The following is a 457,098-nucleotide window of genomic DNA, read 5'->3' as shown; positions in this document are numbered from 1 at the left end:
CCACTTTCCCAAAGCCAAGCAGGGTACTGATCCATCCCCCCACCACGGCACCGACGATCCCCAGAATGATCGTCATAAAGAATCCACCACCATCCTTACCAGGCATAATCCACTTCGCCAGAATACCTGCAATCAGACCAAAAATAATCCATGAAATAATGCCCATTTTTTCCTCGCTTATCGATTTTACGTTAGCGGTTTATTCGCCGTTAAAAAGGATAGCACATCGTCAGGAAATTGAAATTTGTGATGTACATCACCTAATTGAGCTTTCTGATTTCTCCCACAAAAGATGGGGTTGCAAGTTTAGATGATAAAGATTATCTTTCTCATTACTGAATAGTTGAGTAAATAACTCAGGTATTTAGTACGACATTGCTCACATTGCTTCCAGTATTTCTTGCCCGCCTTCGTGCGGGCCTTTTTTTGACGCCAGCTCGTCATTTATGTCGAACTCACTGTCATTTTTCCTGTCGGCTCTACCTGGAGCCGCGTCAACGCTGACTTTGCCACTCTGGCACGTATTGTGCTTATCCTCTGCGTCATGACGACAACCCGAAGCTTCAGCGGCTCCGCGCTGGCTTCGTCACAATTTGCGCTATTTCAGCTTTTAACAGGTCTGTTATTGATGAAAAAAATCACCAGTGTCTGTCCCTACTGTGGGGCCGGGTGCAAGCTTAAGCTTGTTGTTGAAAATAACAAAATCATCCGCGCCGAAGCGGCTGAGGGCGTTACCAACCAGAACCAGCTTTGTCTGAAAGGGTACTATGGCTGGGACTTCCTCAACGATACCCGCCTTCTGACCCCCCGCCTCACCCGTCCGATGATCCGCTACCAAAAAGGCGGCAAATTTACCCCGGTCAGTTGGGATGAAGCGATCCGCTATACCGCCCGTCGTTTACTGGAAATTCGCGACAGCGAAGGCCCGCGCGCCATTATGACTACCGGTTCCTCACGCGGCACCGGCAATGAAACCAACTATGTAATGCAAAAATTCGCCCGAGCGGTCCTCAATACCAACAACGTCGACTGCTGCGCCCGCGTGTGTCACGGACCTTCAGTGGCCGGACTCCAGGAAACGCTGGGCAATGGCGCGATGAGTAATTCCATCAGCGACATAGAAAACTCCAAATGCCTGCTGATCTTCGGCTACAACTGTGCAGACTCTCACCCGATTGTGGCGCGTCGGGTGATCAACGCGCGTCAGAATGGCGCGAAGATTATTGTTTGCGATCCTCGCCGCATAGAAACCGCCCGCATTGCTGACCAGCATCTGCAACTGAATAACGGTTGCAATATGGCGCTGGTAAACGCCTTTGGTTACGTCCTCGTTGAAGAACAGCTTTACGATAAAGAATACGTACACAAGCATACGCAAGGGCTGGATGCCTATTGGCAGACGGTTAAGGACTATTCGCCGGAAGCCGTCGAGCACTTAACCGGCGTTCCGGCCTCACAGGTGCGTCAGGCGATGCGGACCTTTGCCGCAGCCCCTTCAGCAACCGTAATGTGGGGGATGGGCGTGACGCAGTTTGGTCAGGCCGTCGATGTGGTCCGCGGATTATCGAGCCTTGCGCTGTTGACCGGTAACCTCGGTCGTCCTCACGTGGGTGTCGGCCCGGTTCGAGGACAGAACAACGTCCAGGGAGCCTGCGACATGGGCGTATTACCTAATCTCTTTCCCGGATATCAGGATGTTACCGATGCGGCCGTCAGAGAGAAATTCGCCAGCGCCTGGGGAATCGACGCCAGCCGGATGGACGACAAGGTCGGCACACGCATCACCGAAGTTCCGCATCTGGCGCTGGAAGGCAAAATCAAAGCCTACTACATCATGGGGGAAGATCCGCTGCAAACAGAAGCCGATCTGGGACTGGTGCGCGACGGTTTCGCGGCGCTGGATTTTGTCGTGGTACAGGATATTTTCATGACCAAAACCGCCGAGATGGCGGACGTTATTTTACCCGCCACCTCCTGGGGGGAGCACGGCGGCGTATTCACCTGTGCCGATCGGGGCTTCCAGCGCTTTGAAAAAGCCATTGAACCTACCGGTGACGTGAAGCGCGACTGGGAAATTATCAGCCTGCTTGCCAGCGAAATGGGCTACCCCATGCACTATGAAAACAATCAGCAAATCTGGGATGAGATGCGTGAGCTGTGCCCACTGTTCTATGGTGTGACTTACGAAAAGATGGGCGATATGGGACATATCCAGTGGCCCTGCCCCGACCTTGACCACCCCGGTACGCCATATCTGTATGAAAACAGCCGCTTTGACACAAAAGACGGTAAAGGCAAGTTGTTTGCCGCACCGTGGCGCGCCCCTGCGGAAGTCCCTGACGAGGTGTATCCACTGGTCTTGTGTACGGTGCGCGAAGTCGGTCACTATTCCTGTCGTTCTATGACCGGTAACTGTGCCGCGCTGCAGGCGCTTGCCGATGAACCCGGCTATGTGCAAATCAGCTTGCAGGATGCGCAAAAGGCGGGCATTCGCCATCGCGACCTGGTGTGGGTTAGCTCGCGCCGGGGAAAAGTGATCAGTCGGGCGGATGTCTCCGAACGTATTAATCACGGGGCAGTGTATATGACCTATCAATGGTGGATTGGCGCGTGTAATGAATTAACGCAGGATAATCTCGACCCTATCTCAAAAACGCCGGAAACCAAGTATTGTGCGGTTAAGGTCGAGAAGATTGTCGATCAGCAGTGGGCCGAACGCTATGCTGCGCAGACCTACCGTGACATGAAGACGCGACTTTGCGAGGCGATTGAATAGCGTAACGACATCGCGTAGCGGGTGAAATGAACGGGAACCACCTCCAGTGGAGGTGGTTTGAGTTTGATAATAAAAAAGCACCCTCTCTTTATAAGATGATGCTTTCATTAGCGCTGGTTGTCGATGACCGCTAGATCAAATTAATTTTGATGTCATAGCTTTCCAACCCAGTCATTTTCTCTCGCGCCGTAAACTGGATATCAGAGACTTCTTTACCTGTCTTTTTTTTGAGCTCAACTATTTTTTTGGTAATAAAATCAGAAATATCCGCTTCAGTTTTTCTCTTTAACTCTTCGATTTTCATTATGCACCTCTTGGTCTGTAACGGCATCGATGCCCCCAGCAGATCCCATGATTCATGTGAAAACTTATACAACCACTGATATCTATAAACGATATGAAGTAAAGTTTCAATAATCAAGAGGTTAGTGGATATGGTTTATACCAAACCTGCTCAAGAAGCAAACAGCAATCCGCAGTTTTACTGGCGTTCATGGAGGACTATTATTCGTTATTTAAAGAGCTTTGATGCCGCCGCAATAATTTCTTCCGAAGTGACAGCCCGATCAGAGGCAACATGAACTATTTTATGATCTCCAGTGAGAGACGGGAAACCTGCGGACATGACTTGCAGGTGTGCCTTTTCCCCATTAGGGTACTCACGCATTATTGTAGTAATACTCTTCATGACTGATACGACTACTGCCGATTCTGAATTAAAAAATACTATCACTTTTTTCATAATTATTCCGTGATGACTCCGTTAATAAGAATAGCTTAAAAATAAAAAAGGCTCCCAAAGGAGCCTGAGTTTTATTTTCTGAAATCCAATGGAGACTGACCAGAACGAATGTACATTGCAATATTATCGAATGTTATCATTGTAGTTTTGCAAAAAATACATTTCGCGCCGAAAGGATTTCTATCAGTGACATCGAAAGACGACGTTCTGTACTGAGACCCATGGCAACAAGGGCATCTGAAGTGAATATTATTAGTAATAGCAGTTTCCTTAAAGCGCCACGACGTTAACTGCCGAGGGACCTTTTGGACCTTGCTCGATACCGAACTCGACTTCCTGATTCTCATTCAGCGTCTTAAAATCGTTACTCTGGATAGCAGAGAAATGGACGAATACATCCTTACTACCATCTTTTGGAGTGATAAAACCAAAACCTTTTTCAGGATTGAACCATTTAACTAAACCAGTCATTTTGTTAGACATAATCATTACCTTTTTGAGTAAGCCCTTGGGCAGAATGGTCCGAAAAAAAATTATCAGAGAGGAAAAACCAACAAGGAAGTCTCAACAGGAACAAATAATAAAACTATTCTAGTGACTGCTTCAGATAAATTCATAACAAACCAGAACTCCATTAACGCATGATTAACGCGACATAGCAAGGTATAGTTTTGTAAGTCAGTTAACCCGCTACTAACGAACAAAAAAATAATATAAATAGCTTTAATCAGAAATTATGCCATGCTGATTCTGACCTTTATCTATCGCCCTAAGTTGTGAGGGATTTTGGCTCATGGAAGAGTCTCATTTTCCCCCTCCATTTTTCTGTTTTTCAGCGACAGAACATACTGTTACGTTAATCGACGATATTTCTTGTGACTCTTCTCCCGACAATACACTTTTAGTGTTTCTTCAGGACTCATATGTCTTTGAAAAGTCACTCCTGCCATGTCGCGTTCATCAGCGATGACAACCTAACGTTCATGCTTCTGGTGCAATATCTACGAGCATGTTGCGTGCAATCCGGCGTTGGCTACGGTTGTTTTTCTTGTGACGACGGCGGCAAGATCTGCGGTGTGCTTTGCGGCATCAGTCCAGGGTTACGCACCGGTGGTCCATAAAAATGGTGTCTGGGGACTGGCAACTGCGCGGCTTTTTAATGAAGCACCCAGGCAGTTAGCGCAGCGACAAAGCGCGGACAAAATAGGTGGTAACAAGCGTATTGCGTTATATACTTTTCGCGCGCGCCACGGCATGAACAACCTGGCCGTTGCTGCAGTTCGTTATCCTAAACGATATGGCTGCGGCATCCTCCGTTTTGACCATGCGAAAAGGAGTGAGTAATGGACTATGTACAGCAGATGCGCAGCATGATTGGTCATCGTTTGCTTTTACTGGCGGGTTCTAATGTCGTTCTGACAGACCAAAATCAGCGTATCCTCCTGCAACATCGACGGGACGGAACATGGGGCCTGCCCGGCGGGCTTCTTGAACCGGGTGAGTCTTTGGAAGAAACAGCCATACGTGAAGTTAAGGAAGAAACCAATCTTGATGTCCACAACCTGACTTTACTGGGCGTTTTTTCCGGTCCGGAATATACATTTACACTTCACAACCAGGACAAAATCAACGTCGTTACATCCCTTTTCTGGTCTGGTGACTGGAGTGGAGAAATAGTGAATGACCCCGAAGAAGGGCTGGAGCTTGCTTTTTTTTCTCCGAATGATTTACCTGACAATATGGACAAAGAATATCAGGTTTATATAAGCCATTATCTGGCATGGGTAAAATGAACCAGCCGAATGTGTGATAGCTCATGCCTGCATAGACTGTAACTGTATTTCCCGTTCACTTACCCGTCGTAACAGTTGCGGCGCGACAGGGACGAGATATGCAGCGCCGAAGACGTTCGAAGTTATAGGTCGCGGTCTTCGCGGCGATCGCGCCTTCCATCCCTTTGACGATCAGGTCCGCGGCTTCGAACCACTGCATGTGGCCCAGCAGTGCATAGAATTTTTTCAACTCTATGATAAATATCAATTTATTCAACTTTCAGTCTGTAAAAAAGACTCAATCACTCATGACGCAGCACCTTGATTAACAAAATTGTATTTGTCGTTTTGGGAAAGTTTTCTGCTCTGTTTTGAAGCACTTAGTTTTCTTTTGGTTAGTATTTTGTGGTGTGACATGCCTCGAATAAACATCAGGACTCGGGCCAGTTATGAGCGAATAGCGAACATAGTTTCGTCGATACAGCCGGCTTTTATTGCGTGTCAGTGTCTCAACCCGTAATAGATTTACTCATATTGATACCCGTCACTCCGAATCCGCTGGTTTCATAAACATGCCGGGCGCGAGCATTATCACCTGCAACACGCAATCTGATCTCTTTAAATCCTTTCGCCAGCAGATACTCTTCGAAAGCACGTAGAGATTGTTTGCCAAGTCCTAATCCCTGACAGGAGTTGAAAATATGAAAATCGTAGATAAAAACAGTGCGCTTAGTCGAGTCTGGTTTGTACCAGAGATAACCTACATGATTGTTAGTATTGTGCGAATGAGCAACAATACACATTAATACTTGCCCATGTGTATTAATTCCATCGGGAAGCATTTCCGCTATTTCCTGCTTCGCTCTGGCAAGAGAATCACGAGGGGAGATCACGTAGTTTGATTCGATCTCATATGCATAATCATTAACGAAATATTCGAGATAAGCAGAATACTCATCTTTTGTCATCGCTCGAAAAGAAATCATATCGGGATCCTCAACCTTATCATGCTGAAAAATATGAATATATTAATAACAACGCAGATCTCTATCGTCAATCGTGTTCACGTCTAAATATGCGTTCAGGCCAGGTGATTAGCATAAGATAGCTAAACAACGCGCCGTTCAGGCTGCGGATATCCTGGTGACATCGGTAAAAGTAGTAAACGGGCCTGTTCTGCTTATGGGTCATGGGGTGATGAATCGACTGATTGCAAAGGAACTCGTATCGATGGGCTGGAAAGAGTATCGTCGACAGGGCAACGGTTACTGGAACGCTGTTATCTACAGCTTACTGTAAGTAAAAATCTTGATTAAACATTCAATATATCCAACCTCTTGAGTCTACCAGGCCCGCTTCTGGCTCTGACCAGCCCTTCAGGCTGGAATTACACGTAAAGAGCCTTGCACCATTTTTAATGAAGGAGTTCGCATGCTAAAGGTCATCGCCGAAGATTTTATCAAACTTGAGTGTGTCGAAACCGTTCTCCCTTTCTACCGCGAACTCATCGCCGCAACGAAGAAAGAGCCTTTGTATATTGCTTATGATTTGTACCAGGATGAAAGGGATCCGGGGCATTTTATTTTCATTGAAGAGTGGCCTGACCGGACAGCACTCGATGCACACTGCGCCAGCGAGCATTTCACTCGGCTTGTTCCTTTGATTGATCAATACGCGCGTAAAGCGGCGCAGTACATTCTGATGGATGGTCGGGTGGATCCAGAGAGATAACGTTCGATTCTGGCATGAAGTGGACTAACCCAGAGTGGAAGCCAATTCTACGCAAGACCTAAAGTAATCCTCTATCCATTTAACGATTTTCCAGCGAACGTTAAAAGGGGTAAAAAAAACGGGAACCCATCGGCTCCCATTCTTGTTTAACCCAGATACTGGATTACATGTTTTCGATGATCGCGTCACCAAACTCTGAACATTTCAGCAGCTTAGCGCCTTCCATCAGACGTTCAAAGTCATAGGTCACGGTCTTCGCGGCAATCGCGCCTTCCATACCCTTAACAATCAAGTCTGCGGCTTCGAACCACTGCATGTGGCGCAGCATCATCTCAGCGGACAGGATGATAGAGCCCGGGTTAACTTTGTCCTGACCGGCGTATTTCGGCGCCGTACCGTGCGTTGCTTCGAACAGCGCGCACTCGTCACCAATGTTTGCGCCAGGGGCGATACCAATACCACCTACCTGTGCAGCCAGAGCGTCAGAGATGTAGTCACCGTTCAGGTTCATACAGGCGATCACATCATATTCGGCCGGACGCAGCAGGATCTGTTGCAGGAACGCATCGGCAATCACATCTTTAACCACGATCTCTTTACCGGTGTTCGGGTTCTTGATTTTCATCCACGGGCCGCCATCGATCAGTTCAGCACCGAATTCTTCACGCGCTAACTGGTAACCCCAGTCTTTGAACGCGCCTTCGGTGAACTTCATGATGTTGCCTTTATGAACCAGGGTCAGAGAGTCACGGTCATTAGTGATCGCGTATTCGATCGCCGCACGAACCAGACGCTTGGTACCGTCTTCGGAGCACGGTTTGATACCGATACCGCAGTGTTCAGGGAAGCGAATTTTCTTCACGCCCATCTCTTCACGCAGGAATTTAATCACTTTTTCTGCATCTGCAGAGTCCGCTTTCCACTCGATACCGGCGTAGATGTCTTCTGAGTTTTCACGGAAGATAACCATGTCGGTCAGTTCCGGATGTTTAACCGGGCTTGGGGTGCCCTGATAGTAACGAACAGGACGCAGGCAAACGTACAGGTCAAGTTCCTGACGCAGCGCAACGTTCAGAGAGCGAATACCGCCACCAACCGGGGTGGTCAGCGGGCCTTTAATCGCCACGCGGTAGTCACGAATCAGATCCAGGGTTTCCGTCGGCAGCCAGACGTCCTGACCGTATACCTGGGTGGATTTCTCACCGGTGTAAATTTCCATCCAGGAGATTTTACGCTCGCCTTTATAAGCTTTCTCAACGGCAGCGTTGACAACTTTGATCATCGGAGGGGTAACATCAACACCGATGCCGTCGCCTTCAATGAATGGGATAATCGGATTGTGCGGCACATTTAGCTTGCCGTCTTTCAGGGTGATTTTTTGACCTTCTGCCGGAACAACTACTTTGCTTTCCATTCACCTCTCCTTCGAGCGCTTCTGGTTGCTCGTCTGTCATCGCGCTGCATGTGCTTTTGCGTCCTGCTGCACGACTGCGTTAGAGCAATTTTTTGTTAATGTTTTGTAATGAGCATGTCAATACTACCCTAATGTTCGCTGCCATGAAAGACACTCATTATTAGGCTATAATGCGGCAATTGATAAGATCTGAAAATACCATGCAAAAAACTTCTTTTAGAAATCACCGGGTTGAGCGATTCAGCCAGCGACAAGTCACTAAGCGTCGGAAAGAAAACCAGCCAAAACGCGTGGTTTTGTTCAATAAACCTTACGATGTTTTGCCACAATTTACCGACGAGGCTGGACGCAGCACGTTGAAAGATTTCATCCCTGTGCAGGGCGTTTACGCCGCGGGTCGTCTCGACAGAGATAGCGAAGGGTTGCTGGTGCTCACCAATGACGGCACATTACAGGCGCGACTGACGCAGCCCGGCAAGCGTACCGGGAAGATTTACTACGTGCAGGTAGAAGGTGAACCGACGGCGGAGGCGCTGGAGGCGCTGCGCAATGGCGTGACGTTAAACGATGGGCCCACCCTGCCTGCCGGTATTGAAGTGGTCGCGGAGCCCGAGTGGCTGTGGCCGCGCAATCCGCCCATTCGCGAACGTAAGAACATCCCGACCTGCTGGCTAAAAGTGACCTTATATGAAGGCCGTAACCGCCAGGTGCGACGAATGACCGCACACGTTGGTTTTCCCACATTGCGCTTGATCCGTTACGCGATGGGCGATTACACCCTGGAGAACCTGGCCAACGGTGAATGGCGAGATGCCACTGAAGAAGAAAATAAAGGATAGGTCATGTTCAAACCGCACGTCACGGTCGCCTGCATCGTTCATGCAGAGGACAAATTTTTAATCGTTGAAGAAACCATCAGCGGAAAAGCGCTATGGAATCAGCCCGCCGGGCATCTGGAAGCAGATGAAACGCTGGTGCAGGCCGCTGCTCGGGAGTTGTGGGAAGAGACTGGCATAAAAGCGCAGCCTCAGCACTTCATTCGCATGCATCAGTGGATTGCACCGGACCGCACGCCGTTTTTGCGGTTTCTGTTCTCCATTGAACTTGCCAATATGTGCGACACCGAACCCCATGACAGCGATATCGACTGTTGCCGTTGGGTGAGCGCTGACACCCTCCTCAACGCCACAAACCTGCGTTCTCCGCTGGTTGCCGAAAGCGTTCGCTGCTATCAGAGCGGAATGCGTTACCCGCTGGAGACGATCGGCGCATTTAACTGGCCGTTTACAGAGGGTGTCAAGTAAGGGGCTGCGTGCTAGAATATGCCGCCTTGAAGTTCAATGTCGTGAGTATTCCAATGTCAGAAAGCCCAAAAAAAGTGATCGTCGGCATGTCCGGCGGTGTCGATTCCTCCGTTTCCGCCTGGCTGTTGCAACAACAGGGTTATCAGGTAGAAGGCCTGTTCATGAAGAACTGGGAAGAGGACGACGGTGAGGAATATTGCACAGCGGCAGCCGATCTGGCCGACGCTCAGGCCGTCTGCGACAAGCTCGGCATTGAACTGCACACCGTAAACTTTGCGGCAGAATACTGGGATAACGTCTTTGAACTGTTCCTTGAAGAGTACAAAGCGGGCCGTACGCCGAATCCGGATATTCTGTGCAACAAAGAGATCAAATTTAAAGCCTTCCTGGAGTTTGCTGCAGAAGATCTGGGCGCAGATTACATCGCTACCGGACACTATGTTCGTCGGGCGGATGTCGACGGTAAGAGCCGCCTGCTGCGCGGAGTAGATAGCAATAAAGACCAGAGCTACTTCCTCTACACGCTGGGCCATGAGCAGATCGCGCAAAGTCTGTTCCCGGTTGGCGAGCTGGAAAAACCGAAGGTGCGCAAAATTGCCGAAGACCTGGGGCTGGTAACCGCGAAGAAAAAAGATTCTACCGGCATTTGCTTCATCGGCGAGCGTAAGTTCCGCGAGTTTCTGGGCCGCTATCTGCCGGCACAGCCGGGTAAAATCATTACCGTGGACGGCGAAGAGATTGGTCAGCATCAGGGGCTGATGTACCACACGCTGGGTCAGCGTAAAGGTCTGGGCATCGGCGGTACCAAAGAAGGAACGGAAGATCCGTGGTACGTGGTGGACAAAGATGTTGAGAACAACATTCTGGTGGTTGCTCAGGGTCATGAGCATCCGCGTCTGATGTCCGTCGGTCTGATTGCGCAGCAGCTGCACTGGGTCGATCGCCTGCCGTTCACCGGCAAGATGCGCTGCACGGTGAAAACCCGCTACCGCCAGACCGACATTCCGTGCACCGTTAAAGCCCTGGATGCCGAACGCGTCGAGGTGATGTTTGACGAGCCGGTTGCCGCCGTCACCCCAGGCCAGTCAGCGGTCTTTTACCGCGGCGAAGTATGCCTCGGCGGCGGTATTATCGAGCAGCGACTGCCCCTGCCGGTATAATTATTCTCTCTGGACTGATACAAGGAAGCAGTGATCGTGGCAAAGAATTATTATGACATCACCCTCGCACTGGCTGGAATCTGCCAGTCAGCACGCCTGGTGCAACAACTGGCGCACCAGGGACATTGTGATGCCGATGCGCTCCACGTCTCACTGAACAGCGTTATCGATATGAACCCCAGCTCAACCCTGGGCGTGTTCGGCGGCAGCGAGGCCAATCTGCGCCTCGGTCTGGAAACCCTGCTCGGCGTGCTGAATGCCAGCAGCCGTCAGGGGCTGAATGCGGAACTGACTCGCTATACGCTTAGCCTGATGGTGCTCGAGCGTAAACTCACCGCCGCCAAAGGCGCGCTCGATACGTTGGGCGAGCGGATCAACGGCCTGCAACGCCAGCTCGATCACTTTGATCTGCAGTCTGAAACGCTGATGAGCGCGATGGCCGGTATCTATGTCGATGTTATCAGCCCGCTGGGTCCGCGCATTCAGGTGACCGGTTCCCCTGCCGTGTTGCAAAGCCCGCAGGTACAGGCCAAAGTTCGCGCTTCGCTTCTGGCCGGCATTCGCGCCGCCGTGCTCTGGCATCAGGTCGGCGGGGGCCGTCTGCAGTTAATGTTTTCTCGTAATCGCCTGACGACTCAGGCAAAACAAATTCTTGCTCATTTAACCCCGGAGTTGTGATCTATGGAATTATCCTCACTGACCGCCGTTTCCCCTGTCGATGGACGCTACGGCGATAAAGTCAGCGCGCTGCGCGGGATTTTCAGCGAATATGGTTTGCTGAAATACCGTGTACAAGTAGAAGTACGCTGGCTGCAAAAACTGGCCGCGCACGCAGCGATCAAGGAAGTTCCTGCTTTTGCTGCCGACGCAATCGGTTTCCTCGATGCTATCGTCGCGAAATTCAATGAAGAAGATGCGGCGCGTATTAAAACCATCGAGCGCACCACTAACCACGACGTCAAGGCGGTCGAGTATTTTCTGAAAGAGAAAGTGGCGAATGTCCCGGAACTGCATGCGGTGTCCGAATTCATTCACTTCGCCTGCACCTCTGAAGACATCAACAACCTGTCTCACGCGCTGATGCTGAAAACCGCCCGTGATGAAGTGGTGCTGCCTTACTGGCGTCAACTGATTGACGCGGTCAAAGATCTGTCCGTGCAGTATCGCGATATTCCCCTGCTCTCCCGCACCCACGGCCAGCCGGCTACGCCGTCAACCCTGGGCAAAGAGATGGCTAACGTGGCTTATCGTATGGAACGTCAGTTCCGCCAGCTTAACCAGGTGGAAATCCTCGGCAAAATCAACGGTGCCGTCGGTAACTATAACGCCCACATTGCCGCTTATCCGGAAGTGGACTGGCATCAGTTCAGCGAAGAGTTCGTCACTTCGCTGGGTATTCAGTGGAACCCGTACACCACGCAGATTGAGCCGCACGACTACATTGCTGAACTGTTTGACTGTATCGCCCGCTTTAACACCATTCTGATCGACTTCGATCGCGACGTCTGGGGTTACATCGCGCTGAACCACTTCAAGCAGAAAACCATCGCCGGTGAAATTGGCTCTTCCACCATGCCGCACAAAGTGAACCCAATCGACTTCGAAAACTCCGAAGGCAACCTGGGCCTGTCTAATGCGGTGCTTCAGCATCTGGCTAGCAAACTGCCGGTTTCCCGCTGGCAGCGCGATCTGACCGACTCCACCGTTCTACGTAACCTGGGAGTGGGTATCGGCTATGCGCTGATCGCCTACCAGTCCACACTGAAAGGGGTGAGCAAGCTGGAAGTGAACCGCGACCGTCTGTTGGATGAGCTGGATCACAACTGGGAAGTACTGGCCGAGCCGATCCAGACCGTGATGCGTCGTTACGGCATTGAAAAACCGTACGAGAAGCTGAAAGAGTTAACCCGTGGTAAGCGCGTCGACGCTGAAGGTATGAAGCAATTTATCGACAGCCTGCCGCTGCCGGACGACGAGAAAATCCGCCTGAAAGCCATGACCCCGGCCAACTATATTGGTCGTGCGATCACTATGGTTGATGAGCTGAAATAAATACCTGGCCCGGTGGCACAACGTCACCGGGCCGACTTCCTGCACATCGCTTGCGCCGCCATCCGGCACTTCCCTCCCTCTTTCCCCCGGTTTATGAAATGTTTATCCCCGCAACTCCATAATCAGCGTTAAACTATTCATATCGTAAATACAGTGAGAAAAGATGATGCGTGTACTGGTTGTTGAGGATAATGCGTTATTACGTCATCACCTGAAAGTTCAGCTTCAGGATGCCGGACATCAGGTTGACGATGCCGAAGATGCCAAAGAAGCCGATTATTACCTTAACGAACACCTGCCTGACATCGCGATCGTCGATTTGGGTCTCCCGGATGAAGACGGACTTACACTGATTCGCCGCTGGCGGAGCAACGACGTTTCCCTCCCGGTCCTCGTCCTGACCGCCCGTGAAAGCTGGCAGGATAAAGTGGAGGTACTGAGCGCGGGTGCGGATGACTACGTCACCAAACCGTTCCATATTGAAGAAGTCGCCGCGCGGATGCAGGCGCTAATGCGTCGTAACAGCGGCCACGCTTCGCAAATTATTTCTATTCCCCCTTTCCAGGTTGATCTCTCGCGCCGTGAACTTTCGGTCAATGATGAGGTGATTAAGCTGACCGCGTTTGAGTACACCATTATGGAAACGCTGATCCGCAATAATGGCAAAGTGGTCAGCAAGGACTCGCTGATGTTGCAGTTGTATCCGGACGCCGAGTTGCGTGAAAGTCACACCATCGACGTGCTGATGGGGCGCCTGCGTAAAAAAATACAGGCGCAATATCCGGACGACGTCATTACCACCGTGCGGGGCCAAGGATATCTTTTCGAACTGCGCTGATGAATAAACTGTTGCGTCATCTTTTCCCGCTGTCTCTGCGCCTGCGCTTTCTGCTGGCCACCGCCGGCGTGGTGCTGGTGCTCTCTCTTGCCTATGGCATGGTTGCGCTGGTCGGCTATAGCGTAAGCTTTGATAAGACGACATTTCGCCTGCTGCGCGGAGAAAGTAACCTCTTCTATACTCTCGCCAAATGGGAAGACAATAAGATCCACGTCGAACTTCCCGAGCACCTCGACATGCAAAGCCCCACGATGTCGCTTATCTATGATGAGAGCGGCAAACTGCTGTGGGCCCAGCGTGATGTGCCCTGGCTGGTGAGACTGATTCAGCCTGACTGGCTGAAAAGCAACGGTTTCCATGAGATTGAAGCCGATATCCGCGCCACCAGCACGCTGCTTAATGACGATCACTCTGTTCAGGAACAGCTGAAGGAGGTACGGGAAGATGACGACGCCGCCGAAATGACCCATTCGGTGGCGGTGAACGTCTACCCGGCCACGGCACGAATGCCGCAACTGACGATTGTGGTGGTGGATACCATTCCGATTGAGCTTAAACGCTCCTATATGGTCTGGAGCTGGTTTATCTATGTGCTCGCGGCCAACCTGCTGCTGGTCATTCCTCTACTCTGGGTCGCGGCCTGGTGGAGCCTGCGCCCTATCGAAGCGCTGGCGCGCGAAGTGCGGGAACTGGAAGAACATCATCGCGAACAGCTAAACCCTGCGACAACGCGTGAGCTGACCAGTCTGGTTCGCAACCTGAACCGCCTGCTGAAAAGTGAGCGCGAACGTTATGACAAGTATCGCACTACGCTGACCGACCTCACCCACAGCCTGAAGACGCCGCTGGCCGTGCTGCAAAGTACGTTGCGCTCAATGCGCAGTGAAAAGATGAGCGTCAGTGACGCTGAGCCGGTGATGCTCGAACAGATCAGCCGGATTTCTCAGCAAATCGGCTACTATCTGCATCGCGCCAGCATGCGCGGCGGCGGCGTCCTGCTGAGTCGCGAGCTGCATCCGGTCGCGCCGCTACTGGATAGTCTCACGTCGGCGCTGAACAAAGTGTATCAGCGTAAAGGGGTGAACATTAGCCTCGATATCTCGCCGGAAATCAGCTTCGTCGGTGAGCAAAACGACTTTGTTGAGGTAATGGGCAACGTTCTGGATAACGCCTGTAAGTACTGCCTGGAGTTTGTCGAAATTTCTGCCCGTCAGACCGACGATCATCTGTACATTGTGGTGGAAGATGACGGTCCGGGGATCCCACAGAGCAAGCGCGATTTGATATTCGACCGCGGTCAACGAGTGGATACGATGCGTCCGGGGCAAGGCGTCGGGCTGGCGGTGGCGCGAGAGATCACCGAGCAATACGACGGTAAAATTGTTGCCAGCGACAGCCTGCTCGGCGGCGCGCACATGGAGGTGATTTTTGGTCATCAGCAGCCGGGGCCGAAAGACGACTAAACCAAAATGTAATAAATATGAGCCAACTGCACGCATCTGGTTAAGCATCCGTTATAATCGGTGACAGATACCCGCCCCAGCCTGTGGAAGCTCAATATGGAATACCAATTAACACTCAACTGGCCCGAATTTCTTGAACGTCACTGGCAAAAGCGCCCGGTGGTGTTAAAACGCGGCTTTAATAACTTCATCGATCCCCTCTCTCCTGACGAACTGGCAGGGTTGGCGATGGAAAGCGAAGTCGATAGCCGTCTGGTAAGCCATCAGGATGGTAAATGGCAGGTCAGCCACGGTCCGTTCGAAAGCTATGACCATCTCGGCGAAAATAACTGGTCATTGCTGGTACAGGCGGTGAACCACTGGCATGAGCCGACCGCCGCGCTGATGCGCCCCTTCCGCGCCCTGCCCGACTGGCGTATTGACGATCTGATGGTCTCATTCTCCGTACCCGGCGGTGGCGTAGGTCCGCATCTCGATCAGTATGATGTGTTTATCATTCAGGGAACCGGTCGCCGCCGTTGGCGGGTGGGTGAAAAGCTGCAGATGAAACAGCACTGCCCGCATCCGGATCTGCTGCAGGTGGATCCTTTTGAAGCCATCATTGATGAAGAACTGGAGCCAGGCGATATTCTCTACATTCCGCCGGGATTCCCGCACGAAGGCTATGCGCTGGAAAACGCGATGAACTATTCGGTTGGCTTTCGCGCACCGAATACCCGCGAACTGATCAGCGGTTTTGCCGACTATGTCCTGCAACGTGAACTGGGCAGCACGTATTACAGCGACCCCGATATGCCGCCTCGCGATCATCCTGCCGACGTTCTGCCGCAGGAAATGGACAAACTGCGCGCCATGATGCTGGATCTCATTAATCAGCCGGAGCATTTCAAACAGTGGTTTGGCGAGTTTATCTCCCAGTCGCGTCATGAACTGGATATTGCACCGCCGGAGCCGCCGTATCAGCCTGATGAGATCTACGATGCCCTGAAACAAGGCGATGTGCTGGTGCGTCTGGGAGGATTACGGGTACTGCGTGTGGGCGATGACGTTTATGCCAATGGCGAAAAAATTGATTCCCCGCACCGTCCGGCGCTGGAAGCGCTCGCCAGCCATATCGTGCTGACCGCGGAGAATTTTGGTGACGCGCTGGAAGATCCCTCGTTCCTCGCCATGCTGGCAGCCCTGGTCAACAGCGGATACTGGTTCTTCGAAGGGTAACATGGAGATTATGCCGGATGGCGACGCTAATGCGTCTTATCCGGCCTACGGTTCAAATGTCCTGTAGGCCGGATAAGCGTCACGCCATGCGGCATCAGCCACGCTACGACTGCTTCGCCGTTAACTCGGCAATCCGTACAATCACCTGCACCGCTTTTTCCATGCCTTCCAGCGTCACAAACTCATGCTTGCCATGATAGTTGTAGCCACCGGTGAACAGATTCGGGCACGGCAATCCCATGAAAGAGAGTTGCGCGCCGTCGGTGCCGCCGCGGATCGGTTTCATATCCGGTTGAATGTCACAGTCACGCATCGCCTGCTGAGCGATATCCAGTACATGCGGATGCTCAGCCACTTTTTCACGCATATTGTAATAACTGTCTTCAATCACCAGTTCAATGTAACAGTCGGGGTGTAACCCTTTCCCGACCTTCCTGGCTATCTCCATCATCTTACGTTTGCGCGCTTCAAACTGCTTGCGGTCGAAATCGCGAATGATGTAGTGCATGTCCGCGCGATCCACGGTGCCCTTCATGCTCGCAAGATGGTAGAAACCTTCATAACCTTCGGTCATTTCCGGGCTTTCATCCGCCGGAACCTCGGCATGAATACGCGCCGCCAGGGATAATGCGTTTACCATGACGCCTTTCGCCGTCCCCGGATGCACGTTGTTGCCGACGATTTTGATATTCACCGAGGCGGCATTGAAGTTCTCAAACTCCAGTTCCCCCACGCCACCACCGTCAACGGTATAGGCCCATTTGGCGTCAAAAGCCGCAACATCAAAGTGCTTCGCCCCTTTGCCGACCTCTTCATCCGGCGTAAAAGCGACGCGAATATCGCCATGCGGAATATTTTTATGCTTCAGCACCGCCAGCGCGGTCATGATTTCCGCCACACCCGCTTTGTCATCCGCACCCAGCAACGTTTTGCCGTCGGTGGTGATCAGCGTTTGTCCGAGCAACTGATGCAGCACCGGGAACATCACCGGTGACAGCACTTCATCGCCAATGCCCAGAGCGATATCACCGCCGCGATAATTCTCAACAATCTGCGGATTCACGTGCTTACCGCTAAAATCCGGTGAGGTATCCACATGGGAAATGAAGCCAATAGCAGGGATATCGCCAGGGACATTCGCTGGAAGCGTTGCCATCAGCGTCCCTTTGTCACTTAATGTCACATTGACCAGCTCCATCTCTTCGAGCTGCTGTTTGAGCAAATTTAATAACTTCCACTGTCCCTCAGTACTGGGAACCTGTCTCACACCCGCTTTCGATTGGGTATCCAATGAAACGTAGTGCAGAAAACGCTCAAGTAGTTTATCCATGCAGTCACCCTCACTATTTGTGACAACATTATCAGTAAGCCACAAAAGACAAATATTGCGTCAGGTCACTTTTATCCCCGCAAACGAGAATATTTCGCTTCCGAACCCCTTACTGACTATAAGACTACGTCAGTTATTGGCAACAAACATTGGCGATGACAACGGTTTGCCGTAGAATTACGGCCCTCATTAAGAGTCACCAAGGTGGTCAACCACAAACCCCGCATCGGTCAGCCATCCGTTGCGTCTACATGGGACAGAGTAAAAAATTGAATAAACAACCGCGTTCGCTTTCACCGCTGGTTCTTTTGTCAGGTATCAGCAAAAGCTTCGATGGAAAAGAGGTCATTTCCGAGCTGGATTTGACAATCAATAATGGCGAGTTCCTCACGCTGCTTGGCCCTTCTGGCTGCGGTAAAACAACCGTTTTGCGCCTGATTGCCGGTCTGGAAACCGTAGAGTCCGGGCACATCATGCTCGATAACCAGGACATCACCCACGTACCGGCTGAAAACCGCTATGTGAATACCGTCTTTCAAAGCTATGCGTTATTCCCCCACATGACCGTCTTTGAAAATGTGGCGTTCGGATTACGTATGCAGAAAACCCCCGCCGCCGACATCACCCCGCGCGTCCTGGAAGCACTGCGAATGGTGCAACTGGAAGAGTTCGCTCAGCGTAAACCGCATCAACTCTCCGGGGGACAACAGCAGCGCGTGGCGATTGCCCGTGCGGTGGTCAACAAACCGCGCCTGCTACTGTTGGATGAATCCCTCTCCGCGCTGGACTATAAGCTGCGAAAGCAGATGCAGAACGAACTGAAAGCCTTGCAGCGTAAGCTCGGCATCACGTTCGTGTTCGTGACGCACGATCAGGAAGAAGCCCTGACCATGTCCGATCGTATCGTCGTTATGCGCGATGGGCGAATTGAACAGGACGGCACACCGCGTGAAATCTACGAAGAGCCGAAAAACCTGTTTGTCGCCGGATTCATTGGCGAGATTAACATGTTTAACGCCACGGTAATCGAGCGTCTGGACGAACAGCGCGTTCGTGCTAACGTCGAAGGCCGTGAATGCAATATCTACGTCAACTTCGCCGTCGAGCCTGGACAGAAACTGCACGTTCTGCTGCGCCCGGAAGATCTGCGCGTGGATGAAATCAACGACGACAATCACATTGACGGCCTGATTGGCTACGTCCGCGAGCGTAACTATAAGGGCATGACGCTGGAGTCGGTGGTTGAACTGGAAAATGGCAAGATGGTGATGGTCAGTGAATTCTTCAACGAAGACGATCCGGACTTTGACCACTCCCTCGACCAGAAAATGGCCATTAACTGGGTAGAAAGCTGGGAGGTCGTACTGGCTGATGAAGAACACAAGTAAATTCCAGAATGTGGTGATTGTCACTATCGTCGGTTGGCTTGTGTTGTTTGTCTTTCTGCCCAACCTGATGATCATTGGCACCAGCTTTTTGACCCGCGACGATGCCAGCTTCGTCAAAATGGTCTTTACGCTGGACAACTACGCGCGCCTGCTCGATCCGCTCTATTTTGAAGTACTGCTGCACTCGCTGAATATGGCGCTGATCGCCACGCTCGCCTGCCTTGTGCTCGGCTATCCTTTTGCCTGGTTTCTGGCGCGACTGCCGGAGAAAGTCCGCCCGCTGCTGCTGTTTCTGCTGATTGTCCCCTTCTGGACCAACTCGCTGATCCGCATCTATGGGCTGAAAATTTTCCTCAGCACGAAGGGTTACCTGAACGAGTTTCTGCTCTGGCTGGGGGTGATCGAGACGCCAATGCGCATCATGTTCACCCCGAGCGCGGTGATTATCGGTCTGGTGTATATCCTGCTGCCATTTATGGTGATGCCGCTGTATTCCAGCATTGAGAAGCTCGACAGACCGTTACTGGAAGCGGCGAAAGATCTGGGTGCCAGTAAGTTGCAGACTTTTATCCGGATAATCATCCCGCTGACCATGCCGGGCATTATTGCTGGTTGCCTGTTGGTGATGCTGCCCGCGATGGGGCTGTTCTATGTCTCCGATCTGATGGGCGGCGCGAAAAACCTGCTGATCGGTAACGTTATCAAGGTTCAGTTCCTCAATATCCGTGACTGGCCGTTTGGTGCGGCAACCAGCATTACGCTGACGATTGTGATGGGCCTGATGCTGTTGGTTTACTGGCGCGCCTCCCGACTGCTGAACAAAAAGGGAGAACTCGAATGATCGGTCGACTGCTTCGCGGCGGTTTTATGACCGCTATCTACGCGTACCTGTACATTCCCATCATTATTTTGATTGTGAACTCCTTTAACAGTTCGCGCTTTGGCATCAACTGGCAGGGTTTTACGACCAAATGGTATGGCCTGCTGATGAACAACGACAGCCTGCTGCAAGCGGCGCAACACTCGCTGACGATGGCCATTTTTTCCGCAACGTTCGCCACTCTCATCGGGTCATTGACTGCCGTTGCGCTGTATCGCTACCGTTTTCGCGGTAAACCGTTCGTCAGCGGAATGCTGTTTGTGGTGATGATGTCGCCAGATATCGTGATGGCCATTTCACTGCTGGTGCTGTTTATGCTGCTGGGCATCCAGTTGGGCTTCTGGTCGCTGCTGTTTTCGCATATCACCTTCTGCCTGCCTTTTGTGGTGGTGACCGTCTATTCGCGGCTGAAAGGGTTTGACGTACGGATGCTGGAAGCGGCAAAAGATCTGGGTGCCAGCGAAATCACCATCCTGCGCAAAATCATTCTGCCGCTGGCAATGCCCGCAGTCGCCGCCGGCTGGCTGCTGAGCTTTACCCTGTCGATGGACGATGTGGTGGTTTCGTCGTTCGTGACCGGGCCTGGCTATGAAATTCTACCGTTGAAGATCTACTCAATGGTGAAAGTCGGCGTTTCACCGGAGGTGAATGCGCTGGCGACCATTCTGTTGGTGTTATCGTTGGTTCTGGTGATCGCCAGCCAGCTTATTGCTCGTGATAAAACGAAAAGCCTGTCTCGCCAGGCGTAATTGTTGACGTCATTCTGGCTGCGGACAGCACGCAGCCAGAATGATGAATAAAATAGCCTGGAGAGTCAGGCGCTAATCTCAGGGGACGTTAAAATGATGAAATGGTCACGCCACCTGCTCGCGGCAGGCGCTCTTGCAATGGGAATGAGCGCCGCGCACGCGGACGACAGTAAAACACTCTATTTCTACAACTGGACCGAGTATGTTCCGCCAGGACTGCTGGAACAGTTCACTAAAGAGACCGGCATTAAGGTCATCTATTCGACCTACGAGTCGAATGAAACCATGTATGCCAAGCTCAAAACCTACAAAGACGGCGCCTACGACCTGGTTGTGCCTTCCACCTATTACGTCGACAAGATGCGTAAAGAGGGCATGATTCAGAAGATCGACAAGTCAACGTTAACCAACTTCAACAACCTCAATCCTGAGATGCTGAACAAGCCATTCGATCCAGGCAACGACTACTCCATTCCGTACATCTGGGGGGCGACGGCTATCGGCGTGAACAGCGACAGCATTGACCCGAAAACGGTCACCCGTTGGGCTGACCTCTGGAAGCCAGAATACAAAGGCAGCCTGCTGCTGACCGACGATGCACGCGAAGTGTTCCAGATGGCGCTGCGTAAGCTGGGCTATTCCGGTAACACCACCGATCCGAAAGAGATTGAAGCGGCCTATAACGAGCTGAAAAAGCTGATGCCTAACGTCGCCGCGTTTAACTCTGACAACCCGGCGAATCCGTATATGGAAGGTGAAGTCAATCTGGGCATGGTGTGGAACGGCTCCGCCTTCGTCGCGCGCCAGGCTGGTACGCCGCTGGAGGTAGTCTGGCCGAAAGAAGGCGGCATCTTCTGGATGGACAGCCTCTCAATTCCGGCAAACGCCAAAAACAAAGAGGGCGCGTTGAAGCTGATTAACTTCCTGCTGCGCCCGGACGTGGCGAAAGAAGTCGCGGAAACCATCGGCTATCCGACACCAAACCTGGCGGCACGTAAGCTGTTAAGTCCGGAAGTCGCCAATGATAAATCGCTCTACCCGGATGCGGAGACTATCAGCAAAGGCGAATGGCAGAACGACGTCGGCCCCGCCAGCGCAATTTACGAAGAGTACTATCAGAAGCTGAAAGCAGGACGCTAATTCAGCACCATGCCGGATGACGCTGCGCTCATCCGGCCTACAAGCCGTTCATCCGTAGGCCGGGTAAGGCGAAGCCGTCACCCGGCACACATCTCCGTCACAGTCCTTTCAACAACTTCTCCACAAACTCAGGCACCACCTGACTTGCCGGACCGTAATATTTCTCCTGGAATTCGCTGCCGACCTGGCTCGGTTCCAGATTCAGCTCAACGGTATGCGCACCGTGCAGTTTCGCTTCATGGACAAAACCGGCCGCCGGATAGACGTGGCCTGAGGTACCAATCGCGATAAAGACATCCGCCATGGCCAGCGCCATATAGATCTCATCCATGCCGAGCGGCATCTCACCAAACCACACCACGTGCGGACGCAGCGGTGCCGGGAACTGGCAGCAGTGACATTTATCTTCTGGTGTCACATCGCCCGTCCACTCCAGGATCTGCCCGCTCTGCGAGCAATGCACTTTCAGCAGTTCGCCATGCATATGGATGATATTCTGGTTACCCGCCCGCTCATGCAGGTTGTCAATATTCTGCGTCACCAACAGAAAACGGTCGCCCAGCGCCTCTTCCAGTTTTGCCAGCGCGATGTGCGCCGGGTTAGGCTGGATTTCAGGCTGTTGTAATTGACGACGGCGGGCATTATAGAAAGACTGCACCAGCGCAGGATTACGGGCGAAGCCTTCCGGCGTCGCGACATCTTCAACCCGGTGCTCTTCCCACAGTCCGTCTGCGGCGCGGAAGGTACGAATACCAGACTCCGCTGAGATCCCTGCCCCTGTAAGCACCAAAACTCTTGGTTTTTCCATCACTTCCGGTACCACTCTGTCTCTGAAAAAAATCCGTTGACGAAGGCGTTCGCGCAGATGGCGTTTGTTTTTCCGAAATCGACTTAACCGATGACCCCGACGCGACAGCATAGCAACCTCTTTTGATTAATCGGTAAGATGTAGGAAGGCGGCGCCACGCATCCCGCCCGCATCACCGTGTCGTGCTCGCTCAATGCGAGGAACACGTGCCACGGGAAGCAGATGACGCGGCAATCTGTCTGCCAGGTTGGTGGTGATGGCCGTAAAGTTCGACAATCCCCCTCCGATGACGACCAGATCCGGATCGACGATGGTCAGGATATTTCCCAGACACACCGCCAGCAAATCCAGATAACGCTCAACGTGCGCCCGCGCCCGCTCATCCCCCTGCTCCCACAGTGAAATGATTTCAGGCGCCTGTAAGGGTTGATGATAGTAATGCTGATACAACCAGGCAAATCCCCGCCCGGACAGATAATTTTCAATGCAGCCAAGTTGACCGCAGCCACAGCGGCGCAGCGGAAAATCGAGGCCCATCAGCGTGAGCGCATCGACCGGCAGACGCATATGACCGAACTCGCCGGTGATGTAGCTGCGCCCGGTGATCGGTTTTCCGTTAAGGATCAAACCGCCCCCCACGCCCGTGCCCAAAATCAGCCCCATCACCAGCGGATAACGGGTAAATTCATCATCCCAGGCTTCAGACAGGGCAAAACAGTTCGCATCGTTATCGAGGCGAACGTCGCGATCGAGCCGTGCGCTAAGATCGGCACGCAAGGGTTTGCCACTGGCAGCAGGGACATTCGCGGCGTAGAGCGTGCCATCTTCCGTTTCCGGCATACCGGGGATGCCAATACCCACCGAACCTTTCACGCCAAATCGCTGGTCGGCTTCCGCCACCAGTTCGCACACGGCCTCTAAAAAAGCGTCATAGCTGTCGCGCGGAGTGGGAACACGCTTTTCCCACTGTAATTTCCGCTCGTTATCAAAGACGCCCAACGCAATTTTTGTCCCACCAATATCAAACCCGTAATACATTGCCGCTCCTTGTTTTATACACTTCATCCTTCAGGCGGCCGCTGTTCTGGTCACATGAATGAGTTTGTGTATCTCTCACGCCATTATGGTTACTGGCCGCTGAGTACTCTCGCAGGATCGATGTTACTGGCGCGCCGCGCCGGATACCAACTCGCCAACAGACTCAGCAACAGTGCGGTGACCAGCACGTAAATCACATCCAGCCAGTGTAATTCCGATGGCAGGAAGTCGATAAAATAGATATCCCCGGAGAGGAACTGATGGCCAATCAGCTTTTCGATACCATTAATGATTGGCGTCAGCTGTAGCGAAACCACCACGCCAATGACCACCCCGATCAAACTGCCAAACAGCCCCGCCAGCAGGCCGTACCAGACAAAAATGGCGCGGATCAGGCCATCTTTCGCCCCCAGCGTTCTTAATACCGCAATATCACCGCTCTTGTCTTTTACCGCCATCACTAATGTTGAGACAATGTTAAAACAGGCGACGCCGATCACCAGCACCATCGCCAGATACATAATGGCGCGGATCATCTGAATATCGCGGTACATGTAGCCGTAGGTACCAATCCAGCTCTTGATATAGACATAGCTGTTGGTCACTTCACCTGCGTCACGCACCAGTTTGTTGGCGTTGAAGACGTCGCTGACCTTCAGCGCAATCCCGGAAACCGTGTTGTCCATCTCCAGATACTGCTGCGCATCGGCCATCGGGATCATCGCGAAGCTATGATCAAGCTGACCACTCAACTGCAGAATACCGGCAACGTGCAGGCGTACACGCTTTGGCTGCATCAACTTATGATCGGCATTCGAATTGGGGATCATGATGGAGACCCAGTCGCCCTGCTTAACCTTAAGCGCGTCGGCGACGCCCTTACCGATAATAATTTGCTGTTCACCCGCTTTGAAATCAGCCCAGGCGTTATTCTGCACAAACGAGGGCAGCGCGCTCAGACGCTGTTCCTGCTGCGGATCCACGCCTTTCACCTGGATGGCGCGCAGATTCGCCCCGCTCTCAATCAGTCCGGTAAAGTTGATATACGGCGCCGCGGCCGTAATACCCGGCACCTTCTGTACCTTCTCCAGCGCTTCACGCCAGTTGGTCCACGGCGGGTTGACCGCTTCAATCTCACCGTGCGGCACCACCGCCAGAATGCGGTTGTTCAGTTCGCGTTCAAAGCCGTTCATCGCGCTTAAACCGACGATCAAAACCGCCACGCCCAGCGCGATACCGATGGTCGAGATCACCGAAATCAGCGACACCATGCCGCCGCGCCGCCGTCCCCGGCTAAAGCGCAGGCCAATTAATAACGATAAAGGCGAGGCCATTACTCCGCCCCCATCAGGCTCAGGTCCGCCGTCAGACGTCCATCTCGCATTTCCAACTGGCGGCTCATGCGCTTCGCCAGTTGCAGGTCGTGGGTGACGACCAGAAACGCAGTGCCCTGCGCGCGGTTCAGCTCACCCAGAAGCTGAAAGATGCTGTCGGCGTTGCGCGCGTCCAGGTTACCGGTCGGTTCATCCGCCAGCACCAGGCGCGGGTTGTTGACCAGCGCACGGGCAATCGCCACGCGCTGACGCTCACCGCCAGACAGTTCAGACGGACGATGACTGGCGCGGTGATCCAACCCTACCGCTTTCAGCATCTCACGCGCCCGGACAGTAATTTCGGCGGGTTTGTGTTTACCAACCAGCAGCGGCATCGCCACGTTTTCCAACGCGGTGAAGTCCGGCAGCAGGTGGTGAAACTGATAGATAAAGCCGAGTTTCTGGTTACGCAGTTCCGCTTTCGCCGCTGACGACAGTTTGCTCATCGGCTGACCGCTAAAAATCACGTCGCCGGAGGTTGGGGTATCCAGCCCGCCCAGCAGGTGCAACAAGGTACTTTTGCCGGAGCCGGAGCTACCGACAATCGCCATCATTTCGCCTTCGCCCACGCTGAAGCTGACATCGTGCAACACATCAGTTTGCACGGAGCCTTCCTGATAGCGTTTGCACAGTTTGTCGCATTGCAACAGGATCTTATTCATAACGTAAAGCCTCAGCGGGTTGAGTGGCGGCAGCGCGCCATGAAGGATAAAGCGTGGAAAGCAACGCGATGGCCATCGCCACCAGCGCAATCACAATGACCTGCAGCGGCTCTATCGCCACCGGCAGCGCCGCACCGTCCAGCAGGATACCGATAACCGGCATCAGGGTATTAAGTTGACTGGCCAGCAGCGCGCCCAGCGCGGCGCCCAGCAACGCGCCGATAATCCCGGCACTGGCTCCCTGCACCATAAAGACCATCATGATCTGTCGCGGCGTCAGCCCCTGCGTTTGCAAAATAGCCACTTCTCCCTGCTTCTCCATCACCATCAGACCTAACGAGGTAATAATATTGAACGCAGCAACGGCCACGATCAGGCTCAACAACAGCCCCATCATGTTCTTTTCCATCCGCACGGCCTGGAACAGCTCGCCTTTACGCTCGCGCCAGTCCTGCCATTTCGTTCCTTCCGGCAGCGTCTGCTGACTGAGCGAGTCCACCTTCAGCGGCTCATTTAACCACAAGCGCCAGCCGGTGATATTCCCGGCCGGGTAGCGCATGAGGCGCGAGGCGTCCTGAATATTGGTCAACATCTGGTAGCCATCAACTTCGCTGTTCGCCGCAAAGGTGCCGATCACCGTAAACAGGCGCTGGCTCGGCAGACGCCCCATCGGAGTGAACTGGCTGGCTGATGGCACCATCACGCGGATCTGATCGCCACGATTAACGCCCAACTGGCCCGCGAGCTGCTCGCCGAGGATGACATTATACTTGCCAGGCTGGAGATCGGTTTGCTTCACATTGACCAGATACGGCGTCAGCGGATCTTTTTGCGCCGGATCGATACCCAGCATCACCCCAACCGCCACGCTGCGCGCACTTTGCAGCACGACATCACCGGTTGTCAGCGGCGCAATGCGATTCACCCCGTTCAGTTTTACGGCGTTTTCCGGCAGTTGTTGAGGATTCAGGGAGCCTTGCTCCGCAGAAAGGATGGCCTGAGGCATCAGCCCCAGGATGTTATTTTGCAGTTCACGTTCAAAACCGTTCATCACTGACAAAACCGTGACCAGTGCCATCACCCCAAGGGTAATGCCAATGGTGGAAAGCCAGGAGACAAAGCGACCGAAGCGATCTGCTGCACGCCCGCGCATGTAACGCAGGCCGATGAATAGAGCGACAGGTTGGTACATGAAATCCGTCTGGTTGCTGTTAGCAAAGTCACGAGTATATAAGCGAAAGCCGCATGGGTAAACGCCTGAACCGTAAGTGTTCGTCAGTACGCAGAGGAAAAGGATCCGCAGCTCAGCAGGCTCGTGAGATAGCCCCTGTAGACCCTGATCCTTTTCTTAAAAAATCAAAAAGCAGAATGTTACGCATTACAACACCCGTATCACCCCGCAGGATCACAGGCTATGTTGACGAATACAAGCACAGGGTCCTGATGAAACAGAAAGAACTATGGATTAACCAAATCAAAGGGTTATGCATCTGTCTGGTGGTAATCTATCACTCAGTCATCACCTTCTACCCCCACCTGACCCACTTCCAGTTACCTCTCTCGGAACTGCTGTCCAAGTGCTGGGTTTACTTTAATCTCTATCTCGCTCCGTTTCGTATGCCAGTATTTTTCTTTATCTCTGGCTTTTTAATTCGCCGCTATATCGACAGCGTGAGCTGGAAAGAGAGCGTCAACAAGCGGGTCTGGAGTATTTTCTGGGTGCTGGCGCTGTGGGGCGTGGCCCAGTGGCTGGCGCTCAGCGCACTGAACAACTGGCTGGCGCCGGAGCGCTCCCTGCTTAACGCATCCAACGCCGCCTACGCCGGTTCCATCGGTCAGTTCCTTCACGGCATGCTGACCGCCAGTACCAGCCTGTGGTATCTGTATGCGCTCATTGTCTATTTTGTGGTCTGTAAAGTGTTCAGCCGCTGGGCCGTGCCGCTGTTCGCTCTGTTTGTTTTGCTGAGCGTGGCAATCAACGTTGTTGCCACCCCGTGGTGGGGAATGAACAGCGTGATCCGCAACCTGCCGTATTACAGCCTCGGCGCCTGGTTTGGCGTCTCGCTGATGGCGTGGATCAAAGAGGTCCCGCTGCGCCGCTATGCGCTGCCCTGCATGGCCGCCTTCGCGCTGGCTATCGCGGCGTGGCTGTTTAACGTCTCATTGCTGCTGTCATTGGTCTCTATCGTGCTGATCATGAAGCTGTTTTATCAGTATGAACAGCGCTTCGGCATGCGTGAGTCCAGTCTGCTTAACGTGATCGGTTCGAACACTATCGCGATTTATACCACGCATCGCATTCTGGTGGAGGCGTTCAGCCTGCTGCTCATCCCGCAGATCAATACCGCGGTCTGGTCCCCCGCACTGGAACTGGCCCTGCTGCTGGTCTATCCGTTTGCCAGCCTGCTGGTCTGTACGCTCCTGGGTCTTGCCGTGCGCAAACTGTCGCAGGGTCTGTTCGGTGATATCCTCTTCTCCCCCCCTTCCCGTGCGCAAACCGTTGGCTATTCCCGCTAAGTTTTTCGCCCTCATCTGGGGGCGATTCAATTTGCTAATGAGGAGCGATCACGGATAATACAGGGCATTGCTTATCAGACGAATACCTAAAAGAGATTCTGACAACCGAATGCCTGAACAACAACGTTACACGCTGCCCGTGAAAGCGGGCGACCAGCGCCTGTTAGGTGAACTGACCGGGGCTGCCTGTGCCACACTGGTGGCAGAAATTGCCGAACGTCATGCCGGTCCTGTCGTGCTCGTAGCGCCCGATATGCAAAACGCGCTGCGCCTGCATGATGAAATCCGCCAGTTTACCGATCAGATGGTGATGAACCTCGCGGACTGGGAAACCCTGCCCTACGACAGTTTCTCTCCGCATCAGGAAATTATCTCCTCGCGTCTCTCCACGCTGTATCAGTTGCCGTCGATGCAGCGCGGCGTGCTGATCGTGCCGGTCAACACCCTGATGCAGCGCGTCTGCCCGCACAGCTATCTGCACAGCCATGCGCTGGTGATGAAAAAAGGCCAGCGTTTATCGCGCGACGCCCTGCGTTTACAGCTTGACAGCGCCGGTTACCGGCATGTTGATCAGGTCATGGAACATGGCGAATACGCCACGCGCGGCGCGTTGCTGGATCTCTACCCGATGGGCAGTGAACAGCCCTATCGTCTGGATTTCTTCGACGATGAAATTGACAGTTTGCGCCTGTTTGACGCTGATACCCAGCGCACGCTGGAAGAAGTCGACGCCATCAATCTGTTGCCCGCGCACGAATTTCCGACCGACAAAACGGCGATCGAACTGTTTCGCAGCCAGTGGCGCGATACCTTCGAGGTAAAACGCGACGCGGAGCATATCTATCAGCAGGTCAGTAAGGGCACCTTGCCTGCGGGGATCGAATACTGGCAGCCACTGTTTTTCAGCGAGCCGCTGCCGCCGCTGTTTAGCTATTTCCCGGCCAATACGCTGGTGGTCAACACCGGCGATTTAGAAAACAGCGCCGAACGTTTCCAGGCCGATACGCTGGCGCGTTTCGAAAACCGTGGTGTGGATCCGATGCGTCCACTGCTACCGCCGGAATCGCTCTGGCTACGCGTCGATGAGCTCTTTTCTGAACTCAAACGCTGGCCGCGCGTACAGCTCAAAACCGATCACCTTCCCGCCAAAGCGGCAAATACCAACTTAGGCTTCAAGTCGCTGCCGGACCTGGCGGTTCAGGCGCAGCAAAAATCGCCGCTGGATGCCCTGCGCAAGTTCCTGGAGTCCTTCGACGGACCGGTGATTTTCTCGGTTGAGAGTGAAGGTCGTCGTGAGGCCCTTGGTGAACTGCTCGCCCGCATCAAAGTCGCGCCGAAGCGCATTATGCGTCTGGATGAAGCTGCGGATGTTGGACGCTACCTGATGATTGGTGCCGCCGAGCACGGGTTTATCGATACGACGCGCAATCTGGCATTAATCTGTGAAAGCGACCTGCTGGGCGAGCGCGTGGCGCGCCGTCGTCAGGATTCACGCCGCACGATTAACCCGGACACGCTGATTCGTAACCTGGCGGAGCTGCATCCGGGTCAGCCGGTGGTACACCTGGAGCACGGCGTCGGTCGCTATGCCGGGATGACCACGCTGGAAGCGGGCGGGATCAAAGGCGAGTACCTGATGCTCACCTACGCCAACGACGCCAAACTGTACGTCCCGGTCTCCTCTTTGCATCTGATCAGCCGTTACGCCGGTGGCGCTGAAGAGAATGCGCCGCTGCATAAACTCGGCGGCGATGCCTGGTCACGCGCCCGGCAGAAAGCGGCAGAGAAAGTGCGCGACGTGGCGGCCGAACTGCTGGATATCTACGCCCAGCGTGCGGCAAAAGAGGGATTCGCCTTCAAACACGATCGCGAACAGTACCAATTGTTCTGCGACAGCTTCCCGTTCGAAACCACCCCCGACCAGGCGCAGGCGATTAACGCCGTGCTCAGCGATATGTGTCAGCCGCTGGCGATGGACCGTCTGGTATGCGGCGACGTCGGATTTGGCAAAACCGAAGTGGCAATGCGCGCCGCATTCCTCGCGGTCGAAAACCACAAGCAGGTGGCGGTTCTGGTGCCGACAACCCTGCTTGCCCAGCAGCACTTTGATAACTTCCGCGACCGCTTTGCCAACTGGCCGGTGCGCATCGAAATGATCTCTCGCTTTCGCAGCGCCAAAGAACAGGCGCAGATCCTGGAACAGGTTGCCGAAGGGAAAATTGATATTCTGATCGGTACACACAAACTGCTGCAAAGCGATGTGAAGTTGAAAGATCTGGGACTGCTGATCGTCGATGAAGAGCACCGTTTCGGCGTGCGCCATAAAGAGCGCATTAAAGCGATGCGCGCCGATGTGGATATTCTGACGCTGACCGCCACGCCGATCCCGCGAACGCTGAATATGGCGATGAGCGGCATGCGCGATCTGTCGATTATCGCCACCCCCCCTGCGCGTCGTCTGGCGGTCAAAACCTTTGTTCGTGAATACGACAGCCTGGTGGTACGCGAGGCGATTCTGCGTGAAGTGCTGCGCGGCGGCCAGGTTTACTATCTCTACAACGATGTGGAAAACATCCAGAAAGCCGCCCAAAGGCTAGCGGAACTGGTACCGGAAGCGCGGATTGCCATCGGTCACGGGCAGATGCGCGAACGCGAACTGGAACGCGTGATGAACGATTTCCACCATCAGCGTTTTAACGTTCTGGTCTGTACCACTATTATCGAAACTGGTATTGATATCCCGACTGCCAACACGATTATCATCGAGCGAGCGGACCACTTCGGTCTGGCGCAGTTACATCAGTTGCGCGGTCGCGTAGGGCGTTCACACCATCAGGCGTATGCCTGGCTGCTGACGCCACACCCCAAGGCGATGACGACCGACGCGCAAAAACGTCTGGAAGCTATCGCCTCGCTGGAAGATCTGGGCGCGGGCTTTGCGCTGGCGACTCACGATCTGGAGATCCGCGGCGCGGGTGAACTGCTCGGGGAAGAACAGAGTGGTTCGATGGAGACCATCGGCTTCTCGCTGTACATGGAGCTGCTGGAAAACGCCGTCGATGCACTGAAGGCCGGACGCGAGCCATCGCTGGAAGATCTCACTAGCCAGCAAACGGAAGTCGAACTGCGTATGCCGTCGCTGCTGCCGGATGATTTCATCCCGGACGTGAACACCCGCCTGTCGTTCTATAAGCGTATCGCCAGCGCGAAAAGCGAGAATGAACTTGAAGAGCTCAAAGTGGAACTGATCGACCGCTTCGGTCTGCTGCCCGACCCGGCGCGTACTCTGCTGGATATCGCCCGGTTGCGTCAACAGGCGCAGAAGCTGGGCATTCGCAAGCTGGAAGGCAACGAGAAAGGCGGCACCATCGAATTTGCTGAGAAGAACCATGTCAATCCGAACTGGCTGATCGGACTGCTGCAAAAACAGCCGCAGCACTACCGTCTTGACGGACCGACCCGACTGAAGTTCATCCAGGATCTGACCGATCGGAAAACGCGGATGGAATGGGTGCGTCAGTTTATGCAGCAACTGGAAGAAAACGCCGTGGCATGATTGTGGTGTGCCGGATAGTGGCTTCGCCTTATCCGGCCTACAAATCGATGCCTGACCGTAGACCTGATAAGCGCAGCGCCATCAGGCAAGGGTCCACGATCTTTACAACTCTTTGCACTTCCCTTGCAATTCAAGACACACCGCCCCGCCATAATTATCATTGGACTGCTCTGGCATAATAACCCTTTGATTTGTGATGATAATGAACAATATGCGATTCTCCCGCTGGCTGGCTTTTTTTGCACTCGCCGCCAGCATTACGCTTGCGCTTCCCGCGCAGGCGAATACCTGGCCTCTTCCTCCACCGGGCAGCAAGCTGATCGGGGAAAATAAGTACCACGTTGTTGAAAATAACGGGGGTTCACTGGAAGCCATCGCGAAAAAATACAACGTCGGTTTTCTTGCCCTGTTGCAGGCGAATCCTGGCGTGGATCCCTACGTCCCCCGCCCGGGCAGCGTGTTGACCATTCCATTGCAGACGCTGCTGCCGGATGCGCCACGTGAAGGCATTGTCATCAACCTGGCTGAGCTGCGTCTCTACTACTACCCTCCAGGGAAAAATGCGGTCACGGTCTACCCTATCGGCATTGGCCAACTGGGCGGCGATACTCTGACCCCGACGATGGTCACGACGGTTTCCGACAAGCGCGCTAATCCAACCTGGACGCCGACGGCGAATATCCGTGCCCGTTATAAAGCGCAAGGGATCGACCTTCCTGCGGTGGTTCCTGCCGGACCGGATAACCCGATGGGACATCATGCCATTCGCTTAGCTGCTTACGGTGGTGTCTATCTGCTGCACGGCACCAACGCCGATTTCGGCATTGGCATGCGCGTCAGCTCAGGCTGTATCCGCCTGCGCGATGGCGATATCGAGACCCTGTTCAGACAGGTTACGCCAGGCACCAAAGTGAATATCATCAATACGCCTGTCAAAGCCTCGATTGAGCCGGATGGTACGCGTCTGGTCGAAGTCCACCAGCCGCTGTCGAAAAATATTGATGATGACCCGCAGGTTCTGCCTATTGTGCTGAACAGCACCTTGCAGGCGTTTAAAGATTCTGCGCAGACGGACGCGGCGGTGATGCAGCATGTGATGGATGTTCGCTCCGGGATGCCGGTCGATGTCAGACGCCATCGTGAGGTGGATCAGCAGTCGATGTAATAACCGTTCCGGACATGAAAAAGCCCCGCTGAATCTATTTTCAGCGGGGCTTTTTTTATGTCGCGTTATTTTGCAGTAGCAGGCATCAATGAGGGGGGATGCTTATTTATAAATTACCGCAGTACCGTGCAGGTTGTTCGGACCCGTCACAGAAGTAATGCGGAAAGATTTCGCACCCATCGCATCCGCTTTCTGCGCCAGTTCGTCCTGCAGCGAACTCAGGTTAGTCCCTGCGTTTGCAGAGATGGTGCCGACTTTTTGCTGACCAGCAGGTGTTGACTGCACTTCAACAGCCGCGACGCTTGCGAATGACAGAGAACTGAGAACAGCAGCAGCGATGAGAGTTTTTACGTTTTTCATAATTGTGACCTTTTGCAGATGATTGGGGCGTCGTAAGTATTTACTTAACGATCGATAGGTAAATAATAGATGTGATCCAGGTCACACGTCAACTCATTTTTTATAACGATCGTTATATAAAATGAAAAGCGCTTATCTTTCATGTAACTAGGCTAAAAATATTTTTCTCGCGAATGCGCTGGAGCCTGTGCGGGTTTATTTTTATAATAGGTGTTCACTAACTCCATTAAGGTACAACGGCACCATGACAACTGAATCGACAAGTTGCGTAAAAAAAAGCCGTGGCCGACCAAAAGTGTTCGACAGGGAAGCCGCGCTTGATAAGGCCATGACACTCTTCTGGCAGCACGGTTATGAGGCGACATCGCTTTCTGACCTTGTTGAAGCAACGGGCGCGAAGGCGCCAACGCTGTATGCGGAATTTACTAATAAAGAAGGACTGTTCCGCGCGGTGCTGGACAGATACATCGCTCGCTTCGCGGCAAAACACGAAGCGCAGTTGTTCTGCGAGGAAAAAAGCGTTGAGGCGGCGCTGGAGGATTACTTCACCGCAGTAGCAACCTGTTTCACCAGCAAGGACACCCCCGCAGGCTGCTTTATGATTAACACCTCCGCGACGCTTGCCGCGGCATCACGCGATATTGCGCATACGGTGAAATCGCGTCACGCCATGCAGGAGCAGACCCTGACGCAATTTCTGCGCCATAGGCAGGAACGCGGTGAAATTCCGGCACACAATAACGTACAAAATCTTGCCGAGTATCTGAGCTGCATTTTGCAGGGCATGTCCATCAGCGCCCGCGAAGGCGCCAGTTTCGAGAAACTGATGCAAATCACCCACACTACCCTGCGCCTGTGGCCTGAACTGCTTAAGGCCTGATCGTTTTTTCTGACCGGGAAACGGCGTTTCCCGGTTCTTCTTCGACGAAATCCCCACACAATAATTAATGTTATCATTTAGTTAGGTTCAACTTTTCACAAAAACCTATTGATAATAGAAATTATTATCAGCAATATTCGCATTTGATTTTACATCTGTTTCACAATGTAACAGCTGGCACCGACCGGCTAAAACACCATCACCTGCACAGATATTTTCAGAAAGGAATGCGAATGAATAAGCGTCTTTGGGTCCTCAACCCGATCCTGTTGGCTCTGACTCTGCCCGCTGCGGCGGCACAAACAGAAGAAGAAAACCTCATCGTCAGCGCCAACCGCAGCCAGAAAACCGTCACCGAAATGGCGCAGACCACCTGGGTGATTGAAGGCCAGGAAATTGAGCAACAGGTTCAGGGCGGAAAAGAGTTTAAAGACGTGCTGGCGCAACTGATCCCCGGCATTGACGTCAGCAGCCAGGGACGTACCAACTACGGTATGAACATGCGCGGTCGCGCGATTGTCGTGCTGATCGACGGCGTACGCCTGAACTCATCGCGTACTGACAGCCGCCAACTGGATGCAATTGACCCTTTTAACATCGCACACATAGAGGTCATTTCAGGCGCAACGTCGCTGTATGGTGGCGGCAGTACCGGCGGCTTAATTAACATCGTCACTAAAAAGGGCCAGGCGGAACGCCAGGTAGAGCTTGAACTGGGCGGTAAATCCGGCTTTAACAACAGTAACGATCGCGACGAGCGCGTTGCCGCAGCGGTCAGCGGCGGTACAGATCGCGCGTCTGGCCGACTGTCCGTGGCTTATCAGCGCTTTGGCGGTTGGTACGACGGCAATGGCGACGCCCTGATGCTCGACAACACGCAAACCGGTCTGCAACACTCCGATCGTCTGGATGTAATGGGAACCGGGACTCTCGACATCGATGACCATCGCCAGATACAGTTGGTCACCCAGTATTACAAGAGTCAGGGGGATGAGGATTACGGACTGTACCTGGGTGAAAATATGTCCGCCGTTACCGGCAGCGGCACCGCCAGCACCCGCAGCGGTCTCAGTTCTGACCGTATTCCAGGGACTGAGCGCCATCTGATCAGCCTGCAATACTCCGACGCGGACTTCTTCGGTCAGAATCTGGTCAGCCAGATCTATTACCGCGATGAGTCGCTGAAATTCTACCCTTTCCCGACGCTCAGCAAAGGTCAGGTGACCAGTTTCTCAGCCTCGCAGCAGGACACGGACCAGTACGGCGCCAAAATCACGCTCAACAGCCAGTTGATGGATAACTGGGAGCTGACGTGGGGCGTCGACGCGGACCATGAAACCTTCGACTCCAACCAGAAGTTCTTCGATCTGGGCTGGTCTGTGCCGTCAGGCGGAATGGACAACCGCACGGCTTATACGACAGGGCGCTACCCCGGCTACAGCATCACCAACTTCGCCCCGTTCCTGCAAAGCAGTTATGACATCAATGACATCTTCACCCTGAGCGGCGGTGTGCGCTATCAGTGGACGGAAAATCGGGTTGATGATTTTGTGGGCTATGCGCAGCAGCAGGGGATCGCCAATGGCTTAGCGAGCTCTGCCGATGTCATTCCTGGAGGTAAAACCGATTACGACAACTTCCTGTTCAACGCCGGACTGTTGGCGCATCTCACCGAGCGCCAGCAGGCGTGGTTTAACTTCTCCCAGGGCGTTGAGCTACCGGATCCCGGGAAATATTACGGCAACGGCACTTACCAGTTGGTGGGCGATCGTTACCAACTCCAGCGCAGCGTGAACGTGGCGGATTCGCGTCTGGAAGGCATCAAGGTCAATTCGTATGAGCTGGGCTGGCGCTATACCGGCGATAATCTGCGTACCCAACTGGCGGCGTACTATTCGACGTCCGATAAGTCGATTGTGATTAACCGTAGCGATATGACGATCCGCGTGGAACCTGACGATCGCCGGATTTACGGCGTAGAAGGCGCGGCGGAGTACTTCATCCCTGACAGCGACTGGAGTCTGGGGGCGAACTTTAACGTGCTGAAATCCGAAGTGAAACAGAACGGGAAATGGGAAAAATGGGATGTGATGCTGGCCTCACCGTCCAAAGCCACCGCCTGGGTCGGCTGGGCGCCAGAGCCGTGGTCGTTGCGGGTTCAGACCCAGCAATCGTTCGATCTCAGCGATGCCAGCGGCAACAAGCTGGACGGCTATAACACCGTGGACTTTATCGGCAGCTATCAGCTCCCGCTGGGTAAACTGACCTTCAGCATTGAAAACCTGCTGGATGAAGATTACACCACCTTGTGGGGTCAGCGCGCGCCATTGCTGTACAGCCCAACCTATGGCAGCCCGTCGCTGTACGAGTATAAGGGTCGGGGTCGTACCTTTGGTCTGAACTACGCCTTGACCTTCTGATAAAAAAAGCCCCTCAGCCTGAGCGAATGAGGGGCTAACTTGCAGAGTACAGCTTTTTTACGCTTTGTTATTCAGAATCAACTGGCCGTTGTTATCCAGCGGGATCTGCGTGCCAGGATCTTTATCCATGCGAATCTTGCCCTGCTGGTCGCCAATTTTGTAGGTGACGTCGTAACCGAGCATTTTTTCCGATTTGTCATAGACGGTTTTGCAGCGTTGCTGTGTGGACGTATACGTGTCGTTTTCCTGCATTGAGCCCTGGATTTGGTTACCGGCGTAACCGCCCCCCAACGCCCCGACCACCGTCGCCACGTCTTTACCTCGTCCGCCGCCAAACTGATGACCAATCACGCCACCGGCAACCGCACCCAGCACCGAACCGGTTATGCGGTTCTCATCCTGAACAGGTTTGCGATGCGTCACCGTCACGTTGCGACACGCCTGACGCGGCGTCTTAATCGTCTCTTTGATCGGTGTTGCAGAAACCACCTGAGCATACTGTGGGCCACGATCAAACACGTTCAGACTGGCAACCGCCGCCACACCCAGCGCAGCAGCTACGCCAATCCCTATACCCGCCAACATCGATTTATTCACGGGAGATCCTCCTTCTTTGCTATTGGTTACAATTTTGCAACCAATGCAATAAGACGCCCATCAGACAGTGGATGAAAATATCGCTGATCGCGGCTAAAACAGGATGATTCAGAGAACTCTGAAGGTAGAAGAAGAATGATGATGAAGGCGCTCAGCACCGCCAGCAGACGGTGCTGAGCCAGGCAGGATTAATGCAGTTTCAGACGCGGACGGATCACACGGTTAATGCTGCCCACCAGCATCATCAGACCGGTTTTGAAATAGCCGTGCAGCGCAATCTGGTGCATACGGTACAGAGAGATGTAGACAAAGCGAGCGATACGCCCTTCCACCATCATCGACCCTTTCGTCAGGTTGCCCATCAGACTGCCGACGGTCGAGAAGTTAGAGAGCGAAACCAGCGAACCGTGATCTTTGTACTGATACGCTTTCAGCGGCTTGCCGTTCATCTGTGCCAGAATGTTGTTCATCGCGCAGGTCGCCATCTGATGCGCAGCCTGAGCACGTGGCGGCACAAAGCCCCCTTCCGGACGCGCGCAGGAGGCACAGTCGCCAATCGCGTAAACATCAGGATCGCGGGTTGTCTGCAACGTCGGTTCTACCACCAGTTGATTAATCCGGTTGGTCTCCAGGCCGCCAATCTCTTTCATAAAGTCCGGCGCTTTGATCCCCGCCGCCCAGACCATCAGGTCGGCTTCAATATATTCGCCGTCTTTGGTATGCAGGCCGCCCGCATCCGCACTGGTCACCATCGTCTGGGTCAGGACGCGAACGCCAAGCTTTGTTAACTCGTTATGCGCCGCTGCAGAGATACGCGGCGGCAGCGCAGGCAGAATGCGTTCACCGGCTTCCACCAGCGTCACGTTCAGCGCGTCGTTGGTCAGCCCTTTATAACCGTAACTATGCAACTGCTTCACTGCGTTATGCAGTTCCGCTGACAGCTCTACGCCGGTGGCGCCGCCGCCGACGATTGCAATATTCACCTTGCCGTTCGCGCCAAGATTCGCGGAATATTTCAGGAACAGGTTCAGCATTTCCTGATGGAAACGACGTGCCTGATGCGGGTTATCAAGGAAGATACAGTTCTCTTTCACGCCCGGCGTGTTGAAGTCGTTGGAGGTACTGCCCAGCGCCATCACCAGCGTGTCCCAGGCAATTTTGCGCTCAGGCACCAGCAGCTCACCCTTCTCATCGCGCAGTTCTGCGATGGTGATGGTTTTCGCTTCGCGATCGATATTCATCACAGAACCCAGTTGGAACTGGAAGCCGTGGTTACGGGCATGCGCCAGATAGCTCAGCGCGTCCACGCCTTCATCGAGCGATCCGGTCGCGACTTCGTGCAGCAGAGGTTTCCACAGGTGGCTGTGATTCCTGTCAACCAGCGTGATTTTCGCTTTTTTCTTGCGACCCAGCTTGTGCCCTAACTGCGTCGCCATTTCCAGTCCGCCAGCTCCCCCGCCGACAATCACGATCTTTTTCAGTGGTGTAGTCAACGTGACCCCCTTAAAATGATTAACCAATTGTTAATTAAACGTTATAAACATAGCCTTTAATTAACAACAAGTTACGACAATGAAAATGTCCTTCGAGAGTGAGAATAACACATGCGGTGCATTGGTCATACCAAAATTGATGTGTATCAAGTTTTGCTGCTGAAAAGATAGACAATGCCGGAAAAACAGGCAAAAAAAACCAGCCCGAAGGCTGGCTTGATCCGACGATTCCGGCTGACGCAGGTTTTAGCCCAATGTCTTAAACGCCTTGATTCGCTGCAGGTGCGGCGAAATATTCTTAAACTTATGCGTCTGCTCTTCGTCCCACACGATCTCATAGAAATGGTGTAGCTCTTCAGAAGCGCGCTGACTGTTCAGGGCTTCGTCATGACGCGAGAGAATGACCAGGCAACGATCGCGATTTTTCTCGCGAAAATTGGTCACACACTTGGTCGCAATATCCGCATACTCTTCCGGACGATCGATCTTGCCTTCCATATTTTCATACGGGAACAGGTTCGGATTAAACACCACCTGGCGAACATCACAAAGAAAACCAATGCGTTCAGCCCAGTAGCCACCGAGGCCAACGCCGCAAATCAACGGACGCTCATCAACATTGAGCTGCAACATTTTGTCCACTTCTTTCAGCAGATGCTGCATGTCATGTTTCGGATGACGCGTGCTGTAGCTTATCAGTCTGACGTCCGGGTCGATAAACTGCAGCTGCAAGACTTTTTCGTGGTTTCCCGGACTGCTGGAGTCGAAACCGTGTAAATAGATAATCATCGCATCCTCACCAAACGTGCGTTAATGACCTGCTTTCTCTTCCTGCCAGCGTTCATGTAACTGGTTGAGCTGCGCGCTGACGGTTTTCCAGCGTGCCGTGTCCATCAGTTCCTGACGCGAAAATGAACCTTTATGATACAAACGTGTAACACGCTCTGCATTGATCGGCGACAGATTATCTAACACACTGACCGCCCCTTTACGATTATTGCAGACCAGAATCATATCACAACCCGCGTCCAGCGATGCCTGCCCGCGCTCGGCATAGCTGCCCATGATTGCCGCCCCTTCCATCGACAGGTCATCAGAGAAAATAACGCCGTCAAAGCCTAGCTCCTGGCGCAAAACCGTTTTCAGCCAGTGCGGGGAACCGCTCGCCGGACGCGGATCGACAGCGCTGTAAATGACGTGCGCCGGCATGATGGCGTCCAGCTTGTTTTCCGAGATTAGCGTACGGAAAACCGACATATCTTTGGCACGAATTTCCGCTTCAGGACGCGGATCGGTTGGCGTCTCTTTATGCGAATCCGCGGTAACCGCGCCGTGGCCCGGGAAATGTTTGCCGGTGGTTTTCATTCCCGCCGCATGCATGCCGTCAATAAAACGGGTCGCCATCGCCAGCGCGTTGAGTGGGTCAGCATGATAAGAACGTTCACCAATGGCGGCGCTGATATGCCCGACATCCAACACCGGCGCAAAGCTGATATCGATGTCCATCGCGATCATTTCACTGGCCATCAGCCATCCGGCCTCTTCTGCCAGCCTGCCGCCCTCTTCCAGCCCGTGCAGCGCCGCAAAGGACTGCGCGGCTGGCAACCGGGTAAATCCTTCACGGAAACGCTGTACGCGCCCACCTTCCTGATCGACGGCGACCACCAGATGGTTGTGCGACGCCGCGCGGATCTGGCGCACCAGTTCACGTAACTGAGCCGGGTCGTGGTAATTGCGCGCAAACAGAATCAAACCGCCCACCAGCGGATGAGCCAGGATCTCCCGCTCTTCCGCATCCAGCTCAAACCCTTCGACATCCAACATTACTGGACCCACACTGCTCTCCTTAATCCTTCGTTGCCAGCTGCCGCCAGGTTGCATCAGCCAGACTGATAAATTGTCGTTCGCCGGTCTGTTGCCAGCGGTATTCAAACCAACCGGCCTTCAGCATCAGTATCCACGGATACCAGCGTCTGACCTGTTGCCATAATTGTTGCCCGTCCATGCGCGCGCGAACGGCATAGGCCTGCACCAGTTGCCAGTGTTGCAGAACATCCTCCACCCACACCGCCGCCAGCTCAAGGGCGATATCGCCGTCCCCGGCGTATTCCCAGTCAATCAGCCGCAGGCCTGCCGGGCCGTGAACGATATTCGCGGCATGGACATCCATATGCAGCGGCGCGAGGCGCAGCGGACGCGGCTCGCCCTGCTTGCGCAGACGTTTCAGCGCGCTCAGCCAGTTCGGGGTTCGTCGTGCCGGATCGCTCCCCTGCCAGTATTGCTCCAGCAACGGTAGCACATGGATACGCCAGCCGAACCGAGGCTGCTGATGAAGATAATACAGTAAGCCCGCCAGTTCGTCGGCATCCGGCAGCCCCGATTTTATCTCGCCAGGGACATAGTCCACCGCCATCCAGCCGGGTATGTAAAAACGCGGCTTTGGTGCAAGGTGTTCAGGTAACCGCGATAAGGCGTGATACTGGCGTAAAAAATGCGCTGGCGGCGCATCGGGATCGTGATGACGGCGAAGAACCAGCCGCTGGGTTGAGTTTTCAATAATCACGCTCCCGCCGCTAAGACCACGCTGGCCTTCGGCGACGGGACGATAGTGCGGAAAGTAGCGCAACAGCACCGCGTCGCGCCCTGGTATGTTATTGCTGCTGAACGGCACCTTTACCTGACCAGATTATCTCGCCAGTTTGTACCAGCATTAATTGCATTTGCAGCGATGGCGCGTTGACGTTACCCGAAGCACTGGAATACAACACATAGTGCGCGCCGACGTTACGGGCAATACCAATCGCCTTGCTGCGCGTTCCCAGACTGTCCTGCGGCGACAGCCCTAACTGCTGTTTTGCCAGCGACAGCTGTTGCGCGGAGACCAGGGTAAATTTGCCATTGTTCGCCAGCGCATTACGCAGCGTTTCCGTGGCTTCGCCTGCGTTTAGCGAACCGTTAGTGCGGTTATTGACGCTATCGACCAGCAGTACGCTCCCCGCCGTGACGCCATCGGCCTGCAGCATTTTGCCGACCATCGGCTGCATCGCGCTATTCCAGTCGTAATGGCGTATGCGCGGCGCCGGTGCCGCGGTCTGATCCTCATGTTCAATAGGACCCGGCTGTCCCGGGATCGTGGGAACCGAAGGTACCCCCGGAGCGGGTTCTTGCGGCTGCGCGGGCTGTTCCGGTGTGGGTTTCACCTCATCAACCGGTGCAGGTTCACGTTGCACCACACAACCGGACAGGAACATCGCCAGCGCGGCTATCAATGCGTAGCGACTCATTTTTGTCTTCAAGATTCACCCCTTACAAATAAAGATAAAGTCTGACTTTGTGCGCCCCCAGATAATTGGCGCTGCCATACAACGTGACCGACGAATGCGCCGGTATCGTCACGCTGCGTGGCGCTTCCAGAGGGTGCATCTCCAGCCCTCTGGCGTCATACCAGTAAAAGCGATAATGAACGGTAACGGGTTCTTGCCTTTCGTTATACAGCGTTGAGGATGCAGAGGGCTGAATATCAGACGTGGTCAACGTCGGCTCTTGCGCGGTGATCCCCGCCGCCAGTAGCGTCGACTCCATCACCAGCGACTGCTCATCGCTTACCGGGATCTCAGGATGAGAACGGCACCCGGCAAGTAAGAGCAGACCCAGCGAAAGCGCAATGCATCCTCTGATCATCATTACAGCCCTTTGTGCGCGAGCATAGGACCGAGCGCGCGACCGCCCAACAGATGCATATGGATGTGATACACCTCCTGGCCGCCATGACGATTGGTGTTCATGATCAAGCGGTAGCCATCTTCGGCAATGCCTTCCTGTTCGGCAATTTTTGCCGCAACGGTAATCATCCGTCCCAGCGCTTGTTCATGCTCAGCGGTAACATCATTCACCGTCGGGATCAGAACGTTGGGGATGATCAGAATGTGTGTAGGCGCCTGCGGTGAAATATCCCGGAATGCCGTCACCAGGTCATCCTGGTAAACGATATCGGAAGGGATTTCACGACGAATAATCTTGCTGAATATAGTCTCTTCTGCCACGACGTTTTCCTTTTCTAAAAATAGCCATGCGTGATGTCATGCTACGCTGAGCCACACTGCGAGTATAGAGTATTAGCGACTTAACCCCGCTCTTTCAACCTTAACCCACGATTTCTTAAGCAAAAAATCGCCTCAGTGATGCGCTTATCGCCATTTGTCCCCTCTCCTGCGCAAAAAAGTAGTGAAACAAGATTTCAGAAAGCAAGTTACATCTGTTTACAGAGATAATATGAATGCGTATATTTCGCATTTGCATTTTCATGCGCATTTAATGGTTAGAAAAATAAAAAGGGGCTCATCGCCACCTCTTACGGCCTGAGCCAGGACTCGTTCACGATTAAGGGCTTTCTGATGTCTTTCACAACACACAACAGGGATGAACAATGTCAGGCTGTTGCAACACCATCGTTGCTGGCAGCCTGCATCGCTATGGCACTGATGCCATCCATGAGTCTCGCGGCGACCACGCCAGAAGAGACCGTCATTGTCGACGGTTCTGCGCCAGCGACCACCCCGGACAGCGACGAACGGGATTACAGCGTCAAATCCACTACCGCCGGAACCAAAATGATGATGACCCAACGCGATATTCCGCAGTCGGTCAGCATCATCAGCGAGCAACGCATGGATGACCAGCAGTTGCAAACGCTGGGCGACGTGATGGACAGCACGCTCGGGATCAGCAAAAGCCAGGCGGACTCTGACCGCGTCAGCTACTTCTCCCGTGGTTTCCAGATTGATAACTACATGGTCGATGGTATTCCGACCTATTTCGAATCCCGCTGGAATCTGGGTGATGCCCTCACCGATATGGCACTCTACGAGCGCGTGGAAGTGGTGCGCGGCTCAAACGGTCTGATGACCGGTACGGGCAACCCGTCGGCCTCCATCAATATGATCCGTAAACACGCGACCAGTCGTGAGTTCAAAGGCAACGTATCGGCGGAATATGGCAGCTGGAACAAACAGCGCTACGTGATGGATCTGCAAAGTCCGCTCACCGATGACGGTAATGTGCGCGCACGCATTGTGGCGGGTTATCAGGACAACGACTCCTGGCTCGATCGCTATCACAGCGAGAAAAACTTCTTCTCGGGCATTATTGATGCTGACCTGGGTGAAACCACCAGCCTTGCCGCCGGCTATGAATATCAGAAAATCAAAGTGGACAGCCCTACCTGGGGTGGTCTGCCACGCTGGAATACCGACGGCAGCAAAAACAGCTACGACCGCGCCCGCAGCACCGCGCCAGACTGGGCGTATAACGATAAAGAGATCAACAAAGTCTTTGTCACACTCAAACAGCGTTTTGCCGACACCTGGCAGGCGACGATGAATGCGACCCACTCGGAAATCAAATTCGACAGTAAAACGATGTATGTCGATGCTTACGTGAATAAGGCAGATGGCATGCTGGTCGGTCCTTACGGCAGCTACGGACCGGGCTATGACTACGTTGGCGGCACGGGCTGGAACAGCGGCAAGCGTAAGGTTGATGCGCTGGATCTCTTTGCCGACGGTGGTTATGACCTGTTCGGTCGTCAGCACAACCTGATGTTTGGCGGCAGCTACAGCAAACAGAACAACCGCTATTTCAGCTCCTGGGCAAACGTCTTCCCGGCTGAGATTGGCAGTTTCAATAACTTCAATGGCAACTTCCCGCAAACCGACTGGGCACCCCAGTCGCTGGCCCAGGACGACACCACGCACATGAAGTCGCTGTACGCTGCGACGCGTATTTCGCTGGCTGACCCGTTGCACCTGATCCTCGGCGCACGCTACACCAACTGGCGTGTCGATACCCTGAGCTACAGCATGGAGAAAAACCACACCACGCCATATGCCGGTCTGGTTTACGACATCAATGATAACTGGTCAACTTACGCCAGCTACACCTCTATCTTCCAGCCGCAGAACAAACGCGACAGCAGCGGGAAATACCTCACGCCGGTCACCGGCAACAACTATGAGGTAGGTCTGAAGTCCGACTGGATGAACAGCCGACTGACCACCACCCTCGCCGTGTTCCGCATTGAGCAAGATAACGTTGCCCAATCGACAGGTGCCCCAATTCCGGGTACCAATGGCGATATCGCGTATAAAACGGCGAACGGAACCGTCAGCAAAGGGGTTGAATTCGAAGTTAACGGGGCGATCACCGATAACTGGCAGATGACCTTTGGCGCAACGCGGTACGTTGCGGAAGATAATGAAGGCAACGCCGTCAATCCGAATCTGCCGCGTACCAGCGTCAAGCTGTTCACCAGCTACCGTCTGCCGGTAATGCCCGACCTGACCGTGGGCGGCGGCGTGAACTGGCAGAACCGCGTGTACACCGACACCGCGACGCCATACGGCACCTTCCGCGCAGAACAAGGCAGTTACGCGCTGGTGGATCTGTTCACCCGCTACCAGGTGACCAAAAACTTCTCTGTGCAGGGTAACGTTAACAACCTGTTCGATAAAACCTACGACACCAACGTCGAAGGATCGATTGTTTATGGTGAGCCGCGCAACGTGAGCATCACCGCAAACTATCAGTTCTGATCGCCCTGTCGATGACGGCGTTGGCGCTTTACCCGGTTATCAGCGCGTCATCAGGTGTTCCAGAATGTAAAAAAGGCAGCCATTTGGCTGCCTTAGTTCTCCCCAACTTATTCGGTCTTAGCTGTTACGGATGTATTCATCCATCTCAGTTTTCAGGTTATCGGACTTCGTACCGAAAATCGCCTGAACACCGGAACCGGCAACCACCACACCTGCCGCACCCAGTTTTTTCAGGCCAGCCTGATCCACTTTCGCCACGTCAGCCACGCTGACGCGCAGACGGGTAATGCACGCATCCAGGTTAGTGATGTTTTCTTTACCCCCAAACGCCGCAATCAGCGCCGGTGCCATTTCACTGGTCGCGCCCGCTTTCGCGTCGTCGGTATTATCTTCACGACCCGGAGTCTTCAGATCCAGCGCTTTAATCAGCACGCGGAAGATGGTGTAGTAAACAATCGCATAGCCCGCACCCACAATCGGGAACAACCACAGCTTGCTGCTGTTACCGGACAGCACGATAAAGTCGATCAGACCGTGTGAGAACGACGTACCGTCACGCATACCTAGCAGGATACAGATCGGGAACGCCAGCCCAGCCAGAATCGCATGGATAACGTACAGGATCGGCGCAACGAACATGAAGGAGAACTCGATCGGCTCGGTGATACCGGTCAGGAACGAGGTCAGCGCAGCGGAGATCATGATACCGCCCACTTTGGCGCGGTTTTCTGGTTTAGCGGAGTGCCAGATAGCAATGGCAGCAGCCGGCAGACCATACATTTTGAACAGGAAGCCACCAGACAACATACCCGCAGTCGGGTCGCCCGCCATGTAGCGAGGAATATCGCCGTGGAAGACCTGACCTGCCGCGTTGGTGTACTCGCCAATCTGCATCTGGAAAGGAACGTTCCAGATGTGGTGCAGACCAAACGGTACCAGGCAGCGTTCAATGAAGCCGTAAATACCGAACGCCACGACCGGGTTCTGGTAAGCAGCCCACTGAGAGAACGTCTGGATAGCAGTACCGATCGGCGGCCAAATGAAGGACAGGACCACACCGGTAAAGATCGCCGCCAGACCAGAAATGATCGGCACGAAGCGCTTACCAGCAAAGAAGCCCAGATACTCAGGCAGCTTGATACGGTAGAAGCGGTTAAACATGTACGCTGCAATCGCACCGGAGATAATCCCCCCGAGTACACCCGTATCCGCAAGGTGTTTTGCTGCGATTTCTTCAGCAGGTAAATGCAGAACCAGCGGCGCGACCACAGCCATGGTTTTCACCATAATGCCATAGGCGACAACCGAAGCCAGAGCCGAAACGCCATCGTTGTTGGTAAAGCCAAGCGCGACACCAATAGCGAAAATCAGCGGCATGTTTGCAAAAACAGAACCGCCGGCTTCTGCCATCACGTGCGATACAACGGCTGGCAGCCAGCTGAAGTTTGCGGAACCGACGCCCAGCAGGATACCTGCGATAGGCAATACGGATACCGGCAGCATCAGCGATTTACCGACCTTTTGCAGGTTAGCAAATGCATTCTTAAACATAATTGAGAGTGCTCCTGAGTATTTGTGCTTTCTACGTTCACACGCATTGGCGAGGGGGGAGAACCCCGCCGTGGACAGGGCATCTAAGTGCCCTTTATTTATTACACAGAGTAAAATAAATCGGCGAAATATAGTTTGACGGCTATCACGTTTCAACTCTGGAGAGCGCATCAAGTTGCACATTTTGCCAAAAAGGGTATCAGAATGTGTCAGATTGCTCATTCACCGCCCACTTTGTGGCGGTGAACTTTACTCGCTTTAATTATTAATTACGAGCTTTAAAAAAACTCAACTACGAGGCTGACTGCAGACGGGAAGCGTTGATATGGAACAGGCGGGCAAAGTTATCGGTGGTTATCTGCGCCAGCTCTTCAACCGCCACACCTTTCAATACGGCCATGTATTCTGCCACGTCGCGAACCATCGCAGGCTGGTTCTCTTTCCCCCGATGCGGCACCGGCGCGAGATACGGGGAATCCGTCTCCACCAGCAGTCGATCCAGCGGCACATACCGCGCGGCGTCACGTAACTGTTCAGCATTACGGAAGGTCACAATGCCGGAAAAGGAGATATAAAAGCCCAGATCCAGTAGTTTACCCGCCGTTTCTCTGTCTTCTGTAAAACAGTGTAGTACGCCGCCACAATCCGTCACGTTTTCATGGCGAAGAATCGCCAGCGTATCAACGCGGGCATCGCGCGTGTGGACGATAACCGGCTTGTTCAGTTCACGACCGATCTGGATATGCTGAATGAACGACTCCTGCTGGCGCACTTTCGTCTCAGGGGTATAAAAATAGTCCAGCCCCGTCTCTCCCATCGCCACAACGCCCTCGTCAGCCGCCAGATGACGCAGTTCTTCCACATCATACGGTTCGTCCTGATTTAGCGGATGCACGCCGCAGGAGAAAACGACGTTATCGCGCTGACCAACCAGTTCCCGCATGCCGCGGTATCCCGGCAGCGTCGTTGCCACCGCCAGACAGAATTTCACATCGCGCGCGGCCGCCTTCGCCAGCACGTCATCCACATCCTTATGCAGAGATTGATAATCCAGGCCATCAAGATGGCAGTGCGAGTCGACTAAAAACATAATGTTTCTCTTACAGGTGGGGAACAGGCAACACGGTGCCTGGTTGCAGATAATGTTCGATTTGCAGAAGAAGATCGGTTAACACCAGTTCACGGTTTATTCCGGTCACGTTAAGCAGCTGTTCGCGACAGTGGCAAATGGCGTTAAGGATTGCCTGAATACGCATCTGAGACAACTGGCCGGCAATCGTGGCGATAAGTTGCCCGGCATCCGCGTTGGTCATCGCGGTGGCCCCGTGCTGTCGTTTAAGCGCATCCATCATTAATGTCGCCAGCCAGTGTAGTCTGGCAGGCGCCTGTTCGTGATTCAGCACCGTCAATAATGAATACCAGTCACCCGCAGGGATGCTGCTTGCCAGCGCCTGACACAGCGCGTCGCGCTGGGACCAACTTTCGGCGTCCAGTAATGTCAGCGCCGCGCCCGGAGAACCGGCGCTCAGGCGCAGCGCGGTCAATAACGTGTCTTGTGACGCTGTCACTTCTCGCGCAAGCCACGATACCGCGTACTGTTCCGCCGGTGGCGCGAGATGGTGTAAACGGCATCGGCTACGCAGTGTCGCCAGTAATCGCGCGGGTTCACGACTGGCGAGAAAGAACCAGGTTTGCGCGGGCGGTTCTTCCAGCGTTTTAAGCAGCGCATTGGCAGCGGCATCCGTCATCAGTGCCGCATCCGGGATCCAGACCACTTTTGCTCCGCCCAGCCGCGCACGCTCATACAGTTTTTCACTCACTTCACGTACTGCATCAATGCCCAGCGTGTTTTTCCCTTTTTCAGGGAACAGAGAATAGTAATCCGGATGCGTGCCTGCCTGCATCAACTGGCAGCCACGGCAGTGACCACAGCTTTTGTGCCCTTCCGGTTGTTGGCAAAGCAGATAGCGGCTCAGCGCATAGATCAATGCGTCGTCGCCCATCCCCGGTAAAGCCTGAATCAGTAGCGCATGGTGACCCCTTCCCGCCTGATAGCTGGCTACCAGTTTTTCGAAATCAGGTCGTAACCATGGATACCATTTCATTCGCCCTGCTCCTTCGCCCACTCGGTGATGGTGGTACGGATATCGTTCATCACGGTATCCAGCGGTTGCGTCGCATCAATTGTCCGGATGCTGGGGTCCTGGGCTGCGAGCTCCAGATAGCGGGCGCGGGTACGATTGAAGAAATCAAACGATTCCTGTTCGATGCGGTCCAGTTCACCACGGGCACGGGCGCGTTTCAAACCCACCTCTGGCGTGACGTCCAGGTAAAGCGTTAAATCCGGGCGAAAGTCCCCCAGCACGGCATCGCGCAGCGTCGCCAGCATCTGCTGATCGACCCCACGCCCACCGCCCTGATACGCCTGTGTGGACAGGTCGTGACGGTCACCAATCACCCATTTACCCTCTTCAAGCGCAGGTTTGATCACCGTTTCAACCAGTTGCACGCGCGCGGCGTAAAACATCAGCACTTCGGCCTTTACGGTAATGGTTTCGTCACCGACCGAACGGATATCCAGCACCAGGCTACGCAGTTTTTCTGCCAGCTGTGTACCGCCCGGCTCGCGGGTAAAAACCATGTTGCGAATACCGAGTTGTTCAAGCGTCTCAACCACAACATTTTTTGCGGTCGTTTTTCCGGCGCCTTCCAGCCCCTCGATGACGATATAATTACTGCGCATTTTTTTCCTTAAGCACTTTCAGGTAGTCCTGCACCGACCGGTTATGGCTGGCAAGATTAGTATTAAAAGTATGGCCGCCTTTACCGTCGGCCACAAAATAGAGATACGGTGTTTTAGCCGGGTGCGCCGCCGCTTTCAGCGAGGCTTCACCTGGCATCGCAATGGGTCCCGGCGGGAGCCCGGTGATAGTGTAGGTATTATAGGCCGTTGGCGTCTCCAGGTCCGCGCGCGAGATCTTGCCATTATAACGCTCCCCCATCCCGTAGATCACGGTAGGATCGGTTTGCAGACGCATCCCGACGCGCAGGCGGTTAATAAAGACGGAGGCGACCCGATCGCGTTCGCTGGCAATGGCCGTCTCTTTCTCAATGATCGAGGCCATCGTTACCAGTTGATTTTGATCTTTATAGGGCAACCCTTCCGCTCGCCCTTCCCAGATGCGCTCAACCGCCTTCACCATCTTTTGATGCGCGCGCTTGAGCAAGGCAATATCTGTGGTGTTGGCGGTATACATCCAGGTATCAGGCCAGAACCAACCTTCCAGCTCCTCTGTATTCTCCAGGCCCAGCGCTTTTGCGACGGTTTCGTAGTTGTCATCACTCAGGGTATGTTTGATGTACGGCGCGTCGCGCAGTTGCTTGAGATAATCACTTAACCGCATGCCTTCCACCAGTCGTAGAGGGAACTGTGCTTCTTTCCCGCTTTCCAGCAGTTGCAGCATCTCGCGCACGCTCATGCCCGGCATTAAACGATAGGTTCCCGCCTTAAAGTGGGAAAGATCCGGCTCGACCCGTAGCAGCCATTGAAACACGCGAGGACGATTAATGACCCGATCCGCATACAGTTGCTCGCCCAGGGCCAGACGACCGGTTCCCGGTTTGAGGGTAAAAATGGTCTCTTCTGTAATCAGGATTTTACTGTCCGCCAGATGGCGAACTTTCCACATTCCCGCGCCTGCGGCAATGCCCAATACAACAACCAGTAAAAGGACAACACGAAACAATTTTTTCATGACTAATTCGGATGCTCACACAATGGGGCCAGAAACTCAAATAATGCACGTGAAGACAACGTGTTAGCGCCATAAGCCCGAACGGGCACGATCGGCATCAGCGCATTACAGACCACCATTTCATCGGCATGTTGCAGCGCTTCTTCGCGGGCATTCGTTTCGACAACCTGAAAAGACGATTGTGCCAGTTTCCGGATACAGAATTGTCGCATAATACCGTTCACTCCCGCCTGATCGAGGCGCGGCGTGTAGACCACATTGTCTTTTCGCCAGAATAAATTAGCCGCACAGCATTCCGTAACCCAGCCCTCACTGTCAAGAACCAGCGCCTCATCGGCGTCCGTCTGCTCAAGATGAGAGCGGATCAGCACCTGTTCGAGACGGTTCAGGTGCTTAATACCGGCGAGCAGAGGGTTGCGGCCCAGACGAACCGGGCTTAAGGCGAGCACGATCCCTTGCTCGCGCCAGAGGTCATAATGTTGCGGATACGCAAAGACGGAGAGAATGCGGGTGCTGTCATGGCAATTCGCGCCGCTGTATCCTCGTCCCCCACTGCCACGACTGATGATCACCTTCAGAACCGCGCGCGAATGACCAGCGGCCAGCGTGGTCATTTCCCGTTCAAGCGCGTCCCAGTCATCAAAGGCGATCTGCAATGTCGTGCAGGCCACCTGCAAACGCCGCAGATGCGCCGCCAGCAGCGAAACCGCGCCGTCGAGAATACGCGCAGTGGTAAAACAACCATCGCCAAACTGGATAGCGCGATCGCTTGCGGGAAGAGATTCCTGTTCACGGCCATTGATCAAGAACATAGTGGCTCCTTATGAGTGGCACGTTAGTGTCGCAGGATGGATGGCGCAGGACAAGGGAAGTGCACGCAATAAAAAAGGCCCGACAAGCGGACCTCTTTTAGCCAGGAAGCAGAACGGCGGTCAGACCTTTTTAAAGATCAATGAACCGTTAGTTCCACCGAAACCGAAGGAGTTACACAGCGTGTACTCCATTCCGCTGACCTGACGCGCTTCGTGAGGAACGAAGTCCAGATCGCAACCTTCATCCGGGTTATCCAGGTTGATGGTCGGCGGAACAGCCTGATCGCGCAGCGCCAGGATAGAATAGATCGACTCTACCGCGCCCGCTGCACCCAGCAGGTGACCGGTCATGGACTTCGTGGAACTCACCATCACTCGGCTTGCCGCATCGCCAAAGACGGATTTAACCGCCTGCGCTTCTGCTTTATCGCCAGCCGGCGTGGATGTCCCGTGGGCGTTAACGTAACCAATCTGACCAGGTTCAATTGCCGCATCACGCAGCGCGTTGACCATCGCCAGAGCTGCGCCAGCACCGTTTTCCGGCGGTGACGTCATGTGGTAAGCGTCACTGCTCATCCCGAAGCCAACGACTTCAGCATAAATTTTTGCACCGCGCGCTTTTGCATGCTCATACTCTTCCAGTACGACCATGCCCGCACCATCACCCAGTACAAAGCCATCGCGCTCTTTGTCCCACGGGCGGCTGGCTGCTTGCGGGTTTTCATTGCGGGTAGACAGCGCACGTGCTGCGCCAAAGCCGCCTACGCCCAGTGGCGTACTGGCTTTTTCAGCACCGCCCGCGACCATCGCGTCCGCATCGCCGTATGCAATGATACGCGCGGCTTGACCGATGTTATGTACGCCTGAGGTGCAGGCGGTCGCGATAGAGATGCTCGGCCCACGCAGGCCATACATAATGGTCAGGTGACCTGCCACCATGTTAACAATCGTCGACGGAACGAAGAATGGGCTGATTTTACGCGGTCCACCGTTCACCAGAGAACTATGGTTTTCTTCAATCAGTCCGAGACCGCCAATACCAGAGCCGATAGCGGCACCAATACGGGATGCGTTCTCTTCCGTTACTTCAAGGCCAGAATCCTGCATGGCCTGCCAGCCTGCAACAATTCCATATTGTATGAAGGCATCCATCTTGCGCTGTTCTTTGCGCGAGATAATGTCATCACAGTTAAAATCCTTTACTAAGCCAGCAAATTTCGTTGCATAGGCGCTAGTATCGAAATGGTCGATCAGGCTGATGCCACTCTGACCGGCAAGGAGAGCTTTCCAGGTAGACTCTACGGTATTGCCGACAGGAGACAACATGCCCAGTCCGGTCACAACTACACGACGCTTAGACACGGTTGTCCTCCAGGGAGGGATAATTGATTCAAGTGGGACAAAAAGATAAAACTCAGGCGGTCGAATGACCGCCTGGAGATGTTCACTTACGCCTGGTGGCCGTTGATGTAATCAATGGCAGCCTGAACGGTGGTGATTTTCTCAGCTTCTTCGTCCGGAATCTCAGTATCAAACTCTTCTTCCAGAGCCATTACCAGCTCAACGGTGTCAAGAGAATCTGCGCCCAGGTCTTCAACGAAAGAAGCATTGTTGGTAACTTCTTCCTGCTTAACGCCCAGCTGTTCGCCGATAATTTTCTTAACGCGTTCTTCGATAGTGCTCATACTCTTAAATTTCCTATCAAAACTCGCTTTCGCGATGGTTTTCGTAGTGTATAAAATGTTGAAAAATTTGCAACTAAATCCCGGCAGGTCTTACCACGATTTTACGTTATTTTGAGGCCAAGACCTATAATAACGCAAATATTTTTCTACGCGTCACCCTTCAAATTGTCTCTGTGTTGGCTGCGTCCTCCATGCCTGGTCACATAGTCATCTATGCTCGCAGGCTTTTCGGTCTTGCCGCCTTGATACAATTTGGATGATTTTGCGTATCTCGTGGTTAAACCATATACATCCCGCCGTTGACGTGCAAAGTCTCACCCGTGATGTAACCTGCTTCGTCAGAGGCTAAAAATGCAACCGCACTGGCGATCTCTTTCGGATCGCCAAGACGACCTGCAGGAACTGCCGCCAACGTACCCGCACGCTGCTCATCAGTCAGCGCACGCGTCATGTCCGTTTCAATAAAGCCCGGAGCAACAACGTTCACCGTAATACCGCGGGACGCAACTTCGCGCGCCAGCGATTTACTGAAGCCGATCAGACCCGCTTTCGCCGCAGCGTAGTTAGTCTGACCCGCATTTCCCATGGTACCAACCACAGAACCGACAGTGATAATCCGCCCATGACGTTTTTTCATCATAGCGCGCATTACCGCTTTTGACAGGCGGAAAACTGATGAAAGATTGGTTTCGAGAATATCGCTCCACTCATCATCTTTCATTCGCATCAGCAGGTTATCACGTGTGATACCGGCATTATTAACCAGGATATCCACTTCACCAAATTCTGCGCGAATTTTTTCCAGAACAGATTCGATAGATGCAGGATCAGTCACATTCAACATCAGACCTTTACCCTTCGCACCTAAGTAATCGCTAATGGCCTGAGCGCCACTTTCGCTGGTCGCGGTTCCGATAACGGTCGCGCCACGGGCAACGAGCGTCTCTGCAATTGCGCGGCCAATACCGCGACTTGCACCGGTAACCAGCGCGATTTTTCCTTCAAAACTCATGGTGTTCCTCTTTTATTGCGCAAGTGCCACCGACATCGCCGCCGGTTCGTTCAGAGCCGAGGCCGTCAGGGTATCAACAATACGTTTCGTCAGGCCCGTGAGGACTTTACCCGGTCCCACTTCATACAGGTGTTCGACACCCTGCGACGCCATTAATTCGACGCTCTTCGTCCACTGTACCGGACTGTACAACTGGCGCACCAGCGCATCGCGAATGGCGTTCGCGTCAGTTTCGCACTTCACATCCACGTTGTTAATAACCGGTACAGACGGCGCGTTAAAGGGTATTTTAGCTAATTCCGCCGCCAGTTTTTCCGCCGCCGGCTTCATCAGCGCACAGTGAGACGGTACGCTCACCGGTAACGGCAGCGCACGTTTCGCACCGGCAGCTTTACAGGCTGCACCAGCACGCTCAACGGCTTCTTTATGCCCGGCAATAACGACCTGACCCGGCGAGTTGTAGTTCACCGGTGAGACGACCAGGCCTTCTGCCGCGTCTTCACAGGCTTTCGCAATGGACGCATCATCAAGACCGATGATAGCAGACATGCCGCCGGTGCCTTCCGGAACCGCTTCCTGCATGAATTTACCACGCAGTTCAACCAGACGCACTGCATCAGCAAAATTAATGACACCGGCACAAACCAGCGCAGAGTATTCACCCAAGCTATGACCCGCCATCAGCACTGGTGCTTTACCGCCCTGTTGCTGCCAGACGCGATACAGCGCAACAGACGCGGCTAACAGCGCAGGCTGCGTCTGCCAGGTCTTGTTCAGTTCTTCAGCCGGCCCCTGTTGGGTCAACGCCCACAGGTCATAGCCCAGCGCCGCAGAAGCTTCAGCGAAAGTCTCTTCGACGATGGGGTAACTTGCCGCCATATCGGCTAACATTCCAACGGTCTGGGAACCCTGTCCAGGGAACACAAATGCGAATTGCGTCATGTTTAAATCCTTATACTAGAAACGAACCAGCGCGGAGCCCCAGGTGAATCCACCGCCAAAGGCTTCAAGCAACACAAGCTGACCTTCTTTAATACGTCCGTCACGCACGGCTTCATCCAACGCGCAAGGGACGGAGGCCGCAGACGTGTTGCCATGCCTGTCCAGTGTCACCACCACATTGTCCATTGACATGCCCAGCTTTTTGGCCGTCGCGCTGATGATACGCAGGTTAGCCTGGTGCGGAACCAGCCAGTCGAGTTCGGAGCGGTCAAGGTTATTGGCCTCCAGCGTCTCGTCGACGATGTGCGCCAGTTCAGTCACCGCCACTTTGAACACTTCATTGCCCGCCATCGTCAGATGAATCGAATTTTCCGGATTCACACGATCGGCATTCGGCAGCGTCAGCAGTTCGCCATAGCGACCGTCAGCATGCAGGTGGGTAGAGATGATGCCCGGCTTGTCGGAAGTGCTCAGCACCACGGCACCCGCACCATCGCCAAAAATAATGATGGTTCCACGATCGGTCGGATCGCAGGTGCGCGCCAGAACATCGGAACCGATCACCAGCGCGTGTTTAACCGCGCCGGATTTAACGTACATATCGGCGACGCTCAACGCGTAAGTAAAACCGGCACATGCTGCGGCGACGTCAAACGCCGGGCAGCCTTTGATGCCCAGCATGTTCTGAATCTGGCACGCCGCGCTGGGGAAAGCATGTGTCGCTGAGGTGGTCGCCACCACAATCAAGCCAATCTGTTCTTTATCAATGCCCGCCATTTCCAGCGCGCGTTGGGCCGCCTCAAAACCCATCGTTGAGACGGTTTCATTCGGCGCAGCAATATGGCGTTCACGGATACCTGTACGGGTGACAATCCACTCGTCAGACGTATCGACCATTTTTTCCAGATCGGCGTTAGTCCGCACCTGTTCAGGCAGATAGCTGCCAGTACCAATAATCTTTGTATACATGTACGCTCAGTCACTTTTTGGTTATATACCGCGCATCACAACGGCTAAGAGGCTGGGGCTCTCACGCCACACCGTAATCAGTGTGGCTGTGATGTGTCGCCATTGCCAGCGTCCAGCATTGTAAATCCAGCTGGGTATACAGATTCCAGGCGAGCGGCAATTCGCTGAGGAACTTGTCGCTGCACCGCCTGCACTGCCTGTTCAATCGCGACGGTAAACGCTCGCTGATTGGCTGCACCATGACTTTTTATCACCGTGCCGCGCAATCCTAACAGACAGGCGCCATTATACTGGTCGGGGTTGAGGTGACTGAATCGCCTCGCCAGGCTTTTTTGTAACCAACGTTTTAATATCAGCAGCCACCACGACCGTTTTTTACCCTCACCCTGAGATTTCAGCAGTGAAAGGAACATTCTGACAACACCTTCCATCGTCTTTAATGTGACATTGCCTGTAAAACCGTCACATACCAGAACATCCGTTTTCCCCGTCAATAACTCATTGGCTTCAAGATAGCCGATGTAATTGATGGAAGGGATTGTTTTTAGCACCACAGAAGCATCCCGAATACTGTCGAGACCCTTGGTTTCTTCTTCACCGATGTTGAGCAAGGCCACGCGAGGGTTGTTGATACCGACCACTTCTTCCGCAAGCACCGAGCCCATAATGGCAAATTGCACCAGCATGTTGCTGTCGCAATCGACATTTGCCCCCAAATCGAGGACCACCGTCTTTCCTTTCTGCTGGTGAGGTAAAACCGTCACCAACGCAGGACGCTCAATACCGTCCAGCGGTTTGAGCAATAATTTTGCAAGTCCCATGAGCGCCCCGGTATTCCCGGCGCTGACACAAGCTTGTGCTCGCCCTTCTTTCACGAGTTCCAGCGCCACACGCATCGAGCTACCGCGACTGGCGCGGATTGCCTGCGAAGGCCGGGCATCACTGGCGATAACTGACTGTGCAGGGATAATCTGCAGACGCGAACGTTGTTCAAAGTCAGCTTTAGCGAGTAATGGCGTGATTGTATCGGGATCCCCGACTAAAAGAAGTGTGAGTTGTGAATTAGAATTCAGTGCCTGCAATGCTGCAGGCACTGTCACGGAAGGGCCGAAATCTCCCCCCATGACATCTAACGCCAGGGTTAGACGTGTCAAAGTCGTTTCGCCGCCTGGTTTGGTATTTCCCCGTAGCAACGGGGAAGTTCCTCACTAAGCTTCATCACGCGGATGCGTGATTACTTAGCGATTACCTTGCGGCCACGGTAGTAACCGTCGGCAGTGATGTGGTGACGCAGGTGTTTTTCACCAGAAGTTTTGTCTACAGACAGGCTGGTGACTGCGGTCAGAGCGTCATGAGAACGACGCATGCCACGTTTGGAACGGGTTGGTTTATTCTGTTGTACGGCCATGGACCTTACTCCTCAATTACTTACGCTTTAAGCTGGCTAATACGGCAAATGGGTTTGGTTTTTGCGCTTCATCAGGCAGTTCACCAAAGACCATGTCCGCCTCGGACACTTCACAGTGTTCAGAATCATGCACCGGAACTACCGGCAAGGAGAGGATAATTTCATCTTCTACCATTGCAAGCAGATCGATTTCACCGAATTCGTTAACCTCAATCGGCTCATACGCTTCCGGGAGTGCTTCAGCCTGTTCGTCAGAACGAACCGGACTGAAACAATACGTTGTGTGAACATGATAAGGAAACGGCTTCCCGCAACGCTGACATTCGAGCGTTACCGAAACCTTTGCATCACCGGTAATAACGGCAAGACGTTGGTTATCGATAGCGAACGACATGGAGCATTCCACATCACTGTCCACACTGACTACAGAATCGGCGACGCGCTCTACCAGATCAGAAGTATAGATACCTTCATAATCGAGGCGTTTTTGAGCCGTACGAACCGGATCAAGAGTCAGGGGTAATTTTACCTTTTGCATAGGGCGCGCATATTAACTTTGTAACGTCATATAGTCAAAGAAAAAGGCAGCCTGCGGTTGCCTTTTGCCAATAATTCGCACACATTGCGGTTTACAGACTTATTTTCGCTCAGGTGACACCAAAGTGGCATACCTGAAGGACGAAGAGCATAGTTTAAAATGGCTCTCATCAATACGCTATATCTGGTGGAAAAAATATGCCTAATCTCATTCTTGCCTCCACATCTCCCTGGCGCCGCGCCCTGCTGGAAAAACTGGCGATGCCCTTTGAATGCGCGGCCCCTGAGGTAGACGAAACGCCAATGCCCGCGGAGAGTCCTCGCCACTTAGTCACTCGCCTTGCGCAGGAGAAAGCGCAGTCACTGGCTCACCGCTTCCCTGCACATCTTATTATTGGTTCCGATCAGGTGTGCGTGCTGGACGGCGAGATCACCGGTAAACCCTTAACGGAAGAGAAAGCCTGCCAGCAGCTAGCCAAAGCCAGCGGCAATATCATTACGTTCTATACGGGTCTGGCGCTGTATAACTCTGCGACGGGACATTTACAGACGGAGGTGGAGCCGTTTGACGTTCATTTCCGCCATCTCAGCGAGACGGAAATTGAAGACTACGTGCGCAAAGAGCGCCCGCTACACTGCGCAGGGAGTTTTAAAAGCGAAGGACTGGGGATTGCTCTCTTTGAACGGTTGGAGGGTCGCGACCCCAACACGCTGATTGGTTTGCCGCTGATCGCGCTGTGTCAGATGTTACGTCGGGAAGAGATGAACCCGCTCAAAGCATAACCGTGTCTTGCCTGATGGCGCTACGCTTATCAGGCCTACGCATGATTTGTAGGCCTGATTAGTTGCGTTCGCGGCAATCAGGCGGGTTTACGTAACGCCTGCAAGCAACGCTTCAACCGATCGTCCATCGGCGCTTCAATGCGCAATACCTCACCGGTACCTGGATGGGTGAACTTCAGCGCTGCCGCATGCAGGAACAGACGCGATAAGCCGGTTCCCGCCAGTTGTTTATCGAACTCGCGGTCACCGTAGCGATCGTCAAAAGCAATTGGATGCCCCGCATACTGGGTGTGGACTCGGATCTGGTGCGTACGGCCGGTCACCGGGCTACAGCGAACAAGCGTAGCAAAGGCGTAGCGCTCTTCTACTTTAAAGCGCGTTTCCGACGGTTTGCCTTCCTGATTCACCCGCACAATGCGTTCGCCGCTTTGCAGAATGTTTTTCAATAAAGGTGCCTGAACCGTTTTGACATGCGACTGCCACTGCCCGCGTACCAGAGCGAGATAATCCTTCTGCATCCCCTTTTCACGCAGTTGCTCATGCAGCGAACGCAGTGCCGATCGTTTTTTCGCCACCAACAGCACACCGGACGTATCGCGGTCAAGGCGGTGTACCAGTTCGAGGAAACGGGCTTCCGGACGCAGGGCACGTAACCCCTCAATCACGCCAAAGCTTAACCCGCTCCCTCCATGCACAGCGGTTCCCGACGGTTTATTCAGCACCAGGATATGGTCGTCTTCATAAAGGATGACGTCAGCCAGCGCCGCCACTTTTTGCAGATGCGGTGATACGGCCTCGTCTTCACGCTCAGCCACGCGAACTGGCGGAATACGCACTTCATCGCCCGCTTCCAGTTTATATTCGGGTTTGATGCGTTTTTTATTCACCCGCACTTCGCCTTTACGCAAAATGCGATAAATCATACTTTTCGGTACGCCTTTGAGCTGCGTGCGCAAAAAGTTATCAATACGTTGCCCCGCTTCGTCAGCAGTAATAGCAACTATTCTTACGGATGGAGTCTCTGTTTTCATGGGGGCCGATTCTAAATAGCCATAAGGATTAGCGCCACTCATTTTTCTATGCTTATATTTATCTTTATCCTTCTTCACTCACGTGCTTCATGACTGATTTGGTGGTTATTAAACCAATCACCGCGCAGAAGTGAAAAAACTGTGAGTAAGCGGGTGATAAATGGTAAAAGTCATCTTGCTATAACAAGGTTAGCAGTGGAATAATGTCACCGCTTCCGTGCTGAATCTTGTTAAAACAAGGAATTTTACGGAAAGACCCATTTTGTCCGAACGATCATCCACGCAGCAATGGCGTAAGACGTATTGATCTTTCAGACAGTTAGCGGGCTGCGGGTTGCAGTCCTTACCGGTAGATCGGATCTTCTCTGGAGAGTAATACCCAGGCGGTTCCCCTGATAATTGCGCTGCGTTTCCGTATGAAACGCAGGCAACCGACACTCTGCGCCTCTTTGAGCTGACGATAACCGTGAGGTTGGCGACGCGAATAGACACGAGGCCATCGGTTCACACCCGGAAAGGCAATACTCTGCCCGCAGCTTAGTCGTCAATGTAAGAATAATGAGTAAGTTACGATGAAAAGAATGTTAATCAACGCAACTCAGCAGGAAGAGTTGCGTGTTGCCCTTGTAGATGGGCAGCGTCTGTACGACCTGGATATTGAAAGTCCTGGACATGAACAGAAAAAAGCGAACATCTATAAAGGCAAAATCACCCGTATCGAACCGAGTCTGGAAGCCGCTTTTGTTGATTACGGCGCTGAACGTCACGGTTTCCTCCCGTTAAAAGAAATTGCCCGCGAATATTTCCCCGCCAATTACAACGCTCATGGTCGTCCAAACATCAAAGATGTGCTGCGCGAAGGCCAGGAAGTTATCGTTCAGATTGATAAAGAAGAACGCGGCAATAAAGGCGCTGCGCTGACCACCTTTATCAGCCTGGCGGGCAGCTATCTGGTTCTGATGCCAAACAACCCGCGCGCGGGTGGCATCTCTCGTCGCATCGAAGGCGACGACCGTACGGAACTGAAAGAAGCGCTGGCAAGTCTTGAACTGCCTGATGGCATGGGTCTTATCGTACGCACCGCGGGCGTCGGCAAATCTGCCGACGCGCTGCAGTGGGACTTAAGCTTCCGTCTGAAGCACTGGGAAGCCATTCAGAAAGCGGCTGAAAGCCGCCCTGCTCCGTTCCTGATCCACCAGGAGAGCAACGTGATTGTTCGCGCCTTCCGCGACTATCTGCGTCAGGATATCGGTGAAATCCTCATCGATAACCCGAAAGTGCTCGAACTGGCGCGCCAGCATATTGCGGCGTTGGGTCGTCCCGATTTCAGCAGCAAAATTAAGCTCTACACCGGTGAAATCCCGCTGTTCAGCCACTATCAGATTGAGTCGCAGATTGAGTCCGCCTTCCAGCGTGAAGTGCGTCTGCCTTCCGGCGGCTCCATTGTTATCGACAGCACTGAAGCGTTGACCGCCATCGACATCAACTCCGCTCGCGCAACCCGCGGCGGCGATATCGAAGAAACCGCGTTTAACACCAACCTGGAAGCGGCCGATGAGATCGCTCGTCAGTTGCGTCTGCGCGACCTCGGCGGTCTGATTGTTATCGACTTCATCGACATGACCCCGGTACGCCATCAGCGTGCGGTGGAAAATCGTCTACGTGAAGCCGTTCGTCAGGATCGTGCGCGTATTCAGATAAGCCATATTTCTCGCTTCGGCCTGCTGGAGATGTCCCGTCAGCGCCTGAGCCCGTCGCTGGGCGAGTCCAGCCATCACGTTTGCCCGCGCTGTAGCGGCACCGGCACCGTGCGTGATAACGAGTCGCTGTCCCTGTCTATTCTGCGTCTGATTGAAGAAGAAGCGCTGAAAGAGAATACCCAGGAAGTCCACGCGATTGTGCCTGTACCGATTGCCTCTTATCTGCTCAATGAAAAGCGTACAGCCGTTAATGCGATTGAAACCCGTCAGGATGGTGTGCGCTGTGTGATCGTGCCAAACGATCAGATGGAAACGCCACACTACTCCGTGCTGCGCGTGCGTAAAGGCGAAGAGACGCCGACCCTGAGCTACATGCTGCCGAAGCTGCATGAAGAAGCGATGGCGTTACCGTCTGAAGAAGAGTTCGCTGAACGTAAACGTCCGGAACAACCCGCCCTCGCCACTTTTGCGATGCCGGAAGTTCCGCCTGAGCCAACGCCTGCCGAACCGGTAGTGAAAGCCGCTGCGCCGAAGGCCGTCGTTGCGCCAGCAGCGCCTGCTGAACCGGGCCTGTTGAGCCGTTTCTTTGGTGCGCTGAAATCGCTGTTCAGCGGTAGCGAAGAAGCGAAGCCCGCCGAGCAGCCTGCACCGACCGTCACAGAGAAGCCGGAACGTCAGCAGGATCGCCGTAAGCGTCAGAACAACCGCCGCGACCGTAACGATCGCAGTGAACGTCGTGACAGCCGTGATAACCGCGATAATCGTGGCGAACGTTCAGAGAGCGGTGAAAACCGCGATGAAAACCGCCGCAATCGCCGCAACGCGCAGCAGAATACCGAGACCCGCGATAACCGTCAGCCGTCTACCGACGCCGCGGATAAAGTGAAGTCCGGTGATGAGCAGCAGCAACCGCGTCGCGAACGCAACCGCCGTCGCAGCGAAGACAAACGTCAGGCTCAGCAAGAAGTGAAAGCGCTGAATCTTGACGAACAGCAGACCCCGGAGACAGAACAGGAAGAGCGCGTTCGTCAGCCTCAGACGCGCCGTAAACAGCGTCAGCTGAGCCAGAAAGTGCGTTACACCAGCAATGCGTCTGAAGCTGAAGTTGTGGAAACCGCCGCAGAAGAGAACGTTACCGCACCGGTCGTAGAACAAACTGCGCCGACGCAAAGCACTGAACTGGTGAAAGTGCCATTGCCTGTTGTGACAGAAGTTGCCTCTGAGCAGGATGACAACGGTGAAGCACGTGATAACGCCGGTATGCCGCGTCGTTCCCGTCGTTCCCCACGCCATCTGCGCGTGAGCGGTCAGCGTCGTCGTCGTTACCGTGATGAGCGTTACCCGCTGCAGTCACCGATGCCGTTGACGGTTGCTTGCGCTTCTCCGGAAATGGCGTCCGGCAAAGTGTGGATCCGCTATCCGGTAGCACGTCCTCAGGACGCGCAGCCAGAAGCACAGGAAATCGAACAGGTGCAGGCACAACCCGTTGTGTCCGAACCGCAAGCGGTAGCTGCTGTCGTTGAAACCGTTGCCGCGGTCGAACCGACTGTTGAAACGGTGGTTGAAACGATAGCAACAGAAGCACCGGTTCAGGCTGAAGCGATGGTTGAGACCTCACATCCGGAAGTGATTGCCGCCCCGGTTGTTGAGCAACCGCAGGTGATTACCGACGCCGATGTCCCGGTCGCCGAAGAGGTTGCCGCTCAGGCAGAACCGGTCGCTGAAGCTCAGGAGACCGCTTCGGAGGTTGAAGAGACGTCTGAAATCGTCGCGGTAGAACCCGAAACGGTGGTGGAAGAAACTGACGTTGTGGCGGTTGAACCTGTCGCCGTTGAACCTGAAGTAGTTACAGATCCTGAAGTAGTTACAGAGCCTGAAGTGGTCGCCGAACCGATTGAAGCGCCTGCAGTCGTTGAAGCGCCAACAATGCCTGCACCGGTCGCCGAAACCGTTGACGTTACACCGGTCACTGAAATCGCGACACCAATAGCAGCAGAAACTGTTGCTGAACATAGCCATGCAACCGCACCGATGACCCGCGCACCAGCGCCGGAATACGTGCCGGAAGCGTCGCGCCACAGTGACTGGCAGCGCCCCGCTTTCGCCTTTGATGGCAAAGGTGCCGCAGGCGGTCACAGCGCAACGCATCATGCGTCCGCCGGACCGACCCGTCCTCAACCTGTCGAGTAAAATCGATAGCGTAAAAAGCCGACCTCCGGGTCGGCTTTTTTTATTCCACTTCCGGTCGCCGCATTCCTGCCAGTTCCGGCATCACCTTTTTCATCAATTCCAGAAACTTACGCAGACGAGTGGGATAATAACGCGCCCACGGGTAGACCAGATGCACCGGCAAAGGTGCGGCCTGCCAGTCAGGCACTAATTCGACGAGTCGCCCTTGCGCGATATCTTCTGTCACCGTCCAGCTTGACACCACTACCACGCCTAACCCCGCCAGCGCGGCATTGCGCGCTACGTAGATACTGTCGGTACTCAGTCGCGGCGTAATCGGAAAGGTCACCGGCTCCCGGCGGTATTGATGGGTGAGCGAAACATTGTGCTGGTAGAACGTATTGACGGCAATCCAGGGCAGTGACGATAGCTGTTCCGGCACAGCAATGGTATCAAACTGCGCCAGCAGCGCAGGTGCTGCGACCACGCTACGCGGAACTTCCGCTAACAGCACAGAAACCGTCGCCGGATCGACCTCCGCACCGACGCGGACCGCACAGTCGATATTGTCACTGAGAAAATCGACCGTCTTGTCATTGAGCATCCACTCCACCGACAGATTGGGATAGCGCGCTAAAAAACGCAGTAACGGCGTGAGGAGCTGTTGCTGACCAAAGGCATGCGGTGCCCGTACACGCAGCATCCCGACGGGTTCGTCTTCCGTCACGTTGAGACCGTCTTCCAGCGCCAGCCAGGCATCAATAATATGTTTGGCATGCTGATACCCGCGCTCACCGTCGTCAGTCAGTTTCATGGCGTGTGTAGTGCGTAATACCAGCTTTACCCCCAGCATCGCCTCCAGCGACTGCAACCGTCGGCTGATCGTCGCCTGGGTGGTGTTTAACTGTCGGGCAGCCGCTGACAGCGAACCGGCCTCCACAATGCGCACAAACGTCCGCATCAGTTCCACCCTGTCTATACGTTCATTCTTTATCATTATCTGAATGCTCATACACCTTACGTATAACAGTTTTACCACTTCGCTGGCTACCAGGCCACCGCTGTTCAGAGAAAAATAGCCCCACACCTGTGATTGAGGATTTTGAAATGAACACACCGTCTCGTTGGCTCATCTTTGTTCTGGCGCTGGGCGCGGGTTTTAGCGTTGCCGCCATCTACTATGCGCAACCGTTATTGCCGTTAATGGGGGCCGATTTGGCACTCAGCATCACCGGTATGGGTCTGGTACCCACGTTAACGCAGGCTGGCTATGCGTTGGGGATCCTGTTTTTGTTGCCGCTTGGCGACCGCTACGATCGACGGACGCTTATCCTGGCGAAAAGTGCGGCACTCGCCCTGCTGTTGCTGGCCTGTAGCGTCACCGGGCAGTTGCATTCCCTGCTGACGGTAAGCCTTTTGCTGGGGATGGCCGCCACGATGGCGCAGGATATCGTCCCGGCAGCGGCCATTCTGGCCCCCGAAGGTAAGCAGGGAAAAACGGTAGGAACGGTGATGACCGGCCTGCTGCTGGGTATTTTGTTGTCACGTACCGTGAGCGGTCTGGTCGGGGAAGCCTTTGGCTGGCGAGAAATGTATCAACTCGCGGCGCTGAGTATTGCGCTGGTGGGCGTGCTGCTATGGAAAGTCCTGCCCCCGTTCGCCGCCCACTCCACGCTGCGCTACCCCGCGCTGATGGTGAGCCTGGCGCAACTATGGCGTCGCTATCCGGCACTGCGTCGTGCCGCCCTGGCTCAGGGCTTTCTGTCCGTCGCGTTCAGCGCATTCTGGTCAACGTTGGCCGTAATGCTCGCCGAACATTATCGGATGGGCAGCGCCGCCGCAGGCGCATTTGGTATCGCCGGGGCCGCCGGGGCGCTGGCTGCACCGCTGGCAGGCCATCTGGCGGATAAAGTCGGGGCAGAAAAAGTAACACAACTGGGAGCATTACTGGTGACCGTCTCTTTTGCGCTGATGTTCCTGCTACCCACTTTACCCGTGCACGGTCAGTGGTTGCTCATTGCGCTCTCCGCCGTCGGGTTTGACCTGGGACTGCAATCGAGCCTGGTGGCACACCAGAACCTGGTATATAGCCTGGAGCCACAGGCCCGGGGGCGCCTGAACGCGTTGCTGTTCAGCATTGTGTTTATCGGTATGGCGTTAGGTTCCGTGCTCGGCAGTCAGGTGTATGAGCTGGCGAACTGGCAAGGTGTCGTCACGCTGGCCACGCTCAGTGGCGCCATTGCGCTGGTCATCAGACTGGCGGGGAAGCGGTCATCTGCCCATCTGCACGTTAGCGTATAACCGGCAAAAAAATGCCCGCTCCGGGGTGAGTTGGAGCGGGCAGACAAAACATACCCAGTTTCATGATATGTTTCAAATCGGTATTAACGGTTGAGCTGGAACAGCGACATCCCCTGCATATCGGTAAAGGCTTTATAGGATGCCTGGAGCGCCGCCTGCTGCATGACATACGACGAAATCGCCGCGTTCCAGTCCACATCCACCAGATTACTCATCTGCTGCGTTTGCCCTAATGCGCGATCGGTACCCAGCGAGTCCAGTGAACTCAACTCACTCAGTTGGGTGCCCAGTTCCGCACGCACGCTCAGTACGTTGTTGAGTGAGTTCTTCAGGCCACGGTTGGTTTTATCAATCACCGCTTTCGCCTGCTCTTTCAGCGTTGCATCATCACCCACAGGGGAATTCAACGAGGCAATCGCCGAATCCAGCATTTTGAACAGGCTGGTTTCGGACGTCCCGTTGTTGGGTTCCGGAACCGCATTACTGGTGATGGTGTCGAAAATTTTATTGCCGGTGTGGCCGATGATCATCGTGCGGGAAGCATCGACCTGTTGAGTGATGCTATCGGTACCGCCGTTGTAGGTGCCATCAGCCTGAGCAAACGGCGCCGTTTCCGTTTTATAACCGGCAAAAATATAGCGCCCGTTACCGTCGGTGCTGTTTGCCAGGTTCATCAGCTGATCGCGGATCCCCTGTAAGTCAGTCGCCAGCGAGGCGCGGTCATCGTCGCTTAACGTCCCGTTACCGGCACTGACGATTTTTTCCTGCGCGCTCTGAATCGCGGTTGTCACCTGGCTCAGTACGTTCTCTTCCAGCGAAACCTTCTGCGTGGCGAAGGTTCGCGCCAGGGCGAACTGGCTGTTCTCCGCCTGCGCCTGTGACAGCACCACGGCCTGTGAGGCGGCGATAGGATCGTCAGACGGATTGATCACCCGCTTCCCCGTCGACATCTGCTCACCGTACTTCATCCATTCCGCCTGGGAATTGGTGATACCGAGCATGTTCTGCTGGTACATCATTTGGGTACTGATACGCATCGTTTCCTGCTCCCTTAGCGGATATTCAGCAGTGCATCAAACAGAGAGTTGGCGGTTTGCAACACCTGGGCATTAGCCAGGTAATACTGCTGGAAACGTTGTAGGTTGCCGTACTCTTCGTCAAGGTTGACGCCGGAAATAGACTGTTGCTGTTTGGTTAACTGCGTCACCACGTTGCCCTGGGTGGTGCTGCTGGTTTTCAGCGTCGCGGTTTTGCTACCCACATTACTTACCAGCGTAGCGTAGGCGTCGTTAAACGATTTTGAGCCGCCCACGGTGGTGTCGTTCTTTTGCAGATCCAGCAGCGCCTGGCCGTTGCGGTTGTCGCTTTCACCGGCCGTTGCGTCCTTCGCCATCGCAATTTGCGATTCGTTAGTCACCAGAACGCCCATATTGATGATGGCGTCGCTGACCGGCTTGACGATGAAGCTGTCATTTTTAGCAGGGTCAACATCGATGCTAATCTCCAGGCCATCGAAGGTCAGTTTGCCCGCGTCATCGGTGGCTTCAAAACTGGTGCCATCAGCAAGACGTGTGACCTGCCATTTGGCCCCGTCGTAGACCATCTTATAATCGGTCGCCTGGACTTCTGAAGCAGTCTTCACTGTCGCGGAGATGCTGCCCGTATTCTTGCTATTTCCATACACAGCCGGGTCGCCGATACTGAAGAAATCGACATTATTTTTGCCGTTCGCATCATACCCCTCGCGGTGCTGCTGGTTAAACGCGTCAGCGAATGCCAGCGCCAGTTGCCCCAGCGTATTGCGCGTCTGATCCAGATCCTGAGAACGGAAAGTCAGCAATCCGCCGAGCGAACCGGTCGTGATCAATTTTTCCGGAATTTCGATATTGCCCGCGATGGAATCCACATAGGCAACGGTGGTACGCGAAGGATCGGCCTGCGACTGAACTGCCGCTAACTGGCGCGCATTGCTGCCCTGTACCAGTGAGTAGCCGTTCGCCATGGTGATGTTATAGGTGCCGCCGTCCTGCACGCTCACCTCGACACCGACGATTTTATTCAGCTCGCTGACCAACTGGTCGCGCTGATCAAGCAGGTCATTCGGCGACGCCCCTGCCCCCACGCCGGTCAGACGCGAGATCTGGTCGTTCAGGCTGGCAATCTGCTTACTGTAGTTGTTGATCTGATCGACGCTGGAACCGATCGCGATATTGACCTGTTTGTCCTGATCGCGCAGATACTGGTCGGTCGTTTTAAACTGGTTAACCAGCCCGTTGGCTTTACCAATCAGAGTCTGACGCGCCGCCGGATCTTCGGCGTTACTCACCAGCGTTTGCAGGCTGGTGAAAAAATCCTGCATTGACACGGAGACAGAACTGGTTTTGCTGGCCAGCAGATTATCGACTTTGGACATCTGCTCATAACGGGTCGTCAGACCGCTGCTCTGATTCTGCGCCGCACGCAGCTGATTGGTAATGAACGAATCGTATTCGCGCTGTACACCCGAAACATAGACACCATTGCCCACCCAACCACCGGCACCCAGCGTGCTATTGGCTTGCGCCATAATGGTCGTCTGACGGGTATAACCCGCAACGTTATAGCTGGAGATGTTGTTACTGGCAGTATTCAGCGCCGCCTGAGCCGCGCTCAGCCCGCTCATGGCGTTATTAATCAAGCTGGACATGGAAGTTCCTTTTAATCCTTCAGTTACAAATTATTATCGGCAGCAGGTCGTGGGACTTGAGCCCTTTAGAAGAGATTGTCGAGATTCGTACTGTAGGCGTTGCTCACCTTCTCGCTCATCGACTTCAGCTGTTGGATCATGCTGGTCAATTTACGCGCATAGTTCGGATCGGTGGCATAGCCCGCGCTCTGCAATGCCTGTGCGCCCTGCTCCGCCGTGACCGCCGTGGTCACGGCAGCGTAGCGCGGATTACGGGTCAGCAGACCAACGTAATCCGACAGCGCTTCGAGATACGAGCTGTACACGCGGAACTTGGCCTTCACCTTTTTCGCTTCGCCGTTTTCATATTCAGTGGTAGTGATTTCCGTCACTGGCCCTTTCCAGTTGCCGGAGGCCTTCACGCCAAACAGGTTGAAGCTCGGCTCGCCGTTTTCCCGGCGAATCTGCCGCTGGCCCCAGCCCGATTCCAGCGCCGCCTGCGCCAGAATCAGGTGATGCGGTACGCCGCTCTGTTCACTGGCCAGACGGGCCGGAAGGGACAACTGGGCGAGGAAGTCTTTGCTGTCGCCGGAGAGCGGTTCATCATTGCTCTCCAGCGTTCTCGGCATCGCTTTACGCACCAGTTGCGTCAGCGCCTGATTCTGATAACTGGTCACCGTTTCCAGCGGGAACTTCATCGGCACCTGCGGGGTATCTTCCGCTGGCTGCGTCTGCCCCTGCGTCATCTGCTTAACCATCATTTCCGCCAGCCCCAGTCCTTTCCCGGCGGTCATCTGCTGCGCAATCTGCTGGTCATACATGCTGGTATACAGGCGCGTCTGATCGCTGCTGAAGACGCCGTCTTTCGGCAGCGCTTCGCGCATGCTTTTCAGCATCATCTGGACGAACATCCCTTCCACCTGCCGGGCCACCGGACGGATGTTCGCCGCCGGATCCTGACCCGCTTTCGCCTTCAGTTCGTTCAGCGATTGTGCATCCCAGGCGGCGCTGGCCATCAGTTTGCTGTCGCTAATCATCAGATGATTTCCAGTTTCGCGCGTAAGCAACCGGCGCTCTGCATGGACTGCAGAATTGACATCAGATCCATCGGCGTTGCCCCCAGCGCATTCAGCGCACGGACCACGTTGTTCAGATTGGCACTGGAGCGGACGCTTTGCAGCGAACCGCCGCTCTGGCGCAGATCGATCTGCGTTTGCGGTGTAACCACCGTCTGACCGCCGCCAAACGGCGTATCCGGCTGGCTTACGTTAGCCTGACGGTTAACGGTGACAGAGAGATTCCCCTGCGCAACGGCACAGCTATCCAGCATCACTTCGCGGTTCATCACCACTGAACCGGTACGTGAGTTGATCACCACTTTCGCATCCTGCGGCGTCATGCTCACCTCCATGTTCTGGATATCCGCCAGGAAGCGAACCTGAGAACTGTTGCCGCTCGGCACACGAACCTGAATCGTACGCGCATCCAGCGCGGTGGCGCTGCCAAAGCCGCGCGACCGGTTGATGGTGTCAGCAATTTGCTGCGCCATGGTGAAATCTTCATTATTCAGTTGCAGGTTCAGCGTGTTACCCGCGCCGAACTGACTGGGCAACTCACGTTCAATCGTGGCTCCGTTGGTGATTCGACCGCCGTTAAGCTGGTTCACCTGCACGCTGCTGCCCCCCGCAGACGCCCCGGCGCCGCCGACTAAAATATTCCCCTGCGCCAGCGCATATACCTGGCTGTCGACCCCTTTCAACGGCGTCATCAGCAGCGTACCGCCGCGCAGACTTTTGGCGTTCCCCAGCGAAGACACCACCACGTCGATGGTTTGTCCCTGGCGGCCAAAGGCCGGGAAGGAGGCGGTAACCATCACCGCCGCGACGTTTTTCAACTGCATGTTCGTCCCGGTCGGCACAGTGATCCCGAGCTGCGAGAGCATGTTGTTCAGGGTTTGTGTGGTAAATGGTGTCTGGGTGGTCTGGTCACCGGTCCCGTCCAGCCCCACGACCAGGCCGTAGCCAATTAACGAGTTTTCACGCACGCCCTGCACGCTGGTCAAATCGCGGATACGATCGGCGTGCGCCAGCGTGGCGACGAGGACCAGAACCAGTCCAACAACAGATTTCAACATGGGAGACCTCGCTTACATCGGCGACAGGTTAAGGAAGAAACGCTGGAGCCAGCCCATATTTTGCGCTTCGTTGATGTAGCCGTTACCGACATATTCAATACGTGCATCCGCAACCTGCGTTGACGGAACGGAGTTGCTGCCGCTGATGGTGCGCGGATTCACAACCCCGGAGAAGCGGATGAACTCAGTGCCCTGGTTAATGGCGATCTGTTTTTCACCCACGACATGTAAATTGCCGTTAACCAGCACCTGATCGACGGTCACGGTCAGCGTGCCGCTAAAGGTATTGCTGGCGTTGGCCCCGCCCTTACCGTTAAAGGTGTTACCGCCGGAAGCCTCGACGTCCGCTCGCGCGTTGCCGAATAACCCTTGCAGATAGCGCGGAACGGTATCAAAGCCAAAGTTAGTTTTGCCATCGCGACTGGCGTTGGCGGAAGAGCTCTTACTGGCGCTGACGTTTTCCTGCAGTACGATGGTCAGCGTATCGCCGATGTTGCGCGGACGACGGTCTTCAAACAGTGGCTGATAGCCATAGTTGATGGGCTGCGCGGACTGAAAAATCGAACCATTTGCCACCGGCGTCGGGCCAGGAATAGGCTGCGCCGTGGTCGCGCCCTGGACGAGCGGAGTGGAAGGTATCCAGGCACATCCTGACAGTGAAACCACCAGCAGGGCCATGATCGGGTAAGCGTGCGCAGCGTTTTTTTGCATTGCCTTTATCTTCTGAATCAGGGTGCCGGTGAAGCGAAAGCCTCACCGGACAACGCCTTAAAGTTGCGTCAGTTTTTGCAGCATCTGGTCGGTCGTTGAGACCGCTTTGCTGTTGATTTCGTAAGCGCGTTGAACCTGAATCATGTTGACCAGTTCTTCCGCGACGTTGACGTTGGACGTCTCAACGTAGCCCTGGTACAACAGACCGGCCCCGTTCAGACCTGGCGTGCTCTCATTCGGCGCGCCGGAAGACTGGGTTTCGGTGTACAGGTTTTCGCCGATACTCTCCAGACCGGTATCGTTCATAAAGGTCGTCAGGTTAAGCTGACCCACCTGAACGGGTGCCGCCTGTCCCTGCTGGGTCACGCTCACCACACCGTCACGACCGATGGTGATGCTCAGGGCGTTAGCCGGAATGGTAATCGCTGGCTGAACCTGAAAGCCGCCAGCGGTCACCAGTTGACCGTTCTGATCGACCTGGAATGATCCATCGCGGGTATACGCTGAAGTGCCATCCGGCAGCAGGACCTGGAAGAACCCCTGACCTTTAATCGCAACATCTTTACTGTTGTTGGTTTGCGACAGATTGCCCTGGCTGTGCAGACGCTCGGTCGCCACCGGACGCACGCCGGTACCGATTTGCAAACCGGACGGCAGCGTGGTCTGCTCGGAAGACTGCGCGCCAGGCTGACGAATCGTCTGGTAAAGCAGATCTTCAAACACCGCGCGCTGGCGCTTAAAACCATTGGTGCTGACGTTTGCCAGGTTGTTGGCAATCACATCCATGTTGGTTTGCTGCGCGTCCAGGCCGGTTTTGGCGATCCATAATGAACTGATCATAAAATGTCCTGTATTAAGTCATCGACAGCAGTTGGTTAGCGCGACCAGCGTTGTCATCCACGCTGCTGATAACCTTCATCTGCATTTCAAAACGGCGGGCGCTGGCGATCATGTCGCTCATGGCGGACACCGCGTTGACGTTGCTGCCCTCCAGTACGCCCGACATCACGCGAATGGTCGGATCGGCCTGCAACACCGGGCCACGGGTGGCCTGTGCGGCAGCGGTCAGACGGAACATCCCGTCATCGCCGCGCTGCACTTCGTTACCCTCGGCCTTCACCAGCTTCAGACGTCCCACCGGCGCGATAGTATTCGCCGGATCGCCCGGATTAAGCGCGGAGATGGTGCCATCCGCCGCGATGGTGATTTCCGAACCTTCCGGAACCGCAATCGGCCCGGCTTCGCCAATCACCGGGTGCCCCTGAATGGTCAACTGTCCGGTCGGATCAACCTGAATGCTGCCGTTACGGGTATACCCTTCGCTGCCGTTCGCGGTTTGCACCGCCAGCCAGCCGTCCTGCTGTAACGCCACGTCCAGCGGACGTGAGGTGTAATCCATCTGACCCGGCGTCATATCGGCGCCCGGCGTGGACGCTGTGACCAGCGTACGCGTCGGCAACGACAGCCCTTCGACGGGCACGGCGCGCAGCGCATTGAGCTGCGCACGAAATCCCGGCGTTGAGGCGTTCGCCAGATTGCTGGCCGTCACCGCCTGTTGGTTCAGCGTCTGACTGGCCGCACCCATCGCGGTATAGATTGCGTGATCCATTACGTTATCCCGTCAGGCGCTTAGCGCAGGTTAACCAGCGTGTTGAGGATCTGGTCCTGGGTCTTGATGGTCTGCGCGTTCGACTGATAGTTACGCTGGGCGACGATCATGTTCACCAGTTCTTTACTCAGATCCACGTTCGAAGCCTCCAGCGCGCCGTTGGTCAGCTTACCGAAGTTACCGGTCCCCGCCGTCCCCAGCAGTTCCACGCCGGACGCCTGCGTGGCGGCCCAGACGTTATCCCCCTGGGAAGCCAGACCTTCGTTGTTAGCGAAGTTCGCCAGCACTATCTGCCCTAACACCTGTTTCTGTTCGTTGGAGTAGTTGCCGACCACGGTGCCATCGTCGTTAATCTGATAGCTGACCAGATCGCCCGGCTTGTAGCCGTTCTGATTAGTGGCGACGATATTGTTCGCACCGGTGTTCTGCTGCATGGAGTTCAGGAAGCTGAGGGAGAAATTCGCCGGCACTGCGCCATTGATCGTGCCTGTTGTAATCTGGATTTGCGGCTGCGCGTTAGCAGGACCTTCAACAAGCTCAGTACCGGCCGCAGGATCGGCTGGATCAATCGGCTGCTCAACGTAGTTATTGACGGAGACCAACGAACCGTTGGTGCTGAAATTCATCACCGCATTTTTGGTGGCGGTACTTCCTGCCACGCTGGCATCCTGGGTGTAGACATCCCATTTGTTATCCCCAATTTTGACATAATAGATGTTCATGTCATGGGCGTTACCCTGCGTGTCGTAAACGGTCACAGACCCTTTTTTGTTATAGGAGTCAGAATCCGTCGGGCTGAATGGCGTCTTGGTCGGCAGTTTATCGGTGGAGTTCAGGTTGATCTGCATGGACGCGGTGGTGGTCGCTTTGGCGGCCATCAGCGTATTCGGGATAGTGATCGGTGCCGGATTCGCCCCTTGCTGAATAGTCGGCGGCGTGCCGGTTGCCGGATAGCCGGTCAGTTGCATGCCCTGCATGTTGACCAGGTTACGGTTTTCATCGAGCTTAAACTGACCATTACGGCTATAGAAAACAGAACCGTTGCTGTCGACCAGACGGAAGAAGCCGTTCTGGCTAATGGCGACGTCCAGACCGCGACCGGTGTTGGTGGTTGTACCGTCGGTAAAGTCCTGAGTGATGCCTGCGACTTTTACCCCCAGACCGACTTTCGAACCGGCAAACATATCCGCAAAGGATGCCGCACCGGATTTAAAACCATAGGTTGCGGAGTTGGCGATGTTGTTACCAATGACATCGAGGTTGGTGGCTGCGGCATTCAGGCCGCTAACCGCTTGAGAAAAGGCCATGATTACTCCTGATTAGTGTGAAGGCTTAGATTATCTGCCGTACTTCGTCGAGGGTGGTGGTTCCGTAAGTGCCCAGATCCAGGGTGTTACCGCTGCTGCTGCGAATCACCCCTTGCACCAGCGCAAATTGCAGCGGCTGCGCCACCAACTGCGTCGTATCTTTGCTGGCGGTTATCGCCACGTTATACGAGCCGTTTGCCGCCGTCGTGCCATCGGTCAGGGTGCCATCCCAGGTAAAGGTATGGACACCGGCCTTCAGCGCGCCAATATCAATGGTGCGCACCACTTTGCCGTCTTTGTCGGTAATGGTAGCGGTGACTTTGTCAGCCGGCTGTTGCAACTCAACGCCAAACGGCGTGGTCGTGGTGGTGGCCCCCTCTTCGGTGCCTTTCCCCGCCAGAATGGTGGTGCCGGGGATCATCACACCATGACCAATCAGCGTGCTGGCCTGTAATGACTGGCTGTTGTCGATCTGCCCGGAAATCGACCCGAGGGTGGTATTGAGTTTCTCAATACCGCTGACGGTGCTGATCTGCGCGAGCTGCGTGGTCAGCTCGTTGTTCTGCATCGGGTTGGTCGGATCCTGGTTTTTCAGTTGCGCCACCAGCAGCGTCAGAAAACTGCTTTGCAGATCGGCCGCATTGCTGCCTGACAGGGAACTCCCGCTGCCCGTGTTTTTCACACCGGTGTTAGTCGGATCGTTAACGTTTACCGCAATAGACATGGCTGCCTCCTTTACTGGCCCAGTGTCAGCGTTTTAAGCATCATGCTTTTAACGGTGTTGAGGACTTCGACGTTCGCCTGATAGCTGCGGGAGGCCGACATGGTATTAACCATTTCGCCCACCACATCGACGTTAGGCATCTTCACGTAGCCATTGGCATCGGCCAGCGGATTGCCTGGCTCATAGACCAGCTTGTCCGGTGCCTGGCTCTCAATGACGTCCGACACTTTCACGCCGCCCGTTGCCGCACCAGGCGCCGCATCCACCTGGAAGACCACCTGCTTTGCGCGATACGGTTGACCATCCGGTCCCGTAACGCTGTCGGCGTTGGCCAGGTTACTGGCTGCCACGTTCAGGCGCTTGGACTGCGCCGTTAATGCCGAACCGGCAATATCAAAAATATTCAGCAGCGCCACGGATTAGTTCCCCCCCTGTAGCACGTTCATCATGCCTTTAATCTGTCCGCTCAGTGCGGTCAGACTCATCTGGTACTTCAGGCTGTTATCCGCAAACTGCGTGCGCTCCCGGTCCATATCAACGGTATTGCCATCGAGCGAAGGCTGGTCGGGAATGCGATAGAGCAGATCCGTAGACGGTGCCGTAATGGCCTGGGCGGGAATATGCTGTGCGGAGGTTAATGCCAGCGACACACCGCTGGTTTCTTGCCGTCCACGCACCATGACTTTTTTTAACTCACTGGCAAAATCCATGTCGCGCGCCTGATACCCCGGCGTATCGGCGTTAGCTATGTTGGCGGCCAACACCTCTTGCCGTTGGGCGCGCAGATTCAGCGCTTCCTGTTGAAAACGTAAAGCGGCATCGAGCTTATCGAGCATATCTCCTCCGCAGATGACAAAATTCAGCCGACAGCTTAAATCCCATTACGCGCGCGTTATCGCTGGAATAAACGCAAAATGGGTCGCTATTTATTGCGTTGATGGTTGCGTCACACGGGTAGAATCCTGTCATTGCGAAAACGGAGGGAGGTGAAAATGCAAACGTTAAAACGTGGATTAGCCATGCTGGCGCTGCTGTTCAGCCCCCTGACGCTGGCACAGGATTTGAATACGCAGTTGACTGACTGGTTCGTCCAGCGCCTGGCGGGATTCAGCGACGACGTGGTCGTTACCGTCCGTACCCCGCCCAATCTGCTGCCGCATTGTGAAACGCCGGCGTTCAACATGACCGGGGCAAAACTGTGGGGGAACGTGAATGTGCTGGCACGTTGCGCCAATGAAAAACGTTACCTGCAGGTCAACGTGCAGGCGACGGGAAACTATGTGGTCGCCGCCGCGCCCGTTACCCGTGGAGGGACGCTTGGCCCGTGCAGCGTTACGCTAAAACGCGGACGCCTTGACCAACTTCCCCCCCGCACCGTGCTGGATATCAGCCAGGTTCAGGACGCGGTAAGTCTGCGCGATCTTGCGCCAGGACAGCCTATCCAGCTCAATATGTTGCGTCAGGCGTGGCGTATTAAGGCCGGACAGCGCGTGCAGGTGGTTGCCAACGGCGATGGGTTTAGCGTCAATGCGGAAGGTAAGGCACTGAACAATGCGGCGGTCGCGCAGAACGCACGAGTGAGAATGTTATCGGGTCAGGTCGTCAGCGGTATCGTCGATCCTGATGGGAATATTCTTATTAACCTATAATGAGTTAAAGATTCTGTCGCGGCTGCCGATAGTGATTACACATTAGATGATAGCTGGCCGCTACAGCATAACCCCTCGATGAGGATGATAAAAATGAGCATTGACCGTACCTCACCTTTAAAACCCGTTAGCACCGTCCAGGCGCGTGAAGCCACGGATGCGCCGGTCCTCAAAGCGCGTCAGGAAAAAACCTCGACGGCAACCAGTACCAGCGTGACGTTAAGCGATGCTCAGGCAAAACTGATGCAGCCTGGCGCGGGTGATATCAACATGGAACGCGTTGAAGCACTGAAAACCGCTATTCGCAACGGTGAGCTGAAGATGGACACGGGAAAAATTGCCGACTCGCTGATTCGCGAGACGCAGAGCTATCTCCAGAGTGAGTAACTGACCGTATGACTCGCTTGTCAGAAATACTCGATCAGATGACGGCTGTCCTGAATGACCTGAAGACGGTAATGGACGCCGAACAGCAACAACTTTCCGTGGGCCACATTAACGGTAGCCAGCTGCAGCGTATTACAGAAGAAAAAAGTTCTCTGCTGGCGACCCTGGACTATCTGGAACAACAGCGACGTCTGGAACAAGACCCACCGCGTAGTGCGAATGATGACGTGGCCGAACGCTGGAAAGCGATTACCGATAAAACGCAGCACTTACGCGACCTGAACCAGCATAACGGCTGGCTGCTGGAAGATCAGATTCAGCGCAATCAACAAGCGCTTGAGGTTTTGAAGCCGTATCAGGAACCGTCACTGTACGGCGCGAACGGTCAACCCTCTTCTGCCTCTCGCGGCGGGAAAAAATTCTCTATTTGATGGTTTCCGGATGGCGGCATTTCGCCATCCGGAACGATTTCGGTTACGCCGTCCGGCGCGCAAACTCTTTCACTTTAAAGCCCATCACCGCCAGCGTGGCAAAGTAGGCTGCGATACCGGCAACCACCACCGCCATCAGGCGAAGCAGACGCCACGGCATCGTCCCCTGCGACCACTCCGGCATAATGTGCAATATGCCAACCAGCACGGCTGCCATCACCAGCACGGCTATGATCAGACGGACTAAAAAACGCATCCAGCCGGGTTGCGGGGTGAAAATATTCTGCTTGCGCAGTTGCCAGTACAGCAGCCCCGCGTTCAGACAGGCGGCGAGACCAATCGACAGCGACAGCCCGGCGTGCTTCAGCGGACCAATGAACGCGAGGTTCATCAACTGGGTCATGATAAGCGTCACAATGGCAATTTTAACCGGCGTTTTGATGTCCTGACGCGAATAGAAGCCCGGTGCCAGCACCTTCACCACAATCAGCCCCATCAGACCCACGGAATAGGCAATCAGCGCCCGCTGCGTCATCAGTGCATCAAAGGCGGTGAATTTACCGTACTGAAACAATGAGGTAATCAATGGTCCTGACAGGATCCCAATCGCCACCGCGCTTGGCAGCGCCAACAGGAAGCACAGTCGCAGTCCCCAGTCCATCAGACGACAGTATTCATCATGGTTACCGCTGGCGAAGCTTTTCGACAGCGAAGGCAGCAGGATTGTCCCCAGCGCCACCCCCAGTACACCCGATGGGAATTCCATCAGGCGATCCGCATAGTACATCCACGAAACGGAACCGGACGCGAGGAAGGAGGCGAAAATGGTGTTGATGATCAGTGAGATCTGACTGACGGAGACGCCGAGGATCGCCGGGCCCATTTGCTTCACGACGCGCATCGCGCCCGCATCGCGGAAGTTAACCCGCGGCAGCACCAGCATGCCGATTTTTTTCAGATGCGGAAGCTGATAAACCAGTTGCAGCACGCCGCCGACGGTGACTGCCCATGCCAGCGCCAGTACCGGCGGATTGAAATACGGCGCGGCAAATAGCGCGAAACCAATCATGCTGATGTTCAAAAACGTAGGGGCAAACGCCGGAATGGAGAAGCGGTTCCAGGTATTGAGAATCGCCCCAACCAGCGATGCCAGCGAGATCAGCAGAATGTACGGAAAGGTGATTTGCAGCAGTTTGGTGGTCAGCGCGAATTTATCGGCGGTGTCGGCAAAACCCGGCGCCGTCACCATGATCACCCACGGCGCCGCCAGCATCCCGGCGACGGTGACCACGGCAAGCGCCAGCGTCAGCAGTCCCGAGACATAAGAGACAAACACGCGGGTGGCGTCTTCGCCCTGCTTGCTTTTGTATTCGGCCAGAATCGGAACAAAGGCCTGAGAAAAGGCCCCTTCCGCAAAAATGCGGCGTAACAGGTTGGGTAATTTGAATGCCACAAAAAAGGCATCGGTTGCCATTCCGGCACCAAAGATTCTGGCGACAATCGCGTCACGTGCAAAACCCAGCACACGTGAAAACATCGTCATTGAGCTGACGGCGGCCAGCGATTTTAATAGGTTCATTGCTTTTTTATTCCAGACCCTACGGCAAAACGCCTGCAGTGCAGGCGTTGGAAGAGGCGCTTAGTCTACCTGGATTATGGTGAATTACTACCGCCAGATGTTACAGGGGGTTATTCGCTCATCGCCTCGCGCCAGAGCTTTTCCACCACGCGCTGGGCAAGGATCGCCTGCTCACCGGCGGTTTCCGGAACTGTCTGATTTTGTACGCATTCCACAAAATGGCGCGCGCAACCGGCGAATCCGCGCTGTTCAAGCGTGGTTTGCCAGCCGGGTACCGGCTTGTGCACCACGCCCTGCCCACGCTCTTCGCGCCACTCGCGCATATCCGTCACGTCAATCAGCCCGCCATCGGTCACCGCCTGTACGCTCTCGCGCTGACTTCCCGCCCGACGATGCATGCTGGTCGTCAATTGCAACTGACCGGCTGTGAAATGGTGTTCGGCGTACAGCATCTCGCCAGCGTCGTTGGTGAGTAGCGTCCCGTTGTTGAGTTGCGCGTTCCCCCCCGCCAGCCACAACGCGGTGTCCACGACATGCAGATAGTCATCCAGCAGCGTAAACCGCAGGTCGTGGGGACCCACGCTGTCGGTACGATGCTTATCCATTCGCACAGAGGCAGCAGCGCCCAGTCCGGCCTTTAGCTCGCGATACAGCGGGGCAAAGCGGCGATTAAACCCAACCATCAATGTCAGCTTTTTCTTCGCCGCCAGCGCCACCAGCCGTTCGGCATCCGCTAAATTTTCCGCCAACGGCTTATCAACGCAGACATGCACGCCCGCATTGAGCAATTCACTGACGACGGCATAATGGGTCGCCGTACTGGAGTGGACAAACACCGCGTCGCAGTCAGCGGCGAGGTCGGTCAGCGACCCCGCATACGGGATGCGCCAGGCTGCACAGATTTTCTCTGCTTTTTCGCGCGACGGCGACCAGGCGGCCTGTAACGTCCAGTCGCTGGCGTTGCCGAGCACGGGTAGCCAGGCTTTCTGGGCAATGCCCCCCAGACCGACCACCCCGATACGTAATTTTGTCACGTTACTCTCCCAGATGTTCCAGCAGCGACTCGAGCCGTTGTTTCAGCGCAGCGACTTCGCTTTCCAGCGCCTCGACGCGAGCCTGTAAATCCCCGGTCGCCGCGTGTGGCTCATCGGCCTGGGCAATCGGCTCATGCACTTCGCCGCAGAACAGATGCATATAACGACTTTCACGCTTACCCGGCTCCCGGGCCAGACGCACGACGTAAGGACCATCCTCACGTGTCGCCAGGCGCTCCAGCGTCGTTTCCACTTCCGCCATGTCGCTGAATTCGTACATCCGCGACGCGCGGCTGCGCAATTCACCCGGCGTTTGCGCGCCACGCAGCAGCAGCGTCGTGACCAGCGCCACTTCCGCCGGACTCAGTTTCAGTTGACCAAATTCCGAGTTACAGAAGCGCTGCTCGTACTTGGTGACGCGACTTCCAAAGCCGCTGACCGTACGCAGAAAATGGCGTTTTACCAGATTGTCGAGCAGTTCCTGCACCTCGCGATCCGCCATATTCATCACCGGTTCACGGTTGGTTTTCTGATTGCAGGCGGTGACCACGCTATTAACGGAGAGTGGATATTGCTCTGGCGTGGTGACCTGTTTTTCAAGCAGACAGCCAATTACGCGAGCTTCAGCGGCAGTTAATTCATATTTCATAAGGTATCCTCACCGACCTGCGGTCCATTCTGATGTCGTTAACGCCGTCAGCACGTGATCGCGCCATTGTCCGTCAATCAACAGATAATTTTTCGCGTAGCCTTCTTTTTCAAAGCCGAGTCGCGCCAGTAAATCGCCGCTGCGTTTATTGTGCGGCATGTAGTTCGCCATAATGCGATGAATATGTTGCGTACGCTGCATATAACGGATAGCGGCGGTCAGCGCTTCAAACATCAGCCCCTGTCCCTGCCATTTCTGCGCAATGGAATAGCCCAGATAGCAGGCATGGAAAGACCCGCGCACCACGTTAGAAAAGTTTGCTACCCCGATTATCTCCTTTTCATCAGGATCCAGCAGCGCAAAGTAATACGCGGAACCTTGCTTGTGAAATTCGGCAATCATGCCGAGCCGCGCCTGCCAGCCGGAGGGATAGCAGTGGCTTTCATCACGAATCGGTTCCCAGGGTTTCAAGAAATGACGATTTTCTGCGTAATAATCCGCCAGACGCCAGGCATCACGCTCATGCACTAAACGCACGACCAGACGGTCGGTGGTTAAGCGCACTTTTGGCACGTTACTGCGATAGCCAAACATAGTTATTCCAACTCCTTCCCGAATCGCCGTCGTTATACCCTGATTGATTTACTATACCTGCGCAAAACCACCCTGTGAAAAGTGCAATTTGCCATTTTTTGAATTATTCCTCCATTTTGATGAAAACTCTCTATCAAGATGGACTTTTGATAAAAAAATATTGTCCCGGCGAGGGTGGGCAAAAAGGCAGCAAAGCCGCAGAATAGGAGGTACTTCGCTTTACATACTCTCAATCATTCGAGTGCCGCAAATACGGTTGCAATTCGAAGAATGACGAGTGTTTCCCGGGAGGGGAAATGTCGCGTGTCTCGCAGGCCAGGAACCTGGGTAAAACTTTCCTGCTCATCGATAATATGCTGGTCGTGTTGGGCTTCTTCGTCGTGTTCCCGCTGATCTCAATTCGTTTCGTCGATCAAATGGGCTGGGCTGCCGTGATGGTCGGTATTGCGCTTGGCCTGCGCCAGCTTATTCAACAGGGGCTGGGAATTTTTGGCGGCGCGGTTGCCGACCGCTTTGGCGCGAAACCGATGATCGTCACGGGTATGCTGATGCGCGCCGCCGGGTTTGCCACAATGGGAATCGCCCATGAACCCTGGCTTTTATGGTTCTCCTGTTTCCTCTCCGGTCTCGGCGGCACGTTGTTCGATCCGCCGCGCTCTGCGTTGGTGGTAAAACTGATTCGCCCGCATCAGCGGGGTCGCTTCTTCTCAATATTGATGATGCAGGACAGCGCAGGGGCCGTTATCGGCGCGCTATTAGGCAGTTGGCTGTTGCAGTATGACTTCCGTCTGGTCTGCGCCACCGGGGCTCTGTTGTTCGTGCTTTGCGCCGCCTTTAACGCCTGGCTGCTGCCCGCGTGGAAACTCTCTACCGTGCGTATTCCGGTACGGGAAGGGATGGGTCGGGTGCTCAGCGACAAACGCTTTGTCACCTATGTGCTGACGCTGGCGGGCTATTACATGCTGGCGGTACAGGTCATGCTGATGCTGCCAATTATGGTCAATGACATCGCCGGTTCGCCTTCAGCCGTGAAATGGATGTATGCCATTGAGGCCTGCCTCTCGCTGACGCTGCTCTACCCTATTGCGCGCTGGAGCGAAAAACGGTTTCGTCTTGAGCATCGTCTGATGGCCGGTCTGCTGTTGATGTCACTGAGTATGTTACCCGTAGGGCTGGTGAGTGACTTGCAACAGTTGTTTACGCTGATTTGCACCTTCTATATTGGTTCGATCATTGCCGAACCTGCCCGTGAAACGCTCAGCGCCTCGCTGTCAGATGCGCGGGCGCGCGGCAGTTATATGGGCTTTAGTCGACTGGGGTTAGCCATAGGAGGTGCTATCGGGTATATCGGCGGCGGTTGGCTGTTTGATATGGGGAAACTGCTCCAGCAACCGGAGCTGCCGTGGATGATGCTGGGGATTATTGGCGTCATCACGTTCCTGGCGCTGGGCTGGCAGTTCAGCCACAAGCGCACGCCGCGCGGCATGCTGGAACCCGGAGCCTGATTTGATACCTGCGCGTGTCTCCTCCATACTGAAAGGGAACTGACAGTCAAATGGAGGAGAAACGTGAAGCTTTATATTTACGATCACTGCCCTTTCTGCATCAAAGCCCGCATGATTTTCGGCCTCAAGAATATCCCCGTCGAACTGAATGTCTTAGCCAATGACGATGACGAAACCCCAACCCGCATGATTGGCCAGAAAATGGTGCCCATTCTGCAAAAGGACGACAGCCGCTATCTGCCTGAAAGCATGGACATCGTCCATTACGTCGATAAACTGGATGGCAAACCGCTGCTCACCGGCAAGAAAAACCCAGCCATTGACGAGTGGTTGCGCAAAGTGAACAGCTACGCCAATCACCTGCTGCTACCCCGCTTTGCAAAATCCGCGTTTGATGAATTTTCCACTCCATCAGCACGTAAATACTTTACTGAAAAGAAGGAGGCGATGATTGGCAGTTTTGCCGACCATCTTGCTCATTCCGCTGGCCTGACAAAAAAGATCAGTGACGATTTACGCGCACTGGATAAGCTCATCGTGCAGCCAAATGGCGTGAACGGTGAACTTTCCGAAGACGATATCCAGTTATTTCCCCTACTGCGTAATCTGACGCTGGTGGCCGGTATCAACTGGCCGACACGCGTCGCAGACTATCGCGACAATATGGCGAAACAGACGCAGATCAATCTGTTATCATCAATGGCGATTTAACGCTCACCGGCGGTGGTCAGGTCACACAGGCTACCGCTATTTTCAGTTTTTTCTACTGGCGGAGTTCGCGCTGGTGACACATGCTGCGTTATGTCAGGATTATGACGACCGCATCATGTAGAGGAACCCCATGAAGAAGATTTTTTTTGCCGCCGCATTGATCGTTGGCGGCCTGTTGACCGGCTGCAATCAGCTCACGCAGTACACCGTAAGCGAACAAGAAATTAATCAGGCGCTTGAAAAGCGCAACAACTTTGCCAAAGATATCGGACTTCCGGGCGTTGCCGATGCGCATATCGTACTGAACAACCTCTCCAGCCAGATCGGACGTGAAGAACCGAACAAAGTGACGCTGACCGGCGATGCAAACCTGGATATGAATTCACTGTTTGGCAGCCAGAAAGCGACCATCAAGCTGAAACTGAAAGCGCTGCCGGTCTTTAATAAAGAAAAAGGGGCCATCTTCCTGCAGGAAATGGAGGTGGTGGATGCCACCGTGACGCCGGAAAAAATGCAGTCGGTGCTGCAAACCCTGATGCCCTATCTGAACCAGTCGCTGCGCAATTACTTTAATCAGCAACCGGCCTATGTCCTGCGTGAAGACAGCAGCAAAGGCGAAGCGCTGGCGAAAAAATATGCCAAAGGCATTGAGGTGAAACCGGGGGAAATCATCATCCCGTTCACGGATTAACCGACAAAGGCGCTGCGGCGCCTTTTTTTACGTGCAAACGAAAACGTTTCCGCATATCCTTTGTTTCCGGCAAAAATGACATCCCCCAGCCGGAGCATATTGATGACTGCACCCTCCCAGGTTTTAAAGATCCGCCGCCCAGACGACTGGCATCTTCACCTTCGCGATGGCGAAATGTTGAAGACGGTCGTGCCGTACACCAGCGACATTTATGCACGTGCGATAGTGATGCCCAACCTGGCGCCACCAGTCACCACGGTGGATGCGGCTATCGCCTACCGCCAGCGCATTCTTGATGCGGTCCCTGCCGGACACACCTTCACGCCGCTGATGACCTGCTATTTAACGGACACACTGGATCCAGCTGAACTGGAGCGAGGTTTTCGCGAAGGCGTATTCACCGCAGCCAAACTCTATCCGGCCAATGCCACCACCAACTCCAGCCATGGCGTCACCTCCATTGACGCCATCATGCCAGTCCTTGAGCGTATGGAAAAACTCGGTATGCCGCTGCTGGTGCATGGCGAAGTCACCCACGCGGATATCGACATTTTTGACCGCGAAGCGCGCTTTATTGAAACGGTGATGGAACCTCTGCGCCAGCGCCTGCCCGCGCTGAAAGTCGTCTTTGAGCACATCACCACCAAAGATGCGGCGGAGTATGTCCGTGACGGTAACGAGTTACTGGCTGCGACGATCACGCCACAGCACCTGATGTTTAACCGTAACCACATGCTGGTTGGAGGGATTCGCCCACACCTCTACTGCCTGCCGATCCTCAAGCGCAATGTGCACCAACAGGCATTGCGAGAACTGGTTGCCAGCGGTTTTGAACGCGCCTTCCTCGGCACCGACTCCGCCCCGCATGCCCGTCATCGTAAGGAATCGAGCTGTGGCTGCGCCGGATGCTTTAACGCGCCCACGGCGCTGGCGAGTTACGCGAGCGTATTTGAAGAGATGAATGCCCTGGCGCACTTTGAAGCCTTCTGTTCACTGAACGGTCCGCGATTCTACGGCCTGCCGGTGAATGAGAGCTTCGTTGAACTGGTACGTGAGGAGCAGCAGGTGCCGGAGAGCATCGCGCTGGCCGACGATACGCTGGTACCGTTCCTCGGGGGCGAAACGGTACGCTGGACGATTAAAAAGTAAAAAAAATCAGCGCCGCCTGTTGTAACCTGGTCAGGTTAACTGTATAAATAACCAGTATATTCAACAGGGGGCCATTATGCGTATTGAAGTCACCATTGCTAAAACTTCACCTTTGCCTGCCGGTGCCATTGACGCCCTGGCAGGTGAACTCTCCCGCCGTATTACTCACCACTTTCCCGACAATGACGGAAACGTAACCGTTCGTTACGCCGCGGCGAATAATTTGTCCGTGATTGGCGCGACGAAAGAGGATAAAGAACGGATCAGCGAAATTCTCCAGGAAACCTGGGAAAGCGCCGACGACTGGTTCATTAAAGAATAAAAATGCTATGCCGTAGTCTCTTTTGCCGGGTCGCCCCGGCTTTTTTATCCTGTCATTTTTTATCCTGCTATCCTTCAGACAACCTCTTTACTGGCATCATTTAAAAATCCCCCGCGCCCCTGATAATTGATTATATTTTCACCTGTTGCTCAAAAACATTGCACAACATACTTAAAAAGCGTGAACAAGATGGTGATTAATTACTCACAAATTCTTAATTTGCAGAAATTTATGCTCCCCCCTCTTTAAAATCTCAGTGAATACCCTTATTTATTGATATACTGAAGTTGCTTCAGATAAAAACGCATTGAACCTCGAAAACCGTTGTCTTGTAACACGAATTAGGGGGCATGATGGAAAAGAATAATGAAGTCATTCAGACTCATCCGCTTGTGGGATGGGACATCAGCACCGTAGATAGCTATGACGCGCTGATGCTGCGTTTGCACTACCAGACTCCGAATCGTCCTGAACCCGATGGTACGGAAGTCGGCCAAACGCTCTGGTTAACCACCGATGTTGCCAGACAATTTATTTCGATATTAGAAGCCGGCATTGCCAAAATCGAATCCGGCGATTACCAGGTCAATGAGTACCGTCGGCATTAACGAGACGGACATTATCACTTAAAAAGGCACCTTCGTGGTGCCTTTGCTATTTCTGGGTTGTATTACGCATTTCACTTATTTACTCTGCATCAAACGCGACAGCAAAGAGAAACCGATGAAATACGACTTAATCATTATAGGCAGCGGGTCCGTTGGGGCAGCCGCAGGTTATTATGCCACTCGCGCCGGGTTAAACGTTCTGATGACCGACGCACATATGCCGCCGCATCAGCAGGGCAGCCATCACGGCGATACGCGGCTGATACGCCACGCGTACGGTGAAGGTGAAAAATACGTTCCACTGGTGCTACGCGCGCAGGCGCTGTGGGACGAACTCTCCACCCATAATGAAGAACCAATATTTGTACGCTCCGGCGTCATCAATCTCGGCCCAGCCGATTCGCCCTTCCTGGCGAACGTCGCGCACAGCCCAAAACAGTGGCAACTGAACGTTGAGCAACTGGATGCTACCGCCATTATGGCGCGCTGGCCTGAAATTCGCGTCCCCGCAGACTACACCGGTCTGTTCGAAGCGGATTCCGGTTTTTTACGCAGCGAGCTGGCGATAAAAACCTGGATCCGTCTGGCAGAAGAAGCCGGATGCGCACAACTCTTCAACTGCCCGGTGACGGCCATTCATCATGATGATGACGGCGGGGTCACCGTTGAAACGGCTGATGGCGAGTACAGTGCAAAGAAAGCGCTGGTGAGCGCCGGTACCTGGGTTCAGACCTTAATCCCCGATCTGCCAATCCAGCCGGTACGAAAAGTGTTTGCCTGGTATCAGGCCGATGGTCGCTATAGCATCAAGAATAAATTCCCGGCCTTCACCGGTGAACTACCCAATGGCGATCAGTACTACGGTTTCCCGGCGGAGAATGACGAGCTGAAAATCGGTAAGCACAACGGCGGGCAACTTATTCATTCAGAGGCGGAACGCAAACCGTTTGCCAGTATCGCCAGCGATGGGTCCGAAGCGTTCCCGTTCCTGCGCAATGTCCTTCCAGGGGTCGGCTGTTGTCTGCACGGTGCGGCCTGCACCTATGACAACTCGCCGGATGAAGACTTTATCATCGACACGCTACCTGACCACGACAACACGCTGATTGTGACCGGGTTAAGTGGTCACGGTTTTAAATTTTCCTCGGTATTGGGTGAAATTGCCGCTGACTTTGCCCAGGGAAAACCATCGGCCTTTGACCTGACGCCATTCAGGCTCTCCCGATTTAAGGCATAATCGCTAACTGGCCTCGTAGTGAGGCCTTTTTTATGGTGATTTAAATATGCGTCGTCTGTTTCTTTATCTGGTCAACAATATTCGCGAGCATTTTATGCTCTACGTTATTTTGTGGTCGCTGCTGGCCATTCTTGATGTTATTTACATCCTGTTTTACTGAGCCTGCTTTATTGACAAATATTGACAAAAACTGAAAGTTATCTAATTTTCGTTTTGATTTTTTGAATAATACATTCACTTCAACAACCCCGCCAACTGTCACAACACTGTCGTTTATGCCGAATGAATTGAACGGAATCTAAAAGTTCATGCAAAATTATTGAAATAACTTCAAATATCACTCTCATTGTTATTTTTTAGTTGCATTTATGTCTCTGACACGCCATTTTCATTCAATCCTGAGATATGAAATGGAATTTTTATGCAGTTTTCAAATACTCCTCAACGGTATGGTTTTATTTCCGCCCTGCTTCACTGGCTGACCGCTTTGGTGGTCTACGGTATGTTTGCCCTCGGCCTCTGGATGGTGACGCTGAGCTATTACGATGGCTGGTATCACCAGGGGCCGGAACTGCATAAGAGTATTGGGATCCTGCTGATGATGGGGCTGGTCGTTCGGGTTATCTGGCGTCTGCTCTCCCCACCGCCAAAGGCGCTGAAAAGCTATTCGGCCCTGACCCGAGTGGGTGCGACGCTGGGACACCTCGCGTTGTACCTGCTGTTGTTTAGCATTGTCATCAGCGGTTACCTGATCTCGACGGCAGACGGTAAACCGATTAGCGTTTTCGGCTGGTTTGACGTCCCGGCGACCTTCGCAGATGCCGCTGTTCAGGCCGATCTCGCCGGAAGCGTACACCTGTGGCTGGCCTGGACCGTGGTTATTCTTTCCGTTCTGCATGGCCTGATGGCCTTTAAACACCACTTTATCGATAAAGACGACACCCTGAATCGCATGTTGGGTAAGTCGTCATCTGACTATGGAGCTCAAAAATGAAAAAAAGCCTGCTGGGTTTAACTCTCGCCTCTCTGCTGTTTGCCACCGGCTCCGCCGTCGCGGCGGATTATAAAATCGACAAAGAGGGACAACATGCCTTTGTTAATTTCCGCATTCAGCACCTGGGGTATAGCTGGTTATACGGAACGTTCAAAGACTTCGACGGAACCTTTACCTTTGATGAAAAGGATCCCGCGGCAGATAAAGTGAACGTGACCATCAACACCAGCAGCGTCGATACCAACCACGCCGAGCGTGATAAGCACCTGCGCAGCGCTGACTTCCTGAATGCGGCGAAATTCCCGCAGGCGACCTTTACCTCTACCAGCGTGAAGAAAGACGGTGATGAACTGGATATCACCGGGAACCTGACGCTTAACGGCGTGACGAAACCGGTAACGCTGGAAGCGAAGATGATCGGTCAGGGGGACGATCCGTGGGGCGGCAAACGTGCGGGTTTTGAAGCCGAAGGGAAAATTAAGCTGAAGGATTTCAACATCACCACCGATCTCGGCCCTGCCTCGCAGGAAGTGGATTTGATCATCTCGGTGGAAGGCGTTCAGCAGAAGTAAAAGAGACATGAGGCCCGATAGCGCGTTGCTATCGGGCCTCACATTGCTGGCCGGATGCGTATTGTCACCGCCATCCGGCAACACGATTATTCGGCGGGATCCGGAATCCCCAGTTTCGTATTCAGCCGTCCACGCGACTTATTAAAGATCTTATTGCCGTTCTCGCGCCCCGCACGAAGGCGACGCTGTTCTTCTTCCGGCAACACGCTCTCTTCGCAGCAGATCTCGCTACAGCAGCCGTTGTACTTCTGTGCACACGCCGGACACTGAATAAACAGCAGGTGGCAACCGTCATTTTTACAGTTCGTATGGCTGTCGCACGGCGCGCCACACTGATGACAATGGGCAATCACCTCATCCGAAATGCGTTCACCCATGCGCTCATCAAACACAAAGTTTTTGCCGATGAAACGCACCGGTAACCCCTGCTCACGGGCTTTGCGCGCATACTCAATGATACCGCCTTCAATGTGCCACACTTTGCTGAAGCCGTTGTGCTTCATCCAGGCGCTGGCTTTTTCGCAGCGAATGCCGCCGGTGCAGTACATCACTATCTTTTTATCTTTGTGTTCCTGCATCATCTCGACCGCTTTTGGCAACTGCTCGCGGAAGGTGTCGGCCGGAATTTCCAGCGCATTCTCAAAATGGCCCACTTCATATTCGTAGTGGTTACGCATATCGATGAACAGCGCATCCGGGTCGTCGAGCATCGCGTTCACTTCAGCGGCCTTCAGATAATCGCCGACATCGCTGGCGTCAAAGCTCGGATCCTCAATGCCATCCGCCACTATCCGCTCACGCACTTTCATCCGCAGCACCCAGAAGGATTTCCCGTCGTCCTCCAGCGCAATATTCAGACGCACGCCGTCGAGTGCGGGATCAAAGGCATACAACTGCTGGCGAAACGCCGCAACCTGGCTTTGCGGTACGCTGATTTGGGCGTTAATTCCTTCATGCGCCAGATAGATGCGACCAAAAACATTCAGCGCTGTTAACTTTTGATACAACGCATCGCGTGTGGCCTGCGGGTCTGCGATGGTAAAATATTTATAGAATGAAATGGTTGTGCGCGGCTCAGTTTCAGCCAACATCCGGGCTCTGAGGGCGTCATTGGAAATGCGGTTATGTAACACTGGCATGGTGTACGAGTCCTGCAATAAGTGAAAATCAGAATCGGCGGCATCATATAGCAATCAGTGCCAATTTACATCCATACATTTTGCGCTACATTTCTTTCTTCAAACTAAAAAATTAACAACATTTGCTGCATTTATCGCCATCCTGGAGCCACAAATTTTTTCTGAAAGCGAAAAAATGCAACAATACAGATAATTGCCCGTTTTAAGGTATACAACAGGAAAGACATGACGAATTTACCTAAGTTCTCCGCAGCATTACTGCATCCACGGTATTGGTTAACCTGGCTCGGTATTGGCTCACTTTGGTTGGTCGTGCAGTTGCCCTATCCGATTCTCTATCGTCTTGGCCATACGATCGGCCACCTGGCGTTTCGTCTGATGAAGCGTCGGACGAAAATTGCCTATCGTAATCTCGAACTCTGTTTTCCCGAGATGAGCGAGCGTGAACGCCATGCGATGGTGGTCAAAAATTTTGAATCCGTCGGTATGGGCCTGCTGGAAACCGGAATGGCCTGGTTCTGGTCCGATCGTCGCATCGCCCGCTGGACCGAAGTGATCGGCATGGAGCATATTCGTGACGTTCAGGCCCAGCAGCGAGGCATTTTGTTGGTGGGGCTGCACTTTTTAACCCTGGAACTGGGCGCGCGCCAGTTTGGCTTGCAGGAACCCGGCATCGGCGTCTATCGGCCGAATGATAATCCACTGCTCGACTGGCTCCAGACCTGGGGACGTATGCGCTCCAACAAATCCATGCTCGATCGCAAAGACCTGAAAGGGATGATTAGGGCGCTGAAAAAAGGCGAAGTGGTCTGGTATGCGCCAGACCACGACTATGGCCCGCGCTCCAGCGTATTCGTCCCGCTTTTTGCCGTCGAGCAGGCCGCCACCACCTCCGGCACCTGGATGCTCGCGCGAATGTCCAGCGCCTGCCTGGTGCCGTTTGTGCCGCGTCGCAAGCCCGATGGCAAAGGCTACCAGTTGATTATGTTGCCGCCAGAGTGCTCACCGCCGCTGGATGACGCAGAGACCACCGCCGCCTGGATGAACAAGGTTGTCGAGAAGTGCATCATGATGGCGCCGGAACAGTACATGTGGCTGCACCGCCGCTTCAAAACGCGTCCTGCCGGCGTACCTTCCCGCTATTAAATCCTGCAAAGCAGTCCTTTCGGGCTGCTTTTTCACCACTTTTAGCGATAAAAGCTCCCCACATTGCGACCACCCGCCTACAGGCGCATAATGAATATGCTTAATTTATATTCGTTTTTTTGCCCGATCGCGCTAACAGCGCATCACACGCGGATCGCTATGTCACCCTCTGATACCCCCATCAACTGGAAACGTAATCTCACCGTCGCCTGGCTCGGCTGTTTCTTAACCGGCGCCGCATTTAGCCTGGTGATGCCGTTTTTACCGTTATACGTCGAACAACTCGGCGTGACGGGCCACAGTGCGCTCAATATGTGGTCCGGGCTGGTTTTCAGTATTACGTTTCTTTTCTCCGCTATCGCCTCTCCCTTCTGGGGCGGACTCGCTGACCGTAAAGGCAGAAAGATAATGCTGCTGCGCTCTGCGCTGGGGATGGCGATAGTGATGTTGCTGATGGGCGTTGCGCAGAATATCTGGCAGTTTCTGGTACTGCGCGCGCTGCTTGGACTGCTGGGCGGATTCGTCCCCAACGCCAACGCGCTGATCGCCACCCAGGTCCCGCGTAATAAAAGCGGCTGGGCGCTGGGAACGCTCTCTACTGGCGGCGTCAGCGGTGCGCTGCTCGGCCCGCTGGCGGGCGGCCTGCTCGCCGACCAGTATGGCCTGCGCCCGGTTTTCTTCATCACCGCAACGGTACTGCTGATCTGTTTTTTACTGACGCTGTTTTTTATTCGCGAGAACTATAAACCGATCAGCAAGAAAGAGATGCTGCGCGTCCGGGAAGTGGTCGCCACGCTTAAAAACCCGAAACTGGTACTGAGTCTGTTTGTCACAACGCTGATTATCCAGGTGGCGACCGGGTCCATTGCGCCAATTCTGACGCTTTACGTGCGGGAACTGGCAGGTAACGTCAGTAATATTGCGTTTATCAGCGGGATGATCGCCTCCGTGCCCGGCGTCGCCGCGTTACTCAGCGCGCCACGGTTAGGCAAGCTGGGGGACCGCATCGGACCGGAGAAAATCCTCATCGTCGCGCTGATTCTTTCTGTTTTGCTGCTGATCCCGATGTCCTTTGTTCAGACCCCGTGGCAACTGGCGGTACTGCGTTTTTTACTGGGTGCTGCCGACGGCGCGCTGCTACCGGCAGTGCAGACGCTGCTGGTCTACAACTCTACAAACCAAATTGCCGGACGCATCTTCAGTTATAACCAGTCGTTTCGCGATATTGGCAACGTGACCGGCCCATTGATGGGCGCAGCGATTTCCGCTAATTATGGCTTCCGCGCGGTCTTTCTGGTCACCGCCGGGGTGGTGCTGTTTAACGCCATTTATTCCTGGAACAGCCTGCGCCGTCGCGCGCTCTCGCGAACCGTGGGATGATTTTTCAGCATTCATACTTGCATAACCGGAGAATCAGCTATTCTTTCCCTGAATACCTCGTCAAATCAAAGGGAGACTCTGATGACCATGTATGCAACGCTGGAAGAAGCCATTGACTCAGCCCGTGAAGAATTTATGGCGGACCATCCTGAGCTTGAGCAGGACGAAGCCAATGTACAGCAGCTTAACGTGCAAAAGTACGTGCTACAGGATGGCGACATCATGTGGCAGGTCGAGTTTTTTGCCGACGAAGGAGAGGAAGGCGAATGCCTGCCGATGCTCAGTGGCGAAGCTGCCCAAAGCGTCTTTGACGGCGATTATGATGAGATAGAGATCCGCCAGGAGTGGCTGGAAGAGAATACGCTGCACGAATGGGATGAAGGTGAATTTCAGCTTGAGCCCCCGCTGGACACCGAAGAGGGTCAAACCGCAGCCGATGAGTGGGATGAACGGTAATTACTCGTAAGGGCCGTGATGCATATCGAGCGGCAACAGCAGCGTATCAAACACCAGCGAGAAGGGCAGATCGAGGATGGTGACATAGCGCCATGCTGAGTCCCGGACGTCCCACTGCACTCCCGGATAGTACTGGTTGCCATGCCCCTGCCCGGGGATTGTCCGACTGATAATGCTGCCGCACCCGCTTAATAGCATTACCATGATACCCACCGCTATGAGTCGCACGTGATACCTCATCATTCGTTTTCTTCAGTATAAAAAAATACCGGCGCAGGCCGGTATTTTTCAGATGATTCAGCCGGATGGCGCCTACTGATTTTTCAGCGCCTGCGGGTTCAGGGTAATGTCCTGATAGTAACTCACCCACGATGAATACTTCTCTGGCGAGTTCCAGACACGATAGTGTAAACGTGCCATCGTCACCGGATCGCTCAGCAGTACCAGACGGCGGTCGCGATTCAGTTTTTCCGGCGTTTCGTTCAGGGCTTGTTCGACGTGACGATCGCGGGCAATTTCCAGCACATGGCTTGCACGATGACGTGCCGTCGCCATCGCCGTTGCCAGCGCATTAAACGACGGGTTGAACACCGCATGCATAAAGCCATCGTCGAGCGCGCGTTTACGGTTCATCACCAGATACTTATCGGTATCCACCAGTACCTGCGGCGGCGAATACTCTTCCGGGATCAGGAACAGCTTCCAGCGTTTGGTACGCAAACCGACCGTTGAACGGCTGGAGATCACCGAGACAAACGGCGACAGGATCAGCGAGACGACAATCGGTGCCAGCCAGAACAGGAAGCGCAGATCCAACCACGCCATCCCGACCGCCCACACCAGCCCCAGCAGCAGTTGCGAACCGTGACGCATAAACGCTTCGCCCCACGGAGTCGAGTCATCGTCACGCTGCGGCGAATTCCAGACCACTTCCCAACCGAGGAAGGCGCTCACCACGAAGACGGTGTGGAACAGCATGCGCACCGGCGCCAGCAGCACGGAGAACAGCACCTCCAGCAGCAGCGACAGCGTGACGCGAATAAATCCACCGAACTCTTTGGTGCCTTTACACCAGATGAGCAGAATACTCAGCAGTTTAGGCAGGAACAGCAGCACCATCGTTGAAGCAAACAGCGCAATCGCCAGTTCAGGACGCCACTGCGGCCAGACCGGGAACAGCTGGCGCGGTTGCAGGAAGTATTGCGGCTCGGTGAGCGCGTGTACCACCTGTAGCGCGGTCGACAGCGCGAGGAACATAAACCACAACGGCGCGGAGAGATAAGACATCACCCCGGTCAGGAACACGGCGCGGTGAACCGGGTGCATCCCTTTCACAAGGAACAGACGGAAGTTCATCAGGTTGCCGTGACACCAGCGGCGGTCACGCTTCAGTTCGTCCAGCAGGTTTGGCGGCAGCTCTTCATAGGAGCCGGGCAGATCGTAAGCAATCCACACGCCCCACCCTGCACGACGCATCAGCGCCGCTTCCACGAAGTCGTGCGACAGGATAGAACCGGCGAAAGAGCCTTCACCCGGCAGCGGCGCCAGCGCACAGTGTTCGATGAACGGCTTCACGCGGATGATGGCGTTGTGGCCCCAGTAGTGGGATTCACCCAACTGCCAGAAGTGCAAACCGGCGGTGAACAAGGGTCCATATACGCGCGTCGCAAACTGCTGACAGCGAGCATACAGGGTGTCCATGCCGGACGCCTTCGGCGATGACTGAATGATCCCGGCATTCGGGTTCGCTTCCATCAAACGCACCAGACCGCTCAGGCATTCACCGGTCATGACGGAGTCAGCGTCCAGTACCACCATGTAGCTGTACTGGCTGCCCCAGCGACGGCAGAAGTCATCAATGTTACCGCTTTTACGCTTCACACGACGGCGACGACGGCGATAGAAAATCTGCCCTTCGCCCTGCACTTCAGCAATCAGTTCCATCCACGCCTTTTGCTCTGCGACGCAGATATCGGGGTTGTAGCTGTCACTGAGAATGTAGACATCAAAATGCTCGCCGTTGCCGGTCGCTTTTACCGATTCCCATGTGGCGCGCAGGCCCGCAAAAACGCGATCAACGTCTTCGTTACAGATAGGCATGATCAGCGCGGTACGGTGCTGCGGATTCAGCGGCTCATCTCCAACCGTTGACGCCGAAATACTGTACTTATCACGCCCAATCAGCAATTGCAGGAAGCCCATCAGCGCGGTCCAGAACCCGGCAGAAACCCAGCAGAACAGCACTGCAAAGAGGATCAAAATACCGGTTTGCAGCATATACGGCAGCAACTGCATGAAGGAGACCCACAGGTCCTGCCCGACCATATCCGCCGGATTGATCAGCGCCCAGCCCTGATACGGCAGAATCGTCTTCATGTACCAGGTCGCGACGACCGTCTGCGCCAACGTCAGCAACAGCAGCGTGTAACGGCGAATGGTGCCGACGGTACGCCACTTCTGCTCACTTTCCTGCTCTTCTTTGGTCAGCCGCGCCAGATAGCGCGGCGTGACGTCACGCCCACGCAGGCGGTCCCAGAAACGCCCAACCGGGTTGGTACGCCAGGGATCGGGAAACATTGATGACCGTTTGGCTTTCGGCATCGCCTGAAGCTGGTCGCGCCCTTCGTCATCTTTGATCAGTTGCCCTTCGCCCAGCGAGTCTGGCCAGGCTTGTTGCAGACGGGCTTTGACAGAACCCTGCGGTGAATCGTCTTCTCGCGAGTAACGGCGATGCTCGGCATCCAGCGCTTCATGCACCGCGCGGATGTCAGTTTTCGGCAATGCCGCTTTCTCGATGTCCGAGAGCGGCAAGGCGTCAATGTACTCAGTTGTCTTATTCATTGGCAGGTAACTGGTAGCTCCAGGTTTCACTCAACGTCTGATCGGCATTGACCAATGCAGCACGCATTTCAGTGGTTTTCTTCGCATCTTTCACTTTCACGCGCATCGTCATACGCCAACCTTTAGTGACCGGGTTGTAACGCACCGTTGTTTCCACGATCTCGCCGTTATCACCGATGCTGGTTTGCGCGGTGACCGGAGTATCCTGCGGTAGTTTTTTCATGTCCGTGCCGGTGAAGTCCACCACGAAGGCTATCGTGCCGTCAGGCTGGCGAATGAGATTCGACTGTTTGACATCGCCGGTGGAACGACGCGTCTGCTGCACCCAGGCGTTATCCGGCGCATGAAGTTTGTCTTCATCGCGGCTAAACGTCAGGGTGTATTTGAAGTTCATCTCTTTGCCCGGTTCAGGCAGTTGATCCGGTGTCCAGTAAGCCACGATGTTATCGTTGGTTTCATCATTGGTTGGAATTTCAACCAGTTCAATCTTACCTTTGCCCCACTCGCCTTTTGGCGTGATCCAGGCGCTTGGGCGCAGATCGTAACGGTCTTCGAGATCTTCAAAGCGTGAGAACTGACGGCCACGCTGCAGCAGGCCAAACCCCTGCGGGTTTTCCATTGCAAAACTGCTCACCGCAAGATGTTTCGGGTTATTCAGCGGACGCCAGATCCATTCGCCGTTGCCGGCATGAATCGACAAGCCGTTGGAGTCATGCAGTTCCGGACGGTAGTTGGTTGCCGGAGAAGGCTGGTTCGGCCCGTACAGGAACATACTGGTTAACGGCGCCACGCCCAGTTTGCCGACCTTATCGCGCAGGTAGACTTTCGATTGCACGTCGACGACGGTGTCACGTCCAGGGATTATCACAAAACGATAGGCCCCAGCCGCTCGCGGAGAGTCCAGTAATGCATAAATCGTCAGGCGTTTGTCAGTCGGTTTTGGACGTTCGATCCAGAACTCACGGAAGCGGGGAAATTCTTCACCTGAGGGCAGCGCGGTATCAATGGCCAGACCGCGTGCAGACAGACCATAAACCTGACCGGCACCCAGAACGCGGAAATAGCTCGCGCCAAGCATACTGACGATTTCATCATTTTTCTCTTTGCTGTTGATCGGGTACAACACTTTGAAACCCGCAAAGCCGAGATCTTTTACTGTGTCTTTATCATGCTGCACATCGCCAAAGTTAAAGTAGTCCGGGCTGTATTTGATTCTTTTGACAGCGGTTGCCGTGACTTCATTGATTTTGACCGGTGTGTCGAAGTACATACCCTGGTGGTAAAATTCGAGCTTAAATGGGGTCTTGAGATTGCTCCAGTAAGCTTTATCGCGATTAAACTGGATCTGCTGATAGTCCGCATATTTCATGTCGCGGAAAACGGAGGGCAAGTTACTTTTTGGCGCCTCATAGCCTTTACCGGCTAAGGATTGAGCTTGCTTTGCAACGTCATCGATGGAGAAGGCCCAGGCCGACGACGTGTACAGCGTTAACATGACTGCCGCACCCAACCAACGCATTTTCATCATTTGTGATTTATGTTTCATAATTAGTAAGCACTTCCCCCTTTGTGTGCTTATATCGATCCGATCTATTTTAATGGATAATCAGGCATTAGGACAACTGAATCCCTGCATTGTTCAGCACGCTGGCTCATGGTTTAGGCACCTCGCCGGACCCTTTTTCACTTTGCGTGCTTATCCTGGAGACAGGTCGTTGTTCTTCGTGTAGGGTTGCCACCGACTGTAACTATTAATCGGCTTAGGGATAAGACGATTAGTCTGAGAATCTGAGAATACGAAAACCTCTATGAATCCCGTACCCGCACAGCGTGAATATTTTCTTGACTCCATCCGCGCCTGGCTGATGTTGTTGGGTATTCCCTTCCATATCTCATTGATCTATTCCGGCCATAGCTGGCATGTGAACAGCGCTGAGCCCTCATGGTGGCTGACCCTGTTTAATGATTTTATCCATTCCTTCCGGATGCAGGTCTTTTTCGTTATTTCCGGTTATTTTTCGTACATGTTATTCCTGCGTTATCCGCTGGATCGCTGGTGGAAAGTACGCGTCGAACGCGTGGGTATTCCAATGCTTACCGCTATTCCTTTGCTGACGTTGCCGCAATTTATTATGTTGCAATATGTCAAAGGTAAAGCCGATAGCTGGCATTCACTCTCGCTGTATGAAAAATATAATACGCTGGTCTGGGAGTTAATTTCTCATCTCTGGTTTTTACTGGTACTGGTGGTATTAACAACCGTCAGTTTGTGGGTATTTAGCCGGATGCGAAAAAATCTGGAAAAGTCGGATAAAAAACGCCTGGCCGCCGTGTCGATGGGCAAACTGACGCTGATCTTTTTCTTCCTGGGTATGGGCTACGCGGTGGTGCGACGGACGCTGTTCATTGTTTATCCACCGATTCTCAGCGACGGCTTGTTTAATTTCGTTGCGATGCAAACGCTCTTTTATGTGCCTTTCTTTATGCTGGGCGCGCTGGCCTTTATCTCACCCGAACTGAAGGCCCTTTTCACCACGCCTTCCCGGGGATGTACGCTGGGGGCGGTTTTCGCCTTCATCGCCTATTTGCTGAATCAGCGCTACGGCAGTGGCGACGCCTGGATGTACGAAACGGAATATGTCATCACCATGGTACTCGGATTATGGATGGTCAATGTGGTGTTTTCCCTCGGCCATCGTTTACTCAATTTCCAGTCAGCCCGCGTCACCTATTTTGTCAATGCGTCGCTGTTTATCTATCTGGTGCATCATCCGTTAACGCTGTTTTACGGTGCGTGGATCACGCCGCATATTAGGTCGAATCTGCTGGGCTTTCTCTGCGGACTGATCTTTGTCGTGGGTATCGCACTGGTATTGTACGAAATTCATTTGCGCATTCCGCTGTTCAAATTCCTGTTCTCCGGTAAGCCGGCGGTCAGGCAGGAACAAAGCAAAAAAGTGACCAGCTAACGCTTGCTGCTACATTAAAGCAGCCACTCGACAGGCAATAGCGTTGCCAGTCGTACCAGAACCCGCTTCCAGAATCCTGTGGCGGGTTCTTTTTTTAACACCAGCTCCTGGTCCTGCTGTCGATCCACCCAGTTGATTCGCCCCCAGCGATCGAGCCGCAGTTGCCAGGCCGCATCGCGTTGGCTTTCGGTGAATCGTCGGTGGATCAATGTCGCCAGCGTCTCGCTTTCAATCACAAAGCCCATCTCGGTGTTCAACAACGTGGAACGCGGATCAAAATTGAGCGAGCCAATAAACACTTTACGCCCGTCAATGCTGAACGTCTTGGCGTGCAGACTGGAGCCGGAATTACCGGTCAGTCCGCGATCGTGAAGGACGATGTCGCGTTCACGCGTCGGCTTTAACTCGTACAGTTCTACGCCATAACGTAACAGTTTTTTCCGCCAGCGCGCGTAACCAGCATGCACCACCGCCACATCATTAGCGGCTAGTGAGTTGGTGAGGATCGCAATTTTGACGCCTTTACGCACCAGTTTCAGCAACTGGGCGACGCCTGCCCGGGTCGGGACAAAATAGGCAGAGATGATGTCAATCCGTTCTGCTGGTGAGCCCATCACGTCAAACAATCGTTGTGGCAGCAAAGAGTGACGCTGCGCTTTCCCCTCGCCTTTTAAAGGATCGTCACTTAACAGCCGGGTCTTCGCCCAGATGAGCGGTAGCGCCCCGCGATCGAGATGGGTCATAAAGGCGCTGGTTTCCAGTTTATGCTGGTATCGGCGGGTGATTGAGTCATTGTACCAGCTCTCGGGTAACTCGATGCGCTCGGTGATTTCTTGCTCCGACAGTGCCAGCACCGATTTCAACGTCGAGACCGACGCGCAGCGCCAGTAGCGTTCAAAATCCTCCGCGACCTCCCTGACGACGGGGCCGATCGCCATCACGTCCAGGTCTGAAAATAGCGGTTCCTCCCCCGCGCCGAAATAGGCATCGCCTATGTTTCGCCCGCCCACCAGGGTGACGACACCATCTGCGGTATAGCTTTTGTTATGCATCCGCCGATTGAGCCGGGCAAAATCGGTCAGATAGCCCAACATTCGTAGCATGCGAAAAGAGAACGGATTAAACAGGCGAACTTCAATATTGGGATGAGCGTCAAGCAGTTGCAGGGTGTCATCCAGCCCCGGCGTGTTGTTGTCATCAAGCAACAGGCGCACATGGACGCCGCGCTTTGCCGCCGCCAGCAGAACGGCGAACAACAGCCGCCCGGACATGTCGTCTTCCCAGATGTAGTACTGAACATCCAGCGTACGCTCCGCCATTTCCGCCAGACGATAGCGGGCGGCAAAGGCGTCCAGACTGTCATCCAGCGCAAGAATGCCACACTCTCCGGGATGATTTTCACACAGAGGAGCTGTTGCGCGGGCGAGCCGGGTCAGTTCATTCATCGCCTTGCTGGGTGAGTAAACGCTGGTAGAGTCGGGCTGTTTCTTCGTCATAACAGACAAAGTATATCTGCTCAGGTAAAGCGCGACGGGTAATAAATTCCGAAACGGTCTTGAGTGCAATTTCTGCCGCCGCCGCACGCGGATATCCATAGACTCCGGTGCTGATTGCCGGGAATGCAATAGAGGTGTAGCCATTGGCCAGCGCCAGATTCAGGCTATTGAAGTACGCATCCTGTAACTGTTGCGCTTCGTTATGCTCTCCGCCGCGCCAGACAGGGCCGACGGTGTGAATGACCGCTTTGGCGGGGAGGTTACCCGCAAGTGTTATCACCGCATGACCCGTTGGGCACTCGCCCTGCTGCTGCCTGACCTTCATGCAGGCTTCCAGTAATGCGGGACCCGCGGCGCGGTGGATCGCCCCATCAACGCCTCCGCCCCCCATCAGTGATGAGTTAGCGGCATTGACGATGACATCAACCGCGACGGTGGTGATATCCCCCTGGATAACATGAATACGCGATTCCATAGAATCTCCTTGCTTCACTCTATTCTGTAAGTGTACAGCAGGGGTCCCCTTGAAATCGCTTTTTTCGTGAGTTTGTCTGACCAGCCTATTCAGCGGTAATCGATACTCATCACCGCCAGCGTTTTCTGTTCATTGAGGTAGTGCAGGTCAACCGCGGCGATTTGTTTAAAGTGCTGCGGCGCGTTAAGCAATTCCTGCGGGGAATAATAGCGGGTCTGCGTGTGCCCCTCGTGATTGCACGACATTGCCAGGCGCTGCTGCACCCGACTCACCTCACAGGGTGGCTCCACAATTTGACCGACGAAATGAATAACCCCGCCCTGTCCACTCGTACCCGCCATGGCGGCGACCGAATTCAGGGCAAGAAGACCAAAAAGCAGAACGCTGGTTTTACGCGCGACAGATAACGGCATGATGGTTTCCTCAATGAACATTCATCCTTGAGGGGTGATGTTTTCCCTGACGGTGATTACGCCCAGGAGTCACGCATTCCGCGTCACTCTATTCATAGTTCAGTCACCTCACCTCTGCCACCGTAACCGCATAAATTATCAGCCAGTTATGACGATTTCGCAGAAGGCGGCCACTGTTGTGATAAATGCAGCGATTGACCGTCAGAAACCGTAACCACGATTTTGACGGTGTCTTGTGCAGAGATATTTAAACTGAGTCTGGTCAAATCAATGGCTTGATTAGCAGGTAGAGAAAGGGTCTTTTTCTGTCGTGACTGACTTTGTCCCGCCACGCCTTCGCGAAGGGCTAAAATCTGGACCTGACACACGCAGGGTTGCGTCAGGGTAACCTGCGGCGTAATCGTGTAAATGTCACCTTGCTGGGTTGTCGTAAAGGTTATCTGATTAGAGAGCGCCGCAAGGAGTAATAAGGTGTTCATGATGTCCTCCCGAAAAAAAACAGGGCTTTCGCCCTGTTTATATTCAGCACATAAACTGAATTAGTACTGGTTAGCCGTGGCGTTGTTACCAAAACCAACTTGTTTAACCAGAACGCTGGAGTCAGAAGCCGTCTGGTTAACCAGCGCGGCGTTACGTCCACCGTATTGGCTCACAGTAATATCCGAGTTTTTGCCGTTCCACTGATCGATGGTGGCGTTGTTTTTGAAGCCTTTCTGAGTCAGATCAATGGTGCTGTTATCTGAACCCTGGCCAACATCGGCGCCGTTACCATAGCCGTGCTGAGTGATTGTAGTGTCTGATTTACGAGCGTCGCTTTGCAGCGCAAGTGCGGCGTTATTGGTCCCGAACTGATAGATACTCAGGGTCGATTCCGGGCCAGAACTGCTTCCGCCACCGCCGTGATTACCGCCACCGCCGCCCCACTGTGGAACGGAACCAGCCAGAGCACTGCCAGAAACCACGATTGCTGCAAATGCTGCCACTTGTAAAAGTTTCATGGTAAACCCCCATCGGATTGATTTAAGCGTCGTCAATGTATTAGCGTTGAGTTACGCGAATTGCCATTTGCGACTGTCTCTGCACTACAACTGCTGTTTTCTGAGTACCATACTGAGTAATATTTGCTTTATTTCCAGAACCTTTCTGGATAATCATCGCAGTATTACCGTAATTACTTTGCGAAATACTGGCATCATTGGAATTACCCGACTGAGCAATATACGCAAAGTTATAAGCTCCTGATTGGTCAACTTTGGCCCGGTTGCTTCCACCTTCTTGTGAAACTACCGACAAAAGCTTAGAACCGTCCTGGCGTATCTTTGCACTATTATTAGTGCCGACCTGACCAATAATGGCTGCCTGATTAAATGAAGACTTGCTTAATTCATTTACCGCAAAGTTATATTCCGAATTTGCTAAATCATAACTTGTTGCGGAAGCAATCCCAGGCGCACCCAGTACTGTTAACATCATAAATAACAATTTGTTTTTCATGTTGTCACCCTGGACCTGGTCGTACATCGAGAAAATAACGTTCTCATCAGTTTTGTTGTTAACGCTAAACGTAATTTGTTAACGCTGCGTTACGATGAAGAGTATGTCCGCGGAAACATTTTAAATAACTCACCCGCCAGTGGTATTTTTATATATTCGCTCACCCCAAAGTGCTAATTTCGACACAAATACCCTGTTATCTACGCTTATTTTATTTTTTCCAGACTTACCGTTGATGCATTTTCTCGACATCAGCCAATGGGCTGTACAGTGGGCTTTCCAGGTGATGTTGTGTCGTTTAAGAAGTGAGAGATGAGCAAGTCGTGACAAGCATCGTTTTTTTCATCATCAAAATGCGCGACATCAACGGATGTCATGACGTCGCAATTTATCATCAGATTAAGGACTAGCATTATTTTGCTTTTTTATATTAAATTCATAGTGTTAATATAATTTGTATGATTTTTTAAATCTGTGCAATAACAGCAAAATGTACAACTTTTCTATCAAATCTAAACTTAAAAAAAGCTTAAGATTAACAAATTAATATATATTTTTACATTCTGTTACACGTTTAACACTTGCTTTAAGATTTGTAATGGCTAGATTGAAATCAGTTGTAGTTCATTTGTATTAATATTTTGACCCGTTCGGGCTGACTCTATTTTACTACACACAGCAGTGCAACATCTGTCAGTACTTCTGGTGCCTGATTTCTAAAGGCAACTGTCAGGTGTGCGACTAAAAAAGTGGGGTTTCATCATGTTTAATGAAGTCCATAGTATTCATAGTCATACATTATTGTTGATCACCAAACCATCCCTGCAAGCCACAGCATTATTGCAGCATTTAAAACAATCTCTGGCACTCACCGGAAAACTGCATAATATTCAACGTTCTCTGGATGATATTTCCACCAGTTGCATTGTTTTAGTCGATATGATGGAAGCGGATAAAAAGCTCATCCATTACTGGCAAGACAACTTAAGTCGGAAGAACAATAATTTAAAGACGTTATTGTTAAATACCCCCGATGATTATCCCTACCGGGATATTGAAAACTGGCCGCATATCAATGGCGTTTTTTATGTAGCGGATGATGAAGAACGTGTCGTAAACGGTTTGCAGGGGATCCTGCGGGGAGAATGCTACTTCTCACAGAAACTGGCCAGCTATCTGATCACTCACTCTGGTAACTACCGCTACAACAGCACAGAGTCGGCTCTCCTGACTCATCGTGAAAAAGAGATCCTGAATAAGCTACGTATCGGCGCTTCTAATATCGAAATCGCGCGCTCACTGTTTATCAGTGAGAATACGGTCAAGACGCATCTCTATAATCTTTTCAAGAAGATAGCTGTCAAAAATCGTACCCAGGCGGTTTCGTGGGCAAATGATAACCTCAGGCGATAAAGCCATGAAACGCTATTTGACCTGGCTTGTAGCGGCACAGTTTCTGCTCGCTGCCGGCGCTACGCAGGCTGTAGAAGTTGAAGTTCCTGGGCTCTTAACTGACCACACGGTTTCGTCTATTGGCCACGATTTTTATCGTGCTTTTAGCGACAAATGGGAAAGTGACTATCCAGGCAATTTGACTATCAATGAGCGACCCAGTGCACGTTGGGGAAGTTGGATCACCATAACGGTTAATCAGGACGTTATATTCCAGACTTTTTTATTTCCAACGAAAAGAGACTTCGAAAAAACTGTTGTCTTCGCGCTGGCGCAAACCGAGGACGCTTTAAACCGTCGGCAAATAGATCAAACTCTATTGAGTACCGGCGATTTAACGCATGACGAATTTTAAAGAGTGATTTTTGTCCGGAGGCTGTAATGCGTGTCAAACATGCAGTAGTAGTACTCATGCTTATTTCGCCATTAAGTTGGGCCGGAAATATGACCTTCCAGTTCCGCAATCCCAACTTTGGTGGAAACCCCAATAACGGTTCTTTTTTACTGAATAGCGCCCAGGCGCAGAACTCTTATAAAGATCCCAGTTATAACGACGATTACGGAATTGAAACTCCCTCCGCGTTGGATAACTTCACTCAGGCCATTCAGTCACAAATACTGGGCGGACTGTTGACCAATATTAACACGGGGAAACCCGGCAGGATGGTGACCAATGATTTCATTGTTGATATTTCCAACCGTGATGGTCAGTTGCAGCTAAATGTCACGGACAGGAAAACGGGAAAAACATCGACGATAGAAGTGTCGGGTTTACAGTCAGATTCCACCGGTTTCTAAGCACCGCTTCGTAAGGACAATTATCATGCAGCGCTTACTTGTATTCGTCGCCGTCATTTTACTGAGCGGATGCTTAACCGCCCCGCCAAAAGAAGCCGCTAAGCCGACATTAATGCCTCGTGCGCAAAGTTATAAGGATTTAACGCATTTACCCATGCCAACGGGCAAAATTTTTGTCTCGGTGTATAACATTCAGGATGAAACCGGACAGTTTAAACCCTACCCGGCCAGTAACTTCTCGACCGCCGTCCCGCAAAGCGCCACCGCGATGCTGGTTACGGCGCTGAAAGATTCCCGCTGGTTTGTACCGCTGGAGCGCCAGGGCCTGCAAAACCTGCTGAATGAACGTAAAATCATTCGTGCCGCCCAGGAAAACGGGACTGTCGCCATCAACAACCGGATCCCGCTACAGTCGCTGACGGCGGCAAATATCATGGTTGAAGGGTCGATTATCGGTTACGAAAGTAACGTGAAATCTGGCGGTGTGGGTGCACGTTATTTCGGTATTGGCGCGGACACACAGTACCAGCTTGACCAGATCGCGGTGAACCTGCGCGTGGTCAACGTCAGCACCGGTGAGATCCTCTCCTCGGTCAATACCAGTAAAACCATTCTGTCTTATGAAGTGCAGGCAGGAGTGTTCCGCTTTATCGATTACCAGAGGCTGCTGGAAGGTGAAATTGGCTACACCTCCAATGAACCGGTGATGTTATGCCTGATGTCCGCCATTGAAACGGGCGTCATCTTCCTTATCAACGATGGTATCGATCGCGGGCTGTGGGATTTGCAGAATAAAGCCGATCGCCAGAGCGATATTCTGGTGAAATACCGTCATATGTCGGTACCGCCGGAATCCTGATGACAGAGATAAAAAAAGCGTGAGGATTTCCTCACGCTTTTTTATTTTCCGCTATCGTGCGCGTACTTTGTCTTTCTCGCCTCGCCGCCAGCCACAGGCCGCTATTTTTCATGGCATAGCCAAAGAGTAAACCGACTGCCAGTGAAGGCAAGACCAGTTTCCAGTCCCCCTGCCCGGCAAACGTGGCACAGGCACCGATAAACGTGCCCGGCACAAATGACAGCAAGACCTGCTTTGCCTGAATACACATCAGGAAGGCCACAACGCCGGTGATCGCATAGCCCACCAGTTCCAGATGCGGCGTCAGCGCGCTACCGTAAATAATGACCAACGCCCACACCACGCCACTCAACAGCGTGGAAGCCGAAATGGCCAGCCCCTTTAACCCGCCCTGCGGACAAGCAAAATAGGCCGTACAGCCTAAAAATCCTGCCCAACTCAGTAAGCCAAGAGAGACGGCCACCCATCCCCAGATACCGGAGAGAATGCCCGTTGTGATTGCTATGGAAAGAAGTATGTTCATGCCGCGCATGATAACAGAAACAGGCAACATGAATGAGATCACGCACACAATTCATGCAATGGAAATTACACGTTGCAGCATAAGGTGATTTAAATCACACTTACGCGTCCGTCTCTTCTTCCAGTTCGTCCCACATCGCGCCAATAGCATCGCGTGTTAACGGCGCCATTGTCCGCCAGAAAGGGGTGGTGGCGTGTGCTTCAACTTTCCCGAGGAAAGAGCCACACCATGGAAGGATATAGTCCGCGAACAGGGTTTCCAGCGCCTCGCTTTCATCTTCCGCAGACTGATCTTCCAGCCAGGAAGCGGCCAGCAGCAACGTACCAATATGATCGGCTGGCGTTTCGGCAAGTGGCATTCCGCGCGCGGAAAGGAACGTCCGCACCTCAGATTCTGTCGCGCCTACCACCCACGCGCTGCGATACGGTGGCACCGAACACTCCGCACCGACAAACAGCGCATTGTAATCCGCCGCCAGTTGGGCCATATCGCAGCTTTTCTGCAAACGCGCCAACAGTTCATCCTGTTCGAGCGGCCAGCTTGCCGAGAGTTTACCTTCGCGAATCAGGGTAAAGAGCGGAACCAGTAAAGGATCCTGCGGTTGACGGTAATACAGCGATCCCAGTACGCGGCACAGGATAGAAAACTCGTTCATCAAAATATTCCAGCTCGTGGTAGTTAAAGTTCAGCAAATTCAGGAATCGGCGGCATACCGCGCGATTCCAGGAAATTGAGTAATCGTTTCGGCGTCACGTTTAAAATACGATCTTCCGGGAAGTTCACGTCTTCGAGGATTTTCAGGCACTCGCTAAAGTCACCCATCGTAAAGGCGGTATGAGAATCTGAGCCCAACGCCACCCAGCCGCCGGCATCGCGTACCGCCGCCGCTACCGCGCGACAGTTCGCTTCACTGCCTTTGCGCGAATGAAGGAAGGAGGAGTTGTTAATCTCCAGCGCAACCTCGTATTTCGCCGCAGCCTGGGCAATCGCCGTGATATCAACAGGATATTTCGGGTTGCCGGGGTGACTAATGATATGCACTACGCCGCTCGCCATGGTGGCGATCATCGCCTGTGTGTTGGTAGCTTCGTCGTGGGGAGCGAAAACCGGTTCATGGAAGCCTGCAATAATCAGATCCAGTGAGGTGAGCATCGGACCGGTACAGTCAATTTCACCTTCGATGTTTTTGATGTTTGCTTCAATGCCTCGCAGGATCCCTACCCCATCCACCACGCGCGGCCAGATACGCATATTGATAAAATGCCAGTGGTGCGGAGCATCCGCCATGTCCGGGCCGTGATCGGTAATTGCGAACAGTTTCAGTCCCTGGCGTTTAGCCTGAGCGATGTAATCGCTCAGGGTGCTATAAGCATGGGTACTGGCGACGGTATGCATATGCAGGTCAACGGGATACATGTCTCTCTCCTGTGGTCATTTTTCGACAAGGATAGCAGGAATCGCCTGCGTTTATTAGTCGAAACCCGGCATCTGCCGGGTATACCTCAGTAGCCGCGCTGGCGATCGACCTGTCCGGTCACCGCTTCACCGTTTTCCAGATGTGAAATCGTGCGGGAAATATAGGCAACGGCTTCTGCAGGACGCGTGACCGCGGCAATGTGTGGCGTCATCGCCACGCGCGGATGTTTCCACAGCGGACTGTCCTCTGGCAGCGGTTCACGACTGTAGACATCCAGCATTGCCCCTTTGAGTTTTTTGCTGTTCAGCGCGGTCAGCAGATCATCTTCGTTAACGTGGACACCGCGCGCAAGATTGAGCAGATAAGCGCCATCCTGCAACTGATCAAGCAGTTTTCCATTGATGATGCCGACCGTTTCCGCCGTATTGGGCAGCAGGTTAATCAACACGCGGGTCTGGCTGAGGAACGCGCCCAGCTCTTCGGTACCCGCAAAACTCTCGACACCTGGCCAGGTTTTGCGGCTGCGACTCCAGCAGCGCAGCGGGAAGCCCCAGGCCTGCAGGCTTTCAGCCACTTTTGCCCCCAGCACGCCAGCCCCCATGATCCCCACGGTAAACTCCTCGCGCATATATTCCGGCAGCGGTTGCCACTGGCTCTCATTTTTAAGCGCCTGGTAATCATCAAAGCGGCGAAACCAGTGCAACACCTGGCTGACCGCGTACTCCTGCATTTGCAAGCCCATGCCGGTATCTTCCAGACGAAAGAGAGGAATAGCGGGATCCAGCATGGTGGGATGGGCTTTCAGTTTGCTCAGGATCGAATCCACCCCGGCGCCAAGTGCAAACACGGCTTTAAGTTTACGCCCTTCCAGCATATCTACCGGTGGGTGCCAGACCAGCGCATAATCTGCCGGATCGTTATCGCCCGACTTCCACTCCCGGACTCTGGCACCAGGAATGGCGTTTTCCAGTGCGGCGATCCACCAGGGGGTATCAAACGTAGGGTGATAGAAAATGATATCCATACTGACTCCTGCGGGTTGCTGTGCGAAATTTTGCGCACTTATTGTCATCGTTTTCAACGGAATCATCAGCATAGCAAATTCGCTGGCGCTGGCAAAAAAAGCAGTTTCCGCTTAATTAACCTACAGGTTGCTTGAAGTTTGTGTAAACGCACGATTTTTTGGAAAAGTTGATTGACGCAGGCGGTGTATTTCCCTAAATTAGCGCCCGTTCCGGTATGTTAGGAACAACAATATGGTGAGGTGTCCGAGTGGCTGAAGGAGCACGCCTGGAAAGTGTGTATACGGCAACGTATCGGGGGTTCGAATCCCCCCCTCACCGCCATATTTCAGATGAGAGCCGGTACATATGTATCGGCTCTTTTCTTTTATGTTCTCCATCGGGGGGGATGAGAATCCCCGACCGGGGGTCGACAACGGGCAAAGCCCGTTGGACAGACCGCGAACACCGTGAGCGGGCTGCCCGTCAGGGCGAGCGAAGCGAGTCAATCCCCCCCTCACCGCCATATTTCAGATGAGAGCCGGTACTTATGTATCGGCTCTTTTCTTTTATGTTCTCCATCGGGGGGGATGAGAATCCCCGACCGGGGGTCGACAACGGGCTGCCCGTCAGGGCGAGCGAAGCGAGTCAATCCCCCCCTCACCGCCATATTTAAGAAAGAGCTCGTACGCAAGTACGGGCTTTTTTTTCGCATATTGCACAGGTCCGTGGCTGCCCGTCAGGGCGAGTCAATCCCCCCCAGAATGCCCCCCTGTCTGCGCTTGATTTAATCGGCCGTTAATCATGTTAATGTGATATCCCTTTTATATTTGTGGACAACACAATGAGCGTGCTTTACGTCGTCGTCTTAACCTATGTCAAACCATTGCATGAAATTGATGCGCAACTTCCCGCCCATGTTGAATGGTTAAAAAAAGGTTACGCCGCTAATCTTTTTCTGGCTTCCGGGCGCAGGCTCCCGCGAACAGGAGGCGTGATTCTCGCGAAATGCGATAACGAGGAGCAACTCAAACACTATCTGGCACAGGATCCCTTTCAACGCTCCGGTGTCGCTAACGTTGAATTGATTCCATTCGAACCCTCGATGATGGTCACTGAATTGCAGTCTCTTTTATAATGCTTAAAAAACAAAGCCCGGTCTCCCGGGCTCTGCACGCAGCATTAATTAGAACGACCAGCTTATCCCTACAGCCGCACGCCACGGAGACTCAACATCCGCCCCGCTGCCGTAACTGGCGCTAAGATGTCCACTCAGATCCTCAGTGAATTTCGCGCGAATACCCACCTGGTATACCCCTCGGGTTCCGGACAGATCGTTAACGAAATGTCCGTCATCATTCACATTAACCTTGTTGTCATCAGCGTATTCCTGTCTCACCGCCGCTTTCACCCATGGCTGAATCTCAACGCCATTATTCAGCGTCACATGATAATCGGTTTTCAGGCCAGCTTCGGCTCGAGCGATACGCGTGTTGTCCACTTCGGCACGCATCCCGTTTGAAAGGGTGTACTTGTTGCTGTCGGTGGTAAACCCGGTAAAGGCCGCATAAGGCGTTATGCCCAGGTCGCCTGCGGACAAACGCATCCCGCTTTCAAGATGCGCACCCGCGCCGTATGCACTGTAGCTGCCATTTGCCGCGCCGCCACCGGTCATGCGGCCTTTGACATCATTTTCAAAACGGTTCACTTTCACAATGCCGTCGACATAAAGACCATTGTTATGCTGCCAGCTTGCATAGGCGCCCAGCGCGTAGCTGTCCACATTGCCTTTACCGCCACGGTCGAAGCCTACGTTCGAATGTGAGTAACTGAAAAATCCGCCTGTCGTTATTCCACTGTTCTCGTGCTGGAAATGACGATCCGCACCAATCGTCACCCCGCTCAGCGTGTGATCGAAACCCGCCCCCGCCGAAGTGGATACGTCATCACGCGTATTGTAAACCGTGCTCCAGACGGCTCCATCCCGACTGAATGAATCGCGACCATCCAAACGTTCACGCACACTATCCAGTTCTGCATCGAATACGAGCGGCTCCACTGCGGCCATATTCAGTACGGCAGCCGTTGAGGGTGTGATGCGTTTTTTAACGATCTCAGGCTGTGGCTTCACCACCGGTACAGAATCAGCGGGAGAATCTGGATTCGGTTCAGGTTTAGATTGTCCCGGTTGTTCAGGTTCTGGCTTTTGGGTCAGATCCGCAATAAGCGACCACTTGCCCTCTTCTTTTTCTTTCAGTGTGTATTGGTATGTACCCAAATCGACTACGCCATCTTTATTACCCAGCGCAAATGTTGCATCACCGCTTGCTGTTTTTACCAGCAACAGACTTTGATCTTTATCCGGGCTAGAACCCGTATCTTCGACAAAAACATTGAAAGCGCCAGAGGCATTTCCAGTCACATCAAGAAGATCACTTTTCCCCGCAGACACATTGGTTTGCATGTAAAAGTCACCTTTTCCTTCCAGCGTATCCAGAGTCAGGGTATTCCAGCCACTGCTTTTGCTAACTGGCATGTCATGCAAATAAACTTTACCGCCGTCCAGTTGCAGGGCTTTCAGTGAATATGCAACATCTTCGGCACCCGCATTCAGTCGGAGTGTGCCCTGGCCGCCAACCTTAACATTTGCGGTTTCAGTCATGGCCTCTTTATAAAGAACCATCTGACCACCATGGATGTTGAAATCACCTTTGACCTTACCTGTTTCGGCATAGAAAGAGCCGCCAAAAATATCTGCACTTTCGACGGTTCCACCCTTTAAATAAAGTGAACTTTCATTGTTAAGCGTGGTTTTCTCTGCGGTTCCGCCTTCATTTATGAAGCCCTTACTCGAATTATAGAGTCTGGTATATAAGGCCCGGCCACCCGCAACGACATGCAGCTCGCTCGAATCGTAAAGTTCAGAGTTGACTGCAGTCCCTGCCACGTATTGATAACCTTTGCCCTTAACAACCGTGCTTTCAGCAACTCCACCTCTTTTTACATTCTGTATGCCGTCCGCAATTTCCGTCAGGATTGCACGGCCTTCGACATTTTGTGTACCGCCATTGTTTATATGAGTATTATGCGCCAGTCCAGAGAATCTAACTTCCTGAGTCCCGCCGTCAATATTCACGCCCTCTGTTTCGGCGAAAACATCTTGTGTTCCACGAACTGTCGTTTCTGTTGCTAAACCATATTCGACATATTGAGAGCCGCCAGCCTCGATAGTACTGGAATAGTCCTTGCCACCCATGAGAAGGAAGAGCCCGCCAGATTCGACCGTAATATTCTCGCTCGTAGCACCGTCTTCAAGATAGAGTCTTTCGGGGCCTATAATAGTCGTATTTTCAATAGATTCTCCTTTACCCACCACGGTTATTTCTTTGATTTCATATCCTTTTGTGGTAGCAGCTAATGCAACAGGTATATAACACGCAATCGCAGAAAGAAATGTCAATGACTTTATTTTCATCAAAACTATCTCTTCACATATCCTTAAACATAAAGTCCCATCTTAAATAACAATTTTTACTATCTCCGCGTGATTTATAGCTGAAATACGCGAAAATCATAATACTGGTGGAATCTGTTTTTTCAACCTAAAAACATTCTTTATTATTTTTTAATAAGATCGGAATTTCCGAAGAATAAGTGAAGTATAGAAAAGAGTGAATGACAATTAGCTTGCAAATTAATATTACCCATCGAAATTAGTAAAGGTGAAATATAAATTACACTTCGGCTTAAATATTTATCTTTTCATTCTAGGGTATTATTAAAAAACACAGTGTTCGTTCTTTGCGTAACAATAAAAACAAAGCCCGGTCTCCCGGGCTCTGCACGCAAAGGATGCTCGCTTAGCTGTACGCATTCAGCGTTCGTTGGCAGAGCGCCGAGCGAACGCAATCATCTTTGCTGAAGCGGACAATCCCTATCATCTCATCTTCTTTAAAGCGGCCCAGCGCGTCACTGAGTCCTGACTGAACGTGAGAGGGTAAATCGCACTGGGTAATATCCCCATTTACGATAACCGTCACATTCTCCCCGAGGCGCGTTAAGAACATCTTCATTTGCGCAGCAGTGACGTTCTGAGCCTCGTCGAGAATGACCACTGCATTTTCAAATGTACGTCCGCGCATATAGGCGAACGGCGCGATTTCCACCTTACCGATTTCAGGTCGCAGGCAATATTGCATAAAAGATGCCCCCAGTCGTTTTACCAGCACGTCGTAAACCGGCCGGAAATACGGGGCAAACTTCTCCGATACATCTCCAGGTAAGAAGCCGAGATCTTCATCAGCCTGCAGAACTGGACGGGTGACAATGATCCTGTCTACATCTTTATGTATCAGGGCCTCTGCTGCTTTTGCCGCACTGATCCAGGTTTTGCCACACCCGGCTTCGCCCGTAGCGAAAATCAGTTGTTTACTCTCGATAGCATTCAGGTAGTGCGATTGAGCCTCATTGCGCGCCATGACAGGCGTGGTGTCGCGACTGTCGCGCGCCATGCCTATCGCTTCTACGCCACTCATCTGCACAAGCGAGGTGACCGATTCTTCTTCACGCTGTTTATGACTACGTGAGTCCCGTCTCAGCACACGTTTTGCTTCACGACGAGCTTTGATCACTGCTTTTTGTCTTCCCATGGATAGCACCTTGAGTTGTTGGTATTCATCACACGCGCCGCTGGCAGCGCGATTATGCGCACGAACATCTGAGGGTTGGCTTCCTTGTAAGCCATAGCTTGCCTTTGGAAAAGACACCACACACGGCTACGCGCACCGAATATGGCGTCAGTAACACGAGTAAGAGAGGAAAGTGAATGAAATTTAGCGGTGACGAGGTTGCTACCGGAGGAGAGACTTCCGCGTAAGGGACGGCAATAACTGTCAGAAACGTGTCCACGAGAGGACTTTACCATTCGCGATCTCCATAGTGAATAAGCATCACAGCCGGGAACTACCGCTATTACGTATAATTACATCAGAACTTAGCAAAAACGCAACAATAATTTTACCTGACGTTAACTAAGTTCTCATTTTATGCTGGCAACAGTCTCTTACGGGGATATTACAAAATTATTTCAAAAAACGGATCATATAAAAAAAGAATATTTTCATCAGTGTGAGACGCAGCATACCCCGCCCGCAGGCGGGGTATCACTGTCAGGCTTCAAGCAAAGACTGGCCCAGGTAGCGATCGGCCTGCTTAACACCCGGTAGTGCGAAGAAATAACCTCCGCCAATCGGCTTAACGTACTCTTCCAGCGCTTCACCATTCAACCGCTTCTGCACGGTCAGAAACCCTTTTTCCAGATCATGTTGATAGCAGACAAACAACAATCCCATATCAAGCTGTCCGGAGGGCGTCACGCCAAGGGAATAGCTGTAGCCGCGGCGCATCATCAGGCTCGACTGCGTCTGCGCCGTCCGTGGGTTCGCCAGACGAATGTGGCTGTCCAGCGCAATGACGTTACCCTCCGGATCGCTGGCGTAATCCGGCACGTCATGTTCGTGCTGCATCCCCAGCGGCGCACCGGAGTGCTTATCGCGACCAAAAATGGTTTGCTGCTCTTTGAGCGGCGTGCGGTCCCAGAATTCGACGCGAAACTGAATCAGACGTACAGCCTGATAAGACCCGCCAGTGGCCCACGCCGGTTCCCCCTGATCCGCCGTCACCCATACCACGTCCTGCATCAGCTTCGCATCGCTACTGTCCGGATTCGCCGTGCCGTCTTTAAAGCCCAGCAAATTGACCGGCGTCTCTTTGCCCTTACTGCGCGCCGCATGGTCGGATATAAACCCTTCCCGCTTCCAGCGAACGCTCAGCAAATCCGGCGTATGCTTGATGATGTCGCGCAGGGCGTGGATCACCGTGTCCTGAGTGTTGGCGCAAATCTGCAACAGCACATCCCCATGACAAAGCGCCGCATCCAGCGAGTCATTCGGGAAGCGGGTCATTTTTTGCAACGTCTTTGGCATCTGTGCCTGCAGCCCAAAGCGGTCATCAAACAGCGAGTGTCCCACCGACAGCGTCATGGTCAGGTTGTCCGGCGCGATGAAGGCACCGAGGATCCCGGAGTCCATCGGCGGCAAACGCGGATTCGCCGTTTCCGGCGCCGGTCCGCCGGTGGTCAGGAAGGCGATGCGTTTCGTCAGCAGGCGAAACAGTCGTTCAAGATCACCTTTGTCGGTCGCCAGTACGTCAAACGCTACCAGCATCATTGAGGCCTGTTGCGGCGTCAAAATACCCGCCTGATGGGGACCATAAAAAGGCTGTGTTTCGCTACGAGCATCCGGTGACAAGGTACCCGGCGCGCTTTGCGGTTTTTGCGCGTGCGCAACCGGGCAACCACCGGCTAATGCCAGCGCGCCACCAAGCGCGCCCATTCCTTTCAACAAACGTCGGCGTGACGGTTCGCTCACGCCGTTTTTATCATCATGCTGCATGGTGCTTAATCCAGACCCAGTACACCGCGTAATTGCGCGAGATCTTCCGCCAGCGTCGTAATCGGGCCTTTCAGCGCGTTACGGTCCGCATCGGTCAGTTTATCGTAAGTCTCAAAACCGTCTTTAGTGCGATATTTGGCAAGGATGGTGTCCACTTTTTTGAAGTTCGCATCCACTTTCGCCAGCAACTCCGCGTTGGATTTCTGCAGTTGCGGACGCAGCAGGTTTACTATCTTCTGCGCACCGTCAACGTTAGCCTGAAAATCCCACAGGTCAGTGTGGCTGTAACGATCTTCTTCGCCGCTGATTTTACTGGCCGCGACTTCTTCAATCAGTCCTGCCGCGCCGCCAACCACTTTGGACGGCGGGAAGGCCAGTTCACTGATGCGTTTTTGCAGTTCCAGCACATCGGTATTCAACCGATCGGCGTATTTCTCCATCCCTTTGGTCGAGTTATCACCAAACAGCGCTTTTTCCAGACGGTGGAAGCCGGTAAATTTCGGATCGGCGGCTTTTTGTTCGTAGTCGTCTTCACGGGCATCGATACTGCTGTCGAGATCGGAGAACAGCTCAGCAATTGGCTCAATACGCTCGTAGTGCTGACGGGTTGGTGCATACAGCGACTTCGCTTTCTCCAGATCGCCCGCTTTAATGGCATCAGTGAAGGCTTTGGTTCCCGCAACCAGCTGCGCGGTCTCTTCGGTCACATAGGCTTTATAGTCGGTGATGGCCCCGCCCAGACTCAGCAACGCATCACTCTGTGCGGCATCTGCCGTCGCGCTGCCTTTGACAATCAGCTTCCCTTTCGGATTGGTCAGCAGGCCGCAGGTCATGTCATATTCGCCCGGTTGCAGGTTGGCCGTCATCTTCTGGCTGAATCCCGGTGCAATGTTTTCGCGCTCTTCAACCACCATCACGCCCTTCAGGATCTCCCATTCCAGCGCTTTCTGACTGTGGTTTCGAATGATGAACTGTGTTTTGCCAGCATTAACCGTAATGCTCATCGGCTCACATTGTTTATCGGTTACCGTAACGTTAACCTGCGGAATATCCGCAGCATGGGCAGTAAAAGCAGAAGCAAACAGCGCAGCCATGCCAAGCTGCAGCGCACTACGGCGAAAGTGATTCGTCATGACCATCCCTTTAAATAAGTATGTTGTAACTAAGTAAGTGTCTGCGTCGCAAAGCGTCAAGGTGCTGTGCGGGACGCGGTTGTGCCTGTGCGCGGCGGCAATGCAAATACCACCAGCGCCGGTATCAAGTAGATAAACCAGACCGCGACCTCACTGACGCTCGGGGCTTCCTGGTAGCCAAAAATGCCTTCCATCAGGGTGCCAAACAGAGAATGCGTCGAAAGGATGGCGCTCATATCAAAAGCCACGTCCTGGAAGTGGTTCCACAATCCGGCCTCATGGAAGGCGCGAATCGCGCCCGCAGCAAGACCTGCTGCCACCAACAAAATGAACAGGCTGGTCCACTTGAAGAAGGCGCCCAGATTCAGGCGAATACCGCCCCAGTAGAGTAAGAAACCGAGAACAACAGCGGTCGCCAGTCCCAGCATTGCGCCAACCGGCGGCCAGATCCCGACGTCCTGTTGGAAGGCGGCCAGCAGGAAAAAAACTGATTCCAGCCCTTCGCGCGCCACGGCGAAAAAGACCATCATGATCAGCGCCCAACCGTGATGGTTGCCGCGCTGTAAGGCGCTGTCGACCGCCTGTTCCAGTTGAACTTTGACGTTGCGCGAAACCTTACGCATCCAGAACACCATCCAGGTGAGGATCACCACGGCAACCACTGCAACGAGACCTTCAAACAGTTCCTGCTCCTTCTGCGGAAACTCACCGGTGGTCTCGTTGATAAAGATCCCTAACCCGAGGCAAAGCGCCGCCGCCAGAAATACGCCAATCCACATCACGCCAATCCAACGACCCCGTTGGGTGCGCTTCAGATAACTGGCAATCAGGCTGACAATCAGCGCGGCTTCCAGCCCTTCACGCAACATAATTAGAAACGGAACAAACATGCCTGACACCCTTAAACGTTATTCTTAGTCAACTGATGCAAAGAAAGGTAAATTACAGTGATAGTGATTATCATTACGGAAGAAGAAAACTCAAGCGGAATGTAATGATAATGATGTCAGAATGTAAATGCTTAGCGGAATAATGGTTATCGCAGGAAGTCATCGCTGACAGCGACAAAAAAGCCCGCACGAAGCGGGCCTGATATTCAGTGGACTGAAGCGTTAGCTTTCCTGCAAACGCGACGGCGGTGCGGAGTGGTAGTGCGCATCTGCCTCAGCAAAGCGTTTGAGCATCGCCGGGGATGGCGCTTTACCCAACAGACTGAAGACGACGATACCGAGGCTACCGAAGATAAAGCCCGGAATGATTTCGTACAGATCCAGCCAGCCAAAATGTTTCCAGACGATCACCGTCAGTGCGCCGATAATCATCCCGGCCAGCGCACCGTTACGGGTCATGCGCGGCCACATCACGGAGAACAGCACCACCGGACCAAACGCGGCGCCAAAACCGGCCCAGGCGTAGCTCACCAGACCCAGTACCCGGTTCTCCGGGTTCGCCGCCAGAGCGATGGCCACCAGCGCGACCACCAGCACCATAATGCGACCTACCCAGACCAGTTCCTGCTGGCTGGCATTTTTACGCAGGAACGCTTTGTACAGATCCTCAGTGATGGCGCTGGAGCACACCAGCAGCTGACAGCTCAGCGTTGACATCACCGCCGCAAGAATTGCAGACAGCAGGATACCGGCAATCCATGGGTTAAACAGGATTTGCGCCAGTTCAATGAACACGCGCTCCGCGTTCTGATTCACGGAACCTGCCAGCGCCGGGTTATTATTGAAATATGCAATACCGAAGAAACCGACCGCAACCGCGCCCGCAAGACAGAGGATCATCCAGGTCATGCTGATACGGCGCGCATGCACGATGCTGTGGTGGGAATCCGCCGCCATAAAACGCGCCAGAATGTGCGGCTGACCAAAGTAGCCAAGACCCCAGCCCATCAGGGAGATGATGGCGACAAAGTTCAGCCCCTTGAGCATATCGACGTTTTCAATACTCTTTTGCTTGATGACTTCCAGCGAATCGCCAAAGCCCCCAACGCTAATGATGACGATCACCGGCGTCAGGATCAGCGCAAAAATCATCAGGCTGGCCTGCACGGTATCCGTCCAGCTTACCGCGAGGAATCCGCCAATAAAGGTATAGATGATGGTGGCTGCCGCGCCCGCCCACAGTGCGGTTTCATAGCTCATGCCAAAGGTGCTTTCAAACAGACGCGCCCCAGCCACAATGCCGGACGCACAGTAAATAGTGAAGAACAGCAAAATCACCAGCGCGGAGATAATGCGCAGAACCCGGCTCTTATCCTCAAAGCGCCCGGTGAAATAATCCGGCAACGTCAGGGCGTTATTATTATATTCGGTATGCACGCGAAGACGTCCGGCCACCAACTTCCAGTTGATCCACGCCCCTAGAGTCAGGCCGATGGCAATCCAGCTTTCTGAAATCCCCGAAATGAAAATCGCGCCCGGTAAGCCCATCAACAGCCAGCCGCTCATATCCGATGCGCCTGCGGATAACGCCGTCACGAAAGGCCCAAGGCTGCGGCCTCCCAGAATATAATCATCAAAGTTCTTGGTTGAACGCCAGGCGATAAAACCAATCAATATCATGCCAAAAATGTAGACACAGAACGTCACCAGCATCGGTGTACTAATTGCCATAAACTCTCCAGACTCTTCTGTTTTATTGCCCTGCCAGAACGTGGCAAAGCATGTTGTATTTCCCAGGCGACCGTATCCTGCCGGAAGCGTGAGTTATTCACAATCGATTTAACACATCATTTACATCAAATTTTGCTGCCAATGAACTCTAATTTTCGCCAGGTTGCACTCTCTCACACTTTTTCCGGTTGCACCTTTTAAAAGTGTTAAGTGTCGCAGAGAAAAAGATAGCGTTATTACTTTTCCCAACGTCATACATCTTTCTTTTATTAACATTTCATTCATTTTTAAGCTTGTCGTACAGGTCACATTTAACGTGGTTGCACAAAGTTGCAACATGGTGGATATTTCTCGATAACTATAAGCAGTGCATTATCGAACAACAGGAGCAGATGGCATGGGAACCACCACGATGGGGGTTAAACTGGATGACGCAACGCGCGAGCGTATTAAGTCAGCGGCAACGCGAATTGATCGCACCCCGCACTGGTTGATTAAGCAGGCAATCTTTAATTACCTGGAAAAACTGGAAAACGATGACACGCTACCAGAACTTCCTGCGCTGTTAGCCGGAGCCGCCAACGAAGGCGATGAGTCGACGGCACCGCAGGAAGAGATCCATCAGCCTTTCCTGGAATTTGCCGAACAGATCCTCCCTCAGTCGGTCTCTCGTTCCGCCATCACCGCCGCGTACCGCCGCTCTGAAACTGACGCCGTTTCGATGCTGATGGAGCAGGCGCGTCTGCCGCAGCCGGTGGCCGAACAGGCCCACAAACTGGCTTACCAACTGGCGGATAAACTGCGTAATCAGAAATCGGCCAGTGGTCGTGCCGGTATGGTGCAGGGGCTGTTGCAGGAGTTCTCCCTCTCCTCGCAGGAAGGGGTGGCGCTGATGTGCCTGGCGGAAGCGCTGCTGCGTATTCCGGATAAAGCCACGCGCGACGCCTTAATCCGCGACAAAATTAGCAACGGCAACTGGCAGTCACACATTGGTCGCAGCCCGTCGCTGTTCGTCAACGCGGCCACCTGGGGTCTGCTGTTTACCGGTCGTCTGGTTTCCACCCATAACGAAGCCAGCCTTTCGCGCTCCCTGAACCGCATTATTGGTAAAAGCGGTGAACCGCTGATCCGCAAAGGCGTCGATATGGCGATGCGCCTGATGGGGGAACAATTCGTCACCGGGGAAACCATTGCTGAGGCGCTGGCAAATGCCCGCAAGCTGGAAGAAAAAGGTTTCCGTTACTCCTACGATATGCTGGGTGAAGCCGCGCTGACCGCTGCCGACGCACAGGCCTATATGGTCTCCTATCAACAGGCGATTCATGCAATTGGTAAAGCGTCGAACGGGCGCGGGATCTATGAGGGTCCCGGGATCTCTATCAAGCTCTCTGCCCTGCACCCGCGTTACAGCCGCGCCCAGTACGATCGGGTGATGGAAGAGTTATATCCACGCCTGAAGTCGCTAACGCTGCTGGCGCGCCAGTATGATATTGGCATCAATATTGATGCCGAAGAGGCCGACCGTCTGGAGATCTCCCTCGATCTGCTGGAAAAACTGTGCTTCGAACCTGAACTGGCCGGCTGGAACGGTATTGGCTTCGTGATTCAGGCCTACCAGAAACGCTGCCCGTTCGTCATCGATTACCTGACAGACCTGGCAACCCGTAGCCGTCGTCGCCTGATGATTCGTCTGGTCAAAGGCGCCTACTGGGATAGCGAGATCAAACGCGCCCAGATGGACGGTCTGGAAGGCTATCCGGTTTACACGCGCAAGGTCTACACCGACGTCTCCTATCTTGCCTGCGCGAAGAAACTGCTCGCCGTGCCGAATCTTATCTACCCGCAATTTGCGACCCATAACGCCCATACGCTGGCCGCCATTTATCAACTGGCCGGACAGAACTACTATCCGGGCCAGTATGAGTTCCAGTGTCTGCACGGGATGGGTGAGCCGCTGTACGAACAGGTCACCGGTAAAGTCGCGGATGGCAAACTGAACCGTCCGTGCCGTATTTATGCGCCGGTTGGCACCCATGAAACGCTGCTGGCGTACCTGGTGCGCCGTCTGCTGGAAAACGGCGCCAATACCTCCTTTGTTAACCGCATTGCGGATACCACGCTGCCGCTGGACGAACTGGTGGCCGATCCGGTCGACGCCGTCGAGAAGCTGGCGCAACAGGAAGGTCAAACTGGTCTGCCGCATCCGAAAATCCCCCTGCCACGCGATTTGTACGGCAAAGGTCGCGATAACTCGGCCGGTCTGGATCTTTCCAACGAACATCGTCTGGCCTCGCTCTCCTCTGCCCTGCTCAACAGCGCGCTGCAAAAATGGCGGGCGCTACCGATGCTCGACACACCGGTTGCCGAGGGGGAAATGAGTCCGGTGGTCAACCCGGCAGAGCCGAAAGATATCGTTGGCTATGTGCGTGAAGCCAGTGAAGAGGAAGTGGAACAGGCGTTGCAAAGTGCGGTGAACAACGCGCCCATCTGGTTTGCGACACCGCCACAAGAACGTGCCGCCATCCTCCATCGCGCAGCCGTGTTAATGGAAGGCCAGATGCAACAGCTGATCGGCATTCTGGTACGCGAAGCCGGTAAAAGCTTCGCCAACGCCATTGCCGAAGTGCGAGAAGCGGTAGATTTCCTGCACTATTACGCCGGCCAGGTCCGTGACGATTTTGACAATGAAACTCACCGCCCGCTCGGTCCGGTTGTCTGTATCAGCCCGTGGAACTTCCCGCTGGCTATCTTCTGCGGACAGATTGCTGCGGCGCTTGCCGCAGGCAACAGCGTCCTGGCAAAACCGGCAGAACAGACGCCGCTCATCGCGGCCCAAGGGATTGCCATCTTGCTGGAAGCTGGCGTACCGCCGGGCGTGATACAACTGTTGCCTGGACGGGGTGAAACGGTAGGCGCGAAGCTGACTTCCGACAGTCGTGTGCGCGGCGTGATGTTTACGGGTTCGACCGAGGTGGCGACGCTGCTGCAACGTAACATCGCAACGCGTCTGGATGCTCAGGGTCGTCCGATTCCGCTGATCGCCGAAACGGGCGGCATGAACGCGATGATCGTTGACTCGTCCGCCCTCACCGAACAGGTCGTGATCGACGTACTGTCCTCAGCGTTTGATAGCGCCGGGCAGCGTTGTTCCGCACTGCGCGTGCTCTGTTTGCAGGATGATATCGCCGACCACACGCTGAAAATGCTGCGTGGCGCGATGGCCGAATGTCGGATGGGCAACCCAGGGCGTCTGACGACCGATATCGGTCCGGTTATCGACAGTGAAGCCAAATCCAACATTGAACATCACATTCAGGCTATGCGGGCGAAAGGTCGTCCCGTGTTCCAGGCCGCACGTGAAAACAGCGAAGATATCCGTGAGTGGCAGAGTGGTACATTCGTTGCGCCAACCCTGATTGAGCTGGAAAGCGTTGACGAGTTGCAAAAAGAGGTCTTTGGTCCGGTTCTGCACGTCGTGCGTTATAACCGCAACAACCTGGACGCGCTGATTGCGCAGATCAACGCCTCTGGCTACGGCCTGACGCTGGGCGTTCACACCCGTATTGATGAAACCATCGCCCAGGTCACCGGCTCGGCGCACGTGGGTAACCTGTACGTCAACCGTAATATGGTGGGGGCGGTCGTCGGCGTACAACCGTTCGGCGGCGAAGGGCTGTCGGGTACCGGTCCGAAAGCCGGTGGGCCGCTCTATCTCTACCGTCTGCTGGCAAACCGTCCGGAGAATGCGCTGTCTATAACCCTGGCGCGTCAGGATGCGGACTACCCGGTGGACGCCCAACTCAAAGCTGTGCTGACCCAGCCGCTGGAAGCGCTCAGCGAGTGGGCAGCCGATCGCCCTGCGTTGCGCCAACGCTGTCAGCAGTTTGGCGAACTGGCGCAGGCAGGTACGCAGCGTCTGCTACCGGGTCCCACCGGTGAGCGTAACACCTGGACACTGTTACCGCGTGAGCGCGTGTTGTGTATCGCGGATGATGAACAGGATGCGCTGGTACAACTTGCCGCCGTCACCTCGGTCGGTAGTCTGATTTTGTGGCCTGACGATGCCTTCCACCGTGACCTGGCGAAACGTCTGCCGGCAGCGGTTTCCGCCCGTGTTGAGTTTGCGAAAACCGACAGCCTGACGACGCAGGCGTTCGATGCGGTGATCTTCCACGGTGATTCCGATCAGCTTCGCGCCCTGTGTGAAGCGGTTGCAGCCCGTGAAGGCGCGATTGTCTCGGTGCAAGGTTTCGCCCGTGGCGAAAGCAATATTCTGCTGGAGCGACTGTACGTCGAACGCTCGTTGAGCGTGAACACGGCCGCCGCCGGGGGGAACGCAAGCCTGATGACAATTGGCTAAGGCTGTGGTTAATTAAGGCTCCGGAAACGGGGCCTTTTTTTATGGATCCAGAGGGAATGATGAAACGAATACTACTCACCTGCGCTGCGCTGCTGCTCAGCGGTCAGGTGCTGGCCGATGATTGCGCAAATGCCAGCACGCAAGCGGAAATGAATGCCTGTGCCGTTACCCAGTACCAGACGGCAGACAAAGAATTGAATGAAACGTATCAGAATGCGCTGAAACGCGCGGCCCCGCCCCAGCAGGCGCTGCTGAAAAAGGCGCAGACCGCGTGGATAGCCATGCGCGATGCCGACTGCGCGCTCATCAGCTCCGGCACCGAGGGCGGTAGCGCTCAGGCGATGATCGCCAATCAGTGTCTGGCGGATAAGACCGCCGAACGGGAAGCGTTTCTCGCCTCACTGCTACAGTGCGAAGAAGGCGATATGAGCTGTCCGCTGCCGCCAGCCAATTAACGGACGCGAATTCCCTCAATAATCATGCGCTGAACGTTCTCAACCGTCTGATTAAAAAAGGTTTCGTCACGCAGCGTTGCGCCCGTCACCGCCTCCACCTGAGGTGCGAAATCGGCGTAATGCTGTGTTGAGGCCCAAATCATGAAGATCAGATGCTGCGGGTCGATCGGCGCCAGTTTGCCACTCTTCACCCACCCCGCAATCAGCGCGGACTTCTCATCAATCAGCGTTTTCAGATCGCCGGTCAATTCATTCATCAACAGCGGTGCACCGGCCAGCATCTCCATGCAGAAAAGGCGTGAGGCCTGCGGGTAGTCGCGAGACACTTCCAGCTTCAGCCGGATGTACTCTTCAATGGCGGCCAGCGGCGCAAAATCTTCACGAAAGGCCTTTAAGGGTGCCAGCCAGATATCCAGAATCTGTCGCAGCACTGCCACATACAACGCCTCTTTTGACGGGTAGTAATAAAGGAGATTGGTTTTGGAGACGCCGGCCTGTTCGGCAATTTGCTCAATGCGTGTGCCGTGAAAACCATATTGTGAGAACGCATTTAATGCGGCCGTCAGAATCGCCTCGCGTTTCGCGCTGACCGCCTGCGAGCGCTTACCTGTTTTTTTCCCCGCATGTTGAACCATGCCCCTCTCCTTGTTCCGTAAATCTGGCAGTGGCGCATAGTCTGCGGGGCGTTTCATTTCAGTTCAACCTGACAGGCAAAAAAAACCGCCGGAGGATCCGGCGGCGGTGGCATCATCACGCAGAGATAGCACGCTTTCGTGATGATTTTCCGGGGTAGCAGGCCAGGCCTTTACGAATTACGGTTGCCGTGGCTACTTTTGCCCCCTTTCTTACCGGCTTCTGATGCACGCTGCGGGTCATTCTTGAAATTCCCCCCACTGTGCTGACCACCTTTACGACCTGCTTCTGATGCTCTTTCACGGTCTTCGGCAAAATTGCCGGAGCCGCCGCGATGGTTTGCCATTTCTGACCTCCGTCATTGATTAGACATCGTCGTGCCCAGGTGTCGGGGAGTTTCCCCTCGCGGCGTATGACTGACGCCATAACGTTCGCCGCGTGGAACTAAGCATAGTGAACACCGGTCGTTCAGGAGGAGATTTGTAATATTCTGTAATATCTTTGCCCGCGTATGGCTTTATTGCGGCAAACAAACCGCATAATTGTTTCTTATGGCAAAAGAAAGCCCGCGCGGAAAAAATGTATCATGATAATTCATGAACGCTCCGTCTGCATGAGGCCGCTAAATATCATGATTAAATTTATTATAAATCAAAGAAATGTTTCTAAGGCTTGCACTCTCGTCGACACGACTTATCTTTAAATAAGTGCAGCAATGAGCTGCTTTCGATAAACCGAGGAGTAGTGCAAATGGCAAAAGTTCTGGTGCTTTATTATTCCATGTACGGACACATCGAAACGATGGCACATGCGGTGGCAGAAGGAGCAAGCAAAGTCAATGGCGCGGAGGTCACCATCAAACGCGTACCAGAAACGATGCAGGCGGAAATCTTCGCTAAAGCAGGCGGTAAAACACAAAATGCCCCCGTCGCAACCCCGCAGGAACTGGCTGATTATGACGCCATTATTTTTGGTACGCCGACACGCTTTGGCAATATGTCAGGTCAGATGCGTACCTTCCTGGATCAGACAGGTGGACTGTGGGCGTCTGGCGCGCTGTATGGCAAACTCGCCAGCGTTTTCAGTTCTACCGGGACAGGCGGCGGCCAGGAACAAACTATTACGTCCACATGGACTACACTTGCCCATCATGGGATGGTGATTGTCCCTATCGGCTACGCCGCACAAGAACTGTTTGATGTTTCGCAGGTTCGCGGTGGTACGCCTTATGGCGCAACGACCATTGCCGGTGGTGACGGTTCACGCCAGCCAAGTCAGGAAGAACTCTCTATTGCGCGTTATCAGGGCGAATACGTTGCCGGTCTGGCAGTGAAGCTCAACGGCTAATCTTCAACGGGAGGATAAGAATGCCAACTCAAGAAGCGAAAGCTCATCACGTCGGTGAGTGGGCAAGTCTGCGCAATACATCGCCAGAAATAGCCGAAGCCATATTTGAAGTTGCCGGATATGACGAGAAGCTGGCAGAAAAAATTTGGGAAGAAGGCAGTGATGAAGTACTCATTAAAGCCTTTGATAAGACAGATAAAGACGCGCTCTTCTGGGGCGAACAAACCATCGAACGCAAAAACGTTTAATCCGTCAATTCCCCCGCTCGCGCGGGGGAATCTCACTTACTTCGCGGCCTCATTCAGCAGCGCGTCAAACTTGTCGATGGGACAGAAACCATTCGCATCAATCGGACATCCTTTCAGCTCCAGCGTGACGCGTTGCGCCGGTGCTTTCAGCGTCAGCACATCCGCATTACGCAACTGATCTGAACTCTGATACACATACTCGATTTTCATCAGATCGCGGTTGGCTTTCGTGTCATGCCAGCGCTGGAACACAATCTTACCACCGATCGGCGTACGTTCGTTCTGATCGTGTAGCTGATAGGGTTTGAACTCCAGTGCGGAGAGCAGCGAGGCGATGTTTGAATCATGCCCCACCAGCACGGTGATTTTCGGCGCTTTCGCCTGTTCGGTTACCAGCGTTTTGTCGATGTATTTCACCAGCGGTTTCGCGACATTGCGCGCGACTTCCGCAGAGGTAAACAGGCTGTCCTGGTAGCCGTTTTTCAGTTTCGACAACACCTTCCACTGCTGATCGGATTTAATTTCACCCCAGGCCACCTGATCCATCGGGAATCCTTCGTAGTATTGCAGCGTGAAGGCGTCCACCAGCGAATTCCCCACTTTCAGCGGTCCGGAGACCCCCGGTTCCTGCTCATCGTTCGCGCTGAAGGTGTCTTTGGCCTCAGTCAGAGAACACTGCTGTTTCTCCTTGCACGAAGGTGAATCTTTGTAGTTGATCATCTGCTCCAGCAACTTGTAGCTGTCATCAAGTTGCATCTGGCTACGTTCTTTTTCCATCGCCTGCACGGCTTTCTCACGGAAAGCCACCGAGTCATCGGTGATCACCGGGTTGAAGGTTGGGTCCATGGTGCCCATTTTTTCCTGGTGATGTACCGGAACATCACAACCGGGGAACGCGCCGGTGATAAAGAACTGGGCGGTCGCAACCGTACGTTGCAGACTGTTAGCATAGGTATAGACCGTCTCCGGTGCCGGGCACTCGCCGGATTTCACCATCCCCTGCTCTGCCAGCCATTCACGCATGTAATGACCCATATACACTTCCAGCACGCCACCTTTGGTGGTGAGCTGTCCGCCCGGCACATCCCATTCAGGCCACTTATTCGGTGTGGACTGCTCCAGCACGCTGCCATTATTCGCCAGCGGTGCGCGTAAGTTGTGTCGACTCATCATCAATACTTGCTGTAGCTGATAGCCTTCCGGCGCGGCTTGCGCCTGTGCTGCAGAAGACAACATCACAACCCCTGCCACAGCGGCGGCAATTAACGATTTGTTCATCCCTACGACCTCGCGTTGTTATTCGTCATCCATAATTGTGACAGATATATTACACTTTTCCGGGAACGAGACCGCAAAACCGGGATTCAGCGCATCATCTGGATGCCAAATATCATTTGCAGCTTGCGGGTCCCGGAAGACGTGAAGGTGACATGGCGGCTTCCCGGAGCCGTTTTGATCCACCGCTGCCCGGTAAGCCAGGTCAGCAGCGCCGCGCCGAGCACGCCGCCCAGATGATAACGTCGTTCACTCCAGTCCAGACAGCCGCAGCTGAATTTGCGTCGTGACGCACCGGTCTGTACCACAACGCCCAGTTCCGCCAGTTTTTCCTCACCCAGAGGCGTCAGCGTTTCGCCATCCGCCGTCAGCCACTGACGGGAAACCAGCGTATCAAACAGCATCACCGCCACTTCCCCCGCCAGATGGTCATAACAGGTCCGGGCCTGTCGTAAACCCGGCGGGGTGCTGATTTTTCGCGAAGCGGTTGATGCCCAGGCCACTCCCATCAGGCGCTCCAGCAGTTCAGCAATGTCAGCACTTGCCAGGCGAAAATAGCGATGCCGCCCCTGGGAGAGCGAAACCACAAACCGCTGCTCGCACAGACGGGCCAGATGCGCACTGGCGGTGGAGGCCGAAATATCCGCCACCGCACTCAGTTCCGTCGCCGTCCATGCCCGACCGTCCATCAGCGCACACAGCATTCGGGATCGCGATTTGTCCGCCATCACCGCCGCCGTCAGCGCCATTCGCGACTCCAGTTCGCCTTCTTCTTCATTCACGACTACTGACGTCATACAAACCTCTCTGCCTCGGGGATGATTTAACGATGGCACGAATTTGTTATTAAGTCACAGCGCGGATGATGATGCACGGAACATCATTTCCACGCTCAGTCCCATCAGACAGAACAAAAAGCAGCGTTTAAAGACAACGGGCGAGATCGCTCGTCGGATACGGGTGCCGGCCCACTGGCCGATCAGCGCCGGAACGATGGCGAATGCCGATAAGCTCATCGACTGCACGGGTAGCGCGCCGTGCCACCACAGTCCCAGCGCTAACGCCAGCGTGGAAAAGGTAAAAGAGATACCGAGCGCCTGGACCAGTTCATCCTTCCCGAAACCCAGCGACTGGATCCACGGCACCGCCGGCATCACAAAAACGCCCGTTCCGCCGGTCAACAACCCCGTGGCAAAGCCGACAATCAGCGAGACTGGCTTTTCACGCCGGGGTGAAACCGCGATCCGTTTTCCCGCCAGAGTCCAGAGCGCATACACCATCAGCGCCAACCCCAGTGCAAACTGAGTGCGGGAGGTCTCGCCGCCCGTGATCCAGACGCTGGCCAACAGCGTGGAAATCACTACCGTAAGCAGCATCGGCCATAACCGCTTCAGCAACGTTCGGGTATTCCCGCCACCGCCAAACTGAAACAGATTACTGACCAGTGAAGGCAACAGCAGCATGGCCGCCGCCGCAACCGGTGAGATCAGCGAACCGAGGATCCCCATCGCCACGGTGGGCAACCCCATGCCGGTGACGCCTTTCACCATCCCGGCAAGGACAAAGGTCAAGGCAATCATCACTATCTGCTCGGGGTCGAATGCAAAATGAAGGGTCATGCTTCATATTCCTGTCAGGAGAAGATGACCCATCCTGAATGTTCGCGATAGCGCTTGCTTCGGCAGCCAGCGAAATATGGCTTCAGGCTATTCAGAAATAATGACCTCATGGCGGATGTTACGCGCGCAGTAGGTCGTCCCGTCTTTGAGATACAATTCCTGAAAACGGGTCTTGTCCACCGACTGCTGCAGCAATGTGCGTTCGGTATCGACAAACTCTTTTTGCACGCGGTAATGCACCGCATCCTGCGTTTCAAACGCGATAAACTCGCGGGTGGCGTAGGGCTTATGTTTCAGTTTGACATAGACAATATACTGTACCGTGCTGAACGTAAGCCCTGTCTGCGCGGCAATCTCCTTCATGGTCAGCGGTTCGTCGGACTCATACAGCGCCTGTACCTGTTGAATTCTCTTCTGGTTATACGTTGATACACGCAGGCTGAGTTTCAGCCGGTAAGCCATATTGCGCACCACGGTCACATTGGTGCACAACATCTGCGCAATGTGTTGCGTCGAGAGGACGCCTGCGTTTTCACGCAGGAGCGTCAGGCTCTCGTCGTTCCAGATAAATGCCATCAGCGGTATCCCTCCACCGAAAACTTATCGCGCCGCGAGACGGGCGAACGTGGCGGCTAATTCAGCCGATTTACGCATTCCCTGATGCCATTCCAGCACCCGGCCCTGTGAGTCAATCAGAACCGAGGTCGGCGTGCCGATGACCTGATACCTTTCCTGGGTTATCTTCATCTGGTCGCGAAGGACCGGATACGACACCTGATGCTTCGCCAGCAGCGCATCCAGGCTGACCGTTCCCGGATCGGTATTTACCGCCACCACCACCACGCTATCGCCCCATTTTTGGCTTAGCGTTTCCAGCGAATCCATCTCCGCCAGACAGCCGCCGCAGCCCGCAGACCAGAAGTTCAGGTAGATAGACTTTCCCTGCCAGCGATCCAGTCCGGATTCCTTGCCCTGTAAATCGAAGGCCGCCAGCGCCGGGGCCGTTTCGCCCACCGCCAGTTTTTCCTCTTTGCAGCCGCTGAGCAGTACCGCCAGTGAGAGAATGAAAACGTTAAGCCAGCGCATGTTGCATCGCCTCCTCTCCCTGATATTTCCCGTGTTGCAGACGTAAAATGCGATCGGCAAACTGCCCAAGCGCCGGGTTATGCGTCACCATCACGATCGTTCGCCCCTGGTGATGTAAATCGGTAAGTAGATCTAACACCCGCTGCTCATTCTCTTCATCCAGGTTGCCCGTCGGTTCATCGGCAAAAATGACCGGCGGCTCATTCACCAGCGCCCTGGCAATACAGACACGCTGCTGCTCCCCGCCGGAAAGCTGGCTCGGCAAATGGGTCACGCGGTGCCCAAGCCCGACCTGTTCCAGCACTTTTCTGGCCGCCGCCTCGTCCACCACGCTATGGTAATGCTGCGCCAACATGATATTTTCCAGCGCGGTTAAAAAGGGGATGAGATGGAATTGCTGGAATACCAGGCCAATCTTCTCAGCGCGAAAACGGCGACGTCCCTCTTCGTCAAGCGCCGCCGCGTCCGTTCCGTCAAGAAACACCTGACCTTCCGTTGCGGTGTCCAGACAGGTGAGAATGTTCATCAGCGTCGTTTTCCCGGAACCGGAGGCCCCCATAATGGCGACGAACTCCCCTTGCGTAATCCGCAGGTTAATATCATCCAGGGCGGTAACGTCGCCGAACCGTTTATAGAGGTGACGCGTTTCGATCGCCACCTGTGGAATCTGCGTCACGGACATGGTGCTACTCTCCTTTCAACACTTTAGCGGGTTCGACGCTGACCGCGCGCCGCACCGGAACAATCGCCGCCAGAATGGCGACCAGTAAAGACAATACGAGGGTGATGGGCAGCACCGGCAGACGCAGCGAGATTGCCGCGTTGAATACCGTCAGTCCCAGTAGTTGCGCCAGCAAATAACCCAGCAGCCAGCCGCATACCACGGCCGCGAGGGCGATAATGCAGGTTTCCAACAATATTTGCCGCACGATGTCGCCATTGCTGGCACCCAGCGCTTTTTGCAGGGCGAACTCGCGGGCGCGTTCGCCCACTATCGCCATCAGGGTGGTATTCACGCACAGGGAAGAGAGCGCCAGAATGACCAGCGATACCAGTCCCATCAGCCCTTTAATTTTATCCAGCACCTGCCCTTCGGACGCGGATACCTTACGTACCGGGCGAATCTCCAGATCCGGATACTGGCTTTGCAGGCGACTGGCGTAACGATCGACCTGGCCAACATCGTTACTCACGCTCAACAGGCCGTGGCTGATTTTTCCCGGCTGATGTAGCCAGGCCTGCGCCACGTCGAGACTGACGATCAGCATGTTGTCCGTGGCGTCACCCGCTTCGACAATGCCTTTAATCTGCAGATTTTTTCGCTGGTTATGATCGACCAGCGTGACGCTATCGCCGGGCTGAACGTTGAGGCGCTCCGCCAGCTTAACGCCAATCATCGCGTTGCGATCGTCAAAGCTGACGCCAATCCAGCTCCCCTGTACCTGCCAGTACGGCACCAGTTTTTGCAGCGATTCAAACCAGACGCCAACGATCACCACTTTTTCCAGTTCGGTACGCGCCATGCCGTACAGCCACGGACTGGCACCATGAACCAGCCCCTGCGGCGCCTCATCCAAAAGGGTCTGTAGCTCCTGCTGTGGCATACTCGCACCGTGCCCCGGTCCGATGTAGAAATTGGCGCCGAAGGTGCGCAGTTCTTCACTCATTTTGGTATTGATGTCGAACCATACCGCGCTCAGCGCCGTCACGATGGTCGCTCCCACCATCAGCGCGGCAAAAACCACGCTGACCCGTTGAAAGCGCAGACGCAGTGCCCGCCACACCAGCAACCAGAGCATTGTCCGTTTAGCGGCCATACAGCACCTCCACGGGATACAGTCGCGCGATGCGTCGCGCCGGGAACCAGGTGCCGATCAGGGCAATCAGTACCGCAACCACGAGGACGCACGGCACCACAATCCAGGCGAAATCAAGCGGCGCGTCGAACAGCATCACGCCAATCGCTTTCGCCAGCCCCCATCCGGCAACGCATCCCAGCGCCCCGCCGGCCAGTCCACTGGAGGCGGCTTCGAGGTAAAACAGCAGCATTATCTGCCACTGGCGTGCGCCGAGCGCCTTCATCAGACCGATCTCTTTGGCGCGCTCCATAATGGTGCTGGTCATCAGCGAGGCGATCCCCATTGCCGACGCCGCCAGCGCAGCAATCGTCACCACCACCATCAGCAACTGAATTTTATCAATCACCACCCCTTCAGACGCGGCGACCTGCCAGACCGGACGCACCTCCGCCCCGGAGATCGCCTCTTCCAGTTGGTGGGCAATCGAAGACACATAAGCGGTGCAGTACCAGAGGTCGTACTCTTCTGCATTCAGTGCATCCAGATTTTCCCGCGCGCGGCGCGAAAGCTCATTTTCCGGTACGGTCAGCGCCGAAACGCGAATGGCCTGTACTTTGCCGGGCAACTCCAGCAGCGTCTGCGCGGTCGCGAGCGGCATCACCAGTTGGCTGTCTTCCTCGCCGCCGCTGGAGAGGATCCCGCTGACAGTGACATGGATTGTCGTATCCGCATTGTTTACTACCAGCGTATCGCCCACTTTCCATCCTGTTTGTCGCGCCAGTGCGTGTCCCACCAGCGTTTGCGGCGTACTGTTCTCTCCTTCCTGCGGCCAGTCGCCGGTCACCTGCCAGAACGGACTGACCGTCTTCTGTCCGGTTTCGTATCCCTCTTCATCAGGAATATCGACCGGTTGACTAAAGAAGGTTCCCAGAATGCGCACCGCGTTACCGTTAGCGGTGACTTCACCGCCCAGCATCGGCGCAAAACCGACAATGTTATTGCGCCAGAAAATATCTTTGATATTCGGCAATTCGGCTTCATCAAGGAAATCCTGTCCCGAGAGCGGATTGCTGCTTTCGCTGAACAGTGCGGGTAATGCCGCCTGCCCGGCAGGCTCAATCAGGATATTCGCACCGTAGGATTTGAGTTCACGGGACATTTTGTCGCCGATGTCGATAGACACCGCCAGCAGCGCCGAAATCAGGCTGGCCGCCAGAAACACGGTGACAATCGCCAGCCCTTTACGCCGTAAGTTGCGTCCCCAGGATTGTCGTAACATTCGCCACAGCATCGTTACTCCTCCCTCAGTTCAGCAGGGACAAACTGTTCAGGCGTCTTGCGAAAGCGGTCATAGTTCGCTTCGGATGAGAAGAACCAGGTCTTACCGCCGTAGCTGTATTTGAAGTCCGCCGCCGTATTGGTTAGCGTTGAGCCATCGACCGGATCGGTTACCCGAATGGTCATCACCGTCGAGAAGTAGTTCACGCCAGCGGCCAGTTCTTTACCGGGGATCACCAGCTCTTTTTCATCGTTGTGCCAGTTTTCAATCGGCACCGGGTTGCAACCGCCGGGTTTACCAATGGAAGGGATAAAGATGTGTACCCCGCAGGCAACGCAGATCACCTGATTGCCTTCCATCACATACCCCTGGTCGCCGCACAGCAGACAGGCGTCGAACACCACGCCAAAGCGCAGTTTGTCGGGATAACGGTTGATGATGAAAAAGCGTACGGCTTTGCCATCGTCAGCCACCCAGACAAAGCGATGCAGCTTACCGTCGCGGAGTTGTTCAACCGGCAGATGGACACTGCCATCGCTGTCGAGCGTTACCGGGATCGCTTGCGAAAGCTGCGGCGGTTGAGAAGCGACGTTGTCCCACCACAGTTGTCCGGCAATCACCACCACGGCACAGCCGAGGGTGACCAGCCAAAGCCGTAGCGCATTACGCCGCTGTGCCAGCGCCAGGCGATGCGCTATCGGTTCATCTGTAGCCCGCGTCAGCCGGTGGGCGCTCAGCAGCGACGGCAGCCAGCACAGCGCCAGAAGCAACAGTAATCCCGCCGCCATCCAGTTATACGCCGGGGCGTTATTGGTGACTTTCGCCACAAAGCTCAGCAGCGATTTTGCCAGCGGCAGCACCTGCAGCTTCATCAGCAGCAACAGCAGACTGCCGCTTAACGGCAGCCACAGCATCACCAACAGAATAAGGGTGAACGGCCAGAACAACACGCGGATACGGCGCAGCAGCATGGCGCAAAGCACGCCAGCCAGACAGAGGATGGCGAAAGCGAGGACCACTGCCGTCAGATTCAGCAGCAGTTCAGTATTCAGGACATGCGTGCTGGTTAATCCGCCGAGATTCGGGTCGAGCGCCCAGTGACGCGCCGCGCCAAAAACCAGGATGCCCTGCCAGAGATAGCGCACGCGGTTGCCCACCCACCAGAAGCTGAGCACAAACAGCAGCGTGACCATCACTTCCGTTCCCACCAGCAACAACTGTACCGGTTGTGACCCACGGAGCGTCAGTCCCGCCAGCACGCCGGTCGCCAGACCGACTACTAGCGTCCACCCCAACGGGCGCAGTGAGGGAGGATCGTTTCGGCTCCAGAGGACACCGGAGAGTAGCGCGATGCAGAAAAAGACCTGTAGCGTGGTGACGAAAAAATAACTCATGACATCGACTCAGAACAGCGGATTGACTCTGCCGGGACGAGCATTCATCCCGGCGCATCGGTTTTCTTAGTTCAGACCGACGTATTTAAATTCATAGCTCACATCAAACGGTTTCCACCAGCGACCAACACCGGTGTCACTGTCGGTGTGACGGTGCATACCCGCTTTTGACGGCGGCTCAATGTGGTATGTCACTTTGTAGTTGCCCACACCCATCATTTTGACGTTCGCGCCGTAGTGAGGGCCATCGCTGGCGACCATCGGCATAAACGTCCCTTCCTGTTTTTCACCGGTATCGCTGTTGACCAGGGTGTAGCTGATGGTCAGATACGGGATCCACTCACCTGCGCCAAAGCCGTTTTTACTGCCTTCGACCGCGTGAATATCCGCCTCAAGGTGAATATCGGCTTTCGCTGCCGGTAAGCCCATACCGCGCGGCTCCATGTCGATCGGCTGCAGGTAAACGGCGGCCAGCTCCATTTCATTCATCACGACAGGCTCGCCCGCCGGGTACTCTTTAAAGGCGAACGCTGCCGGTGCGGTGAAAATTCCGGCCATTACTGCGCTGGCAATCAGGGTTTTCTTCATGGTCATCAGACATATCCTCTCGTCTAAAATCACAACTACAGAGTGTTTTTTATTGTTTCCCCGGGAACGGCGCTTTTACGCCGCATCACCCACAGCGCAACCAGCGCAGCGAGCAGTAATACCGCCTGCGGTAACAGCGTTTCCACATAGGGATAAATCCCCAGCCAGCTGATTTCCGGGAAGCCGTTAATCAACGTTGGCTGGAACAGTTTGCCTTCCACCAGTTCCAGAACCCCCTTGCCCGCAAATACGAAGGCCATCAGGTACATGAAACTGCCGGTAAACATAAAGAAGGGTTTCAGCGGCAGGCGCACCACCGAATAACGCATGACCAGCCACGCCGCCAGTAATACGACACAGCCAATGACAAAGCCCGCGCCGATCGCCATGTGTCCGGCGACATCGTTGGCATCGCCTATCAGGGCGTAGTAAAACAGAACCGTTTCGGCGCCTTCACGATAGACCGCGAGGAAACTGGTCAGCCACAGTCCCACCAGCGACCCTTTCGACAGCGAGTGCGACAGTTTGCCTTCAAGCCAGGCCTTCCAGTGTCGGGCTTCCACTTTGGACAGCAGCCAGTAGCTCATGAAGAAGAGCATCACGACCGCAATCAGCATTGTGATGCCTTCCAGCAGTTCCCGACTGGCGCCCGAGTTGGTAAACAGCAACTGGAAAATCACGGCGGTTATCACGCTGGCAACCAGTGCGACGATCACCGACTGGCGAATCAGCGGCAGCTTATCCTGATGATTGTTTTTCACCATGTAGGCGACAATTGCCGCGACGATCAGCAGGGCTTCCAGCCCTTCACGGACGATGATCATCAGGCTATAGAGCAACAGGCTCCACTGCGTCTCTTCCCCTTCACCAAGCATCGTTACCGCTTTTTGCAGATCCTGCCCGAGCGCGCTGGCTTCTGACTGGAGTCTTTCCACCGGCTGACCGGCCTTCATCAGGCTGACCAGACGGGTAAAATAGGCCTCCAGCGTGGTTTTAAACGCCGAATCACGGGAGCCGATTTTGTTTTCCATGCCGCTGGCTTCGAAGCGGTCGAAATAGCTGTCCTGCACATCCAGAATGGCATTCTGCGCCTCGCCGCGCTGATACCGCGCGATAGCCTCCTGAATACTCTGATTAATGCCATCCGCCACTTCACCCCAGTTTGTGCGGGTACTCTCCTCCTCCACCGCCGGCGCGTTATCCGCAGTTTGCGGAGGCGCAATCTGCTGATCGTCGCGGGTTGTCGGCAGGCCGGGCAGAATATCCTCGATATCCTGTAACAGCGTAGTGACCTGATAAGAGACGTCGTTGAGGCGATCCGGTTGGGCGGCAAGGGCAATCAGCGCGGAGAACTGTTGGTTGATAGCGGCGGCATCTTTGGCCGAGCGATTCTGCCTGACCGACATTTCCATCTCAGAGTTTTTGAATCCCTGATAGTGCGCCTGCTGAACGTGTTGACTGGCGGTGACGTAGTTCCCGGACTGATAGTCGTTCACCGCCTGGGCCAGCAGATCGTCGATCGTCCGGAAGCTCTCCTGCCAGTGGACGGCGATATCCGTTCGGGTGAGCGCACTGTGCTGTTCTTCCGCGACCAGTCGGTGTCCGCCGTCCAGCACCGGTTCGACTTCACGTAGCGATGCCTTCAGCCAGTCAATTCTCGACTGCACGTCTGCGATCGGTTTTTTCTCGCCAATCATCCGCCGTATTTCCCCGAACGCGCTCTCCATCTCGTAGCTTTTGCTGGCAGAAATGTTGATGCGAATGGGGCCTTCCAGGTTTTCGAACACTTCGAAGTAGGCCATTTGCACCGTGCGACGCGCCTCATCGGTTTGTTGCTGAGAATAGAGTTCTGCTGTTTTATCAAGGCGTTGCTCAATATCCTCAATAAACGGAGCATAGTTTGTCGTGGCCCATACGCTAACGCTTATGAACAGACTGAAGAGAGTCACCAGCAGTGAGAGGCAAAACTTACGCACGTTACGCACCAAAGAACACAAATGATAATTATTATCATTATCGATTTTTGCTGGTGTTGTACATGACCTGGATCATAAAAATGTCAACGGGTGACAACTTATGTAAATTTATTTCATCGATATGTGATGGAAGGCGAAATCTGACGGCGGGTAATATACCCACTCGCCGTCTGGAATTGAATGACTACATTGCGTAGATCCGCAAGGAATTAATGATGCTGCGCCCACTCGCTTAAATGAAATTATCCGCAGGCGAAAATCACTCAGCGATTCAACATCTCTGGGTCCTGTTTTAACCGCTGTAAAAATGGGCCATAGCCCTGTTCACTGATCCAGTAGTTAATACTCTTTTCAACGCCCTTTGACGTCAGCGTCGCACCGGAAATACCATCAACGGTATATTCATCATTCTTCCCTGATTTCTCCTGAACTATTTTCAGCACCGGCGTTCCATTGTCATCTGCCACTTTTTTCCCCGGCCATTGTTGACGCCAGTTTTCATCTTTCACTCTGGCCCCCAGAAATGGCGTCTCTCGCTGCTGGTAATAATACAGATTGTTCACCGTACGGCCGTCCAGTCCCAGAGAGAGAAACGCGTGCATCATCGATTTCGCGCCTTTGCCTGAAACAGGAATGATAACCTGCTGAATCTTATTATACTTATCTTTTACCAGGTAAACGTCTGCCAGCGTACAGCGCTGGCGAATCTGTGCGGGATCATGGTCCGGAGCGAGTTTTTTACATCCCTGAGCAGCCGTTTTATCCGTCACCCACTCGCCAGAATCCAGATTCACCGAGCGCTCGATAATCGAACGCTGATACAGGTTCTCTCTCGATTTTTTATCCTGAGAATCCGCTTTAAGTAAGCCCGCAGCCTGTAAAATAGCGGCATTTTTTTCTTCTGCCGTCGGTTCCGTCATTTCCCCCTGAAACAACATAAACCAGGCGACCGCAATCAGAAAAATAAGAACACAAAGCACCATCATTGATGCAACAATAATTTTACCCTTGCGCATTTCTTTATAATCCCTGTAAGCATTAACATCGTAATATCGTCACATGATATGCCATCACTCCTGGTAATTTGCAATAATAAAAACCGAGAGAATATATAATCAACACGGCTTAACTTTTGTCTTAAATATTTGAATCGCGTATTATTACGGCTATTTTATGGCATAAAAGCGCCGGGTTTCCCCGGCGCTTTATTCAACTGACTTTCGCCCACCATAGCCGCAGGACCATCCCCCAGTAGCTGGTCCAGCCACTGGTGGTTGAAACGACCTGCCCTTTCGACACCACGACCAGCGTGGGGGTAACGCTGATATCCCAACGGCGGGAAAGTGCCCCGTTGGCGTCGTTAATCACGGGAAAGGAAAGCCCTTTACGCGCCAGCCAGCGCGTGAGCGTCTGTTCATCTCCCGAGCGCAGCGCGATGGTCAGCACGTTCTTCCCTTGTGCCTGCAAGCGGGCAACGTCCGGTGTGGTATAGCGGCAGACGCCACACCAGGTGGCCCAGAAATAGATGAGCAACGGTTCTTCCTCGCTCAATGCCGCCAGCGTCACCCGTTCTCCATCCAGCGTGTTGAGCGGCGTACTGTTGAAAGAAGTCGGCGCCTGCGGCGCGCGCCAGGCATCCATCAGCAGCATCCCGCCAGCCAGCAGCGTCAGAAAAATCAGACCTTCACGCAGCCAGCGCCGCAGCTTACTGACCATTCGCCACCGCCAGTTTTTCTTTGACGACCTTTTCAAGCACCTCCCAGGAGACGGCGCCAGGGATCAGTTCATCGCCAACGATTGTCGCCGGCGTGCCCTGGATGCCAATCAATCGTGCCAGTTGCAGATTGGTACTCAGCGTTTCATTGCTTTTTTCATCCAGCGTGACCGGGTTGGCAGCCGATTTTTCCTGCGCCTGCTTAATGCTAACGTCCGTGTGATACCCCTTCTTTTGCATCAGTTTTTCATGCAGCGCGAGGAACTGCTGCGGATATTCACGCCAGGTGGTAAGCGCCGTGCGCGCAGACAATACCGAGCTTTCGCCTTTGAACGGCAGCGGTTTGATGACTACCGCCACGTCAGGGTATTTCGCCACGATTTTCTCCAGCAGCGGATCAAGCTGTTTGCAGTATGGACAGTTGTAATCCGTGAAGTTAACCAGCGTCAGTTTTGCCTGTTTTGCGCCAATGCGCGGACTGGCGGGATCGTTAAACAACGCCTCCTGAATGAGCGCTTCGATCTGTTTTTCCTGCGCTGGGGTAAACGGCGCACTTTCTTTGGCGAAGCTGAACGCGCTGAACAGGGAAAATAACAGGATTATCAGGGATTTCATGGTGTTTCTCCTTTCGCCGCGGCCAGCATGTTTAACAGACCGTCACGCGTTAATAATGTCGGCAGCGCCTGACCTTTCGGTAAGCCGGGGCCATAAATTTGGTTATACGGTACGGCAACCTGACCGCGGGATGTCAGAAACGCGGTGATGTCATCGGATGGCAACGTCCAGTCGCCGCGCAGGGCCACAACATCCGGCTGCTGTAGCGCCACCTGCACCGCGTCGGTGTTCAGTACGTTGTATTTATTAACCTTGCAGGTAATGCACCAGTCGGCGGTCACGTCAATGAATACGCGCTTATTCTGCGCAAGCGCATCGGTAATCGCCTGTTCACTGAGCGGTTGCCAGTGGACGCTCTCTTTCGCCGCACTCTGGGAGGTAAAACCCAGATGAGGCAGAAGCAGCGTTGCCAGCCAGAGGGCAGAACCGAGCATCATCAGGCCGAGCAAGCGTCGCAGCCCGTTCATCCAGCGTCCCGGCTTCGGCAGACGAAGCGCCAGACCAGGACGCAGCGCGACCAGCAGCCATGGCAGGCTCATCCCGACGCCGAGGGCGAAGAAAAGCCCCCACAGCACGGGCAGCGACGCCGTCAGCGCCACCGCCACCGCCGTGCCGAGAAACGGCGCGCTGCACGGTGTTGCCAGCAGCGTGGCGAACGCGCCCTGCCAGAAATGTCCTGCCAGACCGTTGCCGCCGTAAGTCGCCAGTCGGGTGGTCATTGATGACGGCAGACGGAATTCAAACAGACCGAACAGACTGGCGCTGAAAACCAACATCACCAGCGCCATCGCACCGATAAACCACGGATTCTGGAACTGGATCCCCCATCCCAGCGCCTGATTGCTCAGTCGTAGCACGGTCATCAGCAGCGCCAGCGCCATGAAGGAGAGCAGAATACCGCCCACCGAGGCGAGAAACTGGCGTCGAATTTGCTGACGGTTTTTCTCTTCGACGAGCAGAATGGAGCCCAGTTTCATCCCCAGCACCGGCAACACGCAGGGCATCAGATTGAGGATCAATCCGCCCACCAGCGCCATGAGGATCACCTGCCAGAGCGGTAGCCCGGCGCGCTCGGCCACCGGCTCATCGCCAACGGTAAGTTGGCTCTCTTGCGCCACGCCGTTATCTGCCAGCACCAGCGTGAGCGATTTGCCACGCAGATTCGGCGCCCCTTCCCCCCAGCTATCGTGAACCGGCACCGTCGCGCGAAGTCTGTCTCCGTCGACCCGGATAAGCGGTTTGGCGAAATCCGCATCCTCTACGCTATCAAGGAATAGCGCTGGCGAGATCCAGCCACCGCTGCGCTGCGCCTCGACGATCAGCTCACCGCTACGCGCACTGGCACTCAGCGTTTGTGTCAGACCTTGCGTCAGGGGTACGCGCCCCATCGCCTGCGCATAGTCATGCGCAAACCCGGCATCCTGCGAAGACGCCGTGAGTGAAAACGGATAGTCGGTCAGCAGACACACATTGCTACAGGTGGAGAGCGTCAGCACGCCAGCGATGCGGCTGGGCGCAGGTCCCCGGACGGCCAGCACAAACGTGACCTGCTGGTGATAGCCCTGGGTGGTGATACCGGCGACGTCAAAACGGGCCGGTGTCGGCCAGAACCAGTCCACCGTCGGCATCTCTCCTTTCCAGGTGATGGCAGGCGCAACGCCGCCTTCCCCCGGCGATCGCCAGTATGTCTTCCAGCCGTTTTCCAGTTTAACGTCGATCAGCAGACGGGTTTCCCCCTGCGCTGACGTATCGGCGCGCAGTCGTACGCTGGCGTGGTCGTTCTCCGGGGAACGCAGCCAGCCGCTCTCTGCTGCCCATGACGCGGGCAGCCAGAGTAATAACAGGCAGATCAGTGCCTGCCTGAAGGCATAAATCATAATTTTTCTCCATGAATGATTAGCTAACGGTACGAAACAGCCGCTCTGTCATTCGCGGAAAACGCAGAATCGGAGATGCACCCGGAGACCGGGAGGGGAAATAACGCGCTGTGGGAAGAACGGTAAGCGAACCGTCCTGAACGGGGTTAACAAGGCGAGGAGTAAACAGAGCGCGAGAATCGCCCCCTCAAAAACAACCGGTGGCGCAGTCAGCAGCGATTTCGCACTGAGCTCGCATGGGGTCGCGGGTGACGTTTCCTCTGCCCCGGACGTCGGCGATGTCGTCGCCGTGATGCTGGTTGTTTCCATCTGCAACGCGTGCAGGCCCGCCATGCGCTGCGCGGTACAAACTATCACCACGACACATGCCAGGCAGAGGAACCACCATCCCATCCGTTGACGTTTCGCCATTACACCCTCACTCATTGACGCAAGTTATCTTAGCGGCTGGCGTGTTTTACGCAACCTCCGGGCTGTAAAGTTATGTTGTCTCGCGGGTTGGCATTCGCCCGCGACAGGATTACCCTACACTTACTGGTGACACCTTTTCAGGGCTTCCTTTAGCCTGTATTGATTAACCCGAGAGAACGCTATGGAATTAAAGGATTATTACGCCATCATGGGCGTGAAGCCGACGGACGATCTCAAGACTATCAAGACCGCTTACCGCCGACTGGCCCGCAAATATCATCCCGATGTCAGCAAAGAATCCGATGCCGAAGCCCGCTTTAAAGAGGTTGCCGAAGCCTGGGAAGTGCTGAGCGATGAACAGCGACGCGCCGAATACGATCGGCTCTGGCAACACCGCAATGACCCACAGTTCAACCGCCAGTTCCAGCAGGGCGAGGGACAGAGCTACAACGCCGAAGACGTCGACGATATTTTCTCCTCTATTTTTGGTCAGCACGCGCGTCAGTCGCGCCAGCACCGTGCCAGCCGGGGACATGATATTGAAATTGACGTTGCGGTTTTTCTTGAAGAAACGCTCGCGGAACACAGCCGAACCATCAGCTATAACCTGCCGGTCTACAATGCGTTTGGCATGATTGAACGTGAAATCCCGAAAACCCTGAACGTGAAGATCCCGGCAGGCGTCGGCAATGGCCAACGCATTCGTCTGAAAGGCCAGGGTACGCCGGGTGAAAACGGCGGACCGAACGGTGATTTGTGGCTGGTTATCCACATCGCGCCGCATCCCCTGTTTGATATCGTTAACCAGGATCTGGAAATTGTGGTGCCGCTCGCTCCGTGGGAAGCCGCGCTGGGCGCGAAAATTGCCGTCCCCACATTGAAAGAGAGCATTCTGGTCACCATTCCCCCTGGCAGCCAGGCTGGACAACGGTTACGCATCAAAGGTAAGGGGCTGGTCAGCAAAAAACAGACCGGTGATTTGTATGTCGTGCTTAAGATTGTGATGCCGCCGAAACCGGATGAACGCGCAACGGCGCTGTGGCAACAACTGGCAGAAGCACAGTCAGGATTTGATCCGCGCAAAGATTGGGGGAGAGCATAATGGCTAACGTCACCATCACCTTTACGGTTACCGAGTTTTGCCTGCATACCGGCGTGACGGAGGAAGACCTGAATGAGATAGTGGGTCTGGGCGTCATCGAACCTTATGCCGAAACGGCGGACAACTGGCAGTTCGACGATCATGCGGCCGCCGTGGTGCAGCGCGCCCTGCGACTACGTGAAGAACTGGCGCTCGACTGGCCGGGGATCGCCGTGGCGCTAACGTTACTGGAAGAGAACACCCGTTTACGCCAGGAAAATCGCCTGCTGCGACAACGACTCGCACGGTTTAACCCTCATCCATAAATTCAGGGCAGCGAAAGCTGCCCTGGTAGTGATGACAAACCTCATCCCGATACCGGACAAGCAGAGATCACCTAATTAAAAACAAGGAAAATCAATTCATTGGTTTTCGGCTGATCATCACAAAGAAGGAAAAACCACGTTTTTCCTTCTTTGTCAGCGGTCTGAGGGCAGCGAAAGCTGCCCATTTATCAGGCGATGATATAAATCAACGCTGGCTCAAAAGGATAGCCGTAGGATAGTGGTATTCAAAATGCCACTTTATGGAAGTCAGAAGGCAATGAGCGAAAAAAGCAGAAAGCGCTGGCAACGCCGCCCAGGAACAACGGGCGGCAAATTGCCGTGGAACGACTGGCGTAATGCCTCCACCTGGCGCAAAGCCACACAGTGTCTGCTGCTGGCGATCAATACTTACATTGGCGTGACGTTTTACTACTGGGTACGTTATTACGAAACCGGTGGGTCCAGTGTGTACGTTCCCCGACCTGGCGGCATTGAGGGCTGGTTACCCATTGCGGGTCTGATGAACCTGCGCTACACGCTGGAGACCGGCATTTTGCCCCCTGTTCACGCCGCCGCCATGCTCCTGCTGGTCGCGTTTATGCTGATCGGCCTGCTGCTCAAGAAATCGTTCTGCTCGTGGCTGTGCCCGGTGGGTACGCTGTCTGAACTTATCGCCGATGCAGGTAAGACATTATTTGGCCGCAACTTTTCGCTGCCTCGCTGGCTGGATATCCCCCTGCGCGGCCTGAAATATCTGCTGCTGGCCTTTTTTCTCTACATTTCGTTGTCGATGCCGGCACAGGGCATTTCGTATTTTATGATGTCGGCCTACGGCATTATTATCGATGTGAAGATGCTCGATTTCTTTCGTAACATCGGCACGATCACGCTGCTGAGCGTCGCCTTACTGGTGGTGATAAGCCTGTTCATTCGCAACGCGTGGTGTCGTTATCTGTGTCCCTATGGCGCCCTGCTCGGGCTACTTTCCCTGCTCTCACCATTCAAAATCCGCCGCAATGCGCAAAGCTGCATCGACTGCGGGAAATGTGCCAAAAACTGCCCGTCGCGCATCCCGGTGGATAAGCTGATTCAGGTGCGAACGGTTGAATGCACCGGCTGTATGACCTGCGTGGAATCCTGCCCGGTCGCCTCAACGCTGACATTTTCCCTGCGCACGCCAACGGGGAAGACAGAAACGCGCCGGGGAGCGCTGTCAGGTATGGCGATGACGCTGCTGGTACTCGGCATTATGTTTACTCTCATTGCATTCGCGATGCTGATGGGCGTTTGGGACAGTCCGGTGCCGGAGCAGCTATACTTCCGTCTGATTCCTGAAGCAAGGATGATTGGACATTAACAGGAGCCGGATGGGGCATCTGCCGCCATCCGGTGGTTGACGATCACTCCGGTTTCTTGTCCTCGTGGATACCATCCTCAATAAAATCTTTATCGAGCTCTTCGGCATTCCCCTCGTGATCGCGACCAGAGAGAATGTTCCAGCAGGCGATAAACAGCGCGGCAACGAGCGGACCAATAACAAACCCATTGATGCCGTAAATCTCCATTCCGCCCACCGTGGTGATCAGAATCAGGTAGTCAGGCATTTTGGTATCTTTGCCGACCAGAATGGGGCGCAGAATATTATCCACCAATCCCACCACCACCACGAAGAAGCCGACGATGAAAAAGCCCTGCCACAGTTGCTGCGTCGAAAAGAGATAGATAGCCGCTGGCACCCAGATAATCGCTGAACCCACGGCGGGGATCAGCGACAGGAACGCCATCAATGCTCCCCACAGAATGCTGCCATCAATACCGACAATGTAAAACGCAATCCCGCCCAGCGTCCCCTGCACGATCGCCACCACAACGGTGCCTTTCACCGTCGCCCGTGAGACCGCGGCAAACTTTGCAAACAGGTGCTGCTTAACGAAATTCGACAACGGCAGCGAGTCGAGAATTTGCCGAACCAGATACGGCCCATCCTTGAGCAGGAAAAAGAGCAAGTAGAGCATGATGCCGAAACTGATCGCGAAACCGAAGGTGCCTTTGCCAATCAGGAAGGCGCTACCGGCCAGATATTGCCCGCCCTTTAACGCCACATCAGACAGTTTCTGCTGGATTTTGACAGCGTTATCGAGACCGTGATCGGCAAGAAACGAACGCGCCCACTCCGGCATATGTGCAAACAAACTTGCCACCACCTCCGGGAACTGAGCGTCATTGTGCTGCAGCTTGTTGTAGACCACGTTCAGTTCAACGGCAAGCGAGGAGAGGATCAGCATCAACGGGATGAACACAATCAGGCAGATGATACCCAGCGTCAACAAAGACGCGACCCCGTTACGCTCCCCCAATGCCGAACGCAGCTTATTTTTAACCGGGTAGAAGATAACCGTCAGAATTGCGGCCCATAAGATGGCGGAAAAGTACGGCGACAGCACATCGAAGAAAGCCCATGTCACCATAGCGAGAAGAAAAAGGAAAAAACCTTTATTCAGTCCGTTAAAACGCATTTGAGGATCCTGTAAACAAAGAAACTCAGTGGACTATAGGACTGATTGCGGATTTTACAAAGCCGACAGGAAGAAAACCGTCTGCCGATACTTCACATTCAAAGTGTGACAGTGCTCATTGTTTCACCAAAAGGAATTGCATTTAGCGCAGAAACAGATCAATTATAATCACATACACGAACACAGTCCGCATATACGAACAAAATGGAGAAATGATGAGCGCATTCGATTACAGCAATCCGGTTAAGTTTTATTTCGGCGCGGGTAAATTCAATCAGTTAGGCGAGATAGCGTCGAAGCACGGGCGTAACGTGTTGCTGGTCGTGTCTGACAGCACCAAACACACGGGTCAACTCGAACGTGCGCAACAGGCGCTTTCTGACGCCGGTATTGCCTTTGCCATTTACGATCGCTTTATGCAGAATCCGCTTTCGACATTGGTTGAGGAAGGCGCGGCACTGGCCAGAGACGAACGCTGCGATCTGGTTATCGGAATCGGTGGCGGCAGTGCAATGGACATGGCCAAAGGCATCGCCTTCTGCGCCTGTAATGAAGGCAGTATCTGGGATTATGTGTTTGGCAAAAAACAGGCGCAGCGCGCGTTGCCGGTGATATTAATCCCCACCACTGCCGGTACCGGCAGTGAAGCGAACCGTACTGCCGTGTTCACCAATCCGCAAACGCATGACAAAAAGGGGCTGGTCAATCCACTCATTTACCCTGTCGCCGCCATTATCGATCCTGAGCTGATGCTCACCCTGCCTAAACGCGTTATCGCCGGACCGGGTGCAGACGTTCTCTTCCATGCCCTGGAATCCTATATCTCACGCAACGCAAATCCATTCAGTGAGATGCTTTCCCTGCAGGCCATTCGTCTGCTGGCAAAAAACCTGCCGCGGGTTTACGAAGACGTGAGCTGTCTGGACGCCTGGGAAAAGGTAACGCTGGCCAGCACACTCGCGGGAATGGCGATCGACTGTGCGGGAACGACATTACCGCATGCACTGCAACATCCGATGGGCGGATTGCTGGATGTGGTGCATGCAGAAGGGATTGCCGCGGTCTATCCGGCCTTTCTTGAATACACCTGGTCCGCATCTCCAGAGAAGTTTGCCGCCATCGCGCAGGCAATGGGCGTTAACACGCAGGGAATGACCAGCGAGCAAGCGGCACAAAGCAGTGTCGCCGCAGTGACCGATTTCCTGAAAGGCATCAATATGCTCCCGACGCTGACCGAACTTGGCGTGAAGGAAGCGCATTTCGACTGGATCATTAATAACGTGCTAACCACGATGAATGTGGTTTTAAACAATAATCCACGCGTGCCAGATGCGAAGATGCTTCGCGATCTTTTAACCCGCAGCCTTTAAACGACAAAGGAATAGTCATGTTTATTATTATTGACTCTGGCTCGTCGGCAACACGATTGTATCTTATGGATTCAGGCGACCTCCGTGTCATCGACAGGTCTGTTATCCAGGCCGGTGTAAATTCCACCATTGATAAGGGAAGTAATGAATTTCTGAAAACGGAGATGGCCTTCGGAATAAAAGCATTGCTCAGCAGGCACTCACTGTCGACTGAGGAGATTGAATTTATTATTGCCTCAGGAATGATTACCTCTAATCTGGGACTTCATGAAATACCGCACCGGGAAGCGCCGGCAGGTATTGAGCAACTGGCTAAACATGCCGTGCGTTTCGCTGGTCATACCCTTCTGCCGCTGAATATCCCGGTAATACTGATTCCAGGGATAAAAAATAAAACCACGGCACAGTGGGAGGATCTGAGGGGTATCGACCTCATGCGCGGGGAGGAAACCCAGGCCGCAGGCGTATTGTTAGCCTGGCAACCCACATTGCCCTGCACGCTGATTGAACTGGGCTCAACCACCAAACTCATCTCCATCAACGAAAAAGGAGAAATTGCCGGCAGCATTACCTCACTCAGCGGTCAAATTTATGCCGCCATTCTGAAACAGACATTCGTTGCCTCCAGCGTAGAGAATGCTGAAGACGCTGTTTTAGATGAAACGATTATTGATGCGGCGTACCGTTCCATTTCGCAAAGCGGTTTCCTGCGTACCGTATTAATGACGCGCTTCTTACAATTTTCCTTACCGACCACGGCGGCGCAGAGAAAATTATTTCTTGAAAGCGCGATGGCCTGCGACGATCTAAAACTGCTGTCAGATGCCCAGCACCAGGGATTTAATCTTAACGGTGACGTCTATCTCATTGGGAATGCGTCACGCTGCACCTTATACCACTATATCTTTTCACATTATGCAGAACGTAATGCGCGCTTCCACATTATTTCCGATGCGGAAAGTATCGACATGCTGGCAATAACCGGAGCGAGCGCCATCGCCCGCGCGATACAAAATAACCCGCAATAAGGTGAAAACAACATGACAATTATTACTATTGATACCGGAACAACGAATACCCGCGTCTGCGCCTGGCAGGACGGAACATTACTCGCAGAAGCGGCGCGTGCCGCTGGCGTGCGGGACACTGCCATTACCGGCAGTACGGCCACATTGATGCAAGGTGTCAGCGACGCCGTACAGGACGTGAAACAGAAAGCTGGCATCCCTTGCGACGCAAAGGTTATTTACCTCTCAGCCGGAATGATTACCTCCAACGTGGGCTTATTTGAGATCCCCCATCTCGTCGCCCCTGCCGGATTAAAAGAACTGGCAGAAGGCATGACGCCCGCGCATCTGCCAGAGATTACCGATGAACCCATTTGGTTCGTTCCTGGCATACGTAATCACAAAGATGCCGTCTCACTGGATAACGTCGAGCAGATGGACATGATGCGCGGCGAAGAAACGGAAGCAATTGGCGTACTCAGTAGCCTTGATATCCGTGGGCCTGCGCTGATCATTTTACCGGGATCGCATTCTAAATTTGTCAAAATTGATGCGCAAAACCGCATTGAAGGCTGCGTAACCACCCTGGGTGGCGAGCTTCTGGAAGTCATTACCCGACATACTATCCTCGCCAGCTCTTTACAGCATCAATTCGCGACCAGCATCGACAGCCCCTCGTTATTGCAAGGGGCCAGCCAGTGCCTGCAAACCGGACTTTCCCGCACCTGTTTCTCGGTTCGCGTGCTGGACATGTTTGCTTCCTTATCACTGAACCAGAAAGCGAACGTACTGCTTGGCGCCGTATTACAGGATGACCTTCAGGCAGTTAAAAATAGTCGGGCATTTGACTGTCCGCCGGATACGCACATCGTGGTATGCGCTAAAGAAGTTCTCAAACTCGCGTTCGCCACCTTAATTGATCATGACCCGTGGTTTAACGGAAAAATAACCGTCGCGCCGGAAAATAAATCCTTGTCCGCAGAAGGATTACTGGCGCTGGCGAAACGAAAAAATATTATTTAACTCCTTTGTACCCTACAAAAATAAAGGTTTAATTTATGAACACGACCGTAAAAGAAAGTGCCGTAGTAAAAAAACGAGGCGGTAAAAGATGGTTTGTTGTTTTCCTCTTATTAATCGGCGGGATTATTAACTATCTGGATCGTGCGAGTTTATCCATTGCAGCGCCCGATATGATGAAAGAATTGAATCTGTCCAATACCGATATTGGACTTCTGGGGTCGGTATTCGCGCTGATTTACGCATTGTGCCAACTCCCTGCTGGTTTTCTGGTTGACCGCTTTGGTCCTAAAAAAGTCTATGGCTGGGCCGTCGCGTTGTGGAGCGGCGCCACCATGCTGACAGGGGCGTGCAGCAGTATGATGACCCTGATTTTCGCCCGCGGAATTTTAGGGATTACTGAAGCCCCCTGCTGGCCTGGTGCAGCCAAAATTACGGCCTCATGGTTCCCTAAAAAAGAGCGTGCGCTGGCGACGGGGTTCTGGGATGCCGCCTCAAAATGGGGGCCGGCCATTGCTCCACCGATTCTGGTGGCCATCATCGTGCCGTTGGGCTGGCGTTCTTTATTTTATATTGCCGGTGCGATTGGTCTGGTCTTCGTGGTGTTCTTTATTTTTGCTTACCACCAGCCAGAAAAACATCCGAGTATCACCAAAGAGGAACTGGATTATATCAAGGAAGGCGGCGGTGGCACCGCGGAAAAACTGACCAGTGAGTCAGAGAAAATTAGCTGGGGTGGATTATTCAAATACCGTTGCATCTGGGGAATGATATTAGGCTGGTTTTGCTATGTATGGATGATGAATATTTTCACTACATTCCTGCCGCTCTATTTGATGAAAACCCAGAATATTCAGCTTAAAGAGTTAGGGATCTATGCCAGTATTCCTTATTTCGGCGGTATTGTCGGTGCCATTATGGGGGGATATATCTCCAAATGGTTAATCGATAAAAATATCTTTACCGACTCCCTCAAAGCAAAACGCGCCACGATCAGTATCTCAGCGTTACTCGCGGGTATTGCGGTCATTGCCGTACCGATGGTGGATGGTCTGTTTGCAACATTAACGCTGCTGGTGATTGCCATGGCGCTGCTTTCCGCGCTCTCAGCGACCGGTTGGGCTTTGCCTGGCGATGTTGCCCCGTCATCGATGGTGGCGTCAGTCGGCAGTATCCAGAACTTCGGCGGCTATTTTGCCGGATCGCTCTCCCCCCTTGCCACCGGCTTGATCGCCGATATCACCGGTTCTTATACCCTGGCTTTCGTCAGCGGCGGGATCATCGCGGCCTGTGCTGCACTTTGTTACTGGTTCATCGTAAAAGAGCCGGTAAAAGTAGAAGAATAATACCGTCAGGGGGAAATCTCCCTGACTTTTAACAGAGGTTATCAATGATTAAACATCGCGTTATTCACGCTATAGAACAGACCGGACTTATTGCCATCGTGCGCGGTATCGAGCCTGAATCTGTTTTGCCTTTGGCTGAAGCGTTATATGCAGGTGGCGTTGAGGTGATAGAGGTGACGTGCAATTCGACACGTTATCTGGAAAGTATCACCGCGCTAAAAACGAAAATGGGAGACAAGATGAAGGTGGGTGCGGGAACCGTTATCAATCCCGTCATGGCACAACTGGTTATCGATGCTGGTGCTGATTTCGTGTTGTCGCCTGATTTCAATCCCGACGTCGTCTCTATGGTTCATGAGAAGCAACGACTGATGATTCCGGCGGTGATGACGCCATCCGAAATCCTCCAGGCCTGTCGCCTGGGCGTGGATCTGTTGAAGCTTTTTCCGGCAAACAGCCTGGGCATCGATTATCTCAAAGAGATCCAGGGGCCGCTCGATAATCTCGCGCTGATCCCGGTTGGCGGCATCACGCTTGAAAATACGGCAAGCTTTGCGCAAGCAGGCGCGTTTGCTGTCGGCGTCGGGAGCGCGCTGACAAACAAACAGTGGGTAAAAGACGGCGAATGGGGAAAAATCACCCGCCAGGCGGAGGCATTTATCCGGGCGTTTCGTGATAACAAACACCGATAAATGACACCGGCACATCGCCCTGCACGTTTTTCCTTCATTGTGTTCATGAAGTCCGCCTGGCTATACTGCGGCTCATTAAAACTACAGTGAGGGAAGAACGTGTCTGAGAAGATTAACCGCTCTGTCGCACGGGCACTGGAAATCATGGAGCTGGTTGCGCAGAGCAAAGAAGATCTCACCATTTCAGAGATCAGCAAATTTCTGGCCATCCCGAAAAGTACCACTTTTGATATCTTGTATACCCTTCTTGAAAAAGGATATCTGGAGCAGACCAGCGAAAAGCAGAAAACGTTCAGGCTGGGCATGAAGCTGTTCCAGACCGGCGCTCACTATCTCGACAGAACGCCTTTTCGCGATGTCGCCCACGCCACGCTGGAAAATCTGGTTGAAAACGCAGGCGAAACAGCTTTCCTCGCGATTCTGAACAAAGATGAACTGGTGTATCTGGACAAGGTTGAAAGCCCCAATTCCGTCAGAACCTCGGCACGTATTGGTTCCAGTAATCCGCTTTACTGCACCGGTCTGGGTAAAGCCATTCTCGCCACCCTGCCCGATGATGAAGTGCGCGCGATAGTAAAACGAACCGGTGGCCTGCGTCCCGTCACCCCCTATACCATCACGGATGAAGCACAGTTTATGTCCATACTCGCCCAGGCAAGACAGCAGGGTTATGCGGTCGATGACAGGGAACATAACAGCGAAGTCTTTTGTCTCGCCGCGCCGGTGTACAACCTCCACGGGCATGTTAGCGCAGCGATTAGCGTGGCCAGTTTATTTTCCAAAGTGAAAGACGATCGGCAAAAAATTGAGGTACTGGGTAAAATGATCTCAGCCGCTGCCCTGGAACTTTCACACCGAATAGGGTATCGCGGTAAGTCTCTCTATATGAATGAATAACGTCACCGTCTGTTCGCCTGAAAGAAACGCTCAGGCGAACCAACTGACTATTCCTGTCGCCAGAATAATAGCCGTTCTTTCTGCGCAATGAGCAACTTCGTCGCATTAATAAATAAAACCCCAGATATATATTCACAAAACAAATATTTCCAATAAATTTATCACTGTTGTTTTTGTTTTGAAGATAAATTGTACGACTACGATTCAATTCTCTCTGGTCACATAAAGCAATCTTGATATCGCATCCAAAAAAACGATATTTCACTTTGCCGAAATAATAAAGTCAATGATAATGCGCCCGTTCGTCTCCTCAAAATGGCGGGATATTCTCTATGCTACATTTATTTGCTGGTCTGGATTTATATACCAGCTTGATGCTTTTACTTGCGCTGGTCTTTGTCCTGTTTTACGAAGCGATTAACGGATTTCATGACACCGCCAATGCAGTTGCGACCGTCATCTATACCCGTGCCATGCAACCCCAACTGGCGGTGATAATGGCTGCAGCGTTCAACTTTTTTGGCGTTCTACTGGGTGGACTCAGCGTCGCGTATGCCATTGTGCATATGCTACCCACGGATTTACTGCTCAATATGGGCTCATCGCATGGCCTCGCAATGATTTTCTCTATGTTACTGGCGGCGATTATCTGGAACCTGGGGACCTGGTATTTCGGTTTACCCGCCTCCAGTTCCCATACCCTGATCGGCGCAATTATTGGTATCGGGTTAACCAACGCGTTGATGACGGGAACCTCGGTAGTCGATGCGCTGAACATCCCGGCAGTGGTCAATATCTTTGCTTCGTTGATCGTTTCTCCCGTCGTCGGAATGGTGATTGCAGGCGCCCTTATCTTCCTGCTGCGCCGCTACTGGAGCGGTACCAAGAAACGCGATCGCATCCATCGTCTCCCTGAAGAACGGAAAAAAAAGGGCGGGAAAAAGAAGCCACCATTCTGGACGCGTATTTCGCTCATTTCCTCCGCGGCTGGCGTAGCCTTCTCTCACGGGGCGAACGATGGTCAGAAAGGGATCGGTCTGGTCATGCTGGTCCTGGTGGGGATTGCACCAGCCGGATTCGTGGTGAACATGAGCGCGACCGGATACGAAATCACCCGCACCCGCGACGCGGTCAGTAATCTTGAGGTTTACTTCCTGCAACATCCCGACGCGTTAAAACAGGTCGCCGACAAGACTCAACCGCCTGTCACACCGGCGGCAAATATCGCACCGGCGACGGAATTTCATTGCCACCCCGCAAACACGATGGAGGCCATTCATCGCGTCAAAGCACTGTTGCCTGCCAACCTGGAGAGTTACGACACATTAAGCGTACCGCAACGCAGTCAGCTACGACGCATCATGCTGTGCATCTCCGATACAACGGATAAAGTGGCGAAACTTCCGGATATCAGCCGTAGCGATGTGCATCTGCTGAAGAAACTGAAAACCGATATGCTGAGCACGATTGAGTATGCGCCGATCTGGATAATCATGTCAGTCGCGCTGGCGCTGGGCATGGGAACCATGGTTGGCTGGCGTCGCGTGGCAACCACGATTGGCGAAAAAATTGGTAAGAAAGGAATGACCTATGCCCAGGGGATGTCCGCGCAGATCACGGCGGCAATCTCAATCGGTCTTGCCAGCTATATCGGGATGCCGGTTTCTACGACGCATGTACTCTCTTCTGCCGTAGCGGGAACGATGATTGTCGACGGTGGAGGATTGCAGCGAAAAACCGTCACCAGCATCGCGATGGCCTGGGTATTTACGTTGCCTGCGGCAATTCTGTTGTCGGGATGTCTGTACTGGGCTTCCCTGCAATTTCTCTGAGCCAACTGACGGTTCAGGTGAAGCGATATATGCGTAAAAATGCCCAGTCAGCCAGACTGGGCATACAGAAACAGAACGAATTTACTGAAGAGTGAGGCCAACGGCATCCGTATTATTGTTACGGTAATGATAGCCGCGGGCTGTCATAAACTCTGCTATCGCTTTTTCCGCATCCGCCAGTACATCATCCAGCGGTTGATTCGCATCGATGTCGACCAGCTGTGCGCCGCCAAAGGTCAGCTGTGGCGTTATTGCTATTTTTCTGGCCAGGGCTTCTCTGCGGTGATCGGGTTTACGCGCACAGGCAACATCGAGGTCAACATTCAGTTTGATCACTAAATCCGGCTTATGACTGGCCATCCAGCGGAACGCCGAGCGTTCTTGTTCAGCCAGCCAGGAAACGAAGCGACTTCCATCAGCATTGGCAGGAAACACGGTGCCATCATAAGCTCCGGGAATTTGTATTTGAGGATAGCGATCGGCTAATACAATTAGCCCACGGCGTCGACACGCCAGCATATGACGAAAGCGCAATAACCGACGCACCACGAAGGACATAATCACTAATGCGGGTACAGGACCTGGTAATTTCCTCGCAGTTTTAACTTTATTACGCTCAATAGTTTTACCTAATAATTTCCCCATTAACGGTAATTTAACCACGGCGCGCCCCACATTTCCGGCCTGTTTACCTAAATGCACTTTTTCTGCGGGACCATATTTCTGCAAACAGATCAGAAGATGTTCACAGACCGTTGTTTTCCCCGAACCATCGCTGCCAATAATGGCTATTAGCGGAGGTTTCATTGACATCATAAATATACCCTCAACATAAAATCCTTATCATGAATACTTTATTAACGCGACACCCTTTTGGATATAACTATTAATACTAAAACGACAATTAGACATTGTCACAACTTTGTTGAACAGATATTCTTGGGACACCACAGCGAATATACACCCCTTTATTTAAACTGGATCTTTCGTGAGTCAATATACTATTCCCACTATTAATCCCCCTTTCGTTCGGGTGATTGCCATAGTCGGCTGCGATGGTTCAGGTAAATCAACCCTGGCTGCCAGTCTGGCTCCTCTTCTGGCATCACAATTGCCGACAAAACAGCTTTATCTCGGGCAGTCTTCTGGTCGTATTGGTGAATGGATCGAACATTTGCCCGTCATTGGGGCGTCGGTGGGTCGTTACCTGCGGACAAAAGCGGCGCGTGTGCACCAGCGCCCCTCGTCACCGCCAGGAAACATGACGGCGCTGGTGATCTTCCTGCTCTCCTGCTGGAGAGCGTATAAATTCCGCAACATGTTGATCCAGAGTCGGCAAGGCACATTATTTATCGTCGATCGTTACCCCCAGACGGAAGTCCCCGGGTTTCGTTTTGACGGGCCGCAGTTGGCCAAAACAACGGACGGCAACTGGTGGGTGCGCCTTCTGAAAGCGCGCGAACTCCAGTTGTACCAGTGGATGGCCTCCTGGCGCCCCCTGCTGTTGATCAGGCTGGATATTGATGAAGAAACCGCATTCTCGCGCAAGCCTGACCATCCACTGTCCATTCTCCACGAGAAGATCATGGTCACGCCGCATCTGACGTTCAATGGGGCGACAATCCTCGAACTGAATGGTCGGGAGCCGGCGGATAAAATTCTTATTGCATCATTACGTTCAATTCAAGCTTCTCTTCGCGATCACCGGATCGGATTTGCGAGTCCTTTTTAAGACGGAACGACATGGAAACAGAGAACTCAAGCCCCCTGAATGCGCCGTTGCCGGAATACATTCAAGGACTTATTGCCGTGGTCGGCTGCGATGGTACCGGCAAATCCACGCTGACGGCAGATCTGGTTAAAAACCTGCAACAAAAGTGGGTGACCGAGCGCCGCTATTTAGGGCTTGTCTCCGGAGAGGATGGCAACAAAATCAAGCGTCTGCCGCTGATCGGCACATGGCTTGAGCGGCGACTGGCGGAGAAATCATCAAAAACGCAAAGCATGACTACCCGAGCCCCCGCACTCTGGGCGGCGTTAATTATGTACGGATTCTCTGTGCGCCGAATGGCTAACTTACGCAAAGCGCAGCGGCTGGCGCAAAGCGGCGTTCTGGTGATCAGCGATCGCTACCCTCAGGCCGAAATTTCCGGATTCCATTATGACGGACCGGGTATTGGCATCGAGCGCGCGACGGGCTGGGTGAAAACCCGCATGGCAAAGCGCGAATCCCGCCTGTATCAGGAAATGGCGTTATGCCGTCCCGAACTCATTATTCGTCTTGGTATCGATATTGATACCGCATTTTCCCGTAAGCCTGACCATGACTACAACGAGCTGCGCGACAAAATCGACGTCATGGTGAGGCTCACCTACAACGGCTCAAGAATTCTCGATCTGGATTCCCGAGCGCCCTACCGCGAGGTGTTGGAAAAGGCGCTGGCTGCCGCATCCGTTGCGGCACGGAATTCCCGGCGCAGAAGCGTGATGTCGTGACGCATCAGCCCTCAACGGAGTCGGGGCGCACAGAGCGAAAGACTGTCTGAACTCAGGCGCGGTGCCATTCGCCAGACTGAGATTTTATACTGGGCGGGTTTGCTCCCGCTGAGTGATGATTAACCTGGCCTGACGGGTTTTCTCCCATGAAAAAGTGGTTTGCTGATGGCGCATTTCGCACCATCATTCGTAATAGCGCCTATTTAGGCTCCAGCAACGTGGTGAGCGCCCTACTGGGTTTACTGGCGCTCTCCTGCGCCGGTAAAGGAGTGACGCCAGCGATGTTTGGCGTGCTGGTCATCATTCAGTCGTATACCAAAGCCATTAGCGATTTTGCCAAATTCCAGACATGGCAACTGGTCGTTCAGTACGGTACACCCGCGCTGGAAAGCAATAACCTGCATCAGTTTCGCGATGTGATCTCTTTTTCTTTTAGTCTGGATATCGCCAGCGGCGCGGTGGCTATCCTCTGCGGAATGGGGTTACTGCCGTTTCTTTCGCACTCGTTAGGCCTCGACGCCGACAGCTTCTGGCTGGCAATGCTGTACTGCACGCTAATCCCTTCCATGGCCTCATCGACCCCAACAGGGATTTTACGGGCGGTCAACCGCTTTGACTTGATTGCCGTCCAGCAGGCGACCAAACCCTTCCTGCGCGCACTTGGCAGCGTTATCGCCTATTTCGGTGACTTTGGGTTTGCCGGTTTCGTGATCGCCTGGTACGCCTCCAGCCTGATTGGCGGCACGATGTACTGGTGGTTTGCCACGCGCGAACTGCGTAGCCGGAATATTCACGGTGCGCTACGCCCACGGCTGTTCGAATCGGCGCGCCGCCTCCAGGGCGCATGGAGTTTTGTCTGGTCAACCAATATTGCCCACACTATCTGGTCTGCGCGAAATTCATGCAGCACGGTGTTGGTAGGTGTCGTTCTTGGCCCCGCCGCCGCCGGACTGTTCAAAATTGCGATGACCTTTTTCGATGCCACTGGCACGCCGGCGCAACTGCTTGCCAAGAGCTTTTATCCCGAAGTGATGCGTTTAGATCCGCGCAGCAAAAAGCCGTGGCAACTGGGAATGAAATCGGCGCTATTAGCCGGTGGTATCGGCATCGCCGTGGCGCTTGTTGTGGTGATTGTCGGTAAGCCGCTCATTTCGCTGGTTTTTGGCGTCAAATACCTGCAGGCGTACGATCTCATCCAGATCATGCTTGGCGCGATTATTGTGTCGATGCTGGGGTTTCCCCAGGAATCACTGCTGCTGATGTCTGGCAAACAACGGGCTTTTCTGACCGCGCAGACCATCGCTTCCATCGCCTACATTGTCCTGCTGCCAGGGCTGTCGCATCTCTTTGGCGTGGTCGGCGCGGCGTTTGCCTACTTCGCCGGACAATGCCTGGATGTACTGCTTTCCCTGATCCCGACGCTACACGCTTATCACCATCGCCGTAGGTTGCCCTTTACCGCAGCCAAAGAGACTCACTCATGACGCACGAAAAATTCTCGCCTGACGTTCTCCAGCGCCTGTTTGTCGCGGTGGAAGAAGATGACATCGTCGATCGCCATGCCGTACTGCCGGATCGTGTGCAGATTGACTGCACCGACGTCAACATCCGCCGCTGTTATGATCTGTGCCTGCAGTTTTGGGAGGACGGTTTTACCCGCAAGGATTTACTACGGTTGGTACTGAAGCAATTACGAGGCTACGAGCTGTCAGAAAATGAACGGATGCAATACAAACACATTCGCGCGCGTTATAAACATTTACGTTTTGCTCAGCGACTCTATCGCAAAAACCACCAGGCAGGCCGTTTATTCAGCAAAACCACCGTTTTTCTCGGCCATTTCCAGGACGGATTTCGTAATGGGAATAAAACGATTACTGCCACTTATGGAAGGCTGTTGCGTATTTACCTGAGTTTCCCCGTCTGGCGAGTCGTCCAGTATTCCCTGCGTCACAGTCAGCCAGAAACGACAAGCGGATTTATGGTCTATTGTCAGGCGCAAATGCGCACGCTGCGAGAATTAATTACCAGACCGCAACTGACAGGAAGTGAATTTCATGCCATGAGGAAAATCATTAGTCAGCAGGTTTCGTATTACGACACGTTACGTTCCCTCGATCCGGACAATCACGATGCCCGCGCAGTCTCCCGCTTTCTGGCCGCGATTAATGGTCTGATGGGAGACCGACATGATGAGATGGTGACCGATGCAATGGAAATGAGAAAACCGTACGACGCGCCGAGCGCACTGGATAGTGCTATTCGCGAACGTATAGAACAATTGCTCACCCATTATCCTCTGTAGGTCGAGCTGTACATGATTACCCTTCCCGACTCAGCGAAATAAAGGATCTGCGATGCTGCTACGTCGATTACTGATTGCTTCACTCCTGCTCTCGCCATGGCTGGCGTTCGCGCATAACTTTGTCGAAGGCCAACCGGTCAAGCCGATCGTCATTACGGATCGCGGCGAATTGCAGTTGGATAATCATGATGCGTTTAGCTACCGAAACTGGAACAGCAGCGAACTGGCGGGAAAGGTGCGCATTGTTCAGTACATCGCCGGGCGAAAATCCGCAAAAAAGAAAAACTCAATGCTGATTAAGGCCGTAAAGGTCGCCAATTTTCCCCAGGACCGCTTTCAACCCACCACCATCGTGAATACCGACGATGTGATCTTTGGCTCCGGTTTCTTCGTCCTCGGAAAAATAGAAAAAAACAAACGCCGCTACCCATGGGCACAATTTATCATCGACAGCAGCGGACTGGGCCGCAGAACCTGGCAACTCAATGAGATGAGTTCAACCATTCTGGTGCTGGACAAAGAGGGCCGCGTCCTGTGGGCAAAAGATGGCGATCTGACGCCAAAAGAGGTGCATCAGGTTATCGCGATGGTACATAAGATGGTTGATGAATAGCCGGGCCCGCGATGAAATTAATTGAACGCTACATCATGACCAGTATTCAACGACTGGTAGCAACCCTCGTGGGTTTTCTGATCTTTATTTTCGCCAGCTATTGTGCGCAGCGCTACCTGACCGACGCGGCAAACGGCACATTAGCCCTGGACGTCGTGTTGAACGTTGTCTTCTACAAGGTACTGATTGCGCTGGAGATGCTGCTCCCCGTCGGCCTGTATGTTTCCGTCGGCGTCACCCTCGGTCAGATGTATACCGATTCGGAAATCACAGCGATATCCGCCTCCGGCGCTACGCCTTCGAGCCTTTATCGCGCCGTCATGGCCCTCGCCATTCCATTAAGCATTCTGGTGATGCTGCTGTCACTGTACGGCAGACCCTGGGCTTACGCGCAAATTTATCAGCTAGAACAACAGTCGCAGTCTGAGCTGGATGTCCGGCACCTGCAGGCAAGAAAGTTTAATATCAACAACAATGGGCGGATGATCCTCGCCCGGCAGATTGATCCCGACGCGGCTCATCTCAGCGATACGTTGATTTATACCTCCTCTGACAACAGGACCAGTATCTTCAGGGCCAGCAGTGTTGATGTTGTTGACCCATCGCCGTCGACCCCCACGGTGATGTTGCACACCGGTACCGCCTATGTTCTGGCGCATCAGGGGCGGGATGATAACGAGCAGGTTTTTCGCAATCTCAAACTGAACCTGAAACCGTTCGACCAGAGTGACGAGGTCAAACGCAAGGCAAAATCCGTCGCTACGCTCTCCCGCTCCTCTGCGCCTGCTGATGCTGCGGAACTGCAATGGCGGGAAAGTCGTGGAGTCAGCGCATTGCTAATGGCGCTACTGGCTGTTCCATTAAGCCGCGTCAGGCCACGCCAGGGACGGTTTTCCACGCTGCTCCCACTCACGCTCTTATTCGTCATCATTTTTTATGGCGGCAACATTTGCCGCACGCTGGTTGCCAACGGCGCGTTGCCCGTGACTCCGGGCCTGTGGTTGGTTCCCCTGCTCATGCTGGCTGGCCTGTTTCTGCTGCTGATCCGCGACGGCACTCTGCTGTGGAAAATTCGTCGATGAACATCTTCAGCCGCTATTTAATACGTAATCTCTTTTTGGGATTTGCGGCTGCCGCAGGGTTATTGCTTCCCCTGTTTACCACCTTCAATCTGATCAACGAACTCGATGATGTGAATCCTGGCGGATATCGCTGGACACAGGCCGTGATGGTTGTGTTGATGACATTGCCCAGAACTTTCATCGATCTTGGCCCGTTTATCGCGCTGATCGGCGGCATCGTCGGGCTGGGACAGTTGTCGAAAAGCGGGGAGTTAACCGCAATACGCACCACGGGATATTCAATTTTCAGAATAGCCATGGTGACGCTTTGCGCGGGACTGATGCTAACCGTTGCCCTTGGTGTCATTGATGAATGGGTTGCCTCGCCAATGCAACAGCGGGCATTGCAGATAAAGACGCGCTTTACCCGTCACGATATGGCGGGAAACATTCTGTGGGCCCGGCGCGGCAATGAGTTTGTAACGGTGAAGTCGCTGAACGAACAGCGCCAGCCAGTAGGCATTGAGCTGTTTTACTATCGGGCGGACCATTCTCTACAACGGTATATTTATGCGAAAACGGCGACCATTTTAGACAACGGAACCTGGCAGCTTGAGGATGTAAATCAAAAAGAGTGGGCCAACGGTAAGGAGACAACAGAGACGAAAGAGAGCGTAGCGTGGCCATCTCTCTTTGCCGGTATGAGCCTACAGGAACTCACCCTGCCCAGCAGTAGCTTTTCAGTTAAGCAACTCGGTCATTATATTTCCTACCTGAAGAGCACGGGCCAACCCAGCCTCGAATTTACGCTGGCGTTGTGGCAAAAAGTAGGGCATCCGCTTTTGATTCTGGCGATGATTTTACTGGCAATCCCTTTCACTTTTAGCGCCCCCCGCGCCCCCGGACTGGGGAGTCGCTTAGCCGTCGGCGTGGTCGTTGGATTGCTGACTTACGTCTGCGATCAGATCATCGTCAACCTGGGGTTGCTGTATTCCCTTAATGTGCAGATGACAACGCTGGCTCCGCCGGCATTGCTTCTGGCGATGGCGTTAATCCTTGTTTTTCGATTCGATCGCCAGCCCTGATATCACAACATTTATCAAGTTGCGCGATGGACCGAAGATTCAGAAACCACAGCAGGTATTCTCAGGAAGAATATCCGCTGCGGGGAGAGAATATTATTTTTTCAGCTGTGCAAATGCCTGAATAATCGTGTCAATCTGCTCGTAGGTATGTGCCGCATTAACGCTGCAGCGTAGCATCGCGATCCCGGCGGGTGCTGCCGGTGGCAAAATGAGATTCACATAAACGCCTGCGGCAATCAGTTCGCGCCAGGTACGCAGCCCCTCTTCTTTCGTACCGATAATAACCGGAACCACGGGGCTGATGTGTGAACTCAGCTCATAACCCAGTTTCTCAAGCCCTTCATACAATCGCACTGCGTTATCCCACAGCTTTTGGCGCAACTCCGGTTGCGCGGCGATCGTTTTTAACGCAGAACGAACGGTTGCAATGCTCGACGGCGAAGGCGATGCGGTGAAAATATAAGGGCGACTGGCGTAACGCAGAACGTCCATACCCCGATCGCCTACGGCAAAACCACCAATGGAAGCCAGGCTCTTACTGAAGGTTCCCACAATAATGTCGACATCCTGCTCCACCCCCGTCGCTTCCGCCAGTCCTCGCCCCGTCGCACCCATCACGCCAAAGGAGTGCGCTTCATCGACAATCAAAAAACCACCCAGCCGTTTTTTGATGTCGACAATGTCGACCAGTGGCGCGATGTCGCCCAGCATACTGTAAATGCCTTCGACAATGATGATAGCGTCTTTGGCGCGCTCACCGAGGCGTACCATACGTCGTTCCAGATCTTTCGCATCATTGTGGCGAAAACGGATAATTTCTGCGCCGCCTAACGCACAGGCATCATAAATACTGGCGTGGCTGTCCGCATCCAGCAGTACCACCGCATTATGATTGGCAAGCGTGCTGATTATCCCTAAATTAGCGGTATAGCCCGTGGAGAAGACGATGGCCGACGACCGGCCAAAAAACGCAGCAATCTCCTGTTCTAACGCTAAATGCGGTCCATAACTGCCGTTCGCCATCCGCGAACCGGTCGTACCCGTCCCCTGGTTCGCTAATGCCGCCTGCCCCTCAGCAATCGCCTGGGCATTAAAGGTTAGTCCCAGGTAGTTATTGGTACCCGCCAGAATAATCTTTTGGTTGCCAATCCGCCCTTCGGTTGCGGAATACACTTCATCTATACAGGTGCCAAATGGGTTAATCCCCGTCATTCGAAATTGTTCCCGCTCGCTGGCAAGGCGTGCGAATTTATCATAAAGACTCATTGATACTCTCCAGATAAGGGATTAACGCTTCCATTAATTGCGCAGGCGTTCTGACATCCAGCAAGATATTAATGGGGATAGAAATATCGAATTTATCTTCCAGCAACATTAATAAATCCATGACCTTAATTGATTCCAGCCCAAGATCATTAACCAGATCGCTGTCCGGTTGGATATCCACACCGCTTTCGACCATACCCTGCAAACAGTAAAGGGTGTAATCCATTACTTCTTCATGATTTAACATAGAAAATAACATACCTGTAATCTAAATAATCAAAATAGCCCCTGGCGTAACGCATATTCCAGGCTAACCCGGGGAAACCAATTTATGTTCTCGCACAGACATTTATTATTTGCTGACCAGTCCGGGTGGGTTAATTCGCAAACTTTACTGCGGGTCAACATCGGTTCTTTTCCGGCAAACCGACTGATTAACGTACTCGTCCCTGCAATCAATATCAGCAATGGCAGCGGAATACTCACGGTTCGAACCGGCCGCTTACTTACCGCAGCCGCAATTTCCTGAAGACGTTGCCAGTTATAGCCACCGGCAACCCCATCGCATAATTCATAAGGATAAACCGGCGTCCGATCGGCCATGAGCCATTGACTGACGGCCTGAGCCAAATCGCTCACATGCAAAAATGACAATCGGGTATCGACAGCGCCAAATCGCGGAAGATAGCCTCGCAGCATCGTACGAAACAACGGGTTTAACTCTTTGTCACCGGGCCCGTACACCGCCGTAGGGCGAAAAATCCCCAGCGTAATCCCGGCGGCCATCGCCGTTAGCCGCTGTTCAGCAACATGCTTGGAATTAGCATACCAGGAGAGTTCAGGGTGACGAGCCGCCAGCGAGGAGATAAACAGAAAGCGCTGACAACTGCCGCTCTCTTTCGCAACCTGCATCAGCCGCTGACTACCTTCGACATTACAGCGGGTGAAGACTGCTTCTTTGTGTCCTCGCACCTGCCCCGCACAGTGGACTACGTGATCGGCCCCTGCGACCAGTTGCGCCAGCGTCTCGCGTTCTTCCAGCGCCCCCCGGATCCAGACAAGATTTTCGCGCGCGTCGTGACGGACGGTTCGGGTTAACGCCCGGACGATAAAACCCTGGGAAAGCAGCGCCTCAATAATATGTTTTCCGATAAAACCGGTCCCACCGGTCACCGCAACGATGGTACTCATTGCGCATAACCCGACGCGGGGATTGGTGAATTCAGGGGTTCGGCGAAGAGGTTCAGATAGCGTTTTTTTGCTTCCGCACGGGCCGGTTTCCCGGAGGATGTTCGTGGAATGCTGTGCGGTGGCAAGAGCTCAATGCTAACAGAAACGCCAAACTCGCTTTGTACCCGGGCGGTCAGACTGTGGACTATCTGCGCGCGGCGTTCTTCACAACTGACCCGGCACTGGATCTGTAAAATAATCCGCTCCTGGGACGTCACAAACGCTATTGCATCGCCAGAGTGAATTTCCGGTTCCTGTTCCGCAATATACTCAATATCCTGTGGCCAGATATTCCGACCACGAATGATGATCAGATCTTTTATACGTCCCGTCACGTACAGATAGCCATCCAGCAAGTAGCCCAGATCCCCGGTATCCATCCATCCGGTTGACTGGATTTCCTTTTGCGAAACCGGATCCTGAAAATAACCGTCCATCAAGCTCGGACCGGATATACAGATATGGCCCACTTCTCGTTCAGGAAGCGGGATCCCAATTTCGTTACGAATTTCAATGCGGTGACCCGGTAGTGCTTTGCCACAGTTCACAAAGGTGGAAATCGCCCGGGTATTTTTCGTTGGCGCAACCGCTTTGCCCTGGTACTCGAGTATATCGCGATCGACGTCGTTCACCTGAGAACCCGACGCTTCATCGGAAAAACTCACCGCCAGCGCATTTTCAGCCAGTCCGTAGCACGGCATGAAGGCTTTACTGTCAAACCCCGCGCGCTGGAAACATTCGCCAAACTGATTGAGTTGCCCGGCAGAAATGGGTTCGGCACCCACCCCTGCTACACGCCAGCAGGAGAGATCTAACCCGGCAAGTTCGTTGTCATTGATGCGACGCAAGCATAAATCGTAACCGAAGGGGGGGGCCACGGAGACGGTGCAGCGGTTCTGACTGATTAATTTCAACCACTGTAACGGGCGCATGGCGAAATCCTGCGTGCGCAGATAGTCCACGGAGAGTTGAGTCGCCACAGGCGTCAGCAGAAAACCCACCAGCCCCATATCATGATAAAAGGGCAGCCAGGAAACGCAGCGGTCGCTGTCGCGTAATTTGATCCCATCATGGCTAATCACACGCAGATTCGACATCACTTCACGGTGGGTAATAATGACACCGCGAGGAAAACGCGTACTGCCAGAGGTGTACTGGAGGTAGGCAATGTCATCCGGCAATGGCTGTGGCAGTTCGATATCCTTTTCCGGCAACGCATTAAATTGCGCATTGCTGAGAATATGGATTGCCGCCCCATGATCGTTGACACCATTTATCAGTGACAACCATTGATCGCTGCTGATAATGACCGCAGGCTGACAGCTGGCTAACAGACCCTGCAATTTCGCAGAATAAGAATCGCGTTGCCCGACGCCCATTGGAATGGCCAGCGGTACCGCCACTAAACCCGCATACTGACAGGCAAAAAAGGCTTCGACAAAACCCACGCTGGTTTCCGCAATCAGCGCGACGCGATCGCCCTTATTGAGATTCAGCGAAAGCAACCGCCGTGCCCCGGCTTGTGCCCGCCATTTTAGCTGACGATACTCCAGTACGGCTTCAGGCTGATTGCGTCGATCATAAAAATTCATTCCTGCATTTCCCAAAGCGGCGTAGTCCAAAGCTTCCGCCAGGGTTGAAAAGTCAGCATAACGCATAGGAAGAGAATGAGTAGATATTCTATTGGACATATACACCATGAAAATGTTTGAATTTAAAATCGCTGGATATACGAAACAAATAATCGGCACTGGGTAATATAAATTAAATGGTCACTAAACAGCACTTCTTTTTTTGGATAAATAACCATCATCATTATAAATGATTACAAGTATTTTAATGGTGACAGGAATAATATCCTTCGTACATATATCTCATCTCTTCACCAACATTAAAAATTATCATTTATTTCCTTGAACGCCACTATCTAACGTTTTATCTTCCCGTTTTATCGACAACCGCATAAAGTGGTAAAAGAGAAAAATAGACATTTCATAATTTATTCCGTTTTCGGATGCTGACGTTACCGTATGGTAATGAATGTAATTATGTTTATTTCTGCACTTTTTATTTAGGGCAATTTATGATTCAGATACAAAAAGTCATGAATAAACATGACCTCAACACCTTTATCTCTTTCCCCTCTTCACTCTATGGCACTGACGACTGCTGGATCGCCCCCTTGAATTTTGAACGCGCAGAGCATCTGTCTGCAAAAAATCCGGGGTCAGAACATATCAACTGGCAGGCATGGATCGCAAAAAAAGAGGGACGGGTGGTCGGGCGAATAACCGCGCAGATTGATACCTTACATCGCAGACTGTACGGCGATGACACCGGTCATTTTGGCATGATCGACGCCATCGACGATCCTGAGGTCTTTAGCGCGCTGTTTGCTGCCGCCGAAACATGGCTGAAATCCGTCGGGGCGCGAAAGATAACGGGCCCTTTTAGCCTGAACATTAACCAGGAAAGCGGCCTGCTGGTTGATGGCTTCGGGACGCCCCCCTGCGCACTGATGCCGCACGGTAAGCCCTATTATGGCTCCCGGGTCGAACAACTGGGGTACACCAAAGGAATCGATCTACTGGCTTACTGGATGCAGCGGACAGATTTATTCTTCTCACCATCGCTGGTCCGACTGATGGATCAAGTGCGTGAAAAGGTGACCATCCGCAGCATTAATCGCAAGCAATTCAGTGAAGAGATGCAGATTCTGCGGGAAATTTTTAACTCAGGATGGCAGCACAACTGGGGATTTGTCCCCTTCACAGAACACGAATTCGCCGCCATGGGCGAGCAGCTCAAGTTCCTTGTACCGGACGATATGATTTACATCGCTGAGATAGATTCTATCCCCTGTGCCTTTATCGTTGGTCTGCCAAATATTAATGAGGCTATTGCCGATCTCAATGGTCGGCTGTTGCCGTTCGGCTGGGCCAAACTGCTCTGGCGGCTGAAAGTAAGCGGTGTCCGTACCGCGCGGGTGCCTCTGATGGGTGTACGTCAGGAGTATCAGTTCAGTCGTATTGGTCCGGTCATGGCTCTGCTGTTAATTGAGGCGTTACGTGAACCGTTTGCCAGACACCACATCGACGCACTCGAGATGTCCTGGATTCTGGAATCTAATAGCGGAATGCGCACGATCCTCGAACGCATCGGCGGGATTGCCTATAAGCGCTATCGCCTGTACGAAAAACAGCTCTGAGCGCAGCCGGGAGGAGAAGGCGTGAAGATTGGGTGAGCCTCCTCCTCTACGCTTCCGGCTGTGGGTTGTCGTCGATACGGAGGTAAACAATAGCGCTTTCCCGCCTAAAAACCGGATTCTGAACCATTTCCCCTTCTTTTCTGTTGGCCTCCAGCGCTGCGAAATTGCTACTGATGTCACAAAAATATCACCCTGAAAATTCTGTCCATATAGCCGGGATTCTTGCCTATCACACATTTTCTGCCCCCTCCCTAAAGTAAGTCTTAGCCCATAACGTATGTTTTTTCAGCTAACAGGAGTCGCAGTAAATGATCGATTTTAATGACCCACGCCAGGTTGCCAAGGCTATTCAATTCACGAACGTCAATCCTGATTTAACCCGGGAAAGTCTGATCCAGCATCTGAATATCTGCATGGAATATCAGTTTGATGCCGCAATGATTGCCCCCTGCTGGGTCTCCCTTGCTAAAGAAGTACTGAAAGGTACAGGGGTTCGTGTCGCCACAACCGTGAACTTTCCGCAGGCTAACGACACGACAGCCATGAAAGTGGCCGTCGTACGAGAATTGGCAAAAGAAGGTGCCGATGAGTTTGATTTCCCACCAAATCCAGGTTTTCTGCTGGGGGGCGAGGATGAACTGTATTTCCGGGAACTGAAGGAAGTCACCCATGTTGCGCATGACCTGGGAATGAAAGTCAAAGCCATGCTGGAATTTGGTTTCATCACCGAGGAGGCGATGAAAATCAAAGCCACCCGTTATGCCTATGAAGCCGGTATTGACTGGGTGAAACAGTCAAGCGGCTGGGGCAAAGGCGGTTGTGCCGCGACGGTAGAAGATGTGCGACTTCTCAAAGCTCATATCCAGGCACCTTGTCGGGTCAAAGTCTCCGGTAAAGTGAATACGATTGAGAAAATGAAAGAGATGTTCGTAGCAGGTGCTGAATTAGTCGGGACCAGTTCCGGTCCTGAACTGGTCAAAGGACTGGTAGGCGACATTAACGCTTATTAACCGAAAAGTGCCGCTGGTAGCAGCGGCACGACGCCCTGCACAATTTAAGGAGTATGTGATGAGTGTATTTATTCTCGGTAGTTACGCAAAGGCGCTGGTCATGACCGCTGAACGTATCCCGCTCGCCGGGGAAACGCTGATCGGACATAACTTTCGCCAGACATGGGGAGGAAAAGGTTCCGATATGGCGGTTCAGGCTGCACGCTTAGGGGCCGATGTCGCCTATAGCGGCGTGGTGGGAAATGACACCTTCGGTAATGAGTTCATCGAACTGATGCAGGAGGAAGGCATCAATATTGATGCGTTGACCCTGACCACCGAGCTGCCCACGGGCGCTGGCCTGATCATTAAGGACAAAGAAGGACGCAATGTCATTGTCGTGGATATGGGCGCCAACAAGCTCTTTACCCCTGCCCTTGTCGATAACGCGCTGCTGCAACTTAAAAACAGCCACGTGGTGTTAACCCAGTTAGAAATTCCTCTCGAAACGGCCCTCTACGGTTTGAGAAAGGCCAAAGCGCTGGGTAAGACAACCCTTCTCAACCCGGCACCTGCCCGAGATCTTCGTGGACTCGATCTGAGCGCGGTTGACTTCCTGACGCCTAATGAAACGGAGGCCCGTGTCGCGCTGGGGCTGGCTCCGGACGATCCGCTCAGTAACCGCGAGGTCGCCGACAGGCTACTGGAAACGGGATGCCGCTATGTTGTGATGACGCTGGGTGAAGCGGGTGCAGCCGTTTTCACCTCTGACACCACGCTGGAAATACCACCTTGTCTGGTTGAGGTCGTCGATAGTAATGGTGCAGGTGACAGTTTTAACGCTGCCCTCGCTGTCGCGCTTGACGAAGGTAAACCCGTCAACGAAGCGGTTCTGTTCGCCAACGCCACAGCGGCACTCTGCTGCTCTGACTGGGAAACGGTTCCCTCTTATAAATATCGCAGCGATGTCGATACCTGGATGCAATTCAACCTGAGCCGAAGGAATTCCTGACATGAGACCCGACAGAATCTTACACCCCGAGCTTGCCGCAGCCTTAGCCTCCTTAGGCCACACCGATATCGTTCTGGTCACCGATGCGGGGTTCCCGATTCCTGCGCACGCAAACCGGATCGACCTGGGTTTCTGGCCTGGTCAGATTGACGTCCGGGAGATCCTGCGCGTGCTGCGTAAGGAACTCTTTGTTGAAGAGGTACATTTTGCCAGCGAAGTCCGCGACTGCCACCCGCAGTTGTACCGCGATGTGCAAACGATCTACACCGGTTCTGGCGCGGCGTTTTTCGCTGCGAGCCATGAAACGCTGTGCCACGACATTGCCCATCAGGCGAAGCTAATCATTCGCTCCGGTTCGTTCGAGCCCTGGGCCAACTTCGCCCTTGTCGCCAGCACCGATCCGTTTGCCTGGTTCACTGATGCGTCTGGCGTACAGCCGCTCCCCGCCTATGTTGCGCGACGCCAGCGTATTGTCGACAACATCGTACCGGAACTTAACTGACAGGACATGATGATGAAAGCAGCGGTAATCAGTCAGGCACAGCCGGGCAAAGTGGAGTTTCGCCATCAGACCGTTCGGGCGTTAGCCTCCGGCGAAGCGCTGGTCAACGTTGAATGTTGCGGTGTCTGCCACACCGATTTACATGTTGTGCAAGGTGACTTTGGCCCAGTACCGGGGCGTATCCCCGGACACGAAGGCATCGGGATTGTCAGCGCGATTGCCGACGACGTGACCAGCCTGAAAGTGGGCGATCGCGTCAGCATTGCCTGGTTTTACGAAGGTTGTGGCGTATGCGAATACTGTGTCAGCGGGCGAGAGACCTTCTGTCGCAACGTAAAAAATGCCGGTTACAGCGTTGATGGCGCGATGGCCGAGCAATGCATCGTCAAAGCGGACTACGCGGTGAAAGTCCCGGAAGGTCTTGATCCTCTGGTCGCCAGCAGCATTACCTGTGCGGGTGTAACAACCTACAAAGCTGCGCAGGTTTCGGGAGTCCGTCCGGGGCAATGGCTGGCAATCTGGGGCGCGGGCGGTTTAGGCAATATGGCTATCCAGTTTGCCCGCAATGTGTTCAATGCCCGCGTGATCGCCATTGACATTCAGGATGACAAACTGGCGCTGGCCAGAGAAAGCGGCGCAGAAATCACCTTTAACCCCGGCAAAGAGGATGTTCCCGCACGTATTCATGAACTGACGGGCGGTGGTGTGCATTCGGCGATTGTGGTGGCGGTGGCGCGCTCGGCCTTTAATCAGGCAGTTAACAGCGTCAGAGCTGGCGGCAAAGTAGTTTGCGTGGCGGTTCCTGCCGGCGAGCTTTCGCTGAATATCGTCAAGACGGTTCTTGATGGCATCCAGATTGTCGGCAGCCTGGTGGGAACCCGTCAGGATCTGGCGGAAGCTTTCCAGCATGCGCTTGCCGGGCGCGTTCGCCCCATCGTACAGCCCCGAAAACTGGAGGAGCTCAATGCCATTTTCAAGGAGATGGACGACGGCACAATCCAGGGAAGAATGGTGATTGATTTACGTACCGTGCAGCGCACAGAGGAGTGAGACGATGAAAATTACAGGCTGGCGTACGCTAACGACCTGGCATCACTGGGAGAGACCGATTGGTGATGTCAACGGCACCATCGAGTCCGGAGTGACCGAAGTGCCCATCCTGATGCTGGAAACAGACGAAGGGGTAACCGGCATCGGTCTGGGCGGACATGCCGACATCGAACGAGTCTTTCCGGCCATTGAAGGTGAAGATCCCCGTGCGGTAACGGCACTTTACGATCGCATGCTGGCCTGGGTTTTCAAAAGTGGTCACGCCGGTAGCACCTTTGGCGCCATTGGCGTTGTCGACATGGCCTTATGGGATCTGAAAGCAAAGTGCGCGGGAGAACCGCTCTGGCGGCAGCTTGGCGCAAGACGTGGATTCGTTCCCGGCTATGCGTCCGGACTGGATTACCCACTCTCGCTGGATGCGCTGATTGCACTGCATCAACGTTTTGCCGATCGGGGATTCAGCGCGTTCAAACTCAAAGGTGGGCTGGACGTTGAGCAGGACCGGGAACGCTTTGCGGCGGTCAGAGAGGTTTATCTGCGCAACACCCCTTCGCCGGTCATGATGCTGGATGTCAATGAGTCAATGAACAGCAAACAGGCCGTCCGCTACATCAACCGTTTGCAGGAAACGTTGGATCTGAGCTGGATTGAGGAGCCTGTCCGTCGCTGGGATGCCGCCGGTCACGCCGCAATTCGCCAGCAGATCACCTGTGCGGTGGCGACGGGAGAAAACCTGACAGGCATAGAACAGTACCTGCCGTTGCTGAAAGAACAGGCGGTCGATGTGCTACAGGCGGGGATGTGCTGGGGGATCACCCATTTTCTGCGCGTGGCGAATCTGGCACAGGCGTTTAACCTGCCGGTCAGCCCCGTCGGCTACAACGCTAACCCCGTCGCCCATGCCGCTGCCGCCGTCGCCAATCATCTGAGTTGTGAGGTGCAGGATCTGAATTTTCCGCTGGGTCTACAGGTAGATCAACGCATAGAAAATGGCGGCATCCTGCTGGGTGATGAGCCCGGACTCGGTATTTCCATTGATGAAACGGCAATTCAGTCACAACACGATAAGGGAAGCTGGACGATTGCCCAGGGCCCCCATGTCAGACCGGAACGAGCCGGGCTAAGGCTGACGCTCCAGTCACCACAACGCGAACAATAATGAAGGACTCAAAAATGAAAACCGTACCTCTGGGCCATACCGGCATTCAGGTGCCCGTTCTCGCGATGGGAGCGGCATCGCTGGGCAGCATCTATCACCCGGTGTCCCAACTGCAAGCCAATGAAACGGTCGCCACCGCGCTGAGTCATGGCGTGAACTACTTTGATGTTGCCCCCTATTACGGGCTCACGAAAGCCGAAACCGCATTAGGCGCCGCGCTCAAGGGCGTTCGTCGTGAAAGTTACACCCTCGCCACCAAGGTGGGCCGTTACGGTGACAGCCTTTGGGATTTCTCACGCGATGCCACCTTGCGCAGCGTGGAAGAAAGTCTCTCCCGTCTGGGTTGTGATTACATTGATGTTATTCAGTGTCACGACATTGAATACGGCGATATGACCCAGTTGCTGGATGAGGCGCTGCCAACGCTTCGTGAACTCCGGGACAGCGGCGTGGTTCGCCACATTGGCATCACCGGATACGATCTGCCGCTACTCGAACGCGTCGCCTGCGAGCAGAAAGTCGATACCGTCATGGCCTATTGCACATGGACTTTACAGGACCGACGCCTGGGTGCTGTTGCGCAGCGGTTGAACGAAGCAGGGATTGGTGTTCTCAATGCGTCACCTCTTTCAATGGGACTGCTGACCCGTTCAGGTGCGCCGGACTGGCATCCGGCCCACGACGATGTCCAACGCGTCTGCCGCAGCGTGTCTGAACTGTGCGATAGCTACGGCGTTAACATTGCGCAGATTGCCCTGCAGTTTGCCCTGACGACCGCCGCGGAGCACGGTATTGCCTCCACCGTCATTGGGACAGCCAGCGCCGAAAATATGCTCGATAACGTCCGCTGGTCTGAGCAACCGCTCGATCCTGAACTGCTGGACAACATTAACGCGCTGATGGCACCGGTACTCAATATCGGCTGGGATGTGTTGCTAGGTAACGGAGGGAAAGCGCAGAAATGAGAACGTTCGACAGTCATCTTCATCTCTGGGATCCGTGCTTGTTGCGCTATGACTGGCTTGGCGATCTGCCGACGTTAAACCGGGCTTTTTTGCCGCAGGAACTTGCCCGGCATGCCGGGGCCCCGGACGCGGCGATTGTGGTTCAGGCCGACTGCGCCGCCGAGCACGCCATCAAGGAAGTGAACTGGCTGAATCAACTGGCTGATGACAGTCCGATCGCCGTGGCAGGTATTGTCGCCTGGGCTCCTCTGGAGTGTGGCAGCGCCGTCATTCCTTATCTGCGCCAGTTACGACAGCTTCCGCGCGTGGTGGGCATCCGACGTTCCCTACAGAACGAAGCGCTGGAACGGTTCTACAGCGCAGATTATCGTGCCGGTTTACTGGCGGCGGTAGAAGGAGGCTTTGTCATTGATATGTGCGTCAGAGCGGCGCAACTCCCGGCCCTGTTCGATCTGATGACATGGCTCTATGACCGGGCGCCGGAGGCTCGCGTGGTTCTCGACCATATGGGCAAACCGGCCATCATTCGCAATGAATGGCAGGAATGGGCGGAAGGGATTAAGGCGCTGGCAGCCTTCCCCAACCTCGCCTGCAAGCTGTCTGGACTACCGACGGAGGCCAACTGGGAAAACTGGCAACCCGAACAACTGAAGCCCTGGATACAACAGGCTATCACCACATTTGGCGCGCAGCGCTGTTTATTTGGCGGTGACTGGCCGGTTGTTGAACTGGCCGGAGGCTACACCCGCTGGAGGAATTGCGTAACTGAAGCCATTACGTCTCTGTCGCCGGAGGAAATAAACGCAATAATGGCGGATAACGCCAGGGATATCTATCTGAGAAAAGCCAAAAAAGGTTAATAACGTCGTATCTACACTGATGTCGTTTATTTCATTTTACCCTACTGAATAAAATTTGAGGAAATAAGCATGTCTGATAATACCAACACATTGCCATCCGGGAAGGTTGCCGACAAGCATCAAACCGATTCTCCGGAAAGCAATATCATGGTCACCGGGAAAAAGAAAAATATATTACTGGCCTCCCTGTTCGCCAATTTCTTTGTTCTGCTGGCCTTATATTGTGGCGTCATTTCCGTTCTGTTACCGAACCATGTCGCGCAAATCGATCCGGCCAATAAGGCTAACAACCTTGCCATCGTGATGACCACGGCGCTGTTGTTTACTATTTTTGCGCAACCTATTGCCGGGGCATTATCCGACCGATGCCGTTCAACATGGGGGCGTCGCTCTCCTTTCATTGTCGGTGGCGCGTTAATCGGTGGGCTGGCGATCTTCGGCATCTCGATGATGACAACCATCGCCGGTATTGCGGTTTTCTGGCTGATGGCCGCCGTCTCGCTGAACTGTATGAACGGGCCACTCGCGACCGTCGTGGCAGACCGATTCTTACCTGAAAACAGAGGGATAGCCTCAGGTTTCGTTGGCGCGGGTTCGACAGCGGGCGGAACCGTAGGCATCATCCTGGCCGGGTATCTGGCGTGGAATCTGCAGTTAGGCTATCTGGTATTTGCCCTGGCTATCGCAGCCTGCTGTGTTGCGTTTGTGCTGATTAACCGTGAACCTTCAACGCGAAATATGCCGGTTGAACCTTTCAAATGGGGAACGTTTTTCAAAAACTTCTGGGTCAGTCCACGCCAGTATCCCGATTTCGGTTGGGCATTCTTTGGTCGCTTTGCCATGTACCTGGGCTACCAGGGCGTGGTGACCTATCAACTGTATATCCTTCAGGATTTCATTGGGTTAAGTGTTGAAGAGTCCAACTACGCCATCGGCACAATTTCGGTCATCACGCTGTCCACCCTGCTCTTTTCCGGTCTGGTATCCGGCATCATCTCCGATAAGCTGCAGCGGCGTAAAATTTTCGTCTTTCTCTCCAGCATTCTGATGGCGGCGGGCCTCTGTATTCCTCTGGTCATGCAAACCCTGACCGGTATGTATATTTATGCCGCGATTATGGGACTGGGATACGGAGCCTATACCTCCATTGATATGGCGTTGATGACTCAGGTATTACCTGGCGGCGGTAAACAAGCGGGTAAAGATATGGGGATCCTGACTATTGCGACAGTATTACCACAGTCATTTAGTCCCATATTATCGGCCTGGCTACTCGCGACATTTAATAATGATTATTCATCATTATTTATTGCCGCCATTATTTTTGTCTTTGCTTCATCATTCTTTGTATTACCGATTAAATCAGTTAAATAAAAAATAACGGTTTGCAGGCGAGACCACACTCGGCAACGGGTGGGTAGGCCCTCGCCTGTCCGCAACAAGAGGGACGCTATAATGACACAACGCATGATATTAAATGAAACCGCCTGGTTTGGGCGAGGTTGCCGCGGCCAGTTAATTAATGAACTCATCCGACGGGGTTTTACCAGAGCACTCATCGTCACCGACAGCGGCCTGGTCAAATGCGGTATTGTCGGGAAAATTACCACTCTACTTGATGAGGCGGGTTTTGCCTGGACATTATTCGACCGCGTCGTACCGAATCCCGGTATTACCGTGGTGCAGGAAGGCGTGGAAACATTTCGCGCCAGCGGCGCTGATGTCCTTATCGCGGTCGGCGGCGGATCGCCTCAGGATACCTGTAAGGCTATTGGGATCATCATTAATAATCCTGAGTTTGCAGATGTTCGCAGCCTGGAAGGGTTAGCTGAAACGACCCGTCCCTGCGTGCCAATTATTGCCCTTCCTACCACGGCAGGGACCGCAGCAGAAGTCACCATTAACTATGTGATTACCGACGAAGCGCATCAGCGGAAGTTTGTCTGTATCGATCCACATGACATTCCTCAGGTCGCGCTTGTGGATGCGGATCTCATGGATGCGATGCCAGGTTCGCTAAAAGCCGCCACCGGCATTGATGCCCTAACCCATGCCATCGAAGGTTATATTACGCGCGGTGCCTGGGAATTACCGGACGCGCTCCATCTTAAAGCCATTGAAATGATCGCCAAATCGCTGCGCCGCGCGGTGGCTGGCGATGCTGAAGCGATGGAAAAAATGGCGCTTGCGCAGTACATCGCCGGGATGGGGTTTTCCAATGTGGGTCTCGGCCTCGTCCATGGCATGGCTCATCCGCTGGGCGCGTTTTACAACACCCCGCACGGTGTCGCTAATGCCATCCTGTTACCTCAGGTAATGGCATGGAATGCGCCCTGCACTGGAGAAAAATACCGCAACATCGCCCTGGCAATGGCCATTCCCGACGCCGCCACGCTGCCGCTGGAAGAAATCCGACAGGCTGCTGTCGATGCGGTCTATCAGCTCAATCACGATGTCGGAATCCCCACATCACTGCGTGAGATTGGCATGAATCAGGACGACATTCCGCAACTGGCACTGGCCGCCTTTAACGATGTCTGTACCGGCGGAAACCCACGCCCGGCCACGGTGGATGACATCGCTGCACTCTATCAGCAGGCTTTCAACGGAGTGAACAGACAATGACACAGCAGATGACCCAACCGCTGTTCAGCGGGGTGATCCCTCCGGTTCCGACACTCTTCACCGCAGAGGGTGAATTCAACGAAACGGCGCAGGCTATCCTTATTGAGCACTTGATCAATTCCCCCGTGGACGGGCTTTTTTTCCTGGGTAGCGCCGGAGAGTTTGCCCATATGTCCCGCGAGATGCGCCAGGATGTCGCCGCATTTTGCACGCGCCTGGTTGCAGGTCGAAAGCCCGTGCTGATTGGCATTGCCAGTTGCGGCACACAGGAGACCATTGAAGCCGGTCTTCATGCGCAACGCCTCGGCGCGGATGGCGTGGTCGTCGTGAACCCCTGGTACAACCCGCTCAGTGAAAGTAACCTGCTTCAACACTTTAAAAGGGTGGCGGAGGCGCTGTCGATTCCGGTAATCCTGTATAATTTCCCCGCGCTGACCGGGCAATCCATACCGGTACAGATTATCAAAACCCTTGCCATCGACTGCCCGAACATTGTGGGGTTGAAAGATACGGTCGATACACTTTCCCATATCAGGGAAACGCTGCACGCGGTAAAACCCGTGCGCCCCGATTTTGCTGTCTTTGCCGGTTACGATGAGTACCTTCTTGGCACATTAATTCTGGGAGGAGATGGCTGTATTCCCGCCAGCGCCAATTTTGCACCACAACTCACCTGTGGGATCCGCGATGCCTGGCATAAGCAGGATTATTCCCGAGCCGTAGAACTGCAACAGTCGCTGTCCTGGATCCCTCCTCTCTACGGGTTGGATCTGCCGTTTTATAATGCGGTGAAATATGCATTACAGCTAACTGGCCTGGATATTTCTGTCCATTCATTGCCACCTGCGTCGCCACTGACCGCAGAAATGAAAACAGAAATTGAAAACATCCTTCAACGCGCGGGTGTGATTAATAAGGAGGGTAATTAACATGAACAATATTCGTCGATTTGGTTGCGTGGTGAAAGTCCGGCCAGAAAAACTGGCGTATTATAAGGAACTTCATGCGAATCCCTGGCCTGAAGTCAATGGCATGATAAAAGAATGTAATCTGCGCAACTTTTCCATTTATTACAAAAATGGTCTGCTGTTTAGTTATCTGGAATATACCGGCGATGATTATGAAGCCGACCAGCAGAAAATGGCCGCGCACCTGAAAACACAGGAGTGGTGGCAGGAAACGTCGCCCTGCCAGATGCCGCTTGAAGGAGAACCTGAAGGCACGCTATGGGTAGAAATGGAAGAAATATACCACCTCGATTAATACAAAAATAACAATATTAATTCTCTGCGCTTTTTTGAAAGCGCAGAAGCCCTGTATTTTAATAATGATAGAAACATCCGAGAATAATATGAAAATCACCTCTATGACATGTATCGGCCTCGGCTTAGTGAATCTTTTTGCCATCCCTTATGCATCTTCTTCGCAAAATTTAAATATTGAAGAACGGTTGTCGCAACTGGAATTACGTCTGCAAAAAGCAGAAAGCCGGGCCGCGCTGGCCGAAAAACAAAATGCCCAACTGGTCAGTCAATTAAAACAGACAGAACAAGAATCACAGCAGGCGAAAAAATCGGTGGAAGGCCTGGAAGCCCGCACCCAGCGAATTGAAAAAATAACGCCCGATGAAGATGACTATTTTGAGCTGCACGGTTATGCGCGTTCCGGCATGATGACCAACCATAATGCCCGCCACACCCAGGGGGGGCCATTTATGACCCCGGCAGGACAAACCGGCGGGGCAATTGGCCGTCTGGGTAATGAACCAGATACGTATGTTGAAGTGTATCTGGAGAAGAAAAAACGACTGGAAAACGGCGCCACGACCCGATTTATGACGATGATTGCCGATCAGCAGAAAAGCTATAACGACTGGACGGCGGATTCCAGCACGCTGAATGTCAGCCAGGCCTTTGCTGAAATCGCGTCGCTTCCGAGTTTTACTGGCCCCTTCAAGGATACGACGCTATGGGCCGGTAAGCGTGTGGATCGTGACAACTTCGAAATTCCCTGGCTGGACTCTAAATTCGTCGCGCTAAACGGCACCGGGGGCGGTATCTATGACATCCGCTGGACCGATAACATTCGCAGTAACTTCTCCTTCATTGGCCGTAGTTTTGGCGATGTGGACGTCGTCAACAATGACGTCCAAAACTATGTCCTGACAGCCAACAACTATTTTGGCCCGGTGCAATTATTCATCAGCGGGATGCAGGCAAAGGACAATGAAGAGCGTGAAACCTTAAGCGGATATAAAGTCTTCAACGCGGCAAACAAAGGTTATACCGCGCTGTTAGGGTATCAGGGCGACAGCTTTTATGGCCTGACAAAAGGTGAAACGCGTAGCGTACTCTCCTGGGGACAAGGTCTTGGCGCGGAAGTGAAGAATATAGGCACCGACCCGGCGTTACTGTCCGATGCGAAAACGTTACGTTTAGCCAGTTACGGCATCGTCAATCTTTCGCCAGGCTGGGATTTTGCCCCTTCACTGCTTGCTCAGCAGAGTGCCGATCGTTACGTGAAAGGCGATGATTATCGCTGGGTCACCCTGAACGGACGACTGATGCAGAACATTACGCAAAACTTCGCGTTAGGTTATGAGGCGACCTGGCAATATATGGATCTCGATCCTAATGGCTATCAGCAATATCAGAAGGTGAAAGGGAATTTTTACAAACTGACCTTTGCGCCAACGTTCCGACCTGACGATATTTCGCCCTTCTTTACTCGTCCTGAATTACGCGTTTTCGCCACGTGGATGAACTGGGATAACGATCTGGATAAATACAGCCCTAATGACACCTTTGGTCAGAAAGGTTTCACCTCGGGTGGCGAGTGGACATTCGGCGTTCAGATGGAAACCTTCTTCTGATCGCGGGCGAACGGTTTTATCACGGTAAAACCGTTCGCTTTCCTGATAAGGACTGAACGCCACTTACAGTGGTTTTTCCCGTCGCCGGAATTCACTTGGCGAAACGCCGACCGCCCGATGGAACTCGCGGGAAAAATGCAGTTGATCGTGATACCCCACCTGGCTGGCGATGCTGCCTATGGTGGCATCCGTTTCAACTAACAGGCGACGCGCCTGAGACAAGCGGTAGTTTTTCAACCAACGCAGTGGACTTTGATTAAACGTCTCCTGAAAGAGTCGAAAAAGCTGTGATTTACTCACCTGGCAATAGAGCATAAATTTATCAATATCCCACTCATCGTTATAGTGACTGTGAATTTGATAAATCAGCCGACCTAATCCGCGATGGGTGATCACCGGTGAACTTTCATTTTCATGACTGCGACTTTCAAGAAGCGTATAAATTAATTTCGAACACAACAGGTCGCAATGGGCATCCGCAACCAGAGTATGGCTTTTCATCAGACAAAATAGTTGATGGTAAATGTCGGTTATTTCAGCCGGTGATTCAAACTCAAACACCGGTTGATGAAGAACATTAAGAAAATTCATAATATTGTCCATCTTAGAACCGTCAATTCTTAGCCACAATATTTCCCAGGGATCGGCACTGTCCGGAAAGTGTTCATGTGGAAACCTGACAGGAAGCCAGACCAGACTTCCTTCTTTCACTTCGTATTTTTTATTCTCCAGACAAATAACGCCCTTCCCCTTGAGACAGAAAATAAGTTCATGTCCCACGACAGACTGGCGTTGGATATGGAAATTCGCCCCTGTTAATATATGACCGGCGCGCAATACCCGATAATTGACCAGCGTAGAAAAATCTTCTGATTCCCGATACCAGTTTTCAATGACCTGCGTTCGCTGCGGCAGTGAACTCATATGCCATACTCCGAAAGAATGGATACATTTTAGATTAATTAATCCATCATGGGATGACAAGTGGAAATCATGACAGGAGTTGATTTAATTCTTTGACTCAGTTCACAAGATTAAGTAACGATAATATTATATCGTCAACCCGGAACTTTCCCCCTTAAAAAGGGGACATGACATGCCAACAATCCGCCATCGTAAAAAGTAGAGCGGATAAAATCATTAATTTGGCTTAGATAGCATTTATATTTATCATCTTTTTGTCAATAACTTCACAAGCTAAATTAACAAAGAGAACATTATTCTACTATCGCACGCATACTCTGCCACGCTTTTATCATCTTCTTTTCGCTTAAGAACGGGTCGATACGCTGGCAGTGGCGATTAGCACATCACAGGGTTTATATCCGACAGGAAGGCAGCCAAAACTGGATACAGAATGGGTGAAAGCCATTGTGGCTCACAAGATGAATTTATTCTCAGCTATCGGCAAGGCTGCACTTTACGGCTGAAATGACATTACCCGCGAAAAGGGAATCCGTAAGGATTCCCTTTCCTGTGACTTCTCGGTTTACGCGATGATCGCATTCATTTCAGAGTCTGCTCGTCTTCAGCAGCAGAGAAGACAATATTCAGACCACGAGGCCGAAATATTGTTGAATGAATCAACATATATTTGTACCAGCGTAAAAATAGCCGCCGATCGTTGACCCCAATACGTTCAAGAATACTGTACAATCTTGAATATATTGACTTTTGACTCAACCCCAGATATTGCGACGCGTCAGCATACGTTTCCAGACAAACAATCGCATTGAGCGTGTGTTTGTCTGCCCGGTTCATCTTTGTCATAAACTGACAAAACTCACACTTCTGTTCGTCACTGTTATCCTGTGCATCTCTAAGTTTTTCAATGATCCGCTGGATAGAATCACAATAATTGATATGCTGTTTCAGGTATAAATTATCTTGCTTTTCGGAAATACTCACTACTGTATATTCAGAAAGCAATGCACAACAGCATCGTGTTTGTACCCACATAGCAGGAAGAAAGCAGAATGGTTTCCTGTCTGACGGTCTCGCTGCCCTATTCTTTAATTCACTCAGCGCAAGAGCGATAAGTGGAGAAAGTTTATCATCAACAACCACGTTATCCCTCCTTGTACCGCCGTTTGCAAATATACACTTATCTTAAATAAAACTGCCAAAAGATATAACTGTTCAATCTAATACATCATGATAGGAAACAGCTATCACCATTTCTTTTTTTATCGCCAGATCAGATCATATCATTAACAACCTTGAAGGATTAAGCTTTATTATCAATAGATTACATTTCAACAAAAACACACGAAGAGCAACAAAAATCAAACAAAACACAACAATAAATTCATATCCAGGGCATACAACACCATCAATAAAATAGGATTATTTATCCTATAATCAGAAAAACAAACAAATTACATCGTCATTCTTAGGTGTCATAGAAAAATACAAATTAGGATTGTTCTTAGATCGGGGAATAATCTCTAAATAAGAAGAAAGAATGAATGGAATGCATTAACTCAACGTCGTTTTATTTAATGGTAAATTTGAACAGAACGCCTTTTCATTTTTATAAAGCCACTATCACTTCGTCAAAAGCAATAGTTCTCATCTGGGGTAAATAACGGCATAGCCGAAAGGCTATGCCGTATCACTCACATCATCGCGCCATTAACGCAAATACGCCCCAACCGAAGTATTCCCGGGCGTACGTGACATGGCGTTTAGGCGCTATCGTCAACTCCGTACGAACCTCGTCGGCAAAATCATCCTCAGCGTTAGCCTCTAACCAACGACGCATTGTCAGCCATTTCGCCGCTTCGTACCGATCCCAGCCCTCCTGGTCTGCCAGTACCATTTCCACCACGTCATAGCCGAGTTCGTCGAAAGAGCCGACGAGCGCAGGAAGGGTGAGAAAATCAGTCCTGGACGAGACGCCACAAGCCTGGGCAATCTCTTCCGTCGCGGGAACCTGACGCCAGTATGGTTCACCGATCAGTATCATTCCGCCAGGCTTGAGGCTTTTTGCCAGCAGTTCGATACACCCGGCGACGCCACCGGCTATCCAGGTCGCGCCAACACAGGCCGCCACGTCGCATTTTTCGTCCGTGACGTAACCCGCCGCGTCGTTATGAATAAAATGGACGCGTTCGCTGACGCCGAGCTCTTCAGCACGCTGTTTTGCCTGCGCGGTGAAGAGCGGACTCATGTCGATACCAGTACCGTTAATACCGAGATCGCGCGCCCAGGTACAAAGCATCTCACCTGAGCCACTGCCGAGATCGAGAATACGCGCCCCCGACTTCATGCGTAACACGCGGCCCAGTGTGGCGTACTTTTCCGGCGTGAACGGGTTATGAATACGGTGTTCACTTTCGCTAATCGTAAAAATACGTGGGATATCCATTAATTAATTCCTTTCATTGGGTTACGAATGACAGAACGTCCAATCAGGTCATTATTCATGCCAGTGCTCCGGTTGCATTAAGGCCTGCGCACACTGAATTTGGCCAGTACGAGCATGTGGCTGAGCAGAGAGGGATTGCAGCATCCAGCAGGCCTTGTGCTCTTCCGGGATGGGATAAGGCGCAGGATAGCCGTTGTCTCCTGCGCAAGGTTTGAATCCATGTCGCGGATAGTAGGTGGCATGACCGAGAACAAATACGCGCTGACACCCCATCAACCGTAAGTGTTCTAAACCGGTACGTATTAATAATCCGCCCACTCCTCTCCCCTGGTATTCCGGTATGACCGCCAGAGGCGCGAGGATATGCATCAGGGGAGATTCCATTTCCCCTTTGAATGTCGCCCGGGTGAACAAGATATGCCCGACGGCTTTACCTTCATGTCTGGCCAGCAACGATAACGTCGGACGTGCACTTTCGTCTTGCAGCAAAGCAGCCACCAGATCGGCCTCTTTACTGTAGCCAAATGCACGGGTTTCGACTTCCCGGATGTCACTTGCATCACTCTCATCGGTGATATGAAAGGTGAAGTTGCGTGTTGTCATAGAACTCTCCTTAGCGGTTATCTGGCTGGGCGCGAACGTTATTCAGCCCGGTGGTATTAATGCGGTAGGGTTGACCATTGACGGATTTGATCAGCTTTTTGGTTTTGAGTTTTTTGAAGACGGCGAGCGTACAGTCGGCGAGCAGCAGCCCTTCGCGGCTGTAACATTCAACGGCGGTGACGCGGCCTGACGTATCGCGAACGTGCGCAATACGTCCACCTTTCGCGAGAACGTGTAAGGTACGTTGTTCCTGACGGGATAAATTCATACTGGAAAACCTGTTTAATCATCATGTGCAAAACGTGCAAACACACAGCGGCGTCCGCATTCGATTTCAGCGCATTGATAATCAGTCCGGCCTGGAAAGGTCGGGGAAACTGATTATCAGATGATTACATTCTCCAGCATCAAAGCCTCGGGTTGAGTTGAAAGGTATTTACGGCATGAATGGTAACACGTAGTTTCAGCAGGGATATGTGCAGGTCGGGGAAATGTGATCGATGTCGAAAACGCGAGCCCGCCCACGGTCATGGCTTCATCTTCTGCCCATCCCCGGCCTTGCTGGCAGGCAGAAAGATAACCCATTGTTCTGTAACGATAACTTTCAATTTTCTTGATTTCAATTAAAGTAAAACGATAAAAAATTATTGTTTTACTTTAATTTTGTGTATTGTTTGCACTATCACGCTAAGCTGATACACCGAGGTTCTATGTCCACTGATGCACTGGCACAACTCAGCCAAAGAATGGTCACTTTCACCATGATGCTGTTGATTACCATCGTTTTGGTAAATTCGATTGTTCTGTTTTTTCCCATATTGTCATTTTCGAATGAGTTCTACGGGATAACGCTGTCTCTCACTGACCAGCGACTCTCTGCTCTCAATGTCAGCCTGCAGACGTTGCCATGGTGGCAGGCAGCGGGGGCCGGAGTCATCAACCTGTTGGTCATGGCGCCACTTTGTTACTGCCTGTATCAACTACGATCGCTATTTCAGGCCTATGCCCGGCGAAACTATTTTTCCGCCCGTTCGGCACAACATATGAGCAGAGTCGGCGCTTCTCTGGGGGTCTGGACTGTAATGACCCTGCTTGCGGATCCTGCGACCAGTTACTGGTTGACGATGCTTAACCCCGCAGGAGAGCGTGAAATACTCATCGGGTTTGAGCTCCATCATGTCGTCTGGTTTTTTATTGCGCTGTGTGTGATAGCAGTGGCTAAAATACTGGAAAAGGCGAGTGCTCTGTACGAAGAAAATAAACTTTTCCTCTGAGGCGGTAACGGCTATGGCAATCATTGTTAAACTGGATGTGTTACTGGCCGCAAGAAAAGTCAAATCAAAGGAGCTTGCGGATGCGATTGGAATTACGGAGCAGAATCTTTCACTAATAAAACAAGGGAAAATTAAAGGCTTTCGATTTTCAACCCTTGATGCATTATGTAAATATCTTGATTGTCAGCCCGGCGATCTGTTCAGTTATATCCCCGTTAAGGAGGATAACGACGATTAATCGCCCGATTCAATCCTGATATTATATTTCTTCCAGCCTGAATAAACACCGCTGCTTGCGGCGGCGTTTATTATTGGACAAGCCCCCTGTAGCCCTACCCCGATTTTGGTTTCTGATGACAACACAGGTTTACGACCTGTGCGAGTACATGATTAATTCTATCTGAAAGGAGCATCAATTATGTTTATACGGATAATAGCCACTTCCCTTGCCCTCTGTTCTGTTTCTTTCATCCCCTTTGCTATGGGGGAAAGCGATAATATGTCTCAGGCCACGAGTACGCCGGGGAATATTGCTGAAGAGCGACTGAATCGCGGGGATTATCGGGATCTTATCGTTTACAAGACCGGTCGTCTTGCCGGGCAACCCGCGAACAATGCCTTGCGCTGGGATATTGCGCAGGATGAATTGATGACAGGAAACCTCGATAAAGCAGAAGAATATCTGAAACCTTTATTCGATGATCCACTATACATGGATGAGGCGACCTATACGCAGGGGCTGATTCGTTATTTGCAGGGTGATTATGTACAAGCGGAAACACTTTTGCGGACGGTCTCCAGGGATCTGAGAAGTCAAATTCGACTGCTTTACGTTTATTATCAGACGGGCCAATATACGAAAGCGAAAACATTATTCGACAATGCGCAACTGAATTCCCTCAGTCAGCATGACAGCGCCCTTCTGAGTTTAATGAACGCATTTGGCACAGACCAACCCTACAAACCCGAGTGGAAAGCTGACCAGGCCCTGTTGCCGTTTATCTCCATGAATCATCTACCGGTGGTCTCCGTCAGGGTGAACGGACAACCGGTTAATGTTTTTATCGATACCGGCGCTGATTTATTTGTGCTCAATACGGCAATGGCGAAGAAACTGAATCTCAAATCGCAGGGCTGTTTCACAGGGACCTATGCCGGAGGAAAGACTGCAGAAACCCATTATTCCCGGCTGCAAACATTGGGTCTGGGAGAGGTGACATTGCATGACGTCCCTGTTGATGTTGCAGAATTTCCGGACTCATGGGTTTTTACGGATGAGACCACGGGTGAAAAAATTGATGTCGACGGTATTTTATCCACCGGCGTGTTTCACCAGTTCCTCACCACGCTGGACTATCCGCAGCGACGACTGGTGCTGATGCCCAGAAATAAAGAGAGCCAACGCAAAGTCGCCGAAGGCGGTGGCACAAACATTCCCTTTATCCTCGAGGGGACGCATTTCATGATAGTCAAAGGCGCGGTGAACGGTAAGGAGGACATGACCTTTTTCCTCGATTCAGGTCTTGACGATCCAGAGGCCGCAATTTTGTTGCAGAAAGAAGCACTAAATTACATCGGGATGAAATTGCAGGACGGGGAGCACATGATGCCGGATGACGGCAAAGGAGGACTTGGCGGTGGCGGTTTTGCAATAACCCGCCTGCCCGTCGACAGTATCTCGGTCGGCAGGGTAAATCAGAACAATTCGACAGGGCTTTACGGTGTGTTACCGGAAGAACTCTATTTCACTGAATCCGGCATGATTCTGGACGGCTTTATCAGTCATCAGTTTTTAAAACACTATAAATGGACCATCGATTTTGACTCAATGGTGATGACATTCCAGTAACGAAATAGCGTTAAAGCCTGTGATATCACGACAGGGGGAATCGGTCTGGAAGTCTCACTATCACCCTATAGTCAATATCGTCGCTCGCCTAACACGCGGCCTACCGATACAGGCAGGCCGCGTAAACGGTCTTACCGCTGACGCGTTGCCGCTTTCATGCTCATCACAAATGCCCCCAGCTCAGCCAGCATCGCCCCCTCGTTATCGACATACTTCTCGATGATGTTGACGATGGCAGAGCCTGAAATGGCCCCGGTCGCACCGGCGTTAATCGCGTCCGTCACCTGATCGGGCGTGGAAATGCCAAACCCCTGCAGTGTCGGTGGGGCCTGATACTTATCCAGCGTTGCAACCAGATGTTGCAGCGGCTTTGCCGCCTGCCGTTCGGTACCCGTCACCCCTGCCCGGGAAAGCAGGTAGGTATAGCCCCTTCCATGGAGGGCAATCTCCTGGAGAAGTTTATCGTCGGCGTTCGGGGGACAGATAAAAATGGGTGCCACGTTATGACGCATCGCGGCCTGACGGAACGGCTCCGATTCTTCGAACGGCACATCCGCCACCAGCACCGAATCAACCCCAATACGTGCACATTCAGCATAAAACGAGTCGATACCCCGGTTGAAGACCAGATTGGCATACACCAACAGCCCCATCGGAATGGTCGGGTGCCGCTGGCGAACAGTGGCCAACATCTCAAAACACAGGGCCGGTGTGACGTCTGCAGCAAAGGCCCGCAACGCGGCATTCTGAATCGTCGGACCATCGGCCAACGGATCCGAAAATGGGATCCCCAACTCCAGCGCGTCTGCCCCTGCCGCAATCAGGGCATCGATAATTCGTAGCGACTGCTTCGGGCCCGGATCGCCGATCATCACGAAGGGAACAAAAGCACCTTCTCCACGGGCGTTCAGCTCAGTAAAAAGCGTGTTATAGCGTTCCATCAAATTTCTCCTCGTGCGTGCAGAATATCGTGTACGGTAAAAATATCCTTGTCTCCCCGACCTGAGAGGTTAACCACCAGCAGCTGCTCTTTGTCAGGATTTTCGCGCATCATTCTCAGGGCGTGAGCCAGCGCGTGAGAGGATTCAAGGGCCGGAATAATGCCCTCTTCCCGACTCAGGATCTTAAAGGCCTCCAGCGCTTCATCATCGGTAACGGAGACATAGTTCGCACGCCCAATGCTGTTCAGGTACGCATGTTGTGGTCCGACGGAGGGGAAATCCAGCCCCGCAGAAATGGAACAGGACTCAATGATTTGCCCCTCATCGGTCTGCATCATTGGCGATTTCATGCCGAAATAGATGCCCACGCGACCGTGCTTTAACGGTGCCCCATGCTCACCCGTTTCAATGCCATGACCGGCCGGTTCCACACCGACCAGTCCGACGCGAGCTTCATCAATAAAGTCAGCAAACATACCGATTGCATTCGAACCGCCACCCACACAAGCGATCACCGCATCCGGCAGACGACCTTCTTTTTCCAGAATCTGTACCCGGGTTTCTTCCCCTATCATGCGCTGGAACTCACGAACGATGGTTGGGAATGGGTGGGGCCCCGCCGCCGTGCCCAACATGAAATGCGCTGTTTCATAGCTACCGGACCAGTCGCGGAGCGCCTCGTTAGATGCATCTTTCAGGGTTGCAGAACCGCTGTGCACGGGGATCACCTCCGCCCCCATCAGGCGCATACGAAAGACGTTCGGCGACTGGCGCGCTATATCCTTCGCCCCCATATAAATGCGACATTTCAGGCCTAGCAGCGCGCTGGCGAGGGCGGACGCTACGCCGTGCTGCCCGGCCCCGGTTTCAGCAATGATCTCGGTTTTCCCCATGCGCTTTGCCAGCAGCGCCTGCCCCAACACCTGGTTGGTTTTGTGCGCCCCGCCGTGGAGCAGATCTTCCCGTTTGAGATACAACGTCGTGCGGGTTCCTCTGGTGAGATTGCGGCACCGGGTCAGCGCGGTGGGACGTCCTGCATAGTTTTTCAACAGATCGGTAAACTCGGCCTGAAAGGCCGGATCGTTCTGCGCGTTAACAAAGGCTTCTTCAAGCTGAAGCAGGGCGGGCATGAGGATTTGTGGAACATACATACCGCCGAATTCGCCGAAGCGGGGGTTGAGTATTGTGCTCATTATGGCTCCTTAATGTCTGCGCATTGCCTGAAAAACCGGGCCTTTTCCCTGGTCTGGACTCTGCACGTAAAGTGAATTCAGTAACTGCGCAGCATCTGCTGGCTTCGTTCATGCGGTGAGACTTTCCGCGTGTGACAAAATTTGGGCAAAAAAAAGCCCGCTCATGGCGGGCCGGGTATCGGTGTGCAGACTGCAGACGTGACGATACTGCCCGTTAACGGGAAGTGCGCCACCAGTTGTGCTGAGTCATCATTGAGAATGCCATTACCTGATACCTGTACAATTAATCATTTTGTACTAGTTAACTAGTTCAAGAGTGTAAAGTCAACACTTTCCGTGAATAAAATGTGTTCACCCCGGAATCGCCCCCGCTGTCGTTCAAAACGCGTTAGCGTAATAGACAAACGCCAGCTTATTGCCGTCAGGGTCTCTGACATAGGCGCTATGAAAACCTTGTCCATAATGCGGTCTGTGGCCCGGCGCGCCTTCATCCGTTCCCTCCAGGCTGAGAGCAAGCGCGTGAAGCTGCTGAATATGTTCAAACGAGCGGGCATTCAGCGCGACCATCGTACCATTACCGACGCTGGCAACGTGACCATCAAAGGGTTTACCTACGCACAGTCCGGTGGTGCAGTTTTCACTGAACGTTCCCCATGATGCGCCCTCTTCACCCCGACCTGCCTTCGGGTGTCCAAGCAATTCCATTAATGGATCATAGAAAGCGATCGCGCGTGGCAGATCGTTAGTGCCCAGCATGACGTATGAAAACATACTCCCTCCTCATTGTGATGCCACGGGGATTATCCGTTTTATGTCCCCAGGCAAGTATCGCCGTCAGGTAGCAGCAGTCTACTTAACATACAGAACGATGGCGCAGCGTTAAGCGTGACAGATCAATAGATCAGGTCAATACCACTGTGAAGATTGATTGAACTCATATACCCGACGATCGCCGTTTTGCTAGTCTCAGCGTATCTCTTTGCGAGTCAACAGGATGATGACACAGGAATTTTCTTCCATTACTGCGCATCCATACGCCATGTAGTACGGCGCTGACTTTGGTTGGATTAAATAAGATGGATGAAAATGCGGTTCTGACATTGCTCAACGAGCTGGGTATACCTTATCAGTATGTCTCACACCCGGAGGTGAAAACGGTTGCCGATCACAGGCGTTTCACAGCGACGTTTCCGGCCCAGTTGCTCAAAAACCTGTTACTGAAAAATAGCTCGGGTAAGCACTTCTACCTGTACATTCTTGATGGTAATCACAAGGCAGATCTTCGCGGATTAGCGTTGCAGCTTGAAGAATCCCGTCTGTCTTTCGCGTCGCCAGCCGAGTTGATGGAAACGTTAGGCGTTGAACCTGGCTGCGTGACGCCTTTTGCTGTCGCGCATAGCGGCAAAAGAGATATTCAAATAATCATCGACTCATCCGTCTCTGCCAGGCAGTCACTGGGATTTCATCCTCTGGTCAACACCGCGTCAGTCTGTATTTCCCGGTCGGATTTACTACGGCTGCTGGCAGCTTACGGTTATTTTCCGGCAGAAATTCAATCTGATGGCCTACTCCGGTTACTGGCTCACCCGCTTTAGGGCGGGTGAGCCAGTAGCGCATCCTGGATGAGCTTAGCGTAGCAGCACTTTACCCAGCAGATACGTTGTTGCCTGTCCGCCGATATAAACACGCTCTCCCACGCTCTGGCAGCGTAAATCCCCGCCGCGTTCAGCGCCCTGATGCGCCAGCATCTCTGCTTTGTTTAGTCTTTCGGCCCAGTAAGGAATGAGCATACTGTGTGCTGAACCAGTGACGGGGTCTTCCGCTACGGCTTCTCCTGGGCAGAAGAAACGGCTGACAAAATCGTATTTCCCTTCCCCTGGCGCGGTGACGCAAACCATTTTCCCCAGGGGAAGCATGGCATTGATGTCCGGACGTAGCGCATTGATCTGCTGTGGAGTATCCAGGACAACCATGTAGTCGCGCGCCACGCGCACTTCTTTATATTCCGTGATACCCAACGCATCCAGCAGTAAGGACGGCGGCGTGACGGGCTGGGTTTCCCAGGCAGGGAAATCCAGCGTCAACCATTCACCGCTGCGCTCAACGGTTAACGGCCCCACAAACCGGGTATCAAAATGGAGAATCTCACCCGGATAATCCAGATGTTCAAAGATGACGTGAGCTGCCGCAAGTGTGGCATGTCCACACAGATTTATTTCTCCCTGAGTGGTAAACCAGCGCAGCATAAAGCCGTTTTCATTGGGGACAAAATAAGCCGTCTCTGACTGGTTATGCTGTTTAGCCATTTTCAATAATGTTTCATCAGGCAACCATTCGGCTAGCGGACATACCGCTGCAGCATTGCCCCCAAAAGTCTCCGTACTAAAGGCATCAATCATGTAAAAATCAATTTGTTGCATCGCGCGAACCTCGAATCGTTCTTTGAGCACCTCACACTCTACCATACCACGACAGTATGGCGTCTTATCATTTCCAATGCATTCACATTTGGCCGAATGTCAGCACGAGAATTCTGCTATTCAAACTGAGTACAAGATCACATTTAATCACCCCATTACGGTTCAGCATGTTGAACAAGGTATATTTTCACTTCAGCAATGCCGATACTATTTATTCTACCAGCAAGAGGGTTCCATGATGGTTCGCAAAGGGTGTAATTCATTAGTTCGTGCCGAAAAAATATTAACCCACATCGCATGGGTAGGCGTGGCGAGTTATATGGAATTATTAAAAGAATTTCAGTATCCCAAAAGCAGCCTGCTTAATTTATTGAATGTGATGGTGGAGTGCGGCTTCTTAATTAAAAACAAAAACGGCCATTATTCGCTGGGAATAAAGAACTACGAACTGGGTTGCCAGGCGCTGCACCGCCAAAATATCTTTGAGGTGACAAAGCGGCCAATGCAGGAGCTGTCGCTGAAAAGCGGCCTGGTCTGCCATCTGGGGGCAATGGAGAGCTATTCAGCCCTCTATCTCGACAAGGTTGAGAGCCCGAACTCGGTGCCAACAAGCAAAAGCTGGATTGGTAAAAAACTTGAATTGCATATCACCGCGCTGGGTAAGGCGTTATTAGCCTGGAAAACGCGGGAAGAGCTGGATTATTTTTTAGATGCGCTCACGTTGACGCCACACACGCGCAATACGTTTACCGATAAAAAGTTATTTCTGGAAGAGTTGCAAAAAACGCGACTTCGGGGATGGGCCATAGACAATGAAGAATCAACCTATGGTGCGGTATGTTTAAGTATGCCGGTATTCAATATGTATAACCGGGTTAACTATGCGATCTCGCTTTCGGGCGATCCGGTGGTTTATTCAGGAAATAAGATCGACGGTTATCTGGAACTGCTGCGCAAATGCGCCGGGCAAATATCATATGGGCTGGGATACAGAAACGAAAATGAATATTTACGAAAAGGAAACTGAGGTAATGACAAAATTCAGCGGTATTATTCCACCGGTATCCAGCACGTTTCATCGTGACGGAACCATTGATAAAACGGCAATGCGTCAGGTTGCTGACTTCCTGATTAATAAGGGTGTCGACGGGCTGTTTTACCTTGGTACGGGTGGGGAATTTAGCCAGATGAATACCGCCCAGCGAATGGCGTTCACCGAAGAAGCCGTCGCCGTTGTCGGCGGACGGGTCCCGGTATTGATTGGCGTCGGTTCGCCTTCCACTGACGAAGCGGTCAAACTGGCGCGACATGCACAAGCCTGCGGCGCTGACGGCGTCGTCGCTATCAACCCCTACTACTGGAAAGTTGCGGCACGGAATCTTGACGACTACTACCAGCAGATCGCCCGCAGCGTCACACTGCCGGTGATCCTGTACAACTTTCCGGATCTGACCGGTCAGGACTTAACCCCGGAGACCGTGAAACGTCTGGCACTGCAAAATGAGAATATCGTCGGCATCAAAGACACCATCGACAGCGTCGGCCATCTGCGCACGATGATCAACACCGTTAAGTCTGTACGTCCGTCATTTTCGGTATTCTGCGGCTTCGACGACCATTTACTGAATACCCTGCTGCTGGGCGGCGATGGCGCGATATCCGCCAGCGCTAATTTTGCTCCGGAACTCTCTGTCGGTATCTACCGCGCCTGGCGCGAGGGCGATCTGGCAACTGCCGCCACCCTGAATAAAAAGCTCCTGCAACTACCCGCGATTTACGGCCTTGAAACGCCGTTTGTCTCACTGATCAAATACAGCATGCAGTGCGTGGGGTTGCCGGTGGAGACATATTGCCTGCCGCCGATTCTTGACGTCTCAGAAGAAGCCAAAGAAAAAGTCCACGCACTGCTGGCCGCGCAGGGCATTTTATCGGACTGAGGAGAAGATCATGTCTGTTCGCCATATTTTTGCTGACGAAAGTCGCGATATCTACACCGTCAGAACCCACGCCGATGGCCCTGACGGAGAACTGCCGCTTACGGCGGAAATGCTCATCAACCGCCCGAGCGGGGATCTGTTCGGGATGACCATGAATGCCGGAATGGGCTGGTCCCCAGACGAACTGGATCGGGACGGCATTCTACTGCTCAGCACGCTGGGAGGGTTACGCGGGGCAGACGGTAAGCCCATCGCGCTGGCGCTGCACCAGGGTCACTACGAGCTGGATATCCAGATGAAAGCGGCCGCGGAGGTCATCAAAGCGAACCGTGCCCTGCCCTATGCCGTGTATGTTTCCGATCCGTGCGACGGACGTACTCAGGGTACGACGGGTATGTTTGACTCGCTACCGTACCGTAATGACGCCGCCATGGTGATGCGTCGTCTTATCCGCTCTCTGCCCGATGCGAAAGCCGTCATTGGCGTGGCGAGCTGCGACAAGGGACTTCCGGCCACCATGATGGCGCTTGCCGCGCAGCATGACAAAGCGACGGTGCTGGTGCCCGGTGGCGCAACGCTACCCGCAAGGGATGGGGAGGATAACGGCAAGGTGCAGACCATCGGCGCCCGCTTCGCCAATGGCGAGTTATCGCTACAGGATGCCCGCCGTGCGGGTTGTAAAGCCTGCGCCTCCCCCGGCGGCGGCTGTCAATTTCTGGGCACCGCCGGGACATCGCAGGTCGTAGCCGAAGGATTAGGACTGGCCATCCCGCACTCAGCACTGGCCCCTTCTGGCGAACCGGTGTGGCAGGAGATAGCCAGAGCCTCCGCGAAGGCGGCGTTGAACTTATGTAAACAAGGCATCACCACCCGGGAAATACTCACCGATAAAGCGATTGAGAATGCGATGACGGTCCATGCGGCGTTCGGTGGCTCAACAAACCTGTTGCTGCATATTCCGGCGATTGCCCATCAGGCCGGCTGCCATATTCCAACCGTTGACGACTGGATCCGCATCAACAAGCGGGTGCCCCGACTGGTGAGCGTACTCCCCAATGGTCCGGTTTATCACCCGACGGTGAATGCCTTCATGGCGGGAGGTGTACCGGAAGTGATGCTGCATCTTCGCAGTCTGGGATTGCTGCATGAAGACGTGATGACCGTCACCGGCAGCACCCTGAAAGAGAACCTGGACTGGTGGGAACACTCCGAACGGCGGCAACGGTTCAAACAGCTTCTGCGCGAACAGGAGCAGATCGACGCCGACGAGGTGATCATGTCGCCACAGCGGGCACGGGAGCGCGGCCTGACCTCAACGATCACTTTCCCGGTGGGCAATATTGCCCCGGAAGGGTCGGTTATCAAATCCACCGCCATCGACCCCTCGGTGATTGACGATCGGGGCATCTATTACCATAAAGGCGTGGCGAAGGTTTATCTGTCCGAGAAAAGCGCGATTTACGATATCAAGCACGACAAGATTAAAGCGGGCGATATTCTGGTCATCATCGGCGTTGGCCCTTCCGGCACCGGGATGGAGGAAACCTACCAGGTCACCAGCGCCCTGAAACATCTGTCCTACGGCAAGCATGTTTCACTGATCACCGATGCGCGTTTCTCGGGCGTTTCCACGGGGGCGTGCATCGGCCACGCAGGGCCAGAAGCACTGGCCGGAGGGCCAATCGGTAAATTACGCACCGGGGATATTATTGAAATTAAAATTGATTGTCGTGAGCTTCAGGGCGAAGTCAATTTCCTCGGAACCCGTAACGATGAAACATTACCCTCACGGGAGGAGGCCACCGCAATATTAAACGCCCGACCCAGTCATCAGGATTTACTTCCTGATCCTGAACTGCCCGATGACACCCGACTCTGGGCGATGCTCCAGGCGGTAAGCGGCGGGACATGGACGGGTTGTATTTATGATGTAAATAAAATCGGCGCGGCCTTGCGCGATTATATGAATAAGAACTGAAAGCAAAAATAAAAACATCCAGACACCTGAATTATCCGGTTACGCATTATTCATCCTGTGCGCAGCCGGATAATGACGGGTCGTTACCCTATGATGAGAGGACGTTATGCCACTAATTATCGTTGTGGCAGGGATTGCTTTACTCCTGCTTTTAACCATAAAAATTAAGCTCAATACGTTTGTTTCACTAATTATTGTCTCGATTGCTGTCGCCATCGCCAGTGGTATGGATTTGAATAAAGTTGTCACCTCGGTCGAATCCGGACTTGGCGGCACGCTGGGCCATATCGGTTTAATATTTGGCTTCGGCGTCATGCTGGGTCGTTTGCTGGCCGACGCGGGGGGTGCGCAGCGAATAGCGCTGACCATGCTGAATTATTTCGGCAAAAATAAACTTGACTGGGCGGTAGTTTGCTCAGCCTTTATTGTCGGCATTGCACTTTTTTTCGAAGTCGGCTTAATTCTTCTGGTCCCTATTTTATTCGCTATTGCCCGTGAAGCGAAAATATCGCCGATGTTTATGTGCGTGCCCATGCTTTCCGGTTTACTGGTTGCACACGGTTTTTTACCGCCGCACCCCGGCCCGACCGTTATCGCCCGTGAATATGGCGCCGATGTAGGGCTGGTACTGATATACGGTATCATTGTCGGCATCCCGACCTTTATTCTTTGCGGCCCGGTACTGAATAAATTCTGCCAGCGCATTATTCCGGACGCATTTAAAAAAGAGGGCAATATTGCCTCCCTTGGCGCGACCCGTCGGTTCAGCGAAAGCGAAATGCCTGGCTTTGGGATCAGTTTTCTCACCGCGATGCTGCCAGTTATCCTGATGGCGGTCGTCACCATCATCCAGATGACCCATGCCAAAAGCGCCGCGGATTCAGGCTTGTTCTACAACATACTGCTGTTCCTGGGTAACTCGACGATTGCGATGCTGATTTCACTGCTGTTCGCGATTTATACCATGGGTCTGGGCCGCGGAAAGACGATCCCTGAACTGATGGATTCCTGCGGGAAAGCCATTGCGGGTATTGCCGGACTGCTGCTGATTATCGGCGGTGGCGGCGCATTCAAGCAGGTGCTCATCGATTCTGGCGTGGGTCAGTACATTTCCACCCTGGTCTCAGGCATGGATATTAATCCCATCCTGATGGCCTGGGGCGTTGCCGCGTTCCTGCGTATTTGTCTGGGTTCCGCCACCGTGGCGGCGATCTCTACCGCCGGTCTGGTCATCCCACTGCTGGCAGTACATCCTAATACTAACCTGGCATTGATTACGCTGGCGACCGGGGCGGGATCCTGTATCTGCTCCCACGTTAACGACGCCAGTTTCTGGATGATTAAAGACTTCTTCGGCCTGACCACCAAAGAGACACTGTTGTCCTGGACGCTGATGTCGACGCTGTTATCCATCTGTGGGCTGATATTTATTCTGCTCGCCAGCATGATTATATAATTGTGCCTTCGCCAGTGGATCGCGTTGTTGGTTCACTGGCTCCTCTTTTTCACTCATTTTACGGGGATGAGAAAAACACCATTCCTTCATAAGGATGTTGCATACACGCGTTAAGGCGGCTGGTTAAATCGCCGTCATGGATTTCCAGCTTGTGCCCATCGGGATCCAAAAAGTAGAAAGACCGCCCTTCACTCTTATTGATTTTCCATTCGGTGACGCCCAACGCTCTGAGATTATCCACAAACACATCGAAATCGTCGTCTTGAATACTGAACGCGTAGTGGGTGTAATCATCCTTACTGGCAACGGCATCCGCCGAAAGACACAGCCACAAATTGCCCAGACTCAGGTAAGCACCGTGGGCCCATTTGGCCTTAGGCGTAAACCCAAGTGTGTTGACATAAAAAGCAAAACTTCTTGAAACATCACTGACGGCGAGGGTGATGTGGTTCAGCCCATTCAGCATGCTTGAGTCTCTTCAACAGGATGCAGGATTATCAAAACTACCATAGGCGTACTGAATCGCGCAGCGTGTGTGACCTGAAAGCATGAAAAATCATTGGGATATATCTGCACCAGAATCCGTCTGGTTTGAAGGGCGAAATGAGGGGCCGTGTTAAATGCGCGTTTTCCTCCTCCCTCGAAAGGGGGGAGGAAATAACGTCACAGAAACCGTTAAAATTGCCAGGAAAGGTTGGCATTAACGCGGTGATCCTGATGATTATCAGAAAGCAGACCACCATAACTCAACGCCAGCGTTGCCTGTTTGCCAAGACTGACCTCTGCACCGGCTTTTACAATCGCGCCGTCGCGCGATACCGGAACACTGTTAACCACAAATGCGGCATTATGGTCACTAAACATCAGTCCGGCATCGCGATTACGTTCGCCATACTGATGCTGCCAGCCCAGTTCTCCCTGTAACTTAACTGCGTCAATTTGTACATCTGTACGCAACCCTAACATTGAAATGGTGGCATTCGTGCTTTGTTTTTCACCCTGAAGCGCGGCTGCGCCCCCTTTCTCACGAAGGCTGTCGCGCTGAAAATGGGTATACGCCAGATTCGCAAAGGGCTCGAGGTTCACGACTTCCGTCCTGATACGGTATCCCGTCTCGGCAAACAGCTGTGCGGTACGGGCATGATACCCGGCACGCAGGTAATCCGACTGCGCGCCATAACTGACACCACGCTCTGTGTCGATACTGTGCCACGTGTAGCCACCGCCGAGTCGCAAGGACAGATCGCCTTCCTGTTTGCTCGCATAAATTCCCAGGTGCGTGTTATCGCTCGTCCCGCTGGCATGATCCCCGCCATCAACCGTAGTACGGGTATAACCGACTACGCCGCCAAGCTGAATATCATTCACCAGAGCAGAATCGACGCCCAGTAACACGCCCCGGGTCGAGGATTGCCAGCCCGTTGCGTTGTCGTCACCGGAAGCGCGTCCCCATCCGCCCAACAGCTGTACCCACGCCCCGCCCTCGTTCGCCTGGATATCCGTTGAACGACTGATGCCCTCACGCTGACGTAAACGTTCGTTCATTGACTCGCGGAGATAGCGGCTGTCATTAAGCAGTGCGGACGCCACATCCGCATGGATTTGCCCCGCCAGTTGACGATAAGCCTGTCTGGCTTCGTCTTTAGACGTACTAAGCAAAATACTTTCATACACCGGATTGCCAGCAGACAGTCTGTCCGCCGCCGTCGCGACAGCTCGCTGATTGTCCGTCAGGGCAATATCGGCGAATGCCGTACCGTTGCGCCCCACATTCAGAAGTACCCGGTCAGGTTGATAATTGAGCGTGGTGCCAAGGAATAACCATCCAGGCTGTACGCGGTTAAATTGCCCATGGACGCCTTGTTCAGCCGTCAGAATAGTGAACTGTTTTCCCTGGAGACTATGCACTTCGCGCTGGGTGAGCAGGTTTCCTCGCCCTTCCGGTGAAACCGTGACGTCACCGCCATCAAGGGTGGCGATGCCTGCGCTTTGGATCAGGTCACTGCGCCCGTCCGCGGCAATTTCCACTGCATACTGTGCATCACGCTGGAAGTTCAGATCGCCCGCAACGTCTAATGTTCCGACAGAATTGCCAGGCGCAATGGCGCCACCGGATTTCACAGTGAGAGCCCCGGTTTTACCAGAACCGCTCAGTAGGGCGCCCGTTTCTACCGTCACCGATGAATGACGATGATCGCCATTTACGATCAGTTGTCCTCCGGCAACCGTTGTGGTGCCGGAGAAACTGTTGTTTCCCGTCAACTCGAGGGTGCCGGTTCCCTTCTTCACGAATGTCCCCTGGCCACTGATATCATTACCCCAGGAATCGTAGGCGCTGACGCCCCCCTGCGCGGCATCCATTGTCACGGAAACATCCCCGTTAAACGCACCATAACCATCCGCAGCGGCAAAGAGGTTGAGACGCGCCCAGCCGGAGCCATTATCCAGCGCATGTCCCGACTCAATCTCCGTTGTGGCGAGGACATCTCTGCGCTGCCCAGCGCTCAGATAAGGGAAGCGGGAGGCAATCAGGACCTCGGCCCCTTCAGGCACAACGGGAGCGAGATCTGTCGCCCCCGTCGGTGTCAAACCATAGGTCATGCGAAACAGATAGTCGGCTTTATTCTGCCTTTTTCCTGTAACTGAGACGCTCTCTCTGCGGCAACACATTCTGCAATGCTGTTGCCACATCCCTGTTCCAGCAGATTGCGTAAATCCGTGCTGGCGCGTTGCATCAGAGACTGAAAATCGCCGGAGGTCGTCACTGGCGCGCCCAGCATAGACTGAATGCTCTGCTGCAGATAATCAGGATTATTGTTGAGGATTTGCGCAACTGCATAAGTGGTCATAATACGAGCGCCAATCACGTCCAGCGCATAGTGCGCGCCAAGGATAATACGACTGTTACCGTACTCAGACCCGCGCAGGATAAACTCCTGAAACCGTTCTGGCACCATCTCAGCCATCAACAAGGTGCTGGCAAAACCGAACGCAGAATGACCGCTGGGAAATGCCGCATTGCCTTTCAGCGTCGGAATTATCGCCACGGCGGTATCCGTATCAACGCCAAAGTAATCGGGTGCGCTGAAGGTTTCGATTCGGTCAAGCGCAACCTGCACGGGGCGGGAATTACCGACCGTATTACGGTCCTCTTCCGACGGTTGATAGGCCAGGTCATAAACGTTATAGACACCGCCATCAGGCAACTGAATTCCCGTCGCTGGCATCAACGGATTGCCGTTTGCGCTGCCGTTGGCATAAAAGTTTTTGGCAAAGCTGGAATCCGCCTGAATCAACGCGTTAACCTGCGACAACAATTCGCCAAAATGCTCAGAGAAAACCGTGGCACTGTATGTTTGTGCATTCAGACTGTTATGCGCATTGAAAATAGCGCTCATTCTTGTGCCCAACGCATCGGCAATCAACATGCCGTTTGTCATGGAACCGACCAGTGCGGCAATGGTGTTATCCGATACCGCTCGGGCACGTTCAGCGTCGGTAGCGCGATTATTAATGGCTATTGATGTCTCGAGGTTTTCTCGAAGAACCGTTTGACCAGCGGGAGTATTATTCAGTTGACTAAAACCCGTGAGCAATTTTGTGGCTTCAGTGATTCTGTTTTCTGTTGCATGTGCGCTTCCCAGAGATAACGCAATCGCAACCGAGAGTGCGGCGATCCTTGTTGTCATAAGCATTAACGAATTATCCTTAATAACCATGTTAATGAGAAGGTTATTAAGTCACAACGCGGTATGACATATTTATTAATCCGTCTTGCGTAAAATCTTAAAGTGAAATTTAGCGTGAATTTTTATAAACAAGATACGGTTCGCAGGTCACAAAACCATCATCTTTCGGCCATTCTTTTGCAGTAATCCCCTTTCACACTGTCTGGCTTCAGAAACATGTCGACGAGCCCGCAGATGATGATGAAAAAGAACTGGCTTCCCTGGCTTATCCTGTCGCCTTCACTGCTTTTTTTACTGCTGTTTACCTGGTTCCCGCTGATTCGTTCAGTGTATGACAGCCTGTTTGATACACGCATGGCAACCGACGAGGCCCCCTACGTCGGCGCAGGGAATTTCATCCGTCTGTTTGAAGACAGCGTCTTCTGGCAGTCGCTGGTGAACAACCTGATTTACATCGCCCTGACAGTTATCCCCGGAGTGGCACTGGCTTTGCTGCTGGCCGTTGCGTTATGGGAAAACCACCGCGTCAATCGCTGGCTACGCACCGCTTTTTTCTTTCCGATGATTATTCCCATGGTCAGCGCGGCGGCGATTTGGCTGTTCATCTTTATGCCGGGAATGGGAATGTTCGACTACTACCTGGCGAAGCTGTTCGGCCCCATGAATAACAACTGGCTGGGTCGCAGCAACAGCGCGCTGTATGCCCTGGCGCTGATTGGTGTATGGAAATTCGCCGGCTATTACATGTTGTTCTTTCTGGCGGGGTTACAGAGCATTCCGCAGTCGGCACGCGAAGCCGCGATGATGGAAGGCGCCACCCCGACACAGATATTTTTTAAGGTGACGCTACCTCTGCTACGACCGACGCTGAGCTTCGTGATCACAACGGCGCTGATTTATGCCATTACGCAGATAGACCATGTCGCCGTCATGACCCGCGGCGGGCCGGATAACGCCACCAGCGTACTGCTTTATTACATCCAGAATCTCGCCTGGGATACCCACGATCTGGGCAAAGCCTCCGCCGCCACGTTTCTGACGCTGGCAGGACTGTTTGTCTTCTCCTTTTTTAACCTGAAGCTACTGGAGCGAGGAGCGCATCATGAGCGTTGAGATCTCCCCTGCCATTCCCAGAACGCAACGCGCCACGCGACCGCTGTGGCTACGCCTGCGTCAGTCCAGGAAAGTCACGCTGGGTGCGCTGATGACCTGCCTGGCGCTGCTGTGGGTGAGCCCTTTCCTGTGGATGCTGTCCTCGGCGTTTAGCGCCACGACCTTTGGGGAAGGAATGGCCTCCGTACTGCCGCGCTTCCCGTTAACGCTTGATAACTTTCGCGATGCCTGGGCCAGCGCAAACTGGTTCAGCCTGTACGCTAACACGCTGATCTTCGCGTTTGGCACCTTCGCCGTACAGCTACTGACCATCACCACCGCCGGATACGTTTTTGCCTGCCACGAATTTCGCGGCAAGCAAACGCTTTTTCTGCTGTTTCTTGTTCAGTTGATGATCATGCCCGTCGTAATGATGGTGCCGAACATGATGACGTTGAAAACCTTCGGTCTTCTTAACACGCTGACCGGCGTGATGATGCCCTATTTCACATCGGCATTCGGCGTGTTCCTGATGCGCCAGGCGTTCCTTGCCATTCCAAAAGAGCTGGAGGAAGCGGCGTTGATGGAAGGTTGCCGGTGGTGGCAGGTGCTTTACCGCGTCCTGCTGCCGATGTCATGGCCGTCAGTGCTGGCGTTCGCCACTGTCAGCATTACCTATCACTGGAACGAGTATTTATGGCCTCTCATGATGCTTAACGACCCTGACAAGCAGGTGCTGACCGTCGGCCTCGTCTCCTTTGCGATGGGCGCGGAATCGGGCGGACAGTGGGGAACCATTGGCGCAGGAACGCTAATGGTCTGTCTGCCGCTTATGGTGGCCTTTATCGCCTTTCAGAAACAGTTTCTGAGAAGCTTCGGTTTTTCAGGTATTAAATAAGGAGTGATTTCATGCTGTTAGCCCATATTAGCGACACCCATTTCCGCGGTCACGACCAGAAGCTCTACGGTTTTATCGACGTTAACGCCGGAAATGCAGACGTGGTTTCCCAGTTGAATGCGCTGCGTGAACGTCCGCATGCCGTTATCGTCAGCGGAGATATCGTTAACTGTGGCCGCCCGGAGGAGTATCGCATTGCCCGCCAGATCCTCGGCGCGCTCCACTACCCGCTGCTGCTGATCCCGGGGAACCATGATGATAAGGCGCATTTTCTTGAATATCTGCACCCGCTGTGTCCACAACTGGGCACCGACCCGCAAAATATGCGTTATGCCGTCGATGATTTCGCGACTCGCCTACTGTTTATTGACTCCAGCCTTGCGGGTCATTCGAAAGGCTGGTTAACCGAAGAGACGCTAGCATGGCTGGAAGCCCAACTATTCAGCGCCGGTGATAAGCCAACTGCCGTCTTTATGCACCACCCGCCGCTGCCGTTGGGAAATGCTCAGATGGATCCGATCGCCTGTGAAAATGGTCATCGTCTGCTAGCACTGGTGGAACGCTTCCCTTCGCTTATCCGCATCTTCTGCGGTCATAACCATAATCTGACGATGACGCAGTATCGTCAGGCGACCATCACCACGCTTCCCGCAACGGTTCATCAGGTGCCCTACTGCCATGAAGATACACGTCCCTATTACGACATGTCGCCGCCGTCCTGCCTGATGCATCGTCAGGTGGGAGAGCACTGGGTGAGCTACCAGCACTCGCTGGCGCACTACGCCGGGCCATGGCTGTATGACGAGAATACCAGTTGCCCAACGGATGAGTACTCATCACCATGTTAAGACTGAATAATGTCAGCAAAACGTTTGACGGCAAACCGGCGCTGAACTCGCTGTCTCTGGATATTGCCGAAGGGGAATTCGTGGTGCTGGTAGGCCCCTCCGGCTGCGGCAAAAGCACCCTGCTGCGTCTGCTTTCCGGACTGGAAAGCGTCAGCGGAGGCGACATCTGGCTGCAGGAAGAGAACATCACCTTTCTCTCACCACGCGAACGCAACTTTGCGATGATTTTCCAGAACTATGCGCTGTTTCCGCATCTGTCAGTGCGTGACAACATTACCTTCGGGATGAAAATTCGCAAAGAGGATAAAGCCAGTTGGCAACCGCGGCTGGAACAGGTCTCCCGGATGCTGCAACTGGAGCCGCTACTCGATCGCAAACCGGCCAAACTCTCCGGCGGTCAGCGGCAGCGTGTGGCGATGGCGCGTGCAATTGTGCGCAATCCGCGACTTTTTCTCATGGACGAACCGCTCTCCAACCTTGACGCGCGCCTGCGTAGCGAGGTTCGCGATAGCATTATGGCGCTGCATCAACAGCTCAGGACCAGCACCATCTACGTTACGCACGATCAGACCGAAGCCATGTCGATGGCCGATCGTATCGTCGTGATGAACAATGGTTACGTGCAGCAGGTCGGTCGCCCTGAACATCTCTACGCCAGCCCGGCAAACCTGTTCGTCGCCGGTTTCATCGGCTCTCCCGCAATGAACCTCCTCCTTCTGCCTTGCCAGAACGGTCAGGTACAACTCGGTGATATCAGACATCCGCTGCCACCGCTGTCGCGTGACGAAACGCAGGTCTGGCTGGGGATACGCCCTGAACACATCACTGACAGACCGACTGACGGGCTGTACGCCCTGCCCGCCACGGTAATGCAACGAGAACTGATGGGGGCAGATTATCTGCTCCACGTCAGCACGCCTGTCGGCACACTGCGCTACAGCCGCCGCCATCGCGGCATCGTGCCCGAAAAAGGCGACACGCTTACCCTCGGTTTTTCACCGTCGGATCTTCATCTTTTTCATGCTGAGAAACAGCACAATTTACTCCAGGAGATTGACCATGTTTAAGCCCCTGAATACGAAATTGCAGGCGCTCGCCCTAAGCGGCGCGCTGGCCTTTAGCGGATCTGCGTTGGCGAAAGAAAAAATCGATTTTATGTTTCCCGCCCCCGTCGATGGCAAACTGACCATGGAGATGACCCGGGTCATCAACGTATTCAATGAATCTCAACAGGATGTCGAAGTACGGGGCATTTTTACCGGCAACTATGACACCACCAAGATCAAAGCCGAATCCGCGCAAAAGGCGGGACAACCGCCCGCGCTGGTCATCATGTCCGCCAACTTCACCACCGACCTGGCGTTAAAAGATGAAATCCTGCCGATGGACGAGCTGTTCAGGTTCGGTAATCAAAAAGCGGGGCCATTTTTGCTTAACGAGTTCTGGCCCGCCATGCATAAGAACGCTCAGGTGATGGGCGTGACTTATGCGATCCCGTTCCATAACTCCACGCCAATTCTGTATTACAACAAAGCGTTATTTGACCAGGCGGGTATCAAACAACCGCCGCAAACCTGGGCTGAACTGCAGGCGGACGCGAAAAAATTAACCGACGAAAGCAAGGGTCAGTGGGGGATCATGTTGCCATCGACCAATGACGATTACGGCGGCTGGATTTTCTCGGCGCTGGTTCGCGCCAATGGCGGTAAATATTTCAATGAAGACTATCCCGGCGAAGTGTATTACAACGCCCCCTCCACCATTGGCGCCCTGCGTTTCTGGCAGGATTTGATCTATCAGGACAAGGTGATGCCTTCTGGTGTCCTGAACTCAAAACAGATCAGCGCCGCCTTCTTTTCGGGGAAAGTTGGAATGGCAATGCTGAGCACCGGCGCACTGGGCTTTATGCGTGAAAATACCAAAGACTTTGAGCTTGGCGTCGCCATGCTGCCGGCAAAAGAGCAACGTGCGGTGCCGATTGGCGGTGCCAGCCTGGTGAGTTTTAAAGGCATTTCAGACGCGCAGAAAAAAGCGGCATATCAGTTTTTGAGCTGGCTGGTCAGCCCGCAGGTGAACGGAGAATGGAGTCGCTTTACCGGCTACTTCTCGCCGCGTAAAGCCGCGTATGACACACCAGAAATGAAAGCGTACATGCAGCAGGATCCCCGTGCGGCCATCGCCCTTGAGCAGCTGAAATATGCCCATCCCTGGTACTCCACCTATGAAACGGTCGCCGTACGTAAAGCGATGGAAAACCAGCTGGCGGCCGTTGTCAACGATCCAAAAGTGACGCCGGAAGAGGCAGTTAAAACGGCCCAACAGGAAGCCGATGCGCTAATGAAGCCCTACGTTGATAAAAGCGCGCTGGCAGAAGTGAAATAGCTTATTACGCATCGTGTCATTGTGGACAGGCCGACATTACTTTGGCCGATGATACGGTTTTTGTTCCACGGTGACATGTTCATACTCAACTCTCCTGCCGTATGGGAGCGTTGAGTATGGCTATCCCTCAAGAACGAGTCGCTGACGTCCTTTGTCCGTTTTTATTCATTGCGCTCGCGTTGGCAGTCATCCACTCAGCAAGAGAATCAAGTGTCGGACGCAACGATTTACCCAGCTCGGTTATTTCATACTCCACTCTCGGTGGAACTTCAGCGAACACTTTTCTGTTAACCAACCCGCGAGCCTCAAACTGTCGCAACTGACGAGTCAGTTCTTTCTGAGTGATAGGTCTGACTGCTCGTTGTAGCTCACTGAAACGAACAGGTTCGCCTAATACAATCAAACGATAAAGGATTGGGATCGCCCACTTACCGGCTATCAGATTCACAAAACTGACCATCGGGCATCCTGTATTACTCTCAGCTAACGTCGAAATATTCTGTGTCATAGGGCTCCCGGTCTCACTTCATTGCATCCCATAAGGTTCCTTAGTATCCAAATGGTGCCTACTTTCCAAAGGATACTAAAGGATAAATAATTACTCCACGAATAATACGTGGGGGTAGGAAAATGGGCAGACTTGAAGGCAAGTACGCACTGATTACCGGTGGTACTAGCGGTATTGGTTTAGAGACGGCACGTCAGTTTCTGGCAGAAGGAGCAAAGGTTGCCATCACCGGTCGTAGTGAAAAAAAACTACTGGAGGCCAAAAAAGAGTTAAGTGATGTGGCTATTTTTCGCATTGAGGCAGGCGACATCCCTCAACAAACTCACTTAGCAACGGCGTTACAGGCGCGATGGCCGAGACTTGATATTTTATATATAAACGCAGGTGATGTTACACATAAGCCACTGGAATCCTGGGATGAGCAGGCTTACGATGCACTGATGAATACCAATCTTAAGGGCCCATTCTTCCTGATCAAAGCCCTGCTTCCTATGCTTTCCAACCCGTCCTCCGTCATTGTTTGTGGCTCAGTCAGCGCGCGGATTGGTTTTCCACAAAGTAGTGCTTACGCTGCAAGTAAAGCCGCAATACTCTCTCTGGCACGAACACTTTCTGCAGAGCTTCATCCGCGTGGGATTCGTGTAAATGGCTTAAGTCCCGGACCGACTGAAACACCGGCATTGAACAACGTTGGGGGCGGCGTGGACGAAGAGAAGCTCCGGGAAGAAATTCGCGCTCTGGTACCCATCGGACGTTTAGGCACCCCCTATGAATTGGCTAAGGCCGCCGTTTTCCTTGCTTCTGATGAATCTTCATTCGTCGTTGGTACTGAGCTACTGGTTGATGGTGGCGTGGGTAATCTATAGCTGAGTAGCCTGGCAGTGGTCTGGTAGAAGGGTTATCAGGCCACAATGCGCAGGGAGCAAAAAGCAAACGCTCAGAAAGAAGAAAAGGGATAAAGCTGATACACCGCCACCATCACTGAGACACTCAATATCACGCTGACGATGAAATAGGTTTTGAATGGCTGCTTTTGTGTTTTATGCCGGAAGAGTTGTTGACCCACCATCGCGCCAGGCCACCCTCCCACAACACCAAACACCAACAGAGTGGATTCCGGTACTCTGCGCCAGGCCTTACGCGCCGCCATTTTATCCACGCCATAAATCACCAGCGTCAGTATGTTGGTGAGCAGGAACCAGATAGCAACGGGATGTGAGGTAAAGATGCTGCCGATAGCCGAGAAGATCAGGAGCAAATAACAAAAGCGATTGAGATTCATAGTTTGTGGCACAGTCGATTTTAGCGTGTATAGAGGCGGCATTATACGCAGTAAAGACACGGGGCCAAAACCCCGGAACAAGTCTCTGAGTAAGTATGGCTTTGGGCTGTTATGTGCGATATCAATCAACGGGGGGCAGCTCAACTTAGGCATATACACTTGCTTTGTACTAAGATGCCTATTCAACAGGTGCTTTAAGATATCGTCTCAGTATCAAGATGGATTTATCAACATGACCAGAACAGAAAGGCTTCTCGAATTACTACAGATATTAAGGGCGCAAAGATATCCGATCACGGCATCCACTCTTGCAGAAAGATTAGAAATAAATGTACGCTCCCTTTACAGAGATATAAAAACGCTACAGCAACAGGGAGTGAGCATTGAAGGCGGCGCAGGAATTGGATACATCGTTAAGTCTGATTTTCATTTACCCCCCTTAAATCTTTCTCATGAAGAAATCAATGCGATTATACTTGGGCTAAATTGGGTGTCTCATAATACGGATTATGATTTCAAAAATACCGCAAGAAATGCGCTTGCCAAAATACACGCCGTCATTCCCGGTGAATTAAAAAATCTTATTGAGAGCCAATCCTATCTGACCGGTCCTTCAGAAAACAATGAGATATTTTTTGAAGACATTCGTAATGCCATTAAAAATCGAAAGAGAGTCAATATAAAATATTGTGACAAGAAAGAGGTTTACTCTTCTCGAGTCATATGGCCCATCGCATTAGTATATATGGAGTCATGCTGGATTTTGGTTGCATGGTGTGAGATGAGAAATGATTTTCGTCATTTCAGAACTGACAAAATCGAAGAGATTGTGCAACTGGATTCCATGTATAGAGAAAACAGGACGGCTTTATTGAAAAAATGGAGAAAAAAAGAGGGGATCCGTGAAGGAAAAGAGTACTGACAAAAACTGTCACTGCTAATTTGTATACTACCCCAGATGTAAGACTCCATTCTACTTCACAGGGGGAATTATGAATTTTCAGAATAAAGTAGCGGTTATAACAGGAAGTACTACAGGTATAGGTGAGGCCGTCGCAGACCAATTACACAAACATGGCGCCAAGGTCGTCATTGTATCCCGCTCGTCAGCGCAGGCTAAACAAAAAGCGAAGCGGTTATCTTCACAGGGACAACAAGCGATGGGGATCGGATGTGATGTGTCACAGCCTGAACAGGTACGGCAAATGATAGATGACGTTATCAAACATTTCGGCAGGCTTGATTATGCTGTAAACAATGCAGGCCTGACAGGTGAACATGGTAAAAATATCACAGAGCAGACAGTTGAAAACTGGAATAAGGTCATTGCCACCTCATTGAGCGGTATTTTTTACTGCCTAAAATATGAAATACCTCAGATGATGAAGTTTGGTGGTTCTATCGTTAATTTATCTGCAGTAAATGGCCTGGTTGGCATTCCTGGATTGGCACCTTACACCGCGGCTAAGCATGGTATAATCGGTTTAACCCAAACCGCAGCGCTAGAGTTTGCCTGCCAGGGTATTCGAATCAATGCAGTCGCTCCGGGTTATGTCCAAACCCCACGGATGAATGAATTTCCTGAAAACATCGTACGCAGTTTCGCAAATAGCCACCCGATGAAAAGGATGGCAAAAATGCAAGAAATAGCAGACTTCATCTTGTTTTTGCTGTCAGACAGATCAGCGTTCTGTACCGGGGGCGTTTATCCCATTGATGGTGGGTATTTAGCTGAGTGAAATACCCCTTAAGTCATTTTAAACCGTAATAATTGTCCCACCGGAATGGTTGGTTCAATGGGAGCGATAAAATACCTATAGTTAGTGCTTCTGCTGTAGAGTCAGTAATAGCCACATTGCCAGAATCTATTAACAGGGGTATAGATCATTGGCTCTCCATTGGTTTATACATCATGCCATTAACAACCTCCGCTTCTGGCACTGAGCTGCCGTCGATAAGGTTTAAAGAGCAGCAGTTAGCGAGGAGCTGACACTGTAAGGGCTACTATGGTGCTAACCGCGCATATCGAAGCCGGATTTTTGAAAATCCCTATAGACTTCCGGATTGTTGAAGGCTGGAAATTTGGCTTTATGGGCTGCTGATTTTATCGCTTCGCAATAGGCTTTATTGCCGTTGCTGGTTGATATGTTCAAAGCCGTGCCATCCTGAGCAAATTCAATATGTAACCTGCATTTTTTCCCCTTCCAGTTTTGCGGCTCATCAAGTTTGGCATTTATTGCCGCCCTGATTGCCCGCGCTTTCGCACCCCATTCATCCTGATCATCCCAGCGTCCTGAACTGCAACTCCCCGTTGCCGTGGTCTTATGGCAGCCGGAAGGATGTAACGGCGCGCAACCCGCGGCCAGGCTAGCCACAATGGTCAGCATAACGATTTTCTTTACTGTTCCAGACGATCCCACTTCTTGCCCCTCAATCCATCTAAACCTCAGCAATGTTGGCATATTCTTCCGTCATTCCTGGCACCTTTTCAACCACTAATTATCGACATCAACGGGATGTTTCGAATGAGCCTTCTGAATATGTAGAGAGAGGAATAGGCTGCGATTTATTGTCTGATGATTGGCACAAGCCGTTTTTACGTCCGCTTCGGCACACTGCCGCCCTCTTACCGGAAAATCGCCAGCTCGCTCATCCGCGATATATAAACGCCCCACATTTAAGACACCACCAAGAATAGTAATGATAATTATTTGCATTGATATGGTATGTTGAATGCGCTTATAACAAGACATACTTCTCATGGCGGAAGATAAGACTCATCGCATGGGAAATAACCTGTGGCTGCGCTGAGATGCAGCATCAATTCAATTTATGGAGATAAGATGAGAAGAATTTCAGTCCGTTCGGTGTTGTTGGCCTCCACTATTGCGATGGCAACCGCCACAACGGCATACGCCGATAGCCAGTGGGCAGCCGCCACCACTACCTTCCCTGGCAGTATCCGTGCAGGGTCACGGGACGTTCCTGTTAAGCCCGGAGATAAAACTGTCATAGCGATTAAGAGCCTACAGGCGGGCACGACCGTCACCCTGCTGAATGGTGCGGAAGTCCTGACACCGAAACCACTGACCGCCGACGAGAAGGGAAACCTCACTATTCCGCTAACCGTTCCGGTCGATGCTGCTACAGGCCTTCATCCACTCACTGTTATCACGCAAAATCCCGCGAGCGTTTCGCAGGTCATGTTGAAATTGTCCCAAATTGTTCCCCCGAAAAACACTGAGGCTTTCAGGCTGCAAAAAATTTCCGTCGGTGAGCGAGCTTACCAGTCAGCAATTTCAACCGACGGGAAGCTGTTCGTGACCTCTGCACGCGGCCCAAATGATGGTAGCCGCCTGATGAGACTGAACGCCGGAACGCTGACTGTCGAAGCGGAGGCTACGCTGCCTAAAGACAAAAAGGGTGAGCAGATTGGAGTCTTCGGCATCGGTGTTGATAATGTCCATAATCATGTCTGGACAACGAACACGCTCGCCGAGACGGTGACCGTCTATGACGCAAAAACGCTTTCCGTCGTGAAAGTCTTCCCGGAGGGGTCGGTCGTACATCCACGCGATGTGATCATTGATGAAGCCCACAATCGGGCTTATGTCAGCGCAGCGCTGACCGGTTTTATCGAGGTTTATGATACCAAAACGCTGGAACATATCGGTCAGATGGAGTTCGTGACGAACCGCGGCCGTGACCAGTTTTACAGTACAGATCTTGCCCTCGACAGTGCCGGTGGGAAACTCTACGGCGTCAGTCGCGATACGCCCTGGGTGGGCTGGATTGATCTCAAAACGGGCAAGAGTACGACGGTGAAAATACCTCAGGCACAAGGTGCTACCGACATCGCTCGCGATCCGGAGACCGGCCGTCTTTACGTCGCTTCCCAGGAGACGAACAATGTCGTGGTTCTTGATGCGGACGGTAAGGTTCTCGCGGATACTTACATTGGGGCCGGGGGCGTATCTGTCGTCTGGGATCCCATGACGTCGCAGGTTTTCGCCGCCACGCGCTCAGGCGGAACCGTTGCTGTTCTGAACAAAGATGGCAAACTGGTCGCTAATATCCCGATGGATGATACGCCAAACCACCTGACCGCCGGGCCTGATGGTGCCGTTTATCTGGTGTCTATGTATGGGACTATCGGGGATAAAACGCAAACAGGCTCAGTGACGAAAATCACTCCCAAAAAATAACGGCTTTAATCCGCTACGCTATTCGCGGGCAGGTCAGCCTGGCATTATTATTAACCCCCAACCGCCTTCGGGCTGGGGGTATTAACGTTGATTTTATATCGTCAACGCATTACGTTTTTCGCGCAGTTTTCTTCCGTAATATGTTCTTTTTCCGTCAATCACCAGAGTGTTAAGACCAGCAATTTCAATGAATGTAATTTCTTTTTGGAGACAGTAATTTTATCTATTTTTTTATAATCAACACATCGGGTTAGATATGTTTTTATAACAACTTTATAAGTTAAAAAATCTGCCATAATGACAGATTTTTTGATTTATAATTAGAGATTTGCAACGTTATGATATACTTTTTGAACATCATCGTCATCTTCAAGGGCATCAACAAGCCCTTCAAAGATTTCTAAATCTTCTGGCGAAAGTTCAACTTCTGATTGAGCAATCATCTCTAATTCTGTTGTTGAGAATTCGGTAATCCCGGCTGCTTTTAGCGCTGCAATGCCTTTGTGAAGGTCTGAGGATTCTGTATAAACAACGATGTTTCCTTCGTCTTCGGTTACATCACGAACATTAACTTCTGCATCAAGCAAAATTTCAAAAATATGGTCAGGGTCTGTTCCTTTAAATACAATCACTCCAGTATTGTCAAACATATAGCTGACAGCACCTGCCGCTCCGATATTCCCGCCTTTTTTATTGAAAATTGAGCGAACATTAGCAATCGTACGGTTAACATTTGACGTCAACGTTTCAGCGATAATCATTGAACCATTGGGTCCAAAGCCTTCGTAACGTCCTTGTACGAACGTTTCATCGCCGCCACCTTTGGCTTTATCAATGGCTTTATCAATAACGTGTTTTGGGACTTGTGCTTGCTTCGCACGTTCAATAACGAATTTTAAAGATGAGTTTAATTCTGGGTCTGGTTCGCCTTGTTTAGCAGCAGCATAGATTTCGACACCGAATTTTGCATATACTTTAGACGTTGCACCGTCTTTAGCCGTTTTTTTAGCAACAATATTGGCCCATTTACGTCCCACTGGAATGGTCTCCTCAAAAATTTATTTACATTACTGGCAGATTAATAACCTGCATTCTTTTCCGCCATATTATATCATGATATGTAAATTCTCGTCTATGAGAAATAAAAACATCCGCACCCCACAGAATGTTACTTTAATTTTATCAAAAGTTAACATTGTGGCTGATCTATTCCCGTATTTTCTTCTGGTTCGTTTGTTTTTATTCTCAATAATTGAACCGCAGCAAAAATACATAAGACAAGAGAGGCAAAAGTGATAATCCAGACAGACACCGATTATTAATCGTTGAGCAAAAGCAGACATCAGTGATTTTCACTCACTGCAAAAAGGCCCCGACGACAGCTAAACCTCGCGTTTTTCCGCCCATTTCAACATTGCATCAAGGGCCGGGCACAGCGCCTGCCCCCACTCGGTCAGGCGATATTCCACCTTCGGTGGCACTTGAGGGTACACCGTACGTGATACGATGCCGTCAGCTTCCAGTTGTCGCAGTTGCTGCGCCAGCATCTTCTGCGAAATAGCGGGGATCAGTTTTTCAAAATCAGAATAGCGTTGTACCTTTCCATCGAACAGATGAAAAAGAATGATTAATTTCCAACGACCTTCCAACAGTCGCAGCACGTGCTCCACACCGCTTGCGGCAGATTCCGGAGTATATAACTTACTCATAATTCAGTGGCTCACTTTTTAGTGCGTACTTGTTAATTTCACAGTCTATGTTGAAAATGCCCGTACTGTAAATAACAGGAGTAAAGAGCCATGTCATTAGCCCTACCGCATGCTATTTCAGACTATTTCTCGATCAGTAACGGTGCAGATATTACCAACGTTAAGCACTGTTTTACTGTTGATGCTGTAGTGACAGACGAAGGTAAAACTCACAAGGGACACGCAGCGATCGAGGCATGGCAACGTGCCGCACAGGCCGCGTTTGACTACAGCGTTGAGCCGGTTAAGTTTATCACCGAAGGTCACCGGGTGACGGTCACTTCAAACGTCGTCGGTAATTTTCCCGGCAGCCCGGTCACGCTTGAACATGTCTTCGGCCTGGTCGGCGACAAGATCAACACGCTGGAGATTATCTGATGTCGTTAGATCTTGATTTTCAGGACAAACGCATACTGGTTACTGCAGGTACCAAAGGCGTCGGCAAAGCGGTCGTTGAATTATTTAAGCAACTGGGTGCCAGGGTGTTAACCACCGCGCGTCATGTGCCCACAGAATGTTTCGCAGACGCCTTCGTAGCGGCGGACCTGACCACCGTCAACGGATGTGCCCTGGTAGTGGAAGCCGTTCACAAGCATCTGGGGGGTGTCGACGCCATCATCCATGTTGCTGGCGGTTCAACCTCGCCTGCCGGAGGCTTTGCCGCGCTGGGCGAAACAGAGTGGCAGCAGGAACTCAACCTAAATCTGTTGCCCGCGGTGCGCTTAGATCGTGCGCTGTTGCCTGGGATGCTGGCGCAGGGTAGCGGGGTTATTATTCACGTGACATCTATCCAGCGTGAACTGCCGTTACCAGAATCAACCACCGGTTATGCGGCGGCAAAAGCTGCGCTGTCGGCGTACAGCAAAAGCCTGTCGAAAGAGGTATCCCCGAAAGGGATTCGTGTCGTGCGTGTTGCGCCCGGTTGGATCGAAACCGAAGCTTCAGTCGCGATGGCGCAGCGACTGGCGAAGCAGGCGGGAACGGATTACGAAGGCGGTAAGCAGATAATCATGAATGCTCTCGGTGGTATTCCTCTTGGTCGTCCGTCAAAGCCCATCGAGGTTGCGAAACTCATTTCCTTCCTTGCGTCATCTCATGCAGCCGCCATCACCGGCACCGAATATGTCATTGATGGTGGTACCATCCCAACGGTGTAATCATGCTTCTTAATCAGCTCATATTATGAGCTGACTAAGATCAGCCAGAGGCAGAAAATAATTAATCATAATGTCCCTTTTAGCAAAAAGCTGGCACGCACTCTACGTTGAAGGTCCGTTGTGAGCGAGAAGCGGACATTGCTAGTAGCATTCTGTGTCTATCAACGGGTAGCAGATCAAAAATGACTCTGAGGTGTCTGTTAAACCCGTGGCGATTCAAGCCTCTATCTCACCAAAATTGTCACGCTTTACCTCTTTTATAGAAATATGGCTAATACCCATCGTGTTACTCCCTAGCTCATTAATAAATAAACATTATAGGTCCGCAGAAGCCATGGGATGGCCGGTGTTTCATACACCGAAACCTCAATCCTGTTAAGGTCAGGGCTGTTAATACCTTTTAAGGCATGATGGACACGCTCGCGGATAATCCTGCCACTAACTCAATGCCCGCAGGCAAGGTATCTAACTGGATGCGCACCGGTACGCGTTGAGCCAGCCGCACCCAGCTAAAGGTGGGATTAACATCCGGTAGCCCAAGTCCACCCGTCTCGTCGTTGCTGTCACCGATCCCACGTCCGATACTCTCCACATGCCCCGTGATCAGTGGATCAAATCCCATCAACACAATCTGCGCGGTATTTCCGACACGGATATGACGCAGTTTGGTCTCTTCAAAGTAGCCCACCACCCAGAAACTGTGCGCATCGACAATGGCGACTTTTGTCTCTCCCGCAGTGGCATAGTCACCGGGGCGAAGACGGAGATGCGTGACATAGCCATCCACCGGTGAGCGTACGGTGGCATGTGCTAAATTAAGCTGCGCCAGTTCCAGCGCGATCAGTGCCCCCTGATAATTGGCCGCCGCGATGCTTGCCGCACTGCCTGTTTGCTGGATGTCCTCACTGGAAATCACCCCTTTGATCAGTGCACGTCGCCTGGCCGCATCCTGGCGCATCAGCATCTCATGACGTTTTGCCTCAACGTCAGCCTGTGCACTCAGCACAGCCAGCTTCAGCCAGTGCGGATCGATGGCATAGAGAACATCGCCACGATTAACCCACTGGTTATCGCGGACCGCCACGCGGCTCACTGGCCCGGAAACATCCGGCGCAATCTGCACCACATCGGCACGAACCCGCCCGTCGCGCGTCCAGGGTGTCTGCGCATACTGTTTCCAGAAAATAAACGCCACGAGCGTCGCCACCACTACAGCACTTAACGTCAGCACATAGCGACCCAGCAAAGAGAGTAAAGATTTCATGCGAATAACCCCAGAGTGGTCAGGCCCTGCAAAAGCAGGAAAAAACTAATGATAAAGGTTGAAAAATCAATCAACGGGCGAAAGGGCAAACGGCGGTAAAGCCTGCTGAAAGAGAAAAACGGTACGAGTGACAGCGTACAGATCAGCGCGATGAGCGCAGTCATCAGCAGACCGGGGATAAAAACCCCCCCGATATTGATGTCATTTATCATTGGCGGGTTCCTCGTCCTGCGTCCGTAACGCGCAGTGCAGATCAACCAGTTTGTCGACTAACTGACGCGATGGTTCATCAGTTGCGGGCAAGCAGAGATCGGTTATCGCAGCGATGCGCTCGCGTAAGGCTTCTGTCTCCGTTGAGCGGGTAAGGTCATAAAGGATGGTGTTGATCTCACAACAGCCTGAGGACGCATCGCAGCGGCGCAGGTGCATCACACCGAGGCCAACACGCATAAAGTGCATCAGATGAGCAAGTGCCCGAGCGGATGACGGCCCGCTACGCGGCAAGCGCGGCAACAGCAGGGCGGCCCGGTCAATCATCAGATTGGTCCAGTGCGTTTCATTGCCTTTAAACACGCCGTTCACGCTACGGCGGATATCACGCTGGCAAAGTTTCAGCAGTCGGTTTATCGCCGCGTCGGCTTGCACGGTTTGCAGCAGGCTCATGCTAATGACCGCAAAACCGGTCGCGAAAAATAGCGCGATGGCGGTGTTAGCGGCATCGGCGAAGTTGCCGCTGTAGTGCGCACCCAGCTCGCACAACACAGGCAGCGTTAACGTTATTCCCATCGCCATAAAAGTGGTGGGGGGTCGCGCCTGGAGTGACCCGGCAAGCAGGTAGACCGGAGCAAGCACGGCAACCAGTACGGGAAAATCGCTGAGCTGGGGAAGCAGGGCAAAACTATAGATAAGACTGATTAATACGCCCCAGATGGAGCCGATAATGTATTTCACAATATGGGGTGCTGGCATGTCGAAACTGCCAAACAATGTGCAACAGACCCCAAGAATGGAGACCGCCGTGCCGCCATCTGGCCAGGCCGAGTAAATCCATAGCAGACAGCCGCTGAGGATGATGACAAACGCGCCCAGTGCCGTGCGGGCAGCACTCAGGGGATCGCGATGGAAAACATACCCTTTCGCTGTGTTATCTTCCGTTCGTGTAGGTGCGGGTTTGGCGTGGTAGATAGCCTCCGAAAGTCGCTCACACTGGTGAATGAGGCTAATCAACTCCGCTATGTAGCCTAAGAAATTCACCCGAAGCGCGTCCTCAAAGGTCAACGACTGTACCGCACGCTCCTGTGCCAACCGGGCGCTGCGTTTTTGTAGCGCATCCGCCGTATTCTTGCGTTTCCCGCTATCGCCGCAGGTCAGCCAGGCCTGAACATCATCCAGCAGTATCTGCATGTCGGCGGGCATATCCGCGATCATCTGCAAGCGATCGCGTAATTCACCGTTCACGATGACTAATCGCGCCAGCCTGTCATGGAGTGCTTTCCTGGCCTGGCGGGCCGGAACCGAAAGGGCAAAATCATACGGGATGTGGTGGCTGATGCCCTGCAGGAATTGCAATGCCAGCGCGAGGTGCAAGGGGTTTGACACCGCATCAGACTTGCCCGCCAGGGTATCGGCAACACGCTGTCGCGCCGCGTGCAGCGTCTGCGTTAATTTGCTGTTGAACAGGCCTGATATCCGACTGGGCAGAATGTACCGGTGAATCAGTGCGGCGCAGACGATGCCGATCATTATCTCCTGCACCCGGATGATGGCGATGTTAAACACCGAGCCTGGGTCGGAAACGGCGGGAAAGCCAATCAGGCTCGCGGTGTAACCGGCCAGCACAAAGGCATAGGCACGGGGTGTGCGTTCAAGTAGGGATAACCCGAGGCAGAACGTGATCCAGCCTGTCAGCATCACGCTGCACAACACGGGCATATTCACAAATGTGGGCACGATCAGCACCGTTGCCCCAGCGCCAGCCACGGTGCCGGCCAGGCGATAGAGACTCCTGCTCAGTGAGGCCCCGACCGACGTTTGCGAAACGATATAGACGGTGATGATGGCCCAGGAGGGGCGTTCAAGGCCAATCGACAGGGCGATGTAATACGCGAGCATGGCTGCGGCAAAACTCCTGACGGAATAGAGCAGGGCGTGGGCATCGCTCAGTAGCACGGGAGTGATGATGCGGCCTGACCAGCGGCGTATCGCGTGCCAAAAAGGGATGTGATGGGGGATGATTTTATTCATGCCGGGAATTATTCCCGGTTTGCGCACGTCACTAAATACTCTATTCTGTCAAAAAATACCTAAATGTTGCCAATAACATGACATCCCGACTTGCCAATACGTTGTTTGATCCCGACAGCACGCCGAGCCCGGTAGTCGCACGTCATATTGATTTCGTGGATTACGCAGCAGAAGTGCCGGTTCATACGCACCGTAAAGGGCAGTTGATTATTGCCCTGTACGGGGCGGTAATTTGTCGTGCGGAAAATGATATCTGGATAGTGCCACCCGATTGCGCGGTGTGGATCCCAGGCGGAGTTCCTCATAGCGCCAAAGCGACCTGGAATGCGCACCTTAACTACTTGTTTATTGAACCCGGAGCAGTCGCGCTGCCGGAAAAATGCTGCACGCTGGCAATTTCACCGCTGATTAAAGAGTTAATTGATCGCTTAACAAATGAAGGCGTTGATTACGCACCGCAGAGCCATGTTGGCAGGTTGACCAGAGTGACGCTCGATGAACTCGTGACCATGCCGCAGCAGAAATTGAGCCTGCCGGTTTCTGCGAACCCTAAAATTCGCGCGATGGCCGATGCGCTGGTCAGCAATCCGGAAGATCGGAGCACATTCAAAGTCTGGGCAAAGCGACTGGCGCTCAGCGAACGTTCATTAGCGCGCTTAATGCTGCGTGAAACCGGTCTGACCTTCGGTCGCTGGCGTCAGCAACTGCATTTGATTATTGCCCTTCGGGAACTGGCAAGCGGAGTATCGGTACAAAACGTGGCGGCAAACCTGGGGTATGAGTCGGTTAACGCGTTTATTACCATGTTCAGAAAAACGATGGGCAGCACGCCAGCGCACTATTTTGCTGTTCGCAGAACGGTGGATTCATAGTCTGATACAGTGTGAGTCACTTGATTTACGTGTGGGCAAGCCTACTGTTTTGCCGACGTGGTCGCCAGAATCACCGATAACAAGGGTGTTGATCTCATCCTTGATTTTATCGGTGCGCCATATTTTGAACGAAACGTGAACGCACTTAATTTTGGTGGCCGCCTGGTGCAGATTGGCATTATGGGAGGCATTGAAAACGCGAAGATCCCGCTGGACCGGGTGTTGTACCGCCATCTGCAGATTATCGGTACGGTAATGAAATCATGTTCGCAAGAAGTGAAGCATGAGATGTCCCGTCGCTTTGAAGAGTGCTGGTTAACCCGTTTCGGTAAAGATGGGCTGAACCCGGTTATTGACAGCGTATTCCCGCTGGTCGACGCCTGTAAAGCTCGCCAGCGTATGGAAGACGGTCTGAACACAGGAAAAATTGTGTTGACGATGTAGATGACGCAAACGAAAGGGCTATTTTTCCTGCCTTTTCGTCGCAACCCCCCTTCGCTATCAGGCATGAACAGCCCGCGCAATATACTCAGGGCTGTTCGATGTCAGAGGATGAATCAAGTACCGCCATAAAAAACATCGCTAGTGGTTAAAAGTGATATCAGAGTATTGCTGTTACATTGTTTGTCAAAGCTAAGTTCAGATGTCCGTGGTGGGGCTAATTTGAAATGTCCGCTTCTGGCACTGAGCGGACGCTCAAGTGGGCTTAAGTTCGCTATTACGAATATGCGGACAAATATCGGTGTGTAAATCACCTACTTCCACTCTTTTTTGAGAAGCGCGTAGATAAAAGTATCATCGTATCTTTCTTCGCCATCATCTTGTATGAACGTAACAAATTCTTTAAAACAGCCCTCCACGCGCATATGGAGGCGTGCACAAAGCTTTTGAGAGGCTATGTTATAATCTTCAACGTAAGCATAGAGACGTCGAGCTTCCTTTTGAAAAAACAAATATTCAAACAAAGCAGTAACGGATTCCGTAGCATAACCCTGACCTTCGTAACGCTGGTTAAAGTGCCATCCAACTGACCAGGTATTCACATCTGGCTCTTCACGATTATCAGCGAAAAGATGGCCAATCAATTCATCAGTCTCTTTGAGGCATACCGCTAGCTGGCTGGTATCACGGGATCTTCTATCAACTTCTTTTCTTGCGTCTTCCCGTGAAGCGAGTTTCTCGTCCTGAAAACACGGTGTGCGGGGTGAAGACAGGTAATCAAAAAGTGCAGATGCGTCTTTGTGTTTGAATGTGCGAATAATGAGTCGCGGTGTCGTGGCTACGATCATGAAAACCTCATGTTATCTGGCAAGCGTAGAGACATTCTAATGAATATCGCCGTCACTATGTCAGACCATTTTGCTTTTCCGCATTTCACATCAACCTGATGTTAGCAACCTTCCGCTTCCCGGTTGAGAGAACGGTAAGATCATCATTTCGAAAAGCCGGGCTGTCAGCCAACTTTTGCCTGAACCGCTTATCCAGAGTCGCTTCAGGTCACTGGTTATCAGTATGGCGACATCAGATACCGACAAAATTGATGAACATAGCTAATAAACCCTAGCTAATTACCCCATCTAATCGAATAAATCAGTTTGCATTATGCTTTTTCTGAACAAAAGCGGAAGGACTATGTCATGCAAACTGTAAAACTGAACAACGGTATTGAAATGCCCCTGCTGGGTTTTGGTGTGTTCCAGATGACGGATGCCGCTGAATGCGAGAGAGCCGTTATTGATGCCATTGAAACGGGATATCGCCTGATCGATACCGCGGCGTCCTACCAGAATGAAACCCAGGTCGGGAACGCCCTGAAGCAAAGTGGTATTGCGCGCAACGAACTCTTTATCACCACCAAACTTTGGCTACAGGATACGAATTACGAAGGTGCCAAAGCACAGTTTGAACGTTCACTGAACCGACTTCAGTTGGACTATGTTGACCTGTACCTGATTCACCAACCTTACGGTGACGTCCACGGCGCCTGGCGTGCAATGGAAGAACTGCAGCAGGCAGGCAAAATTCGCGCCATTGGCGTAAGCAACTTCCATCCGGACAGACTGGCCGATCTTATCGCCTTCAACCGCGTTGCCCCAGCGGTAAACCAGATTGAAGTTAACCCCTTCAACCAGCAACTGCACGCTGTTGCGTGGATGCAAAGCCGTGGCATCCAACCGGAAGCATGGGCACCGTTTGCTGAAGGAAAAAATGGGTTGTTCCAGCATCCCGAATTAGCGGCGATAGGCCAGAAGTACGGAAAAAGTGTAGGTCAGGTTGTCCTGCGGTGGATTTTCCAGCGAGGCATTATTTCGCTTGCAAAATCAGTGCGAAAAGAACGCATGGAAGAGAACATCAACATTCTCGATTTTGAACTCAGTGCTGAAGACATGCTGCAGATTACCGCACTTGATACTGCCACCAGCGCATTCTTCTCTCATCGCGATCCTGCGAGAGTGGAGTGGCTCACTGGCCGTAAACTCGACGTTTAAGCCGCAATAATAGAGGTATTCACACAATGCAAAAACGTTATCTGGGTAAATCCGGGCTTGAAGTATCAGCCCTTGGACTCGGTTGTATGGGCTTAAGCCACGGCTATGGCCCGGCGACAGATACCCACCAGGCGATTGAACTCATACGGACAGCGGTTGAACGTGGCGTCACGTTCTTCGACACCGCCGAAGTGTATGGTCCGTTTTTGAATGAAGAGGTTGTCGGTGAAGCGCTAAAACCCTTTCGCGACCGCGTGGTCATCGCCACAAAATTTGGCTTTACCTTTGGCGATGACAACAAACAGCAGGTTTTAAACAGCCGCCCCGAGCATATCCGCATGGCCGTTGAAGGATCGTTACGCCGCCTTAAAACCGATGTCATTGACCTGCTTTATCAACACCGTGTCGATCCGGACGTGCCAATTGAAGATGTCGCAGGAACGGTGAAAGACCTCATTGCCGAAGGAAAGATCAAACATTTCGGTCTTTCCGAAGCGGGTGCGCAGACGATTCGTCGTGCGCATGCGGTTCAACCTGTCAGCGCCCTGCAAAGCGAATACTCCATGTGGTGGCGTGAACCTGAACAGGAGATCCTGCCGCTTCTGGAGGAGTTGGGTATTGGTTTTGTGCCATTCAGCCCGTTAGGCAAAGGCTTCCTGACCGGAGCAATTACGTCAGGAACAACGTTTGGTAAGGATGATTACCGAAGCCAGGTGCCGCGTTTCACCGCTCAGGCAATTGCCGCCAACGAAAAGCTGGTTTCGTTGTTGGGTGAACTGGCAGCCGACAAAGGGGTGACGTCTGCACAAATCGCGCTGGCATGGCTGTTGGCACAAAAATCGTGGATTGTTCCGATTCCGGGCACCACCAAACTGCATCGCCTCGAGGAAAACCTGGGCGCCGTTGACGTTATTCTTTCTCAGGATGAGTTGTCCCAGGTCACACAGGCGCTGGAAACGATAAAAATCGTTGGCGAGCGTTATTCGCCTGAGCATCAGGTTCGTGTAGGCCGCTGAGACTTAAGCTTGCTATATCCATAAATCAAAATCGCAAAAATTGCTGCGATGCGGGAAGATTCCGTCACAGGTCAATGTTCCGACGACGCCTGTGCAACACAGGAGAAAAGAACCCGGAACCGTTGATGTGGACCAAAGGGAAATACGGTGTTTTCCTCGATATTAACCCACGCGGCACGGTACTGGCAGCCACGTTGCACTCCCCCACCGCAAGCATGCCGAAAGGTAAAAATCACGCCGCTGACCGACGCGACAGCACAGGAAAAACAGGCATTAAAAAACCCGCTTCGGCGGGTTCTTTTTTTGGAGTTGGTTTGGCTATTGAAAGAAAAATAGTCCAATACTATACCAACAGCCCAAAAAACAAAGGGGCTACCTTTCGGTAACCCCTTGTTTAATCTGGCGGAAGCGCAGAGATTCGAACTCTGGAACCCTTTCGGGTCGCCGGTTTTCAAGACCGGTGCCTTCAACCGCTCGGCCACACTTCCGGAATGAGGCGCACTATAAACATCCCAATGCGCCGTGTAAAGCCCGAATGTGTTCGTTTGCCTGAAAAACAGTCAAAATGCTGTTAATAGCCTGAAATAACAACAGATTGACCATTTATTCAGCACAATACTCACGCTTTATCAACCATTCACCATAATCCACGATGAAACCTGATTTAGATCAAATGAGTAAAGATGGGTAAAAGCGCTGTGTGCGCGGCTGTGTTTTCATTATCCTCCATCATTAATTACATCTGTCATAAGAGAGTGACTCATGGATCGTATTGTTAGTTCATCACATGACCGTACATCGCTACTCAGCACGCACAAAGTGCTGCGCAATACCTATTTTCTGCTAAGCCTGACGCTGGCGTTTTCGGCGATCACCGCCACCGCCAGCACCGTGCTGATGCTGCCTTCTCCGGGTCTGATTCTGACGCTGGTGGGGATGTACGGGCTGATGTTCCTGACCTATAAAACGGCGAACAAGCCAAGCGGCATTATTTCCGCGTTTGCCTTCACCGGCTTCCTCGGTTACATCCTCGGGCCGATTCTGAACGCTTACCTGTCCGCTGGGATGGGCGACGTGATCGGTATGGCGCTGGGCGGTACCGCGCTGGTGTTCTTCTGCTGCTCCGCCTATGTGCTGACTACCCGTAAAGACATGTCCTTCCTCGGCGGTATGCTGATGGCCGGTATCGTGGTGGTACTGATTGGCATGGTGGCGAACATCTTCCTGCAACTGCCGGCACTGCATCTGGCAATCAGCGCGGTGTTTATCCTGATTTCTTCAGGCGCAATCCTGTTCGAAACCAGCAACATCATCCGTGGTGGTGAGACCAACTACATCCGCGCAACGGTTAGCCTCTACGTTTCGCTGTACAACATCTTTATCAGCCTGCTCAGCATTCTGGGCTTCGCCAGCCGCGATTAACGGCAACAAAGCATGACACCCGGCCCCGCTTATGCGGGGCTTTGTTTTTTGGTAAACTGCCGCCAGGTTGTCTAACGCAGTGAAGAATTATGTTGATCTTTGAAGGTAAAGAAATCGCTACCGACTCCGACGGTTATCTGAAAGAGAGTGCGCAGTGGAGCGAACCGATGGCTGTAGTCATTGCTGAAAACGAGGGAATCACCCTCTCCCCGGAACATTGGGAAGTGGTGCGTTTTGTTCGCGACTTCTATCTGGAGTTTAATACCTCGCCTGCGATTCGCATGCTGGTCAAGGCGATGGCGAATAAGTTTGGCGAGGAGAAAGGCAACAGCCGTTATCTGTATCGTCTGTTTCCGAAAGGCCCGGCGAAACAGGCCACTAAAATTGCTGGCCTGCCGAAGCCGGTGAAGTGTATTTAATAGCGAATACTAAAACCGGTAAATTCCTCACGAGGACGGTGCGGCTCGCTCAGGACTCTGTCTACCCGGGCAGAACTCGGGCCGCCGTCTTTGAGCCACTTCAGTAATTTGTCGACCTGCCCCGCTTCGCCGCTGGCGACAACCTCCACGCTGCCATCATCCCTGTTCCTCGCATAGCCGGTTAAACTCAGTCGCCGCGCCTCATGCTGCGTGGTATAGCGAAATCCCACGCCCTGAACCCGGCCGTAAACCCACGCGATAATGCAGACTCTCGCCATGGCTGTTCTCCTTCTTATCGAAAACGATGAGCGTAACCTCACACGGTTATGTGAATAACATTAACGTACCTGTTTCGGCAAGCATCCGTAATATTGGCTAAACCTCGCCGTAAATCGCGAGCCTGAAAGATAGCCGCTGCGCAATGCTATCTCTCCTATAGGTAACGTCGTCGACTGCAATTGAGATAACGCATAAGACATACGGACCTCTTCAACAATCTGTCGGTAGCTCTGCGATTCTTGCTGGAGTCGTCTGCGCAACGTGGAGGTTCCCATGGCTAACCGATGGGCAATATCCTGTGCTCTCCAAAGCTTAGCAGGTGCCAACATAATGAGCTGGCGTACCTGTTCCGTTAGCGTGTAACCCCGTTCGATAAGCAGTGGACCGATTGCCCCTTCATGCAACAGTGCGAGTAATAATCCCATTGCCTGATGTGTCTGCAACTCTGCCGGCAATCCCTGGCGCACAGCGGAAAGTAAATTCGTCCACATAAACGCCAGACTGGGGTTCATCGGCGTACATAAAGAGGTCAACGTGGCGGGCGGAAAGTCCTTAACATAGGTTTTTTTAAATGCGGAAATCATGTCTGGCGAGAGTAGCAGGAGATCTGAACGAAAACCGCCCTGCCCGGGTTGATTAATAATGTCCAGCGACGTGTTCGCCGGAATGATGATTAACTCGCCAGGTTTTGCGACCAGGCGATTATCCTCTTGCAAAATGACTTTGCTGCCCTGCGTGATATGGCAGAGTGCAGCAGAGAAAAGCTTAACACGATGCAAGCGATGACGTTGGCTGGAACGCACCTCCGCTGTCGTGAGAACATTATGTTGAAAATAAACGTCCTGCACCGTGTTCTCCTCTGTTTATCTTCCGTATGTGGCTGTCAATTCCGCTTTGGCAATGACATGACTGTTAAGCATAAATCCCACCAGCGCACCGCTCGCATTGTGATCGATGGGTAAGGCATCGGTATTGAGTGCCCATAAAGTGAACTGATAGCGGTGCGGCTTATCTCCAACCGGCGGACAAGCCCCGCCAAACCCAGCATAACCAAAATCGTTACGCCCCTGAACAATCCCCGCCGCCACGGTTTCCATCTTCACACCCGATGGGAGAGCATGAATACTTGCCGGAATATTCACGACCGTCCAGTGCCACCAACCACTTCCCGTAGGCGCATCGGGATCAAACACAGTGATCGCGTAGCTTTTTGTTCCCTCGGGCGCATTTTGCCAGTGCAACTGCGGAGAGATATTTCCGCCTTCACAGCCAAATCCATTAAAGACCTGCTTTTGCGTTAAAACGAGATTATCGGGAATGTCTGTACTGCCGAGGCTGAACGCCGGAGAGGCCGCCGCACCATAGCTGAGCGTCGTCAGCACAATAGCCGTCAGATAAGATGACATTTTCATTGTATTTCCTTATTCAGATTAAGAAATGACAATCTATCAGGCGCATACCCAGGAAATTGTGCCTCTGTGCTTTCAGTTTGTGCCGAAATGCTCACTGTCGGTGCTGATGATTGCATCCCGCATCTGTGCTACCCTACGCGCCATTTTGTTTTAACGGTATCAGGCGGGAATAGACACCCGGCTCGCATCCCTGTTTGTGTGAGGTTGCTCGTATGACTGAATCTTCATTTCCTCAATATCCCCGCCTGGTGTTAGCCAAAGGGCGCGACAAATCATTACTTCGTCGCCATCCGTGGGTCTTTTCCGGTGCCGTTGCCCGCATGGAAGGTAAAGCCAACCTCGGTGAAACCATCGACATTGTTGACCATCAGGGTAAATGGTTAGCCCGTGGCGCCTTTTCCCCGGCGTCGCAAATCCGCGCGCGCGTCTGGACCTTCGACAAGTCCGAGTCTGTCGATATCGCCTTCTTCACCCGCCGTCTGCGACAGGCGCAGCAATGGCGCGACTGGCTGGCGAAAAAAGATGGACTGGACAGCTATCGTCTGATCGCCGGTGAGTCCGACGGCTTGCCGGGCGTGACCATCGATCGCTTTGGTCATTTCCTGGTGCTGCAACTGCTCAGCGCCGGGGCAGAATATCAGCGTGCTGCTTTGATTAGCGCGCTGCAAGCGCTCTACCCGGAATGTGCGATTTACGATCGTAGCGATGTCGCAGTGCGTAAAAAAGAGGGTATGGCGCTGACGCAGGGCCCGGTCACCGGTGAGATCCCTCCAGCACTCCTGCCAATTGAAGAACACGGTATGAAGCTACTGGTCGATATCCAGGGCGGTCACAAAACCGGCTATTACCTCGATCAACGCGACAGCCGTCTGGCAACGCGCCGCTATGTCGACAATCAACGGGTACTCAATTGTTTCTCCTACACCGGGGGGTTTGCCGTTTCTGCGCTGATGGGCGGTTGCCGTCAGGTTATCAGCGTCGATACTTCCCAGGAAGCGCTGGATATTGCGAAGCAGAACGTCGAACTGAACAAACTCGATCTCAGCAAGGCTGAATTTGTTCGTGACGATGTTTTTAAACTGTTACGGACCTATCGCGATCGCGGCGAGAAATTTGATGTCATCGTGATGGATCCGCCGAAGTTTGTCGAAAATAAAAGCCAGTTGATGGGAGCGTGCCGGGGTTACAAGGATATCAACATGCTGGCTATCCAGTTGCTGAATCCGGGTGGCGTGCTGCTGACGTTCTCCTGCTCCGGTCTGATGACAACAGATTTATTTCAGAAAATCATCGCTGATGCCGCAATTGATGCGGGTCGTGATGTACAATTTATAGAGCAGTTCCGTCAGGCCGCCGATCATCCCGTGATCGCTACCTACCCGGAAGGGCTGTATCTCAAAGGGTTTGCCTGTCGCGTCATGTAACTTGAAAAGTGGAATTTTACCCTTATATCAAGGGTAATGATTTCCCGGGAGGTGACTATGATTGCCAGCAAATTCGGTATCGGCCAGCAGGTCCGCCATTCCCTGTTAGGATATCTCGGAGTGGTCGTGGATATCGACCCGGTCTATTCGCTTGCGGAACCGTCACCTGATGAGTTGGCGGTCAACGACGAGCTTCGTGCTGCTCCGTGGTATCACGTGGTGATGGAAGATGATGACGGTCGTCCGGTACATACCTATCTTGCCGAAGCGCAGCTAAGCAGCGAAACGCAGGACGAACATCCTGAACAGCCTTCGATGGATGAGCTTGCTCAGACCATTCGTAAACAGTTGCAGGCCCCCCGCCTGCGTAACTGATCCTTGTTGAGGCCCGATGGCACATTGCTTATCGGGCCTGTTTCCTTTCTGCCATCAGGGCAATTAACTTACTTCGTCAACCCCAGGCGCGGGATCTCAATCGCCGGGCAGCGATCCATCACCACCATCAGACCCGCTTCGCGCGCCAGCACCGCCGCCTGCTCATTGATCACGCCCAACTGCATCCACAGCGTTTTCGCGCCAATCGCGATCGCGTCCTGTGCAACACCCCATGCCGCTTCTGAATTGCGGAACACATCCACCATGTCCACTTTTTCCGGCACGTCCGCCAGCGTCGCGTAGCCCTGCTGCCCTAGCAGCGTTTTCCCGGCGACCTTCGGAGAAACCGGAATCACGTGATAACCCTGATCGAGCAAATACTTCATCACACGGTAACTTGGACGATCGGGTTTATCGCTTGCGCCAACCAGGGCAATGGTACGGGTCGAGGTCAAAATGCCAGCAATGTCGGTCTCTTTCATCATCATTCTCCAGGCTGTTTTGCAAAGTGTACGACAATCCTGACGACCCAACCATGCGTCCCACCCGTAAGTATGAGAGCAAAACGCCAAAATATGTCTATATGTTAGTAAACATGATTGTCGAAAAATTTTGATACATTCTTACCCGGCGGTCTTTGGACAGGAGAACCTTATGAAAACCGGCACTGTGACCCTGATGATTGCCCTCTGTTTGCCAGTCGCGGTTTTCGCTACCACCCTCCGTCTTTCAACCGATATTGACCTGTTGGTGCTGGACGGCAAAAAGGTCTCCAGTTCACTCCTGCGCGGCGCGGACAGCATTGAACTCGACAATGGACCGCATCAACTCGTTTTTCGGGTTGAGAAGACAATCCGTCTCTCCAGCCATGAAGAACAACTCTACATTTCCCCACCGCTGGTGATAAGTTTTGACACTCAGCGTGTGGGTCAGGTCAATTTCCACCTTCCGCGTCTGGAAAGCGACCGTGAAGCCAGCCATTTCGACGCCACTCCGCGACTGGAGTTGCTGGATGGCGACGCAATGCCGATCCCGGTACAACTGGATATCCTCGCCATTACCTCAAAAACAGAAACCATTGATTTTGAGGCAGAAACAGAGCGCTACAATAAGTCGGCCAGGCGCGCCTCCTTACCCCAGTTCGCCACGATGATGGCCGACGACAGCACCCTGCTTTCGGGGGTCTCAGAGCTGGATACCATCCCTCCCCAATCTCAAACCCTCACGGAACAGCGCCTGAAGTACTGGTTTCGCCAGGCGGATCCGCAAACCCGCAATAGCTTTCTGCAGTGGGCGGAGAAACAACCCTCTTCCTGATGTCTTTGACACGTCCGGCTTTTTTTTCGTCTTTCTCTTGCAGCGTCAGACACATTCAGTACTCTGTAGCAAAACCCACAATGGAACTGAATGATGGAACTGACGACTCGCACTTTACCTGCGCGTAAGCACATTGCACTGGTTGCGCACGATCACTGCAAAAAAATGTTGATGAGCTGGGTAGAACGCCACCAGCCGTTGCTGGAAAAGCACGTGCTCTACGCGACCGGGACAACCGGAAATCTCATTCAACGCGCAACGGGTATGGACGTTAACGCCATGCTGAGCGGCCCGATGGGCGGCGATCAGCAGGTTGGCGCGTTGATTTCTGAAGGGAAAATTGATGTGCTGATTTTCTTCTGGGATCCGCTTAACGCCGTTCCACACGACCCGGATGTGAAGGCGCTGCTCCGTCTGGCGACCGTCTGGAATATCCCCGTCGCCACTAACGTCGCCACTGCTGATTTCATCATCCAGTCGCCACACTTTAATGACGATGTCGATGTGCTCATCCCGGACTACCCGCGTTATCTGGCTGATCGTCTCAAGTAATCCCACGCAGGCGACATTCGTCGCCTGCTGCTTACGCTTTTCTCGCTACCGGAACATCCAGGTCTTTCAGATCCTCGACAAAGCGTGACGGATTCGCTTTGCTATACAGCAACCAGACCCGATGGCGGGCGCGGGTCAGGGCAACGTAAAGCAACCGTCGTTCTTCTGCATCCGGGAAATCTTCCACGACGGGCAGCAGCGCCTCTTCCATGATGGATTCACGCGCCGGCGCCGGAAAACCATCACTCCCTTCCTGTAACCCGACAATGATGACGTAATCCGCCTGTTGTCCCTTGCTGGCGTGGATGGTCATGAAATCAAGCTGCAACTTCGGCCAACGGGTTGTCGCCTTTTCGAGGCTGGCTGGTTTCAGGTGGTGATAACGGGCCAGCACCAGAATCCGCTCGTCGGCTTTCGCGTAACCGGAAAGCTTATCCAGCAACGCATCCAGTTGCGTTTCATCCAACAGTGTGACGGCTTTCTTGTCTCCCGTCGTCAGACTATTAAGCGGTTTCTTCAGTTGATGCGGGTTCTGTTGAATAAAGCGATTAGCGATTTCACCAATTCGCTTGTTGAAACGATAGGTGGTGTCGAGGTCACAACGGTCGCCGTCACCGAAGGTCTGATGAAACGCGGTCGTTAATGAAAGCTGCGCGCCGCTAAAACGGTAAATAGCCTGCCAGTCATCACCGACGGCAAACAGCGTGGTATGGCTGTTTTGCTTACGCAGCGCGGCCAGCAGCGCCGCACGCTGCGGGGAGATATCCTGAAATTCATCCACCAGAATATGCTTCCACGGACTGACAAAACGCCCTTTTTCCAGAATCACGATTGCCTGATGGATCAGACCGGAAAAATCGACGGCATTTTCCGCTTTCAGCGCGTTTTTCCAGGCCTTCAGCAAAGGTGCCATCAGCTTCACGCGCTTGCTGAACAGATCCCGAATCTCTTCCGGCGCGCTGGCGATCATCTCCGCCTGGGCTCCGCCATGCATGCGCATCAGACTCACCCACCTATCCAGCCGCGAGGCCAGACGACGCTGAAGTTTTTCATTGTCCCAGAAATTGCCTTCCGGCACCGTCCACTGCATCTCCTCTTCCAGCCACTGCCGCCAGCCCTTCGCCTGCGCTTTTTTCTCGCTGCATTGCTGACGCCAGGTACTGATAAACAGTTTATTTCGCGCGGTGGTGTCGTTCTCAAGCTTACTGATGGTCGGAACTTTTTTGCTGCCCTGCTGGATGATATGCAGCGCCAGGGCATGGAACGTCCGCGCCGTTATCTCCTCGGTATGCAGCCGCTCGCGAATACGCTCGTCCATCTCCTGCGCCGCCTTTCGGCCAAAAGCCAGTAGCAGGATCTGTTCTGCGGCCGCTTCGCCCCGCGCCAGCAGCCAGCCCGCACGCGCCACCAGCACCGACGTTTTGCCACTCCCTGCCCCTGCCAGCACCAGCAAAGAATGTTCGCCGTTGACGACCGCTCTGGCCTGAGCCGGATTGAGCGGCGACGATTCCACCTGCTGGAAGAAATCAGCGTATTCCGTCAACATCGTTTCGGTATATGCCTGGTTATGCTGCAGGCGACACGCTTCGATATCTTTCAGCCACGCCTGGCACTGCCGCAACGCATCGCGACAGTTATCAAACTCTTCCAGCCGATTAACCGGCAGCGGCAGTGCGGCAAACGCCCGCAGGATCTGCTGCTGTAATCCCGTCGTCTGCTCGCGCGTCAGCCAGGCATTCTGCCCGGTTCGCACGGCAATTAAATCCAGTTGTTCCTGCAATACACCGGCCGCAACTTCACTCATCTCCTGGCTCCACTGCTGCCAGCGGGTATTCAGATGATGATGGAAACGCTGGGTTTCAGCCCACTCGGTGCCATGCAGTCGCACCACTTTTTCATCCGGCAGCACGAATTCAAGTTCGCCCCACACCAGCCCGCGCTTACAGTGAATCGCCAGTAACTGATTGAAGGGTATGAGATATTCATGGCGATCGCCCGACACTTTAATGCCAGCATTGAGGATCACCGCCCTGTCGTAGGGGTGTTGTGCCAGACGTTTTCCAATAGATGTTGCTTTAAGTTCCATGACTCAGCCGATCCAGACAAAGCGTATTTCTTCTCAGTGTAACCGCCAGAGAATACGTGCTCCAGCCCAAAAAAACGTTACAATTGCCAGGAATCATAGAAAACCAGAATCAACCGAGGGTCTATGCGTACCGTTCTGAATATTTTGAATTTTGTGCTGGGGGGTTTTGCCACCACACTGTCCTGGTTCCTGGCGACGCTGGTCAGTATTGTGCTGATCTTCACCCTGCCGCTCACCCGTTCGTGCTGGGAAATCACCAAACTGTCGCTGCTGCCTTACGGAAATGAAGCGGTCCATGTCGATGAACTGGATCCGGCGGGAAAAAACGTGCTGATGAATACCGGCGGGACACTGCTAAATATTTTCTGGCTGATCTTCTTCGGCTGGTGGCTGTGCCTGATGCACATCGCCGCTGGTATCACCCAGTGCATCACGATCATTGGTATTCCGGTTGGCATTGCGAACTTTAAAATTGCCGCGATTGCGCTGTGGCCCGTGGGACGTCGCGTCGTCTCTGTGGAAGTCGCACGGGCGGCACGTGAAGCGAACGCCCGCCGCCGTTTTGAGTCACCAGGACGCTAAGTCAGTATGTTAAGTCCCCTGCTTCGTCGCTATACCTGGAACAGCACCTGGCTGTATTACGTGCGAATTTTTATCGCTCTCTGCGGAACCACCGCGCTGCCCTGGTGGCTGGGCGATGTCAAACTGACCATCCCCCTGACGCTGGGAATGGTGGCGGCGGCGTTGACCGATCTGGACGATCGGCTCGCGGGCCGTCTGCGAAACCTTATCATCACGCTCATCTGCTTTTTTATCGCCTCCGCCTCGGTCGAGTTGTTGTTTCCCTACCCGTGGCTGTTCTCCATCGGACTGACTATCTCCACCAGCGGTTTTATCCTGCTCGGCGGTCTGGGTCAGCGCTACGCAACGATTGCCTTCGGCGCGCTGCTGATCGCGATTTACACTATGCTCGGCGCGTCTCTGTACGCCCAATGGTATCAGCAACCGCTTCTGCTGCTGGCAGGTGCAATCTGGTATAACGGATTAACGCTTACCGGCCATCTGCTGTTCCCCATTCGTCCCCTGCAGGACAATCTGGCGCGCAGCTATGAACAACTGGCACACTTTCTGGAGCTAAAATCGCGTCTTTTTGACCCGGATATTGAAGACGAAAGCCAGGCGCCGCTTTATGATTTAGCACTGGCCAATGGCCAACTGATGGCGACGCTGAATCAGACAAAAGTGTCCTTGCTGACCCGGTTGCGCGGCGACCGGGGACAACGCGGCACGCGGCGTACTCTGCATTATTACTTTGTGGCGCAGGATATTCATGAACGCGCCAGTTCCTCGCATATTCAATACCAGACGCTGCGCGACCATTTTCGTCACAGCGACGTGATGTTCCGCTTTCAACGTCTGATGTCGATGCAGGGGCAGGCCTGTCTGCAACTGTCACGCTCGATTTTGCTACGCGTCCCCTACCAGCACGATCCACATTTTGAACGCGCTTTCACGCATCTTGATGCAGCGCTTGAGCGGATGCGGACAAACGGTGCCTCCGCCGATCTGCTGAAAACGCTGGGATTCTTACTGGCTAATTTGCGCGCTATCGACGCGCAGCTGGCTACGATTGAATCCGAGCAAGCTCAGGCCATGTCGCGCAATGAATCAGAAAGCCAGCTTGCCGATGACAGTCCGCACGGGCTCAGCGATATCTGGCTGCGGCTGAGCCGCAACTTCACCCCGGAATCCGCGCTGTTTCGGCATGCGGTCAGGATGTCTCTGGTCCTGTGCGTCGGCTATGCGATCATTCAGATAACCGGTATGCATCACGGTTACTGGATCCTGCTGACCAGCCTGTTTGTTTGCCAGCCTAATTACAACGCCACGCGACACCGTCTGGCGTTGAGGATCATCGGGACGCTGGTCGGGGTCGCGATTGGTATCCCGATTTTATGGTTCGTTCCGTCACTGGAAGGCCAGCTCATTCTCCTGGTGATCACCGGCGTCCTGTTCTTTGCCTTTCGCAACGTCCAGTATGCCCATGCGACCATGTTTATTACGCTGCTGGTCCTGCTGTGCTTCAATTTGCTCGGCGAAGGGTTTGAAGTCGCCCTCCCCCGAGTGATTGATACGCTCATCGGCTGCGCCATTGCCTGGGCGGCGGTAAGTTTCATCTGGCCTGACTGGCGTTTTCGTAATCTCCCGCGGGTGATGAAAAGAGCAACCGACGCCAACTGTCGCTATCTGGACGCCATTCTGGAACAGTACCATCAGGGACGCGACAATCGACTGGCATACCGCATTGCTCGCCGCGATGCCCATAACCGCGACGCAGAGCTGGCCTCCGTAGTGTCGAACATGTCCAGCGAACCCGATGTGACGGCACAGACGCGTGAGGCAGCGTTCCGTTTGCTCTGTCTCAACCACACATTCACCAGCTATATCTCCGCATTAGGGGCGCATCGTGAGCAACTTACCAACCCCGACGTGCTTGCATTACTGGACGATGCGGTCTGTTACGTCGATGATGCGCTACATCATCTCCCGGCCGACGAAGAGCGCGTGCAACAAGCGCTGGCTGAACTGAAACAGCGCATCCAGCATCTTGAGCCGCGCCCGGACAGCAAAGAACCATTGGTGATTCAGCAGGTCGGTTTGCTGGTGGCCCTGCTGCCGGAAATGGGTCGACTACAGCGACAAATCACTCAATCTTCTCCGGAAACATCGACACCGGCGAAAGCGACTTAACCCACAAAGCAAGCTCCTGGCGGCGTATCGCCGGGAGCGCAGCTTCATGAATGCCATAAATGGCGCCTTCAAGATTAAACAGAACCTTGTCGGTAATGGACTTATTAATCTGTCGAAGCCGCAGCCAGCACATTTTGGCCCCCAGCATTCGCAGGGTGGCGACGTCGTAGATCCCCGCTTCATTCAGTAAACTTTCCAGATGAAAAGTCATATTGGGGAGATCCTTAAGCCGCTGCTGTGAACAACGGGTCAACTTCTCCTGCAACGCGGCATCCAGTGAAAACTTCGATAACTGGATCAACTGCTGCTGGTCGCGCCACAAACTGTCATCAACCTGATAATAGTTGAGCATGACCGGACGTCCGCGTTTGAGAAATGTCAGCCAGACAGGGGAATGTTGCACGCAATACTGTACGCTTTGCTCACAGGCACGAAGATAAAGCTCACCATTCGCGACCATCGCAAAGACGGTATTCTTGATAGTCAGACTGTAGCTGCCGAACAGTGAACGGAAATGAATCCTCCCCAGAGAAGATAAATATTCCTGTGATTTATAGATCCTGTCATAGGAGTGTACTTTCATAAAATTCCCTGTTAAATCATAAACTAAAAGAATGATTTGTCGTCACGGATCCGTTACAGACGAAAATAGGCAACTTATTCTCAGGGGGCAAGTTGTATTTCGTTTTTACCGCAACCATGAATAAAAAATGCGAGTCTGTTTCCGAAAATAAAGTTGATCTTTCACGACATCAGGGTTACTGTACATCCATACAGTAACTCACAGGGCTGGATTGATTATGTACACTTCAGGCTACGCAAATCGTTCTCCGTCATTCTCTTCCACATCGAACACGATGGCGCGCGTCTCTTCTGAGAAAGTGTCCACCGGGCTTATCAGCGAAGTGGTCTATCGTGAAGACCAGCCCATGATGACGCAGTTACTGCTGTTACCGCTTCTTCAGCAGTTAGGTCAACAATCGCGCTGGCAGCTCTGGCTGACGCCGCAGCAAAAACTGAGCCGTGAATGGGTTCAGTCTGCCGGCCTTCCGCTGACCAAAGTGATGCAAATTAACCAGCTTTCCCCCTGCGATACGCTGGAATCGATGATTCGCGCATTACGCACGGGCAATTACAGCGTGGTGATCGGCTGGCTGACAGAAGAATTAACAGATGAAGAACATGCTGAATTGGTCAGGGCGGCGGATGAGGGAAACGCGATGGGATTTATCATGCGTCCCGTGAATGCTCAGACTCATGCCACGAGACAGCAAACCGGGCTAAAAATTCACTCGAATTTGTATCATTGAGTGAAATTAGGATTTATCCTGGAATTTTTTTTGCCCCCGAGACCTTCGCATTGAGGACTAACGTTTTTTTTCGGTGAACGCTTGGCGGACGCGGTTCCCGCGAAATCGGGGGGAAGATTTTGATGCACGAAATGTTAAATATTATGTATACAAGCTTTTTTTTTTCATATGCCTGACAGAGTTCACACTTGTAAGTTTTCAACTACGTTGTAGACTTTACATCGCCAGGGGTGCTCGGCATAAGCCGCAGATATCGGTAGAGTAACTATTGAGCTAGTCCCCCGGTGAAGGATTTAACCGTGTTATCTCGTTGGAGATATTCATGGCGTATTTTGGATGATAACGAGGCGCAAAAAATGAAAAAGACAGCTATCGCGATTGCAGTGGCACTGGCTGGTTTCGCTACCGTGGCGCAGGCCGCTCCGAAAGATAACACCTGGTACACTGGTGCTAAACTGGGTTGGTCCCAGTACCATGACACTGGTTTCATCGACAACAACGGTCCGACCCATGAAAACCAACTGGGTGCCGGTGCGTTCGGTGGTTACCAGGTTAACCCGTATGTTGGCTTTGAAATGGGTTACGACTGGTTAGGTCGTATGCCGTACAAAGGTGACAACATCAACGGTGCTTACAAAGCTCAGGGCGTTCAGTTGACCGCTAAACTGGGTTACCCAATCACTGACGATCTGGACATCTACACTCGTCTGGGTGGTATGGTATGGCGTGCAGACACCAAGTCTAACGTACCTGGTGGCGCATCTACCAAAGATCACGACACTGGCGTATCCCCAGTATTCGCAGGTGGTGTTGAGTACGCAATTACTCCTGAAATCGCTACCCGTCTGGAATACCAGTGGACCAACAACATCGGTGACGCTAACACCATCGGTACTCGTCCAGACAACGGTCTGCTGAGCGTAGGTGTTTCTTACCGTTTCGGTCAGCAGGAACAAGCTGCTCCGATCGTAGCTCCGGCTCCGGCTCCGGCTCCAGAAGTACAGACCAAACACTTCACCCTGAAGTCTGACGTTCTGTTCAACTTCAACAAAGCCACTCTGAAACCAGAAGGCCAGCAGGCTCTGGATCAGATGTACAGCCAGCTGAGCAACCTGGATCCGAAAGACGGTTCCGTAGTGGTTCTGGGCTTCACTGACCGCATCGGTTCTGACGCTTACAACCAGGGTCTGTCTGAGAAACGTGCTCAGTCTGTTGTTGATTACCTGATCTCTAAAGGTATCCCGGCTGACAAAATCTCCGCACGTGGTATGGGCGAATCCAACCCGGTTACTGGCAACACCTGTGACAACGTGAAAGCTCGCGCTGCACTGATCGACTGCCTGGCCCCGGATCGTCGCGTTGAGATCGAAGTTAAAGGCGTCAAAGACGTTGTAACTCAGCCGCAGGCTTAAGTTTCCGTCTAATAAAAAACCCCGCGCTGCGGGGTTTTTTTTTCGTCTGTTATCGACAGGATGGTTGTAACGTCGCGGACTACTCTTTGCCCAACAACGCCTGCAGGTCCTGCTTCAGTGAAGACATCTTGTTGGCATACTTCTCTTTATTCTCTGCATCTTCAATTAGCTGCACCACGGTCTCTGATAACGTCTTACCGCGCCGCTGCGCCAGTCCGGCCAGTCGCTGCCAGACGATAAACTCCAGATCGATAGATTTCTTTCGCGTGTGCTGATGCTCGGCATTGAAATGACGTTTACGCCGCGCACGTATCGTCTGCTTCATGCGGTTTTGCAGCGCAGGATTCATATGTTCATCAATCCAGAGATTGACCCGCACCGGTTCATTTTCCAGCGTAAGCAACAAATCCACGGCTTCCTGGGCAGCACTGGCCTCCACATAACGGGTAATTAATTCCCCTTCGCGGTGCTTCTTCACCAGGTACTTCCACTTCCAACCGCTTTCAAGATTCTCAAGTTGTTGATATTTCATGGCGATCTCAATGTTACCGTGTCACTCCTATCAGAATATCAGCTTTTTCAGCATCTGAAGAAAAGAATCTTCAGGCTGTGAGCCACTCTGCACGCTCCTGCGCGTTTAGCGTCGCTTTCCACGTGTGAAGCGCGGACGGTTACGCTATAATCGCGTCTTTTACAACAGACTATAAAACATCAACTTTGACCATTACGAAACTTGCATGGCGTGATCTTGTCCCTGATACCGACAGTTATCAGGAGATTTTTGCACAGCCACATGTCACTGAAGAAAACGACACATTACTGAGTGATACTCAACCACGCTTACAATTTGCCCTGGAGCAATTGTTACAACCCAGAGCCACATCCCCTTTCATGCTGGCCAAAGCGCCTGAAGAGCTTGAGTATCTTAATCTTCTGGCCGATGCCGCACGTGCCTTACAGCACGACACCGGTCGCCTGACTGGAGGTCACTACGAGGTTTCGGGCCACACGATTCACTATCGTGACGCTGAGCGGGCTGAAGACAATTTTGCCACCTTATCACAGGTGGTGATTGCCGACTGGGTTGAGGCAGAACAGCTGTTTGGCTGCCTGCGTCAATTCAATGGCGACATCACGCTGCAGCCCGGACTGGTTCACCAGGCCAATGGCGGCGTGCTGGTTATCTCCCTGCGCACCCTGCTTGCACAACCGCTGCTGTGGATGCGCCTGAAGGCCATTGTCAGCCGCGAACGCTTTGACTGGGTAGCCTTTGATGAGTCCCGCCCGCTGCCGGTCTCCGTGCCGTCTATGCCGCTTAAACTGAAGGTGCTGTTAGTTGGTGAGCGCGAGTCGCTGGCGGATTTCCAGGAAATGGAACCTGAACTGGCCGAGCAGGCTATTTATAGCGAATTCGAAGATAACATGCAGATCGTGGATGCAGAATCCATGACGCAGTGGTGTCAGTGGGTGACGTGGACTGCGAAACGTAATCAGTTACCTTACCCGGCGCCCGATGCCTGGGAAGTACTGGTTCGCGAAGCAGTGCGTTATACCGGCGAACAGGATACGTTACCGCTCAATCCGCTGTGGATCATCAGGCAGTTCACGGAAGTCGCGCCGCTGTGCGAAAGTGAAACCTGCACGGGTGAACAGCTCAGCCTGATGCTTGCCCAGAGAGAGTGGCGCGAAGGATTCCTGGCCGAACGCATGCAGGATGAGATCCTCCAGGAACAGATCCTGATCGAAACAGAGGGTGAGCGCGTTGGTCAGATCAACGCCCTGTCGGTGATTGAATTTCCCGGCCACCCGCGCGCCTTCGGTGAACCTTCACGTATCAGTTGCGTCGTGCACATTGGCGATGGTGAGTTCACGGATATTGAGCGGAAAGCCGAACTTGGCGGTAATATTCATGCTAAGGGAATGATGATCATGCAGGCGTTCCTGATGTCGGAACTCCAGCTCGAGCAACAACTCCCCTTCTCGGCCTCGCTGACGTTTGAACAGTCCTACAGTGAAGTTGATGGCGACAGCGCTTCCATGGCAGAACTGTGCGCACTAATAAGCGCGCTGTCCGATGTGCCAGTTAATCAGAGCATCGCCATTACCGGTTCGGTCGACCAGTTCGGTCGCGCTCAGCCCGTTGGCGGTTTAAATGAAAAAATTGAAGGCTTCTTCACGATTTGCCAACAGCGCGAACTGACGGGTAAGCAAGGGGTCATCATCCCCTCTTCCAACGTCAGGCATCTTAGCCTGCAACCCGCGCTGCTACAGGCCGTTGAAGAAGAGAAGTTCACTATCTGGGCGGTAGATGACGTTACCGACGCGCTGCCGCTGCTGTTAAATCTGCTGTGGGATGGTGAAGGCCAGACAACGTTGATGCAGACTATCCAGGAGCGTATCGCCCAGGCGACGCAACAGGAAGGACGTCACCGTTTTCCGTGGCCGCTGCGTTGGCTGAACGGGATTCTTCCGAACTGATCGGACTTGTTCAGCGTACACGTGTTAGCTATCCTGCGTGCTTCAATAAAATAAGGCTTACAGAGAACATGGTAGATAAACGCGAATCCTATACAAAAGAAGACCTTCTTGCCTCTGGTCGCGGTGAGCTGTTTGGTGCGAAAGGCCCGCAGTTGCCTGCACCGAGCATGCTGATGATGGACCGTGTCGTCAAGATGACCGAAACGGGCGGTAACTTCGACAAAGGTTATGTTGAGGCAGAGCTGGATATCAATCCGGATCTTTGGTTCTTCGGATGCCACTTCATTGGCGATCCCGTCATGCCGGGTTGCCTGGGGCTGGACGCAATGTGGCAGTTGGTTGGATTCTACCTCGGCTGGCTCGGCGGTGAAGGCAAAGGCCGTGCACTGGGCGTAGGCGAAGTGAAGTTCACCGGTCAGGTACTGCCTACTGCCAGGAAAGTGACCTATCGTATCCACTTCAAGCGTATCGTGAATCGCCGCCTGATCATGGGCCTGGCGGATGGCGAAGTGCTGGTGGATGGGCGTCTGATCTATACCGCAAACGATCTGAAAGTGGGTCTGTTCCAGGACACCTCTGCATTCTGATGCCTGACCCGGTAAAGAGCCAGTGTGCCGTTTATCACAGGTTATAAAAGGCGAAACCTCCGCACTGCGGAGGTTTCTTTTTTAAAGAGACAGAATCAGGCCATTACCACCCTGTCAGCCATGGCTTCTCGCCAGCCTCCCAGCCAATACGATCTCTGATTCAGCGTCTGATAGGGACACATTTCTTTCGAACGTCCGGCAATACCGGCCTGATAACCACGTTGATGTGCCCGTTCCAGGCGATCTCGTTTTTGTCTCTTCATGCCTCGTTTCCCTCATACTTATATCTGGTGGAAAAGATAACAGTGATTACGAAGTGTGCAATCACACTAAACGAATACCGCGAATCCCCTGTTCCGTCAATGTACAAAATTCACACGGGTGTCATATTTGTGAGCTAGCGAAAAACTCAGTTGTACAAAAAATGTGAGCCGGAACAAGTTCCTGGGTCATCCTGCCGGTAAAAAAAAACCGCCCCAAACACGCGGTCTGAGACGGTTTTATTTACAAAAATTTAAACTATGGAATGCGCTTCAGCTCCTGGGCGATCGCCGCAGCTTCCTGGTTCCAGACGGTTGCCAGCACTTTCACCATCTCATCGTAACCATCCTGCGTCTGAATGGCTTCAATGTGGAACGGACGCTTGATGAGACGTCCCTGGTGGTTAAGCAGCCACTCACCGCTGACCACCACCTTACCATCATAACGACCGTGGAAGCCGGTTACCGTTACGTTGAGCGTATCCTGCACGCTGCCCAAAGGTTGAGAGGCCACTACCCAACCTGGCAGTTGCGTACTCAGATTGGCAACCAGCGTATTACGCAATTGCTGATCCAGCGGGCTGGCCCACAAATTGTTATTGGCGATCGCGTACTTCACATCGCTGGTCTGATAGACCACGCCATTGCCAGCCAGATAATCTGGCACCGCAACCTGCTCGACCCACAGCAGACGGTTGCCCTGGTTTGCGGTACTTTGCACGCCCCCTTGCGCAACAGGGAGCTGATAATAGCTTTTATTCTCTCCACTGGAGCTGCACGACGTCAGCCAGAACGCCATCGCCACCACTAGCCACTTTTTCATTGTTTCGCCCTCTTCGGCTCTGGATCTTTCTTGTCCTTCGCTTCAAACACCAGCGCGTTGCTCTTCTCATTCAGCGTTTTCAGCACCGGCTGTAGCTCGCGGAGTACCTGATCAAGACGTTGCATATCGGCCACCATCTTGTTGTAGGCTGCGGAGCCCGGCTGGAAGCCCTGCATGCTGCGGTTCAGTTCACGTAACGTGTTCTGCATATCCGCCGGCAACTGTTGCATCGACTGACTGGAGGTAATCTTGTTCATGTTATCCAGCGTCGTTTGCAGATGTTTCATCGTGCGCTGGCTTTCACTCAACGTATTGGTAGCCTGCTCAATCATCGGGTTCAACGGCAGATTGTTGATCTTATCCAGCGCTTCCATCAGTCTCTGCTGAATTTGCGCCAGACCTCCGCTCACCGTCGGGATGATCTGATAACCGTTAAACTCGCGGATACCGGTAAGCGGTGGCTCTTTCGGATAGAAGTCCAGATCGACATACAGCGCCCCGGTCACCAGGTTCCCGGTTTTCAGCGAGCCGCGTAAGCCCCGTTTCAGCAGTTCGGCCAGATGTGCACCCACGTCCGTATCTTCACCAAGCTGTGCTTTCAGCCGCTCAGGTTCAATGCGCACCAGCACCGGAATGCGGTAATCGTTGTTAAATACCTGGCGCATATTCGGCGCAAAGAACGGCACTTTACTCACCGTCCCCAGACGAATACCGCGGAACTCCAGCGGCGCGCCCGGTTGCAGACCCCGGATCGAATCTTTGAAGAACATCAGGTAATCGATGTGTTCGGTGAACAGCGAATCCTGAATACTTTTCGGATCGTCATACAGGCTGAAGGCGGCCTTCTCGGCAACCGGCTGACCCTGTTCAAGCCCTTCAGGCACGTCAAAGCTGACGCCCCCGCCAAACAACGTTGTCAGCGATCCCATCTCTACCCGCATCCCGGCAGAAGTCAGATCGACCGCAATCCCGCTGTCTTTCCAGAAACGGACGTTGCTGGTGACCAGACGATCGTTTGGCGCATTGATGAACAGTTGATAGCTGATGCTGCGTTTTTGCGGATCAAAAGTGCTGGTTTCTACCGATCCGACGCGATAGCCACGGAACAGAACCGGATCGCCCGGACTCAGTTGCCCGGCTTTTTTGCTGTCGAGCACCACGCGGATCCCTTTGGCATCCGGCGGCGCCAGCGGCGGCGAATCCAGCAGCTCATACTTTTCCAGTCTGTTGCCTTTATTACCCGGTTGCAGTTCGATGTAGGCGCCAGAAAGCAGCGTGCCTAAGCCGCTGATCCCTTCGCGTCCAACCTGCGGCTTCACCACCCAGAACACGGAGTCTTTGTGCAGCAGTTTTTCCATACCGGCATTCAGGCGCGCTTTGATTTCAACGTGCGTCAGGTCGTCGGTCAGCGTGGCGCTTTCGACCACGCCCACGTCAACGCTGCGGCTTTTAATGGTGGTTTTTCCGCCCTCAATGCCCTCGGCATTAGTGGTAATCAGGGTCACTTCCGGTCCCTGATGGCTGTAGTGATAGAACAGAACCCATGCCCCAATGAGCGCAGTGACGATGGGAAAAATCCACACGGGAGACCAGTTTTTTACCTTCTGGATTTTGGCTTCCCCACTTTTAGATTCCATGTTGTCAGGACTCCTCATGGTCTGGTTCTGGTTCACGATCCCACGACAGACGCGGATCAAATGTCATCGCAGAAAACATTGTCATAATGACGACTAAAGCAAACATCAATGCACCCATTGCTGGATAAATATTCATCAAACCTCCCATGCGCACCAGCGCAGAGAGCACGGCGATAACAAACACATCAATCATTGACCAGCGACCAACGAACTCCACCACTTCGTAAATCAAATGCATTCGTTCACTGTCACGCTTGCCGTGCCCTTTGGCGTCCCAGCATAGCCAGGCAATCGCGATCATTTTTAGCGTCGGCACCATGATACTGGCGATAAAGATGACCGCCGCTACCGGGTAAGAACCTTCGCTCCAGATTAAAACCACCCCCTCAATAATGGTGGAAGGCAGTTTTGACCCCAGGAGATCCGTTATCATGATCGGCAGAATATTGGCCGGCAGATACAGCATGATAGACGTGAACAGTAACGCCAGCGTCCATTGCAGACTGTTTCTGCGCCGCACATAGCCTTTCGTCTCACAGCGCGGGCAAAGATTTTCTTCCGCCGGAAGGATCGCCGTGCAGCAGGAGCAAGAGCGTAATCCCTGACGGATGCCGGGAACGCCAGGCGTTAAGGGCTGCTTAATTTTAGGCATGGGGGCAATATCATCCCACAGCCAGCGACGGTCGACGCACTGAAACGCGCGCAGTTGCAGAATGCAGAAGAAGCACCATGGGATAAAGCTACTGCCGACGCCGATATCGCCGTACGCCATCAGTTTAACGAAACTCACCAGTACGCCAGCGAGGAAAATCTCCGCCATCCCCCAACTCTTCAACTGAAATAAAACTCGCGCCAGTTGGGCTTTGAGCCGACCGGGCATTTGCACCCGATTCACCAACAGCAGGATGGTTAACAGGCAAAAAGCAGGAACCAGTTGAACAAAGAGTAAAAAGAAGGTGCCGAGACTGGCGTAATTTTCCGAAAAGAGAACGCCGGGGATTTCCATCAGGGTCACTTCACTGCTCACCCCTGCGACATTCATATTCACAAAGGGGAACAGATTCGATAAGAGCAACATAAACAGCGCGGCTAACGCGTACGCGGTGGGACGCTGTCTCGGTGCGTCCCACATAATCGTCAATGTTGTGCCACATCTCGGACATGCCGCTTTCTGACCATGCTCAAGGTGGGGCAATGCCACCAGCATGTCACACTGCGAGCACAGAATGTGCTTTGCGGCATGATGATGTTCGCACATGGTGTGCTCCTTAATTATGCGCCATTCTTTAACGCTTCAAGATACTCCCAGCGCTCAAAGGCCTGCTCAAGTTCTTGTTCTGCTTTTGCCAGATCGGCCAAAACCTGCTGCGTCTGCTCATGTGGCTGGCTGAAAAAGGCGGCATCGGCAACCTGCGCCTGCAATGCATCCAGTTTCGCTTCCAGCGCTTCCAGCATCTGCGGTAGCTGTTCCAGCTCGCGCTGCAGTTTATAGCTTAGTTTGCTACTGCCGCGTTTTACAATTTCTGCTTTCGGGGCAACAACTTCCTCAGTTTTTTTCGCCGCTGGCTGTTTAAACGCCAGATGCTGTTCCTGTTGGCCACGCGCATCGTGATAACCGCCGACATAACGACCAATCTTCCCGTTGCCTTCAAAAATCCAGCACTCGGTCACCGTATTGTCGACAAACTGACGATCGTGGCTTACCAGTAACACGGTACCCTGATAACCATCAATCAGCTCTTCCAGCAACTCCAGCGTTTCGACGTCGAGATCGTTGGTTGGTTCATCGAGAATCAACAGATTGCTGGGTTTCAGAAAAAGACGCGCCAGCAGCAGACGGTTACGCTCACCGCCAGACAACGCACGCACCGGGGTCATCGCCCGTTTAGGATGGAACAGGAAGTCCTGCAGATAGCCGAGCACATGGCGCGGTTTACCGTTAACCATCACCTCCTGCTTGCCTTCCGCGAGGTTGTCCATCACCGTCTTGTCTGGATCCAGCTCGGCGCGGTGCTGATCGAAATAGGCCACTTCCAGTTTCGTACCGACGTGGATACGACCGCTGTCCGGCGGCAACTGGCCTAACATCAGCTTCAACAGCGTGGTTTTACCACAGCCGTTAGGGCCGATCAGCGCAATTTTATCGCTGCGCTGTACCTGAGCAGAAAAGTCTTTCACCAGCTGTTTGCCATCGACCTGGTAATCCACGTTCTCCATTTCGAAGACTATCTTACCGGAACGGGTGGCCTCTTCGACCTGCATCTTCGCCGTACCCATCACTTCGCGGCGTTCGCTGCGTTCACGGCGCATCGCTTTCAACGCCCGCACGCGACCTTCATTACGGGTACGACGGGCTTTGATGCCCTGACGGATCCACACCTCTTCCTGCGCCAGCTTGCGATCGAACTCGGCATTCTGAAGGTCTTCCACACGCAGCGCTTCTTCTTTCTCGACCAGGTACTGATCGTAATTCCCTGGATAGGTCACCAGCTTGCCACGATCGAGATCGACAATACGGGTAGCCATATTGCGAATAAAAGAACGGTCGTGGGAGATAAAAATGATCGTCCCATTGAACGATTTCAGGAATCCTTCCAGCCAGTCAATGGTTTCAATATCGAGGTGGTTGGTCGGTTCATCCAACAGCAGAACGCGCGGATTACTGACCAGCGCACGCCCCAGCGCTGCTTTACGCAGCCAGCCGCCGGACAGTGACGACAGCGCCGCGTTAGGATCCAGCCCTAACTGCGCCAGCACTTCGTTGATGCGGTTTTCCAGTTGCCACAAATTGTGGTGATCGAGCTGTTCCTGCACCTTCGCCAGATCATTCAGGTTTTTGTCGCTCGGATCGGTCATCACCAGGCGTGAAATGTCGTGGTAACGCTTAAGGTATTCTGCCTGTTCTTCAATCCCTTCCGCCACAAAATCGTAAACGGTGCCTTCCACGTTACGCGGTGGATCCTGCTGCAAGCGCGCAACGATCAGATCCTGCTCATAAATAATACGCCCATCGTCCAGACCCTGTTCACGATTAAGGATCTTCATCAACGTGGATTTTCCGGCGCCGTTACGGCCCACCAGACAGACGCGTTCGTTATCTTCGATATGCAGTTCTGCGTTATCGAGAAGCGGCGCGTCGCTGAACGACAGCCATGCGCCATGCATACTGATTAATGACATTTATTTATCCTTTCAGGCGGCGGTAATCAGCCAGCAGTTGTGGATTTGACGGTTACGGGCAAAGTCCTGGGAAAGCGTTTTTTGGGTGATTTCTTGTGCTTTCAGTCCCAGCGCCGCCAGACCGTCAAGATCCATACGGAATCCGCGTTTATTGTTGGAGAACATGATCGTGCCGCCTTTACGCAGCAGACGTTTCAGATCTTTCATCAGCGCCAGATGATCGCGCTGGACATCAAAGGCGTCCTCCATGCGTTTCGAGTTGGAGAACGTCGGGGGATCGATAAAAATCAGATCAAACTGTTCATTGGCTTCACGCAGCCAGGCCAGGCAGTCGGCCTGGATAAGCCGATGCGCACGTCCGCTGAGGCCATTCAGACGCAGGTTACGCTCCGCCCACTCAAGATAGGTACGCGACATGTCGACCGTCGTGGTGCTACGCGCACCGCCTAAACCTGCGTGCACGCTGGCGCTGCCGGTGTAGGAGAACAGGTTGAGGAAGTCTTTTCCGTTGCTCATCTGTCCCAGCATCCGTCGTGCAATACGGTGATCGAGGAACAGCCCGGTATCCAGGTAATCGGTCAGGTTCACCCACAGGCGAGCGTTGTATTCGCCCACCTCAATGAATTCCCCCTTCTCGTTCATCTTCTGATACTGGTTTTTCCCTTTCTGTCGTTCACGGGTTTTCAGCACCAGTTTGTTCGGCGCAATCTCCAGCACCGACAGCGTGGCCGCGATGATGTCAAACAGTCGCTGACGCGCTTTCTGTGCATCGATGGTTTTCGGCGGGGCGTACTCCTGAATCACCACCCAGTCAGCGTAACGATCTACCGCAACGTTGTATTCCGGCAGGTCGGCATCGTAGAGACGGTAACATTCAATGCCTTCCTGACGCGCCCATTTTTCCAGCTTCTTGATGTTCTTGCGCAGGCGGTTGGCGTAGTCTTCCGCCACCGTCGCCGGTTTGCTGTCCGGCGTGCTTTCCGCCACATGGTAGTTTTTCTGCACGCAGTCCAGCGGACCGTTTTTCGCTTTGAATTGCTTATCAGCACGCAGTTGCAGGCTGCTCAGCAGATCCGGTGAGGCGCTGAACAGAGAGAGGTTCCAGCCGCCGAACTGGTTCTTCATGGTGCGTCCCAGCAGGCTGTGCAGCGCAATCAGCGCCGGCTCGCTGTCCAGACGCTCGCCATAGGGCGGGTTACTGATCACTGTCCCGTAAGGACCTTTCGGCAGCGGATTGCTCAGTTTCGCCACGTCTTTCACTTCGAAGGTGATCAGCTCGCCAATCCCCGCACGGCGGGCGTTACTGCGCGCGCGTTCAATCACGCGGGCATCACTGTCAGAACCATAAAAATGCGAAGTGTATTCAGCCAGACCTTTGCGGGCGCGGGTTTGCGCTTCCGCCTTTACGTCCTGCCAGAGAGCGTCGTCATGCTGGGCCCAGCCGCTAAATCCCCAGCGGCCACGGTGTAAGCCAGGCGCGCGATCGGTCGCCCACATGGCCGCTTCAATCAGCAGCGTGCCCGAACCACACATCGGGTCGAGCAGCGGCGTACCGGGTTTCCAGCCAGAGCGCATGACAATCGCCGCCGCCAGTGTCTCTTTGATAGGTGCCAGACCGGTGCGATCGCGATAGCCGCGCAGATGCAGGCCATCGCCGCTTAAATCCAGCGCAATGCTGGCCGTGTCTTTATTCAGCCAGACGTTGACGCGAATATCTGGCGATTCGCGATCGACATTCGGGCGCGGCAGATTTTTGCGCGTGAAAGCATCGACAATCGCATCTTTGACTTTCATCGCGCCGTACTGGCTGTTACGAATGGTGTCATTCAGTCCGCTGAAGTGGACAGCAAAGGTCGCTCCAGGAGTAAACATCGCCGTCCAGTCGATCGCCTGCACGCCGAGATAAAGGTCTAAGTCACTGTAAACTTTGCACTCACCCAACGGTAAAATAATGCGCGAGGCCAGGCGACTCCACATCAGGCTCTGGTAGACAAGCCGGGTGTCGCCCTGGAAATGGACCCCACCCTGAACCACCTGACACTCCACGGCGCCGAGGCTTTCCAGTTCAGTTTTTAACAGCTCTTCCAGCCCACGGGCCGTACTGGCAAACAAAGAATTCATAGCGTCACTTATACTCGAAGAAAATTGCTGCGCATTATAGCTAATATGGGCGCTATGTCATAAAGTTGAGGGCTTATTTCTTTCGAGGGACTGTACAGTGTTGACGTTATCCAGACTTTTTATCCATCCCGTCAAATCAATGCGCGGCATTGGGTTGACCCACGCTCTGGCAGACGTCAGCGGTCTGGCTTTCGATCGTATTTTTATGCTAACCGAAGCTGATGGCACCTTCATTACCGCTCGTCAGTTTCCGCAAATGGTGCGCTTTACCCCTTCTCCTCTGCATGACGGCCTGCATTTAACCGCGCCTGACGGCAGCAGCGCGCTGGTGCGGTTTGCTGATTTCGCCACCCAGGATGCGCCAACGGAAGTGTGGGGTAACCATTTCACCGCGCGAATCGCCCCAGATGCTATCAACCAGTGGCTAAGTGGCTTCTTTTCGCGCAGCGTGCAACTCCGTTGGGTGGGGCCGCAGCTGACCCGCCGGGTCAAACGCCACGCGGGCGTGCCGCTCTCCTTTGCCGACGGATTTCCGTACCTGCTGGTGAATGACGCCTCGCTGCGCGATTTACAGCAGCGCTGTCCGGCAGGTGTGCAGGTTGAACAGTTTCGCCCGAACATCGTGGTATCCGGAGCAACCGCATGGGAAGAAGACAGCTGGAAAGTGATCCGCATTGGCGAGGTCATTTTTGATGTAGCGAAGCCGTGCAGCCGCTGTATTTTTACCACGGTCAGTCCGGAAAAAGGGCAAAAGCATCCCTCCGGCGAACCGCTGGCGACGCTGCAAACTTTCCGTACCGCACCGGATAATGGCGATGTCGATTTCGGGCTGAATCTGATAGCCCGTAACAGCGGGGTGATTCGCGTCGGCGACGATGTTGAAATTTTAGCAACTGGCCCGGCCCGGGTATACGGCGCTGCTGCTCAGGATGACGCCGTTGACGCCGTGCAACAGCCTGATACCAGCGTCACCATCGACTGGCAGGGACAGGCGTTTCAGGGGAACAATCAACAGGTACTGCTTGAGCAACTGGAAAACCAGGGGATCCGGGTTCCCTATTCGTGTCGGGCGGGAATATGCGGCTGCTGCCGTATCAAACTGCTGGAAGGTGAAGTAAACCCACTGAAAAAATCAGCGCTTGCTGATGACGGCACCATCCTCAGCTGTAGCTGCGTGCCAAAAACCGCGCTAAAACTGGCGCTCTAAACCGCCTGCTCCAGGCTGAAGCTGTGAGGACGGAACTGCGGCTTCAGCCGGTCATTCATGACTTTAATCGCATCACCAAGCTGCATGGTTCGTCCGGCCACGACCACGCCCGGTTGCGCCAGCAAACACAGGGCCGCATTCTCACCAGGCTCCACCACTAACAGATTAATTTGCTCCTGGGTGTCGCTCAGCCAGACGCAGGCCGCATCGCCGGTTCCTGGCGACCAGTTTTCGCCGTGCGCCACAAAGTGCCAGCTTTTCGGCATCTGTGGTTTCAGATAGCGAATGGCCACCAGTGCATTAAGTACCAGTTCTGCTTTCTGGTCTTTAGAGAGTTCAAGGTCGCGGCACTTTTCTTCAAAGGAGAAATACAGTGCGGCGTCATCAACGCAAAAACCGGACGGTGAGAATGCATCCGGGGTGAGCATTTTACGGGCAAAACGCGAGCGAAATAACATGCCATTGGCTAAATCGAGCATCATTCGGTCATGCTCTTCGTCATAATACCAACGCCAGTTATCGTCAGGTTTAATTCGCATTGTTTTCTCTCCCCTCTCCATCACCCGTTGCAAAATTGTCCTTTTTTGCCGCTTCGTTTATTACCTTAATAAGCAAAGCTTAAAATGTTTAAATAAGCAACAGTGAAAGAATATAAAACAACCAGGGGAGGAAATAAACCCCTGGTTGTCTGATATTCTGATAAAGAGAGAGAAAAAATCAAATATGGGTAACGATTTCTTTAATCAGCGGCGGGCCTTTAAAAATAAAACCAGAATAAATCTGAACCAGCGACGCCCCGGCCGCCATCTTCTCGCGCGCGGCAATCACAGAGTCGATACCGCCGACGCCAATAATAGGCAACTGACCTTTTAATTCCACAGACAGACGGCGGATAATTTCTGTGCTTTTTAATTGCAGCGGACGACCGCTTAAGCCACCCGTTTGATCGCAATTTTTCATTCCCTGAACCAGGGAACGATCGAGTGTAGTATTGGTGGCAATAACGCCATCGATATTATGCCGAACTAAACTATCGGCAACCTGGATCAGTTCTTCCTCCGAAAGATCCGGCGCGATCTTTACTGCGATCGGAACATATTTCTGGTGGATCGTTTGCAGATCGTTTTGTTTATTTTTAATCGCTGTCAGCAAATCATCCAGCGCGTCGCCATATTGCAGCGAGCGTAATCCTGGTGTATTTGGCGAGGAGATATTAATAGCAATATAACCGGCATAGGCATAGATTTTTTCCATACAAATCAGATAGTCATCTTTACCCTGCTCGACCGGCGTATCTTTATTTTTGCCGATATTAATCCCGAGCACGCCATCATAATGGGCCTTTTTAACGTTCTCCACCAGGTTATCAACGCCGTGGTTATTAAAACCCATGCGGTTGATCAAACCTTCGGCATCAACCAGACGGAACAGTCTTGGTTTATCGTTGCCAGGCTGCGGACGTGGGGTCACGGTGCCGATTTCGATCGAGCCAAATCCCATCGCGCCCAGGGCATCAATACACTCCCCGTCCTTGTCCAGACCGGCAGCCAGACCGAGCGGATTTTTAAAGGTTAATCCCATACAGGTGACCGGTTTTGCCGGGACTTTCTGGCGGATCAACGCTTCTAGCGGCGTTCCCGTCACACGACGTAATTGCTGAAATGTTAATTCATGAGCGCGCTCAGGATCGAGCTGGAAAAGGGCTTTACGAACGAAGGGGTAGTACATGAACTCTCCTGGATTCCCGGTGTGCAAACCGGGGGCGTATTATGGGTGATGTCGGTCAAAAAGGGAATTGACCTGTGGCAATAAAAAGCAAACGTTTCCCCTGCCACGTTCTTTTTATGCAATTTTCAGATTTTCTATTCCGCATAAATCATTTCGATTCCCGATCTCCCTCTGTCAGACTGCAAAAATTGTTATCAATGTTAAATAAAAGCGAACAATTAGTTATAAGGGGAGAATGCATCTATGCGCGTCATCACTTTGGCGGGAAGCCCACGCTTTCCCTCCCGATCCAGTGCGTTACTGGAATATGCCCGGGAAAAACTGAACGGTCAGGACGTCGAGGTTTACCACTGGAATCTGCACAACTTCGAACCTGAAGATCTGCTGTATGCCCGTTTCGACAGCCCGGCGTTGAAAACACTCGTTGAGCAACTAAAAGAAGCGGACGGTCTGATCGTTGCCACGCCGGTCTATAAGGCAGCCTACTCCGGAGCGCTGAAAACGCTGCTCGATCTGCTCCCGGAACGCGCGCTGGAGGGCAAGGTGGTTCTGCCGCTGGCGACGGGCGGCACCGTCGCTCACCTGCTCGCCGTTGATTATGCGCTGAAACCGGTGCTCAGCGCCCTGAAGGCCCAGGAGATTTTGCACGGCGTTTTTGCCGATGACTCCCAGGTGATCGATTATCAGCATAAGCCACATTTCACACCCAATTTGCAACTGCGTCTTGATAAGGCGCTGGAAACGTTCTGGCACGCTCTGCATCGCCGCGACGTCAGGGTTCCCGCCTTTAATACCGTGCGAGGTACGGCCCATGCGTAATATTCTTAAACCCCGTTCGGCGTGGCTGGCCTTCGCTGGGCTGCTGGCTTTTTCCGGGCTGACACAGGCGGCGGAGCCCTCTCCTGATGCCTTACGCATCGGCTATCAGAAAGGCAGCATCAGTATGGTTCTGGCAAAAAGCCATCAGTTACTGGAAACGCGTTATCCCGGAACCAAAATATCCTGGATTGAATTTCCCGCCGGGCCGCAGATGCTGGAAGCCCTGAACGTCGGCAGTATCGATCTGGGCAGCACCGGTGATATTCCCCCCATTTTTGCCCAGGCAGCCGGGGCTGATTTAGTTTACGTCGGCGTTGAACCGGCAAAACCGAAAGCAGAAGTGATTCTGGTGCCGGAAAACAGCCCGATCAAGACCGTAGCGGAACTGAAAGGTCATAAGGTGGCGTTCCAGAAAGGCTCCAGTTCGCACAACCTGCTGCTGCGTGCGCTGCAACAGGCCGGACTGAAATTTACCGATATCCAGCCTACCTACCTGACCCCTGCCGATGCCCGTGCGGCTTTCCAGCAGGGTAACGTCGATGCATGGGCCATCTGGGATCCCTACTATTCCGCTGCATTATTGCAGGGCGGCGTGCGCGTACTGAAAGACGGCACCGATCTGAAACAGACGGGATCGTTCTATCTCGCCGCGCGACCGTACGCCGAGAAAAACGGCGCATTTATTCAGGGCGTGCTGGAAACCTTCAGTCAGGCGGATGCGTTAACCCTCAGTCAGCGTCAGGAGAGTATTACCCTGCTGGCAAAAACGATGGGTCTGCCGGAACCGGTGATTGCCTCCTATCTCGATCATCGCCCACCAACCACCATTTCGCCGGTCAGCGCCTCTGTGGCCGCCCTGCAACAACAAACTGCGGATCTGTTTTACGACAACCGGCTGGTACCGAAAAAAATCGATATTCGCCAGCGCATCTGGCAGCCCACTCAACAGGAAGGAAAACAGTTATGAGCCTGAATATGTTCTGGTTTTTACCGACGCACGGTGACGGTCACTATCTGGGAACCGAAGAAGGCTCCCGCCCTGTGGATCAAGGCTATTTACAGCAGATTGCTCAGGCGGCGGATCGTCTGGGATTCACCGGCGTGCTGATCCCAACCGGACGATCCTGCGAAGATGCGTGGCTGGTCGCGGCATCTATGATCCCGGTGACCCAGCGACTCAAGTTCCTGGTGGCATTGCGTCCGAGCGTCACCTCGCCAACCGTTGCCGCACGTCAGGCCGCCACGCTCGACAGGCTCTCTAACGGTCGCGCGCTGTTTAACCTGGTCACCGGCAGCGATCCGCAGGAACTGGCGGGCGACGGTGTGTTTCTCGATCACAGCGAACGTTACGAGGCCTCCTCGGAGTTCACCCAGGTCTGGCGTCGTTTATTGCAGGGCGAAACTGTCGATTTCAACGGAAAGCACATCCACGTTCGCGGGGCGAAGCTGTTCTTCCCGCCGATCCAACAGCCTTATCCGCCACTTTACTTCGGCGGTTCTTCCGATGTTGCCCAGGATCTGGCCGCTGAGCAGGTCGATCTTTACCTCACCTGGGGCGAGCCGCCTGAACTGGTGAAAGAGAAGATCGCCCAGGTACGAGCCAAAGCCGCAGCGCGCGGGCGTAACGTCCGTTTTGGCATTCGCCTGCACGTCATCGTCCGTGAAACCAACGAGGAAGCATGGCGGGCAGCGGATCGGCTGATTGCTCACCTGGATGACGACACCATCGCAAAAGCACAGGCGGCTTTCGCCCGGACGGATTCCGTTGGTCAGCACCGAATGGCGGCGCTGCATAATGGTAAGCGCGACCAACTGGAGATAAGCCCAAATCTGTGGGCCGGTGTGGGTCTGGTGCGTGGAGGCGCCGGAACCGCGCTGGTTGGTGACGGTCCGACGGTAGCGGCGCGCATCAATGAGTATGCGGCGCTGGGCATCGACAGCTTCGTGCTTTCAGGTTATCCGCATCTGGAAGAGGCGTACAGGGTCGGCGAACTGCTGTTCCCGCATCTGGACGTCGCAATCCCGGAAATCCCGCAGCCGCAACGCCGACATCAGCAGGGTGAGGCGGTAGCGAATGAATTTATCCCGCGCAAGGTTGCGCAGAGCTAAGGAGAATCGCGATGGCAACGCCAATACAAAGGGGGTTATTGCGCGTTGCCCCCTGGTTTTTACCGGTGGGCATCGTCGCCGTCTGGCAACTGGCTTCCTCCGTAGGCTGGCTCTCCGGGCGCATTTTACCCTCGCCGGAAGGGGTGATCGCCGCCTTCTGGACGCTCTCTGCCAGCGGTGAACTCTGGCAGCATCTGGCCATCAGCTCCTGGCGCGCGCTGATCGGCTTCTCGATCGGCGGTTCAATTGGCCTGACGCTGGGGCTGATCAGCGGCTTATCGCGTTGGGGAGAACGTCTGCTGGACACGTCAATTCAGATGCTGCGTAACGTTCCGCATCTGGCGCTGATCCCGTTAGTTATTCTGTGGTTTGGCATTGATGAAACCGCGAAGATTTTCCTGGTGGCGCTGGGGACGCTCTTTCCCATCTACATCAACACCTGGCACGGGATCCGCAATATCGACAGAGGCCTGGTTGAGATGGCGCGCAGCTACGGATTATCCGGCTTTTCGCTGTTTCTCCATGTGATCCTGCCCGGTGCCCTGCCCTCGATTATGGTCGGCGTGCGCTTTGCGCTGGGGCTGATGTGGCTGACGCTTATCGTCGCGGAAACCATCTCGGCCAATTCCGGGATCGGTTATCTGGCGATGAACGCAAGGGAGTTTCTGCAAACGGATATTGTGGTTGTCGCCATTATTCTCTACGCCCTGCTTGGCAAACTGGCCGACGTCAGCGCTCAACTGCTGGAACGCGTCTGGCTGCGCTGGAACCCGGCTTATCATGTGAAGGAGGCCACCGTATGAATCCTGCCCGTCTGAACCAGGGTACGCCGCTCCTGCTGAATGCAGTGACGAAAAAGTATGCGGCTAACACCGTACTGAATCAGCTTGATCTGCATATTCCGGCAGGTCAGTTTGTTGCCGTCGTCGGTCGCAGCGGCGGGGGTAAAAGTACCCTTCTACGCCTGCTGGCGGGGCTGGAATCGCCGAATGCGGGTGAACTGCTGGCCGGTACCACGCCGCTTCGCGATATTCAGGACGATACCCGCATGATGTTTCAGGATGCCCGACTTCTCCCGTGGAAGTCGGTGATCGATAACGTGGGACTGGGGTTGAAGGGCAACTGGCGGGACGCTGCGCGTCAGGCGCTGGCGGCGGTTGGGCTGGAAGAACGAGCGACGGAATGGCCTGCGGCGCTTTCCGGTGGACAAAAGCAGCGTGTCGCCCTTGCGCGGGCGCTGATCCACCGACCGGGCCTGCTGTTGCTCGACGAACCGCTTGGCGCGCTGGATGCGTTAACGCGACTGGAGATGCAGGATCTCATTGTTTCGCTGTGGCAGGAGCATGGTTTCACCGTGCTGTTGGTGACGCATGACGTCAGCGAAGCCGTAGCGATGGCCGACCGTGTGTTGTTGATTGAGGATGGCAGGATTGGCCTGGATCTGACGGTCGACATTGCGCGACCGCGCCGGTTAGGATCGGTGCGTTTAGCGGAACTGGAAGCCGACGTGTTGAGCCGGGTTATGCAGCGTGGGGTAACAGAACAGCCAGCCCGTCGACATGGATAAGCATTCAGAACGTTCCAGGCCCGGTCGGCGAGCGCCACCGGGCCTTTTGCCGGATGGCGGCGTTACCGCCTAATCCGGCCTACAAAACGACAGGTCAATGTCTCAGGCTAACGCTTTGGTAACCTTCTCGAACAGATCGCCGGAAAGATTCTCCAGCCCTTTCAACTGCTCCAGCGCAGCACGCATTTTTTGCTGACGTTTCGCATCATAACGCTTCAGGCGGATCAATGGTTCGATCAGGCGTGACGCTACCTGCGGATTACGGCTGTTAAGCTCGGTCAACATCTCGACCAGGAACTGATATCCACTGCCATCTTCCGCATGGAAAGCCGCCGGATTACTGCCAGCAAACGCGCCAATCAGCGAACGAATACGGTTCGGGTTGCTCATGCTGAACGAACGGTGTTTCAACAGGCCGCGCACCGTGTCCAGCACGTTATCTGCCGGACTGGTGGACTGCAGGATAAACCATTTGTCCATCACCAGACCGTCCTGATGCCACTTGTCGTCATACTCCTGCATCAGCGCGTCACGGCACGGCAACTGCGCAGCCACGGCCGCAGAGAGCGCCGCCAGCGCATCGGTCATGTTGTTAGCTTCGCGATACTGTTTGCTTACCAGCGTATCTGCCAGCGTCGTTTCACCGAAGGCCAGGAAGCGCAGGCAGGCATTACGCAGCGTACGTTTGCCGATGTCCGCATGCTCAACGCGGTACTCCTCCAGGCGATTGGCGTTATAGATTGCCAGGAACTCATCCGCCAGTTCCGCTGCCAGGGTACGCGTTAACGCTTCGCGAACTTCCGCGATCGCCAGCGGATCGATAACCTCAAACAATTCGGCAATTTCGTTTGCCGAAGGCAGCGTCAGAATTTCCGCCGCCAGCGCCGGATCGATCTTCTCATCCAGCAGCACGGCGCGGAAAGCATCCGCCACATGCACCGGCAGAGAGAGCGGCTGTCCCTGCTGATGACGCGCCACGTTCAGCTTAATGTACGTTGCCAGCAGGCTTTGCGCCGCGTCCCAACGGGAGAAGTCGTTGCGCGCATGGCGCATCAGGAACGTCAGTTGCTGATCGCTCCATTTATATTCCAGTTTCACCGGGGCAGAGAATTCGCACAGCAGCGCCGGTACCGGCTGGAAATAAACGTTATCGAACACAAACGTCTGCTCCGCCTGCGTCACGTTCAGCACGGCGTTCACCGGATGACCACCTTTCTGTAGCGGGATCACCTTGCCTTCGTTGTCATACAGTTCGATGGCAAACGGAATATGCAGCGGCTGTTTCTCGGCCTGATCCGGCGTGGCCGGCGTGCGCTGGCTGAGGGTCAGCGTGTACTGTTCAGTTTCCGGGTTATAGTCATCCTTAGCGGTAACAATCGGCGTACCGGACTGGCTGTACCAGCGGCGGAAATGGGAAAGATCGACGTTGGATGCATCCTCCATTGCCTGGACGAAGTCATCACAGGTCGCCGCGCTGCCGTCGTGACGCTCAAAGTACAGCTGCATCCCTTTCTGGAAATTCGCCTCACCGAGCAGGGTGTGGATCATGCGAATGACTTCTGCGCCCTTTTCATACACGGTCAGGGTGTAGAAATTGTTCATTTCGATGACCTTATCCGGGCGGATCGGATGCGCCATCGGACTGGCATCTTCAGCAAACTGCAGGCCGCGCATGGTGCGCACGTTGCTGATCCGGTTAACCGCTCGGGAACCAAGATCCGAACTGAACTCCTGATCGCGGAAAACGGTTAACCCCTCTTTCAGGCTCAACTGGAACCAGTCGCGACAGGTGACGCGATTACCGGTCCAGTTGTGGAAATACTCATGGCCAATCACGCGTTCAATATCGAGATAATCTTTGTCGGTGGCAGTGTCGGTTCGCGCCAGCACGTATTTGGAGTTAAAGATATTAAGACCTTTATTCTCCATTGCGCCCATATTAAAGAAGTCGACGGCGACGATCATATAGATGTCAAGATCGTACTCCAGGCCGAAGCGCTCCTCGTCCCACTTCATCGAGTTCTGTAACGACGTCATCGCCCACGGCGCACGGTCGAGATTGCCGCGATCCACGTACAGTTCCAGCGCCACTTCACGCCCGGAACGGGTGGTAAAGGTATCGCGCAGCACGTCGAAATCACCGGCGACCAGTGCAAACAGGTAACACGGTTTCGGGAACGGATCCTGCCACTGGACCCAGTGACGACCGTTTTCCAGTTCCCCCTCGCCGGTACGGTTACCGTTGGAGAGCAGGAACGGATATTTGCTTTTATCGGCAATAATTTTGGTGGTAAAACGCGCCAGTACGTCCGGACGGTCGAGATACCAGGTGATATGGCGGAAGCCTTCTGCTTCACACTGGGTGCATAACGCCTCGCCCGACTGATACAGGCCTTCCAGCGCGGTGTTCCGGGCCGGGCTGATTTCATTAACAATACGCAGCGTAAAACGCTCGGGCAGATTGCTAATCACCAGCGCGCCCGCTTCTTCTTTATAAGCTGTCCACGGTTCATCGTTGACGTGGAGAGAGACCAGCGTCAGATCTTCTCCATCCAGTTTCAGCGGGGCATCCGATGCGCCATGACGAACAGCCTGGCTCACTGCCGTGACCACGGTTTTTTCAGCATCCAGGTCAAAGGTCAAGTCAATATCAGTAATCTGGTAATCCGGCGCACGGTAGTCGTGGCGGTATTTGGCTTGTGGCTGTTGTGTCATAAAAAAACCTTTAGCATCTTTTGAAGAGTCTCGGCTTCAGTCTATTCCTGTTGCGCAAAACGCGCTACGCAGAATGTTTATCTTTTCAGGCACAAACACTCTTTTTGCTACATTTTTATAACACACGGCACGAAATGCACTCGACCCTGGCGTCACCTTATGGTGTGATCGGGGTTCAATAAATCGCTAAACAAGGTATACTCCAGCGGTTTTCTTAGTTGTTTATTGTACTAAACGCTCCCGTGAGAGGATGCTACTGCGCACCTATGACACAATTCGCTTCTCCTGTTCTGCACTCGTTGCTGGATACAGATGCTTATAAGTTGCATATGCAGCAAGCCGTATTTCACCACTACTATGATGTGCAGGTAGCGGCTGAATTTCGTTGCCGAGGCGACGACCTGCTGGGTATTTATGCCGACACCATTCGCGAGCAGGTCAATGCTATGCAGCACCTGCGCCTGGAAGATGAAGAGTATCAGTGGCTCTCCGGGCTGCCCTTCTTCAAAGCGGATTACCTCAACTGGCTGCGCGATTTTCGCTATGACCCACAGCAGGTTTCCGTCAGCAACGACAACGGAAAGCTGAATATCCGCCTTACCGGTCCGTGGCGCGAAGTCATCATGTGGGAAGTCCCGCTGCTGGCAGTGATCAGCGAACTGGTTCACCGCTATCGCTCACCAGAAATGGGCGTCACGCAGGCCCTCGATACGCTGGAGACGAAATTAGTCGATTTCTCTGCTTTAACGTCCAGTCTCGATATGTCCCGCTTCCACCTGATGGATTTCGGCACGCGTCGACGTTTTTCCCGCGAAGTGCAACAGGCTATCGTTAAACGTTTGCAGCAGGAGTCGTGGTTTGTTGGCACCAGTAACTACGATCTGGCCCGCCGTCTGTCGCTGACGCCAATGGGCACACAGGCGCACGAGTGGTTCCAGGCGCATCAGCAGATAAGCCCAGAACTGGCGACCAGCCAACGCGCTGCCCTGGCCGCATGGTTGAATGAATACCCGGACCAACTGGGTATCGCGTTGACCGATTGCATTACCATGGACGCGTTTTTACGCGACTTTGGCGCTGAATTTGCCACGCGCTATCAGGGACTGCGCCATGACTCGGGCGATCCTGTTGAATGGGGCGAAAAGGCCATCGCCCATTATGAAAAGTTGGGTATCGATCCGCACAGCAAAACGCTGGTCTTTTCCGACAATCTGGATCTGAATAAAGCGGTAGACCTTTATCGTCACTTCTCCTCCCGCGTACAGTTGAGTTTTGGTATTGGTACGCGTCTGACCTGCGATATTCCGCAGGTTAAGCCGCTGAACATTGTGATCAAACTGGTCGAGTGCAACGGTAAACCGGTTGCCAAGCTGTCTGACAGCCCGGGTAAAACCATTTGTCACGACAAAGCCTTTGTTCGCGCGTTGCGTAAAGCGTTTGATTTACCGCATATCAAAAAAGCCAGTTAATCCTCCCAGGGAGCCGCTTCGGCTCCCTTTTCATACTTATTTCTGAAATCTTTCTCTTTGCCTGTTAATTCTGCTTGTCTGATTGCAGATGCCAGGTAACATAGGAAATCCCCATTCCGGGGAACATGTGTTTATATATCGGACTATTAACAGAGAGAATATTATGAGCGTTGTGCCTGTAGCCGACGTACTCCAGGGCCGCGTAGCCGTTGACAGCGAAGTCACCGTGCGCGGATGGGTACGTACCCGCCGAGATTCAAAAGCTGGCATCTCCTTCCTCGCCGTTTATGACGGTTCCTGCTTTGATCCTGTACAGGCCGTCATCAATAATTCTCTGCCCAATTACAATGAAGAAGTGCTGCGTCTGACCACCGGCTGCTCCGTTATCGTTACCGGCAAGGTTGTGGCCTCTCCGGGACAAGGACAGAGTTTTGAGATCCAGGCCACTGAGGTTGAAGTCAGCGGCTGGGTTGAAGATCCTGACACCTACCCGATGGCGGCGAAACGTCACAGCATTGAGTACCTGCGTGAAGTTGCGCACCTGCGTCCGCGTACCAACATGATTGGTGCCGTCGCTCGTGTTCGCCACACGCTGGCACAGGCGCTGCACCGCTTCTTCGATGAGCAGGGCTTCTTCTGGGTTTCCACTCCGCTTATCACCGCGTCTGATACCGAAGGTGCGGGTGAGATGTTCCGCGTGTCGACGCTGGACCTGGAAAACCTGCCGCGTAACGATCAGGGCAAAGTGGATTTCGACAAAGACTTCTTTGGTAAAGAGTCCTTCCTGACCGTATCCGGCCAGTTGAACGGCGAAACTTACGCCTGCGCGTTGTCGAAGATCTATACCTTCGGTCCGACCTTCCGTGCGGAAAATTCCAACACCACCCGTCACCTGGCGGAGTTCTGGATGCTGGAACCGGAAGTGGCCTTCGCCAACCTGAGCGACATTGCCGGTCTGGCGGAAGGCATGCTGAAATATGCCTTCAAAACCGTACTGACCGAGCGAGCTGACGACATGAAGTTCTTTGCCGAGCGCGTGGATAAAGAGGCGATTAGTCGTCTGGAACGCTTCATCGAGGCGGATTTCGCCCAGGTGGATTACACTGATGCGGTCGCCATTCTGGAAGAGTGCATTAAGAAAGGCAGAAAGTTCGAAAACCCGGTTTACTGGGGTGTCGATCTCTCCTCCGAACACGAACGTTATCTGGCAGAAGAACACTTTAAAGCGCCGGTAGTGGTGAAAAACTATCCGAAAGAGATTAAAGCGTTCTATATGCGCCTGAACGAAGACGGTAAAACCGTTGCCGCGATGGACGTTCTGGCTCCGGGTATCGGTGAAATCATCGGTGGTTCTCAGCGTGAAGAGCGTCTGGATGTGCTGGATGCGCGTATGCTGGAAATGGGCCTGAATAAAGAAGACTACTGGTGGTATCGCGATCTGCGTCGCTACGGCACCGTGCCGCACTCCGGCTTCGGTCTCGGCTTCGAGCGTCTGATCGCGTACGTTACCGGCGTACAGAACGTTCGTGATGTGATCGCCTTCCCGCGCACACCGCGTAACGCGACGTTCTAAAACCGTTCGCCAAAAGGCCAGCCCCGCTGGCCTTTTTTATTGGCTGAAATGTCAGGTTTTGTGAGTAATAAGTAAGCAACTCTAATAGCAACCCCCAAAACCCCTTCTCCTGTTACCTGATGTTACGCCGTAATATTTCTGTACAAAAAATAAACCGCATCATTCTTGCGGATTAGTATTTCCTCATCCAATAGCACGTTTTATAGACAATTCCACAGCATTCCAGACGTCCAGAAATAGCCATAAGCAAAACTGGAAACGTCTACTTTCTGTACGCTATTTTTCTTTTATCCAAATTAAAGATAAGAAAATCATATAAATAGATATAAGTGGGGTGATCTGGAGCTGAAATCGTTTCGAAATTTGATGTCGTTCACAAAGTTCCAGAAAAGTAATATTTAGTTACACATTTTTTCTTTCTGAAACTAATTCTCTATCTTTGTAGCACTTTCACGGTAGCGAAACGATAGTTTGAATGGAAAGATGCCTGTCAGACACATAAAGACACCAAACTCTCATCAATAGTTCCGTAAATTTTTATTGACGAAATTTATTGGCGGCAGTGGCAGGTGTCATAAAAAAACCAATGAGGGTAATAAATAATGATGAAGCGCAATATTCTGGCAGTGGTTATCCCTGCCCTGCTGGTAGCCGGTGCAGCTAACGCTGCAGAAATCTACAACAAAGACGGCAACAAACTGGACCTGTACGGTAAAACCGTTGGTCTGCACTATTTTTCTGATAACAAAGACAACGATGGCGACGAGACTTATGCTCGCCTTGGTTTCAAAGGGGAAACTCAGATCAATGACCAACTGACCGGTTACGGCCAGTGGGAATATCAATTCCAGGGTAACCGCTCTGAAGGCGGCGATGACGCACAGAAAGGTAACAAAACCCGTCTGGCGTTCGCCGGTCTGAAATTCGGTGACGCGGGCTCCTTCGACTACGGTCGTAACTACGGTATCGTTTACGATGCACTGGGTTACACCGATATGCTGCCAGAATTCGGCGGTGATACTGCGTACAGCGATAACTTCTTCGTTGGCCGTGTTGGTGGCGTTGCGACCTACCGTAACTCTAACTTCTTCGGTCTGGTTGATGGCCTGAACTTCGGTGTTCAGTACCTGGGTAAAAACGAGCGTGCAAGCAGCTACGAAGTTGACTCTACCGATCCGACCAACAACAACTTCAGCGATGTTCGTCGTTCTAACGGTGACGGTGTCGGCGGTTCTATTAGCTACGAAATGAATGGCTTCGGCATTGTTGGTGCTTACGGTGCCGCTGACCGTACTAATGCACAGCAGGATTCGGCACTGCTCGGCAGTGGTGAAAAAGCTGAGCAGTGGGCGACGGGTCTGAAATATGACGCGAACAACATCTACCTGGCAACCAACTACGGTGAAACCCGTAACGCTACCCCAATCAAAGGCGGCTTCGCAAACAAAACTCAGGACTTCTTCGTTGTGGCTCAGTACCAGTTCGATTTCGGTCTGCGTCCGTCCATCTCCTACAACAAATCTAAAGCGAAAGACGTAGAAGGTGTAGGTAGCGAAGATCTGGTGAACTACGTTGAAGTGGGCGCAACCTACTACTTCAACAAAAACATGTCCACCTATGTTGACTATCAGATCAACCAGATTGATTCTGACAACAAACTGGGCGTGAACTCTGACGACACCGTTGCTGTCGGTATCGTATACCAGTTCTAATAGCAGACCCCTTTGTTAAATGCCTAAAAAACAGGACTTCGGTCCTGTTTTTTTATGCCTGTCAGCCAAATCTTGCGACTTCAAAAAACCTGCAGGGTTTTCATCACTAACGGTTGGCATTTTGTAAATCTACCGTTAACCTGATAACGGATTTCCCTTCTGTAACCACAATGGAACCTCGTCATGTTTGAGAACATTACTGCCGCCCCTGCCGACCCCATTCTGGGTCTGGCCGATCTGTTTCGTGCTGATGACCGTCCTTCGAAAATTAACCTTGGGATCGGTGTCTATAAAGATGAAACTGGCAAAACGCCAGTGCTGACCAGCGTTAAAAAAGCCGAGCAATACCTACTCGAAAATGAAACAACGAAAAACTACCTCGGCATTGACGGTATTCCGGAATTTGGCCGTTGCACACAGGAATTGCTGTTCGGTAAAGGTAGCGCGCTGATTAACGACAAACGCGCACGCACGGCGCAAACGCCGGGTGGCACCGGCGCGCTGCGCGTTGCTGCCGACTTCCTGGCAAAAAATACGGCAGTAAAACGCGTATGGGTGAGCAACCCGAGCTGGCCAAACCATAAGAGCGTGTTTAACTCCGCCGGGCTGGAAGTACGCGAGTACGCTTATTACGACGCAGAAAACCATTCTCTGGACTTCGACGCGCTGCAAAACAGCCTGAGCGAAGCGCAGGCTGGCGACGTGGTGCTGTTCCACGGATGCTGCCATAACCCAACCGGTATCGATCCTACGCTTGAGCAGTGGCAAACACTGGCTCAGCTTTCCGTCGAGAAAGGCTGGTTACCGCTGTTCGACTTCGCGTATCAGGGCTTCGCCCGTGGTCTGGAAGAAGATGCGGAAGGACTGCGCGCGTTCGCCGCGCTGCACAAAGAGCTGATTGTCGCGAGTTCCTATTCCAAGAACTTTGGCCTGTACAACGAGCGTGTCGGTGCCTGTACGCTGGTTGCGGCAGATACGGAAACCGTTGACCGCGCCTTCAGCCAGATGAAATCCGTTATTCGTGCAAACTACTCTAACCCGCCAGCCCACGGCGCATCTGTGGTTGCCACCATTCTCAGCAACGATGCACTGCGCGCAATCTGGGAACAGGAACTGACCGACATGCGTCAGCGCATTCAGCGTATGCGTCTGCTGTTTGTGAATACCCTGCAAGAGAAAGGGGCGGATCGCGATTTCAGCTTTATCATCAAACAAAACGGCATGTTCTCTTTCAGCGGCCTGACCAAAGATCAGGTTCTGCGTCTGCGTGAAGAGTTTGGCGTCTACGCGGTGGCTTCTGGCCGCGTCAACGTCGCCGGGATGACCCCGGATAACATGGCACCGCTGTGCGAAGCCATTGTCGCCGTGCTGTAAGACTTCCGATAAAACAAAGCCCGCGATAAGCGGGCTTTTTAATGGGGATTACCAGACAGGCATTTCATCCTGCAGGAACGGATTGTGCAACCGTTCATAGCCCAGCGTCGACAGCGGTCCATGACCTGGAATAAACGTCACGTCATCGCCTAACGGCAACAGCTTACGTTTAATCGAATCAATCAACTGGTTGTGATCGCCGCGCGGGAAATCACTACGCCCTACTCCGCCTTTAAAAATCACGTCGCCTGAAATGAGAAGTTGCGACTGCTCGTCAAAGAAGACAACGTGTCCAGGCGTATGGCCCGGGCAATGCAACACCTGTAAAGTCACATTCCCTACGCTGACACGATCTCCTTCGTTAAGCCAACGGTCGGGTGTCAGTGGCTGACATTCGCCGAGGCCAAACATGCGACTCTGAGCTGGCAGACCCTGCAACCAGAACTCATCTTCTTTTTCCGGACCGATAACCGGTACGCTATAGTGCTGCGCCAGTTCCGCCGCGGCACCCACATGATCGAGGTGTCCGTGAGTGAGCAGGATTTGCGTCAGCGTAATGCCGCTGGCGTCCACTTCCTGTTTGATTTTCTCAGCATCACCGCCGGGATCGACAAGCGCTGCCAGACGCGTTTGCTCACACCAGATCAAAGAACAGTTCTGGGAGAACGCGGTGACCGGAATAATACGATAGTTCATACTGCTCCTGTTTCGTTAATCACCAGTGCCGCGCCGGCCCGGTGTCAATATGCACAAAGTTACTGCGTGGGTAGTATCCTACACCACCTGCGCGCATAGATAACGCGGCTTTGCGAATATTACTTAACGAAATTCCTTCAATATGAAAATCCATTGCCTGGCCTTTGGTGTGATAGCTTTGTTTCGCTACCCCACGGCTGTGCGCACGCAATTCATTGTTGGTATCCAGTGAACGATAACCGGAAATCAGCTGAACGGGTTTACGCGTTCCCAGCAGCCCTTGCAGGCGGAAAAGCTGATCGAAGAGTCCGGGATCGATGGACTTCACCTTATTCGCGCGATAGTCACGGAAAAAATGGTTAAGTTTGGCTAATTCATCCTGAATATAAGCTCTGCCATCAAAAAATTCCGCTTTGATTGACTCTCCGGTGTTGAGGTTACTCAGAGTCAAAATACGCGGACGCGGGGTAGAGAGTGTGGCAAACGCAGGCACAGGCAAGATGGCAGCGCCGAGGGCAGCACCACCTAACGCCAGCAGTTTGCGGCGATTAGCGTCAAATTTGTCCATGGTTTAAGGTCTACAGGTCAATGTTATCGTCTATATGCTTTAGCGCACGATAGGCACCTTAACTGGCAACAACGCTGCCGTCAAGTTGGCCCAACCCCAGTAATGACGGGGCTTCTGGGCCGATGCCCCTGTCACTACCAAATATTACGACAACAGATTAACCAGAACCTCTTCATTTACCTGATTAATTGCTCAGCTTTTGCCACAATTTGTGCGCTGGATCGCGCCGTCAGATCATAATTGTAAATATCTGTACGATACTGGGTGCGCCCGTCTGCACCAACAAACGCCGTCAGGTAGTAAAGGTTGACCGGAATAGTCTGGCGAATATTCACATAGCGCGTGTCACCCTGCTTTAGCGCATCGGAAATGCGCGTATCGTTCCAGCCCGCGTCCTGCAACAGCATATTTGCCAGTTCCGACGCCTTGTTTACGCGCACACAGCCGGAACTGAGCGCCCGGGTATCCTTCTGGAACAGATTGTGGTTCGGCGTATCGTGCAGATAGATAGCATCGGAACTGGGCATATTGAACTTATAGCGGCCCAGCGAGTTACGCGCGCCAGGCGCCTGCTGGAAACGGAACGGTAAATTTGACGGCGTGATGGTTGACCAGTCAACCTGCCACGGATCTATCGCCTCTCTGCTGTTCCAGCCTCGCATCACGGTATAACCGTGACGTTCAAGGTAGCCCGGATCGTTCCACAGTTTGGGCAGAATGTCTTTACGTGCCAGCGTCGGCGGGACGTTCCACGGTGGATTGACCACCACGTTATTCAGCGCGCTGCTCATCATCGGCGTTTTACGATCGGGACGACCAACAATCACCCGGGACGCCAGTACTTGATTACCGTTCTGGTAATAAACCAGCGAATACGCCGGAATATTCACCATAATTCCCGTCGAAAGTTCAGACGGAAGCAAGCGCAGACGCTGGATATTGAGTGCCAGTACGCCCGCACGCTGCGCGGGCGTCATGTTCAGCCAGTCACGCGTGGCAGGGCCAATTGCGCCATCCGCGCCCAGCCCTTGCCAGGTCTGGAAGCGTTTTACCGCTTCAACCAGCTCTTTATCATACGCGGCACGAACAGCCGATGCTGGCTTACTGCGCGGGGTGGTCTGTTTCGCGGCGTCAACGATCGGGGTTTCAACGGCAACAGCAGACGGGCTGACTACCGCCTCTGACGGGGTCTCATCACCCGGCAGCGCAATTTTAGGTCCCCCTTCCAGCATCCCGGTACGTTGCAGTATTTCCCGCAGTGCCGGCACGTCGTTGCTCCACTGACCCGGTCGCAGCGTTGCTTTGCCGGTTAGTTGCGGCCACGGACGTGAATCGCCCACCAGCGTCAATAGCGACGCGTGCATCGATGCATACTGAGGGTGCTGAGGCGCCAGCCCGGCAATAAACGTCGGGAGTTGCCCATTATCCAGCGCGACCTGCCACTGATTGAGAACCGACAGCGGTGGCGTCGCCAGCGCATACGGCTTGCTGCTGTACAGCCAACGGTTGCCCTTGACCGGGATATTGGCTATCAAATGGAGATAACCCATCATCGCATCAGACAACACCAGATCGCGTGTCATACCGTTAACGCCAGGATCGGTCAGTAACGCCACCCAGGTAGTAAACTGAGGCTGGAAACCAGCGATGGCGACCTCAGCTAGCTGTTGCTGGAACGCTTTTACGGCTTCACGATTTTCCCACATGGGTTTCATATCGCGCGCCGCATAGAGCAATTCAAGCTGATTCATATAGACAGGCGTGTAGCCCGAGGGAAGTTGCGACTGCAGTTCAGTCCGCGCCTTTTCCGCCGCCCCTTCAGGAAGAGGCTGCAGACCCGCCATCACGGCCGTCGCGCCAGATTGCGCCTGCGGCTGGGCGAGGCTCTGCTCACTGGCAACAACGGGGCTGTCGCCAGGTATAACTTCAGGCTCATCAGCCTGAACACTGAACAGTGGAGCGAATGCTACGGCCAGGCATAAACTCATTGCCGAGAGCCGACGACCACCAATTTTATTAAGCAACATCCCTTGCCCTCTGGTTACATTACGACGTGCTCACATCTACCGGAGCTTTCCTTCATTATAGAAAGGCTGTTATGTGATTGCCTAACCTAATGTAAAGAAGTTTAAAGAAAATGCACCTGAAATCCGCTGATTAAGAAATGAAAAAGACGGCTTTTCAGCCGTCTTTGGGGTTTTAGCTGGCCTCTGACGGGGCATCAGCCTCACCGGGGAGAGGGTCAGGCAACTGCGGGGCAAACCCGCGCAGTCCGACCACGTGGACGTGTTCCGTATTCTGGAAAACTTTACGAACCAGCTTATAGGTGGTGCCCTTCTCCGGACTGATGTTTTCCGGTGCCGCGATGATCAACTGCATTTGCAGACGCTCGCACAGCTCGAACAGCGTCGCAATGGAGCGCGCATCCAGACGGGCCGCTTCATCGAGGAACAGCAGACGGCATGGGGAGATGTCTTTCCCGCGCAGACGACGCGCTTCATCTTCCCAGCTCTGAACCACCATCACCAGGATAGACATCCCGGTCCCGATCGCTTCACCGGTCGACAGCGCACCGGACTCCGCACGCAGCCAGCCGTCGGAACCCCGGTTGACTTCCACTTCCATTTCGAGATAGTTACGATAGTCCAGCAACTCCTCACCAATGGTCTGCGGCGTACGCTGCCCCATGTCGATCTGCGGATTCAGGCGCTGATACAGCTTCGCCAGCGCTTCCGAGAAGGTCAGGCGATTGCTGTTGAACAGATCCTGATGCTGCTCATGCTGTTCAGACAACACTTCCAGCAGCGTGGCATGGGTTTCACGCACATTCACGTTCAGACGCACGCTGTGAACCTGGCCGAACGATACGCTCTGCAGCCCCTGGTTGAGCTGACGGATACGGTTCTGTTCACGCTGGATGGTCTTGCGAATAATGTTTGCCACACTGCGTGAGCTGATCGCCAGTTTCTGTTCACGGGAAGTCAGCTCTTCGGTCAGACGGCCCAGCTCAATTTCCATCTGTTCGATGGCTTCCACTGGATCATCAGTACGAATGATATCCTGACGGATACGCTCGCGCAGGTGCTGATACACCGCGACAAAGAACTGGATCTTACGTTCCGGACGCTTCGGATCTTCCGACAGACGCAGAACGTCACGCAGATGTTCGTTATCAGCGACCGCCAGACGCAGCGCACCCAGCGCCTTATCCGACATGGAACGCAGTTCGTCACCCGAGAGATAAGCCAGCTCACGGCGGTGCAGGCGACGCTCGACGCCGCTGTCTTTCACCAGCCGCATCACTGCGCACCAGCCGGCTTTCGCGGTCACCACCTGCTCACGCATTTCATGGTAATCGCGTTCCAGCTTGCGAAGTTTGCGGGTCAGGTTATCCATCTCCGCTTCACAGAAGGTGAGCGCTTTTTCGAGCTGGTTACGCCGCGCACGGTTATTGCTGAGCTGCGCGTGCAGTTCATCGCGACGAATGCGCGCCCGCTCTTCCGCTCCACTGTCAGCACGAACGCCAATATCCTGCAACTCACGCTGTAGATCGTTGAGCAGCTCTTTCTTGGTGTCATAAGAGCTTTTCAGCGAGGCCAGAACCTGATTGTACTGACTCAGTTGCGCCGCATGGCCGCGCAGGGCTTCACGGGCGCGGGTACGTTCGGCTTCCGCATGTTCCAGTCGCTCACGCAGCTTTTCATTCAGATCGCTGTTGCCGCTGAGCATTTCCGCCGAGTCGGAATAGCCGAAGTGCGCACGACGCTGAACCACTTCAGTCAGCGCAAACGCCTGCTGACGCGCATCACGCTGCGTCTGCTGGGAATACGCGTAGTCTTCTTTCAACTGTTCGAACTGTTCCGGATCGCTCTGTAGTACCGAAACCATCGGTTCCAGTTTAGCCAGTTGGTTGCCGTGCTGCTGCACAAAGCGCGCCGCTTCCTGCGCTTCATCCAGACGCTCGCGGATCTCCTCGACGCGATCCGCCAGGCTGTCGTCAGCCAGCAGATTCAGACGCGGCAGCAGACGGTTCAGTGCGGCAACGCCTTCTTTGGCCTGCTCGTACTGCAGACGCTGCTGCTGGTTGTCATTTTCGTGAGCGGTCAGCGCACGTTCCAGTTCAACGCGACGACTGTTGAGCTGACGAATTTCAGCTTCCGGATCGGATTCAAACGCCACCGAAAGATGGCTACCAATGAAACGGCTGAACGCCTGATGCAGACGCTGCGTTTTCTGTACGTCAAAAGAGAGCGTGGCAAAACGCTCGGACAACCCTTCACGCTCGGCATGCAGAGTTTCGATACGATTTTCCCGCGCCGCGCGGCCAAACAGCGGTACGGACGGGAAGCGCGAATAACGCCACTGGCGATCGGCGATTTTCACCACCACCGCTTTTTCCAGTTCGTCTACGCTGAAGACGCTGTCATCAAACGACTGCGGATCCCCTTCAATCAGATACAAATCTTCCGGGCAATCCGTCAACCCTTCCAGTTGCTCGGCGATAAGCGACAGGTCCGGCACCACGATGGCATGGCGTGATGGGCCATACAGCGCGGAGAAGTACGGCGCATCCTCAAGGCTGACGTCGTCATAAATTTCTGACAGCAGCACACCGCCGAAGCGTTCCGCCAGCGCGTTCAGGCGCTGATCTTCCGAACCGCCAGGCTGACTTAAGCGTTCGATCTCTTCATCGACGGCATTCTTGCGCGCGCCAACTTCGTCGCGTTCCACAATCGCTTCACGTTCACGCTCGAGCAATTGCTGTAAATATTCAGTCACTTCCTGGCCAGAGGTGAACTCTTCGCCACACTGTTCGCTGAGCTGGCTCAGGCTGTTTTGTGCCGCAAGCCAGACAGGCGCACGCTGCATTAAGTGCTGAATGCGGGACTGTAGCTGTTCCTGCTCCTGACGCAGCGCCATGCGCTGTTCGTGCGCGCTGGAGACATTGTCAGACAGCGAGGCGATACGCGCCTCCAGCTCCTGGTGCAGGGCTTCCAGTTCATCAATATCGAAGTTTTTGCCCTGACGCTTACAGAATTCCGCCAACAGACGTTCGGCTTCCTGCTGCTCGCGCAGACGCTGTTCAAGTTCGCTCAGTCGCATGCGCAGCGGCTGCACCTGCTCCGCCAGGTGACGCTGATCAACGCCTTCACGCAACAGTTCACGCGCCACGCCCCAGGCCTCATTTCGCGCCAGCGGGCCATTGATCGCCACCACCAGCTGATACGCCTGCTCAAACTGACTGTGCGCGGTTTGCGACACGCTTATTTTCTGCTCCAGCGAGAGCATTTTTTCGGTCGCTTCCTGCTCTTTCGCCTGGAAAGTCTCCAGCCACTGGGCGGCGCTATCGGCCGTCAGATCCGGCAAATGACATACCGCTCTGGCGCGCTCCAGTGCGGAGATCGCCTGGTTGTACTGGATGGCACGGGTCTGCTGAACGTCCAGCGCCTGCTGGTAATCCGCCAGTTGGCTTTTCAGCTCATCCACTTCCAGCTCGGCAGCCTCGGCGCGGGCTTCGTTCTCTTCCTGGCGATCGGCAGCTTCCGCTACCACTTCGTTTTGTTCTTCGAGACGGATCTGCAACTCGTCGAGATCCGCTTCATAACGTTCAATTTTTTCCTGCTGACGCAGCGCCGTTTGCACCAGGTTCAGGTGATCGCTCGCTGCCTGATAATCGGCTTCGAGATCGCCTTCCGCGCCGTTGTGCTCGCCCAACTCACGCGCCATATCGACGTGCTTATATTGCTCCGCCGCCAGCTGTTTGCGCGAGGTGTACAGTTCACGACGAAACTCCAGCGCTTTATCGAGGTGGATCCGACGCTCATTGGCGTGGCGCATATAGTCCGCCGCCACGTAGTTGGTGGCTTCGCTGATCAGGTGTTTAAACAGATCGCGATCGGACTGGGTGACGCGAATAGCTTCCAGCGTCAGACGGTTTTCCCGCAGCGCGGCTTCCATATCCTGGAACGCCTTACGCACCCCGCTGTTTTCTGGCAGCAGGTAGTCGCGCAGAGAACGGGTGATCGCGCTGGAAATCCCGCCGTACAGCGAGGCTTCAATCAGGCGATAGAATTTACTACGATCGGAGGCAGAGCGCAGACGACGGGCGATGAGGCCCAGATCGAACATCAGCGAATGGTAGTCGGTTATCGAGTTGAACTGCTTAAACTGCACGCCTTCCATTTCGTCGAGCTTCTCTTTAAGCTCCGTCAACGGCAGGACGCGCGCCTGACGCTCGTTCAGCGTTTCCGTCACCAGCTGCGTGGGCTGCACCGACATCGGCAGCCCCTGAATGGCAAACGGTTTGATGTCGACTTTACGGTCGCGTCCGGCCACCTGCTGCAAACGTACGCCAACCACCACGCGTTGATGCCGCGAGTTGATCGTGTCCAGCATTGAATAGCAGACACCCGCTTTCAGCTTACCGTGCAGGCCTTTATCACGTGAGCCACTGGTCGCCCCGGCTTCGGTAGTGTTACGAAAGTGCAACAGGGTTAAGTCCGGGATAAGCGCTGTGACGAACGCCGCCATGGTGGTGGATTTCCCCGCGCCGTTCCCCCCGGAAAGCGTGGTAACCAGTTCATCCAGGTCAAAGGTGCGGGCAAAGAAACCGTTCCAGTTAATCAGCGTTAGTGAGCGAAATTTACCGCGTTCAATCATTATTCTTCTTCTCCACTGTCCGGCTGATTCTCTTCGGTCTCATCATTGAGCTGCAGGTGGTTTTCGACCGGCATCGCTTCGCCATCGCGAATCAGGCGACGCTGCGCTTCCCGCGGATCATCGCCACTGCGCACATCTGCGCCAAAGCGGAACACCGATTCCGTAATACGGAATTTGCTGCTGTCGTGTCCCATAAACCACACCATGCCTAAACGGCGCAGACGGTTTAACGACGAGCGCATTTTTTCCTGTAACTTCTGGCGGTCGACGTCGGAGCCGGTTGAACGGTTATTTACCAGCTTCAACAGTTTGGCTTCGTCAGCCAACGTCAGCAGCTCGTCATACAACTCCTGCTGCGTGAAAATCCCTTCATTCGCCAGCCGCTCCGGGCTGAGATAGAGGTAGCAAAGAATTTTACCGACCATCATGTCCAGTTCAGACAACACGGAACGCGGGATAATGGTCGTTGAACGCGGACGCAGGTAGAAAAACCCTTCCGGCGCGCGGATCAATTCCACGTTATAGCGGCTGTAAAACTCTTCCAGGTCGTCCTGAAAATCCATCAGAAAGGCATGATTATCCAGTTCATCCAGACCAATGTGACGGCCTGAACGTAATGCGCTATCCAGCGCTGGAAATAACGGATTCGCCAACGCCTGCGCCAGCTTAACCGGCATCACTTGTTCAATATTTGTCAATGACATGCGCCTGTACCTTGGCTCCGTAATCATTAATCGGCTGCCATTTGGCTGGCAGTCCGGTGAAGTCTGCTTGCGCTACGCCAAGACGTACCGCCTGATCGATAACAATGCGCGCAACGTCGAAATGACGCGCACGCGGGTATTGCGCAAGATACTCGCGCACTACCAGGCCGAGATCCAGCGGCGTCTCTTTCGATTTATAGATAGCCAGTTGGCCTTCGATAATCGCCGCCAGCTGTTCGCGGATCTCATTAAACTCTTCGTACTCTAAGTCCGGCGGAAGTTCCCCGGTAACCTCTTCATCGCGCAGCGCCATCTCTTCGTCGCGCATATCCAGCAGACGATCGGCATTGGCATAGGTCAGCGCCCACGGCTCGTCAAAATAGGTCTGTACCGACTGACGTAAGCGCTGGGCAAAGACGCGGTTTTTATCCATATCGATGGCAGTACGGATAAATTTATGAACGTGGCGGTCATAGCCGATCCACAGGTCGATCGACTGCTGGCCCCAACTGATAATACGATCCAGCTTGCTTTGCAGGTCAAACACCAGCCTGTCGACAAAATGCAGATCGTCATGGGCCAGCGTCGCATCCTGAATGCGCAGCAGATTGGCCTGTAATTTATCGCCTGCCGCTTCCAGCGTATCCTGCAACTCGCGCAGGGTGCCGGACGTTTCCGAGAGTAACAGCTCACAGCTCGAAATCGCCGCGCGCCAGTCTTTATTCAACAGCTGCGCGATATCATCTTTCACCTGCTGCTGCTGTTCATCCATGATGCGCTGAGTCAGATCGATGCTGTCGAAAATTTCTGCCACCGAATACTTGAGCGGCGCATAGACGTTGCGGTGCCAATGGAATTCATCACCGCCCTCATCGGCGGCATCCGCCGCGCGTTTGAGTTCACCCGCGACTATCGACAACTGCATCGACAGACGCAGTGTGGAAAATTCACGCTGGCGAATATAGTAATCCGTAATGCCAATGCCGAGCGGCGTCAGGCGATAAATCGCGTTCCCTTCTGCCTGCTCACTGGTAAAGCGGTTCAGCAGACGTTGACGCACCATATCGTTGATCGCATTGTTCGCGCGCACGCCAATGGTTTCGCTGGTTTGCTCAAACGCATCACTTACATGGCGGAACGCGTCCACCAGTTCGCCTTCACTCATCTCACCGTCCAGGCGCTCGCCGTTCAGCGTGGCCACCGCCAGCAGGAACGAGAGTCGGTCTACCGGCAGCGAAATAGTGAAGTCATTTTTTCTGGCCCAGGCAACCAGTTCGGGGACTGTCTGGGAAAATTCACTCATAGGTTATCCTTGCATCTGCGGTTTACGCGCGGTGACGTGAATGTAACGACCCAGGCTGACATACGGCTCCTGGCGACAATAACGCGTTTCTAATTCAAGCAATATCTCATAACAGTCACGCTGCTGATGTTTCTCACGCAGATAATCATGAAACACACGCACCCCGGTCTTCCCGGTGATCTGCCAGCCAATCTGTTCCAGCCACTGGTAAACCTGCCCTGGCTCACGCGGATAGTCTGGCGAAAGGGTACGCTTCTTACGCTTTGGCATCCCTATCTGTACGTAGTCAAAGTTCCCTGCCACCATGTTATGCATCAACAGACCGTTGGCATTGTAGAACATTAACGACAGTACGCCACCGGGACGCAATACGGACCACAGGGTCTCTAACACACTGACCGGATCGGCGACCCACTCCAGCACAGCGTGAAACAATATCAGATCAACGGGGCTTTCCAAATGCGAAGCAACATCCTGAGCGGCGCATTGTATAAAATGCATGTTGTGGCTCACATCTTTATCTTCTGCCGCCCGTTGCGCACGGGCGATCATCTCACCGGACAGATCGCACAGCGTCACGTGATGGCCACGCTCTGCCATTTTAATGGCCGTCTGCCCTTCACCGCCGCCGGCATCCAGCACCCGCAGTTTCTGCGAGCCGTAATCCGCCAGGACACGGTCGAGATCCTGCCACAGGATCGCCTGTCTTAGCTGCCCTTTTGTGGTGCCGTAAATATTACGGGAAAACTTCTCAGCAATGTCATCAAAATTGCGATCCCGCATCGGGCTCTCCACAGGCTGGCTTAGGTGTTCTCTGATAAAACCGCTATTTTGTCACACCCGCGCGGAGAATGAACCTCTCTGGTGTAATATCCCGATTATTCTTCTGCTATATGGTCAAAAAAGGAACCAAAAAGGATGCTTTTTACACTCAAGAAAGTGATTGGCGGCATGCTGCTGCCTCTCCCTTTTCTGCTCCTGATGATGGGTATCGGCCTGGCGCTGCTGTGGTTTAGTCGTTTTCAGAAAACCGGGAAGGTATTTATCAGTGTCAGTTGGCTGACGCTGTTCCTGCTTAGCCTGCAACCCGTTGCCGATCATCTGCTGCGCCCGATAGAAGCGAGCTACCCGACCTGGCAGGATACGCAGAAAGTGAAATACATCGTCGTACTGGGCGGCGGCTATACCTGGAACCCACAGTGGGCCCCCAGTTCCAACCTGATCAATAACAGTCTGCCGCGTCTTAATGAGGGAATACGGCTGTGGCGGGCCAACCCGGGTTCAAAATTGATTTTTACCGGCGCGAATGCCAGAACCAATCCAGTGAGTACGGCTGAAGCCGGCGCGCGGGTGGCACAATCGCTGGGCGTACCGGGAGAGGATATCATTGTGCTGGACAGGCCCAAAGATACCGAGGAAGAAGCCGCCGCCGTGAAGCAGGCCATCGGCGACGCGCCATTCCTGCTGGTCACTTCCGCCTCTCATCTGCCACGAGCGATGATTTTCTTTCAACAGGCCGGATTAAACCCACTGCCGGCTCCGGCGAATCAACTGGCCATCGATTCCCCATTGAATCCGTGGGAACGGGCGATCCCCTCTCCCGTATGGTTGATGCATAGCGATCGGGCAAGCTATGAGACGCTGGGGAGGGTCTGGCAGTGGCTGAAAGGGACTTCAGGCGAGCCAGGGCAGGAGTGATTTCGCGGCAAGATCAAAATGAGAGCGGTTGAAACGCCCGGTATTAACCAGTTGCGCAACTTCATCCCATAACACATATAACCAACGCCGCCAGATGAACGATTCCGCCACTGGCGCGCGTTGCAGGTAGTGCCAGAGCAACCCTTCCGCCAGCGTATTATCCACCAGCCGGAACAGTTCGTACTCCCGTGGCGCCCAGAGCATGATGCCTGGCCCCACCATCGCCAGAAGCTGGTCGCTTCGGGCATCTTTTAGCATGCTGCGCAGACTGAAATTGCCATGCACCAGCACACAGTTGTCGTTAAATCCGTCAAACAGCGCCGGCAGGCATTCGCGGGTGCGAAACAGAATGCGTTTATCCTGCATCGTCAGCCCGGTGTTGTTGAACTGGTTGAGCGTGCTCCAGAGCACCTCAACACGCTGTCGGTACCAGGAAGGCCAAATATTCTCCTGCGTATTATCCACCGCGCCGACGCAGCCGCGGCTATCCTGACGGTGCCAGGCCAGTAACCCTTCGACAATCTGATCTTTGAGCTGTTCCCAGCGTTCCGGCGTCCGGGCTGGCGCTTCAACCGGGACGCCACGTAGACGTTCCAGCAGTAAGACATCCGGGCCGGGATGCTCGTCGTGGGTCATCACACCATAAATAACCGGCATTCGCACGGTGCCACTACGCGCTAACATGGTGGTTTTCCAGGCCAGTTGCTGTGCGACCCCCGGCGTAGTGAAACTTTGGGCCATCAACGGCATCGGGTTGCCCTGACTGTCATAGAGCGCCCACAGCGCTGTGTCGACTTTTTCATTCACGCATTCAATGCGGCTCAGTTTTTCGCCCAGTAAATGACTTAATTCGGCGCGCAGCTGTTCCATTCAGATTGCCCTCATAAAAGCTACTGCTTTTATAATGAGCGCCACTCCGACAGATGTCACCCGGATGAGATCAATTGTTGAAAAGAAAAAACGAGGAAAATCGTAACGGTACGACACTCCTCTCACTAAAGAGCGGAGTGTCGTAAAGAGAATTAACGCATTTCAGCGCGAACGCGCTCGAGGTCTTCTGCGGTGTCAACACCGGTCCCGGGTACCTCTTTTGCCACGGCCACGTGGATTTTTTCGCCGTACCACAGCACGCGGAGTTGCTCCAGCATCTCAATATTTTCCAGCGGACTGGGCTGCCAGCTCACATAACGGCGGATAAATCCGGCGCGGTAGCCGTAAATACCAAGGTGACGCAGGAAGGTATCGCCAACGGTCTCCCGACTCTTCGCAAAACGGTCGCGATCCCAGGGGATTGTGGCACGCGAGAAATACAGTGCATAGCCTTCGGCATCCAGTACGACCTTCACCGCATTAGGATTGAACGCCTCTTCTGTACCGTGAATAGGTGCCGCGAGCGTGGCCATTCCAACCTGACGCTGCGCCAGGTTTTCCGCCACCTGGCGAATGATGACGGCCGGGATCATCGGCTCATCACCCTGCACGTTGACGATCACGGTGTCATCACTGAAGCCACACTTCTCGACCACCTCTGCCAGACGTTCAGTCCCCGACTGGTGGTCGACGCGGGTCATGCACACTTCCCCACCCGCAGCTTCAACGGCGCGCGCGACGTCTTCATGATCGGTCGCGACAATAATGCGCTCAGCGCCGGATTCACGGGCGCGCTCCAGCACATGTACAATCATCGGCTTACCGTTGATGTCCTGCAACGGCTTACCCGGCAGACGCGTAGAGGCGTAGCGGGCAGGAATAATGACGACAAAACTCATGATTTACGCTCATCAGCCGCTAACACGCGGGCCTCAGTTTCCAGCAATACGGGAATGCCATCACGCAGCGGAAAAGCGAGGTTATCCAGTTTGCAGATCAGTTCTTGTTTTTCCTGGTTGTACCAGAGTTTTCCGTTACAGACCGGGCAGGCAACGATTTCAAGCAGACGATGATCCATAGTTCCTCCAGATGGACCGGGTAGTGAATGAGGAGATCTTATCATACTCGCTCATGCGACTGCGTCTATTTCCCACCCCTGCCGACATTGTGCAAATATCCCTTCCGGACAGTGGCCCAGCGTCACGCGGGCGGCATTCTGCCAGCGGGCGAAATCGGTTATCGCCTGCTGTAACCCGTTTTGTAGCGTCACACCTGGCTTTACCCCCTCCTGCAGATAGAGAGAAATCACTTCCAGTACGCCGGTCTTACGGTGCATTTTGGCGTCCATCCGCCCCACCAGTTGCCCCCGGTGGAGCAAAGGCAGGACAAAGTAGCCATATTGCCGCTTTGGCGCCGGCGTGTAACATTCCAGCCGGTAGCTGAAATCAAACAGTTGCTCCGCACGTTTGCGATCCCAGACCACCGGATCAAACGGCGACAGCACCGCGCTATGTGTCGCGGTCAGCTTTCCTGCCTGCGCCTGTTCAAGCAGCGGCAGCATATCCGCATGCAACCACAGCGGCCCGAGGCTTTCGACCTCGACCGGAACGATCTGCTGCTGTTCAGCCCGCACGTCACGCCAGTTTTGTAATTCGGGACGTTTCAGACGGTAGTAATCTGCCAGCCACTGCTCGCGAAAAATCCCCAGGCTGCGCGCGCTGTTGTCCAGCATGACAGATTCCGCTTGCGCCCGTGGAAGCAGATCGCGTTCATCATCCCAGTGCGGCATGACGCGATGCGTGAGATCGTAGACACGTTGGAAATTACGCCGTTCAATCACCATCACCTTTCCTGCCGTGAACAGCCCTTCCAGATGTAGCTTGTGCGGCTTCCAGTCCCACCAGCCGCTGTTACCTTTACGCCGGTGCTCAAAGTCCGCTGAGCGAACCGGCCCGTTTTGATGGATATGCTGCAACAGTTGCTCAATTTCGCCAGCATGCTCTTTCATCCACGCCGCCTGGTACTTCCAGCCCATTTTTTCAGGGGCCAGCATCCGGTGGCGTATCAACGTGAAGTCACTGCGCGGCAGGAAGCAGGCCTCATGGGCCCAGTACTCCATCAACTCGCCCTGCGTCAGGGCGTCATCCAGCCACTGTATCGCGTAATCCCCCAGTCGGCTGAACAACACAAGGTAGGGGCTGCGGGCAACAATATTGATGGTATCAATTTGCAGCAGCGACATGCGGGTAATCGTCGGCAGGATATCGCTCGCCAGCGCGCGGCGGCGTGGTTTTTTTAACAGCCCCTGGGCGGCGAGATGAAGGTTACGGGCATCCGTAAGAGAGAGGTACGGCAACGACATTCATGATTCCCTCATTCATTCGCTGCCGTTATAGTGGTGCGCTAACGTATCAGCGAGATCAATTTTTCGAGTAATGTCTCAGGTTCTGTCCCCGACAGATGTGCGTCGACAGGGAGATACCACCAGTTGTCTTCAGCAAAGGCGCGGCACTTAACGGCGTCCTTCTCCGTCATGATCAGCGTTTGCGACGAGTTCAGTAAGCCGTTGACATCACGCGAAGTCAACGCCTGATGATCTGCCAGCGGAACACATTTCTGTGGCTGTACGCCGCAGGCCTCTAACGTGGCAAAAAAGCGTGGCGGATGACCAATACCCGCCATCGCCACGACATTTTGCAGTTGCGCGACATCGCGACGCTCACCGGTACGCAGGTTCACAGCCAGTCCTGCCGCCAGACGCATCGGGATCTCCCCCGCCTGCGGGATGCCACCGTTGACAATGACCGCATCCACCGTTTTCAGGCGACCGGCCCGCTCACGCATCGGGCCTGCCGGTAGCCACCAGCCGTTACCGAAACGACGCACGCCATCCACCACTACAATCTCAACATCGCGAGCCAGACGGTAGTGCTGAAGGCCATCATCGGTGACGATAATCTGTACATCGTGATGCGCCAGAATCGCTTTAACCGCGTCGGCCCGGTTGGGTGATACCGATACCGGTGCGCCGGTGCGCTGATAAATCAGCACCGGTTCATCACCCGCTTCTGCTGTGGTCGTTTCGGCATTCAGCAGTAAGGGATAAGACGCCGCTTTGCCACCGTAACCGCGGGAAACCACCCCAACGCGAAGACCGCGCCGCTGGAGCTGTTCCACCAGCCAGATCACTACCGGCGTTTTACCGTTACCGCCCGCCGTCAGGTTACCGACCACCACCACCGGCACCGGTGCACGCCAGGCGCGCTTGATCCCGAGCATATAACACAGACGAATACCCCCGCTCACCAGACCGTACAGCCAGGAGAGAGGGAGTAACAGTCGCCATAAGGGCGACTCACCGGACCAGATACGTGCGATCATTGGCCAAATTGCATTTTGTGCAGTTGCGCATAGACGCCGCGATGTTCCAGCAGTTCGCTGTGCGTACCGCGTTCCACAATCAGACCATCTTCCACGACCACAATTTCATCAGCCTGCTCGATGGTTGAGAGACGGTGCGCAATAACCAGCGAGGTGCGGTTTTTCTGCAGTTCGTCCAGCGCCGCCTGAATGGCGCGCTCTGATTCGGTATCCAGCGCTGACGTGGCTTCATCAAGGATCAGAATCGGGCTGTCTCGCAGCAAGGCGCGCGCAATGGCGATACGCTGACGCTGACCGCCGGACAGCAACACGCCGTTTTCGCCGATCACCGTATCAAGGCCGTCATCCATTTTATTGATAAAGTCCATGGCATAGGCCATACGAGCCGCTTCTTCGATCTGCTCACGGCTATACTGCTCAGTTCGCGCGTAGGCGATGTTGTTCGCCACCGTGTCGTTGAACAGATGCACGTTTTGCGAAACCAGCGCCACCTGATTACGCAACGAGGCCAGGGTGTACTCACGTAGATCGTGACCATCCATGAGGATTTCGCCTTCATTGATGTCGTAAAAACGCGTGATCAGACTGGCAATGGTTGATTTACCGGAACCTGAACGCCCCACCAGCGCAACGGTTTTGCCTGCCGGGATTTTCAGGTTGATATTGCGCAGAGCCGGCACTTCGCGGCCCGGATAGGTAAAGGTCACATTGCGGAATTCCAGATCGCCGGTCGCACGTTCAATCACGCGTTTACCTTCGTCTTTTTCCTGCTCGCTATCCAGAATTGCAAATAAGGTCTGGCATGCGGCCATACCGCGCTGGAACTGGGCGTTGACGTTGGTAAGTGATTTCAGCGGGCGCATCAGGGCAATCATTGACGAGAAGACCACGGTGATCGTCCCTGCCGTCAGGCTGTCCATAACGCTTGGGAAGCTGGCCGCGTACAGAACAAACGCCAGCGCCAGAGACGCTATCAACTGGATGATTGGATCGGAAATGGAAGAGGCAGAAACCATCTTCATTCCCTGCAAGCGCATCTTGTTACTGACTTTGTCGAAGCGCTTCGTTTCCACCCCCTGACCACCGAAGATCAGCACCTCTTTGTGGCCTTTCAGCATCTGTTCCGCGCTGGTCGTCACCTGCCCCATCGTATTCTGCATATTCTTACTGATGGCGCGAAAACGTTTGGAGACCACACGAATCGCAATCGACACGATAGGTGCCAGCACAACCAGGATGATCGACAACTGCCAGCTGTAATAGAACATCATGATGAACAGGCCGATAATGGATGCGCCTTCACGCACAACAGTAATCAGCGCGCCGGAAGACGAAGAGGCAACCTGTTCAGAATCGTAAGTAATACGAGAAAGCAGCGTCCCGGTGGACTGCTTGTCAAAGAAGGAAACCGGCATGCCCATCATATGACCAAACAGGCGACGACGCATGGTCATCACCACTTTTCCTGATACCCAGGAAATACAGTAGCTGGAGATATAGCTGGTGATACCACGTAAAATCATCAGCCCAATAACCACCAGCGGCATCCAAAGCAACACTGAGCGATCTGTTTTACCAAAACCATCGTCCAGTAATGGTTTGAGGAGCGATAACATGAAGGTATCGCTGGCCGCGTTGAGGATTAACGCAACACCCGCCACGATCAGACCCGATTTGAAAGGCGCAATGGTTGGCCACAGTCGGCGAAACGTCTGCCACGTAGAGAGATCTTTATCGTTATGCATTCAAGAAACCAGCATCTGTTGAAATAGCCGCATATTCTACCCGTTATCGTCTGACACGCCAAACCACTGATGATACCAACGAGGTAAAATTTGCTCCCGCAGGCTGATGACCTGCCAGCCCTGTGTTGAAAAATCCAGCGAAATTTGCCCCTGATGCGGGGTATCACACCACCTGTACCCCTGTTGCTGATAGCGCTGCTTCACCTTGTGGGACGGCAGCCGCCAGGCGTTGTAGCGTGATGCCGAGGCCAGCGCCGCCCGGCCATTGGCGCGTTGAATGAATGCCAGTGAAGAAGAACTGTTGCTGCCATGATGTGGTACCTGGACTACCGTCGCTGAAAGATGTTGCCAGTAATGGCTTAACATTTTCTGTTCCGCCGGGGACTCTATATCACCCGTCAGCAGAATACTGTGCATGCCATCATCAATCTTTACGACACAGGAGTGGTTATTTCCCTGCGTCTGGTCCCCCTTCAACGGCCAGTGCACGCTAAACCGCAATCCCTGCCATTGCCACGTCTCGCCACGATAACAGGGCAAATGGCCCGGCCAGCCTAACGGGCTGCGTACCCAAAGCGTTGGCCAGGTTGTCTGTAAAGAGTGTAGTCCACCGCGATGGTCGAGATGCTCATGGCTGAGAATGATGCCCTCTGGCTGCAGATGGTGCCAGCGCAGCCATGGAATGATGATCTGCTGCGCGCTGTCACCCCCCGGCCAGGCCAACCCGGTATCGTAGAGTAACGCTTTGCCGTTGCGGGCGATGACCATCGACAACCCTTGTCCAACATCCAGCATGTGCACCTGCCAGGCGTCGGTACGTGTCGGACTCCAGAACGGCCAACTCAATAGCGCCAGCGTCGCCAGACAGAGGCCGGGAAAGATGCGCCATGCAACGAATCGCCAGCCGAGTAACATCAGCCAGGGGACAAAGACCAGCCACTGCCAACGAACATCAACATTGATCCACCCTGCAGGCAAGAGCTTAAGCGCCCAGAATAACGTGGCCAATGAACGATCGGCCAGATACCAGAGTCCGCCCTCGAGAAACAGCGGACCGGTGAGGTGAACCACCATTCCAGCGAGGATCAGCGGAACGCTGACAAACGTAACCAGCGGAACAGCAAACAGATTTGCGACTAAAGAGGTCAGGCTGATACCGTGAAACAGCGCAATTTGTAGCGGCAGGAGCAACAGGGTAATCCCCAGTTGCAGATGTGCCAGTTCAACAAGCAAACGCCCGGCGCGCGGTAAGCGCAAGGCAGGACAAGGAAACCATTGATACCAGAACAGCAACGCCGCAACGGCAAAGGCAGAAAGCCACAGGCTTTGCGAGATTACAGCAACGGGATCGACAACCAGAATGGCCGCCAGACAGCAGCACCAGACCGACCAACCGCTCCATTGCCGTCCGCTTAATTTCAGTGCCCCCCACACCAGCAGCGCCACCACCGTGCGTAATGCCGGGGGTTGCAGTCCGGTCAACCAGGCATAACACACCGCGCAAATAAGCCCACCAATCAGCGGGTGTTGCCAGCGGATCCCGGCGACCGGCAACAGAAACTGCACACCCCGCAACAGAGCGGCTGCCAGTAAAGCCGCGAAAGCGATATGCAGGCCGGAAATCGCCATCAAATGCGACGTACCGGTATCACGCATAATCGCTTTGACCTCCTGCGGGACCAGCAGGCGTTCTCCCATCCCCAGCCCCAGAATGACCTGCTGCCAGGAATAGTTCTCCAGAGAGGCGGTCAGCGAGGCGAGATAGCGAGCCCGCCAGCTGCATCCGCTGTCGACCACCTTTGCCTGCAAAAAGCGACCGGTGAGCGGCTGATGCTGTGCTAAGGCATAACGTTGGCTGTCAAATCCGCCGTCATTCAACTCGGCGTGAATAGCGCGAACCTTCAGCATCATCGCCCAACGTTGCCCCGCACACGGTGCTATCGGCAAGTATTGGTCATAAAGCACAATGCCTACGGCAGGGAAAAGTCGATGCCCATTAAGATGCGTGATCCGCCCGGCATGTGTTGTCATGTTATCCGTGGCCGTAAGCTCTACGACCGCCTCCTGCGTGGCGACTGGTAATGTATTTACCGCCCACAGCGACTGCTTCGCCGCCATGACGCCCCAGAGAAAAAACAGCAGGAGGAGCCCGGCACACTGCGCCACTTTCCAGCGGAGCAGAGCGAGCAGACAGGCCAGCGCAAACAGGACGCTCACAACCACTGAACCTGGAAGCGTGGGCAGCAAGAATAAAGGGAAGATCCCCCCTAATGCGCACAGACTAACCGTCGTTATTTTCATGGACACCTCCCTGTCAGAGAAAGTGTGCCGCTTTGCACTGTGGTTGTCTGGTGGCGTTTTAGCAACTTACAGCAAGCGTTCCGTTATTTTCGCGAGTAGGCTGAGATGTACAAATACAAATGCGAAGTGGATTCCAGTTATCTATATTTGACGGCCCCCAGAAAGGAAAAAGTACCTTAACGGTGACACCACTAACTTAAGATATTTTATTGAAGGGAAGAGCCTGTCAGTCATTCTGTGTCACTACCCGTTCTTTAAACTTTAAAAGAGATCGCCCAGACGGTCACCGTGCTCGATAATCAAATGACTCATTACCCGCCACCCTTTCTGTATCGGCATACTCCATTTTTTCGACGTATCTTTGCTCGCCAGAGAACTAACCTTTCGCACTGAGCCATCTGTCAGGAACATGTTGCATTTTATTATGGAGGTCCGGATCACGCTGTTCAGCTATACAATCGCGTTCGTAGTGCAGATAGATTTTCGAATCTCGGTGGGTAACTGAAAGGGATTTTGAGTTTGCCCAGTGGACACACCCGCTTTTGCTGATTTGTAGATATCTCTCACCCCCCCAGGCTTCAGCGAACGCATGCAGCGCCACACAGTCACCGGAGGTGCGTTCAGGACAATATCTCTTATCATCCAGAGTTGCATAGCCCAGTTGATAACATTATGGGATAAAGACCAACAATCACAACCAGATATAGTCAGCCCTCATGGAGTCTGATGCAGATGATATCCGTGACCAACGTTCACTGAATTGATACGACAAGGAATATACTAATTAATTTGAAGCCCGCCTGGGGGCGGGCCTAAATTTAGAGTCGTTCGATTTGAACGGAGGCCGTCGCGTAGATATTACCTGCTACGGCTTCCTGATGATTCAGTTGTACCAGTTGCAAGCCAAAAGTAGTGTCTTCATTAGCAATTAAAAGACCAGTATTCACACTAACGACTTTATTGTCGCTATTAAAAATACCAATGCCCAGGCCTTTGGCGGCTGTTTCATCAGTGAGACTGTTGGCCAGCGCAGTACCATCCGCATTATCCGCGACACCCAGGATTTTATAAGCAATCTTGCCTTCAGTAACCAATTCGCTACATTTCCCGTCAACGGACAGGTGGATCACTTTAGGATTTGTCGCTTTATCACCCTGTTTAATCAGCGCGTCGGGTGTTTCAATGATAGATACAGAGCTTTCACTCATGTTGACAGCACAAGTAGAATAATCATCTTTTACCGTTCCGTTGATAGTGAGCGTTGATGCTGTATCAGCATTCGCCATACCGGAACAGGTCAGAAAAATTCCTGAAATAACCAGACTTGATAATGTATTCTTCATTACGTTCTCCTTATTACCCGTTAACGGGGTTATTACAACCGCTCGATCTGCACTGTCATGTTGGTTTGCACATTGCCCGGCGTTGCTTCCAGGTTTTTCAATTGAACCAGCGTTAAGTTGAGGGGGAAAGAAACTGTCAAATCAGTCGGCTTACCGTCCAGCTGTTTTGCCGAGGGGAAGAAGGCAATAGTTGAGTTAGGAACGAGAACATTATTGAACATATCGGTCAGCCGTATACCTACCCCCTGGGCCGCAGAACTTTCTGATGCGGTGTTAGCAAGGACGTTACCCATTGCGCTATCGACAGTACCGATAAATTTCAAGCCAATGTTTTTATAGCCTTCATTGGCATCGCAGGAGTCGCCACCTAACTGGATGTAGACTTTGTCGTCTGAGCCGTAGGCTGGTTTGTCCTGCAGAGGAAGAGAGCGTTCATCATGATGCAGATTGATGACATATTTGCTCATTAATACGGTACAACTGCTTGGTGCAGCCTGCAGCTTTCCGTAAATATTGAGACCATGTTGAATATCTTCAGCATGCGCGCTAAGCGCGCCAACAAGAAGTACGCAACCTAACGAATATGAGAAAGTGAGTTTTTTCATTTGGTTACTCTCCGGGACGATACTTTGTTTTCAATATCAAAATATCTAAGATTTTGGTGAGGGAATTAAAGACGTTCAACCTGGATAGTGAGTGTACTATTCACATTACCCGCTGTAGCTTCGCCTCTTTTAAGGGTTACCATTTCCAGTCCAATATAATCCGATCCGGTGGCTGGCATGATGTCTTTCAAATTAATAATGTCGCCATCTTTTTTAAATAATCCGACACCGACATTTTTTGCGGCTTCTGGTGAAGTGTCCATATTGGCTAATACGCTACCATCAACATCGTCAGCAGTGCCCAGGAAACGATAAGCAATATGGTTTTGCATTAACAATACATAGCACTCACTATTACCAGAGACAGTTACATTCACAGATTTACTGGCAATGTTTTTTGTGCCCTGAATCAACAATTTATCGACATCGGTTTGCAGACTTATCGTGGCCGGATTGATATTAATTGCACATGCCGCATCTGCATTAGTTGCGTTGCCTGTAATTGAGAGCGTTGCAGGCATATCGGCAGCCTGACTGGCACCCGCCGTCATAATAAGGCATGTGAATAGAGCAGAACGCAGTTTATTCATTTGATTGCTCTTTTGATAAAAAGCGAATACCCCTCGCTTAACACGAGGGGTAGATAATTACAGGCGCTCGATTTGAATCGTCAGTGCACCTTGTACAGAACCCGCTGTCGCTTCCACACCGTCCAGCTTAACCAGACCCAGGCCTAAATGAGTGGCATCTGTGGTTGCAGGCAAGGTGTCTAAGTTGATATTCACTACCTGGCCTTCTGGGCCATACAGTGCAATACCGATGCCGCTCGCCGCACCCTCACCTGCTGCGGTGTTTGCAAGTGATGTGCCTGCTGCAGCATCCGCAGTACCGAGGAATTTGTAAGCCATTTTCCCCTGGGACACCAGATCCGCACATTGATCATCCCCTGTGATCGACAAGGCAACAGTGTCAGCCGGGGTGTTCGTGACCCCCTGAGCGACAAGTTTAGAAACATCTGCGCTCAGAGCAATAGAAGACTGCCCAAGGCTGACGGTACAGACGGACTGGCTTGCTGTCACGGTGCCGGACACGGTCAGGGTTGCAGATACATCGTTAGGGTTGGTTTCAGCCTGAGCTGCGCCCATAACGAATAATGCAGAAACAGCCAAGCCTAAAATTGTTTTGTTCATAAAAATATCCTTATACTTTTTTAATGTGAGCGAAATAGGTGAAGTGTTCTCATTTATGAATAAATAAGAATCCTTCCATATTTCGCTTTTATTAATTATAAATAATTTACTCTCAATGTGATTTGAGCCTTAACTTTCCCGGCCGTAAGAGGCTGGTTCGTTGTGGCATAACGCACTGAAAGCGGCACAGCGACATTGACCTGCTGCGTTGATAATGAAATATCAAACGGATGAAATGGCGTCATGACACTGCCATTATAAAGCATTTCAATACCAACACCTGTCGCAGGATTGACCGGTGCGACATTTTTAAAAACCGTTATCTTATCTGGCTCGATGGCACCTTCAATATTTATGCTGACCCTTGTGGTATTGATACATTGCAAATTAACACCTACTGGATAGTTTTTACTCTCTGTGCTGCCAGATAGATTTTTAACATCAACAGGAGGTAATTCAATTTGTGCCTGGTCCGCCAAAATCGCACAATGCGCTTTGGCAGATAAAACCGTCATTGCCAGATTAACAATCAGTGAATTATCACTAAGTGAGATCAGAGAAGGCAGCCGAATCGTGCTGGTGCCACCCTGAATAATGCCGGTCTTAATAACTTCGATGCGAAGTTTAATATCATCGGTGTTGACCGCTTTTTTCGATAAGTCAGTAAAAGATGTGTTAAACGGTAACACCCACTCTTTTTTGGCCATGCCGGGTTTGTCATAAATGACGGTAATTCGTAACCCCACACCGGGCAAGGAGGTTCTGAAAATATTATTCCCGCTCTGTGCGGTGTTCATTCTTCCATTCAGAACACGTTTTATCTCATCAAGGCACGACGTGGTGATGTCATGGTGTGAACCAGTGAACTGCGAGAGCGTTTTCTCATTAACATTTAAAACCGTCCCGACAGACGCCGCGCTCGCGTTATCCGGCATCTGTACCGTTAACAGGATCGTCAGATTAGAATGTGCCTGATGTTCCTGAGACTTACAGTCCTGTGCACAGACATTTAACGCGCAGGCACTCAACATCACTGCAGTGGCTATTTGCCAGAAGGAAAACTGTGTCATCGTCTGTTCCTCAGTGACATTCGATATCTAGCAGTGCGATAGCTAATTTCACCGACCCTTTTTGCGGAATGGTGAAAGGCGCGGAACACTGTTGATTGTCACCCCAGGTGAAATTCACCGTACCTTTGTCTGGTGCAGAGTTCAGATAAGTCTGGCCCTGATCTCCTACGTACCAGGTGTCGTCATTGCCTTCTATGCGGGCGCGGGCGCCAAACGGCAAAGGTTGACCCTTATAGTTCACCGTCATCACCACTTTTCGTCCGCTTATGGCTTTAAAGCGGGCCAGTACGATCGCATCTTTTGTCGGTATAACTTCTGCTGAGGTGCTGACAAAATCGACCTCTTTGTTGGTCTGCGGATCGACACTCAGGGCATTGCGATGGTAGGACTGCAGGTCGGGTACAATAGCAAATCCGCGAGAATCGGTTTTAATATTTTGGCTGTTCCCCAGTTCGACATTTTCAGCTCCCGGGATAGAGACCAGCGCCTGGCTACCGTTGGAAAAACGTCCCAGGGTGACACCACCTTTGTGCACAAGTAGATTTCCCGACGCGTTCCAGGAAACATATTGATTTTCATCGGCGTTGTAGGTCATGTTAAATTCGCCGCGATTCCCCTGATAATCGATGCCCGCAGAAGCACTTTGCGTGTCACTCTGCCCATTCTGCATGGCATAGGACATCTGCGTATTCCAGTTCAGATCCTGCCTGTCACCCACACGCCCGGACACCCCCACCTGATTCGACAGATCGCCTTTCAGACCGCTGGTCGCACTGTAGTTGAGTATCGGCTGAGCGGCTGGGAAAATGCTCCCCAACGGCACAGAAAGCGTTAGCGCTAACTGTTTATCCCACTCGGAAGCGCCTTCGTTACGCGTCATACTCCACGCAAGTGAAAAACTGACGCTTCCCCACGAGCCGTTCCAGCCTAGTTGCCAGGAACGCGATACCGAATTGTCCTGATTAGACGTGCGGCTCAGCGTGGTGAAGAAGCTGTGCTCGTCGGTAATAGACTGATTGATAGTCAGGTTGTACTCACGCTTTGAACGCGTATCGTCGAACAAAACGTCGGAATCAGCCCAGTCGCTGAATGAAAGGTAGTGGTGTCGGTAATAACGGTTATCCATCTGAATTTGCGTACCCGTTTCAGGAATGCTGTTCCGGTAGGTCAGACGAATCATGTCACCCTTAAACATGGGCGAGTTTCCACGCACCCCTTGACTCTGCGTCATGTCTATTGCAATGCCGCCCGCACGTTTCAAATCAAGACCTGCACCAAGACTCAGAGCCTTATATTTATCCTGATACTGAAAACCACCATAGGTGGTGATATCAAACGGCAGCCCCCAAGAAAGCGTCGCCTGCAACAGTTCAGGCTCGTCTTCCGCGCTGTTGCTGTTTGTCAGATACCGACCCGTAGCCAGGCTGTATTTCATCTGATTCGCACGCAGTAACTGCGGTACGTTCGAGTATGAAACCGTACTGTGCGTTTCTGTCCCGTCGGCTTCGGTAACAGTGACATCCAGCTTGCCACCGTTCGACACGGAAGACAGATCCTGAATAATAAACGGACCTGGCGGAACCGACCGCTGATAGATGATATAGCCGTTACTGCGTACAGTGACCTGGGCGTTACTCTTCGCAATCCCGCGAATGAGTGGCGCAAAGCCCGTTAGCTGGTCGGGCAGCATGTCGTCATCAGAATTGAGCTGCCCACCACGGAGCATCAGACTGTCAAAAATGTCGCCCGGGGTACTGAAATCACCGACGGTCAGTTCACCTTTCAGGGAACGGACTGCAGTTTCCACATAATTGGACAGTGTTTTCCAGCCGTCATCATTGCCAAGAGTAGAATTATTACGATACCGCCAGCGACCAAAGTTAAATCCATTGGTCAGATTGGCAAACACCGTATCCTGAGTATTGTTGGTGCTATGGATATATTGTTGTCCGGAAAGCTGGTACATACTGATGAGCGCAGGAACACCATCGTCCCACTCGTCTTCAGGCACACCGGTCAGTGATTCATCACGCATCACGATCTGAGGAATAGAGATATCCAGCGTCAGTTTTGAAAAATCAAAATCTGCCTTCGTACCAGGAATTTGCTCTTGCATATTCATGCAGGCATTTTTCACGCTATTATCCTCAGCTTTCGAAGCAACATTTTTCAAATCCACGCCCAGTTTCTGATAGATTTTAAAAGAAAGACAAGGGATCAACTCTTTCTTATCATTCAGCTCAAATCTGATATCCGAAACCAACGATGGCTTTCCGTTGACATTAATTTGTACACGATAAGTCCCTGGAGGCTGGTAGCCCTGACTGAGCAGACTCGTGTCATTAATCACTGTATTACCGTTTGCTGATTGTAATAAGCCAGGATCGAAATACTCCCCGGCATAAACTATTTTTGAAGCTAACATAGATACGACCAGGCATAACTTACTTATACAGCGCATGACATCCTGTTAATTAATTTTCTGAGAAAACGTTTTTGATGTTATACCGAAATCATTTACCGCTTCCCATTCAACAACAGAACCGTTCATGGGCGCATGTTTAAGCTGATAAGTTTTATCTGAAAAAGGCGCAATTACAGTATTATTATCAACAACCGATACAGGTATAGTTTCTTTATCAACGCTGATTTTGCTTAATACTAAGTTAAACGGGGACGTATTTTTTACTACCGCAGTTTTACCTGATACGTTCCAGTTAAGGTTTTTAGCTGCTTCTCCCGGATCGCCTTTTAATCCTTCAGGGCGGAAAAAAAACTTAATGCGATTATTAATCGCTAATACCATTCTGTTTTCGACTTTTGATTCTTCTTCATTCAATCCAGGTACGCCCTTTACGTCCAACCAGAAAAGACTTTCCCGATTGGTAGGCAGGCCACTGCCTAAATAGACAATGCGAATGACATTATCACTTTTAGGAGCCAGCCTGAAAAGCGGTGGTGTAACCACAAAGGGCAATTTTTTAACTTGAGTACTATCACCTGCATCAAGCCAGGATTGAACAAGATACGCGCGGTCTTCATTGCTATGGATACTGACCGTAACATCACCTTCTTTTTCACTGTAAATCAGGCGATCGGCATTAAGGGTCAGCGAACTATACGCTGCCCCGGATAGAGAAATTGAAACCCAAAAAGCAGCAATGCTAAACTTATTCATTTTGGTTAATCCAAATAAAGAAAAACTGCGCGCTATATATAATCATAATTGCGATAAGACAAAAAAAGAAAATTAAGAAACTAGAGCCTATCGACTTCAACTGTAATGGTCGATTGTACGAGACCTGGTGACGATGGTGTGTCATACAATTTAACCATACCAACATAGAATAGATAATCATTGCCTAATGTTGGAACATCACTAACGTTAGGTATTATTGTGTTTTTCCCATAACCATATACACCTATACCAATGCCCTGTGCTGCACCAGAGCCAGTGGATGAATTTTCGAAGCTATTTCCCAACGAGCTATCTGCCGTGCCGGTGAATTTTAACGCAACGGACCCACCACCATTATTCTTACAATTATCCCCCGACATTCTGACCATGTTAGTTGTGCCAGATACCGAATCTTTATAGTGACCTTGCATGGGCAGATCTTTAATATCTTGTGCACCAAGTGGCATGTAATTACGATCAAGCTCAACAGTGCACCCAGCGTTAGTTTCTTGCACAACGCCTGTAATATTGAGACTAGCGGAAGTATCCTCAGAGAAGGCTGACGCCATACAGCAAATCCCCAAGCCGCTTATTAGTACATTGATAGCAATTTTTCTCATTTCTAGTGTCCCTACGCAAATAACTTACTGTTTAAAAGAAAAGTCCAACCTGGCCATTTCGAACTTATCTAGTATACATAAAGAAAGAAATTTTAGATCGGAAATAAAATCCATATCTGGAATTGCCTCCGCATCGAACTCATTGAATTGCTAAATAAAAGATTGATATTTTTATAGGGAACGTGCATGAATTAATCTGAGATTATATTATTTAATGATTAATGTGCCTATATCATTATATTCCCTGCACCAATTATTGGGTTTATATTGCGTATCTTCCAGTGGCAGGAGCCCGCGAATGTACAGGAATTCATCACGCAGGCTGACGTTAAATGATTCAATGAAGTTATCTGTCGCTTTCCGGGCTGCGAAAAGTCGACTGTCACTCCGTGCTCGCAGACTCATTTATCCTGACTTTTTGAAATTAACTCGCTGTCATTGTCCGTCTGGGTCCGTACCGGTCAGTGTTTACCCAGCATTGTCCCCTTCCAATACACTGACCACATCCCCGACAGACGCTGGCTTTTGGTGGAATCAAGAACCCGAGCCCCCTTCGAGAAGAATGGCGTGATGAAAACAGGAAAGTAAAGCGGGTTCAGGCCAGGGGCGGGTATCGTCAAGTCAGGTAGAAAGCAAATAAAAAAGCCCCATCAGAGAATTGATGAGGCTGTTATTCGTCTGCCCGCAGGATCGTTCAACCGACCGTTTTGCTTAACCGATCGGTGTTATCCTTAACGGTGCGTTATTCTGATTCAAGTTTTACGTTAAAACTTAACCGTAAATATTGGCGCGATCGCGCAGTTCTTTACCCGGTTTAAAGTGCGGAACATATTTTCCTTCCAGATCCACTTTATCGCCAGTCTTCGGGTTACGCCCGGTACGTGGTGCACGGTAATGCAAAGAAAAGCTGCCGAAACCGCGGATTTCAATACGCTCGCCCTGTGCAAGAGTCGAGGCCATATGCTCCAGCATCTCTTTTACTGCATCTTCAACCGCTTTCGCGGGAATATGAGATTGCTGAGTGGCAAGTCTTTCAATCAATTCTGACTTGGTCATGATTCCTCCGGTTCCAATAAGCTGCTGCTGTCGCATTGATTAAGGGCGGCCGTAGCCGCCCTTTGTCATTGATTACAGAACGAATTCTATAATCTGTCAAGTATTCTCATCTGACTTCGGGATGAAACATCCCGAAGTATCAAAGAATTACTCGCCTTTAGCTGCTTTGAAAGCTTCAGCCATTGCGTTGTTAGAGAAGTTTGCATCTTCCTGTTTGTTAACAGTGGCGATGGCATCTTTCTCATCAGCTTCGTCTTTAGCACGAACAGACAGGCTGATTGCACGGTTCTTACGGTCAACGCCGGTGAATTTAGCTTCAACGTCGTCACCCACGCTCAGAACCAGGGTAGCATCTTCAACGCGGTCACGGGATGCTTCAGAAGCGCGCAGGTAACCTTCAACGCCGTCAGCCAGTTCTACGGTTGCGCCTTTCGCGTCAACTGCAGTCACTTTACCGTTTACGATTGCGCCTTTCTTGTTCAGTGCAACCCAGTTGTTGAACGGATCTTCTGCCAGCTGCTTAACGCCCAGAGAGATACGCTCGCGCTCTGCGTCAACCTGCAGAACAACTGCTGCGATTTCGTCGCCTTTTTTGTATTCACGAACCGCTTCTTCGCCTGCAACGTTCCAGGAGATGTCAGACAGGTGAACCAGGCCGTCGATGCCGCCGTCCAGGCCGATGAAGATACCAAAGTCAGTGATAGACTTGATTTTACCTTCAACACGGTCACCCTTGTTGTGGGTTTCCGCGAACTGCTGCCATGGGTTAGATTTGCACTGCTTCAGGCCCAGGGAGATACGACGACGTTCTTCGTCGATATCCAGAACCATGACTTCCACTACGTCGCCAACGTTAACAACTTTGGACGGGTGGATGTTTTTGTTGGTCCAGTCCATTTCGGAAACGTGAACCAGGCCTTCAACGCCTTCTTCGATTTCAACGAAGCAGCCGTAGTCAGTCAGGTTGGTCACGCGACCGGTCAGTTTGGTACCTTCCGGATAACGCTTAGCGATAGCAACCCACGGATCTTCGCCCAGCTGTTTCAGGCCCAGGGATACACGGGTACGTTCGCGGTCGAACTTCAGCACTTTAACAGTGATTTCGTCGCCAACGTTTACGATTTCGCTCGGATGCTTAACGCGTTTCCATGCCATATCGGTGATGTGCAGCAGGCCGTCAACGCCACCCAGATCAACGAATGCACCGTAGTCAGTGAGGTTCTTAACGATACCTTTAACTTCCATGCCTTCCTGCAGGTTTTCCAGCAGCTGATCGCGCTCTGCGCTGTTTTCGGATTCGATCACGGCACGACGAGAAACAACAACGTTGTTGCGCTTCTGATCCAGCTTGATGACTTTGAACTCAAGCTCTTTGCCTTCCAGGTGCAGCGTATCGCGCACCGGACGAACGTCTACCAGTGAACCTGGCAGGAACGCACGAATGCCGTTCAGCTCAACAGTGAAGCCGCCCTTAACTTTGCCGTTGATAACACCGACAACAGTTTCAGCGTCTTCGTATGCTTTTTCCAGCGTGATCCAAGCTTCATGACGCTTAGCTTTCTCACGGGACAGCAGGGTTTCGCCGAAGCCGTCTTCTACTGCGTCCAGCGCAACGTCAACTTCGTCACCGACCTGGATTTCCAGCTCGCCGGCTGCGTTTTTGAACTGCTCTGCAGGGATTGCAGATTCAGATTTCAGGCCCGCATCAACCAGAACGACGTCTTTGTCGATAGCAACAACAACGCCACGAACGATGGAACCCGGACGGGTTTCGATTGTTTTTAAGGATTCTTCAAATAGTTGAGCAAAAGATTCAGTCATGTTTAATCTTCGAAGTTAGATTTAACGTCCACCTGACACCATGTCGGATGGGGTTGTTTAACATACCCGCTGTCATTCCATTGCAACGGGGGTACTGCAAATTCGGTCGCTCTTAAGCGAGTGCCAGTTTTTGGCGCGCGTATTGTAGCGCTTTTTCAATCACTTGCTCAATGCTTAATCGTGTGGAATCTAAAACTAAAGCATCAGCAGCGGGAACCAGCGGCGCTACAGCACGGTTTCGGTCGCGATCGTCACGTTCTTTGATCTCGGCCAAAAGGCGCTCAAAGTTAACACTAAAGCCTTTCTCCTGCAACTGTAGCATACGGCGATGCGCACGTTCTTCCGAAGAGGCGTCAAGGAAAATTTTCACTGGCGCATCCGGGAAAACTACCGTTCCCATGTCGCGTCCGTCGGCGATAAGTCCTGGCGCTTCACGGAAAGCGCGTTGACGACGCAGCAGCGCTTCGCGCACGCGAGGGAACGCAGCAACCTGAGAGGCGGCATTGGCGACTTCCTGCGTGCGGATTTCACCGCTAACGTCTTCTCCTTCCAGAATCACTTCCAGATTTCCGTCCGTTGAGACAAAGCGGACATCAAGATGGGTTGCCAGCGGAACCAGCGCGTCTTCTGAGGCGACATCGACATGATGATGTAATGCCGCCAGCGCCAGCACGCGATAGATTGCGCCTGAGTCCAACAGATGCCATTGCAATGCTTCCGCCATCGCTTTGCACAAGGTGCCTTTTCCTGCACCGCTTGGGCCATCAATGGTAATTACCGGGGCAATTGCCGTCATCTTTATCTCCTTAAACAGGCGTTCTGTTAACGTAAACGCCGCGCATTATACGCGCCAACGCCCACAATCGTTAACGTTGTGTGCAAAAACCGGTTTAGTCTGTAATCAGATGAAGAATAATTGCGCAATTATAGCGGGCTGGTGAGCAACCAGCCCGAAAGATGACAATGTTTTACGTTTATCAGGCAGGTGTGCTGATACGCGCCAGCTGTTCGAAATAGTCAGGGAAGGTTTTGGCGGTACATTTGGGGTCAAGGATCGTGACCGGCGTGTCAGATAGCGCCACCAGCGAGAAACACATCGCCATGCGATGATCGTTATAGGTGCCAATTTCGGCAAACTTCAGCTTGGCTGGCGGCGTGATGCGAATAAAATCCTGCCCCTCTTCCACTTCCGCGCCAACCTTGCGCAGTTCAGTCGCCATCGCAAACAGGCGGTCAGTCTCTTTGACACGCCAGTTATAGATGTTGCGAAGCGTCGTCGTACCTTTGGCAAACAGCGCCGCGGTGGCAATGGTCATCGCCGCATCCGGAATGTGGTTCATGTCCATGTCGATTGCGTTGAGCTCTCCGCGGGTACAGGCGATAAAGTCGTCACCCCAGGTCACGGTCGCGCCCATCTTCTCCAGCACATCGGCAAAGCGAATATCGCCCTGCATGCTGTTGCGGCCAATCCCGGTCACTTTCACCGTCCCGCCTTTAATTGCGCCTGCCGCAAGGAAATAGGAGGCCGATGAAGCATCACCTTCAACCAGATAGTGGCCCGGAGATTGATACTGCTGACCGCCTTTGACCACAAAACGCTGATAGCTCTGGTTCTCTATCTCAACGCCAAAGGTTTTCATCAGGTTCAACGTGATATCAATATACGGTTTCGACACCAGCTCACCTTTAATGCCAATCACCGTATCCTGTGGTGCCAGAGGCGCGGTCATCAGCAGCGCGGTGAGGAACTGGCTGGAGACGCTACCGTCAACCTCAACCTGTCCACCGGTAAACCCGCCACGCAGTCGAAGCGGTGGGTAGTTTTCCTGTTCCAGATACTCAATGTTCGCCCCGCCCTGACGCAGTGCATCCACCAGATGACCAATCGGACGCTCTTTCATGCGCGGTTCGCCAGTCAGCACAATATCGTTTGCGCCAAGGCAGAGCGCGGCGGCCAGCGGTCGCATCGCCGTTCCGGCATTGCCCAGAAACAGTTCTAACGCGCCGTCGGCATGCAGAGGACCAGCATTGCCAGTGATTTCGCAGCGGGTACGATCCGCAGAAAGGGTGTAATCAATCCCCAACGCACTCAGGGCATTGAGCATATGGCGAACGTCATCGCTGTCCAGCAGGTTGGTCAGCACGGTGGTGCCATGTGCTAACGCCGCCAGTAACAACGCGCGGTTAGATACGCTCTTCGAGCCTGGCAGATTAATCGTGCCATCGACCCGTGCGATGGGTTGTAACGTCAGGGATTCCATGAAACTCAACTCTCAAAAGACAGAAATAAAAACCCCACAGACAACGCTGTGGGGATGAAAAGAGACTACAGATTAGCCGCGGCGACGCTCGAAATCGGTCATGAAATCGGCAAGCGCTTTTACCCCTTCCAGCGGCATCGCGTTATAGATAGAGGCGCGCATACCGCCGACAACGCGATGGCCTTTCAGCGCATGCAGACCGGCGGCAAACGATTCTTCCAGGAAGAGCTTATCCAGCGCGCTGTCAGCCAACTGGAACGGCACGTTCATACGTGAACGGTTGGCTTTCGCCACATCGTTACGATAGAAGTCGCTGTTATCAATCACGCCATACAGCAGTTCGGCTTTCTGCTGGTTGATTTTATCCATCGCTGCCACGCCGCCATTGGCTTTCAGCCATTTGAACACCAGGCCAGAAAGGTACCAGGCGAAGGTCGGCGGCGTATTGAACATCGAGTCATTGTCGTTCAGCACGGCGTAATCAAGGATCGACGGACAGGCCACATTCGCTTTACCCAGTAAATCTTCGCGCACGATGACGAGCGTCAGACCCGCCGGGCCAATGTTCTTCTGCGCGCCGGCGTAAATAATGCCGTAGCGAGAAACATCCAGCGGCCCGGAAAGAATGGTTGAGGAGAAATCGGCGGTCACCACCACATCAGAACCAAAATTGGGCGTTTCGTTAATCGCGATGCCATCGATGGTTTCGTTAGGGCAGTAATGCAGATACGCCGCATCAGCAGAAAGCTGCCACTCGCGCATTGGCTTCACGCCGCGCAGGCCATCAACCGAGACTTTGGCATCAATCACATTCGGCGTGCAGTATTTTTTCGCTTCTTTAACGGCGCTGGCAGCCCAGTAGCCGGCATCAACGTAGTCAGCCGTGGTTTTGTCGCCCAGAATGTTCAGCGGAATAGCGGAAAACTGGCCGCGACCACCGCCGTGACAAAACAGCACTTTGTAGTTGGAGGGGATATTCAACAGATCGCGAAAATCCTGCTCCGCTTCTTGCGCGACCTGGATGAATTCTTTTCCGCGGTGGCTCACTTCCATGACGGACGTACCAAGACCGTTCCAGTCACAAAGATCCTGTTGAGCCAGTTTGAGCACGTCTGCCGGTAGCATTGCCGGACCTGAACTAAAATTGAAGACCTGAGCCATTTCCCCTCACCACGTTGTGTTGTTATTAACCCAACCTCTTTTCGTACATGAACAGACATTGGGTATAAGTTATTCCTGTGGATATCGGTTTTATCATTCAGTGACACGCGCCGCAATGGCTAAAACGGAGCAGAGCAAAAATGAGTGTTCGCTCACACAACAGAATCTTCGGGATTGACGATGAAAGACCGATATTTTTGCTGTCAGACGACCCGTTTTGCCCGGCTGGCCTTCGACCATTCTGGATTTTTGCAACGTGGACAAAATTGGCTATCCCCGGCGCTCATGCCGACAACTTCGCTGCAGCGCACGCAGGCGTAATCCCCTGCTTCCGGCATGACCCTGAAGCGCTGCGTGCAATATTCAGGCAGAATGCTAAGCCCTGGCTTCACCTTTTCGTCTGCAAAGAAATAGACGCTGATCTGCCCGTTCGTTTCGAGGATCGCCAGTCTGACCTGCCCCAGTTGCTCCACACCGTTCAGCCGCAGTTCCATAAAGAACTCAAATTCGGTCATGTTGGCGTTACCCAGCTTCGACCAGGCTAACTCGCCGTCTTCGATGATAACGACGGGCTTGCCTTCCAGCAGATCTTCCAGCGCTTCGCTGCGCGCCATCAGCCACATCACCAGCCGGTACAACATCGCCAGAGTAATGAAGACCACCAGCACTGGCAGCATGGGCACATCGTCATAAAAAGCCACATCCCCTGCCGCCGACCCCAGCGTCAGAATGATCAGCACTTCGAATAACGACATCTGTCTTACGCCGCGCCTGCCCGTCAGTTTGAGAAACAGGAACACCAGAATAAAGGTGTAGAGACTGCGCAGCGCAACTTCCCAGAGGAATTCCAGCGGCACTTTGTCGAGCGCCATTCGTTGTAAATCAAATGCTTTCATTTTTATGCCCTTAACGCAGGTACTGGATAAAAGCATAGCCAAAACTTTTATTTGCGCCGCGTCCGTGGCGGCGATAGCGTCAGTCACATAAAACCCGTATCATTGCGCGCTTTCCGTACGACAAAAGTGATTTTCATGACGCAAACATTTATCCCCGGCAAAGACGCCGCACTGGAAGACTCCATCGCTCGCTTCCAGCAGAAACTCCTCGACCTCGGTTTCCATATTGAAGAGGCCTCGTGGCTGAATCCGGTGCCGAACGTCTGGTCTGTACACATTCGCGATAAAGAGTGTGCGCTGTGCTTTACCAACGGCAAAGGGGCGACAAAAAAAGCCGCGCTGGCGTCGGCGTTGGGCGAATATTTTGAGCGTCTGTCGACCAACTATTTCTTTGCCGATTTCTGGCTGGGTGAAACCATCGCCAATGGTCCATTCGTGCATTATCCGAACGAGAAATGGTTCCCGCTGACCGAAAATGACGACGTACCGGAAGGCCTGCTGGATGCGCGCCTGCGTGCTTTCTACGATCCCGAGAACGAACTGACAGGCAGCATGCTGATCGACCTGCAGTCTGGCAACGAAGAGCGTGGTATCTGCGGTCTGCCGTTCACCCGCCAGTCGGATAACCAGACCGTCTATATTCCGATGAACATTATCGGCAATCTGTACGTCTCGAACGGGATGTCTGCCGGTAACACCCGTAATGAAGCCCGCGTGCAGGGGCTTTCTGAAGTCTTTGAACGTTACGTGAAGAATCGCATTATTGCCGAAAGTATCAGCCTGCCGGAAATCCCGGCCGACGTACTGGCACGCTACCCGGCGGTGGTGGAATCGATTGCGACGCTGGAAGCAGAAGGTTTCCCGATCTTTGCCTACGACGGTTCTCTGGGCGGTCAGTATCCTGTTATCTGTGTCGTCCTGTTTAATCCGGCTAACGGCACCTGCTTTGCCTCCTTCGGTGCACACCCTGACTTTGGCGTCGCGCTGGAGCGTACGGTGACGGAGCTGTTGCAGGGCCGCGGCCTGAAAGATCTCGATGTTTTCACGCCACCGACCTTCGACGATGAAGAAGTGGCTGAGCATACCAATCTGGAAACGCACTTCATTGACTCCAGCGGTCTGATCTCCTGGGATCTGTTCAAACAGGATGCCGACTACCCGTTCGTTGACTGGCGTTTCTCCGGTACAACAGAAGAAGAATTCGCTACCCTGATGGCTATCTTCAACGCGGAAGATAAAGAAGTGTACATCGCCGATTACGAGCATCTTGGCGTCTACGCCTGCCGGATCATCGTGCCGGGGATGTCCGATATTTATCCTGCGGAAGATTTGTGGCTTGCCAATAACAGCATGGGCAGTCATCTGCGCGAGACCCTCCTTTCATTGCCGGACAGCGCCTGGGATAAAGAAGACTACCTCAACCTGATTGAACAGTTAGACGAAGAAGGGTTTGATGATTTCACCCGCGTTCGTGAACTGTTAGGTCTGGCAACCGGTCCGGATAACGGCTGGTACACCCTGCGTATTGGCGAGCTGAAAGCGATGCTGGCGCTGGCAGGTGGCGATCTGGAACAGGCGCTGATCTGGACTGAATGGACGATGGAATTTAATGCGTCGATCTTTAGCGCTGAACGGGCGAATTATTACCGTTGCCTGCAAACGCTGCTGCTTCTGTCGCAGGAAGAAGAGCGTGAACCGCTACAATATCTGAACGCGTTTGTCCGCATGTATGGCGCAGAAGCGGTGGAGGCTGCCAGCGCAGCGTTGAGCGGTGAAGCGGCCTTTTATGGTTTGCAGCCGGTTGACAGCGATCTGCATGCGTTCGCGTCACACCAGTCGCTGCTGAAGGCCTATGAGAAGTTACAGCGCGCAAAATCTTCATTCTGGTCAAAATAAAGACAATTAACCTACGCTGAGTAGGTTTAAATAATCGTCTGAGCTATATTACGGGGCGCACTGAGCGCCCCGTTTTACTTATTTTTGGCTGCTCAAAAATAAATGTAATAACAAGGTTAAATATTGGTAGTTGATATTATACAACTTAACGGTTAGTTGTTACTTTGCAAGTCAATTACTCCATATTAATTAACTGGCCAACAGACCCAGGAAGGAAAATTTTCAACTCATTTGCTAAATTTTAAAATTTATTTTTATCATATTAATCAATAAATTACTCCGTAATTGCATAAAAACCATGCGTATTACGGGCCTATAAGCCAGGCGAGATATGATCTATATCAATTTCTCATCTATAATGCTTTGTTAGTATCTCGTCGCCGACTTAATAAAGAGAGAGTTAGTGTGAAAGCTGACAACCCTTTTGATCTTTTACTCCCTGCAGCAATGGCCAAAGTGGCCGAAGAGGCAGGCGTCTATAAAGCAACGAAACATCCGCTTAAGACTTTCTTCCTGGCAATTACTGCCGGTGTGTTCATTTCCATCGCCTTTGTTTTCTATATCACTGCAACGACCGGTACTGGTACGATGCCCTTTGGTATGGCGAAACTGATTGGCGGTATCTGCTTCTCTCTGGGGTTGATTCTTTGCGTCATCTGCGGTGCAGACCTCTTTACGTCAACCGTGTTGATTGTCGTCGCCAAAGCCAGTGGTCGTATCACCTGGGGTCAGTTGGCAAAAAACTGGCTCAACGTCTATTTTGGTAACCTGATTGGTTGCTTGCTCTTTGTGCTGTTGATGTGGCTTTCTGGCGAATATATGGTCGCCAACGGCCAGTGGGGATTTAACGTCCTGCAAACCGCCGACCACAAAATGCACCATACTTTTATTGAAGCCGTCAGTCTCGGTATCCTCGCAAACCTGATGGTATGCCTGGCCGTCTGGATGAGCTACTCAGGCCGTAGCCTGATGGATAAAGCGTTTATCATGGTTTTACCCGTTGCGATGTTTGTTGCCAGCGGTTTTGAGCACAGTATCGCAAACATGTTTATGATCCCGATGGGTATTGTAATCCGCGATCTCGCTACACCGGAGTTCTGGAGCGCAGTTGGCTCGGCTCCGGAAAATTTTTCTCACCTGACCGCGATGAACTTCATCACTGATAACCTGATTCCGGTTACGATCGGCAACATTATCGGCGGGGGTTTGTTGGTTGGGTTGACATACTGGGTCATTTATCTGCGTGACAACGATCATCATTAATTGATGTCGCGATACACGAAATCATTCAAGTTGCATTGAGGCGGCAAGTGAATGAGTTCCCAGGAGCGTACACACAGTACGTGACTGGGGCGAATGAGCGTAGCCAACAAAGAGGCAGCTTGAAGGATGAAGTGTATATACGCAGTAAATAAAAAATCCACTTAAGAAGGTAGGTGTTACATGTCCGAGCTTAATGAAAAGTTAGCCACAGCCTGGGAAGGTTTTACCAAAGGTGACTGGCAGAATGAAGTAAACGTCCGTGACTTCATTCAGAAAAACTACACTCCGTACGAGGGTGACGAGTCCTTCCTGGCTGGCGCAACTGATGCGACCACTGCACTGTGGGACAGCGTAATGGAAGGCGTTAAACAGGAAAACCGCACTCACGCGCCTGTTGACTTTGACACCTCTGTTGCTTCCACCATCACTTCTCACGACGCTGGCTACATCAATAAAGCACTTGAGAAAATCGTCGGTCTGCAAACTGAAGCTCCGCTGAAACGTGCGATCATCCCGTTCGGTGGTATCAAAATGGTTGAAGGTTCCTGCAAAGCGTACAATCGCGAACTGGACCCGATGCTGAAAAAAATCTTCACTGAATATCGTAAAACCCACAACCAGGGTGTTTTCGATGTTTACACCAAAGACATTCTGAACTGCCGTAAATCCGGTGTTCTGACTGGTCTGCCGGATGCATATGGCCGTGGCCGTATCATCGGTGACTACCGTCGCATTGCGCTGTACGGTATCGACTTCCTGATGAAAGACAAATACGCTCAGTTCGTTTCCCTGCAGTCCGATCTGGAAAACGGCGTAAACCTGGAAGCGACTATCCGTCTGCGTGAAGAAATTGCTGAACAGCACCGTGCACTGGGCCAGATCAAAGAGATGGCGGCTAAATATGGCTGCGATATTTCCGCACCGGCAACCAACGCACAGGAAGCTATCCAGTGGACTTACTTCGGCTACCTGGCTGCGGTTAAGTCTCAGAACGGCGCTGCAATGTCCTTCGGTCGTGTTTCCACCTTCCTGGATGCATACATCGAACGTGACCTGAAAGCAGGCAAAATCACAGAGCAAGACGCTCAGGAAATGATTGACCACCTGGTCATGAAACTGCGTATGGTTCGTTTCCTGCGTACGCCTGAATATGATGAACTGTTCTCCGGTGACCCGATTTGGGCAACGGAATCTATCGGTGGTATGGGCGTTGACGGCCGTACTCTGGTAACCAAAAACAGCTTCCGCTTCCTGAACACCCTGTACACCATGGGTCCGTCTCCGGAGCCGAACATCACTGTTCTGTGGTCTGAAAAACTTCCTCTGAACTTCAAAAAATTCGCCGCTAAAGTGTCTATCGACACCTCTTCTCTGCAGTATGAGAACGATGACCTGATGCGTCCGGACTTCAACAACGACGACTACGCTATCGCTTGCTGCGTAAGCCCGATGATCGTTGGTAAACAAATGCAGTTCTTCGGTGCCCGTGCAAACCTGGCGAAAACCATGCTGTACGCCATCAACGGCGGCGTTGATGAAAAACTGAAAATGCAGGTTGGTCCGAAATCTGAACCGATCAAAGGCGACGTGCTGAAGTTCGACGAAGTGATGGAACGCATGGATCACTTCATGGACTGGCTGGCTAAGCAGTATGTCACCGCGCTGAACGTTATCCACTACATGCACGACAAGTACAGCTACGAAGCCTCTCTGATGGCGCTGCACGACCGTGACGTTATCCGCACCATGGCGTGTGGTATCGCTGGTCTGTCCGTTGCGGCTGACTCCCTGTCTGCTATCAAATATGCGAAAGTTAAACCGATTCGTGACGAAGACGGTCTGGCTATCGACTTCGAAATCGAAGGCGAATACCCGCAGTTTGGTAACAACGACGCGCGCGTTGATGACATGGCGGTTGACCTGGTTGAACGTTTCATGAAGAAAATTCAGAAACTGAAAACCTACCGTGATGCTATCCCGACTCAGTCTGTTCTGACCATCACCTCTAACGTTGTGTATGGTAAGAAAACCGGTAACACCCCAGATGGTCGTCGTGCTGGCGCGCCGTTCGGACCAGGTGCTAACCCAATGCACGGTCGTGACCAGAAAGGTGCTGTTGCCTCTCTGACCTCCGTTGCTAAACTGCCGTTTGCTTACGCGAAAGATGGTATCTCTTACACCTTCTCTATCGTTCCGAACGCACTGGGTAAAGACGATGAAGTTCGTAAGACCAACCTGGCAGGCCTGATGGATGGTTACTTCCATCATGAGTCTTCCATTGAAGGTGGTCAGCACCTGAACGTGAACGTCATGAACCGTGAAATGCTGCTGGACGCGATGGAGCATCCGGAAAAATATCCGCAGCTGACCATCCGCGTTTCCGGTTACGCAGTACGTTTTAACTCCCTGACGAAAGAACAGCAGCAGGACGTTATTACTCGTACCTTCACTCAGACCATGTAATGTGTTTTGACTGAAATCACGCGTTAAAAGGCGTACAATAGAGGCTCCACGGAAGTGGGGCCTTTTTAACAGGTCGTTTCCCAAACACAGCCTGTTTTGTCAGCTATCTATACTCAATGGATAACCGCCAAAACAGACTCGACACAGCCAATGAGCTGTGCACCAACACGGCCCCGGATGGGCCACATCTGGAGAAACACCGCAATGTCAGTTATTGGTCGCATTCACTCCTTTGAATCCTGTGGTACCGTTGACGGCCCGGGCATCCGCTTTATTACTTTCTTCCAGGGCTGCCTGATGCGCTGCCTGTATTGTCATAACCGCGATACGTGGGACACGCATGGCGGTAAAGAAGTCACCGTTGAAGAACTGATGAAAGAGGTCGTGACCTATCGCCACTTTATGAACGCATCCGGCGGCGGCGTAACGGCATCGGGCGGTGAAGCCATCCTGCAAGCAGAATTTGTTCGCGACTGGTTCCGTGCCTGCAAGAAAGAAGGTATCCATACCTGCCTGGATACCAACGGTTTTGTCCGCCGCTACGACCCGGTGATTGATGAACTGCTGGAGGTCACCGATCTGGTGATGCTCGATCTTAAGCAGATGAATGATGAGATCCACCAGAACCTCGTCGGCGTTTCCAACCATCGTACGCTGGAATTCGCCCGCTATCTGGCAAACAAAGATATCAATGTGTGGATCCGTTACGTCGTCGTGCCTGGCTGGTCTGACGATGACGACTCAGCGCATCGACTCGGTGAGTTTACCCGCGATATGGGCAACGTTGAGAAAATCGAGCTCCTGCCCTATCACGAGCTGGGTAAACACAAATGGGTGGCGATGGGCGAAGAGTACAAACTGGATGGCGTACACCCACCGAAGAAAGAGACCATGGAACGCGTCAAAGGCATTCTCGAGCAGTACGGTCATAAAGTGATGTACTAAGTTTTGCCACCAGGCCTGATAAGCGCAGCGCTATCAGGCCGCAACACAAGCCAAATGCATTACGACATAAAATATTCCGACAGTTTATTCGCCACACTCTCAATCGAGAAGATGCTCTTCTGATGCGCTTTGCGGCACTCTGCATAGCGTTCATCCTGTTCCTCCAGCGCATTGAGTAATCGGTCCGCAACCATCATTGCCCCAGCAATTTCAGCAAACCCATACTCTCCCTCTCCCTTCAGCGCCACTGCAGCCTGTAAATTCCAGTCAGAAAGACGACTCAATGGTGCAAAGGTTCCTCGCGTAAGCGAAAGAATTCGGGCTCCATGCTGTTTTGACAGGGTCAGTGCCTGCATCATATCGGCTGACGTCTGCTCAGTGTGAACGACAATAATTCCCTGACTCTGTGACTCAACCATCACGGATGATGTTGTGAGATAAAAACGATCGACAAAACTTGCCGCCTTACCCATTTTGATCAGATTCATCTGCAAAAAGAGCGCAACCGGTACTGCCGTGCCAACGGCATAAATTGCGACATTATTCACCTGGTTGAGCCAGGTGGCAGCAGCCTGTAATTCCTGTGTATTGATAATGGCATGACTGTCGCGAATACTCGCCACAACAGCAGAGATCTCCGCGTTTCCCGGCTCTTCAGGACGTGCAGCCCCCTGCTCCAGAGCAAGCGCAGTTCTGAAATCTGAGAAACCTTTAAAACCAAATGCCCGGCAAAAACGCGTAATACTCCCCTCACTGGTTTCAATCGAATCGGCTAACTCAGTAATTGTGTGTCGCATCACAAAGTCAGGATTTTCCGTCACAAAATGACCCACCTTTTCCAGGATTGGGCTAAGCCCACTGGCCTCATTTCTGATGTTTATCAGCAAGTTAGTATTAATCTGACTCATTTTTCGCCTTTTTGCTCAAAATGCATACACAATCACATTTTTCTGCCCACACAAAGATAATAATTTTTTTTGTTTTACATTCAATAAAAATAATTATTTTTACAAAACAGGAGAAGTGACATGAAAGGTCTTATTGTCTGTCGTACCGGCATGGGCAGCTCCTTAATGCTCAAAATTAAAGCACAGAAAATCATCGATAAGAATGGATGGGATGTCGACCTTGAACATGATGTGCTGTCAGGTCTCGCCACCTGGCAAGGGATCGACTTTGTTATCACCATGCGCGACCTCACTGATGAAATAGAAGCTGCCGGATTCAGAGCCATCGGTATAACCGATTTGATGAATAGCGAAGAAATGGAAACCGCGCTCACCAGCGTCATTCAGGGCAACTAACCTCTCCCGGAGGCAATATGGATCTCCTCAGGTTTATTGTATTCGACATTCTGGGTGTAACCCCACTTTTAGTTGGATTTATTGCACTAATAGGTCTGTTAATCCAACGTAAGCCAATTGAAAAAGTCTTATCCGGCACATTCAAAACCATCGTCGGTTTTCTGGTTTTCGCCGGTGGTGCCGGATTGGCCGTCACCTCTCTGGGTAATTTCCAGACGCTGTTCAGCGATGGATTTGGACTTAAAGGGGTGATGCCGCTGGCAGAAGCGTTAACCGGGTTGGCACAGACCAAATTTGCCATGTGCGTGTCCCTGATTATGGTTATCGGCTTTGGCTGGAATCTGCTCTTTGCCCGCGTTACGCCGTTCAAGTACATTTTTTTGACCGGTCAACATAACCTCTATCTCTCCGCTTTACTCACTGTCACATTGAAGGCGCTGGGTTACAGTGATGGTATTACGATTATCGTCGGTTCTGTATTGTTGGGGCTGGCGGCCTGTATCTATCCTGCAATCGCCCAACCCTGGATGCGAAAGATTACCGGTAATGATGAAATTGCCATGGGCCATTACGTCACGCTGGCTTACGCTGCTTCTGGTTGGATCGGTTCGAAAGTGGGCGATCCCAAAGAGTCTACGGAAAAACTTAACCTCCCTGGATGGTTGGGAATTTTTAAGGACTACATTGTCTCTGTCTCCATCTCAGTCAGTATTTTCTATTACATCGCCGCATTAGCCGCTGGCAAAACAGCCGTCACTGCCGTGGCGGGAGGCATGCATTGGCTGGTCTATCCGTTATTTCAGTCACTCACCTTTACCGCCTCTCTTTACATCATTATCACCGGGGTTCGTTTGCTACTTTCGGAGATCGTTCCAGCATTCCTTGGGATCTCTGAGAAATTCATCCCAAATGCTAAACCCGCGCTCGATTGCCCGGTCGTGTTCCCTTACGCACCAACTGCCACCGTACTAGGCTTTATTTCTTCATTTGTTGGTGGGTTGGTGGTGATGGGAATACTTGCGCTGATCGGTCAGACCGTCATTATTCCCGTCGCTATTCCCTATTTCTTCATTGGGGCAACTGCTGCTGTTTTCGGTAACGCCTCTGGAGGCTGGAAAGGTGCCGTTGTGGGCAGTTTTATTACTGGCATTCTTATCGGGATCGGCCCGGCACTTATCTACCCCATTATGGAATCTGTAGGACTCTCCGGCACCAGCTTCCCGGAAACCGACTTTGTTGCACTTGGTCTGGTGGTGTATTACATCGGCAAAATGCTGCCCTGATAAGGAGTAAACATGAATATAGATGAACTGAAATCACATGCGCTGGCAGCTCGCCGCGATATTGTAAGCATGATTTATGAATCCGGGATTGGTCACCCAGGCGGAGCACTTTCTGTTATTGATATCCTGACCTGGATTTATCATCAGGAAGTCGATCTTGATACCACACCACGCGCCAGGGTGGTTATGAGCAAAGGCCACGCCGTCGCCGCACAGTACGCCATGCTGTACCAGAAAGGGAAAATAGCGCGCAGCGAATTCAACACCTTTCGCCAAATCAACTCGCGCTTACAGGGGCATCCCAGCGTGAAATCGCTTCCAGAAGTTGATGCTACCACCGGACTATTAGGCCAGGGACTTTCCGTGGCACTGGGGATGGCAGCGGCGAAGAAGAAGGCTCAGGATCCACACCGTGTCTTCGCCATTATTGGCGACGGTGAAATGCATGAAGGTCAGATTTGGGAGTCATTGCAGCAGGCTGGTCATATGAAGATGGATAATCTGGTAGCGATTATCGACTACAACGGTTTCTCATCGCACGATCCCGTCAATGAGGTTATCAACCTTGAGCCACTCGCCGATAAAATCCGCACCTTTGGCTGGCACGTACTTGAACTGCAAAATGGCAACGATATGCACCAGATTGCCGATACGTTGCTGCTATCACGTCATCTAAAAGGAAAACCCGTAGCCATTGTTGCGCATACGGTCAAAGGCAGTGGCGTCAGCTATATGGAAAATAACGGCGACTGGCATTCAAAAACCCCAAGCACGGAGCAATATCAGCAGGCAATGGAGGAGTTACAGTCATGAGAGCACCACGTGATGAGATTGGCAATGCTCTGCTCGCTCTGAAAGATAAAGGCTATCCGGTTGTTGTTATCGATAGTGATTTAGCGAGCTCAACCCGTACCGATCAATTCCAGAAATCCTGGCCTGATGCCTTCTTTGAAATGGGGATAGCCGAAGGCTCCGCCATGAGTTTCGCCACAGGGCAGGCACTGGAAGGAAATATCCCGTTCTATGTTAACTTTGCGATGTTCGTTACCGGCACCGCCTGGACCCAATTACGTCAGGCCTGTTATGCAAAAGCGAATATCAAGCTGGTTGGCAGTCATCCTGGTATGGATGATGGTCCGGATGGCGCGTCACACCATGCGCTGGAAGATCTGGCTTTAACACGTGTTTTGCCCGGGATCACGATCCTGACACCGGCAGATGCGGAAGAAGTTGAAGCGGCTTTCGAACAAGCAGCAAACATTCACGGTCCCGTCTACATTCGCGTTGCGCGGGAACCGATGCCAGTACGTGATAAATCAGCTGTTCCACGCGTCACTGACATAGACGCTGTGGAGGATTCTGGCAACGACTTTGCCATCCTCTATGAAGGTACGGTACTGGAACAAGCCAGTGCCGGTTATGAACAGCTCCACTCAACAGGTAAACGTGGCAAGCTCATTCATGTTGCCACGCTAAAACCATTTAACCGACAGCGATTCCTGCAATTAATTGCAGGTTGTCCGCAAATTGTAACGATAGAAAATCACACAATCACCGGTGGACTGGGTGGACAAGTCGCCGAAGTGCTTGCAGAAGAAGGATTAGGTACAAAGCTGATCCGTCTTGGGACACAGGATACCTTTACTGAGTCAGGGAACAGTCGTCAGTTAAAAGAGAAATATGGGATTTCAGCATCTGCTGTCTATAACGCGCTGAGTAAAGGCTAATGAATACCGGATGGCACTTCCCGGAGTGCCATCCGGTGAGAACAAACGGCAAGGAACAACAATGACATCAACGCTCTTTTCCGCCTGCCAGTTTCGCGAACGATGCGATTCCTGGCAAGATGCGGTGAAAATGACCTGCTTACCACTGGAAAAACAGAAAATCATTACCAGCGGATATGCACAGGCAATCATCCACGCCACAGAACAGACCGGACCCTGGTATATTTTGAGCCCTGAGTTTGCCCTGCCGCATGCCCGTCCTGAAGAGGGTGTTCTGAGTAGCAAGTCGCATTTATCACTCCTGTGCCTGAAAGAACCTGTACCGTTCCCGGGTCATCCGAACGTGCAACTGGTGATTGTCCTTGCCGCTGCCAACAGCTCTCAACATATTGAAATGATTCAACAGCTGGTGTGCTGGCTCGATGAGGCGGACCATTTGCAGCAACTGAGCAATATCACCAGCCCGGCGCAACTACACTCCTTGCTTGAATCCTGAAATAATCACGCTTTTCTACGCGCCAACAGTGGGAAGATGAGACCAGGGCCCACCAGCACAAACGGAGTGGCGATATTCAGCGTAAGCTGGAATATCCATTCGGGCGTAAACGCGTCCATTTTCGGGAAAATCCCGTCAGGCCAGCAAATGCGGTAAACGTGGAAAGCGGTACTGGAAGGGTGAAAAACGCAAAACGTCTGAACGCGTTATTTTCATGAAAATAGCCTATATCACCGGAGTTCAATCATCCCCTGGCATATATACAAAAAACAGTATGCAATAACACAGCATTGCATACTGTTTGCGCAGAATTAAACGTGGGCAACCGGATTCGGGGTATGCCCGGCATTGCGCAGCAGCATCAGTAAATAAATAAACGACACGCTGGCAATCATAATAAACAGAAGATTATCGGAATAATTCTGCATCAACATGGCGGTGAAGGAAGGGCCTAACAGGCTGCCGACGGTATAGCTCAGCAGCAGCGCCTGGTTCATCGCCACCAGTTGGTGATGTTCTACTTTTTCACAGGCCCAGGCCATCGCAACCGGATAGAGCGTGAAGCCCGCGGCCCCCAAAATGAAGAGAGCGGGTGCCATCGCCGCCTGGCTTAACATCGCTACGCTCCCCAGGATCACCACAAACACCTGCACGCGTAGCACCAGCAGTCGACCAAACTTATCCGCCAGTCGCCCTATTGGCCACTGGCCGAGGATACCCGCGCTGACCAGTACCGCCATCCAGAAACCGATGCTGGCATTGCTCATCCCCTGATGATTGAGATACAGCGGCATCAGGCCGTACAACGAGCCGAGGACAATCCCGGAAATGATACAGCCATTGACACCCAGTCGCGCCTGGCGCAGTTTCAGCATTGCGGTGATCGGTGTGACGTTATGTTCTTCTGATTGCTGATTAAGGATACGGGTAAAGAGCAGCGGTAAAATCCCTGCCAGAATCAATCCCGTGGCCCACGGCAGTACGTTCATCAACTCCGTAGAGACTTTGCTGACCAGCAACTGCCCGAGGAACGTCCCCACATAGTAGACCATCATGTAGGCCGCCAACAGGCGACCGCGGTTGCGTGATGTCCCGCTGCACATCAGCGCACTCTCAACGACAACCCAGATCATGGCGCAACCCACGCCTGCGACAAAGCGCCATGCCAGCCAACTCCAGAAACCAACCATCACACCAAGCCCTACGCAGCCCGCGGCAAAGATCAGCGAGGCAAGGTAGTAGCTACGGTTAAACCCGAGGCGTTTGATTAACTGTCCTGTCAACAGCGTCCCGACCAGGTTACCGGTGAAATAGGACGAACTGACCATACCCACCTGCCACGTCGGCAGGTTTTCCTGGGCGAGCCAAAGCGGGACGAGCGTGTTCAGCACCGCGATCGCCAGGGTCAACAGAAGTAGACCAGCCAGCAACAGCATGACGGGTCGGGTATAGGTGGACATGAGTATAAACCGTGAGGAAGTTCAAATTTCACGCGCATCATGCCACCAACAAAAACATTGTCAATCGGCGCAAACCGTGGCGTGGTGGCCTTTCATACCCTTCGATTGAATTTATTGATTAAGATTATGAATTATTGCTGACTCACATGAGTCAGGTTGCTGTTTTTATTGATTTAACGCAAAAGAGTTCCGTTTCGCTTAGTCGAAAAATCTCATAGTTCCGGCAGCATTTTTTTTCCGTTCTATGCTTTGAGTGAACCTTATGCGCCTGAATGAATCTGGGCGCATAGTTGACTCAAGCAAGGAGAAGAGAATGACCAAGCCTTATGTTCGTCTCGATAAAAACGACGCTGCGGTTCTTCTGGTTGATCACCAGGCCGGACTACTCTCACTGGTCAGGGATATTGACCCTGATAAATTTAAGAATAACGTGCTCGCACTGGGTGATTTAGCCAAATATTTTAAGTTACCTACCATCCTCACCACCAGTTTCGAAACCGGACCAAACGGACCGCTGGTCCCTGAATTAAAAGCCCAGTTTTCCGATGCGCCCTACATTGCACGTCCAGGCAACATCAACGCCTGGGATAACGAAGACTTTGTGAAAGCGGTTAAAGCCACGGGTAAAAAACAGTTGATTATTGCCGGCGTGGTAACCGAAGTCTGTGTGGCCTTCCCAGCGCTGTCGGCCATTGAAGAGGGCTTTGACGTCTTTGTAGTGACCGATGCTTCAGGGACGTTTAATGAAATTACCCGCCATTCAGCATGGGACAGGATGTCGCAGGCTGGCGCACAGTTGATGACGTGGTTTGGTGTGGCGTGTGAATTGCACCGCGACTGGCGTAATGACATCGAAGGGCTGGCGACGCTGTTCTCCAATCATATTCCGGATTACCGCAATCTGATGACCAGTTACGATACGTTGACTAAGCAGAAATAAAAAAACCGGGGCGAAAGCCCCGGTTCATCACTTAGCTGGCAACCGCCATACCGACGGTCATATGCAGGCCATAGAATACGCCTCGACCAATCAACTCCCCCACCAGCAGCAGAATAAAGGCCACTGACAGCAGCGGAACCGCAGGCTGATAACCTTTCAACTGTGGGACAACCCAGCAGCACAATGCCACCGCCAGAACCCCAATACGCCAGGCCATCAGCGAACCGTAGTCCGGTACCAGCGCAGAAGCCTGCTGAACAGAGCTGTGAATGGTCGCCAGTTCCGCCCCCTGCATCACCGACATGATGGCACTAACCACCAACGCCAACAGTGAAACCGCAGGCAGCAGACGCATCGCCCAACCATCAACACCCGCCACGCGCAGCAGCAGATAGCCCAACAGCGGGCCGCCCATCAACAGCGTCAGGAAGAAGCCCAGCGGTGTCCAGACGCTGTACCAGGTCGGTACGGTATCGATACTGTTATAAACGCGCACCATCATCCAGACGAACAGCACACCCAGTACCATTGTGAGCAGCAGCCACAAGTTACGCAGGGCCGGTGTGAGCTTTTTCAGCACGGCCAGCAGCCAGCCAATCCCACCAACCGCAAAGAAAATAGAACCGCTGGCAATTTCATTACTCAGCGCCGACGATCCTACGCGGTTAAGCGAGTTAAGCGCCCGCATTGGCGAGCCAAGGTGCAGCATGGAAGCGATAAAGCCGATGCCCATCAGCACCCACAGCGCGAACATGCAGGTAATCACGCGCTGTTGCGTTTCTGCCCGCAGGTCGCCTTTCATCAGCGCCAGCGCCAGAACAATGAAGCCACCAACCACACATTGTCCGAAGACCGTAAAGATCATCAGCGGCCATTCATGCCATCCACTTCCCATCTTACACCTCCTTCGGATTCGCCAGATAACCGGTGGTATCCCCGGTCGGACGGCTGTTGGCATTCGGTTTGATCACAATACTCGGCTTCGTGAAGTGCGCACCCGGCAGCGGCGCAACGGCAGCCAGTTCACCGTGTTTCTTACGCAGTTCGTCGATGGGGCCGAAATCCAGTGCGCGCAGTGGACAAGATTCCACGCAGATCGGCTTTTTGCCCTCTGCCACGCGGTCATGACAGCCATCGCACTTGGTCATGTGACCCTTAGCGGCGTTGTACTGCGGCGCGCCGTACGGGCAGGCCATATGGCAGTAGCGGCAGCCGATGCAGATATCTTCATCCACGACCACAAAACCGTCTTCCCGTTTGTGCATCGCGCCGCTCGGGCAGACCTTGGTACAGGCCGGATCTTCGCAGTGGTTGCAGGCAATGGACAGATAGTAGGCAAATACGTTCTGATGCCAGACGCCGTTGTCTTCCTGCCAGTCTCCGCCCGCGTATTCATAAATGCGACGAAAGCTGACATCCGGAGTTAAGTCTTTGTAATCTTTACAGGCCAGTTCGCAGGTTTTACAACCGGTGCAACGGCTGGAATCAATAAAAAATCCATACTGGGTTGTCATCGGTTACTCCTTACACCTTCTCAACCTGAACAAGGTTCGTATGTGACGGGTTCCCCTTCGCCAGAGGAGATGGGCGCTGCGTGGTCAACACGTTGATGCAACCGCCCTGGTCAATGCGTTTCGTATCCGGGTCATACCAGGCCCCCTCACCTAACGCGACCACGCCTGGCATCATACGCGGCGTCACTTTCGCCTCAATATGGAGCTCTCCGCGGCCGTTGAAGATGCGGACCTTATCACCATTGCGGATACCCCGTTTTTGCGCGTCCAGTGGATTGATCCACATCTCCTGGCGGCACGCCGCTTTCAGGACATCAACGTTGCCATAGGTCGAGTGGACTCGGGATTTATAGTGGAAGCCCGTTAGCTGTAGCGGATAATCTTTGGTCAACGGATCGTTGTAGTTCTCAAAACCCGGCGTGTAGATCGGCAATGGATCGATGACATCGCCTTCTGGCAGTTCCCAGGTGGCGGCAATCTCTGCCAGCTCCTGCGAGTAGATCTCGATTTTACCCGACGGTGTCGTCAACGGATTAGCCTGCGGATCGTCGCGGAACGCCTTATAGGCCACGTGATGCCCTTGCGGATCGCGCTGTTTAAACAGACCCTGTTTACGGAATTCCTCAAAGGTCGGCAGTTCCGGAATGGCTTGACGCGACTGTTCGTACAGATGACGCATCCACTCTTCCTGAGTGCGCCCTTCGGTAAACTGCGACTCGACACCCAGACGCTTCGCCAACTCGCTGGTCATTTCATAGATGGTTTTGCATTCGAAACGCGGCTTAATGGCCCGATCGGCGAAAATAACGTAGGACATATTCCCGCAGGAAGCATCCAGCGCGAAGTCCATCTGCTCAGAAGCCGTACAGTCCGGCAACAGGATATCGGCATACTTCGCCGACGACGTCATGTGGCAGTCGATGACGACAATCATTTCGCACTTCTTGTCATCCTGGAGGATGTCGTGCGTGCGGTTGATCTCTGAGTGCTGGTTGATAAGACAGTTACCGGCGTAGTTCCAGATCATCTTAATCGGCACGTCGAGTTTGTCTTTACCGCGCACCCCATCACGCAGCGCGGTCATTTCCGGACCACGCTCAATGGCATCGGTCCACATAAACATGGAGATACTGGTTTCTACCGGGTTTTCCAGCGTGGGCATCCGTACAAACGGCAAATCGTAAGAGCCTTCACGTGCGCCGCTGTTACCACCATTAATCCCGACGTTACCGGTCAGAATTGCCAGCATAGAAATAGCACGGGTGGCGATTTCGCCATTTGCGTGACGCTGCGGCCCCCAGCCCTGACTGATATAGGCCGGTTTGGCACAGCCGATTTCACGCGCCAGTTTGATAATCCGGTCTGCCGGGATGCCGGTAATTTGCGCCGCCCACTCAGGCGTTTTTGGCGTACCGTCATTCCCCTGCCCCAGAATATAGGCCTTATAGTGACCATTCTTCGGCGCGCTGGCAGGCAAGGTTTTCTCGTCGTAGCCCACACAGTACTTATCGAGGAACGGCTGATCGACCATATTCTCTGTAATCAGCACATAAGCCAGCGCATTCACCAGCGCCGCATCGGTACCCGGGCGAATCGGGATCCACTCGTCTTCTCGACCGGCCCCGGTGTCGGTATAGCGCGGATCGATAATGATCATCCGCGCATTCGATTTCTGTCGCGCCTGTTCCAGATAGTAGGTGACCCCACCGCCACTCATGCGGGTTTCGCCAGGGTTGTTACCGAACAGCACGACCAGCTTACTGTTTTCGATGTCAGACGGGCTGTTACCATCCGCCCAGCCGCCGTAGGTATAGTTCAGCCCCGCCGCAATTTGCGCGGAGGAGTAGTCGCCATAGTGGTTCAGGTAACCGCCGCAGCAGTTCATCAAACGTGCCACCAGGGTATCTCCTGGCGGCCATGAGCGAGTCATCGTACCGCCCAGCGTACCGGTGCCGTAGTTCAGGTAGATGGACTCGTTACCGTAATCCTTAATCAGACGCTGCATATTGCTGGCGATGAGGTCGTAAGCCTCATCCCAACTGATGCGCTCGAATTTACCTTCTCCGCGCTTGCCCACGCGTTTCATCGGGTATTTCAGGCGATCCGGGTTATAGACGCGACGGCGCATGGAGCGACCACGCAGACAGGCGCGCACCTGATGCAGGCCGTCATAGTTGTCATCACCGGTATTGTCGGTTTCAACGTATTTGATTTCGCCATCCACAACATGCATGCGCAACGGGCAACGACTCCCGCAGTTCACGGTGCACGCGCTCCAGATGACTTTTTCACTGGCCTGCGCCGGACTCAGGGCTTCGGCTGCATTGGCGATTCGGGTAAATGGCAGGGTAAACGCGCTACTGGCCATCGCCAGTCCGCCTATGGCCGTCGTTTTGACTAAACCACGACGACTCACCTCCGCTGCCATCACGGCATCAGGGATCTTAGTTTTCATAAAGACTCACTCTGCTTGCTTACAGTAAAAAAAAAGAAATTGATGTTATTATTTGAGTAGTTACACAGCGGTATATAGTTTTATATATAGCGATTTCATAGGATAATAGCGCAAAATGCTGAATTCCGTTCAAAGGTAATATTACCCCCAAGGGAGTAATGATTATTGTCCGGCGTCAAACAGGCATAAAAAAAGCGCCCAAAGGCGCTTTTTAGAAAGGGATGAAGCGAGGATTAACCAATATATTCCAGTCCGTTCATGTACGGACGCAGCACTTCTGGTACCTGGATACGGCCATCAGCCTGCTGGTAGTTTTCCATCACGGCCACCAGCGTACGGCCTACTGCCAGACCGGAGCCGTTCAGGGTATGAACAAGGCGGGTCTTTTTGTCAGACTTGCTGCGGCAGCGTGCCTGCATACGGCGCGCCTGGAAATCCCAGACGTTAGAGCAGGACGAGATCTCGCGATAGGTATTCTGTGCCGGTACCCACACTTCCAGATCGTAGGTTTTGCATGCGCCGAAGCCCATGTCGCCGGTGCAGAGAATAATTTTGCGATACGGTAGGCCCAGCAGTTGCAGAACTTTCTCTGCATGGCCAGTCATCTCTTCCAGTGCCGCCATTGAATCTTCCGGGCGAACGATCTGTACCATTTCAACTTTGTCGAACTGGTGCATACGGATCAGGCCACGAGTATCACGACCGTAAGAACCCGCTTCCGAGCGGAAGCACGGCGTATGCGCCGTCATTTTGATCGGCAACTGATCTTCGTCGATGATCTCATCACGCACCAGGTTGGTCAGCGGGACTTCCGCCGTCGGGATTAGCGCGTAGTTACTGCTGTCAGCCTCTTCTTCAAGCGGACGAGTATGGAACAGATCGCCAGCAAATTTCGGTAACTGACCGGTACCGTACAGGGTGTCATGGTTGACCAGATACGGCACATAATTTTCGCTGTAGCCATGCTGCTCAGTGTGCAGATCGAGCATGAACTGCGAGAGCGCACGATGCATACGGGCAATCTGCCCTTTCATCACCACAAAACGGGAGCCTGTCAGCTTAACGGCGGCAGCAAAGTCCAGACCGGCATGCATTTCACCCAGCGTGACGTGATCGCGAACTTCAAAATCGAACTCGCGCGGGGTACCCCAGCGGCTGACTTCAACGTTATCGTTCTCGTCTTTACCGACCGGGACATCGTCAGCAGGCAGGTTAGGAATGGTCAGCGCGATATCGCGGATCTCAGCCTGTAAAGCATCCAGCTCCGCTTTTGCGGCATCCAGTTCTTCGCCCAGTTTGTTCACTTCCAGACGTAAAGGCTCGATGTCTTCCCCGCGCGCTTTCGCCTGGCCGATGGATTTCGATCGAGAGTTACGCTCTGCCTGCAGGTTTTCGGTATTGACCTGCAAAACTTTACGACGCTCTTCAAGAGCGCGCAGCTTATCTACATCCAGCTTAAAGCCCCGGCGTGCCAGTTTTTCAGCGACTGCGTCTGGCTCATTACGCAGCAGATTGGGATCGAGCATGCTTATCCTGTGCTTATCGAATTGAAAGAGGAAAATGTGACCACAGCCTGCGGTCACAGGGATACAGTGCCAACATTACCGCAACGCCTGCGCTAACGGTAGCGTTTTATAGGGCTATTTTGATCCTGTCCGGCGAGCCAGGCGAGCTTTTCGCCAATCTTACCCTCAAGACCTCTGTTTGTGGGGTGATAATAGCGTGTTTGTGCCATCTCCTGCGGGAAATAGTCCTCGCCGGCGGCATAGGCATTCGGTTCATCATGCGCGTAGCGATATTCCTGACCGTAGCCCATCTCTTTCATCAGTTTCGTCGGCGCATTGCGCAGATGGACAGGTACGTCATAGTCAGGGCGTTCACGGGCATCGGACATCGCCGCTTTGAATGCGGTATACACCGCATTACTTTTCGGTGCGCAGGCCAGATAGACAATCGCCTGCGCGATGGCGCGTTCGCCTTCAGCAGGCCCCACACGCGTAAAGCAGTCCCAGGCGGAGATCGCCACCTGCATCGCACGCGGATCGGCATTGCCCACATCCTCGGAGGCAATAGCCAGACAGCGACGCGCCACGTACAGCGGATCGCCCCCCGCCGTAATGATGCGCGCATACCAGTAAAGTGCCGCATCCGGCGCGCTGCCGCGAACCGATTTATGCAATGCGGAAATGAGATCGTAGAAGCGGTCACCTTTGTTATCGAAACGCGCGCTGCGCTCGCCGGCAATTTCTGTCAACAGTGCGGGCAGCAATACCCGCTTGCCGCTGTCATCCACTTCCGCCATGTCGGCCATCATTTCCAGCGTGTTCAGCGCCCGACGCGCATCGCCGTTGACCAGCTCCGCGATTGCTCTGCGGGTGTCATCCGGTAGAACAATATTCTGCCCACCGTAACCCCGCGCCTTGTCTTCCATCGCCTGACGCAGTACCTGCTCGATATCTTCCGTCGTCAGCGACTTGAGCAAATAGACGCGCGCACGTGACAGCAGTGCGGAATTTAGCTCAAAAGAGGGGTTCTCGGTGGTAGCCCCGATAAAAGTGATGGTGCCGTCTTCAATGTGCGGCAGGAACGCATCCTGTTGGCTTTTGTTGAAGCGATGAACTTCGTCAACAAACAGGATGGTGCGACGCCCGGCATTACGACTCTGCCGGGCGCGTTCGATGGCTTCACGGATCTCTTTCACGCCGGAGGTGACGGCTGAAATCCGCTCAACGTCGGCATCGGCGTAGCGGGCAATCACTTCAGCAAGCGTGGTTTTTCCGGTGCCTGGCGGTCCCCACAAAATCATGGAGTGCAGGTGTCCGGCTTCAATCGCGCGCGGCAATGGTTTGCCCGCAGCCAACAGGTGCTGCTGACCAATATACTGCGCTAAATTTTCTGGCCGCATCCGCGCGGCCAGTGGCTGAAAGGTATTATCAGAAAAATCGAGCGACAGGTTGCTCACTGATGCCTCTACTTACGTTGGTCGTCTACCGTTACGCCTTGCGGTGGAGTAAAGGTGAATTTCGATGCGTCAACGGTGCCATTCTGCTGCGATTTCAGCTGATAGCTGCTGCGCTGGTCATCCTGCTCCACGGCGCTGAACTGATGAATGGTCCCGTCACGGCCCACATTGATAGTGAACTGTTTCAGGTTGCCGTTGCTGGTTTTTGGCGTCAGGACGAAGTCATCTCCGTTCTGCTTGATATTGTACTGCTGCCAGTCGCTGGACTGATTGCGGGCAATCAGCATAAACGGCGTGTTGCCGGTGGCGTCTTTCAACCATGTCGCGGTGGCCTGCTCAACAAACGGGTTAAAGAACCACAGCGTTTTACCATCAGAAACCAGAATGCTTTCGTCAGGCTGCGTCATGTGCCAGTTAAACAGGTTCGGACGCTTCACCCACAAATCACCCTGACCTTCCTGAACAGCGGCACCGCTGCCATCGGTCACTTTCTGCGTAAAGCTGGCGTGGAAGCTGCTCACTTTATCCAGTCGACTTTTCAGATCGCTGGCGGCATCCGCCCAAACGCTGCTTACCACGAATCCTGAGAGTAATGCACAGGTGATTGCGATTCTTTTCATTGTTATTCCTCAAAATACGTCACTCCCGACCGGGAGATCCCTCTGCTATCCATTCCAGGCCAAAAATCAGCGTGAGGAAAGTAGACAATACTGAATTACGTAACTTTGCACTTAGTCAAACGGCGGTGGAGCCAGCACTTCGCGATTGCCGTTATGGCCCTGTTCGCTGACGATCCCCTGCGCTTCCATCTGTTCGATGATGCGTGCCGCGCGGTTGTAGCCAATGCGGAACTGGCGCTGTACGCCGGAGATGGACGCTTTACGTTTCTCCGTCACAAAGTTAACCGCTTGATCAAATAACGGATCCAGCTCTTCGCCGCCGTCAAAGCCACCACCGCCGCCTTCACTTTCGCTGTCGGAGGTGATGCCATCCACATACTGCGGACGCCCACGTGCCTTCCAGTCCTGAACCACCGCATGCACTTCCTGGTCACGGACAAATGCGCCGTGAACACGCACTGGCATTGTGGAGTTCGGCCCGGAGTAAAGCATATCCCCCATCCCCAGCAACGATTCTGCACCGCCCTGATCGAGGATGGTACGCGAGTCAATCTTACTGGACACGGTGAAGGCAATACGGGTCGGAATGTTGGCCTTGATCAGACCCGTAATCACGTCAACCGACGGACGCTGCGTCGCCAGCACCAGGTGGATCCCTGCCGCACGGGCTTTTTGCGCCAGTCGGGCAATCAACTCTTCAACTTTCTTACCGACGGTCATCATCAGGTCGGCAAATTCATCCACCAGCACAACGATATACGGCAGTTTTTCCAGTACCGGATGCTGTGCATCCATACTGTCACCCGGCTTCCAGTACGGGTCCGGAATCGGACGCCCCATCCGCGCGGCTTCGGCAATCTTCTCGTTGTAACCCGCCAGATTACGCACGCCCAGAGCGGACATCAGCTTGTAACGGCGCTCCATCTCGTTAACGCTCCAGCGCAGGGCGTTGGCGGCGTCTTTCATATCGGTGACGACCTCCGTCAGCAAATGCGGAATGCCTTCGTAAACCGACAGTTCCAGCATTTTCGGGTCGATCATGATGAAGCGAACGTCTTCCGGTTGCGCCTTGTAAAGCATGCTGAGGATCATCGCATTCACACCAACCGATTTACCCGAACCGGTTGTACCCGCCACTAACAGGTGTGGCATTTTCGCCAGATCGGCCACCACCGGATCGCCAGCAATGTCTTTACCCAACACCACGGTCAGCGGCGACGGGTTTTCACGGAACTTCGCGTTATCCAGCACTTCACGCAGATAAACGGTCTGCCGTTTTTTGTTCGGCAATTCCAGGCCTACGTAGGGTTTGCCCGGAATCACTTCCACCACGCGTACAGCGATGGTCGAAAGCGAACGCGCCAGGTCACGAGATAGGTTGGAAATACGGGCAGCCTTCACGCCCGGTGCCAGATTCAGTTCAAAACGCGTGATCACCGGACCTGGAGAGTAATTCACCACATCAGCCTTGATGCGGAAGTCAGCCAGACGGGCTTCAACCAGTCGCGCCATTTGCTCCAGCGCAAAGGTATCAACCGGCTCGACTTCACTCGGCGGCTGCGTCAGCAGATCCAGCGACGGCAACGGCGTCGTCGGTCTTTGCAGCGGACGACTGTCACCGTTGCGCATCAGCAACGGGTGAATCAGACTTTCCTGCGGCTGAGGCGCTGCGGGTTGCTGCGGGACCACCGGCTGTTGCGGCTGTTGATACTGCGGCTGCGGGACCACCGGCTGTTGCGGCTGCTGATACTGCGACTGCGGGACCACCGGCTGTTGCGGCTGCTGATACTGCGGCTGCGGGGCCACCGGCTGTTGCGGCTGCTGATACTGCGGCTGCGGGGCCACCGGCTGTTGCGGCTGTTGATACTGCGGCTGCTGTGGCTGCTGTGGCTGCTGTGGCTGCTGTGGCTGCTGAACAGGCGCAGGCTCCGGCATCACGCCCGGCGTAAACAACGGCTCATGCGGGCCATTATCCACCAGCGTCTTCATCGGTGAAAACTCAAAATCATCCAGCGAGAACGGATTCGCTCCCGTAGGTTGCTCACCGGCGTAGCGTTGCTGCTGCGAAGAGGCAAACTGGCGCGCCAGTTCGGCTTCTGCAGCGACATCTTCATCGTCAGCCTGCGTCACATCTCGTGGATACTCATCGCCATAACGACTTTGCTGTGACTGGGCGAACTGACGAGCCAGTTCATCCTGCTGCATGGCGTCGATTTCATCATCGCTGTATTGCGGATCGTGCTGCCCGGCCTCACGTACTCTCTCCTCAGCCATACGCTGAGACGGTAATTTAATGCCATACGATGCCAGCTCACGGCGCGTCGGTACGCGCACGCGGTTCGGACGAGGCAACTGTGGGCCAATCCCTTCTTTCACCTGCGGACGCGGCGCGCCGCCGTTCGCGAGGCTGAAGATCGGCGCTGCTGCTGCCGCAGTCGCACCGGCTGATAACGTCGCATCCTTCACGCCTGCGGCGATCGGTGCAATAGCCGCTGCGGCGTCGACTGGCGGTATGGAAGGCGCGGCTGATGGCGCAGGAGCCACCGATTCCGGCGCGTTAACAGGCTCAGGAATCGGCTGATACCATGCCGCCAGTTGCTCGCGTTCACGCGCGCGCTTCTCTTCCACCTCTTCAAAATAGTACAGCGGCGGGCGCGCAGGTTTCGTCTCTTCCACCACCGGTTCAGGCTCTGCAACAGGCATCTGCTGAACCACCGGTTCCTGCGGCTCTGGCTGATAAGCCGGTTGATGATAATTCGGTTGTTGAACGGGCTCTGACGGATAAACCGACTCAGGTTGCCAGGGTTGTTCTGGCGCAGGCTGCGGTTGCTGCGGTACGCCTGGCTGTAAATAACCTGTTTCAGGGCCAACAGGCGCAGTGTATTGCGGTTCAGCCGGAACAGGCTGTTGCCATGACTCATACTGCGCGTGTTGCGGTTGCGCATACTGAGCGTGCGGCGGATAGCCTTCCGGCGCCGGAGCGATAGCCGGCTCGCCGGTTTGCGGCCCCGGAACAGGCTGCCATTCAACGGCAGGTTGTACAGGAACGGTTTCCGCTCCCGACATAGGTGGCGTTTGCATAATTGGATCGACCGGGGCGGCCCAGGCCTGAGTCGCAGCCGTTGCTGCTGCCGCTGCAGCGACCGGCTCGGTCACCGAATGACCGTTTAAAAGCGGATCGTACTCATCATACTCTGGTTGCGTTGCACGATGTCCAGAGAACAGCACATCGCCAGGATCCGCTTCGACGCCACGCGCGCTGTATGCTACCTCATCATCGTCATCCATGCGTCTGCCAGAGAACAGCGCCGCATCGGTCTGACGACCATGCGGGTTGATAAATTTTTCAGCCAGACGTTGACGGCGCGCCAGTGCTCCGCGAAGAATACGCGCCCGACGAGATTCTCGTCTCCCGCCATCAGCGTCATCTTCATATTCTTCATCGTCTTCGTATTCGTCGTCTTCTACCCAGGTATCATCACGACGCGTTCGGTTGCTGGCAAAAGTCAGAATATTGAGCAGCCAGCCACCGAGTTTTTCGGCGATGCTAACCCATGACCAACCGGTAAAGAGCGTCAGCCCCGCGGCCCACACGCACAAAAGCGTAATGGTGCCGCCACTGCTGTGCAGCAGTGGTTGCAGCGTAGTACTCAACAGACTGCCAATCACCCCGCCGGACGCGAAGTACCAGATATCGTCAGCATTGATTGCGGCCAGGCCACAGGAGGTGAGGATAAGCGCCAGCACGCCAATGATGCGCAGTGAGACGGCAAAATAATCGATATAGTCATCGGTCGCCTGATGACGCCAGGCAAACCAGCAGCCGCCCACAATGATGACTGGAATGGTGTACGCCATCACCCCAAAGATAAAGAACAGGGTATCAGCCAGCCACGCCCCCGGAGCCCCCCCCAGATTATGGATAGGCTCATGCCAGGCCGTTTGCGACCAACTGGGATCAGAAGGATTAAAGCTCAGTAAGGCTGCCATCAGCCAGACGGCAAAAAGGGCAATAAGAATTAACAACGCCTCCAGAAGTCGGCGCCCGCTGCTTAACTTTGTCAATGTGACTTCTTTGTCTTCAGTGTATTCCTGGCTCAAAAAAGGCTCTCCAGGTTTCAGGCTTTTCCTGCCCGGTGCTAAAACGGACAACAGCACCGGGTTACCCCGGCACTGTTGCTGTATGGATTAACAGGAGTGTAATCAAAATACGCCGATTTTGCACCTGTTCCGTATTAGCGCGTCTTAATAACCAGACGATTACTCTGTTTGACTTCTTCCATTACCACGTAAGTACGTGTGTCATTCACGCCAGGCAGACGCAGCAGGGTTTCCCCCAGCAGCTTACGGTACGCTGACATATCCGGCACGCGTGTTTTCAACAGGTAGTCGAAATCACCGGACACCAAATGACACTCTTGAATTTCTTCAAGTTTCTGTACGGCAGCATTGAATTGTTCAAACACATCCGGAGCGCCACGATTCAGAGTAATCTCAACAAATACCAGAAGTGATGCATCCAGATAATGCGGGTTTAACAGAGCGGTATAGCCCTGAATGAAACCCTGTCTTTCCAGACGACGCACACGCTCAAGGCAGGGCGTCGGGGAAAGTCCCACTCGTTTAGAAAGCTCGACGTTAGAAATACGCCCATCCTTTTGCAACTCATTAAGAATGTTACGATCGATACGGTCGAGATCTTTGCCAGGGCGCTTTTTGCTATCTACCATTATTATTGTCTCTCTGTATTCCTTCCCTACACCTGCCTGACTCATCAAACATCATTGTCGAGAGTCGATGCCCATCACAATAGACCGAAACCCAGAGGATTAACGGCGCGCAATGCCTGGGTCTATAGTGAGAAGACCGTTGCCTGAAGGCAGCTATCGACATCACGAATGGCGTCTGTCCACGCCATGCGTAGATTTCGCTAGCCCGGTAAACATGGTATTTATATGCATGATTATGCGGCACACACACAACACTGTTTTTTTCTTCCTCGAATGTTTTCGCAAAACGGCAGGTGATTGTCAAAGTAAAACATCGATTTTTAGTACAACATGCCAGTTATTCATTATGCGTTAAGACAATTCGTCATTTTATCACCTTATAACTGACCGACTTTAAGTAGAATTCTTTATAGTGCCGCTGCCGATTTGTTCACTTATTGGCCTCGCCTATTGCACAAATTGTTAACAAAATCGCTATACTCTTTTTTTACGCCACCAAATTCCCTACAATCCAGCCCATTGCCTGCCAACAACAATGAGGATCTCATGGGCACGACCAAACACAGTAAACTGCTTATCCTGGGTTCCGGCCCGGCGGGATACACCGCGGCGGTCTATGCTGCGCGCGCAAACCTGCAGCCGGTGCTGATTACCGGTATGGAAAAAGGCGGTCAACTGACCACCACGACCGAAGTGGAAAACTGGCCTGGCGATCCGAACGATCTGACCGGTCCCCTGCTGATGGAACGTATGCACGAGCATGCGACTAAGTTTGAAACCGAGATCATCTTCGATCACATCAATAAAGTGGACCTGCAAAACCGTCCGTTCCGTCTGACAGGTGACAGTGCAGAGTACACCTGTGATGCGCTGATTATCGCCACCGGTGCGTCCGCTCGCTATCTCGGTCTGCCGTCAGAAGAGGCGTTCAAAGGTCGTGGCGTTTCTGCCTGCGCAACCTGTGACGGCTTTTTCTATCGCAACCAGAAGGTCGCGGTTATCGGCGGCGGTAACACGGCCGTTGAAGAAGCGCTGTATCTGGCGAACATCGCCTCTGAAGTTCACCTGATTCACCGCCGTGACGGTTTTCGCGCGGAAAAAATTCTGATTAAACGTCTGATGGACAAAGTGGAGAACGGCAACATTGTGCTGCACACCCACCGCACGCTGGAAGAAGTGACCGGCGATCAGATGGGCGTTACGGGTCTGCGCCTGCGCGATACGCAGAATGCAGACAACATTGAGTCGCTGGAGGTCGCGGGACTGTTTGTTGCCATCGGCCACAGCCCGAACACGGCGATTTTCGAAGGTCAGCTTGAGCTTGAAAACGGCTACATCAAAGTACAGTCCGGCAGTCACGGTAACGCGACCCAGACCAGCATCCCGGGCGTCTTCGCTGCGGGCGACGTGATGGACCACATTTATCGTCAGGCTATCACCTCCGCAGGCACCGGGTGTATGGCTGCGCTGGATGCTGAACGTTACCTCGATGGTTTAGCCGACGCGTGCAAATAGTTTTTACAAATCAGTAACAAAAGTAAATAAGGCGACTATAAGTCGCCTTTATTTTTGCCCCGTTGTAACATTGCCCTGCCAAAAAATTCTGATAACTCACCTGCAAAGCGCGCAATGAATAAAACTCGTCAAAAAGAGCTAACCCTCTGGTTAAAACAGCAAAGTGTCATTTCCCAACGCTGGCTCATGATTTCCCGTCTGCTGGGGTTCGTGAGTGGCGTACTGATTGTCGCTCAGGCCTGGATCATGGCTCGCATTCTGCAACATATGATCATGGATAACATCCCGCGCGAGGCATTGCTGTTGCCCTTTGTCGTGCTGGTGCTGATCTTTATCCTGCGTGCCTGGGTGGTATGGCTACGCGAACGCGTGGGATTCCATGCGGGACAACATATCCGATTTGAGATCCGCCGCCAGGTCCTCAATCGCCTGCAACAGGCCGGTCCGGCGTGGATTCAGGGGCGACCGGCGGGAAGTTGGGCCACGCTGGTGCTGGAACAAATTGACGATATGCACGATTACTACGCCCGCTATCTGCCGCAGATGGCGCTGGCAGTGTGTGTGCCCATCCTGATCGTGGCGGCTATTTTTCCCTCGAACTGGGCCGCCGCGCTGATTCTGCTCGGCACCGCGCCGCTTATCCCTCTGTTCATGGCGATGGTCGGTATGGGCGCAGCCGATGCTAACCGTCGTAACTTCCTGGCGCTGGCTCGTCTGAGCGGGCATTTTCTCGATCGCTTACGCGGAATGGATACCCTGCGCATTTTTGGTCGCGGTGAAGCCGAAACAGAAAGCATCCGCGTCGCGTCGCAAGATTTCCGCCAGCGCACGATGGAAGTGCTACGCCTTGCCTTTTTATCATCGGGTGTACTGGAATTTTTCACCTCGCTTTCCATCGCGCTGGTCGCTGTTTACTTTGGTTTTTCCTACCTCGGCGAACTTAATTTCGGCCACTATGGTACGGGTGTGACGCTGGCGGCAGGCTTCCTGGCCCTCATTCTGGCCCCTGAGTTTTTCCAGCCGCTGCGCGATTTGGGTACGTTTTATCACGCCAGGGCGCAGGCGGTGGGTGCGGCTGACAGTCTGAAAACCTTTATGGAAACGCCGCTCGCCCACCCGGAACGCGGCGAGGTTGAATTATCCGCGCAAGAACCTGTTTCCATTGATGCTGAAAATCTCATTATCACCTCCCCGGAAGGTAAAACGCTGGCAGGACCACTGAACTTCTCGCTTCCTGCCGGGCAGCGTACCGTGCTGGTCGGTCGTAGCGGTTCAGGTAAGAGTTCGTTGTTGAATGCACTTTCCGGCTTCCTTTCCTATCAGGGATCGCTGCGCATTAACGGTGTGGAACTGCGCGATTTGTCTCCAGAATCCTGGCGCAAGCATCTCTCCTGGGTGGGGCAAAACCCACAGTTGCCCGCAGCAACGATACGGGAAAACGTGTTGCTGGCGCGCCCGAATGCCAGCGAGCAAGAACTGCGCGCAGCACTCGACAGCGCCTGGGTCAGTGAATTCCTGCCGCTGTTGCCGCAGGGTGTTGATACCCCCGTTGGCGATCAGGCAGGACGCCTGTCCGTCGGCCAGGCTCAACGCGTAGCAGTCGCACGTGCGCTCCTTAATCCCTGCAAGTTACTGCTGCTGGACGAACCAGCTGCCAGCCTGGATGCCCATAGTGAACAGCGGGTCATGCAGGCGCTGAAAACTGCCTCAAAACGCCAGACAACGCTGATGGTCACGCACCAGCTTGAAGATCTTGCCGACTGGGACACGATTTGGGTGATGCAGGACGGACAGATTATCGAACAAGGCTCCTGGGCCGAGTTGAGTTCCGCCAGCGGCGCGTTTGCAACGCTGTTGGCCCATCGTCAGGAGGAGATCTAAATGCGCGCGCTGCTGCCTTATCTGACGCTCTATAAACGTCACAAGTGGATGTTAACGCTGGGCATCGTGTTGGCCATTATCACTCTGCTCGCCAGTATTGGCCTGCTGACGCTGTCCGGCTGGTTTCTTTCAGCGTCGGCCGTGGCGGGCTTTGCCGGTATCTACAGTTTTAACTACATGCTTCCTGCCGCGGGCGTACGCGGCGCGGCCATTACCCGGACTGCCGGACGCTATTTCGAGCGGCTGGTCAGCCATGATGCGACCTTCCGCGTGCTGCAACATTTGCGCATTCACACCTTCAGCAAGCTGTTGCCGCTCTCCCCTGCCGGACTGGCTCGCTATCGTCAGGGTGAATTGTTGAACCGCATTGTGGCAGATGTGGATACGCTGGATCACCTCTACCTGCGCGTCATTTCCCCTCTGGTGGGTGCTTTTGTGGTGATTATGGTTGTGACGATCGGTCTGAGCGTACTTGACGTCACTCTCGCCTGCACCCTCGGCGGTGTGATGCTGCTGACGCTGTTTATTATGCCGCCCGTATTTTATCGCGCCGGGAAAACCACCGGACAGAACCTGACGCATCTGCGCGGACAGTATCGCCAGCAACTGACCGCGTGGTTACAGGGCCAGGCTGAACTGACTATTTTTGGCGCCAGCGACCGTTATCGCGCGCAGATGGAAGCCACAGAGTTACAGTGGCACGAAGCACAGCGCCGACAGTCTGAACTGACGGCACTGTCACAGGCGCTAATGTTGCTGATCGGTGCCGTTGCCATATTACTGATGCTGTGGATGGCGGCAGGCGGCGTGGGTGGTAACACCCAGCCGGGCGCGCTGATTGCTCTGTTTGTCTTTTGCGCGCTGGCGGCGTTTGAAGCTCTGGCTCCGGTTACCGGTGCATTTCAGCATCTGGGACAGGTCATCGCCTCCGCCATGCGGATCACCGAGTTAACCGAACAGAAGCCGGAAGTCATTTTCCCGACCGACGTATCGGACGTCCCGGCTAAGGTTACTCTGACGCTGCGTGACGTTGTATTCAGCTATCCCGGGCAGGCGCAAAAAGCGCTGGATTCGCTCTCTCTTCAGGTGAATCCTGGCGAGCACATTGCCATTCTTGGTCGTACTGGGTGCGGTAAATCGACATTGCTGCAACTGCTCACGCGCGCGTGGGATCCGCAGCAGGGCGAGATCCTGCTCAACGACCGTCCGATTGCGGCATTGAATGAAGCGACGCTGCGCAAGACCATCAGCGTCGTGCCGCAGCGTGTGCACTTGTTCGGCGCCACCCTGCGCGACAACCTGCGGCTTGCCGCACCCGACGCCAGTGACGAACAGTTGACAGACACGCTGCGCCGCGTCGGACTGGAGAAACTCCTCGACGATACCGGCCTCAATAGCTGGCTGGGAGAAGGCGGTCGTCAGTTATCCGGTGGGGAACTACGCCGTCTGGCGATCGCCCGTGCCCTGCTGCACGATGCGCCGCTGATGCTGCTTGATGAACCAACGGAAGGACTGGATGCGACCACCGAAAGCCAAATGCTTGAATTACTGGCGGATGTAATGCGTGGTAAAACGTTACTGATGGTGACGCATCGCCTGCGCGGGCTCGCGCGTTTTGATCAAATAATAGTAATGGACAACGGCCAAATTATTGAGCAAGGTAATCACGCAGATCTGTTAGCGCAGCAGGGGCGTTATTACCAGTTTAAGCAAGGTCTGTAAGCTATTATTGAACGATCCGACTCGCGTACTGGAGTTCTGCTGTCATGCGCCTGGTTCAGCTTTCCCGACACTCTATCGCCTTCCCTTCGCCGGAGGGCGCTTTACGCGAGCCAAACGGCCTGCTGGCGCTTGGGGGCGATCTGAGCCCTGCGCGGCTGCTGATGGCCTATCAGCGCGGCATTTTCCCGTGGTTTTCCCCTGGCGACCCTATTCTCTGGTGGTCGCCGGACCCTCGGGCCATTCTGTGGCCTGACACTTTTCATATTAGCCGCAGCATGAAGCGCTTTCATAAGCGCTCTCCGTATCGTGTCACCCTGAATTATGCGTTTGGTCAGGTCATCGACGGGTGCGCCAACGATCGCGATGAAGGGACATGGATAACTCAGGGCGTGGTGGAAGCCTATCACCGACTGCATGAACTGGGACACGCGCATTCCATTGAGGTCTGGCGCGACAATGCGCTGGTCGGTGGTATGTATGGCGTTTCCCAGGGAGCCCTGTTTTGCGGTGAGTCAATGTTCAGTCGGCAAGAGAATGCGTCAAAAACCGCACTACTGGTTTTTTGTGCCGAATTTGTCCGTCACGGCGGCAAATTAATGGATTGCCAGGTGCTCAATAGCCATACCGAATCGCTAGGGGCGGTCGAAATTTCGCGTCGGGTGTATCTGGAACACCTCGATGCGTTACGCCAACAACGTTTACCTCGCGATTTTTGGGTCCCTCGTACGTTATTTTTGCCCCTGAAGTGAATGTTTTCGGCACATTTTTTGTCAGGGTGTTATAATTGCGTCGCAGAGTTGGTTTAGCCCATTACCCCGCTGCCGTTAAGGATCCGTTCGCGTCAGGTAACGCCATCGTTTATCTCATCGCTCCCTTATACGTTGCGCTTCACGTGCGGCTTTGCCGTGTGCTTTTTAAGCAAACCGGAGTAATGCGCCAAATTTTGTTTGCTGCGTTTTAAACGTGCAAATCTTTACTTATTAAAAGAACTTCGGCATTATCTTGCCGGTTCAAATTACGGTAGTGATACCCCAGAGGATTAGATGGCCAAAGAAGACAATATTGAAATGCAGGGTACCGTTCTCGAAACGTTACCTAATACCATGTTCCGCGTAGAGTTAGAAAACGGTCACGTGGTTACTGCACACATCTCCGGTAAAATGCGTAAAAACTACATCCGCATCCTGACGGGCGACAAAGTGACTGTTGAGCTGACCCCGTACGACCTGAGCAAAGGCCGCATTGTCTTCCGTAGTCGCTGATTGTTTTCACGCCCGAATGGCGTACCAATAATAAAAGGTCGGTCTATCCGGCCTTTTTTGTTGTGCAGAAATCACCTACTCCTCCGTCATCCGCGCGTACTCGTCCGTCAGGAAATCCACCAGCGCTCTCACCGACGGCAGCAATCCCCTGCGTGAAGGAAAAACCGCATGAATCACCTCTCTTCGGGGTTCCCATCCTTCCAGTAACGAAACCAGTTCACCCGCCGCCAGCTGTTCTTTGACCATTAAGATGGGAAGCTGTACGGCACCGACGCCGGCGATAGCCGCCTCACGCAATACCAACATATCAGTCGTGATAAATCGCGGGGCAAAGTGTACTTCCGCTCTGGCCCCTTGTGGACCGTACAACTCCCAGCGATGAATATGTTTTCCGTATGCCAGACTCAGTCCGGGCCAGCGGCTTAATTCCGCCGGTGATGCAGGGGCACCCATGCGTGCGATCAATGCCGGACTGGCAAATAACCGGTGTGCGCGGTCAGCAAGAACCCGCATAACCAGATCGCTGTCCTCAATCGGGCGCGGTCGTACTCTGATAGCAATATCAACGCCTTCACCCACCACATCAACACGACGATTCGTCGCTTCGAGTTGCAGCGTGACATCGGGATAGCGCGCCATAAATTTCGCCAGCATCGGCCCCACGTGAACGTGGAGCAGCGTGACCGGACACGTCAGCTTCACCACGCCACGAGGTTCGACCTGCAATGCGGCAATCGCATCCTGCGCCGCCTGTGCTTCTACCAGCATCGCTTTGCAGTGCTCGTAGAACGTTTGCCCCACTTCCGTAACGTTAAACTGCCGCGTCGTCCGCTGGATGAGTCGCACACCCAGTTGCTCCTCCAGTTGCGCGATGCGCCGACTGAGCTTTGACTTAGGTTCGTCTAACGCGCGGCCTGCCGCGGCAAACCCGCCCTGCTCCACGACATGGACAAACCACGCAAAATCATTGAGGTCCGGCTTTGCCATTTATTGTTCCATTTTCAGAACGATGAGATTCATTTTAGCGACTACTCACCTCGCTGTCATGAATATAAGCTTATTCACAAGCCAGGAATACCATTGAGGAGATAATGATGAAACAGGTTACAGGCGTCTATACCGCACCTCGCCCGCACTGGGTTGGCGATGGATTTCCGGTTCGTTCACTGTTTTCGTATCAGTCCCACGCGCAGCAACTGAGCCCGTTTCTGCTGCTCGACTATGCGGGTCCCCATACGTTCACGCCGGGAACGGAAAAGCGTGGCGTGGGTGAACATCCCCACCGCGGTTTTGAAACGGTGACAATAGTGTACAGCGGTGAAGTTGAGCATCGCGACTCAACGGGTCGCGGCGGCATTATTGGCCCTGGCGACGTGCAGTGGATGACGGCAGGCGCAGGCATTTTGCATGAAGAATTTCATTCTGAAGCCTTCACCCGCAAGGGAGGAGAACTGGAGATGGTGCAACTGTGGGTAAACCTGCCAGCGAAAGACAAAATGACGTCACCGGGATACCAGAGCATCTCTCAGGAACACATCCCGACCATTGAGCTGCCGAACGAGGCAGGAACGGCACGAATCATTGCCGGTCAGTATCAGCAGACGACAGGATCGGCTCACACGTTCTCGCCGCTGAACGTCTGGGATATGCGACTGCAGCAGGCGCGCCCGTTGACGCTTTTGCAGCCAGAGGGGTGGAGTACCGCACTGGTGATCCTGAAAGGTTCAATCAGGGTAAATGGCTCGACAACGGCAAATGAGGGGCAACTGGTCGTATTAAGTCAGCAAGGAGACTCAGTGCATCTGGAAGCCAGCGGTGATGCCAGCGTGTTGTTGCTGTCGGGGGAACCGCTGGATGAACCGGTAGTCGGTTACGGTCCGTTTGTCATGAATACCAAACAAGAAATTGCAGAAGCCGTTCGCGATTTTAACGCTGGCCGCTTTGGTCAAATCTGACCGGGAGGAGGTTGTAAGAATAGCAAAATGCGGGATTCATAACGCAGAAAAGCTTCCCCGACGGCATCGTTCGGGGAAGCTGTACAATGCGTAACCAAACGATAAGCAAAGCGTAAATACTGCTTGACCGTTTTAGCGCAACTCCCTATAGTAGCGCCCCGTTGCTCCCCAAGCGGTCAGGCAACAATACAATATGGTGAGGTGTCCGAGTGGCTGAAGGAGCACGCCTGGAAAGTGTGTATACGGCAACGTATCGGGGGTTCGAATCCCCCCCTCACCGCCATATTTCAGATGAGAGCCGGTACTTATGTATCGGCTCTTTTCTTTTATGTTCTCCATCGGGGGGGGATGAGAATCCCCGACCGGAGCAACAGGTTAGATTTGTTGCCTTCAAGGTATGTCATCAGAGATTTCCACCCGGGCAATGAAATCATCTGCAATTTTATTCAATACACATCAGAGCAGCGACCGATATTCTGTCAGAAATAGTGCTAAGGAGAGAATGTCAATGCCGCTATGTTATGCCTCTGAAATTCATACGAGATTCAGGCAACTTCGTTCTGCGACGATCGGTGTTAATGGTATTCACGCAGATGCTAATTCGGGCGCACCAGTGGCTCAGTTACTTGCCGTCGCAGATAAGCGACTGACGGCAACTCGCGAAGGCGAGTTTGCAGAGATTAAAGCCTGGCGTCGTGCTTTTTCCGAGTTAGGCCTTAAGCCTACGCAATATCGCTGCGCATCGGAATCTCTGCTAAGACGGTATCGCAAGAACGGAGAGTTGCCGACGCTACATCCGCTGATTGACCTGTGTAATGCGGCTTCCCTCGCCTTTGCCATACCGGTTGCTGCGTTTGACATCGACCGGATCAGCGGCGCGTTAACAGTGCGTTCAGCCTGTGGGGATGAACTCTATGAGACGTTTTCCGGGGAAACGGAACACCCTGAACCCGGTGAAGTTATCTTTGCCGATGATTCCGGGCGAGCCCATGCCCGACGCTGGACTCATCGACAAAGCGGTTGGTCGGCCGTTCGCCAACGTACGTCCAACGTGCTGATTGTCGCCGAAGCTTTGCACGAAACCGCACAGGATGACGTTGAAAACCTTATTGTCGCACTCACAGACGCCATATCTCAGGTATGGCCTGCAGCCATACGGACGGACATAAAGCGCTTATGAACCCAGCGCTTCGGTTTGCTGGTAATGGGTATTTGCGACGGTGGTACGTTGATACATTATTGCCAGGGCAAAAGTATTATCATCAATAAAGACGGTACCCCGCACGAGTGTGGGTATTTGTCTCTGAGCCATATTCTTCCCCATTATCCCGAGCAGTGGTATCCCATGATAATTTCGGGCTTTATTTTACGACGATAATTCCTGGGATTAATCAGTTTCAGGGAGGTTGCTGCGCTCAGATTAGTCAGTAACTTATTCATTCGTCGGGCATTCGGGATATAGCTTTCATCTGTCTATACCACTCACATTCATTCTGGATTTGTGATTGAAAAATAAAGACTGGTATAAACACTTCCGTTCAGATCTCCGAACAGGCATAGTGACGAATGAGGATTTTTTTCACAACAGGAGTTGCCATGTTTTCTTATGTCATGTTGGGTACCAATAACCCGGAAGTTTCTTATAAATTTTATGCGCCACTAATGGAGGTGCTGGGATATCCTCTGGATGGTCGAAGTGAGAAAGGCGCCGCCTGGGGCACGTTTAAAAATAATAATTCCACAGGGCTATGTGTTGGCCTTCCCTTTAATCAACGTCCGGCAACATTTGGCAATGGCGTGATGGTGGCGCTTAATGCCCCCTCCGTTGATATAATTAACAAGCTCTATGCCTTAGCGTTAGAAAACGGTGGCGAGGATGATGGTCCTCCTGGCTACCGCCCACACTATGGTGATGATTTTTATAGTGCTTATGTCCGCGATCCTGACAAGAACAAAATTGCTTTTGTTTTTTACGATCCGACAAAAAAATAAAGTCCACTGTATTTGATATGTGCCTGCTCTGCCTCAACGTTTATCGTCTGCGACCTTTTATGGCTCTACAGGCCATACGTTGATTCATTAACTTAGCTGAAACATCCTGACACTCTGCATGAATAAGCAAAGTGTCAGGATGTTATCTCAGTGTGAAAATAAACATCACATTGTAACAGACCAGGATTAATACCAGGGAAACGCTATTATTCTGATTTATTGGAATTCTGTGCAATCAGACGCAGATACTCATTGTTTTTAAACGCAATCATAATAAGTTCAAACATGACGCGACAGCCAACCAGACTAAAAGCCGTGCCAAATAATCCTGCAATGATTTGACCATTAAATATAGAAATCACGCCAACAACGGCCACTAAAACCATAAAAATCCAGTATAAAAACACCATGATTTTAGGAGTCAGCAGACTATCGAAACCCAGAATTACTTTCATTTGGCTATCCTTAATAAATAAAATTTGAAGAAAACTGCAAGAACAACATATATTATCTATTTCAAAATGTAAATACTGATTTATTAGTCTGGCTACTATTCTATTGCGTTCTATTGCGAGACAATTGAAGGTAAGAATTTTCCGTGAATAGCGTGATAATGATTTCAGGATTATAATATTAGCTAAGCATGGGATATAATTTCATGAAATAAATATTGGTATTTATTATTAACTAATTATTAATATTCATCTTACCGTTTCCTCTGCTGGGTAGAATAATCTGAAGGTAAAACGATAAGGGATCCGTGGGGATGAAAACCGACCTATGAGGCAGATGTTTGTCTGTCCAGATAATAGAGAACCGGGCACGTGGCCCGGTTCGTCAGTCAGCTAAGAGAGCGTTGAGATTAATGCGCGGCTTCCGGCTTGTGCTTCTGCGCACTCTGGAAGCCATAGGTCAGTTCATTTTTCTCTTTATCCAGTGCCACGGTCACCTGTCCGCCGTCCACCAGCGAGCCAAACAGCAGTTCGTTTGCCAGCGGTTTTTTCAGGTTATCCTGAATCACACGCGCCATTGGACGTGCGCCCATTGCCCGATCGTAGCCCTTCTCAGCCAACCAGTTGCGCGCTTCCTGGCTGACTTCCAGGGAGACACCTTTCTGATCCAACTGAACCTGCAGCTCGACAATGAACTTATCAACAACCTGATGGATCACCTCAGTAGACAGGTGTTCGAACCAGATAATATTGTCGAGACGGTTACGGAACTCCGGCGTAAACACTTTCTTGATTTCACTCATCGCATCAGTGCTGTTGTCCTGATGAATCAGGCCAATCGATTTACGCTCAGTTTCGCGTACACCGGCGTTGGTGGTCATGACCAGCACCACGTTACGGAAATCGGCTTTACGCCCGTTATTATCCGTCAGCGTGCCGTTGTCCATCACCTGCAGCAGCAGGTTAAAAACATCCGGGTGCGCTTTCTCGATTTCATCCAGCAGCAGTACCGCATGAGGATGCTTGATGACCGCATCCGTCAACAGACCACCCTGATCAAAACCCACGTATCCCGGAGGCGCACCAATCAGGCGGCTGACGGTATGACGTTCCATATACTCGGACATGTCAAAACGCAGCAGTTCGATTCCCAGCGCTTTGGAAAGCTGTACCGTGACCTCTGTTTTCCCGACACCGGTCGGCCCGGCAAACAGGAAGGAACCCACCGGCTTATGCTCGTGTCCCAGACCCGCGCGGCTCATCTTGATGGCTTCGGTCAGCGCCTCAATGGCCTTATCCTGCCCAAAGACCAGCATTTTCAGACGGTCGCCAAGGTTTTTCAGCGTATCGCGATCGCTTTGCGACACGCTCTTTTCCGGAATACGCGCAATACGCGCGACCACAGACTCGATATCCGCCACGTTAACGGTTTTCTTGCGTTTGCTGACCGGCATCAGACGCGCACGCGCACCAGCTTCGTCAATGACGTCAATCGCTTTATCCGGCAGATGACGATCGTTGATATATTTCACCGCCAGCTCAACCGCCGCACGCACCGCTTTCGCGGTATAACGCACGTCGTGGTGCGCTTCGTACTTCGGCTTCAGGCCGTTGATGATCTGTACGGTCTCTTCCACCGACGGTTCAGTAATATCAATTTTCTGGAAGCGACGGGCTAACGCACGGTCTTTCTCGAAAATATTGCTGAACTCCTGATAGGTCGTGGAGCCAATCACGCGGATCTTACCGCCGGAAAGCAGCGGTTTAATCAGGTTTGCGGCATCCACCTGGCCGCCCGATGCTGCACCCGCACCAATAATGGTGTGGATCTCGTCGATAAACAGAATACTGTTGGTATCCTGCTCCAGCTGTTTCAGCAGCGCTTTAAAGCGTTTTTCAAAGTCACCGCGGTATTTGGTGCCCGCCAGCAGCGAACCGATATCCAGTGAATAAATCGTGCAATCGGCCATCACTTCCGGCACGTCGCCCTGCACGATACGCCAGGCCAGTCCTTCGGCAATCGCCGTTTTCCCGACGCCGGATTCCCCGACCAACAGCGGGTTATTTTTACGCCGACGGCACAGCACCTGGATGGCACGCTCCAGTTCTTTGTCGCGGCCGATCAACGGGTCAATACCGCCAACACGGGCAAGCTGGTTAAGGTTTGTCGTGAAGTTCTCCATACGTTCCTCCCCGCCAGCTTGCTCTTCGGTATTGGGCTGACTGCCGGGATCGGATGACTGACTCGGCTCATCTTTGCGCGTACCGTGAGAAATAAAGTTGACTACGTCAAGACGGCTGACCTCATGCTTACGCAACAGGTAGGCCGCCTGAGACTCCTGTTCGCTAAAGATGGCAACCAGCACGTTCGCGCCAGTCACTTCACTACGCCCGGAGGACTGAACGTGGAAAACCGCACGTTGCAGAACGCGCTGAAAGCTCAGCGTCGGCTGCGTGTCGCGTTCTTCTTCGCTGGCAGGCAGTACGGGTGTGGTTTGTTCTATGAAGGCTTCGAGTTCCTGACGGAGCGCCACGAGGTCCACGGAACACGCTTCCAGCGCTTCGCGGGCCGATGGGTTACTGAGCAGCGCCAGTAACAAGTGCTCGACGGTCATAAACTCATGACGGTGCTCGCGCGCTCTGGCGAAAGCCATGTTTAAACTGAGTTCCAGTTCTTGATTGAGCATAGGCACCTCCCCCAATTTTTATGCCTGCATTCAGGCTTTTTCCAGCGTACACAGCAACGGATGCTCGTTCTCCCTTGCATACGTGTTCACCATCGCCACTTTGGTCTCCGCGACCTCTGCGGTGAATACACCGCAAATGGCTTTACCGTGATAGTGAACCGCAAGCATCAGTTGCGTTGCACGTTCTACATCATAAGAAAAGAATTTTTGTAACACGTCAATAACAAACTCCATCGGAGTATAATCATCATTGACTAATATCACTTTATACATAGATGGCGGTTTAAGCGCGTCACGCACTTTATCTGCCGCCAGCTGGTCAAAATCCAGCCAGTCGTTCGTCTTACCCATTGTCAGTCGTCATCTTCAGTTACGGTTACCGGCAGAACAGTCTGCCGCTGACAAGAGCGGATGTGCACACTCAATCTACCTCAATTGATAGATAACTATCATCTATCACTGGCATCCGCGACATCTGTCACATTCCCGCCAATAGCGTTAACTGCTTCAAATTTTTGATTCATTTTTACCCACTGCCCCCCGTCAGATGCTTGACGCCCCGCCTGATTTCTCTAAATTGTAGTTTCGAGAGTTGGCGAGGTTTTGAACAACCCCCACTCCACCACCGGTTCATTCCATCTTACTTATATAAGATTTACGAAGGATGTCGAAGCATGGAAACGGGTACTGTTAAGTGGTTCAATAATGCCAAAGGGTTTGGTTTCATCTGCCCTGAAGGCGGCGGCGAAGATATTTTCGCTCACTATTCCACCATTCAGATGGATGGTTACAGAACGCTAAAAGCCGGACAGTCTGTCCAGTTTGATGTTCACCAGGGGCCAAAAGGCAATCACGCCAGTGTCATCGTGCCTATCGAAGCAGAAGCTGTTGCATAGCTCTTCTGTCTCATTGTGTACATCCCGCAGATAAAATGCCAGCCCGATCGGCTGGCATTTTTATTTCCCGCAACGTTACTCTCGCGCCAACGCATCGACCGGATCCAGTCGCGCCGCGTTGCGCGCCGGTAACCAGCCGAACAGAATACCGGTAAAGGTAGAGCACAAAAATGCCGTCAGCAGCGCTACCGGCGAGAAGCCAATCTCCCAACCGGGCAGGAACAGCTGCAGCGTGAAGGCGATCAGCATCGACAGGCTGATACCCAGCGCGCCGCCGACCAGGCAGACCAGCACCGCTTCAATCAAAAATTGCTGCAGCACATCGCTGGCGCGTGCGCCAACTGCCATCCGGATACCTATCTCCCGCGTACGCTCCGTGACCGACACCAGCATAATGTTCATCACGCCAATCCCACCGACCACCAGTGAAATCACCGCCACCAGCGTCAGGAACAACTGAAGAGTACGTGTGGTCTTTTCGGCGGTTTTCAAGACGCCGTCCATATTCCAGGTGAAGAAATCCTTTTTGCCATGACGCAGCGTCAACAGTCGGGTGAGTTGCTGTTCGGCCTGCGCGCTGTCGAAGCCCTCTTTCACCCGCACGGTGATCGAGTTCAGCCACGACTGCCCCATAATGCGCCCGGACATCGTGCTGTAGGGCAACCAGACGCGTAGAATTTTGCTGCTGCCAAACATCGACTGCTTCTCTTCTGCCACGCCAATCACCGTCGCAGGCATGTTGCCCACGAGGATCACTTCGCCCACCACGTTCGCCTTATGCGGGAATAACTGACGTCGGGTGTTGCTGTCGAGCACCACGACCTGCGCGCGGTCATTAAGCTGTTCGCGGTTAAAGGTGGTTCCTTCACTGAAGGTCATGCCGTAGACGTTAAAATAGTCGCCACTCACCCCGTTTGCACTGGCGGCAACATCGGTGTTGCCGTAGCGCAAGCGCAGATTCTGCGACACGGCGGGCGTGGCGGAGGTTACCCATGGCTGTTTCTGGATAGCGGCGAGATCGTCGTATTTCAGCGCCTGCTGGTACTGCGGGTCGTCGTCACCAAAATCTTTGCCGGGGTAGATATCAATGGTGTTGGTCCCGATGGCGCGGATATCCGCCAGCACCAGTTGCTTCGCCGCATCACCGACGACCACAATCGACACCACCGACGCGATACCGATAATAATCCCGAGCATCGTGAGCAGCGTGCGCATTTTGTTGGCCGCCATCGCCAGCCACGCCATCGTAAGCGCTTCACGGAATCCGCTGATAAACTGACTCCAGCCGGACGCCGTTTTCACCGTCGGTTCCTGAATCCCCTGTCCCTGAACGGCACGTTTTGCGGGCGGATTACGCACAATTTCGCCATCATGAATTTCAATCACCCGTTCTGCCTGGGCCGCGACCAGGGGATCGTGGGTGACGATAATCACCGTGTGCCCGCGATCGCGCAGCTGATGCAGGATAGCCATCACTTCTTCACCGGAACGGCTGTCGAGCGCGCCCGTGGGTTCATCGGCGAGGATCACCTGTCCGCCGTTCATCAGCGCGCGGGCAATACTGACGCGCTGCTGCTGACCGCCGGAAAGCTGCGAGGGTTGGTAATCGACGCGATCGCCCAGGCCAAGCCGCTGGAGCAGTTCCTGCGCGCGCACCAGACGCTGTTTCCGCTCCGTTCCGGCGTAAACGGCGGGGACTTCGACGTTTTGCGCCGCCGTCAGGTGAGACAGCAAATGATAGCGCTGGAAAATAAAGCCGAAATGCTCCCGGCGCAGCTGCGCCAGCGCGTCACGATCCAACGTTGATACATCGCGTCCTGCCACCCGATAGGTGCCGCTGGTGGGTTTATCGAGGCACCCCAGGATATTCATCAGCGTAGATTTGCCAGAGCCAGACGCCCCCACGATCGCCACCATTTCGCCGGCATTGATCTGTAGCGTGATGCCTTTCAGCACCTCCACCTGTTCTTCTCCGGAGGGGTAACTGCGACGAATATTGCTCAGCTCAAGCAATGCCGTCATTGTACGGCTCCCGGTTTACCCTCGCCCGTCACCACTTCATCCCCGGCTTCCAGCCCTTTCACAATCTCCACGTCGGTGTCATTGCGCGCGCCAATTGACACCTCACGTTCACGGGTTTCGCCGTTACGCAGCAGAGTCACCTTGTAGCGATTGTCCCCGACCGGATCGCCCAACGCGGAAAGCGGGATCGTCAGAACGTTTTTTACATCGGTTAGCTGAATGTGGACCTGCGCGGTCATCTCCAGTCGCAGAATGCCTTTTGGATTGGGCACTTCAAAACGGGCGTAATAGAAAATGGCATCATTAACCTTTTCCGGCGTCGGCAACACATCTTTCAGCGTCCCTTCGTAACGGGTTTGCGGATCGCCCAGCACAGTAAACCAGGCCTTTTGCCCCGGTTTAAGGTGAATCACATCGGCTTCAGAAACCTGCGCTTTCACCAGCATCGTGCTCATATCCGCCAGCGTCAGAATGTTCGGCGCTTGCTGCGCGGCGATCACCGTCTGACCTTGCAGGGTGGTAATCTGCGTGACTTCTCCAGCCATCGGCGCGACGATGCGGGTGTAGTCGAGATTGGTTTTCGCGGTATCCAGAGACGCCTGATTACGCTTGATCTGCGCATCGATGGTGCCGATTTGCGCCTGCTTCACCGCCATCTCCGTCGCGGCGGTGTCCAGATCCTGTTGCGATACGGCCTGGGTTTTTGCCAGTTGCTGCTGGCGAGAGAGCGTCACCCGCGCCAGTTTCCACTCAGCTTCGGCCTGCTGGCGTTGGGCGCGCAGTTCCATTAGCGTCGCTTCCACCTCTTTGATCTGGTTTTGTGCCTGTTCAGGGTCGATAACGCCAAGCAACTGGTCTTTCTTCACCTTGTCGCCAATCGCCACCGACAGCGTTTTGAGCTGACCGCTCACCTGCGCCCCCACATCCACTTTACGCAGCGCGTCGAGTTTGCCGGTTGCCAGCACGCTTTGCTGCAGATCTCCCGGACGCACAATCAGCGTCTGATAATTTGGCACTGGCGCATTCAGCGTCCGCCAAAGGGCAAATGCCCCCAGGATGAGAATGAATATAAGCAGCAGATAGCGCTTTTTAATTTTATTTCCCTTAATACCCATAGCGATCCTGATGGTAAGTTTTCAGCTGAAATTCAACAGTATCTAAACAAACCGCAAGCGGAAAGGACAGCGCTCAAGGCATTGACGATTGGTTAAGATTCAGCGTGTTTCAATTTTCGCAATCATCGCATTGCGGATTATGATCATGTCACAGATTACTGATAATACCTTTTACACTTCAGACGTTGCGTCTCCTTTACAATTATTTATGCGCCTGACGCGTGGTCAATTACTGCCGGGTAAATTCTGGCGGAAAGCCAGCTTTCGCCGTAAGTTTTTAATTCGCTCGCTGCTGATGCCAAGAGCCACCCGTCAACTGCTGGAAAATCTGACCCAGTGGCCTGAGCTGAATACGTTACTGACACGGCAACCCCGGTTACCTATCCGTCTGCATCGCCCGTATATGGCCGTAAATATTAAGCGCGATACCGCGCTGACTGCGCTCTGTAGCCATTACGATCTGCTGCGTCAGTTGTTCAGCCGCGAACAACTGGCCTGTTATTTAAGTCAGGGCGGTCTCAACCTGGCAAAAATTGAGGCTAAAGATGGTACGCCATTCCAGCTTGATTTAGTCAGTCTGGTCTCGCTGGATAAAGAAGGGGAAAGTACCGTTGTGATCCGCGACGATCGGATGCGTATTCTGGCAGAAATTACGTTCACATTCTGCACGTTAAACGGAAAACGCACCCTGTTTATCGGGGGCTTGCAGGGCGCGGCCAATGATGTCCCGCATGAGGTGATCCAGCAGGCCACCAAAGCCTGTTACGGCCTGTTCCCCAAAAGAATGGTGATGGAAGCGCTGTGTCAGTTCGCGCACATCGCCGGGGCGGAGCAGATTCTGGCGGTCAGCAACGCGGTACATGTTTATCGCAGTTGGCGCTATATGGATAAAAAAACGCAAATGCATGCCGACTACGACGCCTTCTGGGCGTCACTGGGCGGTGAAAAGACCGAGGGGGAATACTTCTCTCTGCCGCTGACCATTGCACGAAAAAGCGAGGCGGAGATTGCCAGCAAAAAACGGGCTGAATACCGCCGTCGCTATGCGCTGCTCGACAGCGTCGTCACGCAGGTTCCGCAGCGGTTACAGAATTAATCCGCTCGACCGCGCGCCAGCCACAGCACCCGGGAGAACATATGTCTCAGCAGCGTCGGCACCGCATCCACACCCCGCCGCCCGGCTTCCATCGCCACTTCGATGGCTAAGTCGGGCTTCGATGAGCGATGGATCGCCTTCGAAATGATTTTACGCATATTCATCGGCACGTTTTCCGGGATTTGCGCCACCCGGTGAAAGACATCGGAAAACCCTTGCCGGTACATAAAGTGTTCCATATCCAGCGCGGGTAGCGTGGTCAGGTGCTCTCGCTCTTCCTCCCGATCGTTATTCAGCAGGCTTCGCACCGTGGCGGCATATTTTTTCCCGGCTTCATCACCATCCACCAGCACATGCCACTCAATGCCCATCCGCCGGGCGAATTTCACCAGCGGCTTGAGACCGGACTGCGCAAATTCGATCACCTTAATCCCTTCGGCGTCAAAATGATGGCCGCACTGGCGGGCCAGTTCGTTAATCACCCAGGTTTCTGTTTCGCCTTCCACCAGCAGCCAGCAGCGGGCAAACAGCGAAGAGGCGCGGTTAAAGCGAATGTGAAAGGCAATGCGTCGACCATCCTCGGCGCTCAGACCACCCGGCCCCAGACGCCAGGCCGCTACGCGCGAGGATTCACGCACCAGACGACAGACATGCTCCACGGGGGTCAACGAGAGTAATTCGCCCGAGTTAGTGGTCGTGATACGCTGAAGCGGCAGCAGATTCAGCAACTGCCACGCCACTGACAGCATAATAGGATGCAGGCGCGTTTCCGGGTCTTCCACCAACAGCAACGGCCTGGCATTTTTATGCAATCTGACCGTGCCCTTCGCCTGCAATAGCGTGGAGAACAGTCCCAGCAGAATCACCCGGTGAGTACGCCCGCCAGGTTTGTCAATCATCCGGTTGATGATATCGAGATAGCGCCAGCTTCGCTGTTCGTTGGCGGAGCGTCGGCGCATTAAGCGGTGGCGGGACTGTGAAGTACCCTGCTCGGTAAAATAGTGCTCCAGCAGTTGCACCATCGCCGAAAGCCCCTGGCGAATCTGTCCGTCGGTGAGATTCTGCGGGCGCATCGCCAGTTCCCGGGCGAGAAAATCCAGTTGCCGGGCGGTGACTTCCACATCGTCAACCTCCGGCACCGTACCGTTACGGATGCGGCGCATAAACCGTGCATCGCGTAAGCGCAGCACCGGCATCAGGCGCACCAGATGTCGCGCCTGTTCGTTGATATCGTCCACCGCCAGCGGGTGCCCGTCGCCGTCGAGAAAACTGCGCAGCGTCATCACGCTGCCGTCTTCTCCGCATTCGCCTTCAAGGCGATAAAAGATGCGCTGAAATCCATCGTGGCACGGCGCCCAGCACGCCTCCAGCGGCCGGTAGCGTCGAACCCGGTAGCGACCGGGTTGCGATTCACGAAACGTCAGCACGATATGCAGGTGATGTTCACGGCCTTTCATATCGCCAGGAGGAAACCAGAAATCGTCACGGTCAAAATGATACAACTCTGATTCGGGTGACAGCAGCAGCGTTAACGCATCCAGTAAACTCGATTTACCCCAGGCGTTCTCACCAATCAGGACGTTGTTCTGCTCGAGCATCAACGACAGTCGATTGATACCGCGAAATCCCACTATCTCAACGCGTTCGAGAATCATGTTTCCTCCAGAAAACCTTCACTTTTCCTTTAAGCTCCTCGCAGTATAACTGCAAAAGCCGGCGCGGGACGTGATATGGACATTATTACGCTGGCTAACTGTACGAAGGGTGAACGATTTATTCTTTTCTCTTTCATTCGTAATAGAGAGCAGGCATGTTTGGCAGGACATAAATAAATCCGTTTGCGTTAATTCTCCTTCATATGACTATGCGCTACACTTTCCCCTAAGAGAAATCTATGGAAGGAATGACGCCGCATTGCCCTAAATCAAACTAACAGGCTTTATTTGACTAGAGAACGGATGACGATCGTTTTTAAAATAGCGAGCTATTTATTTTGTCGTCATTCAGGCGAACAGTAAATATCAATTACCGCAACGCTTTTGCGGTTATTTTTACATTGAGGTGGATATGTTTAGAAAATTAGCAGCCGAATGTTTTGGTACATTCTGGCTTGTTTTTGGTGGCTGCGGCAGCGCCGTACTGGCAGCAGCGTTTCCGGAATTAGGTATTGGCTTTGCGGGTGTCGCACTGGCATTCGGCCTGACCGTATTAACCATGGCTTTTGCCGTTGGTCATATTTCCGGCGGGCATTTTAACCCGGCAGTGACATTAGGCTTATGGGCCGGCGGTCGTTTCCCGGCAAAAGACGTCATTGGCTACATTATTGCCCAGGTGGTGGGCGGTATTATTGCCGCAGCGGTACTGTATCTGATTGCCAGCGGTAAAGCCGGCTTTGATGCAACGGCCAGCGGTTTCGCCTCCAACGGTTATGGCGAGCATTCACCGGGCGGTTACTCCATGCTGTCCGCGATCGTTATCGAAATCGTGCTGACTGCCGGTTTCCTGCTGGTGATTCACGGTGCCACTGACAAACATGCACCGGCGGGCTTTGCGCCAATCGCTATCGGTCTGGCATTGACCTTGATCCACCTGATCAGTATTCCGGTGACCAATACGTCTGTTAACCCGGCGCGTAGCACCGCGGTCGCCATCTTCCAGGGCGGTTGGGCATTAGAACAACTGTGGCTGTTCTGGGTGATGCCGATTATTGGCGGTATTCTCGGTGGCCTTATTTACCGTACGCTGCTCGAAAAACGCGATTAATGACAAAACGTCCGACGGCATATGCCCGCCGGACCAAACACTCTTCAGCCGGATAAGGCATCGTCCCTGTCCGGCTTTTATTTTGCATCTTTACTGAACCCGCGTTATTGGGTAGTGTCATGGCGCTGTCTCGCTAATTCAAAGGACCCGGCTGTTCATGTTTTCAGGACTACTCATCATTCTGCTCCCGCTGATAGCAGGTTATCTCATTGTGCTTCGGCACACCGCGGCATTAAAACTGATCAATCGGCTCTTAAGCTGGATGGTTTATCTGATTCTCTTTTTTATGGGGATCAGCCTGGCCTTTTTAGATAACCTGGCGAGCAACCTGCTGGCGATATTTCACTATTCCGCCGTCAGTATTACCGTTATTTTACTGTGTAATATTGCCGCATTACTGTGGCTGGAACGCACGTTACCCTGGCGTCACCATCACCAGCAGGAGAAACTGCCCTCCCGTATCGCGATGGCGCTTGAGTCGCTGAAGTTGTGCGGCGTGGTCGTGATCGGCTTTCTGCTGGGCTTGAGCGGTCTGCCCATTTTGCAACACGCCACAGAGGCGAGCGAATATACGCTGATCCTGTTACTGCTGTTAGTCGGGATCCAGTTACGCAATAGCGGTATGACGTTAAAGCAGATCGTCCTGAACCGGCGTGGCATGATTGTGGCGGTCGTGGTCGTCGCCAGCTCCATGATTGGCGGCCTGATCAACGCGCTGATTCTCGACCTGCCAATGAAAACCGCGCTGGCAATGGCGTCGGGTTTTGGCTGGTACTCCCTGTCGGGTATTTTGCTGACCGAATCCTACGGTCCGGTGATCGGCAGCGCCGCGTTCTTTAACGATTTGGCGCGCGAACTGCTCGCGATTATGTTGATCCCGGGACTGGTGCGCCACAGTCGCTCTACCGCGCTGGGACTGTGTGGCGCCACATCGATGGACTTTACCCTGCCGGTGTTACAGCGTACCGGTGGGCTGGAGATGGTTCCGGCGGCGATTGTCCACGGCTTTATCCTCAGTTTGCTGGTGCCCATTTTGATGGCCTTTTTCTCCGCTTAACTCCCTCTCTGGCGGTAGGGTTCTGCCGCCAAAATTGAGCTAAATCAATCTCCCTGTAAATTGTATCAGAAATACCTTTTCTCCCTTTACGCACAGGCATAACCTTAAACATGTATATTAAATATAACTTTAAAAGGTGTGACCATGTTTTGTGTGCAATGTGAACAAACCATCCGTACTCCGGCAGGAAACGGCTGCTCTTACGCGCAGGGTATGTGCGGTAAAACGGCTGAAACCTCTGACCTGCAAGATCTGCTGATTGCCTCCCTACAAGGCCTGTCTGCATGGGCGGCTAAAGCGCGTGAATATGGCATCATTAATCATGACGTCGATAACTTTGCGCCGCGTGCTTTCTTCTCCACGCTGACCAACGTTAACTTCGATTCCCCGCGTATCGTCGGCTATGCTCGCGACTCTATCGCGATGCGTGAAGCGCTGAAAGCCCAGTGCCTGAGCGTTGACGCCAATGCGCACTGCGACAACCCCATGGCTGACCTGCAACTGGTGAGCGACGATCTGGGCGACCTGCAACGTCAGGCTGCCGAATTTACCCCGAATAAAGACAAAGCCGCCATTGGCGAGAATATCCTCGGCCTGCGTCTGCTGTGTCTGTACGGCCTGAAAGGTGCGGCGGCCTATATGGAACACGCACACGTTCTCGGTCAATACGACAACGACATCTACGCGCAGTACCATAAAATTATGGCGTGGCTGGGCACCTGGCCTTCCGATATGAACGCTCTGCTGGAGTGCTCAATGGAAATCGGCCAGATGAACTTCAAAGTGATGAGCATTCTGGATGCGGGTGAAACCACCAAATACGGTCACCCGACGCCAACACAGGTCAATGTCAAAGCCACTGAAGGCAAATGCATCCTGATCTCCGGCCACGACCTGAAAGATCTGTACAACCTGCTGGAACAAACCGAAGGCACCGGCGTTAACGTCTATACCCACGGTGAAATGCTGCCGGCGCATGGCTATCCGGAACTGCGTAAGTTCAAACATCTGATTGGTAACTACGGCAGCGGCTGGCAGAACCAGCAGGTCGAATTTGCCCGCTTCCCGGGGCCTATCGTGATGACCTCAAACTGCATCATCGACCCGACCGTGGGCAGTTACGACGACCGTATCTGGACCCGTAGCATCGTCGGTTGGCCGGGTGTAAGCCACCTGGAAGGTGACGACTTCGGTCCGGTTATCGCACAAGCGCAGCAAATGGCGGGCTTCCCGTACAGCGAAATTCCGCATCTGATCACCGTCGGTTTCGGTCGTCAGACGCTGCTGGGCGCGGCGGACACCCTGATCGATCTGGTGAGCCGTGAAAAACTGCGTCACATCTTCCTGGTTGGCGGCTGCGACGGCGCGCGCGGCGAACGCAACTACTTCACCGATTTCGCCACCAGTGTACCGGACGACTGCCTGATCCTGACCCTGGCCTGCGGTAAATACCGTTTCAACAAGCTGGAGTTCGGCGATATTGAAGGTCTGCCACGTCTCGTCGATGCCGGTCAATGTAACGACGCTTACTCCGCCATCATTCTGGCCGTGACGCTGGCAGAAAAACTGGACTGCGGCGTGAATGACCTGCCGCTGTCTCTGGTGCTCTCCTGGTTCGAACAAAAAGCGATTGTCATTCTGCTGACCCTGCTCTCCCTGGGCGTGAAAAACATCGTGACCGGTCCGACCGCACCAGGCTTCTTCACGCCAGATCTGCTGGCGGTACTCAACGAGAAATTTGGTCTGCGTTCGGTGACCACCGTTGAAGAAGACATGAAGCAATTGCTGAGCGCGTAAGGAGTTAAGACATGACAATGCCAACGAATCAGTGCCCATGGCGGATGCAGGTTCACCACATCCATCAGGAAACGCCGGATGTATGGACAATTTCGTTGCTGTGCCACGACTATTATCCGTATCGCGCCGGGCAGTATGCACTGGTGAGCGTACGTCATTCAGCGGACACGCTGCGCGCTTACACCCTCTCTTCAACGCCGGGCGTCAGCGAGTACATTACGCTGACCGTTCGTCGGATTGATGATGGTGCGGGCTCACAGTGGTTAACCCGCGACGTGAAGCGCGGCGACTACATCTGGCTGTCCAATGCGATGGGCGATTTCACCTGCGAAGATAAAGCCGATGATAAGTTCCTGATGCTGGCGGCCGGTTGTGGCGTCACGCCGATCATGTCGATGCGTCGCTGGTTGGCAAAGTACCGTCCGCATGCGGATGTCCAGGTCATCTTCAACGTGCGTTCGCCGCAGGATGTCATTTTCGCCGAAGAGTGGCGTCAGTATCCGGTCACGCTGGTGGCGGAAAATAACGCCACCGACGGTTTCGTGGCCGGTCGCCTGACCACGGAACTGCTGCAACGTGTTCCTGACCTGACGTCTCGTACCGTGATGACCTGTGGTCCGGCACCGTATATGGATTGGGTCGAGCAGGAAGTGAACGCGCTGGGCGTGACGCGCTTCTTTAAAGAGAAGTTCTTCACCCCGGTGGCAGATGCAGCAACCAGCGGTCTGAAATTTACCAAACTACAACCGGCGAAAGAATTTCACGCCCCGGTCGGTACGACGCTGCTGGACGCGCTGGAAAGCAACCAGGTGCCGGTGGTTGCCGCCTGCCGCGCCGGTGTATGCGGATGCTGCAAAACAAAAGTCGTGGATGGAAATTACACGGTGAGCAGCACCATGACGCTAACTGAGGCGGAAATTGCCGACGGCTACGTGCTGGCCTGCTCCTGCCATCCGCAGAGTGACCTGGTTCTCGCCTGACAGCAGATTGCCGCATGACGCTGCGCTTATCCGGCCTACGAGAACAATGGTAGGCCGGATAAGGCATTTACGCCGCCATCCGGCAATTTCTCACCGCCACGCCGAATTGCCAGCAACCGAAAACCGTCCCGCCCCTAAAAACGCCACCGCCAGCGCGCCGATAAAGAAATAGACCAGGCTTTCAATCGCCCAGGCCCCGGTTTTATCCAGCGCCCAGGTTTCATTGATCCCGACCATCAGCCACGCCACAATCATGGTGAACGCCAGTACCAGCGCCGCCGGACGCGTCAGGATCCCGAGAATAATCAGGCAAGGCGCAATCACTTCGCCCACCAGCACACCGTACGCAATAAAGCCCGGTAGCCCTTTGGCAATCAGCATTCCGCTGATGCCATCAATGCCGGCAAACAGCTTATGCAGCCCGTGAAACAGCATTAATCCCCCAACCGCCAGGCGTAATAAAAACTTGCCAAAATCCTCGTGCGTCAGCATCCGATTCACTGCATTTAACAATGTTGTAAGCATCTGAGTTTACTCCTGGTTCGCCCTGATTTTTTTTCACGCTACGCGTTATCCCCCCTGAAAGGAAGCTGCTGAAAATAAGGGGGTGCCACGCAGCGTAATCAGTATCTTCATCTAAACTTGTAACCGGTATCACAATTAAGGAGATGGAAAACCATGAAACAAACGGTTGCCGCTTTTATTGCTAAAACACTGGAACAGGCGGGTGTGAAACGTATCTGGGGCGTGACGGGCGATTCGCTGAACGGCCTGAGCGACAGTCTTAATCGCATGGGAACGATTGAGTGGATGTCGACCCGTCATGAAGAGGTGGCTGCCTTCGCGGCGGGTGCGGAGGCACAGCTAACCGGCGAACTGGCGGTTTGTGCAGGCTCCTGCGGCCCCGGTAACCTGCACCTGATCAACGGCCTGTTTGACTGTCATCGCAACCACGTCCCGGTGCTGGCCATCGCCGCCCACATCCCTTCCAGTGAAATTGGCAGCGGGTATTTTCAGGAAACGCACCCGCAGGAACTGTTCCGCGAATGCAGCCACTATTGCGAGCTGGTTTCCAGCCCGGAGCAGATCCCTCAGGTACTGGCGATTGCCATGCGCAAAGCGGTGCTCAATCGCGGCGTCTCGGTAGTGGTCTTACCGGGCGATGTGGCGTTAAAACCCGCGCCAGAAAGCGCCAGCACCCACTGGTATCACGCGCCGTTACCGATCGTCACGCCAGCGGAAGAAGAGCTAAGAAAGCTGGCCCAACTGCTGCGTTATTCCAGCAATATCGCCCTGATGTGCGGCAGCGGCTGTGCGGGGGCGCATAAAGAACTGGTCGAGTTCGCCGCCAAAATTAAAGCCCCCATCGTTCACGCCCTGCGCGGCAAAGAGCATGTCGAATACGACAACCCGTATGATGTGGGAATGACCGGGCTTATCGGCTTCTCTTCCGGCTTCCATACCATGATGAACGCCGACACGCTGGTGCTGCTCGGTACGCAGTTCCCCTACCGCGCGTTCTATCCAACCGATGCCAAAATCATTCAGATTGATATCAACCCTGCCAGCATCGGCGCGCACAGCAAGGTCGACATGGCGCTGGTCGGCGATATCAAAGCCACGCTGACGGCGCTTCTGCCGCTGGTGGAGGAGAAAACCGAGCGTAAGTTCCTGGATAAGGCGTTGAGCGATTATCGCGATGCGCGTAAGGGCCTTGATGACCTCGCCAAACCCAGCGAAAAGGCGATTCATCCACAGTACCTGGCGCAGCAAATCAGCCATTTCGCCGCCGATGATGCCATCTTTACCTGCGACGTCGGTACGCCGACGGTGTGGGCCGCCCGCTACCTGAAAATGAACGGCAAGCGCCGACTGCTGGGCTCGTTTAACCACGGCTCAATGGCTAACGCTATGCCGCAGGCGCTGGGTGCACAGGCCACTGCTCCGGGACGTCAGGTGATCGCCCTGTGCGGCGATGGCGGATTCAGTATGCTGATGGGGGATTTCCTGTCGGTGGTCCAGATGAAGCTCCCGCTTAAAATCGTGGTCTTTAACAACAGCGTGCTGGGCTTTGTGGCGATGGAGATGAAAGCGGGCGGTTATCTCACCGACGGCACGGCGTTGCACGACACCAACTTCGCACGCATTGCCGAAGCGTGCGGCATCACCGGTATTCGGGTGGAAAACGCCGCCGACGTTGATGAAGCGCTGCAGCGCGCCCTGTCGATTGACGGTCCGGTGCTGGTGGATGTGGTTGTCGCAAAAGAAGAGCTGGCCATTCCGCCGCAGATCAAACTGGAGCAGGCCAAAGGTTTCAGCCTGTACATGCTGCGTGCCATCATCAGCGGTCGCGGCGATGAGGTTATCGAACTGGCAAAAACCAACTGGCTCAGGTAAAACAATGCACATCGCCTTTCAAACAATAGGGATGTGCAATGATAGATCTACGCAGTGATACCGTCACCCGTCCGGGTCGCGCCATGCTCGAAGAAATGATGGCCGCCCCGGTCGGAGACGACGTGTACGGAGATGACCCTACCGTTAACGCGCTCCAGCAATACGCCGCTGACCTTTCTGGTAAAGAAGCGGCGTTATTTTTACCCACCGGCACCCAGGCCAACCTCGTGGCGCTACTCAGCCACTGCGAGCGCGGCGAAGAGTATATCGCCGGTCAGGGGGCACATAACTATCTGTATGAAGCCGGTGGCGCGGCGGTGCTCGGCAGCATTCAACCGCAGCCCATTGACGCCGCGGGCGATGGTACGCTGCCGCTGGATAAAGTCGCCGCTAAAATTAAGGCCGATGACATCCATTTTGCCCGTACCCGCCTGCTGAGCCTGGAAAATACACACAACGGCAAAGTGCTGCCGCGTGAGTACCTGCGCGAGGCGTGGGAGTTTACCCGTGAGCGCGGTCTGGCGCTGCACGTTGACGGCGCGCGTATTTTTAATGCCGTCGTGGCCTACGGGTGTGAACTCAAAGACGTCGCTCAGTATTGCGACTCCTTTACCATCTGCCTGTCAAAAGGGCTGGGAACGCCGGTGGGATCGTTACTGGTCGGCAGCCGCGATTATATCAAGCGCGCCACGCGCTGGCGCAAAATGACCGGCGGCGGCATGCGTCAGGCCGGTATCCTGGCGGCGGCCGGACTGTATGCCCTGAAAAATAACGTTGCCCGTCTGCAGGACGATCATGACAACGCGGCCTGGCTGGCAGAACAACTGCGGGAAGCCGGGGCGGACGTGATGCGCCACGACACCAACATGCTGTTTGTCCGCGTGGGTGAAGCCAACGCGGCGGCCCTGGGCGAGCACATGAAGGCACATGGCGTGCTGATCAACGCGTCGCCGATTGTCCGTCTTGTGACCCATCTGGACGTCTCACGGGAACAGCTTGCCGATGTTGTCGCCCACTGGCGCACGTTCCTGAATCGTTAAGGAGAGAGATGTGCCGCAACGCATAGTGGTTCTTGGCGCCAGTGGTTACATTGGTCAGCATCTGGTGCAGGCGCTCAGCCAGCAAGGACACCAGGTGCTGGCGGCGGCACGTCGCATTGAGCGACTGGAAAAACAACAGTTGCCCAACGTCAGCTGTCATAAGGTCGACCTGAACTGGCCGACGCATCTTTCTTCTCTACTGACAAATGTCGATACCGTCTACTATCTGGTGCATGGTATGGGAGAAGGCGGCGATTTTATCGCCCATGAACGTCAGGTCGCGCTTAACGTACGTGACGCCCTGCGGGAAACGCCGGTCGGGCAGTTGATTTTTCTTAGCTCCCTGCAGGCACCGGAGCACGAGCAGTCCGACCATCTGCGGGCCCGGCAGATAACCGCCGATACCCTGCGTGAATCTGGCGTGCCGATGACGGAACTGCGCGCCGGGATTATCGTCGGTGCCGGTTCCGCCGCTTTTGAAGTGATGCGCGACATGGTCTACAACCTGCCGATACTGACCCCGCCGCGCTGGGTTCGTTCGCGCACCACGCCCATTGCTCTGGAAAATCTGCTGTACTATCTGGTGGCGCTGCTGGAGCACCCTTCCTCGACGCATCGGATCCTCGAAGCCGCCGGGCCGCAGGTGCTCAGCTACCAGGAGCAGTTCGAACATTTCATGACGGTGAGCGGCAAGCATCGCTGGCTTATCCCCATCCCCTTTCCGACCAGTTGGATTTCAGTCTGGTTCCTGAACGTCATCACCTCGGTGCCGCCGACCACCGCGAAAGCGTTGATACAGGGCCTCAGACACGACCTGCTGGCCGATGACAGCGAGCTACGGGCATTGATACCCCAGAAGCTTATCGCCTTTGACGACGCCGTACGCAGCACGCTAAAGGAAGAAGAGAAACTGGTGAATTCCAGCGACTGGGGCTATGACGCACAGGCGTTTGCCCGCTGGCGACCTGAATATGGTTTTTTCGCCAAACAGGCCGGATTTACCGTGAAGACGCACGCCAGCTTGTCGGCATTGTGGCGAGTCGTGAACCGTCTGGGCGGCAAAGAGGGCTATTTCTTCGGCAATGCCTTGTGGAAGATCCGCGCGGCGCTGGATCTGTTAGTCGGTCATCGGCTGGCAAAAGGTCGTCCTGAACATGAACTGCTTCAACCGGGCGATGCCGTAGACAGTTGGAAAGTGATTATCGTCGAGCCGGAAAAACAGCTCACGCTGCTGTTTGGCATGAAGGCGCCGGGGCTGGGACGGTTAAGTTTTACCCTTGAAGATAAAGGTGACCATCGCGAGATTGACGTCCGCGCCTGGTGGCATCCGCATGGTATGCCGGGGCTATTCTACTGGCTGCTGATGATCCCGGCGCACCTGTTTATTTTCCGGGGGATGGCAAAAAAAATTGCCAGACTTGCAGAACAAATCACAGATAAATCGTAAAAACTTACTGTATTGTTTCACGTTTCCCATTGCATACCGACGTAATTCACGGAAGAATGCGCACGACGTTTTATTAAACACAGTGGACTGATATGAAGGTACTGGTTACCGGCGCAACCAGCGGCTTAGGACGAAACGCGGTTGAGTTTTTGCGCAACAAAGGCATCAGCGTCAGAGCGACCGGTCGCAACGAAGCGATGGGTAAACTGCTCGAGAAAATGGGCGCGGAGTTTGTGCATGCGGATCTGACCGAGCTGGTCTCTTCGCAGGCGAAAGTCATGCTTGCGGGCATTGATACGCTGTGGCACTGCTCAAGTTTCACCTCCCCCTGGGGAACCCAGGAAGCCTTTGATCTGGCAAACGTTCGTGCGACCCGCCGTCTTGGCGAATGGGCCGTCGCATGGGGTGTGCGTAACTTTATCCATATCTCCTCCCCGTCGCTTTACTTCGATTATCACCATCATCGCGATATCAAAGAAGATTTTCGCCCGCATCGTTTTGCTAACGAGTTTGCCCGCAGCAAAGCCGCCGGAGAAGAGGTCATCAGCCTGCTGGCCCAGGCCAATCCGCAGACGCGGTTTACGGTGCTACGCCCGCAGAGCCTGTTTGGTCCGCATGACAAAGTGTTTATCCCCCGTCTGGCGCACATGATGCACCACTACGGCAGCGTGCTGTTGCCGCATGGCGGCAGCGCGATGGTTGATATGACCTATTATGAGAACGCTGTCCACGCTATGTGGCTGGCGAGTCAGACACTGTGCGACACCCTGCCTTCGGGTCGGGTGTACAACATCACCAACGGTGAGCCCAGAACCCTGCGCAGTATCGTGCAAAAACTGATTGATGAACTGAACATCCACTGCCGGATCCGTTCTGTGCCCTACCCGATGCTGGATATGATCGCTCGCAGCCTGGAGCACTTTGGTAATAAGTCAGCCAAAGAGCCGGCGTTAACCCACTATGGGGTGTCGAAGCTGAATTTCGACTTTACGCTGGATATCAGTCGCGCCGAAGAGGAACTGGGATATAAGCCGAGGGTGACGCTGGATGAAGGCATTGTGCAAACCGCCGCGTGGCTACGCGACCACGGAAAACTGCATCGCTAAGGCAACGAGCCAATAAATACGTAAAAACGGCAACCCGAAGGTTGCCGTTTTGCTATTACAGCGCCGACCAGGCGTCGGACCAGGCCAGACCCGCACCCGGTTCATAGTACTGCGGCGAGTTGTTACACCAGCCGCTGTACGGGAACGGTTTGCACTGGAACAGTTTACCGCGGTTATTCACGATATCTCCTGCCTTGTACTTGGACTTAGTGGTCCAGGCAGGGTAAGTACCGGAGGTACCGCCATCCTGAGACGCCGCTTTCGCCTTCACGTTCAGCAGGTAAGAGGTGGTGGTGCTCAGTTCGCCGTCACTTACGGTCAGGCTTACTTCATACTGCTGAGCGGTTGCAGATTCCGGCGCGTTGAACGTCACAACGGCTTTGTCCTTACCCGTGACGGTCTGACCATCCTGGGAACGCCAGGTGTAGATCAGTGTGTTACCGTCTTCGTCAGTCGACCCTTCCGCGCTCAGAGACACTTTCGCGCCCGCTTCGACAGCGCCAATCGGACCGGCAATCTGTGCTACTGGCGCATGATTAACGGTAGCAGGTTCCTCTGGCGTTTCATCCGGAGTCGGCGTCGGCGTTGGTGCCGGCGTCTCATCGTCAGATGGCGTTGGCGTTGGCGTAACGGGCTCTTCATCAGGCGTTGTGGCGGAACCATCATCGTTGACGATCTTCACATCAAAGAATTTCTGCACGCATTTGCTGTAGTCACCCTCTTTGAATGCACTGAATGGCGTCTGATAGCCCACCAGTTGGCAAGAATAGGTCGCACCGCTTGGCGTATCCGCGCTCCATCCCCAATCCTGCTCCCAGTAAATCTTCAGCGCGCCTGAGCCACCCTCGTCGAACTGTTTCATGTTGGCGCAGCCCAGTACTTCATTTGCCGGAACCTGAACTTTCAGGTATTTCGCGAACTCTTTGTAGTATTTGATACGGTTTTCAGACTGCGCAATTTCGGTCGGACCGCCGCACTCTACGCCACCGTTGATGATCTGGGTGGTCACACCAAAGCCCGAAACCAGACCGTTGGCTTTGTCATGATCGTTGGGTTTCCAGGTGCCGTCGATAACCTGCAGCATGCTGGGTTTTGGCGGCTGCGGATAGGCAAAGAAGAAGATCGCACTCGCAAGGTTCAGCCAGGTATCTGCCACCAGCTCCGGTTTGTCCAGCAGCGTGCGGACCGTACCGAACATGGCTTCAGAGAACGGGCCGTAATTGTAGTTGTAAGACAGCTGTTTGGCGCCACGGCCAAAATAGCTCACGAAATCGCCATCTTTGTCTTTACCGCACGGCCAGGTTTGGCCCTGCCAGATACTGGGGTCACATTCGCCGTTGTAACCGCCCTTCTGACCTTCAGTCCAGCCCATTTCACGAACATGAACCAGGGCCTGACGCCATTCGGCTTCCGGACGCCAGCTCTCATGCCCACCGGTTTCCTGCGCAAAGTGGGCAAACATGGTTGCCAGTTCTTTACGACAAATCGCATCACTATCACGCCCGTCGTTATAGGTCTTACACAGCGCAGGGAATTTACCCACGGCTTTCAGGAAGTTGCTGTAAGTGTAAGACTGCGCGCGCATCGGAAACAGGTATTCCCAGTCGCTGGCTTTGACAATACCTTCAACGCGTTTCACGTTATCCGGATTTGCAGCACGGCCTGGCTCGATCAACTCAACCTGCGCGTTATCGAGTGTACGGATAGTCTCCTTTACGGACGCCATCAGCGGAAAGCTGGTTAATTCCTTTTCTTTCTTCGCCAGGTCGCTGGCTTTCAGGGTGTACGGTTCGCTGCTGGTCGCCTGCAACGTGCTAGCCTGAGCCATAAACGGGGCGATACACGCCCCCGCAACGAGAACGCTCAGTAATGTCCTTTTGGTCATCTCAAATAATCCTGTTTGTTAGGAACAATGGTGTAGGCAATCCCGGCTTATGTATTACTCCGTTAATAAATAAACCTGAAATTGCCATTCTTTTCATTTTCTGAAGAACACCGCCCGGTACTCTTCAAAAAACAAAAATCAATATTCTTTCGAAATATAGGGTTTTATCTTCTGGTATTTATTCCAGACCTTACGGGCATAAATCATACGCTGTGAATAATTCTCTTTTTTCAGCCCAGCGTTATAAGCCCCCACCGCTTCCCAGTTATAGCCATACACCTTAATCATGTCCGACAATATCGACGCACCAACCATAATCGAGGTACACGGTTCTGCCATTAAGCGAGACTCATCGATCCCTTGTCGTTGCAACTCACCAAAATGAGAACTGTTAATTTGCATCAAGCCAACATCCCGCGAACCATCGTGATTCCAGCCCACCGCATGGGGATTCATACCTGACTCCACTTTTGCAATGGCAAATAATAAATACGGGTCGACGTGATAATAATGTGCAGCGTTATCCCAGCAATTGGCGAAAACACTTTGGCTGACAATCAGCAACAACAAGATTAATCGTTTCATTTCATCACCTGCTTCTTTATTTCCTTATTCTCTCCTTGCGCACATCAATTTATTTTGTTGAGTGGCTGACGGTTCCCGATGTCGAGAGCCGTCAGCCATTACGGGCGAAGATCGCGCCCGTAATGTCAGGATCAGAAGATTATTTGCAATCTGCTGATGCCCCTTCTTTTACCCATACGTCGCTGTTACCAGGCTTATCACCACGGGTCCACCATTTCGCACGGTAGACAGAACCCTGATACGTGGTGGTTTCACCGCTGTTGTAGACCACATCAGAACGCCAGTTCATGCTCACTTTGCTGACCAGTTCCCATGCATCCACACCGAAGCCAGGCTGGTTACCCTGCGTCCAGTATTTCGCTTTCCATACCAGATTGTCGAAGCTGACGGTATTGCCGCTGTTGTAAACTTTGCTGGCGCTCCATGCCGCATATTTGCTGGCATTCGCATCAACCGGTTTGTCGCAGCTGTTGGTCGCAGTGCCTTCGTCAGATGGCGTATTACCTTCATCTGATGGCGTATTGCCTTCGTCTGATGGGGTGTTACCTTCATCAGATGGCGTATTGCCTTCGTCTGCCGGTTTCGGCGTTACCACAACCTGTACGTTAGACTGCACGCTGGTTTTACCATCGCTCACGATTACGCTCAGGGTGTAGGTCGACTCGGAGCTCACCTCTGGCGCAGTGATGTTCACGTTCGCGGTATTGGTACCGGTCGCTTGCATATCCGCTGGAACACTCCATGTATAGGTCAGAGCATCACCATCGGGATCCGCTGCCTGCGCATGCAGAGAGTGGCTTTCGCCAGCTTGCAGAGTGATGGTTTCCATCTGGTTTACCACCGGCGCCTGGTTTGCTTTCGGCGCTTTGTTCAGAATCTGAACATCAACCGCGTTTTTCAGCCCTTTGGCGTCGGTCACGGTCAGGCGGAACACCATCGTCTGGTCGCTGGTCGCTGCGGCAACGTTAAAGGACGCTTTCGCTTTGGCGCTGTTGCTGATGGTCACGGCTGGGCCAGAAACCTGGGTCCATTTGTAAGTCATCGCATCGCCATCCGGATCGCTGGATGCAGAACCATCAAGCGTGACGGTGACCGGACCCGTCACGTTCTGATCGGCCGCGGAAGCGATTGGCGCATGGTTAGTCACGACAGGATCAACCGGCGTCGAAGAGCCACCCAGCAGACTTTCATTCATGGCGTTCAGAATGTCGCCGTTATCAGAATCGATAGACCATGCGAATAAGCCACCCAGTTTGTTCGCCAGGACGTATTTGCCTTTTGCAGTCGTAGAACGAGCGTCTTCGTAGCTGATAAGATCGCCGGTGGTTTTATTGAAGACGTATGGCGCTTCAGCAACCGCATCGTAGCCCGATTCCCAACCTGCTTTACCTTTGAATTCTTTAACAATCTGGCGATAGTCAACAACACCCGGTTCCCAGGTCCCTTTCACTGCGCCTGTTGCGGTGCCGGTGAACGGGTTATTGCCCGTCTGACCATGGACACCGGTCCAGCCACGACCATACATGCCCGCGCCGACGACAATCTTGCCAGGCTGTACGCCCTGACCGAGCAGCGCGTTAATGCCGTTAACCGTGGTGTAGTTGGTATCCGGACGATCTGCCGGTGCGTTCAGCGCCGCCTGGTGGCCCAGTTCGGTATTGCTCCACGCGCCGTAGAAGTCATAGCTCATCAGGAAGATGTGATCGAGATACTGCTGCACGGTGGTGTAATCCGCGTCTTCAATCTTATCGCTACCGGAACCAATCGCTGAAGTCAGCTCGTAGGTACGACCGGTTTCGGCTTTCAGTTCATTCAGCATGGTGCGGAGATCGTGCATCAGCGCAGTGTAGGTGGCTTTATCCTGTTGCGGGTTGCCCAGGGTTTCAGTCACGCCGCCGCCGCCAGGGAATTCCCAGTCAATATCGACACCGTCAAAGAATTTCCAGGTTTGCAGGAACTCTTTCACTGAGCCAACAAAGCGCGCACGAATAGCCGGGTCAGCCATATGGTAGAACGGATCGGACATGGTCCAGCCGCCAATGGAAGGCAGAACTTTCAGATCCGGATGCGCTTTTTTCAGCGCCATCAACTGACCAAAGTTACCTTTGTACGGGTCGTCCCAGTTGGAAACGCCGGATTGCGGTTTCTGCAGCGCGGCCCATGGGTCGTGGATAGCGACGGTAAAGTCCTGGCTGCCGTCACAGGCGCGTTGCAATGCGGCAAAACTGTTGCCATTCTCAACGGTTTTCAGACCATCATTGATGCCATCGCCACCGCAAATCGGAATGAAGCCGTACAGGATATGGTTCAGGTTAGCCGCAGGAATTTTATCGACCTGGAAGTCACGGTCATAAACGCCCCACTCCGGATAATACGCCCCCACCACTTTATCGGTGTGCTGAGCGAAGGTTTTGTTGTTTTCGCGCAGTGCGGCATTCAGCGGCAGCAGATGGCTACCGTCGGTGTCCGCAACGATGATCAGCTTGCTGGTGCTCTTGGTACAGCCGCTGGTGTTACACAGTTCGACCTGCTCCTGATAGCGTCCCCCTTTTTTCACTTTGAAGGTCGCAGAACCCGCATTGCTGCCCGCGCCACTCCAGACGGTGGTGCCATCCAGCAGAACTTTCGCTGATGTTGCCGTGCCGCCACTCCAGACATTCCACTCAACCTTCACATCGACGCCATCTTTATGCAGTTTGATGAGGTTGTTGTACGCCTGCGCCGCCTGGTCTACTTCGACAAGGGCAAATTTGTCATTGCCGCTGCTAATAGAAGGCGTACCTGGCGCAGCCGCGAATGCGGAACTGGTTGCCGCCGCAATAAAGAGCGCCAGATATTTAGGCTTCATAAAATTCATTTTTATTTCCTGATAAATTTATTCGTAAACGTTGTGAACCATGTCTTCCTTTAAAACATGGAATATCTTTTACAGACTTTATTTAAAGCAAAGAGATATCTCTATCTGAACATTATTTATGTGCGTTCCGTTCCTCCATAAAAAGATACAGATCTCAAATCCATATAGCTTCTGTTCTTTCTACAATATACTGAGAGAGAAAATGTTCTTCCTTCTTTTCCCCGCTGAAAAAAACTTTTAAAAAAACTTGACCACAATATTTAGAATGTGACTGTGAGCGCCTGGTAAGCAAATACCATCACGCCAGCAAAAGCCAGTGAGGGACCAAAAGGAATAGTTTGGTTATTTTTATTTAATTTAATTAAAACGTAATAACCGACAATGCCACTTACTGCCGCCAGCAATGCGATCGATGGCAACGCCTGCCAGCCACACCAGGCTCCCAGTGCAGCCAGTAATTTAAAATCGCCGTAGCCCAGACCTTCACGCCCGGTGATCAAGCGAAACGCCCAATAGAGTAACCAGAGCGACAGGTAACCCGCTACCGCACCGAAAAGCGCATCATGAAGCGGTAACGCGAGGTCGACGCTGTGTACCAGCAATCCACTCCACAGCAGCGGTTGCGTCAGGCAATCGGGCAACAGCTGATGCTGCGCGTCAATCATGGCCAACGGTAATAAAAAGCCCGCTAACAGCCAGAGTGAGAGAAGTACCTGAACATCTGACACCCACCAGGCCGTTGCGCCAAAGAAAAGCGCAGTGATAAATTCAACGACCAATAAACGTAGCGGAATAGCGGCCTGACACTGGCTACAGCGGCCGCGAAGTACCAGCCAACTGACCATTGGGATGTTCTCCCACGCCCGAAGTGAATGCTGGCATACCGGACAATGCGACGCAGGAAACAGCAAATTACCGCGCGGTTTTTCGTCCATGATCATTGCCGGCACACGTTCCGCGACCACGCCGAGGAAGCTGCCGATTATCGCCCCCAGAACCGCACTCATTCCGGTCACCGCCAGCGGGAAACTTTCCCGGAGCAGAGCAAACGTATTCATACCCCTTTTTTCCAGGTGAGCAGAATTTTTGCTTTAACGTCACTCAGATGGTCCACCGATGTGAGACTCATTTTCTCCAGCCGGATACCGGAGGTCATATTCATTTGCCGCAGCCAGTTCTTTAATTGATAAATATTGATCCGCTCCACCACAAACGATAACGTCTGCCCGTCCTGACGCACATCCATCAGTGATAAATGAATATCGTGCGCGCTCTTTTCCACAATGCTGCGTGGATTATTGGTTTTCACCTGCTGTACCTGAAGATGGTTTTTATCAATTTCTCCGCGCATCCAGTTCAGCGTCTCTCTTTGCCGCGTCAGCGTTGATTTACTGCTTTGAATCATATTATCCAGCGGAATAGCGGCAGTGTAATAAACGGCAGCGCAGCACATCACTGCGGCACACATTATTAACCCTTTTTTTTCCCTGTCGCTGTAATTCTGATAGCGCGATTTCAGCTGCGCGATTCGCTCTTTCATTTATATTTCCCGGTAATCATAGCGGTATAGGGTGCCTCTTTTGACACAGGCTGCAGAGCAAAATCAAAATGCTCTCCCGTCCGATTAACAAACTCCTGCAGCGCCTGCGGATTTTCTGCGCTGACACTCAGCGTCAATGCCCCCCGGTCGCCATCGTACTCCAGCAAAGAGATTTCCATTTCCGGAGCCGACCGTTTGGCGTTTTCCAGTTCATCAAGTTGCAGGAAGAGGCCTTTATTTTGTTTCTTCAAGTTCTGACCAAAGTGATACTTAAGGTTGGTCATCTGACGCATGCTCGGGAAGTAGTGCTGGTAGACTTGTACAATTTCCTGTTGGACGTGATTCTCTTCCTGTACCAACATCCAGGCCAGCGCCATTCGCGGACCTAACAGCAAACTCAGAGACAGAATGCCGGCCGCCACCATCGCCGCTCTGACCCCTTTGACTGCCCCGCCTGATACAACCCGGGTACTGAATTCACCGTGCAGCAAATTAATCCGGCAGGTCTGCCATTGCGGCTGAATCAACACCAGCGGGTGTTGCCACGGCCGCTGTTCATCTACGTCCACGCCATCGGGGATCTCCCCGTAGCAACACACTTCACCCTCACGGGTTTTCTGCAATAACAACGGGAGCAGCGTCGCGTCAACTTCACAGGCGGCAGCCGGAGAAAAACGCAGCCAGTAGCTCTCATCGAGGGAGACTACCGTGCTTCCCCCCTGGGACATCGGCAACAGCCAGGCATCCGGCAACGCCTGGACCACCGTGAGTCCCGCATCGTGAAAGCAACGCAGCCAATGGCGTAAACGCGCGGCGTCAATCGCTGCCGCATCCACCTCGCGCCCTTTCTTATTGAGCACCGTCCAGTGGAGGTTATCCACTTCACCGATCAGCGTATCCTCAGCCATCCACGAGAATGCTGTCGCGTTTGATGCGATCTTTTTCGGCAGCGTGAAGTGGCGGAAAATCATCTCGCTGGCTGGCAACAACAGACATACACGCGCCGCCAGCGGATGGTCCGACAACTCCCCCAACCTTTCCAGGTTATCAAGCATTGCCACCTGCTGGCTTCCCGATTCGCACCACCATAACGTCCCGTCCTCGCGGCTGTCGGGACGAATAAAAAGCACCTGTTTCATAGCATTCGACTTTTGTTATTCAATCATTCGGTAACGACGCTGCCACGTGATAATCTCGCCAGCTTCCTGATTTACCTGAAGCTGACTGACCACGCGCAGCGTTAGATCATCGGTATTGCCGGTATAGTTGACGCGGAAATAGCGACTATTAATGGATATCTGATCCGCCACTGCTGGCAAATCGTCTTTAATCTGAGGGAAGTTTTGTTCCAGCGCCTTACTGAAAGCCTCCCTGTTTTCCCAGCCGGTTTCAGGCCGCGCCTCAATCATGCGCACGGCATCATCTTCCGTCAGTTTTCCAGGAAACAGCGCCGCCAAAACGGCCGCCTGTTCCGGGCTTAGCGTATTGACGTCCACTTTGCTCGCGGAATCCGGCAACGCGCACAGTAGCTTGCTCACTTTTGCATACGCCATGGTCGGGAACGCCGGCAACAGTTTTAGCTCTGAGATGTTACGCATCATCTGGTTGGCGGGCTGGCGGGCCGGCACCACGCCAGCCCAGGCATCGCTCTCCGCGCCTTCTTTGGCCGTAGTGCTGTCGCCATCGAGGTAGTCCACCAGTTGCCAATAGATCTCCTCTGCCGTAGTCAGACTGACGCCGCTCTGGGCCAGAATCTGCTCAACAATCCGCTCCTTAAGCGGTTTTTCCGGCACCGCTGGGGCATTTTGCCCCTGCGCTTCCTTCTCTTCGGTGAGCAGGTTATTGACGTTGAAGCAGGTTTGTGCATCTTCCACCTGGCTCACTACCGTATAATCTTCTCCACGGGTTTCCAGCGGTTGATGCCAGTCGCCATCAAGAGCCAGCGCTTTGCTTTCGCCGCTGGCGTCGGACTGTAGCCTGTCCTTCACCACCTTTTCCTGCGCCTGTACCGCCCAGCGCAACTGCTGTTGGCTCACCTGATAGTGGGTTTTCTGCAGGTTACGGCAGAACTGCTGGCTAATTTTGGCCGCCAGCGCCGACATCATGACCAGCAGGATCAACACCACCAGCAGGGCCACGCCTTTTTGTTTGCGCAATGTGCTCATCATTTACCTTCCGGCGCAGGCTGCGGTGTCGTCTGTACAGCGGGCGCGGCGTCTGCCGCCGATGCTGGCATATCTGCGTTGTCTTTCGAGGCTGACGCGTCGGCATTGTCTTTCGGCGCGACCACGGCTGCATCCGGCAGATCGCCCGGCGTCATAAACACCCAGCGCCAGGTCTCCCCCTCTTTCATGGTTAGCGTCAGTTCCACGCCGTCCGGCTGGTGCGCAGAATCACTCCAGCTTTTTTGCCAGCCTTTCCTGTAAAAACGCCATTCCGCTGATTTCACTTCGCTGACGATCGGCACGGCTTCTGGCTTGACGCCCACCGGGCTATCAATGGCTGGCCAGACATCGCGATACAAATGCCCCGCATCCAGCCGCCAGCGTACGCGCTCCAGTTGCACTGAACCGCTCACGCCATTCAGCGTGGTCAGTACAATGGCATCGTCATCCTGGCGGAATACGTCTGGCTCATTACGCGGCGCACGCGCCTGAAGCTGAAAGAAATCGCGCTCCATCAGGCTCCAGGCACGCTGAAGCTGATTAAGCTTCGCCGTACTGGACTCCGTCGCAGAACTGGTCCGCATCGCCCCGTCCAGAATTTGCCAGGCCAGGGTGCTGATCACCGCAAAAATGGTCAGCGCAATCATGACCTCCAGCAGAGTAAATCCGCGCTGGCGTTGTCTGTTTTTCACTGGCTTTCTCCTGGCGGAATAATCTGCAACGTAATGACCGGCTGGCTCTCGTCGCCTTCCGCATAGACCCGTATCGCGTTAGCCCAGCCGTTATCCGCCGTCTTTACCCGTTGTTTGCGCCAGTTCCAGTCGCGCCCGCCCATCATCTCCGTCCCATGCTCTTGCGCGTCTGGAAAATCACTTTTGCTCAACTGTGCTTCCACTAACTGGTTTTCTGCCACCCAACTGGCCTGTAGCGTATCGGCAAGACCATGGGTGAAACGCACGTTGAGGGTGACCGAGTTCATCAGCGCCAGCGCGGCGGTGGAGAAGATGACCAATGCCACCATCACCTCCAGCAACGTCATCCCTTTTTGTTTTTTCTTGTCGTTATTCATCGTTCTCTACCGACACGGGGGCCGCCCCTTGCGACACCACGCGAAAATGGTGCTGCTTGTCGTCACTTTGCAGCGTCAGCGTGAATCGACTGATTTCGCCGTCCGGTAAAAAGACGACCTGGGGTTCGGCATCCACCCTGGCGGCCAGGCGTTGCGGCGCAAGCGAAACATGCATATCTTCAGGAAAATCGCCTTGCGTGGTAATACGACCTGCGGATAAAGGCGCCCAGTGACGCTCGCCATTTTTATCGTCCAGCGTCACCAGTTGATAATTGTCCGTTGTGACCACCAGTCCCACGATATTTCCGTCCATTACGGCACGGTCAGAACCATAATCAACAAGGGCTTTTAATTGCTGGCCAAATATATCCGCACCGCTGCGTGAAGGAATGGTTGACACCACCATCATGGCGCAACTGGCAAATATCACCAGCGCCAGAATAATTTCCAGCAACGTAAAGCCACGTTGTTTTTTCATTATTTCGATTTTTTATCGAGAGACCAATTAGTAATATCATCGGCGGTATTCGCTTCACCGTCCGGACCGGCGGAAAAGACATCTACAGCGCCATGCTCGCCGGGACTGACTAACAGATAATCACTGGCCCACGGATCCTGCGGCAAGCGACGAATATAGCCATCTGCGCGGTAGCCGTTTGGAATTGGCGCGATTTCAGGTTTGCTAACCAGCGCCTGCAGGCCCTGCTCAGTCGTGGGATAACGGTGGTTATCCAGTTTATACATATCCAGTGAGCCTTCGAGCGCTACAATATCGCTGGTTGCCTTTTGCAGGTCCGCTTTTTCTTTATTCCCCATTAAGTTGGGTACCACCATACTGGCAAGAACCCCGAGGATAACAATCACCACCATTAATTCGAGCAGCGTGAAGCCCGCCTGGCGAGCCAGGTGTTTTTGTTTCATAGCCATAATTTAACCTACCATATTATTAAGTTGCAGAAGCGGTTGTAATATCGACAGCACGATAAATAAAACAATTGTCGCCATGGAGACCACCAGTGCCGGCTCAAATACCGACAGCGTTAATGTAATTCGGTGCTGTAATGCGGATTCCTGATTTTCCGCCGCGCGGTCCATTAAATTGCCTAATTCCCCACTCTCTTCGCCGGAAGCGATCATATATAGCATGGTGGGTGGAAATAATTTCGCCTGGTCCAGCGCCGCATATAATGTCGCCCCCTGACGCACGGTATCCGCCGCCTGTTCCAGCACCTGCCGGGCATAAAGATTTTCGATACCGTCCATGGCGATATACATCCCTTCCAGCAGCGGGACGCTGCTCGCCTGCAAAATACTCAGCGTGCGGATATAGCGGGCGCTGTTGATAGCGCAGACCAGCTTTTTGACAGGTGAAGCATTCACCAGCCAACGGTGCCAGCGAAATCGATTTTTCGCGTTTTTAAGCCACGTCTTAAAGCCGATAATGCCTCCCGCCAGGCTGCCCGCAATATAAATCCCGAAAGCTTGCAGAAAATCACTCACCGCAATTAACGTACGGGTGGTCATTGGCAGTTGCTGCTTCATATGGGTGAACTGTTCGATCACCTGCGGCACCACCGCCACCAGCAGAATACTGATTACCGCGATCGCCACCACGGTCAGGGTGATCGGATAGACCATCGCCTGCGTCAGCTTGCTTTTCATCTTCTGACGCTGCTCGTTGTACTCTGCCAGTTTTTCCAGCACGCCGCCCAAATGGCCGGTCTTTTCCCCCGCCATCACCAGCGTGCAGTAGAGCGTGTCGAACGTGCGTGGGAACTGGCTGAAGGCGTCAAATAGCGTATGCCCTTCCACCACCTTCTCGCGAATTTCCACCACCATCGCCGCCAGTTTTTTATCTTCCGTCTGTTTTGATATCGCCTTTAGCGCACTTTCCAGCGGTAGCGCGGCGTTAACCAGCGTCGACAGTTGACGGGTAAACATCGACAGCACAGGCGTCGACAGTTTTGTGCCGGTTTTCGCTTGTCCCACCACCGCCTTCTCGCGGGTTTCCGCAATACTGCTCGGCATCAGCTTTTGTTCGCGCAGCATCTGGCGAACCTGCTTTTGCCCATCAGCCTGCAGCGTTCCGCGCCGGGTTTTCCCTGTTGCATCTGTCGCCGTCCATGCGTAGAAAGCCATTACTGATCCCCTCCGCGCTCGGCGGTGACGCGCATGACCTCTTCCAGCGACGTCACACCGTTAATCACCTTCAGGAGTCCATTTTCGCGCAGGCTGTAAGCCTGCTTAAACAACTGCGTTTCGATGGACATCTCATCTTTATCTTCGTGAATGGCGCGACGCATGGCGGTATCGACGACCAGAAATTCATGGATCCCGGCACGCCCCTGATAACCGCTCTGACGGCAATGTTCGCAGCCCACCGCACGATAAATCGCGTTTGGCGGCGCGTCCATGAAGCTGAACAGCGCTTTTTCATTGTCCCCCAGCGGACTGGTGGTACGGCAGTGAGAGCACAGCCGGCGCACCAGACGCTGGGCTATAACGCCGAGCAATGATGAGCCAATTAAAAACGACTCCAGCCCCATATCGCGCAGGCGGGTAATGGCCCCGGCGGCGCTGTTGGTGTGCAGCGTGGACATCACCAGGTGACCCGTGAGCGATGCCTGCACCGCAATTTGCGCCGTTTCCCCGTCGCGAATTTCGCCAATCATCACCACGTCCGGGTCCTGACGCAAAATGGCGCGCAGTCCTCTGGCAAAAGTCATGTCCACGCGCGGGTTCACCTGCGTTTGCCCCACCCCTTCGAGCTCGTACTCAATCGGATCCTCGACGGTCAGAATGTTGCGTTCATGGCCGTTGAGCGCCGAGAGAATGGCGTAGAGAGTGGTGCTTTTCCCGGAGCCTGTCGGCCCGGTCACCAGGATGATGCCGTGTGGACGGTCTATCAGTCCTTTCAATTTCTCCAGTTCTTCATCAATCAGGCCAAGCTTATTGATGTCTGGCTTAAGGTTGCTTTTATCGAGCAAACGCATGACCACCCGCTCACCATACTGCGAGGGAATAGTCGACACGCGCACATCGATCGCCTTGCGACCAATGCGCAGGGAGATGCGACCATCCTGCGGCAGACGTTTTTCAGCGATATCGAGCCTGGACATAACCTTGATACGCGACACCAGCAGCGGTGCGAGCTTGCGCGCGGGTTGCAGCACCGGTCGCAGCACGCCATCGACGCGAAAGCGGATACTCAGCGTCCGCTCAAACGTTTCGATATGAATATCCGAGGCGCCTTCTTTTACCGCCTCACCAAGAATGGCGTTGATCAGGCGGATCACCGGCGAGTTTTCATCGTTATCGAGCAGATCCTCGTTGTCCGGGATCTCCTCGGTTAGCGCCATCAGATCGATGTCCGCATCCATGTCGTCCACCAGTTGCTGGGAGACACCGCTGCTTTGCTGCCAGATCTTCGCCAGCATCTCGTCAAAGGCTTCAGGCGTCAGGGTAACGGGCGCAAAAGAACGTCCCAGAACCCGACGCATCTCCAGCAAGGCAAACGCGGGAGTTTCACTACGGACATATACCTCGTCGTTGTAAAACAGAATGCCGTTATCTTTTGCATAGCTACTGCTGCACAGCGCGTTACTCAGTTCGTCCACTTAGCGTCCCTCCTTACTCTTTAAACGGATTACGGGAGGGGGTGGCGCTGGGTTTTACCGGCGCAGTGCCGATCTGCCCCGGGAACGCAGGCAGTATCGGGTTGTCGGTATTTTCAACAATACCCAGCTTTTTCTCTTCCATGCGCTGTTGCTGCCGCGCGCGGATCTGGTCATATCGCTCTTTCGATGACGCGCTGTAGTTGTCGTCATCTCGCAGCACGGTCGTATGGATAAAGACCATCAGATTACGTTTCGCGGAATCCTGCGAGGTGTAACGGAACAACTGCCCCACCAGCGGAATATCGCCCAACAGCGGGACTTTGGAGACCGACTGCTTGGTCACGTTTTCCATCAGACCGCCAAGTACCACGGTTTGACCACTGTGCACCATCACTTCGTTATTGATGGTGCGCGTATTGAAGGTTGGGCCAAGGCTGGCATCTTCCGTCGCGCTGTTGTCCACGCTGGAAACTTCCTGCTCGATCTTGAGGTGAATCATGTCGCCGTCGTTAATCTGCGGCACGATTTTCAGCTTGGTCCCCACCGTTTTACGTTCAACCGAGTTAAAGACGTTATCGCCACTGGTGGTTTGCGATCCGGAAAGTACCGGCACATCCTGTCCGACGTTAAACGACGCCTCTTTGTTATCCAGTGTGACCACACTCGGCGTGGAGAGGATGTCGTTTTTGCCATTGGTTGAGAGCGCCGTCATCAGTCCGCCAAAGTCACCGTTGAAAAAGCCGGTCGCCAGACCGGTAAAGCTGCCGATAATTTTCGTTTTATCAACCTGGCTAATCGGCATACCGGTCGAACCAAACTGTACGCCGCCGTGTTTGCTGGTCCACTGCACGCCGAGATCCAGGCCGTTACCGTCCTGTACCTCAGCAATAATCGCTTCCACCAGGACCTGCGGGCGACGAATATCCAGCTTATCGATCACCTTCTCAAGGGAGTTCATCACATTAGGCTGCGCGGTGATCACCAGTGAGTTAGTCGATTCGTCGGCGGTAATATTCATGTCAGACGCGGCCATCGACGTTTTGCCCTTCGCCGCGCCGGGCTTATCTTTCAACTGTTCGCCAATCCCGGTCAGCACCGGTACCACTTTGCTGGCGTTAGCGTATTTGAGGTAGAACACGCGGGTATTCCCTTCGTTATTCTGCTCACGATCCAGTTGGCCAATCAGCGAACGGGTGCGCGCTCGCGCCTCTTCCGAACCGCTGATCACCAGGCTATTGGTTTCATCATCGGCCACCACTTTCGTGGTCAGCTGCGGCGCGTTTTGTCCTTTCTGCTCTTCGTTGTTGAGGTTATTCAACATTTCCGACAGTTCCTTCGCGGAGGCAAAACGCAGCGGTACTATCTCGCGGCGCTGAACGCCGTCTTTATCCACGCGCTGGACCAGATCCACCAGTCGGTTCACCACCGAGGCTTTGCCGGTTAACAGCAGCACATTCGACGGTTCGAAATGCACCACGTTACCGATACCAGAAGCATCATTGAGCTGACGGAGCAAGGGTGCCAGTTCGCGCACAGGGACGTTTTCCATTCGCACGACACGGGTAATGATCTCATCCCCTTTGCCGGGATTATTACTGTCGACGACCGGTGCGCCTGCCATACGCGCCACGCTTGAACGCACCACTTTGACCATGCCGTTATCCATCGGAATCACCGATAAACCGTACAGATCCAGCACGCTTAAAAAGAACTGGTAATACTCATCCTCCGTCAGCACGTTGTAGGTTCTGACCGACACCGATCCCTGCACGGAGGGATCCACCAGGATGGTTTTATTTAAATTGCGCCCCACCGTATCGATAAATTCACGAATATCGGTATTTTTAAAACTGGCGCTAAAGTTTGCTGCAAACAGCGAACTTGAATACAACGACAATGCGGTCAGCGCCACGCACGCCCAGGGAAATTTCTTCATGTCTGTACACTTGTTAATTGTTTAGAACATTAACCCGAATATTTTCAAGGTGAGCGTGACGTCTGACGACGACCTCCGCTTCTTTCATCTTCGACCAGTTAGCGAGAATACTTTTCGCCTGTGCTTCTTTCGTCATATCGACAGAATTAACTTCAATCGCCACATCACCTTTTTCCAGCCCTGAATGGGTATAAAATGGTGAAGCATCCCTTGGATTAATGTTATAGCCTTCCAGTTGTCCCTTTTCGATTAGCGGTTTCAACACCAGATAATCATCAAGATGCAATTGGTCGGCTCCTGCATCCTTTGTCGATTTCGTTACCGGGCCGCTGTCAACGTCGCCCTTAAAATAATCAGGTGTCTTTAATGTCAGTACCTGCGACGTTCCTTCATAATTCACCACGACGTTGTCTTTATTGATTGACTCGATATAGACGTCGTCGAACCCGGTCAGTTTCTCTCCCTCGCGATAGCTCTTCTGCCCGCTCTGGGTCTTAATCACGGCAAAGGAAAGCCAGGCATCGTCACTCCTGACAATCCCCTCAATTTCAGCAGATAACGTTTTTTGCGCAGACGTGGATGGGTGTTGTGGGCGCACCGCCGCAGCGAAAAGCGCAAACGTTTTTTCTTCCCCGCGTTGTTTCACGGGTTTTGCATCCGCGTTCGCCAGCTTTTTTGCTACCTTTTGATAATCTTTGATGATCACATACCCTTGCTGTCCGCAAAATATAAGCAACACAAACATCATAAAAGGCGTTCTCCAGCGGGAGAGAAATGAGTAATTCATTATTCACCTGTCCTGTTGCAAAACGAAAATAAGCAGCATCGTGCTGCACCAATATATGCAGCAAATAGTAATTAACGGGTCTGCATCCGACTATCGGCATTACCATTAACTTTAACGAAGAAAAATATTGACCGGTTAAAATCCTGATGTTAAGGATGAACAAGAGGTTATTTTTACTCTCTTTAAAAATTGCTCCGCCGTCTGCTTTCCCTTACTTTTCGTCTCAGTGCTATTCATGTAAAGAGACGGTAAGTCGTTATGTATCAGAGTCATTTTAATTTTAAAAATCCGCCATTCAGGAAAGTCACCCGTGCCTCGGGCGACTTTTTTGTGCCTTATCATCAGGATATTTTCAACCTGCTGAAAGAGAAAACCGGACAGGCGGGAATTACCGGGCTCTTTTGCAACGACACGGCGCTGCTTTTTCAGTACAGCGAGGCGCTGAAAAGCAGCGGTCACGATGTACTGTCTATTAATGCTTTCCCCAAATTGAGTGCCAGTAGCCTGCTGTACAAGCTCAATCCCGGAAGCAAAGAAAGCCAAACCCGTCTTCATGCGGTGGATGCCGTGTTACGCCAGTGGCAGGAAGCACCTGCTTCCCGTAAGGCGAAAAGTAAAGTGCTGGTGATTTCGCACGTGGAAGCCATGAAGGATAACTGCCGCGACGTGCTGGGAATGTTGTTAGCCCATGCGCAGGAGCTGGCATTTCCGCTATCGATTGTGCTGATGGGCTCGGTGGATCAGGAAACGGTTCTGATGCAAAAGTCCAGTCTTCAGGAGTACGTTCATACGCATCATGTGGTTCGTTCCCTGACCTGCCGTGAAATGCTGGACTATGTACAGTCCCAGTGTGAAGAGCAGGACTGCGAAACGTCACCGTTAGCCCCCGCACGCATACGCAAAATGCATAAACTGACAAAAGGTCATCTCAGCAAATTCAATGAACTGGCGCACTTATCGATGCTTGCGGCATGGACCGAACGCGCCGCTTGTGTGGAGCCTCGTCATTTACGCCTGGCTGCCGGCGAGATTCTGCCCGCCCAAAACCACGGTAAGCGCCTGGCAACCGTCGGTGTACTGGCGTCGACGATTTTCGCAGCCTGTGGCTGGTATCTGATGGCGCCAATCAGCGCCAGACTTCCGATTCACCTACCGGTTCCAGTGAGCTGGCAGCAGCAGACGTCGAAAACCCAGGTGCCGGTTGCGCCGACTATCGATAATGAAATGGTGAATCAGCCCGACGCGATGCATCAACTGTATGTGATGTGGGGTTACGATGCCTCGGCGGAAGATGCCTTATGCCAGAATGCCGCGAAGGTGAATCTGATGTGCAAACAAGGCACCGCGCCGCTGGAGGAACTGGCAAAGGAAGGTTATCCGTGGGTCAGCGAAATCAAAACCGGCGATCATCTTAACTATGCCGTTGTTGCTCGTGCCGGCAATGAGTCCCTGGATCTGCTGATGAATAACCGCACCTGGCAGGTCAGCCGCAGTTGGTTTACTCAACATGCAACCGGACATTACACGCAGTTGCACCGTCTGACGCCACAGGGCAAAGACGCCATCAGCGCAACCAGTGACAGTAAAGATCTGGCCTGGCTCGACCAACAACTGAGTCTCGCGCTCGCACAGCCCGAAACGCATGCGCAGAGCTGGACGGCGGAAATGATGAAGCGTACCCGTGAATTCCAGCAGAGAATGAATCTGCATGTCGATGGCATCCCTGGCGAAGACACGCTAATGCAGCTGATGCGAGAAACCAACACCACGCCGAGCGTACTGCTCCAGGCGTCTCATGCCACTCACGATACCTCACCCCAGGAGAAACGTTCCTGATGTCGACAATATGTCTTGCGGCTCAACGGAGCTACGCCACCGGGGAGGCGGTCTGGTTTTCATATCGCCTCCCCGGTATGAAAAAAATAGTCGGTCACAGCATATTATGGATGCTGGGACTCTTCACGTTGCTGGCAGCCGGGATTTACACACATATTTACTGGAACCTGCGTCACCCGACGCCGGAGCCGGTTAACGCTAGTGTTGCCATGCCACAGGCCAGGCTTTCAGATATGCATTATGTGTACGTGAGTAAACCGTTCCCACACCCGCATTCTGAACCTGCGCCCAGACATGAGGATGATATCCCGGCCATGCAGGATATCCCGATAAATAGCGATGAGAGTGACTGGCGGCAGGCGCCGGACGGAAATATATCTCAGCATACCTCTCGCGATACATTGCCAGGCACGCAGGCGCACGAGGATGATGCCGCGAACGAGAGCGTCAGCGAAGGTCGTGATAATACGTCGTTAACTGAGTTGTTCAAGCAGGCATTAAAAGAGCAGCAGCAGGATTATGCGCAAGGGAAAATTCCCGCACCGCCGGTTGACGAAACGCAGGAAACTCCCCAGGCAAAACTCACGCAGAGTGATGTGACGCGGTCTCCTCTTCTGAAAAAAGGAGACCGGCTGGAGTAATCAATATTTTTCCGGCAAGTGCGTCATGTTAAGGAGTCGACCCTTTTCCACGATGATATATTGCCCTTTTTTCAGATCGGAGAGAATTTTAATAATGGTGCTGCGTGCCAGGTTAGTGTATTCCTGGATATAGTCATAAACGTTAATATCACGCTGATAGTTAATTTTTAACTCATGAATTTCATATAAAAATTCACGTACTACCGAATAGGCACTGCGGGCGACCAGAATATCATCCCGCTTGCTCATGAGGAGAACATACCAGAAGAGCAGTCTGGTAAGGTCTTCCCATAAGTTATGTTCTGTGATCAGTTGAGTGAACTCATCTTTTGGGATAGAGCGCACCACGGTATTAGTACGGACAAGAGCGTACATGTGTGAAGTATGACAGAACATGGAGGAGAGACCAAAGATGCACGGCCCCTCGACAGTGAACATGCAAAGTTCATCTGATTCACGGCGGAACTCTACTTCGCCGCTGACGATAATATAAATATATTTGGAATCAGCCGTTGATAACTTTTGCCATTTCTTTAAGGTTTTTTCTTCGTAACCTTCCGTCACGGAAATAATGGCTTCTTTTTCTTGATGAGGACGCAGTTTTTTACCAAAAGTACTTAACATTATAATACCCGCTTAAGATAATTAATAAAGACGTGTAATTTCCGCATCCTCGCGTTACCAGCAGTCCTTTTTAAATAAGAAATTACTTTACGGTGAGAACGAATCTCAATTGTTTGTTTATTTTTTATCATTACGTCGCATGTTCGATGTCAATCATTGATGCGAGTAATTTAAAGTGGGTAAACTATAAATCATGTGAAGGAATGCTTCAGTTTTTATCAGTCCAGAAAAAGACTATTTCGGGCTTGCGCCATGATTGACAGGCAGGCTCACCCCTGCCCGTACTTCTCCAACAGCGCCTCAGCAATCGCCTGCGTTTCGGCATCGGCAACGCCGTTCCAGAGCGTCGGGCGGAAATGCATCTGGAACGCCATCACCACGCGCTGCTGCTCACGTGCGGTCATGTCAGGCTTCACCTCATAACCATAACGCGACAACAGGTCCAGCAGTGATGCCATCTCAACAGGGGCGTTCGGTGCCCGTCCGGCAAGATAGAAATTGACCCGCTGCGCATCAGGCCAGGCGCCAATCCCCTGCGCTGCCAGCGCCTGCCAGGGAAACCGCGGGCCGGGGTCGTCTTTTCGCTGCGGGGCGATGTCCGCATGCGCAACCACGTTCTGCGGCTTAATGTCATAACGGGCGATAATGTCTTTCGCCAGCGGTATCAGTGCCTGAATCTGCGCGGGTTCAAACGGGGAAAAATACTTTTCACCCGCCGATTTTTGCCAGCCGCGATTTTCCAGTTCAATGCCAATTGAGGTGTCGTTAATGCGCGTCGCACCGCGCCAGAAGCTGATGCCCGCATGCCACGCCAGATCCTGTTCCGGTACCAGTTGCCAGATACGCGGTATACCCCGATGTAACGGCGGCACCGCCGGGATCAGATAATGCGAGCTGACGTTTTTATCCGTCAACGTCGCCAGCGAGCCATCGAAGTCGTCCGCCGTATAGTGGATCACTAACACTTTGATGCGAGGATACGCCGCCTGTGCCTGATGACGGGTATCGAGCTGGTAGCCTTCTCTGTCAACAATCCCCTTTTCACCCGTACACCCCGTTAACAGCAGTGCCAGAGCCACCAGCCACAGCCATATCTTCATCGGCGGGTTTTCACCGCGGTCCCGCTCACGCTGACCATCAGCATGCTGCTGTCTTTGCCGACCGTTTCGTAATCGATATCAATGCCGACCACCGCGTCAGCGCCCAGCGCTTTCGCCTGTTCACCCAGTTCTGCGAAGGCAATCTCACGCGCTTTACGTAACTCTTTTTCATAAGCGCCTGAACGACCGCCGACGATATCGCGAATACCGGCAAAAAAGTCCCGGAAGATGTTCGCGCCCAGAATGGCTTCGCCGGTGACCACACCACAGTATTCCACGATGCTCTGTCCTTCAAGCGTGGGGGTTGTCGAAAATTGCATGATGTCTCTCCTGGTTACATTCAGCACATTATCAGCGCCATACACTATCATTGAAAGGATATAATTGATTATCGTAGATGACTGTTATCTTAGAAGACTCATGGCAGAAAGCTTATAAGGAAATCACTATGCGCTATTCGAAACTCTCCCTGCTTGTCCCCTGCGCGCTGCTGCTCAGCGCCTGCACCACCGTCACGCCAGCCTACAAAGACAATGGGCCGCGTACGGGTGCCTGTGTGGATGGCGGCCCGGACAGTGTGGCTCAACAATTCTATGACTATCGTATCCAACACCGCAGTAATGATATCACCGCCCTGCGCCCTTACCTGAGCGACAACCTGGCGAAACTGCTGTCGGATGCCAGTCGGGACAGTGCGCATCGTCAACTGATGAGCAGCGATCCGTTCTCCAGTCGCGCAACGCCGCCGGACAGCGCCAGCGTTGCCAGCGCCTCGACCATACCGAATAGTGATGCACGCAACATTCCGCTGCGCGTTGCACTGAAACAGGGCGATCAGAACTGGCAGGATGAAGTGCTGATGATCCGCGAAGGTCAGTGCTGGGTCATTGATGACGTGCGTTATCTGGGCGGCAGCGTGCATGCCCCTGCCGGTACGCTTCGCCAGTCGGTAGAAAACCGTTAATCCCGCCGCTTTACCGCGATAAAAAACGTACCCCCCGTAAATTGTCTGGCATTCTGCATGGAATGCCGACAATTGTTCTTACCGCGCTTTGCCCTCGCTATTTTGTGCTATGTTTAAGGGGAAATGCGCGCTATATTTAACTTTTAAAGCATAAATATTGCATAACTATTCTGTCAAAGGTACTATCTGCGGCTTCAATAGCTATCAGACGGCCAGTATACGAGTATCAATGAGTATTCAATTAAACGGCATTAACTGCTTCTACGGCGCGCATCAGGCGCTGTTCGATATCACGCTGGATTGCCCGCAGGGTGAAACACTGGTGTTACTGGGTCCAAGCGGGGCCGGTAAAAGCTCACTGCTGCGGGTACTCAATCTACTAGAGATGCCGCGTTCAGGTACGCTCAGCATTGCGGGAAACCAGTTCGACTTCCGCAAAACGCCGTCAGATAAAGCGATTCGCGAACTGCGTCAGAACGTCGGAATGGTCTTTCAGCAATACAATCTGTGGCCGCACCTCACCGTGCAACAGAACCTGATTGAAGCGCCCTGCCGCGTGCTGGGCCTGTCAAAAGATCAGGCGTTAGCCCGTGCGGAAAAATTGCTGGATCGCCTGCGTCTGAAACCTTACAGCGATCGTTTTCCGCTGCATCTTTCCGGCGGTCAGCAACAGCGTGTGGCCATTGCCCGTGCGCTGATGATGGAGCCGCAGGTGCTGCTGTTTGATGAGCCCACCGCCGCGCTGGATCCAGAAATCACCGCGCAAATTGTCAGCATCATTCGTGAACTGGCGGAAACCAACATTACACAAGTGATCGTGACGCACGAAGTGGAAGTGGCGCGTAAAACCGCCAGTCGCGTCGTGTATATGGAAAACGGTCATATCGTCGAGCAGGGTAATGCAAGTTGCTTTGCCGACCCGCAGACCGAAGCATTTAAAAACTATCTCTCTCACTAAGATTCGGGACAACACAATGAAAAAAGTTCTGATTGCCGCGCTTATCGCAGGCTTTAGCCTTTCTGCTACAGCAGCCCAGACCATTCGTTTTGCGACCGAAGCGTCCTATCCTCCGTTTGAATCGATGGACGCTAATAACAAGATTGTCGGCTTTGATGTCGATCTGGCCAATGCGCTGTGTAAAGAGATCGACGCGACCTGTACCTTTACCAACCAGGCGTTCGACAGCCTGATTCCCAGCCTGAAATTCCGCCGTTTCGATGCGGTGATGGCCGGGATGGATATCACGCCTGAGCGTGAAAAACAGGTGCTGTTCACCACCCCTTACTATGACAACTCCGCACTGTTCATTGGTCAGCAGGGTAAATTCGCCAGCATTGATCAGTTGAAAGGTAAGAAAGTGGGCGTGCAGAACGGCACCACTCACCAGAAATTCATCATGGATAAACACCCGGAAATCACCACGGTTCCGTATGACAGCTACCAGAATGCGAAACTGGATCTGCAAAACGGCCGCATTGACGGCGTATTTGGTGATACGGCGGTGGTCACAGAGTGGCTGAAAGACAATCCGAAGCTGGCCCCGGTTGGCGACAAAGTGACGGATAAAGATTACTTCGGCACCGGCCTCGGCATCGCCGTCCGCCAGGGCAACGCGGAACTGCAGCAGAAATTCAACACTGCGCTGGAAAAAGTGAAGAAAGATGGGACTTACGAGACCATCTATAACAAATGGTTCCAGAAGTAAGCCTTGATGAACGAATTTTTCCCACTTGCAAGCGCCGCCGGGATGACCGTCGGCCTTGCCGTTTGTGCACTGATCCTCGGCCTGGCGCTGGCGATGCTGTTCGCCGTCTGGGAGTCAGTGAAATGGCGTCCTGTCGCGTGGACGGGTTCCGCGCTGGTCACCATTTTACGCGGCCTGCCGGAAATTCTGGTGGTGCTGTTTATCTATTTCGGCTCCTCTCAACTGCTGCTGATGCTCTCTGATGGCTTTACTGTCAATCTGGGCGTGGTGCAGATCCCGGTACAAATGGAGATCGAAAACTTTGACGTCAGCCCCTTCCTGTGCGGCGTGATTGCCCTCTCTCTGCTCTACGCGGCCTATGCGTCACAAACGCTGCGCGGCGCGCTGAAAGCCGTACCGCTGGGTCAGTGGGAGTCCGGTCAGGCGCTGGGACTGTCGAAGACCGCCATTTTCTTCCGGCTGGTGATGCCGCAGATGTGGCGTCACGCGCTACCAGGGCTGGGCAACCAGTGGTTGGTATTGCTGAAAGATACTGCGCTGGTGAGCCTTATCAGCGTCAACGACCTGATGCTGCAAACCAAGAGCATTGCCACGCGAACTCAGGAACCGTTTAACTGGTACATTATTGCGGCGGCGATCTACCTGGTGATTACGCTGGTGAGTCAGTACATTCTCAAACGCATTGACCTGCGCGCGACACGTTTTGAGCGGAGACCGGGCTGATGCTTGAGTATTTACCTGAACTGCTTAAAGGGCTGCACACCAGCCTGACGCTGACGGTAGCGTCCATTGTCGTCGCCCTGATTCTGGCGCTGATTTTTACTATCGTTCTGACGCTTAAAACGCCGGTCGTGGTCTGGCTGGTTCGTGGCTATATCACACTGTTTACCGGTACCCCGCTGCTGGTGCAGATCTTTCTGATCTACTACGGACCGGGGCAATTCCCGACGCTGCAAGAGTATCCGGTTCTGTGGCATCTGCTGTCGGAGCCGTGGCTGTGCGCGCTGATTGCGCTGTCGCTCAATAGTGCAGCCTATACCACGCAGCTGTTCTACGGCGCGATCCGCGCAATTCCGGAAGGCCAGTGGCAGTCCTGCGGCGCGCTGGGGATGAGCAAGAAAGACACGCTGGCGATCCTGTTGCCATATGCCTTTAAACGCGCCCTCTCCTCGTATTCCAACGAAGTGGTGCTGGTGTTCAAGAGTACCTCTCTGGCTTATACCATTACCCTGATGGAAGTGATGGGATACGGTCAGCTGCTGTATGGTCGCACCTACGATGTGATGGTGTTCGGCGCAGCGGGCGTCATCTACCTGCTAGTCAACGGCCTGTTGACGTTAATGATGCGTCTTATCGAGCGCAAAGCGCTGGCTTTCGAACGCCGCAACTAAGCATCATATTGCATAAAACACAATTCAAAAGATGGACAAGCTTATAACCTGTCCGTCTTTTTTTATTTTCATAAAAATAGTTAATCATTTTTATTGCATACAAATTCAATTGCTGGCATTGTAAATCCATGCCGCAGAAACGGCGCTTCATCATAACGGGAGTCCAACCATGAAAAAGTTAGTTCTGGCCGCATTACTTGCCTCTTTTGCCATCGGCGCCTCTGCCGCTGAAAAAATCAGCTTCGGCGTCTCTGCGACCTATCCACCGTTCGAATCTATGGATGCGAATAACCAAATCGTCGGTTTCGACCTCGATCTGGCAAAAGCCTTGTGCAAACAGATGCAGGCAGAATGTACTTTCACCAACCATGCGTTTGACAGTCTGATCCCGGCACTCAAATTCAAGAAATATGACGCGGTGATTTCCGGTATGGATATCACGCCGGAGCGGAGCAAGCAGGTGGCGTTTACAGCCCCCTACTATGCCAACTCGGCGCTGGTAATTTCGAAGAAAGGGACTTACAAAACCTTCGCCGATCTGAAAGGCAAACGTATCGGGATGGAAAACGGCACCACCCACCAGAAGTACTTGCAGGATAAGCATCCGGAAGTGAAAACGGTGGCCTATGACAGCTATCAGAACGCGTTTATCGACCTGAAAAATGGCCGTATTGATGGCGTGTTCGGTGATACCGCGGTGGTGAACGAGTGGCTGAAAACCAACCCACAACTGGGGCCAGCAACCGAGAAAGTAACCGATCCGCAGTACTTTGGTACCGGCCTCGGCATTGCCGTTCGCCCGGACAACAAAGTGCTGCTGGAGAAACTGAATGCGGCACTGGTGGCCATTAAAGCTGACGGGACTTACCAAAAAATCAACGATCAGTGGTTCCCGCAGTAAGTCGAGTCGCTGGTGGTAGAAGGCCTGATGACGCTACGCTTATCAGGCCTGGAATATCTGCACCGCTCGCAGGCCGGATAAGGCGCCAGCGCCGCCATCCGGCAAACCGTGACTAGTCCCTCAACAACAATGTCAGCACTTCATAATGCGCGGTATGTGGGAACATATCGAACAGCTGTACCCGTTCAATACGGTAGCCCGGCAACGCGGCAATGTCTTTTGCCATCGTCTGCGCATTACAGCTGGAATAAATAATGCACTGCGGCGCCATCTGCCCCAGATAATCGCAGAGCGGTTTGCCAATACCACGTCGCGGCGGATTCACCAGCACCAGTTCCGGCACCGCCCCTTGCCCGGTGGCAAACTGCGTGGAATCCAGCGCCTGAAAATGAAGATTGGTTAAGCCCAGTTCCAGCGCAGATTGTCTGGCACAGGCAATGGCTTCCGGCGCGATTTCAATTCCAGTCAACTGCATGTCCGGCGTCGCACAGTGCAGGCCAAAACCACCAACGCCGCAGAACAGATCCCACATGTGGTTCACCGGCAGCTGTCGCACCCAGTCACGCGCCGTCGCATACAACAGGCTAGCCACCGCCGGATTGGTCTGGAAGAAACTTTGTGGGCGAATCCACAGCGGCACGTCGTTAAACCGCTCCGCCAGCGCCTGCTGTTCGGTCAGGAAGATTTCCGTCTCCCCTTCCATAATCGCCATATGCACCGGCTGGAGATTAACGCTGATGACCTTCAGCTGCGGCAGTTGCGTCTGCAACCACGGCAGCGCAGCGCGTAACTGCGCCAGTTTGCTTTCGGAACGCAGCACAAAGCGCAGCATCATACCGCCATCAAACTGGCTTTCCGTCAGCAGGAGGTACTTCAGTTCCCCACGCTTGCGCGCCACGTTATAGGGGGTTAATCCGGCGCGCGCAATAAACGGTTTCAGCACGGCAAACACTGGCGCAAACGAGGCGGGATAGAGCGGGCAATCGCACAAATCTTCCGGCGTCCCGTCGCGGTGCAGCATCCCCAGCAGCGGTTTCTCCACGCTGCCACTGACCACCATTTTCGCTTTATTACGAAACGCCTTTTCCGGGCCGCTAATCGGTGCGCACCATTCCCCGACCGAAAAACCGGCAAGCAGATTTTTCAGATCGGCGGTTTTGGCGGCGTGTTGCTCGCCAACGGGCTGCGTTATCCACTGACAGGAGCGACAGCGACCGGCGTCATAGAGTGCGCACTGCATACAGAAACCTTTATCTAAACAGGGGCGAGGATTATACACATTATTGTAAGCGGAAGAAGCGACGACTGGCCGCGGGCACAAACAGTAATAACAGCACCAGCATATCGGGCAATTTTTGCATCACCAGCGTACGCAGAATCTCCCGCTTTGACTCACCGGCAATGCTGAACAACTCGGGATAACCGTAGCCCAGCGAGGCCGCCCACAAATAGCTTGCGGCAATCACCTGTGTGAGGAGATATAGCCACCGCGCCCAGTTACGCCCTTTCACCAGTGAAAATGCGCAGCCTATCTCAACAAACACCAGCACCAGACTGCCCAGAAAAACCAGCGTCAAATTCCAGGTTTGTACACTGCGATGAATAAACTCAACCAGTCCGCGGACGCCGAGCGTGTTAAAGATCATCAGCAGGTCGAGCCCACGGATCATAATAATGGCGAGCGCCGCCACCTGAACCAGCGCAGGCACGTTCAGGCGGGCATGTGATGAGGATGATTTTTTAAAAAATCCCAACGAATCGTCTTCCATGAAAACAATGCCGCGACGAGCGCGGCATTGTGTAGCCAGGTTGACCGATTTTAGTGTCTTCAGTCGCGTCTTGCACGTTGGATATCGCGGATCCGCTGTTTTTCCGTACGAGCCATCAGATACCAGGCGATAAAACCGACAATTCCGACCACGCCGAGGATCAGCGTCGCCAGGGCGTTGATTTCCGGATTAACGCCCATCCGCACGCTGGAGAAGACCAGCATGGGTAACGTGGTTGCGCCCGGCCCGGAGACAAAGCTGGCAATGACCAGATCGTCCAGCGACAGCGTGAACGCCAGCAGCCAGCCGGAGACCACCGCCGGCATAATCATCGGCAGCGTTATCACAAAGAACACCTTCAACGGCGTCGCCCCCAGATCCATCGCCGCTTCCTCAATGGAGCGATCCAGTTCGCGCAGGCGCGATGAAATCACCACCGCCACATACGCCGTACAGAACGTGACGTGCGCCAGCCAGATGGTCAACATTCCACGATCCGACGGCCAGCCAATCGCGTGGCCCAGCGCAACAAAGAGCAGCAGCAGTGAGAGCCCGGTGATCACATCGGGCATAACCAGCGGCGCGGTTATCATAAAGGCAAAGCCGTTCGACCCGCGAAAGCGGCCAAAGCGCACCATCACCACCGCGGCAATCGTGCCGAGTATCGCCGCCATGGTCGCTGCACAGGCGGCGATAGTCAGACTCAGCCCCACCGCGCTCATCATCGCGCTGTCGCGGAACAGTTCGCCGTACCAGCGCGTTGACCATCCTGCCCACACCGTGACCAGTTTGGAACTGTTAAACGAGTAGATGACCAGCATCAGCATCGGCGCGTACAGGAAAGTAAACCCGAGCACCAGAATCACAATACGCCAGGGTGAACGAATTACCGGTAAGTTGTTCATCCGTGGACCCCGCCACTTTTTTGCTGATGTTTGTGGAACCACATAATCGGTACGATCAACAGCAGCAGCATGACAATCGCGACCGCAGACGCCACCGGCCAGTCGCGGTTGTTAAAGAACTCTTGCCACAGCACGCGCCCAATCATGATGCTGTCCGGCCCGCCGAGCAGTTCCGGGATAACAAACTCCCCAACCGCCGGAATGAACACCAGCATGGAACCGGCAATAATGCCGCCTTTGGTCAACGGGACAATCACGCTAAAGAAGGTTTTCAGCGGGCGCGCGCCCAGATCCAACGACGCTTCCACCAGCGAATAGTCAATCCGCGTCAGTGCGGTATAAATCGGCAGCACCATGAACGGCAGATAGGCGTATACAATGCCGATATACACCGCCAGATTGGTGTGCAGAATGGTCAACGGCTGGTCGATCACCCCCAGCCACAGCAGAAAGTTATTCAGCACGCCATTATTTTTCAGGATCCCCATCCACGCATACACGCGGATCAGAAACGAGGTCCACGATGGCAGGATCACCAGCAGCAACAGAATATTACGCGTTGACGGCTTGCTGTGCGCCACCGCCCACGCCAGCGGATAGCCCAGCAGCAGACAACAAAGCGTCGAAACCCCTGCCACCTGTAGCGACTGCAAATAGGCGTCAAAGTAGAGCGGATCGTCCGTTAGCTGCAGGAAGTTACCGAGATTAAGGGTGACAGACAGTTGCCCGTCGGCCCACGCCATCAGTTCGGTATACGGCGGGATCGCCCGCGCCATTTCCGCGAGACTGATTTTAAAGACGATCAGAAAAGGCAGCAGAAATAGTAGGATAAGCCAGACATAAGGCAGCGCAATGACCAGCTTGCGCCCGTGTTTCATCTGCACGCGCGCCAGCCAGAGCGTAAAGCCACCCGGCTTTTCCACACGTGCCGGAGGTTCAAGTGTACTCATCTTCGCTCCTTAAACCGTCAACACCACACAGCTGTCCGCATCCCAGCACAAACGCACCTCATCGCCCCAGGTCGGCAGACCTTTGCGATAACGGTGGGCATTCTGCAACTGAGCACTGATCATCTGTCCGCTTTTCAGGCGAACGTGATAAATGGAGAGATCGCCAAGATAGGCAATGTGCACCACTTCTCCCACGGCGAAGTTAAATCCGTCGGCGGGCGGCTCGTCGCACAGCATGATTTTTTCCGGGCGCAGCGCCACGTGCACCGGCACGTTGTCCACCACCGACGCATCCGGATCGACCTTCAGTGGATGCACCAGACCTGGGGAATACAGCACCAGACCGTCATCCTGCCGCTCTTTGATAACCCCCTCAAAAACGTTGACCGAGCCGATAAACTCCGCGCTGTAGCGGGTGGTCGGATGCTCATAAATCTCTTCCGGCTCACCGATTTGCACGAACTTGCCACGGTTCATGATGGCAATACGCCCGGCCATGGTCATCGCCTCTTCCTGATCGTGCGTCACCATCACGCAGGTCGCGCCGACGCGCTCAAGAATATCGACCACTTCAAGCTGCATACGGTCACGCAGTTTTTTATCCAGTGCGCCCATCGGCTCGTCGAGTAACAGGAGTTTGGGACGTTTTGCCAGACTTCGCGCCAGCGCCACGCGCTGACGCTGACCGCCGGAAAGCTGATGCGGTTTGCGTTTGGCGAACTCCTGCATATGCACCAGACCCAGCATCTCTTCGACCCGGCTGGCGATTTCCGCTTTCGGCAATTTGTCCTGCTTCAGGCCAAAGGCGATATTCTGTTCCACCGTCATATGAGGAAACAGCGCGTAGGACTGAAACATCATGTTGATGGGCCGCAAATAAGGTGGCACCTGGGACAGGTCGACGCCGTCCAGCATGATTTGTCCGGTAGTGGGTTGTTCAAACCCTGCCAGCATGCGCAGCAGCGTGGATTTTCCACAGCCGGATGCGCCCAGCAGGGCAAAGATTTCGCCTTTATAAATAGTCAGACTCACGTCATCAACCGCGTGCTGACCGTCGAAAGATTTGGTCAGATTGCGGATTTCGAGGAGCGGCGTCAGCGCTTTACGGGTTTTCGCCTGCGGGCGTGGGGTGGCATCATTCACGGGGTGCTCTCCGGCAGAAACAAATCATGGTGCAAACGCACCCAAAAGGTGCGTTTTGCCGGGCAGCGCAGCGCATACCCGGCGCTTCAACGGCGGATTATTTACCGCTCTTCACCTTGGTCCAGGCACGCGTACGGACGCGGTCAATCTTCGGATCCTGAACTTTCAGGGTAAACATTTTCGCGCGCACGTCGGCTGGCGGATAAATGCCTGGATTATCACGCACTTCAGGGCTCACCAACGCCGTCGCCTCTTTGTTAGCATTGGCGTAGAACACGTGGTCAGAGATATGGGCAATCACGTCCGGGCGCAGCAGATAGTTGAGGAACTGATAGGCCTCGTCTTTATTTTTGGCATCTGCCGGCATCGCGAAGACGTCAAAGAAGGCCATCGCCCCTTCCTTCGGAATTGAGAAGGAGATATTGACGCCATTTTTCGCCTCTTTCGCCCGATTAGCCGCCTGCCAGACATCCCCTGCCCAGCCAATCGCCACGCAGGTATCGCCGTTAGCCAGGTCGTTGATGTATTGCGAGGAGTGGAAGTAACGGATATTCGGACGCAGCTTAAGCAGCAGATCGGTGGCAGGCCCCGTGTAATCGTCCGCTTTGGTGCTGTTCGGATCTTTACCCAGATAGTTCAGCACGGTAGCAAACACCTCTTCCGGCGCATCGAGGAAAGAGACACCGCAGCTCTTCAGCTTTTCGAGATTTTCCGGCTTCAGCACCAGATCCCAACTGTTGATGGGCGCATCAGCACCGAGTACCGCTTTCACTTTATCGACGTTATAGCCAATACCGGTGGTCGCCCACATATACGGCATGGCGAATTTATTGTCCGGGTCATGTTTGGCGACCAGTTTCAGCAGTTCCGGATCGAGGTTTTTCCAGCCCGGTAGTTTGCTCTTATCCAGCGGCTGAAAGACACCTGCCGTCAACTGACGCTCAAGGAAGCTCGCGGAAGGCACCACCAGGTCAAAACCGGTGCTGCCGGCCATCAGTTTGCCTTCCAGTACTTCGTTGGAGTCAAAGACGTCATAGACCACTTTGATACCGGTCTCTTTCTCAAAATTAGCCACCGTATCCGGCGCTATATAATCAGACCAGTTATAGATATGGAGTGTTTTTTGTTCCGCAGCGAGCGTGCCGACAGAGACGGCCATCAGAGCACCCGCAACCAGACCCGATAGCCATTTTTTATTTAAGGCGGTCATAATCTCTTTCCTTATCAAAGTTCGTTAACAAACGAACCAAAAAGTTGCACTCAATGCTATGCAAGAAACGTGCATAGTTTGTCATTCGGCAAAAACCAGGAAGAGTGGACGCTCCCCCGACCGTTATTGCTCGCTGTAATTAAGCTTCGCAAGAATAACTTTAGCCAGGGTTTCAGGCTATAGCCCAGATTAAAAAACGCCTTTTATCAATTTTTTATGCAATTTATGTCTATGTGATAAAGCGAAACGGCGGGAAAGGAGGTGAATAATTCTTTAAAGAAAGGTTAAATGCAGAATAAAAGAACGTAAACCGCAGCCGCTCTGGCAGCGACTGCGCTATACGGTCAGACTTCAAGTTGAAATCAGTGAAGAAAATGGTTCTCAGCGTTACTTTTTTGCGTGTCTTCTTCGGCGGTAAACAGCATCTGGTGCGCGCCTGCTTCCAGAATGACCATGGATATCTGCTCTTCGCTCTGGCGTACGAACCATTCAAACTGCGCGTAAGTCACCCCCTGCATAACGGATAAAGACTGGCAAACCACCAGCTTTGGCAGATTATCATCCTGCATATCCAGAAACGCTTTTACGGTGAGGGAACTGGCATTAATGGCAGACAGATCCGCCGCCAGTGGCAGTAACGCAGAAGGCCTCACTTCCGCCATCGCAGAAAACAGCAGCGTATTGTCGACGAGATCTAATTTTGCATCATAGATGCCGTCAAAATTTTGCATGTGAGGTAAATGCAGTGCCTGACAGGTATCACATTCAAAAAAACTCATGCCCAGGTCGTCGAGCCATTGCCGCAACGTATCCAGAGTGGGAACGACCAATTCTGTCATAATAATGTGCTACCTCTTACGATGAAAAAATACCGGCACAGCTTACGCAAAAAGCGTTCGTCATTCCACGATCATCGGCGATATTAAGACTAGCCGCCCGTTTTGAGACAAAATTCAGCCGTCGCGTGGCGTTCGATCCACTGAATCATCCGCCCGGCGATGTCGATGCCGGTGGTTTTTTCGATCCCTTCCAGACCCGGAGACGCATTCACTTCCATCACCAGCGGGCCGCGCTCGGCGCGTAAAATATCGACACCGGCGACGTCAAGCGCCATCGTCTGTGCGGCTTTTATCGCAATCTCTCGCTCACGGGGGGTAATGTTGGCAATGCAGGCCACGCCGCCGCGATGAAGATTAGAGCGAAAATCGCCGTCCTTCGCCCGTCGCTCAATGGCAGCGACTACCTCGTCACCCACCACCAGGCAGCGAATATCGCGACCTTTGGCCTCTTGAATATATTCCTGCACCAGAATATGGGCGTTAAGCCCCCGAAAGGCATCCACGACACTCTCAGCGGCCTGACGGGTTTCTGCTAACACCACGCCAATCCCCTGCGTTCCTTCCACCAGCTTCACCACCAGCGGCGCACCGCCGACCATATCGATCAAATCGCTGGTGTCATCGGGCGAGTGCGCAATGCCGGTAATCGGGAGATCGATGCCCTGCCGCGCCAGCAACTGCAACGAGCGCAGTTTATCGCGCGCGCGGGTAATCGCCACGGATTCATTTAGCGGATAGCTACCCAACATCTCAAACTGGCGCAGCGCCGCCGTGCCATAAAAGGTGATAGCAGAGCCGATACGCGGGATGACGGCATCAAAATGAGGCAACTTGCGTCCTTTATAGTGAATCGAGGACGCAGCCGGATTGATGTTCATATAGCAAGAAAGCGGATCGAGTATTTCGACCAGATGGCCACGCTTCATCGCGGCTTCACGCAAGCGCTTACACGAGTAGAGCGTTCCATCCCGGGACAATATGGCAATTTTCACCCTGCACCTCTCTGCATAACCCGATCAAAAAAATCCCGAGTATCATACACAGCGGCGGAATTTTTAGCGCGTGGCCCAACCCTGTTTATGCAAATATTCCAGGATAAAGGGACGATTTTCCTTAATCAGCGTGCGGCGAATATGATCGCTCCAGGTGTCACGGCGATTATTACTGCCGCGGCTGAGATAATATTGCGCGAGCTGTTCGTCATAGTTTGCCAGCGCGTCTGTGTCGAGCGGCTGATAGTGGTTCTCATGCATCACAATCGCCGCAGGCAGGCGCGGCTTCAGATCCGGATTATCGGCAGGCCAGCCCAGACACAGCCCAAACAGCGGCAATACGTGTTTTGGCAGCGCCAGCAATTCAGTGACGGCTTCGATGTTATTGCGCAGCCCACCGATATAGACACCGCCCAGCCCCAGCGATTCCGCCGCCGTCAGCGCGTTTTGCGCCATCATCGCGGTATCCACCACCCCCAGCAGCAGCTGCTCGGCAAGACCTAATTGCGCTTCAGGGCAAATCTGCAGATGGCGATTGAAATCCGCGCAGAAGACCCAAAACTCAGCAGCCTGCGCGACGTGCTGCTGCCCCCCGGTTAATGGCACCAACGCGTCACGTAGCGCCGGATCCGTAATACGAATTATTGACGTGCACTGCAAAAAACTGGAGCTGGACGTCGCCTGAGCGGCGGCCAGAATCGCCTCTCGCTGTTCAGACGTAATCGGTTGATCGGTGAAATGACGAATCGAACGGTGATGACGCAGAAGGTTAATGGTTGGAGTCATTCTCTTTTTCTCTGTCTGAATGGGATGAATCGGATGGGGGCTTCATCAACTGTGGCGCGAGCCGCTGCGCAACTTGCCAGGCGAACGCCAGCGCGGCGGGGATCATCAACAGTACACCCAGAAAAAGCATGACAACGACCGCGAGCGAGGTGTTAAACGGTGCGGGTAGTGTCAGGTAGTGGTTCAGCGACAGCAAAGCCAGCGCCAGAAGCACCATCCCCACTATTTCCAGGATCAATATACTTTTCGGTAACGCGCCAATCGTACGCACAGGAAGCCCTCTTTTGTGAGACATAGTGTAAGGCGTTCAGCGTGAATGTGTTTAACAGATATAGACTAAATGTATTGAAGTAAAAGGTGCAACCTACTGTTCAAGGCTGACGATTGGCGTCATCATAGCAGTCATTCGCCGTCAGGCTTTGAGTTCGAGGAGAGAGACTACAATGTTCACCGTTATTTTTGGTCGCCCGGGTTGCCCTTACTGTGTTCGCGCAAAAGAACTGGCAGAGAAACTGAGCAACGAGCACGAAGATTTCAACTATCGCTACATCGACATCCACGCGGAAGGTATCACCAAAGCGGATCTGGAAAAGACCGTTGGCAAACCGGTTGAAACCGTACCGCAGATTTTTGTTGATCAGAAACACATTGGCGGTTGTACCGATTTTGAAGCCTGGGCGAAAGAGAATATGAATCTGTTTGCTTAACCGCAGTGACAGATGCAAAAACGCCCTCTCAGGAGGGCGTTCGTTACTTTTACGCTACCGCGGTCTGAACAGACTGCTGATGAACAGGAAACACAAGGCACCCAGCGCACACCAGAACACCGCACTGAATAACCATGCCATCTCCTGCCACAGCGAGCGAGTGGGCGTAAAGAAAAACCGCATGAGTAGCAGGCAACAAGGCGCTGCAACCATCGCACCGAGAAGCGGTTTGACTATTTCCCGACGTTGAGAGCAGTAGCTGGCCACCGCACCTGGCAACGTAAAAAACAGTAGCCCCATTTCTGGATGCCCGGTTGCCCGGAATGCCCCCCTCATGTGCATTGCCAGTGAAAGGCAGACGACCACAAAGAGCACAAAGCAGCAGACCGCGCTTGCCCAACCATGTTTATATTTCAATCATTTCTCCTGACACTGTCTCTATCAAGCACACTTTTCGCCAATGGCGTCCAGTCAGATAAAGCCGTTCAGCATTCCGTGCTAAAATACGCCAACACGATTCTTATAGCCGTTGATACGTAATGAGATTAAACTAGCCAAATATATTGTTGTGTTGCTTATATTCGGGGTGTGGATATGTCACAATCCCCTTAATTGATGGCAAAAACAGTAGCCCAAATTACTATTTCTTTCAACAGCTTACTCGTAAACAAGAAGTTAGCCTCCGTGAATATAAACGTCGCCGATTTGTTAAATGGGAATTACATCCTGTTATTATTTGTTGTACTGGCTCTTGGCCTGTGTCTCGGTAAATTGCGCCTGGGTTCTGTCCAACTGGGTAATTCCATTGGCGTTTTAGTCGTCTCTCTCTTATTAGGGCAACAGCATTTCACTATTAACACCGATGCACTAAATCTGGGCTTCATGCTGTTTATTTTTTGTGTCGGCGTCGAAGCGGGTCCTAACTTTTTTTCCATTTTTTTTCGGGATGGGAAAAATTACCTGATGCTGGCTCTGGTAATGGTCGGCAGTGCGCTGCTGATCGCCCTGGGGCTGGGTAAGCTGTTTGGCTGGGACATCGGCCTAACGGCCGGTATGCTGGCTGGCTCAATGACGTCCACCCCGGTTCTGGTCGGTGCTGGCGATACGCTACGTCATTTTGGGATGGAAAGTGCACAGCTTTCCCGGGCGCTGGATAACCTGAGTCTGGGCTATGCGCTAACTTACCTGATTGGTCTGGTCAGTCTGATCGTCGGCGCACGCTATCTGCCTAAATTACAACATCAGGATCTGCAAACCAGCGCCCAGCAGATTGCCCGTGAACGCGGTCTGGACACCGACACGAACCGGAAGGTGTACCTGCCGGTCATTCGCGCTTACCGTGTCGGTCCTGAACTGGTGGCCTGGACCGACGGAAAAAACCTGCGTGAGCTTGGCATTTACCGCGCGACCGGTTGCTATATTGAACGCATCCGGCGCAATGGTATTCTGGCAAACCCGGATGGCGATGCGGTATTGCAAATGGGCGATGAGATTGCGCTCGTCGGTTATCCGGATGCCCATGCCCGTCTCGACCCCAGCTTTCGTAACGGCAAAGAGGTCTTCGACCGCGACCTGCTCGACATGCGGATCGTTACGGAAGAGATCGTGGTGAAAAACCACAATGCAGTGGGACGCCGTCTTGCCCAACTGAAGCTCACCGACCACGGCTGCTTCCTGAACCGCGTGATTCGTTCGCAGATTGAAATGCCAATCGATGACAACGTGGTACTCAATAAAGGCGACGTATTGCAGGTCAGCGGCGACGCGCGTCGCGTGAAAACAATCGCAGACCGTATCGGCTTTATCTCAATTCACAGCCAGGTGACCGATCTGCTGGCCTTCTGCGCATTCTTCATTATTGGTCTGATGATCGGCATGATCACCTTCCAGTTCAGCAACTTCAGTTTCGGCATTGGTAATGCGGCAGGGTTGCTGTTCGCCGGGATCATGCTGGGCTTCCTGCGAGCCAACCATCCCACGTTTGGTTACATCCCGCAGGGCGCGCTGAATATGGTGAAAGAGTTCGGCCTGATGGTCTTTATGGCGGGCGTTGGCCTCAGCGCGGGCAGCGGCATCGGCCATGGTCTGGGGGCGATCGGCGGTCAGATGCTGATTGCCGGGCTGGTCGTCAGTCTGGTGCCGGTGATCATTTGCTTCCTGTTCGGTGCCTATGTTCTGCGCATGAACCGGGCACTTCTTTTTGGTGCCATGATGGGAGCACGAACCTGTGCGCCAGCGATGGAAATCATCAGCGATACCGCGCGCAGCAACATTCCAGCACTCGGTTACGCAGGCACCTACGCGATAGCCAACGTACTGCTGACGCTGGCAGGGACACTCATCATCATCATCTGGCCAGGCTTAGGATAAAACTGAAGTTGCCCCTTAAGCGAAAATTTTTTGCAGATACGTAGAACTTTTCCTCAAGGCGTCAGTCATAACTATTGCCACTGCTTTTCTTTGATGTCCCCAATTTGTGGAGCCCATCAACCCCGCCGTTTTGGTTCAAGGTTGATGGGTTTTTTGTTGCCTGAATTTCGGGGTCTTTCTAATCAGTAAGTTACGAACCACCTTTGAGCCTGATGGCGACAAAATGGCGGCAGCGCTTTTACCGAGCGGGCATAAGTCTTTGCTTTATGCCGTTTCAATCGCGTACAACAACTCAACCAAAGCAACCGCGCCGACATCGTCCCAGCACAAATAACTCGACAAAGAACTTGTTCCTGAATCCTTCCCTAAAATTTTCTGACAGATAGCCTGATGATCACTTGATGCAGTGACCCATACAGTCCCACCCTTGTGGCAAAAGTAAGTAGAACCTTTCAAACCGTCTCGCTGAATGCGCTTCTTCCAGGTATCCACCTTCTGTGTCGTGACTCTCAAACTCATCATTCCCCCTATGTAAATCAAGCATTCCCAGTTGATGATCCCATAAAATATCAGGATGAATCAGCGCGGAGAATATGAGTGTTTAATTTTTATCCAGACAAAACATTCAGCAGAACAGATGTCATGAGTCGCCCCACACCTGTTCCTGCTGTGAATGGGATTTATTTCTGGTGGTTCAAAGAGATCCCCTCCGGCGTGCCAACTGAGGGTTGCATAACTCAGAATGGATACACACTGCTCTATGTCGGTATTTCACCTGATAAAAAAGGCAAACCGAATAGCCGCGCCAATCTTCGACAGCGCATCAAAACCCACTATAGCGGAAACGCCGAAGGCTCAACACTCAGACGCACGCTCGGAGTTTTACTGGCGACGGAAAGCAATTTCCCGCTCCGTCGGGTTGGCTCGGGAAAAAGGACTACATTTACCCATCCAGGCGAACAATGGCTGGACCAGTGGATGGAAAAGAATGCCAGGGTGTATTGGGTAGCAGATGAAGAACCCTGGGTGCTGGAAGAAACGTTAATTTCCAGTATTTCGCTGCCCTTAAACCTTCAGGGAAACAACCACGCCTTTAAACCTATCCTTTCAGCAATGCGCAGCAAAGCCATGGCAGAAGCCAAATTAATGGAAATTGCAGATGAAACAGGATTTAGCAGGAGTGTAGTTGCAGAAATGGTGAAGCAAGCTGTCCCGGCGGAATAAGCCACATATGAAATCCGCCACTACGTAATCCAGTTCAGTACTGAGAACCCTATTACGCCAGCGGCGGGGCAATATCAGTAAGCTAATTGTTCCTGCATCCCTTTCGGATGAGGTGGTGCAGCGCTGATTTTTTGTGGACGGCACACTGAACGGACAAACGTTTCGTGCGTCACGAAGGTATGCCCGCATTCGATGTTAGTGCACTGGTTGTAGCGTTCTTTGGTTTCACTGGAAACCTGAAAGCTACTACGTGTATGCGCGGCCTGCCCGCACATTGGACAATTCATCATTTCGCACGGCCCTCACTCTTAACCAGTTCGCAATAATGATACACCATTGCTCTCAATTTGGAACTAATCATTCAATTTCGAACTCATCTATTCTCACCTCAAGTTCCAGACTGGTGGTAAAGCCGCTATCGGGGCTGACCGTATGCGTCAAGGTTGTAATGGTCCATTCAGCATCATCAATAGGCTGCTTAAAGCCGCTCACCTTTACGGGCATTTCGGTGTAGAGATCTGCCCGGCCCTCAGCGAGCTGCAGGGAAAATGATGCAACCCCGCGCTGCAGACGTTCCCACTGCATTTTTGCTGCACGCTCTGCATTGTTCCGGTTGGCATAGGTGCAATTAAGAACCAGCACGTTTTCATCCGTTCCCACCAGATAATCTCCCTGTTTTGCTTCCGACTCTTTAGGTGTGGTGGTTTTCTTTCGATGGCGCTTTACCTGTGTTGTTTCTTTCTTCTTTGGTTCACGGGTATGCAGCCAACTGGCAATAACACCCGTATACGCGCCACGATCAGCCAGGGTAAAACGATGACCGTCACCGGCCTTACGCTCAATGGTGATTACCGGCAGCGGCTTACCGCTCGCCGTCCTTCCCTGCCCCTGCCGGATAAACAACAGGTTTCCATCCTTCACGGAAGCAATCGCCCCATACTGGCGCGCCAGCTTCATCAGGAAACTGGCATCGCTTTCATTGGTCTGGTCCAGATGTTCCAGCGTCTTATCCGTCAGGTCTTTACCCAACGCCATTTTGAGGTTATGCCGTACTGCGATTTCCTTTACCACATCGCCAACGCTTGTCTGGTGCCATGACTTTTCGCGCCGTGTATTGAGGGTTTCACGGAAATCTGCGCTACGCGCCCGGATGGTCAGTCGGTCAGGTGCACCGCTGTGTTCAATTTCATCTACGGTAAAAGCCCCTTTAGGGAAAAGCGGCTGGCCCTTCCATCCCAGCGCCAACTGAATAACGGCACCACGTCGCGGCAGAACGATCTGCCCGTCGGCGTCGTCCAGCTCCAGATCAAGCTGGTCCGCTTCAAAACCCCGGTTATCGGTGAGCGTCAGACTCATCAGGCGCGCATCCAGCGCGGTTGTCACGTCCTTACCTTCAATGGTGATACTGAAAGCCGGGCTTTTGCTGTTAAGGTTCAGGAGATCAGAATTAAAATTCACTGCAGCAACCCTCCAGCCGTGTTTTTAATTCCCCCAATCGCAGAGGCTGCAGAATCCTGCAGGTTGCTGAGCTGGTCACTCAGGTTCCCGAACATGTCAGACAGCGACTCATCAACCCGCTTGAGGGTAATCGTAAACTCAATGCGCCTGGGCATTCCGCTTTCAAAAAATTCCGTTTTTGTCTGATTCAGGCTCTCGATCACAAACATACCGTAAATGGTTCCACTGCCTTCAATCAGAGGCCAGGCTTTGCCCTGCTCTGCCATCAACTCCAGCGCCAGTAATGACAGCCTGCCCCCGGTGACCTCCGGCAGCAGTACGCCAGATAATGTCAGCGAGTCATTATCCGGGCCAAGAAACTGCGTTGATGGTCGCCGGTTCACCCGGCTGTTGGTTGCGTGTCGCCAGCTGCGCTGATACTGCAGCTCCTGATACGGCACGGTACGCAACATGAAGACATATAACCCCAGCACCATCATCATGATTCATATCCCCCTTGATCACTGAAATTACTGCGTGCTTTAGCCCTGGCTTTGCGCTCGCGCTCATCAAGCTGCCGCGCCACTTCGCGCGCAATATCCTGCGCACTCTGCCCCGGCTGGGCAGTGATATAAATGGGCGCGTTTATCTCATAGCGGATAACTGAGGGTTGGATATCTGTCTTAGCGGACTGCGTCTGGTATGCCCGCGCCGGGAGGCTGAACGGATGAAGCGGTGACGCCTCTGCCGATGTTGCAGCAACCCCCATGACTCCGGCAACAATGGAAGCCAGTGCTGCAGTACGCCGCCGGCTGGTTACATTTGCCGGACCGTTCACAATCTCCGGACCATTCTCGCCCACTATGCCAAACTGCCCACGCGGAATAACGCCGCCGCTGTCGTACATGCCAGCATAAGAAACAGCAGCAGCGCCACCCGTTATCTGTATCTGTGTTTTACCCGACGTGTTATTACCGGTCATCCAGTCAGGCAGATAATCGGTAACAGAGGAAATCTTGCTTTTGAGCGCCTCCCATCTGGCGTTAATCCCGTCCAGAATACTGTCAATGATTGCGCTCCCCATCGCCTGGAATTTTGCCGGGAGCGCCGCAACATCAGCCAGAATCGCATTCCATTTATCACTGATGGTCTGTCTGATACTGGCCCATGCGTCAGACACTCCGGCCCTGATGGCGTCCCAGTTTTTGGCAATCAACCCTGGCAGGGTGTAGTTGAAAAACAGAAATTTGATGCCTTCCCAGGCATTACTGACAGCCTGTTTAATCCATTCCCACGCAGCAGTCGTGGCAACGCAAACTGCATCCCACATAGCTTTGAACTTCGGTCCCAGCGTGTCCCAGTTCTGCCAGATATAGACTGCCCCCATCGCAATCAGGCCAATCACAGCCAGTATGGGGTTTGCGAACATCAGGCGGCCCAGCCACATAATCCCCTTACCAACACTGCCGATGGCCTTGCTGATCAGACCAAAGGCACTTCCTCCTTTGATACCCAGGACAGAGAACTGCAGGCGCATCAATGCAAGAGGGCCAAGCACCACTGACACTGCCAGCATCATTGTCCCCAGCACCGCTGCAACAGATGCAATGCCCGCAACAACTTTCAGCAACCCACCTGCCAGCTTCGGGTTTTCCTCAACCCAGCGGCGAAATATTCCCGTGACCTGCTTTACCGTTCCCATGATCGCCATCAGAGGCTCACGCAGCGTTTCGCCCAGACTACTGAAAGCGTTTTGCGCGCCCGTCTTAACCAGCAGCCACTGAGCAGACAATGAATCTTTGTTGATGTCCGATTCTTTCTGCATTGAGCCGTTTGCGTTACTGCCGGATGTGAGTTTCAGCTGGCGCTGCAGCTCCGGCAGGTTGTTAGCCAGTTTTGCTGCATCATCGCCAAACTCTTTACCAAAAATCATCGTCATCGCTGACAGGCGTTTATCCTGCGGCAGATTGTTGACCTTCTCCAGAACGCGCTGAATAGTGCCCATGGCATCGGTGGTCATCTGCTTTTCAATCTCTGCCGGATTAAGTTTCAGCAGATCCATGCCCTCAAAGAAGCGCTTACTCTGCATTGTCGCAATGGACAGTTCACGCACCATAGCATTAGAGGCACTCGCAGCTATTTCCGGTGCGGCACCAAGTGACAGGAATGTGGAACCAAGTGCTGCCGCTTTTCGATAGTCCAGGCGATCAGCCACGCCGCCCATACGCTGCAGCACGTCGATGATATCCCCGCCCTTTGACATGGCGTTATCGTCCAGGTAGTTCAGTGCATCGCCCAGTTGTTCAATATTGCGGGTTGGCACTTTATACAGCTGCGCAATTTTCCCCAGCCCTTCCGCCAGTTCATCGGCGGGCAGCTCAAAGGCCGTTGCGGCTTTTGCCGCTGTGGAGGCAAAGGCCAGCAGGTCACGTTTCTGGTCCTCGTAAGGATCGTCCTGGTTGGTCACGCCCATACGTGCGCCGCCCTCAACCAGCGCGGCATAATCAATGGCACCGTTTTCCATCGGCAACTCTTCGCTGGCAGCCTTAATGGCATCCTGCATGTCATAATATTGTCTGGTACGGTTGCCGCTATCATCACGCAGACCATTCATCTGCTTTGCCACACCTTTCATGGCATCTTCAATGCTTGAATAGCTTTTAACTGCAGCCACCACAGGCGCCCCCATTGCCACCCCGGCGGCGGTAGTGCTCGCTCCTGCCCCGGCAATGCGATCCCGTACTTCCAGACTTCTGGAATATTGATCACGGGCAGCATTCATTCTGGCCTGCTGTTCACCCAGATGTTTCAGGGATTTCTGCTGACGGTCCAGCGCCTGTCTTGTTTCATCGGCATTCTGTCGCAGTTCCCGCTGCGCACTGCTGAGTTTCTTTGTATCCAGCCCGGCTTCATTCAGCGCCAGACGCTGACGCTGTACTGACTGGCGAAGCCCGTTATATTTACTCTGCAGCTCAGTGACACGGCTTTTTGCCTGCTCAAGCAGTCTCGTCTGTGCCGCCGTCGGGCGATTAGTGGCGGAAAACTGCGTGGCGAGTTTTGCCGCTTCTTCACGTGCGGCTTTCAGGCTGTTGCCCGTGACAGCCAGTTGCGTACTGGCTTTGCGGAAACCGTCAATCTTACCCGCCTGCGTATCTAATTCTTTCAGCCGGGTACGGCTTTGCTGGATAGCGGCAGCCAGCTCTTTTGAGCTGGTCTGCGCGGCCCGGAATGGACGGGTGATTTTATCAACCGCATTCAGAATCACCTGCAGACGCAGGTTATTGTCACTCATCGCTGGCCCCGCTTCTCTGAATCGCTTTGTACCGCCACTCCAGCACATCAGTCAGCGGCATAACGTCAGTGATGGACGGCGACCAGTGAAAAATGGTGGCAATGTCTGCCACCAGATCATCAACCGTCAGGCTGTCGGTAAACCGGCAAGCACCGACTTCTTCAACAAAAAAGTCACCACCTCTACCGACAACGCGGTGAGATCGGCGGGGTCCAGTTCTGCCATTTCCTGCGCGGTCAGTGTCGGGGTGGAAATACGCGGGATAACGGTCATCATCGCGCCCACATCCATATCCATGATTGCCTGCAGGCGTGTCCCGCGCAGTGCGCCGGACTGCGGTTTGCGCAGCACAATTTCGGTGATTTCAGTTTTACCGCGCTTGATCGGGGTATCCAGTTGCACGGTCCTTTCAGTCAGCTTGTCGCTCATGTTCGTTTCCTGCTAATGAAATACTGGCGCGGATGCCCGCGCCGTTAAGGTTAATCAGAGGCCGAGGGCGTTACGGTGTGCTTCCATCAGGTCCACGCCATCAACGATTTCAACCATGTTGACCAGATCGACCTCATAGAGCACCTCACCGTTAATGGTTAACTTCGCGTAGCTGTTGGTGCTGCTGACTTTGGTGGAGCTACTTTCTCCGGTTTTCCACTCGCCGGAATCCACTTCTTTATGACGCCCGCGCACAACCAGCTCAACGGCCTGCACTTCGCCTGTATCGTCACGCTGAATGGAGCCGGTGAAACGCAGCTGGATTCCGTCAACGGTTGCCTTGCCCATCTGCTTGAATAACAGCAGTTCGGTGCCGCCGATTGAAAATTCCGTGTCCAGTGCGCCGTCATCCAGCCCCATGTCCACGTCCACCGCGCCCGGCATACCGCCGCCGCGATACTTCTCAAACTTGCGGGTAAATTTCGGCAGGGTCAGAGACTCAACAATCCCCTGCCAGTTGTTCCCGTCGTTGAACAGGTTCAGGTGTTTTAACTTACGTGGTAAAGCCATGATTTCCCCTTATGCAGCTACGCGGCTGGCGAAATCCACCAGATAGCGATCGGTGATGCGCTGGCGCAGCATCAGGTTTTCAAGCGGTGGCACCGGCGTGTAGTCGTAGTCGATGGTGAGTTTTCCGGCTTTCAGGGAGTCTTTATCGTTCACGGACTCATCCAGCCAGCAGTCAGCCCCGATGAGATACCCCTGATTCACCAGGCTGCGCAGTTTGGCGCGGATACCTTCGATGATGTCGCGAGCCAGTGACGGGTTAAGTGGTTTATCCACTGCCCACATGTGCCCCTCTGCGATGGTGTCAGCCAGCACCTGCGCCGTGCGGGTGTAGTTTTCAAAAGCAAACAGCGGATCGTCACTGAGGCAACGGGAACCCCAGAAGCGAAAGCCGTCTTTGCGGATAAGCGTGGTGACGTCGTTCTGGTTCAGCAGTCCTGCATCGGTTGCAGGGTCCTGCAGATCCCAGAACACATCTGCGGAAATGCCGGTGACGCCGTTCACGCCCACGTTGGACAGGGTTTTGTGCCATCCAGTCTGCTCGTCAATTTTGGCGCGCAGGCCGAGCGCACGGGCGGAGGCGTAAGCCGTCGCATCCGCACTCAGTACAGTGTCAAAATTGATGAAATCAGGCCAGATCAGCATCCCCTCTCGCTGGCTGAAATTTTCCCGGTAGGCGATAGCTTCTTCCACCGTTTTGCAGCCGTAAGCGGACAGGTAGGCAAATCCACGCAGACTCTGTGCCACGCTCAGCAGTTCCGTAGCAACCGCCTGCGTGTCATGCCCTGGCACACCGAGAATGCGCGGCTTGACCTCGAGCTGCGCCTGCGCCGAAAGCAGTGCTTTCATACCTGTTTTTTTACCGTCAGCACTCACGCCGCCGATAATGTTTGAGGTGGTTTCCGCTTCGGTTTCGCCCTGTGCCACCCGCACAACTACGGCCACGGGGTTTGCCTGGTCTGCGATCGCATCCAGTGAACGCGCCAGCGTGCCGGACTCGCCAGCTTTACCGCTGGCGGTCAGCACATCGGTCAGCAGGACCGGTTTATTAAGTGGAAATGTTGCGGGATCGGCATCGTCGCCGGTACAAACAAGACCGACAACTGCCGTGCTTACTGTTCTGATAGGGCGTGTGCCGTCGTTAACCTCAACGACGCGCACGCCGTGGTGGTAGTCCTGAGCCATAAGGCAGTCTCTCCGGTTTACAGGGTGTCTGCCTATGTTCTGGGTGATATGCACGCGGCGCACGCACCGGGCTATGTGTGGTGAATGGCACAATGGAAGGGGTAAAAAAATCCCCGCAGGTGCGGGGACGGGATTAATCTTTGGGAGGTTCAGGCCAGTCAATATCTGGGGCTAACGCGGTATCCACGCGCGTCAGCAATACGCGGTATTTTCGCCAGGCATCATAGCGGCTCTTTTCTTCGTTGGTTGCCATATCCAGCTCGACTGCATCCTGCAGCGGCTCTATTTTCTCAGCGGCACTTTTGATAAGTGCTGCTTTTGTTGCTGTCGCTTCAGCAATGTCTGCCGCAGCTTTCTCCACTTCATCTGTTACCCAGCGTTCTCCGTTCCATTTATCATACGGTGTCGATGGCGGGTAGATAGTGGTATCAGCAGGATAATCGCCCGGCACGGTAATTTGCTGTTCTGCCCCGGTTTTGACATTCCAGACAGTTTCGCCGCGATGATCTGGCAGATATTCCCATCCGGTCAGTTGAGTGTTTCGGCAAACAACATGACCGCTTTTTGCTGCCAGTGGTTCGTCTGTGCAGGCATTTGCTGGAATACCGACACCCACCGGAAGATACTCGGTTGACTGAGACAAAAACTCCCGCGTTAAGCCGTCATAGTTAAAAACAACAATGTCCCCCGCCACGACAGCAAACCCATTTTCTAACACTGCACTTTGCATTATGCGGCCCTCACGATGTAGTTAAATGCAATGTTTCTCGGACGTGCTTCAATCCCTCCTGATGCCCTAGAGTGAAGCCCGGCAGATGCCTGAAGCCAACCGCCAGCAGGGCGCTCTTTATAACCATCGTTCACCGTACAGTACTTTTTAGCGAATGCGGACATAGTTCCGTTTTCTCCACCTGCACCTCCACCACCGTATGAATAATCTTCATCATGGGCATGTGTTTTATTATCACTATCCTGCCATGAATTAAGAGTTCGCCCAGAGTCCACGCCACGCCCGTCATCCCAGCCACGGATAAATTCTCCGCGCAAATCTGGTACTTTGAGTGCGGGGTAAGCCAGGGCAAGTTTTGGATACTGCGCTGCCGTAAAGGATGCACCATTGCATTTAAGCCAACCAGCGGGTGCTGCCGCAATAGGCCACGGAACAGGAACACCAACCGGCAGAGCGGAACCTGCCCCCAGACCAAGATTATTCAGAAACGCGGAAATGTCGGCGATATCAGCACCATTTGCTGATTTATCCATTTTCCCGGCAAGCGCATTGGTCATGGTGGTCGCGAAGTTGGGATCATTTCCTAATGCCTTAGCCAGCTCATTCAGTGTATCCAGTACGCCCGGTGATGAATCCACAAGCGCCGCTATCGCAATCTGCACAAAAGCGGTGGTTGCAAGCTGCGTGGAATTATTGCCTGCAGCCGCCGTCGGCGCTTTTGGCGTGCCGGTGAATGTCGGGCTGGCTTTCGGCGCATACTGCGTATGGGGATCGTTAGCGGCGATATGCTTAGCCATCAGGTCATCCACATACACTTTTAGCTCCAGCACCTTGTCATCCACATACTTGCGAGTTGCCAGCACTACTGCAGGGTCAATTTTCAGGGTGATATTATCGGTGCTGCTGGTAATCAGCACCATGCGCACGGTCTGCGTGCGCCCGCTCCCCTCCGCGAGCTGCGGCTTGTAGCTCTCCGGGCAGTTTCCCACGGCAATCAGTGCGCCAGTCTCATCAAACAGACCTACCTCACGAATCCACCAACCGCCTTCCGTTTCGGGGATCACCTGCTCAGCAATAATCTGGCTACTGTTTTGCGGATCGATATACAGCATATTCAGCGCTGCGCGTCGTTTTTCAGCAACTAACGCGGTCTGCTGCGCGCTTGGTGTGGGTAATACGCCACCACCGTCGCCAACTGCCATATGGGTAATTTTCAGCGGTACACCGAGCGCGGCGGCGCTTGCCAGTTTCGCCGCCCCGATATCCGTCAGCAGGGTGTAAAATGTTGCGCTCATGGATTCACTCTCATTGTATCAATAACATGGACCGCCCCGCCCTCATAAGCGGCGCCGCCGGAAATAATGGTTTCGTTGATATACGGGTAGATCGTGATTTCTTCGCCGGTGTAAGTGGCAGCCCCCATAAAATACGGCCCACTGGTCTGCAGGTTGATGGACATGCCGATCAGGTGACGGCTGCACGGTTTGGCATCACCGATCAGCCGCTCAAGTTCCAGATAGGTTTCTTCCGTGATGCCCTGGTCCTGTACACCAATGTCCAGGCGGAATGTCCCCGGCGTCTCGCCGGTCTGCCACCACTCAATGATGCGGATCAAGAAGCCGAACGGCTCCACCACGCGCCGCACTGCGCTGGTTGTCCCCTTATGCTGATGGATATAGAAAGCATCCTGCACCACACGGCGCTTTACGCTCTCTGTCCAGCTTTCATCCCAGCGGTCAACGGAAAACGCCCACGCCAGATACGGCAGAAACCTGACCGGACACGTTGCCGGGTTCCACAGGTCGCGCAGCGATACCTGCAGATCGGAAATACCGCTGCAGGTCTGCGCCAGTCGGCGTTCAAGCTGCGATGAACCTGGCGGCAGCAGACTATTCATCCGTGCCCCCGTTGGTTACGCTCCATTCCGTACATGACGCCGCCTGCGTCTTATCCAGCACAACGTCTTCCAGCGGTGATGCCAACTCCACACGCTGAACGCCCTCGACATGCAGCGCAGCATAAATCGCGCTGCGACGGATATCACGGCCCAGCCGCGTCTGACTGGCGATATACTTCTGCAGGCTGGCTTTTGCCGCCGCCATCACCGGCTCAGCTTCCGGCCCCGGATAAAGAAAGATCGTCGCATCCACGCTGTACGGAATAATTTCGGCGCTGCGCACTGTCAGTCGATCTGCCACGGGACGCACGCTCTCGCTGTTAAGCGCCTGCTCCACCACCGCCAGCAGATCAGCCCCAGCCGAACCGTCACCCTCACGGCTCAGAACGGTAAGCACCACCTCCGCCGGTGCCGGGCTGGTTGCGCTGGCATCCGCCACGCGCCCGTCCGCGCTTCTGGCGTGAAATTCATAGGCTCCCGTCGGGCCAGCAACCGACAGCCCCTCAAATGCAGCAGGTATGCGCTGTCGCAGCGCCTCATCGTCCTCCATTACTGCTGCGACCGGCGGTACCGCCTCGTTATCAGCAGGCACTACCGTCAGGCGTTTCACGTTGCAGTTTGCTGCCAACTGCTCAAGATCATTTCCCATCGAATAGGCCACCATCACCGCCTGCGCAGCCTCGTTGATACGCTGGTGCAGCAGGATTTCGCGGTAGGTGCTTTCCTGCAGCAGCTTGGTGACGGGTTCAGATTCCAGCGCCAGCGTGCGCCGTACCGCGTCCTGCTCATCAGCCGGATAAAGGGCCACAAAAGCGGCCTTGCGCTCAGCCAGCAGCGACTCAAAATCCGGCACATCCACTATCTGCGGCGCGGGCAGTTGGGAAAGGTCAATTACTGCCATTGTCTGCTCCTGTAGATACCGAAAGGAAAATCGGCGCGCCGTTGTTGCGCTGCCCGGTAAGCTCAACCACCATGGAGCCGTCAAAATTGCTGCTGATGATGATGGAATCCAGCGTAAGCCGTGGCTCCCAGCGATTCAGGGCCACATAGACCGCAGACATGACCTGCAGGCGCAGCGCCGGGTTCTGCGGCTGGTCAATCAGGGCAGACAGCAGGGAACCGTACTCCCTGCGGGCAATCCGGCTGCCCTGCGGTGTCAGCAGAATATCCCGCACTGACTGGCGCAGATGGTCAGTGTCTGTAATGCTCTGCCCGTCTTTCTGGTTCATGCCGATGTACAGCGTCATACCGGACCTCCAGTATTTGCACCACCCTTCGCAACACCGGTATGCTCATGGTCATCCACCACGATCCCGTTGGAACTCATCGCGCCGCCGCCCTGTGTAACGCCACCATTGATCACCACCTCGCTGTTAATGCGCGTGGTGTCAGCCTCCACCACAAACTCACCGGTTTTGAGGGTGATATTGTCCGCCGCCTCGATCACCATGGATTTGATACCTTTGACGTGCCAGCGTCCGGTGGCGGGTTCGTATTCAAACCAGCCACCGTCGTCATACGCCGTCACGTTGCCGTCCTCTGAATCTGACGGGGGCGGAAACTGGTTTGAGTAGACGGCAGGCAGGGCAAAGGCAGTTTCCAGATTGCCGCCCAGGCTGAACAGTACAACCTGCTCACCCACAGACGGCTTCCACCAAGTACGTGATTTCCCGGCACGGCAAGCCAGCCAGTTAATCCAGTTGGTTTCAAGGTCGCCCGTTTTCACCCGGCACAGCCAGTTAACCCGGTCCACTTCCGTGACAGTTCCGGTGCGGATCAGGTTGGTGATAAGGCGCATGATTTCTGTGAGTTGTGCATTCATGAGACAATTTTTACACTAAAAATCTGTATAAAAGAGTTTTACGAACTGTGTGATTAGTGATACAAATTTATGTAATGTCGACGACTATCAGTGCCACCCCTACTTAGTTTTTTCGGAATGAGATTTACATTTTAGTTAAGTCGTTTGCTCACAAAAAAAGGAAGAAACATGTCCAACGGAAGCTTTCAATTATATCAACACTATTTACCTGCAACGTATATTAGACAATTTAAGTCAAATGATTTCAAAGGAAAAAATACCGTTTCAGGCTTTGTTAAAATAGATGCATCAAAAGATCAAGTTAGAAAGAGAATTGTCCCCCTCAACGCCACCAATATATGCGGAGAACAACTAAGACATACTGTTGAAATTGATGGTCAAAAAGATAACATGATCGAAGATTGTTTCAACGGACTAGAGAAAACCTATCCTGATTTCGTCAAAATAATTTCAGAATTTCATTATTTAAAGGCCCGCCTTTATAGCTACAGAGGGTTGCATTACTTTGTTAAAAAGAACAATCCATTTAAAACCATCAAAAAACAAAAACATGAAACCATTACTTCATTTACACGTATTTATGAAATAGATGCTTATGATCTTAGAAATTTAGTTTTCTTCATCTCAAGATTTTTATGCTATAGATTGGAAAGCATGGATTCATTTTATGAGTCTCGCCAAAAACCAAAATTAAAAGAAGGCTCAAAACTAATAAAGGAGATACTTAGGGAAAACACATCTAATTTCTCAAGCATGGGAAGCATTATTTCAAGAAATGATTGGCGAACGATTCTCTTACTCTTTAAGGATAGCAGTAAGTTTTTATCGGAGTCCTCGGCAGAGAAAAAAAAGGAAATCATCAATGTATATAAGAAAGTTCATAGATATTTAGCCTTTCCTTTTTTGTCCTTAGGAAGCGAATCAAGCATCAAAGTATACATACATAAAGCATTGAATGATGACTCAATCATATCATGTGATAATCCTTTCTTATTTTTAAATAATGATAAAATATTCAGTAGTGGTTGTATTTTTACTATTTCTCCTCGCTTCGCTTTAATATTCACAAACCAACCATTGCATATTAGTTACAAGGATAAAAACGACGCGCCAGAAACGCCATTTTTTAACATTTCGGATATGATTAGCACTGGCAACGTAGCAAATGCCAAAAAATATATATTTTCCAATGAAAATAACAAACTTGATGCATTCACAAAGCACTTAACCCCTCAATTTAAGGCGCCTGTAAAAAAGGAATAAATCCTTAGCATACATAGTAAAAAAAAATACATAGTCTAGACTCAACTTAGCCATTTAATTAATAGATGACTAACAGCGGTTTCTAATTCTGAATTAAATCCTAAGAGCCGCCGTTTCATGTAGTGTATTTTTGGCCCATTGTGGCTTACCCGATCTCGCAAACCATAATGATGCACTCGCGCAATGCGCTGCACCTTGCTATCAAACTGCACGCTGGCTGAGTCCGCGCTGGCTGCAGTTTTCAGGTACTTCGCGGTGCGCAGCTTCGAAAACATCTGCCGCTTGATGCGCCCCTTTTTAGTCCTGATGGTGACTTTACGTGGCTCGTATTCGCTGCCGTCAGGATTACGCTGCAGCCGGATGTTCTCCTGCTGATTGCGGCGCATTTCCTGAGCCAGTTCACGCATCATACGCTGACGTGCAGCAGGCTCCAGATTCGCCAGCAGTGCCGTCAGCCAATCATCCACCCTCTGCAGCTCATCCACGTTTCACCGTCCACATTTCTTCGGGTTCGTCCGGCTCCGGCACCGCTTCAACGCTCGACACATTACCGTCAGTGCTGACCAGTACACGCTCTGTCAGTTGCAGGTTCATGCTGATATCGCACACATCGTTGCGCAGGATATCCACTTCAAAAGTGAACAGTTTTTCGCGCAGATCCGGGTTGTTGATGGCGTCCGGCTGGCTGGTACTGAGCCACAGCAGGACTGGAGCCATCAGCAGATTCTGATCGCCGCTGAAATCCTCGATCACCACGTTCAGGGTGTAGCGGTATTCCCATGACATAGAGCTGGATCCGGTTGCCACCAGTGAGCCGTTATCAACGAAAAGGTGCAGCTTGTCCGGGTTATCGCGGACATAGGCAACCGCTTTATTCAGGGCGCTGCGTAAGGACTGCGGTTTGTTCACTGTCTCGCTCCTGACACGCAATAATCGTGTCCACTTTGTCAGCACAGACCGCCCAGGCGGCCTCGGTTTCATCCAGCACCGCATTCAGATCGCCGTTACTGCGCGGCGCTGACCTTTCCAGGCGGCACTGCGTCACTCTGGGACAGCCACTTACGGTAAGCTGCACCTCCTGTGAGGGCCGGACGTTCGCGCAGCCTGATAATGTCAGCAGGCAAAAGAGTGTCAGCCCAGCGGCGTAAATCCTCGTTTTCACGTTTTAGCTCCTCGATCCGGCGCTGGCGGCTGCGCAGCAGTGCAGTGGTCTGTTCCGCTGCCGCATAAAGCCGCGTCTGCGCCCGGCTGTTGGTTTCGGTCAGTATGGACAGGCCGATGAGCTGACTATTTTTCTTCGTCAGTTCCTGCGTTTTGCTTTTCAGCGCCGCGCCCTGCGTCTCAATGGTGTGAGTGGCATTGTTAAGTCGCCACGACTGCCAGGCCAGCGCCGCAAGAACCAGCGCCAGCCCTACCACCAGTGCGCGCGTCACGCTCCAGTTCCTTTCAGACACCAGGCCAGTTCCCTCGCGCGGCGGTTCTCCAGACCTTTATTTTTCACACCGTTAACGTAAATCCAGCGCGGTAGCTGGTTGCATGCCTGCCACCACTGCTGGCGATTGATATATGACACCATGGTTGACCTGCAGATCGCGCCGGTCCCCACATTGAAACCAATACTCACCAACGCATCGTAGACATGCTGCGGGGGCTTAACCGCCAGGCAGGCATCCAGCCTTTTTTCAGTCAGTAGTACATTGTTTATTAACCCCTGCGCCGCCTGCCGTTCCGTGATGGTTTTGCCAGGCGTCACGCCGGACGTGTTGCCGATCCCGTCGGTCCAGACACCCGCACTGCACTGATACGGCTGCAGACGACATCCCTCGTAATCGGCAATCAGTTTCAGCCCTTCAACGGAGGTTTTGAGCGACTGGAAACCGGGCAGCGTGGCGGCGATAGCCAGCACCGCCCCGACAAGGCAGCGCTTAACGATTGAAGGATTCATATTCCCCCCGTGAAATTTTGCCATCGCGCAGCAACCTGAAAGACTGGTGTTTGTAGTACCAGTTGATAGCCAGCATCAGCACACCAATCAGCACGCCGCCAACCGTTGATGAATCCTTGAGCGACAGATCGCCCAGCCATGCCAGCAGCACGGCGATGCAGTAAGTGATAAAGGCGCTGATTCGTTCAAGCGTCATAATTCAGTCCCATAGCTGGACGGTCTGCGCCGTGGTTGACGCCGTAATGTCCGGCAGTTCCACCTGCAGCCCGTGCGGTAAAAATGGGCCGTACTCTGCCAGCCCCGGATTTGCCTGCAGAACCTGCTCAGTGCCCCCCTGCGTGCGCCCGTAATGACGCCAGCACAGGGCATCCACCGTGTCATACTGATGCGCACGCACTTTCATCAGATAAGCTCCACCGTACAGTGCGGCGCATCCTGCACCCGGCTGATGGCCCAGCGGGCATCACGCCACAGATCACCGCTGGCCTCCGCCAGCTCCTCCCCCCGTTTCACACCTGACGCCGTGGCGTCATAGTCCTGATAACGCTCATTGAGTACAGCGCGCGCCCAGCAAAAAACAGCGTTGTGGTAGTGCCGAATACGCTCGCTTTTACCATCCAGCATGTCCGCCGGAACCTCAGCGAGTGTCTGCCAGCCCAGCAGTTGTTGGCGGTTGCGGAAGTCGTACAGCTCAGCGTTAACCTCTGAAATAGCCGTCAGCACAACCTGCTTTAAACGCGGCTGCGTCACCGTGCCGTCAGTTCGCATCACACTGCGAAATTCCGACAGGTCCACATCAGGCCAGAACGGCGTGTTTTTGATGACCTCCGCCAGTTCCGGTGCCTGTTCGGGCGCAACAAACTTCATGCGGCTTTCTCCTGAATAAGTGGGCGGTGGACGGGGTTTTGATGTGGCAGTGCCTTTCGCCACCCCGTGCCGCCCGTGCGCGGGGCACGTTCTTTAGCGGCGGTCATTACGCAGTCTGCGCTCCAGCTGCTGCTTTTCTTTTTTCACACCGCAGTGTGGATCGAGCTGCAGCGCATGGGTAAGGTGATTAAGGGCAGAAGCCGGTTTGCTTTCGGTCAGTACCGCGCCGATGGCTTTGTGCAGACGCGCCCGCGACTGGTCCGGCATATCCAGATCGGTTGTCAGGTCCAGGGTCTGCAAAAGTAGATCGGCATCAAAACCGGCAGTGGCTAGCAAAGCTCTTTGCGCCGCGTCTGCCATTTCTTCTGCCAGCACGGTCTGCACATTACGGTTGCCCAGCGGCATCACCCAGCCATGGCGCAGCGCATGACGCCCGATTTCCAGCGCACCGGCATAATCACCGGCGTCAATACGCCACAACATCACGTACATCAGCACGTCATCCTGCTGCGCACCTCCGGCAGCCAGCACGCCCTCCGCCCAGGCGGAATATTTCGGCAGCAGCTCCACCTTGATTTCCGCCTTTTTCACAGTGGACTGGACACCCTTGAGGCGGCGGCGGTCTTCTGCCAGCTGCAGCAGCATCAGGTCATAGCCCGACGCATGGCGAACACTGCCGCCCTCACGGGCGGCCTGTTCAGCCTGAATGCGCAGGCGGTGCTGCCGTGCGGGACTCAGGCTCATGCGTTATTCCCCAGCTTCCGGTGCGGCAGGCGCGCTGAAATCACCGATTTCGATGTTTTCTACCAGCGCCGCACAGCGGTAGTCCTCGACCACATACGCCTCGTTGACGGATTCAAAGTTTTCAATCCGGTCACGTTTCGGGTTGTCGATAACAGAACGGCGGCGGGTGTCTTCCTGCCAGTAGATGGACAGGTTATCCAGACGGGTGATCAGCAAGGCATTTGCCGGGAAGAAAGGCGCGCGCACAGCCTGCAGGCCGCCCATGCGTTTCTGGCTGATAATCAGATCGGCGGCGATTTTCTCGCTGTTGTCCTGGTCTTTGTTAACCAGCGGGAAATACTTGTCAGACAGCAGTTCACGACCACAGACAACAACCAGCTCGTCATCATCCTGATACTCCACATCGATCAGCTCGTTGACGGTATCCATCACCACCGCGTCAAGATTTAGATACTTACCACCCGGACCTACTTTTACCGGTTCCGCAGTAGTGGTGCCGTCTTCTGCAGTTTTGCTGCCCATGACGTGATCCGGCGCGTCTTCGCGGATTTTCTGCAGCCAGCCCTTATTTACATCCTGTAGCAGCGGGTTTTCAGCACGACTGGAGGTTTTGGCACGCTTCACGCCGTTAAAGCCGATCATGATGCGGTCCAGCGCCTGACGCTTGACGATGGCGTTGCGGATACGCACCTGGAAGTCCTGGAATTTTGCCCACAGGTCCAGTTTTGCGTAGGTCAGCACCGTATCAAAGTTGGTCTGCTCGCATTTGTATTCCACGTCTTCCATCAGCGTCGGATCGGTAGGCTCGCGCTCTTTGGTGGTGGTATCGGTGGTTCCGGCAATGGTGCTGCCAACGCCCAGCCCCAGCAACTGCCCGGACTGCTCAGTGACTGGCGTGATATTAATCAGCGTCAGGAAAGCGGCGGACTGCTGGATCTGGTCTTCCAGCGTCTGCTGCACGGACGGCTCCACGGTGAACTTGCTGGAGAGTTCTTCAATCTCCACACCGTTCAGGCGCGCCAGTTGCTGCAGGTAAGCGTTAAAGGCAAAGCGGGTTTTCTTTTTCATCGGGTTATATGCTCCATCAGCAATTGGTCAGGGTGCCTGCCGGTGCGTCACCGCCCGGCGCGCGCTGGCGGTAATCCTTGCGGCTGTCTTCGCTGCTAAGCTTTTGCTCAAGCTCGGCAAAGGCGGTCTGCTGCTCCTGCAGGGAGGACTCCAATTCAGAAAGGCGCTGGTTCTGATCGGACAGGGATTTGTCAGTGCGCTCGCTCAGGTTCTGCTGCTCAGTAGCGACCAGCTCCACGGCTTTATGCACATCAGAGAAGCGCGCATCGTCGGTCTGTTCTTTTTTGGTGAACAGCGCGGTGACGCGGGCAAAGAGGGACGGCTTTTCGTCCTGGGCTTCTTCCAGTTCGATCAGCGTTTCAACTGCTTCCGAAAACAGGTTTTCAGGGTTCTGCTTACGGTTCGCCAGCGGGTTGTGTGCGGCGCTGGCGCTGAATGCCAGCATTTCAGTACCCAGACTCGCCGGATCGTCCGTCGCACCCAGCCCCACAAGGTAGGCTTTGCCGGTGTCGGCAAACTTCGTGCTGACCTCCATGGAGGTGAAAAGCTTCTGGCCCTTTTTCACCAGTTCCACCAGTGCGTCCGTGGGTTCGACATCAGCATAAAGCGCCATCTTGCCCGCAAGCGGCCCATCCTGGATTTCTTCTGCAACCAGCCCCGTCACCCTGCCATAGCGGTTAAAGGTGCTGTCCGGCAGATAAGACTTGATGTGCTCAAGGTTAATCAGCGCGGTATAGACCATCGGGTTGTAGCTGGCAGCCATCTGTTCCAGCCATTCACGCTGGATCTCGCGTCCGTCAGTGGTGGCACCTTCCACCCCGATACGAAAACGCTTTGCTTTCACTGTCATGAGCCGTGCTCCGTTAGAAAACTTACTGGAGCCTTATGGTTGCGGTGATGGGGGGCGTGAGACAACGCGCTGTATTTGTACGATAAACCACACAAACCGCAGCCGGGGAAAGCAGCCTGTCAAGGCCGTAGGCTTGTGTCATGAACACGACACTGACCCCCGCAGACCTCGATCCCCGTCGGCAGGCCATGCTGCTGTACTTTCAGGGATATCGCGTAGCCCGCATTGCTGAAATGCTGGGCGAAAAAGTTGCAACCGTTCACAGCTGGAAAAAACGCGACAAGTGGGGCGACTATGGGCCGCTGGATCAGATGCAGCTCACCACCGCCGCCGTTACTGCCAGCTCATCATGAAGGAGCAGAAAGAAGGGAAAGACTTCAAGGAAATTGACCTGCTGGCGCGCCAGTCAGAGCGCCACGCCCGGATCGGCAAATTTAACGATGGCGGGAACGAAGCTGATTTAAACCCGAAAGTAGCCAACCGTAACAAAGGCCCGCGCAAACAGCCGGAAAAGAATCTGTTTACCGACGAACAAATCGAAAAGCTGCAGGAGATTTTCCACCATTCGATGTTTGCCTACCAGCGCCACTGGTGGGAAGCAGGCAATCGCCACCGTATCCGCAATTTGCTCAAGTCGCGCCAGATCGGGGCGACCTTCTTTTTTGCCCGCGAAGCGCTGATTGATGCCATCACCACCGGGCGCAACCAGATTTTCCTTTCTGCCAGTAAGGCACAGGCGCACGTCTTTAAGCAATACATCATCGACTTTGCCAAAGAGGTGGATGTTGAGCTGAAAGGCGACCCTATGACGCTCAGCAACGGGGCGTGCCTGTACTTCCTCGGTACCAACGCCCGCACGGCGCAGAGCTACCACGGCAACCTGTACCTTGATGAGTATTTCTGGATACAGAAATTCCAGGAACTGCGCAAGGTTGCCTCCGGTATGGCCATTCACAAGAAATGGCGACAAACCTACTTCTCCACGCCGTCCAGCCTGACCCACAGTGCCTATCCGTTCTGGTCCGGCGCGTTGTTTAACCGGGGGCGTGCCAAAGCGGACAAGGTGGATATTGACCTGACCCACAGCAACCTTGCACGCGGCCTGCTCTGCCCTGACGGACAGTACCGTCAGATCGTCACCGTGGAAGATGCGGTGCGCGGCGGCTGTAACCTTTTCGACCTCAACCAGTTGCGCATGGAGTACAGCCCGGACGAATTCCAGAACCTGCTGATGTGCGATTTTATTGACGATCTGGCGTCAGTGTTCCCGCTCAGTGAGCTGCAGGCGTGCATGGTGGACAGCTGGGAAGTCTGGGCAGATTTTCAGGCGCTGGCGCTGCGCCCGTTTGGTTGGCGCGAAGTCTGGATCGGCTACGACCCGGCGAAAGGTACACAGAACGGCGACAGCGCGGGCTGTGTAGTCATGGCTCCGCCAACGGTGCCGGGCGGCAAGTTCCGCATTCTTGAGCGGCACCAGTGGCGCGGGATGGACTTCCGCGCGCAGGCGGACGCTATCAAAAAACTGACGCAGCAATACAACGTGACCTATATCGGCATTGACTCGACCGGCGTCGGGCACGGTGTTTATGAGAACGTGAAAGCGTTCTTTCCTGCCGTGCGTGAGTTTGTCTACAACCCCAACGTCAAAAACGCCCTGGTGCTCAAGGCATACGACATTATCAGCCACCGGCGTCTGGAGTTTGACGCAGGACACACCGACATTGCGCAATCCTTTATGGCTATCCGCCGCGCTACTACCGCCAGCGGCAACCGTCCGACCTATGAAGCCAGCCGCAGCGAAGAAGCCAGCCACGCAGATTTGGCATGGGCAACGATGCACGCACTGTTTAACGAACCGCTGCAGGGCGAATCCGCCAATACCAGTAATATTGTGGAGATTTTTTAATGAGTGAACAAAACGAGGCCGCCAACTTGGGCACAATTGAACCTGAAAAACTGCCGAATAAAGCGGCGACGGCAGAAGCATTCAGTTTTGGCGATCCGATCCCCGTACTGGACCGACGCGAGTTGCTGGATTACGTGGAGTGCGTGCAGATGGACCGCTGGTATGAGCCGCCAGTAAGTTTTGACGGTCTGGCACGGACCTACCGCGCCGCCGTGCATCACAGCTCACCGATTGCCGTGAAACGCAACATTCTGACCAGCACCTTTATCCCGCACCCGCTACTCAGTCAGCAGGCATTCAGCCGCTTTGTGCAGGACTATCTGGTGTTTGGCAACGCCTATCTGGAGAAGCGCACCAACCGGCTCGGCGGCATTTTATCGCTGGAGCCGTCGCTCGCGAAATACACCCGCCGCGGCGTGGATCTGGATACGTACTGGTTTGTGCAGTACGGCATGACCACGCAGCCGTATGAGTTCACCAAAGGCAGCATTTTTCATCTGATGGAGCCGGATTTAAACCAGGAGATTTACGGCCTGCCGGAATACCTGTCCGCCATCCCTTCTGCACTGTTGAATGAGTCCGCTACGCTGTTCCGCCGGAAGTACTACATCAACGGCAGCCACGCGGGTTTCATCATGTACATGACCGACGCCGCGCAGAACCAGGAAGATGTGAACAACATCCGCCAGGCCATGAAAAGCGCCAAAGGGCCGGGCAACTTCCGTAACCTGTTTATGTACTCGCCGAACGGTAAGAAGGACGGTATTCAAATCATTCCGTTGTCTGAGGTCGCGGCAAAAGATGAATTTCTGAACATCAAGAACGTCAGTCGCGATGACATGATGGCAGCACACCGTGTCCCGCCGCAGATGATGGGGATTATGCCGAGCAATGTTGGGGGGTTTGGTGATGTGGAGAAGGCTAGCCGCGTATTCGTGATAAATGAACTCATCCCACTACAGAAACGCTTAAAAGAAATAAATGACTGGTTAGGAGATAACGTAGTACGTTTCACAAAGTATGCACTAGACGTGAACAACTGACCATTAAAGTTGAGATGGAGATCTTTTCTCATATGTTGCTTATTACATATTTTACGCAAATAATGTCCAAAAATGGAAATTCAAGGATAGTTAGTTTTGTCGAAAATATCTGAAAGATGGAAATATGCCTCAATTCAAGAGGGATTTTGCCTAATTTGCGGTAGCCATGGCAAGTTGAGTCAGGATCATGTTCCTCCCAAATGTGTTATCCCGCCTGCCTTAGTTGAGCAACGGCTCATTACAGAGTTTAGAAATGCTGACATTAAAGGTGTAAAAGCAAATCATGGGAGTGTGTTCAAAACTATTTGCGCACATTGCAATAATTTATTAGGTGCACACGACTCTGAGATTAAAAAGGTCGTCAGCAATCTGGATGCTCGCATTAAAGAATATTTACAATATCCTGTTTCGATTTACAACTCAGTTTCATCGGATGTTAATGCTGTATCCTACTTGAGAGGCATGGTTGGTCATGTGCTGTCTGCGGCCCCAAACAAATCATGCAGTGAACCAAGAGGTGATGCGCCATTCTTCAAACATCTGAGCGATTTTGTTTTGGGCAAGAACAACAATATTTGTGATACACATACATTCCACTACTGGTTTTATCCTAATCGGATGAACATCACCGGAGCGCTGTTTAGCCTTTTGAATACAACAAGCTCTAGCAAAGAAAGGATGAGTGTTGCTGCTTGTATATACTTTTATCCGATTGCACTGTTGTTCACCGAACCAAATAGTATATTTAATGAAATAGCTCCATTTTCGCGGATATTATCCCCAACGGATAGTCGATTGCAAATTGATCTTTCCCCTCAACATGCAAACTTTTCAGCTTTCCCTTTCTTTAGCTTAAGGGACACTGTGTTGGCAATGGATAACTCCTACGTCACAGTCAGCCATGCTCCTATTGCACGTAACTACTCCCCTTCTTAAGTAAATGCCCTCAGTGTCTTTCTGAGGGCCATAACTGAACATTCTGATATCTACATTGGTTAGCAAAAGACCACTGAGCGCGCGCTCGTATCCCCGCCACGCCTGCCCGCTTTATGTAGCGGTTTTCATGCACCTGCATGACATAGACAAAAGCCCGCCAAAACTGGCGGGCTTTACCAAAAACGATCTTTAAACGATCATGCGGATTCATGCAGCATGAATATGCACCTACTGGCATTCAACGAGTAGATAGACCAAAGGCCTCGCTTGAGTGCCATTTTTTTTGGCTACAAAGGCATTGAGCTTTTTAGCCTTAGCACTGGCTTTTACAACTTTGCAATGGACTTTGTTTACATACCCCAATCGTCCTGCAGCATGCATAACCGCAACAGCATCGTTATCATGCGGGTTATCCGGCTCTGCAACAAACTCTACAGGGTCACCAACTTGAACCAACGAGAGGTCCAAGCCTTCCTGATAACGAGTGCCAGCAACCTCTAACAGTAATTCACAACTGCGCTCAAAAACCGAAGAATCGTTAATCAGGCAGAATCCATCAGCTGGAGACTTGGCACCTGTATAGCCAAGTAAGGCAAAATCAGAACCAGGAAAATCAGTAGGTAAGAGATGTTGAGCCAGATACTCAGCAAAATCCTTACGTTTCCTTGGCGGCAATCGACGTAAAAACGGCTCAAGCACATTATTAGTGTGAACTTGCGACTTGAATTGAAACGCCGGATGCCCTTTAAAACCTCTTTCGATAGCCGCATTGAAGTCAGCAGTCTCGAAGTTGTACGTGAAGGTGTATTGATCACCCTCATTTCGATCAATATACCCTACGACATAACGAGAACCACCACCTGCAGGTTGCCATGTAAGCCACAACCGCAATGGCTCGACAATGTGATTGATAGTTCGCATGTTAGTTATTAGTTTTAACCTCATATGTCGGCGTCTTAACAGCCTAATCACCCACTCGACTCTCGCTGAAGAAAGTGCCCCATCTCCTGCATCTATGTCCGTGAGCTCGCGTATTTTGCCGCAAAGATCATCTATGTTAAAGCTTAGTCGTTCATTAATTAGTGGCAACATTGCCGGTTCATGAGCTAACTCATGAATTGATTGCAGATGCCCAAGCCTAACCTTAGTGTCCGTTCTTGTACATCTGAGATGGTGGCTCCCTTTCTGGATGTAATTATCAAGAGCTTTATCATCCCATGCTGCAACCTTATCAGGAAATCTCTCATGTCCTAAGCTGGTTCCGTTGTCGAAATAAGGTGAAAGCTTGCCAGTTGAGACTACCTTTCCGGCTAAATCACGCAGTGTTTTACCATCAGCACCTCTATGGATTGTGAACACAAACCCCCAATTTTCTTGGTGCCGATCACTATTTCCAATGAGAGAATCCAGCAAAAACATATCGCAGAGCCAGCGGTTCCAATCCGTATGAATCACCCCATGGATGCTCAGCGTCCTGCAAATCACCCTTAAATCTTCAACATTATGGTGTCTCCCTGATTCGTCATCGAACTCCTTGTTCAATACATGAAAAATATCGGATGCATGGATAAAATGTTCATAATCTTTATCGTAGAACCACTCAAGAAGCGCACCATACTCTTTTGAGCCTGACTCATTTACCCTTACAGCAGGGATGGCTCTTGGAATTTCTACGCCCATAGCACAGCCGACTATGTAAGCAATGGTTTCCATCCAAAATTGGTCGGGGTATGCCTCCCTAGACAGTTTAAAGAGATATGGCCAATTTGGTTTGACCCCTTCAATATCCTGCCATGGAGACCAGAGCATTTTTTTGTCCCTTGCGCCTATAGGGAAGATACCGTGTTCATCATCCCTGCGCCAATCGCTTACATCAATCAGCTGCATAGCCATTTCCTAGCCTTTAAGTACCCGATAAGCTATAGAAACACATTCAATTTGAAAGAGTGCATCTGAAAGTGCGTTGTGATGTACACCTTCCCGGACAGCCAGCTTAAGAGGATCAATGTTTTTTATGCATTTTGCTAAGTCCACAATGGTCCTTACATCACGATCATTTCTGAACCGCCAAGGCAACAAAACGTCAAAATTTTTATATGCCTGAGCCAAAATAGCGTTGTCGAAAGAAGGGCCATTCCCCCAAACCTTCACGTTTTCTGCGTTACCCTCATCTTTGATAAAGGCATCTAAATCGCGCAAAACAAGGTCAAGAGGGGTAGCGTTTGGATCAGAGAAAATCTTACGGGCCTCATCAGACTGAGACATCCACCATGCAAGCGTGGAAGCTTCAACTTGCCCATTTGAAAGTGCTGACTTCAAGTCCACAACGCGATAAAACGTCTTTCCGACACTACCATCAGTTTCAAAAAAGACGGCTGCAATAGAAATTATCGGGGAGGATACAGAAACACCTAACGTTTCCATATCTATCATAATGTTATCCATGGTATCCCTCGTGATTAATACCTCAATATATCAATAAATTATAAACAATTGGTATCGTTGAATGCAGAATCTATGAGCCAGAGGTGAACTTTTTTATCACTAACGCCTCGCCCTGCTCGTTGTTCAACCTTGCTGGCATCAGAATCAAGTCCTGACGCCAGCAACGTCCCCTAATGTAGCCAGCTGTCGTCTTCCCAAACCTGCTGCATAATTTCCATTACTCGTTTTTTATCTTCGTCTAACTTAAGTCCGCTCAGTTCGATACCATTGGCGCTTCCCTTGCGGATCCGAATTGCCGTTTTTGGATATAAAGGGCGCAAATTTTTATAAAGCTCTGACTCAAGGGCGCTCAACGTTGCCGGGCTAATCTTCTGCTCTTTATCGATCATTATTTCAATGCGCATACCGATTCCCCTAATTGATCACGTCCATCGACCGACAGTATTCATGGCTTCTGATTTTTGCCATCAGCTCGTCGGTCAGTTCGGACACCCACTGGATAGCCAGTCGCTTTTCTTCGTCGCTGCACTCACTAGCTGCTACAAGCTTGATAAAAAAATCAATGCGCTGGAGCTTCAACGACTCCAAAAGATAATCCTGCATTTTCCCTCCTATCGCTACCTCGGACATACAACAACTGTATATATATCCACTGATTATAATTACAGTATAGTGAATAATGAGAAATGTAAAACTGTTTTTTGTCAGTCAGTTGAATGGATCTGATGCTAATCAATAACGCACAAATTGTTAAAACTGCGTCAGCCGTACCACTGCCGCCATTTATCATCTTCCTGCAAACGATAGTTTCTGTAAAAAATACGCAGCCCTCCTCCTGATGGAATACTTCCGCCGCGCAGAAGCAGGTCAATTTCTGACTCGCTGCCATCGAACCCTCTGGAACTCAGTTCTGCCTCAAGCTGCAGACGCCGCTGTTCCGAAATATTCAGTTTGTATGCTTTTTTCCGTTTCGGTTTCACCAGTCTTAACCTAGCTGTAAGCTCCCGCCGTTCCTTCTGACTCAAGTCGTGGAGATAATCCCCCGGTTCCCTCTCATCCATGGTTTTAATATCGGATAAATCCCCCCCTGATTTATTCAGATCTTCAACAGGGGGACAGTTATTGCCACGAGTCCAAGGGGCGCAAGCGCCCTGGTCGGCTGCCGCCTCCTGAACGTCAACGGCCTTACGAACCTTTTTCCACTTCATCGCGTGCGTGCAAATCTTGCCCTCTACAATCGGGGACCAGATGCCATAGATACGGATACCGTGATCGCCGTAGGCGCTCGGTTCGTCGTTAAGCTCATAAGCCGTGCGGACAAGGTGATGTTTGCGGGGAACCAGTACACCGCCCTGCTTCATAATGTAGGTGGCAAAGCAGCCCGCATCAGCCGCCGCCAGTACCGCATCCAGACGTGGATTATCCAGTACCGGCGCACCCGCTTTGCGTTCGCCCTGTACTCTCGCCGCCTGACCTGCCAGCAAGCGCAGCTCGCGGTATGCCTGACGCCCAGGAATACCAAAGAAACGAAATTGCTGAACACGGTGCAGTGACGCCCAGGCGCTGACATGCTCGGCGCTGTCACGCAGTGATCTGCCGGTTTCTTTGCTGATTTCTTTAGCCAGCCCACGCCCGTCGATGTTCTTACTGATGTATTTGGCGATATAGCTGGTCGGCGTTCCCTTGCGCGGATTGATTAGCTCGGACTTGAAGCGCGGCCCGGTATTGGTGCCCAGCTCCTCGCGGTCTTCACGGATGGCAAACTTACGCAGCAGTGCGGTGATGGAACGGCGGTCTTTTTTGCGCATGAAGCACAGAAGATGCCAGTGCACGGTGCCGTCATGGTGCGGCTCTGCAACGCGAACGCCATACCAGCGCAACCCGGCCTTGTGCATGGCCTTGCGGAAAGCGGCGAACGTATCAACCAGGTAGTCACTGCTCTGCCGGACAGTGGCACTGGTCCACTTCGGATTAGGTCTGCCGTTGTTGAGGGTTGCGTGGAAGCGTGACGGGCAGGTGATGGTATAAAACACCGCGCAGTCTCCGCGCATTTCCGCGATCAGCTCCAGTCCCTTAACACAGGCCATCATTTCATTACGGCGGTGTGCCGGGTTGCTGTTGCTGGCGTTCACCACGTCTTCCATGTCCAGCGTGTCGCCGTCTTCGTTGACCAGCTCATGCGAGCGGAAGAACTCCAGCGATTTGCGGCGCTGCTCGCGTTTGTGGATCACGGCTTCATAGCTGACATACGGGGACGCTTTCTTGTTGACCAGGCAGACGGCACGCAGCTGCTCCTCCCGCCACTCACAGCGCATCTGCCACAATTTGCGATACCACCAGTCCGCGCACAGCATGCGCGCCAGCGACGGTGGGATCAGTTCATAAGGCACCGGCTTGCGGCGGCGCTTTTTGCGGCGTAACTGCTCAAAGGCAGGCGGGATGACCTCAAGGCGCATGGCTTCTGCAGCAACCCTTTCCCATGCCTGGCGGATTTCTTCTGGTTTAACATCGTCACTGACAAACAGATCACCGCAGGCCGCATCAAGACACATGCTCATATGTGCCGCAACCAGCGTGGAAAGGCGCTTGACCTGCTCCTGATTCATTTCAGGCAGTACCAGCAGCCCCTCCAGCCCGTCCTGGCTCGCCATGAACCGGAAAGACGCAGACACCTGGCTGTCACGCATGCGCTCCAGCCGCTCAAGACACGGTCTGATTGTTTCGCGCAGATAGCGGGAATAAGCTTTAGCCCTGCCCAGGCTATGGAAGTATTTAATCCGCTCCAGCAGAGGCTTGCTGATATGGGCAGGCATGGCGCTTACATCGGCAATAATCACCAAATCGGGATTAACGCGCTGCTGTTCGCGGGCTATTCTGGCATGACTAATCAGCCGATCCTGCTCCATTTCACGCAGGACAGGATCGCGGGATTCATTGAAGAAATAACGTTCCCAAACCTTATCACTCAGCGCCTCACGGCGCAGATGTTCCTGCTCGTTATCCGCAGCGTACAGAGTGATGAGGTTTGAAAGCGCAGACTCCGGCGCTACTTCCGCCGGATCCAGATACGGGTTAACCGCTTTTTTTGGGGCATTCCATGGAAAGGCCACGTCGGCCTCATTCGAGCCGCCGGTGGTTTGTGCATGATGTAATGTGAATTTACTCACTGCCACGCCCGCACCTCAGTTTCCACCGAGATATCAGGACCAGACGCCAAATCAACACCAAACCAGCATGCTGATTTTGTGGCGATGATTTCTACTGCAGTTTTACTATCACCGGCAGCCACGCCCATGCTGCGCTTAGCGGTTATACGATGGCGAGTAAAATCACGATAAAGTGAACGGGTCAGAGACGTATCGCTGTTGGACACGATAACCGTATGGCCTTCTGATGACCGGCGTTCAAGAATAGACGCCAGATGGTACTGATCATCCTCTGTAAAACCAGCTGTGTGATATCCGTTAAACGTGCCGTCATATGGCGGATCACAATAAACCACATCACCCGTCTGCAGCAGTGCCAGTGTCTCGTCATAGCTGGCGCAGATAAACGTTGCGCGTTTTGCTTTTTCTGCAAATGCGCGTATTTCGTTTTCAGGGAAGTACGGTTTTTTATAATTACCGTAAGGAACATTAAAATAGCCGTTCAAGTTATAGCGACACAGTCCGCGATAACCATAGCGATTTAAATATAAGAAATACAATGCGCGTTCAATTGCGCCACCATGGCGCAAGTTAAACTCCTGTCTCGTCTTATAATATGCCTCTTGATCGTTACGGGCTTCAAAAATATATCTGCCCTCTTTGATGAAGTATTCAACATCATTCTTAATCACCTGATAGAGATTAATCAGGTCTGGATTAATATCCGCGACAAGATAATGAGGATAGTCTGTCGCCATCATCACAGCACAGGAACCCGCAAAAGGTTCAACCAGTCGCGGGCCCGCAGGAAGGTGTTTAATCAGTTCCGGCATTATTGCGGTTTTATTTCCCGCCCATTTCAGGATAGTGCTCATACAGCACCGCCTACGTAATGCTTACCTTTCAGCTCCGCAATCTCCTGACAAGTGACACAGCACTGCACACCCGGAATAGCGCGACGGCGAGCTGGCGGGATCGGTGCATCGCAATCAATGCAAAGCACACGAGAAACGCCCGGCGTCCTGTTGCGGGCGGTGTGGATGTGGCGCTGGCGCTCTTCTTCAACGCGTTGCTGTACAAGGTCCATTGAATCTGCCATCAGTGGATCTCCTGAGCTTCGTTCTGAATGTTTTCAGCCGCAATACGCAGCAGCTCCGCCGCTTCAACGTGGTTAAGCTGGCGTGACGTGATATGGCAAGCCAGGCTATCAAGACGGGCAACCATTGCCGCAGCACGTGCCCGGCGCTCTTCCATACGTGCATCAGTCAGCATCTGGTTAAGGCCAGCATCATCTGTTCCTGTTTTGGTGATACGGATTTCAATATTTCGCATTGTTGTTTCTCCTGAATTTGGACAATAAGGAGCCCGGCGGGTTTACGCCTTTAATTTCGGTTGTGGGTTAATTCGGCATGGCTAGCCGATTTGGAAATAAACTCACCACTGTACGGAAATGGTTCATTGCTTTAATCAGCTCCCGCTTTTCGTCAGTCGTCAGCTCACTAACATTGACGCTATGACGTTCCGCCGGAATCTTTGCCATAAAGAATATTGCGGCTAGTGCGCGTTTATTCTGCTCATGGTTAATATCCCGTAGGTCCCGCATATCGCTAATAAAGCGCTCCAGTTCTGAGTCAATATTTAAGCCAAACACTTTCGCCCTTAATTCCGCTATGTGGTTTAACCCATTAAGGCGGAGGCCAGCGCTTAGCGGAACAGTCGCAGCATCGCCTTCAATAGCCATGGTTTCCCCTGCTTTTTAGTGGAAAGTTCATCCAGCAGCGCATCCTGAGAGCGGCATGGATGCCAGCGCTTGCCATCCTTCCCCATAATCCAGCCATGACCACCGTGCATTGCAGGACTTTGCTTAACGAGCAGTGATGCAAAAGATGGTTCTTTAGTCAGCATAACCACCTCAGATCAGACCGAACGAAGCGCCGAGGCCCGTCACAGTATCCACCGCGTTTGCCATCGCCGGGTTGGCCTGCAAACGCGCATGTAATGAAACAGCTGTCAGTGCCATTAAGCGCGTAACAGAGTTGATGCTATTGATAACATCGCGGCGGCCTGCACTGGTTTTCACATCACCGGATACTGCGCCTGCAGCTACTCGCCCAATCTCCGCAGTTGCACTCATGACGTAATGTGGCAGGTTCTCTTTTGCCACTTCATTCAATGGCACGCACGGCAGGCAATGGATTTGAGCCAGAAAACCGTCAACCAGCGTTGAGTCTTCTGTGATATCAGTCAGCAGCCAAATCTCCGGCGGCGTAAGTTGATGCGGTTGCTCCGGGTTCAGCTTATTGCGCAGCGTCTGGACATTCATTCCTGCATGTTCTGCCAACTTCGCCATGTTGTGACGTAAGGCAAAGGCACGGCAGGCATCATCGAAATGCGGGTGTTTGGAAACTCGATAGTCAAACATAGCAAGAAACTCCGATGTATCTCAAAATGGAACTAACTAATAGCGACATTGCAATCAGAAAGCGCATCAACCGTCAGCGCGACGATATTAATCATCACTTTCTCGCGCTTCTTGTCCTTACGCAGACGATGGCGAGGCAAACGACCATCAGCGAGCATGTCGTTAATGGTGTCTACAGGCAGTCCTGTTAGCTAGCTGTAGCGTTCAATTGTGACGTGCGGTGTATTCAGAGTGATTGAAATGTTAGGGGTCATGATGCAACATCTCCTATTGGCTTGTGGTGAGCCGGTAGTAATCGTGACAAGTCCCCAAATGGGGACGAAATTGATACTAGGATCGCATAAGAGATATGTCAACATCAAAGTACCCAAGTGAGATCAAAATAAATCCCAATCATGGTGGCAAGGCTGCGATTGAGCGATTGGTCGAGGCATATGGGTTTACAACACGGCAGGCCCTTGCTGACCACTTAGAAGTGTCAAAAAGCACTTTGGCTAATAGGTACATGCGAGATACCTTTCCCGCAGATTGGATAATTCAATGTGCCCTGGAAACAGGCACCTCGCTCAACTGGTTGACTACCGGGCAAGGCCTTAAGCTAAGTTCTCAAACAGCAACCACTGAAGAGCTTGTGAAGTTTCGTCTGACTGCGGGAAAAATGGTTAAAGATGGCTCATATGTTTTTGACGCGTCATTTCTTCCTACCAATCTTTCATCCCCGATTGTTGTTCGTGATGGCCGTACCACATACATCTGTGATCAAAAATTCACGGAAGTGTTAGATGGGCACTGGTTGATCAATATCGATGGGACCTATTCCGTTAGACTGATTACAAGGCTGCCGAAAGGCATGATTAAAATCTCTACTGCAGAAAATAGTTTTGAGTGTGCATTTGCAGATATAGAAGTCATTGCATGTATAAGAAGCACAACAGTTACATACTGATTCAGTAAAAGGATTTAAAAATGGATTTGTTTCTTGTTGTAGTTTTGCTGTTAGCCATACTCGCCCCCATCCTGGCTGTCATGTTGCTCAAGAAGAGCAAACAACATAAGTTCCAGATCGAGGCACTTAATGATCGTAACATAGCTCTTTCGAATGAATTGAGTGAAAGCCAAGAACATTTAGCGAACTCTATTCGAGAGCACTCAGAGCTTGAAGGAAGAGCTGCTCCTTTGTGGCAATATGAAGAACTGCATAGTGCGGTTCTGGATGCCGAAAAGACGATAAAAACAGCAGACTCGATTGCTAAAAGCACAGTGAATGAAGCACAACTTAAAGCCTCCAGCATCATTTTAGAAGCAAATAACCAAGCCCGACTAACGATAAGTAATGCCAACAACGAAGCAGTTGTGATAACTAAAGATGCTCGCGATGCGCGTTTAAAAGCCAAGGAACGATTGGATAACGCTAATAGTAGGGCCGATGAGCTAATCTCCAATGCTAATGATAATGCAATGAAAATAGTCGCTGATGCAGAGAGCAGAGCAAAAGAAATCGCCGGTTCTGCATATGAAGCGAAAGAATTTGCAGAAACCTACCAAGCTGTAGCCAAGTCAATGAAAAATAAAATTGAGGGGTACGGTGATGAATGGATTGTTCCAAACCGAAGCGTTTTGGACGAATTGGCAGAGAGCTATGAATTTACGGATGCTGGGAAAGAGCTGCAAAAAGCTAGAGAATTAACTAAGTCTCTTATCAAGACAAGCAAAGCGGCAAGCTGCGAGTACGTCGAACCGAACAGACGAAACACCGCAATTAAATTTGTGCTAGATGCTTTTAATGGAAAGGTCGATAGCACGCTTTCAAAAATTAAACATAACAATTATGGTAAATTATCCCAAGAAATAAAAGATGCGTTTGAACTCGTGAATTTTAATGGTTCAGCCTTTAGGTCCGCCAGGATCACCGATATCTACTTACAAGCCCGACTCAACGAGCTTAAATGGGGAGTAGCCGTAAATGAAATTATGCTCGAAGAAAAAGAGGAACAAAGACGAATCAAAGAGCAGTTACGTGAAGAAGAAAAAGCACGTCGCGAGTATGAAAAAGCGATAAAAGAAGCTGAAAAAGAAGAAAAAGCAATTCAACAGGCCATTGATAAAGCAACTAAAGAACTGATGCTCGCAGGTGAAGAACAACGTATAGCCCTCGAACAGAAACTGACTGAGCTGCAAATTAAATACGAAGAAGCTGAAGCTAAAAACCAACGAGCAATTTCGATGGCGCAGCAAACACGTTCAGGTCACGTATATGTGATCAGTAACATCGGCTCCTTTGGAGAAAATGTTTATAAGATTGGGATGACGCGAAGACTTGAACCACTTGATCGTGTTCGTGAGCTGGGTGATGCCAGCGTGCCTTTCTCATTCGATGTGCATGCAATGATCTACAGTGAGGATGCCCCATCACTCGAAAATCATCTCCACAAAGTTTTTAACGATAAGCAAGTGAACAAAGTTAACTCACGCAAAGAGTTCTTCAATGTTGGTATAAAAGACATCAAATCTACGATTCAAGAAATGAGTATTGATGCGCATTGGACGATGTTTGCAGAAGCTAAAGAGTATAGAGAGTCGATCGCCATACATAATGAGCGTGAACGGGAAAAGTTATCAAGCAATAAACTAGTAGTTGCTTAACATCAATATTAGTAAATCACCTGACTGTTTCTACTCATAAGCCTCAGTCAGGTTTTTCACCTAAAAAACGAATTATTTTATGAAAAATCAATCATTAACTTTAATTTATCTAACATTTATCTCCCTCACATCGATTCCATTGAGGCTGCCATTCTCTACCACCTCATAAAAATCAACTTTATTGTTTATGTTTTTTAGCACCAATTCCTTGTAATATTTTTTCCTTTCAGAACTCATCCTTAATCCAAAGATGACTTGACTTAATACCCCAGGAAAGTCAAATAGGCCTGATGTTTCCTCTATATAGCGCCATTCCTTCTCATATTCCCATGCGAGTGTTTTTGTACTTATTGTTGCTCTAAAAGTATCATCTTCAAATGATACTCTTTGAATGTTTGGCACACCACTTCCTGGTGCCATAATTTGCACTTCATTTTTGAATCCACAATTAAATTTAGGTTTTTCTTTTGAGTAAACCACTGGTAAACAATGGCGTGCATTTGCCAATCTGCATTCACCATCTGTACTAAAACCAAAAGTAATTCCTTTATGATTAGCCCCATAATGAGCCCACATCAACTCATTACAACAAGTTTCACTAAGACTAAAAACACCTACTTTCGCAAGGCGCTTGTGCATATCTTTAAATATATTCTGCGGTTTAGAGAGTTCCATTCCATGTTCTGAGTAAAGTGCCCTCATAGCTTTAACTTTACGATCATGGTTCAAGTTTCTAAATCGCTTAAGCCATTGTTTTGTTGCTCTCTCACTTAGAGAGAATAGTGTTTTTGGTGGTTTAAAATCAGGCAGGGGCATCATCACCCCCATTATTTGACCTTGCTCTAATTCACGAATTGTTTTCTCTTCCCAGTCCTTTGGTATTTCTCCTATCCTACATTCCAGTGGATCATTTAAAAAAGCAGGAGAGGAAAGCCAAACTTTATTGTCTGTTATCAATTTTTCTGTATATTCAGAATCATCTCTATATTTATAAAGTATGCTTGGCATTAAATTATTTTTTTCTTTCATTCCCACTAAATCCCTATGTATATAATAAAAATATAATTATTCATAGTTAACGTTTCAGACATCATAAGATGACTTGGACATAAAATAACATATTCATCTAATTCAAACACCTATTTATCAAATGTCATGCTGTTCAAATCTTGAACCTATTAAGATGTATATTCTTTGATTAAACAAACATTGACCACTGTTCAAACATACAGTTAAATTTAACCCTCAGACATGAGGGCTTTTTTATGGCAGTACGAAAACTCGACACAGGAAAATGGATTTGCGAATGCTACCCAACCGGACGTAGTGGACGTCGTGTGCGTAAGCAGTTCTCCACTAAAGGGGAAGCGCTGGCTTTTGAACGCCACACGATGGAAGAGACGGAGGCTAAGCCCTGGCTGGGGGAATCTGTAGACCGTCGGACTTTAAAAGACGTCGTTGAACTCTGGTTCAAACTGCACGGCAAATCCCTGACTGCTGGCGAGCATGTTTACGACAAGCTACTTTTGATGGTCGATGCACTCGGAAACCCCCTCGCTACAGATCTCAGTTCCAAATTGTTCGCGCATTACCGTGATAAACGCCTAACGGGTGAAATTTACTTTAGCGACAAATGGAAGAAAGGTGCCAGCCCGGTAACTATCAACCTTGAGCAAAGCTACCTTAGCGGCGTTTTTAGCGAGCTGGCCCGACTAGGTGAATGGACAGCGCCTAACCCGCTGGAGAACATGCGCAAATTCACCATCGCAGAAAAGGAAATGGCCTGGCTGACGCATGAACAAATTACTGAGCTTTTGTACGACTGCAACCGCCAAAGCCCCCTGCTCGCACTGGTCGTTAAAATCTGTCTGAGCACCGGAGCACGCTGGCGCGAAGCTGTGAACCTCACGCGCTCTCAAGTCACAAAATATCGAATCACTTTCGTCAGGACCAAAGGCAAAAAGAACCGTAGCATTCCGATCAGCAAAGAGCTGTATGAGGAAATAATAGCCCTAGACGGCTTCAAGTTCTTTACCGACTGCTACTTCCAGTTTTTATCTGTGATGGAGAAAACCTCTATAGTGCTTCCACGCGGGCAGCTTACACACGTTCTGCGTCATACGTTCGCAGCACACTTTATGATGTCAGGTGGAAACATCCTTGCCTTGCAGAAAATTTTGGGTCACCACGACATTAAAATGACCATGCGCTATGCTCATCTGGCACCAGACCATCTTGAAACAGCCCTGCGATTCAACCCGTTAGCTACCCTGCCAAGTGGCGACAAAATGGCGGCAGCGGTTGGCAATAACCCGTAATCGCCACCCCTTATCACTAACCTAACTTATTGATTATCTTGCAAGCCATTGTTTTCATTAACCCATTTACATAAATGGGTTTTTTGTTGCCTGAATTTCATACCCCGTCCTTGCACCCCGCCATTCATCACCCATACTTCCTGATTATCGGCCCGTGAAGGTGAATGCCTTATGTTGCTTAAAAACAAAATCGCTGTGATTTTTGGCGGTAGCGGCGCTATCGGAAGTGCCGTGGCGCGGAATATGGCGCGTGAAGGGGCGCGGGTTTATCTGGTCGCTCGCGGTCAGGAAAAACTGGAGCGCGTGGCGCATGAAATTCGTGCCGCAGCAGGGACCGTTGATACCGCCCTCATCGATGTTCTCGACGAGCAATCGATGAGGACGCAAGTAGCAGAACTGGCGAGCAGGAGCGGCGGTTTCGATATTGTCGTCAATGCCACCGGTTTTATGCACGACCAGGGTAAGGAGGTCGCGGAATTAACCCTGGACGAGTTTATGCAGGGGATCCGCCCCTTCCTCACCGCTCAGTTCACTATCGCAAAAGCCGTTACGCCGCATATGGGAGGTCAACGCGCGGGGGTGATTCTCAGCGTCGTCGCGCCCGCAGGTGCGATGGCGATCGCAGGCTATTCAGGTCACATTGTGGGCTGTGCAGGAGCAGAAGCGTTTGTTAAAGCTCTGGCTGCCGAACTCGCTCCCAGAAATATCCGCGTCATCGGTATTCGTTCCCATGCGATCGTCGATGCCGTTAAGGCCGGTTCTTATACCGGTGAGATTTTTGCCGCAAAGGCGCAGGAAATGGGATTAACAACAGAAGAATGGCTGGGAGGGGCAGCGCAAAGCACAATGCTCAAACGCCTGCCAACGCTTGCAGACATCGCCGCGCTCATGAGCTTTCTGGCCTCGGATAACGCCAGCGCCATGACGGCAACCATTGTGAATATGACCGCCGGCGCCACGACAGGATAACGGAACCTCACCCGGCGATACGTTTAACCATCAGTAGGATCTCTTCGCGCGTCATCGGTGTCCGGTCGGTCACAAAATGCAGCGTCATCCCTTCAATAAAGGCGTCCAGCGCACGCGCAGTACCCGGTTCGAACCACCGGGAGAGCGTTTGCTGGCTGCGCAGCATCCAGTTTTGCATCACCGTTTTTAACGCAGGTTTGCGATTGGCAAAGGCATACAGTTGATACATCAGTTCCATATTATCCGGCGTGGTAACCTGAGAACTGTAGATCATGTCGGCGATCGCGTGACACGCCCCCTCTTCGTCCGGAACCTGCGTAAAAAAGTCCTGATACTGCACGGACATCGTCTGCGTAAACTGCGTGAATGCTTCGGTCAGCAACTCTTCGATGCCGGAAAAATAGTAGGTCAGCGATCCCAGTGGCACGCCGGCCATCGCGGCGATTTTTCGGTGCGTCACTGCATGAATGCCATGCACTTTCACTGCTTCCAGCGTCGCGGAAACGATTTTCTCTCGCCGCTGCGGATCGTTAGCACGTCGCACGTTTATTCCTCTCAACAGGTTTATGTACAAATGTACACAAGCTTGATAATGTTGTCTTCTCTCTTTTCTGCCGATCTGGAATTATGACTGCCATCTCTTCACGCAAAGCCCTGCAACGCCGAACCTGGGCACTTTTTATGTTCTTCTTTTTGCCCGGCCTGCTTATGGCCTCCTGGGCCACACGTACGCCAGCCATTCGTGACACGCTCTCGGTCTCGACGGCGGAAATGGGGGCGGTGCTGTTTGGCCTCTCAATAGGTTCGATGGGCGGTATCCTTTGTTCGGCCTGGCTGGTGAAACGATTTGGCACGCGAAAAGTGATTCGCACTACGATGTCCTGCGCGATTATGGGGATGCTGGTGCTGAGTCTGGCGCTATGGTTGACCTCCCCACTGTTGTTTGCGCTGGGTTTAGGTGTGTTCGGTGCCAGTTTTGGCTCCGCGGAAGTGGCGATCAATATTGAAGGTGCGGCCGTCGAACGGGAGATGAACAAAACCGTGCTGCCGATGATGCATGGATTTTACAGCTTCGGCACGCTGGCGGGCGCGGGCGTCGGGATGGCACTGACGGCCTTTGGCGTCGCGGCAACCACCCATATTGTGCTGGCCTCGCTGGTGGCGATTGCGCCGGTTTTTATTGCGATCAAAGCCATTCCCGACGGAACAGGCAAAAACGCCAGTGACGGTTCTCATCCCGAAGAGAAAGGCGTTCCCTTCTGGCGTGATATTCAGTTGCTGCTGATTGGCGTTGTGGTGCTGGCGATGGCGTTTGCCGAAGGCTCCGCCAACGACTGGTTACCGCTGCTGATGGTGGACGGCCACGGGTTTAGCCCAACGTCAGGTTCACTGATTTACGCGGGCTTCACGCTCGGGATGACCGTCGGGCGCTTTACCGGCGGCTGGTTTATTGACCGCTACAGTCGCGTGGCGGTGGTGCGCGCCAGCGCCCTGATGGGAGCGCTTGGAATCGGTTTGATTATTTTCGTCGACAGCGCCTGGGTGGCAGGCGTCTCCGTGGTACTGTGGGGCCTGGGGGCATCGCTCGGCTTCCCGTTAACGATTTCAGCGGCCAGCGACACGGGGCCGGATGCGCCCACGCGCGTCAGCGTCGTGGCAACCACCGGCTATCTGGCATTTCTCGTTGGCCCTCCGCTGCTGGGCTACCTCGGTGAGCACTACGGCTTACGCAGCGCCATGCTGGTGGTGCTGGCGCTGGTGCTGCTGGCCGCCGTTGTCGCCAGAGCCGTTGCCAAACCACATTCAACTACGCAATCTGCGATGGAGAAGGGATAAATGGGTATTAAGTTAATTGCAGTCGATATGGATGGCACCTTTCTGAGCGATCAAAAGACCTATAATCGCGAACGTTTTCTGGCGCAGTATCAGCAGATGAAGGCACAGGGTATTCGTTTTGCGGTCGCCAGCGGCAACCAGTATTACCAGCTTATCTCTTTCTTTCCCGAAATTGCCCATGAGATCTCCTTTGTCGCCGAAAACGGCGGTTGGGTGGTGAGCGAAGGTCAGGATATCTTCAATGGCGATCTGGCGAAGTCCGACTTTACCGCCATTGTCGATCATCTGTTGACCCGTGCCGACGTAGAGATCATCGCCTGCGGTAAGAACAGCGCGTATACCCTGAAAGCGTACAACGACGAGATGAAAGCCACTGCGGGTATGTACTATCACCGCCTTGAGTTCGTGGATGACTTCGACAATATCAATGATGTGTTCTTCAAATTTGGCCTCAACATCTCTGACGATCGGATCCCGGAAGTTCAGCAAGCCCTGCACGACGCCATTGGCGATATCATGGTACCCGTTCACACCGGCTATGGCAGCATCGATCTCATTATCCCCGGCGTACACAAAGCGAACGGTCTGCGCCTGCTCCAGCAGCGTTGGGGAATTGATGATAACGACGTGGTGGTGTTTGGCGACGGCGGCAACGATCTTGAAATGCTACGCCAGGCGGGCTTCAGTTTTGCGATGGAAAATGCGGCGGATGTGGTGGCGAAGGCCGCGAAATACCGCGCAGGCTCGAACAACAAAGAAGGTGTCCTGGACATCATTGATTGCGTGCTGAAGAACGACGCGCCGTTTAATTAACGCCTGCTAGGTCTAAAATAGCGTCATTCACCAGGCCGGATAAGGTGTTTACACCGCCATCCGGCTTTATTGCCTGATAGCGGGCACCATTACCCTTCCCGCGTATTTCCGACCTGTTTATCTTTCAGGAAGATAAACATCAGCAGCAGCCACAGGATACCGTTTGCCAGGTTAAACAGGCTGAACAGGCCGTTCCCTCCGCCCAGCCAGGCATATTTGCTCAGCTCAATTCCGACGGTAAAGATCAGCATTTGCAGCATCCCCATCGCCGCAGAAACCGTGCCTTTACTCATGTCGCTGGCGAACAGCGTGAGGCGCACCAGTCCGGCGTTTGCCACGCCGATGCCGAAAGCGTAAACGCTCAGTCCTGCCGTCATCCACAGGTAGGCGTGAGACGCGACCACCGTTGCCGCTGCGGCGATAACCAGCCCGAGTACAATCGGCCAGCCGCCCATGATGATGAGCGAACGCACCGTACGTCGCGAGGTCAGGCGCGCCAGCACCAGATTCCCGGCAATCAGCGCACCAAAAATCGGTACCTGTAGCAGGCCATACTCGTAGCTACTGAGCTGCTCACCGCTGATGATGATAATCGGCGACTGGGCAATCCAGGCCAGCAGCGGCAGGCTGACAAATCCCAGCGCCAGCGCGCCGGCGACAAAGCGACCATTCTTCAGCACCAGTTTGTAATCGCTGCCCAACGCTTTCAGGGACAGCGGTTCGCCGATTCGTGTGGCCGTCTCCGGCATCGCACGCTGCAAGCCAAAGAAGGCGACTGCCGCCAGTGCCGCGAACAGCACAAACATGCCTTCCCACGGCAGGACATGAACCCAGGCGGCTCCCACCAGGGGTCCCAGCAGCGGCGCTATTAGCGCGACGTTCGCCATCAGCGCCGTGATTTTGATACACACCGCCTCTTCAAAGGACTCCTGAATGGCCGCATAGCCCACTGCGCCAATAAAGCACAGGCTGATACCCTGCAAAAAACGCAGCAGCGTAAACTGTTCAATGCTTTGCGCCAACAGCGTGGCCAGACAGGTCACAATAAACCACACTACGCCCGCTAACATCACCGGACGGCGACCTATTCGATCCGACAACGGCCCTAGCAGCCATTGCAGAAACATCCCCCCGGCCAGATAGGCGGTCATGGAGGTCGGAACCCAGTCTATTCCCGCCTGAAATTGTTCCACCACCGCCAGCATGCCGGGTTGGATCATATCGTTGCCAATGTAGGTGGAAAATTCGTAGAGCACCAGACAGAGAGGGAAAAGCAGCGCCTGACGTCCAAGACGGGCACCTTGTTGTAAACGGTTTTGCATGCAATCTCTTCGACAGTAAAAATCGCGCAAAGTGTAATGAAAGTGTCTCACCTGAGATAGTGAATTATGTCTGGTAAAGGCAAAATGCGCACATTTTTACACGCTCATTGAAAATCTGCCCCTGGGTTTAAGGTTAATCTAAGTTACTGCGGCTACTCTGGTGTAAATCGCGAGCGGTGTCTGAAACACCTTCAATTTACAGGTAAATAAGACTATCCCTCTTTACCCCGAGGATGGACACTTTTATTCTCGCCCTGCCTGGATATTCATTAAACGTACTGAGTCTGAATGCTATGCTGGAAAATATTAACTATTCGCTGTTCTACTTAATCAATGCCACGCCGGACTCGGCATCGTGGATGATTTCCCTTGCCATTTTTATCGCCAAAGATCTGATCAACATCGTCCCGCTGTTAGCCGTTGTCCTCTGGCTGTGGGGACCGCGCGAACAGGTTTGCGCACAGCGGCAGATGATCGTCAAAATGGCGATGGCGCTGGTGGTCAGCCTGCTGGTGTCCTGGGTAATGGGACATCTGTTCCCGCACGACCGTCCGTTTGCCGATCACATTGGCTACAATTATCTCCAGCATGCGGCTGATGACTCGTTCCCCAGCGATCATGGCACGGTGATTTTCACCTTCGCGCTGGCGTTTTTGCTCTGGCATCGTCTCTGGTCCGGCGTTCTGCTGATGGCGCTGGCCGTGACCATCGCCTGGTCCCGAGTGTATCTCGGCGTACACTGGCCGCTCGACATGCTCGGCGGACTGCTGGCGGGGATGATCGGCTGTCTGAGCGCGCAGATTTTGTGGCAAAAATTCGGCCCGGCCCTCTATGGTGGCCTGCAATATTGTTACCGTATCTGCTTCGCACTGCCGATTCGTAAAGGCTGGGTGCGTGACTAAACGAAGAAAAAAAGAGTAATATTAGGCACTCTGTAGCGGACAGAGCGCTTAATTATTCATCCAGGGGAATTATGGAAACACGTCGCGAAGAGCGTATTGGTCAATTGCTGCAGGCGCTGAAACGCAGCGATAAGCTCCATCTTAAGGAAGCCGCGACCCTGCTGGGCGTCTCTGAAATGACCATTCGTCGCGACCTGAATAACAACAGCGCGCCGGTGGTGCTGTTAGGTGGCTATATTGTGCTGGAACCCCGCAGCGCCAGCCACTATCTGCTCAGCGATCAAAAGTCCCGTCTGGTGGAAGAAAAGCGTCGCGCGGCACAACTGGCAGCAAATCTGGTGCAGCCGCATCAAACGCTGTTTTTTGACTGCGGCACCACCACACCGTGGATCATCGAAGCGATCGATAATGACATCCCGTTTACTGCCGTCTGCTATTCCCTGAATACGTTTCTGGCGTTGCAGGAAAAACCGCTCTGTCGGGCGATCCTCTCTGGCGGCGAATTCCACGCCAGCAATGCGATTTTCAAACCGCTTGATGCCAGGGAAACGTTAAACACGATCTGTCCGGATATTGCCTTCTACTCGGCGGCGGGCATCCACATCAGTAAAGGGGCGACCTGTTTTAATCTGGAAGAGTTGCCGGTGAAACACTGGGCGATGTCGATGGCTCAGTACCACGTGCTGGTGGTCGATCACAGCAAATTTGGTAAGGTTCGTCCGGCGCGGATGGGGGATTTAAAGCACTTTGACGCGGTGATCAGCGACAGTTGCCCTGACGATGAATTTGTCAGCTTCGCCAAAGCACAGCGGATTACGCTGATGTACTAATTGCCGCTTGCCGGACAGGCGTCAGCGCTATCCGGCAATCCACAAACGCTTAAGAGAACCAGCTACCGAACCACTGATGGAATTTCATCAGCACGAAATCCCACATCCGGCCAAAGAACCCGCCCTCTTCTACCGCTTCCATCACGATCAGCGGACGCTGTTCAATCGACTTGCCGTTCAGCTGGAAGTCAATGGTCCCAACCACCTGGCCTTTTTTCAGCGGCGCGGTGAGCTGCGGTTCGGTCAGCGTAAAGCTGGCTTTCAGGTTTTTCAGCTGACCACGCGGAATGGTCACGGAACCGGCTTCACCTGCCCCCAGGTTCACCTCACTCTTGTCACCAAACCAGACGCGCTGGGTCACAAAGGTGGCATCCGGTTTGATAGGCGTTACGGTCTCAAAGAAGCGGAAGCCCCAGGTCAGCAATTTTTCTGATTCATTAAAACGGATACGGTCGGTTTTGGTGCCCAGCACAACCGAAATAAGCCGCATATCGCCCTGGGTGGCCGACGCGACCAGGTTGTATCCGGCTCCCGCCGTGGTGCCTGTTTTCATGCCGTCAACATTAAGGCTGGAACTCCAGAGCAGACGGTTACGGTTGGGCTGGCGAATCTTGTTAAAAGTGAACTCTTTCTCTTTATGAATCGCATACTCTTCCGGTACATCATGGATCAGCGCTTTACCCAGCAGCGCCATGTCGCGCGCGGTGCTGAACTGGCCCGGCGCATCCAGACCGTGTACCGTCTGGAAGGTGGTGTTTGTCAGCCCGAGCTTTTTCGCATAGCCGTTCATCAAACCGATAAACGACTCCTGGCTGCCCGCAACATAGTCTGCAAGCGCGATACAGGCGTCGTTGCCGGACTGAATAATCACGCCTTTATTGAGATCGGAAACCGCCACCTGATCGCCAGGTTTCAGGAACATGACCGAGGAGCCGCGCAGCGCCGGGTTACCGGTCGCCCAGGCGTCTTTGCCTATCGTCACCATGTCGGTCAGTTTAATTTTCCCTGCTTTTAGCGCCTGTCCCACCACATAGCTGGTCATGATTTTCGTCAGACTGGCAGGATCCAGCTTCTCATCGGCATTGCCTTCTGCCAGCACCTTACCGCTGGAGTAATCCATTAAAATCCACGCGCGCGCATCAACGCCTGGTGCGTCAATCGTCTGTTCCGCCGCCATCACCGTTGGCGCGAAGAGAAATAAAAGTGCTGAACCCGCTGCGAAATTACGAAGGGAAGAAACGTATTGCGTCATAAATGCCACCCGAGTATCCATTCAAAAAATATACGTCATACCACCGTATAATAAGTGCGGTGAGTAATAACGCACTAAGAAGCGTAAGGGAACCGTAAGTTGGTAAAGTTTTTAAAGTTTATGCAATAACCCCTCGCTACGCTGCAACTGAGAGGAATTTTTTGTTGGCTGTTGCGTAAATGTTGGGTTTATCTCACCATGTGGAGTGAACGCAGCCCTGAGGCTGTCCATTTTTGAGGGGTAATTATGATTACGCTGTGGGGCAGGAATAACTCAACCAACGTCAAGAAAGTGTTGTGGACGCTCGAAGAACTGGAATTGCCGTTTGACCATATCCTGGCGGGAGGACAGTTTGGCCTGAACCACGACGCAGACTATCTGGCGATGAACCCAAACGGTCTGGTGCCTTTGCTGCGTGATGATGAAAGCGATCTGCTGCTGTGGGAATCCAACGCCATCGTACGTTATCTGGCTGCACAGTATGGACAAAAACGTCTGTGGGTCGAGTCTCCGGCGCGTCGGGCGGAAGGCGAAAAATGGATGGACTGGGCTAATCAAACCTTGAGTCCGGCACACCGCGTGGTGCTTTTTGGTTTAGTGAGAACGCCGCCGGAACAGCGCGATCGCGCCGCCATTGATGCGGGAGCGAAGCGCTGCGACGAGCTGTTTGCGATCCTCGATGCAGCACTGGCTAACCAGCCCTGGTTTTCAGGTAACGAGTTTGGCACCGGTGATATCGCCATCGCCCCGTTCGTCTACAACCTGTACAACGTGGGGCTGACGTGGACGCCGCGTCAGCATCTTGAGCGCTGGTATCAGCAACTCAGCGAACGCCCGGCATTTCGTAAAACGGTCATGATTCCAGTCAGCTAAGTCATTCAGGTGCGCGGTCTGCTGCCGCGTGCCTGTGTTCCGTTAAAATCATCATTCACACTTATTATTTTTTTCTTTATATTTCATCACATTATCCTTCCAGAACCCTCTCTCAGAATACGGTACTGAATTCGTGAAGCGCTTTGCAGAAAGTCGCTGCGGCCATTGCCGCAAAGTCGAAACTCATAAACATTAGCGAGCAAACTATCTGCATGGAGACCAACGATGCTACAACAATGGAGTACCGCCCGGGCGCAGTCCTGGTATCAACATCATGGATGGGCGTGCGGGTTCAATTATCTGCCACGAACCGCCGTCAACTGGAACGAGATGTGGCAGGCCGACACTTTCGATTTACCGGTCATCGAGCAGGAACTCGCCTGGGCGGAACGCTACGGCTATAACGCCTTACGGACCAACCTGCCGTTTGTCGTCTGGCAGCACGACCGGGAGGGGTTACTGTCACGGATTGACGCGTTTCTGGACGTCGCCGCGCGTCACCAGATGCAGGTGATGCTGACGCTGATGGACGACTGCGGCTTTTCTGGCGATGAACCGTGGTTTGGTCCGCAAAAAGCGCCGACGCCGGGAGTGCATAACAGCCAGGCGGCGGCCAGCCCAGGCAGAGCCATCGTGATGGATCCCGACCAGTGGCCGCAGGTTGAAGCTTACGTTCGCGATATCCTCACGCACTTTTCCCGCGACACGCGCATTGCAATCTGGGATTTGTACAATGAACCTGGCAACCGGGGGATTTTTCTCTCCCCGCAAGAGTATGCCGAAGCGGATGTGGCGCTGGAAGAGTATGCTCTGCAATTGGTGCACGCCGTTTTTCGCTGGGCGCGCAGCGTGGATCCGTCACAACCATTAACCGTCGGTGCATGGCATGTGGATCATGAACGCTGGGGAACGTTTAAGCACCCGATCGACGTCGCTGCGCTGGCGCTCTCGGATATCATCAGCTATCACGCCTACGTGCCTGCCGCCAGGCAGTCGGACATTTTGCGCGCCCTTTCGCAGTTTAATCGCCCGGTGCTGTGTACCGAGTGGCTTTCACGCCATACCCACTGCGTGTTTAGCGAACAGCTTCCCCTTTTTAGCACCTTTAACACCGGTTGCTATCACTGGGGACTGGTGCAGGGAAAAACCCAAACCTGGATCCCCTGGCCTGGTGTGAATCAATCTCATCCGGTTCCGCAATCACTGTGGTTTCACGATGTTCTGAAACCGGATGGCACGCCCTGGTGTGAGGAGGAAATGCAACTGGTGAAACGGCTTACGGATTCCCGGCGGAACGGGGACTGACTTTAAGTAACTCGCCGTCGGACTCGTCGGTTAACACGTACAGATAACCGTCAGGCCCGACGCGCACATCACGGATCCGCTGCCTCCGTTCTCCCAGAATACGTCCGTCTTCAGTCACCTTATTGCCGTCAACGCTCATCACAATCACATCCTGATCCTTCAGTGCACCAATAAACAGTTTCTTGTGCCATTGGGGGAACGTCTCGCGGTTATAAAATGCCATTCCGCTGACGGCAGGTGATTTCTGCCAGTAGAAAATGGGCTGTTCGGTGCCTGCTACCTTTTCGCCCTGCGCTTCCGGGATCTTAAGCCCGCTGTAGTTGATACCCCAGGTCGCCAGCGGCCAGCCATAGTTCTTCCCTTTTTCAGGGATATTGATCTCATCCCCGCCGCGCGGCCCGTGTTCGTTCAGCCACAGCACATCGCTCCACGGATTCATCGCCATCCCCTGCGGGTTGCGAATGCCGTAAGACCAGATTTCCGCACGCGCCCCCGGCTGATTGACAAACGGATTGTCCTGCGGGATTTTCCCCTGTTCGGTCAGACGCACCACTTTACCCTGCAATTTATCGAGATCCTGCGCGGTCGACCGCTGGTTGTTTTCTCCCAGTCCAATGAACAGGTAGCCCTTGCCATCAAAAACCAGCCGCCCACCGAAATGGTTGCCGGTTGACAGTTTTGGCATCTGGCGGAAGACGGTCTGGAAGTTTTCCAGTCGCGAAAGATCGTCGCTAAGTCGACCATAGCCCACCGCGGTTCCTGCCTTACCCTGCGTATCGGCCTGCGCAAAACTGAGCCAGACGCGTCGCGACTGGCTAAAGTCCGGCGCCAACGCCACGTCCAGAAGGCCGCCTTGACCGTTCGCCCAGACCTTAGGTACGCCAGGGATCGGATCAGAAAGCCCTTTACCTGCCTGCCAGTGGCGCAACTGTCCGCCCTTCAGGGTGATAAGCATGCCGTTGTCGCCTGGCAGAAAGGCCAGCGCCCACGGATGGTCAAGTTTGGTTTGCAGCACCTCGACATTAACCCCAGGCGTTTCGGCCTGTGTAAACCAGGGAATAATACACAATGGAATTAAAGGGATAAGCGAGCGACGCATAACGCCTCCTTGTTGACTCTGGTTAAAGCGTAGTCAGCGAGGAACGTCAGGTGGGCATTTTTACAAAAACTTAACGATGAAGGGGGGAGTCGCCTCCCCCCGAAAATCAGGCATTTTCAAGCGTTGAATGAGCCTGCAAACTCTGAATGCTCAGCGTTAAGGCTGTCAGGCAGGTATTGAGTTTTTCTGCATTGACGGCAATAAAAGTCGGACAGTCGTGGTGTCCGCTCATCAGGCACACCGCCGCAGCGGCGAGTGCACCTTCGGCATGGTGCAATGCATCCCACTCTTCTTGATCGAGATGCAGATTCAAGCGCAACGATTTATCGTGCAGCTCGCGGTTCAGTTCGAAAAAGTTCTCACGTAGATGATCATTCTCGCTGACTGACATGTATCCTTTCGCCATCCTTAGCTGCAGATACGCAGCGAGGTCGATCCTGGCGTTGATGAGCTTATTCAGCAGATCGGTTCTCAGTCTGTCAACGAACATACTTCGTTCCTCCTCTTCCAGCCATGGTGCAACTTAATAGTATGGCTATTTTTTGTACAAAATGATGCCTGGGATCAACAATTCACTCAGAATTAACATTATTTACATACTAGTTATAAGCCGATGCAGCTTTCCCCTCACCGATCGGGTGAGATAGCAATACAATTTTTGTGCGGAACTCTGTAGAATCCCTGCCCTGAACATTCCAATAACTGAACAATTTTTAAGCTATGAGCAAAGTAACCCACCAGCCGAAAATCGGCTTCGTTTCCCTCGGCTGTCCGAAAAACCTCGTCGATTCGGAACGAATCCTGACTGAACTGCGTACCGAAGGCTACGATGTTGTCCCGAGCTACGACGACGCCGATATGGTGATCGTCAACACCTGCGGTTTTATCGACAGCGCAGTGCAGGAATCACTGGAAGCCATTGGCGAAGCGCTGAATGAAAACGGTAAGGTGATCGTCACCGGCTGTCTGGGTGCGAAAGAAGATCAGATCCGTGAAGTCCATCCGAAAGTGCTGGAAATCACGGGTCCGCATAGCTATGAACAGGTTCTGGAACACGTCCACCACTACGTGCCGAAACCGAAGCACAATCCGTTCCTGAGCCTGGTGCCTGAGCAAGGCGTGAAGCTGACTCCACGCCATTATGCCTACCTGAAAATTTCTGAAGGTTGCAACCATCGCTGCACCTTCTGCATCATTCCCTCGATGCGTGGCGATCTGGTCAGCCGTCCGATTGGCGATGTGCTGAGCGAAGCAAAACGTCTGGTCGATGCGGGCGTCAAAGAGATCCTTGTAATTTCACAGGATACCTCCGCCTACGGCGTAGACGTGAAGCACCGCACCGGGTTCTATAACGGTGAGCCGGTGAAAACCAGTATGGTCAGCCTGTGCGAACAGCTGTCAAAACTGGGCATCTGGACGCGTCTGCACTATGTCTACCCGTATCCGCATGTCGACGACGTCATCCCGCTGATGGCGGAAGGCAAGATCCTGCCATACCTGGATATCCCACTTCAGCACGCCAGCCCGCGCATTCTCAAACTGATGAAGCGCCCTGGCTCGGTCGACCGTCAACTGGCGCGGATTAAACAATGGCGCGAAATCTGTCCGGAATTGACCCTGCGCTCGACGTTTATTGTCGGTTTCCCTGGGGAAACGGAAGACGATTTCCAGATGCTGCTCGACTTCCTGAAAGAAGCGCGTCTTGACCGCGTAGGCTGCTTCAAATACAGCCCGGTAGACGGCGCAGGTGCCAATGAACTGCCGGATCAAGTACCGGAAGAGGTTAAAGAAGCGCGCTGGAACCGCTTTATGCAACTGCAGCAGCAGATCTCCGCTGAACGCCTGCAGGAGAAAGTGGGTCGCGAAATTCTGGTGATCGTCGATGAAGTCGACGAAGAAGGCGCGATTGGCCGCAGTATGGCCGATGCCCCGGAAATCGACGGCGCGGTCTATCTGAATGGTGAAACCAACGTGAAACCGGGCGACGTGATCCGCGTGAAGGTGGAAAACGCCGACGAGTACGATCTGTGGGGCACGCGCGTTTAATGTTTTAACGCCCTGTACTTCAGCCCTCTTCATACAGAAGAGGGCTATTGCAAGGCGCCCTTATCGTCCGAGCGCTTTTTCCATCTTCGCCACCAGCGCATTATCGATTTTAAAATAACACACGGTGACAGCCAGTAACGCGTGCAACACGCCAGGAATCACCGTCGAGAGCAACGTGATACCCGTCAGCGAAGCTGTCGTTTGATTTTCCATTCCTGAGCGATAAGAAACCGCCATCAGTGTCAGGCTAATAATTACGCCTGCTACTGCCCATGCCAGCTTGACAAAAAAAAGATTGAACGCGAAATTCATCCCCGAGGAACGTCGCCCCGATTTCCATTCGCCGTAGGTATCAGCGAAAGTCACAAGCGTAAAATGCATCGGTAAAATAAATCCCAGAACCATGCAGCAGATAAACACCAGTATCAGCCACAGCGTGGCGGCATTCCCTGGAACAAACCAGACGATAAAATGCGCGACTGCCAGCACCACGTTGACCCAAAAATAGATGCGGCGAATTTCAAAATGCCGCGTCAAATATTGAACCAGTACCGACCCAATAATCCCACCAAGCGTTGCCATACCAAAAAACAATGAAGTGTAAGTTGCATCCCCATGCAACACATAAGTGATGAAATACATTGCCGCACCGCCTTTAGTATTGAAGATGCTGATAATCAGCAACGACATGACAAAAGTCAGCAAGAGCTGTTCGTTATGACGAATGCTTTTTAAACTCTCCTTAAGGTTAAAGGTGTGACGGTTGCGCGTGGCGTTCCGCTCTTTTACGCCGTAAAAACAGACTAAAAACATCAGAATCGCCAGCAAGGCTAATACGCCAACGCCCCACTGATATCCCTGAGACTGATCCCCGCGACCAAAGTATTTCACCATCACCGGCAAGCCCACAGAGACCGCAAATCCAGCGACACCGCATAATGCAAAGCGCCAGGATTGACACGAAACAAGCTCCACCGGATTTGAGGTGATTTTGGTGACCAGCGCGCAATAAGGAACATTATTGAGCGAATAGAGCACAGACAATGCAAAATAGGTCGCTATGGCGTAAACCACTTTCCAGTGATAAGCCAAATCAGGGACGCTGAAGGTCAAAAACGCAATAAGTCCAAGCGGCACTGCTGTCCAGAGAATAAAAGGGCGAAACTGTCCCATTTTTGTGGATGTCCGGTCTGCGGCAATACCAATAAGCGGATCGGAAATCGCGTCAATGACTCTCAGGACCAGAAACAGCGTCCCGACAATGGCGGGCGTTAAACCGAAAATATCGGTGTAGAAAAAGGTCAAAAAATTGGAGATCAATCCAGTGACAATCGTTCCCCCTGCATCGCCGAGTCCATAGCTGACTTTTTCAGCGATCGAGAGTTTTTCCGGGACAACGAGTCCCTCAGCTTGTTCTGTATTATCTGAGAGTTCACTCATTTTCCTCTCTCCATGCAGTCAGTAATGCCAGGATATCGGCTCCTTCACGAACAAACAGCGGCAGCACATCGATAGGTGCTTCCACACTGACTTCTTGCCCCCCTTCATAACGCGCGCCTGAACTGGCATCTATCCATATCGTGTCGCCCGGCAACCAGACAAGGCGACGGGTCTCTCCTGCGTGAACCACCGGGGCCACCAGCAGTTCTTCGCCAAACAGATACTGATCTGTCACTTCCCAGGCGTTGGCATCCTGCGGATAGTGATAAAACAATGGGCGCATGAGCGGTTCGCCTGTTTCATGCGCCTGCGCCATCAATTTGCGCAGCCATGGGCGTAAACGTTCCCGAAGAGACGCATAACGGCGGAGAATGGCAAAGGTGGCGTCGCCAAAACTCCAGAGCTCGTTCCCTGCCCCCGTATTACACTGGGCAATGCCATCGCGATGTGCGCTCTCAGGCTCTGTTATCGGGTCACGATGCCCGTGCATACGTAAAACGGGACTAAATACCGCCCACTGGAACCAACGAATCAACAACTCGTGAAACGCAGGATCGTCAACATCTCCACCGTGAAAACCCCCGATATCTGTTGTCCACCAGGGAATCCCCGCTATCCCCATACTTAACCCCGCGCAAATCTGGTTACGCATGGACTCAAAAGAAGAGTGAATATCCCCTGACCACACCAACGCGCCATAGCGCTGACTGCCAGCCCAGGCACAGCGCACCAGATTAACAGGGGTTTCCAGCCCCGTATCACGCAGCCCTTCATAGAACGCTTGCGTATAATGCAGCGGATAAATATTGCCAGTTTCTACTGTATTGCCAATGTGATAGCGGTAGTTATCAAAGTCATATACCCCGAATTCAGGTTCAGCTTCATCAAGCCAGAAGAGGTCGATGCCTTGATCAAAATAGTTCTTCTTGCAAACCTGCCAGACGAATTTCCTCGCGTCGGGGTTTGTGGGATCGAAAAAGCGTGTGTTGCCCAAAAAATCGAAATTGATATTGAGCCCTTTGCGCGTATTGACTAAAAAACCCTGCTCGTTCATGTGCGCATAGTTTTCGCTTTTTACGTCAACGGTTGGCCAGATGGAGACCATGAGTTTCGTCCCCATCGCGTTTAACTCCGCAGTCATCGCGGCGGGGTCGGGCCATTCTCGCGCATCAAAACGCCAGTCTCCCTGCACTGGCCAGTGGAAAAAATCAGCAACGATTACTGCCAGCGGAATTCCTGCATCACGATACTGGCGCGCCACCGACAGCAGTTCGTCCTGAGTACGGTAACGCAATTTCGATTGCCATAAACCCAGTGCAAATTCCGGCATAAGTGGAGGGGTTCCGGTCACTGCCGCATACTGGCGAACAATCTCCGCCGGGGTATCTCCTGCGGTGATCCAGTAATCAATTCGCCTTGCGGCTTTCGCGCTCCAGCGTGTTTCATTGCGAGCAAAAACTACCTCACCCACTGCCGGGTTGTTCCATAAAAAACCGTACCCCAGGCTCGATACCATAAACGGTACACTGGCCTGTGAATTGCGCTGCGCCAGCTCCAGTGCGCAACCTTTTAAATTAATAAACGGCTGCTGGTACTGCCCCATTCCGCCTATTTTTTCTTGTGGTCTGGATTCGAAACGCACGTTAATTTCCACGGCGTTTCCGGCAAGCGGTTTACATTCCCTTCCCGATATTTTTAAGGCGCTTATTTTCTTTTTTTGCTGTTGCCCGACATTCCAGAATTGTTCGCCATTATCCCGTTGTCGCCATAATTCCTCGAGCAGGCAATCATGATGTTGATTATAAAAAGTAATACGACCTTGCAAATCAACCGTCGCGCTCATTTTGCCGTTGATGATGGTCAGTGCGCTCTCTTCTTGTATAAATTTGACATCGCAATCAGGTGCCGGAAGCAGCGCCCATAAGGGTGGCGTGCTGGTATCTGGCTGGATCCCAGACAATATGCGCAGGCTGTTCTCTCCCCACGCCATGATTTTAAGATACTGCCCGTTCCACGCCCAACACAGCGTGTTCTCTTTTATTTGTAAGGTATTCATTAAGCCCTCGGATAAATTTTTACAGGATTTAACAATGATTCCGGAAACGTTTCCGATCCTGTTTAAAATCTTTTTCTCTGTCAATGGGCAACACTCACCAGGAGCCACAATGAAATGAATAATGTGATCGAAGATTTAATTTTGACGGCTTTTTAATTCAGCGCGTTATATTTATGAGAAGATTATCTCAATTGGCTAATGTGAGCAGAATAAGATATATATACAGTCATGTTTTCCATGTCGTATAAAGGGAACAAATGAATATCAAAGAGTTGGCAAAAAAACTGGATCTTTCCATTGCCACCGTTTCCAGGGCGTTAAACAGCCACCCGGAAGTGAGTGCAGCCACACAAAAACGCGTACGCGACGCGGCGACCCTGTATGGGTATTCTCCCAATGCCGCCGGGCGAAACTTACGTAAAGGGAAAGCGAATACGGTGGCTTTGCTTTTGCCTCCTGGTGACAGAGACAACTTTTACACGGCTCCATTTTTCATGCGTGTGGCGGCGAGTTTACAGCGAGAATTACGCACGCAAGATATCGATACCATTTTGCACCTTGCCCTTGACGAAGCCGATGAGAAATTGTGGTTGCGCAAGATCATTGAGCAGCGTAAAGCCGATGCCGTGATCCTGACCAATACGACCCTCAATGACTCCCGCATCGACTATCTTAATCAACAGCAGTTTCCGTTTGCCACTCTGGGACGCAGTAATGCGCTTAACGGTAATTTCAACTGGGTGGATCTGGATTTTGCCACCGTGGCGGAAACCGCTGTCGAGCAGGGATATCAGGCTGGCTATACTCGCCATGCATTAGTTACGCTGGGAAATGACAGCATGCAGGGACAGATATTCACCGAGACATGGCGCAATGCCCTATCTGCTCGCGGACTGCCCGTTAATGAATCGTGGGTCTATTATGGTGATATCAGTGAAGCAGCGGGTTTTGACGCGTTACGCTATTTCCATTCGCTTGCTGTACCACCCGAATACGTCATTTTCTTGAGCGATCTCCAGATGCTGGGCGCTACGTTCTGTGCACAGGAGTCAGGCTGTCACTATCCGTTTTTTGCCGGTGTATTCAGCAGCGATATCTCCTCATTTCTCCCCCAGAAACCGACAGGCTTCGAGATCCCCTATACGCAACTGGGTGAGAATCTGGCTAAAGCGACCTTAAATGCCATGCAAAACAACCCGAATGCGGTGCAGTCATTACCTGCGCTCACGCTGGTTAATCAGCGTGAGCATAAAATGGCTTAGCCTTTAATCTTCGGATCCAGCGCGTCGCGCAGGCCATCGCCGAGCAGATTAAATGCCAGTACCGTCAGAAAGATGGCCACTGCCGGGAACAGCGCCACGTGCGGTGCTATTACCATATCCGCCCGCGCTTCATTTAGCATCGCGCCCCACTCCGGCGTCGGTGGCTGTGCGCCCAGCCCCAGAAATGACAGGCTTGCCGCTGAGATTATCGAGGTGCCAATGCGCATGGTAAAAAAGACCACAATCGACGAGACGGTTCCTGGCAGGATATGGCTGAAAATAATCGTCGCATCGCTGGCACCAATGCTGCGCGCCGATTCGATAAACGTCTGCTGCTTCAGTACCAGCGTATTACCGCGTACCAGACGGGCGAACGCCGGGATGGAGAAGATCGCCACCGCGATAATCACGTTTGCGATGCCGCTACCCAGCACCGCCACCACGGCAATCGCCAGCAGGATCCCTGGAAACGCAAACAGCACGTCGCAGATACGCATGATTACCCGGTCCCACCAGCCTTCATAGTAGCCCGCCAGCAGTCCCAGTACGGTGCCAATGGCCGCGCCAATCAATACCGCAAACACGCCTGCCGCCAGCGAGATTTGCGCGCCGACCAGCACGCGGCTGAAGATGTCTCTGCCCAACGAATCCACGCCGAACCAGTGCATCATCGACGGTCCGTCATTCAGCCTGTCGTAATCGAAATAGTTTTCTGCATCAAAGGGCGTCAGCCAACGAGCGAAGACTGCCACCAGGATCAGCAACAGCACAAACAGACCTGCAATCAGCGCCACATGCTGACGACGAAAACGTCGCCAGAATTCGTGCCACGGCGTGCGCACCCGTTCGGGTTTCACCATCGGCATGGCATTTAAAATCGCCTGACGGCGCCAGTTAAGTAATCGCATCCTTACTTGTACCTGATAGCCGGGTTAATGGCGGCATACAGCACATCCACCACTAAGTTGATAAGAATAAATTCCAGTGAGAACAGGAGGACTTCCGCCTGAATCACCGGATAATCACGCATCTCCACGGAGTCCACCAGCAGTCGTCCGAGCCCAGGCCAGTTGAAGACCTTTTCGACCACGATAGAACCGCCGAGCAAAAAGCCGAACTGTAACCCCATCATGGTGACGACAGGGATCATCGCATTGCGCAGTCCGTGTTTGAGCACCACCCATGTTTCACTGACCCCTTTCGCCCGGGCGGTGCGCATATAGTCTTCATTAAGCACATCGACAAACGAGGCGCGGGTAAAGCGCGCCATCACCGAGGCCACCGCCGCACCGAGAGTGACAGATGGCAGAATATAGTGCTGCCAGCTATCGGCCCCGACGGTCGGCAACCAGCCTAACTCCACGGAGAACACCTGCATCAACAACATCCCCAGCGCGAACGCCGGAAAGGAGATCCCGGTCACCGCCAGCGTCATGCTGAGGCGATCCGGCCAGCGATTACGCCATACCGCCGCGACAATCCCCGCCGCCATACCGAACAGAACGGCCCAGATCATACTGGTCAACGTCAGCCACAGCGTAGGCATAAACCGGCTGGCGATCTCCTCCGAGACCGGTCGGCGAGAAACCATCGAGAGTCCAAAATCGCCCTGCAACACATTCGTCATGTAATGCCAGAACTGGACGTGCAGCGGCCGGTCGAGACCGAGCTGCTGACGAACCAGTTCAATCACCTGCGCGTCGGCTTCCGGCCCGGCAATCAGCCGCGCCGGGTCACCCGGCAACAGGTGGACAAATAAAAACACCAGCACCGCAACAATGAACAGGGTCGGAATCAACCCCAACAGGCGCTTGAGAATATAGTTAAGCATCAGGTTTCCGCTGTGGCTTATTTCAAATCTGCATCATCAAAGCTGAATCCCGTATCTGGCATGATCCAGAAACCGGTCAGTTTGTTACTGTGCGCCGAGACCAGTTTTTCCACCACCAGCGGGATCCACGGCGACTCTTTCCAGACGATATCCTGCGCCGCTTTGTACAGCCGCGCTTTCTCTTGCGGATCGGTTGTTTTCAGCGCATCGGCAAGGTCGGTATCAACCTGCGGATTGCTGTAAAACGCGGTGTTAAACAGCGTTGGCGGCCAGTTTTGCGAAGCAAACAGCGGCGACAGCGCCCAGTCCGCTTCACCGGTCGAGGCCGACCAGCCGGTGTAGAACATTCTCACACCGCTCTCTTTCTGCCCTTTCCCTTCAACTTCAGACGCGCGCTGACCGGCATCCATCGCCGTCACCTGCACTTTAACCCCCACCTGTGCCAGCTGCTGCTGGGTAAACTGCAACACTTTCTGGGCGGTACTGTGATTGTGCGATGACCACAGCGTGGTGCTAAAACCGTTCGGGTAACCCGCTTCTTTCAGCAGTTCTCGTGCCTTTGCCGGATCGTAAGGCCAGGCCGTGTAGCTTTGCGCATACGCAATCGACGGCGGCACCACGCCGGTCGCCGGGGTCGCGTATCCCGCAAACGCCACTTTCACCAGCGCCTGGCGGTTGATAGCGTAGTTTAACGCCTCGCGGACTTTCGGATTGTCAAACGGCTTTTGCGTCACGTTCATACTGATGTAACGCTGCATAATCGACGGACTGGCGACCAGTTGCAGATTTTTGTTTTTCTCTAACAGCGCCGCCTGCTCGTAGGGGATCGGGAAGGCAAACTGTGCTTCTCCGGTTTGCAGCATCGCCGCACGGGTGTTGTTATCGGTGACCGGGCGCCAGGTGATGCTATCCAGCTTCGGCAATCCCGACTGCCAGTAACCGGCAAATTTCTTCACCTTCACAAAATCGGTTTGATTCCAGGTATCCAGCACGTAAGGACCGGTGCCTACCGGGTGGAAGCCAATCTCTTTCCCGTATTTCTCCAGCGCGGCCGGTGAGATCATCGCTGTCGCCGGGTGCGCCAGGATATTAATAAACGCGGAGAACGGCTGCTTCAGGGTGATTTTTACCGTTGCGGGATCGACGGCCTCTGTTTTGGCGATGTTCTTATACAGGTTATAACGCTTGAGGCTGTTGGCGGGATCGCTGGCACGGTCGAGGTTAATTTTCACCGCCCCGGCGTTAAAGTCGGTACCGTCCTGGAATTTTACCCCCTGACGCAGTTTGAGGGTATACACCAGACCGTCGTCAGAGACGGTGTAACTCTCCGCCAGCACGTTCTTCAGCTTCATCTCTTTATCCAGACCAAACAGTCCCTGATAAAACGACTTCGCGACCTGCTGCGATAACGTGTCATTTGCATCATACGGATCGAGCGTGGTGAAGTTGGACCCCACCGCCACGACCACATCTTTCGCGGCAAACGCCGGGGACGCAGCCAGCGCGGTCGTCGCGCCTAACGCCAGCAGCCAATGTCGGGCGAGCAATTTTGTCATCTTTTTTCTCCTGAACCCTGCCTGAATGTTATAAGCGCGATAGCGCATTTTCTCGTTGTGGACGCGCGACATAATGTCCGGGCCCGACTAACTGCAATGAAACAGGTGCTGGCGCTTCACCGCGCCGGTAAATGTTGCTCGGCAGCTCATCCGACAGCAGCACCCGCTGCGGTCGGGGATGTCCGGGGTCGGCAACCGGCACCGCCGCCATGAGCTTACGGGTATACGGATGCTGCGGATCCTCAAACAGCGCGGCACGGGGACCAATCTCCACAATCTGCCCCATGTGCATCACCGCAACGCGGTGGCTGATCCGCTCAACAATGGCCATGTCATGCGAGATGAACAGCCAGGAGATCCCCAGTTCCCGCTGCAAATCGAGCAACAGGTTGATGATTTGTCCGCGAATCGACACATCCAGCGCGGAGACCGACTCATCGGCAATAATGACTTTAGGATTGAGCGCCAGCGCGCGGGCAATGCAGATCCGCTGACGCTGCCCGCCGGAAAACTCATGCGGGTAGCGCCACGCATGTTCAGGTTGCAGCCCGACGCGCTCCAGCAACCACGCCACGCGATCGGCCGCCGCCTTACCCTGCAATAAACCGTGGACGCGCAGCGGCTCCATGATGGAATACCCCACGGTTTGCCGTGGGTCGAGCGAGGCGTAAGGATCCTGAAAAATAAACTGAATATCGCGGCGCAAAGGCTGTAATTGACTGTCGGACAGCGTATCGATTCGCTGACCGTTAAAAATAATCTCGCCGGACTGCGATTCCACCAGGCGCAGTAGCGCACGTCCGGTCGTCGATTTGCCGCAGCCCGATTCGCCGACCAGCGACAGCGTCTCACCGGGCCAGAGATCAAAGCTGACATTTTCCACCGCGTGTACTTCGCGGGTCACTCGATTAAGAACGCCGCTGCGTAACGGAAAACGGGTGACCAGGTTGCGAACCTGCAAAATGGGCTCTCCCTCAACCACCGTATTTTGATCGACGGGTCGCTCCTGCTTTTCCGGCGCACTCAGGGAGATAACCGGGAAGCGGCGCGGATAAGGCAGACCTTTCATCGCCCCGAGCTGCGGTACCGCCGCTAATAACGACTGCGTGTACGGATGCTGCGGCGAGCGGAAAATCTGTTCCACACTGCCGGTCTCCACGCCCTCGCCCTGGTACATTACCAGCACGCGGTCGGCGACATCCGCCACCACGCCCATGTCGTGAGTAATGAAAATCACCCCCATCGACATCTCTTGTTGCAGAACTTTGATCAGTTGCAGGATCTGCGCCTGAATCGTGACGTCCAGCGCGGTTGTCGGTTCATCGGCAATCAGCACCGCCGGACGACAGGAGAGCGCCATCGCAATCATCACCCGCTGGCGCATACCGCCGGAAAGCTGATGGGGGTAGCGCGAAAGAATTGCTTTCGCCTCTGGAATGCGAACCTGATCGAGCATCCGCTTGGCCTCCGCCATCGCCGCTTCACGCCCCGCCCCCTGATGCAGGCGGATGGACTCGGCAATTTGCTCTCCTACGGTAAACACCGGGTTGAGCGACGTCATTGGCTCCTGGAAGATCATGGCGATATCGGCACCCCGCACCCGCTGAAGCTGCGACGTGCTCTGTTCGCCCAGTTCAATCACCTCACGGTTACGGCGGCGCAGCAGCATCTGCTCACACTGAACCTCACCACCAGACTGTTCAATCAGTCGCATCAGCGACAGCGCGGTGACCGATTTTCCCGAACCGGACTCACCGACAATCGCCAGCGTCTCGCCGCGCCTGAGACGAAACGACAGGTTCCGCACCGCCTCAGTACGCTGCTGGTCCTGTTGAAAGGCAATATTCAGATTGCTGACAGCCAGCACGTCGCTGACGTCAAGCGCATCACTGTGTGGCAACGGTGTCCCCTTTTTCCCGGTAGATCCCGGTCGTTGGTGTATCCCCGGCATAACCCCAGGCGCGATACATTCCTTCGCAATTAAACGGCAAGGCCACATTTCCCTCATGATCGATGGCGATAAGCCCGCCACTCCCACCCAGCGCCGGTAATTTCTCCATCACCACCCGCTCGCAGGCCTCCGATAAGCTCAGGCCACCGTAGTCCATCAACGCGGCAATGTCATAGGCGGCCAGCGCGCGGATGAACACTTCACCCGTACCGGTGCAGGAAACCGCCACGCTGGCATTATTGGCATAACAACCCGCGCCCACGAGCGGACTGTCGCCGACGCGCCCCGGTAGTTTGTTGGTCATGCCCCCTGTCGATGTCGCCGCCGCCAGATTGCCGTGGACATCCAGCGCCACCGCGCCCACGGTGCCCATTTTTTTACTTTCATCGAGCGGTGCGCCACTGTGATCCAGCACGGTTTCGCCGCTCGAACGCGCGGCCAGCAGTTGTTCATAACGTTCAGGCATTGAAAAGAGATCCGCAGAGACAAGTTCCATCCCCTGCCTGGCCGCAAATTTTTCTGCCCCCGCGCCAATCATCATGACATGCGGGCTGTGCTCCATCACCAGCCGGGCAGCGAGAATCGGGTTACGCAAATGGCTGACTCCCGCCACTGCCCCGGCTTTCAGGGTATTGCCATCCATGACGCAGGCATCCAGTTCATGGGTCTCGTCACGGGTATATACCGCGCCGATCCCGGCATTAAACAGCGGGCACTCTTCAAGCAGTCGCACGGCTTCGGTGACCACGTCCAGCGCGCTTTCTCCCGCTTCCAGCATCTTTTGCCCGGCGTCGACAATGTCGGAAAGCGCCTGGATATAGCGTAATTCCTGCTCCTGGCTCATCTGCGCGCGGGTAATCGCCCCTGCGCCGCCGTGAATTGCAATAACTGCTTTGCCCATGTTTGTCGTCCGTCTTCTACAAATATCAGAATTTTGTAGACTTATTGATTCGATTTTTGACTATAGAAAGATGCGATTAGCATGTAAAGCGTTCACATCCTTTCTAAGTCCGAGGTGGCATACAGTCCCCTCGTGTTTTCTGACATAATAGGCGGATTCGATTTTGCCCCGCAGGAGTGTTTTCATGGAATTTACCGCCGGACTGATGCCGCTGGAAACGGCGCTTACCGAAATGTTATCGCGTGTTACCCCACTGACTGCCGTTGAGACGCTGCCGCTGGTGCAGTGCTTTGGCCGTATTCTGGCGACCGACGTGGTTTCGCCGCTCGACGTGCCGGGTTTCGATAACTCGGCGATGGACGGCTATGCGGTGCGACTGGCCGATCTCGCCAGCGGACAGCCGCTGGCGGTCGCCGGTAAAGCGTTCGCCGGTCAACCGTTCCAGGGAGAATGGCCTGTGGGGAGCTGCATTCGCATTATGACCGGCGCGCCGGTACCGGCGGGATGTGACGCCGTGGTAATGCAGGAGCAGACGGAACAGACTGATGACGGCGTGCGTTTTACCGCCGACGTCCGCGGCGGGCAAAACATCCGCCATCGTGGCGAAGACATTAAACAAAATGCGGTGGTTTTCCCTGCCGGTACGCGCCTGACCACCGGCGAACTGCCGGTGCTGGCATCGCTCGGTATTGCCGACGTCCAGGTCGTGCGGAAAGTCCGCGTCGCGCTGTTCTCGACCGGTGATGAACTGCAACTGCCGGGACAACCGCTCGGCGAAGGCCAGATTTATGATACCAACCGCCTGACCGTGCATCTGATGCTGCAACAGTTGGGTTGCGACGTGATCAATTTAGGCATCATCCGCGATGACCCGCACGCTCTGCGCACGGCGTTTATCGAAGCCGACAGCCAGGCGGATGTGGTGATTAGCTCCGGCGGCGTGTCGGTGGGTGAAGCCGATTACACCAAAACCATCCTTGAAGAGCTGGGCGAAATCGCCTTCTGGAAGCTGGCAATCAAACCCGGCAAACCGTTCGCCTTCGGCAAACTGAGCAACAGTTGGTTCTGCGGATTGCCGGGTAACCCGGTGTCAGCGGCGCTGACGTTCTACCAACTGGTTCAGCCGTTGCTGGCGAAACTGAGCGGCAACGCGGCCAGCGGGTTGCCTGCACGCCAGCGTGTGCGTACCACCTCACGGCTGAAGAAAACGCCGGGTCGTCTCGATTTCCAGCGCGGCGTGCTCCAGCGCACCGCCAACGGCGAGCTGGAGGTGAGCACCACGGGTCATCAGGGTTCACACGTCTTCAGTTCCTTCAGTCAGGGGAACTGCTTCATTGTGCTGGAACGCGATCGCGGTAACGTTGAAGCCGGTGAATGGGTGGAAGTCGAGCCCTTCAATGCGCTGTTCGGAGGCCTCTGATGGCGGAACTCAGCGATCAGGAGATGCTGCGTTACAACCGGCAGATAATCCTGCGCGGCTTTGACTTTGACGGGCAGGAAGCGCTGAAGGAAGCCAACGTGCTGGTTGTCGGTCTCGGTGGGCTGGGCTGCGCGTCCTCGCAGTATCTGGCGAGCGCTGGCGTCGGCCACCTGACGCTGCTCGATTTTGACACCGTGTCGCTGTCGAATCTACAGCGCCAGACGCTACACAGCGATGCGACCCTCGGCCAGCCGAAAGTGGAATCGGCGCATGCGGCGCTGAGCCGTATTAATCCGCACGTGGCTATCACTGCGGTTAATGCGCTGCTGGACGAGACCGCCCTTCGGACACTTATCGCCGAACACGATCTGGTGCTGGACTGCACCGATAACGTCGCGATTCGTAATCAGCTCAATGCCGGTTGTTACGCGGCAAAAGTCCCGCTGATTTCAGGCGCGGCGATCCGCATGGAAGGTCAGGTTACCGTCTTTACCTACAAAGAGGGTGAGCCCTGCTATCGCTGCCTGAGCCGTCTGTTTGGTGAAAATGCATTAACCTGCGTGGAGGCGGGGGTGATGGCGCCGCTGATTGGCGTGATTGGGTCGCTACAGGCGATGGAAGCCATTAAGCTGCTGGCGCATTATGGTCAGCCAGCGTCGGGAAAAATCGTCATGTACGACGCCATGACCAGCCAGTTCCGCGAAATGAAGCTGATGCGAAATCCGGGCTGCGAGGTGTGTGGGGAAGCCTCATCCTGATCAGATTGTAAGCCGGATAAGCGTCGCGCCATCAGGCAATGACGGCGCGAATTGCCGGATGATGGCGTTGCCTTATCCGGCCTACAACGACAACTTACAGCGACGAACGCCCAAAGGCGCTCTGCCAGTCGTGCTCAAACTTCGCCACCGCCGCATCGACAGCCGGAGAGCTAATCAACTGTTGGGCAACGTCCAGCGGTAAGGTGATGGATTCACAGCCCGCCAGCAGACAATCCAGTGCCTGACGCGGCGTCTTGAAACTGGCTGCCAGCACTTTGGCATGCGGCGCGTGCATCTTCAGCAAATTCTGCAAATCGGTAACGGTCTGAATGCCATCGCCACCCTGTGCATCCACGCGGTTGACGTAAGGCGCAACATACTCCGCCCCCGCCAGTGCCGACAGCAGGCCCTGTGCCGCACCGTACACCCCCGTTCCCAGCGTCGGAATACCTTCCTCTTTAAGCAACTTGATCGCCGCCAGACCTTCCGCCGTGACGGGCACTTTCACGACGATATCAGGAATGATCGCACGCAGTTTACGCGCATCACTCACCATCCCTTCT

At 53.2% G+C, this 457,098-nt stretch carries 446 protein-coding genes, 3 tRNA genes, 5 pseudogenes and 1 other annotated feature (2 of these 455 cut by a window edge); of the genes and pseudogenes, 186 read left to right on the top strand and 268 right to left on the bottom strand.

The genetic code is table 11. The features are described from left to right. Positions 1-166, bottom strand: the 5' portion of a protein-coding gene (locus ACERJC_RS05205; protein WP_046479627.1) for a GlsB/YeaQ/YmgE family stress response membrane protein. It extends 83 nt beyond the left edge of the window; the window shows 166 of its 249 coding nt (coding positions 1-166); its start codon is at positions 164-166; its stop codon lies off the left edge, out of view. Positions 167-628: 462 nt separating this feature from the next. Here ACERJC_RS05205 and fdhF point away from each other — a divergent pair, with 462 nt between their 5' ends. Next, the gene (fdhF, locus tag ACERJC_RS05200; protein ID WP_286633114.1) at positions 629-2,776 is read left to right on the top strand and encodes a formate dehydrogenase subunit alpha; all 2,148 of its coding nucleotides are present in this window, start codon (positions 629-631) and stop codon (positions 2,774-2,776) included. Positions 2,777-2,906: 130 nt separating this feature from the next. Here the strand turns inward: fdhF and ACERJC_RS05195 are convergent, their stop codons facing one another. The 4 genes from ACERJC_RS05195 to cspI form a co-directional block, all read right to left on the bottom strand. Continuing rightward, entirely contained in the window at positions 2,907-3,080 is a 174-nt protein-coding gene (locus ACERJC_RS05195) for a GnsA/GnsB family addiction module toxin (protein WP_152404974.1), read from the bottom strand. A gap of 207 nt (positions 3,081-3,287) precedes the next feature. Further along, the gene (locus tag ACERJC_RS05190; protein ID WP_152404975.1) at positions 3,288-3,518 is read right to left on the bottom strand and encodes a hypothetical protein; all 231 of its coding nucleotides are present in this window, start codon (positions 3,516-3,518) and stop codon (positions 3,288-3,290) included. A gap of 71 nt (positions 3,519-3,589) precedes the next feature. Beyond that, entirely contained in the window at positions 3,590-3,778 is a 189-nt protein-coding gene (gene ymcF / locus ACERJC_RS05185) for a cold shock small protein YmcF (RefSeq protein WP_080950054.1), read from the bottom strand. Between the two features lie 10 nt (positions 3,779-3,788). Beyond that, entirely contained in the window at positions 3,789-4,001 is a 213-nt protein-coding gene (gene cspI / locus ACERJC_RS05180) for a cold shock protein CspI (RefSeq protein WP_152406342.1), read from the bottom strand. Between the two features lie 860 nt (positions 4,002-4,861). On the opposite strand from cspI, the gene ACERJC_RS05175 reads away from it, so the two are divergent. Further along, on the top strand, positions 4,862-5,311 hold the full coding sequence (locus tag ACERJC_RS05175) for an NUDIX hydrolase (protein WP_373671189.1): 450 nt from the start codon (positions 4,862-4,864) through the stop codon (positions 5,309-5,311). A 55-nt stretch (positions 5,312-5,366) separates the two neighbouring features. On the opposite strand, the pseudogene ACERJC_RS05170 reads toward ACERJC_RS05175, so the two are convergent. Beyond that, positions 5,367-5,522 (bottom strand): annotated as a pseudogene (locus tag ACERJC_RS05170) (hypothetical protein); the annotation flags it as partial. A 277-nt stretch (positions 5,523-5,799) separates the two neighbouring features. Then, positions 5,800-6,276: a GNAT family N-acetyltransferase gene (locus ACERJC_RS05165; protein ID WP_373671188.1), complete on the bottom strand. Its 477-nt coding sequence runs from the start codon at positions 6,274-6,276 to the stop codon at positions 5,800-5,802. A gap of 445 nt (positions 6,277-6,721) precedes the next feature. Between ACERJC_RS05165 and ACERJC_RS05160 the strand changes: the two genes are divergently transcribed. Then, complete coding sequence (locus ACERJC_RS05160) at positions 6,722-7,021, top strand: putative quinol monooxygenase (protein ID WP_373671187.1); 300 nt, start codon at positions 6,722-6,724, stop codon at positions 7,019-7,021. 163 nt (positions 7,022-7,184) lie between these two features. Here ACERJC_RS05160 and icd read toward each other — a convergent pair whose 3' ends face one another. Beyond that, positions 7,185-8,435: an NADP-dependent isocitrate dehydrogenase gene (icd, locus tag ACERJC_RS05155; protein ID WP_152404981.1), complete on the bottom strand. Its 1,251-nt coding sequence runs from the start codon at positions 8,433-8,435 to the stop codon at positions 7,185-7,187. Between the two features lie 200 nt (positions 8,436-8,635). Here icd and rluE point away from each other — a divergent pair, with 200 nt between their 5' ends. The 8 genes from rluE to roxA all read left to right on the top strand — a co-directional run bounded on the left by rluE (position 8,636) and on the right by roxA (position 16,470). Next, a complete protein-coding gene (rluE, locus tag ACERJC_RS05150; protein ID WP_207105392.1) occupies positions 8,636-9,274 on the top strand; it encodes a 23S rRNA pseudouridine(2457) synthase RluE in 639 nt (212 codons plus the stop codon). A gap of 3 nt (positions 9,275-9,277) precedes the next feature. Continuing rightward, on the top strand, positions 9,278-9,739 hold the full coding sequence (locus ACERJC_RS05145; RefSeq protein ID WP_371894663.1) for an NUDIX hydrolase: 462 nt from the start codon (positions 9,278-9,280) through the stop codon (positions 9,737-9,739). A 53-nt stretch (positions 9,740-9,792) separates the two neighbouring features. Further along, positions 9,793-10,899 carry a tRNA 2-thiouridine(34) synthase MnmA gene (gene mnmA / locus ACERJC_RS05140; RefSeq protein ID WP_371894662.1) on the top strand — a complete coding sequence of 369 codons (1,107 nt, stop codon included), beginning with the start codon at positions 9,793-9,795 and terminating at the stop codon, positions 10,897-10,899. A gap of 36 nt (positions 10,900-10,935) precedes the next feature. Further along, complete coding sequence (gene hflD / locus ACERJC_RS05135; protein ID WP_042320078.1) at positions 10,936-11,577, top strand: high frequency lysogenization protein HflD; 642 nt, start codon at positions 10,936-10,938, stop codon at positions 11,575-11,577. Positions 11,578-11,580: 3 nt separating this feature from the next. Next, entirely contained in the window at positions 11,581-12,951 is a 1,371-nt protein-coding gene (gene purB, locus ACERJC_RS05130; protein WP_371894661.1) for an adenylosuccinate lyase, read from the top strand. A gap of 166 nt (positions 12,952-13,117) precedes the next feature. Next, on the top strand, positions 13,118-13,789 hold the full coding sequence (gene phoP / locus ACERJC_RS05125) for a two-component system response regulator PhoP (RefSeq protein WP_187696627.1): 672 nt from the start codon (positions 13,118-13,120) through the stop codon (positions 13,787-13,789). Beyond that, positions 13,789-15,252, top strand: coding sequence for a two-component system sensor histidine kinase PhoQ (phoQ, locus tag ACERJC_RS05120; protein ID WP_373671186.1), 1,464 nt, complete (start codon positions 13,789-13,791; stop codon positions 15,250-15,252). The genes phoP and phoQ overlap by 1 nt, the downstream gene beginning before the upstream one ends. Before the next feature lie 96 nt (positions 15,253-15,348). Beyond that, positions 15,349-16,470, top strand: coding sequence for a [50S ribosomal protein L16]-arginine 3-hydroxylase (roxA, locus tag ACERJC_RS05115; RefSeq protein WP_152405046.1), 1,122 nt, complete (start codon positions 15,349-15,351; stop codon positions 16,468-16,470). A gap of 103 nt (positions 16,471-16,573) precedes the next feature. On the opposite strand, the gene pepT is transcribed toward roxA, so the two are convergent. Beyond that, entirely contained in the window at positions 16,574-17,800 is a 1,227-nt protein-coding gene (gene pepT / locus ACERJC_RS05110; RefSeq protein WP_152405047.1) for a peptidase T, read from the bottom strand. Positions 17,801-18,051: 251 nt separating this feature from the next. Here pepT and potA point away from each other — a divergent pair, with 251 nt between their 5' ends. The 4 genes from potA to potD all read left to right on the top strand — a co-directional run bounded on the left by potA (position 18,052) and on the right by potD (position 21,957). Further along, the gene (gene potA / locus ACERJC_RS05105; RefSeq protein WP_373671185.1) at positions 18,052-19,188 is read left to right on the top strand and encodes a spermidine/putrescine ABC transporter ATP-binding protein PotA; all 1,137 of its coding nucleotides are present in this window, start codon (positions 18,052-18,054) and stop codon (positions 19,186-19,188) included. Next, a complete protein-coding gene (gene potB, locus ACERJC_RS05100) occupies positions 19,172-20,029 on the top strand; it encodes a spermidine/putrescine ABC transporter permease PotB (protein ID WP_152405048.1) in 858 nt (285 codons plus the stop codon). The genes potA and potB overlap by 17 nt, the downstream gene beginning before the upstream one ends. After that, on the top strand, positions 20,026-20,817 hold the full coding sequence (gene potC, locus ACERJC_RS05095) for a spermidine/putrescine ABC transporter permease PotC (RefSeq protein ID WP_152405049.1): 792 nt from the start codon (positions 20,026-20,028) through the stop codon (positions 20,815-20,817). The genes potB and potC overlap by 4 nt, the downstream gene beginning before the upstream one ends. 93 nt (positions 20,818-20,910) lie before the next feature. Beyond that, positions 20,911-21,957: a spermidine/putrescine ABC transporter substrate-binding protein PotD gene (gene potD, locus ACERJC_RS05090; protein WP_373671184.1), complete on the top strand. Its 1,047-nt coding sequence runs from the start codon at positions 20,911-20,913 to the stop codon at positions 21,955-21,957. A gap of 97 nt (positions 21,958-22,054) precedes the next feature. On the opposite strand, the gene cobB is transcribed toward potD, so the two are convergent. From cobB to lolC, 5 genes are all read right to left on the bottom strand, one after another. Then, positions 22,055-22,876, bottom strand: a complete 822-nt coding sequence (gene cobB / locus ACERJC_RS05085) for a Sir2 family NAD+-dependent deacetylase (protein ID WP_178827615.1) — start codon at positions 22,874-22,876, stop codon at positions 22,055-22,057. Between the two features lie 15 nt (positions 22,877-22,891). After that, entirely contained in the window at positions 22,892-23,803 is a 912-nt protein-coding gene (gene nagK / locus ACERJC_RS05080; protein ID WP_152405052.1) for an N-acetylglucosamine kinase, read from the bottom strand. Between the two features lie 89 nt (positions 23,804-23,892). Next, a complete protein-coding gene (lolE, locus tag ACERJC_RS05075; RefSeq protein WP_152405053.1) occupies positions 23,893-25,137 on the bottom strand; it encodes a lipoprotein-releasing ABC transporter permease subunit LolE in 1,245 nt (414 codons plus the stop codon). Next, a complete protein-coding gene (lolD, locus tag ACERJC_RS05070; protein WP_373671183.1) occupies positions 25,137-25,838 on the bottom strand; it encodes a lipoprotein-releasing ABC transporter ATP-binding protein LolD in 702 nt (233 codons plus the stop codon). Before lolD ends, lolE begins: the two co-directional genes overlap by 1 nt. Beyond that, complete coding sequence (lolC, locus tag ACERJC_RS05065) at positions 25,831-27,030, bottom strand: lipoprotein-releasing ABC transporter permease subunit LolC (protein ID WP_152405055.1); 1,200 nt, start codon at positions 27,028-27,030, stop codon at positions 25,831-25,833. The genes lolD and lolC overlap by 8 nt, the downstream gene beginning before the upstream one ends. Positions 27,031-27,281: 251 nt before the next feature. On the opposite strand from lolC, the gene ACERJC_RS05060 reads away from it, so the two are divergent. From ACERJC_RS05060 to ldtC, 3 genes are all read left to right on the top strand, one after another. Next, the gene (locus tag ACERJC_RS05060) at positions 27,282-28,355 is read left to right on the top strand and encodes an acyltransferase family protein (RefSeq protein WP_373671182.1); all 1,074 of its coding nucleotides are present in this window, start codon (positions 27,282-27,284) and stop codon (positions 28,353-28,355) included. Positions 28,356-28,464: 109 nt separating this feature from the next. Next, positions 28,465-31,911: a transcription-repair coupling factor gene (mfd, locus tag ACERJC_RS05055; protein ID WP_373671181.1), complete on the top strand. Its 3,447-nt coding sequence runs from the start codon at positions 28,465-28,467 to the stop codon at positions 31,909-31,911. Between the two features lie 199 nt (positions 31,912-32,110). Further along, positions 32,111-33,076, top strand: a complete 966-nt coding sequence (gene ldtC, locus ACERJC_RS05050; protein ID WP_373671678.1) for a L,D-transpeptidase LdtC — start codon at positions 32,111-32,113, stop codon at positions 33,074-33,076. A 102-nt stretch (positions 33,077-33,178) separates the two neighbouring features. Here ldtC and bhsA read toward each other — a convergent pair whose 3' ends face one another. After that, positions 33,179-33,436 carry a multiple stress resistance protein BhsA gene (gene bhsA, locus ACERJC_RS05045; RefSeq protein ID WP_152405058.1) on the bottom strand — a complete coding sequence of 86 codons (258 nt, stop codon included), beginning with the start codon at positions 33,434-33,436 and terminating at the stop codon, positions 33,179-33,181. 244 nt (positions 33,437-33,680) lie between these two features. Here bhsA and comR point away from each other — a divergent pair, with 244 nt between their 5' ends. Further along, complete coding sequence (gene comR / locus ACERJC_RS05040; RefSeq protein WP_371895992.1) at positions 33,681-34,316, top strand: TetR family copper-responsive transcriptional repressor ComR; 636 nt, start codon at positions 33,681-33,683, stop codon at positions 34,314-34,316. A 233-nt stretch (positions 34,317-34,549) separates the two neighbouring features. Continuing rightward, positions 34,550-36,736 carry a TonB-dependent siderophore receptor gene (locus ACERJC_RS05035; protein ID WP_373671180.1) on the top strand — a complete coding sequence of 729 codons (2,187 nt, stop codon included), beginning with the start codon at positions 34,550-34,552 and terminating at the stop codon, positions 36,734-36,736. Between the two features lie 57 nt (positions 36,737-36,793). Here ACERJC_RS05035 and ACERJC_RS05030 read toward each other — a convergent pair whose 3' ends face one another. The 8 genes from ACERJC_RS05030 to hinT form a co-directional block, all read right to left on the bottom strand. Next, positions 36,794-37,333: a glycine zipper 2TM domain-containing protein gene (locus ACERJC_RS05030; RefSeq protein WP_152405061.1), complete on the bottom strand. Its 540-nt coding sequence runs from the start codon at positions 37,331-37,333 to the stop codon at positions 36,794-36,796. Positions 37,334-37,521: 188 nt separating this feature from the next. Continuing rightward, entirely contained in the window at positions 37,522-38,826 is a 1,305-nt protein-coding gene (gene ndh, locus ACERJC_RS05025; RefSeq protein ID WP_152405062.1) for an NADH-quinone dehydrogenase, read from the bottom strand. Between the two features lie 246 nt (positions 38,827-39,072). Next, positions 39,073-39,615: an alpha/beta hydrolase YcfP gene (gene ycfP, locus ACERJC_RS05020; protein ID WP_152405063.1), complete on the bottom strand. Its 543-nt coding sequence runs from the start codon at positions 39,613-39,615 to the stop codon at positions 39,073-39,075. A gap of 21 nt (positions 39,616-39,636) precedes the next feature. Further along, positions 39,637-40,662: a beta-N-acetylhexosaminidase gene (gene nagZ, locus ACERJC_RS05015; protein WP_152405064.1), complete on the bottom strand. Its 1,026-nt coding sequence runs from the start codon at positions 40,660-40,662 to the stop codon at positions 39,637-39,639. Positions 40,663-40,672: 10 nt separating this feature from the next. Beyond that, the gene (thiK, locus tag ACERJC_RS05010) at positions 40,673-41,497 is read right to left on the bottom strand and encodes a thiamine kinase (protein ID WP_373671179.1); all 825 of its coding nucleotides are present in this window, start codon (positions 41,495-41,497) and stop codon (positions 40,673-40,675) included. Further along, the gene (gene lpoB, locus ACERJC_RS05005) at positions 41,478-42,110 is read right to left on the bottom strand and encodes a penicillin-binding protein activator LpoB (protein ID WP_042319606.1); all 633 of its coding nucleotides are present in this window, start codon (positions 42,108-42,110) and stop codon (positions 41,478-41,480) included. The genes thiK and lpoB overlap by 20 nt, the downstream gene beginning before the upstream one ends. A gap of 22 nt (positions 42,111-42,132) precedes the next feature. Further along, the gene (locus tag ACERJC_RS05000; RefSeq protein ID WP_152406350.1) at positions 42,133-42,507 is read right to left on the bottom strand and encodes a YcfL family putative periplasmic lipoprotein; all 375 of its coding nucleotides are present in this window, start codon (positions 42,505-42,507) and stop codon (positions 42,133-42,135) included. A 2-nt stretch (positions 42,508-42,509) separates the two neighbouring features. After that, entirely contained in the window at positions 42,510-42,869 is a 360-nt protein-coding gene (gene hinT, locus ACERJC_RS04995; RefSeq protein ID WP_046479571.1) for a purine nucleoside phosphoramidase, read from the bottom strand. A gap of 351 nt (positions 42,870-43,220) precedes the next feature. Here hinT and fhuE point away from each other — a divergent pair, with 351 nt between their 5' ends. Beyond that, a complete protein-coding gene (gene fhuE / locus ACERJC_RS04990; protein WP_373671178.1) occupies positions 43,221-45,416 on the top strand; it encodes a ferric-rhodotorulic acid/ferric-coprogen receptor FhuE in 2,196 nt (731 codons plus the stop codon). 117 nt (positions 45,417-45,533) lie between these two features. Here fhuE and ptsG read toward each other — a convergent pair whose 3' ends face one another. The 14 genes from ptsG to yceD all read right to left on the bottom strand — a co-directional run bounded on the left by ptsG (position 45,534) and on the right by yceD (position 58,088). Beyond that, positions 45,534-46,967, bottom strand: coding sequence for a PTS glucose transporter subunit IIBC (ptsG, locus tag ACERJC_RS04985; RefSeq protein WP_042319612.1), 1,434 nt, complete (start codon positions 46,965-46,967; stop codon positions 45,534-45,536). Between the two features lie 292 nt (positions 46,968-47,259). Beyond that, positions 47,260-48,057: a metal-dependent hydrolase gene (locus ACERJC_RS04980; protein WP_286633092.1), complete on the bottom strand. Its 798-nt coding sequence runs from the start codon at positions 48,055-48,057 to the stop codon at positions 47,260-47,262. A 10-nt stretch (positions 48,058-48,067) separates the two neighbouring features. Next, on the bottom strand, positions 48,068-49,072 hold the full coding sequence (gene holB / locus ACERJC_RS04975) for a DNA polymerase III subunit delta' (protein WP_373671177.1): 1,005 nt from the start codon (positions 49,070-49,072) through the stop codon (positions 48,068-48,070). Further along, the gene (gene tmk, locus ACERJC_RS04970; protein ID WP_373671176.1) at positions 49,069-49,710 is read right to left on the bottom strand and encodes a dTMP kinase; all 642 of its coding nucleotides are present in this window, start codon (positions 49,708-49,710) and stop codon (positions 49,069-49,071) included. The genes holB and tmk overlap by 4 nt, the downstream gene beginning before the upstream one ends. Beyond that, on the bottom strand, positions 49,700-50,722 hold the full coding sequence (gene yceG / locus ACERJC_RS04965) for a cell division protein YceG (protein WP_373671175.1): 1,023 nt from the start codon (positions 50,720-50,722) through the stop codon (positions 49,700-49,702). The genes tmk and yceG overlap by 11 nt, the downstream gene beginning before the upstream one ends. 2 nt (positions 50,723-50,724) lie before the next feature. Then, positions 50,725-51,534, bottom strand: coding sequence for an aminodeoxychorismate lyase (gene pabC / locus ACERJC_RS04960; protein WP_371895999.1), 810 nt, complete (start codon positions 51,532-51,534; stop codon positions 50,725-50,727). Positions 51,535-51,654: 120 nt separating this feature from the next. Continuing rightward, positions 51,655-52,896 carry a beta-ketoacyl-ACP synthase II gene (gene fabF / locus ACERJC_RS04955; protein WP_152405072.1) on the bottom strand — a complete coding sequence of 414 codons (1,242 nt, stop codon included), beginning with the start codon at positions 52,894-52,896 and terminating at the stop codon, positions 51,655-51,657. An 86-nt stretch (positions 52,897-52,982) separates the two neighbouring features. After that, complete coding sequence (gene acpP / locus ACERJC_RS04950; RefSeq protein ID WP_000103754.1) at positions 52,983-53,219, bottom strand: acyl carrier protein; 237 nt, start codon at positions 53,217-53,219, stop codon at positions 52,983-52,985. 277 nt (positions 53,220-53,496) lie between these two features. Beyond that, positions 53,497-54,231 carry a 3-oxoacyl-ACP reductase FabG gene (fabG, locus tag ACERJC_RS04945; RefSeq protein ID WP_373671174.1) on the bottom strand — a complete coding sequence of 245 codons (735 nt, stop codon included), beginning with the start codon at positions 54,229-54,231 and terminating at the stop codon, positions 53,497-53,499. A 12-nt stretch (positions 54,232-54,243) separates the two neighbouring features. Then, positions 54,244-55,173: an ACP S-malonyltransferase gene (gene fabD, locus ACERJC_RS04940; RefSeq protein ID WP_373671173.1), complete on the bottom strand. Its 930-nt coding sequence runs from the start codon at positions 55,171-55,173 to the stop codon at positions 54,244-54,246. Positions 55,174-55,188: 15 nt separating this feature from the next. Further along, positions 55,189-56,142, bottom strand: a complete 954-nt coding sequence (gene fabH, locus ACERJC_RS04935) for a beta-ketoacyl-ACP synthase III (RefSeq protein ID WP_046479400.1) — start codon at positions 56,140-56,142, stop codon at positions 55,189-55,191. A gap of 77 nt (positions 56,143-56,219) precedes the next feature. Further along, on the bottom strand, positions 56,220-57,296 hold the full coding sequence (gene plsX / locus ACERJC_RS04930; RefSeq protein ID WP_072015706.1) for a phosphate acyltransferase PlsX: 1,077 nt from the start codon (positions 57,294-57,296) through the stop codon (positions 56,220-56,222). Positions 57,297-57,376: 80 nt separating this feature from the next. Then, a complete protein-coding gene (gene rpmF / locus ACERJC_RS04925) occupies positions 57,377-57,550 on the bottom strand; it encodes a 50S ribosomal protein L32 (RefSeq protein WP_000290727.1) in 174 nt (57 codons plus the stop codon). A gap of 16 nt (positions 57,551-57,566) precedes the next feature. Then, positions 57,567-58,088, bottom strand: coding sequence for a 23S rRNA accumulation protein YceD (yceD, locus tag ACERJC_RS04920; protein ID WP_152405074.1), 522 nt, complete (start codon positions 58,086-58,088; stop codon positions 57,567-57,569). Positions 58,089-58,285: 197 nt separating this feature from the next. On the opposite strand from yceD, the gene ACERJC_RS04915 reads away from it, so the two are divergent. Beyond that, positions 58,286-58,870 (top strand): Maf family protein, encoded by a 585-nt coding sequence (locus ACERJC_RS04915; protein ID WP_042319634.1) that lies wholly within the window; start codon positions 58,286-58,288, stop codon positions 58,868-58,870. Positions 58,871-58,947: 77 nt separating this feature from the next. Here ACERJC_RS04915 and rluC read toward each other — a convergent pair whose 3' ends face one another. Next, the gene (gene rluC / locus ACERJC_RS04910) at positions 58,948-59,901 is read right to left on the bottom strand and encodes a 23S rRNA pseudouridine(955/2504/2580) synthase RluC (RefSeq protein ID WP_178823139.1); all 954 of its coding nucleotides are present in this window, start codon (positions 59,899-59,901) and stop codon (positions 58,948-58,950) included. Positions 59,902-60,473: 572 nt separating this feature from the next. Here rluC and rne point away from each other — a divergent pair. Continuing rightward, a complete protein-coding gene (gene rne / locus ACERJC_RS04905) occupies positions 60,474-63,791 on the top strand; it encodes a ribonuclease E (protein WP_373671172.1) in 3,318 nt (1,105 codons plus the stop codon). A gap of 40 nt (positions 63,792-63,831) precedes the next feature. On the opposite strand, the gene ACERJC_RS04900 is transcribed toward rne, so the two are convergent. Further along, positions 63,832-64,767: a LysR family transcriptional regulator gene (locus ACERJC_RS04900; RefSeq protein ID WP_152754397.1), complete on the bottom strand. Its 936-nt coding sequence runs from the start codon at positions 64,765-64,767 to the stop codon at positions 63,832-63,834. 110 nt (positions 64,768-64,877) lie between these two features. On the opposite strand from ACERJC_RS04900, the gene ACERJC_RS04895 reads away from it, so the two are divergent. Continuing rightward, on the top strand, positions 64,878-66,071 hold the full coding sequence (locus ACERJC_RS04895) for an MFS transporter (protein WP_373671171.1): 1,194 nt from the start codon (positions 64,878-64,880) through the stop codon (positions 66,069-66,071). A gap of 83 nt (positions 66,072-66,154) precedes the next feature. Here ACERJC_RS04895 and flgL read toward each other — a convergent pair whose 3' ends face one another. From flgL to flgB, 11 genes are all read right to left on the bottom strand, one after another. Beyond that, the gene (gene flgL, locus ACERJC_RS04890) at positions 66,155-67,108 is read right to left on the bottom strand and encodes a flagellar hook-associated protein FlgL (RefSeq protein WP_373671170.1); all 954 of its coding nucleotides are present in this window, start codon (positions 67,106-67,108) and stop codon (positions 66,155-66,157) included. Positions 67,109-67,122: 14 nt separating this feature from the next. Then, entirely contained in the window at positions 67,123-68,757 is a 1,635-nt protein-coding gene (gene flgK, locus ACERJC_RS04885; protein ID WP_286633085.1) for a flagellar hook-associated protein FlgK, read from the bottom strand. A gap of 65 nt (positions 68,758-68,822) precedes the next feature. Beyond that, the gene (gene flgJ / locus ACERJC_RS04880) at positions 68,823-69,773 is read right to left on the bottom strand and encodes a flagellar assembly peptidoglycan hydrolase FlgJ (RefSeq protein ID WP_152405081.1); all 951 of its coding nucleotides are present in this window, start codon (positions 69,771-69,773) and stop codon (positions 68,823-68,825) included. After that, positions 69,773-70,870, bottom strand: a complete 1,098-nt coding sequence (locus ACERJC_RS04875; RefSeq protein WP_152405082.1) for a flagellar basal body P-ring protein FlgI — start codon at positions 70,868-70,870, stop codon at positions 69,773-69,775. The genes flgJ and ACERJC_RS04875 overlap by 1 nt, the downstream gene beginning before the upstream one ends. A gap of 12 nt (positions 70,871-70,882) precedes the next feature. Next, complete coding sequence (flgH, locus tag ACERJC_RS04870) at positions 70,883-71,581, bottom strand: flagellar basal body L-ring protein FlgH (protein WP_152405083.1); 699 nt, start codon at positions 71,579-71,581, stop codon at positions 70,883-70,885. A 57-nt stretch (positions 71,582-71,638) separates the two neighbouring features. Continuing rightward, the gene (gene flgG, locus ACERJC_RS04865) at positions 71,639-72,421 is read right to left on the bottom strand and encodes a flagellar basal-body rod protein FlgG (RefSeq protein ID WP_042319653.1); all 783 of its coding nucleotides are present in this window, start codon (positions 72,419-72,421) and stop codon (positions 71,639-71,641) included. A 13-nt stretch (positions 72,422-72,434) separates the two neighbouring features. Then, positions 72,435-73,190 carry a flagellar basal-body rod protein FlgF gene (flgF, locus tag ACERJC_RS04860; RefSeq protein WP_044258017.1) on the bottom strand — a complete coding sequence of 252 codons (756 nt, stop codon included), beginning with the start codon at positions 73,188-73,190 and terminating at the stop codon, positions 72,435-72,437. Between the two features lie 20 nt (positions 73,191-73,210). Continuing rightward, entirely contained in the window at positions 73,211-74,497 is a 1,287-nt protein-coding gene (gene flgE, locus ACERJC_RS04855) for a flagellar hook protein FlgE (RefSeq protein ID WP_152405084.1), read from the bottom strand. A 25-nt stretch (positions 74,498-74,522) separates the two neighbouring features. Next, positions 74,523-75,221, bottom strand: coding sequence for a flagellar hook assembly protein FlgD (flgD, locus tag ACERJC_RS04850; RefSeq protein WP_152405085.1), 699 nt, complete (start codon positions 75,219-75,221; stop codon positions 74,523-74,525). Between the two features lie 11 nt (positions 75,222-75,232). Continuing rightward, the gene (gene flgC / locus ACERJC_RS04845) at positions 75,233-75,637 is read right to left on the bottom strand and encodes a flagellar basal body rod protein FlgC (RefSeq protein WP_042319667.1); all 405 of its coding nucleotides are present in this window, start codon (positions 75,635-75,637) and stop codon (positions 75,233-75,235) included. Positions 75,638-75,640: 3 nt separating this feature from the next. After that, positions 75,641-76,057: a flagellar basal body rod protein FlgB gene (gene flgB / locus ACERJC_RS04840; protein ID WP_042319669.1), complete on the bottom strand. Its 417-nt coding sequence runs from the start codon at positions 76,055-76,057 to the stop codon at positions 75,641-75,643. 156 nt (positions 76,058-76,213) lie between these two features. Between flgB and flgA the strand changes: the two genes are divergently transcribed. The 3 genes from flgA (at position 76,214) to flgN (ending at position 77,688) form a co-directional block, all read left to right on the top strand. Next, a complete protein-coding gene (gene flgA / locus ACERJC_RS04835; RefSeq protein ID WP_373671169.1) occupies positions 76,214-76,870 on the top strand; it encodes a flagellar basal body P-ring formation chaperone FlgA in 657 nt (218 codons plus the stop codon). Positions 76,871-76,963: 93 nt separating this feature from the next. Continuing rightward, positions 76,964-77,257, top strand: a complete 294-nt coding sequence (gene flgM / locus ACERJC_RS04830; RefSeq protein ID WP_152405087.1) for a flagellar biosynthesis anti-sigma factor FlgM — start codon at positions 76,964-76,966, stop codon at positions 77,255-77,257. Positions 77,258-77,265: 8 nt separating this feature from the next. Then, positions 77,266-77,688 carry a flagella biosynthesis chaperone FlgN gene (gene flgN / locus ACERJC_RS04825; RefSeq protein WP_373671168.1) on the top strand — a complete coding sequence of 141 codons (423 nt, stop codon included), beginning with the start codon at positions 77,266-77,268 and terminating at the stop codon, positions 77,686-77,688. 43 nt (positions 77,689-77,731) lie between these two features. Here flgN and murJ read toward each other — a convergent pair whose 3' ends face one another. The 4 genes from murJ to rimJ form a co-directional block, all read right to left on the bottom strand. Further along, complete coding sequence (gene murJ, locus ACERJC_RS04820) at positions 77,732-79,267, bottom strand: murein biosynthesis integral membrane protein MurJ (protein ID WP_152405089.1); 1,536 nt, start codon at positions 79,265-79,267, stop codon at positions 77,732-77,734. Positions 79,268-79,377: 110 nt separating this feature from the next. After that, on the bottom strand, positions 79,378-80,301 hold the full coding sequence (locus ACERJC_RS04815; RefSeq protein WP_373671167.1) for a Gfo/Idh/MocA family protein: 924 nt from the start codon (positions 80,299-80,301) through the stop codon (positions 79,378-79,380). 1 nt (position 80,302) lies between these two features. After that, positions 80,303-80,950, bottom strand: coding sequence for a YceH family protein (locus tag ACERJC_RS04810; protein ID WP_152405091.1), 648 nt, complete (start codon positions 80,948-80,950; stop codon positions 80,303-80,305). 9 nt (positions 80,951-80,959) lie between these two features. Then, positions 80,960-81,544 carry a ribosomal protein S5-alanine N-acetyltransferase gene (gene rimJ, locus ACERJC_RS04805; protein WP_152405092.1) on the bottom strand — a complete coding sequence of 195 codons (585 nt, stop codon included), beginning with the start codon at positions 81,542-81,544 and terminating at the stop codon, positions 80,960-80,962. A 296-nt stretch (positions 81,545-81,840) separates the two neighbouring features. Between rimJ and mdtH the strand changes: the two genes are divergently transcribed. From mdtH to ACERJC_RS04755, 10 genes are all read left to right on the top strand, one after another. Then, positions 81,841-83,049, top strand: coding sequence for a multidrug efflux MFS transporter MdtH (mdtH, locus tag ACERJC_RS04800; protein WP_152405093.1), 1,209 nt, complete (start codon positions 81,841-81,843; stop codon positions 83,047-83,049). A 63-nt stretch (positions 83,050-83,112) separates the two neighbouring features. Beyond that, complete coding sequence (grxB, locus tag ACERJC_RS04795; RefSeq protein ID WP_195294385.1) at positions 83,113-83,760, top strand: glutaredoxin 2; 648 nt, start codon at positions 83,113-83,115, stop codon at positions 83,758-83,760. A gap of 130 nt (positions 83,761-83,890) precedes the next feature. Continuing rightward, positions 83,891-84,451: a lipoprotein gene (locus ACERJC_RS04790; RefSeq protein WP_152405095.1), complete on the top strand. Its 561-nt coding sequence runs from the start codon at positions 83,891-83,893 to the stop codon at positions 84,449-84,451. Between the two features lie 102 nt (positions 84,452-84,553). Then, a complete protein-coding gene (pyrC, locus tag ACERJC_RS04785) occupies positions 84,554-85,600 on the top strand; it encodes a dihydroorotase (RefSeq protein ID WP_373671166.1) in 1,047 nt (348 codons plus the stop codon). Positions 85,601-85,676: 76 nt separating this feature from the next. Then, entirely contained in the window at positions 85,677-85,922 is a 246-nt protein-coding gene (gene dinI, locus ACERJC_RS04780; RefSeq protein ID WP_042319691.1) for a DNA damage-inducible protein I, read from the top strand. Positions 85,923-86,275: 353 nt separating this feature from the next. Beyond that, positions 86,276-86,530: a biofilm formation regulator BssS gene (gene bssS, locus ACERJC_RS04775; protein ID WP_042320092.1), complete on the top strand. Its 255-nt coding sequence runs from the start codon at positions 86,276-86,278 to the stop codon at positions 86,528-86,530. A gap of 115 nt (positions 86,531-86,645) precedes the next feature. Next, positions 86,646-87,767: an N-methyl-L-tryptophan oxidase gene (solA, locus tag ACERJC_RS04770; RefSeq protein WP_373671165.1), complete on the top strand. Its 1,122-nt coding sequence runs from the start codon at positions 86,646-86,648 to the stop codon at positions 87,765-87,767. Between the two features lie 46 nt (positions 87,768-87,813). Continuing rightward, positions 87,814-87,927 (top strand): YceO family protein, encoded by a 114-nt coding sequence (locus ACERJC_RS04765; RefSeq protein WP_043001014.1) that lies wholly within the window; start codon positions 87,814-87,816, stop codon positions 87,925-87,927. A gap of 261 nt (positions 87,928-88,188) precedes the next feature. Continuing rightward, positions 88,189-88,761, top strand: a complete 573-nt coding sequence (locus ACERJC_RS04760; protein ID WP_373671163.1) for a cytochrome b — start codon at positions 88,189-88,191, stop codon at positions 88,759-88,761. Continuing rightward, positions 88,758-89,333: a YceI family protein gene (locus tag ACERJC_RS04755; protein ID WP_152405099.1), complete on the top strand. Its 576-nt coding sequence runs from the start codon at positions 88,758-88,760 to the stop codon at positions 89,331-89,333. Before ACERJC_RS04760 ends, ACERJC_RS04755 begins: the two co-directional genes overlap by 4 nt. Positions 89,334-89,419: 86 nt before the next feature. Here the strand turns inward: ACERJC_RS04755 and trhO are convergent, their stop codons facing one another. Continuing rightward, positions 89,420-90,472, bottom strand: coding sequence for an oxygen-dependent tRNA uridine(34) hydroxylase TrhO (gene trhO, locus ACERJC_RS04750; RefSeq protein ID WP_178826508.1), 1,053 nt, complete (start codon positions 90,470-90,472; stop codon positions 89,420-89,422). Positions 90,473-90,697: 225 nt separating this feature from the next. On the opposite strand from trhO, the gene ACERJC_RS04745 reads away from it, so the two are divergent. The 3 genes from ACERJC_RS04745 (at position 90,698) to ACERJC_RS04735 (ending at position 93,454) form a co-directional block, all read left to right on the top strand. Beyond that, complete coding sequence (locus tag ACERJC_RS04745) at positions 90,698-91,618, top strand: Kdo(2)-lipid IV(A) acyltransferase (protein ID WP_152405101.1); 921 nt, start codon at positions 90,698-90,700, stop codon at positions 91,616-91,618. A 159-nt stretch (positions 91,619-91,777) separates the two neighbouring features. After that, a complete protein-coding gene (gene mdtG / locus ACERJC_RS04740) occupies positions 91,778-92,998 on the top strand; it encodes a multidrug efflux MFS transporter MdtG (RefSeq protein WP_286633071.1) in 1,221 nt (406 codons plus the stop codon). Between the two features lie 81 nt (positions 92,999-93,079). Further along, entirely contained in the window at positions 93,080-93,454 is a 375-nt protein-coding gene (locus ACERJC_RS04735; RefSeq protein WP_042319704.1) for a MysB family protein, read from the top strand. Here the strand turns inward: ACERJC_RS04735 and ACERJC_RS04730 are convergent, their stop codons facing one another. From ACERJC_RS04730 to mdoG, 3 genes are all read right to left on the bottom strand, one after another. Then, positions 93,455-93,682: a YceK/YidQ family lipoprotein gene (locus ACERJC_RS04730; protein WP_152406352.1), complete on the bottom strand. Its 228-nt coding sequence runs from the start codon at positions 93,680-93,682 to the stop codon at positions 93,455-93,457. It lies immediately after the preceding gene. A gap of 84 nt (positions 93,683-93,766) precedes the next feature. Next, on the bottom strand, positions 93,767-96,295 hold the full coding sequence (mdoH, locus tag ACERJC_RS04725; RefSeq protein ID WP_152405103.1) for a glucans biosynthesis glucosyltransferase MdoH: 2,529 nt from the start codon (positions 96,293-96,295) through the stop codon (positions 93,767-93,769). Next, entirely contained in the window at positions 96,288-97,823 is a 1,536-nt protein-coding gene (mdoG, locus tag ACERJC_RS04720) for a glucans biosynthesis protein MdoG (RefSeq protein WP_152405104.1), read from the bottom strand. The genes mdoH and mdoG overlap by 8 nt, the downstream gene beginning before the upstream one ends. Positions 97,824-98,103: 280 nt before the next feature. On the opposite strand from mdoG, the gene mdoC reads away from it, so the two are divergent. Then, the gene (mdoC, locus tag ACERJC_RS04715) at positions 98,104-99,264 is read left to right on the top strand and encodes a glucans biosynthesis protein MdoC (protein ID WP_373671162.1); all 1,161 of its coding nucleotides are present in this window, start codon (positions 98,104-98,106) and stop codon (positions 99,262-99,264) included. Positions 99,265-99,278: 14 nt separating this feature from the next. Here mdoC and ACERJC_RS04710 read toward each other — a convergent pair whose 3' ends face one another. The 6 genes from ACERJC_RS04710 to csgB all read right to left on the bottom strand — a co-directional run bounded on the left by ACERJC_RS04710 (position 99,279) and on the right by csgB (position 103,142). After that, the gene (locus ACERJC_RS04710; RefSeq protein ID WP_373671161.1) at positions 99,279-100,760 is read right to left on the bottom strand and encodes a phospholipase D family protein; all 1,482 of its coding nucleotides are present in this window, start codon (positions 100,758-100,760) and stop codon (positions 99,279-99,281) included. After that, complete coding sequence (gene ymdB, locus ACERJC_RS04705) at positions 100,702-101,235, bottom strand: O-acetyl-ADP-ribose deacetylase (protein WP_373671159.1); 534 nt, start codon at positions 101,233-101,235, stop codon at positions 100,702-100,704. Before ymdB ends, ACERJC_RS04710 begins: the two co-directional genes overlap by 59 nt. A gap of 89 nt (positions 101,236-101,324) precedes the next feature. Further along, positions 101,325-101,648, bottom strand: coding sequence for a YmdA family protein (locus ACERJC_RS04700; RefSeq protein WP_187696624.1), 324 nt, complete (start codon positions 101,646-101,648; stop codon positions 101,325-101,327). Between the two features lie 146 nt (positions 101,649-101,794). Continuing rightward, positions 101,795-102,127 (bottom strand): curli assembly chaperone CsgC, encoded by a 333-nt coding sequence (csgC, locus tag ACERJC_RS04695; RefSeq protein WP_178828270.1) that lies wholly within the window; start codon positions 102,125-102,127, stop codon positions 101,795-101,797. Positions 102,128-102,187: 60 nt separating this feature from the next. Then, positions 102,188-102,646 carry a curli major subunit CsgA gene (gene csgA, locus ACERJC_RS04690; RefSeq protein ID WP_152405109.1) on the bottom strand — a complete coding sequence of 153 codons (459 nt, stop codon included), beginning with the start codon at positions 102,644-102,646 and terminating at the stop codon, positions 102,188-102,190. 40 nt (positions 102,647-102,686) lie between these two features. Next, complete coding sequence (gene csgB / locus ACERJC_RS04685; protein WP_178828272.1) at positions 102,687-103,142, bottom strand: curli minor subunit CsgB; 456 nt, start codon at positions 103,140-103,142, stop codon at positions 102,687-102,689. Between the two features lie 762 nt (positions 103,143-103,904). Between csgB and csgD the strand changes: the two genes are divergently transcribed. Genes csgD through csgG form a run of 4 tightly spaced genes read left to right on the top strand, consistent with a single transcriptional unit; the run spans position 103,905 to position 106,251 of the window. Then, a complete protein-coding gene (gene csgD / locus ACERJC_RS04680) occupies positions 103,905-104,555 on the top strand; it encodes a biofilm master transcriptional regulator CsgD (RefSeq protein WP_152405111.1) in 651 nt (216 codons plus the stop codon). Between the two features lie 4 nt (positions 104,556-104,559). Beyond that, positions 104,560-104,949, top strand: a complete 390-nt coding sequence (gene csgE / locus ACERJC_RS04675; RefSeq protein WP_152405112.1) for a curli production assembly/transport protein CsgE — start codon at positions 104,560-104,562, stop codon at positions 104,947-104,949. A 26-nt stretch (positions 104,950-104,975) separates the two neighbouring features. Beyond that, positions 104,976-105,392, top strand: a complete 417-nt coding sequence (gene csgF, locus ACERJC_RS04670; RefSeq protein ID WP_152405113.1) for a curli production assembly/transport protein CsgF — start codon at positions 104,976-104,978, stop codon at positions 105,390-105,392. Between the two features lie 25 nt (positions 105,393-105,417). Next, on the top strand, positions 105,418-106,251 hold the full coding sequence (gene csgG, locus ACERJC_RS04665) for a curli production assembly/transport protein CsgG (protein WP_152405114.1): 834 nt from the start codon (positions 105,418-105,420) through the stop codon (positions 106,249-106,251). A 31-nt stretch (positions 106,252-106,282) separates the two neighbouring features. Here csgG and ACERJC_RS04660 read toward each other — a convergent pair whose 3' ends face one another. From ACERJC_RS04660 to ghrA, 4 genes are all read right to left on the bottom strand, one after another. After that, on the bottom strand, positions 106,283-106,774 hold the full coding sequence (locus tag ACERJC_RS04660; RefSeq protein ID WP_046497763.1) for a DUF1097 domain-containing protein: 492 nt from the start codon (positions 106,772-106,774) through the stop codon (positions 106,283-106,285). Positions 106,775-106,874: 100 nt separating this feature from the next. Next, positions 106,875-107,429 (bottom strand): TorD/DmsD family molecular chaperone, encoded by a 555-nt coding sequence (locus tag ACERJC_RS04655; protein ID WP_373671158.1) that lies wholly within the window; start codon positions 107,427-107,429, stop codon positions 106,875-106,877. 23 nt (positions 107,430-107,452) lie between these two features. After that, complete coding sequence (locus ACERJC_RS04650) at positions 107,453-108,190, bottom strand: phosphatase (protein WP_152405116.1); 738 nt, start codon at positions 108,188-108,190, stop codon at positions 107,453-107,455. A gap of 86 nt (positions 108,191-108,276) precedes the next feature. Next, positions 108,277-109,215 carry a glyoxylate/hydroxypyruvate reductase GhrA gene (gene ghrA, locus ACERJC_RS04645; RefSeq protein ID WP_152405117.1) on the bottom strand — a complete coding sequence of 313 codons (939 nt, stop codon included), beginning with the start codon at positions 109,213-109,215 and terminating at the stop codon, positions 108,277-108,279. 234 nt (positions 109,216-109,449) lie between these two features. On the opposite strand from ghrA, the gene ACERJC_RS04640 reads away from it, so the two are divergent. Continuing rightward, positions 109,450-109,537: transfer RNA gene (locus ACERJC_RS04640), tRNA-Ser, on the top strand. A 499-nt stretch (positions 109,538-110,036) separates the two neighbouring features. Next, complete coding sequence (locus tag ACERJC_RS04635) at positions 110,037-110,330, top strand: YciI family protein (RefSeq protein ID WP_152405118.1); 294 nt, start codon at positions 110,037-110,039, stop codon at positions 110,328-110,330. 48 nt (positions 110,331-110,378) lie between these two features. On the opposite strand, the gene ACERJC_RS25495 is transcribed toward ACERJC_RS04635, so the two are convergent. From ACERJC_RS25495 to putP, 7 genes and pseudogenes are all read right to left on the bottom strand, one after another. Then, positions 110,379-111,854 carry an autotransporter outer membrane beta-barrel domain-containing protein gene (locus ACERJC_RS25495; RefSeq protein ID WP_444861456.1) on the bottom strand — a complete coding sequence of 492 codons (1,476 nt, stop codon included), beginning with the start codon at positions 111,852-111,854 and terminating at the stop codon, positions 110,379-110,381. Positions 111,855-112,193: 339 nt separating this feature from the next. Continuing rightward, positions 112,194-112,448, bottom strand: a pseudogene (locus ACERJC_RS25490) (hypothetical protein); the annotation flags it as partial. Positions 112,449-113,052: 604 nt separating this feature from the next. After that, positions 113,053-113,841 carry a phosphate starvation-inducible protein PhoH gene (gene phoH, locus ACERJC_RS04625; RefSeq protein ID WP_286632987.1) on the bottom strand — a complete coding sequence of 263 codons (789 nt, stop codon included), beginning with the start codon at positions 113,839-113,841 and terminating at the stop codon, positions 113,053-113,055. Between the two features lie 519 nt (positions 113,842-114,360). Then, positions 114,361-115,644: an iron uptake transporter deferrochelatase/peroxidase subunit gene (efeB, locus tag ACERJC_RS04620; protein ID WP_373671156.1), complete on the bottom strand. Its 1,284-nt coding sequence runs from the start codon at positions 115,642-115,644 to the stop codon at positions 114,361-114,363. A gap of 5 nt (positions 115,645-115,649) precedes the next feature. Continuing rightward, positions 115,650-116,777 carry an iron uptake system protein EfeO gene (gene efeO, locus ACERJC_RS04615; RefSeq protein ID WP_373671155.1) on the bottom strand — a complete coding sequence of 376 codons (1,128 nt, stop codon included), beginning with the start codon at positions 116,775-116,777 and terminating at the stop codon, positions 115,650-115,652. 56 nt (positions 116,778-116,833) lie between these two features. Next, positions 116,834-117,667: an iron uptake transporter permease EfeU gene (gene efeU, locus ACERJC_RS04610; protein WP_373671154.1), complete on the bottom strand. Its 834-nt coding sequence runs from the start codon at positions 117,665-117,667 to the stop codon at positions 116,834-116,836. Between the two features lie 222 nt (positions 117,668-117,889). Continuing rightward, entirely contained in the window at positions 117,890-119,398 is a 1,509-nt protein-coding gene (gene putP / locus ACERJC_RS04605; protein ID WP_373671153.1) for a sodium/proline symporter PutP, read from the bottom strand. A 397-nt stretch (positions 119,399-119,795) separates the two neighbouring features. Between putP and putA the strand changes: the two genes are divergently transcribed. Together putA and ACERJC_RS04595 are read left to right on the top strand one after the other, a co-directional pair. Then, positions 119,796-123,758, top strand: coding sequence for a trifunctional transcriptional regulator/proline dehydrogenase/L-glutamate gamma-semialdehyde dehydrogenase (gene putA, locus ACERJC_RS04600; protein ID WP_373671152.1), 3,963 nt, complete (start codon positions 119,796-119,798; stop codon positions 123,756-123,758). Between the two features lie 59 nt (positions 123,759-123,817). Further along, positions 123,818-124,213: a lysozyme inhibitor LprI family protein gene (locus ACERJC_RS04595; protein WP_152406354.1), complete on the top strand. Its 396-nt coding sequence runs from the start codon at positions 123,818-123,820 to the stop codon at positions 124,211-124,213. On the opposite strand, the gene rutR is transcribed toward ACERJC_RS04595, so the two are convergent. Both rutR and ACERJC_RS04585 read right to left on the bottom strand, forming a co-directional pair. Next, a complete protein-coding gene (rutR, locus tag ACERJC_RS04590; RefSeq protein WP_152405125.1) occupies positions 124,210-124,848 on the bottom strand; it encodes an HTH-type transcriptional regulator RutR in 639 nt (212 codons plus the stop codon). The two genes, ACERJC_RS04595 and rutR, sit on opposite strands and share 4 nt — an antisense overlap. A 170-nt stretch (positions 124,849-125,018) precedes the next feature. Next, positions 125,019-125,192 carry a con-10 family general stress protein gene (locus tag ACERJC_RS04585; RefSeq protein ID WP_012132907.1) on the bottom strand — a complete coding sequence of 58 codons (174 nt, stop codon included), beginning with the start codon at positions 125,190-125,192 and terminating at the stop codon, positions 125,019-125,021. A gap of 404 nt (positions 125,193-125,596) precedes the next feature. Between ACERJC_RS04585 and wrbA the strand changes: the two genes are divergently transcribed. Further along, positions 125,597-126,193, top strand: a complete 597-nt coding sequence (wrbA, locus tag ACERJC_RS04580) for an NAD(P)H:quinone oxidoreductase (protein WP_042319755.1) — start codon at positions 125,597-125,599, stop codon at positions 126,191-126,193. A gap of 20 nt (positions 126,194-126,213) precedes the next feature. Then, the gene (locus ACERJC_RS04575; protein WP_042319758.1) at positions 126,214-126,441 is read left to right on the top strand and encodes a YccJ family protein; all 228 of its coding nucleotides are present in this window, start codon (positions 126,214-126,216) and stop codon (positions 126,439-126,441) included. A gap of 36 nt (positions 126,442-126,477) precedes the next feature. Here the strand turns inward: ACERJC_RS04575 and agp are convergent, their stop codons facing one another. The 16 genes from agp to ACERJC_RS04495 all read right to left on the bottom strand — a co-directional run bounded on the left by agp (position 126,478) and on the right by ACERJC_RS04495 (position 142,074). Next, positions 126,478-127,719: a bifunctional glucose-1-phosphatase/inositol phosphatase gene (gene agp, locus ACERJC_RS04570; RefSeq protein WP_373671151.1), complete on the bottom strand. Its 1,242-nt coding sequence runs from the start codon at positions 127,717-127,719 to the stop codon at positions 126,478-126,480. A gap of 86 nt (positions 127,720-127,805) precedes the next feature. After that, the gene (locus tag ACERJC_RS04565; RefSeq protein ID WP_373671150.1) at positions 127,806-128,513 is read right to left on the bottom strand and encodes an ArsR/SmtB family transcription factor; all 708 of its coding nucleotides are present in this window, start codon (positions 128,511-128,513) and stop codon (positions 127,806-127,808) included. Between the two features lie 54 nt (positions 128,514-128,567). Continuing rightward, positions 128,568-129,335: a sulfite exporter TauE/SafE family protein gene (locus ACERJC_RS04560; RefSeq protein ID WP_373671149.1), complete on the bottom strand. Its 768-nt coding sequence runs from the start codon at positions 129,333-129,335 to the stop codon at positions 128,568-128,570. An 87-nt stretch (positions 129,336-129,422) separates the two neighbouring features. Further along, positions 129,423-129,911, bottom strand: a complete 489-nt coding sequence (locus tag ACERJC_RS04555; protein ID WP_152405129.1) for a hypothetical protein — start codon at positions 129,909-129,911, stop codon at positions 129,423-129,425. Positions 129,912-129,935: 24 nt separating this feature from the next. Further along, positions 129,936-130,421, bottom strand: coding sequence for a TlpA family protein disulfide reductase (locus tag ACERJC_RS04550; RefSeq protein WP_373671148.1), 486 nt, complete (start codon positions 130,419-130,421; stop codon positions 129,936-129,938). Beyond that, entirely contained in the window at positions 130,408-131,103 is a 696-nt protein-coding gene (locus ACERJC_RS04545) for an ABC transporter ATP-binding protein (RefSeq protein ID WP_373671147.1), read from the bottom strand. The genes ACERJC_RS04550 and ACERJC_RS04545 overlap by 14 nt, the downstream gene beginning before the upstream one ends. Positions 131,104-131,107: 4 nt before the next feature. Beyond that, on the bottom strand, positions 131,108-132,238 hold the full coding sequence (locus ACERJC_RS04540; RefSeq protein WP_373671146.1) for an ABC transporter permease: 1,131 nt from the start codon (positions 132,236-132,238) through the stop codon (positions 131,108-131,110). Beyond that, complete coding sequence (locus ACERJC_RS04535) at positions 132,228-133,511, bottom strand: ABC transporter permease (RefSeq protein ID WP_373671145.1); 1,284 nt, start codon at positions 133,509-133,511, stop codon at positions 132,228-132,230. Before ACERJC_RS04535 ends, ACERJC_RS04540 begins: the two co-directional genes overlap by 11 nt. 2 nt (positions 133,512-133,513) lie before the next feature. Beyond that, positions 133,514-134,893 carry a Fe-S-containing protein gene (locus ACERJC_RS04530; RefSeq protein ID WP_152405133.1) on the bottom strand — a complete coding sequence of 460 codons (1,380 nt, stop codon included), beginning with the start codon at positions 134,891-134,893 and terminating at the stop codon, positions 133,514-133,516. Positions 134,894-134,959: 66 nt separating this feature from the next. Beyond that, positions 134,960-135,487, bottom strand: coding sequence for an iron transporter (locus ACERJC_RS04525; protein ID WP_042319779.1), 528 nt, complete (start codon positions 135,485-135,487; stop codon positions 134,960-134,962). A 29-nt stretch (positions 135,488-135,516) separates the two neighbouring features. After that, positions 135,517-137,457, bottom strand: coding sequence for an FTR1 family iron permease (locus ACERJC_RS04520; protein ID WP_373671144.1), 1,941 nt, complete (start codon positions 137,455-137,457; stop codon positions 135,517-135,519). 263 nt (positions 137,458-137,720) lie between these two features. Further along, entirely contained in the window at positions 137,721-138,473 is a 753-nt protein-coding gene (nqrC, locus tag ACERJC_RS04515) for an NADH:ubiquinone reductase (Na(+)-transporting) subunit C (RefSeq protein ID WP_373671143.1), read from the bottom strand. A gap of 193 nt (positions 138,474-138,666) precedes the next feature. Continuing rightward, complete coding sequence (locus tag ACERJC_RS04510; RefSeq protein WP_373671142.1) at positions 138,667-139,173, bottom strand: protein disulfide oxidoreductase; 507 nt, start codon at positions 139,171-139,173, stop codon at positions 138,667-138,669. Continuing rightward, positions 139,163-139,786 (bottom strand): DsbA family protein, encoded by a 624-nt coding sequence (locus ACERJC_RS04505; protein WP_373671141.1) that lies wholly within the window; start codon positions 139,784-139,786, stop codon positions 139,163-139,165. Before ACERJC_RS04505 ends, ACERJC_RS04510 begins: the two co-directional genes overlap by 11 nt. Further along, positions 139,783-141,663 carry a protein-disulfide reductase DsbD family protein gene (locus ACERJC_RS04500; RefSeq protein WP_373671140.1) on the bottom strand — a complete coding sequence of 627 codons (1,881 nt, stop codon included), beginning with the start codon at positions 141,661-141,663 and terminating at the stop codon, positions 139,783-139,785. Before ACERJC_RS04500 ends, ACERJC_RS04505 begins: the two co-directional genes overlap by 4 nt. A gap of 48 nt (positions 141,664-141,711) precedes the next feature. Next, complete coding sequence (locus tag ACERJC_RS04495; protein ID WP_178828502.1) at positions 141,712-142,074, bottom strand: copper resistance protein; 363 nt, start codon at positions 142,072-142,074, stop codon at positions 141,712-141,714. 181 nt (positions 142,075-142,255) lie between these two features. Between ACERJC_RS04495 and cbpA the strand changes: the two genes are divergently transcribed. From cbpA to ACERJC_RS04480, 3 genes are all read left to right on the top strand, one after another. Beyond that, positions 142,256-143,176, top strand: a complete 921-nt coding sequence (cbpA, locus tag ACERJC_RS04490) for a curved DNA-binding protein (RefSeq protein ID WP_373671139.1) — start codon at positions 142,256-142,258, stop codon at positions 143,174-143,176. After that, positions 143,176-143,481, top strand: a complete 306-nt coding sequence (cbpM, locus tag ACERJC_RS04485; protein WP_152405141.1) for a chaperone modulator CbpM — start codon at positions 143,176-143,178, stop codon at positions 143,479-143,481. Before cbpA ends, cbpM begins: the two co-directional genes overlap by 1 nt. A gap of 277 nt (positions 143,482-143,758) precedes the next feature. Next, positions 143,759-144,838, top strand: a complete 1,080-nt coding sequence (locus ACERJC_RS04480; protein ID WP_373671138.1) for a 4Fe-4S binding protein — start codon at positions 143,759-143,761, stop codon at positions 144,836-144,838. Positions 144,839-144,881: 43 nt separating this feature from the next. On the opposite strand, the gene ACERJC_RS04475 is transcribed toward ACERJC_RS04480, so the two are convergent. Then, a complete protein-coding gene (locus tag ACERJC_RS04475) occupies positions 144,882-145,997 on the bottom strand; it encodes an AI-2E family transporter (protein WP_373671137.1) in 1,116 nt (371 codons plus the stop codon). Positions 145,998-146,212: 215 nt separating this feature from the next. Here ACERJC_RS04475 and ACERJC_RS04470 point away from each other — a divergent pair, with 215 nt between their 5' ends. The 7 genes from ACERJC_RS04470 to pitA all read left to right on the top strand — a co-directional run bounded on the left by ACERJC_RS04470 (position 146,213) and on the right by pitA (position 154,161). Beyond that, positions 146,213-147,367, top strand: coding sequence for an iron-containing alcohol dehydrogenase (locus ACERJC_RS04470; protein WP_373671136.1), 1,155 nt, complete (start codon positions 146,213-146,215; stop codon positions 147,365-147,367). A gap of 17 nt (positions 147,368-147,384) precedes the next feature. Then, entirely contained in the window at positions 147,385-148,395 is a 1,011-nt protein-coding gene (locus tag ACERJC_RS04465) for a 2-dehydro-3-deoxygalactonokinase (protein WP_373671135.1), read from the top strand. 12 nt (positions 148,396-148,407) lie between these two features. After that, entirely contained in the window at positions 148,408-149,397 is a 990-nt protein-coding gene (locus ACERJC_RS04460) for a 2-dehydro-3-deoxygalactonokinase (RefSeq protein WP_373671134.1), read from the top strand. Between the two features lie 35 nt (positions 149,398-149,432). Further along, positions 149,433-150,740 (top strand): MFS transporter, encoded by a 1,308-nt coding sequence (locus tag ACERJC_RS04455; RefSeq protein WP_046478879.1) that lies wholly within the window; start codon positions 149,433-149,435, stop codon positions 150,738-150,740. A 44-nt stretch (positions 150,741-150,784) separates the two neighbouring features. Next, entirely contained in the window at positions 150,785-151,432 is a 648-nt protein-coding gene (locus ACERJC_RS04450; RefSeq protein ID WP_152405147.1) for a bifunctional 4-hydroxy-2-oxoglutarate aldolase/2-dehydro-3-deoxy-phosphogluconate aldolase, read from the top strand. 99 nt (positions 151,433-151,531) lie between these two features. After that, the gene (locus ACERJC_RS04445; protein ID WP_152405148.1) at positions 151,532-152,329 is read left to right on the top strand and encodes an IclR family transcriptional regulator; all 798 of its coding nucleotides are present in this window, start codon (positions 151,532-151,534) and stop codon (positions 152,327-152,329) included. Positions 152,330-152,661: 332 nt separating this feature from the next. Continuing rightward, entirely contained in the window at positions 152,662-154,161 is a 1,500-nt protein-coding gene (gene pitA, locus ACERJC_RS04440) for an inorganic phosphate transporter PitA (protein WP_286632964.1), read from the top strand. Between the two features lie 81 nt (positions 154,162-154,242). On the opposite strand, the gene ACERJC_RS04435 is transcribed toward pitA, so the two are convergent. Continuing rightward, complete coding sequence (locus tag ACERJC_RS04435) at positions 154,243-154,977, bottom strand: dTMP kinase (RefSeq protein ID WP_373671133.1); 735 nt, start codon at positions 154,975-154,977, stop codon at positions 154,243-154,245. A 172-nt stretch (positions 154,978-155,149) separates the two neighbouring features. On the opposite strand from ACERJC_RS04435, the gene ACERJC_RS04430 reads away from it, so the two are divergent. The 7 genes from ACERJC_RS04430 (at position 155,150) to lptG (ending at position 161,721) form a co-directional block, all read left to right on the top strand. Then, positions 155,150-155,893: a nucleoside/nucleotide kinase family protein gene (locus tag ACERJC_RS04430; protein WP_178828482.1), complete on the top strand. Its 744-nt coding sequence runs from the start codon at positions 155,150-155,152 to the stop codon at positions 155,891-155,893. 11 nt (positions 155,894-155,904) lie between these two features. Then, on the top strand, positions 155,905-156,657 hold the full coding sequence (locus ACERJC_RS04425; RefSeq protein WP_373671132.1) for a nucleoside/nucleotide kinase family protein: 753 nt from the start codon (positions 155,905-155,907) through the stop codon (positions 156,655-156,657). 146 nt (positions 156,658-156,803) lie between these two features. Then, positions 156,804-158,141, top strand: coding sequence for a lipopolysaccharide biosynthesis protein (locus ACERJC_RS04420; protein ID WP_373671131.1), 1,338 nt, complete (start codon positions 156,804-156,806; stop codon positions 158,139-158,141). Then, on the top strand, positions 158,138-158,962 hold the full coding sequence (locus ACERJC_RS04415; protein ID WP_373671130.1) for a hypothetical protein: 825 nt from the start codon (positions 158,138-158,140) through the stop codon (positions 158,960-158,962). Before ACERJC_RS04420 ends, ACERJC_RS04415 begins: the two co-directional genes overlap by 4 nt. Positions 158,963-159,014: 52 nt before the next feature. Further along, complete coding sequence (locus ACERJC_RS04410) at positions 159,015-159,575, top strand: YtfJ family protein (protein WP_373671129.1); 561 nt, start codon at positions 159,015-159,017, stop codon at positions 159,573-159,575. Positions 159,576-159,586: 11 nt separating this feature from the next. Then, positions 159,587-160,657 (top strand): LPS export ABC transporter permease LptF, encoded by a 1,071-nt coding sequence (gene lptF, locus ACERJC_RS04405; RefSeq protein WP_373671128.1) that lies wholly within the window; start codon positions 159,587-159,589, stop codon positions 160,655-160,657. Further along, the gene (lptG, locus tag ACERJC_RS04400; protein WP_373671127.1) at positions 160,654-161,721 is read left to right on the top strand and encodes an LPS export ABC transporter permease LptG; all 1,068 of its coding nucleotides are present in this window, start codon (positions 160,654-160,656) and stop codon (positions 161,719-161,721) included. The genes lptF and lptG overlap by 4 nt, the downstream gene beginning before the upstream one ends. A gap of 93 nt (positions 161,722-161,814) precedes the next feature. On the opposite strand, the gene spt is transcribed toward lptG, so the two are convergent. From spt to ACERJC_RS04380, 4 genes are read right to left on the bottom strand one after another with little or no spacing between them, the layout of a single operon-like run. Further along, entirely contained in the window at positions 161,815-162,987 is a 1,173-nt protein-coding gene (spt, locus tag ACERJC_RS04395; RefSeq protein WP_286632957.1) for a serine palmitoyltransferase, read from the bottom strand. Beyond that, positions 162,974-163,234: an acyl carrier protein gene (locus ACERJC_RS04390; protein WP_152405159.1), complete on the bottom strand. Its 261-nt coding sequence runs from the start codon at positions 163,232-163,234 to the stop codon at positions 162,974-162,976. Before ACERJC_RS04390 ends, spt begins: the two co-directional genes overlap by 14 nt. Before the next feature lie 29 nt (positions 163,235-163,263). Continuing rightward, a complete protein-coding gene (locus tag ACERJC_RS04385) occupies positions 163,264-164,178 on the bottom strand; it encodes an NAD-dependent epimerase/dehydratase family protein (protein WP_373671126.1) in 915 nt (304 codons plus the stop codon). Next, positions 164,175-165,908, bottom strand: coding sequence for a fatty acyl-AMP ligase (locus tag ACERJC_RS04380; RefSeq protein ID WP_373671125.1), 1,734 nt, complete (start codon positions 165,906-165,908; stop codon positions 164,175-164,177). Before ACERJC_RS04380 ends, ACERJC_RS04385 begins: the two co-directional genes overlap by 4 nt. A 392-nt stretch (positions 165,909-166,300) precedes the next feature. Between ACERJC_RS04380 and ACERJC_RS04375 the strand changes: the two genes are divergently transcribed. The 13 genes from ACERJC_RS04375 to ACERJC_RS04315 all read left to right on the top strand — a co-directional run bounded on the left by ACERJC_RS04375 (position 166,301) and on the right by ACERJC_RS04315 (position 179,459). Further along, positions 166,301-167,425, top strand: a complete 1,125-nt coding sequence (locus ACERJC_RS04375; protein ID WP_373671124.1) for an N-acetyltransferase — start codon at positions 166,301-166,303, stop codon at positions 167,423-167,425. A gap of 308 nt (positions 167,426-167,733) precedes the next feature. Beyond that, the gene (gene deoC / locus ACERJC_RS04370) at positions 167,734-168,435 is read left to right on the top strand and encodes a deoxyribose-phosphate aldolase (protein ID WP_373671123.1); all 702 of its coding nucleotides are present in this window, start codon (positions 167,734-167,736) and stop codon (positions 168,433-168,435) included. A gap of 58 nt (positions 168,436-168,493) precedes the next feature. After that, a complete protein-coding gene (locus tag ACERJC_RS04365) occupies positions 168,494-169,426 on the top strand; it encodes a ribokinase (protein ID WP_371896048.1) in 933 nt (310 codons plus the stop codon). 1 nt (position 169,427) lies between these two features. Then, complete coding sequence (locus ACERJC_RS04360; protein WP_152405165.1) at positions 169,428-169,928, top strand: RbsD/FucU domain-containing protein; 501 nt, start codon at positions 169,428-169,430, stop codon at positions 169,926-169,928. A gap of 12 nt (positions 169,929-169,940) precedes the next feature. Next, positions 169,941-170,978 (top strand): alcohol dehydrogenase AdhP, encoded by a 1,038-nt coding sequence (adhP, locus tag ACERJC_RS04355; RefSeq protein ID WP_373671677.1) that lies wholly within the window; start codon positions 169,941-169,943, stop codon positions 170,976-170,978. 4 nt (positions 170,979-170,982) lie between these two features. Next, the gene (locus ACERJC_RS04350) at positions 170,983-172,137 is read left to right on the top strand and encodes a mandelate racemase/muconate lactonizing enzyme family protein (RefSeq protein WP_373671122.1); all 1,155 of its coding nucleotides are present in this window, start codon (positions 170,983-170,985) and stop codon (positions 172,135-172,137) included. A gap of 14 nt (positions 172,138-172,151) precedes the next feature. After that, positions 172,152-173,102, top strand: a complete 951-nt coding sequence (locus ACERJC_RS04345) for an aldo/keto reductase (RefSeq protein ID WP_373671121.1) — start codon at positions 172,152-172,154, stop codon at positions 173,100-173,102. Further along, positions 173,099-173,962, top strand: coding sequence for an amidohydrolase family protein (locus ACERJC_RS04340; protein ID WP_373671120.1), 864 nt, complete (start codon positions 173,099-173,101; stop codon positions 173,960-173,962). The genes ACERJC_RS04345 and ACERJC_RS04340 overlap by 4 nt, the downstream gene beginning before the upstream one ends. A 69-nt stretch (positions 173,963-174,031) precedes the next feature. Beyond that, positions 174,032-175,336 (top strand): MFS transporter, encoded by a 1,305-nt coding sequence (locus ACERJC_RS04335; RefSeq protein WP_373671119.1) that lies wholly within the window; start codon positions 174,032-174,034, stop codon positions 175,334-175,336. 81 nt (positions 175,337-175,417) lie between these two features. Then, entirely contained in the window at positions 175,418-176,587 is a 1,170-nt protein-coding gene (fucO, locus tag ACERJC_RS04330) for a lactaldehyde reductase (RefSeq protein ID WP_373671118.1), read from the top strand. An 8-nt stretch (positions 176,588-176,595) separates the two neighbouring features. Continuing rightward, positions 176,596-177,516: a dihydrodipicolinate synthase family protein gene (locus ACERJC_RS04325; protein ID WP_373671676.1), complete on the top strand. Its 921-nt coding sequence runs from the start codon at positions 176,596-176,598 to the stop codon at positions 177,514-177,516. A gap of 1 nt (position 177,517) precedes the next feature. Further along, positions 177,518-177,850: an L-rhamnose mutarotase gene (locus ACERJC_RS04320; RefSeq protein ID WP_373671117.1), complete on the top strand. Its 333-nt coding sequence runs from the start codon at positions 177,518-177,520 to the stop codon at positions 177,848-177,850. Between the two features lie 88 nt (positions 177,851-177,938). Next, positions 177,939-179,459: a carbohydrate porin gene (locus tag ACERJC_RS04315; protein WP_080949873.1), complete on the top strand. Its 1,521-nt coding sequence runs from the start codon at positions 177,939-177,941 to the stop codon at positions 179,457-179,459. A 63-nt stretch (positions 179,460-179,522) separates the two neighbouring features. On the opposite strand, the gene ACERJC_RS04310 is transcribed toward ACERJC_RS04315, so the two are convergent. From ACERJC_RS04310 to ACERJC_RS04290, 5 genes are all read right to left on the bottom strand, one after another. After that, entirely contained in the window at positions 179,523-180,383 is an 861-nt protein-coding gene (locus tag ACERJC_RS04310; RefSeq protein WP_373671675.1) for an AraC family transcriptional regulator, read from the bottom strand. Between the two features lie 582 nt (positions 180,384-180,965). After that, positions 180,966-181,526 carry a hypothetical protein gene (locus tag ACERJC_RS04305; RefSeq protein WP_152405171.1) on the bottom strand — a complete coding sequence of 187 codons (561 nt, stop codon included), beginning with the start codon at positions 181,524-181,526 and terminating at the stop codon, positions 180,966-180,968. 556 nt (positions 181,527-182,082) lie between these two features. After that, the gene (locus ACERJC_RS04300) at positions 182,083-182,829 is read right to left on the bottom strand and encodes an SAM-dependent methyltransferase (RefSeq protein WP_373671116.1); all 747 of its coding nucleotides are present in this window, start codon (positions 182,827-182,829) and stop codon (positions 182,083-182,085) included. A gap of 51 nt (positions 182,830-182,880) precedes the next feature. Continuing rightward, positions 182,881-183,432, bottom strand: a complete 552-nt coding sequence (locus ACERJC_RS04295; RefSeq protein WP_286632952.1) for a GNAT family N-acetyltransferase — start codon at positions 183,430-183,432, stop codon at positions 182,881-182,883. A 10-nt stretch (positions 183,433-183,442) separates the two neighbouring features. Beyond that, positions 183,443-183,700 (bottom strand): YjhX family toxin, encoded by a 258-nt coding sequence (locus tag ACERJC_RS04290; protein ID WP_006174186.1) that lies wholly within the window; start codon positions 183,698-183,700, stop codon positions 183,443-183,445. 442 nt (positions 183,701-184,142) lie between these two features. On the opposite strand from ACERJC_RS04290, the gene ACERJC_RS04285 reads away from it, so the two are divergent. The 3 genes from ACERJC_RS04285 (at position 184,143) to ACERJC_RS04275 (ending at position 186,555) form a co-directional block, all read left to right on the top strand. Beyond that, positions 184,143-184,706 (top strand): DUF2975 domain-containing protein, encoded by a 564-nt coding sequence (locus ACERJC_RS04285; RefSeq protein ID WP_371896059.1) that lies wholly within the window; start codon positions 184,143-184,145, stop codon positions 184,704-184,706. A gap of 13 nt (positions 184,707-184,719) precedes the next feature. After that, the gene (locus ACERJC_RS04280) at positions 184,720-184,944 is read left to right on the top strand and encodes a helix-turn-helix domain-containing protein (RefSeq protein WP_178825517.1); all 225 of its coding nucleotides are present in this window, start codon (positions 184,720-184,722) and stop codon (positions 184,942-184,944) included. A gap of 261 nt (positions 184,945-185,205) precedes the next feature. Beyond that, positions 185,206-186,555 (top strand): aspartyl protease family protein, encoded by a 1,350-nt coding sequence (locus tag ACERJC_RS04275; protein WP_373671115.1) that lies wholly within the window; start codon positions 185,206-185,208, stop codon positions 186,553-186,555. 131 nt (positions 186,556-186,686) lie between these two features. Here ACERJC_RS04275 and trpA read toward each other — a convergent pair whose 3' ends face one another. The 3 genes from trpA to ACERJC_RS04260 form a co-directional block, all read right to left on the bottom strand. Next, positions 186,687-187,496: a tryptophan synthase subunit alpha gene (gene trpA, locus ACERJC_RS04270; protein ID WP_373671114.1), complete on the bottom strand. Its 810-nt coding sequence runs from the start codon at positions 187,494-187,496 to the stop codon at positions 186,687-186,689. Further along, the gene (gene trpB, locus ACERJC_RS04265; RefSeq protein ID WP_373671113.1) at positions 187,496-188,689 is read right to left on the bottom strand and encodes a tryptophan synthase subunit beta; all 1,194 of its coding nucleotides are present in this window, start codon (positions 188,687-188,689) and stop codon (positions 187,496-187,498) included. The genes trpA and trpB overlap by 1 nt, the downstream gene beginning before the upstream one ends. A gap of 147 nt (positions 188,690-188,836) precedes the next feature. Then, positions 188,837-188,930: a sequence feature (Trp leader region), on the bottom strand. A gap of 137 nt (positions 188,931-189,067) precedes the next feature. Further along, positions 189,068-189,460 carry a VOC family protein gene (locus tag ACERJC_RS04260; RefSeq protein WP_373671112.1) on the bottom strand — a complete coding sequence of 131 codons (393 nt, stop codon included), beginning with the start codon at positions 189,458-189,460 and terminating at the stop codon, positions 189,068-189,070. Positions 189,461-189,765: 305 nt separating this feature from the next. On the opposite strand from ACERJC_RS04260, the gene ACERJC_RS04255 reads away from it, so the two are divergent. Then, a complete protein-coding gene (locus tag ACERJC_RS04255; protein WP_373671111.1) occupies positions 189,766-190,284 on the top strand; it encodes a YbaK/EbsC family protein in 519 nt (172 codons plus the stop codon). 33 nt (positions 190,285-190,317) lie between these two features. Here the strand turns inward: ACERJC_RS04255 and ACERJC_RS04250 are convergent, their stop codons facing one another. Then, positions 190,318-191,109: a PhzF family phenazine biosynthesis protein gene (locus ACERJC_RS04250; protein WP_373671110.1), complete on the bottom strand. Its 792-nt coding sequence runs from the start codon at positions 191,107-191,109 to the stop codon at positions 190,318-190,320. A gap of 238 nt (positions 191,110-191,347) precedes the next feature. Between ACERJC_RS04250 and ACERJC_RS04245 the strand changes: the two genes are divergently transcribed. From ACERJC_RS04245 to ACERJC_RS04230, 4 genes are all read left to right on the top strand, one after another. Further along, positions 191,348-192,136 carry an IclR family transcriptional regulator gene (locus ACERJC_RS04245; protein ID WP_046478802.1) on the top strand — a complete coding sequence of 263 codons (789 nt, stop codon included), beginning with the start codon at positions 191,348-191,350 and terminating at the stop codon, positions 192,134-192,136. A gap of 4 nt (positions 192,137-192,140) precedes the next feature. Further along, positions 192,141-193,046 (top strand): dihydrodipicolinate synthase family protein, encoded by a 906-nt coding sequence (locus ACERJC_RS04240; RefSeq protein ID WP_072146797.1) that lies wholly within the window; start codon positions 192,141-192,143, stop codon positions 193,044-193,046. 10 nt (positions 193,047-193,056) lie between these two features. Next, the gene (gene yjhG, locus ACERJC_RS04235; RefSeq protein WP_373671109.1) at positions 193,057-195,024 is read left to right on the top strand and encodes a xylonate dehydratase YjhG; all 1,968 of its coding nucleotides are present in this window, start codon (positions 193,057-193,059) and stop codon (positions 195,022-195,024) included. Between the two features lie 106 nt (positions 195,025-195,130). Beyond that, on the top strand, positions 195,131-196,480 hold the full coding sequence (locus tag ACERJC_RS04230) for a GntP family permease (protein ID WP_057078678.1): 1,350 nt from the start codon (positions 195,131-195,133) through the stop codon (positions 196,478-196,480). 58 nt (positions 196,481-196,538) lie between these two features. Here the strand turns inward: ACERJC_RS04230 and fos are convergent, their stop codons facing one another. From fos to ACERJC_RS04215, 3 genes are all read right to left on the bottom strand, one after another. Continuing rightward, positions 196,539-196,946: a fosfomycin resistance glutathione transferase gene (fos, locus tag ACERJC_RS04225; protein WP_373671108.1), complete on the bottom strand. Its 408-nt coding sequence runs from the start codon at positions 196,944-196,946 to the stop codon at positions 196,539-196,541. Positions 196,947-197,155: 209 nt separating this feature from the next. After that, a complete protein-coding gene (locus ACERJC_RS04220; RefSeq protein ID WP_373671107.1) occupies positions 197,156-199,081 on the bottom strand; it encodes an autotransporter outer membrane beta-barrel domain-containing protein in 1,926 nt (641 codons plus the stop codon). Beyond that, the gene (locus ACERJC_RS04215) at positions 199,078-200,175 is read right to left on the bottom strand and encodes a phosphatase PAP2 family protein (RefSeq protein WP_373671106.1); all 1,098 of its coding nucleotides are present in this window, start codon (positions 200,173-200,175) and stop codon (positions 199,078-199,080) included. Before ACERJC_RS04215 ends, ACERJC_RS04220 begins: the two co-directional genes overlap by 4 nt. A gap of 234 nt (positions 200,176-200,409) precedes the next feature. Between ACERJC_RS04215 and ACERJC_RS04210 the strand changes: the two genes are divergently transcribed. The 5 genes from ACERJC_RS04210 to ACERJC_RS04190 are packed head-to-tail and all read left to right on the top strand — an operon-like array spanning position 200,410 to position 205,389. Beyond that, positions 200,410-201,282, top strand: a complete 873-nt coding sequence (locus ACERJC_RS04210) for a carbohydrate ABC transporter permease (RefSeq protein WP_373671674.1) — start codon at positions 200,410-200,412, stop codon at positions 201,280-201,282. Further along, the gene (locus ACERJC_RS04205) at positions 201,272-202,159 is read left to right on the top strand and encodes a carbohydrate ABC transporter permease (protein ID WP_152405190.1); all 888 of its coding nucleotides are present in this window, start codon (positions 201,272-201,274) and stop codon (positions 202,157-202,159) included. The genes ACERJC_RS04210 and ACERJC_RS04205 overlap by 11 nt, the downstream gene beginning before the upstream one ends. An 11-nt stretch (positions 202,160-202,170) precedes the next feature. Next, positions 202,171-203,007 (top strand): glycerophosphodiester phosphodiesterase GpdQ, encoded by an 837-nt coding sequence (gpdQ, locus tag ACERJC_RS04200; protein ID WP_373671105.1) that lies wholly within the window; start codon positions 202,171-202,173, stop codon positions 203,005-203,007. Continuing rightward, positions 203,001-204,074, top strand: coding sequence for an ABC transporter ATP-binding protein (locus ACERJC_RS04195; protein WP_373671104.1), 1,074 nt, complete (start codon positions 203,001-203,003; stop codon positions 204,072-204,074). Before gpdQ ends, ACERJC_RS04195 begins: the two co-directional genes overlap by 7 nt. Further along, positions 204,067-205,389 (top strand): ABC transporter substrate-binding protein, encoded by a 1,323-nt coding sequence (locus ACERJC_RS04190; RefSeq protein ID WP_373671102.1) that lies wholly within the window; start codon positions 204,067-204,069, stop codon positions 205,387-205,389. Before ACERJC_RS04195 ends, ACERJC_RS04190 begins: the two co-directional genes overlap by 8 nt. 127 nt (positions 205,390-205,516) lie before the next feature. Here the strand turns inward: ACERJC_RS04190 and ACERJC_RS04185 are convergent, their stop codons facing one another. Further along, the gene (locus ACERJC_RS04185) at positions 205,517-205,897 is read right to left on the bottom strand and encodes a winged helix-turn-helix transcriptional regulator (RefSeq protein ID WP_187696620.1); all 381 of its coding nucleotides are present in this window, start codon (positions 205,895-205,897) and stop codon (positions 205,517-205,519) included. A 122-nt stretch (positions 205,898-206,019) separates the two neighbouring features. On the opposite strand from ACERJC_RS04185, the gene ACERJC_RS04180 reads away from it, so the two are divergent. Further along, on the top strand, positions 206,020-206,763 hold the full coding sequence (locus ACERJC_RS04180; RefSeq protein WP_373671101.1) for an SDR family oxidoreductase: 744 nt from the start codon (positions 206,020-206,022) through the stop codon (positions 206,761-206,763). Between the two features lie 71 nt (positions 206,764-206,834). Here the strand turns inward: ACERJC_RS04180 and ACERJC_RS04175 are convergent, their stop codons facing one another. After that, positions 206,835-207,179 (bottom strand): DUF1294 domain-containing protein, encoded by a 345-nt coding sequence (locus ACERJC_RS04175; RefSeq protein ID WP_373671100.1) that lies wholly within the window; start codon positions 207,177-207,179, stop codon positions 206,835-206,837. A 232-nt stretch (positions 207,180-207,411) separates the two neighbouring features. Between ACERJC_RS04175 and ACERJC_RS04170 the strand changes: the two genes are divergently transcribed. Together ACERJC_RS04170 and ACERJC_RS04165 are read left to right on the top strand one after the other, a co-directional pair. Next, positions 207,412-208,101 carry a helix-turn-helix transcriptional regulator gene (locus ACERJC_RS04170; RefSeq protein WP_373671099.1) on the top strand — a complete coding sequence of 230 codons (690 nt, stop codon included), beginning with the start codon at positions 207,412-207,414 and terminating at the stop codon, positions 208,099-208,101. Between the two features lie 70 nt (positions 208,102-208,171). Further along, entirely contained in the window at positions 208,172-208,918 is a 747-nt protein-coding gene (locus tag ACERJC_RS04165; RefSeq protein ID WP_373671098.1) for an SDR family NAD(P)-dependent oxidoreductase, read from the top strand. A gap of 273 nt (positions 208,919-209,191) precedes the next feature. Here the strand turns inward: ACERJC_RS04165 and ACERJC_RS04160 are convergent, their stop codons facing one another. Further along, the gene (locus ACERJC_RS04160; RefSeq protein WP_152405198.1) at positions 209,192-209,641 is read right to left on the bottom strand and encodes a cell envelope integrity TolA C-terminal domain-containing protein; all 450 of its coding nucleotides are present in this window, start codon (positions 209,639-209,641) and stop codon (positions 209,192-209,194) included. Between the two features lie 381 nt (positions 209,642-210,022). Between ACERJC_RS04160 and ACERJC_RS04155 the strand changes: the two genes are divergently transcribed. Then, entirely contained in the window at positions 210,023-211,384 is a 1,362-nt protein-coding gene (locus tag ACERJC_RS04155; RefSeq protein WP_373671097.1) for a YncE family protein, read from the top strand. A 320-nt stretch (positions 211,385-211,704) separates the two neighbouring features. Here the strand turns inward: ACERJC_RS04155 and ACERJC_RS04150 are convergent, their stop codons facing one another. Together ACERJC_RS04150 and ACERJC_RS04145 are read right to left on the bottom strand one after the other, a co-directional pair. Further along, positions 211,705-212,421, bottom strand: a complete 717-nt coding sequence (locus ACERJC_RS04150; protein ID WP_152405200.1) for a YebC/PmpR family DNA-binding transcriptional regulator — start codon at positions 212,419-212,421, stop codon at positions 211,705-211,707. Positions 212,422-212,766: 345 nt separating this feature from the next. Next, positions 212,767-213,093: a winged helix-turn-helix transcriptional regulator gene (locus tag ACERJC_RS04145; protein WP_373671096.1), complete on the bottom strand. Its 327-nt coding sequence runs from the start codon at positions 213,091-213,093 to the stop codon at positions 212,767-212,769. A 90-nt stretch (positions 213,094-213,183) separates the two neighbouring features. Between ACERJC_RS04145 and ACERJC_RS04140 the strand changes: the two genes are divergently transcribed. Both ACERJC_RS04140 and ACERJC_RS04135 read left to right on the top strand, forming a co-directional pair. Continuing rightward, positions 213,184-213,510, top strand: a complete 327-nt coding sequence (locus ACERJC_RS04140) for a nuclear transport factor 2 family protein (protein ID WP_373671095.1) — start codon at positions 213,184-213,186, stop codon at positions 213,508-213,510. Beyond that, complete coding sequence (locus tag ACERJC_RS04135; RefSeq protein ID WP_373671094.1) at positions 213,510-214,289, top strand: SDR family oxidoreductase; 780 nt, start codon at positions 213,510-213,512, stop codon at positions 214,287-214,289. Before ACERJC_RS04140 ends, ACERJC_RS04135 begins: the two co-directional genes overlap by 1 nt. Before the next feature lie 400 nt (positions 214,290-214,689). Here the strand turns inward: ACERJC_RS04135 and ACERJC_RS04130 are convergent, their stop codons facing one another. From ACERJC_RS04130 to ACERJC_RS04120, 3 genes are read right to left on the bottom strand one after another with little or no spacing between them, the layout of a single operon-like run. Then, on the bottom strand, positions 214,690-215,553 hold the full coding sequence (locus ACERJC_RS04130; protein WP_373671093.1) for an HlyD family secretion protein: 864 nt from the start codon (positions 215,551-215,553) through the stop codon (positions 214,690-214,692). Beyond that, complete coding sequence (locus tag ACERJC_RS04125) at positions 215,550-215,765, bottom strand: DUF1656 domain-containing protein (protein WP_200040253.1); 216 nt, start codon at positions 215,763-215,765, stop codon at positions 215,550-215,552. The genes ACERJC_RS04130 and ACERJC_RS04125 overlap by 4 nt, the downstream gene beginning before the upstream one ends. Next, positions 215,755-217,797, bottom strand: a complete 2,043-nt coding sequence (locus tag ACERJC_RS04120) for an FUSC family protein (protein WP_373671091.1) — start codon at positions 217,795-217,797, stop codon at positions 215,755-215,757. The genes ACERJC_RS04125 and ACERJC_RS04120 overlap by 11 nt, the downstream gene beginning before the upstream one ends. 77 nt (positions 217,798-217,874) lie before the next feature. On the opposite strand from ACERJC_RS04120, the gene ACERJC_RS04115 reads away from it, so the two are divergent. Together ACERJC_RS04115 and ACERJC_RS04110 are read left to right on the top strand one after the other, a co-directional pair. Then, the gene (locus ACERJC_RS04115; protein WP_373671090.1) at positions 217,875-218,669 is read left to right on the top strand and encodes an AraC family transcriptional regulator; all 795 of its coding nucleotides are present in this window, start codon (positions 217,875-217,877) and stop codon (positions 218,667-218,669) included. 57 nt (positions 218,670-218,726) lie between these two features. After that, complete coding sequence (locus ACERJC_RS04110; protein ID WP_286631246.1) at positions 218,727-219,113, top strand: zinc-binding dehydrogenase; 387 nt, start codon at positions 218,727-218,729, stop codon at positions 219,111-219,113. 311 nt (positions 219,114-219,424) lie between these two features. Here the strand turns inward: ACERJC_RS04110 and ACERJC_RS04105 are convergent, their stop codons facing one another. Further along, the gene (locus ACERJC_RS04105; RefSeq protein ID WP_373671089.1) at positions 219,425-219,958 is read right to left on the bottom strand and encodes a GNAT family N-acetyltransferase; all 534 of its coding nucleotides are present in this window, start codon (positions 219,956-219,958) and stop codon (positions 219,425-219,427) included. 348 nt (positions 219,959-220,306) lie between these two features. Between ACERJC_RS04105 and ACERJC_RS04100 the strand changes: the two genes are divergently transcribed. From ACERJC_RS04100 to ACERJC_RS04090, 3 genes are all read left to right on the top strand, one after another. After that, the gene (locus tag ACERJC_RS04100) at positions 220,307-221,158 is read left to right on the top strand and encodes an aldo/keto reductase (RefSeq protein ID WP_152405210.1); all 852 of its coding nucleotides are present in this window, start codon (positions 220,307-220,309) and stop codon (positions 221,156-221,158) included. A 26-nt stretch (positions 221,159-221,184) separates the two neighbouring features. Beyond that, positions 221,185-222,174 carry an aldo/keto reductase gene (locus tag ACERJC_RS04095; protein WP_373671088.1) on the top strand — a complete coding sequence of 330 codons (990 nt, stop codon included), beginning with the start codon at positions 221,185-221,187 and terminating at the stop codon, positions 222,172-222,174. Positions 222,175-222,299: 125 nt separating this feature from the next. After that, the gene (locus ACERJC_RS04090; RefSeq protein ID WP_373671087.1) at positions 222,300-222,560 is read left to right on the top strand and encodes a hypothetical protein; all 261 of its coding nucleotides are present in this window, start codon (positions 222,300-222,302) and stop codon (positions 222,558-222,560) included. 14 nt (positions 222,561-222,574) lie between these two features. Here ACERJC_RS04090 and ACERJC_RS04085 read toward each other — a convergent pair. Beyond that, positions 222,575-222,662: transfer RNA gene (locus tag ACERJC_RS04085), tRNA-Ser, on the bottom strand. Between the two features lie 274 nt (positions 222,663-222,936). Between ACERJC_RS04085 and yccA the strand changes: the two genes are divergently transcribed. Together yccA and tusE are read left to right on the top strand one after the other, a co-directional pair. Beyond that, positions 222,937-223,596, top strand: coding sequence for an FtsH protease modulator YccA (gene yccA / locus ACERJC_RS04080; RefSeq protein ID WP_152405213.1), 660 nt, complete (start codon positions 222,937-222,939; stop codon positions 223,594-223,596). 89 nt (positions 223,597-223,685) lie between these two features. After that, positions 223,686-224,015, top strand: a complete 330-nt coding sequence (gene tusE / locus ACERJC_RS04075) for a sulfurtransferase TusE (protein WP_046478766.1) — start codon at positions 223,686-223,688, stop codon at positions 224,013-224,015. Here tusE and yccX read toward each other — a convergent pair. Genes yccX through ACERJC_RS04060 form a run of 3 tightly spaced genes read right to left on the bottom strand, consistent with a single transcriptional unit; the run spans position 224,012 to position 225,706 of the window. Then, positions 224,012-224,293 carry an acylphosphatase gene (yccX, locus tag ACERJC_RS04070; RefSeq protein ID WP_373671086.1) on the bottom strand — a complete coding sequence of 94 codons (282 nt, stop codon included), beginning with the start codon at positions 224,291-224,293 and terminating at the stop codon, positions 224,012-224,014. The genes tusE and yccX overlap by 4 nt on opposite strands. A gap of 60 nt (positions 224,294-224,353) precedes the next feature. Next, complete coding sequence (locus ACERJC_RS04065) at positions 224,354-225,142, bottom strand: helix-turn-helix transcriptional regulator (protein ID WP_373671085.1); 789 nt, start codon at positions 225,140-225,142, stop codon at positions 224,354-224,356. Between the two features lie 15 nt (positions 225,143-225,157). Beyond that, positions 225,158-225,706 (bottom strand): YbhB/YbcL family Raf kinase inhibitor-like protein, encoded by a 549-nt coding sequence (locus ACERJC_RS04060; protein ID WP_373671084.1) that lies wholly within the window; start codon positions 225,704-225,706, stop codon positions 225,158-225,160. Between the two features lie 212 nt (positions 225,707-225,918). On the opposite strand from ACERJC_RS04060, the gene rlmI reads away from it, so the two are divergent. Beyond that, the gene (rlmI, locus tag ACERJC_RS04055; RefSeq protein ID WP_152405216.1) at positions 225,919-227,130 is read left to right on the top strand and encodes a 23S rRNA (cytosine(1962)-C(5))-methyltransferase RlmI; all 1,212 of its coding nucleotides are present in this window, start codon (positions 225,919-225,921) and stop codon (positions 227,128-227,130) included. Between the two features lie 57 nt (positions 227,131-227,187). Then, on the top strand, positions 227,188-227,505 hold the full coding sequence (gene hspQ, locus ACERJC_RS04050) for a heat shock protein HspQ (protein WP_042319966.1): 318 nt from the start codon (positions 227,188-227,190) through the stop codon (positions 227,503-227,505). Positions 227,506-227,573: 68 nt separating this feature from the next. Here the strand turns inward: hspQ and ACERJC_RS04045 are convergent, their stop codons facing one another. Continuing rightward, a complete protein-coding gene (locus tag ACERJC_RS04045; RefSeq protein ID WP_042319968.1) occupies positions 227,574-227,987 on the bottom strand; it encodes a CoA-binding protein in 414 nt (137 codons plus the stop codon). Between the two features lie 172 nt (positions 227,988-228,159). On the opposite strand from ACERJC_RS04045, the gene ACERJC_RS04040 reads away from it, so the two are divergent. Both ACERJC_RS04040 and mgsA read left to right on the top strand, forming a co-directional pair. Further along, positions 228,160-228,822 carry a DUF2057 family protein gene (locus ACERJC_RS04040; RefSeq protein ID WP_373671083.1) on the top strand — a complete coding sequence of 221 codons (663 nt, stop codon included), beginning with the start codon at positions 228,160-228,162 and terminating at the stop codon, positions 228,820-228,822. A gap of 93 nt (positions 228,823-228,915) precedes the next feature. Continuing rightward, positions 228,916-229,374, top strand: coding sequence for a methylglyoxal synthase (gene mgsA / locus ACERJC_RS04035; RefSeq protein WP_152406364.1), 459 nt, complete (start codon positions 228,916-228,918; stop codon positions 229,372-229,374). A gap of 31 nt (positions 229,375-229,405) precedes the next feature. On the opposite strand, the gene helD is transcribed toward mgsA, so the two are convergent. Continuing rightward, positions 229,406-231,460, bottom strand: a complete 2,055-nt coding sequence (gene helD / locus ACERJC_RS04030; RefSeq protein ID WP_373671082.1) for a DNA helicase IV — start codon at positions 231,458-231,460, stop codon at positions 229,406-229,408. 123 nt (positions 231,461-231,583) lie between these two features. Here helD and ACERJC_RS04025 point away from each other — a divergent pair, with 123 nt between their 5' ends. Together ACERJC_RS04025 and yccS are read left to right on the top strand one after the other, a co-directional pair. Next, positions 231,584-232,042 carry a YccF domain-containing protein gene (locus ACERJC_RS04025; protein ID WP_373671081.1) on the top strand — a complete coding sequence of 153 codons (459 nt, stop codon included), beginning with the start codon at positions 231,584-231,586 and terminating at the stop codon, positions 232,040-232,042. Between the two features lie 6 nt (positions 232,043-232,048). Next, positions 232,049-234,211 carry a YccS family putative transporter gene (gene yccS / locus ACERJC_RS04020; protein ID WP_373671080.1) on the top strand — a complete coding sequence of 721 codons (2,163 nt, stop codon included), beginning with the start codon at positions 232,049-232,051 and terminating at the stop codon, positions 234,209-234,211. Here yccS and ACERJC_RS04015 read toward each other — a convergent pair. After that, complete coding sequence (locus ACERJC_RS04015) at positions 234,165-234,794, bottom strand: TfoX/Sxy family DNA transformation protein (RefSeq protein WP_286633055.1); 630 nt, start codon at positions 234,792-234,794, stop codon at positions 234,165-234,167. The genes yccS and ACERJC_RS04015 overlap by 47 nt on opposite strands. Positions 234,795-235,011: 217 nt before the next feature. Between ACERJC_RS04015 and sulA the strand changes: the two genes are divergently transcribed. Further along, on the top strand, positions 235,012-235,521 hold the full coding sequence (gene sulA, locus ACERJC_RS04010) for an SOS-induced cell division inhibitor SulA (RefSeq protein WP_373671079.1): 510 nt from the start codon (positions 235,012-235,014) through the stop codon (positions 235,519-235,521). Between the two features lie 356 nt (positions 235,522-235,877). Next, positions 235,878-236,933: a porin OmpA gene (ompA, locus tag ACERJC_RS04005; RefSeq protein WP_286633053.1), complete on the top strand. Its 1,056-nt coding sequence runs from the start codon at positions 235,878-235,880 to the stop codon at positions 236,931-236,933. Between the two features lie 79 nt (positions 236,934-237,012). On the opposite strand, the gene matP is transcribed toward ompA, so the two are convergent. Then, complete coding sequence (gene matP, locus ACERJC_RS04000) at positions 237,013-237,465, bottom strand: macrodomain Ter protein MatP (protein ID WP_061077056.1); 453 nt, start codon at positions 237,463-237,465, stop codon at positions 237,013-237,015. A 185-nt stretch (positions 237,466-237,650) separates the two neighbouring features. Here matP and ACERJC_RS03995 point away from each other — a divergent pair, with 185 nt between their 5' ends. Beyond that, the gene (locus tag ACERJC_RS03995) at positions 237,651-239,411 is read left to right on the top strand and encodes an AAA family ATPase (protein ID WP_152405223.1); all 1,761 of its coding nucleotides are present in this window, start codon (positions 237,651-237,653) and stop codon (positions 239,409-239,411) included. Positions 239,412-239,479: 68 nt separating this feature from the next. After that, positions 239,480-239,998 (top strand): bifunctional 3-hydroxydecanoyl-ACP dehydratase/trans-2-decenoyl-ACP isomerase, encoded by a 519-nt coding sequence (gene fabA / locus ACERJC_RS03990; protein ID WP_152405224.1) that lies wholly within the window; start codon positions 239,480-239,482, stop codon positions 239,996-239,998. 95 nt (positions 239,999-240,093) lie between these two features. Here the strand turns inward: fabA and rmf are convergent, their stop codons facing one another. From rmf to rlmKL, 6 genes are all read right to left on the bottom strand, one after another. Next, on the bottom strand, positions 240,094-240,261 hold the full coding sequence (gene rmf, locus ACERJC_RS03985; RefSeq protein ID WP_042320000.1) for a ribosome modulation factor: 168 nt from the start codon (positions 240,259-240,261) through the stop codon (positions 240,094-240,096). Between the two features lie 256 nt (positions 240,262-240,517). Further along, positions 240,518-241,081: a membrane integrity-associated transporter subunit PqiC gene (gene pqiC / locus ACERJC_RS03980; RefSeq protein ID WP_373671078.1), complete on the bottom strand. Its 564-nt coding sequence runs from the start codon at positions 241,079-241,081 to the stop codon at positions 240,518-240,520. After that, positions 241,078-242,718: an intermembrane transport protein PqiB gene (gene pqiB / locus ACERJC_RS03975; RefSeq protein ID WP_286633050.1), complete on the bottom strand. Its 1,641-nt coding sequence runs from the start codon at positions 242,716-242,718 to the stop codon at positions 241,078-241,080. The genes pqiC and pqiB overlap by 4 nt, the downstream gene beginning before the upstream one ends. Before the next feature lie 4 nt (positions 242,719-242,722). Next, positions 242,723-243,976 carry a membrane integrity-associated transporter subunit PqiA gene (gene pqiA, locus ACERJC_RS03970; RefSeq protein WP_373671076.1) on the bottom strand — a complete coding sequence of 418 codons (1,254 nt, stop codon included), beginning with the start codon at positions 243,974-243,976 and terminating at the stop codon, positions 242,723-242,725. A 14-nt stretch (positions 243,977-243,990) separates the two neighbouring features. Continuing rightward, on the bottom strand, positions 243,991-245,898 hold the full coding sequence (locus ACERJC_RS03965) for an ABC transporter ATP-binding protein (RefSeq protein ID WP_286633049.1): 1,908 nt from the start codon (positions 245,896-245,898) through the stop codon (positions 243,991-243,993). Between the two features lie 12 nt (positions 245,899-245,910). Continuing rightward, positions 245,911-248,019 carry a bifunctional 23S rRNA (guanine(2069)-N(7))-methyltransferase RlmK/23S rRNA (guanine(2445)-N(2))-methyltransferase RlmL gene (gene rlmKL / locus ACERJC_RS03960; RefSeq protein ID WP_371895572.1) on the bottom strand — a complete coding sequence of 703 codons (2,109 nt, stop codon included), beginning with the start codon at positions 248,017-248,019 and terminating at the stop codon, positions 245,911-245,913. Between the two features lie 97 nt (positions 248,020-248,116). Between rlmKL and ACERJC_RS03955 the strand changes: the two genes are divergently transcribed. Next, positions 248,117-249,226, top strand: coding sequence for a YcbX family protein (locus ACERJC_RS03955; protein WP_373671075.1), 1,110 nt, complete (start codon positions 248,117-248,119; stop codon positions 249,224-249,226). Here the strand turns inward: ACERJC_RS03955 and zapC are convergent. Both zapC and pyrD read right to left on the bottom strand, forming a co-directional pair. Next, on the bottom strand, positions 249,223-249,765 hold the full coding sequence (gene zapC, locus ACERJC_RS03950; RefSeq protein WP_373671074.1) for a cell division protein ZapC: 543 nt from the start codon (positions 249,763-249,765) through the stop codon (positions 249,223-249,225). The two genes, ACERJC_RS03955 and zapC, sit on opposite strands and share 4 nt — an antisense overlap. A 178-nt stretch (positions 249,766-249,943) precedes the next feature. Continuing rightward, the gene (gene pyrD, locus ACERJC_RS03945) at positions 249,944-250,954 is read right to left on the bottom strand and encodes a quinone-dependent dihydroorotate dehydrogenase (protein ID WP_152405232.1); all 1,011 of its coding nucleotides are present in this window, start codon (positions 250,952-250,954) and stop codon (positions 249,944-249,946) included. A 243-nt stretch (positions 250,955-251,197) separates the two neighbouring features. On the opposite strand from pyrD, the gene ssuE reads away from it, so the two are divergent. The 5 genes from ssuE to ssuB are packed head-to-tail and all read left to right on the top strand — an operon-like array spanning position 251,198 to position 255,449. Continuing rightward, a complete protein-coding gene (gene ssuE, locus ACERJC_RS03940; protein ID WP_178827521.1) occupies positions 251,198-251,773 on the top strand; it encodes an NADPH-dependent FMN reductase in 576 nt (191 codons plus the stop codon). After that, positions 251,766-252,740 (top strand): sulfonate ABC transporter substrate-binding protein, encoded by a 975-nt coding sequence (locus tag ACERJC_RS03935; RefSeq protein ID WP_373671073.1) that lies wholly within the window; start codon positions 251,766-251,768, stop codon positions 252,738-252,740. The genes ssuE and ACERJC_RS03935 overlap by 8 nt, the downstream gene beginning before the upstream one ends. Continuing rightward, complete coding sequence (gene ssuD / locus ACERJC_RS03930; RefSeq protein WP_371895575.1) at positions 252,737-253,882, top strand: FMNH2-dependent alkanesulfonate monooxygenase; 1,146 nt, start codon at positions 252,737-252,739, stop codon at positions 253,880-253,882. Before ACERJC_RS03935 ends, ssuD begins: the two co-directional genes overlap by 4 nt. An 11-nt stretch (positions 253,883-253,893) precedes the next feature. Continuing rightward, entirely contained in the window at positions 253,894-254,685 is a 792-nt protein-coding gene (gene ssuC / locus ACERJC_RS03925; RefSeq protein ID WP_178827528.1) for an aliphatic sulfonate ABC transporter permease SsuC, read from the top strand. Beyond that, positions 254,682-255,449: an aliphatic sulfonates ABC transporter ATP-binding protein gene (gene ssuB, locus ACERJC_RS03920; protein WP_152405237.1), complete on the top strand. Its 768-nt coding sequence runs from the start codon at positions 254,682-254,684 to the stop codon at positions 255,447-255,449. The genes ssuC and ssuB overlap by 4 nt, the downstream gene beginning before the upstream one ends. Positions 255,450-255,551: 102 nt before the next feature. Here ssuB and pepN read toward each other — a convergent pair whose 3' ends face one another. Further along, complete coding sequence (gene pepN / locus ACERJC_RS03915) at positions 255,552-258,164, bottom strand: aminopeptidase N (RefSeq protein ID WP_373671072.1); 2,613 nt, start codon at positions 258,162-258,164, stop codon at positions 255,552-255,554. Positions 258,165-258,430: 266 nt separating this feature from the next. On the opposite strand from pepN, the gene pncB reads away from it, so the two are divergent. The 4 genes from pncB (at position 258,431) to aspC (ending at position 264,292) form a co-directional block, all read left to right on the top strand. Further along, positions 258,431-259,633 carry a nicotinate phosphoribosyltransferase gene (pncB, locus tag ACERJC_RS03910; protein ID WP_373671071.1) on the top strand — a complete coding sequence of 401 codons (1,203 nt, stop codon included), beginning with the start codon at positions 258,431-258,433 and terminating at the stop codon, positions 259,631-259,633. Between the two features lie 163 nt (positions 259,634-259,796). Then, positions 259,797-261,206, top strand: coding sequence for an asparagine--tRNA ligase (asnS, locus tag ACERJC_RS03905; RefSeq protein ID WP_046478715.1), 1,410 nt, complete (start codon positions 259,797-259,799; stop codon positions 261,204-261,206). Between the two features lie 602 nt (positions 261,207-261,808). Then, on the top strand, positions 261,809-262,918 hold the full coding sequence (gene ompF / locus ACERJC_RS03900) for a porin OmpF (protein WP_276528244.1): 1,110 nt from the start codon (positions 261,809-261,811) through the stop codon (positions 262,916-262,918). 183 nt (positions 262,919-263,101) lie between these two features. After that, the gene (gene aspC, locus ACERJC_RS03895; protein WP_152405240.1) at positions 263,102-264,292 is read left to right on the top strand and encodes an aspartate transaminase; all 1,191 of its coding nucleotides are present in this window, start codon (positions 263,102-263,104) and stop codon (positions 264,290-264,292) included. Positions 264,293-264,340: 48 nt separating this feature from the next. On the opposite strand, the gene ACERJC_RS03890 is transcribed toward aspC, so the two are convergent. From ACERJC_RS03890 to cmoM, 7 genes are all read right to left on the bottom strand, one after another. After that, positions 264,341-264,988: an MBL fold metallo-hydrolase gene (locus tag ACERJC_RS03890; RefSeq protein WP_286633041.1), complete on the bottom strand. Its 648-nt coding sequence runs from the start codon at positions 264,986-264,988 to the stop codon at positions 264,341-264,343. A 19-nt stretch (positions 264,989-265,007) separates the two neighbouring features. Continuing rightward, positions 265,008-265,556: a peptidoglycan L,D-endopeptidase MepK gene (gene mepK, locus ACERJC_RS03885; RefSeq protein WP_061077037.1), complete on the bottom strand. Its 549-nt coding sequence runs from the start codon at positions 265,554-265,556 to the stop codon at positions 265,008-265,010. Between the two features lie 176 nt (positions 265,557-265,732). After that, complete coding sequence (ldtD, locus tag ACERJC_RS03880) at positions 265,733-267,583, bottom strand: L,D-transpeptidase (protein ID WP_286633040.1); 1,851 nt, start codon at positions 267,581-267,583, stop codon at positions 265,733-265,735. A 172-nt stretch (positions 267,584-267,755) separates the two neighbouring features. Then, positions 267,756-272,216, bottom strand: coding sequence for a chromosome partition protein MukB (mukB, locus tag ACERJC_RS03875; RefSeq protein ID WP_152405243.1), 4,461 nt, complete (start codon positions 272,214-272,216; stop codon positions 267,756-267,758). Further along, complete coding sequence (gene mukE, locus ACERJC_RS03870) at positions 272,216-272,920, bottom strand: chromosome partition protein MukE (RefSeq protein WP_286633037.1); 705 nt, start codon at positions 272,918-272,920, stop codon at positions 272,216-272,218. The genes mukB and mukE overlap by 1 nt, the downstream gene beginning before the upstream one ends. Beyond that, positions 272,901-274,223 (bottom strand): chromosome partition protein MukF, encoded by a 1,323-nt coding sequence (gene mukF / locus ACERJC_RS03865; protein ID WP_152405245.1) that lies wholly within the window; start codon positions 274,221-274,223, stop codon positions 272,901-272,903. Before mukF ends, mukE begins: the two co-directional genes overlap by 20 nt. A 3-nt stretch (positions 274,224-274,226) precedes the next feature. Next, a complete protein-coding gene (gene cmoM / locus ACERJC_RS03860) occupies positions 274,227-275,006 on the bottom strand; it encodes a tRNA uridine 5-oxyacetic acid(34) methyltransferase CmoM (protein WP_286633036.1) in 780 nt (259 codons plus the stop codon). Between the two features lie 135 nt (positions 275,007-275,141). Between cmoM and elyC the strand changes: the two genes are divergently transcribed. Next, entirely contained in the window at positions 275,142-275,921 is a 780-nt protein-coding gene (elyC, locus tag ACERJC_RS03855; protein ID WP_373671070.1) for an envelope biogenesis factor ElyC, read from the top strand. Here the strand turns inward: elyC and ACERJC_RS03850 are convergent. The 23 genes and pseudogenes from ACERJC_RS03850 to ACERJC_RS03740 all read right to left on the bottom strand — a co-directional run bounded on the left by ACERJC_RS03850 (position 275,898) and on the right by ACERJC_RS03740 (position 299,419). Further along, positions 275,898-276,791 (bottom strand): YcbJ family phosphotransferase, encoded by an 894-nt coding sequence (locus ACERJC_RS03850; protein WP_042320190.1) that lies wholly within the window; start codon positions 276,789-276,791, stop codon positions 275,898-275,900. The genes elyC and ACERJC_RS03850 overlap by 24 nt on opposite strands. A 152-nt stretch (positions 276,792-276,943) precedes the next feature. Next, positions 276,944-277,690: a 3-deoxy-manno-octulosonate cytidylyltransferase gene (kdsB, locus tag ACERJC_RS03845; RefSeq protein WP_373671069.1), complete on the bottom strand. Its 747-nt coding sequence runs from the start codon at positions 277,688-277,690 to the stop codon at positions 276,944-276,946. Continuing rightward, on the bottom strand, positions 277,687-277,869 hold the full coding sequence (ycaR, locus tag ACERJC_RS03840; protein ID WP_042320194.1) for a protein YcaR: 183 nt from the start codon (positions 277,867-277,869) through the stop codon (positions 277,687-277,689). The genes kdsB and ycaR overlap by 4 nt, the downstream gene beginning before the upstream one ends. Before the next feature lie 51 nt (positions 277,870-277,920). Next, positions 277,921-279,153 (bottom strand): winged helix-turn-helix domain-containing protein, encoded by a 1,233-nt coding sequence (locus tag ACERJC_RS03835; protein ID WP_286633032.1) that lies wholly within the window; start codon positions 279,151-279,153, stop codon positions 277,921-277,923. Between the two features lie 41 nt (positions 279,154-279,194). Next, the gene (lpxK, locus tag ACERJC_RS03830; RefSeq protein WP_373671068.1) at positions 279,195-280,172 is read right to left on the bottom strand and encodes a tetraacyldisaccharide 4'-kinase; all 978 of its coding nucleotides are present in this window, start codon (positions 280,170-280,172) and stop codon (positions 279,195-279,197) included. Continuing rightward, complete coding sequence (gene msbA, locus ACERJC_RS03825; RefSeq protein ID WP_152405251.1) at positions 280,169-281,917, bottom strand: lipid A ABC transporter ATP-binding protein/permease MsbA; 1,749 nt, start codon at positions 281,915-281,917, stop codon at positions 280,169-280,171. The genes lpxK and msbA overlap by 4 nt, the downstream gene beginning before the upstream one ends. Positions 281,918-281,953: 36 nt before the next feature. Beyond that, positions 281,954-284,218 (bottom strand): ComEC family protein, encoded by a 2,265-nt coding sequence (locus ACERJC_RS03820; RefSeq protein ID WP_373671067.1) that lies wholly within the window; start codon positions 284,216-284,218, stop codon positions 281,954-281,956. 261 nt (positions 284,219-284,479) lie between these two features. Further along, the gene (locus ACERJC_RS03815; protein WP_373671066.1) at positions 284,480-284,608 is read right to left on the bottom strand and encodes a hypothetical protein; all 129 of its coding nucleotides are present in this window, start codon (positions 284,606-284,608) and stop codon (positions 284,480-284,482) included. A gap of 428 nt (positions 284,609-285,036) precedes the next feature. Then, positions 285,037-285,561 carry a fimbrial protein gene (locus ACERJC_RS03810; protein WP_373671065.1) on the bottom strand — a complete coding sequence of 175 codons (525 nt, stop codon included), beginning with the start codon at positions 285,559-285,561 and terminating at the stop codon, positions 285,037-285,039. 32 nt (positions 285,562-285,593) lie between these two features. After that, on the bottom strand, positions 285,594-286,166 hold the full coding sequence (locus ACERJC_RS03805; protein WP_373671064.1) for a fimbrial protein: 573 nt from the start codon (positions 286,164-286,166) through the stop codon (positions 285,594-285,596). A gap of 65 nt (positions 286,167-286,231) precedes the next feature. Further along, positions 286,232-286,756, bottom strand: a complete 525-nt coding sequence (locus tag ACERJC_RS03800; RefSeq protein ID WP_286633027.1) for a fimbrial protein — start codon at positions 286,754-286,756, stop codon at positions 286,232-286,234. Positions 286,757-286,813: 57 nt separating this feature from the next. Then, positions 286,814-287,356, bottom strand: coding sequence for a fimbrial protein (locus ACERJC_RS03795; RefSeq protein WP_373671063.1), 543 nt, complete (start codon positions 287,354-287,356; stop codon positions 286,814-286,816). Between the two features lie 95 nt (positions 287,357-287,451). Continuing rightward, entirely contained in the window at positions 287,452-288,426 is a 975-nt protein-coding gene (locus ACERJC_RS03790; protein ID WP_373671062.1) for a fimbrial protein, read from the bottom strand. 10 nt (positions 288,427-288,436) lie between these two features. Then, a complete protein-coding gene (locus ACERJC_RS03785) occupies positions 288,437-290,887 on the bottom strand; it encodes a fimbria/pilus outer membrane usher protein (protein WP_373671061.1) in 2,451 nt (816 codons plus the stop codon). A gap of 9 nt (positions 290,888-290,896) precedes the next feature. Continuing rightward, positions 290,897-291,604: a fimbrial biogenesis chaperone gene (locus ACERJC_RS03780; protein WP_373671060.1), complete on the bottom strand. Its 708-nt coding sequence runs from the start codon at positions 291,602-291,604 to the stop codon at positions 290,897-290,899. 80 nt (positions 291,605-291,684) lie between these two features. Beyond that, on the bottom strand, positions 291,685-292,224 hold the full coding sequence (locus ACERJC_RS03775) for a fimbrial protein (RefSeq protein WP_373671059.1): 540 nt from the start codon (positions 292,222-292,224) through the stop codon (positions 291,685-291,687). A 234-nt stretch (positions 292,225-292,458) separates the two neighbouring features. Then, a pseudogene (locus ACERJC_RS03770) lies at positions 292,459-292,685 on the bottom strand (integrase core domain-containing protein); the annotation flags it as partial. Positions 292,686-292,995: 310 nt separating this feature from the next. Next, complete coding sequence (gene ihfB / locus ACERJC_RS03765; protein ID WP_002463068.1) at positions 292,996-293,280, bottom strand: integration host factor subunit beta; 285 nt, start codon at positions 293,278-293,280, stop codon at positions 292,996-292,998. 147 nt (positions 293,281-293,427) lie between these two features. After that, positions 293,428-295,101: a 30S ribosomal protein S1 gene (rpsA, locus tag ACERJC_RS03760; protein ID WP_046478685.1), complete on the bottom strand. Its 1,674-nt coding sequence runs from the start codon at positions 295,099-295,101 to the stop codon at positions 293,428-293,430. Between the two features lie 112 nt (positions 295,102-295,213). Further along, entirely contained in the window at positions 295,214-295,897 is a 684-nt protein-coding gene (gene cmk, locus ACERJC_RS03755) for a (d)CMP kinase (RefSeq protein ID WP_042320210.1), read from the bottom strand. A gap of 181 nt (positions 295,898-296,078) precedes the next feature. Beyond that, positions 296,079-297,362, bottom strand: a complete 1,284-nt coding sequence (gene aroA, locus ACERJC_RS03750; protein WP_286633021.1) for a 3-phosphoshikimate 1-carboxyvinyltransferase — start codon at positions 297,360-297,362, stop codon at positions 296,079-296,081. A gap of 72 nt (positions 297,363-297,434) precedes the next feature. Further along, positions 297,435-298,523 (bottom strand): 3-phosphoserine/phosphohydroxythreonine transaminase, encoded by a 1,089-nt coding sequence (serC, locus tag ACERJC_RS03745; protein ID WP_373671058.1) that lies wholly within the window; start codon positions 298,521-298,523, stop codon positions 297,435-297,437. Positions 298,524-298,726: 203 nt separating this feature from the next. After that, entirely contained in the window at positions 298,727-299,419 is a 693-nt protein-coding gene (locus ACERJC_RS03740) for a DUF421 domain-containing protein (protein ID WP_152405256.1), read from the bottom strand. Positions 299,420-299,554: 135 nt separating this feature from the next. Here ACERJC_RS03740 and ycaO point away from each other — a divergent pair, with 135 nt between their 5' ends. The 4 genes from ycaO to pflA all read left to right on the top strand — a co-directional run bounded on the left by ycaO (position 299,555) and on the right by pflA (position 305,986). Further along, a complete protein-coding gene (ycaO, locus tag ACERJC_RS03735) occupies positions 299,555-301,315 on the top strand; it encodes a 30S ribosomal protein S12 methylthiotransferase accessory factor YcaO (protein WP_373671057.1) in 1,761 nt (586 codons plus the stop codon). Between the two features lie 405 nt (positions 301,316-301,720). Continuing rightward, positions 301,721-302,578 (top strand): formate transporter FocA, encoded by an 858-nt coding sequence (focA, locus tag ACERJC_RS03730; protein WP_046478675.1) that lies wholly within the window; start codon positions 301,721-301,723, stop codon positions 302,576-302,578. A 180-nt stretch (positions 302,579-302,758) separates the two neighbouring features. Beyond that, on the top strand, positions 302,759-305,041 hold the full coding sequence (gene pflB, locus ACERJC_RS03725; protein WP_152405259.1) for a formate C-acetyltransferase: 2,283 nt from the start codon (positions 302,759-302,761) through the stop codon (positions 305,039-305,041). A 204-nt stretch (positions 305,042-305,245) separates the two neighbouring features. Further along, complete coding sequence (gene pflA / locus ACERJC_RS03720; protein ID WP_152405260.1) at positions 305,246-305,986, top strand: pyruvate formate lyase 1-activating protein; 741 nt, start codon at positions 305,246-305,248, stop codon at positions 305,984-305,986. A 59-nt stretch (positions 305,987-306,045) separates the two neighbouring features. On the opposite strand, the gene ACERJC_RS03715 is transcribed toward pflA, so the two are convergent. After that, positions 306,046-306,894, bottom strand: coding sequence for a MurR/RpiR family transcriptional regulator (locus ACERJC_RS03715; RefSeq protein ID WP_373671056.1), 849 nt, complete (start codon positions 306,892-306,894; stop codon positions 306,046-306,048). Positions 306,895-307,014: 120 nt separating this feature from the next. On the opposite strand from ACERJC_RS03715, the gene ACERJC_RS03710 reads away from it, so the two are divergent. From ACERJC_RS03710 to ACERJC_RS03690, 5 genes are all read left to right on the top strand, one after another. Beyond that, positions 307,015-307,290 (top strand): PTS sugar transporter subunit IIB, encoded by a 276-nt coding sequence (locus ACERJC_RS03710; protein ID WP_152405262.1) that lies wholly within the window; start codon positions 307,015-307,017, stop codon positions 307,288-307,290. A 17-nt stretch (positions 307,291-307,307) separates the two neighbouring features. Then, positions 307,308-308,573 (top strand): PTS ascorbate transporter subunit IIC, encoded by a 1,266-nt coding sequence (ulaA, locus tag ACERJC_RS03705; protein WP_152405263.1) that lies wholly within the window; start codon positions 307,308-307,310, stop codon positions 308,571-308,573. A gap of 12 nt (positions 308,574-308,585) precedes the next feature. Further along, entirely contained in the window at positions 308,586-309,386 is an 801-nt protein-coding gene (locus ACERJC_RS03700) for a transketolase (RefSeq protein WP_286633019.1), read from the top strand. Then, a complete protein-coding gene (locus ACERJC_RS03695) occupies positions 309,383-310,300 on the top strand; it encodes a transketolase family protein (protein WP_152405265.1) in 918 nt (305 codons plus the stop codon). The genes ACERJC_RS03700 and ACERJC_RS03695 overlap by 4 nt, the downstream gene beginning before the upstream one ends. A 61-nt stretch (positions 310,301-310,361) precedes the next feature. Beyond that, the gene (locus tag ACERJC_RS03690) at positions 310,362-310,796 is read left to right on the top strand and encodes a PTS sugar transporter subunit IIA (RefSeq protein ID WP_286633018.1); all 435 of its coding nucleotides are present in this window, start codon (positions 310,362-310,364) and stop codon (positions 310,794-310,796) included. Between the two features lie 5 nt (positions 310,797-310,801). Here the strand turns inward: ACERJC_RS03690 and ACERJC_RS03685 are convergent. Both ACERJC_RS03685 and ACERJC_RS03680 read right to left on the bottom strand, forming a co-directional pair. Beyond that, positions 310,802-310,953 (bottom strand): annotated as a pseudogene (locus tag ACERJC_RS03685) (amino acid permease); the annotation flags it as partial. Between the two features lie 154 nt (positions 310,954-311,107). After that, positions 311,108-312,256, bottom strand: a complete 1,149-nt coding sequence (locus tag ACERJC_RS03680) for an MFS transporter (RefSeq protein ID WP_152405267.1) — start codon at positions 312,254-312,256, stop codon at positions 311,108-311,110. 313 nt (positions 312,257-312,569) lie between these two features. On the opposite strand from ACERJC_RS03680, the gene ycaC reads away from it, so the two are divergent. Further along, a complete protein-coding gene (ycaC, locus tag ACERJC_RS03675) occupies positions 312,570-313,196 on the top strand; it encodes an isochorismate family cysteine hydrolase YcaC (protein ID WP_373671055.1) in 627 nt (208 codons plus the stop codon). Between the two features lie 31 nt (positions 313,197-313,227). Here the strand turns inward: ycaC and ACERJC_RS03670 are convergent, their stop codons facing one another. From ACERJC_RS03670 to lrp, 8 genes are all read right to left on the bottom strand, one after another. Continuing rightward, positions 313,228-314,091 (bottom strand): dimethyl sulfoxide reductase anchor subunit family protein, encoded by an 864-nt coding sequence (locus tag ACERJC_RS03670; RefSeq protein WP_373671054.1) that lies wholly within the window; start codon positions 314,089-314,091, stop codon positions 313,228-313,230. Position 314,092: 1 nt separating this feature from the next. Next, positions 314,093-314,710: a dimethylsulfoxide reductase iron-sulfur subunit DmsB gene (gene dmsB, locus ACERJC_RS03665; protein ID WP_152404782.1), complete on the bottom strand. Its 618-nt coding sequence runs from the start codon at positions 314,708-314,710 to the stop codon at positions 314,093-314,095. Positions 314,711-314,720: 10 nt separating this feature from the next. Continuing rightward, a complete protein-coding gene (gene dmsA, locus ACERJC_RS03660) occupies positions 314,721-317,165 on the bottom strand; it encodes a dimethylsulfoxide reductase subunit A (protein WP_373671053.1) in 2,445 nt (814 codons plus the stop codon). Positions 317,166-317,398: 233 nt separating this feature from the next. Then, the gene (serS, locus tag ACERJC_RS03655; protein ID WP_178827887.1) at positions 317,399-318,691 is read right to left on the bottom strand and encodes a serine--tRNA ligase; all 1,293 of its coding nucleotides are present in this window, start codon (positions 318,689-318,691) and stop codon (positions 317,399-317,401) included. Between the two features lie 92 nt (positions 318,692-318,783). Then, positions 318,784-320,127 carry a replication-associated recombination protein RarA gene (rarA, locus tag ACERJC_RS03650; RefSeq protein ID WP_152405272.1) on the bottom strand — a complete coding sequence of 448 codons (1,344 nt, stop codon included), beginning with the start codon at positions 320,125-320,127 and terminating at the stop codon, positions 318,784-318,786. Positions 320,128-320,135: 8 nt separating this feature from the next. Then, positions 320,136-320,747: an outer membrane lipoprotein periplasmic chaperone LolA gene (gene lolA / locus ACERJC_RS03645; protein WP_152405273.1), complete on the bottom strand. Its 612-nt coding sequence runs from the start codon at positions 320,745-320,747 to the stop codon at positions 320,136-320,138. A gap of 111 nt (positions 320,748-320,858) precedes the next feature. Further along, positions 320,859-324,848 carry a DNA translocase FtsK gene (gene ftsK / locus ACERJC_RS03640; protein WP_373671052.1) on the bottom strand — a complete coding sequence of 1,330 codons (3,990 nt, stop codon included), beginning with the start codon at positions 324,846-324,848 and terminating at the stop codon, positions 320,859-320,861. A 134-nt stretch (positions 324,849-324,982) separates the two neighbouring features. Continuing rightward, a complete protein-coding gene (lrp, locus tag ACERJC_RS03635; protein ID WP_000228469.1) occupies positions 324,983-325,477 on the bottom strand; it encodes a leucine-responsive transcriptional regulator Lrp in 495 nt (164 codons plus the stop codon). Positions 325,478-326,023: 546 nt separating this feature from the next. On the opposite strand from lrp, the gene trxB reads away from it, so the two are divergent. The 5 genes from trxB to infA all read left to right on the top strand — a co-directional run bounded on the left by trxB (position 326,024) and on the right by infA (position 331,857). Further along, positions 326,024-326,992, top strand: a complete 969-nt coding sequence (gene trxB / locus ACERJC_RS03630; RefSeq protein WP_152405275.1) for a thioredoxin-disulfide reductase — start codon at positions 326,024-326,026, stop codon at positions 326,990-326,992. Between the two features lie 114 nt (positions 326,993-327,106). Further along, entirely contained in the window at positions 327,107-328,873 is a 1,767-nt protein-coding gene (gene cydD, locus ACERJC_RS03625) for a heme ABC transporter permease/ATP-binding protein CydD (protein ID WP_152405276.1), read from the top strand. Beyond that, positions 328,874-330,595, top strand: coding sequence for a heme ABC transporter ATP-binding protein/permease CydC (gene cydC, locus ACERJC_RS03620; RefSeq protein ID WP_373671051.1), 1,722 nt, complete (start codon positions 328,874-328,876; stop codon positions 330,593-330,595). It abuts the gene before it with no gap. Between the two features lie 44 nt (positions 330,596-330,639). Then, the gene (gene aat, locus ACERJC_RS03615; protein WP_178822977.1) at positions 330,640-331,344 is read left to right on the top strand and encodes a leucyl/phenylalanyl-tRNA--protein transferase; all 705 of its coding nucleotides are present in this window, start codon (positions 330,640-330,642) and stop codon (positions 331,342-331,344) included. 294 nt (positions 331,345-331,638) lie between these two features. Next, positions 331,639-331,857, top strand: a complete 219-nt coding sequence (gene infA / locus ACERJC_RS03605; RefSeq protein ID WP_001040187.1) for a translation initiation factor IF-1 — start codon at positions 331,639-331,641, stop codon at positions 331,855-331,857. A gap of 75 nt (positions 331,858-331,932) precedes the next feature. Here the strand turns inward: infA and ACERJC_RS03600 are convergent, their stop codons facing one another. Beyond that, on the bottom strand, positions 331,933-332,844 hold the full coding sequence (locus ACERJC_RS03600) for a LysR family transcriptional regulator (protein WP_373671050.1): 912 nt from the start codon (positions 332,842-332,844) through the stop codon (positions 331,933-331,935). Positions 332,845-332,951: 107 nt separating this feature from the next. On the opposite strand from ACERJC_RS03600, the gene ACERJC_RS03595 reads away from it, so the two are divergent. From ACERJC_RS03595 to ACERJC_RS03585, 3 genes are all read left to right on the top strand, one after another. Beyond that, complete coding sequence (locus tag ACERJC_RS03595; RefSeq protein ID WP_373671049.1) at positions 332,952-333,812, top strand: pirin family protein; 861 nt, start codon at positions 332,952-332,954, stop codon at positions 333,810-333,812. A 195-nt stretch (positions 333,813-334,007) separates the two neighbouring features. Beyond that, positions 334,008-334,095, top strand: a tRNA-Ser gene (locus ACERJC_RS03590). A 330-nt stretch (positions 334,096-334,425) separates the two neighbouring features. Next, complete coding sequence (locus tag ACERJC_RS03585; RefSeq protein ID WP_373671048.1) at positions 334,426-334,992, top strand: B3/B4 domain-containing protein; 567 nt, start codon at positions 334,426-334,428, stop codon at positions 334,990-334,992. Here ACERJC_RS03585 and ACERJC_RS03580 read toward each other — a convergent pair. After that, positions 334,987-335,124: a hypothetical protein gene (locus ACERJC_RS03580; protein WP_178827978.1), complete on the bottom strand. Its 138-nt coding sequence runs from the start codon at positions 335,122-335,124 to the stop codon at positions 334,987-334,989. The genes ACERJC_RS03585 and ACERJC_RS03580 overlap by 6 nt on opposite strands. A gap of 284 nt (positions 335,125-335,408) precedes the next feature. Between ACERJC_RS03580 and ACERJC_RS03575 the strand changes: the two genes are divergently transcribed. Then, entirely contained in the window at positions 335,409-335,804 is a 396-nt protein-coding gene (locus ACERJC_RS03575) for a VOC family protein (protein WP_371895609.1), read from the top strand. A gap of 206 nt (positions 335,805-336,010) precedes the next feature. Here the strand turns inward: ACERJC_RS03575 and ACERJC_RS03570 are convergent, their stop codons facing one another. The 4 genes from ACERJC_RS03570 to ACERJC_RS03555 form a co-directional block, all read right to left on the bottom strand. Then, positions 336,011-336,259: a DUF4282 domain-containing protein gene (locus ACERJC_RS03570; protein WP_152405281.1), complete on the bottom strand. Its 249-nt coding sequence runs from the start codon at positions 336,257-336,259 to the stop codon at positions 336,011-336,013. A 407-nt stretch (positions 336,260-336,666) separates the two neighbouring features. Beyond that, on the bottom strand, positions 336,667-338,943 hold the full coding sequence (gene clpA, locus ACERJC_RS03565) for an ATP-dependent Clp protease ATP-binding subunit ClpA (protein WP_152405282.1): 2,277 nt from the start codon (positions 338,941-338,943) through the stop codon (positions 336,667-336,669). Positions 338,944-338,973: 30 nt separating this feature from the next. Next, positions 338,974-339,294, bottom strand: a complete 321-nt coding sequence (clpS, locus tag ACERJC_RS03560; RefSeq protein ID WP_042320277.1) for an ATP-dependent Clp protease adapter ClpS — start codon at positions 339,292-339,294, stop codon at positions 338,974-338,976. A gap of 98 nt (positions 339,295-339,392) precedes the next feature. Further along, positions 339,393-339,467, bottom strand: coding sequence for a hypothetical protein (locus tag ACERJC_RS03555; RefSeq protein ID WP_212807582.1), 75 nt, complete (start codon positions 339,465-339,467; stop codon positions 339,393-339,395). Between the two features lie 150 nt (positions 339,468-339,617). On the opposite strand from ACERJC_RS03555, the gene cspD reads away from it, so the two are divergent. Further along, positions 339,618-339,839 carry a cold shock-like protein CspD gene (gene cspD, locus ACERJC_RS03550; RefSeq protein ID WP_042284847.1) on the top strand — a complete coding sequence of 74 codons (222 nt, stop codon included), beginning with the start codon at positions 339,618-339,620 and terminating at the stop codon, positions 339,837-339,839. A gap of 75 nt (positions 339,840-339,914) precedes the next feature. Here cspD and macB read toward each other — a convergent pair whose 3' ends face one another. Then, positions 339,915-341,861, bottom strand: a complete 1,947-nt coding sequence (macB, locus tag ACERJC_RS03545) for a macrolide ABC transporter ATP-binding protein/permease MacB (protein WP_373671047.1) — start codon at positions 341,859-341,861, stop codon at positions 339,915-339,917. After that, complete coding sequence (macA, locus tag ACERJC_RS03540; protein WP_371895611.1) at positions 341,858-342,976, bottom strand: macrolide transporter subunit MacA; 1,119 nt, start codon at positions 342,974-342,976, stop codon at positions 341,858-341,860. The genes macB and macA overlap by 4 nt, the downstream gene beginning before the upstream one ends. Positions 342,977-343,121: 145 nt before the next feature. On the opposite strand from macA, the gene ACERJC_RS03535 reads away from it, so the two are divergent. Continuing rightward, on the top strand, positions 343,122-344,072 hold the full coding sequence (locus ACERJC_RS03535; protein WP_178824536.1) for a VirK/YbjX family protein: 951 nt from the start codon (positions 343,122-343,124) through the stop codon (positions 344,070-344,072). Here ACERJC_RS03535 and ACERJC_RS03530 read toward each other — a convergent pair. After that, on the bottom strand, positions 344,069-345,727 hold the full coding sequence (locus ACERJC_RS03530) for an ATP-dependent endonuclease (protein WP_373671046.1): 1,659 nt from the start codon (positions 345,725-345,727) through the stop codon (positions 344,069-344,071). The genes ACERJC_RS03535 and ACERJC_RS03530 overlap by 4 nt on opposite strands. 412 nt (positions 345,728-346,139) lie before the next feature. Between ACERJC_RS03530 and aqpZ the strand changes: the two genes are divergently transcribed. From aqpZ to hcr, 4 genes are all read left to right on the top strand, one after another. Continuing rightward, on the top strand, positions 346,140-346,835 hold the full coding sequence (gene aqpZ / locus ACERJC_RS03525; protein WP_178827702.1) for an aquaporin Z: 696 nt from the start codon (positions 346,140-346,142) through the stop codon (positions 346,833-346,835). Positions 346,836-346,992: 157 nt separating this feature from the next. Continuing rightward, the gene (locus tag ACERJC_RS03520; RefSeq protein ID WP_152405288.1) at positions 346,993-347,892 is read left to right on the top strand and encodes a LysO family transporter; all 900 of its coding nucleotides are present in this window, start codon (positions 346,993-346,995) and stop codon (positions 347,890-347,892) included. 144 nt (positions 347,893-348,036) lie between these two features. Then, entirely contained in the window at positions 348,037-349,689 is a 1,653-nt protein-coding gene (gene hcp / locus ACERJC_RS03515) for a hydroxylamine reductase (protein ID WP_373671045.1), read from the top strand. Between the two features lie 11 nt (positions 349,690-349,700). Beyond that, positions 349,701-350,669 (top strand): NADH oxidoreductase, encoded by a 969-nt coding sequence (gene hcr, locus ACERJC_RS03510; protein ID WP_373671044.1) that lies wholly within the window; start codon positions 349,701-349,703, stop codon positions 350,667-350,669. Positions 350,670-350,759: 90 nt separating this feature from the next. Here the strand turns inward: hcr and ACERJC_RS03505 are convergent, their stop codons facing one another. Then, entirely contained in the window at positions 350,760-351,194 is a 435-nt protein-coding gene (locus tag ACERJC_RS03505) for a DoxX family protein (protein WP_046477860.1), read from the bottom strand. A 153-nt stretch (positions 351,195-351,347) separates the two neighbouring features. On the opposite strand from ACERJC_RS03505, the gene poxB reads away from it, so the two are divergent. The 4 genes from poxB to ACERJC_RS03485 all read left to right on the top strand — a co-directional run bounded on the left by poxB (position 351,348) and on the right by ACERJC_RS03485 (position 356,659). Further along, the gene (poxB, locus tag ACERJC_RS03500; RefSeq protein ID WP_371895614.1) at positions 351,348-353,066 is read left to right on the top strand and encodes a ubiquinone-dependent pyruvate dehydrogenase; all 1,719 of its coding nucleotides are present in this window, start codon (positions 351,348-351,350) and stop codon (positions 353,064-353,066) included. 38 nt (positions 353,067-353,104) lie between these two features. Continuing rightward, the gene (ltaE, locus tag ACERJC_RS03495; protein ID WP_371895615.1) at positions 353,105-354,106 is read left to right on the top strand and encodes a low-specificity L-threonine aldolase; all 1,002 of its coding nucleotides are present in this window, start codon (positions 353,105-353,107) and stop codon (positions 354,104-354,106) included. Positions 354,107-354,116: 10 nt separating this feature from the next. After that, the gene (locus ACERJC_RS03490; RefSeq protein ID WP_373671043.1) at positions 354,117-355,553 is read left to right on the top strand and encodes an SDR family oxidoreductase; all 1,437 of its coding nucleotides are present in this window, start codon (positions 354,117-354,119) and stop codon (positions 355,551-355,553) included. Between the two features lie 92 nt (positions 355,554-355,645). Further along, entirely contained in the window at positions 355,646-356,659 is a 1,014-nt protein-coding gene (locus tag ACERJC_RS03485) for a 3-beta-hydroxysteroid dehydrogenase (protein ID WP_152405293.1), read from the top strand. A 55-nt stretch (positions 356,660-356,714) separates the two neighbouring features. Here the strand turns inward: ACERJC_RS03485 and ACERJC_RS03480 are convergent, their stop codons facing one another. The 15 genes from ACERJC_RS03480 to gspC form a co-directional block, all read right to left on the bottom strand. Then, positions 356,715-358,544 carry a glycoside hydrolase family 19 protein gene (locus ACERJC_RS03480; protein ID WP_373671042.1) on the bottom strand — a complete coding sequence of 610 codons (1,830 nt, stop codon included), beginning with the start codon at positions 358,542-358,544 and terminating at the stop codon, positions 356,715-356,717. A 138-nt stretch (positions 358,545-358,682) separates the two neighbouring features. Beyond that, complete coding sequence (iagB, locus tag ACERJC_RS03475) at positions 358,683-359,129, bottom strand: type III secretion system invasion protein IagB (protein WP_178824667.1); 447 nt, start codon at positions 359,127-359,129, stop codon at positions 358,683-358,685. A 139-nt stretch (positions 359,130-359,268) separates the two neighbouring features. After that, a complete protein-coding gene (locus ACERJC_RS03470; protein WP_373671041.1) occupies positions 359,269-361,986 on the bottom strand; it encodes a glycosyl hydrolase family 18 protein in 2,718 nt (905 codons plus the stop codon). A 260-nt stretch (positions 361,987-362,246) separates the two neighbouring features. Continuing rightward, positions 362,247-363,044 (bottom strand): prepilin peptidase, encoded by a 798-nt coding sequence (locus ACERJC_RS03465; protein WP_373671040.1) that lies wholly within the window; start codon positions 363,042-363,044, stop codon positions 362,247-362,249. Next, on the bottom strand, positions 363,041-363,526 hold the full coding sequence (locus tag ACERJC_RS03460; protein WP_373671039.1) for a type II secretion system protein M: 486 nt from the start codon (positions 363,524-363,526) through the stop codon (positions 363,041-363,043). Before ACERJC_RS03460 ends, ACERJC_RS03465 begins: the two co-directional genes overlap by 4 nt. Continuing rightward, positions 363,523-364,665, bottom strand: coding sequence for a type II secretion system protein GspL (gene gspL / locus ACERJC_RS03455; protein ID WP_373671038.1), 1,143 nt, complete (start codon positions 364,663-364,665; stop codon positions 363,523-363,525). Before gspL ends, ACERJC_RS03460 begins: the two co-directional genes overlap by 4 nt. A gap of 15 nt (positions 364,666-364,680) precedes the next feature. Continuing rightward, on the bottom strand, positions 364,681-365,691 hold the full coding sequence (gene gspK / locus ACERJC_RS03450; RefSeq protein ID WP_373671673.1) for a type II secretion system minor pseudopilin GspK: 1,011 nt from the start codon (positions 365,689-365,691) through the stop codon (positions 364,681-364,683). Then, on the bottom strand, positions 365,691-366,383 hold the full coding sequence (gspJ, locus tag ACERJC_RS03445; protein ID WP_373671037.1) for a type II secretion system minor pseudopilin GspJ: 693 nt from the start codon (positions 366,381-366,383) through the stop codon (positions 365,691-365,693). Before gspJ ends, gspK begins: the two co-directional genes overlap by 1 nt. Then, a complete protein-coding gene (gene gspI, locus ACERJC_RS03440; protein ID WP_373671036.1) occupies positions 366,380-366,760 on the bottom strand; it encodes a type II secretion system minor pseudopilin GspI in 381 nt (126 codons plus the stop codon). The genes gspJ and gspI overlap by 4 nt, the downstream gene beginning before the upstream one ends. Beyond that, positions 366,753-367,238, bottom strand: a complete 486-nt coding sequence (gspH, locus tag ACERJC_RS03435; protein ID WP_373671035.1) for a type II secretion system minor pseudopilin GspH — start codon at positions 367,236-367,238, stop codon at positions 366,753-366,755. Before gspH ends, gspI begins: the two co-directional genes overlap by 8 nt. After that, complete coding sequence (gspG, locus tag ACERJC_RS03430) at positions 367,238-367,687, bottom strand: type II secretion system major pseudopilin GspG (RefSeq protein ID WP_286632821.1); 450 nt, start codon at positions 367,685-367,687, stop codon at positions 367,238-367,240. Before gspG ends, gspH begins: the two co-directional genes overlap by 1 nt. A 3-nt stretch (positions 367,688-367,690) precedes the next feature. After that, positions 367,691-368,899: a type II secretion system inner membrane protein GspF gene (gene gspF / locus ACERJC_RS03425; RefSeq protein WP_286632822.1), complete on the bottom strand. Its 1,209-nt coding sequence runs from the start codon at positions 368,897-368,899 to the stop codon at positions 367,691-367,693. Next, positions 368,899-370,377: a type II secretion system ATPase GspE gene (gene gspE / locus ACERJC_RS03420; RefSeq protein ID WP_373671034.1), complete on the bottom strand. Its 1,479-nt coding sequence runs from the start codon at positions 370,375-370,377 to the stop codon at positions 368,899-368,901. The genes gspF and gspE overlap by 1 nt, the downstream gene beginning before the upstream one ends. Before the next feature lie 13 nt (positions 370,378-370,390). Beyond that, positions 370,391-372,313 carry a type II secretion system secretin GspD gene (gene gspD / locus ACERJC_RS03415; protein WP_373671033.1) on the bottom strand — a complete coding sequence of 641 codons (1,923 nt, stop codon included), beginning with the start codon at positions 372,311-372,313 and terminating at the stop codon, positions 370,391-370,393. Positions 372,314-372,326: 13 nt separating this feature from the next. Continuing rightward, positions 372,327-373,058, bottom strand: coding sequence for a type II secretion system protein GspC (gene gspC / locus ACERJC_RS03410; RefSeq protein ID WP_373671672.1), 732 nt, complete (start codon positions 373,056-373,058; stop codon positions 372,327-372,329). A gap of 300 nt (positions 373,059-373,358) precedes the next feature. On the opposite strand from gspC, the gene ACERJC_RS03405 reads away from it, so the two are divergent. Beyond that, on the top strand, positions 373,359-374,936 hold the full coding sequence (locus ACERJC_RS03405) for an ExeA family protein (RefSeq protein ID WP_373671032.1): 1,578 nt from the start codon (positions 373,359-373,361) through the stop codon (positions 374,934-374,936). Beyond that, the gene (locus ACERJC_RS03400) at positions 374,936-375,577 is read left to right on the top strand and encodes a type II secretion system protein GspB, cryptic system variant (protein WP_373671031.1); all 642 of its coding nucleotides are present in this window, start codon (positions 374,936-374,938) and stop codon (positions 375,575-375,577) included. Before ACERJC_RS03405 ends, ACERJC_RS03400 begins: the two co-directional genes overlap by 1 nt. Here ACERJC_RS03400 and ACERJC_RS03395 read toward each other — a convergent pair whose 3' ends face one another. The 3 genes from ACERJC_RS03395 to ACERJC_RS03385 form a co-directional block, all read right to left on the bottom strand. Next, positions 375,578-376,201 (bottom strand): helix-turn-helix domain-containing protein, encoded by a 624-nt coding sequence (locus ACERJC_RS03395; protein WP_373671030.1) that lies wholly within the window; start codon positions 376,199-376,201, stop codon positions 375,578-375,580. A 269-nt stretch (positions 376,202-376,470) separates the two neighbouring features. Further along, the gene (locus ACERJC_RS03390) at positions 376,471-377,301 is read right to left on the bottom strand and encodes an N-acetylmuramoyl-L-alanine amidase (protein ID WP_373671029.1); all 831 of its coding nucleotides are present in this window, start codon (positions 377,299-377,301) and stop codon (positions 376,471-376,473) included. Then, positions 377,298-377,621, bottom strand: a complete 324-nt coding sequence (locus ACERJC_RS03385; protein WP_042320310.1) for a heavy metal-binding domain-containing protein — start codon at positions 377,619-377,621, stop codon at positions 377,298-377,300. Before ACERJC_RS03385 ends, ACERJC_RS03390 begins: the two co-directional genes overlap by 4 nt. 128 nt (positions 377,622-377,749) lie before the next feature. Here ACERJC_RS03385 and ACERJC_RS03380 point away from each other — a divergent pair, with 128 nt between their 5' ends. The 6 genes from ACERJC_RS03380 to artJ all read left to right on the top strand — a co-directional run bounded on the left by ACERJC_RS03380 (position 377,750) and on the right by artJ (position 382,263). Continuing rightward, on the top strand, positions 377,750-378,265 hold the full coding sequence (locus ACERJC_RS03380) for a lipoprotein (protein WP_042320313.1): 516 nt from the start codon (positions 377,750-377,752) through the stop codon (positions 378,263-378,265). Positions 378,266-378,494: 229 nt separating this feature from the next. Continuing rightward, positions 378,495-379,223 (top strand): arginine ABC transporter ATP-binding protein ArtP, encoded by a 729-nt coding sequence (gene artP, locus ACERJC_RS03375; RefSeq protein WP_152405295.1) that lies wholly within the window; start codon positions 378,495-378,497, stop codon positions 379,221-379,223. Positions 379,224-379,239: 16 nt separating this feature from the next. Beyond that, the gene (gene artI / locus ACERJC_RS03370) at positions 379,240-379,971 is read left to right on the top strand and encodes an arginine ABC transporter substrate-binding protein ArtI (RefSeq protein WP_152405296.1); all 732 of its coding nucleotides are present in this window, start codon (positions 379,240-379,242) and stop codon (positions 379,969-379,971) included. A 6-nt stretch (positions 379,972-379,977) separates the two neighbouring features. Beyond that, complete coding sequence (gene artQ / locus ACERJC_RS03365; RefSeq protein WP_046477814.1) at positions 379,978-380,694, top strand: arginine ABC transporter permease ArtQ; 717 nt, start codon at positions 379,978-379,980, stop codon at positions 380,692-380,694. Next, positions 380,694-381,362 (top strand): arginine ABC transporter permease ArtM, encoded by a 669-nt coding sequence (gene artM / locus ACERJC_RS03360; RefSeq protein WP_371895631.1) that lies wholly within the window; start codon positions 380,694-380,696, stop codon positions 381,360-381,362. The genes artQ and artM overlap by 1 nt, the downstream gene beginning before the upstream one ends. A gap of 169 nt (positions 381,363-381,531) precedes the next feature. Next, on the top strand, positions 381,532-382,263 hold the full coding sequence (artJ, locus tag ACERJC_RS03355; RefSeq protein ID WP_373671028.1) for an arginine ABC transporter substrate-binding protein ArtJ: 732 nt from the start codon (positions 381,532-381,534) through the stop codon (positions 382,261-382,263). A gap of 112 nt (positions 382,264-382,375) precedes the next feature. On the opposite strand, the gene rlmC is transcribed toward artJ, so the two are convergent. The 10 genes from rlmC to ACERJC_RS03305 all read right to left on the bottom strand — a co-directional run bounded on the left by rlmC (position 382,376) and on the right by ACERJC_RS03305 (position 391,128). Then, entirely contained in the window at positions 382,376-383,503 is a 1,128-nt protein-coding gene (gene rlmC, locus ACERJC_RS03350) for a 23S rRNA (uracil(747)-C(5))-methyltransferase RlmC (RefSeq protein WP_373671027.1), read from the bottom strand. A 40-nt stretch (positions 383,504-383,543) separates the two neighbouring features. Continuing rightward, on the bottom strand, positions 383,544-384,032 hold the full coding sequence (locus ACERJC_RS03345) for a YbjO family protein (RefSeq protein ID WP_373671026.1): 489 nt from the start codon (positions 384,030-384,032) through the stop codon (positions 383,544-383,546). A 59-nt stretch (positions 384,033-384,091) separates the two neighbouring features. After that, positions 384,092-384,937 carry a putrescine ABC transporter permease PotI gene (gene potI / locus ACERJC_RS03340; RefSeq protein WP_042320333.1) on the bottom strand — a complete coding sequence of 282 codons (846 nt, stop codon included), beginning with the start codon at positions 384,935-384,937 and terminating at the stop codon, positions 384,092-384,094. Next, positions 384,934-385,887 (bottom strand): putrescine ABC transporter permease PotH, encoded by a 954-nt coding sequence (potH, locus tag ACERJC_RS03335; protein ID WP_373671025.1) that lies wholly within the window; start codon positions 385,885-385,887, stop codon positions 384,934-384,936. Before potH ends, potI begins: the two co-directional genes overlap by 4 nt. A 9-nt stretch (positions 385,888-385,896) precedes the next feature. Beyond that, a complete protein-coding gene (gene potG / locus ACERJC_RS03330; protein ID WP_152405302.1) occupies positions 385,897-387,030 on the bottom strand; it encodes a putrescine ABC transporter ATP-binding subunit PotG in 1,134 nt (377 codons plus the stop codon). Between the two features lie 97 nt (positions 387,031-387,127). Further along, the gene (gene potF / locus ACERJC_RS03325; RefSeq protein ID WP_373671024.1) at positions 387,128-388,240 is read right to left on the bottom strand and encodes a spermidine/putrescine ABC transporter substrate-binding protein PotF; all 1,113 of its coding nucleotides are present in this window, start codon (positions 388,238-388,240) and stop codon (positions 387,128-387,130) included. A gap of 362 nt (positions 388,241-388,602) precedes the next feature. Further along, positions 388,603-389,079, bottom strand: coding sequence for a type III secretion system chaperone family protein (locus ACERJC_RS03320; RefSeq protein ID WP_373671023.1), 477 nt, complete (start codon positions 389,077-389,079; stop codon positions 388,603-388,605). A gap of 89 nt (positions 389,080-389,168) precedes the next feature. Then, positions 389,169-390,071, bottom strand: coding sequence for a 30S ribosomal protein S6--L-glutamate ligase (rimK, locus tag ACERJC_RS03315; protein ID WP_046477799.1), 903 nt, complete (start codon positions 390,069-390,071; stop codon positions 389,169-389,171). A 63-nt stretch (positions 390,072-390,134) separates the two neighbouring features. Continuing rightward, positions 390,135-390,857, bottom strand: coding sequence for a nitroreductase NfsA (nfsA, locus tag ACERJC_RS03310; RefSeq protein WP_373671022.1), 723 nt, complete (start codon positions 390,855-390,857; stop codon positions 390,135-390,137). Next, on the bottom strand, positions 390,841-391,128 hold the full coding sequence (locus ACERJC_RS03305) for a DUF1418 family protein (protein ID WP_373671021.1): 288 nt from the start codon (positions 391,126-391,128) through the stop codon (positions 390,841-390,843). The genes nfsA and ACERJC_RS03305 overlap by 17 nt, the downstream gene beginning before the upstream one ends. Before the next feature lie 172 nt (positions 391,129-391,300). On the opposite strand from ACERJC_RS03305, the gene ACERJC_RS03300 reads away from it, so the two are divergent. Beyond that, positions 391,301-391,564 carry a GrxA family glutaredoxin gene (locus ACERJC_RS03300; protein WP_046477794.1) on the top strand — a complete coding sequence of 88 codons (264 nt, stop codon included), beginning with the start codon at positions 391,301-391,303 and terminating at the stop codon, positions 391,562-391,564. Between the two features lie 54 nt (positions 391,565-391,618). Here the strand turns inward: ACERJC_RS03300 and ACERJC_RS03295 are convergent, their stop codons facing one another. Continuing rightward, positions 391,619-391,981 carry an inner membrane protein YbjM gene (locus tag ACERJC_RS03295; protein WP_152405308.1) on the bottom strand — a complete coding sequence of 121 codons (363 nt, stop codon included), beginning with the start codon at positions 391,979-391,981 and terminating at the stop codon, positions 391,619-391,621. 267 nt (positions 391,982-392,248) lie between these two features. On the opposite strand from ACERJC_RS03295, the gene ACERJC_RS03290 reads away from it, so the two are divergent. Both ACERJC_RS03290 and ACERJC_RS03285 read left to right on the top strand, forming a co-directional pair. Continuing rightward, positions 392,249-393,934 (top strand): aspartate:alanine antiporter, encoded by a 1,686-nt coding sequence (locus tag ACERJC_RS03290; protein ID WP_046477790.1) that lies wholly within the window; start codon positions 392,249-392,251, stop codon positions 393,932-393,934. Positions 393,935-394,531: 597 nt separating this feature from the next. Continuing rightward, positions 394,532-395,158, top strand: coding sequence for a GIY-YIG nuclease family protein (locus ACERJC_RS03285; protein WP_311048141.1), 627 nt, complete (start codon positions 394,532-394,534; stop codon positions 395,156-395,158). A gap of 74 nt (positions 395,159-395,232) precedes the next feature. Here the strand turns inward: ACERJC_RS03285 and ACERJC_RS03280 are convergent, their stop codons facing one another. The 14 genes from ACERJC_RS03280 to ACERJC_RS03215 form a co-directional block, all read right to left on the bottom strand. Further along, complete coding sequence (locus ACERJC_RS03280) at positions 395,233-395,448, bottom strand: ogr/Delta-like zinc finger family protein (protein ID WP_012016760.1); 216 nt, start codon at positions 395,446-395,448, stop codon at positions 395,233-395,235. 67 nt (positions 395,449-395,515) lie between these two features. After that, on the bottom strand, positions 395,516-396,616 hold the full coding sequence (locus tag ACERJC_RS03275; protein WP_373671020.1) for a phage late control D family protein: 1,101 nt from the start codon (positions 396,614-396,616) through the stop codon (positions 395,516-395,518). After that, a complete protein-coding gene (locus tag ACERJC_RS03270) occupies positions 396,613-397,098 on the bottom strand; it encodes a phage tail protein (protein ID WP_373671019.1) in 486 nt (161 codons plus the stop codon). The genes ACERJC_RS03275 and ACERJC_RS03270 overlap by 4 nt, the downstream gene beginning before the upstream one ends. Then, positions 397,095-399,887, bottom strand: coding sequence for a phage tail tape measure protein (locus ACERJC_RS03265; protein ID WP_373671018.1), 2,793 nt, complete (start codon positions 399,885-399,887; stop codon positions 397,095-397,097). Before ACERJC_RS03265 ends, ACERJC_RS03270 begins: the two co-directional genes overlap by 4 nt. After that, positions 399,880-399,999, bottom strand: coding sequence for a GpE family phage tail protein (locus ACERJC_RS03260; protein ID WP_194694065.1), 120 nt, complete (start codon positions 399,997-399,999; stop codon positions 399,880-399,882). Before ACERJC_RS03260 ends, ACERJC_RS03265 begins: the two co-directional genes overlap by 8 nt. 14 nt (positions 400,000-400,013) lie before the next feature. After that, positions 400,014-400,316, bottom strand: a complete 303-nt coding sequence (locus ACERJC_RS03255; protein ID WP_060773291.1) for a phage tail assembly protein — start codon at positions 400,314-400,316, stop codon at positions 400,014-400,016. Between the two features lie 54 nt (positions 400,317-400,370). After that, positions 400,371-400,886 (bottom strand): phage major tail tube protein, encoded by a 516-nt coding sequence (locus ACERJC_RS03250; protein WP_288217423.1) that lies wholly within the window; start codon positions 400,884-400,886, stop codon positions 400,371-400,373. A gap of 9 nt (positions 400,887-400,895) precedes the next feature. After that, positions 400,896-402,068 carry a phage tail sheath protein gene (locus ACERJC_RS03245; protein ID WP_373671017.1) on the bottom strand — a complete coding sequence of 391 codons (1,173 nt, stop codon included), beginning with the start codon at positions 402,066-402,068 and terminating at the stop codon, positions 400,896-400,898. A gap of 133 nt (positions 402,069-402,201) precedes the next feature. Next, on the bottom strand, positions 402,202-402,798 hold the full coding sequence (locus ACERJC_RS03240) for a tail fiber assembly protein (RefSeq protein ID WP_373671016.1): 597 nt from the start codon (positions 402,796-402,798) through the stop codon (positions 402,202-402,204). Continuing rightward, positions 402,798-404,093, bottom strand: coding sequence for a phage tail-collar fiber domain-containing protein (locus tag ACERJC_RS03235; RefSeq protein ID WP_373671015.1), 1,296 nt, complete (start codon positions 404,091-404,093; stop codon positions 402,798-402,800). The genes ACERJC_RS03240 and ACERJC_RS03235 overlap by 1 nt, the downstream gene beginning before the upstream one ends. Next, on the bottom strand, positions 404,090-404,695 hold the full coding sequence (locus ACERJC_RS03230; protein ID WP_373671014.1) for a phage tail protein I: 606 nt from the start codon (positions 404,693-404,695) through the stop codon (positions 404,090-404,092). Before ACERJC_RS03230 ends, ACERJC_RS03235 begins: the two co-directional genes overlap by 4 nt. After that, positions 404,688-405,596, bottom strand: coding sequence for a baseplate assembly protein (locus ACERJC_RS03225; RefSeq protein ID WP_373671013.1), 909 nt, complete (start codon positions 405,594-405,596; stop codon positions 404,688-404,690). Before ACERJC_RS03225 ends, ACERJC_RS03230 begins: the two co-directional genes overlap by 8 nt. Further along, entirely contained in the window at positions 405,583-405,942 is a 360-nt protein-coding gene (locus ACERJC_RS03220; RefSeq protein ID WP_373671012.1) for a GPW/gp25 family protein, read from the bottom strand. The genes ACERJC_RS03225 and ACERJC_RS03220 overlap by 14 nt, the downstream gene beginning before the upstream one ends. Beyond that, a complete protein-coding gene (locus ACERJC_RS03215) occupies positions 405,939-406,517 on the bottom strand; it encodes a phage baseplate assembly protein V (RefSeq protein WP_373671011.1) in 579 nt (192 codons plus the stop codon). The genes ACERJC_RS03220 and ACERJC_RS03215 overlap by 4 nt, the downstream gene beginning before the upstream one ends. A 168-nt stretch (positions 406,518-406,685) precedes the next feature. Here ACERJC_RS03215 and ACERJC_RS03210 point away from each other — a divergent pair, with 168 nt between their 5' ends. Further along, entirely contained in the window at positions 406,686-407,780 is a 1,095-nt protein-coding gene (locus ACERJC_RS03210; RefSeq protein ID WP_373671010.1) for a DUF4238 domain-containing protein, read from the top strand. A 41-nt stretch (positions 407,781-407,821) separates the two neighbouring features. Here the strand turns inward: ACERJC_RS03210 and ACERJC_RS03205 are convergent, their stop codons facing one another. From ACERJC_RS03205 to ACERJC_RS03155, 11 genes are all read right to left on the bottom strand, one after another. After that, the gene (locus ACERJC_RS03205) at positions 407,822-408,265 is read right to left on the bottom strand and encodes a phage virion morphogenesis protein (RefSeq protein WP_373671009.1); all 444 of its coding nucleotides are present in this window, start codon (positions 408,263-408,265) and stop codon (positions 407,822-407,824) included. Beyond that, positions 408,258-408,689, bottom strand: coding sequence for a phage tail protein (locus ACERJC_RS03200; protein ID WP_373671008.1), 432 nt, complete (start codon positions 408,687-408,689; stop codon positions 408,258-408,260). The genes ACERJC_RS03205 and ACERJC_RS03200 overlap by 8 nt, the downstream gene beginning before the upstream one ends. Next, entirely contained in the window at positions 408,652-408,900 is a 249-nt protein-coding gene (gene lysC / locus ACERJC_RS03195) for an Rz1-like lysis system protein LysC (protein ID WP_373671671.1), read from the bottom strand. Before lysC ends, ACERJC_RS03200 begins: the two co-directional genes overlap by 38 nt. Further along, the gene (lysB, locus tag ACERJC_RS03190) at positions 408,785-409,213 is read right to left on the bottom strand and encodes an Rz-like lysis system protein LysB (RefSeq protein ID WP_152402678.1); all 429 of its coding nucleotides are present in this window, start codon (positions 409,211-409,213) and stop codon (positions 408,785-408,787) included. Before lysB ends, lysC begins: the two co-directional genes overlap by 116 nt. Beyond that, on the bottom strand, positions 409,210-409,725 hold the full coding sequence (locus ACERJC_RS03185; RefSeq protein ID WP_373671006.1) for a lysozyme: 516 nt from the start codon (positions 409,723-409,725) through the stop codon (positions 409,210-409,212). Before ACERJC_RS03185 ends, lysB begins: the two co-directional genes overlap by 4 nt. Continuing rightward, positions 409,706-409,921 carry an HP1 family phage holin gene (locus ACERJC_RS03180; RefSeq protein WP_373671005.1) on the bottom strand — a complete coding sequence of 72 codons (216 nt, stop codon included), beginning with the start codon at positions 409,919-409,921 and terminating at the stop codon, positions 409,706-409,708. Before ACERJC_RS03180 ends, ACERJC_RS03185 begins: the two co-directional genes overlap by 20 nt. A gap of 3 nt (positions 409,922-409,924) precedes the next feature. Further along, positions 409,925-410,128, bottom strand: coding sequence for a tail protein X (locus ACERJC_RS03175; RefSeq protein ID WP_110108669.1), 204 nt, complete (start codon positions 410,126-410,128; stop codon positions 409,925-409,927). Then, positions 410,128-410,592 (bottom strand): head completion/stabilization protein, encoded by a 465-nt coding sequence (locus ACERJC_RS03170; protein ID WP_373671004.1) that lies wholly within the window; start codon positions 410,590-410,592, stop codon positions 410,128-410,130. The genes ACERJC_RS03175 and ACERJC_RS03170 overlap by 1 nt, the downstream gene beginning before the upstream one ends. A 93-nt stretch (positions 410,593-410,685) precedes the next feature. After that, complete coding sequence (gpM, locus tag ACERJC_RS03165) at positions 410,686-411,336, bottom strand: phage terminase small subunit (RefSeq protein WP_373671003.1); 651 nt, start codon at positions 411,334-411,336, stop codon at positions 410,686-410,688. A 3-nt stretch (positions 411,337-411,339) separates the two neighbouring features. Next, positions 411,340-412,404 (bottom strand): phage major capsid protein, P2 family, encoded by a 1,065-nt coding sequence (locus ACERJC_RS03160; RefSeq protein ID WP_373671002.1) that lies wholly within the window; start codon positions 412,402-412,404, stop codon positions 411,340-411,342. Positions 412,405-412,420: 16 nt separating this feature from the next. Continuing rightward, complete coding sequence (locus ACERJC_RS03155) at positions 412,421-413,254, bottom strand: GPO family capsid scaffolding protein (RefSeq protein WP_373671001.1); 834 nt, start codon at positions 413,252-413,254, stop codon at positions 412,421-412,423. Between the two features lie 140 nt (positions 413,255-413,394). On the opposite strand from ACERJC_RS03155, the pseudogene ACERJC_RS03150 reads away from it, so the two are divergent. The 3 genes and pseudogenes from ACERJC_RS03150 to ACERJC_RS03140 all read left to right on the top strand — a co-directional run bounded on the left by ACERJC_RS03150 (position 413,395) and on the right by ACERJC_RS03140 (position 417,139). After that, positions 413,395-415,160 (top strand): annotated as a pseudogene (locus ACERJC_RS03150) (terminase ATPase subunit family protein). Continuing rightward, positions 415,160-416,203, top strand: a complete 1,044-nt coding sequence (locus tag ACERJC_RS03145; RefSeq protein ID WP_373671000.1) for a phage portal protein — start codon at positions 415,160-415,162, stop codon at positions 416,201-416,203. Before ACERJC_RS03150 ends, ACERJC_RS03145 begins: the two are co-directional and overlap by 1 nt. A 96-nt stretch (positions 416,204-416,299) precedes the next feature. Continuing rightward, complete coding sequence (locus ACERJC_RS03140) at positions 416,300-417,139, top strand: hypothetical protein (RefSeq protein WP_373670999.1); 840 nt, start codon at positions 416,300-416,302, stop codon at positions 417,137-417,139. 228 nt (positions 417,140-417,367) lie between these two features. Here the strand turns inward: ACERJC_RS03140 and ACERJC_RS03135 are convergent, their stop codons facing one another. The 12 genes from ACERJC_RS03135 to ACERJC_RS03080 form a co-directional block, all read right to left on the bottom strand. After that, the gene (locus ACERJC_RS03135) at positions 417,368-419,032 is read right to left on the bottom strand and encodes an HIRAN domain-containing protein (RefSeq protein ID WP_373670998.1); all 1,665 of its coding nucleotides are present in this window, start codon (positions 419,030-419,032) and stop codon (positions 417,368-417,370) included. A gap of 3 nt (positions 419,033-419,035) precedes the next feature. Then, entirely contained in the window at positions 419,036-419,584 is a 549-nt protein-coding gene (locus ACERJC_RS03130) for a 3'-5' exonuclease (protein ID WP_373670997.1), read from the bottom strand. A gap of 170 nt (positions 419,585-419,754) precedes the next feature. Further along, entirely contained in the window at positions 419,755-419,988 is a 234-nt protein-coding gene (locus tag ACERJC_RS03125) for a DinI family protein (protein ID WP_373670996.1), read from the bottom strand. Positions 419,989-419,998: 10 nt separating this feature from the next. Then, positions 419,999-420,187, bottom strand: a complete 189-nt coding sequence (locus ACERJC_RS03120; RefSeq protein WP_373670995.1) for a hypothetical protein — start codon at positions 420,185-420,187, stop codon at positions 419,999-420,001. Positions 420,188-420,345: 158 nt separating this feature from the next. Next, entirely contained in the window at positions 420,346-422,757 is a 2,412-nt protein-coding gene (locus ACERJC_RS03115; protein ID WP_373670993.1) for a replication endonuclease, read from the bottom strand. Further along, the gene (locus ACERJC_RS03110; RefSeq protein ID WP_373670992.1) at positions 422,748-423,605 is read right to left on the bottom strand and encodes a DNA adenine methylase; all 858 of its coding nucleotides are present in this window, start codon (positions 423,603-423,605) and stop codon (positions 422,748-422,750) included. The genes ACERJC_RS03115 and ACERJC_RS03110 overlap by 10 nt, the downstream gene beginning before the upstream one ends. Continuing rightward, positions 423,602-423,829 carry a TraR/DksA family transcriptional regulator gene (locus ACERJC_RS03105; RefSeq protein ID WP_016150819.1) on the bottom strand — a complete coding sequence of 76 codons (228 nt, stop codon included), beginning with the start codon at positions 423,827-423,829 and terminating at the stop codon, positions 423,602-423,604. Before ACERJC_RS03105 ends, ACERJC_RS03110 begins: the two co-directional genes overlap by 4 nt. After that, positions 423,829-424,062, bottom strand: coding sequence for a DUF2732 family protein (locus ACERJC_RS03100; protein ID WP_373670991.1), 234 nt, complete (start codon positions 424,060-424,062; stop codon positions 423,829-423,831). The genes ACERJC_RS03105 and ACERJC_RS03100 overlap by 1 nt, the downstream gene beginning before the upstream one ends. A gap of 67 nt (positions 424,063-424,129) precedes the next feature. Beyond that, complete coding sequence (locus ACERJC_RS03095; RefSeq protein ID WP_373670990.1) at positions 424,130-424,471, bottom strand: DUF5347 family protein; 342 nt, start codon at positions 424,469-424,471, stop codon at positions 424,130-424,132. Next, positions 424,435-424,635: a phage filamentation protein Fil family protein gene (locus ACERJC_RS03090; protein ID WP_373670989.1), complete on the bottom strand. Its 201-nt coding sequence runs from the start codon at positions 424,633-424,635 to the stop codon at positions 424,435-424,437. Before ACERJC_RS03090 ends, ACERJC_RS03095 begins: the two co-directional genes overlap by 37 nt. 7 nt (positions 424,636-424,642) lie before the next feature. Further along, on the bottom strand, positions 424,643-425,152 hold the full coding sequence (locus ACERJC_RS03085; protein WP_373670988.1) for a phage regulatory CII family protein: 510 nt from the start codon (positions 425,150-425,152) through the stop codon (positions 424,643-424,645). Positions 425,153-425,184: 32 nt separating this feature from the next. Next, the gene (locus ACERJC_RS03080) at positions 425,185-425,334 is read right to left on the bottom strand and encodes a regulator (RefSeq protein ID WP_373671670.1); all 150 of its coding nucleotides are present in this window, start codon (positions 425,332-425,334) and stop codon (positions 425,185-425,187) included. Positions 425,335-425,501: 167 nt separating this feature from the next. Between ACERJC_RS03080 and ACERJC_RS03075 the strand changes: the two genes are divergently transcribed. Together ACERJC_RS03075 and ACERJC_RS03070 are read left to right on the top strand one after the other, a co-directional pair. Next, a complete protein-coding gene (locus ACERJC_RS03075; RefSeq protein ID WP_373670987.1) occupies positions 425,502-426,098 on the top strand; it encodes a phage repressor protein CI in 597 nt (198 codons plus the stop codon). A gap of 20 nt (positions 426,099-426,118) precedes the next feature. Then, on the top strand, positions 426,119-427,795 hold the full coding sequence (locus ACERJC_RS03070; RefSeq protein WP_373670986.1) for an SNIPE associated domain-containing protein: 1,677 nt from the start codon (positions 426,119-426,121) through the stop codon (positions 427,793-427,795). 105 nt (positions 427,796-427,900) lie between these two features. Here ACERJC_RS03070 and ACERJC_RS03065 read toward each other — a convergent pair whose 3' ends face one another. Beyond that, positions 427,901-428,824 carry a DUF2971 domain-containing protein gene (locus ACERJC_RS03065; protein WP_373670985.1) on the bottom strand — a complete coding sequence of 308 codons (924 nt, stop codon included), beginning with the start codon at positions 428,822-428,824 and terminating at the stop codon, positions 427,901-427,903. Between the two features lie 236 nt (positions 428,825-429,060). On the opposite strand from ACERJC_RS03065, the gene ACERJC_RS03060 reads away from it, so the two are divergent. Continuing rightward, entirely contained in the window at positions 429,061-430,113 is a 1,053-nt protein-coding gene (locus ACERJC_RS03060) for a phage integrase (RefSeq protein WP_373670984.1), read from the top strand. A gap of 171 nt (positions 430,114-430,284) precedes the next feature. After that, entirely contained in the window at positions 430,285-431,082 is a 798-nt protein-coding gene (locus ACERJC_RS03055) for an SDR family NAD(P)-dependent oxidoreductase (RefSeq protein ID WP_373670983.1), read from the top strand. Between the two features lie 7 nt (positions 431,083-431,089). Here ACERJC_RS03055 and ACERJC_RS03050 read toward each other — a convergent pair whose 3' ends face one another. Then, complete coding sequence (locus tag ACERJC_RS03050) at positions 431,090-431,626, bottom strand: TetR/AcrR family transcriptional regulator (RefSeq protein ID WP_373670982.1); 537 nt, start codon at positions 431,624-431,626, stop codon at positions 431,090-431,092. A gap of 83 nt (positions 431,627-431,709) precedes the next feature. On the opposite strand from ACERJC_RS03050, the gene ACERJC_RS03045 reads away from it, so the two are divergent. Next, a complete protein-coding gene (locus ACERJC_RS03045; protein ID WP_373670981.1) occupies positions 431,710-432,918 on the top strand; it encodes an MFS transporter in 1,209 nt (402 codons plus the stop codon). Next, positions 432,919-433,731 (top strand): Cof-type HAD-IIB family hydrolase, encoded by an 813-nt coding sequence (locus ACERJC_RS03040; RefSeq protein ID WP_152405312.1) that lies wholly within the window; start codon positions 432,919-432,921, stop codon positions 433,729-433,731. Between the two features lie 89 nt (positions 433,732-433,820). On the opposite strand, the gene ACERJC_RS03035 is transcribed toward ACERJC_RS03040, so the two are convergent. Next, entirely contained in the window at positions 433,821-435,053 is a 1,233-nt protein-coding gene (locus ACERJC_RS03035) for an MFS transporter (RefSeq protein WP_152405313.1), read from the bottom strand. Positions 435,054-435,346: 293 nt separating this feature from the next. Between ACERJC_RS03035 and ybjG the strand changes: the two genes are divergently transcribed. After that, the gene (gene ybjG / locus ACERJC_RS03030) at positions 435,347-435,955 is read left to right on the top strand and encodes an undecaprenyl-diphosphate phosphatase (protein ID WP_373670980.1); all 609 of its coding nucleotides are present in this window, start codon (positions 435,347-435,349) and stop codon (positions 435,953-435,955) included. 71 nt (positions 435,956-436,026) lie between these two features. Further along, positions 436,027-436,785, top strand: a complete 759-nt coding sequence (deoR, locus tag ACERJC_RS03025) for a DNA-binding transcriptional repressor DeoR (RefSeq protein WP_152405315.1) — start codon at positions 436,027-436,029, stop codon at positions 436,783-436,785. 49 nt (positions 436,786-436,834) lie between these two features. Here the strand turns inward: deoR and dacC are convergent, their stop codons facing one another. Continuing rightward, positions 436,835-438,037 (bottom strand): serine-type D-Ala-D-Ala carboxypeptidase, encoded by a 1,203-nt coding sequence (dacC, locus tag ACERJC_RS03020; RefSeq protein WP_152405316.1) that lies wholly within the window; start codon positions 438,035-438,037, stop codon positions 436,835-436,837. A gap of 246 nt (positions 438,038-438,283) precedes the next feature. Here dacC and ACERJC_RS03015 point away from each other — a divergent pair, with 246 nt between their 5' ends. Together ACERJC_RS03015 and ACERJC_RS03010 are read left to right on the top strand one after the other, a co-directional pair. Continuing rightward, positions 438,284-438,910: a glutathione S-transferase family protein gene (locus ACERJC_RS03015; protein WP_178827269.1), complete on the top strand. Its 627-nt coding sequence runs from the start codon at positions 438,284-438,286 to the stop codon at positions 438,908-438,910. Positions 438,911-439,135: 225 nt separating this feature from the next. Next, a complete protein-coding gene (locus tag ACERJC_RS03010; RefSeq protein ID WP_373670979.1) occupies positions 439,136-440,215 on the top strand; it encodes a glycoside hydrolase 5 family protein in 1,080 nt (359 codons plus the stop codon). Here the strand turns inward: ACERJC_RS03010 and ACERJC_RS03005 are convergent. Beyond that, positions 440,187-441,314, bottom strand: a complete 1,128-nt coding sequence (locus ACERJC_RS03005; protein WP_152405319.1) for a PQQ-dependent sugar dehydrogenase — start codon at positions 441,312-441,314, stop codon at positions 440,187-440,189. The genes ACERJC_RS03010 and ACERJC_RS03005 overlap by 29 nt on opposite strands. Before the next feature lie 106 nt (positions 441,315-441,420). Then, positions 441,421-441,804, bottom strand: a complete 384-nt coding sequence (gene bssR, locus ACERJC_RS03000; protein ID WP_152405320.1) for a biofilm formation regulator BssR — start codon at positions 441,802-441,804, stop codon at positions 441,421-441,423. 230 nt (positions 441,805-442,034) lie between these two features. On the opposite strand from bssR, the gene rimO reads away from it, so the two are divergent. Further along, positions 442,035-443,360 carry a 30S ribosomal protein S12 methylthiotransferase RimO gene (rimO, locus tag ACERJC_RS02995; RefSeq protein WP_046477768.1) on the top strand — a complete coding sequence of 442 codons (1,326 nt, stop codon included), beginning with the start codon at positions 442,035-442,037 and terminating at the stop codon, positions 443,358-443,360. 60 nt (positions 443,361-443,420) lie between these two features. On the opposite strand, the gene ACERJC_RS02990 is transcribed toward rimO, so the two are convergent. After that, positions 443,421-444,800 carry an MFS transporter gene (locus ACERJC_RS02990; protein ID WP_373670978.1) on the bottom strand — a complete coding sequence of 460 codons (1,380 nt, stop codon included), beginning with the start codon at positions 444,798-444,800 and terminating at the stop codon, positions 443,421-443,423. After that, the gene (locus ACERJC_RS02985) at positions 444,793-446,856 is read right to left on the bottom strand and encodes a glycoside hydrolase family 31 protein (RefSeq protein ID WP_373670977.1); all 2,064 of its coding nucleotides are present in this window, start codon (positions 446,854-446,856) and stop codon (positions 444,793-444,795) included. The genes ACERJC_RS02990 and ACERJC_RS02985 overlap by 8 nt, the downstream gene beginning before the upstream one ends. A 257-nt stretch (positions 446,857-447,113) precedes the next feature. Here ACERJC_RS02985 and ACERJC_RS02980 point away from each other — a divergent pair, with 257 nt between their 5' ends. Next, the gene (locus tag ACERJC_RS02980; protein WP_373670976.1) at positions 447,114-448,118 is read left to right on the top strand and encodes a LacI family DNA-binding transcriptional regulator; all 1,005 of its coding nucleotides are present in this window, start codon (positions 447,114-447,116) and stop codon (positions 448,116-448,118) included. Here the strand turns inward: ACERJC_RS02980 and gsiD are convergent. Genes gsiD through iaaA form a run of 5 tightly spaced genes read right to left on the bottom strand, consistent with a single transcriptional unit; the run spans position 448,115 to position 454,357 of the window. Beyond that, positions 448,115-449,026: a glutathione ABC transporter permease GsiD gene (gene gsiD / locus ACERJC_RS02975; protein ID WP_152405324.1), complete on the bottom strand. Its 912-nt coding sequence runs from the start codon at positions 449,024-449,026 to the stop codon at positions 448,115-448,117. The genes ACERJC_RS02980 and gsiD overlap by 4 nt on opposite strands. A 2-nt stretch (positions 449,027-449,028) precedes the next feature. Continuing rightward, on the bottom strand, positions 449,029-449,949 hold the full coding sequence (gsiC, locus tag ACERJC_RS02970; protein WP_286632854.1) for a glutathione ABC transporter permease GsiC: 921 nt from the start codon (positions 449,947-449,949) through the stop codon (positions 449,029-449,031). A gap of 17 nt (positions 449,950-449,966) precedes the next feature. Beyond that, entirely contained in the window at positions 449,967-451,505 is a 1,539-nt protein-coding gene (gsiB, locus tag ACERJC_RS02965; protein ID WP_373670975.1) for a glutathione ABC transporter substrate-binding protein GsiB, read from the bottom strand. Between the two features lie 28 nt (positions 451,506-451,533). After that, positions 451,534-453,405 (bottom strand): glutathione ABC transporter ATP-binding protein GsiA, encoded by a 1,872-nt coding sequence (gene gsiA, locus ACERJC_RS02960; RefSeq protein ID WP_373670974.1) that lies wholly within the window; start codon positions 453,403-453,405, stop codon positions 451,534-451,536. After that, positions 453,392-454,357, bottom strand: a complete 966-nt coding sequence (gene iaaA / locus ACERJC_RS02955; protein ID WP_373670973.1) for a beta-aspartyl-peptidase — start codon at positions 454,355-454,357, stop codon at positions 453,392-453,394. Before iaaA ends, gsiA begins: the two co-directional genes overlap by 14 nt. A 184-nt stretch (positions 454,358-454,541) precedes the next feature. Here iaaA and moeA point away from each other — a divergent pair, with 184 nt between their 5' ends. Both moeA and moeB read left to right on the top strand, forming a co-directional pair. Continuing rightward, the gene (gene moeA / locus ACERJC_RS02950) at positions 454,542-455,777 is read left to right on the top strand and encodes a molybdopterin molybdotransferase MoeA (protein ID WP_373670972.1); all 1,236 of its coding nucleotides are present in this window, start codon (positions 454,542-454,544) and stop codon (positions 455,775-455,777) included. Next, positions 455,777-456,535, top strand: a complete 759-nt coding sequence (gene moeB, locus ACERJC_RS02945) for a molybdopterin-synthase adenylyltransferase MoeB (RefSeq protein ID WP_373670971.1) — start codon at positions 455,777-455,779, stop codon at positions 456,533-456,535. The genes moeA and moeB overlap by 1 nt, the downstream gene beginning before the upstream one ends. A gap of 94 nt (positions 456,536-456,629) precedes the next feature. On the opposite strand, the gene fsa is transcribed toward moeB, so the two are convergent. Next, positions 456,630-457,098, bottom strand: partial view of a fructose-6-phosphate aldolase gene (fsa, locus tag ACERJC_RS02940; protein ID WP_373670970.1) — the 3' portion only. Its footprint extends 194 nt past the window's final position; 469 of the gene's 663 nt are visible here — the last part of the coding sequence; the start codon falls outside the window, past its right edge; the stop codon is at positions 456,630-456,632.

It is taken from the genome of Citrobacter telavivensis (genome assembly GCF_041807075.1).
In the GTDB taxonomy this organism is placed as follows: domain Bacteria; phylum Pseudomonadota; class Gammaproteobacteria; order Enterobacterales; family Enterobacteriaceae; genus Citrobacter_A; species Citrobacter_A telavivensis.
This window is presented reverse-complemented; position numbering and strand designations above follow the sequence as displayed.

What these genes read in the sequence shown, in the direction of transcription:
- fdhF (WP_286633114.1), top strand. Translation starts at nt 629, where the DNA reads ATGAAAAAAATCACCAGTGTCTGTCCCTACTGTGGGGCCGGGTGCAAG.
- ACERJC_RS05195 (WP_152404974.1), bottom strand. Translation starts at nt 3,080, where the DNA reads ATGAAAATCGAAGAGTTAAAGAGAAAAACTGAAGCGGATATTTCTGAT.
- ACERJC_RS05190 (WP_152404975.1), bottom strand. Translation starts at nt 3,518, where the DNA reads ATGAAAAAAGTGATAGTATTTTTTAATTCAGAATCGGCAGTAGTCGTA.
- cspI (WP_152406342.1), bottom strand. Translation starts at nt 4,001, where the DNA reads ATGTCTAACAAAATGACTGGTTTAGTTAAATGGTTCAATCCTGAAAAA.
- ACERJC_RS05175 (WP_373671189.1), top strand. Translation starts at nt 4,862, where the DNA reads ATGGACTATGTACAGCAGATGCGCAGCATGATTGGTCATCGTTTGCTT.
- ACERJC_RS05165 (WP_373671188.1), bottom strand. Translation starts at nt 6,276, where the DNA reads ATGATTTCTTTTCGAGCGATGACAAAAGATGAGTATTCTGCTTATCTC.
- ACERJC_RS05160 (WP_373671187.1), top strand. Translation starts at nt 6,722, where the DNA reads ATGCTAAAGGTCATCGCCGAAGATTTTATCAAACTTGAGTGTGTCGAA.
- icd (WP_152404981.1), bottom strand. Translation starts at nt 8,435, where the DNA reads ATGGAAAGCAAAGTAGTTGTTCCGGCAGAAGGTCAAAAAATCACCCTG.
- rluE (WP_207105392.1), top strand. Translation starts at nt 8,636, where the DNA reads ATGCAAAAAACTTCTTTTAGAAATCACCGGGTTGAGCGATTCAGCCAG.
- ACERJC_RS05145 (WP_371894663.1), top strand. Translation starts at nt 9,278, where the DNA reads ATGTTCAAACCGCACGTCACGGTCGCCTGCATCGTTCATGCAGAGGAC.
- mnmA (WP_371894662.1), top strand. Translation starts at nt 9,793, where the DNA reads ATGTCAGAAAGCCCAAAAAAAGTGATCGTCGGCATGTCCGGCGGTGTC.
- purB (WP_371894661.1), top strand. Translation starts at nt 11,581, where the DNA reads ATGGAATTATCCTCACTGACCGCCGTTTCCCCTGTCGATGGACGCTAC.
- phoP (WP_187696627.1), top strand. Translation starts at nt 13,118, where the DNA reads ATGCGTGTACTGGTTGTTGAGGATAATGCGTTATTACGTCATCACCTG.
- phoQ (WP_373671186.1), top strand. Translation starts at nt 13,789, where the DNA reads ATGAATAAACTGTTGCGTCATCTTTTCCCGCTGTCTCTGCGCCTGCGC.
- roxA (WP_152405046.1), top strand. Translation starts at nt 15,349, where the DNA reads ATGGAATACCAATTAACACTCAACTGGCCCGAATTTCTTGAACGTCAC.
- pepT (WP_152405047.1), bottom strand. Translation starts at nt 17,800, where the DNA reads ATGGATAAACTACTTGAGCGTTTTCTGCACTACGTTTCATTGGATACC.
- potA (WP_373671185.1), top strand. Translation starts at nt 18,052, where the DNA reads ATGGGACAGAGTAAAAAATTGAATAAACAACCGCGTTCGCTTTCACCG.
- potB (WP_152405048.1), top strand. Translation starts at nt 19,172, where the DNA reads ATGAAGAACACAAGTAAATTCCAGAATGTGGTGATTGTCACTATCGTC.
- potC (WP_152405049.1), top strand. Translation starts at nt 20,026, where the DNA reads ATGATCGGTCGACTGCTTCGCGGCGGTTTTATGACCGCTATCTACGCG.
- potD (WP_373671184.1), top strand. Translation starts at nt 20,911, where the DNA reads ATGATGAAATGGTCACGCCACCTGCTCGCGGCAGGCGCTCTTGCAATG.
- cobB (WP_178827615.1), bottom strand. Translation starts at nt 22,876, where the DNA reads ATGCTGTCGCGTCGGGGTCATCGGTTAAGTCGATTTCGGAAAAACAAA.
- nagK (WP_152405052.1), bottom strand. Translation starts at nt 23,803, where the DNA reads ATGTATTACGGGTTTGATATTGGTGGGACAAAAATTGCGTTGGGCGTC.
- lolE (WP_152405053.1), bottom strand. Translation starts at nt 25,137, where the DNA reads ATGGCCTCGCCTTTATCGTTATTAATTGGCCTGCGCTTTAGCCGGGGA.
- lolD (WP_373671183.1), bottom strand. Translation starts at nt 25,838, where the DNA reads ATGAATAAGATCCTGTTGCAATGCGACAAACTGTGCAAACGCTATCAG.
- lolC (WP_152405055.1), bottom strand. Translation starts at nt 27,030, where the DNA reads ATGTACCAACCTGTCGCTCTATTCATCGGCCTGCGTTACATGCGCGGG.
- ACERJC_RS05060 (WP_373671182.1), top strand. Translation starts at nt 27,282, where the DNA reads ATGAAACAGAAAGAACTATGGATTAACCAAATCAAAGGGTTATGCATC.
- mfd (WP_373671181.1), top strand. Translation starts at nt 28,465, where the DNA reads ATGCCTGAACAACAACGTTACACGCTGCCCGTGAAAGCGGGCGACCAG.
- bhsA (WP_152405058.1), bottom strand. Translation starts at nt 33,436, where the DNA reads ATGAAAAACGTAAAAACTCTCATCGCTGCTGCTGTTCTCAGTTCTCTG.
- comR (WP_371895992.1), top strand. Translation starts at nt 33,681, where the DNA reads ATGACAACTGAATCGACAAGTTGCGTAAAAAAAAGCCGTGGCCGACCA.
- ACERJC_RS05035 (WP_373671180.1), top strand. Translation starts at nt 34,550, where the DNA reads ATGAATAAGCGTCTTTGGGTCCTCAACCCGATCCTGTTGGCTCTGACT.
- ycfP (WP_152405063.1), bottom strand. Translation starts at nt 39,615, where the DNA reads ATGATTATCTATTTACACGGTTTCGACTCCAGCAGTCCGGGAAACCAC.
- lpoB (WP_042319606.1), bottom strand. Translation starts at nt 42,110, where the DNA reads ATGAGTCGCTACGCATTGATAGCCGCGCTGGCGATGTTCCTGTCCGGT.
- ACERJC_RS05000 (WP_152406350.1), bottom strand. Translation starts at nt 42,507, where the DNA reads ATGATCAGAGGATGCATTGCGCTTTCGCTGGGTCTGCTCTTACTTGCC.
- fhuE (WP_373671178.1), top strand. Translation starts at nt 43,221, where the DNA reads ATGTCTTTCACAACACACAACAGGGATGAACAATGTCAGGCTGTTGCA.
- ptsG (WP_042319612.1), bottom strand. Translation starts at nt 46,967, where the DNA reads ATGTTTAAGAATGCATTTGCTAACCTGCAAAAGGTCGGTAAATCGCTG.
- ACERJC_RS04980 (WP_286633092.1), bottom strand. Translation starts at nt 48,057, where the DNA reads ATGTTTTTAGTCGACTCGCACTGCCATCTTGATGGCCTGGATTATCAA.
- holB (WP_373671177.1), bottom strand. Translation starts at nt 49,072, where the DNA reads ATGAAATGGTATCCATGGTTACGACCTGATTTCGAAAAACTGGTAGCC.
- tmk (WP_373671176.1), bottom strand. Translation starts at nt 49,710, where the DNA reads ATGCGCAGTAATTATATCGTCATCGAGGGGCTGGAAGGCGCCGGAAAA.
- yceG (WP_373671175.1), bottom strand. Translation starts at nt 50,722, where the DNA reads ATGAAAAAATTGTTTCGTGTTGTCCTTTTACTGGTTGTTGTATTGGGC.
- pabC (WP_371895999.1), bottom strand. Translation starts at nt 51,534, where the DNA reads ATGTTCTTGATCAATGGCCGTGAACAGGAATCTCTTCCCGCAAGCGAT.
- acpP (WP_000103754.1), bottom strand. Translation starts at nt 53,219, where the DNA reads ATGAGCACTATCGAAGAACGCGTTAAGAAAATTATCGGCGAACAGCTG.
- fabG (WP_373671174.1), bottom strand. Translation starts at nt 54,231, where the DNA reads ATGAGTTTTGAAGGAAAAATCGCGCTGGTTACCGGTGCAAGTCGCGGT.
- fabD (WP_373671173.1), bottom strand. Translation starts at nt 55,173, where the DNA reads ATGACGCAATTCGCATTTGTGTTCCCTGGACAGGGTTCCCAGACCGTT.
- fabH (WP_046479400.1), bottom strand. Translation starts at nt 56,142, where the DNA reads ATGTATACAAAGATTATTGGTACTGGCAGCTATCTGCCTGAACAGGTG.
- rpmF (WP_000290727.1), bottom strand. Translation starts at nt 57,550, where the DNA reads ATGGCCGTACAACAGAATAAACCAACCCGTTCCAAACGTGGCATGCGT.
- yceD (WP_152405074.1), bottom strand. Translation starts at nt 58,088, where the DNA reads ATGCAAAAGGTAAAATTACCCCTGACTCTTGATCCGGTTCGTACGGCT.
- ACERJC_RS04915 (WP_042319634.1), top strand. Translation starts at nt 58,286, where the DNA reads ATGCCTAATCTCATTCTTGCCTCCACATCTCCCTGGCGCCGCGCCCTG.
- rluC (WP_178823139.1), bottom strand. Translation starts at nt 59,901, where the DNA reads ATGAAAACAGAGACTCCATCCGTAAGAATAGTTGCTATTACTGCTGAC.
- rne (WP_373671172.1), top strand. Translation starts at nt 60,474, where the DNA reads ATGAAAAGAATGTTAATCAACGCAACTCAGCAGGAAGAGTTGCGTGTT.
- ACERJC_RS04900 (WP_152754397.1), bottom strand. Translation starts at nt 64,767, where the DNA reads ATGATAAAGAATGAACGTATAGACAGGGTGGAACTGATGCGGACGTTT.
- ACERJC_RS04895 (WP_373671171.1), top strand. Translation starts at nt 64,878, where the DNA reads ATGAACACACCGTCTCGTTGGCTCATCTTTGTTCTGGCGCTGGGCGCG.
- flgL (WP_373671170.1), bottom strand. Translation starts at nt 67,108, where the DNA reads ATGCGTATCAGTACCCAAATGATGTACCAGCAGAACATGCTCGGTATC.
- flgK (WP_286633085.1), bottom strand. Translation starts at nt 68,757, where the DNA reads ATGTCCAGCTTGATTAATAACGCCATGAGCGGGCTGAGCGCGGCTCAG.
- flgJ (WP_152405081.1), bottom strand. Translation starts at nt 69,773, where the DNA reads ATGATTAGCGACAGCAAACTGATGGCCAGCGCCGCCTGGGATGCACAA.
- ACERJC_RS04875 (WP_152405082.1), bottom strand. Translation starts at nt 70,870, where the DNA reads ATGTTGAAATCTGTTGTTGGACTGGTTCTGGTCCTCGTCGCCACGCTG.
- flgH (WP_152405083.1), bottom strand. Translation starts at nt 71,581, where the DNA reads ATGCAAAAAAACGCTGCGCACGCTTACCCGATCATGGCCCTGCTGGTG.
- flgG (WP_042319653.1), bottom strand. Translation starts at nt 72,421, where the DNA reads ATGATCAGTTCATTATGGATCGCCAAAACCGGCCTGGACGCGCAGCAA.
- flgF (WP_044258017.1), bottom strand. Translation starts at nt 73,190, where the DNA reads ATGGATCACGCAATCTATACCGCGATGGGTGCGGCCAGTCAGACGCTG.
- flgE (WP_152405084.1), bottom strand. Translation starts at nt 74,497, where the DNA reads ATGGCCTTTTCTCAAGCGGTTAGCGGCCTGAATGCCGCAGCCACCAAC.
- flgD (WP_152405085.1), bottom strand. Translation starts at nt 75,221, where the DNA reads ATGTCTATTGCGGTAAACGTTAACGATCCGACTAACACCGGTGTGAAA.
- flgB (WP_042319669.1), bottom strand. Translation starts at nt 76,057, where the DNA reads ATGCTCGATAAGCTCGATGCCGCTTTACGTTTTCAACAGGAAGCGCTG.
- flgA (WP_373671169.1), top strand. Translation starts at nt 76,214, where the DNA reads ATGCAAACGTTAAAACGTGGATTAGCCATGCTGGCGCTGCTGTTCAGC.
- flgM (WP_152405087.1), top strand. Translation starts at nt 76,964, where the DNA reads ATGAGCATTGACCGTACCTCACCTTTAAAACCCGTTAGCACCGTCCAG.
- flgN (WP_373671168.1), top strand. Translation starts at nt 77,266, where the DNA reads ATGACTCGCTTGTCAGAAATACTCGATCAGATGACGGCTGTCCTGAAT.
- murJ (WP_152405089.1), bottom strand. Translation starts at nt 79,267, where the DNA reads ATGAACCTATTAAAATCGCTGGCCGCCGTCAGCTCAATGACGATGTTT.
- ACERJC_RS04810 (WP_152405091.1), bottom strand. Translation starts at nt 80,950, where the DNA reads ATGAAATATGAATTAACTGCCGCTGAAGCTCGCGTAATTGGCTGTCTG.
- rimJ (WP_152405092.1), bottom strand. Translation starts at nt 81,544, where the DNA reads ATGTTTGGCTATCGCAGTAACGTGCCAAAAGTGCGCTTAACCACCGAC.
- mdtH (WP_152405093.1), top strand. Translation starts at nt 81,841, where the DNA reads ATGTCGCGTGTCTCGCAGGCCAGGAACCTGGGTAAAACTTTCCTGCTC.
- ACERJC_RS04790 (WP_152405095.1), top strand. Translation starts at nt 83,891, where the DNA reads ATGAAGAAGATTTTTTTTGCCGCCGCATTGATCGTTGGCGGCCTGTTG.
- pyrC (WP_373671166.1), top strand. Translation starts at nt 84,554, where the DNA reads ATGACTGCACCCTCCCAGGTTTTAAAGATCCGCCGCCCAGACGACTGG.
- dinI (WP_042319691.1), top strand. Translation starts at nt 85,677, where the DNA reads ATGCGTATTGAAGTCACCATTGCTAAAACTTCACCTTTGCCTGCCGGT.
- bssS (WP_042320092.1), top strand. Translation starts at nt 86,276, where the DNA reads ATGGAAAAGAATAATGAAGTCATTCAGACTCATCCGCTTGTGGGATGG.
- solA (WP_373671165.1), top strand. Translation starts at nt 86,646, where the DNA reads ATGAAATACGACTTAATCATTATAGGCAGCGGGTCCGTTGGGGCAGCC.
- ACERJC_RS04765 (WP_043001014.1), top strand. Translation starts at nt 87,814, where the DNA reads ATGCGTCGTCTGTTTCTTTATCTGGTCAACAATATTCGCGAGCATTTT.
- ACERJC_RS04760 (WP_373671163.1), top strand. Translation starts at nt 88,189, where the DNA reads ATGCAGTTTTCAAATACTCCTCAACGGTATGGTTTTATTTCCGCCCTG.
- ACERJC_RS04755 (WP_152405099.1), top strand. Translation starts at nt 88,758, where the DNA reads ATGAAAAAAAGCCTGCTGGGTTTAACTCTCGCCTCTCTGCTGTTTGCC.
- trhO (WP_178826508.1), bottom strand. Translation starts at nt 90,472, where the DNA reads ATGCCAGTGTTACATAACCGCATTTCCAATGACGCCCTCAGAGCCCGG.
- ACERJC_RS04745 (WP_152405101.1), top strand. Translation starts at nt 90,698, where the DNA reads ATGACGAATTTACCTAAGTTCTCCGCAGCATTACTGCATCCACGGTAT.
- mdtG (WP_286633071.1), top strand. Translation starts at nt 91,778, where the DNA reads ATGTCACCCTCTGATACCCCCATCAACTGGAAACGTAATCTCACCGTC.
- ACERJC_RS04735 (WP_042319704.1), top strand. Translation starts at nt 93,080, where the DNA reads ATGACCATGTATGCAACGCTGGAAGAAGCCATTGACTCAGCCCGTGAA.
- mdoH (WP_152405103.1), bottom strand. Translation starts at nt 96,295, where the DNA reads ATGAATAAGACAACTGAGTACATTGACGCCTTGCCGCTCTCGGACATC.
- mdoG (WP_152405104.1), bottom strand. Translation starts at nt 97,823, where the DNA reads ATGATGAAAATGCGTTGGTTGGGTGCGGCAGTCATGTTAACGCTGTAC.
- mdoC (WP_373671162.1), top strand. Translation starts at nt 98,104, where the DNA reads ATGAATCCCGTACCCGCACAGCGTGAATATTTTCTTGACTCCATCCGC.
- ACERJC_RS04710 (WP_373671161.1), bottom strand. Translation starts at nt 100,760, where the DNA reads ATGACGAAGAAACAGCCCGACTCTACCAGCGTTTACTCACCCAGCAAG.
- ymdB (WP_373671159.1), bottom strand. Translation starts at nt 101,235, where the DNA reads ATGGAATCGCGTATTCATGTTATCCAGGGGGATATCACCACCGTCGCG.
- ACERJC_RS04700 (WP_187696624.1), bottom strand. Translation starts at nt 101,648, where the DNA reads ATGCCGTTATCTGTCGCGCGTAAAACCAGCGTTCTGCTTTTTGGTCTT.
- csgC (WP_178828270.1), bottom strand. Translation starts at nt 102,127, where the DNA reads ATGAACACCTTATTACTCCTTGCGGCGCTCTCTAATCAGATAACCTTT.
- csgA (WP_152405109.1), bottom strand. Translation starts at nt 102,646, where the DNA reads ATGAAACTTTTACAAGTGGCAGCATTTGCAGCAATCGTGGTTTCTGGC.
- csgB (WP_178828272.1), bottom strand. Translation starts at nt 103,142, where the DNA reads ATGAAAAACAAATTGTTATTTATGATGTTAACAGTACTGGGTGCGCCT.
- csgD (WP_152405111.1), top strand. Translation starts at nt 103,905, where the DNA reads ATGTTTAATGAAGTCCATAGTATTCATAGTCATACATTATTGTTGATC.
- csgE (WP_152405112.1), top strand. Translation starts at nt 104,560, where the DNA reads ATGAAACGCTATTTGACCTGGCTTGTAGCGGCACAGTTTCTGCTCGCT.
- csgF (WP_152405113.1), top strand. Translation starts at nt 104,976, where the DNA reads ATGCGTGTCAAACATGCAGTAGTAGTACTCATGCTTATTTCGCCATTA.
- csgG (WP_152405114.1), top strand. Translation starts at nt 105,418, where the DNA reads ATGCAGCGCTTACTTGTATTCGTCGCCGTCATTTTACTGAGCGGATGC.
- ACERJC_RS04660 (WP_046497763.1), bottom strand. Translation starts at nt 106,774, where the DNA reads ATGAACATACTTCTTTCCATAGCAATCACAACGGGCATTCTCTCCGGT.
- ACERJC_RS04655 (WP_373671158.1), bottom strand. Translation starts at nt 107,429, where the DNA reads ATGAACGAGTTTTCTATCCTGTGCCGCGTACTGGGATCGCTGTATTAC.
- ACERJC_RS04650 (WP_152405116.1), bottom strand. Translation starts at nt 108,190, where the DNA reads ATGTATCCCGTTGACCTGCATATGCATACCGTCGCCAGTACCCATGCT.
- ghrA (WP_152405117.1), bottom strand. Translation starts at nt 109,215, where the DNA reads ATGGATATCATTTTCTATCACCCTACGTTTGATACCCCCTGGTGGATC.
- ACERJC_RS04635 (WP_152405118.1), top strand. Translation starts at nt 110,037, where the DNA reads ATGAGCGTGCTTTACGTCGTCGTCTTAACCTATGTCAAACCATTGCAT.
- ACERJC_RS25495 (WP_444861456.1), bottom strand. Translation starts at nt 111,854, where the DNA reads ATGACTGAAACCGCAAATGTTAAGGTTGGCGGCCAGGGCACACTCCGA.
- phoH (WP_286632987.1), bottom strand. Translation starts at nt 113,841, where the DNA reads ATGGGAAGACAAAAAGCAGTGATCAAAGCTCGTCGTGAAGCAAAACGT.
- efeB (WP_373671156.1), bottom strand. Translation starts at nt 115,644, where the DNA reads ATGCAGCATGATGATAAAAACGGCGTGAGCGAACCGTCACGCCGACGT.
- efeO (WP_373671155.1), bottom strand. Translation starts at nt 116,777, where the DNA reads ATGACGAATCACTTTCGCCGTAGTGCGCTGCAGCTTGGCATGGCTGCG.
- efeU (WP_373671154.1), bottom strand. Translation starts at nt 117,667, where the DNA reads ATGTTTGTTCCGTTTCTAATTATGTTGCGTGAAGGGCTGGAAGCCGCG.
- putP (WP_373671153.1), bottom strand. Translation starts at nt 119,398, where the DNA reads ATGGCAATTAGTACACCGATGCTGGTGACGTTCTGTGTCTACATTTTT.
- putA (WP_373671152.1), top strand. Translation starts at nt 119,796, where the DNA reads ATGGGAACCACCACGATGGGGGTTAAACTGGATGACGCAACGCGCGAG.
- ACERJC_RS04595 (WP_152406354.1), top strand. Translation starts at nt 123,818, where the DNA reads ATGAAACGAATACTACTCACCTGCGCTGCGCTGCTGCTCAGCGGTCAG.
- rutR (WP_152405125.1), bottom strand. Translation starts at nt 124,848, where the DNA reads ATGGTTCAACATGCGGGGAAAAAAACAGGTAAGCGCTCGCAGGCGGTC.
- ACERJC_RS04585 (WP_012132907.1), bottom strand. Translation starts at nt 125,192, where the DNA reads ATGGCAAACCATCGCGGCGGCTCCGGCAATTTTGCCGAAGACCGTGAA.
- wrbA (WP_042319755.1), top strand. Translation starts at nt 125,597, where the DNA reads ATGGCAAAAGTTCTGGTGCTTTATTATTCCATGTACGGACACATCGAA.
- ACERJC_RS04575 (WP_042319758.1), top strand. Translation starts at nt 126,214, where the DNA reads ATGCCAACTCAAGAAGCGAAAGCTCATCACGTCGGTGAGTGGGCAAGT.
- agp (WP_373671151.1), bottom strand. Translation starts at nt 127,719, where the DNA reads ATGAACAAATCGTTAATTGCCGCCGCTGTGGCAGGGGTTGTGATGTTG.
- ACERJC_RS04565 (WP_373671150.1), bottom strand. Translation starts at nt 128,513, where the DNA reads ATGACGTCAGTAGTCGTGAATGAAGAAGAAGGCGAACTGGAGTCGCGA.
- ACERJC_RS04560 (WP_373671149.1), bottom strand. Translation starts at nt 129,335, where the DNA reads ATGACCCTTCATTTTGCATTCGACCCCGAGCAGATAGTGATGATTGCC.
- ACERJC_RS04555 (WP_152405129.1), bottom strand. Translation starts at nt 129,911, where the DNA reads ATGGCATTTATCTGGAACGACGAGAGCCTGACGCTCCTGCGTGAAAAC.
- ACERJC_RS04550 (WP_373671148.1), bottom strand. Translation starts at nt 130,421, where the DNA reads ATGCGCTGGCTTAACGTTTTCATTCTCTCACTGGCGGTACTGCTCAGC.
- ACERJC_RS04545 (WP_373671147.1), bottom strand. Translation starts at nt 131,103, where the DNA reads ATGTCCGTGACGCAGATTCCACAGGTGGCGATCGAAACGCGTCACCTC.
- ACERJC_RS04540 (WP_373671146.1), bottom strand. Translation starts at nt 132,238, where the DNA reads ATGGCCGCTAAACGGACAATGCTCTGGTTGCTGGTGTGGCGGGCACTG.
- ACERJC_RS04535 (WP_373671145.1), bottom strand. Translation starts at nt 133,511, where the DNA reads ATGCTGTGGCGAATGTTACGACAATCCTGGGGACGCAACTTACGGCGT.
- ACERJC_RS04530 (WP_152405133.1), bottom strand. Translation starts at nt 134,893, where the DNA reads ATGAGTTATTTTTTCGTCACCACGCTACAGGTCTTTTTCTGCATCGCG.
- ACERJC_RS04525 (WP_042319779.1), bottom strand. Translation starts at nt 135,487, where the DNA reads ATGACCATGAAGAAAACCCTGATTGCCAGCGCAGTAATGGCCGGAATT.
- nqrC (WP_373671143.1), bottom strand. Translation starts at nt 138,473, where the DNA reads ATGCGCAAGGGTAAAATTATTGTTGCATCAATGATGGTGCTTTGTGTT.
- ACERJC_RS04510 (WP_373671142.1), bottom strand. Translation starts at nt 139,173, where the DNA reads ATGGTCAGTAAGCTGCGGCGCTGGCTGCGTGAAGGTCTGATTTTTCTG.
- ACERJC_RS04505 (WP_373671141.1), bottom strand. Translation starts at nt 139,786, where the DNA reads ATGAAATCCCTGATAATCCTGTTATTTTCCCTGTTCAGCGCGTTCAGC.
- ACERJC_RS04500 (WP_373671140.1), bottom strand. Translation starts at nt 141,663, where the DNA reads ATGATTTATGCCTTCAGGCAGGCACTGATCTGCCTGTTATTACTCTGG.
- ACERJC_RS04495 (WP_178828502.1), bottom strand. Translation starts at nt 142,074, where the DNA reads ATGGCGAAACGTCAACGGATGGGATGGTGGTTCCTCTGCCTGGCATGT.
- cbpA (WP_373671139.1), top strand. Translation starts at nt 142,256, where the DNA reads ATGGAATTAAAGGATTATTACGCCATCATGGGCGTGAAGCCGACGGAC.
- cbpM (WP_152405141.1), top strand. Translation starts at nt 143,176, where the DNA reads ATGGCTAACGTCACCATCACCTTTACGGTTACCGAGTTTTGCCTGCAT.
- ACERJC_RS04480 (WP_373671138.1), top strand. Translation starts at nt 143,759, where the DNA reads ATGAGCGAAAAAAGCAGAAAGCGCTGGCAACGCCGCCCAGGAACAACG.
- ACERJC_RS04475 (WP_373671137.1), bottom strand. Translation starts at nt 145,997, where the DNA reads ATGCGTTTTAACGGACTGAATAAAGGTTTTTTCCTTTTTCTTCTCGCT.
- ACERJC_RS04470 (WP_373671136.1), top strand. Translation starts at nt 146,213, where the DNA reads ATGAGCGCATTCGATTACAGCAATCCGGTTAAGTTTTATTTCGGCGCG.
- ACERJC_RS04465 (WP_373671135.1), top strand. Translation starts at nt 147,385, where the DNA reads ATGTTTATTATTATTGACTCTGGCTCGTCGGCAACACGATTGTATCTT.
- ACERJC_RS04460 (WP_373671134.1), top strand. Translation starts at nt 148,408, where the DNA reads ATGACAATTATTACTATTGATACCGGAACAACGAATACCCGCGTCTGC.
- ACERJC_RS04455 (WP_046478879.1), top strand. Translation starts at nt 149,433, where the DNA reads ATGAACACGACCGTAAAAGAAAGTGCCGTAGTAAAAAAACGAGGCGGT.
- ACERJC_RS04450 (WP_152405147.1), top strand. Translation starts at nt 150,785, where the DNA reads ATGATTAAACATCGCGTTATTCACGCTATAGAACAGACCGGACTTATT.
- pitA (WP_286632964.1), top strand. Translation starts at nt 152,662, where the DNA reads ATGCTACATTTATTTGCTGGTCTGGATTTATATACCAGCTTGATGCTT.
- ACERJC_RS04435 (WP_373671133.1), bottom strand. Translation starts at nt 154,977, where the DNA reads ATGATGTCAATGAAACCTCCGCTAATAGCCATTATTGGCAGCGATGGT.
- ACERJC_RS04425 (WP_373671132.1), top strand. Translation starts at nt 155,905, where the DNA reads ATGGAAACAGAGAACTCAAGCCCCCTGAATGCGCCGTTGCCGGAATAC.
- ACERJC_RS04420 (WP_373671131.1), top strand. Translation starts at nt 156,804, where the DNA reads ATGAAAAAGTGGTTTGCTGATGGCGCATTTCGCACCATCATTCGTAAT.
- ACERJC_RS04415 (WP_373671130.1), top strand. Translation starts at nt 158,138, where the DNA reads ATGACGCACGAAAAATTCTCGCCTGACGTTCTCCAGCGCCTGTTTGTC.
- ACERJC_RS04410 (WP_373671129.1), top strand. Translation starts at nt 159,015, where the DNA reads ATGCTGCTACGTCGATTACTGATTGCTTCACTCCTGCTCTCGCCATGG.
- lptF (WP_373671128.1), top strand. Translation starts at nt 159,587, where the DNA reads ATGAAATTAATTGAACGCTACATCATGACCAGTATTCAACGACTGGTA.
- lptG (WP_373671127.1), top strand. Translation starts at nt 160,654, where the DNA reads ATGAACATCTTCAGCCGCTATTTAATACGTAATCTCTTTTTGGGATTT.
- spt (WP_286632957.1), bottom strand. Translation starts at nt 162,987, where the DNA reads ATGAGTCTTTATGATAAATTCGCACGCCTTGCCAGCGAGCGGGAACAA.
- ACERJC_RS04390 (WP_152405159.1), bottom strand. Translation starts at nt 163,234, where the DNA reads ATGTTAAATCATGAAGAAGTAATGGATTACACCCTTTACTGTTTGCAG.
- ACERJC_RS04385 (WP_373671126.1), bottom strand. Translation starts at nt 164,178, where the DNA reads ATGAGTACCATCGTTGCGGTGACCGGTGGGACCGGTTTTATCGGAAAA.
- ACERJC_RS04380 (WP_373671125.1), bottom strand. Translation starts at nt 165,908, where the DNA reads ATGTCCAATAGAATATCTACTCATTCTCTTCCTATGCGTTATGCTGAC.
- ACERJC_RS04375 (WP_373671124.1), top strand. Translation starts at nt 166,301, where the DNA reads ATGATTCAGATACAAAAAGTCATGAATAAACATGACCTCAACACCTTT.
- deoC (WP_373671123.1), top strand. Translation starts at nt 167,734, where the DNA reads ATGATCGATTTTAATGACCCACGCCAGGTTGCCAAGGCTATTCAATTC.
- ACERJC_RS04365 (WP_371896048.1), top strand. Translation starts at nt 168,494, where the DNA reads ATGAGTGTATTTATTCTCGGTAGTTACGCAAAGGCGCTGGTCATGACC.
- ACERJC_RS04360 (WP_152405165.1), top strand. Translation starts at nt 169,428, where the DNA reads ATGAGACCCGACAGAATCTTACACCCCGAGCTTGCCGCAGCCTTAGCC.
- adhP (WP_373671677.1), top strand. Translation starts at nt 169,941, where the DNA reads ATGAAAGCAGCGGTAATCAGTCAGGCACAGCCGGGCAAAGTGGAGTTT.
- ACERJC_RS04350 (WP_373671122.1), top strand. Translation starts at nt 170,983, where the DNA reads ATGAAAATTACAGGCTGGCGTACGCTAACGACCTGGCATCACTGGGAG.
- ACERJC_RS04345 (WP_373671121.1), top strand. Translation starts at nt 172,152, where the DNA reads ATGAAAACCGTACCTCTGGGCCATACCGGCATTCAGGTGCCCGTTCTC.
- ACERJC_RS04340 (WP_373671120.1), top strand. Translation starts at nt 173,099, where the DNA reads ATGAGAACGTTCGACAGTCATCTTCATCTCTGGGATCCGTGCTTGTTG.
- ACERJC_RS04335 (WP_373671119.1), top strand. Translation starts at nt 174,032, where the DNA reads ATGTCTGATAATACCAACACATTGCCATCCGGGAAGGTTGCCGACAAG.
- fucO (WP_373671118.1), top strand. Translation starts at nt 175,418, where the DNA reads ATGACACAACGCATGATATTAAATGAAACCGCCTGGTTTGGGCGAGGT.
- ACERJC_RS04325 (WP_373671676.1), top strand. Translation starts at nt 176,596, where the DNA reads ATGACCCAACCGCTGTTCAGCGGGGTGATCCCTCCGGTTCCGACACTC.
- ACERJC_RS04320 (WP_373671117.1), top strand. Translation starts at nt 177,518, where the DNA reads ATGAACAATATTCGTCGATTTGGTTGCGTGGTGAAAGTCCGGCCAGAA.
- ACERJC_RS04315 (WP_080949873.1), top strand. Translation starts at nt 177,939, where the DNA reads ATGAAAATCACCTCTATGACATGTATCGGCCTCGGCTTAGTGAATCTT.
- ACERJC_RS04310 (WP_373671675.1), bottom strand. Translation starts at nt 180,383, where the DNA reads ATGAGTTCACTGCCGCAGCGAACGCAGGTCATTGAAAACTGGTATCGG.
- ACERJC_RS04300 (WP_373671116.1), bottom strand. Translation starts at nt 182,829, where the DNA reads ATGGATATCCCACGTATTTTTACGATTAGCGAAAGTGAACACCGTATT.
- ACERJC_RS04295 (WP_286632952.1), bottom strand. Translation starts at nt 183,432, where the DNA reads ATGACAACACGCAACTTCACCTTTCATATCACCGATGAGAGTGATGCA.
- ACERJC_RS04290 (WP_006174186.1), bottom strand. Translation starts at nt 183,700, where the DNA reads ATGAATTTATCCCGTCAGGAACAACGTACCTTACACGTTCTCGCGAAA.
- ACERJC_RS04285 (WP_371896059.1), top strand. Translation starts at nt 184,143, where the DNA reads ATGTCCACTGATGCACTGGCACAACTCAGCCAAAGAATGGTCACTTTC.
- ACERJC_RS04280 (WP_178825517.1), top strand. Translation starts at nt 184,720, where the DNA reads ATGGCAATCATTGTTAAACTGGATGTGTTACTGGCCGCAAGAAAAGTC.
- ACERJC_RS04275 (WP_373671115.1), top strand. Translation starts at nt 185,206, where the DNA reads ATGTCTCAGGCCACGAGTACGCCGGGGAATATTGCTGAAGAGCGACTG.
- trpA (WP_373671114.1), bottom strand. Translation starts at nt 187,496, where the DNA reads ATGGAACGCTATAACACGCTTTTTACTGAGCTGAACGCCCGTGGAGAA.
- trpB (WP_373671113.1), bottom strand. Translation starts at nt 188,689, where the DNA reads ATGAGCACAATACTCAACCCCCGCTTCGGCGAATTCGGCGGTATGTAT.
- ACERJC_RS04260 (WP_373671112.1), bottom strand. Translation starts at nt 189,460, where the DNA reads ATGTTTTCATACGTCATGCTGGGCACTAACGATCTGCCACGCGCGATC.
- ACERJC_RS04255 (WP_373671111.1), top strand. Translation starts at nt 189,766, where the DNA reads ATGGATGAAAATGCGGTTCTGACATTGCTCAACGAGCTGGGTATACCT.
- ACERJC_RS04250 (WP_373671110.1), bottom strand. Translation starts at nt 191,109, where the DNA reads ATGCAACAAATTGATTTTTACATGATTGATGCCTTTAGTACGGAGACT.
- ACERJC_RS04245 (WP_046478802.1), top strand. Translation starts at nt 191,348, where the DNA reads ATGGTTCGCAAAGGGTGTAATTCATTAGTTCGTGCCGAAAAAATATTA.
- ACERJC_RS04240 (WP_072146797.1), top strand. Translation starts at nt 192,141, where the DNA reads ATGACAAAATTCAGCGGTATTATTCCACCGGTATCCAGCACGTTTCAT.
- yjhG (WP_373671109.1), top strand. Translation starts at nt 193,057, where the DNA reads ATGTCTGTTCGCCATATTTTTGCTGACGAAAGTCGCGATATCTACACC.
- ACERJC_RS04230 (WP_057078678.1), top strand. Translation starts at nt 195,131, where the DNA reads ATGCCACTAATTATCGTTGTGGCAGGGATTGCTTTACTCCTGCTTTTA.
- fos (WP_373671108.1), bottom strand. Translation starts at nt 196,946, where the DNA reads ATGCTGAATGGGCTGAACCACATCACCCTCGCCGTCAGTGATGTTTCA.
- ACERJC_RS04220 (WP_373671107.1), bottom strand. Translation starts at nt 199,081, where the DNA reads ATGACCTATGGTTTGACACCGACGGGGGCGACAGATCTCGCTCCCGTT.
- ACERJC_RS04215 (WP_373671106.1), bottom strand. Translation starts at nt 200,175, where the DNA reads ATGCTTATGACAACAAGGATCGCCGCACTCTCGGTTGCGATTGCGTTA.
- ACERJC_RS04210 (WP_373671674.1), top strand. Translation starts at nt 200,410, where the DNA reads ATGAAAAAGAACTGGCTTCCCTGGCTTATCCTGTCGCCTTCACTGCTT.
- ACERJC_RS04205 (WP_152405190.1), top strand. Translation starts at nt 201,272, where the DNA reads ATGAGCGTTGAGATCTCCCCTGCCATTCCCAGAACGCAACGCGCCACG.
- gpdQ (WP_373671105.1), top strand. Translation starts at nt 202,171, where the DNA reads ATGCTGTTAGCCCATATTAGCGACACCCATTTCCGCGGTCACGACCAG.
- ACERJC_RS04195 (WP_373671104.1), top strand. Translation starts at nt 203,001, where the DNA reads ATGTTAAGACTGAATAATGTCAGCAAAACGTTTGACGGCAAACCGGCG.
- ACERJC_RS04190 (WP_373671102.1), top strand. Translation starts at nt 204,067, where the DNA reads ATGTTTAAGCCCCTGAATACGAAATTGCAGGCGCTCGCCCTAAGCGGC.
- ACERJC_RS04185 (WP_187696620.1), bottom strand. Translation starts at nt 205,897, where the DNA reads ATGACACAGAATATTTCGACGTTAGCTGAGAGTAATACAGGATGCCCG.
- ACERJC_RS04180 (WP_373671101.1), top strand. Translation starts at nt 206,020, where the DNA reads ATGGGCAGACTTGAAGGCAAGTACGCACTGATTACCGGTGGTACTAGC.
- ACERJC_RS04175 (WP_373671100.1), bottom strand. Translation starts at nt 207,179, where the DNA reads ATGAATCTCAATCGCTTTTGTTATTTGCTCCTGATCTTCTCGGCTATC.
- ACERJC_RS04170 (WP_373671099.1), top strand. Translation starts at nt 207,412, where the DNA reads ATGACCAGAACAGAAAGGCTTCTCGAATTACTACAGATATTAAGGGCG.
- ACERJC_RS04165 (WP_373671098.1), top strand. Translation starts at nt 208,172, where the DNA reads ATGAATTTTCAGAATAAAGTAGCGGTTATAACAGGAAGTACTACAGGT.
- ACERJC_RS04160 (WP_152405198.1), bottom strand. Translation starts at nt 209,641, where the DNA reads ATGCCAACATTGCTGAGGTTTAGATGGATTGAGGGGCAAGAAGTGGGA.
- ACERJC_RS04155 (WP_373671097.1), top strand. Translation starts at nt 210,023, where the DNA reads ATGAGAAGAATTTCAGTCCGTTCGGTGTTGTTGGCCTCCACTATTGCG.
- ACERJC_RS04145 (WP_373671096.1), bottom strand. Translation starts at nt 213,093, where the DNA reads ATGAGTAAGTTATATACTCCGGAATCTGCCGCAAGCGGTGTGGAGCAC.
- ACERJC_RS04140 (WP_373671095.1), top strand. Translation starts at nt 213,184, where the DNA reads ATGTCATTAGCCCTACCGCATGCTATTTCAGACTATTTCTCGATCAGT.
- ACERJC_RS04135 (WP_373671094.1), top strand. Translation starts at nt 213,510, where the DNA reads ATGTCGTTAGATCTTGATTTTCAGGACAAACGCATACTGGTTACTGCA.
- ACERJC_RS04130 (WP_373671093.1), bottom strand. Translation starts at nt 215,553, where the DNA reads ATGAAATCTTTACTCTCTTTGCTGGGTCGCTATGTGCTGACGTTAAGT.
- ACERJC_RS04125 (WP_200040253.1), bottom strand. Translation starts at nt 215,765, where the DNA reads ATGATAAATGACATCAATATCGGGGGGGTTTTTATCCCCGGTCTGCTG.
- ACERJC_RS04120 (WP_373671091.1), bottom strand. Translation starts at nt 217,797, where the DNA reads ATGAATAAAATCATCCCCCATCACATCCCTTTTTGGCACGCGATACGC.
- ACERJC_RS04115 (WP_373671090.1), top strand. Translation starts at nt 217,875, where the DNA reads ATGACATCCCGACTTGCCAATACGTTGTTTGATCCCGACAGCACGCCG.
- ACERJC_RS04105 (WP_373671089.1), bottom strand. Translation starts at nt 219,958, where the DNA reads ATGATCGTAGCCACGACACCGCGACTCATTATTCGCACATTCAAACAC.
- ACERJC_RS04100 (WP_152405210.1), top strand. Translation starts at nt 220,307, where the DNA reads ATGCAAACTGTAAAACTGAACAACGGTATTGAAATGCCCCTGCTGGGT.
- ACERJC_RS04095 (WP_373671088.1), top strand. Translation starts at nt 221,185, where the DNA reads ATGCAAAAACGTTATCTGGGTAAATCCGGGCTTGAAGTATCAGCCCTT.
- ACERJC_RS04090 (WP_373671087.1), top strand. Translation starts at nt 222,300, where the DNA reads ATGTGGACCAAAGGGAAATACGGTGTTTTCCTCGATATTAACCCACGC.
- yccA (WP_152405213.1), top strand. Translation starts at nt 222,937, where the DNA reads ATGGATCGTATTGTTAGTTCATCACATGACCGTACATCGCTACTCAGC.
- tusE (WP_046478766.1), top strand. Translation starts at nt 223,686, where the DNA reads ATGTTGATCTTTGAAGGTAAAGAAATCGCTACCGACTCCGACGGTTAT.
- yccX (WP_373671086.1), bottom strand. Translation starts at nt 224,293, where the DNA reads ATGGCGAGAGTCTGCATTATCGCGTGGGTTTACGGCCGGGTTCAGGGC.
- ACERJC_RS04060 (WP_373671084.1), bottom strand. Translation starts at nt 225,706, where the DNA reads ATGAAAATGTCATCTTATCTGACGGCTATTGTGCTGACGACGCTCAGC.
- rlmI (WP_152405216.1), top strand. Translation starts at nt 225,919, where the DNA reads ATGACTGAATCTTCATTTCCTCAATATCCCCGCCTGGTGTTAGCCAAA.
- hspQ (WP_042319966.1), top strand. Translation starts at nt 227,188, where the DNA reads ATGATTGCCAGCAAATTCGGTATCGGCCAGCAGGTCCGCCATTCCCTG.
- ACERJC_RS04045 (WP_042319968.1), bottom strand. Translation starts at nt 227,987, where the DNA reads ATGAAAGAGACCGACATTGCTGGCATTTTGACCTCGACCCGTACCATT.
- ACERJC_RS04040 (WP_373671083.1), top strand. Translation starts at nt 228,160, where the DNA reads ATGAAAACCGGCACTGTGACCCTGATGATTGCCCTCTGTTTGCCAGTC.
- mgsA (WP_152406364.1), top strand. Translation starts at nt 228,916, where the DNA reads ATGGAACTGACGACTCGCACTTTACCTGCGCGTAAGCACATTGCACTG.
- helD (WP_373671082.1), bottom strand. Translation starts at nt 231,460, where the DNA reads ATGGAACTTAAAGCAACATCTATTGGAAAACGTCTGGCACAACACCCC.
- ACERJC_RS04025 (WP_373671081.1), top strand. Translation starts at nt 231,584, where the DNA reads ATGCGTACCGTTCTGAATATTTTGAATTTTGTGCTGGGGGGTTTTGCC.
- yccS (WP_373671080.1), top strand. Translation starts at nt 232,049, where the DNA reads ATGTTAAGTCCCCTGCTTCGTCGCTATACCTGGAACAGCACCTGGCTG.
- ACERJC_RS04015 (WP_286633055.1), bottom strand. Translation starts at nt 234,794, where the DNA reads ATGAAAGTACACTCCTATGACAGGATCTATAAATCACAGGAATATTTA.
- sulA (WP_373671079.1), top strand. Translation starts at nt 235,012, where the DNA reads ATGTACACTTCAGGCTACGCAAATCGTTCTCCGTCATTCTCTTCCACA.
- ompA (WP_286633053.1), top strand. Translation starts at nt 235,878, where the DNA reads ATGAAAAAGACAGCTATCGCGATTGCAGTGGCACTGGCTGGTTTCGCT.
- matP (WP_061077056.1), bottom strand. Translation starts at nt 237,465, where the DNA reads ATGAAATATCAACAACTTGAGAATCTTGAAAGCGGTTGGAAGTGGAAG.
- fabA (WP_152405224.1), top strand. Translation starts at nt 239,480, where the DNA reads ATGGTAGATAAACGCGAATCCTATACAAAAGAAGACCTTCTTGCCTCT.
- rmf (WP_042320000.1), bottom strand. Translation starts at nt 240,261, where the DNA reads ATGAAGAGACAAAAACGAGATCGCCTGGAACGGGCACATCAACGTGGT.
- pqiC (WP_373671078.1), bottom strand. Translation starts at nt 241,081, where the DNA reads ATGAAAAAGTGGCTAGTGGTGGCGATGGCGTTCTGGCTGACGTCGTGC.
- pqiB (WP_286633050.1), bottom strand. Translation starts at nt 242,718, where the DNA reads ATGGAATCTAAAAGTGGGGAAGCCAAAATCCAGAAGGTAAAAAACTGG.
- pqiA (WP_373671076.1), bottom strand. Translation starts at nt 243,976, where the DNA reads ATGTGCGAACATCATCATGCCGCAAAGCACATTCTGTGCTCGCAGTGT.
- ACERJC_RS03965 (WP_286633049.1), bottom strand. Translation starts at nt 245,898, where the DNA reads ATGTCATTAATCAGTATGCATGGCGCATGGCTGTCGTTCAGCGACGCG.
- rlmKL (WP_371895572.1), bottom strand. Translation starts at nt 248,019, where the DNA reads ATGAATTCTTTGTTTGCCAGTACGGCCCGTGGGCTGGAAGAGCTGTTA.
- zapC (WP_373671074.1), bottom strand. Translation starts at nt 249,765, where the DNA reads ATGCGAATTAAACCTGACGATAACTGGCGTTGGTATTATGACGAAGAG.
- pyrD (WP_152405232.1), bottom strand. Translation starts at nt 250,954, where the DNA reads ATGTACTACCCCTTCGTTCGTAAAGCCCTTTTCCAGCTCGATCCTGAG.
- ssuE (WP_178827521.1), top strand. Translation starts at nt 251,198, where the DNA reads ATGCGCGTCATCACTTTGGCGGGAAGCCCACGCTTTCCCTCCCGATCC.
- ACERJC_RS03935 (WP_373671073.1), top strand. Translation starts at nt 251,766, where the DNA reads ATGCGTAATATTCTTAAACCCCGTTCGGCGTGGCTGGCCTTCGCTGGG.
- ssuD (WP_371895575.1), top strand. Translation starts at nt 252,737, where the DNA reads ATGAGCCTGAATATGTTCTGGTTTTTACCGACGCACGGTGACGGTCAC.
- ssuC (WP_178827528.1), top strand. Translation starts at nt 253,894, where the DNA reads ATGGCAACGCCAATACAAAGGGGGTTATTGCGCGTTGCCCCCTGGTTT.
- ssuB (WP_152405237.1), top strand. Translation starts at nt 254,682, where the DNA reads ATGAATCCTGCCCGTCTGAACCAGGGTACGCCGCTCCTGCTGAATGCA.
- pepN (WP_373671072.1), bottom strand. Translation starts at nt 258,164, where the DNA reads ATGACACAACAGCCACAAGCCAAATACCGCCACGACTACCGTGCGCCG.
- pncB (WP_373671071.1), top strand. Translation starts at nt 258,431, where the DNA reads ATGACACAATTCGCTTCTCCTGTTCTGCACTCGTTGCTGGATACAGAT.
- asnS (WP_046478715.1), top strand. Translation starts at nt 259,797, where the DNA reads ATGAGCGTTGTGCCTGTAGCCGACGTACTCCAGGGCCGCGTAGCCGTT.
- ompF (WP_276528244.1), top strand. Translation starts at nt 261,809, where the DNA reads ATGATGAAGCGCAATATTCTGGCAGTGGTTATCCCTGCCCTGCTGGTA.
- aspC (WP_152405240.1), top strand. Translation starts at nt 263,102, where the DNA reads ATGTTTGAGAACATTACTGCCGCCCCTGCCGACCCCATTCTGGGTCTG.
- ACERJC_RS03890 (WP_286633041.1), bottom strand. Translation starts at nt 264,988, where the DNA reads ATGAACTATCGTATTATTCCGGTCACCGCGTTCTCCCAGAACTGTTCT.
- mepK (WP_061077037.1), bottom strand. Translation starts at nt 265,556, where the DNA reads ATGGACAAATTTGACGCTAATCGCCGCAAACTGCTGGCGTTAGGTGGT.
- ldtD (WP_286633040.1), bottom strand. Translation starts at nt 267,583, where the DNA reads ATGTTGCTTAATAAAATTGGTGGTCGTCGGCTCTCGGCAATGAGTTTA.
- mukB (WP_152405243.1), bottom strand. Translation starts at nt 272,216, where the DNA reads ATGATTGAACGCGGTAAATTTCGCTCACTAACGCTGATTAACTGGAAC.
- mukE (WP_286633037.1), bottom strand. Translation starts at nt 272,920, where the DNA reads ATGTCATTGACAAATATTGAACAAGTGATGCCGGTTAAGCTGGCGCAG.
- mukF (WP_152405245.1), bottom strand. Translation starts at nt 274,223, where the DNA reads ATGAGTGAATTTTCCCAGACAGTCCCCGAACTGGTTGCCTGGGCCAGA.
- cmoM (WP_286633036.1), bottom strand. Translation starts at nt 275,006, where the DNA reads ATGCGGGATCGCAATTTTGATGACATTGCTGAGAAGTTTTCCCGTAAT.
- elyC (WP_373671070.1), top strand. Translation starts at nt 275,142, where the DNA reads ATGCTTTTTACACTCAAGAAAGTGATTGGCGGCATGCTGCTGCCTCTC.
- ACERJC_RS03850 (WP_042320190.1), bottom strand. Translation starts at nt 276,791, where the DNA reads ATGGAACAGCTGCGCGCCGAATTAAGTCATTTACTGGGCGAAAAACTG.
- kdsB (WP_373671069.1), bottom strand. Translation starts at nt 277,690, where the DNA reads ATGAGTTTTGTCGTCATTATTCCTGCCCGCTACGCCTCTACGCGTCTG.
- ycaR (WP_042320194.1), bottom strand. Translation starts at nt 277,869, where the DNA reads ATGGATCATCGTCTGCTTGAAATCGTTGCCTGCCCGGTCTGTAACGGA.
- ACERJC_RS03835 (WP_286633032.1), bottom strand. Translation starts at nt 279,153, where the DNA reads ATGTCGTTGCCGTACCTCTCTCTTACGGATGCCCGTAACCTTCATCTC.
- lpxK (WP_373671068.1), bottom strand. Translation starts at nt 280,172, where the DNA reads ATGATCGCACGTATCTGGTCCGGTGAGTCGCCCTTATGGCGACTGTTA.
- msbA (WP_152405251.1), bottom strand. Translation starts at nt 281,917, where the DNA reads ATGCATAACGATAAAGATCTCTCTACGTGGCAGACGTTTCGCCGACTG.
- ACERJC_RS03820 (WP_373671067.1), bottom strand. Translation starts at nt 284,218, where the DNA reads ATGAAAATAACGACGGTTAGTCTGTGCGCATTAGGGGGGATCTTCCCT.
- ACERJC_RS03810 (WP_373671065.1), bottom strand. Translation starts at nt 285,561, where the DNA reads ATGAAGAATACATTATCAAGTCTGGTTATTTCAGGAATTTTTCTGACC.
- ACERJC_RS03805 (WP_373671064.1), bottom strand. Translation starts at nt 286,166, where the DNA reads ATGAAAAAACTCACTTTCTCATATTCGTTAGGTTGCGTACTTCTTGTT.
- ACERJC_RS03800 (WP_286633027.1), bottom strand. Translation starts at nt 286,756, where the DNA reads ATGAATAAACTGCGTTCTGCTCTATTCACATGCCTTATTATGACGGCG.
- ACERJC_RS03795 (WP_373671063.1), bottom strand. Translation starts at nt 287,356, where the DNA reads ATGAACAAAACAATTTTAGGCTTGGCTGTTTCTGCATTATTCGTTATG.
- ACERJC_RS03790 (WP_373671062.1), bottom strand. Translation starts at nt 288,426, where the DNA reads ATGACACAGTTTTCCTTCTGGCAAATAGCCACTGCAGTGATGTTGAGT.
- ACERJC_RS03785 (WP_373671061.1), bottom strand. Translation starts at nt 290,887, where the DNA reads ATGCGCTGTATAAGTAAGTTATGCCTGGTCGTATCTATGTTAGCTTCA.
- ACERJC_RS03780 (WP_373671060.1), bottom strand. Translation starts at nt 291,604, where the DNA reads ATGAATAAGTTTAGCATTGCTGCTTTTTGGGTTTCAATTTCTCTATCC.
- ACERJC_RS03775 (WP_373671059.1), bottom strand. Translation starts at nt 292,224, where the DNA reads ATGAGAAAAATTGCTATCAATGTACTAATAAGCGGCTTGGGGATTTGC.
- ihfB (WP_002463068.1), bottom strand. Translation starts at nt 293,280, where the DNA reads ATGACCAAGTCAGAATTGATTGAAAGACTTGCCACTCAGCAATCTCAT.
- rpsA (WP_046478685.1), bottom strand. Translation starts at nt 295,101, where the DNA reads ATGACTGAATCTTTTGCTCAACTATTTGAAGAATCCTTAAAAACAATC.
- cmk (WP_042320210.1), bottom strand. Translation starts at nt 295,897, where the DNA reads ATGACGGCAATTGCCCCGGTAATTACCATTGATGGCCCAAGCGGTGCA.
- aroA (WP_286633021.1), bottom strand. Translation starts at nt 297,362, where the DNA reads ATGGAATCCCTGACGTTACAACCCATCGCACGGGTCGATGGCACGATT.
- serC (WP_373671058.1), bottom strand. Translation starts at nt 298,523, where the DNA reads ATGGCTCAGGTCTTCAATTTTAGTTCAGGTCCGGCAATGCTACCGGCA.
- ACERJC_RS03740 (WP_152405256.1), bottom strand. Translation starts at nt 299,419, where the DNA reads ATGAAAGCATTTGATTTACAACGAATGGCGCTCGACAAAGTGCCGCTG.
- ycaO (WP_373671057.1), top strand. Translation starts at nt 299,555, where the DNA reads ATGACGCAAACATTTATCCCCGGCAAAGACGCCGCACTGGAAGACTCC.
- pflB (WP_152405259.1), top strand. Translation starts at nt 302,759, where the DNA reads ATGTCCGAGCTTAATGAAAAGTTAGCCACAGCCTGGGAAGGTTTTACC.
- pflA (WP_152405260.1), top strand. Translation starts at nt 305,246, where the DNA reads ATGTCAGTTATTGGTCGCATTCACTCCTTTGAATCCTGTGGTACCGTT.
- ACERJC_RS03715 (WP_373671056.1), bottom strand. Translation starts at nt 306,894, where the DNA reads ATGAGTCAGATTAATACTAACTTGCTGATAAACATCAGAAATGAGGCC.
- ACERJC_RS03710 (WP_152405262.1), top strand. Translation starts at nt 307,015, where the DNA reads ATGAAAGGTCTTATTGTCTGTCGTACCGGCATGGGCAGCTCCTTAATG.
- ulaA (WP_152405263.1), top strand. Translation starts at nt 307,308, where the DNA reads ATGGATCTCCTCAGGTTTATTGTATTCGACATTCTGGGTGTAACCCCA.
- ACERJC_RS03700 (WP_286633019.1), top strand. Translation starts at nt 308,586, where the DNA reads ATGAATATAGATGAACTGAAATCACATGCGCTGGCAGCTCGCCGCGAT.
- ACERJC_RS03695 (WP_152405265.1), top strand. Translation starts at nt 309,383, where the DNA reads ATGAGAGCACCACGTGATGAGATTGGCAATGCTCTGCTCGCTCTGAAA.
- ACERJC_RS03690 (WP_286633018.1), top strand. Translation starts at nt 310,362, where the DNA reads ATGACATCAACGCTCTTTTCCGCCTGCCAGTTTCGCGAACGATGCGAT.
- ACERJC_RS03680 (WP_152405267.1), bottom strand. Translation starts at nt 312,256, where the DNA reads ATGTCCACCTATACCCGACCCGTCATGCTGTTGCTGGCTGGTCTACTT.
- ycaC (WP_373671055.1), top strand. Translation starts at nt 312,570, where the DNA reads ATGACCAAGCCTTATGTTCGTCTCGATAAAAACGACGCTGCGGTTCTT.
- ACERJC_RS03670 (WP_373671054.1), bottom strand. Translation starts at nt 314,091, where the DNA reads ATGGGAAGTGGATGGCATGAATGGCCGCTGATGATCTTTACGGTCTTC.
- dmsB (WP_152404782.1), bottom strand. Translation starts at nt 314,710, where the DNA reads ATGACAACCCAGTATGGATTTTTTATTGATTCCAGCCGTTGCACCGGT.
- dmsA (WP_373671053.1), bottom strand. Translation starts at nt 317,165, where the DNA reads ATGAAAACTAAGATCCCTGATGCCGTGATGGCAGCGGAGGTGAGTCGT.
- serS (WP_178827887.1), bottom strand. Translation starts at nt 318,691, where the DNA reads ATGCTCGATCCCAATCTGCTGCGTAATGAGCCAGACGCAGTCGCTGAA.
- lolA (WP_152405273.1), bottom strand. Translation starts at nt 320,747, where the DNA reads ATGAAAAGAATCGCAATCACCTGTGCATTACTCTCAGGATTCGTGGTA.
- lrp (WP_000228469.1), bottom strand. Translation starts at nt 325,477, where the DNA reads ATGGTAGATAGCAAAAAGCGCCCTGGCAAAGATCTCGACCGTATCGAT.
- trxB (WP_152405275.1), top strand. Translation starts at nt 326,024, where the DNA reads ATGGGCACGACCAAACACAGTAAACTGCTTATCCTGGGTTCCGGCCCG.
- cydD (WP_152405276.1), top strand. Translation starts at nt 327,107, where the DNA reads ATGAATAAAACTCGTCAAAAAGAGCTAACCCTCTGGTTAAAACAGCAA.
- cydC (WP_373671051.1), top strand. Translation starts at nt 328,874, where the DNA reads ATGCGCGCGCTGCTGCCTTATCTGACGCTCTATAAACGTCACAAGTGG.
- aat (WP_178822977.1), top strand. Translation starts at nt 330,640, where the DNA reads ATGCGCCTGGTTCAGCTTTCCCGACACTCTATCGCCTTCCCTTCGCCG.
- infA (WP_001040187.1), top strand. Translation starts at nt 331,639, where the DNA reads ATGGCCAAAGAAGACAATATTGAAATGCAGGGTACCGTTCTCGAAACG.
- ACERJC_RS03600 (WP_373671050.1), bottom strand. Translation starts at nt 332,844, where the DNA reads ATGGCAAAGCCGGACCTCAATGATTTTGCGTGGTTTGTCCATGTCGTG.
- ACERJC_RS03595 (WP_373671049.1), top strand. Translation starts at nt 332,952, where the DNA reads ATGAAACAGGTTACAGGCGTCTATACCGCACCTCGCCCGCACTGGGTT.
- ACERJC_RS03580 (WP_178827978.1), bottom strand. Translation starts at nt 335,124, where the DNA reads ATGGCTCAGAGACAAATACCCACACTCGTGCGGGGTACCGTCTTTATT.
- ACERJC_RS03575 (WP_371895609.1), top strand. Translation starts at nt 335,409, where the DNA reads ATGTTTTCTTATGTCATGTTGGGTACCAATAACCCGGAAGTTTCTTAT.
- ACERJC_RS03570 (WP_152405281.1), bottom strand. Translation starts at nt 336,259, where the DNA reads ATGAAAGTAATTCTGGGTTTCGATAGTCTGCTGACTCCTAAAATCATG.
- clpA (WP_152405282.1), bottom strand. Translation starts at nt 338,943, where the DNA reads ATGCTCAATCAAGAACTGGAACTCAGTTTAAACATGGCTTTCGCCAGA.
- clpS (WP_042320277.1), bottom strand. Translation starts at nt 339,294, where the DNA reads ATGGGTAAGACGAACGACTGGCTGGATTTTGACCAGCTGGCGGCAGAT.
- cspD (WP_042284847.1), top strand. Translation starts at nt 339,618, where the DNA reads ATGGAAACGGGTACTGTTAAGTGGTTCAATAATGCCAAAGGGTTTGGT.
- macB (WP_373671047.1), bottom strand. Translation starts at nt 341,861, where the DNA reads ATGACGGCATTGCTTGAGCTGAGCAATATTCGTCGCAGTTACCCCTCC.
- macA (WP_371895611.1), bottom strand. Translation starts at nt 342,976, where the DNA reads ATGGGTATTAAGGGAAATAAAATTAAAAAGCGCTATCTGCTGCTTATA.
- ACERJC_RS03535 (WP_178824536.1), top strand. Translation starts at nt 343,122, where the DNA reads ATGTCACAGATTACTGATAATACCTTTTACACTTCAGACGTTGCGTCT.
- ACERJC_RS03530 (WP_373671046.1), bottom strand. Translation starts at nt 345,727, where the DNA reads ATGATTCTCGAACGCGTTGAGATAGTGGGATTTCGCGGTATCAATCGA.
- aqpZ (WP_178827702.1), top strand. Translation starts at nt 346,140, where the DNA reads ATGTTTAGAAAATTAGCAGCCGAATGTTTTGGTACATTCTGGCTTGTT.
- ACERJC_RS03520 (WP_152405288.1), top strand. Translation starts at nt 346,993, where the DNA reads ATGTTTTCAGGACTACTCATCATTCTGCTCCCGCTGATAGCAGGTTAT.
- hcp (WP_373671045.1), top strand. Translation starts at nt 348,037, where the DNA reads ATGTTTTGTGTGCAATGTGAACAAACCATCCGTACTCCGGCAGGAAAC.
- hcr (WP_373671044.1), top strand. Translation starts at nt 349,701, where the DNA reads ATGACAATGCCAACGAATCAGTGCCCATGGCGGATGCAGGTTCACCAC.
- ACERJC_RS03505 (WP_046477860.1), bottom strand. Translation starts at nt 351,194, where the DNA reads ATGCTTACAACATTGTTAAATGCAGTGAATCGGATGCTGACGCACGAG.
- poxB (WP_371895614.1), top strand. Translation starts at nt 351,348, where the DNA reads ATGAAACAAACGGTTGCCGCTTTTATTGCTAAAACACTGGAACAGGCG.
- ltaE (WP_371895615.1), top strand. Translation starts at nt 353,105, where the DNA reads ATGATAGATCTACGCAGTGATACCGTCACCCGTCCGGGTCGCGCCATG.
- ACERJC_RS03485 (WP_152405293.1), top strand. Translation starts at nt 355,646, where the DNA reads ATGAAGGTACTGGTTACCGGCGCAACCAGCGGCTTAGGACGAAACGCG.
- ACERJC_RS03480 (WP_373671042.1), bottom strand. Translation starts at nt 358,544, where the DNA reads ATGACCAAAAGGACATTACTGAGCGTTCTCGTTGCGGGGGCGTGTATC.
- iagB (WP_178824667.1), bottom strand. Translation starts at nt 359,129, where the DNA reads ATGAAACGATTAATCTTGTTGTTGCTGATTGTCAGCCAAAGTGTTTTC.
- ACERJC_RS03470 (WP_373671041.1), bottom strand. Translation starts at nt 361,986, where the DNA reads ATGAATTTTATGAAGCCTAAATATCTGGCGCTCTTTATTGCGGCGGCA.
- ACERJC_RS03465 (WP_373671040.1), bottom strand. Translation starts at nt 363,044, where the DNA reads ATGAATACGTTTGCTCTGCTCCGGGAAAGTTTCCCGCTGGCGGTGACC.
- ACERJC_RS03460 (WP_373671039.1), bottom strand. Translation starts at nt 363,526, where the DNA reads ATGAAAGAGCGAATCGCGCAGCTGAAATCGCGCTATCAGAATTACAGC.
- gspL (WP_373671038.1), bottom strand. Translation starts at nt 364,665, where the DNA reads ATGAAACAGGTGCTTTTTATTCGTCCCGACAGCCGCGAGGACGGGACG.
- gspK (WP_373671673.1), bottom strand. Translation starts at nt 365,691, where the DNA reads ATGAGCACATTGCGCAAACAAAAAGGCGTGGCCCTGCTGGTGGTGTTG.
- gspI (WP_373671036.1), bottom strand. Translation starts at nt 366,760, where the DNA reads ATGAATAACGACAAGAAAAAACAAAAAGGGATGACGTTGCTGGAGGTG.
- gspH (WP_373671035.1), bottom strand. Translation starts at nt 367,238, where the DNA reads ATGAAAAAACAACGTGGCTTTACGTTGCTGGAAATTATTCTGGCGCTG.
- gspG (WP_286632821.1), bottom strand. Translation starts at nt 367,687, where the DNA reads ATGGCTATGAAACAAAAACACCTGGCTCGCCAGGCGGGCTTCACGCTG.
- gspF (WP_286632822.1), bottom strand. Translation starts at nt 368,899, where the DNA reads ATGGCTTTCTACGCATGGACGGCGACAGATGCAACAGGGAAAACCCGG.
- gspD (WP_373671033.1), bottom strand. Translation starts at nt 372,313, where the DNA reads ATGAAGAAATTTCCCTGGGCGTGCGTGGCGCTGACCGCATTGTCGTTG.
- gspC (WP_373671672.1), bottom strand. Translation starts at nt 373,058, where the DNA reads ATGTTTGTGTTGCTTATATTTTGCGGACAGCAAGGGTATGTGATCATC.
- ACERJC_RS03405 (WP_373671032.1), top strand. Translation starts at nt 373,359, where the DNA reads ATGTATCAGAGTCATTTTAATTTTAAAAATCCGCCATTCAGGAAAGTC.
- ACERJC_RS03400 (WP_373671031.1), top strand. Translation starts at nt 374,936, where the DNA reads ATGTCGACAATATGTCTTGCGGCTCAACGGAGCTACGCCACCGGGGAG.
- ACERJC_RS03395 (WP_373671030.1), bottom strand. Translation starts at nt 376,201, where the DNA reads ATGTTAAGTACTTTTGGTAAAAAACTGCGTCCTCATCAAGAAAAAGAA.
- ACERJC_RS03390 (WP_373671029.1), bottom strand. Translation starts at nt 377,301, where the DNA reads ATGAAGATATGGCTGTGGCTGGTGGCTCTGGCACTGCTGTTAACGGGG.
- ACERJC_RS03385 (WP_042320310.1), bottom strand. Translation starts at nt 377,621, where the DNA reads ATGCAATTTTCGACAACCCCCACGCTTGAAGGACAGAGCATCGTGGAA.
- ACERJC_RS03380 (WP_042320313.1), top strand. Translation starts at nt 377,750, where the DNA reads ATGCGCTATTCGAAACTCTCCCTGCTTGTCCCCTGCGCGCTGCTGCTC.
- artP (WP_152405295.1), top strand. Translation starts at nt 378,495, where the DNA reads ATGAGTATTCAATTAAACGGCATTAACTGCTTCTACGGCGCGCATCAG.
- artI (WP_152405296.1), top strand. Translation starts at nt 379,240, where the DNA reads ATGAAAAAAGTTCTGATTGCCGCGCTTATCGCAGGCTTTAGCCTTTCT.
- artQ (WP_046477814.1), top strand. Translation starts at nt 379,978, where the DNA reads ATGAACGAATTTTTCCCACTTGCAAGCGCCGCCGGGATGACCGTCGGC.
- artM (WP_371895631.1), top strand. Translation starts at nt 380,694, where the DNA reads ATGCTTGAGTATTTACCTGAACTGCTTAAAGGGCTGCACACCAGCCTG.
- artJ (WP_373671028.1), top strand. Translation starts at nt 381,532, where the DNA reads ATGAAAAAGTTAGTTCTGGCCGCATTACTTGCCTCTTTTGCCATCGGC.
- rlmC (WP_373671027.1), bottom strand. Translation starts at nt 383,503, where the DNA reads ATGCAGTGCGCACTCTATGACGCCGGTCGCTGTCGCTCCTGTCAGTGG.
- ACERJC_RS03345 (WP_373671026.1), bottom strand. Translation starts at nt 384,032, where the DNA reads ATGGAAGACGATTCGTTGGGATTTTTTAAAAAATCATCCTCATCACAT.
- potI (WP_042320333.1), bottom strand. Translation starts at nt 384,937, where the DNA reads ATGAACAACTTACCGGTAATTCGTTCACCCTGGCGTATTGTGATTCTG.
- potH (WP_373671025.1), bottom strand. Translation starts at nt 385,887, where the DNA reads ATGAGTACACTTGAACCTCCGGCACGTGTGGAAAAGCCGGGTGGCTTT.
- potF (WP_373671024.1), bottom strand. Translation starts at nt 388,240, where the DNA reads ATGACCGCCTTAAATAAAAAATGGCTATCGGGTCTGGTTGCGGGTGCT.
- ACERJC_RS03320 (WP_373671023.1), bottom strand. Translation starts at nt 389,079, where the DNA reads ATGACAGAATTGGTCGTTCCCACTCTGGATACGTTGCGGCAATGGCTC.
- nfsA (WP_373671022.1), bottom strand. Translation starts at nt 390,857, where the DNA reads ATGACTCCAACCATTAACCTTCTGCGTCATCACCGTTCGATTCGTCAT.
- ACERJC_RS03300 (WP_046477794.1), top strand. Translation starts at nt 391,301, where the DNA reads ATGTTCACCGTTATTTTTGGTCGCCCGGGTTGCCCTTACTGTGTTCGC.
- ACERJC_RS03280 (WP_012016760.1), bottom strand. Translation starts at nt 395,448, where the DNA reads ATGATGAATTGTCCAATGTGCGGGCAGGCCGCGCATACACGTAGTAGC.
- ACERJC_RS03270 (WP_373671019.1), bottom strand. Translation starts at nt 397,098, where the DNA reads ATGATGATGGTGCTGGGGTTATATGTCTTCATGTTGCGTACCGTGCCG.
- ACERJC_RS03265 (WP_373671018.1), bottom strand. Translation starts at nt 399,887, where the DNA reads ATGAGTGACAATAACCTGCGTCTGCAGGTGATTCTGAATGCGGTTGAT.
- ACERJC_RS03255 (WP_060773291.1), bottom strand. Translation starts at nt 400,316, where the DNA reads ATGAGCGACAAGCTGACTGAAAGGACCGTGCAACTGGATACCCCGATC.
- ACERJC_RS03250 (WP_288217423.1), bottom strand. Translation starts at nt 400,886, where the DNA reads ATGGCTTTACCACGTAAGTTAAAACACCTGAACCTGTTCAACGACGGG.
- ACERJC_RS03245 (WP_373671017.1), bottom strand. Translation starts at nt 402,068, where the DNA reads ATGGCTCAGGACTACCACCACGGCGTGCGCGTCGTTGAGGTTAACGAC.
- ACERJC_RS03240 (WP_373671016.1), bottom strand. Translation starts at nt 402,798, where the DNA reads ATGCAAAGTGCAGTGTTAGAAAATGGGTTTGCTGTCGTGGCGGGGGAC.
- ACERJC_RS03235 (WP_373671015.1), bottom strand. Translation starts at nt 404,093, where the DNA reads ATGAGCGCAACATTTTACACCCTGCTGACGGATATCGGGGCGGCGAAA.
- ACERJC_RS03230 (WP_373671014.1), bottom strand. Translation starts at nt 404,695, where the DNA reads ATGAATAGTCTGCTGCCGCCAGGTTCATCGCAGCTTGAACGCCGACTG.
- ACERJC_RS03225 (WP_373671013.1), bottom strand. Translation starts at nt 405,596, where the DNA reads ATGGCAGTAATTGACCTTTCCCAACTGCCCGCGCCGCAGATAGTGGAT.
- ACERJC_RS03220 (WP_373671012.1), bottom strand. Translation starts at nt 405,942, where the DNA reads ATGACGCTGTACATCGGCATGAACCAGAAAGACGGGCAGAGCATTACA.
- ACERJC_RS03215 (WP_373671011.1), bottom strand. Translation starts at nt 406,517, where the DNA reads ATGAATGCACAACTCACAGAAATCATGCGCCTTATCACCAACCTGATC.
- ACERJC_RS03210 (WP_373671010.1), top strand. Translation starts at nt 406,686, where the DNA reads ATGTCCAACGGAAGCTTTCAATTATATCAACACTATTTACCTGCAACG.
- ACERJC_RS03185 (WP_373671006.1), bottom strand. Translation starts at nt 409,725, where the DNA reads ATGAATCCTTCAATCGTTAAGCGCTGCCTTGTCGGGGCGGTGCTGGCT.
- ACERJC_RS03180 (WP_373671005.1), bottom strand. Translation starts at nt 409,921, where the DNA reads ATGACGCTTGAACGAATCAGCGCCTTTATCACTTACTGCATCGCCGTG.
- ACERJC_RS03175 (WP_110108669.1), bottom strand. Translation starts at nt 410,128, where the DNA reads ATGAAAGTGCGTGCGCATCAGTATGACACGGTGGATGCCCTGTGCTGG.
- ACERJC_RS03170 (WP_373671004.1), bottom strand. Translation starts at nt 410,592, where the DNA reads ATGAAGTTTGTTGCGCCCGAACAGGCACCGGAACTGGCGGAGGTCATC.
- gpM (WP_373671003.1), bottom strand. Translation starts at nt 411,336, where the DNA reads ATGAGCCTGAGTCCCGCACGGCAGCACCGCCTGCGCATTCAGGCTGAA.
- ACERJC_RS03160 (WP_373671002.1), bottom strand. Translation starts at nt 412,404, where the DNA reads ATGAAAAAGAAAACCCGCTTTGCCTTTAACGCTTACCTGCAGCAACTG.
- ACERJC_RS03155 (WP_373671001.1), bottom strand. Translation starts at nt 413,254, where the DNA reads ATGACAGTGAAAGCAAAGCGTTTTCGTATCGGGGTGGAAGGTGCCACC.
- ACERJC_RS03145 (WP_373671000.1), top strand. Translation starts at nt 415,160, where the DNA reads ATGAGTGAACAAAACGAGGCCGCCAACTTGGGCACAATTGAACCTGAA.
- ACERJC_RS03135 (WP_373670998.1), bottom strand. Translation starts at nt 419,032, where the DNA reads ATGGCTATGCAGCTGATTGATGTAAGCGATTGGCGCAGGGATGATGAA.
- ACERJC_RS03130 (WP_373670997.1), bottom strand. Translation starts at nt 419,584, where the DNA reads ATGGATAACATTATGATAGATATGGAAACGTTAGGTGTTTCTGTATCC.
- ACERJC_RS03125 (WP_373670996.1), bottom strand. Translation starts at nt 419,988, where the DNA reads ATGCGCATTGAAATAATGATCGATAAAGAGCAGAAGATTAGCCCGGCA.
- ACERJC_RS03120 (WP_373670995.1), bottom strand. Translation starts at nt 420,187, where the DNA reads ATGCAGGATTATCTTTTGGAGTCGTTGAAGCTCCAGCGCATTGATTTT.
- ACERJC_RS03110 (WP_373670992.1), bottom strand. Translation starts at nt 423,605, where the DNA reads ATGAGCACTATCCTGAAATGGGCGGGAAATAAAACCGCAATAATGCCG.
- ACERJC_RS03105 (WP_016150819.1), bottom strand. Translation starts at nt 423,829, where the DNA reads ATGGCAGATTCAATGGACCTTGTACAGCAACGCGTTGAAGAAGAGCGC.
- ACERJC_RS03100 (WP_373670991.1), bottom strand. Translation starts at nt 424,062, where the DNA reads ATGCGAAATATTGAAATCCGTATCACCAAAACAGGAACAGATGATGCT.
- ACERJC_RS03095 (WP_373670990.1), bottom strand. Translation starts at nt 424,471, where the DNA reads ATGGCTATTGAAGGCGATGCTGCGACTGTTCCGCTAAGCGCTGGCCTC.
- ACERJC_RS03090 (WP_373670989.1), bottom strand. Translation starts at nt 424,635, where the DNA reads ATGCTGACTAAAGAACCATCTTTTGCATCACTGCTCGTTAAGCAAAGT.
- ACERJC_RS03085 (WP_373670988.1), bottom strand. Translation starts at nt 425,152, where the DNA reads ATGTTTGACTATCGAGTTTCCAAACACCCGCATTTCGATGATGCCTGC.
- ACERJC_RS03075 (WP_373670987.1), top strand. Translation starts at nt 425,502, where the DNA reads ATGTCAACATCAAAGTACCCAAGTGAGATCAAAATAAATCCCAATCAT.
- ACERJC_RS03070 (WP_373670986.1), top strand. Translation starts at nt 426,119, where the DNA reads ATGGATTTGTTTCTTGTTGTAGTTTTGCTGTTAGCCATACTCGCCCCC.
- ACERJC_RS03065 (WP_373670985.1), bottom strand. Translation starts at nt 428,824, where the DNA reads ATGAAAGAAAAAAATAATTTAATGCCAAGCATACTTTATAAATATAGA.
- ACERJC_RS03060 (WP_373670984.1), top strand. Translation starts at nt 429,061, where the DNA reads ATGGCAGTACGAAAACTCGACACAGGAAAATGGATTTGCGAATGCTAC.
- ACERJC_RS03055 (WP_373670983.1), top strand. Translation starts at nt 430,285, where the DNA reads ATGTTGCTTAAAAACAAAATCGCTGTGATTTTTGGCGGTAGCGGCGCT.
- ACERJC_RS03045 (WP_373670981.1), top strand. Translation starts at nt 431,710, where the DNA reads ATGACTGCCATCTCTTCACGCAAAGCCCTGCAACGCCGAACCTGGGCA.
- ACERJC_RS03040 (WP_152405312.1), top strand. Translation starts at nt 432,919, where the DNA reads ATGGGTATTAAGTTAATTGCAGTCGATATGGATGGCACCTTTCTGAGC.
- ACERJC_RS03035 (WP_152405313.1), bottom strand. Translation starts at nt 435,053, where the DNA reads ATGCAAAACCGTTTACAACAAGGTGCCCGTCTTGGACGTCAGGCGCTG.
- ybjG (WP_373670980.1), top strand. Translation starts at nt 435,347, where the DNA reads ATGCTGGAAAATATTAACTATTCGCTGTTCTACTTAATCAATGCCACG.
- deoR (WP_152405315.1), top strand. Translation starts at nt 436,027, where the DNA reads ATGGAAACACGTCGCGAAGAGCGTATTGGTCAATTGCTGCAGGCGCTG.
- dacC (WP_152405316.1), bottom strand. Translation starts at nt 438,037, where the DNA reads ATGACGCAATACGTTTCTTCCCTTCGTAATTTCGCAGCGGGTTCAGCA.
- ACERJC_RS03015 (WP_178827269.1), top strand. Translation starts at nt 438,284, where the DNA reads ATGATTACGCTGTGGGGCAGGAATAACTCAACCAACGTCAAGAAAGTG.
- ACERJC_RS03010 (WP_373670979.1), top strand. Translation starts at nt 439,136, where the DNA reads ATGCTACAACAATGGAGTACCGCCCGGGCGCAGTCCTGGTATCAACAT.
- ACERJC_RS03005 (WP_152405319.1), bottom strand. Translation starts at nt 441,314, where the DNA reads ATGCGTCGCTCGCTTATCCCTTTAATTCCATTGTGTATTATTCCCTGG.
- bssR (WP_152405320.1), bottom strand. Translation starts at nt 441,804, where the DNA reads ATGTTCGTTGACAGACTGAGAACCGATCTGCTGAATAAGCTCATCAAC.
- rimO (WP_046477768.1), top strand. Translation starts at nt 442,035, where the DNA reads ATGAGCAAAGTAACCCACCAGCCGAAAATCGGCTTCGTTTCCCTCGGC.
- ACERJC_RS02990 (WP_373670978.1), bottom strand. Translation starts at nt 444,800, where the DNA reads ATGAGTGAACTCTCAGATAATACAGAACAAGCTGAGGGACTCGTTGTC.
- ACERJC_RS02985 (WP_373670977.1), bottom strand. Translation starts at nt 446,856, where the DNA reads ATGAATACCTTACAAATAAAAGAGAACACGCTGTGTTGGGCGTGGAAC.
- ACERJC_RS02980 (WP_373670976.1), top strand. Translation starts at nt 447,114, where the DNA reads ATGAATATCAAAGAGTTGGCAAAAAAACTGGATCTTTCCATTGCCACC.
- gsiD (WP_152405324.1), bottom strand. Translation starts at nt 449,026, where the DNA reads ATGCGATTACTTAACTGGCGCCGTCAGGCGATTTTAAATGCCATGCCG.
- gsiC (WP_286632854.1), bottom strand. Translation starts at nt 449,949, where the DNA reads ATGCTTAACTATATTCTCAAGCGCCTGTTGGGGTTGATTCCGACCCTG.
- gsiB (WP_373670975.1), bottom strand. Translation starts at nt 451,505, where the DNA reads ATGACAAAATTGCTCGCCCGACATTGGCTGCTGGCGTTAGGCGCGACG.
- iaaA (WP_373670973.1), bottom strand. Translation starts at nt 454,357, where the DNA reads ATGGGCAAAGCAGTTATTGCAATTCACGGCGGCGCAGGGGCGATTACC.
- moeA (WP_373670972.1), top strand. Translation starts at nt 454,542, where the DNA reads ATGGAATTTACCGCCGGACTGATGCCGCTGGAAACGGCGCTTACCGAA.
- moeB (WP_373670971.1), top strand. Translation starts at nt 455,777, where the DNA reads ATGGCGGAACTCAGCGATCAGGAGATGCTGCGTTACAACCGGCAGATA.